The following is a 456339-nucleotide window of genomic DNA, read 5'->3' on the forward strand; positions in this document are numbered from 1 at the left end:
CATTCAGCCAATTATGTTCGTGGTGCTGTTCAGTTATGTGTTCGGCGGCTCCATGAACATCGGCGGTTCGACGGACCCCGTCGTCTACCGGAACTTCCTCATGGCCGGGATCTTCGCGCAGACCGTCACCTTCGCCACGGCCGGGGCGGGCGCCGGGATCGCCGACGACATGCACAAGGGCCTCGTCGACCGGTTCCGCTCGCTGCCCATGGCGCGCGGTGCGGTGCTCACCGGCCGCACCCTGGCCGACCTCGTCCAGACCATGTTCACCGTGCTGGTGCTCACGATCGTCGCCCTGCTCGTCGGCTGGCGCATCCACGAGGGCATCCTCAAGGCGCTGGGGGCGTTCGGGCTGCTCCTCCTGCTCGGATACGCCTTCTCCTGGATCGGCGCACTGATCGGCCTGTCCGTCCGCACGCCGGAGGCGGCGACCTCGGGCGGCCTGATCTGGCTGTTCCCGGTGACGTTCATCTCCAACGCCTTCGTGGACTCCAGTCAGATGGCGGGCTGGCTCCAGCCGATCGCCGACTGGAACCCGTTCAGCGCGACCGTCCAGGCGTGCCGCGTGCTCTTCGGGAACCCCGGTGTCTCGACGTCCGACGCCTGGCCGATGCAGCACCCCGTCTGGGCCTCGCTGATCTGGTCCGTACTGATCGTCGTGGTCTTCAGGACCCTGGCCGTACGCAAGTACCGCTCGGTCGCCGTCTGAGCACAGCACGAAGCCCCGGCCGCTGGAAATCCAGGATGCGGCCGGGGCTTCGCGCTGTATGCGTGAGGTGTGCGGATCAGCCGGAGTACGGCTTCGCCGACAGGATCTTCACCGTGGCGGTCTTGCCGTTCGGCAGCTCGTACTCCGCGCTCTCGCCCATCCTCTTGCCGTTCACGCCCACGCCGAGCGGGGACTGCGGGGAGTAGGTCTCGATGTCCGCGCTCGCATATTCACGGGAGGCCAGGAGGAAGGTCGTCGTGTCGTCGTCATCGCCGTCGAAGGCGATCGTCACGACCATGCCGGGCTCGACCACGCCGTCGTCGGCCGGCGCCTCGCCGACCTTCGCGTGCTCCAGGAGCTGGGTCAGCTGGCGCACCCGGAGCTCCATCTTGCCCTGCTCCTCCTTGGCCGCGTGGTACCCGCCGTTCTCGCGCAGGTCGCCCTCCTCACGGGCCGCCGCGATCTTGACGGCGATCTCCGTGCGCGCGGGACCAGACAGGTACTCCAGCTCGGCCTTGAGCTGGCTGTACGCCTCCGGCGTGAGCCAGGTGACGTTTTCGCTGGTCTGGGTCACAGGGTGCTCCTCGTCGGTACTGGGAATACAAAGCATCGCCCTACCCGAAGCATGCGCTTCCACGGGTGGGCGAAACCACGAGCCTAACAATTCGCCGGAGAAAGGGGGAGGAGGTAAACGGCTGAGAGTGTTGAACCGCAGGTCAGCGCCATCAGGAGTCGCTCAGGTCACCCGTGCGGCGGTCAACGCTACGCCCCGCCGTCGTCCGTGCACCCGAGCAGCTCGACGGCCGTCGCCCTGGACGTCGTACGCAGAGTGAGGACCTGGTCGATGCGGTCGGTGGCGCCGTCGAAGCGGAAGTCCCTGCGGGCCACCTCCGCACCTTCCTCGCTCAGCGAGCGGAGCGTGCAGTAGCCCTTGGCGTCCCGGTCCTTGCGGACCTCCAGGTGCACCTCGACGCGGTCGTCCGAGACGACCTTGAACTTGATCATCTCGGCGCTGAGACCCTGACCGCTCACATAGCCGTAACCGATCCAGCCGACCACGCCCAGCAGGGCGACGCCCATGACCGAGCCGATGATCTTGAGCTTGCGGTCCGCGCGCTGGTCCGCGGAGCGGCCGTAGCGGTTCTCGGGAGGCGTCTCGCGCACCGCCGTCATGATCGTTCCTCCCGTACCGGGGATCGAGGAATTTTCCACCCCCGTGTTCGGTCACTATAGAAGCCGCCCGCGCGCCACCCGACCGCCACCCCACACCGACGTCCCAGCGGGACGGCACCCTTGATGGCGACCAATCACTGAGGATCGAGTCTTGACTGAGCAGCTTCGACTGATGGCCGTACATGCCCACCCCGACGACGAGTCGAGCAAGGGCGCGGCCACCATGGCCAAGTATGTGTCCGAGGGGGTGGACGTGCTGGTCGTGACCTGCACGGGAGGCGAGCGTGGCTCCATCCTCAACCCGAAACTCCAGGGCGACGCGTACATCGAGGAGAACATCCACGAGGTGCGCAGGAAAGAGATGGACGAGGCCCGGGAGATCCTGGGCGTCAAGCAGGAGTGGCTCGGATTCGTCGACTCGGGCCTGCCCGAGGGCGACCCGCTGCCGCCCCTGCCCGAGGGCTGCTTCGCGCTGGAGGACGAGACCGTCGCGGCGGGGCGCCTCGTCGCGAAGATCCGTGCGTTCCGGCCGCAGGTCGTCACCACGTACGACGAGAACGGGGGCTACCCGCACCCCGACCACATCATGACCCACACCATCTCGATGATCGCCTTCGAGGGCGCGGCGGACACCGAGAAGTTCCCCGAGGCGGAGTTCGGTCCCGCCTGGACGCCGCAGAAGCTCTACTACAACCAGGGCTTCAACAAGCCGCGCACGGTCGCGCTGCACGAGGCGCTGCTGGCCCGCGGTCTGGAGTCGCCGTACGGGGACTGGCTGGAGCGCTGGAAGGAGTTCGAGCGCGCCGAGCGCACGCTGACCACGCACGTTCCGTGCGCGGACTTCTATGAGATCCGCGACAAGGCGCTGATCGCGCACGCGACGCAGATCGACCCCGACGGCGGCTGGTTCCGCGTTCCGATGGACATCCAGCGGGAGGTCTGGCCGACCGAGGAGTACGAGCTGGCGAAGTCGCTCGTCGATACCTCCCTCCCCGAGAGCGACCTCTTCGCGGGCATCCGCGACAATGCCTGATATGTACGCGACTCAGGCACTGACGCACCTCGTCCCGCTCGCCGAGGAACTGGACAAGAACAAGGTCACCCCCGGGGTCCTCGGCTTCATCGTCTTCGCCGCGCTCGCCGTGGGCGTGTGGCTGCTGATGAAGTCGATGAACCGGCACATGGGCAAGGTCGACTTCGAGGAAGCGCCGGACCCGGCTGCCGCCGCGGAAGGTGTGGCGGAGCCCGCGGGTTCCGCGAAGCGGAAGTAGGCGGGGGCGGGGCGGCACCGGACGACCGGTCCCCGCCCCGCCCGAGCCGGCCGGTACGGCGACGGGCACGCGGGTCGGACCGGCGTGAGCCCGCCGTCCGGCGCGCGCAGCGCCGCCGCTGCCGCCCGGCGCGAGCCGTCGTGCCGAGCCCGTCCTCGGGCCGGGCAACGGTCCGGGCAGCGCTGCGACGGCGTCGGCCCCTGCGGGCTCAGCGGACGTCGAGCATGGCGAAAGGTGCCCCGCCCGCCGGCAGCGCGCGCGGTTCGTCGACCTGGATCAGCGGCTCCGCCTCGGACATCTCGTCTCGCTCCTCCGGATCGGGTTCAGCGAGTACAACTCGGGGTCGCCGTCCCGCGTTCACGGCCTTCCCGGTCCCGGGACGGCGTTCACGGCCTTTCGGGGACCGGCACCCCCATGATCTCCCGGGCCTGGCGGGTCGGGGTCAGGCCCAGGCGCCAGGCCTGCCAGCCGTCCTCCAGGTCCACGCCCCGGTTCAGAACCACCCGGAACGCCGCCGCGCAGTCCTCCAGCTTCGCGTCCCGCGTCGGATGCCCGGCCGTGATCAGGTCGGCCAGCTCCTGCTGGGCCACCACCGTGCCCACCTCGATGCCGCCGGGCGAGGCGTACGGCAGCAGCGTACAGCGCAGGAAGCCGGCCCAGTCCGCGCCCCGCGCATCACCGTACGAGTCGAACAGCGCGGCCGCCTCGCCGCACAGCTCCAGGGCCTGCGGCGCGCGCTGGTTGCCCGCGTCGATCAGGGCCAGCTCCAGACACGTCCACGCCTCCCCGTGGGCGACCCCGATGCGCCGGAAGTCGGCCCGCGCGTCCACCAGCAGCTGACGGGCGAAACCGGAATTGCGCAGGTTGCCCGTCTGCGCGGCCCGCTGGTCGCGGGTGACCCGCCCCGAGTGGTGGCGGGCGCACGCCAGCCCGTACACGTCCCGCATCCGCGAGAACATCGTCCGGGCCCGCTCCAGCTGCCGTACCGCCTGATCGGTGTCGCCGGCCTCCTCCAGCGCCTGGCCCAGGTAGTAGAGCGTCCACGCCTCGCCCCGCGCGTCCTCGCTGTCGCGGTGGCGGGCCAGGGCGGCGTTCAGCTGCTCCACCGCCGGGGCCGGATCGCCGTCCATCAGCCGGGCCCGGGCCAGCTGGGTCAGTGCCCACGCCTCGCCCCGCTCGTCCCGCGTCCGCCCGTACAGATCCAGGGCCGTACGCAGCGCCGCCTCGGCCCGCTCCACATCGCCCATCCGCAGCCGCACCTGACCCAGCTGGAACTGGGTCCACGCCTCCCCGTGCAGCGACTCGCCCTCGCGGTGCAGAACCAGTGCCGTGTCCAGGAGCTCCATCGCCTCGGGCAGGTTGGCCCGGTCGCGCTCCACCGCGGCCAGCGCGTGCAGCGACCAGGCCCGGTCCTCCGCCTGCGCCGCGGAGGACTGCAGCTCGATAGCCTCGCGCAGCCGCGCCGCCGCCTCCGTCAGATTGCCCTGGTGGTGCAGGGTGATGCCGAGCGAGCACAGCGCCAGCGCCGTACCCGAGTCGTTCTGCGCCTCGCGGTACAGGCCGACGACGGACGACAGCGTCGTGCGGGCCTTGTCCAGCTCGCCGAGCTGACGGGCCGCGATACCGGTCCGCCACTGCACCGACCGCTCGAGCAGGCCCTGGTCGACCGCCTGCGTCAACTCGCTGATCTCGCCCAGCCGGTAGAGATCGCCGCGCAGCAGGCAGTAGTCGCACAGGGCCCCCAGCAGATCGAGCACCGCGCCCTGGTCGACACCCTCGCTGTGCCGCAGCGCGGACGTGATGAAGCTCGACTCGTCGTCCAGCCAGCGCAGCGCCGCGTCGAGGGAACCGAAGCCGTGCGGTCCGAACTGCCCGGCCCGGGTGGACATCTTGCCGTCCACCATCCGGATCACCGCGCCGGCCAGCTCCGCGTAGTTCACGATCAGCCGCTCCTGCGCGGCCGTGCGGTCGGCCGGTTCCTCCTCGTCGAGCAGCCGGGCCAGGGCGAAGCCCCGGACGAGATCGTGCAGCCGGTACCGCGAGCCCCGCACATGGTCCAGCAGCCCGGCCCCGGACAGGGCCGCCAGCAGCCGTTCGGCCTCCTGTTCGTCGGACGAGAGCAGCGCGGCGGCGGCCGCGGCACCCAGACTGGCCCGCCCGGCCAGCGCGAGCCGGCGCAGCAGCCGCCGTGCCTGCTCGGACTGGTCGGTGTAGCGCAGCCACAGCGCCCGCTCGACCGGTGGCACCGGGCCGTAGGCGGAGAGATCGGCGGCCAGCGCGCTCGGAGTGCGCGCTCCGAGCGAGGAGCCCGCGATCCGCAACGCCAGCGGCAGTCCGCCGCACAGCTCGGCGATCGCCTCGCTCGACGGGTAGTCGTAGGGCCCCGGGTCCTCCTCCTGGGACGCCGCGCGCAGCAGCTCCTCCGCCCCCGCCGCATCCAGCGCCCCGACCTCCAGCTGATGCACCCACGCCGGGAGGGAATCCGGCAGATCGAGCGGCTCGCGGGCGGTGACCAGGACGAGGCTGTCGGAACGTTCCGGAATCAGCGTGCGGACCTGCTCCGCGTCACTGGCGTCGTCGAGGACGATCGTCACGGGGGTCCCGGTCAGATGCTGGTGGTACAGCTCGCTGAGCCGGCGCACCTGCTGCTCGGCGGAGGTGCCGGCCGGCCGGCCCGCGGAGCCCCCGTCCCGGAACAGCAGCTGTTCGCGGGGTGCGCCCAGGCGGTTCAGCAGGTGGAGCAGCGCGTCGCGGGTCGGCAGCGGCGGTTCGCCGTCCGCGCCACCGCGCAGGTCCACCACGCACGCGCCCCGGAACTGGTCCTTCAGATCGTGCGCCGCCCGCACGGCGAGCGCGGTGCGCCCGGCGCCCGGAGGGCCGTGCAGCACGACCACGGTCGGCTTCGTCTCCGTCGACGCACGGGCCGCGTGCACCCATTGCCCGATCCGGGTCAGCTCGGCCCGGCGCCCCGCGAACCCGGCCTCATGAGCGGGGAGATGGCTGAACGACTGCTCGAGGAGCGCGCGCATCCGCGCCGCCGCGCTGCGGTCGCCGCCGCGCAGGGACGGGGCGGTCCGGGGCTGGGCGCCGGCGGCCTTCTTCGCCGGGGTGCGGGTCGAGGCGGTCAGCATCCGCTGCTGGTCGATGAAAGGGCGGATGCCCCGTACCTCCAGCGCTGTCAGCCACTGGAGCCTCAACTGCTCGGTACCGCCCGGCTGTCCGAGGGCTCCTGCCCGGCGGGAGGCGGCCGGCCAGTGCGATGCGGTGACCTTGGCGACGGTGGCGGTGGCGCCCGCGACCGCGACGATGGCCCCGGCGCCGAGCGCCAGGCCGGAGGCGGTGCCGAGCGCCAGGTCCGCGCCGAAGGCGGCTGCCGCCGCAACTCCGGTGACCACCATCGGCGTTCCCAGTGTCCTTCGGTTGAGCCGGTGCGCCAGCGGTGTCTGCCCGGCCGCCTCGGCATCCAGCGCCTGGACGTACGCGGCGTACTCCTCGGCCGCCCCCGCCGCCATGGTGTCCAGGCCGCCCCGCGCACGCGTCATCAGCACGCCGGGGTCCGTCCGCCCGCCGGAACGCCGGGCCTCTTCCTCCACGGCCCGCACCAACAGCCTCTCGGCGTCCGCCCGGTGGCTGTCCCGCATCCGCATGTGTCCCCCTCGGTTCGCGCCCGGCGCCCGGCAGCATGAAGTACCAGTCTCCTGCCTGGGGCCGGTGCGCGACAGGGAGTCTGCGAGACTGCGCCGACAGTCGTACGGAGGAGGCGGAGCGCAGGACCGTGACCGACCGCGGCAGCGGTGAGGCGGCCGACGGGCTCTCGTCGCGGACAAACGGGGAGCTGTCCCGTCCTTCGCCGGTGACGGTCAGGCCGGTCCGGCGGGGTCGTGGGTGATCAGGTCTCCCGGCTGGCACCGGAGGACCTCGCAGATCTTCGACAGGGTCGAGAAGCGCACGGCCTTGGCCCGCCCGTTCTTGAGTACGGACAGGTTGACGACGGTGATGCCCACCTGTGAGGACAGTTCGGTGAGTGTCATGCCGCGCTCGGCGAGGAGCCTGTCGAGGTGGATCCGGATCCCGTGGGGTTCGTCCTCGGGCATCAGATGGTCGCTTCGATGTCCTCGCGCATGCGCACGCCCTCGCGCATGACCTTCCCCATGATCACTGCGGCCAGGCCGACGAGGACGAGCTCCATCGTGCCGGAGAGTTCCGGCCCGGAGCCCACCATCGGCGCCATGCTCCCGACGAGCCAGGACTGCGACCAGCCGACAGCGAGGCCGGCCAGCGGCGTGCCCACGGTGACGAACCAGCCGAGAGCCGAGAGCCTTCGTGCCACCGTGTCCGTGAACGGGCCCTGCTGCAGGACTCCTGTCAGCAGCCGGGAGAAGAGCAGGAGGGCGAGGGTGCCGAACAGGAGCCAGGGCAGTTCGCCCCCGAGGTCGGCGGCCCGCTGTCCCACGGAGGGGCTGTCCTGGCAGAGGCGTGCGGTGCTGCTGGACGCCTCCACGCCCTTGCCGACGGGCAGGCCGTCGGGCCCGAACGAGGCGTTGGCCCAGAATCCCGTCTTCACACAGACCGCGCCGTCGTCGAGCATGTGCGAGGCCGCCGTGCCCAGGAAGGCGAGCCCGCAGAGTACCGCCAGGCCGAAGGTGACCGAGGCCAGAGTCCTCGTGAGTCGCGTGTTCACCGCAGCCCTCCATATCGTTGGTCGATATGGAGGAGGCTAGTGGAGCATATCGATATTCGACAAGTCGACGGATCCGGTGCGGCCTGATGGGGCGGGGCGGGCTCGCGCCCGCCCCGCCCCATCGGACGTCGTTACCGCTGTCGGGCGGCGCGACGGCGTGCCACCAGGACTCCGCCCGCACCGAGGAGCACGGCACCAGCAGCCGCGGCCGCGAGGGGCAGGGTGGAACCGGAGCCGGTGTCCGCCAGGTCACCGCCCGTGGAGGACGAGCCCGAGGAGCCCGAGGTGGAGCTGCCGCCCGTGGCGGAGGTCCCGGAGCCGGACGTCGAACCGGAACCGCCTGAGCCGGAGCCGCCGGATGCGGCCGTCCCGGAACCGCCGGAGCCGGACGTCGAGCCGGAACCGCCGGAGCCGGCCGTCCCCGAACCGCCGGAGCCTGACGTGGAGCCGCTGCCGCCCGTGGAGCCGGCGCCCTCGACGTCGAGCAGGATGTCCGCCGAGTCGTTCGACTTGACCGGGTCGAAGGGGCGGGGCTTCTTTTCGAGCGCCACTGAGCCCTTGGCCCCGGGTACGGCCTTGTTGATCTTCAGCTTGAATGTGTAGGTGTTCTCGCTGTTCGCGTTGATAAACGAGCTGCTGGTACCGCAGACGTACGTCCCCTGCCCCTGGCTCTGGCAGGGGTGGGTCCCGGTGACCGTCGTGCCGGCAGGCATCTTGATGTGGACGTTGGTCACGGATTCGTAGGGCTCCCCTGCCACCCAGCCGGGTCCGGCGTTGGTGAACTTCACCGTCAGCGGGACCGTGTCTCCGACCTTGCCCTTCAGGTGGGCGCCCGTCACCTGGAAGTCGGCCGTGCTTTTGGCGGTCACGTTCGTCTTGGCCCAGGCGGGCCCGGTGGAGCCCGGGGCGGCCGGGGTCTCGTCGGGTCGTTCCACCAGCTTCACCGCGGGCCCGGTGCCTTGAGTCGGCCAGCCCTCTTCGCTCTGGATGCGGCTCCTGCTGACTCTCACGGACAGTTCGTCGTTCAGGGCGCTGTCCTCGACCTTCAGCTTCAGGCCCTCGGGCGCGTAGACGACCCCGGGGCTCACCGCCTGGTCGAACTCGCAGACCAGGAGGTAGGACTGAGGCGCCTCGTCGGCGCCACCGAGGTTCTCGGTCGAGCAGTTGGAGGGCGTCGGGAAGGAATAGCTGAGGCCGGTGGTCACGGACCAAGCCATCCAGACCTTGTCGAGCGCTGCGGTGCCCGCGTTGGTGAAGGAGCCCGGCAGGTTGAGCTCGCTGCCCGGCTTCACCCCGTCGATCGGGCTGATCTTGCCCAGCACGAGGCCGGTGTCCGGGTCTGCGGCGCCCGCGGGTGCGGCACCCAGCACCATCAGGGCTACGGCACCGACGGCGCCGGCGGTCTGGCGGAGGGCGCGGCGGCGGGGAGAAGCATGGGCCATGGAAACCTCTGTATGAAGTGGCGTGGCTGATACGGGCATCGGAACAACGCAAGAACGTTTGTTCGTCCAGGAGACCTCTGACGCCGCCGGAGGGTTGCACGGAGCGACGAACGCATTTCGGGATCGCATCCCTGGAAACGGGCATGGGCCAGGTCTCCGTCGATCCACTGGAATCGCGGATCCAGTGCCATCGGTGCCCGCCCGTGGCGCCTAGGTGGCACGCACGGGCGTGCGCAAGGATGGAGGCATGTCCAACCGACTCGCGCACGCCACATCCCCGTACCTCCTTCAGCACGCGGACAACCCGGTCGACTGGTGGGCGTGGGAGCCCGCGGCCTTCGAGGAGGCCCGGCGGCGCAACGTGCCCGTCCTGCTGAGCGTGGGCTACAGCGCGTGCCACTGGTGTCATGTCATGGCGCACGAATCGTTCGAGGACGAAGCCACCGCCGCGTACATGAACGAGCACTTCGTGAACGTCAAGGTCGACCGCGAGGAGCGCCCCGACGTCGACGCCGTCTACATGGAGGCGGTCCAGGCCGCGACCGGCCAGGGCGGGTGGCCGATGACCGTCTTCCTCACCGCGGACGCGGAGCCCTTCTACTTCGGTACGTACTTCCCGCCCGAGTCCCGGCAGGGCCTCCCGTCCTTCCGGCAGGTGCTCGAAGGTGTGGCGGCAGCCTGGACCGACCGTCGTGACGAGGTCGGCGAGGTCGCCTCGCGCATCGTCCACGACCTCTCCGAGCGCACCCTCGCCCACGGCGGCGAGGGCCTGCCCGGCGAGTCGGAGCTCGCCCAGGCGCTCCTCGGGCTGACCCGCGAGTACGACGAGAAGCGCGGCGGCTTCGGCGGCGCGCCCAAGTTCCCGCCGTCGATGACGATCGAGTTCCTGCTGCGCCACCATGCCCGCACCGGGGCCGACGGTGCACTCCAGATGGCGGCCGACACCTGCGAGGCGATGGCCAGGGGCGGGATCTACGACCAGCTCGGCGGCGGCTTCGCCCGCTACGCGGTTGACCGCGAGTGGGTCGTCCCGCACTTCGAGAAGATGCTCTACGACAACGCGCTGCTCTGCCGCGTCTACGCCCACCTGTGGCGCTCCACCGGCTCCGAGCTCGCCCGCCGGGTGGCCCTGGAGACCGCCGACTTCATGGTCCGCGAACTGCGCACGGCCGAGGGCGGCTTCGCCTCCGCGCTGGACGCCGACAGCGAGGACGCGAACGGGAAGCACGTCGAGGGCGCGTACTACGTCTGGACCCCCGCGCAGCTGCGCGAGGTGCTCGGCGAGGAGGACGCCGTGTTCGCCGCGGAGCTCTTCGCGGTGACCGACGAGGGCACCTTCGAGGAGGGCTCCTCGGTGCTCCAGCTTCCCTCGGCCGACACCACGGACGAGGCCCGCGCCGCCGATGTGCGGGCCCGGCTGCTCGCCGCCCGTGAGCTGCGCGCGCGGCCGGGGCGCGACGACAAGGTGGTCGCGGCGTGGAACGGGCTGGCCATTGCCGCGCTCGCCGAGACGGGGGCCTACTTCGACCGGCCCGACCTGATCGAGCGCGCCACCGAGGCCGCGGACCTGCTGGTGCGGCTCCACATGGGCCCCGTCGCCCGGCTGGTCCGTACGTCGAAGGACGGCCGCGCCGGTGTGCACGCCGGGGTACTGGAGGACTACGGCGATGTCGCGGAGGGCTTCCTGGCCGTGGCCGCAGTCACCGGCGAGGGGGCCTGGCTGGAGTTCGCGGGCTTCCTGACGGACATCGTGCTCCAGCACTTCACCGGCGAGGGCGGGCAGTTGTACGACACGGCGGACGACGCCGAGCAGCTGATCCGTCGGCCGCAGGACCCCACCGACAGCGCCACCCCGGCGGGCTGGACCGCGGCGGCCGGTGCGCTGCTCTCGTACGCCGCGTACACCGGATCGGAGCCCCACCGCACGGCTGCGGAGGGGGCGTTGGGCGTGGTGAAGGCGCTGGGGCCGCGGGCGCCGCGGTTCACCGGCTGGGGGCTCGCGGTGGCCGAGGCGCTGCTCGACGGGCCGCGCGAGGTGGCGGTCGCCGGGCCGGTCGGCGGTGTACTGCACCGTACGGCCCTGCTGGGGCGGGCACCCGGCGCGGTGGTCGCGGCGGGCGAGACGGCCGGCACGGAGTTCCCGCTGCTGGCGGACCGTCCGATGGTGGACGGCGCGCCGACGGCCTACGTGTGCAGGCACTTCGTGTGCGACGCACCGACCACGGACCCGGAGGTGCTGGCGCGCGCACTCAGGGGTGGCGGCTCCTGAGACGCGTCACAGCCGGGGGCCGCTTGAGGCGCGTCACAGCCTCAGTCCGTTCCCCAGCGTGTCGAGCGCCTCGTCGATCATCGCCACGAGGTCGCCCTTCTGGCCGTGCTCGCCCCAGTACAGCGTGACCTCGCGCAGTGCACCGAGCACCGCCGCGATGAAGACCCGGATCTGCAGGTCGTCCGGGCTGCGGCCGGTGCGGTCGGCGAGCACCTGGGTGAGCACCTTCGCCGTGTCCGACATGGTCTCCGTCATCCGGGCCCGGATGGCGGGGACCTCGACCATCAGCCGGGTGCGCTGGCGCAGTTCCTCGTCCTCCGCGGTGACGAAGGAGGTCAGCGCCTCGTGCATCATCAACCGCAGGGACTCCAGCGGAGGTTCGTCCGCCGGACGGCTCCGGAGCAGGGCCTCCATGATCGGGTCGTACTCGTCGGTGAGGACGATGTCCTCCTTGGTCGCGAAGTACCGGAACACCGTGCTCGGCGACACCTCGGCCGCCTCCGCGATCTGCTCGATGGTCGTCGCGTCGTAGCCCTGCTCCTGGATGAGGCGGTACGTCGCCTGCCGGATCGCGACCCGCGTCTTGAGCTTCTTGCGCTCGCGCAGCCCCATCGGGGGCTGCGCCTCGGGTGCGGTGAAGGAGGGGGTACGGGGGGTGGCGGCCATGGTCGCCATTGTCACGCATCGACGGGGGAGGCGGCCACGTCCGCGGGCTCCGCCGGCCGCCGGTCCGGCGCGGTCAGGAAGGCCCCGACCAGCAGGGCGCTGACCAGTGCCGTCGCACCGATGACGAGCAGGACCAGGCTCATCCCGTGCACGTACGCCGCGTCGGCGGAGTCCGCGAGCCGCTGCGCCCCGAGCCGTGCGGCGACGGCGTGGGCGGCGACGACGGAGTCCCCGGCCGTGTCCGCGGCGGCCGCCGATACGCCCGTGGTGTCGAGCCGTCCGCTGTAGGCGCCGGCGAGCAGGCTGCCCAGCAGAGCGATCCCGAGGGCGCTGCCCGTCTGCCGCACGGTCATCAGCAGCCCCGATCCGCTGCCCGCCCGGTCCGCGGGCAGGGCGCCGAGGGCCGCGTCCATGGCGGGGACGACGGCGAAGCCGAAGCCGACCCCGGCGACGGAGAGCCAGAGCGCGGTGAAGCCGTAGCCGCTGTCGATCGTCGTACGGCTGCCGAGCAGCGCCGCGAAGGCGAGTACGACGAGTCCGGCCGACATCGTGGCGCGGGCCCCGAACCGTGCGGTGACCGGGCCGCCGGCCTTCGCGGCGACGATCAGCCCGCCCATCATGGGCAGCATCCGCAGCCCCGTACCGAAGGCGTCGTGGCCCAGGACGGCCTGGAGGTATCCGGGCAGGATGAACATCAGCCCCGCCATCACGAACATCACGAGCGTGGCGGCGAGGGCGCTGAGCAGGAACGGCCGCTGGCGCAGCAGGGACATGTCGAGCATCGGGCGGACGGCCTTGCGTTCCCGTACGACGAGCGAGGCGATCAGCGCCGCACCGGCGGCCAGTACGGCAAGGACCAGCGGGTCGCCCCAGCCGCGGCCCGGCGCCTCGATGATCGCGTAGATCAGGGCGCCGAGGCCGGTCGCGGTCAGTGCGGTGGAGACGATGTCGACCTCGGGCGACGAGGGGTCCCGGGTCTCGGGGAGCAGGAACACGCAGGCGGTGATGCCGATGCCGACCATGGGGACGTTGACCAGGAAGATCGATCCCCACCAGAAGTGGTCGAGGAGCCAGCCGCCGAGGATCGGGCCGAGCGGCATGCCGAGCGCGGAGGCGGCCGAGACGATGCCGATGGCCTTGATCCGGTCCTTCGGCTCGCCGAAGAGCGAGGGCAGGACGGCGAGGGCGAGCGGCATGACGAGCGCGCCGCCGACGCCCATGACGCAGCGGGCTGTCACGACGGCCGGCACGCCGTCGGCGAGTGTTCCGGCGATCGAGCCGACGAGGAAGATGCCGAGGCCGGTGATGAGCATCCGGCGTCGGCCGAACCGGTCGCCGAGCAGGCCCGCCGGAAGCATCAGGGCGGCGAACACGACGACGTAGGCGTCGGCCATCCACTGCTGTTCACCGGTGGTGGCGCCGAGATCTCCCGCCATGGTCGGCAGCGCCACATTGAGGATCGTCATGTCGAAGCCGAGGACGAGCATGCTCGCCACCAGCGCGCCCAGGGCCCACCAGCGTCGGTTCATGGCCTACTCCTTTGAGAGTTGCAGTCAAGTGACAGTAACTCTCAAAAGATGGTTAGTGTCAATCTGTCGGGTGTGCCGTCTGTGTCCGGGCATGAAGAAGGGCCGCGGCTCGGAAGCCGCGGCCCTGATCGAGGAGAAGGGGGGTGAGGTGCTCAGCCGTGGTTGTAGGCCACCAGCGAGATGCCGACGTAGTGGACGATGAAGGCCGCCAGGGTCAGCGAGTGGAAGACCTCGTGGAAGCCGAAGAAGCGCGGCGAGGGGTTCGGCCGCTTGATGCCGTAGATGACGCCGCCGGCGCTGTAGAGCAGCCCGCCGACGACGACGAGCACCAGTACGGCGACCCCGCCGGTCCGCATGAAGTCCGGCAGGAAGAAGACAGCCGCCCAGCCCATCGCGATGTAGCAGGGGGTGTAGAGCCAGCGCGGGGCGCCGACCCAGAAGACCCGGAAGGCGATGCCCGCGACCGCCGCCGCCCAGACCGCCCACAGGAGCGGGGTACCGGTGGACTCGGGCAGCAGGAGCAGGGTCAGCGGCGTGTAGGTGCCCGCGATGATCAGGAAGATGTTCGCGTGGTCGAGCCGGCGCAGTACGGCCTCGCCGCGTGGCCCCCACGTGCCGCGGTGGTAGACCGCGCTCACGCCGAACAGCAGGCACGCCGTCAGGATGTAGATCCCGCAGGCGATCCGGCCGCGACCGCTGTCCGTGAGAGCGATGAGCACGATGCCTGCGATCAGGACGGCCGGGAACATCCCGGCGTGCAGCCAGCCGCGCATGCGTGGCTTCAGCTCGGCATCGACGGTCCCGGCTGGTTCCAGCCCGGCGGGTTCGGGCGCGGCGGCGGCAGCAGTCATTCCCGCATCGTACCTACGCCACCGTAGGTAACTAATACGAGTGGCGATGCTCACGTGGGCGGCCCCCTGGACATATGGGCGGATCGGTCGGATGATCAAATGAGTGCGGTCGGCACCGGATGAGCGCCAGGGGAATTCGAAGGGGTAGAAGCATCCGGGTCGCAGCCCCCACGGGGCACCTACCAGACAGACACCCTCATCAAGGAGCGATCGTGGCGCGCGACATCGCGGCTCCCCTCACTGTTCCCACCAACCACCAGGAGCTCGTCTCCTGGGTCGACGAGATCGCAGCCCTCACCGAACCGGATCGAGTGGTCTGGTGCGACGGCTCCGAGGCCGAGTACGAGCGCCTGTGCGGGGAGCTCGTCGCCAAGGGCACGTTCACGAAACTCGACGAGATCAAGCGCCCGAACTCGTACTACGCCGCTTCCGACCCGAGCGATGTCGCACGCGTCGAGACCCGGACGTTCATCTGCTCCGCGAAGGAGGAGGACGCCGGTCCGACGAACCACTGGAAGGACCCCGCCGAGATGCGGGAGATCTTCGTGGGGGAGAAGGGCGTCTTCCGCGGCTCCATGCGCGGCCGCACCATGTACGTCGTGCCCTTCTGCATGGGCCCCGTCGGCTCGCCGCTCTCCGCGATCGGCGTCGAGATCACCGACTCCGCGTACGTCGCCGTCTCGATGCGCACCATGACGCGCATGGGACAGGCCGTCCTCGAGGAGCTCGGCACCGACGGCTTCTTCGTCAAGGCGGTCCACACCCTGGGTGCCCCCCTCGCCGAGGGTGAGGCCGACGTCCCGTGGCCCTGCAACTCCACCAAGTACATCTCGCACTTCCCCGAGGACCGCGAGATCTGGTCCTACGGCTCCGGCTACGGCGGCAACGCCCTGCTCGGCAAGAAGTGCTACGCGCTTCGCATCGCCTCCGTCATGGCACGCGACGAGGGCTGGCTCGCCGAGCACATGCTGATCCTGAAGCTCACCCCGCCGCGCGGTGAGTCCAAGTACGTCGCCGCCGCGTTCCCGAGCGCCTGCGGCAAGACCAACCTCGCCATGCTGGAGCCCACGATCTCCGGCTGGACCGTCGAGACCATCGGCGACGACATCGCCTGGATGCGGTTCGGCGAGGACGGCCGCCTCTACGCGATCAACCCCGAGGCCGGATTCTTCGGCGTGGCGCCCGGCACCGGTGAGCACACCAACGCCAACGCCATGAAGACCATGTGGGGCAACTCCGTCTTCACCAACGTCGCGCTCACCGACGACGGCGACGTCTGGTGGGAGGGCATGACCGAGGAGCTCCCGAAGCACCTCACGGACTGGAAGGGCAACGACTGGACCCCCGAGTCCGGTACGCCCGCCGCCCACCCCAACGCCCGCTTCACCGTCCCGGCCGGCCAGTGCCCGATCATCGCCCCCGAGTGGGAGGACCCGAAGGGTGTGCCGATCTCGGCCATCCTCTTCGGCGGCCGCCGCGCCTCGGCCGTTCCGCTGGTCACCGAGTCCTTCAACTGGCAGCACGGCGTCTTCCTCGGGGCCAACGTGGCCTCCGAGAAGACCGCCGCCGCCGAGGGCAAGGTCGGTGAGCTGCGCCGCGACCCGTTCGCCATGCTGCCGTTCTGCGGCTACAACATGGGCGACTACATGAACCACTGGATCAAGGTCGGCGCGGACAAGCCGGACCAGTCGAAGCTCCCGAAGATCTACTACGTGAACTGGTTCCGCAAGAACGAGGCGGGCAAGTTCGTCTGGCCCGGCTTCGGCGAGAACAGCCGCGTCCTGAAGTGGATCGTCGAGCGCCTGGAGGGCAAGGCCGAGGGCGTCGAGACCCCGATCGGCATCCTGCCGGCCAAGGGCTCCATCGACACCGAGGGCCTGGACCTCTCCGAGTCCGACCTGGACTTCCTGCTCAAGGTCGACAAGGAGGTCTGGCGCGAGGAGGCGGCGCTGGTCCCCGAGCACCTCAACACCTTCGGCGACCACACGCCGAAGGAGCTGTGGGACGAGTACCGGGCCCTGGTCCAGCGCCTGGGCTGACCGCCCCCTGAATCTCCGCGGCCGGGCTCCCGACATCCGCCCTGACCTGTGGGGTCAACGGCCTGCCGCGGTAGGGGCGTGCACGAACACGCCCCTGGAGCAGCCCCCGGAACCTGATGCGTTCCGGGGGCCACTCCCGTTTCCGGGGGCGGCCCCGGCCCCGGACTGCAGTGTCCGTGCTCGGGTTGTGACCGGTCCGAGCTGTTGGAGGGGTGTGCCCCGGCTTACGTTTGACCGGGCCGTGCCGGGGGGTGCGGGGGTTGTGGGGGGCCATGACGTATTCCGGCATACCGCCGTATCCGGACCAGCACACCGGCATGCCGGACCGGCGCACCCGCATGCCGCCGCGCTGGGTGGTGATCCTGATCGCGGTGATGGCCGCGCTCCTGGTCCTGTCGCCGGTCGCCCTCGTGGCGAGCTTCTTCTACGTCTGGCAGGAGAACCACGAGGACCTGCGCTTCCCGTCCTGGGACGTGAGCGTCGCCTCCTGCCGGCGGGACGCGGTGACCGGCGGCCCCGTGGCCGAGGTGCGGGTGACGAGCCAGGCGAAGCAGCCCGGGAGCTACACCGTGCACCTCGCGTTCCGTGACCCGCGGGGCAAGGACGGGGGCGAGGGCAGGAGCTACCCGGCCGGCAGACGCACCGTGGTCTTCAAGGACCTCGCCGTGGGCGCCACCGAGACCAGGAAGATCGCGGGGCCGGTCCCGGTGCAGGGCAGGCCGCAGTGCGTGGTCGCCGACGCGACGTTCCTGTCGACCGCCCTGGCCGAGGCGTCGAGGCCGGCCACGCCATGAATGGGTGGCACCCGGTCCACGCGCCTCGACGGCCCGTGGACCGGGGCCGTCAGAGGGCGCCGACCAGCCGCGACGGGGCGGCGGGGGAGTCGGCGGCGGCAGCGGCCGGGACCGCTGCGGTGTGGGCGTCCATACGCTCGGCCGAGAGGATCGCGACCACGGTGTCGGCGCGGGACGCCGCCACCACCAGGGCCCGGCCCGCGAGGGCGTGGGCGCGGCGGTGGAGGGTGATCGCAGGCGCGTCACTCAGGCCGGCGTGCCGGGCGGGCGGTGCGCCGCGCAACCGGGCGACCTGCTCGGCGATGCGGTCGCCCGCCTCGCCGAGGCCCAGCTCGTCGGTGACCGCGAGCAGGGCGGCCAGGTGCCCGGCGAGCTGGATGTCCAGCTCCTCCTCGCGGGTGCGGTGCGGGAAGTCGTCGGCATGGTCGGCCGGTGTGTGGACCGATTTGGTGCGGATCGGTTCGTACATGGATGGCCTCCTGGTGGTGCTGTGGGAACCATCCTAGCTTGGATTCAGTCTAAAGTTGTCTGGCTTCGAGGCAGTGGGTGCGTGCGTTGCCCGCAACCGGGTCACACCTGCCCGTATCCGTCCAGGAAGCGGGCGATCCGGCCGATCGCGTCCGTCAGGTCCTCGGTCGAGGGCAGCGTCACGACCCGGAAGTGATCGGGCTCCGACCAGTTGAACCCCGTCCCGTGCACGACCATGATCTTCTCGGCCCGCAGCAGGTCGAGAACCATCTGCCGGTCGTCCTTGATCTTGTAGACCTTCGGGTCGAGCCGGGGGAAGAGATACAGCGCCCCTTTCGGCTTCACGCAGGTCACGCCCGGAATCTGCGTCAGCAGGTCGTACGCCACGTCCCGCTGCTCCAGGATCCGGCCGCCCGGCAGCACCAGGTCGTTGATCGACTGCCGCCCGCCGAGCGCGGTGGCCACGGCGTGCTGGGAGGGCATGTTGGCGCACAGCCGCATGTTGGCCAGGATCGTCAGCCCCTCGATGTACGAGGAGGCGTGCGCCTTCGGCCCGCAGACCGCCATCCAGCCCGAGCGGTACCCGGCCACCCGGTAGTTCTTCGACAGCCCGTTGAAGGTGAGCACCATCAGGTCGGGGGCGATGGCGGCGGTCGGGGTGTGGGTCGCCCCGTCGTACAGGATCCGGTCGTAGATCTCGTCGGAGCAGACCACCAGGTTGTGACGCCGGGCGATCTCCGTCAGCCCGCGCAGCATCTCGTCGTCGTACACCGCACCCGTCGGGTTGTTCGGGTTGATGATGACGAGGGCCTTGGTGCGGTCGGTGATCTTCCGCTCGATGTCGGCCAGGTCCGGCATCCAGTCCGACTGCTCGTCGCACCGGTAGTGCACGGCCGTCCCGCCGGCGAGTGAGACCGACGCCGTCCACAGCGGATAGTCCGGAGCCGGTACGAGAACCTCGTCGCCGTCGTCGAGCAGCGCCTGCATCGACATCTGGATCAGCTCGGAGACTCCGTTGCCCAGGTAGATGTCCTCGACGTCGAGGTCGATCCCCTTGGTCTGGTAGTGCTGCATCACCGCCCGCCGCGCGGACAGCAGCCCCTTCGCGTCGCCGTAACCGTGCGCCCCGGAGAGGTTGCGCAGGATGTCCTCGAGGATCTCGGGCGGGCACTCGAAACCGAACGCGGCAGGGTTGCCGGTGTTCAGCTTGAGGATGCGATGACCTGCTGCTTCCAGCCGCATCGCCTCTTCGAGCACGGGGCCCCGGATTTCGTAACAGACGTTGGCGAGCTTCGTGGACTGGATGACCTGCATGTCTGCGAGCTTACGACTGTGTTTCGCGGGGCGCCCGGCCTTTCCCCGGCCATTGACCCACCCGGGTTTGTCCGCCCGCCGCCCCGGCTTCCATCGCCATGTGCCCGTGCCCCCGAACCGTGGGAACCCGGGGCGCGGGCCGGGCCGGGGCTTGGAATGGGGTGGCACGGGGGCGTGACGGACCGGGGCGGGTGAGATGCGCCACGGCGTGGCGCGCCCGCCGGGGATTACGGGACAGCCCTCAGGGCAGCCGGGCACCCTCCGGCAACCGGATCGCGAAGGTGTCCGCGAGGACGCGCACCGTCTCCGCGGCGTCCGCCAGCTCCCGCTCCTCCCGCTCGCCGTCGTGGGCCGTCACCACGAGGGTGCGCCCGGCGAGCGACAGATGGGTGTCCGGGGTGGTGCGCTGCACGTACAGCAGATGCTCGAACGGCGAACGCGGGTTGGTCGCGATGTGCCAGTTGATGACCTCGAAGTCGGGCGCTTCGAACGGCTCCACCGTGAACGCGTACTGCCCGTGCCACGCCCCGTCGCCCGCCTGGGCCTGGAGCTCCCACAACTCCAGCGGCCCGTCGTGCGGCGTGTGGACGAGCCGGTGGTGGCGCGGAGTGTCGTACAGCTCGGCGCCCGCGACCAGCGGGATCGGCTCCAGCAGAGAGCCCGCGGCGCCGAAGCCGACGTCGGCGAGATACGGCGTCGGCTCGCCCGGCACCCCGACGCGCATCAGCATATGTGTCCGCGGCCGGACGTCCCCGGGGCCGGCACCCAGCACGACCCGGGCGCACAGCAGCGTGACCTCGAAGCCCAGCGCCCGCAGTGCGGCGGCCAGGAGCGTGTTGTGCTCGTAGCAGTAGCCGCCCCGCTCACTCCGTACGAGCTTCGCCTCCAGGTCGGCGAGGGCGAGCGAGGGCACGGTGCCGAGGACGGGGTCCAGGTTCTCGAACGGGATGCCCAGCGCATGCGCACGGTGCACGGAACGCAGCACGGCCACGGTGGGCCGGCGCTCCCCGCTCCAGCCGATGCGGGCGAGGTAGGCGTCGAGGTCGAGGGCGTGGTCGGAAGTCATGCACCGACGGTACGCAGCCGGGGCGGCCGGACGCCTCCTTCCGGAGCCGGGACGTCCTGGTCCTCAGGTCCTGGTCCCGGGTCCCGTTGCCGCGCCTACTTGTCCTTGTCCTCGGCGAGGGTGTGGGCGACCAGTGCGTTCGCGTGGCCGTGCCCCATCGCGTGCTCGGACTTGAGCCAGCCCACGATCTCCATGTGCTTCGTCAGGGGCGAGGCGCGGATGAGTTCCTTCCACTCCGCAACCTGACGGCCGTACTTCTGCTCGATCGCCGGGAAATAGCTTGCGGGGCCCTTCACTGCATCGCTCATGACGAAAGTCTGGCAGCCGGGTGTGACAACCGCCCCCGGTAACCCGTATGACGGGCCGGTTGGCCTCGTCGTAGGGTCCCCGCCATGGACTGGCAGGCATGGCACGACGCATACGATTCCCCCGATTCATGGCTGGCGCGGAGGCTGCGGGCTGTCCAGGACCGGGTCCAGGACGCCCTGGACGCCGCGCCGCCCGGTCCGCTGCGGGTGGTCAGCGTGTGCGCGGGCCAGGGCCGCGACCTCGTCGAGGTGCTGGCGGACCACCCCCGGCGCGACGACGTCCGGGCCCGACTGGTGGAGCTCGACCCCGGAAACACGGCATACGCGCGGGAATCGGCCCACCGGGCAGGTCTGCCGCAGGTGGGCGTGGTGACGGGCGACGCCGCGCTCACCGATCACTACCTCGATCTGGCGCCCGCCGATCTCGTGTTGGTCTGCGGTGTGTTCGGCAACATCGTCGACGCCGACATCGAGCGCACCATCGACACCTGCACCCGGCTGTGCCGCACGGGCGGAACCGTCGTCTGGACCCGCAACCGAGCCGCACCCGACCGGGTACCGCTGGTCTGCGAGTGGTTCGAGGAGCGCGGCTTCGAGCGCCTGTGGCTGTCCGAGCTGGATGCGGGCTTCGGTGTCGGAGCGCACCGCTTCACCGGCAGTCCCGGTGAACTCGACCCGGAGCAGCGGATGTTCGACTTCATCGGCTACGACGTGCTGAAGGCGGCACGGCTGGGAGGCCGGGCGGCCGGATGCTGACGCCGCCGCGGACCGGTCCCGCACCTTCTGCCCGTGACCGGGCCCTCCGCCATGTCGCCTCCCTGTCCTCGGGGAGACCGCTCGACACCTCGCTGCGGCTGACGCTGAACCTCCACCCCGACCGTGAGACGGCGGGCCGGCCGGTGCTCGACGCCCTGGCGCAGGACGGCGCCTACCACTCGCAGTTCGTGACGGGCACCAGCAACGGCGGCCTCACGGCGCATCCGGGCGGAGACCGGTGGCGCTGGGAGAGCCGGATCTTCGGCGGCGCCTACGACGATGCCTCGGCCGAACAGCGCCCGGTGTACGGGGCGTTGGACTTCCGGCACTCTGTCGTCGGGGCGGCCCCCAGGTTCGGATCGGCCCACTTCAGGCTCACCACCGAAGCTCTGCCGCGCGCCACCTTCTGCTACCCGGACAGCGCCGCCGAGCCCGACGACTTCGGTGTCGCGGCCGGGATGCACCTGATCGAGCTCGCCGAGGCCGACGACCGGGACGCGCTGGACGACTACATCGAGGCCCAGATCCACGGCCCGGTCCTGCTGGACCGGCACATCGAGGCCCTCGTCCTCGACCCGTGCTACCGCGGCACCCCGGTGGAGGCGTCGGCCCGCGCCCTGCCGTTCCGTACCGAGTGGCACGCCGGCTTCCGGCTGACCGTCGAGGAACTGCGCCTGCACGGCGACTACCGGGGCCAGGAGTTCGTCGCCCTGGGCGCCCGGGTCGCCGAGGGCGGGGTCCTCGACCCGCGGATCATCGGTGACGCCGCCCGCACGGGGCAACACGACCTCCAGTCACTGAAGAGGGTCTGGCACTGCCTGGCCCGCTTCGGCGCCCCGGCGGCGCCGCCCCGCTGACGCACCCGACCGGACCGGGCACGGGATGTCGGGTGGGGCAGGGTGGTTCCTTCCTAGCGTGGTGGACGAAAGGGAAGGAGGCCCGGGTGCTGGAGCGGCTGAACGAGGCCATGGACCACATCGAGCTCCGTCTCGACGACCGCATCGACGTCGCCGAGCTGGCCAGGATCGCGATGACCTCGGAGTACCACCTGCGGCGGATGTTCTCCGCACTCGCCGGGATCCCGCTGTCGGAGTACATCCGGCGCCGGCGGCTCACGGTCGCGGGCGCCGAGGTGCTGGCCGGTGAGCGGACGCTGCTGGATGTCGCGGTGCGGTACGGCTACGCCTCGGGCGAGGCGTTCGCCCGCGCGTTCCGTGCCATGCACGGCATCGGTCCGGGTGAGGCCAGACGCACGGGGGCCGCGTTGCGGTCCCAGCCCCGGATGTCCTTCCGCCTCGTCGTCGAAGGGACCAGCAGTATGCGATACCGGATCGTGGAGAAGGAGGAGTTCCGTGTGGTGGGCAGGAAGGCGCGCGTCCCGCTGGTGCACGAGGGGATGAACCCGGCCATCGCCGAGTTCATCCGGAGCATCGACAAGGAGACCGTCCAGCGCATCCACAGCCTGTCCGACCAGGAGCCGGAGGGGATCGTCCAGGTGAGTGACGACCTCGCCGACAGCCGGGCCGAGGGCACCGAACTGGACTACTACCACGGGGTGGTGAGCTCCGCGCCCGTTCCCGAGGACATGGACGCGCTCCCGGTGGCGGCGGGCACGTGGGCCGTCTTCGACAGCTCGGGCGCCTTCCCGCAGGCGCTCCAGTACCTGTGGCGTGACGTCTTCACGGAGTGGTTCCCCTCCAATCCTTACCGGAGCCGGCCGGGACCGGAGATCCTCAGGGTCCACGTCTCGCCCGACGGCGCGCAGGCGGACGCGCAGTTGTGGATTCCGGTGGAGCGAGGCACGGCGGCCTGAGGGTCCGGTGCCCGGCGCCCCGGCCGAACGGCCCGCGGCTCACGGCGCGTTGAACGCGTCCTCGGGTCGCGGGCTGTCCCCCGTGCGAGCTACAGGCAGGTGTCCACTGTGCGGTGACGACTCCTGCCCGCCGGATCCGTAGCGTCGAAGCGAAGCCGCGGCGCACCGTCCGCGGGTCTCGTTGAGGAGTTCTCATGAGAGTGGTCTGGCAACTTGCCGCCGTAGCCGCGGTCGCGATGATCGGCGGTCAGTGCGTTGCCGCGGTGGAGGGGAATCCGTGGCTCACACTGATTCTCGGCCTTCTGACGGCGGTGCTCGCCGTGCCGGTCTACCGGTGGGTGGTGGGGCGGACCGAACGCCGCCCGGTCACCGAACTGTCCCGGGACGGCGCGGGGTCGGGTATCGGCCGTGGGGTGCTGATCGGCGTCGCGCTGTTCGGGGCGGTCATCGCGAACATCGCCCTCCTCGGCCACTACGAGGTCGACGGACTGGGAACCGTCACGGGGGCGGTGGGGCTGACCGGCTTCATGGCCGCCGCCGCAGTGACGGAGGAACTGCTGTTCCGCGGCGTGCTGTTCCGGCTCGTCGAGGAGCGCGCAGGCACCTGGATCGCGTTGACGCTGACGGGCGCGCTGTTCGGTCTGGCGCACCTGTTCAACCCGGACGCCAACCTGTGGGGCGCCGTCGCCATCGCGATCGAGGCCGGCGGCATGCTCGCCGCCGCGTACGCGGCCACCCGCAAGCTGTGGCTGCCCATCGGCGTGCACTTCGGGTGGAACTACGCAGCGTCCGGCATCTTCAGCACGGAGGTCTCGGGCAACGACACCCAGCAGGGACTGCTGGACTCCGTGACCTCGGGCCCGCAGCTGATCACCGGCGGCGCCTTCGGCCCCGAAGGCAGCGTGTACTCGGTGGTGTTCGGCGTGGTGCTGACCGGCGTGTTCATGTGGCTGGCCCACCGGCGCGGCCATGTGGTCCCCCGTAGCCGACGGGCCGTCCGGAGCGTGGCCACGACTACAGTTTCCCGGTGACCAGTCTTCCGCGCCTTCCCGAGCAGTGGCGCCGGCTCGACATCGCCCTGCGCGATCTTCCGCTCGGGCTGCTCCTCCTCGCGGCGTCGCTCGTGCCGGTGCTCCACAGCCGGGGTACGCAGTTCGGCGGGATGCCCGCCCACTCCTTCGACGCACCGGCCGTCGTGGTCGTGGCCCTCGAATGCCTCCCGCTCGCCGCGCGCCGGCGGTGGCCGGTGGTCTGTGTCGCCCTGGTGTCACTCGGCTTCGCCGTGGACCAACTCCGCGGCTACCACCTGGTCGCGGGCGCCGCGCTGCCCATCGCCCTGCTGAGCGCGGGCTCCCATCTGGAACGGCACCGGCGGGCCGTGGTGCTTGTGCTCTCCGCGGCGTACGTGCCGCTGTCGCTCGTGCTCCTCAGGTTCGGGCCGGGTGAACCGCCCATCGAGTTCGTGACGTTCTACCTGATGCTGGCCTTCGCCTGGGGCGCCGGGGCCTGGCTGCGATCCACCCGGGCTGCGGAGGCCGAGCGCCGCAGCCGCGTCGCCGAGGACACGCGCACCGCGGAGCGCACCCGCATCGCCCGGGAGCTCCACGATGTCGTGACCCATCACGTCACGGCGATGGTCGTGCAGGCCGAGGCGGCACGCTATCTGACCGCAGCGCCCGAACGCCTCGACCAGACGCTGACCACCGTCACCGACACCGGCCGGCGGGCCATCACCGACCTGCGGCATCTGCTCGACCTCCTCAACCCCGATCACAGCGCCGGGGCCAGAGAGCCGACCGTAGGCAGGCTGCTCCCGCTGGTGGAGCAGACCCGCCGGGCCGGGCAGACCGTGGAGTTCACCGAGGAGGGCACTCCGGCGGAGTCGACCGGCAGCGCCGATCTCGTGGCCTACCGGGTGGTGCAGGAATCGCTGACGAACGCCCTCAAATACGCTCAGGGAAGCCGCACTTCGGTCCATGTGCGGCACAGCGAAAGGGAGATCTCCGTGGAGGTCAGCACCGACGGTTCGGGCTCGCGGGCCCGGGTGCCGGGCGGCAGCGGGCGGGGTCTCGCCGGTCTGCGCGAGCGGGTCGACGTCCTGGGCGGCGAGTTCAGCGCCGGCCCGCACACGGGCGGCGGCTTCGTCGTACGGGCCCGCATACCCGCGGGGAGCTCCGCATGAGCGCGCCGATCCGGGTCCTGGTCTGCGACGACCAGATTCTGGTCCGCACCGGGCTGGCCACGATCATCGACGCCCAGCCCGACCTCGAAGTGGCGGGCGAGTGCGGGGACGGGCGCACCGCCGTCGACATGGCCGGCCGACTGCATCCGGACGTCGTGGTGATGGACATCCGGATGCCGGTGCTCGACGGCATCGAGGCCACCCGCCTGCTGGCCGGCGCCGGAGTGGAGCACCCCGTCAAGGTGCTCGTGGTGACCACGTTCAACCTGGACGAGTACGTCTACGAGGCGCTGCGCGCCGGGGCGAGCGGGTTCCTGCTCAAGGACGCGCCTCCGTCCCAACTGCTGCACGGGATCAGGACAGTGAAGATGGGTCAGGCACTGCTGGACCCCGAGGTGACGCGCCGCCTGGTGGGCAGGTACGCCGCCCGGATCCGGCCCACCGGGGCCACCCCCGAGGACCTCCCGCTGACCCCCCGCGAACTGGAGGTCCTGCGCCTCATCGCGGACGGCTTCTCCAACAGCGAGATCGCCGTGACCCTCCTGATCAGCCAGGAGACGGTCAAGACCTTCGTGTCACGCATCCTCGCCAAACTCGGGCTCCGTGACCGCGTCCAGGTAGTCGTCTACGCCTACCGCCAGGGCCTGGTGACCTGAAATCGCCCCTTGTGGGGTTCCCCTCAGTGCGCCACCATGCGCATGTCAAACCGGAAGAACTTCGGTCGCAGAGGCTTCCCACGCTCTGCGCAGGTCACTTGAGGGGACCCCCACATGAAAAAGCCTCTCGTCGGTGCGCTCTTCGCGGTGCTGCTCCTCGGAGCCGGCACCGCGCCCGCGGCAGCGGCCACAAGCCACGACGCGACAGCGCCCGGCACGTTCAAGGCGGCATCAGCGGCCCGCGTTGCGGCCGACGCGGCGTCATCCGGCCACGCGGCCACCCAGACGAAGGTCAGGCCCAAGGCCATCGGCTTCGCCGGGACCGTGGCGCTCAGCAACTGTTCGGGCTCGGTCGTCCGCACGCCCGACTCCCAGCCGGGCGACCCCGCGCTCGTGCTCTCCAACGGGCACTGCATGGAGTCCGGATTCCCCGGCCCGGGCGAGGTCGTGTTCAACCAGCCGTCCACCCGCAGCTTCACCCTGCTGAACGCCGCAGGCAGCGGTGTCGGCACCGTCCGGGCGAGCAAGATTGCGTACGGGACGATGACGGACACCGATATATCGGTGTACCAGCTCACCTCCACGTACGCCCAGATCGAGAGCACCTACGGCATCAAGGCGCTGGAGCTCAACACCGCGCATCCGGTGCAGGGCACCGCGATCACCGTCGTGTCCGGGTACTGGAAGCGCACGTACAGCTGCAACGTCGACGGGTTCGTCTACCGCCTCAAGGAGGGGGAGTGGACCTGGAAGGACTCGGTCCGCTACACCTCCGCCTGCCAGACCATCGGCGGTACGTCCGGCTCGCCGGTGATCGACAACGCCACCGGCAAGGTCGTCGCCGTTAACAACACCGGTAACGAGGACGGACAGGAGTGCACGGACAACAACCCGTGCGAGGTCGACGAGAACGGGCAGGTGACGGTCCGCGAGGGCATCAACTACGCCCAGGAGACCTACGGCATCGTCCCGTGCATCGGAGCCGGCAACGTCTTCGACCTCGACCGTGAGGGCTGCGCACTGCCCAAGCCGTGACGGGCGGAGTGGGGCGGGACCACGCGTGCGTGGTCCCGCCCCACTCCCGGCCGGCGCCCCGGTCAGACGGTTGGCGCCCCGGTCAGATCCTGCGCCACCGGGCGTTCGCGAAGGAGAAGAGGCCGAAGGCCGCCAGTCCGACGGCGATCAGCGCCAGCAGCCAGGGACCGGCCGGCGTCGTGCTGAACGAGCGCAGGGTGTCGTCCATCCCCTTGGCCTCGCCCGAGCGGGCCTTCACCGCGGCGGCCACGGCGAATCCGCCCGCCACCGCGAAGACGATTCCGCGCGAGATGCCGCCGAAGACTCCCGTGACGTCCACCGTGCGTCGCACGGCGGGCGACATCTCGCCGAGGCGCAGATGCTTGTGGAACTTCCGCAGCGCGGCACGGCCCGCGATCCACAGGCCCGCGCCGGCGATGACCGCGCCGGCCGCCCCCACCAGCCAGCGCCCGCCCGGCATGCCGAGCGCCTGTGCCGTGACGTCCTTCGACTGTGTGTCGCCGGAACCGCTGCCGCTGCCCCGGTCGCCCGCCGCGAACATCAGGACCGAGTACGACACGAAGGCGTAGAAGACGGCTCGCCCCGCCGAAGCCAGGCGCTTGGTCGCCTTGCGCCCGTCAGGGCCCGCAGCCCCGAACGCCGCCTCGGACAGCCGCCACAGGGTCATGCCCACCAGGGCGACCCCCAGGACCCACAGCAGGACGGAACCGAAGGGTTTCTGCGCGATCTCCGCGAGCGCCCCACCCCGGTCCGCCTGCTTCTCGCTGCCCCCGCCCCCGCCGAACGCGATACGCAGCGCGAGGACGCCGACCAGGGCATAGATCACTCCGCGGGCCACGAGTCCCGCCCGGCCACCCGCCTCGACGGCTGAACTGTTACCCGCCCGTCTTGCCTTTCCGTGACTTCTTCGGGCTGTCGCAGAGATATTCATGTTCAGCCGGTTGCCCCGGCCGGGAGGCGGGAAACTATCGCGCCCCGGCGGCCGCCCCCGTGCCGGACCGCACCGACCGCCCTGCCAGCACCTGTGTCCGCCTGCCGTCCTCGATGACGAAACGGCCGTCGATCAGCACGTGCGGGATACCGACCGGCAGGGTGCGGGGCTCGGCGAACGTCGAGCCCGCCGCCACCGTCGACGGATCGAAGAGCACCAGGTCGGCGCGGTAGCCCTCGCGCACGTAACCGCGATCGGGCAGCCGCAGGCGGGCCGCCGGCCGGGAGGTGAGGTGGGCGACGCACTCCTCCAGGGAGAGGATGCCCAACTCCCTCGCGTACCGTCCGAGGTAGTGCGGGAACGTGCCGTACGCCCGGGGGTGCGGCTTGTCGCCCTGGAGGATCCCGTCGCTGCCGCCGGTGTGGACGCGGTGGCGCATGATCTGCCGGACGTTCTCCTCGTGACCCACGTGCTGGAGGATCGTCGTCCCGAGGCGGTCGTCCAGCAGCAGCTGCCGGGCGGTCACCCAGGGCTCCTCGCCGCGCAGGTGCGCCGACTCGGCGACCGTACGGCCGACGTACGCGGCGAGGTCCGGCACGCTGACGCCGGAGATCTCGATGGTGTCCCACTCGATCGGCACACCGTGGCAGCCGTCCGATCCGACGACCTCCAGATCGTGGCGGATCCTCGCCGCCGTCGCTTCGTCGGCCAGGCGCGTCAGGACCGACTCGGGGCCGCCCTCGCTCGCCCAGCTGGGCAGCATGGCGACCAGGGTGGTGCAGCCCGGGGTGTACGGGTAGGTGTCGAGGGAGATGTCGGCGCCCGCGTCGAGTGCGCGGTCCAGGAGGCCGAGCAGCTCCGGGGCGCGGCCCTCGTTCACGCCGAAGTTCATGGTGGCGTGGGCGAGATGGAGGGCGCAGCCGGCGGTGCGGGTGAGCCGCACCATCTCCTCGTACGCCTCCAGCGCACCGGCGCCGTAGGAGCGGTGGTGCGGGCAGTAGTAGCCGTCGTGCTCGGCCACCACCCGGCACAGGGCGGTGAGTTCGGCGTCGTCCGCGTACATGCCCGGGGTGTAGGTGAGTCCGGAGGACATGCCGACGGCACCCTCGGCCATGGACTGCGCGACGAGTTGCTTCATCCGGGTCAGTTCGGCGTCGGTGGCCGGCCGGTCGTCCCAGCCGACCGCGTACATACGGACGGTGCCCTGCGGGATCAGATAGGCGGCGTTCACCGCGATGCCCCGGCCGCCGAAGTTGCGGTCGAGCCGGTCGAGGTACTCGCCGACGGTGCGCCAGTCGAAGTCGATGTCGCTCCCGTCGCCGTTCCACCCGGTGATGGAGCGGCGGACCTCGGCGAGCGTGCGGTCGTCGACGGGGGCGTACGACAGGCCGTCCTGGCCCAGCACTTCGAGGGTGACGCCCTGCGCCGCCTTCGCGCTGTGGTCGGGATCGCGCAGCAGGGCGAGGTCGCTGTGGGCGTGCATGTCGACGAAGCCGGGGGAGAGGGCGAGGCCGTCGGCGTCCAGGGTCCGGGCGGCGGTGGGGCGGGGGCCGGGGGAGTCCTCGCGGTGGATCTCCGCGATGCGGCCGCCGGAGAGGGCCACGTCGGCGCGGTAGGAAGGGGTGGCGGTGCCGTCGATGACGCGGGCGTCGCGGATGACCAGGTCCATGGGGGGCCTTTCAGGGGCGGCCGGGGGCTCGGGCCCCGGCCCCGGCTCATCGGTCGGGTTCGGAAGGGCCGGGGGGATCAGGCCCCGGCCCCCGTCCCGTCTGCCGGGATCAGAAGAACGTGCGGATGTAGTCCGTGACGGTGCCGTCCGCCTCCACCAGCGGGATCAGCTGCCACTTGTCGAAGCTCGTGCAGGGGTGCGACAGGCCCATTCCCACCCAGTCCCCGACCTCCAGCTCGGCCCCGTCGGCCGTCCGCACCCACGCGTGCTGGTCCGACAGGCCGGTGATCTCGATCCCCGTCGCCGCCCGCACCGCACCGTCGCGACCGGACCGCACGACCTGCGCCTGAGGCAGGTCGAGGTCGTAGGCGGCGTCCCGCTTGCCCGCGTTCAGGAACGCCTGCTCGGCCGACGGGCGCGACACGACCTGCGCCCAGAGCCGGAAGGCGGGCTGCAGCGCACCCTCGTCCGGGACCCGGTTGAAGGGGGTGAGGTGGAGGTAGTGCCCGTCGTCGTGCGAGACGTACGCCCCCGAGCGGAGCAACTTGAGTACGGGCAAGGAGAGTTCGGGGATCTCCGCGAACACGTCCGCGACCGCGTCGAACCACGCGCTGCCGCCCGCACTGATCACGATCGGCTCACCGGCGGCCGACGCGGGGAACCGCCCGGCCGCGTCGAAGTCCGCGGCCAGTGCGACGAGCCGGCGCAGCCACTCCCGTACCCGCTCGCCCGTCGCGTCCGGCACCTCGCCCTCGTAACCGGCCACGCCCACCAGGCGCAGCGTCCCGGCGGCGGCCACCGCGTCGGCGACCGCGGCACAGTCGGCCTCGGTGCGGGCGCCCGTGCGAGCGCCCTCGCCCGCGCCGAGCTCCACGACGACATCCACCGGGCGGGAGGCGCCCGCCGCGCTCAGAGCCTCGTCCATCAGCTCGACGCCGCGCACCGAGTCGACGTAGCAGACGAAGCGGAAGTCCGGGTCGGCGTTCAGTTCGCCCGCGAGCCAGGTCAGCGCCACCGCATCGACGAGTTCGTTGGCGAGGAAGATCCGCTGGATCCCGAACGCCCGGTAGACCCGCGCCTGGTGGGGCACCGCCGCGGTGATGCCCCACGCGCCGTGCTCCAGCTGGCGGGCGAACAGCTGCGGGGACATCGAGGTCTTGCCGTGCGGTGCGAAGGCGAGGCCGTGGCGCTGTGCGTACGTCTCCAGCAGGGCGAGGTTGTGCTCGACGGACGCGGCCGACAGGGCGAGCACCGGGGTGGTGAACCCGCCGGTGAAGAGGTTGCGCCGCTCGGCGGCCAGGTCGCCGACGGTCAGGCCGGCCGCGTCGGGCGGGAGCGCCTTGAACCGGTGATCGACCCGCTCGTCGGCGAGTCCGGAGAGTCCGGAGAGCTCGGAGAGTCCGGCGAGTCCGGCAACGGGGGGTTCGGCGGCCATGCGGGGTGCCTCCTCGGTCGAAGTCATGCGAAGTCATTCGGTAGGTCTTCGGCAGGTCACTGCGTCGACGTTGCAACATATGCAACACCCATTGCGTATATCGCTCAGGGCTGTCTAACATCCGAGCCGACGCCCGGTCAATGGTGAGACCCGGTGCCGCCCGCCCGCCCGATCCCGAGGAGCCCGAGTGTCCGGAACCCCGGCCAGGACCGACGCCGACGCGACCGCCGATGTCGTGTGCCTGGGGGAGTCCATGGTGACGTTCCTGCCCTCGCAGCCGGGTCGCCTCGCCGACGTACCGTCCTTCGGCCGCGGCATCGGCGGCGCCGAGTCCAACGTGGCCTGCGCCCTCGCCGCGGCCGGGCACCGCGCGGCCTGGGTGAGCCGGGTCGGGGCGGACGGCTTCGGCGACCACCTCGTCGACGCGATCTCCGCGTACGGCGTCGACACCTCCGCCGTGCGGCGCGATCCCGCCAGGCCCACGGGCATCTACTTCCGTACGGCGACGGACCGCGGCACCGATGTCCACGAGGTCGCTTACTACCGGGCCGGGTCCGCGGCCTCCGCGATGTCACCCTCGAACGTTCCGTACGAGGCACTGTTCGCCGGCCGGGTCATGCATCTGTCCGGCATCACGGCGGCGCTCTCCGCCGACTGTCTGGCGCTGCTGCACGAGCTGACGGCCCCGCGCCCCGGCCGCCCGCTCGTCTCGTTCGACGTCAACCACCGCCCCGGGCTGTGGCGCGGCGCCGACGCGTCCCCCGGCGTCCTGCTGGACCTGGCCCGACGCGCCGACCTCGTCTTCGTCGGCGAGGACGAGGCGGAGGAGGCGTGGGGGGTGAAGGGCGCCGACGCGATCCGTGAGGCGCTCCCGGAACCGGCGGTGGTGGTCGTGAAGCGTGGCGCGGAGGGGGCGACCGTGTTCTCCGGAGGGCCGGACCTGACCGACACCGTCACCGACGTCCCCGCCCTCCGCGTCGACGTCGTCGCCCCGGTCGGCGCCGGCGACGCCTTCGCCGCCGGATTCCTCTCCGCCACCCTGCGCGGACTGCCCGTCCGCGACCGGGCCCGGCACGGGCACCTGATGGCCGCCGCCGTCCTCACCGTCCCCGGCGACCTCACCGACCCGCCCGCCCGCGACCGGGCCGACCTCCTCGTGGCCCTCGACGACGCCGCCTGGGGGAGACTGCGTCTCGGCCCCGGGTGGACGGGGGACGACACGGAGGTACGTACGACATGAGTCAGACCGTCGACCGGGCGCTGAGCATCCTGCCGCTGCTCGCACAGGGACCCGCCGACCTCGGACAGGTCGCCGAGCGGCTCGGCGTCCACAAGTCCACGGCCCTGCGCCTGCTCCGTACGCTCCACGAGCACGGGCTCGTCTACCGCCAGCAGGACCAGCGCTACCGCCTCGGCGCGCGGCTCTTCGCGCTGGCCCAGGAGGCCGTCGAGAACCTCGACGTACGGGAGATCGCCCACGCGCACCTCGTCGAGCTCAACGCGAACTGCGGCCACACCGTTCACCTCGCCGTGTACGAGGAGAACGAGGTCCTCTACATCGACAAGGTCGAGAGCCGCTACCCGGTCCGGATGTACTCCCGCATCGGCAAACCCGTCGCGATCACCGTCGCCGCCGTGGCCAAGCTGCTGCTCGCCGACCTCTCCGAAGCCGAGCGGCGCGCCATCGCGGAGAAGCTCGACTACCCCATGTACACGTCCCGTTCGACCCCCGGCCCCGGCGCCTTCCTCAAGGAACTCGCCACCGTGCGCGAACAGGGATGGGCCACCGACCTCGGCGGCCACGAGGAGTCCATCAACTGCGTCGGCGCCCCCATTCGCGGCGCCGACGGGCGCGTCGTCGCCGCGATGTCGGTCTCCGCACCGAACGTGGTCGTCACGGCCGAGGAACTCCTCACCCTGCTCCCCCTGGTCCGTCGCACCGCCGACACCATCAGCCGGGAGTACTCCGGCACCAACCGACCCAAGAAAGTCTGATCAGCGATGACCGACAAGACCGAGAAGACCGCCCTCACCCCGAGCACCCACACCGCCCCGCCCGCGAAGTTCTCGCACGGGGTGCGGAAGGGGAACATCCTCCAGGTCGCCGGTCAGGTCGGCTTCCTGCCCGCGGTGGAGGGCCAGGCCCCGACCCCGGCCGGTCCGACCCTGCGCGAGCAGACCCTCCAGACCTTCGCCAACGTCAAGGCGATCCTGGAGGAGGGCGGCGCGAGCTGGGACGACGTGATGATGATGCGCGTCTACCTCACGGACGTGGACCACTTCGCGGAGATGAACGAGATCTACAACACCTACTTCGGCGAGCAGAACCTCAAGGAGGCCCCCGCCGCCCGCACGACGGTCTACGTCGGCCTGCCCAAGGGCCTGCTCATCGAGATCGACGCCCTCGCGGTCCTCGGCTGAGCCTGATCCCCTTGCCGCACCCGCTCCACCGCACCACCACGCCGGTCACGGCGCCCCACCCCACCGGGGCGCCGTGCCGCGCTCCACCCTGCCCAAGAACCCACGGACGACAACGGAGTTACCCATGCTGCTCGCCGCCGGCCCCCCACCGGTCGAGACGCCACCCCACACCGGTGGACTCCTTCTCCTCATAGGCGGGACGGCCGGTCTGCTGACCGTCGCCGTCCTCGGCATCGCGCTCCTCCTCTTCCTGATCATCAAGGTCAGGCTGCAGCCGTTCGTCGCGCTGCTCGCCGTCTCCATAGCCGTCGGCCTGGGCGCGGGTCTCTCCGTCACCGAGCTCTTCGGTACGGTGCAGAAGTCCGCCGCCGTCTCCGTCATCGAATCCGGCATGGGCGGCATCCTCGGCCACGTCGCGATCATCATCGGCCTCGGTACGATGCTCGGCGCGATCCTCGAAGTCTCCGGCGGCGCCGAGGTGTTGAGCACCCGCCTGCTGAACCTCTTCGGTGAGAAGCGCGCCCCGCTCGCCATGGGCCTGACCGGTCTGATCTTCGGCATCCCGGTCTTCTTCGACGTCGGCATCTTCGTCCTCGCGCCGATCGTGTACGCGGCAGCCAAGCGCTCCGGCAAGTCGATCCTGCTCTACGCGATGCCGCTCCTCGCGGGCCTGTCCATGACGCACGCGTTCCTGCCGCCGCACCCCGGCCCGGTCGCCGCCGCGGGCCTCTTCCACGTCTCGCTCGGCTGGGTCATCCTGATGGGCGCCGTCGTCGGCATCCCGTCCGTCCTGGCCGCCTGGGGCTACGCCGCCTGGATCGGCAAGCGCATCTTCGTCGAGGTCCCGCAGGACATGGTCGAGGCCGCCGAGGAGGCCAAGGCCGCCGTCGTCGCCGAACAGCGGGCCGCCGGGGTCGCCCCGCACGAGGCCCCGGTCGCACTCTCCACCGTCCTCGCGATCATCGGCACGCCGCTGGTGCTGATCCTCGCCGCGACGTTCTCCTCCATCGCGCTCGACCCCTCGACGCTCCGCTCGGTCATCGAGTTCTTCGGCAACCCGTTCGTCGCCCTGACGATCGCGCTGCTGCTCGCCTACTACCTGCTCGGCATCCGTCGCGGCTGGTCCCGCAAGTCCCTCGAATCCGTGTCGACGTCGTCCCTCAAGCCGGTCGGCAACATCCTGCTCGTCGTCGGCGCGGGCGGCATCTTCGGCGCCGTCCTCAAGAGCAGCGGCATCGCGGACGCGCTCGCCGACACGTTCAACGACGTCGGTCTGCCCGTCATCCTGCTCGCCTGGCTCATCTCGGCGGTGCTGCGCATCGCCCAGGGCTCGGCGACGGTCGCCATCGTCACCACCGCCGGCATCGTGGTCCCGCTCGTCGAGGACCAGGACTTCTCGCAGCCGCACCTGGCGCTGATCATCATGGCGATCTCGGCCGGCTCGATCATCGCCTCACACGTCAACGACGGCGGCTTCTGGATGGTGTCGAAGTACTTCGGCATCTCCGAGCGGGACACCCTGAAGTCCTGGACGGTCCTGGAGACGGTCCTGTCGGTCGCGGGGTTCGCGGTGGCGGCGCTGCTCAGCCTGGCGATCAAGGGCTGATCTCCGGGCTCCCCGGAACCGAGCCGACGTCCACCGGTTGGACGCATGGCCAACCGGTGGACGGTGCTGTCGTGTTGACGGAACGCGCTGCGATCATGCCCGCATGAGTGAGCACGTGAGGAATGCGTACGCGCAAGCCGCTGAACAGGCGGTCCATCTGCTGGCCACGGACGAAGTGGCCCGACGCTGGGGAGACGAGTCCGTCCTCGCCGGGATGTCGGTGGGCGCTCTCGCCGGTCACCTCGCCCGCAGCGTCCTCCAGGTCGAATGGTTCCTCGACGGGCCGGTGGCCGAAGCCGAGCCGGTGTCGCCGGTGCGGTACTACGCACGGCTCGCCGGCACGACCGTCCACGACTCGGCCCTGAACACAGGGGTACGTGCCCGGAGCGAGGAGACAGCCGCTGCCGGCCCCGCGGCCGTGGCCGAGGAGACCAGGGCGGCCTGGGAGCGGCTGGCGAAGCGGCTCGAGAGCGAGCCCGCCGACCGCCGGGTGGCCGTCCTGCACCGGCCGGGCGAGGAGATGCTCCTCGACGGCTACCTGCAGACCCGCTGTGTCGAACTCACGGTGCACCTGGAAGACCTGGCCCTGAGCGTGGGCACCCCGCCCCCGGCATCCGGCGCCGCCCTGTCGATCGCGGTGGACGTGCTCGTCGCGGCCGCCCGTGACCGCCACGGCGACCAGGCCGTACTCCACGCGCTCGCCCGTCGCGAGCGGGACACGGAGCTGGCGCTTCACGTGCTGTGAAGATCTCTCCCACCGCACGGACGCGGCGCCAGGCCCGGGGCGCCGCGTCCGTGGCGGTTCAGGCCGCCGACGCGCAGATGATGCTCCGGCCCTGGTTCACCGGCCAGTACCAGAACCGTTCGCCGCGCCCGGACGGGCAGGTCCAGTTCTGGCCCGCCTTCGGAGCCCGGTAGAACCCGGTGATCCGCAGGATCGACTGACCGGCCTTGGGCACGGTCGACGCGTTGCAGCCCCAGATCACCGTCAGGTCAGCACTGGTGGCCCCGGTGACGTCCGCGGGGAAGCACTGGCCCACCTGGTACACCCGGTCGAGGCAGAGCGTCCTGTCGACCCCGTCGTCACCGGATTTGCTCCACCAGGTGAAGCCCGCCCCGGTATCGCAGGAACCGGAGCCGCCGGAAAGGGTACTGACGCGGTTGACGTGCATGTACGCGTTCGAAGCGCTGCAGCTCACCCGGATCGGGCGGTCGGCGCTCATGTCGTCGTGCCCGTCGTTGTACACGTTGAGGCAGTCACCGGCGCGCACCGCGGCGAACGCCCGGTCGGTGGCATCCGGTGTGGGTGTGGGTGTGGGTGTGGGTGTGGGTGTCGGCTCGTCCACGGACTCGCTTTCGGAGTCGTCGGTGCTGCTGCCGGTGCTGCTGTCGGTGTCCGTGCCGGAGTCATCCGTATGCGTGTCGAGGTCGCTGCCGGACGATACGGCGCCGGAACTGCTGCCGGCGGACGAACTGCTGCCACTGCTCCCCTCGTTACCCGTCGTCTCCCAGGGCTGCCAGACCAGCAGGGCGATGACGGCGGCCACGGCTATCAGCCAGCCCAGGCCCGAGGAGTTGCCCGAGGAACCGGTACGCGGGGGTGTCGGCCGCGTGGTGCCCGGGGCGGTCGGCGCGGCGCTGGGTGAGGACGTACGCGCCCGGGCAGCCCGACGGGCCGCCTCCCGCTCGTCCCGCCTCCTCGCCTCCCGCTCGGCCGCTTCCCTTGCCGTGCGCTCCTGCTCGGCGCGCTCCCTTGCCGCGCGCTCCCTTACGGCCCGCTCCTGCGCCGCCCGCTCCCGCTCGGCCCGCTCGTGTTCCTGCGCCGCGCGCTCCCGTTCGCGCCGGGCGCGCTCGGCCTCCGCACGCTGGGCGGCCAGTCGATCGGCCTCCCGGCGGGCGGCCTCGACGCGCTCCCGTTCGGCGCGTTCCTGCTCGGCCTGCTCCGCCCGCTGCCGCTCCGCGAGTTCCGCGAGTGCCGCCAGGTCCGGCCGCGCCCGGTCGCGGCGGGCACGGTCGCGGGCCGCGCGGGCCTGCCGCTCCGGCGGGTACACGAGTGTCGGGGGCGGCGGCGGTACCACGCGAGTGCGCTGGACGACGGTAGGGGCCACCGGGTTCGCCTCGTTCGACCGGTTCTGCTGCCGGCTCGTGCGGCGGTCGTTCGCGAGTTCCAGGCCCTGGGTCGCGTACGCGCCGATCAGCGCCGTCCACCGCGGCGGCAGCCACCGGGTGCCGCTGTGGGATGCCGGCAGGCCGGCCTGGGCCTCGCGGAAGCGGGCCAGCAGCTCCGCCGGTTCGGGGCGCTGGTCCGGGTCGACGGACAGACACGGCCGGATCGTCGCCACGAGCTCCTTCGGCAGCCCGCCGAGGTCGAGTTCACCGCGCTGGACGCGGGCCAGCAGCCGCAGGGTGTCGCCGTCCGCGCGGTAGGGCGGCCGTCCGGTGGCGAGCAGGAAGAGCGTCGCGCCCAGGGAGTAGACGTCGGACGCGGCGGTCGACTCCTCGCCGCGCGCCTGTTCGGGCGAGGTGAAGGCGATCGTGCCGAGCGTGAGCCCGGTGAGCGTGAGGTCACTGGCGTGCGAGATGCCGAAGTCGATGACCCGGGGGCCGTCCAGCGGCAGCAGCACGTTCTGCGGCTTCACGTCGCGGTGGACGATGCCCACCCCGTGCAGGGTGACCAGGGCCTCCGCGGTCCCGGCGGCGATCCACCGCACAGCGGACGCGGGTAGCACCCCGCAGTTGCGGACGAGTTCGGAGAGCGGAGGAGCGGCGATGTAGTCGATGGCCATCCACGGCCGCTCCGCGTCGGGGTCGGCGTCCCGGACACGCGCCGTGTACGCGCTGGCGACCCGCTGCGCGACCGACACCTCGCGCGCGAATCGCCGACGGTCGATGTCGCTGACGTCCCCCTCGGCCAGCAGCGTCTTCACGGCGACCAGAGCCCGCCCGCCGCGCTCGCCGCTGCGGGCCAGGTAGATCCGCCCCATGCCGCCGGACGCGAGCCGTCCGATCAGCCGGTACGGTCCGAGCGTCGCCGGATCGTCCCCACCCAGCGCCTGAACCCGCGCCCCGGCCATGTCACTCCCCCTGTCGCACCCTCCTGGCAACGGTGCCACGAGGCTCCCCGAACAGCCATGGAATGCGGCAACTCCCGGACACTCTGTTGCGGGTCCGATACAGGCCCGGGACGCCCGCCGCACCCCGCACATGCAGCAGCGCCACCGGGGGAGCGGCGGCGCTGCTGGTCAGTGTTGCCGACCGGGATCAACAGAACCCGGTCCAGCCGGTGTTACGGCAGGGCGTGGACGTGCGGCCCGACCGCGTTCGACCAGGCGTTGCCCGACTTGGCGTCCCAGTTGGTCGACCAGGTCATCGCGCCGCGCAGACCCGGGTAGGTCTTCGACGGCTTGAAGGTGCCGCAGCCGGTGCCCTTCGCGAGGCAGTCCAGGGCCGCGTTCACGACCGAGGGAGCGACGTATCCGCTGCCGGCGCCACTGGTGGAGGCGGGGACGCCGAGGCCGACCTGCGACGGGTCGAGGCCGCCCTCCAGCTGGATGCACGCCAGCGCGGTGAGGAAGTCAACCGAGCCCTGCGAGTAGACCTTGCCGTCGCAGCCGAGCATCGAACCGCTGTTGTAGTACTGCATGTTGACGACCGTCAGGATGTCCTTGATGCCGAGCGCCGTCTTGAAGTACTCACCCGAGGTGGACTGCATGTCGATGGTCTGCGGAGCCATCGTGATGACGAGGCCGGAACCCGCCTTCTGCGACAGCGAGCGCAGCGCCTTCGTCATGTACGTGGAGTTGAGGCCGTTCTCCAGGTCGATGTCGACGCCGTTGAAGCCGTACTCCTGGATGAGCGAGTAGAGCGAGTTGGCGAAGTTGGTGGCGGAGGCGTCGCTGTTGACCGAGACGGACCCCTTCTCACCGCCGACCGAGATGATGACGTTCTTGCCCGCGGCCTGCTTCGCCTTGATGTCGGCCTTGAACTGGTCGACGGTGTAGCCGTTCAGGCCCGCCGAGTCCAGGTTGAAGGTGACCGCGCCGGGCGTGGTCGTGGCGTCGGCGAAGGAGACCGCGATGATGTCGTAGTTCGCGGGCACGTCGCTGAGCTTCTGCACGGTCGCGCCGTTGTTGAAGTTCTGCCAGTAGCCGGTGACCGCGTGCTTGGGCACGGACGTGCCCGGGTTCGGGTTGCCGGTGCCGGACGTCGCCGTACGGCCGCTGACGGTGGCGGACTTGACCGACTCACCGGCCGCGTTGGTGGCGGTGACCGCGAACTGGTACGCCGTGTCGGCGGCCAGCCCCGTGATCGTCGCCGAGGTCCCGGTGGAGGTGGTGGCCTTCGCGCCGTCCTTGTAGACGGTGTAGCCGGTCGCGCCGGACACCGAGTTCCAGGACAGGGCGAGGGAGGAGGACGTGGCCGTGCCGACCGCGAGTCCGGCGGGGGCTGCGGGGATCGTCGGCGCGGGGTCGGTGCCACCGCCTCCGTCGGGACCGCTGACCGCGACGTCGTCGACGAGGTAGGCGGCCTGCCCGTACCAGCCGTGCGTGTACACGGTGACGGACGTGGTGCTGGGCCCGGTCGTGAAGCTCGTCGAGAGCTGGGTCCAGCTGCTGGAGCCGGGGGTCCAGGTTGACACGTCGGTGGTCCCGGTGCCGCTGGCGCCCAGGTAGGCGTAACCGCCCTGGACCCAGGAGCTGAGCGCGTACGTCGAGTTGGGCTTCACGGCCACGGTCTGGGTGCACTTGGCGTTGTCCTGGCCGGCCGGGGTGGCCTTGAGCGCCGAGGTCCCGCCGTGCACGGGGGAGGAGACGGTGGCGCCGCTGCCGCCGGAACAGGTCCAGTTGGCGAGGCCGGACTCGAATCCGGCGTTCTTGGCGACGTTGACGTCGGCGGCCTCGGCGCTGCTGACGAGACCGGTGAGGGTCAGCGCGCCCGCGGCGACGACGGCCATGGCGGAACCGAGGAGCGGGCGGTTGTGCCGTCGTCTGTGGCTGGTTGCGGGGGAACGTTCCACTTGCTGCCTCCGTGGGGGAGTCGGGGATGGCGGGGGAGCGGCACGGGGATGCCGGGGCCGGACACGGGGGTGCCGGGGTGTGGAATCGAGGAACGGTGGCCACCGCTGGGCGATAAAACTGGTCCAGACCAATCGAGTTGTCAAGACCTCTGGCAGCGACCCGTCGCAATGACCCGCGCGAAAGGGGCGGCGGGCGGGGTCGCGTGCTCCGGCTCGTTAGCTCCTGAGGGGGAGTTGAGGGGGAGTCGGGAACGCCCTCTCGGGGGGTGCGGATGACGGCGCCGCCGATCGGGCGGATCGTGCCGATCGCGTTGGGCCCGGGGGACCCAATCCGGGCCCAGAGTTCACATTGGGCCCACCGGGAACACCGGGGACTGCAGCGTGAATGCGCTCCCACGCCTCTGACGTGCATAAAGACTGACGAGGATCATGAATAACTGGGGCAGGGAATGGGTATTCGATTAAATGGTACGGACTTTAACAACTAGTCACTTGGGCTGATTTGTCACGCGAACGCCCTGCGGGGGCCCGTGGGCCCGTCCTCACTGGGTCCTGGAAGGTGTTCTCTACCTCGCATTACGTGGATAAAGTGCTGACGCAGGAGCGCCTGAGTGAGGGGCACCTGACGGGAGCGATTGCGGCCGGCGGTACGCGGCGGCCGGAGCCGAACGGGGAACAGCGTGCCCACAGCAATAGCAGTGACCAGCGCTGATCTGGTGCTGCCCCCGGCCGATCAGCAGACGCCCACGGCGGTGGTTCTGCAGGCACCCGAGGAGCAGTCGCTCGAACAGGCGGTGGGTGACATGCATGTGCTCCTGGAGCAGCACGGCTACGTCATCGCGGTCTATCCCGCCAGCATCAAGCCCACCCATGAGCGGCGGCTGCACGCGATTCGCGCGGTGATGGAAAGTGACCGTATTGCGCTGCTCAAGGTGGATCTGCCCCCCCTGGGAGTCGCCGTACTGGTACGCCAGTTGCGGCAGTTGTCCATCTGTGACTTCAGTGCCGGGGTCGTCGCTTCCGCGGCGCGGCTGCTCTCCCACTACATCCATGCCGGGGCGCTCCTGAACTCAGTCACCAAGCTCGACCGGGTGCCGGTCAGCCTGAAGACCCACGCGAAGTCCTGGGTCCCCGGGTCGCAGTTCGGCGTGCTGGCCAACCCGAACCCCCAGCTGGTCAAGATCGGCTCGGGGGACCTCGCCGGACCCGAATTCGCCACCCACCTGCTGGTCGCGAAGGGGCAGTTGCAATCCGATTGGGTGACGGCCACCATCGCTCCGGCCTGGCAGGTACAGGAGGTGCACGAAGCCGCGCTGCCCGCGGATTCGCCTTCCTGGTGGGGAACTTCGAAGATGATCGAATTCGCCGCCTTTCTGCCCGATATTTCACTGATCTATCAGCTGGTTTCCTCGGTTCGCAGGGAGGTCTGTACCTGGTGCGGAAATGAACTCATCGGCGACCGCTGTGGTCTGTGCTCGGCCCCACTGAAACCGCCGGAGAACCAAACGCGCGGTTCCGGTGTCCTGAGCCAAGGAACACCGATGCACCACGGGTCGTGAGCCACCGCGAAGGCGGTGCTCCCCTGCTGCACCCACAGCCCGGAGAACAGCGCACGGCGCCCTCCCGTCCACCACGGGCAACGCCACAGCGAGACCTGCGACGGCTCGACCCCGCTCCGCTCCCCAGTCCGCTCATCGGCCCACGTCTCCCAACGAGGTTGCTCCGCTCATGAACTCACGGCAACGCCGCGGCGTCATCCTTCTCCTCCTCTCGGTCCTCTGCGCCTTCGGTGCGTTCGCCGGTGTGCTCTCGGTGATCAGTGATGTGAACTCGAAGGTGGGTCCGGAGGTGACTGCCTACCAGGTGAAATCGGATATAGCCCCCTACCGTCCGCTGGATCCGGGGCAGTTCGAGAAGGTCTCGATGCCGAAGCGCTGGCTGTCGAAGAACGCGGTCACCGACCTCTCGGTGCTGAACGGCAAGATCGCCGTCACCAACCTCCGCAAGGGCTCGCTGCTCCAGGACGACATGCTCGTCAAGCGCCCCAAGCTGGAGAACGGTCAGCAGGAGATCGCCATCATGATCGACGCCGCGACCGGTGTCGCCGGAAAGATCCGGCCGGGCAACCTGGTCAACATCTACGCGACCTTCGCGGGCCAGACCGACAAGGACAAGCCCACCTCACGCGTGATCGTCCCCAACGCCAAGGTGATCGACGTCGGCCAGCTGACCTCGCTCGAGCCCAAGGGCGACGACCGCGGCGGCCCCACCGAGGCCGTGCCGATCACCTTCGCCCTGGACACCACCGACTCGCAGCGCGTCGCCTACGCAGAGTCCTTCGCGGAGCACGTACGGCTGGCCCTGCTCCCCGACGACAGCCCGACCACGCTCCGTCCCGGCGAGGGCAGCTACAACCTCGACGAAGACAAGAACAAGTGAGGACCGGATGAGCACACGAATCCTCCCGGCTGTCGGCGATGCCGACGCTGCCCGATCCATCACCACGCTGCTCAGCCAGCTCCCCGATGCGGAGCCGGCCGCACCGCTGGGTGACTCGACCTCCCTGCTCGACACACTCGCCCGGCTCGCCGCCGAGTCACTGGACGAGCTGCCCGAGGTCGTCCTGGTGCACGAGCGGATCGGTCCGGTTCCGGCACTTGAGCTGATCCGGGAGGTGGCCCTGCGCTTTCCGGCGGTCGGGGTCGTGCTCGTCACCGCCGACATGAGCCCCGGGCTCTACTCGGCAGCCATGGACTCCGGCGCCCGCGGCCTGGTGGGCCTGCCCCTCTCGTACGAGGAGCTGGCCCAGCGCGTCCAGGCCGCCGCCGGCTGGTCCGTCGGAGTCCGCCGCCACCTCGGGGCGGGCGCCGAGGTCTTCACCGGCCCCGGCGGCACGGTCGTCACCGTCAGCGGCGCGAAGGGCGGCGTCGGCGCGACGGTGGTAGCCGTACAACTGGCCCTCGCCGCGGCGGCGTCGGGCCACACGGTCGCCCTCGCCGACCTGGACCTCCAGTCCGGGGACGTGGCTTCCTACCTCGACGTGCAGTTCCGCCGGTCGATCGTCGACCTCTCCACCATCCAGGACATCTCGCCACGTGTCCTCCAGGACGCCCTGTACAGCCACGACAGCGGGCTGGCCCTGATGCTGGCACCGAGCGAGGGCGAGCGGGGCGAAGAGGTCAGCGACCGGGTCGTACGCCAGACAGTCAGCGCCCTGCGGAACCGCTTCGAGGTCGTCGTCATCGACTGCGGTACGCACATGAACTCGGCCAACGCCGCAGCCATCGAGATGGCGGACCGGACCCTGCTGGTCACCACCCCGGACGTGATCACCGTCCGCGCGGCCAAGCGCATGGTCCGGCTCTGGGACCGCCTCCAGGTCCGCAAGGCCGAGGAGACGATCACGGTCGTCAACCGCTACACGCGTAACACAGAGATCCAGCCGCCGCTGATCGAGAAGATCACGGCCACGAAGGTGGCGCGGGTCGTGGTCCCCGCGAACTTCAAGGAACTCCATGCGGTGATCGACGCCGGCCGCTTGCAGGACCTGGAGGCCAAATCCACTGTGAAGCAGGCGCTGTGGGGGCTTGCGGCAGATCTCGGGTTGGTGAAGAACGCCGAAGGCGGCGACAAGCAGGGCAAGTTCAAGGGCGACCGCGGTTCGTTGGGCGGCCGGCGGGGACGTACGAAGTGAGCGGCGACGGGGTGGTTCCGTCGGCCGGGTACATCGGTGAAGTGATCTGTGCAGCGAGCGATGAAGTGTTCAGCGAAGCGATTAATGAAGCGATGAGACCGAGGAGGACCGTTGAATCATGAATCTTCTACGAACGGGCCGGCCACCGGCGGGGCCAGGTAGCGCGAGGGCTGAGACATCCGGCTGCGGCTCCAGTGGACGGCGCCGGCGCATGCGTAGCGACCGGGGGCAGACGGCGATCGAGTTCGTCGGCACGCTGCCGTTGATCCTGGTGACGTTGGCGGTGATGTGGCAGGCCGGACTGGTCTGTTACACGTGGGTGCTCGCCGGCAACGCGGCGGACAAGGGCGTCAGGGCGGCCGCGGTCGCGGAGAGCAGCCCGGAACGCGCCTGCCGACAGGCCGTACGCGAGGACGTGCCCGACGCCTGGGACACCACCGTCCTGCGCTGCGGCGGCGGCATCGGTGACCTGGTCACCGCGAAGGTTCAGGTCAAGGTTCCCCTCATCTTCCCGGGGGTGTTCAACGTGCCTTGGCACGCGACGGGCGACGCCAAGGCCAAGAGGGAGAAGGGCGGGTGGGGTTGGTGAAGCGCACATGGGCGCGGCAGCCCGGCACCGGACGCACGACCGCATCCCGCTCGGACAGCCGGCGGGGCCAGGCCGCCGTCGAGTACGTGGGTGTGCTCACTCTCCTGCTCGTCATATCGCTGGCCGTGGTTCAGCTCGGCATCGCCATATACGCGGCCCAGCAGGCCGGCACAGCCGCCCGGGCGGGTGCGCGAGTGGGCTCGGACAAGTACCAGTTCGGGCGCGCAGGGTCGGTTGCGCGCGATTCCCTGAGCGACTGGCTGGCCGACGACGCCAGAGTCATCCCATCCGGTGGTGTGAACGATGTGACCGTGAGGGTGACGGTTCGCATCCCCTCTCTCCTGCCGATGTTCAAATTCGGATCCGTCACGAAGAAGGCCACCATGCCGCGCGACTGATCCAGCACTGCCGTACCACACCAGGGAGTTGAGGACATGAGCCTGCGGGCGCGCATTACCAGTCCCGAGCCGATGAACGGGCTGAGCGAAGAGAGTCGGCTGGTCCAGGTCTACCGCGCCAAGCTCCTGGAAGAGATCGACCTCGCCGAGATGTCCGCCCTGGCGGCGGCCGAGCGCCGGGCGCGGCTCGAACGCGTCCTGGGCCACATCATCAGCCGCGAGGGCCCCGTCCTCTCCTCCATGGAGCGCTCGCAGCTCATCCGCCGGGTCGTCGACGAGTCCCTCGGGCTCGGCATCCTGGAACCGCTGCTCGAAGACGCCTCCATCAGCGAGATCATGGTGAACGGACACGATCAGGTGTACGTGGAGCGGCGCGGGCGCCTGGAGCTGCTCCCGATGCGCTTCTCGTCCAACGAACAGCTGATGCAGACCATCGAACGCATCGTCTCCACGGTCAACCGCCGTGTTGACGAGGCGAATCCGATGGTCGACGCGCGTCTCCCCTCGGGTGAGCGTGTCAACGTGATCATCCCGCCGCTCTCCCTCAGGGGCCCGATCCTCACCATCCGGCGGTTCCCCAAGGCGTTCACGCTCCAGGAGATGATCGGGCTCGGCTCGCTCGACGAGCACATGCTGATGCTGCTCGCCGGACTGGTCCGCGCCAAGTTCAACGTGATCGTCTCCGGAGCCACCGGTACCGGCAAGACGACCCTGCTCAACGCGCTGTCCGGGCTGATCCCGAACGGCGAGCGCATCGTCACGATCGAGGACTCCGCCGAGCTCCAGCTCCAGCAGTCCCATGTGATCACGCTGGAGAGCCGTCCCTCCAACGTGGAGGGCAAGGGCCAGATCACCATTCGCGACCTGGTCCGCAACTCCCTGCGTATGCGACCCGACCGCATCATCGTCGGTGAGGTCCGTGGCGGCGAGACGCTCGACATGCTCCAGGCGATGTCAACCGGTCACGACGGTTCTCTCGCCACCGTCCACGCCAACAACGCCGAGGACGCACTGATGCGTCTGCAGACGCTGAGCTCCATGTCCGAGGTCGAGATCCCGTTCGTGGCGATCCACGACCAGATCAACAGCGCCGTCGACGTGATCGTTCAGCTGACCCGTCACGCGGACGGTTCCCGCCGGATCACCGAGATCGCGATCGTGGACTCGCACGGACGCGAGGACTACCGCATCGTCTCGGTCTGCCGCTTCAATGCCCAGCCGATGGCCGCGGACGGCCGCATCTACGGAAAGTTCGACTACTACCCGCTGCCCCGCCGGGTGGCCGAGCGCCTCTACATGTCGAGCGAGGCGGCCCCAGCGGCCTTCGGTGTCGCCGAGACGGAGGAACAGCTGATCATGCGTAAGTCGGCAGCCTGATTCCGCTCTCGTACCCCGCTACGTCCCCAGCCCGCCGCCCACCCAGAAGGCCTCGTCCGAAATGGATAATCTTCCGCTCCTGACGATCGGCGTGACACTCCTCGCCGGTCTGTTCGCCGTCATAGGCGTGCACATCTTCTCCTCGGGCAGAGCTCAGCAGCAGATTCTGGTCGACCGGATGTCCCAGACGGGCCAGCTCACGATCGGCGGCCGCAACCGTCGCTTCCGAGGCGTCGACCGGCGCCTGCGCAAGACGAACCTGGGCAAGCGGATCGAGCGGAAGATCGCGGCAACGGGCCTGGACCTCACGCCCGGCGAGTACTTCGTCTACGTCGTGGCAGCGCTGCTCGGCCTCTACTTCGTGGTCGGCTCGATCTTCGCGCCGTTCTTCGGACTCATCGCAGCGCTCATCGGCCTGTGGGGAGGGAACGCGTTCCTCAACTACCAGCGTGCCAAGCGCACCGAGGCGTTCATCAACCAGCTCCCCGAGCTGACCCGCGTCCTCGCCAACGCCACCCAGGCCGGCCTCGCACTCCGTACCGCCATCAGCATGGCGGTGGACGAACTCGACGAGCCGGCGCACGAGGAACTGCGCAGGGTGGCCGACCGACTGGCCGTGGGGCACTCGCTCGACGACGCGATGAACGAGCTCGTCGAGCGGCTGCCGTCGCGAGAACTGACCGTGCTGGTCTCCACCCTCATCCTCTCCAACCGGGCGGGCGGCACGATCGTCTCCTCGCTGCGCAACCTCACCGAGACGCTGGAGGAACGCAAGGAGACCCGGCGAGAAGTCACCACTCTCCTGTCCCAGGTGAAGGTGACCGCGGTCGCCGTCCCGATCCTGGGAATGGGCTTCCTGCTCATCATCAACAGCATGCGGGCGGGCGCGCTGGACGACATGACCGCCGCCACTCCCGGCCGGATAGCTGTCCTTGTTGCCGCAGGCCTCTACGCCCTCGGTTTCTTCCTCATCAGCCGACTCACTCGCGTCCGTATATGACGGCCGGAATCAACAAGGAGAGGACATCATGGATCTTCTGATCGCGGCCGTCTTCGGACTCGGCGTGTATGGAGCCTTCCACGGCATCCGCATGTATCGCGCGGAAGCCAAGCTGCCCGGTGACATGGAACTCGCGCTGGAGATCGGTGCAAGCCGCACTACGGCCGCAGGTGGCCTGGCGGACCGCATGGGCATGCGCTACGCACCCCGAGTTCTGTCGATGATGGGACCCAAGCGCGTCGACAAGGTCCGGCGCAAGCTGGACATGGCCGGTAACCCCGGGGGCATGACGATCGACCGCTATGCGGCTCGGCGCGCCTTCTACGGCGGCCTCGGGACGCTTGCGGCCCTGGCCATGCTCATGAACGGGCAACTCGTGCTGGCCATCCTCCTGTTTGTCTACGGTCTCTTCTGGACCGACGTGATCATCCGGTCCGCCATCGGACGCCGCAAGGACGACATCGACCGGACACTCCCGGACTTCCTCGACGTTCTCGCGGTCGTCGTCTCGGCCGGACTCGGGTTCCGCCAGGCGCTGGAACGGGTCGCGGAGAAGTACCAGGGTCCGTGGGCCGACGAACTCCGCATCACTCTGCGCCAGATGGACATGGGCGTCAGCCGCCGCGAGGCCTTCGACCAGCTCCGCAAGCGGAACGAGTCCGAGCAGGTGTCGATGTTCGTCTCGGCCCTCCAGCAGGGCGAGGAGCTCGGTGCTCCGATCGTGGACACCTTGATCCAGATCGCCAACGACATGCGGCGTACCGACTCCCAGAACGCGCGGCGCAAGGCGTCGAAGGCCGTCCCCAAGGCCACGCTGATCGTCACCAGCTTCATGCTGCCCGGGACGATGATTCTGATCGCCGTCGGCTTCTACTACGCGTCTGAAGTCCACATCGGGGACGTATTCGGCGGCTGACACGCCCCGGCGCGAGGAAGCGATCCGCACCGACGAGGAGGTGAGAGGACCAGATGGGCCCACGACCGACCGGTCCCGCCCTGACAGGCGGACCCGACGCGCAGGCGCCGGAAAGTACCGCTGGGCATGTTCCCTCCTTGCCCATCCAGCTGAACGCGCTGCAGGCCCTTTGTCGTCAACTGTTCGGATTTCGCCTTGCGATGACCTTGCTGGCGACGCCGTTCGCGCTGGACGGCGTGCACGAAGAGCTCGGCAGCTGGCTGGTGGGCGCGGCGGTACTGGTCACCGTCATGGTGTCCTACGTCCTGATGCGCGACTGGGAACGCTTCGGGCCGATTCTTCTCAGGCATCCCGCACTGCTTGCCGCGGACATGCTCTTCGGTGCACTGCTGCTGTTCGCGGCGAGTCCTGGCTCGACGCTCTCCTACGTGACGGTCTGTACCCCGCTCCTTGCCGGGCTGGTCTACAGCTGGCGGGGCGGGGCGATCTTCGCCGCTCTTCAGGCGCTGTTGCTCGCCGGAGCCTACGGAGTCAGCCAGGAGGCCGAGGCGGACGCCTCGGCGCTCCTCGTGGTGGGGCTCTGCATCATGGCAGGAGCAGTCGGCAGCACGCTGCGCAGCCTCCTCCTGGGGTTCGGCGCAGCCTCCCAGGCGTTGACGGAGACCCGCGCCCGCCTCGCGGTCAGCGGCGCCGTCGAGGAGGAGCGCGCACGCCTCGCCCGGGAGATGCACGACTCTGTGGCCAAGACCCTGCACGGCCTGGCCATGGCGGCCGACGGCCTGGCGAGCACCGCCGACCGGATGGACCCGCTGACCGTCAAGCACCAGGCGGAGCTCGTCGCACGCGCGGCCCGCCGGGCCGCCGCCGAGTCCCGGGAGCTCCTGTCGGACCTGCGCAGGGAGTCGGGCCTCGACGGCGGCGTGGACGTGGTGGACGAGCTGGCAGCGCGCACCGCGGACTTCGATCGCCGCCACAGCGTCAAGGCAGTCTTCCGCCGACTCGGCGAGAGCCCCGTCCCACTCATTCCGCACGCCGTGGCCCGCCAGGCCCTCACCATCGCGACCGAGGCCATGGAGAACGCCCAGCGCCATGCCCGTCCCAACTATGTGGAGGTCTCCGCCGGGTTGGTCCGCGACGTGGTGCGCATCAGCGTGTACGACGACGGTGAGGGCCTGCCCCGGGGTACTTCCCTGGCGGATCTGCGCAAGGCCGGGCATTTCGGCCTCGTAGGGATGGTCGAGCGCGCCGCCTCCATCGGCGCACGCATCCGGATCGGCAGGGGCCAAGCGGAACGGGGTACCGAGGTCCGTCTCGACCTGTCGCTCGCCGCGATGAACCTGGCGCCACCCGCGTCTCCCACCGCTTCCGGGTACCCACCGTTGCTCACGCAGGTGCCCGGCCAACCCGCCAGACCCCACAACTGAATCCGCATCACCGCTACTGAGTACCCCCACAGTCCCCCATCCTTGAGAGAGGAGGCCCGCACCATGTCGGACGAGATCTCCCGCAGCTCCGGAGAGCAGTGGACGCAGCAACCGCATGTCTCGCAGCACACGTCCTCGCATCCGAGCCCGCTCAGTTCGCCGCCTACAGGCGGTGTCCCCGCATCTGATTCTCCCGGTGGATTCCCGGCCTTCCCCAGCCCCGAAGCGATGCCCGCGGCACGGCCGCTCAGAGTGGTCGTCGCCGACGACAATCCGGTCGTACGGGCCGGTCTGACCGTTCTCCTGCACGGACGCGATGACATCGACGTGGTCGCCGAGGCGGGTGACGGCCGTCAGGCGTACGAGATGGCGGTGCAGCACCGCCCGGACGTCGTACTGCTGGACGTACGCATGCCCGGCGTCGACGGCATCTCGGCCCTGCCCCACCTGGTGCGGCTGTCCCCGGTGCTGATGATGACCTACAGCCGGGAGAGCGAGATCGTCCACGAGGCCCTGCGCCTGGGGGCCGGGGGCTATCTGGTGCACGGTGAGTTCACGGCGGACCAGCTGGTGGCTGCCGTCCGCGACACCAAGGAGGGCCGGGCCCACTTCACGTACTCGGCCAGCAGTGCGCTGCTGGAGTCGGTGCGAGGTGGCGGGGGCGGCCTGGGCGGGGACGGCCGGCCCCTGCCTGAGGGCCTGGGTACGGCCTTCACCGGACCTGGCTACCGACCCGTTGCCCCACCGGGGCAAGTGTCTGCACCCGCACACGACACGCGCGGGCAATGGGGGCCTGGCGGAGAGATGAATCGCCAGGCCGGGGGTGTGAGCCAGGAGTTGAGCGAGCACAGATTCTCGCAAAAGGCTTCGCTTCCGCAATCATCTGTGGGACATTCTTCCTCAGGGATGCCTGTTGCGGCACCCCAAGGAGTACGGGTTGAGCTGAGTGAACGGGAGGTGGAAGTGATGGATCTGATCGCGTCGGGCATGACCAATCAGCAGATCGCGGCCACCTGTTTCATCAGCCAGAAGACCGTCAAGAACCACATCAACCGCATCTTCGCGAAGTTGAATGCCGGCAGCCGGGGCGAGGCCATCGCCGTCTGGCACCGCATGTCGTCCGGGGGGTCGACGAGGCATGGCTGAGCACTCGATGAACCCGAAGGCCCAACTGGCGAAGTGGGCCCGGAGTTGGGCCCGCAGGCCCATGCGAGTGGGTGTTGTCCCGACGTACGTTTCTCATGTCGACAGCGAGACCGGCCGGGAGGAAGCCGGAAGCGCGAACGACACGAAGACTTACGTAGCAGTGTCGGCCGATTCCCGGTCGGCCGAACTCGGAGGGGAACACCATGTCGAACATCACCCTGAAGGCCGCCACCGCCACGCAGACCTACGTCAACGGCTGGAAGAACACCGCCGTGGACGCGATCAAGCGTCGCAGCGACAAGGGTCAGGGCGCGATCGAGTACGTCGGCATCACGATCCTCGTGGTGGCGATCGTCGTGGCGCTGCTGCAGACGAACCTCGGCTCGACCATCGGTGCGAAGTTCACCGAGAAGATCAACTCGGTTCTCAACGGGTGATCCGTCGAATGAAGTCCGAGGCAGGGCAGGCCGCGCCGCTGTACATCACAGCGGTGACCGGCCTGCTCTTCCTTGCGTTGGTCTTCTTTGCGTTCGGTGAAGCCGATGTCAAGCGCAACGGGGCACAGACTGCGGCCGATGCCACGGCTTTGGCCGCGGCCAAGGACTCCCGGCGCCTGCTCAAGTTCGACCTGATGGCCCACGTCATGGACAGGGGCTTCTACACCGAGGTGTTCAACACCCCCTACGTCGGGATGGACGGCTGTGTCATGGCGCGCGCGTTCGGCGCCAAGAACGATGCCACCGACGTCGGTTGCCAGCCTGTTAGCGGTATGCGCTGGGGCTACGAGGTCGAGCTGAAGTCGAGAAAGAAAATGACCGCGAACCTCGTTCCGGGTACTGAGGGGAAGCAGGCGGAGGCTGAGGCTGTCGCCGTCCTCGACAATCGGGGATGCACGTTCGTCCCGAACCCGATCCCTACGTCGCCGTCCATCGGCACAGTCGGCTGTGTCAGCGGGCTGGTGTGGGTGGTCAGCCCTCAGAGTCTGGCTGCCATGCCTGATATGACTCTGCTTTTCGACGTTCGCCTGGCCGAAGACTGACCTCGATCAAACGCAAAGGAACTGGACCGATGAGCTATCCGCACGTGAGGACCACGCGCCGTGCCGGGGGAGTTGCTGTGCTGGCAGCCGCCCTGGCGCTCTCGATGACCGCCTGCGGCAGTGACGACGGGAACAAGCCGAAGGACGCCGCGTCCCAGGCCTCTACCTCGCCGTCCACGTCCGACAAGGGCGACGGCGGCGGGGAAACCGTCCCGGACACGAGCACCGTTCTGGTGACATCCAAGAACGATGACGGCATCGAGATGGCCATCAACTCGGCCAAGCGTGACAGCGGTGGGTTCCTCACGGTCACCGGACAGCTCAAGAACAATTCGGGCAAGAGCTACACCATCCCGATCGGCTGGAACGGCAAGGAGGTAGCCGTTGCACTCAAGGACCGCTCCCTGGCGGACATGACCCTTGTCGACTCGGTGGGGAAGAAGCGCTACTACGTTCTGAGGGACACGGACAACCGTCCACTGACGACCACTGGCTTCAACGCGTTCCTCGACGCGGGGAAGACCATCACGTTCTTTGCGCAGTTCCCGTCCCCTCCGGACACCACCAGCAAGGTCAGCCTCCTGTTCCACGGGTTCGCCCCTGCGCCGATTGAGATCTCCTGATGAACGGCACCATCACCACCACCCGTCGGGTATCCGGTCAGATGGCGATCACGGTTCTCGTCGGTGTGCTCGCGTTCGGAGGCGTGGGCGTATCGCAGGCCTTCGCGGATGACAGCCCGTATCCCTCAGCGTCTGCGGAGCCGTCCGTCAAGATCGACGCGAACGATACGGATCTGAAGCTCCCGGACGGGGCCACTCTCGCTCCCGTCAAGATCCTCGACATCAAGTCGGTCATCGAGGACATGGGGGGCGAGGAGCGCCGCGAGGACACCAACTCGGACATCAAGTTCGCGCTCCAGGCCGAGGTTCTCTTCGGCAAGGACAGCGCGAAGTTGAGCTCTGCGGCCAACGGTCGTATCAACGCGATTGCCACGGAGATCAAGAAACAGGACGCCAAGAAGGTCCGGGTGTTCGGCTTCACCGACAACCTGGGCTCCTCCGCCCACGGCGACGTGCTCTCCAAGGAGCGTGCGGAGGCAGTGCACAACGTCCTGGACAAGGCCCTGGCCGGCACCGGTATCTCGTACGAGATCCGTGGCTACGGCGAGCAGTACCCGATCGCCGACAACTCAACGGAAGACGGCCGCAAGAAGAACCGCCGCGTGGAGGTCTCCTTCGCGCGTGCGGAGGGCTCACAGAGCTGACCAGCGCTTCTGCTTCGGGTCTTCACCTCGCGGCCGATGCCGTATGCACCTCGCATACGGCATCGGCCGCGAGGCTTTGCGGGGTGGGCGCAGGGCTCTGCCGGCGTCTCCCCGTAAGGCCGGATGCGGCATGGACAGCCGAGCGTCGAGCCACATGTGCTCCGCCTGGCAGTGGTGATCGTCATCATGGAGCCATGGCCGACTCGAACGTGAACACAGACGCTGTCTGGCGGCTCCACCACGGAGACCAGGAGATTGCCCGGCTGACCGTGACGGGTGCGGACATGCCCTGGACGCACGCCGACGTCGAGGCCCTTCCCGGCTTCGAAGAGTTCCGTCCGATCTTCAGCGAGCAGGAGCGAGCTGCCGACGAGGAGGACTGGGAACGCCTCGACGGCTGCTACGAGGAGATCCGCAGAGCGCTCACCATGACGTTTCCCGACGGCAGCCCGGTTGCCGAGTTCATGCTGCACATCCACGACGACGGCACCGCCGGCTGGCGCTGGCACGACGAACCGTTCGACGAGACGAACTGCTGACGCCGGTGAGCCACTCTTCAATCCTCCTCAGGCCGAGGTGCAGTACGCGGCTCACGGGTGTTGACCTTCCCCAGGGCCAGGAAGAGCGGCCTGCCGCCAGACCGGGCGGCAGGCCTCGCAAACGTCCAACCACAGGCCGACCACGCGCTGAGGTTCATGAACAGCTCATGCTCGGCAGTGACACCACGGGACCGTGGGACTCGACGGTCAGCGCATCTGTGCCGAATCGCATCCGGTGCCAGCCGCCCCGGTCCACGACGGGGGGCGGGGACGCATGGCCGTACAGGGCCAGCGTCTGGGCCACAAGCGCAGGGATGCGCCCCGGCAACGCGACCCGCTGCGGGGCGGGTCGCTGTTACAGCAGGTGGTCCGCCTTGCCGGCCTTGATGTCGCGGATCATCTGCTGGAGCGACTCACGGCTGTCGGTGAGGTAGTGGTCCTCCTCGCCCAGGACGGCTATGTAGCCGTTGCCCTCGGCGTCCGTACCCAGCCTGAAGCAATTGTTCCCCTCGCCGCAGTAAGCCTCTTCCCAGTTGATCTCTGACATCTCGAACGTCCTCACATTTGGCCTGAGATGGCGTGGACGAAGTCTCTCGATTCAGCGGGGTCGAGCGACGCGTTCTCCAACCAGTCCAGTTGAGCACGGTACTTGGTCAACTGTGCCTCAGCGTGCATGAATTCAGGCCCGTGAGCAGAGTCGAGCTGGGCGGTGTCCAGCTGGGGGACCACGCCGTGTGCGTACAGAAGGGCATGTCCCGCCCCCGGGAATGCGCCTCGGCTGACCGGGATGACGCGGATATCGATGTGCTCCCGCTCGGACATCGTGCAGAGGTGGCGCAGCTGCGCCTGGGTGACCTGCCGGCCTCCGAACTGCATGCGCAATGCTGCTTCGTGGACGTATCCCACGTAGGGGATGGGGTCTTCGCGGTCGAGCACCTGCTGCCTCTCCATCCGGTGGGCCACCCGCAACTCGACCTCCAGGCGGGACAGGGCGGGCAATACGGCACCGAAGACTGCGCGGGCGTATCCGTCCGTGTGCAGGAGGCCCGGCAGGTGCACGGTCTGGGCTGTGCGGAGGCGCGTGGCATGCCACTCCAGTTCGGCGATGTCCAGCAGGCCCGGAGGCAGCGTTCCCCGGTACTGCTCCCACCACCCCCGCTCGCGCTGTTCCGCCATCTTCACCAGCGCCTCGGTGTACTTGTCGTCGGCGCAGGCGTAGTTGCATGCGAGGGTGCGTACGCGATCCGGAGCGATAGGGCGGACCCCGACCTCCATGTTGGAGATCTTCGTTCGGTCCACGCCCAGCAGGCCTGCCGCGTATGCCGTGGTCGCTTCCGCGGCAACGCGCATCTTCCGTAGTTCGGTGCCTAGTCGCTTCTGGCGTTCTGTCGGAGTGGAACTGCTCGGCATGGGCCCTTCTTCCGCCGACGGTGGACACAGTCTGTCCCTGTGAGGGGGCTCAGTCCAGGTGAGTGCGAGGCAATTGCCTCGAATGCTGTGACATGAGTGCCACCATTAGGCTACATTCAGTAACGCACCGCTCACGCAAAGCCGAGCAAGAAGTGCATCGCACGGCCCTGCCCGCAAGCTCCTTCCCTGGGAGGGTCGGGTCCGTGTCAGGGAGACAGGCCACTGTTCGTCGTCCGAAACGCGAGAGCCATCCGTGCGCACCCACGAGGAAGAGAGACACCGCCAACTCGCCACCCGTAACGGGGAGTCAGCCATGCACTCATCTCCACTCGCCGCACTCTGCCCGGCCGTCACCGAGACGCGGATGCCGTTCCCGGATGCGTACGCGCACTCCACCCCGCCCCGCCCGCCGCAGCCCTGCCTCCGCCCGAAAGGCGGCTCCGGGCGCTCCGCCCCCGGGCTCGCCATGAGCTTCACCCTCCCCGGCGACATCCGCAGCGCCCGCATCGCCCGTACGGCGACCGCCGCCGCCCTGGAGGCGCACGGGCTCGCCCCGTACGTCTGGCCGGTGACGTACGCGGTCACCGAACTCGTCTCGGTCGCCGCACGGATGAGCCCCGGCCGGGAGCTCTACGTATCGCTGCGCCACCGCGACGACGCGGTCCGCCTGCTCGTCTGGGACCAGCACCCGCACCACTCCGAACCCGACCTGGCCGCCCTCTGCGAGGCGCGCCGCCGACGCGCGCTCTGGCTGCTCGCGGCGGTCGCGGACGACTGGGGCGGCGAGTGGGGCATGTGCGAGGCGCAGCAACCGCAGCGCGGCACGAAGTCCTGGGTGTTGCTGCCCCGTTGAGTCCGCGTGCGACCGTGCGGCGCTTCCCGTCCCACCGGGGCGGCGGGGCGTGCTCGACCGAAGGACCGGCCACCGAGACCCGCTGCGCCGCCCAGATGATCTGTCCAAGGGGTTCAGTGGTTCGTGCCTCGATACCGCTCGCCCAGGGTCAGACGTTGTCCGGTGCTGCGGATGCCAGTCGTGCCGCTGGTGGTAGTGGTGCGTGCTGAGGGCAGGCTTCGAACGCCTGGATCGCCAACCCTGCAAAGCGTCGGGAGGCCATGACCTGGGTGTCGGTCGATCTGGTGTGGATCCCCTTGTTGGCCATGAGGATGAGAATGAGGTCGTCCAGGACGAAGTCGGACCGCAGGTGCCCTGCGTCCTTGGCCCGCTGGGCAAGCCCGGCGACCGCTTTCACCGTGTACTCACGGCCCGCGACATCCGGCGCCCCTGGGAAGGCCGACATGAAGGCTTCGCTGAAACCCCGATCCCGCGCGTGCAACTCACAGATCTTCTCGATCACCAGGCAAAGGCCACGCCACGGATCGGGATCGGCGCACCCGTCGTCGACGATGGTGCGACATGCGCGCAACTGGTCCGCGAAGGCTTCGGTGGCCAGCGCCTGCTTGGTCGGGAAGTGACGGTACAAGGTGGCAGGTCCGACCCCTGCGCGCCGCGCGATCGCCCGCATCGGCACGTCCAGGCCTTCGGCGGAGAACAGTGCTCGGGCCGCGTCGAGGATGCGCTCGCGGTTGTCCAGCGCGTCGGAACGCAGGGTGTGAGGCAAACGGTCGATCACGCTCTCACTTTACCTAAACGGACGGGGGCGTCCGTTAGCGTTCAAGGCGTAGCAGCTCACCGGGATCATCGGGGCGCAGAGCACCGGGACCGAACCCCTGCCGCGCCGTGAACCCCCTCCCGTCGCCGGCGGCGATCGGCGGCAGGTACTGAGCACGACCGCACTTGATCGGTCCAAGAACATGGGAGACGACATTGAAGGCAATCGCGATCCAGACGTACGGAGGTCCTGAAGGTCTGGCTGTTGTCGACCTGCCGGCTCCCGCACCTGTTGCCGGACAGGTGGTGATCGCCACCGAGGCCGCGGGCGTCGGTGGGGTCGACACCGTAATCCGAAGCGGGGCCTTGGCCGCCTACGGCTTCAAGGAGGGCCACATCCCGGGCAGCGAGGTGGCGGGCACCGTGACCGCGGTCGGTGACGGCGTCGACGCCTCGTGGATCGGCAGGCGGGTGTGGGCCTTCACCGGCACCGGCGGAGGTTACGTCGAACAGGCCCTCGCGCCGGTCGAGGAGATCGTTCCCCTGCCCGTGGACCTGTCCGCAGTCGATGCGGTGACACTCGGCAGTTCCGGAGTGGTGGCCCACTTCGGGCTCCGCCACGCCCACTTCGCTCCCGGGGAGACGGTCCTGGTGCGTGGTGCGGCCGGCAGCATCGGGATCATGGCAGTGCAACTCGCCGCTCGCGGCCGCGCCGCCGCGGTGGCGGTCACCACCTCCTCGGCCGAGCGAGGCGAGCAGCTACGACGTCTCGGCGCGACCCACGTGCTGGACCGCTCCGGCGAAGGGGGGAAACAAACCCCCGCAGGCTATGACGTCATCATCGACGTGGTGGCCGGCAAGGACATGCCGTCGTTCTTCGACCGGCTCAACCCGAACGGCCGCATGGTGGCCGTGGGCGCTGTCGCAGGTCAGCCACCGGCGGACTTCGGCACGAAGATCATGGCGGCGTTCCAGAAGTCAATGTCCTTCGCCGCTTTCAGCGCAGCCACCGTCACCGGAGCCGACCGGCGTACCGTGCGGAGCGAGCAGTTCGCCGCAGCGAGCCGCGGCGAGATCGAAACAGTGGTGCACGAGGTACTGCCACTGGACGCAGCCGTGCTGGCGCACCAGAAGATGGACGCGGGCGAGGTCTTCGGCAGGATCGTGCTGACACCGTAGTCGAAGGTATCCACCCGGGATTGCCGCGATCCCCTGCGCGGTCGAGGCGAGGGAGTCCAATGTCGGTGTGTGAAGTCAGAGTTGGACGTCCCTCGCGACCGCGCTCTACGTGAAGCCCGATGATCTGCTGAAGCGTTCGCCGCAGTTCGGGCGATGGCGGCCGAGTGTGCGGAGGGCACCCCTCCAGGGGTGCGTGCCCCTACTCTGGCCGTATGACCACGGGGGACGAACTGCTCCTGATCGCCATGGTGACGATCCGGCGACGCGTTCGGATACGGGACGCGGACCGACTCCGATTCGCGCTGAGGGCTGCCGAGTTGGCTGACCTGGGCCGGGCGGGCCGGATCGCCGTCGGCCCCCGCCGGATCGAGGTGACCGACCCCCGGCCCGTCGAGGACCGCCGCCTGAACAACGTCCTGCGCGGTCTGGACGCGGCCGATCCCCCGCCCGGCCTCAAGGACTGGCTGCGCCGGACACCGCGCTCGCTCACCGTCGAGTACCTCTCCCGGCTGGAGGACCGCAAGGTGGTCCGGGTCCGCCGGTGGCGGGACGCCGGTGGGCGTACCCGCCATGACATCGTCTTCGTCGACCGGTCGCGCCGCCGGGAGCTGCTGGACCGCCTTGACGCCGTGGTGCGCCGCGGACCGGCCGGGTCTCCCGGCGAACGCGACCTGACCCTGGTCGCCCTCGTCCAGGCCGCGGGCCTCGCTCCTGCCGTTTACCCGGGCTTGCGGGGCATCGGCGGGCGCCGCCGCCTGTCCGTCCTCGCCGCGGCCGGGCACCTTGCCCCCACCACCGGCGGAGCCGGTCCGGCTGCCGACGAGGAGCTCGCGGACGCGCTGGTCGTCGGCAGCCACGGACTCACCGTGCAACTCCAGGGCGAACTCGGCAACCTCTACGCGGACTTCACCACCGGAGGTCACGGCCTCAGTCACTCCGCGGACCCGGGCAGCTGGTCGGACGGCGGCGCGGGCGGCACCGGCCACCACGGGGGCTGATGACCTGGCTCCGGGGCGCACGGCGAACCAGGCCTCTCGTGCGGATCGGGCCGGGATCGCGGGGTCCCGTCGTCATATGCGCCAGTCGGCGCAGTACTGGACGTGCAGGAGGGCCGGCACGTTGCGGCGCGTCCGCGTCCGCGTCTGCGACCACGGACCGGCTCTGAGCTCGGCGCAGCAGTGGCCGGCGTTCGGGCGGCGGTGCATGTGCGAAGGGGCCTCCTCGACGAGACCGCGCAGGGCCGTACCGTGCTCGCGGAACGCGGTGGAACTGCCCACGACGAAAAGGGTGCGCGCCGCGATGTCGAAGCGGAGGTGGTCCCGGTGCGCGGGGTAGAGCCGCCGCTGATGGTCGATGGCGCTCTCGTCGGGGAAGTCGTCGTCCGGAGTCTCCGCGACCTGTGGTGTGCCGGTGCCGAGCCGTGCCCGTATCTCCTTCCACGACCCCGTCGGGAACTGGAGACTGTGATGGAGCAGGACCAGGTCCAGCGGGGCCGGGGCGCTGTCGCTCGCGCCCCCGTCCGGGGCCGCGTTGGCCCGGATCGGCAGGTGAACCAGTGACCGGGCGGACCGGGCGGCCAGGGACCACAGGGCGACGAGTTGTTCGGAGCCCTTGCGGTCGGCGTGCATCGACAGCCAGTGGCCTTCGTCGCGCAGCGCCAGCCGGGCAGGGGGTGGGGCGGGCCGGATCACCCGGATCTCGTTGCTGCCCAGCCTCACCTTGTGTATGCGCACCCGCTGTTCCACACGTCCCCCGGACCCTTGCCTGCCGCCCTGTCCCAGTGCCGTCCCGCCCGGTCCGGGCCCCCATGCCCGGGCCGTCGCGTTGACAGCACCCGGCCAGGCGCGTGTCTGTGATGGACGCGGTACCACGTGACGCCGGCCAAAGAGTAGTGGGCCGCCCGGTAGCCGGGCGAGCACGTTTCGCTCAGGAGCCCGTCATGAGGTCATGTTCCGCCTCGCCTCTCCGCGTCCCGCTGGTCGTCGTGCCGGAGACCTCCGAGCCCGATGCGGAAGGGACTGCGACCATGGGCGCAGTGAGGCGGCGACGTCGGGCCGGGCACCGCTTCCGGTACTCGGTCCGGCGCCGGCCACTACCCGGAGCGCTGAGCGCCCGGGCGGCCACCGCTACCCGAACCGCTCCTCGGGCGTGCGCACGCCCGCCCGGAAGTCGGTCAGCGCGGCACTGATGTCGCGCGACGATCCGGAGAAGAGCACCGACCGGTCGGCCGCCACCAGGATGGTCCCGCCGCCCCGCACCTGGTGCACGACCGCCACCGCGTCGTCCTCGGGCAGCAGCACATGGCCGAGACCGGCGTCCGGGGTGATGCGGCGGTACAGTGCCTCGCCGAACTCGATGAGCCGTCGCTGCTCGGGTGTGGGCTGCACGGCGTCCGGAGCCGCCCCCGCGCCCGTGCTCGCGTCGCTCATCCCGCCGCCCCGTCCTCGCCGCCGGCCGCCGCGAGCTCCGCGATCAGGTCGGCGTCGCGCATCCCGGGCAGGGCGTACCCCTCGGCCTCGTCCCACGGGACGTCGAGATCGTCCATGTGCACGCGCCACTGCGCATCCGGCAGGGCCCGGCGCAACTCCGTCACGGAATCCAGCACATGAGCGATCACGGGCATCAGGCGACCGGGATCGAACGGCATCTTGGTGGACCCGGCGACGATCTCCGGCGGCTCGGAGGAAGCCCCGTCGTACACGTACAGGCTTTCCTCGTCGTCGTACGGGAACGAGGCCATGTGCGCGGCGACAACGCGGTCGACGGAGGCGGACTCGGCCTCGGTCAGCGGGGTCGCGCGGTGCGCGTTGTAGTAGAGGGAGACGCTCATGCCGCGAGCGTACGACGAGGGTGTGACAACGGCAGCCGCCGTGGACTACGCCGGAGGCGCGGAACGCCCGACACGCTCGACCACCCCGAGGCGGTGGCCGTCGACGGCGAACCGTTCGGTGAGCGAACGGGCGAGTCGGCGAAGGCGCGTCGCGCGGTCGGAAGCCATCGGGGCCAGTATCCGCCGGGACCGCCCTCGGAGCGGCCCTGAGGCCGGGTGCCTCGCCGGGGCGGCCCCTGACGTCGGCGACCTGGTCAGCTCGCGACGTCCGCGGCCTCGGTCAGCCGCCGGATGGTCATCGGTTCGGCGAGGACGAGGTCCAGGACCTGCCTCACATGGCCGAAGTGCGCGGTCGTGAAGTGCTCGGCCAGTGCCGCGGCATCCGTCCACTCCTCCACGATCACCATGCGGGCGGGACGGTTGGGATCGGCGTAGGGGAGGTACGCGAGACAGCCCGGCTCTTCCATGGACGGTTCGATCATGGCTTCCAGGGCGGTGCGCAGCCGGTCCTCCCGGCCGGGCGCCGCCAGGCATTCGGCGATGACGACGAGTGTCATGCTGACGGACTCCTCTGGAGACTGGGGGAATTCACGGACGGACCGGGCCCGAGCCCGCGCCCGATGCGGTGATGGCTGCGGTGATCTCGTCCAGGTCGGACGGGGTCAGCTCGACGGAACCCGCACCGGCCCAGCCGTCGACCTGGGCGGGCTTACGGGCGCCGACGATCGCGCCCGTGATGCCGGGCCAGGCGAGCGCCCAGGCGAGAGCGGTCTCCGCGACCGTGGCGCCGTGCCGGTCCGCGACGGGACGGAGGCCGTCGGCGAGCCGGAGGTTGGCCGGCAGGCCCGTCGTGAAGTCGTGGTGGGCGGCGCGCCAGTCGTCCGCGGGCAGGCCGGCCACGCGCTCTGCGGAGAAGGTGCCGGTCAGCAGACCGGACTGGAGCGGCGAGTAGACGATGACTCCGGTGCCGTGCGCCCGGGCCCAGGCGATCTCGGCGGCGGCCGAACGGTTGATCGCGGAGAACGGCGGCTGGATCACATCGACGTGCGCGATGCGCTCGGCGGCTTCGAGCTGCTCGGGGGAGTGGTTCGACAGCCCGATCGCGCGCACCTTCCCCGACGCCTTCAGGTCGGCCATGACCTGCCAGTACTCCTCCAGCGGTGTGGCATTGGGGGACACGGCGCCGGATCCGTCACCCGCGTACTCCAGGGATTCGCCCGTGTCGGGCCAGTGCACCTGGTACAGGTCGATGTGGTCGGTCCCGAGCCGCCGCAGGGAGTCCTCCACCTCGCGGCGCACACTCGCCGGCTTCATGATCCGGCGCGGGGCGGCCTGCGGATCGGCGGGGTCCCAGACCAGCCCGGTCTTGGTGAAGACGTAGGGGCGTTCAGCCTCCGGAATACCGGCCAGGGCCTTGCCGATCAGCTCCTCGGAGTGTCCGAGCCCGTACACGGCGGCGGTGTCGATCCAGTTGACGCCCGAGTCGACGGCATGGCGGATCGCCGCGACGGACTCGGCGTCGTCGGTGTCTCCCCAGCCGAAGAGCCAGCCGGATCCGGATACCGCCCAGGAGCCGAAGCCGAGACGGGAGATGTGCATGCCGGTGCTGCCGAGTGCGGCGCCGGGGAGGGACGTGGAGGTCATGACGGTTCGCTTTCCTCATGGTCGGACGAGGCCCATCGCCTCGCCGTGCTCCCACCCTGGGTGCCCCGGGCCGGGCCACCCAGGGCCCGCCCGTGCCTGGGCACGGAATGACCAGGCTGCGGGGACGAACTCCTGTGACCGGGCAGGAATACTGGACCCATGGCACTGGACCGACGCGCAGAGCTGGGCGAGTTCCTCAGGTCCCGCAGGGCCCGGCTGCACCCCGAGGAGCTGGGACTGCCGGACTACGGGGGCCGCAGACGGGTACCGGGACTGCGCAGGGAGGAGCTGGCCCGGCTGGCCGGCGTGAGCGTGGACCACTACGTCCGGCTGGAGCAGGGACGTACGCTCCACTTCTCCGAGGCGGTCCTGGACGCCGTCGCACGTGCGCTGCGGCTGGACACCGTGGAGCGCGACCACCTGCACCGGCTGGCCCGCCCCTGGCCGGGCCCCGGGCAGACCGCGCAGCCGCCCGGGCCGCAGCAGGTACGGCCCGGGCTGCGCCGGCTCCTGGAATCCGCCGGTGACGTGCCGGCGTACATCGTCGGCAGGAACACCGACGTGCTGGCCTGGAACGGTCTCGCCGCGGCCCTGATCACCGACTTCGGCGCGCTCCCGCCGCGGCAGCGGAACAAGGCCCGGCTGGTGTTCCAGGACGAGGGGATGCGCAGCCTTTACGCGGACTGGCGGGGCAAGGCGGCCGACGTCGTCGCGTATCTCCGCCTCGACGCGGCCCGCCACCCCGGCGACCCCGCCACGGCGGAGCTGATCGACGAACTCAGTACCAGCAGCCCGGAGTTCCGTGAGGTCTGGGCCGAACACCGGCTCAAGGACAAGACCCACGGGAGGTACGTGTACCTCCACCCCGTCGTGGGCCGGATCGATCTCGGATTCGAGACGTTGCGGCTGCCCGACGATCCGGACCAGGCACTGATCGCGTACACGGTGGAGGAGTGTTCCGCCTCCGAGACCGCTCTGCGGCTGCTGGCGGCCTGGGCGCGGGAGAGTCTGCCGGTGACGTGAGAATGAAGGGGCCGGTGACGTGAGAGGCGGCTGGTGACGTGAGAGGCGGCCGACCCGCCGTGCGCCCGCCACCCGCGCCCGCCATCCGGAGGAATCGGGTGTGCCGGGCGGGAACGGGAGCAGAAGAGGATGGGCAGTACACGGCGTCCCCAAGGCATTGCGCGCGAGGTACCCGACCGTGCCGAACCTCCTACGATCCCGGAGTCTCATCCCGTGTTCAGCAAGACCAGCGGTACCGCCGCCGGGGCGCCGCCCCGCACGGACGGCTGCCCCGAGACGAGCCGTCCGGAAACCGGGCACTCCCGGCCCGGCCGCCCCGGGACGCCGCGAAGCTGGCCCGTCGCGCTGCGGCGGACGCCCGTCTCCCTGTGGAACGACGACCTCTCGGACTGGGCGGCGGCCCTCACGTACTACGCCATCCTCGCGCTGCTCCCCGCACTCCTGGTGACGGTGTCCGTCATCGGCCTGGCCAACCCCCGTGCCACGCACGCGCTGATCGCCGACATCACCGCCTTCGCCCCGGCGGAGTCCGGCGCCGCACTGCGTCAGCCGCTGGAGGCCGCCACCCAGCAGCGCACCGCGGTCTGGCTGCTGGTCGCGACCGGGACCGTCAGCGCGGTCTGGTCCGCGTCCAGCTATCTGGCCGTGTTCCGGCGGGCGCTGCACGCGATGCACGGTGTGCCGGACACCCGGCCCGCCATGCGCAAGGCCCACATCATCGTCGCCTCCGCGATCGGGCTGCTGCTGCTCCTGATGACCAGCGCGTTCGCCCTCGTACTCTCCGGGCCGCTGGCCCGCTGGCTCGGGCACCGGATGGGGCTCGCGCATCTGGAGGACGCGGTGTGGGCGGTGCTGAAGTGGCCGGTGCTGCTCTGCCTGGTCGCCTGCCTGATCATGGTCCTCTTCCGGACCGGACCGGCATCCGCCCGCGGTATGCGGCAGGGGCTCCCGGGTGGGGTGCTGGCGGCTCTGCTGTGGCTGGTGGCCTCTGCGGGATTCGCCCTGTACGCGACGTACATCGGGTCCTACAGCAGGCTGTACGGGTCACTGGCGGGGCTGGTGGTGTTCCTGATCTGGGTGTGGTTCACCAATCTGGCGCTGCTGGCCGGCGCCCAGTTCAACGTCGAGCTGGACCGGGCGCGGCGCAGCGTTCCGTAGCGCTCAGTCGCCCGTGGTGCCGTCGACGATCTCCCGGATGATGTCGATGTGGCCGTTGTGCCGGGCGGTCTCCTCGATGAGGTGCAGCAGGACCCAGCGCAGATCGGGGCGCCGGCCGTCCCTGCGCGGCTGCTTGGCCGGGGTGTCCAGGTCATGGGCGGCGACGAGCTCGCGGTAACGGGCGCACTGCGCCTCGTACTCCGCCAGCACGTCGGCGAGTGGCATGTCGACGGCGATGCGCATCTCGCGGTCGGGATCCTCGTCCGTCCACGGGCCCTCGTCCTCCCCGCCGAGGAACGCGACCTCGAACCAGAAGTACTCGACCCAGCGGAGATGGTTGACGAGACCCGCGAGGGTCATCAGGGGAGAACCCGGGAGCGGGGCCTTGACCGCGTCCTCCTGGGAGAGGCCCTCGCACTTGGCCACGGCGGTGGCGCGGGCGTAGTCGAGGAAGGTGGTCAGCTGGGTGCGCTCGTCCCAGGCGGGAGGCGAATCGGTGCGTGTCATCGGCGTACACGATCGCCGGTCGGCCGTGACCCTGTCCATTGTTTAAAGGCGTGTCCGCAGCCGCCGCCGCAGTCACGGGTGAAGGGCCGGCCGGGGCCTCCTGTCATGGCGCCCCGCGGCCCATTGGGGTCCGCCGGTGGGTCCGTGGGCCCACGCACCGGACGGCGGTGCTCATTTACGCTCGTAGTGACCAACCGTGAGCCCCTCGCATCGCCGCCCGACCGGCGGCCGGACGGGTGCGCTCGCGTGCACAGGGTTCTTCACGCTCTACCTGACCAGCAGGGCGGCCACCTCTCATCCGGCGTGTGCCCGGGTGAATCGGGGTGCCCAGACTTTCTTCATGAGGTGACGTGTCGATGAGTGACGGATTCTTCTACTCGTACCACCTGGGCTGGAGCCGCCCCGACGCCGAGTCGCTGCTCGGCGACCTGGAGGCGGCGGGCGTGCGGCCCGATCATCCGGCCACCCGGCGCATCACGCTGATCGGGTCAGGGCCCCAGCAGGCCTGCACCCAGTCCTGGGTGACCAGGGACCAACTCGTGCTCTTGGCCGGCCTGCAACGGCTGGACCAGGTCGACTTCCTGCTCTGGCTGCGCAACGGCGCCGAGATCCCCGTCCGGGTCAGGCGGAGGGACGACAGCACGGTGGAGGTGCAGTTCGCGCTCGGCGGCCTGATGGGGGACGAGCGGGAGATGGTCGTCCGCGCGGTGCGGGAGGCCATCGGAAGAGCGTCTGTGCTCTGTGTCGGCTTCGTGGTCGATCGAGGCGGCGCGTCGGTCGCTACCGACTGGAGGGGGTTCATAGACAAGGGGACGGTGTACTTCGACCACTGGCCGGACACGCTTGCGGTGCGGCCGGAAGTGGCCGCAGCGCAACCGCAGTTGTCCGGGGTGAACTCGTTCGAGCAGTCGCCCTGGGTCGTGTACGGAAGTGATGTGCCCAACCGGTAGGGGCGGGGCCGGCGAGGCCGAACTCATCGTTCAGGAGTCCGCAGCCTGCCGTACGTGCTCGTTGACGCGCTTGCCGAGCAGTACGAACAGCAGGATGAGACCGACGGTCAGCAGGATGTGGCCGAGCCCGGCGGCCAGCGGGACCGCCTCGGGAATGTGGTCCTCGTCGCGGCCCAGCACGGTCAGGATTCCGTGAGCTCCCATCATCCCGGTCGAGAGGGCGATTCCGGCGTTGTAGAACCAGAAGAACGCGGTGAAGAGCCTTGCCCCCGAGAGTTGGAAGACCTTGTCGAGGACGAGGACGACAAGGAAGACAATCATGCCCAGGGCCAGCAAGTGGGTGTGCATGAGCGCAAGTTGGGTCTCGCCGTGGAAGTCCTTGATCTTCGTGAACTCGCGGTAGAAGAGCCCCGAGACGACTCCCGCGATCATGTAGACGTGTGCTGCGTAATACGATCTCCGCACCGTGCATCCCCCCGAGCCGAACCGCATGTGATCGCGTTCATTCAAGCGCTCCAGACGGGTCCGCAGGGTGGCTTCGCCGAAACAGTGTGGTGTCCCGGCTCGCCCCCACGGCGGTTCTGCATCGCTCTCCGCACGAGCGCCCCTGCCCGCGGAGAAGCGTGCCGGGGTACTCGGTCCGGCAGCGGCTCAGGCGTCGGGATTCTGACAAAGCCACGCACGTACCACTGCACTCACCGCAATCCCCCACGTGACTCGACTACTTGAAGCACAGTCAAACGCCCTTCGACGCCACCGCGCCACTACGCCGAATGCGCACCGCCCCCTCATGCGCCCGAAAGGGCCCTAACCGCCGACCCCGGTACCGGCCAGCGCCGCGACCATGCCGGTGGCCACGAGGATCCCCCCGACGTAGTCCGTGGCGGTGGCCCCGCCGTCCCGCCAGTAGTACGGGGAGCCCTGCGGGGACTCCGCATCGGTCTCCTCCATCAGCCGGTCCACGGACAGGCCCACCGCCGCACCGGTCGCCAGGATGACCACGGGCATCAGGACCCCCTCGATGTCGGAGACCTGCCACTGCGCCGCGTACCCGTAGCCGAGGGCGGCCAGCGGGGCGAACAGTGCGGCCGACAGATACAGGGGCCGGGACCCGCGCCGGTCCTCGGGGAGCGTGCGGGCGGCGGCCAGCACGGTCAGCACGGTGGTGAGGACGGCGGGCACGTGCTGCAGGCCCAGCCGCCAGGCGAAGACGTCCAGCCGTTCGTCGGTGGCCAGCAGGTCGACGAGCCCGCGGGAGATCACGTATCCGGAGACGACATGGACGACGGCACCGGCGGCCCAGCACCGGGCCAGTGCGAGCAGCACACCCCCGCCACCGCGTCCGCTTTCCGTCCGGCTTTCCGGCAGGCTTTCCGTCCGGCCCCGACCACGCTCCGGGGGGCGGCGCCCCCCGCTTCCGGTTCCCCGGCCGTTTCCACCGTTCACGGTCTTCTCCCTCTCCGACGCTCGTCCCGCTGTCTGTGCCCGCACTGCCGAATCCGGCTGTGGCGTGAGCGTACGGCCGGCGAAGGCGCCTGACGCGGGCCCGCAGCCCCAATGCCGGGCCCAGGCTGCCCGCCGGGGCCGTGCGCGAGCACAGACGGGCGGTATTTGGGCCCGCGGGCCCAAGACGCCTGGTAGGAGGGGTCGTTACGGTCGCCCTATGTCATCCATGGGGGATTTGCGCCGACGGTTTCGGGGGGTGCGGCGTGCCGTGCCGCGTACGGGTGTGCGGTTGCCGGGAGCCCGTGGGCGGCGTGACCGGGGGCAGGGCGCGCTGGAGTACGTGGGGCTGACCCTGGTGGTCGTGGCGATCGTCGGCGCCCTGGTCGCGACAGGGGTGGGGGCGGATCTCGCGCAGAAGATGGGCGTGGAGGTCTGCAAGGTCACCGGCGGCGGGAACTGCGGCGGTGACGGTGGCGGGGAGGCGCAGGACGGTGCGAACCGTCCGGGTGACGGGGACCCGGCATCGGACGAGAACTCCGACGGGTCGCCGAAGTCACCCGAGCAGTCCGCGTACGACCAGGCCCTGAAGGATCTCCAGGACGCGCAGAAGGACGAGAAGTCCAACAGCGACAAGGCGATCGAGGCCGCGAAGGAACTCGCGAAGATCCTCGCCGACGAGCTCGGCATCACCGACGCCCTGGACTGCATCACCAAGGGCGACATGGGTGCCTGCACCGAAACCCTCATCAACGTCCTCCTCAGCCTCGTCGGCGGCGCGGTCGGGAAACTCGCCGCGAAGTACGGGGCGCCCTGGAAGTGGAAGAAGGCCTACAAGCTCATCCAGGCCCTCAAGAAGCACGGCGGCGACCTCTACGACGGCCTCAAGGGGCTCATCAAGAGCCGAAAGAAGGTCAAGGACGCCGAGAAGGCCCTCGAGGACGCGGCAAAGAAGCTCGACGACACCAAAAAGCCCAAGAAGAACGACAAACCCGACGAGAAGAAGCCGACCACCTGCCCCGCGAAGCACAGCTTCCTGGCCGGCACTCCGGTGCTCCTCGCCGACGGCCGCACCCTGTCCATCGAGGCGGTCCGCCCCGGCGACCTGGTGACCGCCACCGATCCGTTGACCGGCAGGACCGGAGCCCGCCGGGTCGAGCGGACCATCACCACCTACGACGACAAGCACTTCACCCGGCTGACCGTCCGGACCGGCGGGGCACCGGGCCTGCTGACCGCCACCGACACCCACCCGTTCTGGGTGACCGGCGAACGGCGCTGGACGGAGGCGGGCGACATCGGCCGCGGCGACGCGCTGCGCACCGAGACCGGCGGCACGCTGACCGTCACCGGAGTCACGCGGTACACCCAGCGGCAGACGACGTACGACCTGACAGTCGAGGGCGTCCACACCTACTACGTCGGAATCGGCTCCGCGAACGCACTCGTCCACAACAACGACTGCGACATGGCGCCGGAAGAGGTCGACGCGGCGCGCAACCCCGGTGTGGGCGAAGGGGACCCCAAGAAGTTCAAGGACCACTTCCTGCGTCACAAGAAGGTGGTCGAGGACGCGCTGGGCACCAAGTACAAGAAGCTCAAGGAGGACGGTCCGCGGTTCCGGGAGGACATCGCGAAGGCCGTCAAGGACGGCACGTTCAAGCTGGTCGGCAAGGGCACGTTGAAGAAGGGCGAGCCCGAGGGGCTGATCTATCGTGGCAACGGCGTGACGATCGTCCTCAAGGAGAACGGCGACTTCTGGACCGCGCTCAAGAGCGGCGAGGGACTGGACACCGCCATCGAGATCACCAAGAAGGTGCCGGTGAAGTAGCCGGCACGGCAGGCACCCGGCCGGTGGCCGGGCGGGAGCGGGGAGCGGACATGAGTGGTTGGACGACGGCCGAGACGGCACTGCGCGACCACTCCGTCCGCGACGTCCTCGTCCCTGGACTGCTGGACCGGGACGGGGAGTTCCCCGAGTTCCGTCCGCAGCCCCTCGCCGTCTGGCTCCGGCTGGACGAAGGTCTGCTGAGGTTCGAGTCCGTCGGCCAGTACGACCGCTTGGACACCGCATCGGTGACCGGCATCGAGTGGGACGGCATCGAACTGCTCGCGGAGGCCGAGGACGAGGTGATCGTCGCCTCGTACGGTGAACAGCTCTTCGGCGACGGCCGCGACGCCCTGCGCTGCACACGCCTGCGCGTCTACCGCGCGGCTGGCGCCGACGACACCGCATGCACCTGCCTGGCCCTCGACTTCGAGGGCGGGCACACCCTGTTCCTCGACCCGACCTGGACCTTCGGCATCAGGATCGGCAACGCGTCGGACGAGCAACGGTGGCTGACGCTGTACGGCGCCGGGGGAACCGCGCTCGTCGCCGAGGTGGCCCTGCCCGAGAAGGCGTGAGAAGGCGGTTCCCCCGTACCCGTGGAGATCAGGGAAGCTTGGCGGCCTGTGCGGCGACGAGTTCGGCCGGGAGCTTCGGGGTCTTCGCCGTGAGGAAGTCGGCCACGTAGAACGTGACGACGGTCGACCCGGTCCGCACCAGCTGGAAGAGCAGCGGCACCTTGTCCCCCTCGATGCTCCCGGTCACCTGATAGGCGATGCTCTCCTGGCCCGCCGGGGGCAGCGGGAGCTGCCTGACCTCGGTGTACGTGGACGGGCCGTCCTCGCTCGACGTACGGAAACCGCCCGCGCAGGCCCGGACCGCGTCCCGGACACCGCGCATGAGCTGTTGCGCCGTGTCCTCGGGGTGCGAGGTGAGGATCTCGGTGACGACGGTCTGGTCGTCCTTGCCCTCCTCCGACTCGTCCATGACGGTACGGAAGACGGTGGCGGCCGGGGCGGGCTCCGGAGCGCCGTTGATCACGGCGACGAGGGGTTGGCAGTCCTTGCCCTCGGAGCGCTCCGTGCCGGTCTCCTCGCCGCCCTGCATGGGCGTGACCTCATAGCTCGCCACTTCGCCGGTGGTCAGTGCGATCCCGGCCAGCCCGTCCTTGTCGAGGACCTCGCCGGTGCTGGTGGGCGTCGACGTGGGGGACGGTGCGGCGGATTCGCCGGCGGCCGGGTCCGAGGCGGGTGTCCCACTCGGCTTCCCGCCCGGGCTCGCGGTCGTGCCTGCGGCCTTACCGCCGTCCTGCTCGGACGTCCTGCCGTCCGGCCCGCAGGCGACGGCCGCCAGGCAGAGCACTGCTGCGGTGGCCGCCATGGCTGCCGTACGTGCCTTCGTCACAGACCTGCTCCTGACCGGCGAACCGCTGCCGCCGACGCTGTTCCCGCACGGACTTGGCACGGTAACAACCGGAGTGTGCCGGACGCTTGGGCCCACGGGCCCAAGTCACGGCGGGCCGGAGCCGAGCAGCGTCCACGCCCCGTACGCCGCCGACGCCACGGCGAGCACCGCGAGGACCGCCGCCGTACGGGCCGTGGAGCGCAGCCGCAGCAGCGCGACGGCGGGCGGCAGCAGGAGCGGGAAGGCGGGCATCATCAGCCGGGGCCGGGAGCCGAAGTACCCGGAGCCGATCAGCGAGATGACGACGACGGCGATGCCGTAGACGAGTACGGGCAGCGGCTGACGCTGCCGCACGCACAACGACACCAGCCAGCCGAGTGCGGCCAGCGCCGCGCACAGCCCGAGCATGCCGGGCAGCGGAAGACCGAGGATGAAGGAGGCGAGGGCTGCGCCGCCGTCGATGCTGTTGCCCCACTGCGCCTGGATGTCGAAGTAGGCGAACGGCCTGCCCTCGCGCACCGCGACGAACACCACGTACGCGAGCCAGCCCAGTGGCGCGATGACCACCCCGAGCAGCATCCGGCCGTTACGGCGGACGATGCCGTCGGTGGCGCCGCTCCGGTACTCCCGTACGAGGGTGACGGCGGCAGTGACCGCGAGGGCGGCGATCAGCGCGGCGGCGGAGGGGCGGGTCAGCCCGGCGAGCACGCACAGACCACCGGCCACGATCCATCGCCGGGTCAGTACGGCGTACAGCGACCAGGCGGCGAGGGCCGTGAACAGGGTTTCGGTGTACGCCATCGACTGGACGAACGCCGTCGGGTACACCCCCCACAGCGCGGCCAGCAGCACCCCGGCCCGGCGCCCGTACAGCCGCGCCCCGACGGCGAAGATCCCCCAGGCGGCGAGCAGCCCGGCAGCCCAGGCGACCAGCAGCCCGGCGCCCGCGAGGCCGAGCGGGGTCACCTCCGCGATGCCGCGTTCCAGTGCGGGAAGCAGCGGGAAGAACGCCAGATCGGAGTGGACGCCCACGTCGGGGAGCGTGACCGTGTATCCGTAGCCGTTCTCGGCGACCCGCTGGTACCAGACGGAGTCCCAGCGCTCGGAGAGCAGATGCAGCGCGTCCTTCCCGCCCGCCGACGCGGCGGCCCAGAAGACGACGAGCCCGACGATCCGCACCGCGGCGTACGCGCCGAGCGCCGGTGCGGCCGCGGTGAGTGCGGCGGCGGCCCGTCCGCGGACCGGCCGACGCTGCGGGTGCGGCGGGGCGGTGACCTGGGGGGAAGGGGCGGGCGGCATACGGCCGATTATGTCTGCCGATCCGCACCGCGCCCGTGGGTGGGGCCCAGGTGTCCTTGTCCCGGTCCTTGGCGCGGGGTTCCGTCCTCAAGCTCCCCCATAGCCTCAAGGGCATGGGGGGACCCCTTCGACGGGCTTGTTTGTGCGGGTTGCCCGCGGGGCGGCGCGGTCCCTCGTGGGTGGGGGGTCCGGGGCCCCTCCGGGGCGTCTCCTCGGACGACGAACGTTCCGCGGGTACGCGGCGTGACCCGGGTGTCTGTTCGTCGTCCTGCGGGGACTCCCCTGCACGGCCCCGGACCCGGCCGCCTTGCGTCTGCGGCAGTCGTATCGCCGGTGTGCAGACGCGGGCGAGGCCGGGTGGGGCCGTGCAGGGGAGTCCCCGCAGGAAATGGCGTACGACCCGGGTCCCCCGCGTCACCGGGTGCACACGCCATTTCTGAGGAGACGCCCCGGAGGGGCCCCACCCCCACCCACCGGGCAGGCGCACCCCCGCGGGGCAAGCCGCACAAAATCAAGCCCGTCCGGCGGTTGAGGACGGAACCCCGCACCCCCGTACCCCCGCACCCCGGCGAACCCCGGCCGGAGGCTGGTTCAGCCGGTCTGCGCGATCCGTACCTGAGTACCGGGCCGCAGCCCCCATGCCGCCATCGCGCCGGCCTCCGACTCGATCACATGCCGGGCACGCAGCCGGGGCAGGCCCAGCCGCCCGGGCCTCATCGTGTGCACCGCCACGACGTTGAACTTCCGGTCCAGATAGGCCACATCGATCGTGAACCGCATCCGGAAGGAGTGCACGCTCCCGCAAGGCGTGATCATCAGCGCGCCGTCGACCCCGTCCTGGCCGAGCAGCCCACGGGCCCGGTGACGGTACGAGGCCGCGATCCGCAGCGGCACCACGGTCTCCCGTTCCCCGTCCCGGTCCGTGATCGTCAGCGTTCCTGTTCCATTGCGCCATCGAGCCATGGCCACGACCGTAGCGCCACGTGACGTGCCCTGGGTCCGGTTCGGTGTGGAGTGGGCCCCAGGGCCCATGGCCGGTGCCCGCGGGGCCGTCTAGGGTCTGAGTCGTGTACGCCATGCTGATAGGGGTCGCCGCCCTCTGGGGGGCCGCGACCGGACTGCTGGTACCGCGCGCCGCCTACCGGTTCTCCGTCGAACCGGACGTCGCGTGGCGGGACGCCTGCCCCGCCGGCCACGCCCTCACCGGGCCCGGCCGCGGCTGGCTCGGCTCCACGCGCTGCACGACCTGCGCCGAGGTGGGCGCGGCCACCGCCGTGCGCACGACAGCCGGGCCGGGGCACGCCGGGCCGGATCCGGTGGACGACGCCGGGCCGGACCCGGCCGGCGACACCGGCGACGGAACCGGTGAGGCCGACGGCACCGGCACCGGCACCGCACCTGTACCCGCCGCACCCGCCGCACCGCGCAGGAACGGCCCGCGCTACGCCCCGCACATCCTGGCCCCCGTCGTCACCGCCCTCGGCTGCGCCGCCCTCGCCGCGGCCACCGGGGTGCGCCCCGAGCTCGCCGTCTGGCTGCTGCTCACCCCCGTCGGCGTACTCCTCGCGACCATCGACCGCCGTGTCCACCGGCTGCCCGACCAACTGACCCTGCCGGCCGCGGCCGTGGCCGCCGTGCTCCTAGGCGTCGCCGCCCTGCTGCCGGAGCACGGTGGCGCCTGGGTGTCAGCCCTGCTCGGCGGAGCCACTCTCGGCGCCTTCTACTTCCTGCTCTTCCTCATCAACCCGAACGGGATGGGCTTCGGCGACGTCAAGCTCGCCCTCTCCCTGGGCGTGGCCCTCGGCTGGTACGGCTGGGCCGTCGTGTTCGCCGGAGGGTTCGCGGGGTTCCTGTTCGGCGCGGTGTACGGGCTCGTGCTGGTGGTCATGCGGCGTGCCGGGCGCAAGACGGGCATCCCGTTCGGCCCGTTCATGATCGCCGGCGCGCTGCTGGGGATCCTGTTCGGCGGACTGGCCGCCTGAGAGGTACCCGGACGGTCTCCGACCCCTCCGGCGCGCCGAAAAGCGGTCGCGGTCCGCGGCGCCCGGCTGCCACCATCCCCGTATGACCTCAACCCCCGATGACGCGCAAGCGGCAGAAGCAGCAGCAGCGGAGCGTGCCCGGTTCGAGGCCCTGGTCGCCGAGGCCGACGCCGTCTCCGTAGCCGGCTGGGACTTCTCCTGGCTCGACGGCCGGGCCACCGAGGAGCGCCCCTCCTGGGGGTACGCCCGCGCCATGGGGGAGCGCCTCGGCAGAGCGAGAGCCGCGCTCGACATCCAGACCGGCGGAGGCGAAGTGCTCGCCTCCGCGCCGAAGCTGCCGCCGCTGACCGTGGCCACCGAGGGCTGGCCGCCGAACATCGACCGCGCCACCGCCCTTCTGCATCCGCTGGGAGCCGTGGTGGTGGCGGACGAGGACAAGCCGCCGCTGCCGTTCGGCGACGCGGCTTTCGACCTGGTGGTCAGCCGCCATCCGGTGACCACGTGGTGGGAGGAGATCGCCCGGGTCCTGGCCCCCGGCGGCACGTACTTCTCGCAGCAGGTCGGCCCGGCCAGCGTCTTCGAGCTCGTCGAGTACTTCCTCGGCCCGCAGCCGCCGGAGGTACGCGGCGGCCGCGACCCGGAACAGGCGCGCTCGGCGGCCGAGGCGGCCGGTCTCGACGTCGTCGACCTGCGGATGGAGCGGCTGCGCACCGAGTTCCTCGACATCGGCGCCGTCGTCTACTTCCTGCGCAAGGTGATCTGGATGGTGCCCGGCTTCACCGTCGGCGCGTACCGGACCCAACTTGCCGCGCTGCACCACCGGATCGAGACCGAGGGCCCGTTCGTCGCCCACACCACCCGATTTCTGATCGAGGCCCGCAAACCCGGGTGAGGCCGAACACCCTTCCCGCGCCCGAAGGGTGGCACCCTGGGTGCTGAGCGCACGGGGAAGGAGCAGGCCATGAGGGTCGGCAACGACGAGGAAGCGGCGAGCAGCCCACGGCAGGGGAACGCCGAATGGCTCAGAGGCGCCCGGGTGGTCGGCGTCCTCGGCATCTTCTACCGGCCCGAAGGGCGCATGGGGGAGCCGGAAGCGGTCGCCTTCCTGCTGGACGACGGCCAGTCCGTGCTCCTGACCTGCGCGTCCGACGGCAGTCTGCACGTCGGCGCCGGTACCTGGCCGCACCTTCCCGACTGGTGCGTACCCGCCGCCCAGTGGGAGTTCGCCACGATGGCGCGGCTGCCGCAGCCGCCGGAAGGCGGCTGGACGGTGCTGCGCACCGAGGAGCGCAGGGACGAGCGGGGCGAGGTGGACGAGGCCGTCATCCGCTGCGAGGGCGGCCGTTTCGTGGTGACCGGCGGCGACACCGTGGGCATCCGCTTCACCAGGGGCCATCGGGGCGCGGCCGCCGCGACCTGACGGCGCGCGCCGCGGCCCGGGTGCGGCAGTACAACGCCGCACCTTACGCGTGCCCCCCGACCGTCACCTTCCCCACCGTCAGCTCCGGCTTGCCCTCCATCACCTCACCCACCCGCTCCACCTGCTGCTCCAGTTCCCGGAGCTGTCCGGCCGTCAGCGGGGACAGTGGCTCCACCGTCACCGCGATCCGCCGGCCCGAGCGGCGCTGGTGCCACACCCCCGCCACGGTGCCGTCGATCAGCAGCACCGGAAAGTTCCCCGCCTGGCCGCCCGCCAGCGCCCGGGTGCAGGCCGCGCCGGGGAAGAGCCTCTCGCGGGGCTGGGACGCGATGACGAACGCGTCGAAGTAGGGGAGCAGCCGCACCCCGCGCACCGGCTCCGAAGGGAAGGCGGTGTCGCCCGCCACCACCCAGGCCGGGCTGCCGTCCTCGTACACCACCTCCTCGATCTTCCCGTCGGCCGCCAGTCCCGCGAACAGATCGGCTGCCCAACGGGCGGGCACCGCCAGCCATTTGGCGAAGTTCTGCGGGGTTGCGGGGCCGTAGGCGTACAGGTAGCGGCCGACGAGTGCGGCGAGCGCCTGCGGTCCGTCGAGCGGGGTGACGTCCGGGCGGGTGTAAGTGACCTTGCGGCCGTGGTCCTGGCCGAAGCAGAGCAGTCCGCGGCGGGACGCCAGGTGCGTCACCTGCCGCCAGCGCGGCCACAGGGTCTGGAAGGCGGGCACCACCGGCTCGCCGGCCCAGGCCCCGGCGCGGGCGATGACCGCCTCCGTGAGTTCGTCGACGGTCAGCTCAACGCCGGTCAGTGCATCGGCGATCGCGGCGAGCACCTCCTCGGTCTGGTCCGGGTTCATCCGCACCCCTTCCGGGTGGGTGTTGCGGCCCACCGGAAGCGCGGACAACGCTCCGGTCCACAGCGGCAGTTCGGCTGCGGACACCAGATGGACCGTGCCGCGCGGCCCGAACGTCTTGATCAGGATCCGGTCCGACCACAGGGCCTTGCGCACATCGGCACGGGTCAGGTCCCGGCTCCGCAGCCCCACGGAGAGCTCGGCGGCGGACAGGACCTGCGCGTGCGCGGCCGGCATCGACTCGACCACTGCCGCCGGGGCGGCGGCGAGCGGGTCCGTCAGGCCCTGGCGCTCCATCCGGCGGGTGTTCGCTCCGGCCCAGGTCGCGGTTGCGCTTCGCGTCGTCATGGATCGAAAACTACCGGCCCATCAGGTCAGTTCCTGTCCTCATTCCCGGCCCTGCCGGTGACCTCTGCGCGAAGCCGGAGGGCCCCCGCCGAGGACCCCAGGCGCGCGGGGCGCGGCCACCCGCGACCGGAATGTGCACATCCTGTGCACGTCCTGAGGGCGCGTCCGGCGTCAAGGCGGCGCCGCCGGGCATCCGTGCAGCTCCAGGCCCTGTGGGGCACCGGATTCCGTGCCCGTGGCGGAGCCCCGCACATTCGGAGAGTAATTATTTCGTGGCGTGGCACGCAGCATCACTTACGAAGGGTTATGGTGGAAACCCCCCCTCGGGCCGGTCCGTAACCCCCCCCCCCACGGACCGGCCCGTTTTTTTGTGCCCCGGTACCGCCGGGTCCGAACCGCAGGCGCGGTCGTGAGCCCCGGCAGCCTCTCAGGCCCGTCCCGCCCAGATGTTGGTGCCCGCGGTGTCCACGGCGAAGGTGTCGATCTCCTTCAGTTCCTCGGCAGACAGCGCCGGTCCGGCCAGTGCCGCGACGTTCTCCTCCAGCTGACCCACACTCGACGCGCCGATCAGGGCCGACGTCATACGGCTGTCGCGCAGCACCCAGGCGATGGCCAGCTGGGCGAGCGACTGGCCGCGGCGGCGCGCGATGTCGTTCAGCCCGTTCAGCCGGCGGACCACCTCGTCCGAGAGCAGGTCCGGGTTGAGGGACTTGCCCTGCGTGGCACGCGATCCCTCCGGGATGCCCTTCAGGTACTTGCCGGTCAGCAGCCCCTGGGCGAGCGGCACGAAGGAGATGCAGCCCATACCGGCCGCCTCCAGGGTGTCCAGCAGCCCGTCGTCCTCGGTCCAGCGGTTGATCATCGAATAGGACGGCTGGTGGATCAGGGCCGGCACGCCCATCTCCTTCAGCAGCCGGGCCGCCTCGGCGGTCTGCGCGGAGTTGTACGAGGACACCCCCACGTACAGCGCCTTGCCCTGCCGCACGGCGGAGGCCAGCGCCCCCATCGTCTCCTCCAGCGGAGTGTCCGGGTCGAAGCGGTGCGAGTAGAAGATGTCGACGTAGTCGAGGCCCATCCGCTTCAGCGAGGCGTCGAGCGACGACAGCAGGTACTTGCGGGAGCCCCACTCGCCGTACGGGCCGGGGTGCATGTCGTACCCCGCCTTGGTGGAGATGACCAGCTCGTCGCGGTAGGGGATGAAGTCCTGCGCGAAGATCTTCCCGAAGTTGAGCTCGGCGGAGCCGGGCGGCGGGCCGTAGTTGTTGGCCAGGTCGAAATGGGTCACGCCGAGGTCGAAGGCGCGGCGCAGAATGGCGCGCTGCGAGTCGAGCGTGCGGTCGTCGCCGAAGTTGTGCCAGAGGCCGAGCGAGACGGCCGGGAGCTTGAGGCCGCTGCGGCCGGTGCGGCGGTACTCCATGGAGTCGTAGCGCGCGGCGGCGGCCCGGTAGGGGGAAGAGGAATCAGTCACGTTTCCCTCCTTATCACGGACTTGTGACAGGCCGGGTTGGGCCGGTGCGCCGCCTGCGCAGTAATGTGGCGGCTTCGGGACTGCACGGCACGGCGGGGCGATCGCCCCCTTCCGGTGCGGCGATCCCCAGGTGGACGACCCCGGACCCCGGGCAAAGGGGCGGGCGTGCCCGCACGGAACCGAGAGGTGGACTCAGTGAACTTGCGCGACCTGGTGTACGGGCTCTACGCACGCCGGGTGGAGGCCCGCCTCGATCACGCCCAGGTGCCCAAGCACATCGGCGTCATCCTCGACGGAAACCGGCGCTGGGCGAAGGCGTCCGGCGGCACCGCCGCGCAGGGGCACCAGGCCGGTGCGGACAAGATCAAGGAGCTCCTCGGCTGGTGCAGCGAGACGGACGTCGAGGTCGTCACGCTCTGGATGCTCTCCACGGACAACTTCGACCGGCCCGCGTCGGAGCTCACCCCGCTCCTCGGCATCATCGAGAACACCGTGCGTGACCTGGTGGCGGACGGGCGCTGGCGCGTCCACCACGTCGGCACGCTCGACCTGCTGCCCGCGCACACCCAGACGGTCCTCAAGGAGGCCGAACAGGCCACGGTCGGGGTCGACGGAATACTGGTCAACGTCGCCGTCGGCTACGGCGGGCGACAGGAGATCGCGGACGCGGTGCGCTCCCTGCTGCTCGACCACTCCGAGAAGGGCACCTCCTTCGAGGACCTGGCGGAGATCGTCTCCACCGACCTGATCTCCGAGCACCTCTACACCCGGGGACAGCCGGACCCCGACCTCGTGATCCGTACCAGTGGCGAGCAGCGGCTGTCGGGCTTCATGCTCTGGCAGAGCGCGCACTCCGAGTACTACTTCTGCGAGGTCTTCTGGCCGGCGTTCCGCCGCGTCGACTTCCTGCGGGCCCTGCGCGACTACGCGGCCCGCCACCGCCGCTACGGCGGCTGAGGACTCTCCCACGGAGGCTCCGGCCCGGATCAGGGCGGGAGGCCACCCGGCCTCGGCTGACGGCTTCGACCGGAACCGGCCAGGTCGGCATGGCTTGGCGTGTTCGAGGGCATACCCCTGACAGGTCGACGTCCGGTCACCAACCAGGCGGACGTCGTGTCCAAGTGAGCGGCATGGAGTCCGCTCGCCCGGGAGGCCCTTTGCACACGAAGGACCGTACATACAGTGCGGCCGACGCGGAGGGCCGGCGCTCGGCCCGCGCAAGGTGGCCGGAGCCCGGCCCGTCCTCTCCCATTGGGATGCTCCGCGACGCCGTCGCACCCCAACCTCGTCCGAGGGGGTACGTCCTTCCGTGGTGACCAGCACAAAGCGCCGCATGCCCGACAGGCGCACCTATGTTCTCGACACCAGCGTCCTGCTGGCCGATCCGAACGCCATGGCCCGCTTCGACGAGCACGAAGTCGTGCTCCCGATCGTCGTGGTCACGGAACTGGAGGCCAAACGGCACCACCCCGAGCTCGGGTACTTCGCCCGGCAGGCCCTGCGCCTGCTGGACGACTTCCGGGTCCGGTACGGCCGGCTGGATGCCCCGATCCCCCTCGGGGATCTGGGCGGGACGCTCCGCGTCGAACTCAACCACTCCGATCCCGGCGTCCTTCCCGCCGGCTACCGGTTGGGGGACAACGACTCACGGATTCTCGCGGTCGCACGCAATCTCCAGGCCGAGGGGTACGACGTCACGGTCGTCTCCAAGGACCTGCCGCTGCGCATCAAGGCATCATCGGTCGGCCTCCTCGCCGAGGAGTACCGGGCGGAACTCGCCATCACCGACTCCGGCTGGACCGGGATGTCCGAACTGTCCCTCTCCGCCGAACAGGTGGACCTGCTCTTCACCGAGGAGACGCTGTACGTCCCCGAGGCCGCCGAGCTGCCCGTGCACACCGGCCTGGTCCTCCAGTCCGAACGGGGCAAGGCGCTCGGCCGGGTGTCACCCGAGGGCAGTGTCCGGCTCGTCCGTGGCGAACGGGAGGCCTTCGGCATCCACGGGCGCAGCGCCGAGCAGCGCATCGCCCTGGACCTGCTCCTGGACCAGGACGTCGGCATCGTCTCGCTGGGTGGCCGGGCCGGCACCGGCAAGTCGGCGCTGGCGCTCTGCGCGGGTCTCGAAGCGGTGCTGGAGCGCGGGCAGCACAAGAAGGTGATGGTCTTCCGTCCGCTGTACGCGGTGGGCGGGCAGGAGCTCGGCTATCTCCCCGGCAGCGAGGCCGAGAAGATGAGCCCCTGGGCCCAGGCCGTCTTCGACACCCTCTCGGCGGTCTCCGGCCGCGAGGTGATCGAGGAGGTGCTGGGGCGCGGCATGCTGGAGATCCTGCCGCTCACCCACATCAGGGGCCGGTCCCTCCATGACGCCTTCGTGATCGTCGACGAGGCCCAGTCGCTCGAACGGAACGTCCTGCTGACCGTGTTGTCCCGGATCGGGGCCAATTCCCGGGTGGTGCTCACGCATGACGTGGCCCAGCGGGACAACCTCCGGGTCGGCCGGTACGACGGAGTGGTCGCCGTGGTCGAGAAGCTGAAGGGACATCCGCTCTTCGCGCACGTGACGCTCACGCGTTCGGAGCGTTCCCGTATCGCCGCACTGGTGACCGAAATGCTGGAGGAAGGCCAGATCTAATACGGATTGGGGCAGTTGATGCCGCCCGGCGAGCCAAGGAGCTTAGCCGGGCGGCATCGTGTTGCGGCGCTATTTCCGTCATTCATGTGCGCCAAACGAGGTGTGAGCTTTCACACGCAACAGAGAATTGCTTCCCGGCGTCCCGTTCCGGCAGAGTCTTGCTTCCGTCAGGCCCCGCATACGGCACACCGGCACCTCCAGAGGTGCCACGCACCACACAACTCAACAATCGCCGTCCGTATGCCGCCCGCGAGCACCACGCGGCACTCCCTCGGGAGTCGCCCACCGGGCCCGTGCCTCCCGTGACCCAAGCAGTAGGGAGGCCAGTGTCAGGGGCACGATTGCGCCCGCGAGGTCACCTAAGCGGGCGATGCTGGAAGGACACCGTGTGAGCCGGATCTCGGTCCGGGGGTTCGCCGTGGCATCTGCCACAGCGGTAACCACCGTTGGCGCCGTCGTAGGCGTTGCAGCAGGCAGCACTCCCGCTGCTGATGACAACAACTTCGAGGCGACCGCAGCCGACACCACGCTGCTCGCAGACATCCCCGCGGGCCAGCAGGCCCAGGTGCAGACCGTATCGCTGACGCAGCAGGCCGACGCCCAGGCGTCCGCGGCCGACGCGTCGGCGAAGAAGTCCGCCGAGGAATCAGCCCGTGTGCAGGCCGCCAAGGACGCCAAGTCCAAGAAGGCGGCGGCCGAGGACAGGCTGGAGAAGGAGCGTCAGGAGAAGAAGGACGCTGCCGAGCGTGCCAGCCGCTCCGAGGTCCGCAGCGCTTCCGCCTTCGCGGCGCAGAGCTCGTACAGCGTGGCCGAAGTCCAGGCGATCGCCCGTCAGATGGTGCCCGCCGACCAGTTCCAGTGCTTCAGCAACATTGTGAACGTCGAGTCGAGCTGGAACTACCGGGCGAGCAACCCGTCCTCCGGCGCGTACGGTCTCGTCCAGGCGCTCCCCGGCTCGAAGATGGCCTCGGCCGGAGCCGACTGGATGACCAACCCGGCCACGCAGATCAAGTGGGGCCTCAACTACATGAACAGCGGCCGCTACGGCAGCCCGTGCGCCGCCTGGTCCTTCTGGCAGGCCAACCACTGGTACTAGAACCTTCCGAGGTTCCGGTCTCAACCTCACGAAGCCCCTCGCCGTCCTACGGTGAGGGGCTTCGCGCGTGTACGGTCGGGCGGAGCCGTTCCCGGGGGGAGCGGTGGGGAGAGCGGACGGGGGTAGAGGAAGCGTTATGTCGAAACTGCCGGGGTGGCTCGGACAACTGGGTGCTGAACTGACCAGGCTCGGTGAGCGCCTGGACGAACGGCGGGCCGAAGCGGAGGCCGAGGACGACGACGTCGCGCGCGAGGGGGCGCCGGTGACGACGGCCGCCGGGCCCGCGCCGGAGGCCGGGACCGCCAGGAGCGCGGCCGCGGCCGACCATGTGCCGCCGCCGCCCGCATACGCCCCCGCCGTCTCCGCCCGCCCCGATCCGGTCGCGGCCATACCCTGGGGGATGCGGGTCGCGGCCGAGGCGGGCTGGCGGCTGCTGGTGCTCGCCGGCACCCTCTGGGTGCTCATGCGGGTCATCAGCGCGGTGCAGCTGGTGGTGCTGGCGTTCGTCGCCGCGCTGCTCGTCACCGCGATGCTCCAGCCGACCGTCGCACGGCTGAAGCGGTACGGGCTGCCGCGCGGACTGGCCACCGCGGTCACGGCGATCCTGGGCTTCATCATCATGGGCCTGGTCGGCTGGTTCGTGGTCTGGCAGGTCATGGACAACATCGACACCCTCTCCGACAAGGTGCGGACGGGAATCGACGACCTGAAGAACTGGCTGCTGGACAGCCCGTTCCATGTGACCGACAAGCAGATCAACGACATAGCGAAGAACCTCAGCGACACCGTCGGCACCAACACGGAGGCGATCACCTCCGCCGGACTGCAGGGCGTCACCGTGATGGTGGAGCTCCTCACCGGGATGCTGCTGGCGATGTTCTCCACGCTCTTCCTGCTGTACGACGGCAAGCGCATCTGGCACTGGGTGCTCAGGCTCGTGCCCGCCCAGGCCCGCCCGGGTGTCGCCGGCGCCGGCCCGCGCGCCTGGCGGACGCTGACCGCCTATGTGCGCGGCACGGTGATAGTCGCTCTGATCGACGCCATCTTCATCGGCCTCGGGATCTTCTTCCTCGATGTGCCGATGGCCGTGCCACTGGCCGTCTTCATCTTCCTGTTCGCGTTCATCCCGCTCGTCGGGGCGGTGGTGTCCGGGGCGCTGGCGGTAGTCGTCGCCCTGGTCACCCAAGGCGTGTTCACGGCACTGATGGTGCTGGCCGTGGTGCTCGCGGTGCAGCAGATCGAGGGCCACATCCTGCAGCCGTTCATCCTGGGCCGGGCGGTGCGCGTGCATCCGCTGGCCGTGGTGCTCTCGGTCGCCGCGGGCGGCATGATCGCCGGCATCGGGGGCGCCGTGGTCGCGGTGCCGCTGGTCGCGGTGACCAATACGGTGGTCGGCTATCTGCGGACGTACGGGCAGGAGGAGTCCCGCCGCCACTCGCCACCGCCGCACGGCTCGACCTCACTGGACGCGGCACCGAAGCCCGCACCCGGCTCGCCTCCGGAGGAGTTCGACGACGGCAGCGACGAGGAGTCGGCGGCGGACGCGCCGAAGGCGCTCTGAGCGGGACACGCGACAAGGGACCTCGTAGGTCCGGACCCTTGAGGAGGACCCTCGGAAGGGTCCGGACACAGAAGAAGGGCCCCGAGGACGGTCGGTCGTCCTCGGGGCCCTTCTCGTATCAGGGGTACTGCGGGTGCTACTCGGTGATGACGGCCTCGGCTTCGAGGGTCACACCGACCGCCTGGATCACCGAGGCGATCTTGACGGCTTCCTGAATGGTCTCACGGTCCACGCCGGCCTTGCGCAGCACCTGCTCGTGGGAGTCCAGGCACTGGCCGCAGCCGTTGATCGCGGAGACGGCGAGCGACCACAGCTCGAAGTCGACCTTCTCCACGCCCGGCTTGCCGATCACGTTCATCCGCAGGCCGGCCCGGAGGTTGCCGTACTCGGGGTCCGACAGCAGGTGCCGGGTCCGGTAGAACACGTTGTTCATCGCCATGATGGCGGCGGCCGACTTCGCGGCGGTGTACGCCTCCGCGGAGAGGTTGGCCTTCGCCTCCGGCTCCAGCTCGCGCAGCACCTTCGGCGAGCGCGAGGCGATCGCGCAGGCGAGGACGGTGCCCCAGAGCTGCTGCTGCGGGAGCTCGCTGTTGCCTATGACCGAACCGAGGTTCAGCTTCAGGTCCTTGGCGAAGTCCGGAACGGCGGCCTTCAGTTCGTCGAGTGCCATGTCGGTGTCAGCTCACTCGCCCGAGAGGAGCGCGACCGGGTCCAGGGTGTTCTCGCCCTTGGTCCAGTTGCAGGGGCACAGCTCGTCGGTCTGCAGGGCGTCGAGGACCCGCAGGACCTCCTTGGGGTTACGGCCCACGGAACCGGCGGTCACCATCGTGAACTGGATCTCGTTGTTCTGGTCGACGATGAAGACGGCGCGCTGAGCGAAGCCGTCCTCGCCCTCGATGCCGAGGTCACGCATGAGCTCGTGCTTCGAGTCGGCCAGCATCGGGAAGGGCAGGTCGGTCAGGTCCGGGTGGTCCTTGCGCCAGGCGTGGTGCACGAACTCGGAGTCACCGGAGAAGCCGAGGATCTGCGCGTCACGGTCGGCGAACTCGTCGTTCAGCTTGCCGAACGCGGCGATCTCGGTGGGGCACACGAAGGTGAAGTCCTTCGGCCACGCGAAGATCACTTTCCAACCGTCATACGTCTTGTGGGTGATGGTCTCGAACTCCTTGCCCTTCTCCAGGGAGACGCAAGCGGTCAGTTCGAACTGGGGAAACTGGTCACCGACAGTGAGCATGATTCGGGGCACTCCTGTGTTGCTTGGGGCTGGACCTGAGCACAGTCGCACATGTCCCATTGATCACGGAAATCGGCCGCGTCGAGGGGATTGATAGAAGAGGGTGATCAGTGGTAGGCGTGGGTCACTCGACCCGGCGGCCGCTCCGAGACTCCTCCTCAGGAGGAACGGAGGGGGCCGCATTCTGTCACCCGGACCTGTGGGCAGCACCACGACGTCGGAGGCGGTGATCTCCTGTTCCTGCCGATCGCACTGCTTGTCTTCGATCCAGACGACCTCGATCAGCGACGGGTCGAACCTCTTTCCCCGTCCTGCGGGGTGGACCATCACGGCTCGGATCGACTCACGGAGCAGGGTCTTCTTCTCGGGGATCGTGTAGCCCTTCCACTTCTCCGGGAGGGAGGGGGAGATGCTCTGCCTGCGGACCTTCGCGGCGGCCAGTTGGCGGCGCTGCCGGTTCAACTCATCGCGCTCGCCCTCAAGATCCTCGATCATGTCGAGCGCCGTTCCCATACTGATGCGCTTCGCCCTGCGGCGCTCATTGATCTCTTCGATCTCCTGGTGAATCTCGGCGAGCCGAATGTCGTGCTCGGTCTCGTCGATGTCCTCTTCCTTGGCAACCATGCCGAGGCTTCGGCGGACCTCCAGGAGGAAGGCTTCTTCGACCAGGTCTTCCATTGGGGGGCCGACTCGGGTTACACCACCGCACCCGCCGAGCGTGGTGAGGCAGGCGTACCGGTAGCCGTACCGCTCGTAGGAGGTGGTTCCCTGCGAGTACTGGTTGGACATCAGGGGGAAGCTGCACTTTCCGCACCGGGCAATCCCGGAAAGGAGGTACTTGACCGATGTGGTGTGCACTGACCGGCCTTCCTTCCTGGCCCTCTTTCGCTCCTCGATGGTGGTGACGCAGGCTTGCCACTCTTGCGGAGAGACGACCGCTTCCCAGTCCCCCATTACTGGCTTGCCGTCCTTGTGGACGACGAAGTCAGGCATCCATGGCCTTTTGCCGTCACGTCGCTCGGTCTGGGGCAGGTAGGTCTTGTAGCCGCAGACGCGGGGATTTACGAGGCGCGACTCAACAGCGCTGTGCTGGAGGCTCTGCGCGCCGCTGACCTTCTTGTTGCGAGTCGGTTCGTATCCGAGGGAAATCCACAGTTTGCGGACGCCGCCGACGGTGAGGCCGTCGGGGATCCCGAGGATGGCCTTCCGAAGGTCTTCGGCCTCGGTGTCATGGAGCGTCTGACGATCTTCGGCCCAGCCAAAGGGCCGAGGGGCCCCGTGCATATGCCCGCGCTCCGCCAAGCCCTTGTTCTTTCGGGCGACCCGGCGCTTGGTGTTGTAGACCTCCATGCCTCCCATGGTGGCCTGGATGGTGAGCATTGACCGGCCCTCCTGAGTGGACAGATCCGTGCCACCTGCAACGGCCCGACCCAGGTATCTGGGGTTGAGTTGGAAGAGTCGGTTTACTCGGGCCGCATCGTATTCCTGCCGGACCAATCGGTCTGCGTGGTAGAAGAGGATTCCCCGGATCGTGCCGTTCTCCAGGTCTGCCAGCATCTGCTCGAAGTCCTTGCGGACGATGTGAGGGTTGCTCGCCGGGGTGTTGTTGTCGTTGTAGCGGCGAGTGATGGTGACGTTCAGGTCGGCCGCCACCTGTTCCATGTCCTCGAACTGCTCGGCGACCTGCTCGCCGACCTGGCGCCAGTCGGCAGCGTTCGTCCTGAGCGCCTTGTCCTCGGACGCGCGCGCGTAGGCCCCCACCGGATGCATGTCAGACCCCTCCCCAGAAGTTGACTTGAAGGGGACGCTAATGCGCTGAGCAGTGCGAAAGGGGTAATAAATGATGAAATCACACGTACAGGTGTTATCTGATGAAGGCTGACCGCGAGACTCGTTGATCGAGTATGTGGCTACACTCGGTCGTGATGATCGGAGGTGCCTATCAGTGGTCCAGGGTAATCAGGGCATCCGGCCCAAACAGCCCAGCCTCTCGCAGCTGCGCGCCTTCGCCGCCGTGGCGGAGTATCTGCACTTCCGGGACGCCGCAGCCTCAATCGGGATGAGTCAGCCCGCGCTCTCCGGGGCTGTGTCCGCGCTGGAGGAGGCACTGGGTGTCCAGCTGATCGAGCGTACGACGCGCAAGGTGCTGCTCTCGCCCGCCGGGGAGCGGCTCGCGGTGCGGGCGCGGGCCGTCCTGCACGCCGTCGGTGAACTGATGGAGGAGGTCGAGGCGGTCCGGGCGCCGTTCACCGGAGTGCTGCGGCTCGGTGTGATCCCGACCGTCGCCCCGTATCTGCTGCCGACCGTGCTGCGGCTGGTCCATGAGCGCTACCCGGACCTCGATCTCCAGGTGCACGAGGAGCAGACCTCATCGCTGCTGGAGGGGCTGGCCGCGGGGCGGCTGGATCTGCTGCTGCTCGCGGTGCCGCTCGGGGTGCCGGGCGTGACCGAACTCCCGCTCTTCGACGAGGACTTCGTGCTGGTCATGGAGCGCGATCACTGGCTCGGCGGACGTCAGGACATTCCGCGCGAGGCGCTGCGGGAGCTGCCGTTGCTGTTGCTCGACGAGGGCCACTGCCTGCGCGACCAGGCGCTCGACATCTGCCGTGAGGCGGGGCGTACGGAGGGCGCGCCGGTCACCACGACCGCGGCCGGGCTCTCCACCCTGGTGCAGCTGGTGGCCGGAGGGCTCGGGGTGACACTGCTGCCGCGGACCGCGGTGACGGTCGAGACCGCCCGCAACGACGCGCTGACCACGGGGTACTTCGCGGACCCGGCCCCCGCGCGGCGGGTGGCGCTGGGGATGCGGACCGGGGCGGCCCGGCACGAGGAGTTCGAGGAGTTCGCGGCGGCGCTGCGCGGGACGATGGAGGCGCTGCCGGTACGCGTGGCGACGGCCGGCCGGACCTGAGCACAGGTCCGGCCGGCCGTCGGGTAGCGCTACTCGCTGCGCAGCCCGTCGGGGCGCATCATGCGCCACAGAGGCGGCAGGGAGAGCAGGGTGACCAGGAGGATGAGGGCCGCGCCCGCGCCCGCCATCGGCAGGAACAGCCACCAGCCGGACACCTCCTTGCCGACCATCCAGCACAGGGTGGCGCCGAGGGCGAGGCCACCGGCCACCGCCACCGCGAGCCCGATGGCCACCGGGACCGCGGTCTGCCACAGCACCGACCAGCCGAGGGTGACCCGGCGGGTGCCGAAGGCGACCAGGACCGACAGCAGCCGCTTGCGCTCACGCAGTTGCTCCAGCTGGGAGACCAGCATGGACGCGGCGATCAGCAGCAGCGTGGCGGTCGCGCCGACCTGGAGGCCGGTCTGGATGCTCGCGTACTGCCGGTCGCGTTCGACCGAGTTCATGGTGACCAGGCGCATGCCGGGGTCGAGCCGCGCTGCCGTGTTGCGTACGTACTCGGCGGCGTCCGGGACGTGTTCGTCGATGCGGATCTGCGAGACGGTCTCGGCTCCCGGCAGGGCGCCGGCGTCGATCGCTCCGGGCGTGACCATGATGCCCCAGCGTTCCTCGCCGAGCGGATCGGGCCGGGTCCCGACGGTCCGGGTGGCGGCCGGCAGGGTCCAGTGCAGCGGCTTGCCCCGGCCGTAGCTGTCGAACTCGAGCACCTTGCCCTTGCGGGCGGTCTCGTCGACCCAGTCGGCCTGTCCCTTGTCCTTGGGGTGGACGACGAAGGTGTCGCCTTCCCGGCAGGACGTGATCCGGGCGAGCTCGCGCAGGGTCGCACAGTCCCCGATGGTGAACGAGGTGGTGGGCTGGATCGCGTCGCCCTTGTACGTCCCCGGCTTGGTCGCGTACGCCTCGACCGTGCCGATGACCTGGGTGACGCCCTTGGTGGCGCGGAACTCCTTGATCGTGCGCAGGGCGGCGTCGCCTCTGACGATCTCGGAGTGGGAGTAGAACTGGGCGCGGGACGGGTCCTGGCCGGTGATCTTGTTGAAGTCGTCGTTCATCGCGGCGAACAGCATCTGCAGTGCCACCGCACCGGCCACGGCGACGGTGACGCCGCTGACCGCGCGGGAGGCCGCCCCGCTGTTCAGCTGGAGCCGGCGGATGGCCAGCTGCCAGGGCACCGGGCCGCCGCGCAGCCGGTTGACGCAGGCCTCGACCAGCCAGGGCAGGAGCAGGGCCAGCCCGACCAGGACCAGCACCGCGCCTCCGGCGACCGGGTACGGGTTGACGGGTCCGTACTCCTCGACCTTGCCGGTGAGTCCGAAGACCGCGAGACCGGCGACCGGCAGCAGCAGCCGCCACCAGAGGCGGCGCTTGCGGCTGCGGCTGTTGCGTACGACGCCGAGCGGCTCGATGACAACGGACCGCATGGCCGCCAGGGTGACGAGCACCGCGGTGAGTGGAACCGCGAGGGCGATCAGCACGCACAGCCGGGCGTCGGGGGCCAGGTCGGAGGGGAAGGCGCTGACGTCCCAGATCTCGACGTGGTCGATGAACTGGCGTCCCGTCAGGAAAACGGCCAGTCCGATGAGGAGGCCGAGCACCGAGCCGAAGAGTGCCTCACCGGCCGCGATCCGGCGGGTCATCCGGATGTCGGTGCCCACCAGGCGCAGTGCGGCGAGCCGGCGGTCGCGGCGGTCGCCGCCGAAGCGAACGGCGGTGGCGATGAAGATGGCCACCGGGGCCAGGAGCACCACGCAGACCATGATGATCAGCACGATGAGCATCGGTGACAGGGGATCGGCCGGTCCGGGGTCGCCGTATCCGGCGATCCGGTGGCCGCCCGCCGCGCTGGTCAGGGTGTCGCTGCCGGCGTAGAACCACAGCTCGCCGGGCGAGCGCAGGCCCGCGTCCGAGATCGTGCCGGTCACCTCGTACGGCAACCGCTCCTTGAGGAGCGCGTTCTCCGGGGAGTCGAGGAGTTTCCCGAGCGCGGGGGAGACCACCATCTCGCCGGGGGCGGGGAAGGCGGTGAGGCCCGGGGGGACGACCGGACGGCTGCCGTCGGCGCGCATCAGGAAGCCCGTGATGGAGCGGTCGTGGTACTCGGTGCTCGCCTCCATCCGCAGGACCGTGCTGTCCGACTTCTTCGCCGAGGCGTCGGGGGAGTCCGAGATCTTGGTCTCGGAGCGGGCCTGGTCCCGGGCGGACCGCTCGTCGAGCATGTGCGGCACGGAGGAGGCGGTGAGCAGCAGTGCCACCCCGAGTCCCACGCCGACGGCGGTGAGCAGGGTGCGGACCCAGCCCTCGCGGCCGCCGCCGGCGGCGAAGCGGATCCCGAGTGCGAGATCGCGCAGCCAGGGAGCGGTGCGGGAGGTGGCTTCGGGGGGTGGCACCGGGCCGGCCGGGGTGCTCTTCTCGTCGAGCAGCGTCATACGGCGTGCTCCAGATCGCGGGCCCGGCCGTCGCGGACGGTGATGTCGCGGTCGGAGTAGGCGGCGACGCGGGCCTCGTGGGTCACCAGCACCACGGCGACGTTGGAGGAACGGGCCGCATCGGTGAGCAGCTGCATGACCCGCTCGCCGTTGAGGGAGTCCAGGGCGCCGGTCGGCTCGTCCGCGAAGATCACCTTCGGTGACGCGGCCAGTGCGCGGGCCACGGCCACGCGCTGGCCCTGGCCGCCGGAGACCTCGCCGGGGCGCTTGGCGCCGATGTCGTCGACCTCCAGGCGCTCCATCCACTCCAGGGCGGTGCGCTCGGCGGTTTTGCGGCGGGTGCCGTTGAGCCGCAGCGGCAGAGCGACGTTCTCCACACAGGTCAGCTCCGGGACGAGCTGGCCGAACTGGAACACGAAGCCGAACTCGCTGCGGCGCAGGGCGCTGCGCTCGGCGTCGGACATGACGGACAGCTCGCGTCCGGCGTAGGTGATGGTGCCGGAGTCGGGGGTGATGATCCCGGCGAGGCAGTGCAGCAGGGTGGACTTGCCGGAGCCGGAGGGGCCCATCACGGCGACGACCTCGCCGGGGTGGACGGAGAACGAGGCGCCGTCGAGTGCGGGGGTCGACCCGTAGGTCTTGCGCAGATCGTGGGCGGCGAGCAGGGAGCCGGCGGGAATCACGGGGCCACCACCTTCGCGAGCTGGCCGAGTCGCGCGGCGGTGAGCTCCAGCCAGCGCAGATCGGCTTCGAGGTGGAACAGGGCGTGGTCGCAGATCAGCTGGTCGGCGAGGTCGCCCCGGCGCTTGCGGTCGGTGAGGATGCGCATCATGCGCAGGTGCTCGGAGCGCTGGGCGTCCAGCACGTCGGCGGCGCTGCGGCCGGTGAGCATGGCCAGGACGACCTTGGTGTACAGGGTCGACTGGAGGTACGGCTCCGGTTTCTCGGGCTGCGCGAGCCAGGTGGCGACATCGGTGATTCCGGCGTCGGTGATGGCGTAGCGCTTGCGCTCCGGGCCGCCGTCGGTCTCCACGCCGTCGACCTCGACGAGGCCGTTCTTGAGGAGCCGGGACATCGTCGAGTAGACCTGTCCGTAGTGCAGGGGGCGGTCGTGCCCGAACTTCTCGTCGAAGGTCCGCTTGAGGTCGTAGCCATGGCGGGGGCCGGACTCCAGGAGCCCGAGCAGGGTGTGGCCGATAGACATACCGAGGACTGTACATGGTGTGTATACCTGGTGTGTATACCGAGCCGCGAGGGCCGTCGCGTCGAGTGACCGGCGGACCGGACCGGGGCGGCGCCCCGGTGGGTCACTCCTGGTCCGGGGCCTTCGGCGGCCGCCCCCGGCGCGGGATCGGCGCCGCGCCGCCGGGCAGTCGTCCCGCCTCCGCGAGTGCCCTGCGCAGCAGGAACTCGATCTGCGCGTTCGCGCTGCGCAGCTCGTCCGAGGCCCAGCGCGCCAGCGCGTCGTGCACGGCGGGGTCCAGCCGCAGCAGCATCTGCTTGCGCTGCTGCGGCCCGGACTGCGGCGCGCGGCGCCGCGGGGTCTGATCCGTCACTGGTAGAGAGTGCCCGTGTTGAGGACCGGCTGCACCGCGCGGTCGCCGCACAGCACCACCATCAGATTGCTGACCATGGCAGCCTTCCGCTCGGGGTCGAGCTCGACGATGTCCTGCTCGGCGATCCGGGTCAGGGCCATCTCGACCATGCCGACCGCTCCCTCCACGATCAGCTGCCGGGCCGCGACCACCGCTCCCGCCTGCTGGCGCTGGAGCATCGCGGAGGCGATCTCGGGGGCGTACGCGAGATGACTGAAGCGGGACTCGATGATCCGTACGCCCGCTGCCTGCACCCGCGCCGTGAGCTCCACGGCCAGCTTCTCGGTGATCTCCTCGGCGTTGCCCCGCAGCGAGAGGCCGCCCTCGTCGTGGGCGTCGTACGGGTACTCGATCGCGATGTGCCGGACCGCCGCCTCGGTCTGGGTGGCGACGAACTCCAGGAAGTCGTCGACCTCGAAGAGGGCCTGGGCGGTGTCCTCGACCTTCCAGACGACGATCGCGGCGAGCTCGATCGGGTTGCCGTAGGCGTCGTTGACCTTGAGGACGGCGGTCTCGTGGTTGCGGACCCTGGTGGAGATCTTGCGGCTGGAGGTCAGCGGGTTGATCCAGCGCAGGCCGTCGGTGCGGATCGTGCCCACGTACCGGCCGAAGAGCTGGATCACCCTCGCCTCGCCCGGTGCGACCATCTTCACGCCGCCCATGCAGAAGAACGAGGCGATGACGAGCAGCACGCCCAGGATGCACAGCGGGATGCCGACGGCGTTGTTCCCGTTCGACCCGATGACGCCGCCGAGGATGGCGAGGCCGACGCCGGCGATCACCCCGATCACGGTCAGCAGGAGTCCGAGGCCGCCGGCGATGCTGTGCGCCGTCGTCTCGCGGACCTGCGGTTCCGGCATCTCGGGCGCGTCCGGCGTGAGGTCGGCCTGCGGTCCGGCAGGCGCGTGCGGGTTGAGCGGTTCGGTCATGGAATCCCCCGTTTTCACGTGGCTAGCTGTTCGCTAGCAATGTGATTACACATTAATGGTTTTCGCAACCCTGCGCACCTCTCGTGAGTCGGTTCCCTTGGGAACGGGTGCTGATTGTCACGTCCGGAAAATGCGGGATCGCTCGCTTTTTGTCCTTGCCAACGGTGTTAGCTGGCAGGTCCGAGCTGATCCGGTCGAGCAGAGAAACGGGAGCAACACAGCAATGGGTCGAGCGGATGCGCGACGAGCCCAGCGGCGCGGGTCGCGGCGGGCCGGGAAGAGCGGCGGCATACGCAGACTCTTCACCTGGCGGAAACTACTGGGCGCCACCTTCACCGTCTGCCTGCTGGGCATGGGTGCCTTCGCCGCCCTCTACATGCTCGTGGACGTGCCCGAGGGCAACGCCCAGGCCAAGCTGCAGAGCAACATCTACAAGTACTCCGACGGCACCCTGCTGGCCAGGACGGGCGAGGTCAACCGAGAGATCGTGGACCTCGCGCAGGTGCCCAAGGAGGTCCAGATGACCTTCGTCGCCGCTGAGAACAAGTCCTTCTACGACGACCAGGGTGTCGACTTCAAGGGCACGGCCCGCGGCCTGATCAACACCGTTTCCGGCAAGGGCAAGCAGGGTGGCTCGACCATCACCCAGCAGTACGTCAAGAACTACTACCTCGACCAGGACCAGACGGTCACCCGGAAGCTCAAAGAGCTGGTCATCTCGCTGAAGGTCGACCAGAAGCGGAGCAAGAAGGAGATCCTCGCCGGGTACATCAACACCAGCTTCTACGGCCGGCAGGCCTACGGCATCCAGGCCGCGGCACAGGCGTACTACGGCAAGGACGCCGAGGACCTGAACGTCGCCCAGGGCGCCTACCTCGCCGCCCTGCTCCAGGCACCCAGCCAGTACGACTGGGCCGTCGCCGGCCCGAAGGGGAAGGCGCTCGTCAAGGAGCGCTGGAACTACGTGCTGGACAACATGGTCGAAGAGAAGTGGCTGGACGCCGGCGAGCGCCAGGGCCTGGAGTTCCCGGTTCCGCAGGACCCCAAGCCGCTGAACGGGGTCGCGGGGCAGAAGGGGTACATCGTCGATGCGGCCCGCAAGGCGGTGCTGGAGGAGACGGGCCTCAGCAGCGAGCAGTTCGACCTCGGCGGCTGGACGATCACCGTCAACATCGACAAGAAGAAGCAGCAGCAGCTGGAGAAGTCGGTCGAGACGAAGCTGATCGACAACCTGGACACGAAGAAGCGCAAGCTCGACCAGGACATCCAGGCCGGTGCCGTCTCGGTGGATCCGAAGACCGGTGCGGTGCTCGCGCTGTACGGCGGGCGAGGCCAGAACGAACACTGGGCGTCGAACGCGGCCCGGACCGACTACCAGCCCGCCTCCACCTTCAAACCGGTCATTCTCGCGGCGGCCCTCGACCAGGAGTCGGTGACGCAGGAGGATCAGCCGATCACCGCCAACACCCGCTATGACGGCACCAGTGAGCGGCCGGTCGTGGGCAGTGACGTCGCCTTCGCCCCGGAGAACGAGGACGACCAGAACTACGGCTCGGTCACCGTCCAGACCGCGATGAACAAGTCCATCAACTCAGTCTTCGCACAGATGGGCGTGGACGTCGGCATGGACCGGGTGATGCAGACCGCCGGCAAGCTCGGCATGGACGTGAAGGGCCTGGATGCCGTGCCCGCGCAGACGCTCGGCTCCATGGGCGCGAGCCCGATGGAGATGGCCGGGATCTACGCCACGCTCGACAACCACGGCAAGAAGGTCACCCCGCAGATCGTGAAGTCGGCCGTGCACCAGGGCGACGACCCGGTGCCGATGCCCGACGCGATCGGCGACCAGGTGATCAGCCGCCAGGCCGCGGACTCCGTGACCTCCGTACTGACCGGGGTCGTCGACGACGGTACGGCCCACAGGGCGGTACGGAACGCCGAGGGACTCGCCGACCAGCAGATCGCGGGCAAGACCGGTACCTCGGACGACAACAAGTCCGCCTGGTTCACCGGTTACACCCCCGATCTCGTCACCTCGGTCGGCCTGTTCGGCGAAGCGGCCTTCGCCCGCACCGGCGACGACGGCAAGAAGATCCACAAGTACGACCAGGTGACCCTGAAGGGCGCAGGCGGCGGCGGTCGCGTCAACGGTGGCGGCTTCCCGGCCGAGATCTGGGCGGACTTCACCGCGAAGGCCATGGGCGAACCGGGCAAGTTCGTGCTCGACACCGACATGGGCGCCGCGGTCACCCCGCCGCCGGACACCAGCTCGCCGAGCGCGACCACGTCGCCCTCCGAAGAGACCACGCCGTCCGACGAGCCGACCACCGAGGAACCCACGACCGAGCCGCCCGCGGAGACCGAGTCGCCGGTGACCACGCCGCCCGCCACCCCCACGGGGGAGCCGACGACCGAGCCGCCCACCGGCCCGTCGACCGAACCGGGCTCGTCCGCCAGCCCCGAACTCCCGCTGGATCCCGGGGGCAACAACCGGCCGGAGAACGACAACCCCGTGACGCGTTGATCTGCTGAGCGACCGGTCGCCGGAACGGGCGGTGCGCGAGGACTCCTCCTCGCGCACCGCCCGTTTTCCGCGTTCCGGCCGACGGCCCGCAGCCGGGTGGCCCCCGCAAGGGCCCGGTCACTGCCCCCGGGTGGGCATCTCGAACCAGACCACCTTGCCGGTCGACAGACGAGTCGCGCCCCACCGCCGGGCCAGCCGGTTCACCAGGAACAGACCGCGGCCGCCCTCGTCCATGTCCCGCGCCCGGCGCTGCCGGGGCAGCTGCGGGGAGTCGTCGCCGACCTCGCAGCGCAGGATGTCGGTCCGCAGCAGCCGCAGGGTCACCGGCCGCTCCGCATACCGCACGGCGTTGGTCACCACCTCGCTGACCAGGAGCTCCACCGAGTCCGACAGGTCGTCGAGTCCCCACCGGCTGAGTGCCCGGCGGGCCAGCCTGCGGGCCCGGCCCGGGGCGGAGTCCTCCGGTTCCAGGAACCAGTACGCCACGTCGCTCGGCGCGATCCCGTCGAAGCGGGCGGCGAGCAGGGCGATGTCGTCGTCCCGGTCGCCGGGGCCGAGCATGTCCAGCACGTCGTCGCAGAGGGCCTCCAGCGGCGGCGAGTGGTCGGGGCCGGTCAGCCGGGCCGTGGCGGCGAGCCGTTCGCGCAGCTGCTCGATGCCCGTCCAGACGTCCCGCAGCCGCGACTCCACCAGACCGTCGGTGTAGAGGAGCAGGGTGGCACCCGCGGGCGCGTCCAGCTCGACGGCCTCGAAGTCCACTCCGCCGACGCCGATCGGTGCGCCCGGTGGCACCTTCAGCACCTCGGCGCGGCCGCCCAGGTGGAGCAGGACGGGCGGCGGGTGGCCGGCGTTGGCGATGGTGATGCGGTGCGCGACCGGGTCGTACACCGCGTACAGGCAGGTCGCCATGCGGTCGCTGCCGAGCCGCTGGGCCTGCTCGTCGAGGTGGTGCAGGACCTCCTGCGGCGGCAGGTCGAGCCCTGCCAGGGTCTGGGCGGTGGTGCGCAGCTGGCCCATGATCGCGGCGGAGGTCATGGAGTGGCCCATGACGTCGCCGACGACCAGGGCGACCCGGCTGCCGGGCAGCGGGATCGCGTCGTACCAGTCGCCGCCGACCCGGGCCGTCTCGGCGGCGGGGAGGTAGCGGGAGGCCAGCCGGACGCCGGTGGGCTGCGGGAGCGAGTCGGGCAGCATGGTGCGCTGGAGCTCGTCGGCGATGTACGCCTCGCGGCCGTACAGCACGGCCTTGTCGATGCCGAGGGCCGTGTGCGTCGCCAGCTGGGCCGCGACCAGCAGGTCGTTGGCCTCGAAGGGCGCGCGCTCGGTGCCGCGCAGGAAGACCGCGGCGCCGATCACCCGGCGCCGGCCACGCAGCGGGGCGAGGATCGCCCGGTGCCCGGACGGCACGACACGGTCCGCGCCGAGCAGCTCCGGCAGCGCGACCCGGGCCGCGGCGGAGTCGCCGAAGACCGGCCGCACCCCGCGCAGCACCTCGGCCAGCGCGCCACCGGCCAGCACCTCGCACAGTTCGGAGGCGGGTGTCAGATCGGCCTGCGGGTCGACGGCGGGCAGCCGCAGCCGCTCGGTCTCCGACAGGTTCTCGGTGTTCTCGTCGCTCAGGCGCAGCCGGTCGGAGCGGCGCAGCCGCAGCACGAACGGGTTGACGGGCCGCTCGTCGCCGACCGGCAGGGGGTCGCGGAGGTAGACGAGTATGGCGTCGGAGAACGTCGGCACACTGGCCCGGCACAGCCCCAGAACGATCTCGTCCAGGTCTATCCCGCGGGCGATCCGCCTGGTCGCGGCCCCCACGAAGCGCAGCCGGTCGCCCTCGCGACGGGCCGCGGCCTGCGGGTCGGGGCCGGCCGCGGGACCCGGGCCGGTCGGGGCCTGCCCGGGGCTCATGGCCGGAGCCGGGATCGCCGCGGTGGCAGGGGCCGCCGCCGACGCGGCGTCGCGCTGCCGCGGTCGGGTGCGTTCCTGCGGCCGGGCTGCGAGAGGCTGCCGGCCTTCGTGGGAGGTGGGGTGCTCCGTCACGCGTGGGGTTCCGTCCGTCCGGGCCGGTTGTATGAGGCAATCACCTCGTGGAGCGCTACTGTGCCCCGGCATGAGCGGCAATCACAACGGCTGACATCTCGTGCCCCGGGACACGGGGCCGAAACCGGATGTCCGCACAGGGTGTCGCTGACAACGTTTCCGGCGTCCGGGCGGCGGCCAACCGGCACGTCTCCACCCCCTCGTCGTGGCTCATGCGATTCAGGCAACTCGTGCGACTCGTACGACTGATGCGGTTCATGAAGCTTGCAACGTGTGCGGTGACTCATGGTCAGGTCGTGTGCCACGCCCGTCGGTTGGGGCGGAGCCGATCTTCTCGGGACGATCCTACGTTTGCCCCCCTCGGGTGCATCAAGGGTCTCACGACGGCATGGGGGAGGGGGTACGGTCCCAGTCATCCGGCAGCCGGTCCCAGTCGGCGGGCAGCACGGGCACCCGCCAGCGCGGATCGGGCCGCCAGTCCTCCCAGCCGTCCCGGAACGGCGCCCCCCAGTCGCGGATCACCCCGACCGCCGCCCGTCCCGCCGCACGCACCTGCCGGGCGGCGGCCGGGGTCATCAGGCCGACCTGCTGGGCCTGGGCGAATTCGTCCTCGTCGCGCCAGAGCCAGCTGTGGTCCGGGTAGACCGAGATGTCGAGGAAGTGGTCCTCGGAGTCGATGCCGCCGGCCCAGCGGGTCCGCGGTTCCTCCAGGTTCACGTACCAGCTGCGGAACTCCCAGCCCAGCTCCCAGAACAGCCAGACGGACCATGGTTCGCCGGGCCGGGCCAGCTTCAGCACCCCGTTGCCCAGCCAGGGCGAGCGGGCGGTGGTGCGCGGGGCCGTGTACCGGGTGGCGAGCGGCTCGGCGTGCACCTCGGTGCCGTCCGCCAGCACCGGCTTCACGCACTCGGTGCCGGGGGCGACCCAGACTGCGAGCAGCTCGTCGGTGTCCTGGACGACGGTGACGGGACGGCAGATGTGTACGGGGTTCGGGGTCCGGCCGGGCCCGGGGCCGTGCCGCAGCGGTCCGTTGCCGCGGTAGCGCCACAGGATCTGATCACCCGGCGCCCAGCGCTCGGTCTCTCCGGTACCTGTCATGGAGGGATCTTAGTGAGCGCGCCCCCCGGACGCAGCGATGCACGTCACGGACGAGTCATGCGCAACACGTCCAGCGCCTCGTCGAGCTGTTCCACGGTGAGGTCGCCGCGCTCGACATATCCCGAGGCCAGCACCACCTCGCGGATGGTCCGGCGCTCGGCCAGGGACTTCTTGGCGACCTTCGCGGCCTCCTCGTAGCCGATGTACTTGTTCAGCGGGGTGACGACGGACGGTGAGGACTCCGCGTACTCCCTGGCCCGCTCCACGTTCGCGGTGATGCCGTCGACGGTGCGGTCCGCGAGCAGCCGGGAGACGTTGGCGAGGAGCCGGACGGACTCCAGCAGGTTCTTCGCGATGACCGGGAGCATGACGTTCAGCTCGAAGTTGCCCGCGGCGCCCGCGACGGCCACCGTCGTGTCGTTGCCCGTCACCTGGGCGGCGACCATCAGCACGGCCTCGGGAATGACCGGATTCACCTTGCCCGGCATGATCGAGGACCCCGGCTGGAGGTCGGGGAGGCTGATCTCGGCCAGTCCGGTGCGCGGACCCGAGGCCATCCAGCGCAGATCGTTGGAGATCTTGGTGAGGGAGACCGCGATCGTGCGGAGCTGGCCGGAGGTCTCGACGAGGCCGTCCCGCGCGCCCTGCGCCTCGAAGTGGTCCCGGGCCTCGGTGAGCGGCAGCCCGGTGACGCGGGCGACCTCGGCGATGACGGCGGCGGAGAAGCCGGGCGGGGTGTTGATGCCGGTGCCGACGGCCGTGCCGCCCAGCGGCAGTTCGGCGAGGCGGGGGAGCGAGGCGCGCAGCCGCTCGATGCCGTAGCGGATCTGGGCGGCGTACCCACCGAACTCCTGGCCGAGGGTGACGGGGGTGGCGTCCATGAGGTGCGTACGCCCCGACTTCACCACGTCCGCGAACTCGGCGGACTTGCGCTCCAGCGCCGCCGCCAGATGGTCCAGGGCCGGGATCAGCTCACCCGTCACCGCGCCGGTCGCGGCGATGTGGATGGAGGAGGGGAAGACGTCGTTGGAGGACTGCGAGGCGTTCACGTGGTCGTTGGGGTGGACGTCGCGGCCGAGGCGCTCGGTGGCGAGTGTGGCCAGGACCTCGTTGGTGTTCATGTTCGACGAGGTGCCGGAACCTGTCTGGAAGACATCGATCGGGAAGTGCGCGTCCCAGCGCCCCTCGGCGACCTCCGCCGCGGCCTCCTGGATGGCCCCGGCGATCTCCGGGTCGAGCACCTTCAGCTCGGCGTTCACCTTGGCGGCGGCGGCCTTGACGCGGGCGAGGGCCTCGATGTGCGCCCGCTCCAGGCGCTGTCCGGAGATCGGGAAGTTCTCCACGGCCCGCTGGGTCTGGGCCCGCCACTTCGCGTCGGCGGGCACTCGCACCTCGCCCATCGAGTCGTGCTCGATGCGGTATCCCTCGCCTGTTTGCTCGGCCATCGTCGATCAACCTCCTGAAAAAGATGAGCACTTGTCTTGTTCTATGTATTCCCAAGTTGTCTACCGGCCAGTAAATACCGGGGGTAACAACAACCTCGGGAGGCGCAATGAGACGTACCGGACCCCGACTCCGATGTACGGTCGCGGCGGTCGCGGCCATGGCGGCGGCGTTGGGCGGCATGACCGCCGCGGCGGGACCGGCGGGCGCTGCCCAGCCCGGTACCACCAGTACCGCATCCACCGCCCTGTCGCCCGAACTGGAGGCCATCCGCGCCGCCGAGGCCACCCGGCTGTACGGCGACCCGGCCGAGCGCCCGCTCGCCGACCGCAAGACCGGACTCATCTCGCTCGGCGACAGCGAGATCTCGGGCGAGGGCGTCGGCACGTACGAGGCGGGCACCAACGGCCCCGACAACTGGTGCCACCGCTCGCCCGACTCCGCCATCCACCGCACCGGCATCCAGGCCGACGTCACGTACAACGTCTCCTGCTCCGGCGCGTACACCGGCAACATCGTCATCGGCGGCTCGAAGCAGTACGCCGACGAGCTCGTGCAGAGCGACAACCTCGCCATCAAGGCGCGCAACACCCGCATCAAGATGATCGTGCTGGTGGCGGGTGCCAACGACGACCTCCAGTTCGGCCCGGTCATGACGGACTGCGTCCAGCGCTGGGTCCTCCTCCAGGGGACCTGCCAGCCCAAGTACGAGGGCGGCTGGCAGGCCCGCGTCGACGGGCTCGTCCCCAAGGTCGAGAAGACGGTGCGCGACCTGAAGACGGTCATGAGCGGCGCCGGGTACACCGACGGCGACTACAAGCTCGTCGTCATGGGGTATCCGAGCCCCATCGGCCCGGACTTCTACGACAACCCGAACTTCCCCGGCAAGCTTCCCGGCGGCTGCGCCGGATACGACTCCGACGCCGCCTGGGGCCGCAACGCCGCCGTTCCCGCCTTCGAGCGGGGCATGCGCAAGGCGGCCGCCGACACCGGAGCCGTCTACCTGGACAACTCCCGGCTCTTCCACGGCCACGAGGTGTGCAGCGAGTCCACCTGGGCCCGCGGCCTGTTCATCGACCTCTCGCACTTCCCGCCGGACTCCAACTCCGTCCGGCAGTCCTTCCACCCGAACGCGGCCGGCCACGGCGCCTTCGCCTCCTGCCTGACCCAGATCTACAACTCGGGCCTGCGCGAGGCGAGCTGCGCCGACCCGGCGAGCACCGGAAAGCCCGTGTTGCAGGCCGCGGCCTGGGACGACCTCTTCAAGCCCCTGCGCGGCGAGGCCACGGGCAGCTGCCTGGACGTCCCCGCGTCTGTCACCCGCAACAACACCGGCATCACCGGCTGGGAGTGCCACGGCGGACGCAACCAGGGCTGGTGGTACGACTCCGCCACCAAGAACGTCCGTCCGCAGCTGAGCCACGACCGCTGCCTGGACGTACCGGGCGCGGACTACAAGGCGGGCGCCGCGCTCATCCTCTACAACTGCTCGGGAGCGGCCAACCAGCAGTTCGTCCGGCAGTCGGGCACCTTGCGCCCGGCCGCCTCGACCGGGCTGTGCGCGACCCTGGCGGGGGCCCATGACCCGCTGAGGCTCCAGCCCTGCGACGGAAGCGCGAGCCAGCGCTTCGCGTAGGTCCTCCGTCTCGGATCACGCGGTACGGGGAGGAGCCGCGACCGGCCCCTCCCCGTACCGCCGTGCCCGTGTCCGGGGTCAGCCCGCGGTCACGAACGCGCCCAGGATCGCCGCCAGGTGCCCCGGGTCGTCCGCCCCGCACATCTCGCGCGCCGAGTGCATCGACAGGCCCGGCACCCCCACGTCGACGGTCTGCACACCGAGCCGGGCCGCGGTGAGCGGACCGATCGACGTGCCGCACGGCATCGCGTTGTTGGAGACGAACGGCTGCCACGGCGCGCCCGCCCGCTCGCAGGCAGACGCGAACACCGCGATTCCGGTCGAGTCGGTGGCGTAACGCTGATTGACGTTGACCTTGACCGTGGGGCCACCGTTGGGCAGCGGGCGGTGGTCGGGGTCGTGGCGCTCCGCGTAGTTGGGGTGGACCGCGTGCGCCATGTCGGCCGAGACGCAGAAGGCGCCCGCCAGCGCCCGCGACCAGTCCTCGGAACTGCCGCCCCGGGCCGTCACGGAACGGCTGAGGACGTTCTCCAGCAGCGGACTCTGCGCACCCGTGTCGGAGCCGCTGCCGACCTCCTCGTGATCGAAGGCCGCCAGGACCGGGATGTACGCGGGCTCCTCGGCCGAGGCTGCCGCGGCGGCCAGTGCCGTGACACCCGCGTGCACCGACACCTGGTTGTCCAGCCGCGAGGACACCAGGAACTCCCGCTCCGCGCCCAGGTATCCGGGGGGCTGGATGTCGTGGAGCATCAGGTCCCAGCCGAGCACCTCGTCCGGCTCGGCCTTTGCCGCCGCAGCGACCCGGCGCAGCAGGGCCCCCTCCTCGGCGGCGCCGAGCGACCAGACCGGGGCGATGTGACGCTGCCGGTCCAGGGCGAGGCCGTCGTTGACGGAACGGTCCAGGTGGATCGCCAGCTGGGGCACGCGCAGGAGTGGTTCGTCGATCTGGACGAGCCGGGAGTCGGTCCGGCCGCCGGGACCGCGCAGGGCCAGCCGGCCGGAGATGCCCAGATCGCGGTCGAGCCAGGTGTTGAGCGGGACCCCGCCGTAGATCTCCACCGCGATCTGCCGCCAGCCGGCGGAGCTCGTGTCGGGGGTGGGCTTGATCCGCAGGTTCGGCGAGTCGGTGTGGGTGCCGATGATCCGGAAGGGTGTGTGGGCGGGCGTGCCCTCGGGGGCGTACCAGGCGATCAGGGCGCCGCCGCGGACGACGAAACTGCCGCCCGTGGTGCCCGTCCAGTCGTCGGTGCCGCGCAGCTCACGGAAGCCGGCCTTCTCCAGGCGCTGGGCGGCGCTCGCCACGGCGTGGTACGGGGAGGGGCTGGCCCTGATGAAGGAGAGCAGGTCGTCGTTGTGGCTGCGGTGAGGGACCGGCGTCATGCGGTGTCCGCCTTTTCGGAGTGGGACGGTGAGGGTGTGGCTCGGGCGTGAGGGGTTCGGATGACGGGGTGTCGGGGTCCCGGCGTCCGGGCTGGGAGGCGGAGCGTTCCGGGGTGCGGGGGTGGGGGCGCAGTTCGCCGGGGATTCCGGACAACTCACCGCATCGGCCCGGTGTCCCGCAAGCCGCGCTGACGTCCACCTGCGAGAAAGCGGCGGTGCGGCCGCCGCTCGGGCGGGCGGTGCGGAACCCTCCGGGGCGGCGATACGCGGTCCGGACCGCACGTCCGGGCGAGCGGCCTCGGGCGCGGGCCCTCGTCCGAGGCGTGATCCGGTGGCGAAGGCGGTGTGGGCGCCACCGGTCGGGGCTTTGCGAGATTGGCTGAATTTCGCCGTACGCGGGCCCGCCGTGCGGCCCGTCACGGTGCCGGCGGACTCGGTGCCGCCCTGCGCTGACCCGTCATCCGGACCAGGACACCGCCGCCGCCAGCGGAGCCACGCCGCGGGACCAGCCGACGACGCTCGGCGGACCGAAGCGGTCGAGTGCCCTTCGTCCGGGCCGTGCCGGCGCCGAAGCCGGGGCTCTCCACCCGCGCGGTGTGGACGCCCGAGCGGTACGACGAAACCCGCCGAGGCGAATCCGGCCACCACCACGAGCGAACGCCCGGTGATCGAGAGGGAGTTCGCTCGGCAGCATGACGCTCTTCGTGGCGGACCTGGCGGGCGGACCACCCGCGGCCGGTCGGGGTTGAGCGCCACCATGATCCCGTACCGCCCGAGGCGGCTTCGTACGCCAGGACGAACCGGCCCGGGCCTGCTGGACGGCCGAGGGGCGCCCCGGCCGCGGCCTGGACGCCCCTCGGGACCTGTCTGCCCGTCAGCCGAGGCCGGGGCCGCGCACCGGGATGCTGGTGAACGTCGGGGCGGGGGCCGGCTCGGTGAAGAAGTCGTTGCCCTTGTCGTCGACGACGACGAACGCCGGGAAGTCCTCGACCTCGATCTTCCAGACCGCCTCCATGCCGAGCTCCTCGTACTCGACGACCTCGACCTTCTTGATGCAGTCCTGCGCGAGGCGGGCCGCCGGGCCGCCGATGGACCCGAGGTAGAAGCCGCCGTGCGCGTCGCACGCGTCGGTGACCTGCTTGGACCGGTTGCCCTTCGCCAGCATCACCTTGGAGCCGCCCGCCGCCTGGAACTGGGCGACGTAGCTGTCCATCCGGCCGGCCGTCGTCGGACCGAAGGAACCGGAGGCGTAACCCTCGGGCGTCTTCGCCGGACCCGCGTAGTACACCGGGTGGTCCTTCAGGTACTGCGGCATCTCCTCGCCCGCGTCCAGCCGCTCCTTGATCTTGGCGTGCGCGATGTCGCGCGCCACGACCAGTGGGCCCGTCAGCGAGAGCCGGGTCTTGACCGGGTACTTGGTCAGCTCGGCGAGGATGTCGTCCATCGGCCGGTTGAGGTCGATCTTCACGACGTCACCCGCCTCGTCGAGGTGCTCGTCCGTCGTGTCGGGGAGGAAGCGCGCCGGGTCCTTCTCCAGCTGCTCCAGGAAGACGCCCTCGGCGGTGATCTTCGCGGTCGCCTGGCGGTCGGCCGAGCAGGACACGGCGATGGCGACGGGCAGCGAGGCACCGTGCCGGGGGAGACGGACCACGCGCACGTCGTGGCAGAAGTACTTGCCGCCGAACTGCGCCCCGATGCCGATCTTCTGCGTCAGCTCGAAGACCTTCTCCTCCAGCTCCTTGTCCCGGAAGCCGTGACCGGTGGGGGAGCCCTCGGTGGGCAGCTCGTCCAGGTAGTGCGCGGAGGCGTACTTCGCGGTCTTCAGCGCGAACTCGGCCGACGTACCGCCGACGACGATCGCCAGGTGGTACGGCGGGCAGGCCGCCGTACCCAGCGAACGGATCTTCTCCTCAAGGAACTTCATCATGGAGGCCTCGTTGAGGACCGCCTTGGTCTCCTGGAAGAGGAACGACTTGTTGGCCGAGCCGCCGCCCTTGGCCATGAAGAGGAACTTGTACGCGCCGCCGTCGGTCGCGTACAGCTCGATCTGCGCCGGGAGGTTCGAGCCGGTGTTCTTCTCGTCCCACATGTTCAGCGGGGCCATCTGCGAGTAGCGCAGGTTGAGCTTGGTGTACGCGTCGAAGATGCCGTGCGACAGGGCCTCCTCGTCACCGCCCGCCGTCAGCACGTTCTGTCCGCGCTTGCCCATGACGATCGCGGTGCCGGTGTCCTGGCACATCGGCAGCACGCCCGCGGCGGCGATGTTCGCGTTCTTCAGCAGGTCGAGCGCGACGAACTTGTCGTTGGACGACGCCTCGGGGTCGTCCACGATCCGCCGCAGCTGCGCCAGGTGTGCGGGCCGCAGATAGTGTGAGATGTCGTGCATGGCCTCGGCGGCCAGGGTGCGCAGCGCCTCCGGCTCGACCTTGAGGAACGTACGTCCGTCGGCCTCGAAGGTGGACACACCCTCGGCGGTGACCAGGCGGTACGGCGTGGTGTCCTCTCCCAGGGGGAGCAGATCGGAGTACGCAAACTCTGGCATTACGGCCATTCCTCACTCGACAGGCAGCGGCTGACCTCCCTTGGGCAGCGCACCCACCAGGGTAGGACCCCGCGGGGGCGGCGAGTCTGTGAGGTAGGGCTCACCGGATCCGGGCGCTCGCCGGGCGGGGCGGATCGCGATACACGTGCGCGCCGCGCCCGGCTGCCCCCTAGTCGCGATCTATCGCGTTTGGGTACGCTGGGCCGGTGGACCTCGAAAAGCACCCTCAGCAGCCCACCGCGCGGGCGGAATCCGACGTCATCCGTGCCTCCGACGCGGACCGCGACCGGATCGCGGACATCCTGCGTGAGGCGATGGCCGAGGGCCGGCTGACCGCCGACGAGCATGCCGAGCGGGTCGATTCCGTCTACCGCGCCAAGACGGTCGGGGAACTCGAACCGCTGGTACGGGACCTGCCGGCGCCGGGTGGTACCCCCAGGGCCGTCGGCGCCACGTACGACAGCCCCCCCGAGGCGCCGACGGGTCCCGTCGACAACCTGGTGGCGATCTTCAGCAGTGCCAGCCGCAAGGGGCGCTGGCGGGTCAGCGGGCGCATGAACGCGTTCTCGCTGTTCGGCAGTGTGGAAATCGATCTGACCGAGGCCCTGTTCGGCCAGCGGCTCACCGTGATCAATGCGACTTCCATCTTCGGAAGCGTGGAGATCCGGGTTCCCGAGAACATCTCGCTGCGCGGCAGCGGGTCGGGAGTCTTCGGCAATTTCGAAGTCGTCACGCTGGAATCGGCGGATCCGGAGGCCCCGGTGGTGGCCGTCAACGGCTATTCGGTGTTCGGCAGCGTCGAGGCGAAGCCCAAGCGCGGCAAGTTCATTGCGGATCTGCAGGACCGGCTGCGCAAACACCTCGGTCACTGAGGTCGGCGCGACGGTGCACGGCGGTGCGCGGGGCGCGGATTCGGACGGAAATATGCTCGACCGCAATTCCGTGGTCCGGAACTGAGTGCCACTCAGTGCATAGGCGCGCGCACAGCGGGTAGGGAGTGCTGCATCGTCTCTCGCTCGCGAAGCCGTCGTCAGGAGTGGACCGTGCTGCAACTGCCGCATCAGCCCCTGCAGGTCGCCGCCATCCCTCCCCAGCGGGTCCCCGCTCGGGAGGACCAGGCCGGCCCCTGGCACTCGGAGGCGGTGTGCCGCCGGGATGAAGCCGGGCTGTTCTTCGCCCCGTCGAAGGAGCCGACTGCTGCCCGACTGTCGCGCGAGGAGTCCGCGAAGCGGGTCTGCGCGCGCTGCCCCGTGATGATCGAATGCCGAGAACACGCCTTGGTGCAACCGGAGCCCTACGGGGTCTGGGGCGGCCTCACGGCTGCCGAACGCCGGGTGGCGCTCGCCCGCCGCAGGCGGCGCGAGGCCGAGCTCAAGGCAGCCGGCGCGACCGGCCGCATCGCCGCGGCCGGCTGACTGGCCCGGTCGGTCACTCGCCTTCCGCTCGTTCCCGTCGTCGTCCACCGGGCCGGACCCGCCTGCTCGAAGAGGCGCCCCCACCGCACATGGGGGGCGCCTCTTCGAGCGGACGGGCCGGGGCAGGCGCCGGGTGCGTGGCGCACCCGGGCCCTGGTCCGAGCGGCCCCGGAAGGGGTGCTACTTCGCGCGGTCGAAGTCGATCGCGCTGTAGGCGCGCAGCTTCGACAGCCGGTGGGTGGAGTCGATCTTGCGGATGGTGCCCGACTTGGAACGCATGACGATCGACTCGGTGGTCGCCGTCTCCGCGCGGTAGCGCACGCCACGCATGAGCTCGCCGTCCGTGATGCCGGTCGCCACGAAGAACACGTTGTCGCCGCTGACCAGGTCGTCCGTGGACAGCACCCGGTCCAGGTCGTGTCCGGCGTCCAGGGCGCGCTGCCGCTCGGCCTCGTCCTTCGGCCAGAGCTTGCCCTGGATGACACCGCCGAGGCACTTTATGGCGCAGGCCGAGATGATGCCTTCGGGCGTGCCGCCGATGCCCATGAGCAGGTCGACGCCGGTGCCCTCGCGGGCAGCCATGATCGAGCCCGCGACGTCGCCGTCGGAGATGAACTTGATCCGGGCGCCGGTCTCCCGGATCTCCTTGACGATGCCCTCGTGGCGGGGGCGGTCCAGGATGACGACGGTGACGTCCTCGGGCATGGAGTTCTTGGCCTTCGCGACCCGGCGGATGTTCACCGAGACGGGGGCGTTGATGTCGACGAAGTCGGCGGCCTCGGGGCCGGTGACCAGCTTGTCCATGTAGAAGACGGCGGACGGGTCGAACATCGCGCCCCGGTCGGCCGCGGCCAGCACGGCGATCGCGTTGGGCATGCCCTTGGCGTTCAGGGTGGTGCCGTCGATCGGGTCGACGGCGATGTCGACCTCGGGGCCGGTTCCGTCGCCGACGCGCTCGCCGTTGAACAGCATGGGGGCTTCGTCCTTCTCGCCCTCACCGATGACGACGATGCCGTTCATCGACACGGTGGAGACGAGGGTCCGCATGGCCTTCACGGCGGCGCCGTCGGCGCCGATCTTGTCCCCGCGGCCGACCCATCGCCCGGCGGCCATGGCGGCGGCCTCGGTGACCCGGACGAGCTCCAGGGCGAGGTTGCGGTCGGGGGCCTCCGGGGAGACCTCCAGCTGGGACGGCAGATGATGCTCGGACATCGGAGCGCACCTTTCTGTACGACGACGACCGGATGAGGGTGATGTGACTCTATCGTCAGGTCGATAAAATGAGCAGACCGGGTCACGAATGAGCGGCCACGCTCGATCCGGTCCCCGGCCAGGGTCCTCGTCCCGGTCCTCGTCCCGGTCCTCGATCCGGTCCCGCGATTCGGTCCCGCCGGGGCTGATGCGACGATGGACGCGTGGCAAGCAAGCGAGGCAAGCAGACAGTGCGGGACATGTTCCTGTCGTTGGCGGTGATCGCCGCCGTGGCGGGGGTCGTCTACATCTTCATTCCGCACGACGACGAGGCCGATCCGGTCAAGGCGGTCGACTACCGGGTCGAGCTCCTGACCGCGCGGCGCGCGGCCCCGTACCCGGTGGCCGCTCCGAGCGGTCTGGCGCAGGACTGGAAGCCCACCTCGGTCGGCTACGACCGTGCGGCGGGCGACAGCTGGCACCTGGGCTTCCTCGACCCGGACGGCAGGTACGTCGCGGTGGAGCAGTCCACGTCCCCGGCGAAGACGTACGTGGCCGAGGTCAGCCAGAAGGCGAAGGACACCGGCCGCACGCAGCAGGTGGCGGGGGAGACCTGGCAGCGCTGGGAAGGCCCGAAGTACGACGCCCTCGTGCGCCAGGACAAGGGCGCGACCACGGTCGTGACCGGGTCCGCCTCGACGGAGCGACTGGCGGAGATGGCGGCGTCGCTCAAGACGTCCTGACGGCCGCACCGCGGCGGGTAGAAGATGCGAGGAAGGCCCTGGAGCACCTGCTCCAGGGCCTTCCTCGTGTGCCGCGCGGGCCCCTGGGGGCAGCGGGGATCAGACGGTCTTGATGACCTCGTCGAACGCGAGACGCGGCGAGCGGGGGAACCAGGCGTCCTCGCCCGGCTTGCCGATGTTGACGACCATCAGCAGGCTGTGGTCGCCGTCGAGGAACTCCTTCTCGATGCCCGCGGCGTCGTAGCCGGTCATCGGGCCGGCGGCCAGGCCGGCGGCGCGGACGCCGATGATGAAGTAGGCGGCCTGCAGGGCGCCGTTCAGCGCGGCAGCCGACTCGCGGGCCGGGCGCTCGGAGAAGAACATGTCCTTGGCCTGCGGGAAGTGCGGCAGCAGGGCCGGGAGCTCCTCGTGGAACTCGTTGTCCGTGGCCAGGATCGCGACCAGCGGGGCGGTCGAGGTCTTGGGCTGGTTGCCCTCGGCCATGTGCGAGACGAGGCGCGCGCGGGCGTCGTCCGAACGGACCAGGACGACGCGCAGCGGCGACTGGTTGAACGCGGTCGGGCCGTACTTGACCAGGTCGTAGATCGCCTGGACCTGCTCATCGGTCACCGGCTCGTCGGTGAAAGTGTTGGCGGTGCGGGCCTCACGGAAGAGGAGGTCCTGGGCGGCGGGGTCAAGAACGAGGGACATCTGGCGTATTACCTTCCGGACGTACACGGGGGATCAAGCAACGTCGATCACGGTACGGGAGAGGTAGGTTAACTTTCAACTAAAACGAGGCGGGAGTGACTCACTCCACAGTGCAGACCTGTTGCGCAGGTTCACCCCGTCTGTACCGGCGGCCGAATGCCTCCTGGCCTGAGCCACCGGCCCCGCGCCTCCGGGGCCGTACCACTGGCTCCGCGCCTCCGGGGCCGGCCTCCCGGCGTACTCAGCCCGCGTCGTCCGCCGCGTCCCCGGTGTCTCCCGCAGGGTCGGCAGGTCCCGCCAGTGCCGCGTCGAGACGGGCGCGCGCACCCTCCAGCCAGCGACGGCACACCTTCGCCAGCTCCTCGCCGCGCTCCCACAGCGCCAGGGAGTCCTCCAGCGAGGTGCCGCCGGCCTCCAGCCGGCGCACCACCTCGATCAGCTCGTCGCGCGCCTGCTCGTAGCCGAGCGTGCCCGTGGCCGAAGCCGTCGTCGTCCCGTCGTCCGTCATGTGATCCACCTTATGCGTCGGCATGTCCGTCACTTCCGGCCCCGGCCGGCCTTCGGGGGCCCGTGCGCGCGCCCCGGAAGGTGTTGCTCATCCGTCGACCCGCACCACGAACTCGCCCCCCGACACCCGGGCACGCAGGGCGTCCCCGGCGGCGCCCGCGTCGGCCGGGTCCCGGACCACGTGCCCGTCCGCCCGCTGGAGCACCGCGTACCCGCGCTCCAGGGTCGCCGCGGGCGACAACGCGACCACCCGGGCGCGGGTGTGGGCGAGCTCCGAGTCCGCGCGGTCCAGTAGATGCCCCAGCACCCGCCGGCCGCGCCCGATCAGCGCGTCGACCTCCGACGCACGCTCGTCCACCATCCGCTGCGGGTGCTCCATGGAGGGCCGCCCCAGCGCGTGCGCCAGGCCCCGCTCCTCCCGGTCGAGCAGCCCCCGTACCGTCCGCAGAGCCCGGTCCCGCAGCTGCTGCACCCGGTCCAGCTCCTCGCCCACATCGGGCACGATCTTCTTCGCCGCGTCCGTGGGAGTGGAGGCCCGCACGTCGGCGACCAGGTCGAGCAGGGGGGAGTCCGGCTCGTGCCCGATCGCCGAGACGACCGGGGTGCGGCACGCGGCGACCGTACGGATCAGCTCCTCGTCCGAGAACGGCAGCAGGTCCTCCACGCTGCCCCCGCCGCGCGCCACGACGATCACGTCCACCTCGTCGACGGCGTCGAGCTCCTTGACCGCGCGGACCACCTGGTTCACCGCGTGCACGCCCTGCACCGCGGTGTTGCGCACCTCGAAGCGGACGGCGGGCCACCGGCGGCGCGCGTTCTCCAGCACATCGCGCTCGGCCGCCGACGCGCGTCCGCAGACGAGCCCGATCAGCTGGGGCAGGAAGGGCAGCGGCTTCTTGCGGTCGAGTGCGAAGAGACCCTCCGAGGCCAGGGACTTCTTGAGCTGCTCCAGCCGGACCAGCAGCTCGCCGATGCCGACCGGCCGGATCTCCGTGGCCCGCAGCGAGAGCTGGCCGCGGGGCGCGTACCACTCGGGCTTCGCGAGGACGACGACCCGCGCCCCCTCCGTCACCACGTCCGCGATCCGGTCGAAGGCCTGCCGGAAGCACGTCACGCTCACCGAGATGTCGTGCGACGGGTCGCGCAGTGTCAGGAACACCACCCCGGCACCCGGCCGCCGCGACAGCTGGGTGATCTGCCCCTCGACCCAGACCGCGCCGAGCCGGTCGATCCAGCCACCGATCAGCCGCGACACGTCACCGACGGGCAGCGGAGCTTCCGGGGAAGTTTGGAGAGCCATGCGAGCGAGCGTATCCGCCGGCACCGACAACAGGGCAGGTCCCCGCCGCCCTCACGCCACCACCCGGCGCCCCCGTTGCAGCGCCAGCACCACCAACCCCACCGCCAGCCAGCAAGCGCCCACCACCTGAGCGCTCGTCGTCGCCTCCACGATCACCGCGATCAGCACCCCGGCACCCACCACCGGGATCAGGACGTGCCGCCACCAGCTCGGCGGCCCCTCCATCCGCCGTACCGCGAACCAGCCGACCACCGACGCGTGGAGCAGTACGAACGCGGTCAGCGCCCCGACGTCCACCACCGACACCAGATGATCCAGACCGTCGTCCCGCCGGGCCGCCCACACCGCCGCGACCATCGTCACGACCGCCGCGATCAGGATCGCGATCCGCGGCACCCCCGAGCTCGGATCGACCTTGGACAGCAGCGCGGGCAGCCGGCGCTCCCGGGCCATGGCGAACAGCAGCCGCCCCGCGGCCGCCTGCCCCGCCAGCGCCGCGAAGGCCGCCCCGATCGCCTTGCTGACCGCCACCAGATCGTGCAGCCAGGTCCCGACCGCGGAGTCCACCGTGTCGTAGAACGCCGAGCCCTGCGCCACCGGATCGGCGGCCAGCTCCGCCGACGACATCGGCTCGAGGAGCGAGGCCAGATACGCCTGCGCCACGAACAGCACCCCCGCAAGCACCAGGCAGAACAGCACCGCCCGCGCCACCTTCGCCGAACCGCCCGTCACCTCCTCCGCGAACGAGGCGATGGCGTCGAAGCCCAGATACGAGAGCACCGCCACGGACACCGCACCCAGCACCGCCGTCGCGGAGAACCCGGAGTCCCCGGTGAGCGGCGTCAGCCAGCCGCGCTGCGCCCCGTCCTGTACGAGCACCACCACCGCCGACACCAGGAACACCAGCAGCACCACGATCTCCATGGCCAGCACCGCGAAGCCGACCCGGGCCGCCGCCCGTACGCCCCAGAGGTTGAGCAGCGTCGTGAGGACCACCGCCAGCGCGGTCCACACCCAGCGCGAGACCTCCGGCACCAGTGAGTTCATCGCGATCCCGGAGAAGAGATAGGCGACCGCGGGGATCAGCAGGTAGTCGAGCATCGCCATCCACCCGGCGATGAACCCCGGCCCCTCGCCGAGCCCCTTGCGTGCGTACGCGAAGACGGAACCCGCCAGTGGGGCGACCCGCACCATCTGGGCGTAACTGAAGGCGGTGAACGCCATGACGACGGTCGCGGCGATGTACACCAGCGCCACGGCGCCGTCGGACTTCGCGTCGAGGGTGCCGAAGACGCCGACGGGGGCCATCGGGGCGATGAACAGCAGCCCGTAGACCACCAGATCCCGGAAGCCGAGCGTCCGCCGCAGCCCCACCCGTTCCGTGGAGCCGCCGCCGCTGCCGGTCCCTGTGCTGGCTTCGCCGCCCTCGCTGCCTTCGCTGCCGGAATCCGTACCGCTGCCGGCCATGAGCCCTCCGTCGGTCGCGTCGTTGGTCGCGTGATGATCAGTTTCCCGACCCCGTCGTCCCCGCGCCTGTTCGGTACGGCCTTACGGCCTCCCCCGGGGCAGGGAAGGAGGCCGTTACGATGGGACGCATGACTGCTACGACACCCCGCCGCGTCCTGCTCGCCGCTCCCCGTGGCTACTGCGCGGGCGTGGACCGTGCCGTGATCGCCGTGGAGAAGGCCCTGGAGCAGTACGGCTCCCCGGTCTACGTACGCCACGAGATCGTCCACAACAAGTACGTCGTGCAGACCCTGGAGAAGAAGGGTGCGATCTTCGTCGAGGAGACGGCGGAGGTCCCCGAGGGCTCGATCGTCATGTTCTCCGCGCACGGCGTCGCGCCGACCGTGCACGAGGAGGCGGCCGAGCGGAAGCTCGCCACGATCGACGCGACCTGCCCCCTCGTCACCAAGGTCCACAAGGAGGCCGTCCGCTTCGCGCAGGACGACTTCGACATCCTCCTGATCGGCCACGAGGGGCACGAGGAGGTCATCGGCACCTCCGGCGAGGCCCCCGACCACATCACCCTGGTCGACGGCCCCGAGGACGTCGCGAACGTCGAGGTGCGCGACCCCTCCAGGGTCGTGTGGCTCTCCCAGACCACGCTCTCGGTCGACGAGACGATGGAGACCGTCGGCGCGCTCAAGGAGAAGTTCCCGCTCCTGATCTCGCCGCCCAGCGACGACATCTGCTACGCCACGCAGAACCGCCAGATCGCGGTGAAGCAGATGGGCGCGGACGCCGACCTGGTGATCGTCGTCGGCTCGAAGAACTCCTCGAACTCGGTCCGCCTGGTCGAGGTCGCCCTCGGCGCGGGTGCGGGCGACTCCCACCTGGTCGACTCCGCCGACGAGATCGACGAGGCCTGGCTGGAGGGCGTCTCCACGGTCGGGGTCACCTCCGGCGCGTCCGTTCCCGAGGTGCTGGTCGACGGCGTCCTGGCCTGGCTGTCCGAGCGGGGCTTCGAGGACGTGGAGATCGTGAAGGCGGCCGAGGAGTCCATCGTGTTCTCCCTGCCCAAGGAGCTCCGCCGCGACCTGCGCGCGGAGGCGGCGGCACTGTCCGCGGAATAGGGCCGGCGGAGCAGCACCTGTCGTCACCGGGTTTCCGTTCGGTTTTCCGTTCCAGGAAGTGAGCGGCGCCCGGTGCCCGTACCGTGGATCACATGGAGATCTTCGGCGTGGACATCGGCGGATCCGGGATCAAGGGTGCTCCCGTGGACCTGGACCGTGGAGACCTGGCGCAGGAGCGCCACAAGGTACTCACCCCGCACCCTGCCACTCCCGAGGACGTGGCAGGGAGCGTGGCCGAGGTGGTCGGCCACTTCGACTGGAAGGGCCCGGTGGGCATCACCTTCCCGGGTGTCGTCACCGACGGTCTGACCCGTACCGCGGCCAATGTCGACAAAGGCTGGGTGGACCTGGACGCCCGCACCCTGCTCGGCGACAAGCTCGGCCTCCCGGTCACCGTCCTGAACGACGCGGACGCGGCCGGTATCGCCGAGATGACCTTCGGCGCGGGCCGGGGCCGCAAGGGCACGGTCATCGTGCTGACGCTCGGTACGGGGATCGGCAGCGCGCTCTTCATCGACGGCCGACTGGTGCCCAACACCGAGCTCGGCCATCTGGAGCTGCACGGCCACGACGCGGAGAAGCACGCCTCCACCAAGGCCAAGGAGGACGAGGACCTGAGCTGGCACCACTGGGCGCACCGGGTGCAGAAGTACCTGGCCCATGTGGAGATGCTGTTCTCGCCCGAGCTGTTCATCATCGGCGGCGGAGTCAGCCGCAAGGCCGAGAAGTTCCTGCCGCTCATCGAGCACGTGCGGGCCGAGATGGTGCCCGCGGAGCTGCAGAACAACGCGGGCATCGTGGGCGCGGCGATGGCGGCCGCGGGCCACTGACAGCGGGAGACCGGGCTGTGTGCGGCGCTAGCGCCGGGACGGGCGTCGCGGCGTCCGTCCGGCGGGCCGCGGAGCCGGTGACGGCCGGCCGGCCGGACGCGCGGTCTGCGCGGCCAGCAGCATCCGCCGCTGGCGGGCCCGCATCAGACGGACCTTGCGTACGGTCGCGATCAGCCCGGCGACGAGCGTGCCGCCGTACAGCCAGCCGGCATGGACGGCGAGGGCCGTGACGACGGCCATGGTCTGCCCGCCGAAGCCGCCCGTGCCGCCGGAGATCGGGATGATGCCGACGGCGAACGCGATCGGCACGCTGATCGGCGCGGTCACCAGGTCGGCGGGCCGTACCCAGAGCGCGGTCAGGGCGCTGACCGGCAGGAACAGCACACCGAACACGGCGGACGAGGCGTCGAACAGCAGCCAGTCCGCACAGCCGATCACGAACATGACGGCGGCCGCGAAGAGCCCGGCACCGATACCGGTCAGCCGGGGATTGGGCAGCCGCCGCAAGGCGAGCACGGCAGGCGCCACCGGGCGGGCCCGGCCTGGCGGCGTGCTCACCACGCGATAGACGGTCGCGCCTTCTTCGACGGACCCCTCGGCTTCCTTGGTCCCGAGCGGGGACAGCGGGGCCGGCCGGGTCTGCCTGCGCTGCGGGGGACGTGTCCTGGGCTGCTCCACCGGGACAACGTAGGTCGCCGAGCGGGCGGAAACGGGTGCGGGACACGCGCTTTGGTCGACCTGGGCGATGAGTTCGATGCCACACGGCCCAACGGGAACCGGTTCCGCCCCGGTCCTCCCCCTGAATCGGCCCCCGGACGGGCGCCGGCTCCGTCCCCGCCCCGACCCGTGACCAGCCGCCCGCCCCCGCCCGTAAACTGGAGAATCGGCCCACCCGGGCCCGACGTCCATTCGAGCCCGTCCACCCCCTAGGGAAGTCGCCACCGTGTCGCTCACGATCGGAATCGTCGGTCTGCCGAATGTCGGCAAGTCGACCCTTTTCAACGCCCTGACCAAGAACGACGTGCTGGCGGCCAACTACCCGTTCGCCACGATCGAGCCGAACGTCGGCGTCGTCGGGGTTCCCGACCCGCGTCTGAACACGCTCGCGAAGATCTTCGGCTCCCAGAAGCTGCTCCCGGCGACGGTCGACTTCGTCGACATCGCGGGCATCGTGCGCGGCGCGAGCGAGGGTGAGGGCCTGGGCAACAAGTTCCTCGCGAACATCCGTGAGTCGGACGCGATCTGCCAGGTCATCCGCGCCTTCAAGGACGAGAACGTCGTCCACGTCGACGGCAAGGTCTCGCCCAAGGACGACATCGAGACGATCAACACCGAGCTGATCCTCGCCGACCTCCAGTCCGTCGAGAAGGCCGTCCCCCGCCTCACCAAGGAGGCCCGCCTCCAGAAGGAGAAGGTGGCGGTCCTGGCCGCGGTCGAGGAGGCCCAGAAGATCCTGGAAGCGGGCGACACCCTCTTCCACGCGGGCATCACGGCCGGCACAGAGAAGGGCCGCCTCCTCCACGAGCTGCACCTGCTCACCACCAAGCCCTTCCTCTACGTCTTCAACGTCGACGAGGACGAGCTGGTCGACGAGGACTTCAAGAACGAGCAGCGCGCGCTGGTGGCCCCCGCCGAGGCGATCTTCCTCAACGCCAAGATCGAGTCCGAGCTGATCGAGCTCGACGACGACGAGGCCCTGGAGCTTCTCCAGTCCATGGGCCAGGAAGAGCCCGGCCTCGCCACCCTCGGCCGCGTCGGCTTCGACACCCTGGGCCTGCAGACGTACCTCACGGCAGGCCCGAAGGAAACCCGCGCCTGGACGATCAAGAAGGGCGCCACGGCCCCCGAGGCGGCCGGTGTCATCCACACCGACTTCCAGAAGGGCTTCATCAAGGCGGAGATCATCTCCTTCGAGGACCTCGTCGAAACGGGCTCGGTCGCCGAGGCCCGCGCCAAGGGCAAGGCGCGCATGGAGGGCAAGGACTACGTCATGCAGGACGGCGACGTGGTGGAGTTCCGCTTCAACGTCTGATCGTGTGCCTAGAGGCGGCCTGACCTGCGGCGATGCAGGTCAGGCCGTTGCGCTGTCCGCAGCAGTCCGCAGAACTTCAGCCTCGTGAGTCGTTCTCAGGTACAGAGACCGGTGTCGGCGGCCAGGGTGGCGGAAGCGGCCAGTACTCGCGCAAAGCTGGCTACAGCCGCCTCGTCCAGGTGCTCAATCGCCCCACGGAGGTGCTCCTCCCAGTCGAGGTGGAACTCGTAAGCGAGTAGGTCCCTCTCGGTGGGTGGCCGGGCTGATGCCGAGCAGAGCGTTCAGATCGGGCGCCGGAAAGACTACGGGGGACCGGAAAATCTCGCGCTCCGCGGTGCCCGGGGCGAGCCGGCTTTGGCCGATCAGTCGGGCCGGGTCTACCAACCGCGCTGCTTCCTCGCACCAGACGGTTACGTGCCCCCGGACTTCCCCGTTCTGCGTGACCACGGGCGGAAGCTCCCAGTCCGGCAGGTCGACCGATCCGCCGTCGCTCCGGGTCACCCGCAACTTGGTAGGGATCAGTCGGCACTCCAGTCCAAGGGAGCGCAGGGCCGTGGTGAATGCCAGCACGAGGAAGGCGGGAGAGGGCGCCGTTTGCCCACCTAGATGATAAGAGGTGGCCCCAAGCAGGCTGTAAAGCGAGCGCGCATCGAGTGGAACGGCCCGGGCGAGAGCTACGGCGTTGTGCCAGGGGTAGGGGTATTCGGCTATCGGATACGTTCCACCGCCTCCCGACGGCGGCAGCGGATAGTGAGGAGGCCCCTCCAGGCTCACCGTTTCGGAAGGCTTGTCGTGGAGATCCGCTTCACGCAGCTCCAGGAACTGGCGGGCTGTGACCGCAAGCGGTACGTGACCCTGCCCCGCCGCCTCGAACATTTCGAGGCTCTCTCGCATCAGAGCGCGGCACAGCTCCAGGTCACCGTCTGGATGCCCCAGAAGGTGTCGGGTCCAGGCGAGCACAGCGCGTCGGTGCGGGACATGGGCCAGTACGTCCGGCCCGGCTTCGGTGTGTGCCACGAGCAGCGCCTCAGCCCGGTCGATCAACAACCCTGCGGCTTGCAGGATCCAGGCATCAGTGAGTTGTGTTCAACCTGAATATGCACGTCACGGGTCTGACGTGGGTGGGTGAGGCCGTGCTCGTGCTGGTCGTCGGGGCCTGTCTGCGGTGAAGATCGTCGGTCAGCGGGCGATTCCGTGCTGGTTGAGGACCATCAGCGCCCGTACCAGCCGGGTGGCCCACTTCACGTCGAGGCGGAGTCTGGTCAGCACGCGCCAGTTCTTCAGGTGCGCGAACGCGTGCTCGCATACCGCCCGTTCCGCCGCGATCAGCTGGTTGACCAGCTTCTTCGCGGGCGGGAGCGTTTTTCCCTTGGGCTTTTTTGTAGCCGGTGATGACCGCCGGGTCGCCCATGTCGTCGTCCAGGCCGACGAAGCTGAGGTCGGCGATCGCGGCGAGGCCGGCCGCGCGGAGCCGGCCGACCAGCACGGATTCAGGCTGCGCGGGTCTCACTCAGCGAGCGCAATCATCCAGTGCCTGCACGAGGTGTGGGAAGTCCTCCGACTCGGCCAGTTGCGCCCGCCACTGGCCGAGTGCGCGAGTGCGCCGACCAGCAGGTGGGCGTGTTCACCCCACCGTGGTGGGGTCGTGTGGTCAAGGTGTGGCCAGACAGCTGGACTAAAGCGCTAAAGTTGCTGGGCAACGACACTCTGGGCGCTCCGCCCGCTCGCAGGCCGGGGCTACGATGAGCGGCCCACGACATGATGGGGCTTCACATGGGAACCGATGCGCGCCGTCCCACCCTGCGCGACATCGCCGAACGGGTTGGCGTTTCCGAGGCTGCCGCCTCCTTCGCGCTCAATGGGAAGCCCGGCGTCTCCGAGGCCACCCGGCAGCGGGTGCTCCAAGCGGCCAAGGCGCTCAACTGGGCCCCGCACCACGCGGCGCGCGCGCTCACCGGTGCCGGCACCGCGACCGTGGGCCTGGTCATCGCGCGCAGTGCGCAGGACGTCGGTTCCGAGCTGTTCTTCCACCGGCTGATGACCGGCATGCAGGCGGTGCTGAGCCGTCGGCAGTACGCCCTGCTGCTGCAGGTCGTGGACTCCGTCGACGAGGAGATCGCGGTCTATCACACGTGGAAGCGGGAGAATCGAGTCGACGGTGTCGTGCTGGTGGACCTGCGGCGCAACGACCCGCGGCCCGAGGCCGTGGCGGAACTCGAACTGCCCGCGCTGATCGCGGGCGGGCCGGACCCGGCAGGCGTCGTCCCGTCCGTATCCATCGACGACGCGGCGGCGATGGCGTCCATCATGCGGCATCTCAAGGAGACCGGTCACGAGCGGGTCGCCTACTTGTCCGGCTCCATAACCCTGCTCCACGTCCACCGCCGTATCGAGTCCTTCTTGCGCGCGTCGGCCGATCTCGGCATTGCGGACTGCCGCAGCCACGCGACGGACTTCTCGGCCGGTGCCGGCGACAGCGCGACCGCGTCCGCGCTGCTCGGCAACCCCAGGCCGACCGCGCTGATCTACGACAACGAAGTGCTCGCCGTCGCCGGTGTCGGCGCCATCCGGCGGATGTCGCTGCGCATCCCGGAGGACGTCGCGGTGGTCGTCTGGGAAGACACCCCCGTGTGCACGGTGCTCCAGCCTGCCCTCACCGCGCTGCGGCGCGACGCGGCCGGCTTCGGGGCCGACGTGGCGGAACACCTGCTCAAGGTCCTGGCGGGAGAGCGGGTGGCCGACTTCGAGGAGCGGGTGCCCACTTTGGTGGCGCGGGCGAGCACCATCGGCGAGACACCCGCAGGCGCGAGCTGACGCGCGTCGGCCGCGGACGCTTGCGCGCCCGCCTGACACCGCTCGTCCGAAGAAATCTTACGTCCAGAGGGCGTTGACACCATCAACTTAAGCGCCTTAGTGTCCGGTCAGATCATTGATCATGACGATCCGGCCAGGGAAGCACACATGCACAACGCACCGCGTACGACGCTCGACCGGCTGGAACGCGCTGCGCGTCAGCGCCTGACACCCCGGGTCCACACCCGACTGTCCGCCGTGAACGTCTCCGCCTGGCCCGTCGACGGGGACGGCGAGCCCGTACCTGCCGCGCACGCGCTGGGCCTGGCGCCGCTGCCGGGCCGGTCCGCCCCTGTCTACGAGCCGTTCGCGGTCGGTGACCCCTGGGGCCCGGCCTGGGGCACCACTTGGCTCCGCGTGGACGGCACCGTACCCGAGGAGGCCCGCCGCGACCCTCAGCGGATCACCGAGCTCGTGCTCGAACTCGGCTGGGAGGACCACTCGGTGGGCGGCCAGGCCGAGGGCATGCTCTACCGACCGGACGGATCGGTCATCAAGGCGATCCACCCGCGCAGTGGCTGGCTGCGGCTGACCGGCCCGGGCGCCTCGCCCGAGGTGCTGCGCGCGGACGGGACCTTCACCGTCTACGTCGAGGCCGCCGCCAATCCGCTGGTGCTCGGCCTGCCCCCATTCGTCACCACGCCGCTCGGTGACAAGCACACGGCCGGGCCCGCGCCCCTGTACCGCCTCGCCCGCGCCGAGGTGTGCGACTTCGACGCCGGGCTGTGGGAGTTGCTGCGCGACCTGGAGGTCGCCGGCGGCCTCGCGGCCGAGGTGCCCGAGGACGAGCCCCGGCACTGGCGGCTGCTGCGCGCGGTCGACGCGGCGCTCGACGCCGCCGACGAGCAGGATCTCGCCGCCACCGTGCCGCGGGCGCGGGCGGCGCTCGCCTCCGAGCTGGCCAAGCCCGCCCACGCCAGCGCCCACCAGGTCACGGCTGTCGGTCACGCGCACATCGACGCCGCCTGGTTGTGGCCGCTGCGGGAGACCGTCAGGAAGGTCGCCAGGACCGCCTCCAACGTGCTGGCGTTGATGGACTCGGATCCGGACTTCGTTTACGCGATGTCGTCGGCGCAGCAGTTCGCCTGGCTGGAGGAGTACTACCCCGAGCTGTTCGAGCGGGTGCGCGCCCGGGTCGCCGAGGGCAGGTTCGTGCCCGTCGGCGGCATGTGGGTGGAATCCGACACGACGATGCCCGGCGGCGAGGCGATGGTCCGGCAGTTCACCTACGGCCGGCGGTACTTCGCCGAGCGGTTCGGCGTGGAGCCGGAGGAGGTCTGGCTGCCGGACAGCTTCGGCTACTCCGGCGCGCTGCCGCAGCTCGCCCGGCTGGCGGGCTTCCGCTGGTTCCTCACCCAGAAGATCTCGTGGAACGACACCAACACGTTCCCCCACCACACCTTCCAGTGGGAGGGCATCGACGGCAGCCGGGTCTTCACCCACTTCCCGCCCGTCGACACCTACGCGGCCGAGGTGACGGCCAAGGAGCTGCACCACGCCGTCGCCAACTTCCGCGACAAGGCCGCTTCCTCGCACTCCCTGGTGCCCTTCGGTTACGGCGACGGCGGCGGCGGCCCGACCCGCGAGATGCTGGCCCGCGCCGCCCGCTTCAGCGACCTGGAGGGCGCCTCCCGCGTCACCGTCCGGGGGCCCGCAGCGTTCTTCGCGGAGGCCGAGGAGGAGCTCGGCGACGCCGCGGCGGTGTGGGTCGGAGAGCTGTACCTGGAGCTGCACCGCGGCACGTTCACCTCCCAGCACGCCATGAAGGCCGGCAACCGCCGCTCTGAGGCCCTGCTGCGCACCGCCGAGTACCTGGCCGCCAGCGCCACGGTGCGCACCGGCGCCCCGTACCCGGCCGCCGAGTTGGACGAGATATGGCAGACGGTGCTGCTGCACCAGTTCCACGACATCCTGCCCGGCTCGTCCGTCTCCTGGGTGCACCGCGAGGCCCGCGCCACTTACGAGGACCTGACCGGGCGGCTCACCGACCTGATCGCCCGCTCCGGCAAGCAGCTGTCGGACGGCGCCGCCACGAACCACACCGCCGGCATCCTCTCCCCGCTGCCCTGGGCCGACCGCGGCGCCTGGGAGCCGGTGCCATCCGGCTCTGCCTCCGCCGCCACGGTGCGGCTGACCTCGCTGGACGGCGGCGGACACGAGCTCGACAACGGGCTGCTGCGGGCCGTCGTGGACGCCCGCGGCCACGTCGTCTCGCTGCGCGACGCGGCCACCGGCCGCGAGCTGGTGCCCGAGGGGCAGCCACTCGGCGTGCTGCAGCTGCACCGCGACGAGCCGGTCCGCTGGGACGCTTGGGACATCGACCGCGACGCGGCCCGCATGCGCACCGATCTGACCGAGCCCGCCTCCGTGACTGCCCGTATCCGTGAGGACGGCACGGCGGAGGTGACTGTGGAGCACACCGCCGGCCTGCCCGGCGGCTCCCACCTGACCCAGACCATCGGCTTGGCGCCGGGCGAGCGGCAGCTCGCCATGGAGCTGACCGCCGACTGGCGCGAGCGCGAGCGGCTGCTGAAGGTCGCGCTGCCGCTGGCCGTGCACACCACCACCGCCCGTTTCGAGACGCAGTTCGGCTTCGTCGAGCGGACCATCCACGCCAACACCAGCTGGGATGCCGCTCACTACGAGGACTGCGCCCACCGCTACGTGCACGTCGCCGAGCCCGGCTTCGGCATCGGCGTCGTCAACGACTCCATATACGGCTGCGACGTCACCCGCCTCGGCGGACCCGGCGGCGGTGCCGTCGTGCGGCTGTCGCTGCTGCGCGCGCCCACCTTCCCCGACCCCGAGACCGACCTCGGCGTCCACCGGATGCGCTGGGCCGTCGTCCCGGGCGAGGACCATGCCGGGACCGTGGCAGCCGCCCACGCCCTCAACTCCCCGATCGTCGAGGACCTGCCCGCCGTCGAGCCGCTGCTGCGGCTGGCGGAGGCCAGCGGCCTGCCGGTGCTGGACACCGTCAAGCTCGCCGACGACGGCAGCGGCGACCTCGTCGCCCGTGTCTACGAGGCCCAGGGTGGCCGGGCCACGGCCATCCTCCGGTGGGCGGACGTACTCGGGGCCGAAGCCGTCGTACGCGAGACCGACCTCCTCGAACGCGATCTCACCGCCGACAGCGGCATCCGGCGCGCGCTGCGCGACGGCAACCGACTCTCCCTCGAACCCTTCCAGGTCGTCACGCTCCGGCTGACGCCCTCTGCCTAGTGCATAGGAGCACTCGATGAGCAGCAGTAGCATCCGCCGCGCGTACGCCGGTCTCGCCGCCGGCGCGGCCCTGAGTCTCGCCCTGACCGGCTGCGGCGTGGGAGGTGGCGGGGACGCGGACTCCGGCGACGCCGACACCAGCGGCAAGATAGCCGGCAAGATCACGTTCCAGACGTGGAACCTCAAGGGCAGCTACAAGAAGTACTTCGAGGGCCTCGTCGACGCATTCGAGAAGAAGCACCCCGGCACCACGGTGAAGTGGGTGGACCAGCCGGCCGAGGGCTACCAGGAGAAGCTCTCCGCCGACGCCGCCGCCGGGAACCTCCCGGACGTCGTCGACATGGGTCCCGAGGCGGCCCGTACGCTTGCGCGCGCTGGCACGCTGCTGAACGTCGCCAAGGACGACCCGAAGGCGGAAAAGGCCTACCAGCCGGCCGCCTGGAAGGCCATGACGTTCGAGGACACCAAGGGCGGCACCTACGGCTACCCCTGGTACCTCAACACGGGCCCGTCGTTCTTCAACACCGCCCTGTTCGAGAAGTGCGGCCTCGACCCGAAGAAGCTCCCCAAGACCTACGACGAGCTCTTCGACCAGGCCGCCGTCATGTCCAAGAACTGCGGTGACAAGGGCATCTCGATGATCGGCCGGGTGCCCACCATCGAGACGTTCGGGATGTACGGCGCCCAGCTCATGAACGAGGACGGCACCAAATTCACGTTCAACGACGCCAAGGGTGTCGAGCTGGTCAAGCGCTACCAGAAGCTGTACGCCAAGGCCGGCCTCACCAAGGAGTCCCTCAACGCGCTGCAGACCGGTGAGGCCGGCTCGTTCAAGTCCGGCGAACTCGGCTGGCTCCCGGGCAGCTCCTACACCCTGAGCGACCTCAAGAAGAGCGCGCCGAAGGTCGCCAAGACGGTCGCGATGGGGCCGCTCATCGCCAACACCTCCCCCAACATGTACATCGAGTCCCTCGTGGTGAACTCCAAGTCGAAGAACACCGCGACCGCCAAGGCGTTCGCCAAGTTCGTCACCAACGAGAAGAACCAGCTGACCTTCGCGAAGGCGGCCAACGTCTTCCCGTCCACCGCGGGCACACTCGACCAGCCCTACTACACCAAGAACGACGGCACCGCCGAGGGCAAGCTCAGGACCGAGTCGGCGGCGCAGGTCGGCAAGTCCGTGGTGTGGTGGCCGCCGGCCTTCTCGGGCACCTCCGACGTCGAGAACCTGCGGGAGGAGATCGCCAAGGCACTGCTCGGCAAGGAGTCGGCCAAGCAGGCCCTCGACAACGCCGTGAAGTACTCCACCGATCGGCTCGCGAAGCAGTGACCAGCACGGTAACCGCCCCCGAGCGGGGCATGCGCGGGGCGGTGCGCACCCGCCCCGCCCGGCGCCGGCACTGGTCGCAGGGCCGCTGGTATGTGCCGTGGCTCTTCCTCGGCGGCGCGCTCCTCGTCGTATCGACGTTCGTCCTCTTCCCCTTCTTCAACACGCTGCTGCTCTCCTTCACCGACGCCACGCTGCTGCGCGGCGGCCGGTTCATCGGTACGGAGAACTTCCAGGAGATCCTGGGGGACTCGCGCTTTCGGACTGCGCTGCTCAACTCCACGCTCTACGTCATCTGCGTGGTGCCGGTCATGGTCGTCCTGCCGCTGGTCCTCGCGGCGCTGGCGGCCGGCAACGGCCGCCTCCTGGGATTCCTCCGGACCAGCTACTACCTGCCGGTGATCATGTCCCCGGTGATCGTGGGCCTGGTGTGGACGAACCTGCTGGACCGGCGGGGCATGGTCAACGCGGTGCTCGGGTGGGTCTCCGCCGTCGGCGAGCCCGTGCCGTTCCTCACCGACCGCTGGCTCCTGCTCTTCAGTGCCATGTTCGTCACGATCTGGATGGGCATGGGCTACTACATGGTCATCTATCTGGCGGCGCTGGCCAGTATCGATCCGGCGCTGTACGACTCCGCCGCCGTCGACGGAGCGGGCCCGGTGCGCAAGTTCCTGCATGTGACCATGCCCGGGGTCCGCAACACGATGGGCCTCATCGGGCTGTTCTCCTCGATCGCGGCCTTCCGTGTGTTCGGCGAGGTGTACGTGCTGACCGACGGCACCGGCGGAACCGGTGGCGGCGACCTCACGATGACGATGCTGATCCAGCGGGAGGGCACCGGCCTGCAGGCGCGGACGGGTTACGCCGGGGCCATCAGCCTCGTCATGTTCGCGATCATGGCCATTTTCCTCGTGCTTCAGCTCGTGGCACAGAACCGTCAGAGGAAGAACGGATGAGCCGGCAACGCAAGCGCATCGCCACGGGATCGGTCGCACGGTACGCGGTCCTCGTCCTCATGTTCGTCCTTCTCGCGGGACCGCTGCTGTGGCAGCTGTCGCTGTCGCTGAAGGGCCAGGGCGACGACCTCTACGCACAGCCACCGCAGCTGATTCCGGGCCATCCGACGCTCCACAACTTCACCGGGGTTCTCGACCGGGTGCCCGTGCTGCGGTTCGTGGGGAACTCCGCGGTGGTCGCCATGCTCGTGGTGGGCGGCAACGTCCTCTTCGCCACCGCCGCCGGCTTCGCGCTGGCCCGGCTGCGCTTCCGCTTCCGCGGGCTGGTCACGGCGCTCTTCGTGGCGGCGCTCCTGGTGCCGGTCGAGGCGGTCATCATCGCCCAGTTCCTGCTCGTGCGGTCCATGGGACTGACCAACAGCCTGCTCGGCGTGGCACTCCCGACGCTGGTGGCGCCGCTGAACGTACTGCTGATGCGGAACGCCTTCGCCGGCATCCCCGACGAGCTCGAAGAGGCCGCGGTCCTCGACGGCGCCGGCATTTGGCAGCGCTTCCTGCGGATCTGCGTACCGCAGGTCAAGGGCGTGATGGCGGTCGTCGCGATCTTCGCATTCGTCGGTTCGTGGAACGACTTCCTGTGGCCGCTCATCGTGCTCTCCGACGAGCAGAAATACACCCTCACCGTCGGGCTGAACATGCTCAAGGGCACGTTCTACGACGACCCGCGACTCATCGCGGCCGGCACGATCGTCGCGCTCGTGCCCATCATCGTGTTCTTCGCCGCCCTGCAGAGGTTCTTCATGCGCGGTCTCGAACAAGGAGGAATCAAGGGATGACCGCGCTGCGCTTCGGCGTGAACTACACCCCGCGCAAGGACTGGTTCTACTCCTGGCTGAAGCCGGACTGGGACGAGCTGCGCCGGGACCTGGACGACATCGCCGCGCTGGGCCTGGACCACATACGGATCTTCCCCTTCTGGCCGGTCCTCCAGCCCAACCGCACGCTGATCCGGCCGCGGGCGCTCGCGGACGTGCGCACCCTGGTCCGACTCGCCGGCGAGGCGGGTCTCGACGCCTCCGTCGACGTCATCCAGGGGCACATGTCGAGCTACGACTTCGTGCCCGCATGGCTGACCTCATGGCACACGACCAACATGTTCACCGACGCCGGCGCCCTGCAGGCGCAGGCCGACCTGGCCCGCGCGCTGCACGACGCCCTCGCCGACCTGCCGAACTACCTCGGCCTCACGCTGGGGAACGAGGTGAACCAGTTCTCCGGCGACCCGCACCCCGCCCCGATGCGCGCCACACCCCAGGACGCCGAGAACTGGATCCGGACGCTGCTGGACGCCGTGCCGGCCGACGGCAAAGCGCTGCGCCTGCACGCCGAGTACGATGCCGTCTGGTATCTCGACGACCACCCGTTCCTGCCCACGCACGCGGCCCGGCTCGGCGATCTCACCGCGATCCACTCGTGGATCTTCAACGGCACCGCGCAGCGCTACGGGGGCATGTCGCCGCAGAGTGTGCGGCACGGCGAGTACCTCGTCGAAGTCGCCCGCGCGTTCGCCACCGACGCCGACAGGCGGGTGTGGCTGCAGGAGATCGGTGCGCCGCTCAACTGCCTCGACGCGTTCGAAGCGCCGGCGTTCTGCGAGCAGGCTGTCCGGCACGCTGCGGACAGCCCGGCCCTGTGGGGCGTGACGTGGTGGTGCTCCCACGATGTCGACCGCAAGCTCGCGGACTTCCCCGAACTCGAGTACTCGCTCGGCCTGTTCGACACGGATGGCCAGGTCAAGCCCATCGGCCGGGCGTTCGCCGACGTAGCGCAGGAGCTGCGCGGCCGCGCAGCCGTGCCCGCCCCGCGGCGGGAAGCCGTCGTCGTCGAGGTCGACGACGCCGACGTCCCGGTCCGTCGCGCCGACCTCGCGCCGGGCGGCGCGGTCTTCACGGCCTGGACGGACCTGGCTCGCGAGGGCCGCCGCCCAAGTGTCGTCACCTCCAGGACCGCGGCCTCGGCCGCCGACCTGGCGGCCCGCGGGGTCACCGCCGTACACGTGCCTGAGGCCACCGGCTCCAGCGCCTACTCCGCGGTCAGCGACAGCTCCGCCCTCGCGACGGGCACGCTGTGACCGAACAAGCTGCGAGGGGGACGAGCACAGCGCGCGTCGAGGCCCTCCTGGCGACCATGACCATCGAGGAGAAGGCCGGCCAGGTCAACCAGCGCCTCTACGGCTGGCGGGCCGTCGAACGGGACTGGCGCGGCGGCTTCCGGCTGACCGACTACGCCCGCGAGGAGATCGACCGGTGGGGCGGGCTCGGCGCCCTGTACGGCCTCTTCCGGGCCGACGCCTGGTCCGGCAGGTCCTGGGCGAACGGCATCCGGCCCGAGGAGCGCGCCGAGGCCGCCGCGGTCGTACAGGAGGCCGTCGCCGCGGCCGGCCGGCACGGCATCGGGGCGCTGCTGGTCGAGGAGGCGCCGCACGGGCACCAGGCCCTCGGCGGTACCCTGCTGCCGGTCAACCTCGCCGTCGCCGCCACCTGGCGGCCCGAGTCCCTGGCCGACGCGGCCCGAGGTGTCGGCGCCGAACTTGCGGCGAGCGGCGTCCACATCGCCCTCGTCTCCGCCCTCGACGTCCTGCGCGACCCGAGGTGGGGACGGGGCGAGGAGTGCTACGGCGAGGATCCGTTGCTCGCCGCCGAGCTGACCCGCGCCGTCGTCGAGGGCATGCAGGGCCCGGCGCGCTCCCGCGTGGGCGACGGCGGCGTCGCCATCGTCCTCAAGCACCTTGCCGCCCAGGGCGAGGCCGTCGGCGGACGCAACGGCCAGTCCGCTCACCTCGGCCCGCACGACCTCGCCGAGCTGCACCTCCCGCCCGTCGAGGCCGGACTGCGCGCCGGGGCGCTCGGCTTCATGGCCGCCTACAACGACATCGACGGCGTCCCCTGCTGCGCCAACCACGACCTCCTCACCACCTACCTGCGCGGCCGCCACGGCTTCGACGGCATCGTCATGGCGGACGGGCTCGCCGTGGACCGGCTCGCCGGGATGACCGGGGACCTGCCGAGCGCCGCCCGGGCCGCCCTGCTGGCCGGCGTGGACATCTCTCTGTGGGACGAGTCGTTCGCCGGCCTCGCCACCCTGGCCGCCGCCGACGAGCAGGTTGCCACCGCCCTCGACACCGCGTGCCGCCGGGTGCTGACGCTGAAGGACCGGTTCGGGCTGCTGCTGGCAGAGCCCGGCCGTCCCGTACGCTCCGATCCCGCTCGGTCGATCGCCCGTCTCACCGCGGCCCAGGAGGCGACACGCGCCGCTTCACGGCGGCTCGCCGCCGAGTCGCTCGTCCTGCTGAAGAACGACAAGGATCGCGCCGACACCGCCACGCTGCCGTTCGACGCCGCCCGGCTGCGGCGCGTCGCCGTCGTCGGGCCGTACGCCGACGACGTCCCCGCGCTGCTCGGCGACTACGTCCCACCGCTGCCGGCCGGGTCGAGCCGCAGCGTCGCCGAGGCCCTGCGCGCCGCACTGCCCGGCACCGAGGTCACGGTCGGCGAGAGCGTCGATGACGTGGGGACCGTGGCCGGCGCCGACGCCGTCGTCGTGGTGGTCGGCGGCACCAGCCACCGCTCGTACGACGACGCGTTCGCGGACAACGGCGCGATCGCCGGACGGGCCGGCGAGGCCACCGGCGGGGAGGGCGTCGACCTCGCCGACGTCTCGCTGCCGACCGGACAGGACCATCTCGTACGAGCCGTCCGGGAAGCCACAACCGCGCCGGTGGCCGCCGTCGTCGTCTCCGGCCGGCCGCACGTCCTGACCGGCGTCTTCGAGCACTGCGAGGCGGTGCTGTGGGCCGGCTACCCCGGCCCGTACGGCGGCGAGGCGGTCGCCGACGCGCTGCTGGGCGCGGCAGCGCCCACCGGGCGGCTGCCGATGACGCTGCCGCGCTACCCCGCGGCCGTCCCCGTCCGCTACAACGACCGGCAGAGCGCCGCAGACTGCTACCGCGACGCCCCGGAGCCGGTCCTACTGCCGTTCGGATTCGGCCTGGGCTACCACGACGTGGCCGTCGTCGACCTGGACGCCACGGTCCGCCCGGGCGCCGTCGACCTGACCGTGACCGTTGCGAACCGGTCCCGGCAGCCGAGCAGTTCGGTGATCCCCGTCTTCGCCCACCGCACGGGCGGGACCCGCACGCCCCGGATCCGCGAGCTGCTCACCTTCGGGTGGCTCGACGTCGAACCCGGCGCGACGGCCGAGACCACCTGGACGATCCCGGCCGCCCGGGCCTTCGCCGACCCGGGCGCGCCGGCAGCCGTGACCGAGCTGGACGTCGGGGGTGTGACCCGCACGATCCGGCCGGCGCACGGCTGATTTTTGGGCAGGACAGCTACTCACAAGGGAGAGAAGCATGGTCAGAGCCGCACCAGGACGGCGGTCGGTGCTCGCCGCCGTCACCGTCACCGTCGCACTCATCGCGGCGCCCATGGCGTCCGCATCCGACACCCTCCCCTGGGAGGGGACGAGCGCCAAGGGCGCGAACCAGCCCTACCAGCACGGCTACTCGGCTGCCACCCTCCTCGACTGGGACCCGAGTACCGACACCGACGCGAGCAGGCTACGCGCACGGATACCCCTGCAGAAGCGCGCCGGCGCCGACCCGGCCACGCAGCGCAACCCCAATCTGCCGGCCGAGACCCAGATGCTCACCCTGGCCGGCGACTACGGCAACGCGTTCTTCGAGTCGCACCCGTACACCATGGAGTTCAGCCAGTATCTCTTCAACTATTGGCAGTACACCGACGCGTACGCCTCCTGGCACGGGATGCCCACCGAAGGCGTGCCCGAGAAGTACTACGACCCCACCGCCGAGTGGACCCAGAAGTGGTTCGAGTTCGGCGCGATGAACCTGCCCAACTCCGGCTACACCAACGCCGCCCACCGCAACGGCGTCCGGTCGCTGGGCACCGTCTTCTTCTCGGACAACGACCGCGGCGCGCAGTCCTACAGCGAGCTGCTCGTACGCGACAAGGACGGCGGCTTCCCCGCCGCGAGGAAGCTCGCCGAGGTCGCCCGCTACTACGGCTTCGACGGCTACTTCTTCAACCAGGAGCAGAGCCGGGTCGCCCCCGAGGACGTCGACGACTACATGGACTTCCTCGCCGCACTGCGCGCCGAGGGCCTGTACGTGCAGTGGTACGACTCGGTCGACGCCAAGACCGGCGACAGGCTGTACGAGAACGAGTTCACCCAGCGCAACGCCCCGTTCATCCAGAACGCCGACCGCGGCCCGCTGGCCGACTCGATCTTCCTCAACTACTGGTGGAACCACCAGAAGCTCACCGACTCCGCCGCCCACGCCAAGTCCCTCGGCGTGAACCCGCGCACGCAGGTCTTCGCCGGCGTCGAGGCCGGCCAGTACCAGTTCGACCAGCCGTACGACCTGCAGGACAACCTCGGCGCGGACGGCAAGCCGATGAACGCCGTCGCCACCCTCGGCGCCGACTTCGTCTCCTCGGACTACGCGGACAAGACCGACGACGACAAGCAGTCGACGGTCTTCGACCGCGAGCGGCGCTGGTGGACCGGCTCGTCGACCGGCTCCGGCACGGCACCCGACGGAAAGTGGCAGGGCATCTCCTCCCAGATCGCCGAGCGCACCGCCATCACCGGGTCCACCTTCGCCACCACCTTCAACACCGGCCACGGCCTCGGCTACTGGCGCGACGGCGCGCAGGCCAGTGCCGCGGAGTGGGGCAACATCGGCATCCAGGACACCCCGGTGACCTGGCAGTGGTGGCTCAAGGGGGACGGCGCGGACGGCCTCCAGGTGGACTACGACTACGGCCCGGACTACGTATCCGCGGACCGGTTCCACTACCAGCACCTCGGCGCCTACGAAGGCGGCTCCTCGCTGGCGGTGAGCGGCAAGCTGGCCGGCGACGCGGTGCTGCGCCTGTACAAGACGGACCTGAAGGTGAAGGACGGCTCCAAGGTCAAGCTCACCTACGCGGGCCCGAGCGCGGACAAGGCCGGGCTGAGCGTCGCGCTCGTACTCAAGTCGGACCCGGACAAGACCGTCCGGGTGCCGATCGAGGACTCCAAGGCCGCCGGCGGCGGCTGGCGCACCGCGACCGTCGACCTCTCCAAGTACGCCGGTGAGACGGTCTCCACGCTCGGACTCGGCCTGGCCTCCGGGGCGGAGCCGATCGACGACTTCCAGATCAACCTCGGCGCCCTCTCCGTCACCGACGGCGCCGACCACACCCCTGCCGCGCCCACCGGCTTCCACATCGACCAGGCTCTGACCTCCACAGACGAGCTGTTCCTGGGCTGGGACCTCGCCGACTACAAGGACGTCGTCCGCTACGACGTCTACGCCGACGGGAAGTACCTCGGCGGCGTCTACGACGACAACCTCTACGTCAAGAAGTTCACCGGCACCAAGGGAACGCTCCAACTGGTGGCCGTCGGGAAGGACGGCAGCAAGAGCGAGCCGGCGACCGTCAAGTACGACTTCACCCACGGCCCGGGCGACGTCACCGCGAAGGCGTCCGCGGACGGCACGGTGACCGTGTCGTGGGACCGGCCGATCGCAGCGGGCGCGGAGATCACGCTGGCCGCGGAGGACGAAGGCCCGGCCGCCTACCGCCGGCGCATCGTCCTCGCCCCGGGCCCCGGCGCGACCTCGGCCACCTTCCGCGATGCTCCGGTCGACGGCGGCGACTTCGTCGCCAAGGTGAGCCCCACCGGTACCGGCACCACCGTCGCGGCCACCGGGTCCTTCGCCGACACCGAGATCGAGCCGTACCCGAAGTCGGCCGTCGAACTCTCCGGCACCTCGCTCCGGCTCACCGAGCCCACTCTGGCGGACTGGCACACCCTCACGGTGTACGAGAACGGGAAGCCGATCCCGTTCGACACCACGTACAGCCAAGGCGAGCGCGACATGGTGATCCGCGGCCGCACCACCCTGGATGCACTGTCGGTCACCCTGTCCAACGCCGAGAGCGAGGTGACTGCCGTGATCGAGGACTACGCCGGGAACCAGGCCGAGACCGTTCTGCGGGAAGGCACCGGCTGACCGACAGGACCGCCGCAGGCGCATGAGCGAGACCGCGCGGTCGGCTCTTGGCGACGGGCAAACTCCTGGCAGGACACAGGACTCGCCCGTCGCCGGGAGTCGCGTGAACCGTCCTGGGTTCGTCGGCAGAGATCTCAGGTGGTGCGCCTTTGCGGGGCATCGCTGAGACGGACCGCGCTGCTGCTGACGACACGAGGTCGTCCGGACTAACAGCACACGTCGAACGACCGGAGGCGGTGAAGGCCCTATACGGGCATTGAGTGAAGGTGCCGTTGGGCAGCTTGTGCAGCCGGCCCCGATCAGCCAGCTTCGACAGCTTCCCGCGCAGCGGCTCCAGTCGCCCCGGCACCGCGACCTCGACTCCCAGCTCGGCGCCGACGTCCTTGACCATCACCGGCCCGCCCGCGACCTGCACGATCTTCAGCATCCGCTGGTAGTCGACGGGCAGCGCGGACGCATCCGCCACCTCGCCGCGATGCGGCACCTTCAACACCGACCGGCCCGCGACCTGCACCCGCTGCGGCGCCCCGGCCTCCTGCCCGGCGGTGGCCGCCTCGGCTTCCTGCTCGTACAGACGCCGCAAGACCCGTTCCGCGACCGCGAGTTCCTCCCGCTCGGCATCCACCTCGGCCAGCTGCTTGGCCAGCGCCTCCGCGAGCTCATCCAGCTCGGCCCGACGAACTGCGATCTTCTTCAGCGACGACACGCTTCCCCTCCCGAACGACCAGGCACCCCGCCCGCGATCGTAGAAACCCCGCTGCCCGCGGCGCGGCCAGGTGCTCCCAGGGCGCGGTCCAGTCGAGTTCCCGGGCCACGGGGCGCGGTCCTCGGCTGCCCAGTCCTCGAAGGAGTCGCGCGTCAGGTCGATGGGGCGCCAGGCGGGGTCGAGCGGCTCGTCCTCGGCCGGTGGACGGACGTACTTCCGGCCGTGCTGGTCGCAGGCGCCGAAGTCCTGGTAGTTCCGCTGGGCCTCCATCAGGGAGACCTTGTTCGCGCCGCCGGGCATAGTCGGCCAGCGGAACTGAACTCCGTCGCCTTCCCAGAAGCAGTACGGGGCAGATCTCGTACGAGCCGGGCATGTCGTCGAGCACACGGTGCCCGCAGCATGGGCAAGGGTAGGAGTCCGCTCACCTGCGCAGTCTCCTTGTGGGTCCTGCCGGTGTGCCATGGATTTCGCCGCCTCGGTACCCCCGGCCAGTCCGCAGCCAGTCCGCAGGACACCCGTAAACAGCCGTCGGGAGCCAACGCATGCCAACGAGGAAATGCCAGGTCAGAGCCCTGTGCGGGGCTCCGCCGCAGGTCAGGTTCAGCCCGCAGACGTTCCGCTTCGACGTGTAGCGGCTGACGTGTCACCACGTCGCTGATCTCGCAAACATGCAGGTCAGAGAAGGTCCGGCTCTTCGGGGTCGGGCCCTCTGCGTTTTCCCGTGCTGGGGTGGGACAAGTGCAGAGCCCAGGCGGCAGTACGGGCACGGGCGAACGACGCTCCCGACGGACGCCCTGCGGTACATATGAGAAGAGACCGTGACCAAGGGCCGACAAGCAGTGAACTAACCCACATGTTACTAACATTATTGTTAGTGTCACGCGTGGAGGTCGATAGACGTGGTGGACTTCGTAGGTCGTCGGCAGGAGCTGGCGATGCTGGAGCGAGAGCTGCAGAAGGTGGCGGCAGGGGTCGGCGGGGAGCGGCCCGGTCGGTGCGTGATGTTGCGTGGGCGCCGCCGGGTGGGCAAGTCGCGATTGGTCGAGCGGTTTGCGGAGCGCTCCGGAGCTCCGTTCTTGTTCTACGCGGCGACCGGTGCGTCCCCCAGGGATGATCTGGCACGGTTGGCCCGGGACGCCCAGGCATCGACGCTGCCGTTGGCGGGGCTGGTGGCCGCCGCACGGCCGGAGAGCTGGGACGCCGCGTTCGATGTGCTGGCTGCGGCGCTGCCCGCCGACCGGGCGAGTGTGCTGGTCATCGACGAGGCGCCGTACCTGATGGACGCCGATGGCGCCTTTGAGGGGATGCTCCAACGGGCCTGGGACCGGGTCCTGGAGACGAAGCCAGTGCTGCTGGTCCTCATCGGTTCCGATCTGTCGATGATGGAGGTTCTGAACAGCTATGGCCGCCCCTTCCATCAGCGCGGCCGGGAGATGGTGCTGGAACCGCTGAACCCCGCCGAGGTGGGGCGGATGCTCGGGCTGGATCCGGCGGAAGCCTTCGACGCCGCGCTTGTCACCGGCGGGCTGCCGCTGATCTGCGCGGAGTGGCCGCAGGGTGCCGGGCTGTGGGACTTCCTCGGTGAGGCGCTGAGTGACCCGGTCTCGGCCCTGCTGGTGTCGGCCGAACGTTCTCTGGCTGCCGAATTTCCCCCACAGGCTCAGGCGCGTACGGTGCTGGCGGCTATCGGCAGTGGTGAGCGGACCTTCACCAACATCGCTCGTGCAGCCGGCGGTATCGGGGCCACGCCGCTGCAACGAGCGCTGGAGCTGCTCACGGACAAGCGGATCGTCGCTGCGGAGCTGCCTGTATCACTGCGTCCGTCGAAGGACCGCCGCTACCGGGTGTCAGATCCCTACCTACGGTTTTGGCTGCACTTGCTCGGCCCGGCCATGGAGGAGATCGAGCGCGGTCGGGGCGATCTGACCTTGGCACGCATCCGGGAGAGCTGGACCAGCTGGCGCGGCCGGGCGGTTGAGCCACTCATCCGTGAGGCGCTCGCCCGGATACTGCCGGACGATCAGCTCCCCGCAGCCCCCGCAGTGGGCGGCTACTGGACCCGCACCAACGACGTCGAGATCGACATCATTGGTGCGGACCGCGCCCCCATTGCCAAGGAACTGCTCTTCCTCGGCTCCATCAAGTGGCTGGAACAGTCGCCCTTCGACCGGCACGACCTGGCAGCTCTCCAACGACACCGGGCCGCACTCACAGACGAACCCGTTCCAGTCGTGGCGGTCTCGCGCAGCGGCGTCGAATCGCCGGGCCTCGATGCAACCTACGGTCCCGGTGATTTGCTGAGCGCTTGGCAGCTGTGAGTGGCGGTTCGCAGGCGAGGTGCGGGAGTTCGTGAGCGCGACGGGCCGCAGATGTTGCGAGAAGCCCCCGGCTCTTGGCTCCGCTCAAGAACGACCGCAAGATGCTCCCTTGGATCAACGAGCTGATCGAGGAGATCGTGATTCTGGCCGCTCGCTACCACTGCTGAGTGCTGCACTGTCGCAAGCGCTACGCGGCATGGGGATCGACGCTGGTGAGGTCTCAAGGTATCGAGGCCGCCTCGCTGCCGGTGCCCGAGGGCGCTACGGACGGGTCCAGCCGGTCAGCTTCAACGTGTGAACTCCACCACGTTGTTGATGTGGTGGAGTTCACGCCCGAACGTGCGTAGTCCATCGCCGATCGTGGCCTGCGCTTGAGAGGGGTACGTCGCCCGTCGGGATGCCGTGTCAGGCATCGGCCGATGCCGTCCCCGGGGCCAGGGCAAGAGGCCCGCGACGTGCGTTTGAACTGGTACGACATGGCTTGCCGAAGGGCCCGAGGTCGCCCTCATCGGCGTCGACCGGGAGGCGGCGGACGGGCGGGCGCACTTCCTCGGCTCTGCCGAATACCGCCATGGGCGGCTCGCCCCCTGATGGACTTCATAGAGGGCACTGGATGAATACGCACTGCGAAGAGTATTCGCGTCGCTACGGTGCGAATACATGGACGGCCTCGTCCGGGCGGGGGTAACTGTTGTGCGCAGTAGAGTAATGGGGGTTTATCAGGGTTTATAGCCGCAACCAGGCCGTCTGCATCGCATCAGTTGGTCTTCTCTGCGGAGTCCGGCCCGTCGAGTGGCGAAGGGTGGCGGCGGCAGAGGCGAGAAGGCTGCGGGGAAGGCCAGGATGGGCGCGTTCGGCCGCGGTTGTGGGGCTGTGGCCGCCGTCTCGTTTTTGAGGTGGCGAGACTCGGTAAGCTATGCTCCGGCAACCGTCTCATCTGACGCCGGCAGGCTCCGTAGCCGTCGCGCATGCCTCCGTAGAAGGCACGACGGTTCACGAACGGAAGGACGATGATGGCGCGTTGCTCAATAGCGGCGATTTCCTGGGAGCGTGTGCACCTCACGCTCGATGTGACGGTCTCGGACTTCACTGGAGATCCTAGTGCTCTCCGGTTCCTGATTGTTGACAACGAGCGCGAATTCCCGGTGAACGCTCGGCAGATCGACGCCGAACAGCACCGCCTGGAGATCAACGTCACCAACTTCGAGAACCGACGCCAGGTGCCCAACGGCACGTGGCGGATCGTTCCGGTGATCGGTGATGAGCGACTGCCCGCCGCCGGCTTCGACCTCACGGCGACGGACGAGCTCGACGACTGTTCCCGCACCTTCCTCTACGACCGCAACCGCTCCGTCTACGTCATCGCGTTCGGGATATCGGATGACTTGGACAGCCCCGACTTCCTTATGCGGACGTACCAGTTGTTCCGTAGCGCGGGACCGGGAAAGAAGCCGGCGAAGAAGAAGCCGCTCGGCAAGCGAATAGGGCTGAAGATATTTCCGCGGGCCCGACGCCGCAAGATCGCTCAGCGCTTCTACTGGACCGCGCGCCGCCTGAACCCGCCGCGTGGCAACCGGATCCTGTTCGCCTCCGAAATGCGCACCGGCCTCGGCGGCAACCTGGCCCGCGTTCACGACCGGATGATCGAGCGGGGCCTCGACAAGAAGTACGAGTTCAGCCACTCGTTCCGAATACCGGCCACGGCGAACAAGTGGAGCACGCTCCGCCTCATCTACCGGCTGGCGACGTCGGACACCGTGCTGATGGACGACTACTTCGGTCTTCTCGGGAATCTGAGCATTTCGCCCGAGACCAAGATCATCCAGCTCTGGCACGCCGGAAGCGGTTTCAAGGCCGTCGGCTACAGCCGGTTCGGTAAGTACGGTTCGCCGAAGCTGTCCAACGCCCACCGCAAGTACACCTACGTCATCACCGGGTCCGAGCACCTGGTGCCGGTGTACGCCGAGGCGTTCGGCATCGAGGAGTCGGCGGTCGTGCCGACCGGACTGCCGCGCATCGACACGTTCCTCAACGAGGAGCACTCCCAGAAGGTCAAGGACGACTTCGCCGCCTCCTACCCGCAGCTCCGGGGCAAGAAGATCGTGCTGTTCGCGCCGACCTTCCGCGGGAAGAGCATCGGGGACGCGCACTACGACTACGACCGCATCGACTGGGAGAAGCTCTACGAGGTCTGCGGCGACAAGTACGTCGTGCTCTTCCGGATGCACCACTTCATCACGGAGGCCCCGCCGATCCCCGACGAGTACTCGGACCGGCTGGTGAACTTCGCGTCGTACCCCGACACCAACGACCTGCTGCACGTGACCGACGTGCTCGTCACGGACTACTCGTCGGTCATCTACGAGTACACGCTGCTCGACAAGCCGATCCTGTTCTTCGCGTACGACAAGGACACGTATTCGGTGATCCGCGGATTCCACCGGGACTACGACTCCGTCGCCCCCGGCACGATCTGCGTGACCTTCGACGACTTGCTCAAGGCCTTGCAGGACGAGGACTTCGACCTGTCGAAGGTCGAGGAGTTCCGGCGCGAGAACTTCGACTACGTCGACACCAACTCGGCGGACCGCGTGATCGACTGGCTGGTTGTCGGCGATCACGGTGGCAGGGATACGGGCGGCCAGCACCGCTGGCTCGACCCCGTACCGGACGACACGACGGTGGCTGACCAGCCGCTCAGCGACCAGTCGGAGGAATAGACACAATGAACGTTGCTTTGCTTTTTGCCGGCGGTATCGGTTCCAGGATGAACTCCCGCGCCCTCCCGAAGCAGTTTCTGGAGGTCAACGGCAAGCCGATCATCATCCACACCCTCGAGCACTTCGAGTCGCACCCCGAGATAGACAGCATCGCCATCGCGATACTCGCCGAGTACCGCGAGTACATGGAGAAGCTGCTGAAGCGGTACGAGATCCAGAAGGTCAAGTGGATCATCGATGGCGGCAAGACCGGTCAGGAGTCGCGGCACAAGGCCCTCTCGACGGTCGCCGCGGAGTGCCCCGACGACACCGTCGTGCTGATCCACGACGGCGTGCGGCCGCTGATCGACGCGAAGTTGATCAGCGCCAACATCGAGACGGTCCGGGAGCACGGCTCGGCCATCACCTGCACCAAGTTCAACGAGACCGTGGTGTCGAGTGAGCACGACCACATCGACGACGTGATCCCGCGTGACCACATCTACGCCGCGCAGGCCCCGCAGAGCTTCCGGCTCGGCGAGATCCTCTCGCTGTACGACCGGGCGGTCGCGGAGGACGAGCACGACACCATCGACTCGTGCTCCCTCATGCACAAGTACGGTCGCAAGATCTATCGCGTGGTCGGCCCCCGCTCGAACATCAAGATCACGACGGCCGAGGACTTCTACCTCTGCCGGACGTTCTTCGAGATCCTTGAGAACCAGCAGATCGTGGGTACGTGATTCCATTGACCACCGTCTCCAGCCCGGTCGTGGCGCACGACCTCGACGAGATCCTTGACCGCGACCTGCCGTGGAGTGAGCTTTCCGGCCGCACCGTGCTGGTCACCGGCGCGAGCGGCATGCTGCCGTCGTACGTCGTCTACACCCTTCTCGCACTGAACGACCGGCACGGCGCGGGCATCACCGTGCACGGCCTGGTGCGGAACGAGGAGAAGGCCAGGCGGCTGCTCGCGGACGTGCTCGACCGCCCGGACTTCAACCTCGTCGTCCAGGACGTGTCGGCTCCGCTGGAGCTGCCCGGTCCCGTCGACTACGTGATCCACGGGGCGAGCGCCGCGCGGCCCGCCCTGCACGGCAGCCAGCCGGTCATGACGATCAAGGCGAACCTGCTGGGCACGTTCAACCTGCTCGACCTCTGCGTGGAGAAGGCCAGCAGCGGATTCCTGCTGATGTCCTCGGCGGAGGTCTACGGTGCCCAGGCCCCGGAGACCGAGCTCATCGACGAGCAGAGCTACGGCGGCTTCGACATTCTCAACCCGCGGGCCTGCTACGCCGAGGGAAAGCGCGCGGCGGAGACGATCTGCGCGACCTACCAGGCGCAGTACGGCATCGACAGCCATGTCGTCAGGTTCGGTCACGTCTACGGGCCGGGAATGGCGCTCGACGACGGCCGGGTGCAGGCCGACTTCGCGGCGAACGTGGTGGCCGGCAAGGACATCGTGCTCAACAGCGACGGTTCCGGCGTGCGGACGTACACCTACGTGGCCGACGCCATCGCGGGGCTGTTCTACACGCTGCTCCGCGGTGACCAGGTGGCGTACAACGTCGCGGACCCGGCCGGCCTGGTGTCGATCCGGCGACTGGCGGAGCTCTTCACCGAGGTGCGCCCGGAGCGTGGGCAGCAGCTCCGCTTCACCAACGAGTCCGACGCGCGCTCCTACAGCCTGACCAAGAAGCAGGGCCTGGACAGCGCGCGGCTCGCGGCACTCGGCTGGAAGCCGGTGGTCGATCTGCCGACCGGGCTGAACCGCATGGTGACCCATCTGGAGTCGAGCGCCCCGGGCCTCTAGCGAATCCCCGCCGGCACACCACCGGCGCGGATCTGCGGAAAACGCCAGGACGCACAAATTGCCTCGGGCCCGGACGAAAGTCCGGGCCCGAGGCAATTTGGCACAATGTCACTGAACTGCCGAAAGAGGGCGCTTCAGGAAGATCGCATTTTCCTGGCCAGCCGTCGCACCGGAGCCGGAAGATAACGGGCCAGCCGCCGCTGCTTCGCCTTGGGCAGCGTCCGCACCACCATTTTCTCCGAAACGCTGTCGTCATCGGTGAGATTCCAGTACTGCGTGGACTTCTCACCCTTGCGCGGATACAGCTCGTTCGGGCGGCGGGGGACGACCTCGGGGCGCTCCCAGGCGATGTTCCGCCGCACTACTCGCGCCGGTGATCCCACGGCGGTGCAGTTGTTGGGAATGGACTTCGTGACGACGCTGCGGAAGCCGATCACCGAGCCGTTGCCGATGGTGACGCCGCCCATGACGACCGCGTGCTTCGCGATCCAGACGTGCTCGCCCACGACGATCGACTGCGACGGGTTCACGCGCTTCTCGGTACGCACGTCGAAGATCGGGTGGGTGTCGTCGCCGCGCACCTCGATGTTCTTGGCGAACATCACGTCGGCGCCGATGGTCACCGAGACACCTTCGACCGCGGAGATGAAGGTGCGGCCGGCGCAGCCCACGTTCTCGCCGATCCGGATCCGGGACTCGTGCCCACAGCGCAGTTCGAAGCGGAGGCCTGCGCGCTTCTTCGTGGTCTGCTCGATGTCTATCTGACCGTTGTCTCCCGAGAAGGTGACGAGTAGGTCCTGGATATCCGCTTTGGGGCTGATGACGAGTCTGTTGTTCGACCCCTTGAATCGGATATCGATCTTCTCTGCACGGATCTCTCCGTCGTAGACGATCTCGTTTCCCTGATCGTCCTTGTAACGCTCGAGTTTGCGCACTTGCAGCATTTTGATCTGAGGGATGCCCTCGACCGGTTCAGGGTCGGACCTGCCCCTCGTACCTCCATTCCGGCTCGGGATCTCGGGTCAAGTTATCAGATGACCCAGATACTTAATCTTGGCGTGACCGGACCAAACGTGGCCGCCACCTCGGTGGTGACAGCACCTGCCGGATCGCGAGCTGCCGTGCTGAGCGGTTCACATTCTGCGTACTTCGGGGCGTATCTAGCTAAATTGCTGTCGCCCGCGTGGGGGTACCTCTTCGAGGCCTGCGCCTTGGCCGTCGGTGTCGGGCTCGGCGGCCGGCGTTGACCGATCCGTGGGCGGCGGTGCCGTGCTGGGTGCCGAGCGAGGCGGCGAACAGGTCATGTCCACGCCCTCCTGGCGTTCGCGGCGGGTGTTCTGTATTGCAATCGGCTTTTCCTTTTCGGATACGGCACCGGTGTCGTATCCGGGGCGTTGTTGTACATCAAGAGCGATTTCGATCTCGGTCCCTTCGGGCAGGGCCTGCCGGTATCGTCGGCGCGCCGCTCATCGGCGCCTTGCCCGGAGCGGTGAGTGCCCGGCGGATGGCGGACCGGCCGGTCCGCAGGGAGACGCCGGCGGCCGAGGGGCGGGTATTCATCGGCGGACAGTGATTCCGGTGTTCGCCCCGGCTGTGATGTGCTCCTGGTCGGCCGCATCGTCAGCCGCCCTGCGGCGGCTCCACCCGCTCCAACCACGCTGTCAGCAGCGGCTCCAGGGCTGCCGCCTCGTCCCCGGTCAGGGTGTCGAGGAGGCGGCGCTCGTTGCGCATGTGCTCGGTGAAGGCCCGGTCGATCAGATCGAGGCCGGCGGGGGTGAGGGCGACCACGCGGGCGCGGCCGTCGCCTGCTGCCCGGCGGCGGGTGACCAGGCCGGAGCGTTCCAGGCGGTCGATGCGCTTCGTCATCGCGCCGGTGGTGACCATGGTGTGCGTGGCCAGTTCGCCGGGGGCCCGCTCGTGCGGCTCCCCGGCCCGGCGCAGCGCCGCCAGTACGTCGAACTCGCCCTCGCTCAGGCCGAATCGCCGGTACACCACGCAGAGCTCCTCCGTGAGCAGTCCGGCCAGCCGGTGCAGGCGGCCGATCACGCCCTGGGGGCGCACATCGAGATCCGGGCGCTCGCGGGCCCACTCGGCCTGGATGCGGGCCACGTGGTCCAAGGGCTGTGGGGCGGCGGAATCCGGCATGGCTTCATTCACCGCTTCATCATAGCTTCCCGGGAAGGTATATTAACTTCCATGGAAGCTACTTTGCGATGGGTACTGATCACGGCGATCGCCCCGGTGGCCTGGGGCACGAACTACTACGTCACCCACGCCTACCTGCCCGCCGAGACCCCCCTTTACGGCGCCGCCATCAGGGCCCTGCCCGCAGGGCTGCTCCTGCTGGCCGTCCGGCGCGAACTGCCCCGCGGCTCCTGGTGGTGGAAGGCTGTGATCCTCGGCGTCCTGAACATGGGCGGCTTCTTCGCCCTCGTGTACGTCGCCGCGCAACTGCTCCCGACCAGCACCGCCTCGACGATCATGGCCGCCTCGCCGGTGACCATGATGCTGATCGCCTGGGCGCTCGTCGCCGAGCGGCCGGGACTGCTGCCCCTGCTGGGCGCCGCGGCCGGTATCGGCGGGGTGTGCCTCATGCTGCTGACCGGGACCGTCACGGCCGACGTCCGAGGGGTGCTCGCCTCGGTCGCAGCCCTGCTGATGTCGTCCCTCGGCTACATCCTGACCAAGCGCTGGGGTCCCGGGACCGACGTCCTGGCCTCGACCTCCTGGCAGCTGATCGCCGGCGGCCTTCTGCTGCTGCCCCTCGCCGCAGCCGTGGAAGGGGCGCCGCCCGCACTCGACGGAGCGGCCGTCCTCGGTTTCGGATACGTCACCGTGGTGGCGACCGCCCTCGCCTTCGCCGCCTGGTTCGCGGGCCTGCGCCATCTGCCGGCCGCGACCGTCGGCCTGGTCGGGCTGCTCAACCCGGTGACCGGAGTACTCCTCGGCACCGTGGTCGCCGGGGAGTCGCTCACCCTCCGGCAGATCTGCGGGCTCGTCCTCGTGCTGGGCGGGATTCTGCTCGGCCGGCCGGTGGCGCGCCGGCGGCCGGCCGAGGTCCGCCGCACGCGTCCTAAGGCTGCGTGACCCTCAGCTCCCGTACGCCCGTGGGCTCGGCCGCATCCGCCGAAACGACCGACACCCGCACCTCGCGGGCCACCGCTCCCGCCCGGTAGGGCTGCCAGGTCCTGCCGTCGGCCGAGGTTTCCAGGCGGTGTGAGACGGGGGCCTCGTCCGTCCACTCGGGCGCGAATCCCGTCACCGGGGCCGCCCGCCCCAGGTCCACCGTCAGCGAGCCCGTCTCCCCGTCCGGGGACCAGGCGGTCGCCGTACTGCCGTCGACCGCCGCGGCCGCGTACAGGCCGGGGGTCTCGGACGTCGCCGTCGCCGGGCGGCAGCGGGCCGCGTCGGTGGTCGGCGTCAGGTCCGGGCGGCGGGTGGGGAGGGTGAGGGCCGTTGACAGGGAGCGGGGGCCGGACGGGGTGTGGAGCGTGAAGGGGGCGCCCGACGTCAGCCGGACCTCCGTGGTCCGGGGGCCGATCGCGATGTCGTACGTACGCCCCCGATAGCGCAGCCCCGTCAGCTTCACGCCGTCGCGCAGCTGCGGCGGCAGCATGGGATCCAGCCGCACTCCGTCCTCCCGCAGGCGCAGACCCGTCAGCCCGTGCGTGAATACCTGGAGGAAGCCGCCCTTGCCCGTGAGGAAGTCCTCGGCCGGGAAACCGGAGAGTGGGTCCTGTGCGCCGGCCTTCGCGCCGCGCGCCTCACTGAACAGGGCATACGGGCCGCGCATGAACGGCCGCACCGCGCGCTGGAGATACGTGTACGTGGCGCAGCCGGGCTCCCCGATCGCTGCCGCGTCGATCGCGTGGACCGAGTCCGTCATCGCCGGGCCGTCCGGATCGGTGTGCGCCGCGTAGTAGTCGAGCGTCGAGGCGGCCGCACCCGGCTCCATTGGCCACTCCAGGGGATAGATCAGCAGGACCGTGTCGGCCTGCTTGATCGTCGAGCCGTCGTATCCCGCGTACTGGAGGTAGAGCTTGCGGTCCGGGTCGTACGGGATGCGCAGACCGTCCGCGATCCCGGTCCACTCGGCGGGGGCCGGATGCCCGAGGAGCTGGGCCGCGCGCGTGGCGTTGCGCAGGGCGGTGGCCGCGACGGCGTTGGTGAACACCCCGTCCGTGACGCCGTTGCTGTACTCGTCCGGGCCCGCCACCTCCTTCACCGAGTAGCTGCCGTCGTCGTTCGCGGTGGCGCGCGAGGCCCAGAAGTCGGCGATGCCCTGGAGCATCTGCCAGCCGTGGCCGGCCAGCCAGTCGCGGTCGCCGGTGGCCAGGTAGTACTGCCAGACGGCCAGCGAGACATCGCCCTGGAGGTGGTTCTGGGTCACGCAGTGCGGCGGGTTCCAGCTCTGGCACTCGGACCAGAGGTTGCCCCTGCTCGCGCTCGTCCACGGGTAGAACAGCCCCTTGAAACCGAGCTTCTCGGCGTTGGTGCGCGCCTGGTCCCGGGTCCGGTAGCGGTACTCGACCACCGAACGGGCCAGTTCGGGCCGGGTGGCGAGCAGCCCCGGGTACATCCAGGTCTCCGCGTCCCAGAACACCATGCCGGCGTAGTTGTCGCTGGTCAGCCCGGCCGGGGCGATGCTGTCGCGGGAGCCGGTGCGAGTGGAGGCGAGGAGCCCGTACTGGGCGGAGCGCAGCCACTTCTGCAGATCGGGGCTGCCCGGCACGGACACGTCGGCGGACCAGTCGCGGCGCCAGACGGCGGCGTTCTCGGCAAGGACGGCGGACCAGCCGCGCCGTGCCGCGCCGCGGGACGCCTCGCGGGCGGTGGTGCGCGGGGCGCGCGAGGTGAGCGAGGTGTCCACACCGACGTACTTCTCGAATGTGTACGTGCGCCCGGCGCTCACCCGGGACGCGTGCCCGTTCGCGCCCGCCGGGCGCATGGTCTGGACGATCGCGCCCGCAGTCCCCGTGCCCCGGGTGCGGAACGTCCCGTCGTCCTCCAGCGCGATCCGGCGTGCGCCGCGCGGGTCGAGGCGGCCGGTCACCGTCGCGGTGCCGGTCCAGTGCGGGGTCATCCGCAGCCGCACGGCACCGGTGTGCACGTCGGACCGGTCGGCCAGCACCTCGTACGTCAGGTCGGTCGCGCGGCCGTCGGATGTGGTCCAGCGCAGCGACGTCACCACGAGTCCGCAGCGCAGGAACACCGTCTGGCGGTACCGGGAGATCCGGCCGGCCGGGGTGGCGGAGCCGTACGTCTCCTCGCCCACGCGCACATCGAGGTTCGTCCAGCTCGGCAGCGCGGCGGCCACCTCGCGGCCGGCCGCCAGGTCCTCCTCGCGGCCGTAGAGGCCGGAGACGAACGCCCCGTCGTAGCGCGGGGTGAACAGCGGCCAGCCCGTCTTCTCGTCGCGTTCGGCGTATCCGGCACCGGCCGCCGGCACGCGGTGCCCCAGGTAGCCGTTGCCGACGTAGGGGTCGTAGCCGGCGGCCTCGCCGAAGTTGGTGGACGTCGGGGCCCAGGCGGGATCCGTGTCCCGGCCGCAGGCCACGGCTGCCGGGGCGGAGGGCGACGGCGGGCCGGCGGCGGACGCGACGGGCGGCAGCGGTGCGATCAGGGCGCACGCGACGAGGGACGTGAGAAGAGAGGTACGCGAGAGGCTCACGGTACGAACGTAGGGAAGGGGGCGTGGTGCGGTGGTGCACGGCGCGCGGGGTGAACGGCTGACGCGGGGAGTGCGCGGGGCCGGCGCGCGGACGCTCAGGCGGCGAGCCCCGTCTTGAGGCCCGCGCCGCACAGCGGTACGACGACGCTGCGGTCCGTCCAGCCGCCGACCGCCGCCCAGCAGGCCACGCCCGTCGTCTCCACGTAGAAGCCGCGGGCGGCCAGATCCCGCTGCGCGGTGCGGATCTGATCCTCGGTCACCGTCAGGAAGGTGCCGCCCGACTCCCGCACCGCGGCCAGGATCGCCCGGGCGCGCGGTGGGCGCGGGATGGCGATGCCCTCGGCGAGGGTGGGGGAGGCGGTGGTGCCGGCCGGGGTGTCGAGGAGGTCGTCCGCCCCCGCGTGGAAGGCCGCGGCCAGCGGGGACACGGCCTCGGCCTGGACGGCGACCAGAGCGGGGCGGGTGTCGATCAGCCCCTGGGCGAGGAGCTCCGCTGAGGCCAGCGCCGCGCCGAGGAGCAGCGTGCCGTTGCCGACGGGTACGGCGATGGCGTCGGGGAGCCGGCCGCCGAGGTCCTCCCAGAGTTCGTACACGTACGTCTTCGTGCCGTGCAGGAAGTACGGGTTGAAGACGTGCGAGGCGTAGAAGGTGCCGGGTGTGTCGGCAGCGGTGCGGGCCGCCCGTGCGGTCGCCTCGCGGTCCCCGGGGACGATCTCCAGCCGGGCGCCGTGGGCCCGGATCTGCTCGGTCTTCTTCGCGGACGTGCCCTCGGGGACGTACACCGTGCAGGGCAGTGCGGCGCGGGCGCAGTACGCGGCGACGGCTGTACCCGCGTTGCCGCTGCTGTCCGCGACGACGCGCTCGGGGGCGAGGCGGCGGGCCAGTTCGGCGAGCATCACCGCGCCGCGGTCCTTGAAGGAGAGCGTCGGCATCAGGAAGTCGAGTTTGGCCGAGACGGTGCCGGTGAGCGGGACGAGCGGGGTGCGGCCCTCGCCGAGGGTGGTCACTGGGGAGGAGAGCGGCAGGACTTCCTCGTAACGCCACAGGGAGTTGACCCGGCCGGGCAGCTCGCCGGGACGCAAGGGGCCCGCGCTCTCGAAGTCGAGGTCCCATGGGCCGCGGCAGACCGGGCAGCACCAGGTGAGTGAGGTGACGTCGGCACGGGTGCCGTCCTGCGGGCAGCGGTAGGTGGTGGCCATGACGGCCAGCATGCCAGCCGCGGGGGCGGGGCGGAGTCCGGGGCGGCCGCGCTTTCGCAGCCGCCCCGGACAGGGAGTACCTAACGCCGGGAGAGTCCGCGGTCGACGGCGGTCATCAGCTCGCCGTCCTCCGTGTCCCCGTCCAGCGACCAGAACATCGCGCCGCCGAGCCGGTGGTCGCGGATGTACGCGGTCTTGGTGCGCAGCACCTGCGGGTCGTCGTACGTCCACAGCGTGGTGCCGTCGAACAGCCAGGCGCTGCCGTCACGGACGTTGCGGTGCACCTCGTACGTACCGGATTCGGCCAGCTTCTTCAGAGCCTTGTAGTCCTCGTAACCGGCCGCCCAGGTGGCGGGGGCGGGCGCGGCGGCAGGCCGGCCGAGGCCGTCGCCGCCTCCCGTCACACCGGTCCAGCCCTGACCGTAGAACGGCATGCCCATCACCAGCTTGCGGGCCGGTGCGCCGCGCTTCAGCCAGTCCCGCACGGTCTGGTCGACGCTGAAGTCGCCCTTCGCGTACAGCGCGGACTGCTGCGCGGTGGTCTTCTCGCCCGAGACGTGGAAGTCGTAGCCCTGGAGGTTGACGAAGTCGAAGTCCCGCATGATGCGCGGTACGTCGAAGCCGGCGTCGATCTTCTCGGGGGACGTGGGCACGAACGCCGAGAGGTCGTAGTGCTTGGGCTTCGACCCGTGGTCGCCGCCCTTGCGCGCCGCGGCGCTGCTCTTGGCGTACGCGTCGAGCTGGGTACGGAACTCGTGGACCAGCGCCGTGAAGTTCCGCTTGTCCTCGGGGCGGTACACCGTGTCGGAGTCACCGGCGGATCCCGGCCATTCCCAGTCGATGTCCACCCCGTCGAAGAGGCCGGCCGCCGCGCCCTCGCCGCCGCGCGTCCCGTCCACCGGCAGATTGCCCTTGATGTACAGGTCGATGCACGAGGAGACGAAGGCCTTGCGCGAGGCGGCGGTGCGGGCCGCGTCCGAGAAGTGGGTGGACCAGCTCCACCCGCCGAGCGAGATCATCACCTTGAGGCCGGGGTGCTTGGCCTTGAGCTCGCGCAGCTGGTTGAAGTTGCCCGCGAGGGCCTGGTCGTCGGTGTCGGCGACGCCGTCCACCGAGCCCGCGGCGTCCAGCGGGCGGACGTAGTCGGCCCAGGCGTCGGCCTCGCCGGGCACATTGCCGGTGAAGCACTTGCCGTCGGCGCCGACGTTGCCGAACGAGTAGTTGATGTGGGTGAGCTTGGCCGCCGTCCCGCTGGTCTCCAGGTCCTTGACCTGGAAGTCGCTTCCGTAGACGCCCCATTGGGTGAAGTAGCCGACGCGCTTGTAGGCGGGCGCGGAGCTGTGGTGGCCGCCCTTCCCGCGGTCCGCGCCGTGCTCCTCGCCGTGGCCCGCGGTGGCGTTGGCGGCGGGGGCGAGGGTGGCGGCCAGCGAGAGGGCGCAGGCGGCAATGGCCAGTCCGGACAGGGTTCTTCGACGCATGAGGCCCGTTCCTGTGCGTGTGCGGAGGCACGTACTGAGAGACAAGTGCTGAGAGATGCGTGACCGTGCCGTGTGGAGAGGAAGTTATTGGTCTGGACCAAATGAGGTCAAGAGGTGGGGAGCAGGAACGGCCGAAGATGCCGTGGCGGGCGGGAGTGGGATATGCGCGCGCCGGCCGCGAATCATCACTTCGAGTGAAACTCTGGCCTGTGCTTGCGGTGTGGAACCGACGGTTGCGACGCTGTTGCAGTCTGTCAACCTCTTGGGGAGTGGCCCGTGACTTTCGGTGAGCAGCCCGCCTATCTGCGCGTTGCGAGCGATCTGAGAGAGAAGATCGCCAATGGTTCGCTGCCGCCGCATACGCGCCTGCCGTCGCAGGCGCGTATCCGCGAGGAGTACGGAGTCTCGGACACCGTCGCGCTGGAGGCGCGCAAGGTGCTGATGGCCGAGGGGCTGGTCGAGGGACGCTCCGGCTCCGGCACCTATGTGCGCGAGCGCCCGGTGCCGCGCCGGATCGCCCGTTCCGGCTTCCGGTCGGAGACCGGGGCCAGTCCGTTCCGGCAGGAGCAGACGGCGGAGGGTGCGCGGGGGACCTGGGAGTCCCGGAGCGAACAGGAGGGGGCGAGCCCGGAGATCGCCGAGCGGCTCGGAATCGAGCCGGGCGACCGCGTGATGCGTACGCGTTACGTGTTCCGGGACGGCGGGGAGCCGATGATGCTCTCCACCTCATGGGAGACCCTCGCGGTCACGGGGCGCACGCCGGTGATGCTGCCGGAGGAGGGCCCGTTGGGCGGCTGCGGGGTGGTCGAGCGGATGGCCGCGATCGACGTCGTCGTGGACAACGTGGCCGAGCAGGTCGGCGCGCGCCCGGGGCTGGCGGAGGAGCTCCTGGCGCTCGGCGGGGTGCCGGGCCATGTGGTGATGGTGATCGAGCGGACGTACTACGCGTCGGGCCGCCCGGTCGAGACCGCCGACGTCGTGGTGCCGGCCGACCGCTACCGGGTCGCCTACCACCTGCCGGTCCGGTGACCGGGTTCGCCCGGACTCCGTAGCCGGGCGGCAGTTGCACATGATGACTTGTCATGTCCCGCCCCTCTCGGTCCCGTTCGGGCCCGGAGGGGTGCGAGGGGGCTGTGAGGCCGCGGGTTGGGGCGCATCCCATTGGATGCGCCCCCAGTGCGTTGGTCCACTCCTGGCCGGATCAGTATCTCTTTGTGCAATTACGCATGCGTTGAGTAAAGGTCAGGCGTAGGCTCGGGCATATGCGTACTGCGGTTTCCTGGGGATCCTTAGAGACGTGCACGCCGTTCAGGGGAGGGGCGCAATGCTCGGGAGGGATGCGATGAGCGACAGCGGTGCCGTGCTCCCCTGGCTGGTGATACGGCAGGACGACAACGGCAACCGCTACCGCGTGGGCAGGTATGCCACGCAGGATGAGGCGCAGCGGACGGCCGACAAGCTTCAGGACCGCGGCCACAAGCAGCTCTACTGGGTGGAGCGCATAGGGCAGACCGCTCGCCCGTAGTGGCCTGCCTCCGGTCGCGCGCCCGTAGTGCGCCGTACCGGTCCCCGGTGCGTCGCGCACGCCCGGCGGCACCGTCCGAGGTGGTCATGACGGGGCATTACGCTCCGCATCATGACTGATCGCGTGGTGGTGGCCGGAGCTGTCTACGACCGGGGGCGGCTACTGGCCGCGCGCCGCAGCGCCCCGCCGGAGCTGGCCGGGCGGTGGGAGTTGCCCGGCGGCAAGGTCGAGCCGGGGGAGAGTGGCGAGCAGGCGCTCGTCCGCGAGCTCCGGGAGGAGCTGGGCATCGAGACGGAGCCGCTGGAGCGCATCCCCGGTGAGTGGCCGCTCAAGCCCGGCTATGTGCTCCATGTGTGGACGGCCCGGCTGGTCTCCGGCGTGCCCGCACCGCTCCAGGACCACGACGAGCTGCGCTGGCTCGGACCGGGCGAGAGCGGGACGGTGGACTGGCTGGAACAGGACCTGCCCGCAGTGGCCGAAGCCGTACGCCGGCAGCCCGGCGGCGCACACCGCTGAGCGGCGCGCCCGGCCTCGGGTCTGCGCGCCCCCCCTCGCTACACGTACAGCCGTTCGTGTGCGCGCCCCTGCGCCCGTACGCCCCACGTGTCGACACCGGCGGTATTTCGTCCTGAATTTCGGGTATGTGGTGTTTAGTCCCCGTACACAAGGCATTCCCGTTGCTGGTCTTGGGAAGTGATCGGCGTGATCGATACCGAAGGCGACAGCGCCGAGTGGAGCTTTCCGGCTGTTCCCGGTGCCGTGCGCACGGCACGGCACGCCGTCCACGAGGCGCTGCGCTGCTGGGGGCTCGACGCGGCCGTCGGGGATGTGGCGGTTCTGCTGGTCAGCGAGCTGGTGACCAACTCGATGCAGTACACGGCAGGTCCCATCGGGGTGCGGCTGGTGCGCCCCCATCCCGATGGTGAAGGCCCGGCGGCACGCCCCGGCCTGCTCGTGGAAGTGTCCGATCCGCTTCCGGATCCGCCCACCGAACGTACGGCTGGACCCGACGACGAAGGCGGCAGAGGGCTGCAGCTCGTGGCCTGTTCGGCCCGCCGTTGGGGGACCCGGCGCGGAAAGAGCGGCAAGACGGTGTGGTTCGAGCTGGCCCTGCCTGGTTAGGAGTGAGGTGGGACGAACAGCGATCACGGAAGACCGGTCAGAATCTGGCCGAAACGGACTGAGACCGTGCTGTGATCGTGAACGCCGTGTCGGTCGGGGCCGTAGTGCTGAATACTGCGGGCAGGACCGGTCCGGTGTGTGAGCTGGAGGGGACGGTCGCGTGAGCGAAATACCTGGGACAGCGGGCGACGTCGTGTGGCAGAGCAGTCCGCCTGGCTCGATCTACGACTACATCAGGATCGCCTCCTTCTCGATCGGCCCCGATGGCCTGATCGAGCAGTGGAGCCGCCGGGCCGCCGGTCTCTTCGGCGTTGCCGCTCACGAGGCCATGGGCAAGGACCCGGTCGAGGCATTCATGCCCGCCGAGCTGCGCGGGGACGGCCACCGTCGGATCGGCGAGGTGCTCGACGGCAAGGAGTGGACGGGCCTCGTCCCCTTCCGGATGCCGGGCGAGGACGCCGTGCACGGGCTCGCCGAGATCTATGTGATGCCGAGCGAGACGGCGACCGGTGAACGGGCCGCGGTCTGCATCGTGGTGGACGTCCGCGCCCTGCGCCTCATCGAGACGGACCTCGCGGCCTCGCAGGCTATTTTCGGCCAATCCCCGTTCGGTTTCGTACTGTTCGGCACCGACCTCACCGTGGTGCGGGCCAACGAGCGGTTCGCCACGGTCTTCGGCGGACGGGCGGACGACCACCAGGGCCGCACGGTCGGCGACTACCTCACGGGCCTGGAGGCGGACCGGCTGACGACCACGCTCGAACACGTCCTGGCCACCGGTGACTCCGTCACCGACCTCCAGCTCGTCGGCACCGCTCCCGGCGACACCGAGCGCCGGCACTGGTCGATGAACCTCTACCGGGTGCACAGCGGCTCGGGCCGCCCCATCGGCATCGCCGGACTGGCCACCGATGTGACCCGGCGCCACATCGCAGCCAGGGAGGCCGCCAGCGCCCGGCGCAACCTCGCCCTGCTCAACGAGGCGAGCGCCCGCATCGGCAACTCCCTCGACCTGGAGACGACGGCCCGCGAACTCCTCGACGTCGCCGTACCCGGCTTCTGCGACCTCGCGTCCGTCGACCTCTACCAGGCCCTGCTCACCGGCGAGGAGACGCCGCCGGGCAGCGGGGGCTCCCTGCGCAGGGAAGCGGTCGGCGGCTCCGCCGAACTGCGCCGCGTCGCCTACGCCAGCGCCGTGTCCGACGCCCTGCCCGACACCGCCCCCGACACCGCCCCCGACGGCACCCCGCCCGACGCCGCCGATCCCCGGACGGTCACCGGTCCGCCCGCACTCGGTGCCGTGCACCACTACGCCTTCGGCTCGCCCTGCGCCATCGCCCTGCGCACCGGACATGTGGAGGACGTGCCCGGCGACGACCGCGGCTTCGTCCGGTCCACGCTCGCCGTGCCGATGGTCGCCCACGACACCGTGGTCGGCCTCGTGCAGTTCTCCCGCACGAAGGGCAGCGAGCCCTTCGGCGAGCGGGACCGCGCCCTGGCCACCGAACTCGCCGCACGCGCCGCCGTCTGCATCGACAACGCCCGCCTCTACCGCCGTGAGCACGAACGCGCGCTGATCCTCCAGCGCAGCCTCCTGCCTCCCGGCGACCCCGAGGCCGCGGGCCTCGACATCGCCTGCCGGTATCTGCCCGGCAACACGGCGACCGAGGTGGGCGGCGACTGGTTCGACGTGATCGAACTCCCCGGCCACCGCACCGCCCTCGTCGTCGGAGACGTGATGGGCCGCGGGCTGCGCGCCGCCGTGGCCATGGGCGAACTGCGCACCGCCGTGAGAACCCTGGCCCTCCTCGACCTGGAACCCGCCGAGGTGCTCTCCGCGCTCGACGAGGTCGCCCGGGGCCTCGGCACCCCCGGCGCCGGCACCTCGTCCGATGCGGGCGGCGGCGCCCAGTGGCCCTCGCGGGCCGCCCACAAGTCGCGCGAGGCGGACCTCTCCGAGGTCTATCTGGCAACCTGCGTCTACGCCGTCTACGACCCGGTCACCCGGCGCTGCACCTTCGCCAACGCCGGCCACCTGCCCCCCGTCGTCGTCGAGCCGGGCGAAGCGGCGCTGCTCCTCGACGTCCCGCCCGGCATGCCGCTCGGCGTCGGCGGCGAACCTTTCGAGGAGGTCGAGGTGGAACTCAAGGAGGGCGCCCTCCTCGCCCTCTACACCGACGGTCTCGTCGAGTCCCGCGACCACCCGCTGGACGAGGGGCTCGAGGCGCTGCGCGAAGCCCTCGTCGAACCCGCCCGGCCGCTCGAGGACGTCTGCGACCACGTACTCAGCTCGCTCGACACCCGGCACGGCGAGGACGACATCGCCCTGCTGATGGCCCGCATCCAGGGGCTGCCGGCCGACGCCGTCGGCGACTGGCGGCTGCCCCGCGAGCCGCGCTCGGTCGGCCGCGCCCGCGAACTGGCCCGCGGCCAGTTGCTCGCCTGGAACCTCGACGACCTGGTGGACACCACCGAACTGCTGGTCAGCGAACTCGTCACCAACGCCCTGCGGTACGGCGAGGGCGAGATCCGGCTCAGACTGCTGCGCGACCGCACGCTCGTGTGCGAGGTGTGGGACGCCGGCCTCGTCCAGCCGCGGCGCCGGCGCGCACGCGACACGGACGAGGGCGGCCGCGGACTCCAGCTGGTCGGCCTGCTGAGCGCGGCCTGGGGATCACGGCGGACACCGCGCGGCAAGACCGTCTGGTTCGAACTCCCGCTGCCCGCCGGCGGACCGGTCGTCGAGCGCACGGTGGAGGAACTGCTCAGCATGTACTGAGACCGGCCTCCGGCACACTCACGAGGCGGTCTTCAGCGCAGCGAGGCGGGCCTCCACCTCGGCGCTGTCGCCCAGCGTGTCCAGCTGCTCGAACTGGGCGTCCAGCGACGACGCGGCGAGCTCCTGCTTGCCGAGCGCCTTCGCCTCCTCGCGCCGCACCTTGTCCTCGAACCGGCTGAGCTCGCTGGTCGGGTCGAGGACGTTGATGTTCTTGACGGAGTCCATCATCTGGTTCTGCGCCTGGGCGGACTTGGCGCGGGCGACCAGCTCGTCACGCTTGGCCTTCAGCTCCGTCAGCTTCGTCTTCATCTGGTCCAGGCCGGACTTCAGCTTGTCCACCACCTCGGACTGCGCGGCGATGGTGGGCTCCGCGGTCCTCGCCTCCTTCTCCGACTGGAGCTGGCGGCCGAGCGCGACCTTGGCCAGGTTGTCGAACTTGTCGGCGTCGGGGCCCGATCCGCCCGCCCGCAGCTCGTCGGCCTTGCGGCTGGCGGCGAGCGCCTTCTCGCCCCATTCCCTGGCCGCCGCGACGTCCTCGCGGTGGTCCTGCTCCATCAGGCGCAGATTGCCGATGGTGGCGGCCACGGCCTGTTCGGCCTCCGAGATGTTGGACGTGTAGTCGCGGATCAGCTGGTCCAGCATCTTCTGCGGGTCCTCGGCCTGGTCGAGCAGGGCGTTGATGTTGGCCTTCGCCAGCTGGGTGACGCGGCCGAGAACGGTCTGCTTGGTCATGGCACCTCTCCAGTGTGTCCGGTCCTGCTGTGCAACGTGACGTGTACGTCTACGGCTGTGGGCCTCGTTCAGAAGCGGCCGCCGCCGCCCCGCCGGCCGCGGGTGCCCCCGCCGCCGAAGCTGCCCGGCCCGCCGCCCCCGCCGAAACCCCCGCCGAAACCGCCGCCCCCGAACCCGCCTCCCCGGCCGCCTCCGCCACCCAGGAGTCCGCCGAGGATGATCCCGCCGAGGACCGCGCCGCCCATGCCCCCACCGCCTCCCGGTATCCCGCCCCCCGGGCCGCCCCGGCCCCCGTACGCGCGCACGTCCTGCTCCGCGAGGCTCCGCGCCTCCCCGGCCAGCGCGTCCGCCCGCTGTGCCTCGGCCAGCGCGGCCTGCGGATCGTCCGTCCCGGCCAGCTCGCGGGCCCGCTCCAGCCGCCGCTGGGCCTCCGCCAGCCGGGTCCGGGCCTCGCTGCCGACCGCGCCCCGGTTGGTGGTGACGTAGTCGGCGGCGGCGCCGATCGCCGACCGTGCGGTGAGCATCGTCTGGTCGAGCAGGGCTCGGGCCCGCTGGTTGCCCTGCTCCTGCTCACGCGCACCGGCCAGCGCCTCGTCCAGTGCCGTGTCCGCCTCCTCCACCCGGCGCAGGGCGTCGATCGGGTCGTACGGACCGGCACCCATCTCCTCCCGCACATCGCGGGCCACGGACTGCGCGCGGGCGATCCGGCCGCGGAGGTCCGCGGTGGACACCCCCTCGGACGTGCCCTCCAGCAGCCCTCCCGCGTCCGCCAGGTCCGTCTCCGTCTCCGTGAGCGCGGCCGGCAGTCCGGCCGCCGCCTCGTCCAGTTCCCGCGCGCGCCGGTCGACGGCGTCGACGAGCGTGGCCGCCTGGCCGACCGCACCCTCCGTGGCCCGTACGTACACCGCCGCCGCTGAGTGGTCGCTGCCGTCCGCCGCCTGCCGGGCCCGGTTGAGCGACGACGTCGCGAAGACGAGCCGGTCCTTGGCCTGCTCGATGCCGGCCACGACGGGGGCCGACGCCGACTCCGCGTAACGGTCGCGCAGCGTGGCGAGCGTGGCCTCCGCGGCGGAGACCCGGCCGGCGAGCGCACGGAACGCGGTCTCGGCCGCCGCCAGCGCCTGCGGGGCGTTGCGTTCCAGTTCCCGCAGCCGGTCGAAGTCCTCGGAGACCGCGTCCAGCCGCGCGTTGGCCTCCGCGCAGCGGCTGATGATCTCGTCCAGCATCCGGCGGCGGGTGGCGTCGTCCTCGGGGAAGGCGTCGTCGAGCTGCTGACGCAGCCGGAAGGCCGCCGTCAGCTCGCCCTTGGCATAGGTGACCGCCTCGGTGAACGGCGCGGCCGCCTCCTCGCCGAACTGGGCGGTGGCGAATCCGAGTTCCTCGTCGCTCGTGCGGACCGCGTCGTCCGTGTCGACGAGCGTCTCCTTGGCCTGCGCGTCGAGCTCGGGGAGGGCGGTGGGCGGCTGCTCCGGTTCGCCCCGCCCGGCTCCGGCCGGACCCCAGCCCGTCGCGCCGGGTGTCGTACGGGTGGTGGCGCGCCGCTTACGCCGGGTGAAGGCGTACGCGGCGACCGCCCCGACACCGCCGACGAGGACGATCGGCAGCACCAGGTCCCCGGCACTCGTCCCGCCGGAGCTTCCCGTGCCGGGGTCGTCGGCGCCCGGGGTGATGGTCGGGGTGGGGACGGGCGAACCGGCCAGGACTGCGGAGTACCCGTTGGCGGCCCCGATCGCGGCGCCCGCCCAGTCGTTCTCCTTGAGCGCCGGCTCGATGGCGGTGCTCGCCACGTCCTGGAGCTGTGCGTCGGTAAGGCGGGAGTCCTGGTCGACGGAGTAGGCGTACTGCCGGTCGTGGGTGGCGACGGCCAGCAGCACGTCGTCGCGGCCGAGCCCGTTGCGGTCGGCCGTCTCGTCGGCCCAGTCCTGCGCCGAGCGCCCGGAGAAGTCACGGACGTAGGCCACGAAGAGCTGGATGCGGCGCTGGTCGTAGAGCTGGTCGAGCGCGGTGGTCACCTGGGCCTTGCGGTCCCCGAGCGCGCCCACCCTGTCGGTGATCTGTCCGTCGCGGGACAGTGTGATCGGTCCGTCGGCGCGCGCGGTCGGCGCGGGGGCGAGGGCCAGCCAGCACACCGTCAACAGCACGGCGAGCAGGGCCCGGCCCGGTATGAGGATCCGGGTTCGGCTCACAGGCGGCATCACGTTTGTGAGGCTATGTCCGCCCCTGGTGCCCCGCGACCCGGCAGACGCCCCGGGCGGCCCGCCCGGGAACGGTCCCCGGACCAGGTGCGTCCTGCTGTTCGTACGGGCGCGCCACACCGAGGGAAACGGGCCGCTGTTCGTACAGCCGGGGTACATGGAGCCATCGAGACTTGCAGGGGGCGCGCACGTGCGTGGGCGAATGGGGCGGGCGTACGCCGCGGTACGGAGCCGGGCGGCCCGGTTCCGCTGGACCTGGCCGCGGCGGATCGCGCTGGGGCTGGTCCTGGTGATCGTGGTGCCGGTCCTCACCGCGGGCGTCGCGCTGCGGCTCAACTTCACCGGCGATCCCGGGGACGGGACCCGGACCCGGGGCCGCGACGCCATCTGGCTGGGGCACGCCTGGGTCGACGGCCGGAAGAAGGACGCCGACCTCGCCGCGTTCGCGGCCCGGATCAAGGGCACGGGCATCAAGGACCTGTACGTCCACGCCGGGCCGCTGGAGCACGACGGCACTCTCCCCGCCTCCCGCTACCCGCGGGCCCACTGGCTGATCGACGCCGTGCACCGCACCATGCCCGGTATCCGCGTCCAGGCCTGGCTCGGGGACAGGCTGGCGAGCGAGGGGCCCGACGGGCTGCGTCTGGAGCGTGCCGCGTCCCGCGACGCGGTCGTGGGCTCCGCGCGGCAGATCCTGGACGGCGGGTTCGACGGGGTGCACTTCGACCTGGAACCGCTGCACTCCGGCGACGCGCACTACCTCTCGCTCCTGGACGACCTGCGCGCGCTCACCCGGGCGCGCGGGGTGCCGCTCTCCGTGGCGGCCCACCAGATCGACCCGCTGCCCGCCGCGCAGACCGTCCTCGGGGCGGTCACCGGCCGGGGCAAGTGGTGGTCGCAGAAGTACTTCGGGCAGGTGGCCCGCAGGGTGGACCAGATCGCCGTGATGTCGTACGACACCTGGATGCCGCTGGAAGGGCTGTACGGCGGATATGTCGCCGAACAGACGTCGCTGGCGCTCGAAGTGACGCCCCGCGACACCGATCTGCTGATGGGGCTGCCGTTCTTCCACGAGAACGACCTGGGCCACCACGCGTCGGCTGAGACGGTCGCGGCCGCGGTCCGCGGCACCAGGCTGGGGCTGGGGCGCACGGACCGCGGCCGGGAACGGTTCGGGGTGGCGCTCTACGTCGACTTCGCCGCGCGGGACGGCGACTGGGCCGCGTACCGGGAGGGCTGGCACTGACCCGACAGCCGGTGGCCGGCCGCGCGGCTCAGATGCTGAGGCGCTCCGGAGAGCCGGGGCGCCGGTGAAGCCCCACCCTTCAGGGGGAAGGTCCAGCTCCCGGTGGGCGGCGGCGACGCGCCTCCGGTGCCGTTCTCGGGTACGGCTGCCGGCACGGCCCGGGCTGTGGGGCCCGGACCGCGCCGGTGCGGTGGTGCTTTCCTGCGGTACTGCGGTACGGGAACCGGCGGATGTCAGGTTCCGCCGGCTCCCGTACGAGCGGGAGCCGTCAGGAGCTCCCGGTCATGGGGCCGGGGTCGGAGGCTCAGCCGGCGTTGCGCGGCAGCGCGCGGGTGCGGCCCATCTCGCCCAGCCAGACGGCGGACGGCTTCGGCAGCCGCTCGAACGTCTCCGGGTTCCAGCCGATGAGGCCGAAGGTGGGCTTGTAGGAGCCCCACTCGTAGTTGTCGAGCGCGCTCCAGGCCAGGTAGCCCTGGATGTTGAGGCCGTCCTCCAGCGCGGAGGCGACCTCGTTCAGCGCGCCGGTGTAGTAGTCGATGCGGCGGCTGTCCACGTCGGTGGCGATGCCGTTCTCGGTGACGATCAGCGGCACGTCGTGGCCAACGATGTCGGCGGTGTGGCGCAGGGCGTAGCCGACGGCGGAGGGGTAGTACTCCCACTGCGTGAGGGTGCGCTCGACGTCGTCCGAGGTGGGGATCGGGCCGTCGGTGCCGATCTTCGTCCGGGTGTAGGACTGCACCCCGATCCAGTCGTCGCCGCGGGCGGCCTCGATGAAGACGTCCTCGCGGGGGTGGCGGTAGGCCGCGGTGATCTCCTCGGCGCCGGGGAGGGCCTGGTAGACCTGGTTGGCGATGGTCCAGCCGACCTGGATGTCGGCGTTGATCGCCTTGACCTCCTTGACGGCCGCGTGGTGGGCGGCGATCACGGCCACGGTGGTCTCGTCGTCCGGGGTCGGCAGACCGGCGGGCGGGAAGCCGATGTCGCCGCGCTTGGCCTGGCCCGCCATGACGGCGATCATGTTCGGCTCGTTGATGGTGCACACGTGGCTGACGCCTTCGCGGATGACCGGTGCACAGGCCGCGACGTAACGGGCGAAGAGCTCGGTCGCGCCCTCGGCGGTGAAGCCGCCGCGGGCCTCGAACCACTGGGGGACGGTGAAGTGGTGCAGGGTGACCATGGGGCGCAGTCCGCGCTCGATGGCGCCCTCGACCATCCGGCGGTAGTGGGCGAGCTCGGCCCGGGAGAACTGCCCCTCGGCGGGCTCGATGCGGGCCCACTCGATGGAGAACCGGTAGTCGGTGAAGCCCAGTCCGGCCAGCACGTCCATGTCCTCGTGCCAGCGGTGGTAGCTGTCGCAGGCGTCCAGGCTGGGCTCCTGGATGTGGGTGCCCGCGGTGTGTTCCTTGACCCACCAGTCGCTGTTGGTGTTGTTGCCCTCGATCTGGTGGGCGGCCGTGGAGGCGCCCCACAGGAAACCTTCGGGGAACGGGACCTGGGTGTGAGTCATCGCAAACTGTCTTTCTGGTGCGTGAAGGGGGCGGCCGGCTGGGGGAGGTGGGGTGCGCGGCCTCGTACGTATGGGTGGGGCGGGCGGGCTACTTCATGCCCGCCGTGGCGATGCCCTGGGTGAAGTGCCGCTGGAGCGCGATGAACACGACCAGGACCGGCAGCACGATCAGGAAGGACCCGGCCATCAGCATGCCGTTGGAGCCGCCCGCCTTGTTCGGGTCGGTGGCGAACGTCGCCAGGGCGACCGGCAGGGTGTACTTGTCCGGGTCGTTGGTCGCGATGAGCGGCCAGACGAAGTTGTTCCAGGACCCCAGGAACGTGAAGATCGACAGCGTCGCCAGGGCGGGCTTCACCAGCGGCATCACGATCCGCCAGAAGATGTACCACTCTCCGGCGCCGTCCATCCGGGCCGCTTCCAGCAGCTCGTCCGGGATCGACTGCATGAACTGGCGCATCAGGAAGACACCGAAGGCTCCCGCCGCGAACGGCAGCACCAGACCGGCGTACGAGTCGATCAGGCCCATCTTGCTCATCAGCACGAACAGCGGCAGGAGCATGAGGTTGCCGGGCACCATGAGGGCGCCGAGCACCAGACCGAAGATCTTGTCGCGGCCGGCGAACTTCAGCTTGGCCAGGGCGTACCCGAGCATCGAGCAGAACACCAGGTTCGAGACGGTGACCAGCACCGCGACGATCACCGAGTTCATGAAGTACAGCGGCAGGTCCAGCTTGTCGAGCAGGTCCCGGAAGTTGTCCAGGGTCCACTCGGTCGGGATCCAGACCGGCGGGCTCGCGGTCAGCTCGCTCGTCGTCTTGAACGCGGACAGCGCCATCCACAGGAACGGCGCCGACATGATCAGCAGACCGAGCGAGAGCAGGACGTAGACGAGGACCCGCTTCAGCGAACGCGGCCGCTTGGCGCGGCCCGGCCGCCCGTCGTCCCCGGGCTTCTTCGACGGCGCCGTCGAGACGGCGCCCGGTGCACTGGTGGCGCTCATTTCGTGTTGTCCTTCAGCAGTCGGAGCTGCAGCACCGTGATGCCCATGATCACTACGAAGAGGACATACGCCATGGCGCTCGCATAGCCCATGTGGAAGAAGTTGAAGCCCTCGCGGTACATGTTCAGCGAGACGGTGAGCGTCGAGTCCGAGGGGCCGCCCTGCGTCATCACGAAGGGCTCCTCGAACACGTTGAGGTAGCCGATGGTGGTGATCACCGTGGCGTAGAGCAGCGTGGGCCGCAGCAGCGGGACGGTGATGCCCTTGAACTCCTGCCAGACGTTCGCACCGTCCAGCCGCGCCGCCTCCCGCACCTCGGTGGGGATGGCCTGCAGACCGGCGATGAAGAGCACCATGACCGTGCCGAGGTTGCGCCAGACCGCCATCGCGATCATCGAAGGCATGGCGAGCTTCTCGGATCCGAGGAAGTCCGGCGCCGTGAGGCCCACTTCGGAGAAGAGGCCCGCGACGAGACCGTCGCTCGGATCGAGTACGAAGCGCCAGACGACGGCGACCGCGACGATGGTGGTGACGACCGGGGCGTAGAAACCGACGCGGAAGAAGGTCCTCGCCCGGTCGATGCCGTTGTTCAGCAGTACGGCGACGACCAGCCCGAGGAGGATCGTCAGCGGGACGCCGACGACCACGAAGTACGCCGTGTTGAACAGTGACTTGAGGAACTTCTCGTCGCTGAACAGCTTGGTGTAGTTCTCGAAGCCGATGAAGTTCGCGTCCAGCGGGTGCGTCACGTTGCGCAGCCCGAAGTCCGTGAAGCTCATCACCAGCGTGGCGATGATCGGGACGGCCATGAAGACGAGGAAGAGCACGAGGAAGGGGGTGGAGAACAGCCAGCCGGCCATGTTCTGCACGCCCATCGAGGGCTTCCTGCGGCTTCGCGAACCCTTCGGCCCGGCGGCCGGGGACGTGGTCCCCGGCCCGGCCTGCACCTTGGCCGGCTGCGCGGCCTTTCCGGTCGTGGTGCTCATGGCTCCTACTTCACGAGGCCTTCGATCTCGGACTGCGCGGTCTTCAGCGCGTCCTCGGCGGACGCCTTGCCCTGGGTCACCTTCGCTATGGCCTGGTCGACCTTGTCGGTGATCTCGCTCAGGTTGGGCAGCGACGGGGAGGACTTGGCGGTGTCCATCTGCTTCTTGAAGATCTGCAGATCGGCGTCGGCGGCGAGGTCACCCGAGGTCCAGGCGGCGGTGTTCGCCGGCAGGTCCTTGGTGCGCTTGTACCAGTCGGCCTGGCCCTTGGTGTCCGTCAGGTACTTGATGAACTCGGTGGCCGCGGCCTTGTGCTCGCTGTCCTTGGAGATCACCAGGGAGGAGCCGCCGGCCATCGAGGTGGAGGACTTGTCGGCGGGGACGGCGGCCACCGCCCACTTGCCCTTGAGCTGCGGCTGGCCCTCGTTCAGCAGGGTGACGTGCCAGGGGCCGCCGAAGAACATCGGGACGCGGCCGTTGCCGAAGTCCTTCACGACGTCGTAGCCGGGCTGCACGGACTTGTTGGAGAGCCCCTTGTCGAAGTACGAGCCGTACTCCTTGAGCGCCTTGACGGCCTCGGGGCTGTCGATGACGGCCTCGCCCTTGTCATTGACGATCTCGCCGCCGGCCGAGTACAGGAAGGAGTAGAAGTTCTGCACCGTGTCCAGGCCGCTGGGCTGGATGGACAGGCCCCACTTGGTCCCGGCCTTCTTCTGGTACGCGGTGGCGAGGTCCTGCATCTCCTTCCAGTTGGTCGGAGCCTTGGTGATGCCGGCCTTCTCGGCCAGGTCGGTGCGGTAGTAGAGGACGCGGGTGTCGACGTACCACGGCACGCCGTACGCCTGGCCGTCCACCTCGCCCTGCTGCCAGCCGGCCGGGAAGAAGTCCTTCTCCTGGAAGGTCTTGGTGTCGACCGGCTCCAGCACACCGAGCTCGGAGAACTCGCCCATGTAGCTCCCGCCCATCTGCGCCACGTCCGGCATGGTGCCGGCGGCGGCCGCGGAGACGAGCTTCTGGTGGGCGACGTCCCAGCCGACCGGGGTCACCTTGACGGTGATGTTCGGGTTGGCCTTCTCGTACACCTTGGCCACATCCGCGAGCTTCTCGCCCTCGGCCCCCATGGCCCAGACGGTGAGCGTCTGCTTCTTGTCCGCGGCGACGTCCTCGCCACCGGAGCTGCCGCAGGCGGTGAGGCCGAGGGCGAGCACGACTGCGATTCCGATGCCGGTGGAGGCGTTTCTGGCGGTGCGGGACATGGAGGGCTCCTCCTTGAGCAATCCGGATGTATGCGCTGCCTGTAAGCGCATACATCACTCTGCGGCAGAGATTCGGGAATCCGCAAGAGGGTGCTAGGTCACACTCGTGCAACGTGCCGGACATCTGAATGTTCAACTTGGAACGGTAAGCGTGGCGTTTGCGGAAAAGGTGGGGGTGTGACCGATTCCGCATGATTGATTCCAAGGCGGAACAGGGGCTGTGTCGTGCGCGGGGGCGGGGATACTGTCGTGATCATGACTTCGTTCACCCATGACTTCCCTTTTGATCCGGCCTACGGGCGCACCCTCGACGAGCTGATGGCCGTGCCGGCGCCGCCCGTGCCGGACGGCTTCGCCGACTTCTGGCGGGCCCGGTACGTAGAGGCCCGTGAGGTCGTCACGGACCCGGAGCTCGGGCCGCTGGAGGACGAGCGCGACGGCGTGCGGATCCACGGTGTGACGTACACCTCGGTGGGCGGAGTGCGCCTCGGCGGCTGGCTGGCGCTGCCGGTGGAGGGTCCGGCGGCGGAGCCGGTGCGCCACGGGTTCGTCATCGGGCACGGGTACGGAGGGCGTCAGGATCCCGGGACCGATGTGCCGCTGCCCCTGCCGTCGTCGGCCGCGATCCTGCCGTGCGTACGCGGGACGGGGGCGCGCGGTCTCGTGGCGGGCATCCCCGAGGTCTCGGCGGAGCACGTGCTGCACGGCATCGAGTCGCGCGACACCTACGTCATCGGCGACTGCGTGGCGGACCTGTGGTGCGCGGCGTCCGCGCTCGGGGAACTGGTGCCGGGACTCGCGGGGACGGGCCGGCTGGGCTACCTCGGGGAGAGCTTCGGCGGAGGGCTCGGAGCGCTGGCCCTGCCGTGGGACGACCGGTTCGCGGCGGCGCAGCTGACCGTGCCGACGTTCGGGAACCACCCCCTGCGGCTCACGCTGCCCTGCGCGGGGAGCGGGGAGTCGGTGCGCGGGTATCACCTCAGGCATCCCGGGGTCGTGGACGTGCTGCGGTACTTCGACGCCGCCACGGCCGCGGAGTTCGTGGGGCAGCCGACGCTCGTGGCCGCGGCGCTGTTCGACCCGTCCGTGCCACCGCCGGGCCAGTTCGCCGTGTACAACGCGCTGGCGGGGGAGCGGGAGCTGCTGGTGCTGCCGGCGGGGCACTTCGAGTACGAGGGGCTGGCGCGGGACGAGGCCGGGCTGGTGGAGGCGCGGCGGGGGTTCTTCGGGAAGTGGCTGGCGTAGCGGGCGCGGGCAGTCGCGAAGGGGTGGGTAACTTTGGTTGTCGAATCGCCATCCGGTAACTAAAGTTGTCGACATGACGCTGCCTGAGATCACCCCTGAGGAACAGATCGCGCTCGACAAGGCCCTCTATGAGGCCCTCGAACCGCTTGCCGCAGCCGTGCGCGCCCGCGAGACCGGGCTCCCCGAAGGGCAGATGTGGGACGCCGACCCCGTCCAGGTGACCCTGTCGGTCCTCGCCACCTGGAAGGCGGTCGACGCGGAGGTCAAGCGGCTGACGGCGATCGCGGCGAGGACCGCCGGCTCCTACGGGGCGAACTATGAGCAGCTGGGCGCCGCCTGGGGGATCACCCGGCAGGGCGCCCGCAAGAAGTGGCCCGAGGCCGTCGACAGGCCTGCCCCTGCGGAAACGGGGCGCGGAGGCGACGGCCGGGCGTGAGGGCGGGCCGCTGGGTTCCGTGCCGCACCCCCGGCCGCAGCTCCTGCCGGCGGGGGTGCGCCGTGACTGACGGGTGTGCGCGCCCGTCAGCCGCAGCCGCAGCTGGTCCGGCGGATCACGGAGACCGGGAGGGTGAGCGACACCGGTTCCCGGCCGCTGTTGTTCAGCCGCTCGACCAGCAGCTCGACCGCCTGCTCGCCCAGCCGGCGGATCGGCTGGCGCACCGTTGTCAGCGCCGGCTGGACGATCCGGCCGAGCGGGATCCCGTCGAAGCCGGTCACCGCCATGTCCTGGGGGACCCGCACACCGCGTCGGGCCAGAGCGCGCAGGGCGCCCACCGCCATCTGGTCGTTGGCGAAGAGCATCGCCTCGGGTCGCTCCCCGCCCCGGTCCAGCAGGGTCTCGGCCGCCTGCGCGCCCTCGGCCTGCTTCATCATCGTCGTCCGGAGGGCCGGCTCGTCCGGTACCGGCAGGCCGGCGTCCCGGCACGCCTCCTGGAAGCCGCGGAACCTCGCCTCCGCGTCCGGTGAATCGGTGTCGCCCCCGACGAAGGCGAGCCGGTGCAGGCCGTGGTCCTCGATCAGGTGGCGGGTCAGCTCGCGTTCGCCGTCGGCGTTGGCGACGACGATGTGGTCGAGGTGGTCGATCTCGCGCGGACCGGCGAGCATCACCACCGGCAGCCGGCGCGATATCACCTCGAGGTCCTCGGTCGGCACGGTCTGCGCCAGGACGGCGAAACCGTCGACCCGCCCCGCGACCTTCGCGACCAGGCTCTCCGGGCCGCCCTCCAGGGACGCCGCGATCAGCAGCGCGTACCCGTGCCGCCGGGCCGCGCGCTCCATGCCGCGGATGATCTGGTCGGAGTAGAGCATTACCGCGTCGTCGGCGTCGCTGTCCGCCTCGGCGTCGGCCTCGGCGTCCGGGTCCGCGTAGTCCGGGAAACACAGGCCGAGCACTCCGGTGGTGCGGCTCGCCAGCCCTCGCGCGCTGCCGCTCGGTACGTAACCGAGCTCGCGGGCCGCGTCGAGGACCCGCTCACGGGTCTGGGCGCGCACTGATTCCGGGGTGCGGTAGACCCGCGAAACCGTGGCGATGGAGACGCCCGACCGCTCCGCGACGTCGTAGACCGTTGGGGCGCTCACTCGACCGACCGTCCGCTTCTTCTTCCGTACCGACGCGTATCGGTACAACCATCGACCTACACGTTATGAAAGCGCATTCACCCTAGATCGCGGGCCGTGCGCGGGCAAGGCTGACCCGCGAATCAACAGGCAACCTTGCAAGATGGCCTGTACATCTTTTACGGTGAAGGCATGACGCAAGCGCCCGGAACCGTGCCCGCCGACCCGACCGCGGAGGAGGTGGCGAACCAGCTCGCCTCCGTGGTCGGCAGGCTGCTGCGGCGGCTGCGCTCCTCGTCGTCGGAGAGTCTGCTGACCCCGACCCAGCGCTCGGTGCTGGCCCGGCTGGAAGACGGAGGTCCCGCCACCACGGCCGACCTGGCCCGCTCCGAGTTCGTGCGCCCCCAGTCCATGCGGCTGACCCTGGGTGCCCTGGAGGAGCAGGGGCTCGTCGAGCGGGCGCCCGATCCGGTCGACGGCCGCAAGTCGGTCATGTCGGTCACGGACGCGGGACGCACCACTCTCGCCGAGGTCCGGGCCGCCAAGCGCAACTGGCTCGCGGAGGCGGTCGCCGCCGAGCTGGACGGGACGGAGCGGCGCACCGTCGCCGAGGCCGCCGCCCTCATCGAGCGCCTGGTCGGTTCATGACCGGGCGCGACGCGCTGCCTGTGGCGCCGGCCCTGGGGACCGGCCCGCAGGAGACGGTCCCCGCCCCCGGGTTCAGCGCCCGGCTCACCGCCCCGCTGCTGCTCGGCTCGCTGCTCAACCCGCTCAACACCACCATGATCTCCACCGCCCTCGTGGCGATCGGGCACCACTTCGGCATCGGCGCCGCCGACACCGCCTGGCTGATCTCGGTCCTCTACCTGGCGAGCGCCGTCGCCCAGCCCGTCCTGGGGAAACTCGCCGACGTCCTCGGCCCCCGCCGGGTCTTCCTCGCCGGACTGGTCGTCGTCATCGCCTCCGGTCTTGTCGGCACGCTCGCGCAGAGCTTCGGCGAGCTGATCGTGTCCCGGCTGCTGCTCGGCATCGGTACGTCGGCCGCCTACCCGGCCGCCATGGCGGTGCTGCGCGACGAGTCGGCCCGGATCGGGCGGGTCACCCCGCGGCCCGTGCTGGCCCGGCTCTCCTTCGCCGCGCTCGGCAGCGCGGCCGTCGGTCCCACGCTCGGCGGGCTGCTGGTCATGGTGGTCGGCTGGCGCGGCATCTTCGCCGTCAACGTGCCGGTCGCCCTGGTGGCGTTCGGGGCCGCCCTGCTCTGGATCCCCGCCGACCCGCCGCGCGGGCGGGCCGCCGACGGCAGCACGCCCCGGCTCGGCCTGGACCCGCTCGGCATCGGCCTCTTCGCCACCGCGCTGACCGTGCTGGTCTTCTTCCTGCTCGACCTGGCCCACCCGATGTGGTGGCTGCTCGCGCCGTTCGCCGTGCTGACCGCCGTGCTGGTGCGGTGGCAGCTGCACTGCCCCGAGCCCTTCATCGACCTGCGGACGCTGGTGTCGAACGCCGCGCTCTCGCGGACGTACCTCCGGCACGGGATCAGCTACCTGCTGATCTACGTCGTGATGTACGGGTACACCCAGTGGCTGGAGGAGGCCCGCGGCTACTCGTCCGGGCACACCGGTCTGCTGATGCTGCCGATGTCCGTCGCCGCGCTGGTCTGTTCACTGCTCGGCGCCCGTACGAAGGGCATCCGCGGGCCGCTCACCCTGGCCTGTGTGCTGCTCACCGCCGGCTCGGGACTGCTGTTCCTCCTCACGGGCGACACCCCGGTCGCCGTCCTCCTGCTGGCCGGGGCCTGCTTCGGCGTCCCGCAGGGGCTGATCGGCACGAGCAACCAGGCGGCCGTCCAGGCCTACGCCCCGCCCGAGTCCATCGGCTCCGCCGCGGGCCTCCAGCGCACCGCCCAGTACATAGGGGCCATCACCGCCTCCAGCCTCATCGCGCTCGCGTACGGGCAGTCGGCCGGTGACCACGGCCTGCACCTGATGGCCGGCGTGGCCGCCGTACTGGGCGTGCTGCTCATCGTCCTCACCGTCACCGACCGCGCCCTGCGCGGCCGTACCTGATCCCCGCAAGCCCCCCGAGCACCAACCGGCAAGGAGCCCCACCATGAGCGCCACCACCCTCGACCCGAAGAGCGCCCTGATCGTCGTCGACCTCCAGAAGGGCATCGTCGGTCTGCCGACCGCCCACCCCGCCGACGAGGTCGTCGCCCGCGCCGCGACCCTCGCCGACGCCTTCCGGGCCAAGGGCCTGCCGGTCGTCCTGGTCCGCGTCACCGGCGGCGCCCCCGGCCGCACGGACGGCCCCGCCCGGTCCGGGCAGCCTGCTGCCGACTGGGCCGAGATCGTCCCCGAGCTCGGCCCGCAGGAGAGCGACATCGTCGTCACCAAGCAGCAGTGGGGCGCCTTCTACGGCACCGACCTCGACCTCCAGCTGCGCCGCCGCGGCGTCACGCAGGTCGTGGTGGCCGGGATCGCCACCAGCATCGGCGTCGAGTCCACCGCCCGCTCGGCGCACGAGCACGGCTACCACGTCACGGTCGCCACGGACGCGGTGACCGACATGAGCGCCGAGGCCCACGACAACAGCGTCGAGCGGATCTTCCCGCGTCTCGGTGAGACGGACAGCACGGACGCGATCGTCAAGCTGCTCGGCTGACCGTCTGTCCGCCTGCTCTACGTCGCTTCCCGCCGCCGGATCTTGTTCCCCAGCCACACCAGCGGGTCGTACTTGCGGTCCACCGCCCGTTCCTTCAACGGGATCAGCGCGTTGTCGGTGATCTTGATGTGCTCGGGGCAGACCTCCGTACAGCACTTCGTGATGTTGCAGAGGCCGAGCCCGTGCTCCTCCTGGGCCGTCGCCTTCCGGTCGAGACCGGCCTCGGCGGCGGCGTCCAGGGGGTGCATGTCCAGCTCGGCGACGCGCATCAGGAAGCGCGGACCGGCGAAGGCCGCCTTGTTCTCCTCGTGGTCGCGCACCACATGGCAGGTGTCCTGGCACAGGAAGCACTCGATGCACTTGCGGAACTCCTGCGAGCGGTCCACATCGACCTGCTGCATCCGGTACTCGCCCGCCTTCACCCCCTCCGGGGGGACGAAGGCGGGGATCTCGCGTGCCTTGGTGTAGTTGAAGGACACGTCCGTCACCAGGTCGCGCACCACGGGGAAGGCCCGCAGCGGGGTGACCGTGATCGTCTCCTCAGGGCCGAAGACCGACATCCGCGTCATGCACAGCAGCCGCGGCCGTCCGTTGATCTCCGCGCTGCACGAACCGCACTTGCCCGCCTTGCAGTTCCACCGCACCGCCAGATCGCCCGCCTGGGTGGCCTGGATGCGGTGGATGATGTCGAGCACGACCTCGCCGTCGTTGACCTCGACCTCGAAGTCCTCCAGACCGCCGCCGTCGGTGTCCCCGCGCCACACCCTGAACCGTGCGTCGTAGCTGCTCACTTGTAGAGCTCCTCATCGGCGAGGTACTTGACCAGCTCCTCCTTCTCGAAGAGGGAGAGCAGATCCGGACGGATGGGGTCGGTCACCTTGCGTACGAGGTCGATCCGGCCCTCCAGCGGTGTGGCGGAGTCGTCGGCCGGCCGGCACAGCAGATTGACCGGGCGCCAGGAGCGCTCCATCCCCGGGCAGTCCTCACGGGTGTGGCCGCCGCGGCTCTCGGTGCGCTCCAGGGCCGCCCGCGCGATGCACTCGCTGACCAGCAGCATGTTCCGCAGGTCCAGGGAGAGGTGCCAGCCGGGGTTGAACTGCCGGTGCCCCTCGACCCCGGCGCGCCGGGCCCGCTCGCGCAGTCCGGCCAGCTTCTCCAGGGCCTGTTCCATCTCGGGGGCCCGCCGGATGATGCCGACCAGATCGTTCATCGTCTGCTGGAGTTCCTGGTGCAGGGTGTACGGATTCTCCGCCGGCACACCCTCGGCGAGGTCCTCCGCGCTGAACGGACGCAGCGCCTCCGCGGCCGCGGCGTCGATCTGGGCCTCGTCCACGACGGGCAGGGCGTCGACGGAGCCGGCGTACCCGGCGGCGTGCAGCCCGGCTCGCCGGCCGAAGACCAGCAGGTCGGAGAGGGAGTTCCCGCCGAGCCGGTTGGAGCCGTGCATGCCGCCCGCCACCTCGCCCGCCGCGAACAGGCCGGGTACGTCCAGGGCCGCCGCGGTGTCGGAGTCGACGGCTATGCCGCCCATCACGTAGTGGCAGGTCGGGCCCACCTCCATGGCCTCGGCGGTGATGTCGACGTCCGCCAGCTCCTTGAACTGGTGGTACATCGACGGCAGCCGGCGCCGGATCCGCTCCGCGGACATCCGGGTCGACACATCCAGGAACACCCCGCCGTGCGGGGACCCACGGCCCGCCTTCACCTCGGAGTTGATGGCCCGGGCGACCTCGTCGCGCGGCAGCAGCTCGGGCGGGCGGCGGTTGTGGTCCGGGTCCTCGTACCAGCGGTCGCCCTCCTCCTCCGACTGCGCGTACTTCTCCTTGAACACGTCGGGGACGTAGTCGAACATGAACCGCTTGCCCTCGGAGTTGCGCAGCACCCCGCCGTCACCGCGTACCGACTCGGTGACGAGGATGCCCTTGACCGAGGGCGGCCAGACCATGCCGGTCGGGTGGAACTGCACGAACTCCATGTTCAGCAGGGGTGCGCCCGCGAGCAGGGCCAGCGCGTGGCCGTCGCCGGTGTACTCCCAGGAGTTCGACGTCACCTTGAAGGACTTGCCGATGCCGCCGGTGGCGAGGACGACCGCGGGCGCCTCCAGCACGAAGAAGCGGCCGGTCTCGCGCTCGTAGCAGAAGGTCCCGGAGACCCGGTCCCCGTCCTTCAGGACGCGGGTCACGGTGCACTCCTGGAAGACCTTCAACCGCGCCTCGTGGTCACCGAATTCGCGTTCGTCCTCCTGCTGGAGCGAGACGATCTTCTGCTGGAGGGTGCGGATCAGTTCGAGGCCGGTACGGTCCCCGACGTGCGCCAGGCGCGGGTACTCGTGGCCGCCGAAGTTGCGCTGGGAGATCTTTCCCTCGGGGGTGCGGTCGAAGAGCGCGCCCCAGGTCTCCAGCTCCCAGACCCGGTCGGGCGCCTCCTTGGCGTGCAGTTCCGCCATCCGCCACTGGTTGAGGAACTTGCCACCGCGCATGGTGTCGCGGAAGTGCACCTGCCAGTTGTCCCCGGAGTTCACATTGCCCATGGAGGCGGCGATCCCGCCCTCCGCCATGACCGTGTGCGCCTTGCCGAAGAGCGATTTGCAGATGACGGCGGTACGGGCCCCGCGCTCCCGGGCCTCGATCGCGGCGCGCAGCCCGGCACCTCCGGCACCGACCACGACGACGTCCCACTGCTGTCGTTCGAGCTCAGTCATTCAGAAAAACCTCGGATCGTCGAAGGCGCCGGAGGCGACCAGGTACACATAGAAGTCGCACGCCGCCACGCTGATCAGCGAGGCCCAGGCGAGCAGCATGTGACGGGCGTTGAGCCGTCCCACCCATCCCCACAGCCGGTAGCGCACGGGGTGCTTGGAGAAGTGCCGCAGCCGGCCGCCGATGATGTGCCGGCAGGAGTGGCAGGACAGGGTGTACGCCCAGATCAGGGTGATGTTGACCAGGAAGATCAGCGAGCCGAGACCCATGTGGCCCCACGCGTAGTGCTCGTCGCGGAAGGAGAGCACGGTGTCGTACGTGAGGATCCCGGCGACCGGCACCGCGGCGTAGAAGAAGTACCGGTGGATGTTCTGCATGATCAGCGGGAAGCGGGTCTCGCCGCTGTACGCCTGGTGCGGTTCGGCGACCGCGCAGGCCGGGGGCGAGGCCCAGAAGCCCCGGTAGTAGGCCTTGCGGTAGTAGTAGCAGGTCAGCCGGAAGCCGAGCGGGAAGATCAGGATCAGCAGGGCGGGGGACAGACCCCACCAGCTGCCGAAGAGGTCCCAGTTCGGGCCGTGCCGCATGGGGGCGCAGTTGTCCGCCAGACAGGGCGAGTAGAACGGCGAGACGTAGGGCGCGGCGTAGTAGTCCGCGTTCGAGAACGCCCGCCAGGTCGAGTAGACGATGAAGGCGAGCAGCCCGCCCGCCGTGACGGCGGGCGCCAGCCACCAGCGGTCGGTCCGCAGATGGCGTGCGGTGATGGCGGCCCGCGTGGGGTGGTGCACGCCCGCCGCCCGGGTCGTCGCCCGGCCCGGCGGTGGTGGCTTCGCACCCGGAGCCGTGCCTGGATCATTGCCTGAATCCGTGCCTGTTTCCGTACCGGTGGCCAAGGAACTCTCCTAGGGGGCGTGCCTGCCGCGGACGCCCAGACCCTCGTCGTCCGAGTCCGTCCACAGGGTGGCGTCGTACGGCGCCTCGGTGATCGTGATGACGCCGTCGACGGGTGCGGTGTGGCCGGCCGGGCCGAGCAGGTCCGGAGCGGTGTCCGCCTCGCGCAGCTGGGCAAGGCTCCGCTCCAGCCGTCCGACGATGCGGACCAGATCGTCGAGACAGTGCTGAACTGCCGTCAATTCGTCTTGCAGTGACATGACTTGATCTCACTTCCGCAGTCGCGGGTGGCCATGCGCATGCGCCTGCGAGTGTCGCGCGTCACATCCCCGTTGGGAAGAGAGCGGACCGTCCCGTCTTGCCGGCTTCGGGGACGCGGCCCCTCGGGGCGTCGCATTCCGGCCGGTCCGGGCACTCCGCCGCACGGGTGAGGTTCGGGGTCGCCGCGCCGTGTCTGCGCGGTCTCCCGCGCGTGGGCGCTTTCAGTGGACGGGCGGAACCAGTGTGATCAACTGCAAATGCCACCAAATACGCAGAATCCGGCCCATTCGGGTAAGGGTGGGCCGGGCCGTCCCCGGAGGTATCAGTCATGTCCCACGTCGGCGTCCCGCGCGGGACACCCCGAAAGCGCCGCTCGCTCGCACTTCTCACCACGGGGGTGCTCACCCTCCCCGTACTGGCCGGCTGCAGCTCGGGCAACGACGAGGCCCCCACCGCCGCCGTCGCCCCGCAGGACGTCGCGCCGGCGGCCCGAGCCCAGGTGGCGGAGGGCGGCACGGTCAACTGGGCGATCGACGCGATGCCCGCGACCCTCAACGCCTTCCAGGCCGACGCCGACAGCGCCACCACCCGGATCACCGGCGCCCTGCTGCCGACCCTCTTCCCGCTGGACGCCAAGGGCCGACCGCAGCTGAACCCGGACTACCTGGAATCCGCGAAGGTGGTCGACACCGAGCCCAAGCAGGTGGTGCTCTACCGGCTGAACCAGCAGGCGGTCTGGAGCGACGGCCGGGAGATCGGGGCACCCGACTTCGTCGCCCAGTGGCGCGCACTGAGCGGCAAGGACTCCGCCTTCTGGACCGCTCGCAACGCCGGGTACGAACGCATCGAGAAGATCGAGCGCGGCGCCGACGACCTGGAGGTCAAGGTCACCTTCGCCAAGCCGTACGCGGACTGGCGCTCCCTCTTCTCCCCGCTGTACCCGAAGCAGGTGACGGGCTCCCCGGACGCCTTCAACGACGGTGCGCGGTCCACGCTCAAGGCGACCGCGGGACCGTTCCGGCTGCGCGAGGTGGACAAGGAGTCGGGATCCGTCACGCTGGCCCGCAACCCGCGCTGGTGGGGGAGCCCCGCCAAGCTCGACTCACTGGTCTTCAAGGCCGTCAAGCCGCAGGACCGCACCGAGGCGCTGACCGAGGGGAAGATCGACGTCGCCGACATCGACGCGGCGTCCGCCCACCGCATCGTCCAGGCCGCCCGGGACACCGGCGGCAACGGTGCACCGCCCGCCCACGGCCCCGGCTCCGACCTCACCCCGGCCGCGGCCCTGCGGTCCTGGGCGCTGGCGCACGGCTCCGACGAGGAGGTGGCCGAGGAGGCGCGGGAGGCCCGGGACGAGAAGGCCAGTGCCGCGAAGGCGTACGCCGCCGAGCAGAGCGACCTGCGCGCATACGTGGTCCGCAAGTCCCTGGAGCCCGCCTACACCCAGCTCGCGCTGAACGGCGAGACCGGGCCGCTCGCCGACGACCGGGTGCGCCGGGCCGTGGCCCGCGCCCTGGACCGCCAGGAACTCGTCGACGCCGTGCTCAAGCCGCTCGGCCTGCCCGCCGAGCCGCTCGGCAGCCACCTGGCCCTCGCCGGGCAGCCCGCGTACAAGGACGGCAGCGAGGCGCTCGGCAGCCAGGACACCAAGGAGGCCCAGGCGCTGCTGGCCGACGCGGGCTGGACGCGCGAGGGCGCCACGAAGAAGACGGACGGGACCAAGGCCGGCAGCGAGGGCGAGAAGCAGAAGGACGCAGGTAAGGCGGAGGAGAAGGCCGCACAGAAGAAGGAAGCCGCGGACCAGGAGAAGGAGAAGGAGGCCGAGGAGAAGGAGGCCGAGGAGGAGAAGGCCGAGGAGGAGAAGGCCGAGGAGGAGAAGGCCGACAGCGCGCAGGACGACGCCAAGACCAACGACGCCGCCCGGCGCGAGCCCTCCAACGACGACGGCCTCTACATCGTCGGCGACGACGACAAGCCCGGAGAGGCCGAGGGCGCGGCCACCCACGTCATCGCGCCCGCCCCGGCTGCCGCCGTACAGAGCGCCGCTCTGCTGCGCCAGGCGGGACGCCTGGGCGAGACGGGCACGTCCGAGGACGTTCCCGTCCGGATCGCCGCCCAGGACCGGCAGCCCGGCGGCGCGGCAGGCGCCTATGCCCCGGCCGGTACCGCGGCCCCCGCCCAGGCCCCCGACTCCGCCCGCGGCCCCCTGGGCAAGGACGGCAAACCGCTGACGCTGCGGTTCGTCCTGCCGTCCGGTCCGGGCTCCGAGTCCCTGCGCAGCGTCGGCGACAAGATCGCGGCGATGCTGGACACGATCGGGATCCGTACCGAGATCACCAAGGTCTCCGACGACAGCTACTTCCGGGACCACGTCGCGTCCGGCGACTACGACCTGGCGCTGTACTCCTGGCCCGCCACCGCCTACCCGGCCACGGACGACCGCCCGATCTTCGCCAAGCCGGTGCCCGCCACCGACGGCTCGCTGCTCGTCGAGCAGAACTACACGCGCGTCGGTACGGACCACATCGACCAGCTCTTCGACGAGGCGGTCTCGGAGCTCGACGAGGGGGCGGCCAGGGACCTGATGAAGCAGGCGGACGCCCGCATCTGGGCCGCCGCAGGATCGATTCCCCTCTACCAGCGCCCGGAGCTGGTCGCGACGGACAAGAAGCTCGTGAACGTCGGCGCCTTCGGCTTCGGGGCGCCGCACTACCAGGACATCGGTTTCAAGAAGCCGCAGTCCGCAGGGGCCCCGGCCAACAAGAAGAAGTAGCAGGTCAGCGTCGGGCCCGAAAGCTCAGAACTGGCTCAATTCCCTTGCCCGCCGGACTGCCGGCGGGCAAGGCTGTGCCCACCTGTTGACCCGGGTATCTGCTCCACCACCCGATCTCCGGGGCCCCAACCCCGAAGATCCCGCCGCGCAGGCTCCGCTCCGCCCCCACTCGGAGCCGCAGCTTCGGAGCCCCACCTCCGAGGCCGCACAGCCTCGCGTCCGTGTCGTCCGCCCCGGGGGCGTGCTCACGGCCACCGGTGAATTCCTCCGGAAGAAGTGATCACGGGGGCGGAGACACGAAGCGGACGGGTGATCGGCGGTCCGCCGGGACGAGCCGAGGTCCGCACACTGTTTCGAACAGGTGCCGGCGCTCCGTATCAGGGGATTCCCACAGCCGGCGGACCGGCCACGAGGCCCGTCCCGTGACCGGTAAGACTTGCCCGGGAAGCCGGAGGCGCGCCCGCCCCGTACCATGGGACTAGCCGTGGCGCGTCCGCCCGGCGGGCGTACGAGGACTCAAGACCGACTAAGACGCCTGAATCCCGACCCGAGAGAAGCGCTAGCCACCCATGCCCACGCGCCACGACATCCGTAACGTAGCCATCGTCGCCCACGTCGACCACGGCAAGACCACGCTGGTCGACGCCATGCTCAAGCAGGCCGGCGCGTTCGCCGCGCACGCCGCCGAGCACCTCGACGATCGCATGATGGACTCGAACGACCTGGAGCGTGAGAAGGGCATCACGATCCTGGCCAAGAACACGGCCGTGAAGTACCACCCCAAGGATGGCGGCGACGTCATCACGATCAACATCATCGACACCCCCGGCCACGCCGACTTCGGCGGTGAGGTCGAGCGAGGCCTGTCGATGGTGGACGCGGTCGTGCTGCTGGTCGACGCCTCCGAGGGCCCGCTGCCGCAGACCCGCTTCGTCCTCCGCAAGGCGCTGACGGCCAAGCTGCCCGTCATCCTCTGCATCAACAAGACGGACCGGCCGGACTCCCGGATCGCCGAGGTCATCGACGAGACGTACGACCTCTTCCTGGACCTGGACGCCGACGAGGACCAGATCGAGTTCCCGATCGTCTACGCCTGCGCGCGTGACGGCGTCGCTTCGCTGACCAAGCCGGAGGACGGCACCGTCCCGGCGGACAGCACCAGCCTGGAGCCGTTCTTCAGCACGATCCTCTCCGCGGTCCCGGCCCCGGAGTACGACGAGGACGCCCCGCTCCAGGCGCACGTCACCAACCTGGACGCCGACAACTTCCTCGGCCGTATCGCGCTCTGCCGTGTCGAGCAGGGCGAGCTGCGCAAGGGCCAGACGGTCACCTGGATCAAGCGTGACGGCACGCAGTCCAACGTCCGCATCACCGAGCTCCTGATGACCGAGGCGCTCACCCGTAAGCCCGCCGAGAAGGCCGGTCCGGGCGACATCTGCGCGATCGCCGGTATCCCGGACATCATGATCGGCGAGACCCTGGCCGACACCGAGAACCCGATCGCGCTGCCGCTGATCACGGTCGACGAGCCGGCCATCTCGATGACCATCGGTGCGAACACCTCGCCGCTCGTCGGCAAGGGCGGCAAGGGCCACAAGGTCACCGCCCGCCAGATCAAGGACCGTCTGGACCGCGAGCTCGTCGGTAACGTCTCGCTCCGCGTCCTGGACACCGAGCGCCCCGACGCCTGGGAGGTCCAGGGCCGTGGTGAGCTCGCCCTGGCGATCCTCATCGAGACCATGCGCCGGGAGGGCTTCGAGCTCACCGTCGGCAAGCCGCAGGTGGTCACCAAGCAGGTCGACGGCAAGACCCACGAGCCGATCGAGCGCATGACGATCGACTCGCCGGAGGAGCACCTCGGCGCCATCACGCAGCTCATGGCGACCCGCAAGGGCCGCATGGAGACCATGACGAACCACGGTTCGGGCTGGGTCCGCATGGAGTGGATCGTCCCGTCCCGCGGCCTCATCGGCTTCCGTACGGAGTTCCTGACCCAGACCCGCGGCACGGGCATCGCGCACTCCCTGTTCGAGGGCCACGAGCCGTGGTTCGGCGAGCTGCGCACCCGTCACAACGGCTCGCTGGTGGCGGACCGCGCGGGCGTCGTGACGCCGTTCGCGATGGTCAACCTCCAGGAGCGGGGTGTCATCTTCACGGAGGCCACCACCGAGGTCTACGAGGGCATGATCATCGGCGAGAACTCGCGCGCCGACGACATGGACGTGAACATCACCAAGGAGAAGAAGCTCACCAACATGCGTGCGGCTTCCGCGGACACCACGGAGAACGTGGTGCCTGCCCGCAAGCTGTCGCTGGAGCAGTCGCTGGAGTTCTGCCGCGACGACGAGTGCATCGAGGTGACCCCGGAGACCGTGCGTATCCGCAAGGTCGTCCTGGACCAGAAGGAGCGCGGCCGCTCCGCGTCGCGCGCCAAGCGCTGATCCTCCGTCCGTCCGGCACAGGGCCCGGCACCGCACACCGTGCGGCGTCGGGCCCTGTGCCGTTTCGCCACTCCATGAATATGCAAATGGGAACATCTGATTCCGCGTGATCTCCTGGGGGCGGCCCGTCAATCTTGCCCAGTCATCGCACTGCCCACCCTCAAATGCCTTGAAGTACCCGGCGTTTGCATGCGAAGATCCTCACCACCGCACGGGAGTGTGTGGACGGGGTTGCGATGCGTCTCATTCGTGATTCGCAGAAGCAAGCAGAATGGGGAATCTGTGATGGGGAGAAAGTTCGTGGCCGCGATGGCGGCCTCGGGGCTGGCCGCGTCGGTGCTGGTGGGTGTGGGAGCGTCGTCCGCGAGTGCTCAGCCGCTCGTCTGCGAGCCGGGCTACAAGCACGGTGCGTGGACCACGGTGAAGCGTGCCTGGACGGTCACTCACGCCAGGCCGTACGTGGTGCCGAAGGGCACCACGCTCTCCCAGACGGTCTCGGTGACCCGGCAGCATGTGGAGACGTCCAGCCGTGAGATCACGGCGGGAGCCGGCTACTCGGCGTCCTGGGTCGTCTCCAGCCTCGACGTGAACGTCAGTGGCACTCTGGCCAAGGCGGGCGAGAAGACCAGGGAGAAGAGCGAGAGCGTCACCCTGAACCTCAACAAGCCGGGCGAGTACGTGGCCTTCCATGCCGTGTACAAGGCGAGCGGCTACTACAAGGCCAAGACCTGCAACACCCGGGGCACGGGATGGGGCAAGGTGGGCTACGGCAAGGCGCGCAGCTGGAGCAAGACGGCGGAGGGTGCCATCAATTGCGCCACGAAGACGAAGGCCGGCACGGTGCAGCGCGCCGTGAAGGGCTGGTGCCCGTAGCGGCTCAGAGGTAGGCAGTGCTTGGTCGGCGGCCCGGCATCCACTCCCGAACAGGGGTGGGTCCGGGCCTTCGTCGCGTCTGCCCGGCTGGAGTCGTCGGTGGGGCCCTTGCGCGCCGCGACGAGGCTACGCGACGAGTGTCCGTGCGCAACTCATTATTTTGAGACCACTGTCCAGTTACCGGACGCCACTCTCCGAAACCTGCGTTAACAGTCCGTTTCGAGCCTGTCTGTCTAGGATCGCTTTGTCCATATTTCGGGTCTACGCGCCGATTGATGTTGTCAAACCGAGACCCTTTAAGTGTGGTTTACAGCCCGGACGTGCTCAATAGTTGGCTCAGTTGAGCTCGGGTCAATGAGGCGCGCACTGGCAGGGTGCCGACTCACGAGCGCGCTGGGTGTACCGATCGGGCAGATCAGGAATGACTGCGATGTCGGTGCCTCTCTTGCGGTGAACAATGTGGACTCTTGAGGAGGAACCCATGCGTGGTGTCATAAGCACCAACTGGGTCGTGTGCGCGACGTTGATCCCTACGGGGGTCGGCCGACCGTGACAAGTCCTGTGCAGATCGACGACGTTGAGGCGTCAGCCCTCCCGGCGTCCGGGAGCGAGTCGGACTCCGGTGAGCCGGAGGTCAAGAAGGCGGCAGGTCTTTCTCCCGGGCAGCTGATGTGGCGTCGCTTCAAGCGGGACCGCACCGGGGTCATATCCGCGTGCATCGTCCTGTTCTTCTTCGCGGTGGCGGTACTCGCCCCCGTGATCTCGATGCTCTACGGCAAGGACGCCTACACCCTTTACGGGCAGGACAACCTCGACCTCCTCGACGAGTTCAACATGCCGACGGGTGGGGCGGGTGGCATCTCCGCCGACCACTGGTTCGGCATCGAACCCAACCTGGGCCGCGACGTGTTCATGCAGCTGGTCTACGGCATGCGCACCTCGATCTACACCGCCCTCGCCGCGACCGTCCTGATGGTGGCGATCGGCGTGTTCATGGGGCTGGTGGGCGGTTACTTCGGCGGCAAGATCGACTACTGGGTCGGCCGGCTGACGGACTTTCTGCTCGGCTTCCCCAGCCAGCTGTTCTTCATCGCCTCCATGCCGGTGGTCGTCGCGGCGTTCGTCCGCCCCGACGAGGAGACCCCCACGGCTCTGCGAGCCGTGGCGATCATCATCGTGCTGTCGTTCCTGGGCTGGATGGGCCTCTCCCGTCTGATCCGTGCGGAAACTCTGACCCTGCGCGAGCGGGAGTTCATCGAGGCCGCGAGGATCTCGGGCGCCTCGCCCTCGCGGATCATCCGCAAGGAACTGATGCCCAACATCATCACGCCGGTTCTGGTGCAGGCCACGCTGATGCTGCCCTCCACGATTCTCTCCGTGGCGTTCCTCTCCTACGTGGGCGTCGGCTTCGTCGAACCCACCCCGGACTGGGGCCGGATGTTCGCCATCGGCGCGGACATCTACGAGCAGGACCCGGTCTACATGCTGTTCCCGGGTATCGCCATGGTCGTCTTCGTGGTGGCGTTCAACCTTCTCGGCGACTCGGTCCGAGACGCGTTCGACCCCAAGTCCGGACGCTAGAACTTCCGTCCCCCCCGCGGATGGGGTAGCTGTCACCCGGACGCCGGCCAGGGCCGGACGCGCCAGGCAGCCCAGTTGGATCACTACTGACAGATAGGTACTCATCGTCATGAGCATCTTTGGTACGCGCCAGATGCGCGCCGCGGTCATCGCGGTGGCAGCCGGTTCGCTGGTCCTGACCGCATGCGGCGGCAGCGACAACGGCGGCAAGACCCAGAACAAGTCGAAGACCCAGGAAGACGCCGCCAAGCAGTCGTCGGCCGTCGTCATGGGTGACGCGAAGGCGTCCACCGGTCCTGCGGCCGAGGTGCCGGGCGCCAAGCCCGGCGGCACCATGACGGTCTATCAGGAGGCGGACTTCTCGCACCTGGACCCGGGTCAGAGCTACGTCAGCGACGCCAAGCAGCTGGACCGGCTGCTCCAGCGTGGCCTGACGCAGTACCAGGAGGACGACAAGGGCCAGCTCACCGTTGTCGGTGACCTCGCCACCGACTCCGGCAAGGTGACCGACGGCGGTAAGACCTGGACTTACACGCTCAAGGACAACCTCAAGGACGAGAACGGCAATGTGATCGACTCGTCCGACATCCGTCACACGATCGAGCGCCTGTACGCCTCGTACATCACTGACGGCCCGATCTACATCCAGAACTGGCTGTCCGGCGAGGGCACCACGTACCGCAAGGCGCTGCCGGACGGTCCGTACAAGGGCAAGCACCTGCCGGACTCGGTCCTGGCGACCCCGGACGCGAAGACCGTGGTCTTCAAGTTCAAGGAGGCGCGGCCCGACCTCGCCCAGGCGCTGGCGATGCCCGGCTACTCCGTGGTGCCGAAGGAGACGGACACCAAGGAGAAGTACGACACGGACCCGGTCGCGACCGGCCCGTACAAGATCGCCGAGTTCAAGCCCGGCAAGTCGATGAAGCTCGTCAAGAACACGAACTGGGACGCGTCGACCGACTCCGTCCGCCACCAGTACGTCGACGGCTTCAACATCGAGTACAACCACGACGACGACGACCAGACCAAGACCCTCCTGGCCGACCGTGGCGATGCCAAGAACGCCGTGATGTTCACGGGTCAGGTCGCCACCAACCAGGTGAGCAAGGTCGTCGGCGACTCGGCCGCGATGAAGCGCACCATCCAGGGCTACGCGCCGTACGTGTGGCAGCTCAACTTCAACCTGGACCGCATGACGGACAAGAAGCTCCGTGACGCGATCACCTACGCGATGCCGAACGCCCAGCTCTACAAGCTCGACGGTGGCGCGTACGGCGGCGAGACCGCGACCGGTCTGATGGCCCCGACCGTTCCCGGTTACGAGAAGGGCTACGACCCGTTCGGCAAGCTGAAGAAGCCGAACGGTGACGTCGAGAAGGCCAAGCAGCTGATCAAGGAAGCCGGCGCCGAGGGCAAGAAGGTCATCTACGCCTACGGCAACACCCCGGTCCGCCAGCAGCAGGCCGTCCTGATCTCCAAGCGCCTCGAGGAGATCGGTCTCAAGGTCGTGAAGAAGGAGATCGACTCCGCCACCTGGTACGAGCAGGTCGGCAAGGTCAAGAACGGTCTCGACCTGTACATGACCGGTTGGGGCCAGGACTGGCCGGCAGCCTCCACGGTCATCCCGCCGTCGTACGACGGCCGGCAGCTGCAGGACGGTTCCTCCGTCTACTCGCACATCAACGACCCCAAGGTCAACGCCGAGATCGCTCGCATCATGAAGATCACGGACCCGGCCGAGGCGCAGAAGGCCTGGACCGCGCTGCACCACGACATCGTGGAGCGCATCAACCCGGCTGCCCCGATCTACTTCACCAAGGTGTTCCAGATCTTCGGCTCCAACGTCGGTGGTCTCCGGTACTCCAGTGACGCCAGCTACGTCGACGTCACGCGTCTGTACCTGAAGAAGTAGCAACCCGCACAGGCCGGTCCCGGGGGTGCGCACACGGCGGAGCGCGCACCCCCGGGCCTCCGGCCCTCTCCTGATGTCCCCCTCATAGCCGCCGTCCTGAGAGCAGCGACCAGCCATGCTTCGATTCCTCACTCGCCGGACGCTCGGCGCAGTCCTGACACTTTTCCTGATCAGTGCCGTTACGTACTTCATGTTCTTCGCCATCCCGCAGGACCCGGCACTGCTCGCATGTGGAAAGAACTGCACCCCGGACGCGCTGGAGGTCATCCATAAGAACCTCGGCCTGGACCAGCCGGTGGTCGTCCAGTTCTGGCACTACATGGTCGGCATCTTCGCCGGTCGCGAACTCCCCATGGGGGACTGCGCGGCTCCTTGCTTCGGTGTCTCCTTCGACAGCGGCCAGCCGGTGTGGGACACCATCGTCGACCGTTTCCCGCTGACGCTCTCCCTCTCCGCCGGCGGACTCCTGGTCTTCCTCGTGGTGGGTCTGGGTCTGGGCATGCTCGCCGCGTGGAAGAAGGGCACGACCGTCGACAAGTCGGTCAGCTCCGCTTCGCTGGTGCTGAGCTCCCTGCAGATCTACTTCCTCGGCCCGGTGGTTCTCGGCATCTTCGTCTACAGCACCGGATGGCTGGACAAGCCCAAGTACGTGCCGCTGACGGAGAGCTTCACCGGCTGGTTCATGGGTCTGCTGATCCCCTGGCTCGTCATGTCGGTCATCTTCACGGCCCAGTACACTCGTATGTCGCGCTCGTCGATGATCGAGCAGCTGCAGGAAGAGCACGTCAAGGCCGCCCGTGCGAAGGGCATGACGAGCCGTTTCGTCTTCTTCCGCTACGCCTGGCGCGGTTCGCTCATCCCGATCGTCACCATCATCGGTATGGACATGGGTGCGCTCTTCGGTGGCGCCATGGTCACCGAACTCACCTTCGGTCTGGCCGGAGTCGGCCGCCTCGCCCGCGACTCCGTCGTCCTCAAGGACCTCCCGCTGACCATGGGCGTGATGATCATCAGCGCCGCCTTCATCCTGTTGTTCAACGTCATCGTGGACGCCGCGTACGCGTTCATCGACCCGCGCGTGCGTCTGTCCTAGGAGTACGACCGTGACCACACTCACCAAGACCGAGGACGCGCCCGCACCGGCTTCTTCCGGCCCCTTCCTCTCGGTGCGGGACCTGCGGGTCCAGTTCTCCACCGAAGACGGCATCGTCAAAGCCGTGGACGGGCTCTCGTTCGACCTGGAGCGCGGCCAGACGCTCGGTATCGTCGGCGAGTCGGGTTCCGGCAAGTCGGTGACCAACCTGAGCATCCTGGGGCTGCACAACCGGCGCAGCACCGAGGTCTCGGGCGAGATCGTGCTGGACGGCCACGAGATCACCGGCGCCTCGGACAAGGAGCTCCAGACGCTCCGCGGCAACAAGATGGCGATGATCTTCCAGGACGCGCTGACCGCCCTCTCGCCGTACTACACGGTGGGCCGGCAGATCGCCGAGCCGTTCATCAAGCACACGGGTGCCTCCAAGAAGGAGGCGCGTGCGCGGGCGATCGAGATGCTCGGCAAGGTCGGCATCCCCGACCCGAAGAACCGGGTCGACGACTTTCCGCACCAGTTCTCCGGCGGTATGCGCCAGCGCGCGATGATCGCCATGTCGCTGGTCTGCAACCCCGAACTGCTGATCGCCGACGAGCCGACCACGGCCCTGGACGTCACCGTCCAGGCGCAGATCCTTGATCTGCTCAAGGACCTCCAGCAGGAGTTCGGTTCGGCGATCATCCTGATCACCCACGACCTCGGCGTCGTCGCGAACACCGTCGACGACCTGCTGGTGATGTACGCGGGGCGAGCCGTCGAGCGCGGCACGGTGCGTGAGGTGCTCAAGAGCCCGCAGCACCCGTACACCTGGGGCCTGCTCGGTTCGATGCCGCGGCTCTCCTCGGACGTGGGCTCGGAACTGACGCCGATCCCGGGGGCGCCGCCCAGCCTGCTGAACCCGCCGTCGGGCTGCGCGTTCAATCCGAGGTGCTCGTTCGTCGACATCGTCGACGGGAGCGGCCGCTGCGTGAACGAGCGACCCCTGCTTCCGGAAGGGCGTGGCTCTGCCTGTCACCTCACCGGAGAGCAGAAGCAGCAGGTTTTCATCGAGACGATTCAGCCCCGGCTGGGCTGATGTACCGGCAACTGGGGCTATGACCATGAGCGAGAACAAGAGCAACACCGCCGGTCCGGACACGGCTCAGGCGCAGCGGGAACCGGATGTCTCGGAACCGCTGCTGAGCGTGGAGGGCCTGACCAAGCACTTCCCGATCTACGGCGGATTTCCCTTCAAGCGGCAGGTCGGTGCGGTCCAGGCCGTCGACGGCGTGACGCTGGACGTGTACCCGGGCGAGTCCCTCGGTCTGGTGGGTGAATCGGGCTGTGGCAAGTCGACCACGGGCCGGCTGCTGACCCGGCTGATGGAGCCGACCAGCGGCACGATCACCTACAACGGCCAGGACATCTCCCACGCCAACCGCAGGAAGCTGGCGCCGATCCGGTCCGAGATCCAGATGATCTTCCAGGACCCGTACGCGTCGCTGAACCCGCGGCAGACGGTCGGCACGATCATCTCGGGGCCGATGGAGGTCAACGGCATCAACCCGCCCGGAGGCCGTGAGGCGCGGGTGCGGGAGCTGCTGGAGACGGTCGGGCTCAACCCGGAGCACTACAACCGCTTCCCGCACGAGTTCTCCGGCGGTCAGCGCCAGCGCATCGGGGTGGCTCGCGCTCTCGCGCTCAACCCCAAGATCATCATCGCGGACGAGCCGGTCTCCGCGCTCGACGTGTCCATCCAGGCGCAGGTCATCAACCTGCTCCAGGAGCTTCAGCGAGAGCTGAACATCGCGTTCGTCTTCATCGCGCACGACCTCGCGATCGTCCGGCACTTCTCGCAGCGCATCGCGGTGATGTACCTCGGCAAGGTGGTGGAGGTCGCCGACCGCGACTCGCTGTACAACGCCCCGCGCCACCCGTACACGCACGCCCTGCTGTCTGCGGTGCCCAACGCGGACCTGGATGCCGACAAGACGGAGCGGATCCGGCTCTTCGGTGACGTACCGTCGCCGATCATGCCGCCGTCCGGCTGCCGCTTCCGGACCCGCTGCTGGAAGGCGCAGGACAAGTGCGCGACGGAGGAGCCTCCGCTGGTGCAGCTCTCGGGTGCCCGTGAGGGCCACCTGACGGCGTGCCACTTCCCGGAGGAGCCGACCACTCTGAAGACCGGCCCGGACGTCGTTCTCGACCCCGCGCTGATCGCCCTGGAGAAGAAGGCCGACACGAAGTAGCAGGACGCTCCGGCGAAGCCGGGAGTTCGGGTGCCGGGACGCGGAAGCGTCCCGGCACCCGTTTCGTGTTTCCGGCGCCTCGCGGGGGACACCGCACGCCTCAGCAAGCGGCCTGGCCGGAGGCTGCCGCCGCGTCGGTGACTTCGGGTGCGGTCGGCTTCGCGGAGGCGGACGGCGTGCGGTAGGCGCGAAGGGGGCCGTTGGTCGCGGCCACGGCGGCGATCGCCAGAGCGGCGGAGAGGCCTCCGAAGACCAGGGCGAAGGGGGCGGAGGTGGCCGACGCCAGCAGGCCACCACGGAAGTTGCCGAGTTCGGGGCCCGCGACACCGATGACGTGTTCCACCGAGGAGACCCGCCCCCGGTACGCGTCCGGGGTCTCCAACTGGACCAGGGCACTGCGGGTGACGACTGACACGGTGTCGGCCGCGCCCGCCACGGCCAGGCAGAGGAGCGCCGGCCACAACGGCCCCGCCAGACCGAAACAGGCAAGCGCAAGGCCCCAGACGACGGCTGCGGACAGCTGCACCAGGCCGGCACGGCGCCAGCGCGTCACCGTGCCGGAGAGCAGACCGGCCGTGATCCCCCCGACCGCGACGGCCGAGAGGAACAGGCCGAGGGTCTGCGGGTCTCCCTCGAAGCGGATCTCGTTGACCAGCGGGAAGAGCGCGACGGGCATGGCGAGCAGCGTGGCGCACAGGTCGGTGGCCAGCGAGCCCCGCAGCGTCGGGCGGCGCAGGACGATCCGCCAGCCCCCTCGCTCCGGCCGGCGCCTGGCACCTGCCACGTCGGCGCCTTCGGGCCGCATGGCGGGCAGGCGGATCACCGCGAGCATCGAGACCGCCATGGCCACGGCCTGGGTTGCGTATGCGGCGGGGAAGTCCCAGCGCGCGATGATCAGGCCGGCCATCGCGGGACCGGCGAGCATCGCTGCCTGGAAGGAGACATTGGTCAGGGCGAGACCGGCCGCGACCTGGTCGCCCGGCAGCAGCCGGACCGGGAAGGTGCGCCGGGCAGGAGCTCCCAGAGCGCTGCAGCTCGTCCCCATGGCTACCAGGGCGAGCAGCAGCAGCACGTTCCGATTGTCCGCCAGGGCCTGGGCACACAGCCCTGCGGCCGCCAGCAGTTGGCCCGCGGTGGTGGCCCGCACCACCGCACGGCGGTCAACGGTGTCGGCCAGCGTGCCGCCGAGCAGCCCGAACAGCACGATGGGCAGGCCGGTGGCGAGCCCGATGGCGCCGGTGCCCACGGGGCTGCCGGTCAGGTCCCAGACCTGGGCCAGCACCGCCACGTTGGCTATCTGGCTGCCGAGTTGAGAGATCGACGTGCCGATCCACAGGTCGCGGAACGACCGACTGCTGCGCAGCGGGCGGGTGTCGAGGAACCGGACACGCAAGCGCCCCTTCATCGTGGTGGCTCGACAAGGTGGTGGAGGATCCGCTGCCGCATCGACCGGCGTTCCAGCGCCCGCCGTACCTCCGCGACAACGGCGGTCATCGCGTTCGGGATCTCGCTGTCGAGTTCGGCGACCGTCGCGTGGGTGGCGCGCCACTCCGCCTCCAGGAACGGCACCAGCGACCGCCCGCGCTCGGACAGGTCGATGCGCCGGGTGCGGGCGTCGGGACCCGGCTCGGAGGTGACCAGATCCTCTTTGAGCATGGCGTTGATGGTCTGGCTGATCGCGGAGTGCGAGCGGTCCAGGGACTTCGCGAGCTCGTGAATGGTCAGGGGTCCGGTGTGGGCGAGCCGGATCAGCGGATAGGCGAACCGAGGCCGCACGCCCTCGATGTCGCGCTCGGCGTAGACCTGCTCGATCTCGGCGTCCATGGCTGCCAGCAGCTCGTGCAGGGAGTGCCAGGGGTCGGGTAGCGCTGTGGGATCCGAATTTGTCACAGCACTAATATAACAGCGCTGTGATAGGTGGCGTCGGCGATCGGGCCACGGGCCGCTTGTGCCAGTGAGGCCCTGGGACCTGTCGTTGCGAGGCTCTAGGATCCGGACGGTGGACACAGCGCACCGGCCCGCCGCCCGGGTCATCTGCCTTGACGCCGCCGACCGCCTGCTTCTTCTGCGCTGGCGGGATCCGTTCGACGGGGCAATGGTCTGGGAGCCGCCCGGTGGCGGCATCGAGCCCGGCGAGACGCCACTGGAGGCGGCACGACGTGAACTGGTCGAGGAAACCGGGCTCGACGCGGCTGCCGTCCTCGACCGGTCGGTGCTCGTCGACCGTGATGTGCAGTGGAACGGCCATCGGTACATCGGGACGGAGCACTTCTTCGTCGCTCGGTTCGCCGACGAGCAGCCATCCCTGGTGCGGACCGGATTGCTCCCAGACGAGCAGGCCGCCCTGGACGCGCATGCCTGGATGGGATGGTCGGATCTGGGCTCCCTGCCGGACCCGATCGAGCCGCCGCAGATACTGACCGTGCTCGGCGCCCTGGTGCCGGACGGCCCGTGGTGTGATCGGGATCGTGCATGAGGTGCGGTCGCGACGATCGACATCTTGTGGGGACCGGGCTCCCTCACGGCGGAAACCCGGATGCGGGTGTCGCACGGTCACCCCTAGGCTGCGCCCACGGGTGGGCGAGGCGCCTACGGGCCGTCAGCGAACTGGAGATGTACGGGGCATGACCAGCCAACTGTTTGCGATCTGCTTCAACGCGACTCGGCCGTCGGGCCTGGCCCGGTTCTGGTCCGGAGTCCTGGGCTGGGAACTGGCCGACGGTCCGGACGGCGACGTCGCGATCCTGCCCCCTGACAGCGCCGGGTTCCGCATCCGCTTCGTGCCCGGCCATGAGCCGAAGACCGGCCAGAACCGGGCGCACTTCGACCTGACCAGCACGTCCCCGGAGGATCAGCAGAGGACGGTGTCCAGGGCGCTGGAACTGGGCGGGAAACACATCGACGTGGGCCAGCTTCCGGAAGACGGGCATGTGGTGCTCGCCGATCCGGACGGCAACGAGTTCTGCGTCATCGAGGCGGGCAACAAGTTCCTTGCCGACACCGGCTTCATCGGAGCACTGGCCTGCGACGGTACGCAGGAGGTCGGCTACTTCTGGAGCGAGGCGCTGCGATGGCCGCTGGTCTGGGACCAGGACCAGGAGACCGCGATCCAGTCGCCTAACGGCGGTACGAAGATCACGTGGGGTGGTCCTCCGGTGGCACCGAAGACGGGCACGAACAGGCTGTTCTTCGAGCTGGTGCTGCCCGCCGACGCCGACTGGGAGGCGGAGTCCGACCGCCTGATCTCGCTCGGCGCGAAGCGCTCCGACACCGGCGAGGGCGACGGTGTCCGCGTGCTGATGCTCGACCCCGACGGCAACGAGTTCTCGCTGCAGCGGTCCCGGTAACGGGGCTTTGCCACGGGCTCGGCGAAGCCTGCCGGGAAGGGCACTCAGGCGAGAGCAGGGCCGTGACCGGTGCCCTCGGCCTGCTCAAGAATGCGGAGGGCGTCGGCGGCTGCCGGCGACAATACGGCGTCGTCCTGCAAGTCGGCGAAGGAGATCCACGCCACCGCGTCGGTGGAGCCGTCGGTCTCGGTCACTTCCGGTGCCTCGCCCTTCAGGGCGACGACGTAGAACAACGCCGTGAGGCTCCAGCTCACTCCGTTCCGCCGGACCGCGTAGGTCCGCGCGTCGGCCAGCCGGGCATCAGTGAGTTCAAGCCCCGTCTCCTCCCGAAGTTCACGGGCCAGGGCCTCGACGGGCTGTTCGCCCGGGTCGATTCCGCCGCCCGGCAGGTGCCACAGCCCCGGCATGAAAACTGGGGAAGTGTCCGACAGCCGGGCCAGCAGGAGCCGTTCGTCATCCACTGCGATTGCGTATGCCGAAACACGGGTCTGTACGTGAGTGCCCACGGTTACCGCCCCTCCCTGTACGAAAGCCGACAGGTGGGAACCCTAACGCCGTCAGGATCGACCTTCGCCACAGGCCCCGGCGCCAACGGCTGTGCGGCTGGTCCTGCCGACGCGTGCCGATCGGGACCCTCAGCCGGCTTGTGGTGCGCCGCTGGAGAACCTGTACCCGGCGAAGTCGGCGACATGGACGTACCCGATGCGCTGGTAGAGGGCGTTGCTGGTGCGGTTGTCCGGATCCGTGAACAGGACGACGTCCGTCGCGCCTGCCGTCAGCGCGGCCCGGCTCGCCTCGACCGTCACGGCGCCCGCGTACCCCCGGCCGCGGAGACGGGCCGGGGTGTAGACGGGGTCCACCCTCACCATGCCGCCGACGACCGAGGTCGCGGCCGCCATCGATACGGGGGTGCCGTCGGGGGTCTCCCAGAACGTGAAGTGCCTGTCGCCGAAACGCGAGTCGTCCCAGGAGCCGGCGTCGATCAAGTCGATGGAGGACTGTTCCCCGACGTCGGCACAGAACTCACGGCACCAGCGCACCACTCGCTCACGGTCCTCACCGCCCGCGATGCGCCCCTGGCCCTCCGGGGGCGGCTGCGGTGGGGTGAGCGTGCCGAGACGGTAGAGATGCGTCCGCCAGAAGAGTGCCGAAGCTGCGCCCGCGTGCCGCTGCCACGACTCGGCGAAGGCGCGGGCGGTGTCCTGGTCGGCGATGACGTGGGAGGGCGCGTGGCCGAGGCCGGCCAGGTGAGCGGCCAGGGTGCCGGCCTGCTCGGCGGACAGGGGCGTGAGTCCCAGGCGTCCCCGCGGAGTGAGATAGAGGATCGCGCGGAGCTCGCCTCCTGACTCCAGCCGGCCGAGGACAGCGGCGTCGCGCCCGGCCGCCCTGTGTGTCCGCAGTCCCTCGATGTCCGTCAGTGGCGTGTTGTGCAGGGCGGGGCGCGAGCGCAGGAAGTCGCCGGCCCGGGCGAGGAAGTCGTCGATGTCCTGGGTGAGGTGCCAGCCGTCCGGAAGCATGCTTCATGATCCCGGATGTCGACGGGAACCCGGGTTCCGCATCCGTCTCGCGCCGGATTGCCCGCGCGGTGATCGGGGAGCCCGGGGCTCCAGGACTGAAGCCGCCGAGTGCGTCCGAATGCTCTTGTTGTGCCCGGATGGCGGGAGTAAATGTGCGAAACGTCATCTATGAGGTGATATTTGACCTCACGTACGACGGAGCACTACGAGGAGGCACTCCATGCGCGGAGCCACACAGGTCAAGTGGGCCGCATGTGCGGTGGCCGTCGCCCTGGCGGCGACGGCCTGCGGCGGAGGGGACAGCGGCGGTGGTGGCGGTGGCGCCGATGGGATCGTGAGCTCTTCCTGGGGTGACCCGCAGAACCCGCTGGAGCCCGCCAACACCAACGAGGTGCAGGGCGGCAAGGTCCTCGACATGATCTTCCGGGGGCTCAAGAAGTACGACCCGAAGACCGGCGAGGCGACGAACATGCTCGCCGAGAAGATCGAGTCCACGGACAACCAGAACTTCACCATCACGGTGAAGGACGGCTGGACCTTCAGCAACGGCGAGAAGATCACCGCCAAGTCGTTCGTGGACGCCTGGAACTACGGCGCCCTGTTGAAGAACAACCAGAAGAACGCCTACTTCTTCGGATACATCGACGGATACGACAAGGTCCACCCCGAGTCCGGATCGGCGAGCGCCAACACGCTCTCCGGCCTCAAGCTGGTGAACGACAAGACCTTCACGGTCAAGCTGACGCAGAAGTTCTCGCTGTGGCCCGACACCCTCGGCTACCCCGCCTTCGCGCCGCTTCCCAAGGCCTTCTTCACCGACCACGCCGCCTGGGTGTCCAAGCCGATCGGCAACGGCCCGTACACGATCGACAAGTACACCAAGGGCTCGTCGATGGACCTGCGCAAGTGGGACGACTACCCCGGTGACGACAAGGCGCAGAACGGCGGGATCGACCTCAAGGTCTACACCGACAACAACACCGCCTACACCGACCTGACGGCCGGCAACCTCGACCTCGTCGACGACGTGCCCGCCTCGCAGCTCAAGAACGTCAAGGCGGACCTCGGCGACCGTTACATCAACACCCCGGCCGGCATCATCCAGACCCTCGCGTTCCCCTTCTACGACGAGCAGTGGAACACCCCCGACGCGATCAAGGTCCGGCAGGGCCTGTCCATGGCGATCAACCGCGAGCAGATCACCAACCAGATCTTCCAGAAGACCCGCACCCCGGCCTCCGACTGGACCTCCCCGGTCCTCGGCGCCGACGGCGGCTTCAAGGAAGGGCTCTGCGGCAAGGAGTGCACGTACAACGCGGCCGACGCCAAGAAGATGATCGAGGACGGCGGCGGCATCCCCAACGGTCAGCTCAAGATCTCGTACAACGCGGACACCGGCTCCCACAAGGAGTGGGTCGACGCCGTCTGCAACAGCATCAACAAGGTCATGGGCAACAACGAGGCGTGCGTGGGCGCCCCGGTCGGCACCTTCGCCGACTTCCGCAGCCAGGTCTCCCAGCAGAAGCTGCACGGCGCCTGGCGCGCGGGCTGGCAGATGGACTACCCGCTGATCCAGAACTTCCTGCAGCCCGTCTACTACACCAACGCCTCGTCCAACGACGGCAAGTGGAGCAGCGAGCAGTTCGACGACCTCGTCAACAAGGCGAACGCCGAGTCGGACAAGGCCAAGGCCGTCTCCACCTTCCAGGACGCCGAGAAGGTCATGGTCCAGCAGATGCCCGTCATCCCGCTCTGGTACCAGAACGGCAGCGCCGGCTACTCGGAGAACGTCACCAACGTCTCGCTGAACCAGTTCAGCGTCCCGGTGTACGAGCAGATCAAGGTCAAGTAGCGGCTGAGGCCGGGTGACCGGTGCGCTCCCCGCACCGGTCACCCGGCTTCCCCGTCCCCGGCCCCCACGACTCCTCAGCCCAGAGCCTCTGACCCCGCGACCCCCGGAGCCCTTCATGGGACGATATGTGATCCGGCGGCTGCTGCAGATGATCCCGGTCTTCTTCGGCACCACGCTGTTGATCTTCCTCATGGTGAACGTGATGGGTGACCCCATCGCGGGTCTCTGCGGCGACCGCCAGTGCGACCCGGCGACTGCCGCCCAACTCCGTTCGGAATTCGGCCTCGACAAGCCGGTCTGGCAGCAATACCTCACCTACATGGGCAACGTCTTCACCGGCGACTTCGGCACCGCGTTCAACGGGCAGAAGGTCACCGAGCTGATGGCCACGGCCTTCCCCATCACCATCCGCCTCACCCTCGTGGCGATCTTCTTCGAGATCGTCATCGGCATCAGCCTCGGTGTCGTCACGGGTCTGCGCCGCGGCCGCCCCATCGACACGACCGTGCTGATCCTGACCCTGGTCGTCATCTCCATCCCGACCTTCGTCACCGGTCTGTTGCTCCAGCTCCTGCTCGGCGTGGAATGGGGCGTGATCAAACCGTCCGTCTCCAGCGAGGCCCCGCTCAACGAACTGATCATCCCCGGGCTCGTGGTCGCCTCCGTCTCCCTGGCCTACGTCACCCGGCTCACCCGGACCTCGATCGCCGAGAACGCCCGCGCCGACTACGTCCGCACCGCGACCGCCAAGGGCCTCCCCAGGCGCCGCGTGGTCGTCCGGCACCTGCTGCGCAACTCGCTGATCCCCGTCGTCACCTTCATCGGTACGGACGTGGGCGCCCTGATGGGCGGAGCGATCGTCACGGAGCGGATCTTCAACATCCATGGCGTCGGCTACCAGCTCTACCAGGGCATCCTCCGCCAGAACTCGCAGACGGTCGTCGGCTTCGTCACCGTTCTGGTCCTCGTCTTCCTGGCGGCGAACCTGATCGTCGACCTGCTCTACGCCGTACTCGACCCGAGGATCCGCTATGCCTGAGCAGACACCGGACGAGGCGATCTCGTCGGCCGGAGCCGGCGGAACGATGGACCTCGCATTCGACGAGGGCGACAGCCTCGAAAAGACGCCCGGCGGTCCCGAGGGAACGGGACCCGGCACCAAGCCGCAGAGTCTGTGGTCCGACGCCTGGCGCGACCTTCGCCGCAACCCCGTCTTCATCATCTCCGCACTGATCATCCTGTTCCTGGTGATCATCTCGATCTGGCCGCAGCTCATCGCCTCCGGCGACCCGCTCGACTGCGACCTCGACAAGGCCCAGGAGGGTTCGCAGCCCGGCCACCCCTTCGGATACGACGGCCAGGGCTGCGACGTTTACACTCGTGTCGTGTACGGCGCCCGGAACTCCGTGACCGTCGGTATCTGCTCCACCATCGGCGTCTCACTGATCGGCAGCATTTTCGGCGGCCTGGCAGGCTTCTTCGGTGGCTGGTGGGACTCGATCCTCTCCCGGCTCACCGACGTGTTCTTCGGCATCCCGGTCGTCCTCGGCGGCCTGGTCTTCCTCTCCGTGGTGCCCAGTTCCACCGTCTGGCCCGTGATCGGCTTCATCGTGCTCCTGGGCTGGCCGCAGATCGCCCGCATCGCCCGCGGCTCCGTCATCACCGCCAAGCACAACGACTACGTCCAGGCGGCCCGGGCGCTCGGCGCCTCCAACGGGCGGATGATGCTGCGCCACATCGCTCCCAACGCCGTCGCCCCGGTGATCGTCGTCGCGACCATCGCGCTGGGTACGTACATCTCCCTGGAGGCGACCCTGTCGTTCCTCGGCGTCGGCCTGAAGCCACCGGCCGTCTCGTGGGGCATCGACATCTCCGCCGCGTCCCAGTACATCCGCAACGCCCCGCACATGCTCCTCTGGCCCGCCGGTGCGCTGGCGGTCACCGTGCTCGCGTTCATCATGCTCGGCGACGCGGTGCGCGACGCCCTCGACCCCAAGCTGCGCTGAGGAGTCCGCTGCCATGTTGCTCGAAGTGCGCGATCTGCACGTGGAGTTCCACACCCGGGACGGGGTAGCCAAGGCCGTCAACGGGGTCAACTACTCGGTGGCCGAGGGCGAGACGCTCGCCGTGCTCGGCGAGTCCGGCTCCGGCAAGTCGGTCACCGCACAGGCGATCATGGGCATCCTCGACATGCCGCCCGGCAAGATCAGCGGCGGCGAGATCCTCTTCAAGGACCGCGACCTGCTGAAGCTCAAGAAGGAGGAGCGCCGGAAGATCCGCGGCCAGGAGATGGCCATGATCTTCCAGGACGCCCTCTCCTCCCTCAACCCCGTGCTCACCGTGGGGGAGCAGCTCGGCGAGATGTTCGTCGTGCACCGCGGACTGTCCCGCAAGGACGCGAAGGCCAAGGCCGTCGAACTGATGGACCGGGTGCGCATCCCGGCCGCGAAGGAGCGGGTCGGCAACTACCCGCACCAGTTCTCCGGCGGGATGCGCCAGCGCATCATGATCGCGATGGCGCTGGCCCTGGAGCCCTCGCTGATCATCGCGGACGAACCCACCACCGCCCTCGACGTCACCGTCCAGGCCCAGGTGATGGACCTGCTCGCCGAGCTCCAGCGCGAGCTGAACATGGGTCTGATCCTCATCACCCACGACCTGGGCGTGGTCGCCGACGTCGCCGACAAGATCGCCGTGATGTACGCGGGCCGCATCGTGGAGACCTCACCGGTCCACGACATCTACAAGGCGCCCGCGCACCCGTACACCAAGGGACTGCTCCGCTCGATCCCGCGCCTGGACCAGAAGGGCCAGGAGCTGTACGCGATCAAGGGCCTGCCGCCCAACCTGCTGCACATCCCGCCCGGCTGCGCCTTCAACCCGCGCTGCCCGATGGCCCAGGACGTCTGCCGCAAGGACGTGCCGCCGCTGTTCGACGTGGCCGAGCACCGTCAGAGCGCCTGCTACTTCTGGAAGGAGACGCTCGATGCACACTGACCACTCGGGGCGCAAGGGAGCGCGCGAAGAGGGCGAGGTGGCACGCGGCCTCCTGGCCAAGTCGCGGGAGGGCAGCAGGTATGCGGGCGGCGAGCCGATCCTGGAGGTACGCGACCTCGTCAAGCACTACCCGCTGACCCAGGGCATCCTGATCAAGAAGCAGATCGGTGCCGTCAAAGCGGTCGACGGGGTCTCCTTCGACCTGGCGGCCGGCGAGACCCTCGGCATCGTGGGGGAGTCCGGCTGCGGGAAGTCGACCGTCGCCCGGATGCTGGTGCACCTGGAACGGCCGACGTCCGGTGCGATCCGGTACAAGGGCGAGGACGTCACCAAGCTGTCGGGACGCGCCCTGAAGGCCGTGCGCCGCAACATCCAGATGGTGTTCCAGGACCCGTACACCTCCCTCAACCCCCGGATGACGGTCGGCGACATCATCGGGGAGCCGTACCAGATCCACCCCGAGGCGGCCCCGAAGGGTGACCGGCGGCGCAAGGTCCAGGACCTGCTGGACGTCGTCGGCCTCAACCCGGAGTACATCAACCGCTATCCGCACCAGTTCTCCGGCGGCCAGCGCCAGCGCATCGGTATCGCCCGCGGCCTCGCGCTCAACCCCGAGATCATCGTCGCCGACGAACCCGTCTCGGCCCTCGACGTCTCCGTCCAGGCCCAGGTCGTCAACCTGCTGGACCGGCTCCAGTCGGAGTTCGGGCTGAGCTACGTGTTCATCGCGCACGACCTCTCCATCGTCCGGCACATCTCCGACCGGGTCGGCGTGATGTATCTCGGCCGGTTCGCCGAGATCGGCACGGACGAGGAGATCTACGACCACCCCACGCACCCGTACACCCAGGCGCTGCTGTCCGCCGTGCCGGTGCCGGACCCGATGGCGCGCGAGTACCGCGAGCGGATCATCCTGCACGGCGACGTGCCCTCGCCCGCCAACCCGCCCTCCGGCTGCCGCTTCCGCACCCGGTGCTGGAAGGCGCAGGAGCGGTGCGAGCTGGAGGTGCCGCTGCTGGCGGTCCCGGCGGCCTTCCGGCTCACCGAGACCTCGGCCAGGCATGATTCGGCCTGTCACTTCGCCGAGGAGAAGCGGGTGGTGCCCCCGGAGGGGACGCTGGAGCAGGTGGGCGAGGGCGCCACGGGAGCGGGCCCCGATGTGGAGAAGGTGGACCGGGAGGCCCGGAAGCCGCCGCAGGCGCCGCCGCCTTCGGAGACAGTGGGCAAGGACGAGGAGCCGCCTCCGCCGCCTTCGGAGAGCGTGGGCAGGGACGAGGAGCCGCCTCCGCCGCCTTCGGAGACCGTGGGCAGGGACGAGGAGCCGCCTCCGTCGCCTTCGGAGAGCGTGGGCAGGGACGAGGAGCCGCCTCCGCCGCCCTCCGGCAGCAGCCGGGTCAGCTGACCGCAGCTCCGTTAACGCGCGGGCAACTCGGGCGTCTCACGTCCGATATACGGACCCGTCAGCATGGCTGGCGTACGGCCGTGCGGGTGCCGTGGACCGGCCGGAAGGATTCACGTCCCTCCGGCCGGTCGCCCGACGGGACCGCGCCGACGGCCCTCTTGTCGGGAGCCCGGGCGCGGGGGAGTATCGCTGGGGTGATACTCACCCGTGGAGCAAGAGTGACCGGCGCCGCTCTCTGCGCGGTGCTCGCCCTGATCGTCGCGAGCTGGCTCGTACGGGACATCAGGGCCGTGGACGCCGAGCAGTTGTGGCGCTACTGGGCCGGCTTCCAGGACGCGCGCCCGCGGGGGATGCCCGCCACCTCGCCCCTGGATGTCACCCTCCTCGTGGTGTACGCCGTCGCCGCCGTAGCCGCGCTGCGCTCCTCGGTCGCCGCCACCGTGCTCGTCGCCACCGGAGTGATCACCCTCGCCGTGCGGCTGCCGGGGGTCTGGGGCATCGGGAACCGCCGGATGGAGACGGTGTTCTCCGACGACCTGCGCTCACGGGCGCTGATCTGTGCGTTCGTCGCCCTCGCCGCGGGAATCGCGCTGCTCATCACCGCCGGGGCCGGCCGCCGTCCGCCGGCCGACTCCTACGAGCAGTTGCCCTCCCGGCCCGGGCCCGGCGTCTCCGTCACCGCGTTCCTGATGCTGGGCGCGGCCGGAGCGGTGCTGATCGCCTGGGAGATCCGCCAGATGGTGAGGTACCCCGAGATCTATCCCGAGTGGTACGTGGGCGGCGACCGGGTCCCGCACGGCGTGATCGACCCGCCGCCTGGCTGGGGCACCGCGGCACTGGCGCTGCTCTGTCTGGTCGCGGCGGCGAGCGCCCTCTTCCGTGCCGTGCACGCGCGGCCGTTCGGCCTGGTGGCTGCCGCGCTGCTGCTGCCCGGCGGGGTACTGGGCGTGGTCCGGGTCGTCCACTACGACCTGCTCGACGACTTCGGTTCGCTGCCGACGGAGACCCAGCTGATGCTCCTGAGCTGGATCTTCGAGGTCATCGCCGCGCTGGTGGTGCTGCTTGCGCTGGCGCCCAGGGGCTTCGCCGACGTCCCCGGCCCTTACGGACCGGGGCAGGGCTCCGGCTACGGCCCCCCGGAGTTCGGTCCCCCCGGCTACGCCCCCACCCCGTACCCGGGGCAGCAGCAGCCGCCCGCCCCGGGTTACGGCTACCCGCAGGGCGGAGGCTTCGGGCCGCCTCCGCCGCCCTCGCAGCCGCCGCCGGGCTGGTAGCTCTAGATTCCGAGTGACCGCTTCAGGAAGTCCACCTGGAGCAGCAGCAGATTCTCCGCCACCTTCTCCTGCGGGGTCATGTGGGTCACCCCGCTCAACGGCAGCACCTCATGCGGACGCCCCGCCGCGAGCAGTGCCGAGGACAGCCGCAGGGTGTGCGCGACCACCACGTTGTCGTCCGCCAGGCCATGGATGATCATCATCGGCCGTACCTGGTCGGCGGCGTGCGAGAGCCCCTCGTCGGTGAGCAGCGAGTTGTACGCGTACACCTCCGGCTGGGTCGCCGGATCGCCGAGGTAGCGCTCCGTGTAGTGGGTGTCGTACAGCCGCTGGTCGGTGACCGGGGCGCCCACGACCGCCGCGTGGAAGACGTCGGGCCGCCTCAGTACCGCCATGCCGGCCAGGAAACCGCCGTACGACCAGCCCCTGATGCCCACCCGGCCCAGGTCCAGGGGGAACCGCTCCGCGAGCGCGTGCAGCGCCTCGACCTGGTCGTCGAGGGTGAGGGCGAGGTTGTGCTTGACGGCCTTCTCCCAGCCGGGCGAGCGGCCGGGTGTGCCACGGCCGTCCGCGACGATCACGGCGAAGCCCTGGTCCGCGAACCACTGCGAGGTGAGATGCGGATTGTGGGCGGCGAGGACCCGGCGGCCGTGCGGCCCGCCGTACGGATCCATCAGGACCGGAAGCGGACCGTCCGATTCCTTGTAGCCGGTGGGGAGCATCACGGCGCACGGAATCCGCCGTGCGCCCCCTTCGGTGAGCTGCGGCCGGGCGGACAGCACCGGCTGCTCCGCGTGGTTCGCGACGGTGGCGATCTGCTTGCCGTCCCGGAACACCCGTGCCGTCGATCCGGGCGCGTCCAGAGCCGTGGAGACCAGGACGGTCACCCCGCCGGACCGGACCGCCGCATGCACGCCCGCGCCCTCCGAGACGCGCTCGACGCCCAGGTCGTTGACCCGGTACACATGGCTCTCGCCGATCTCCGCCTCGGCCGCCCGCTCACCCGCCGACGCGGTGACGAGGATGTCGGACTCCGCGATGTCGAGCACCGTCTGGATCTGCAACTGGGCCCCGGTCAGCGGCCGGTCGCCCACCGCGAGGACCCGCGCCCCGCCCTCGTCCGCGATCCGCACCAGCCGTCCGTCCGGTGCCCACGCGGGCACACCGGGGAACAGTTCCAGCCACACCGGGTCCTCGTCCGCGTGCACCGTCCGGGTCGCCCCGGTCTCCGGGTCCACCGCCAGGTAGAGCTGACTCTGCTGGTCACGGGCCTGCACCAGCAGCAGCGGCGCCCCGTCAGACGACCAGTGCACCCGCGCCAGATACGGGAACCGGCCCCGGTTCCAGACCACTTCGGTACGCTCCCCGGCCAGCCCCACCACGAAGAGCCGCACCTCGGCGTTGGGCGTACCGGCCGCCGGGTACGCGATCTCGGCGGGCTTGCGGTCCGGGTGCGCGGGATCGGCGATCCACCACCGCCGCACCGGGCTGTCGTCGACCCGGGCCACCAGCAGCCGGTCCGAGTCGGGCGACCACCAGAAGCCGCGCGAGCGTGCCATCTCCTCGGCCGCGATGAACTCCGCGAGGCCGTAGGAGACCTGCGCCTCCTCCGGTTCCGCCAGCGCCCTGTCCTCTTCGCCGCCGGCGGCCACGACGCGCAGCGCACCCTTGGACACATATGCGATGTGTCGTCCGTCGGGGGAGGGACGAGGGTCGATCACCGGGCCCGGCACGGGCAGCGCACGCGCCGTTCCGGCCCGCAGTTCGGCGACGTACACCTTCCCCGAGAGCGCGAACGCCGCCAACTCGGCCGCCGCGTCGACCGCGTAGCCGACGATCCCCGACGATCCCTCGCGGCTCCGCTCACGCCGGGCCCGCTCCTGGACCGAGAGCCGCTCCGCCGAACCGCCCAGCAGCACCGCCGGATCGGCCACGACCCGCTCCCGCGGGGCCTTGCCGTCGCTGAGGTCCAGCACCCAGAGCTGCCCCGAGCGGTCTGTGCCCGCCCCCGAGCGGAGGAAGACCACCCGTTCACCGTCGGGTGAAACCGTGAACGCGCGCGGTGCACCGAGGGTGAAACGCATGGTCCGGGCCAACTGCAGCGGGAAGGTGATCTCTGGCGAAGTCATGTGCCGAACCTATCGGCCTGTCCCACCGTCCGTGCGCCCCTCGTGCTGCCGTGCCCCGATCAATGCCATGCGACGGATAGTTATGATCCGTAGCGCTCGGTGGGTATGAACCTGCTGGCTCCATGCGTGCTGCCTGTCCCGACCGTACAGATGGAGGTGAACCGCTGTGGTGCTCTCGATTTCGGCGGTGGTGCTGCTGGCGATCGTCGTCTTCCTGCTGATCCGGAAATCCGGACTGAAGGGCGGACACGCGGTCGTCTGCATGCTGCTCGGCTTCTACCTCGCCAGCTCGTCCGTCGCACCCACCATCTCCGAGCTGACCACGAACGTGGCCGGCATGATCGGGGGCATGAAGTTCTGACCCCGGCAGCCGCCGGTGGCCCTGCGGCGTCCGGAGAGTGGCCGCAGTCGGCCCTGGGGGCCGTCGGCTCGTAGGGTGGCCCCCATGACGGATCTTCCCGCCCGGCGTCTGCTCCTGGTGCACGCGCACCCCGACGACGAGTCGATCAACAATGGGGCCACCATGGCCAGGTACGCCGCCGACGGCGCCCTGGTCACGCTGGTGACCTGCACGCTCGGCGAGGAGGGCGAGGTCATCCCGCCCGAGCTCGCGCATCTCGCCGCGGACCGGGACGACTCCCTGGGCCCCTACCGCCGGGGCGAACTCGCGGCGGCGATGAAGGAACTGGGGGTCACCGACCACCGCCTCCTCGGGGGCGCGGGCCGGTACCGCGACTCCGGGATGATGGGCACCGAGCAGAACCGGCGCCCCGGCGCCTTCTGGTCCGCGGACCTCGACGAGGCCGCCGGGTACCTCGTGGAGGTGATCCGCGAGGTGCGCCCCCAGGTCCTGGTGACGTACGACCCCGACGGGGGCTACGGGCACCCCGACCACATCCAGGCGCACCGGGTCGCGACGCGCGCCGCCGAGCTGGCCGCCGACCCCGCGTACCGCCCCGGCTCCGGCCCTGCGCACACCATCGCGAAGACCTACTGGAACCGGGTGCCGCGCTCGGTCGCCGAGGACGGCTTCGCCCGGCTGCGGGCCACCGCCCCGGACGCGTTCCCGGGTGTCGCCGCGATCGACGACGTACCGGGTGTGGTGGACGACGCCCTGGTCACCACCGAGATCGACGGCACCGGACACGGCGAGGCGAAAGTCGCGGCGATGCGGGCGCACGCCACCCAGATCGCGCTCGACGGCCCCTTCTTCGCCCTTTCGAACGACCTGGGCCAGCCCGTCCTCACCACTGAGTACTACGAGTTGGTGAAGGGCGCCCCGGGCAGTGCCGGGGGCACCCGGGAACGCGACCTCTTCGCGGGCGTGCCGGAGGCGGGCCAGTGAGCAGCAGCAGTTCGCGGGCCGCACGGACCAACGCACCTTCCCGGGACATTCCGGCCACCGGCCTTGCTGCGCCCCTCAACCCCCGGCGGATCGCCGCCCTGCTGGGCCTGGCGGTACTCGGCGCGCTCGTCGGCATCGCGGGAACCCTGGTCCAATCCGCCTGGTTCCCCGGCGGATTGCTGCTGGCCCTGCTCGCGTCCGCAGGTCTCTTCTACGGCGGCCGTTGCCTCATGGGCACGCAGCCGGGGGCCCTGGCGCCCGCCGCGGGATGGCTGATTTCGGTCATTGTTCTGCTGGGTGGAAGACCGGAAGGGGACTACGTCTTCGGAGACGAACTCGGCCTCGCCCTCTTCATGCTGGGTGGCATGGCCATCGCTGTGATCTGCGCCACCATGTCGCGGTCGCCCCAACTGGGCGCCGACAGCGGCCGACCTGGCAAGTAATGTGCCACCTCCGATCCCGTAATGCCCCCTGTCCGCCCGGGGGGTGCGCAGTCGTTTCCCCCGGTCGCGGGGTGTCTGTCGGCCGCGGCCAGTATGGTGGTTCGCGCGCCTAGTCGGGTGCTGAAGATCTTGACCGGGCTCGCGAGGCCTGGCACGCATATCTGCGGCGTTACCCAACGCCCACATAGCTTCGCCACGAGGACGCTCCGGCTTCTCGTGGCTGCACGCACCAGGCGCCGCTCCCTGATCCGGCCAAGATCTTCAGCACCCTCCTAGTCGTCCCCCGGCCTGCGGGACGGGGGAAGTACGGGCGGCGGAGCCAATCGGGAGAACCTGCTTTGAGTCGTGAAACTGACAGTTCGTCCTCCGGGCCCCAGGGGCGCGGGGGAGCCGCGTACCCCTCGGGTACGCCGCCGTACGGATCCCGCCAGTATCCGTCGCTGCACCCTTCGCAGGACGCCCCGGAGGAGTCCCCGGAAGCCGCGGATCCGCCTCAGCCCGACGAGCCGAGGACCGAGACGACGCTGACGACGCGTATCCGGATCAACATTCCGGGCTCGCGCCCCATCCCTCCGGTCGTCATGCGCACGCCCATGAGCGACGTCGACGGCGCCGGTGGCGAGCGCACCGGCTCCACGCCGCGCCCGGGCGCCTCCGCGTCCAACGGCGGGCAGGCGGCTCCGGCCGCGCCGGGGCCCGAGCCCAGGGAGCCCGCGGTCGCGGCGGAGCCCGCTGCCGAGAAGCCGGCCAGGGAAAAGAGCGGCAGCGACTGGTTCGCGCCGCGCAAGGCCCCGGCGGGCGCGAGCGCCTCGTCCGGCAACCCGGCGGGCGACGGCACGGACGGAGCCGGCTTCCCGGCCGGCGGTCCCGGCGGTCCTGGCGGGCCCGGTTTCGCGGCCGGCGGCCCCGGCGGCCGTCCGGACGGTCCGGGTTCCGGCCCGGCCACCCCGCCCGCAGGCAGCCCCCGCGCCGAGCTGCCCTACTTCTCCGACGGACCGCAGCGCGCCGGTGACCCGGGTCCGACCGGTCCCGACGGCTTCGGTCCGGACGGCTTCGGCGGCGACGGATCCGGCGGGCCCCGCCCCACGCCGAACCTCGGTATCCGTACGCCGGGACCGTCCGGCCCCACCACCGGACCGGCCACCGGTACCTCGGCTCTCACCCCGGACCTCGACGGCCGGATGCCCTTCGGCCCGGGTCCGGCGGGTCCGGGCGGACCGGCGGGCCCCGGCGGCGCGCAGGGTCCCGGCACCCCCGGCGGCGTACCGCCGCGGATGTCGGACGACACCGCCGTGCTCACCCCGCAGTTCGGACCGGGCCCCTCCGGCCCCGGGGGCAACGTCTCGGGGGACACGCTGAACAGCGGCATCCCCGTCGTGCCCTCGGACCACCGCGCGTCAGGGGCCCCGTCCCCGTTCCCGGGCCCCGATTCCACTCCGCGGGCGCAGGCCGGCCCGATGGGCACCGGACCGGCCGGACCGGCCGGCTTCGCCGACGGCGAGGCCGAGCCCGCCGCCCGTACCGCTCCCGCTCCCGCAGCCGCGGCGCCGAGCGCCCCTGCGAAGAAGGGCCGCTCCAAGCTGGCCATGCTCTGTGTGGCCGCCGTCTGCCTGCTCGGGGTCGCCTACGGCGCCGGGCTGCTGATGAACCACTCCGACGTGCCCAAGGGCACCACCGTCCTCGGCGTCGACATCGGCGGCGGGACCAGGGACGACGCCGTCGAGAAGCTGGACGCCGTGCTCGGCAAGCGGTCCAAGGCCCCGCTCCAGCTGACCGTGGACGGCAAGAAGACGCAGCTCTCCCCCGACAAGGCCGGACTCGCCCTGGACAGCCAGGAGACCGTGCGTGCCGCGGCGGGCAGTGACTACAACCCCGTCTCCGTCATCGGCTCCCTCTTCGGCCGGGAGCGCGACGTCGACCCGGTGATCCCGGTTGACCAGGAGAAGCTCGGCGTCGCGCTGAAGGACCTGGCCGGCGCCTCGGGTTCGGCCAGCGACGGCACGATCAAGTTCGTGCCGGGCAAGGCCATCGCCGTGCCGGGCAAGGCAGGCAAGGCGCTCGACGTCAACCAGTCGATGGTGTCGGTACGCGATGCCTACCGCGCCCAGGTCGAGACGGGCAGGGCGAACACCGTCCCGCTGCCCGTCACCACCAGCGAACCCACCATCAGCCAGGCGGAACTGGACCGGGCGATGAAGGAGTTCGCCGAGCCGGCGATGTCCGGCCTGATCTTGATCAAGGCAGGCTCGAAGGAGATCCCGTTCGGCCCGGCCAAGTCCCTGCCGAAGATCCTTTCGATGGTCCCGATCGACGGCAAGCTCGTCGACCACTACGACAAGAAGGCCATCGAAGAGCTCTGCGGAGGCGTCTTCGACGGGATCATGGTCACCAAGGGCGACGGGACGAAGCACCAGGTCGGCCCGGACGACGTGGCCTTCGCCATGAAGGGCGCGCTGCTCGGCAAGACCGAGGCCGAGCGGACCGTCACGATCGACCTCGGCGGCAACGGCTGACGCCGTCACCCGCCGCATCCCACCGCCCCCGACCGGACCTCCGGCCGGGGGCGGTGCGGTATCCGCCCGCCGCCGTCACCCGTACGGCATGACATCTGTCATCCCGGATCCACGACCCGTGACCCTGCCGGGCGCACCCCCTGCTGAGCCAGGCTGGACGCATGACAACGACAGCCCCCGAAGCCACCGCGGCGAAGACCGCCGTGGTCAGCTTCGACCAGGTCAGCAAGGCCTTCGGAGACGTACGCGCCGTCGACGGGCTCACCCTCGACCTGCACCCCGGTGAGACCGTGGCCCTCCTCGGCCCCAACGGCGCCGGCAAGTCCTCCACTCTCGACCTCCTCCTCGGCCTGCGCACCGCCGACTCCGGGACGGTCCGCCTCTTCGGTACGACCCCTCAGGCGGCCATCGCCGCAGGACGCGTCGGCGCCATGCTGCAGTCCGGCGGCCTGATGGAGGACGTCACCGTCGGCGAACTGGTCGGGCTCGTCTGCGATCTGCACCCCCGGCCCTACCCGGTCGACGAGGTGCTGGGCCGGGCCGGCATCGCACCGATCGCCGGCCGCATGGTCAACAAGCTCTCCGGCGGCCAGGAACAGCGCGTACGGTTCGCGCTCGCCACCGCCGGGGCCAACGACCTCATCGTGCTCGACGAGCCGACCACCGGGATGGACGTCACCGCCCGCCAGGCCTTCTGGGCCACGATGCGTGAGCAGGCCGACCAGGGCCGCACCGTCCTGTTCGCCACCCACTACCTCGAAGAGGCCGACGCGATCGCCGACCGCGTCCTGGTCCTGCACAAGGGCCGGATCCTCGCCGACGGCACCGCCGCCGAGATCAAGGCGAAGGCCGGGGCCCGCCGGATCTCCTTCGAGCTGGAGGGCGCGATCGACGAAGAGGCCCTGCGCGCCCTGCCGTTCCTCTCCACGCTCGACATCACCGGTCACCGCGTCCGGATCCAGTCGCACAACGCCGACGCGACCGTGCACGCCGTCTACGGCCTGGGCCTCTACCCGCGCGAGCTCGAAGTCGCGGGACTCGGTCTGGAGCAGGCCTTCGTCGCCATCACCGAGGCCGAGGAGGCCAGGACCGCATGAACACTCTGATCAGGCTCGAAGTGACCCGCACCCTGCGGAACAAGAAGTTCATGTTCTTCTCGGTCATCTACCCGTCGGTGATCTACCTGCTGATCTCCGGCACCCAGAACACCACCGACAAGGTGCCGCACACCGATCTGACCCTGCAGTCCTTCTTCATGGTCTCCATGGCCTCGTTCGGCGCGCTCACCGCCGTCCTCATGGGCAACAGCGAACGCATCGCCAAGGAACGCGAGAAGGGCTGGGTCCGCCAGCTGAGGCTGACCGCGCTGCCGAGCCGCGGCTACGTCCTGGCGAAGATCGCCAGCGCGGCCATGGTCACGCTGCCCTGCATCGTGGTGGTCTTCCTGGTCGCGGCCTCCGCCAAGCACGTACGGTTCGACCTCTGGCAGTGGTTCGCCCTCACCGGCGTCATCTGGGCCGGCTCGCTGGTCTTCGCCGCGCTCGGGGTCGCCATCGGCTACCTCGCCAGCGGAGACGCTGTCCGTCCGATCACCATGATCATCTACTTCGTCCTCTCGATCCTCGGCGGCCTGTGGATGCCGAGCGCGACCTTCCCGCAGTGGATCCAGAACATCTCCGAGTGGCTGCCCACGCACGCGTACGCTGCACTCGGCCAGGCCGTCGAGTTGGGCGGCGCGCCGCACGCCAAGGACGTCGCCATCCTCTTCGCCTACTTCCTGCTCTTCGCGGGCGGCGCCGCCTGGCTCTACCGGAAGGACACCCTGAAGGCGTGAACGAGGACGAGATGCACGTGGGCATCGGGCGCCCGCCCACGAGCGCGAAACAGGCCGGGACCAAGCTCCTGTGGATCGGCATCTGGCTCGCCTTCATGAGCGCGCCGGTCAAGGACCTCGCGGACGGCAACCACACCCCGTGGGCGACCGCCCTCGGCGCCCTCGGGCTGCTGGTCTTCGTCGGCAGCTATCTCGTCCTGGTCTTCCGCCACACCTCGAAGGCGCTGGATCCCTTCCGGGTCCGTGCCGCCCTCGCCTTCCTCGGGGCGCTCGCCGTCCTGCTCTCCCTGACGTTCGGGACACCCTGGCTCGTCCTTTTCGTCTACGTGTCCGTCTCCGTGGGCGCCACGCTGCCGATGCGGACCGCCCGTTGGCTGATTCCCGTCGTCACCGCCGTACTGGTGGCCATCGGCCTGACCGGCGACCACCCCCGCGAGATCATCACGGCCCTGGTCTTCCCCGCACTGCTCGGCGGCTTCGCGATGTCCGGCATCCGGCAGATGATCCGCACCACGATCCAGCTCCGGGAGGCCCGCGCCACCGTCGCCCAGCTCGCCGCCAACGAGGAACGGCTGCGCCTCGCCCGCGATCTGCACGATCTGCTCGGCCACTCCCTCTCCCTGATCACCCTCAAGAGCGAGCTGGCCGGGCGGATGCTCCCCGGCAACCCGGAACAGGCGGCCGCGCAGGTCGCCGACATCGAACAGGTCAGCCGCCAGGCCCTCGTGGACGTACGCAGCGCCGTCACGGGCTACCGCAGGCCGACCCTCCCCGGCGAACTGGCCGGGGCCAGGACCGCCCTCGCCGCCGCCGGAATCACCGCCGAGATACCGGCCGAGGCTCCCGAGGACCTCCCTGAGGACCTCTCCGAGAAGGCGGAGGAGGTGCTCGCCTGGGCGCTGCGGGAAGCCGTCACCAACGTCGTACGCCACAGCGGCGCGGGCCGCTGCACGGTCACCCTCGCCCCGCGCCAGACCCTCGACGGGCGCGTCCTCGAACTCACCGTCGCCGACGACGGCCGCGGCGCCGCCGGCACGAAGCGGGGCAACGGCCTCACCGGCATGGCCGAGCGGCTCGCCTCGGTCGACGGGACACTCGTCACGCGGGCCACCAACTCCCGCTCGGGCAAAGGCTTCACCACGGTCCTCAGCGTTCCGCTCGAATCCGGCCTAGGATCCCGGGAATGAGCATGATCAGACTCCTCCTCGCCGAGGACCAGTCCATGGTGCGCGAGGCCCTTGCGGCGCTCCTCGGCCTGGAACCCGACATCGAGGTGGTCGCCCAGGTCGCCCGCGGTGACGAGGTGCTGGCGGCGGCCAGGGAACACGGCATCGACGTGGCCCTCCTCGACATCGAGATGCCCGGTATGACGGGCATCGAAGCGACGGCGGAGCTGCGCCGTGCCCTCCCGGACGTCAAGGTCGTCGTCGTCACCACCTTCGGCCGCCCCGGATACCTGCGCCGCGCGATGGAGTCGGGCGCGGACGCCTTCCTGGTGAAGGACGCACCGGCGTCCCAACTCGCCGAAGCCGTACGCAAGGTGCTTGCCGGGGAACGCGTCATCGACCCCACCCTCGCGGCGGCCGCCCTCGCCGACGGCGCCAGTCCGCTGACCGAGCGCGAACGGGATGTGCTGCGCGCGGCCGCGGACGGCTCGACCAATGCGGAGATCGCTGCGGCGCTGCACCTGTCCCAGGGCACGGTGCGCAACTACCTCTCCATGGCGATCCAGAAGATGGCGGCGCGAAACCGGGCGGAGGCGGTCCGGATGGCACGGGAGAAGGGCTGGTTGTAGGGCCTGCCCGCCGGCGGCCTCCTCACCGCCCCGCAGGCCCCGTACCGCGTCACCGGGTGGCCGACACCAGCCCCGCCTCGTACGCGATGATGACGAGCTGCACCCGGTCCCTGGCGTCGAGCTTGGCGAGCAGCCGGGTCAGATACGTCTTGGCCGTGGCCACGCTGATGAAGAGCTGCTCGGCGATCTCCGCGTTGGACAGCCCGCTGCCGACCAGTACCAGCACCTCGCGCTCCCGGTCGGTGATCGCGGTGAGCGGCCGGGGCGCCGGGGCGGCGGCGGGGCGGCCCGCGAAGTCCTTGATCAGCCGCCGGGTGACGCTCGGCGCGATCAGGGCGTCCCCGGCCGCCACCACCCGTACCGCAGCCAGGATGTCGTCCAGCGCCATGTCCTTGACCAGGAATCCGGCCGCACCGGCGCGCAGGGCGCCGTACACGTAGTCGTCGTCGTCGAACGTGGTCAGGACCACCACATGGGCGTCGCCGCCCCCCGCGGCGATCCGTTCGGTCGCCTCGATGCCGTTCAGCCCCGGCATCCGGATGTCCATCACGACTACATCGGGGGCCAGTTGCTCGGTCAGTCGGACCGCCTCGTCGCCCGTCCCGGCCTCGCCGACGACGTCGATGTCGGGGAGGTCGGCGATGACCATGCGCAGCGCGGTACGCACCAGCGGCTGGTCGTCGGCGAGCACGACGCGGATCGGCTGTGCGGCCCCGGGGGTCTCGTCGCTCATGCCGCTTCTCCCAGGGACGCCGCAGCGGGCACCGGCAGCCGGGCCGTCACCCGGAAGCCGCCGTCCGGGTGCGGAGCGGCGGTGAACTCGCCGTGCAGCAGGGCGACCCGCTCCCGCATCCCGACCAGGCCGAACCCGGCGGACGTGCTCCGACCGGCCCCCCGGCCGCGGTCCGCGACCTCGATGGTGAGTTCCTCGGCTCCGTACTCGACCGACACCCGGCAGGCATCGGTGGCGGCATGGCGGACCACGTTGGTCACCGACTCCTGGATGATACGGAACGCCGACAGATCGATGTCCGGCGGCAGCGGCCGCCGCTCGCCCCGCCAGCGCACATCGACCCGGACACCGGCGGCTGTCGTGGCCCCCGCCAGCCGGTCGAGATCGGCGAGGCCCTCCGCCGGGCGCAGCGGCGCCGCCTCCCGCTCCGCCCCCTCGTGCCCGGGCTCGGTCTCCCGCAGCGCGCCGAGCATCCGGCGCAGCCCCGAGAGCGTCTCGCGGCCCGCGATCTCCACCGCGCTCATGGCCTCGCGCGCGGCGTCCGGCTGGGTGTGCACGACGCGGGCCGCGGCACCCGCCTGGAGGGCGATGATGCCGACGCTGTGCGCGACCATGTCGTGCATCTCGCGGGCGATACGCAGCCGCTCCGCGATCACTGCCTGCGCAGCTGCCTGCGCGGTCATGCCCTCGTCGTGCTTGCGCGACTCGTGCACCGAGTGTCCGATCAGCCAGGAGACCACCGCGGTCAGCGCGACGACCACCTCCGCCGAGGTGCCGACGTTCCAGCGGGCCAGCAGCCGCACTCCCAGAAAGGCGGGCAGCACGCCGATCGTCATGGACAGGGCGATGACACCCGTCCGGGGCGGCCGGGTGGCGGCGATGAAGTACAGCGCGACATCGGCGGCCAGGAACTGGGCGAGCGGAATCTCGCCCACACTCAGCGAGGTGGTGGACAGTGCGGCGGCGCCGAGCACCATGGCCAGCGACTTGAGCGGGCGCCGTTCCAGCAGCACACAGCCGCCCGCCAGCAGAGCCGCGGACAGCAGCTGGGTCAGCAGACCGTCCCACCGGTAGAGGACGACCCCGGGCACAACGGAGGGCTCCTGCTCCCCGGGCAGCCGGACGCGTACCAGAAAGGTGAAGAACACCCCCGCGCACCAGGCCGCCGCCACCCACACACCCGGCGGCACACGTTTGAGCAGGGGCATGGAGGGAGTTGCGGACATGTGCCGATCGTAACCACCGGCCCCGGGCCCGGCATCGGACCACGGTTGTACACCCGTGGTCGACACCCGGCCCCGGCAGATGTCAGCGAGGGTCCGACGACGAACAGGGGTGGCGGACGGCACCGTTGGCACCATGATCGAAGTCAACGGACTGACCAAGCGATACGGCGCCGCCACCGCCGTGAAGGACCTCACCTTCACCGTACGGCCGGGCGAGGTCACCGGCTTCCTCGGACCCAACGGGGCGGGCAAGACCACCACCCTGCGCATGCTGCTGGGCCTGGTCGAGCCGACCGCCGGAACGGCCACCCTCCAGGGCCGGCCGTTCCGTGACCACCCGCGCGGACTGCGGCACGTCGGCGCCCTCCTGGACGCGGGCGACGTCCACGGCGGCCGCACCGCCCGCGCTCACCTCGCGATGCTGGCCCGCAGCAACAGCATCCCGCGCGCCCGCGTCGACGAGCTCCTCCAGGAAGTGGGCCTCGCCGGGGCGGCCCGCCGCCGCATCGGGGGCTTCTCGCTCGGGATGCGGCAGCGCCTGGGCATCGCCACGGCGCTGCTCGGGGACCCGCCCGTCCTGCTCTTCGACGAGCCGCTCAACGGGCTCGACCCGGAAGGTGTGCTCTGGGTGCGCGGGCTGTTCCGGCGCCTCGCCGCCGAGGGGCGCACGGTGTTCGTCTCCAGCCACCTGATGACGGAGATGGAGAACACCGCCGACCAGCTCGTCGTCATCGGCCGGGGCGAACTCATAGCCGCGGAGAGCCTGACGGCGTTCGCCGCCCGCGGCACCCGGACCGGCGTGACCGTACGTACCCCCGACACCGCCGCCCTCACCCCGCACCTCATCGCCGAGGGCGCCTCGGTGGCCCCGGACGGCGACCGGCTCACGGTGACCGGCCTGCCCGCCGCCCGGATCGGCGAACTCGCCTTCCACCACCGGGTGCTGCTCCACGAACTCACCACATCCAGCTCCTCGCTGGAGGAAGCCTTCATGGAACTCACCGCAGACAGCGTCGAATACCTCGCAGGAGACCCTCGATGACCGCCATGGCGACGACCGCGCCCACCGGACGCGTGACACACGACGAACCCCGAGCCCGCTTCGGCGACCTGCTGGCCGCCGAGTGGCTCAAGATGTGGTCGCTGCGCTCGACCCCCTGGCTGTACGCCATCTCCGCGCTGGCCGTCATCGCGTTCAACGCCGGCACGGCGTACGACCATTACAAGTACTGGTACCAGTACGACGAGCAGGGTCGCGAGTCCTTCGTCGCCAACGGCTCTCCGCTCATGGACGCCTTCACCGCGAACTCCGCCATGGTGCTGGTGCTGGCCGTCGCCGCGATCGGTGCCGTATCGATCACGGGTGAGTACGGCTCGGGCTTGATCCGCACCACGTTCACCGCCGTCCCGGCCCGCCGCCGGCTGATGGCGGCCAAGGTGCTCGTACTCGCAGCCGTCGCCACCGTCTTCGGCGCACTCGTCGCCCTGGCCTCGTTCGCCTCGACCCAGGCGATCCTGTCCGGCCGGGACGCCTCTGTCTCCCTCGGACATCCGGGCGCGCTGCGCCTCGTCGTGGCCTCCGCGCTGCTCGCCCCCGTGGCAGCGCTCGCCGGCCTGGCGATCGGGACGGTCATCCGCCACACCGGGGGCTCCGTCGTCGGATGCGTGGTGGTGCTGCTCCTGCTCCCGATGGTCCTCAGCGACCGCCGCCATCTGACGGCGGTGCTCCAGCACATGCTGCCCTTCAGCGCGTGGGAGCGCCTGTCGGTCTCGGATCTCCATGTGTCGGACCTCTACCCGTGGACGGTGTCCGGGGCCTGGACGGTCTACGCTCTCTGGGCATCGCTGGCGTGCGTGGTGACGGTGTTCGCGGCGGACCGCCGGGACCAGTGACATGGGTCGCCGCACGGACCGACCCACTCCACCCGGGTCACCAACCCGCCTTCCCTGCAAATCATTTCAGAAACATGCTGGAAATTCTTGCGACACCTCTTGACGTGTTCACCGCCGTGACGGCAGGCTCCGAACTCCCCCCACGGTGGCCAGGCGCGTGGCTGCCCACGCCGGACACGGACCCCATATCCGTGCCCGCGAACGAAGGAGCCGCAATTGAGTTCCCGCGCCGCTCGCGCGACACTGGCCGGCCTGCTCGCAGCCGCCGGTGTCACCGCCCTCGCCCCCTGGTCCTCCCAGGCGACCCCGCCGGGCGACAAGACCGTCACCGCGACCCTGTTCGAGTGGAAGTACGACGCGGTGGCCCAGGCCTGTACGGACTCGCTGGGTCCGGCCGGCTACGGCTACGTCGAGGTCTCGCCCGCCTCCGAACATATTCAGGGCGACCAGTGGTGGACCTCCTACCAGCCGGTCAGCTACAAGATCGCCGGACGCCTCGGTGACCGCGATGCGTTCAAGTCCATGGTGGAGAGCTGCCATTCGGCCGGGGTGAAGGTCGTCGCCGACGCGGTCATCAACCACATGTCGTCCGGCTCCGGTACGGGAACCGGCGGCACGGCGTACACGAAGTACGACTACCCCGGGTACTTCCAGGACCAGGACTTCCACTCCTGCCGCAAGGACATCAGCAACTACGGTGACCGCAACGACGTCCAGACCTGTGAACTGGTCGGCCTGGCCGACCTCGACACCGGTAGCGAGGCCGTCCGTACGACGATCGCCGCGTACCTCTCCGACCTGCGCACGCTGGGCGTGGACGGCTTCCGTATCGACGCCGCCAAGCACATGGCCGCCGACGACATCGCCGCGATCAAGGGCAAGATGTCCGACCCGGGCTTCTGGGTCACCGAGGTCATCTACGGCGGTGGCGAGGCGGTGCAGCCCGACGAGTACACCGGCGTGGGCGACGTCGACGAGTTCCGTTACGGCGGGCACCTCAAGAGCGCCTTCCAGGGCGGCGGCATCACCGGCCTGAAGAGCATCGCCGACGGCAAACTGGCGAGCGCGAGCGCCCGTACGTTCGTCGACAACTGGGACACCGAGCGCAACGGCTCGACGCTGACGTACAAGGACGGTGCGGCCTACACCCTGGCCAACGTCTTCATGCTCGCCTCGCCCTACGGCTCCCCGAACGTCTTCTCCGGCTACGAGTGGTCGGACAAGGACGCCGGTCCGCCGAACGGTGGTGCGGCTGCGTGCGGCGGCGACGGCTGGACCTGCACACACGCGCAGACGGCGATCGCCGGCATGGTCGGCTTCCACAACGCCACGGCGGGCGCGGAGTTGAGCGACTGGTGGGACAACGGCTCGTCGGCGATCGCCTTCGGCCGTGGCGACAAGGGTTTCGTGGTCATCAACAACGGCGACGGCGAGCTCCAGCAGACGTTCCGCACGTCGCTTCCGGCAGGCACGTACTGCAACGTGGCGCAGGCCTCCCCGGACGCCTGCGACGGCAGCACGGTGCAGGTCGGCGACGACGGCACGGTGACGGCGACCGTACCGGCGAAGGGTGCGCTGGCGCTGCACGGTTGATCTCGCAGCCCGGGAAGCGCCTCCGGCTCCGGCGGGCGCATGGATCTTCGGGATCCATGCGCCCGCCGGCGCAAGAGCGCTTCCCGCTGAGCTCACGCCGTCATGCGGACGGGGAGTCGAAGTAGTGCCCCTTGTCGAGGTCGTCGATCAGCCCCGGGTGGGTCGGCTGCCACCCGTACGACTCGCGGGTCAGGGCGCTGGAGGACGGCCCGTCCACGCCCACGAGGCCACCCAGCCAGCCGAAGTGCGCGTCCGCGTCCTGCGGGGAGACGGAGGCGACGGGGAGGCCGAGCCGGCGGCCGATGGTGTCGGCGACCTCGCGGATCGCAACGCCCTCCTCACCGACCGCGTGCAACGTCGATCCTGCGGGTGCGGCCTCCAGTGCCAGGCGGACGAGGTGCGCGGCGTCGGCGCGGTGCACGGCCGGCCAGCGGTTGGCGCCGTCGCCGATGTAGCCGGAGACGCCCTTGTCGCGGGCGATGCCGACCAGGGCCGCCACGAAACCGCGATCCCCTTCGCCGTGCACCGTCGGCGGGAAGCGCACGACGGACGAGCGGACGTTGCGCGAGGCGAGGCCGACGGTCAGCAGAGCAGTGGCAAGCCGGGCCCGCGCAGCCTCGAACGGCACCGGCCAGTCGGGACTCAGGCCGTCCCGCTCGGTGGCGACACGCCCCGGTGCGAGCCCGAGCGTCCCGGAAGCGATGACGAACGGCTTGCCGGAACCCGCGAGCGCCTCGCCGAAGGTCTCGACGGCGCGGCGGTCGGCACCGGCCGCGCCCTGGAAGCCCCCTGAGAAGGCGATGTCGTGCTTGAACGCGAGGTGGATCACGCCGTCCGCTGCGGCAGCCGCGTCGCGCAGGGTGCCGAGGTCGTCCAGGTCCCCGCGCCGGACCTCGGCCCCCGCGGCGGTGAGCGCCTCGGCCGAGGCATCCGAGCGGGCGAGTCCGACGACCTGGTGGCCCGCGTCGATGAGCTCGGGCACGACGGCGGAGCCGATCCAGCCGGACGCGCCGGTCATGAATACACGCATGGGATTCCCCTCGGGTAGGTCGGCCGTCCGGGCCGTGGCCCTCGGGAGGCCGCGACAGGACAGTCGATGTCAGCGACTGTCATCACAGTACTACTGATGTCAGTACCTGTCATCGCTTAGAATCGGCGGTATGAGTCGATGGGAGCCGAACGCGCGCGGCAGGTTGGAGCAGGCCGCAATGGAGCTCTACGGCGAGCGCGGCTACGAGAAGACGACCGTGACCGAGATCGCCGGACGGGCGGGGCTCACGGAGCGCACGTTCTTCCGGCACTACGCCGACAAGCGCGAGGTCCTGTTCGGGGGTTCCGTCCTGCTCCAGGAACTCCTCGTGACCAACCTGGCCGGTGCGCCGGGGTCCGCGTCGCCGATCGACGCGGTGGCCGGAGCGCTCCGGGCGGCCGCGCCCGTGTTCGACGAGCGGCGCGAGCAGTCCCGGCGGCGCCAGGAGATCATTTCGGCCAACGTGGAGCTCCAGGAGCGGGAGCTGGTCAAGCTCGACTCGCTCGCCGCGGCCCTTGCCGAGGCGCTGCGGGAGCGCGGCGTCCCGGAACCGGCCGCGAGCCTGGCGGGTGAGGCGGGAGTCGCCGTCTTCAAGGTCGCGTTCGGACGCTGGATCGGCGGCAGTGGCGAGCTGGGCATGGGCGCGTTCATCCAGGAGGCGCTCGACGGGCTCAAGGCCGTGACGGCCGGCGGCCAGGCCTGACAGCAGTGCGCCCCGTCATGTGTATGACGGGGCGCACCGAACTGCCGGGACGGGTCCGGGACGCTCAGTGGCAAGCCGGACTCGGCACCTCTCACATCCCTACGGGAACGAAACCACCTGCGACGGGACGGTGGTGGTCCCCGACGTGGGCGAACCCGTGTCGTTGATGACGTGTTCGTACTGGCCCTGGCCGCCGAGGGAGACGACGAGCAGGTCGTGGAACTTCACGCCCGGCTTCACCGGTGCTTCGAAGCCGTGGTCCTGGCGGATGGTCGGGTCGACGTTGAAGTAGCAGTAGCTGCCCAGTCCCCAGCCCTCGTGGGTGGTGACGGAGTCGTCGACCTTGTAGGCCGCGAACCCCTTGGTGTCACCGTTCTGGACGGCGGCCTGGTTGGGGGCGTCGTACGCCTTCTCGTTCTGGAAGAAGATCGTCTTGCCCCTCTCGCCGGACCAGCGGACGTCGTACTTGTTGAAGTGTTCGACGAACAGGCCGGTCGCCAGCACGTCGTCACCATTGACCTGGAGACCGTAGTCGGACCGGTTGGTCTCCCAGCCCACACCCTCGCCGTGGTCGGCGCGCCACAGCCAGGTGTGGTCGATGATCGTGTCGTTGCTGTTGATCACCATGGCGGTGGTGGCCTTGCCGGCCCCTGCGCCGCCGACGCGGGCGAACACGTCCTGGAGCGACGTCGGGTTGTCCGCATGGCTCGCGGTCGAACCCTCCGTGCCGACCTCGATCAGCGACTCGGAGTTGGTGGTACCGGCGTCGACGAGCAGACCGGCGAGCTTCACGCCGTCCACGTCACCGACCTTGATGGCCGTGACCCCGTTGTCCGGGACGATCGTCGCGAGACCGAGACCCAGCACGACCGTGTCGGCGCGGTCGATGTTGATCGTCCGGTCGACGTGGTAGACGCCGGGCGTGAACAGCAGGTGCAGGCCCTGCTGCACCGCCGCGTTGATGGTCTCCGCGGTCGCGCCGGGCTTCACCACGTAGAACTGGTCGAGCGGGATCGACTCACCCTTCGGCGTGCCGTTGGCCCATGAGACGCCGCGCGCGTTGGTGCGCTTCTCGGGCACGAACACCTTGTAGTCGGCGCCGTCCAGGTAGAGGAAGGGCTTCTCGCGGGAGACCGGGGTGTTCTCCAGCGTGGTGTACGGCGGCTCGGGGAAGCTCTGGGCGGGTGCGCCCTCGACGCCGGAGAACGTCATGTTCCAGACGCCGTTGCCCCAGCTGCCGATGGAGCTGTCCCGGGTGTACCACTGCTGCTGCGAGTACGGCCCGACCTGGCCGTCGATCTTGCTGTCGGCGATGTACCCGCCACTCGCCCAGCCATAGCCGTCGGGGGCCAGGTTCAGCCCGCCCTTGACGTGCATCCGGCGGAAGGGCGCGGCCTGCGAGACCGCCCAACGGTCCGTGCCGTTCACCGGGTTGAGCGCGAGGTTCTCGGCCGAACGCCAGAAGTTCTGCGTGGCGTTGCCGTTGAACCAACCCGCGTCGACGGTCACATCGCCGTTGAACGTGGTGTCGTCCGGGTTCAGTCCGAGCCCGGCGATCGAGGTGTAGAACCCGATCTGCGCGTTGAGATTGTTGTACGTGCCCGGCTTGAACATCAGCGCGTAGCGGCCGGTGCCGAACTGGGCCGACTCCTGCTGCTTGAAGACCTCGTCGACCTTGGCCTGGATGTCAGGCATCGACGGATCGAAGACCATGACGTTGGGTCCGAGATCGCCGCCACCCTCGATGGCCTGCGCGTCCTCGCCGAATGCGGTCTGCGCCGTGGGGGCGGCCATGAGCAGTGAAACGGCGAACGCGGCGAACCCGAACGAGCGGGTCCGGCGCCTGCGCCGGGGTGCGACGGGGGTTCCGGTGGGGGGAGCTGTGGGGGTTTCCGTGGGGGGAACATGCATGGGTGTGCGTCTCCTGAGTCGTGGTACGGGTGACACGACGAGCTCTTCGGAAAGCCTCTGAGAGCGCTCTCTGACGGGTGTTGATGGTTCCGCTGCCACCCGTGAAACGTCAAGAGGTGTGCACCAGGAGCCTCAACCGATCCGTCTGAGCGCAACAATTAACGCGAGCGGAACGGCAATTGACCCGCTTCGCGCTCAGTTCGGGGGGCGGTTGAGTTCAGGAGATGATGTTGCCGAATCCGGCGTACGGTCCAGGGAAGCGTGTCCTGGTACGTGAGCGCGGAGCCGGCCGGGCCGGTCACCACGACGATGCCGGTGGAGCAACGCTGCTCGGCCAACTCGTAGGCGGGAGTGGGTGCGTCGTACGAGCCGGGCCGGGAGCCCGCCGGAGGCGGGACCGGCGGGCCGCAGCCGTCAGCGCTCTCCGCGCGGCTTCCGCCAGATCCTGATCTCGGTCGCAGGCGGCCGTTCCGCGAAGCGGAGACCGGGCGAGGCTTCACGCAGCACGGCGCGTACCTCCTGCTCGAAGTCCGCCAGCTCCGCGCCGAACAGGTGAGGGGCCGAGTCGGAGCGGGAGAGGACCCACGCCACGAGGTCGTCGGCACCGCGCACGACGACGTCCCCGGCGGGCACGACATGCCGTTCGCAGCTCCCGAACCCGGCCTGCTCCAGCACCCGTTCCTCCCGGTTCGGTGTGCCGTGGACCAGGCTCCCCCTCCCCGCCCTGCGGACCGGACCCAGGCGCCGGCGCACCACGTCCCCGATGCGCGCGTACGGCGGAGGGGGCAGGGGAAGGGGCCCCGGATCGGGCGGCGGATCCTTGAGTTCGTTCAGGTGGACGAACGCGCCGCCCGGCGCCAGCATCCCGCGCACGGTGGCCGCGACCCGCTCCCGCTCCGTCCAGTGGAACGACTGGGCGAAGACCACGACATGGAACGTGCCGAGACCGGCCGGCAGGTCCTCGGCCCTGGCGTGGACCCAGCGCACGTTGTGCACCCCGCGCGGACGGGCCCGCCGGTCCGCCTCGGCCAGCATGTCCTGGTCCGGGTCGAGGCCGACCGCCTCGGTGACGTACCGCGCCATGTCGAGCGTCACGGTGCCCGGCCCGCAGCCGACGTCGAGGAGCCGGCCGTCACCGGTCAGGCCGAGCGCGCCGGCGAGTGTGTCCGCATAGCCCGGTGCGTACGGCAGCCGTCCGCGTGTGTAGTGGGCCGCACTGCCCCGGAAGAGGGTGCTGTCCCACTGCCATTCCTCGGGCATGTCCACTCCGTTCCGTCCGTCGCGTGGGCAAGCGAATCACAGGAGTGACCTGGCCGGCACCTTGGTCAGGTGGGGTGCCGGCCAGGAGTCTCGGGGCGGGCGTCAGGAACGCGCGCCGTGCGCCTGGGTGATGCGGGCGATCGCCTCGACGGTCAGGGCCCGGTCGTGGGGCTCGGTCTCCAGGGCGCGGTGGATGGACAGTCCCTCGATCAGCGCGTCGAGCTGGCGGGCCGTCGCCGGGTCGAAGTGCCACTCCAGGGCGACGCGGCTGCGGCGCATCCACTCCCGGGTCAGCTCGCGGTAGGCGGGCTTGCGGGCCGCGAGGGTGTACAGCTCGTGGGTGAGGACGAGCTCGCGCTGGTTGCCGCCCGACAGGTGGTGGACCAGACCGGCGACCGCCTCCCGGGCCTCGTCGGGAGTGGAGGCGGCGCCGAGACGCTCCTCGAACACGGCGACGATGCCGCTGGAGAAGCGGATGAACGCCTCCCGCAGCAGCTCGTCCATGCCGCCGAAGTGGTACGTCATCGAGCCGAGCGGCACACCGGCACGGGCGGCGACCTTGCGGTGCGAGGTCCCGGCGACCCCCTCCTCGGCGATCAGGTCGAGCGCGGCGGTGATGATGCGCTCCCGCCGCTCGGGGTCGTTCTGTCCGGTCGCCACGGTGCTTCTTTCTGCAGAGGTGCTAGATCGAGCGGATCACCCGGGCCGGGTTTCCGACCGCGACCACGTTGGCGGGGACGTCCTTGGTGACGACGGCGCCCGCGCCGATGACGCTGTTGTCCCCGATGGTCACCCCGGCCAGCACGATCGCGCCGCCGCCCAGCCAGACATTGTCGCCGATCGTGATCGGCCTGGCCGCCTCCAGCTTGTCCCGGCGCGGCTCAGGCTCCACCGGGTGGGTGGGGGTGAGCAGCTGGACGTTCGGCCCGATCTGGCAGTCGCGGCCGATCGTGATCGGGGCCACGTCCAGGGCGGTGAGGTTGTAGTTGATGAACGTGTCGTCGCCGACCGTGATGTACGAGCCGTAGTCCACGTACAGCGGCGGCCGGATGTGCGCACCGGCGCCGACACCGCCCAGGAGCTCGGCGACGACGGGCTGCGCGGCGTCGGGGTCCTCCGTGTAGGCCGCCAGATACCGGGCGGCGAGGCGCACGGCGCGCCGCTGGGCCTCCACGATGTCGGGGTCGTCGGCGATGTAGAGGTCCCCGGCGAGCATCCGTTCATGGTTCGTACGCGGGTCTCCCGCGAAGTGGTCCGTCATGAGTACGATCGTACACTCCAGGCGTACGATCGTACGCTCCTGTTGCTCTCCCTTCTCCGATCCGTCTGTCGAGGCCCCGCTGCCATGGATGCCGCTACGCGCCGCTGGCGTGCCGCCCTGTTTCTCTTCATGCTCGCCGCCGGTACGGGCATGGCCTCGTGGGTGGCCCGCACCCCGGCCGTCAGGGACGGCCTCGACGTGTCCACCGGCTCCATGGGGCTGGTGCTGTTCGGTCTCTCGACCGGTTCGATGGCCGGGGTCAGCACCTCCGGCCCGCTCGTGCGCCGCTACGGGGGACGGGTGGCGATCAGCGCCGGTGCGTCGCTGATCGTCGCCGGGATGCTGGTCGTGGCCGCCGGCACCAGCCTGTCCCTGGCGGGCGGGGTCTTCTGCGGACTGGCCCTGTTCGGCGGCGGGATGGGGCTGGCCGAGGTGGCCTTCAACATCGAGGGCGCGGCCGTCGAGAGCGTCATCGGCCGGCCCGTCCTGCCGGTGCTGCACGGCTGCTTCAGCCTGGGCACGGTGATCGGGGCGCTGCTGGGCATGGCGCTGACCGCCGCCGCGTTCCCCGTCGGATGGCATCTGACGGCCGTCGCGGCTCTCGTCGCCGCCGCCGGGGTGCGGGCGGTCCTGTCCCTCCCGCACGGCACGGGGAAGGAGGCCGCCCCCGGCGTCTCCTCCCGGCGGGAAGGCCGGCAAGGACACCTGCACGTGTGGCGGGACCGGCGGCTCGTCCTCATCTGCGTGATCGTGCTGGCCATGGCCTTCGCGGAGGGGGCCGCCAACGACTGGCTGCCGCTGCTCATGGTGGACGGCTACCACGTCGGCGCCACGGCGGGATCGCTCACCTTCCTGGTCTTCGCGTCCTCGATGACCCTCGGCCGGTTCGCCGGCGGCCCCCTCCTGGAACGCTTCGGCCGTGTCCTGGTCGTGCGGATCAGCGCCGTGACCGCTGCCCTGGGGCTGCTGGTGGTGATCGTCTCGCCCAGCCCTCTGATGGCGGGCGCCGCCACGGTCCTGTGGGGGCTGGGCGCCTCACTCGGTTTCCCCGTCGCCGTGTCCGCGGCGGGCGACCATCCGCAGGACGCGGCGGCACGGGTCGGCGCCGTCTCCACCGCGGGCTACTTCGCCTTCCTCGTCGGCCCGCCCGCGCTCGGCTTCCTCGCCGACCACGTCGGACTCCGGCTCACGATGACCGTCGTCCTGGCCCTGCTGGTGATCGCGTCCACGCTGACCGGAGCGCTGGAACCGGCCCGGCGAACCACGGCCGGGGACGCCGCCGACGAGACGGCTCAGGCCGGATCCCGGGCCGGCTGAACCGCCTCGTCCCACAGCTCGGTGCGGTGGGCCGCGACCAGCGCGCCGATCCGGTCCAGCATCTGCTCTGCCGGCAACGGGTCGAGACGGCGGCCGTCCCGCAGACGCAGCGCCACCCGGTCGTCCGCGGCCTCCGCGGCTCCGACGACCGCCTGGTACGGCACCAGGCGGGCCTCCCGGACCCTGGCCCCCAGGCTGCCGCGCTCCCGGCCGCTGACCTCCGCGCGCAGCCCGAGGGCGGCACAACGCCGCGCGAGCGCCACGGCGTTCGGCAGTTCGGCGTCCGAGACGGGCAGGATGGCCAGCTGGACCGGGGAGAGCCAGGCGGGGAACGCGCCCCCGTGCTGCTCGATGAGGTGGGCGACGGCCCGCTCCACGCTGCCGATGATGCTGCGGTGCACCATGACCGGCCGGTGTTTCGCCCCGTCCGCGCCGATGTAGTGCAGGTCGAACTGCTCGGGCTGGTGGAAGTCGACCTGGACGGTCGACAGGGTCGACTCCCGGCCCGCCGCGTCGGCGACCTGCACGTCGATCTTCGGCCCGTAGAACGCGGCCTCGCCCTCGACCGCCTCGTACGGCAGCCCGGACGCGTCGAGGACCTCGGTCAGCAGGGCGGTGGAGCGCTGCCACATCTCGTCCGCGGCGACGTACTTCCCGCCCGGCCCCGGCAACGAGAGCCGGAAGCGGGCAGGGCGGATGCCGAGTGCCCCGTACGCCCGGCGGATCATGTCCAGCGCGGCCCGCGCCTCCCCGGCGACCTGGTCCGGGGTGCAGAAGATGTGGGCGTCGTTCAGCTGGATGGCCCGCACCCGGGTCAGCCCGCCGAGCACCCCGGAGAGCTCGGAGCGGTACATGCCGCCCAGCTCGGCCATCCGCAGCGGAAGCTCGCGGTAACTGTGCGAACGGGAGCGGTAGATGACTGCGTGGTGCGGGCACAGGCTCGGCCGCAGTACGACCTGTTCGCCGCCCAGGTCCATCGGCGGGAACATGTCGTCGCTGTAGTGCGACCAGTGCCCCGAGATCTCGTACAGCTCCCGCTTGCCGAGCACCGGCGAGTACACGTGGCGGTAGCCCGCCAGCCGTTCCTCGCCGCGGATGTACTCCTCCAGGGTGTGCCGCAGCGCGGCCCCGTCCGGCAGCCAGTACGGAAGTCCCGCGCCGATCAGCGGGTCGGTGTCGAACAGCTCCAGCTCGCGGCCGAGTCTGCGGTGGTCGTGCATGGCGGTCTCCTCGCGTACGAAGGGCGAGTGACCGCAAGCAGAAGCCCCGGGGCACTCGCCCCGGGGCTTCGGACTGGTCAGCAGTCAGCGCGCCGGGACACTCTCCGGCGTCGTCGTCATCGCAGCGCGCTTCATGCAGGGGACGCTAGCAGCGCTCCACGGCCCGTCGCACGGGGTTTTCCGCCGGGGGAGCACGACGGCTCATCCCTTCCTGGCCGAGTCGAGGTGCGCGAACACGACCACGTTGTCCTCGTAGTCCTTGGCCTTCTTGTCGTAGGTGCCGCCACAGGTGATCACCCGCAACTGGGCGTCAGGGGTGTCGGCGTAGACCCGCTTGTCGGGGAACTTCGCCTTGCTGAACGTCTCGACGGTGTCCACCTTGAACGTGGCCACCGTGCCGTCCGCGCGCGTGATGTCGACCGTCGATCCGGGCCGCAGGAAACGCAGTTGGAGGAAGACCGCCGGGCCGGTCATCGTGTCGACGTGGCCCGCCACGATCGACGCCCCCCGCTCGCCGGGCGTCACTCCGCCCTTGAACCAGCCGACCAGGTTCCTGTCGTTCGGGGGAGGGGCGTCCAGACGGCCGGAGGCCCCGATCGACAGCGGGGTGAAGGGTGCGTCCACCGCGATGGCCGGGATCTTGAGCCGGGTCGGTACGGAACGGGACAGGGCCGGTGCGGTGGTGGGGTGGGGGGCGGGGTGGGGGAGGCCTGCCGGGGGACGGCGGCGGCCGGTGAGGAGGCTCCGGCCGGGGCAGGAGCCTCAGGGGCCGCGGGGGCCGCGGGGGCCGGGGCGGCGGGCGCCGCGGCGACGAACGGGGCGGGTGGTTTGTCGTCGGCCGATGGGCCGATGGAGTTGTAGATGAGGAGCATGCCGAGCCCGGCCACTGCGGCGGGCCAGAGCAGGGCGCGGCCGAGGGAGACGGTGTCGGAGGCAGTCCGGGAGGAGGGGGAACCGGGCGACTGCGGGGCGGCCATGGGAATGTGCCTTTCGTCCGTGCGGGGCGGTGCGGTGGTGGCGTGGGGCCGGGGCCCTCCCGTCCGGGTCGGGCCGTGCGACCCGGGCCTGATCCGGGCGGGAGTCCCCGGGAAAACGAAGGCGCCGCGGCCGCCGTCCGGAGGGACGGCGGCCGCGACAGCGAAGCGACCGGCTCGCGATGCGGCCGGGTCAGGCCATCGCGCCACCCGTCGCCTGACGGCGGCGCACCTTGTACGCGCCGACGCCGACACCGCCGAGGAGCAGCAGCGAACCGGCCGCCAGACCGCCGCCGGTCATGGCCATCGCGCCACCACCGGTGTGCACGCCGCCGCTGGGCTTGTCCTTCTTCCAGCCCTCGTCGCTCTTCTCGCTCTTCGCGGCCTTATCTGCCTTATCTGCCTTATCTGCCTTGTCGGCCTTCTCGGGCTTCTCTGCCTTCTCGGTCTTGCCGGCCTCGTCGCTGCCCGGCTGCCACTCCTTGGCGACCGTCATCGACATGGCGCCGCCACCGGCGTGCATGCCGCCGTTGGGCTTGTCCTTCTTCCAGTCGGACGAGCCGCTCTCTTCCTCGTCGTTGCCGGGCTGCCACTCCTTGGCGACCGTCATCGACAGCGCGCCGCCGCCGGTGTGGACGCCGCCGTTGGGCTTGTCCTTCTTCCAGTCGGACGAGCCGCTCTCTTCCTCGTCGTTGCCGGGCTGCCACTCCTTGGCGACCGTCATCGACAGCGCGCCGCCGCCGGTGTGGACACCGCCGTTGGGCTTGTCCTTCTTCCAGTCGGACGAGCCGCTCTCTTCCTCGTCGTTGCCGGGCTGCCACTCCTTGGCGACCGTCATCGACAGCGCGCCGCCGCCGGTGTGGACACCGCCGCTGGGCTTGTCCTTCTTCCAGCCCTCGTCGTCCGACTTGCCGTGCTCGTCGCCGGTGACCGTCTTGGCCAGGGCGCCGCCGCCGGTGTGGACGCCGCCGTTGGGCTTGTCCTTCTTCCAGCCGCCGTCCTCGCTGCTGGAGGACGAACCGCTGTCCTCCCAGTCGCCGGAGGCCAGGGCGTAGGCGGAGGGAGCGGTGATCGTGAGGACCGCCGTGACGGCGGCCGTAGCGAACAGTGTGCGGGCAGAGCGCATCTGAACACGTTTCCTTTCGTCGCGACTGCGAAGAGTGACGGGGTGTCGACTCAAGGTGGCGCAGTGGCTACGTGATCCACCGTCAGCCCGGAGTCCGGAGCGCGCCATCGGAGAGCACCGCATTCGAGCTACGGCATGGGCTCATCGAGTGGCGCACAGCGGATAATCACCCGTTGGACGGCACGCCGCGCCGGGGCGAGGTTTGGCCTCAGCCTGATCCCCCGTTCGCTGACGGCGCCTCACCGTGCGGCGGCGCTCGCGGTTCCGGTAATCGGGTTGCGCCGCCGGTCGGCCCGCTGTTGTACTCGCCGCATCAGCCGACAGGACCAGGAGATATCGATGCGCCGATCTCACATGTTCGTCTCCACGGGAATTCACACCACCGCTGAGAACATGGAGTTCTGTGCACACGCTCAATCTTGGAATTCTGGCGCATGTCGACGCCGGTAAGACGAGCCTGACCGAGCGGCTGCTCCACACCGCCGGAGTCATCGACGAGATCGGCCGCGTCGACGACGGGAACACACAGACCGATTCCCTCGCCCTCGAACGGCAGCGCGGTATCACGATCAAGTCCGCGGTCGTCTCGTTCGCCCTCGACGACGTCACCGTCAACCTGATCGACACGCCCGGCCACCCGGACTTCATCGCCGAGGTGGAACGGGTGCTGAGCGTGCTCGACGGTGCGGTGCTGGTCATCTCCGCCGTGGAGGGCGTGCAGGCCCAGACCCGCGTGCTGATGCGGACGCTCCGGCGCCTGTGCATCCCCACGCTCGTCTTCGTGAACAAGACCGACCGGGCCGGAGCCCGGTACGCGCAGGTGCTGCGCGACATCGCGGAGAAGCTCACGCCGCACGCGGTCGCGATGGGACCGGCCGTCACCGGCCTCGGCACCCGCGACGCGCGCAGCGTGCCGTACGCCGACGGCGACCCCCGGCTCACAGGCCGGCTCACCGACCTGCTCACCGAGCACGACGACGCCCTGCTGGCCGCGTACGTCGAGAACGGCGAGGAACTCGCGCCCGCCCGGCTCCGAGCGGAACTGGCGGCGCAGACCAGGCGGGCACTCGTCCACCCCGTGTACTTCGGCTCGGCCGTCACGGGCGCCGGTATCGCCGCCCTGACCGGCGGCATCAAGGAGTTGCTGCCCGCGGCCGGGGGTGAAGCGGACGGACCGGTCTCCGGCACCGTCTTCAAGGTCGAACGCGGCCGGGCCGGCGAGAAGCTCGCCTGGGTCCGGATGTTCTCGGGGACCGTACGCACCCGCGACCGGCTGGCGTTCGGGCAGGGCCCCGACGCCGCGTCCGAGGGCAAGGTGACCGGTATCCGTGTCTTCGCCGACGGCACGGACATCGACGCCGCGTCGGCAGGACCGGGGCGGATCGCGAAGCTCCGCGGACTCGGCGACATCCGGATCGGCGACGCGGTCGGCGACACCTGTGCGGCGAGCGGCGCGCACCACTTCGCCCCACCGACGCTGGAATCCGTGGTGGTGCCCGCCCCGCCCGCCTCCCGGGGAGAACTGCATTTCGCGCTCGCACAGCTCGCCGAGCAGGATCCGCTGATCAATCTGCGTCAGGACGACGTCCGCAAGGAGGTCTCCGTATCGCTCTACGGCGAAGTGCAGAAGGAAGTCATCCAGGCGACGCTCGCGGACGAATTCGGAATCGATGCCGCTTTCCGCGGAACCACGACGATCTGCCTGGAGAAGCCGTCCGGCACCGGTGCCGCTTGCGAGATCATCGACAAGGACGACAACCCATTTCTCGCGACGGTCGGACTGCGCGTCGACCCGGCCCCGCCCGGCAGCGGTGTGGCCTACCGGCTGGAGGTGGAGCTCGGCTCGATGCCGTACTCCCTGATGAGAGCCGTCGAGGAGACCGTCGTCGAAACGCTGGGACAGGGCCTGTACGGCTGGCGCGTCACCGACTGCACGGTCACGATGACGCACTCCGGCTACTGGCCCCGTCAGAGCCACTCGCACGCAGTGTTCGACAAGTCCATGTCGAGCACGGCAGGGGACTTCCGCAATCTCACCCCGCTGGTGCTGATGGACGCGCTCCGAGAGGCCGGCACCACGGTGTACGAGCCGATGCACCGCTTCCGGCTGGAGCTTCCCGCGGACACGCTCGGACCGCTCCTGCCGGTCCTGGCCCACCTGCGGGCCGCTCCCGGCGCCCCGTCCGTGCAGGGAGCTCTCTGTGTCCTGGAGGGCGGGATCCCGGCGGCCAGTGTGCATGAACTGCAGCAGGAGCTCCCGGCGCTGACCCGGGGTGAGGGGGTGCTTGAGTACGCGTTCGACTCTCACCGGCCGGTGGTCGGCGGTGTTCCGGAGCGGTCGCGCACCGACCGCAACCCGCTCAATCGCAAGGAGTATCTCCTGCACGCGGTGCGGCGGGTGGGGGCGCAGGGGGACTGACTCCGGCCGGTGAACGGCGCCCGGCCATCGGCCGGACGCATCACCGGGGACCGACCGATGGCGTGACGGCGCGGCACATGCCACCAACACGTGCTCGCGCCTACTGGCTTTAATTTCATCTTATGTTCCTATAAATGGCGCACCAGGTAAACGGTATGTGCTCATACAGCACCGTTCGTGCTCCGGCGTATCTTTTGCGGTCTCCCGCTCCAGCGGACTCGGTGGATCAGGCCCTTCTCCATGCCCTGACCGCACCGGCTACGGGTCGGCAGCCGCATCTCCCTCATGGAACAGAAAGGCCAACCCATGGCTGTGGCTGCCCCGCCCTCCGCCCCCCGCGCCCTCGGCCGAACCCCGGTCCGCCGCAGACGAATCTGGCTCCGCGCCACGTTTGCCGTCCTGTCGGGGGTGACGATGCTGAGCACCAGCACGCTGTTCATCCCTGCCGCGTACGCGGCCGAAGCTCCGGTGGGGCTGGGGACGGACGCCAGCTACGCGGTGCTCGGCGGCGAGAGGGTCACCAACACTGGCCCCTCGGTCATCAACGGCGACCTCGGAGTCAGTCCGGGGTCCGCGGTCACCGGCTTCCCGCCCGGCATCGTCAACGGAGTCATGAACCAGGCGAACGCTGAAGCACTCCAGGCACAGGCCGACCTGGTGATCGCGTACGACGACGCGGCCGGCCGGGCGCCCACCGCCAGCGTGGCGGGCGACCTTGTCGGATCAACGCTGACCCCGGGTGTCTACAAGTCGACCGGGCCGCTGGGTCTCACCGGAACAGTCACGCTCGATGCGGAGGGGGACCCCAACGCCGTCTTCATCTTCCAGATCGCCTCGACCCTGATCACCGGCTCGGGGAGCAACGTCAGCCTCATCAACGGTGCGCAGGCGTGCAATGTGTTCTGGCAGGTGGGCAGTTCCGCCACCATCGGGACCTACTCGTTCTTCAAGGGCAACATCCTGGCCCTGACGTCCATCGCGGCGCAGACGGGCACGGCGATCGAGGGCCGGGCCCTGGCGCGCAACGGCGAGGTCACGCTGGACACCAACACCATCACCAGGGCCGCCTGCACGGTCGGCCCGCCCGGACCCACGGGCCCGACCGGCCCGACGGGTGGCACGGGTCCGGACGGTCCGACGGGTGACACGGGTCCGGATGGTTCGACGGGTCCGACGGGTGGCACGGGTCCGACCGGCGCCACAGGTCCGGACGGCTCGACGGGTCCGACGGGTGGCACAGGTCCTGACGGCGCCACGGGCGCGACCGGCCCCGACGGTGCAACAGGCCCCGATGGTGCAACAGGCTCCACCGGGCCGGCAGGCCCCGCAGGCCCCGCAGGACCGGCTGGACCGGCAGGACCCGCAGGACCCGCAGGACCGGAAGGACCGGCAGGACCGGGTGGTGGCGAGCACGGTGGTGGTGGCGGCCACGGTGGTGGCGACCAGGGTGGTGGCGGCCACGGTGGTGGCGACCAGGGTGGTGGCGGCCAGGGTGGTGGCGAGCACGGTGGTGGCGGCCAGGGTGGTGGCGAGCACGGTGGTGGCGGCCAGGGTGGTGGCGAGCACGGTGGTGGCGGCCAGGGTGGTGGCGAGCACGGTGGTGGCGACCAGGGTGGTGGCGACCAGGGTGGTGGCGAGCACGGTGGTGGCGACCAGGGTGGTGGCGGCGGTGGCGGCGCCGTCGAGCACGGCGGTGGCGGCGGTGACCAGGGCGGCGCCGATCAAGGCGGCAAGGGCCGTGACCAACTGGCCGACACGGGGACGAAGGAGGAACTCGCTGTCGTGGCCGGCTCGGCGCTTCTGCTCACTCTGGGTGGCTCCGCCCTGATGGTCATGAAGCGGCGGCGTTACCGCTCCGCCCTCTAGGCAGACGGATCACACCTGCGCAAACCGATACGGCCGGCGGCTGCCCCTGGGAGCGGCCGGCCGTTCCGGGCGCTCCCGGTTCAGCATCGCCCGGGCCGCACGCGAACCGTCAGTTCAGCATCGCCCGAGCCGCCCGCGCGCTCCGGCGCACCGCCTCAGCGGAGGCCGGGTCGACGTCCGCGACCACCTGTGCGTACTCGTCCATCTCCGCCGCCCCGCGCAGGAACTCCCCGCTCCGTACCAGCAGCTGGGCCCGCTCGTAGCGCAGCCTGGCCGGGTGCGAGGGCAGGAGCAGGGACAGCTCCACCGCCCACAGCGCCACGTCGTTGCGTTCAGGGCGGGCCGCCGCCCACGCCCGGATGTTGTTCAGGATCCGCAGCACGATCTCCAGTGGTTGCGCCGGCACCAGCATCGACGCCTCCAGCGGCTCCCCGGTCGCGCCCGCCACCAGCAGTTCCGCGTCCTGGTCCGTCAGCGGCCGCCCACCGGCGAACGGATCCGCCAGTACCCGCTCCGCCGGGTCCCCGAAACCGACCACGAAATGGCCGGGCAGCGCCACCCCGTACACCGGGGCGCCCGCCCGCCGCGCCACCTCGATCCACACCACCGACAGCAGGATCGGCAGGCCCCGGCGCCGCCGCAGCACCTGGTGCAGCAGCGAGGACTCCAGCCGCTGGTAGTCCGCCGACGCACCCTGGAACCCGTACCGCTCACCGAGCAGTTCGGCCAGCGCCGACGCCCAGGCGTGCCCGCCGCGCAGACCGTACGGCAGCAGGCCCGCGAGCCGGTCCAGTTCGATCTGCGCCGCGTCCGTCCCGTTCGCGTCCAGCGCGGGATCGGCCTCCGCACCCAGCAGCAGGCAGAGCAGCGCCAGATCCGGCCGTTCCGCCCGCGCCTCCTCGGCGAAGCGGCGGCGCAGCTCGTCCTTGTCGTGCCTCTCGGGAGCCATCGCCCTACGCCGCCCGGAAGTGGTGGTACAGGTGGTGCGTCGCGAAGCCCATCCCGTCGTACAGCCCACGGGCGCCGTCGTTGTCCGCCTCCACCTGCAGCCACGCGGCCGACGCGCCCTCGTCCATCGCCTGCCGGGCCAGCGCGGTCATGACGGTGGTGGCGAGCCCCTTCCTGCGGTGCTCGGGAGCCACCTCGACGGCCATGAAGCCGGCCCACCGTCCGTCCACCACACACCGCCCGATCGCGGCGGGCGCTTCGTCCCCGGCCTCGCCCGGAACGGCCGCGAACCACACCGAGGGGCCACTGCCCAGCACCGCCGCCACCTCCGGTCCCGGCGTCCCGACGCGCTGGTAGCGGGCGAACCACGCGTCGTCCACCGTGCGGCTCAGCCGCACCCGAGACACCTCGGCCGCCAGATCGCCGATCGGGGCCAGCGCCGCGATCCGCACCTCCGCGGTCACCTCGCGCCGCCATCCGAGACCCTCCAGCGCCGCGCACAACTCCTCCTGCGTGCCCTCGGCGCCGGTCGCGGTCTGGATGTACGCGGGCAGCTCCCGGTCCGCGTACCACTGCCTGACCCGCCCGAGCGCCACGTCGAGCGGCACGCCCGGATCGCCGACCGGCAGCGCGGAGTTGGCGCGCCGGGTGAAACCACCGGCGGCGCGCAGCAGCCAGTCGCCCAGCGGCTCGCTCTCCACGGGCTGCCAGGCGCGCGCGTACACGGGGGCGAGTTCGGCGAAGGAGGCCGCGGGACCACGCCGGCGGGCCGGGGCGGCCGGCACGACCTTGCCCGCGACCAGGGCCGATTCGGGGATCTGAACGGACTCACCGCTCTTGGGTGTGACTGACAGCACACCCGTGTTCCAGGATGTGAGAACACCGACCGTGTCGGTGAATTTCGGACCCTGGGGGCCGTCCTCGGTCAGGCGCCGGACTGATACCCGTTTGCCCACGTCAGCCGGTGCAATTCGGACTTCCAGTCGTCCGCCCATGGTGAATTCCACAGCTCTGTCCGCCCCTCCTGTTCGGATCGTGCCCGGGAACGGAGATACTAGGTGCGGGCATCGACGACGCCGCGCTCCCGCGCGAGAGCCAACGCCCTACCGAGGAGGAACGACAGCGTGACCTACGTCATCGCGCAGCCTTGTGTCGACGTAAAGGACAAGGCCTGCATCGAAGAGTGCCCCGTCGACTGTATCTATGAGGGCCAGCGGTCCTTGTACATCCACCCGGACGAGTGCGTCGACTGTGGAGCCTGCGAGCCGGTCTGTCCGGTCGAAGCGATCTTCTACGAGGACGACACCCCGGAGGAGTGGAAGGACTACTACAAGGCGAACGTCGAGTTCTTCGACGACCTCGGGTCGCCGGGTGGTGCCTCCAAGCTGGGTCTGATCGAGCGCGACCACGCGTTCATCGCCGCGCTGCCGCCGCAGAACCAGTAGCAGCGTCCCGGCACGTGCGTCGCCCCGGTCCCGTACGGCTCGTCACCGTGCGGGACCGAGGTGTTTTCCCGGCCGCCCATGCCGTGCCGCCCGCGTGAACCCCGTACGAGAAAGCAGAGATCCGTGTCCGCAGTCTCCTCCCGCCTCCCGGTCTTTCCCTGGGACAGGCTCGTGCCCTACAAGTCGACGGCCGAGAGCCACCCGGACGGCATCGTGGACCTGTCCGTCGGCACGCCCGTCGACCCGGTGCCCGAGCTGATCCAGCAGGCGCTCGTCGCCGCAGCGGACAGCCCCGGCTATCCGACGGTGTGGGGGACGGCCGCACTGCGTGACGCCCTCACCGGCTGGGTGGAGCGCCGCCTGGGCGCGGTCTCGGTGACGCACGAGAACGTGCTGCCGGTCGTCGGCTCCAAGGAGCTGGTGGCGTGGCTGCCGACGCAGCTCGGCCTCGGCGCCGGCGACAAGGTCGCCTACCCGCGGCTCGCCTACCCGACGTACGAGGTCGGCGCCCGGCTCTGCGGAGCCGAGCCCGTCGCCTACGACGACCCGACCGACCTCGACCCGGCCGGACTGAAGCTGCTCTGGCTCAACTCGCCGTCCAACCCGACCGGCCGGGTCCTGGCCAAGGACGAGCTGACCCGGATCGTCGCCTGGGCGCGCGAGCACGACGTGCTGGTCTTCAGCGACGAGTGCTACCTGGAGCTGGGCTGGGAGGCCGAACCGGTCTCCGTGCTCCACCCGGACGTCTGCGGCGGTACGTACGAGGGCATCGTCGCCGTCCACTCGCTCTCCAAGCGCTCCAACCTCGCCGGCTACCGCGCCGCCTTCATCGCGGGCGACGCGGCCGTGCTGAGCGAGCTGCTGCTGATCCGCAAGCACGGCGGCATGATGACGCCCGCCCCCGTCCAGGCGGCGACCGTCGCGGCGCTCGGCGACGACCGCCACGTGGCCGAGCAGCGCACGCGGTACGCGGACAGGCGCGCGGCCCTGCGTACGGCCCTGGAGGCCCACGGCTTCCGGATCGAGCACAGCGAGGCGAGCCTCTACCTGTGGGCGACCCGCGACGAGCCCTGCTGGGACACCGTGGCGTACCTGGCGGAGCTGGGCATCCTGGTGGCGCCCGGGGACTTCTACGGGCCGGCGGGCGACCACTTCGTGCGCGTGGCGTTCACGGCCACCGACGAACGCGTGGCGGCCGCGGTCAAGCGACTGGGCTGAGTCCCTGCACACGTAGACGCGAGGGCCTCGGGAGTGCGCACTCCCGAGGCCCTCGCGTCTACGCATGTACGGGCGGGGTGCGGATCAGCCGAGCGGCAGGCCCTGGGTGGGCAGGCCCTGCGTCGGCAGGCCGCCCTTGGTGACGGCGCCGGTCGCGTCGCCGAGGGTGTCGCTCGCGCCGCCCTCGGCCGCCTTGCCGACGCTCTTGGCTGCGGGCGCGGCCTTGGCGCCCGTCTCGCCGAGGGTCTTGCTCGCCACCGGCAGGGTGGTCCCGACGACCTTGGCGCCGGCCTTGCCCGCGCTGTCGGTGGCCGGCTGGGCCGCGCCTTCGACCGCCTTGCCGAGCCCGGCACCTTCGACGGTGGTGAGACCGCCGAGCTCCGGGGCCTGCGGGAGCTCCGCGGCACCTGCGGCACCGGCCGCACCGACCACGGGGGCCGCACCCGCCGCGATCAGCAGCGCGGTGCGGGCGATCCGACGGGTCAGGGGGAGGGACATGATGCTCCTTCGACGGGGTGGGAAAACCTGGTGTCCGTGGGTCGGACGCCATGACAACCGTCGTGGGGGAGGGAGAGGTTGCGGTGGGCCGAGGTAAAGATCGGGTAATGCGTCACATAATCCGCAACGGAGGAACCCGGGCAAACAATGCATTCCGCAGTCACCCGCCGAACCGTCACTTCCCTTTGGCCGCAAGGGGATGCGTGTGTACGGGAGGGGGTGCAGGGGAGGCTGTGCGGAGCCCGCCCGGGGAGGGCGTGGACCCCCTGCGCGGGTGACGGGTCGTACTACTGCACGAGGCGTATGCGGACCGCGGCGGTGCCCGATTCCTTCTGCTCCGTCCGCCAGCCCGCCTCGGATTTCCACTGCTTGCCCGCGTACGCGACCTCGTCGATGCCGAGCGCCTCGGACTGGGCGACCGCCCAGTGCGCGAGCTCCCAGCCGCGCTGCGGAGCGCCACCCTTGCCGGACCTGAGGTCCGTATCCACCGGCACCGAGAGGGCGCCCGCGGTCGCACCCGCGGCCGGGGTCTCTGTGCCCGCCGCGTCCTCCGCGTTCCCGGAAGGCAGCACGTCCTTGCCGAAGGAGCGCGCCAGCGCGGCCCGGACCTTCGTCATCCCGCCCGTCCCGGCCGTGCTCCGCGGCGGCTCGCAGTTCAGGGCCGCCGGCGTCCGGCCGGTCAGTGCGGCGGCCAGCAGCGCGGCGTCCGGCTCGTGCTTCGCGTAGGCCTGCGGGAAGCCGCTGCGCTGGACGCGCTGCGCGGCCACGGTGAGCGGCAGCCGCGAGTAGCCGGGCACCTCGGCCAGGTGCTCGTAGAACTTCCCGGCCGAGTAGACCGGGTCCAGGATCTGCTTCTCGGTGCCCCAGCCCTGCGAGGGGCGCTGCTGGAACAGGCCCAGCGAGTCCCGGTCGCCGTGCTCGATGTTGCGCAGCCCGGACTCCTGCAGCGCCGTCGCCAGCGCGATCGTCACCGCGCGCTCCGGCATGCCGCGGGTGGTGCCGACCGCGGAGATCGTCGCGGCGTTCGACGCCTGCTCCGAGCTCAGCCGGTAGGTGCGCCCCTCGCCCGCCGAACCGTCGGCCGACCGCACGGTGCACTGATCGGAACCCTTGCTGCCCGTCACGTACTGCACGGTCAGATACCCGGCCACCGCCACGAGCACGGCAAAGGCCGCCACGATGCGCAGACGGCGGCTGCGGGCGGTGTGTCGGCGGGCGGGGGCAACGGTCCGGGGCACGGGGCCACCGTACGCGAGGGACTAGGGTCGTAGCCATGGCCGAAAGCACGCTTGACCTCACATCGGACGGGCCCGCCCTCACCGCGTGGCTCGTCGACTTCCCCTCGGTCAGCGGGGAGGAGAAGGACCTCGCCGATGCCATCGAGTCGGCGCTGCGGACCCTTCCGCACCTGACCGTCGACCGGCACGGCAACAACGTCGTTGCCAGGACGAACCTGGGCCGCGGCGAACGCGTCGTACTGGCCGGTCACATCGACACCGTGCCGATCGCCGACAACGTGCCCTCCAGGCTCGACGAGGACGGTCTGCTGTGGGGCTGCGGGAGCTCCGACATGAAGTCGGGCGTCGCCGTCCAGCTGAGGATCGCCGCGACGGTGCCCGAGCCCAACCGCGACCTCACCTTCGTCTTCTACGACAACGAAGAGGTGGCCGCCGACCTCAACGGCCTGGGGCACATCGCCGCCGCCCACCCCGACTGGCTGACGGCCGACTTCGCCGTCCTCCTGGAGGGCTCCAACGGCGAGGTGGAGGGCGGCTGCCAGGGCACGTTGCGGGTCTTCCTCCGTACGGAGGGCGAGCGGGCCCACTCCGCGCGCAGCTGGATGGGGTCCAACGCCATCCACGGCGCCGCCCCCATCCTGGCCAGGCTCGCCGCGTACGAGCCGCGCAAGCCGGTGATCGACGGGCTGGAGTACCACGAGGGTCTCAACGCCGTACGGATCGAGGGTGGCGTCGCCAACAACGTCATCCCCGACGCCTGCACGGTCGTCGTCAACTACCGCTACGCCCCGGACCTGGGCCCCGAGGAGGCCCTGGCCCACGTCCGTGAGGTCTTCGCCGACTGCGGCGTCGCCGAATTCATCGTCGACGACCACTCGGGCGCTGCCATGCCCGGGCTCTCCCACCCGGCGGCCAAGGCCTTCATGGACGCCGTCGGAGGCACGGCCCGGCCCAAGTTCGGCTGGACGGACGTGGCGCGCTTCGGCTCGCTCGGCGTCCCCGCGGTGAACTACGGCCCCGGCGACCCGATCCTCGCGCACAAGCGCAACGAGCACGTGCGGACCGACCGGATCACCCACTGCGAGGACCGGCTCCGCTCCTGGCTCACGACCTGACCTCGGGCGTTCCCCTGTCCGTAACCTCCGGGGATCTACGCTGGCCTGAGACAGAGCGCCGCAGGGCGGCTCTGACGTCGGCGTAGGGAGCAGGTCATGGGCAACCCGGAGGACGCAAGGATCCCTGAGGGCGCAGAGGTACCCGAGGGAGCGGTCAGGCCCGAGGAACAGCGGCTCGGCCCGGTGCTGCGCCGCAGGGACCAGGTACAGCCCGGCACGACCGATCAGCGGTTGCTGGACTCCGAGGGCGACTCCGAGTGGGTGCACACCGACCCGTGGCGGGTCATGCGCATCCAGTCGGAGTTCGTCGAGGGCTTCGGTGCACTCGCCGAACTGCCGAGCGCCATCAGCGTCTTCGGCTCCGCCCGCACACCGGCGGGCACACCGGAGTACGAGGCGGGTGTACGGATCGGCCGGGCGCTCGTCGAGGCGGGCTTCGCGGTGATCACCGGGGGCGGTCCCGGAGCGATGGAGGCGGCGAACAAGGGGGCGCGGGAGGCGAAGGGGGTCTCGGTCGGCCTCGGCATCGAGCTTCCCTTCGAGTCCGGCCTCAACCCGCACGTCGACATCGGCGTCAATTTCCGCTACTTCTTTGTGCGGAAAACGATGTTTGTGAAGTATGCGCAAGGCTTCGTCGTCCTGCCCGGCGGCCTCGGCACCCTGGACGAGCTCTTCGAGGCCCTCACCCTCGTCCAGACGGGCAAGGTCACCCGCTTCCCGATCGTGCTGTTCGGTACGGCGTACTGGGGCGGCCTGGTCGACTGGCTGCGTGACACGGTGGTGGCCCAGGGCAAGGCCTCCGCGAAGGACCTCCTGCTGTTCCACGTCACGGACGACGTGGACGAAGCGGTGAACCTGGTGACCAAGGAGGTCGGGCGGTAAATATCAGCCCCGCCGGCGTTCGAGGAGCGGGGTCCGGGGCGGAGCCCCGGTTACGGGAAGGGGCGGGCAGAGGACAAGGCCCGCCGCAGGCGCGACCCGCCCGCCCCGGCCCACCCCCGCCCCCGGCTACGCCAACCCGCGCCGCGCGACCGCCGGCGCCCGGCGCCCCGCGATGGACGCCACCATGTCCAGGACGTCCCGCGTCTCCGCCACCTCGTGGACCCGGTACACCCGCGCCCCCAGCCACGCGGACACCGCGGTCGTCGCCAGCGTGCCGAGCAGCCGCTCCTTCACCGGCCGGTCGAGCGTCTCGCCGACGAAGTCCTTGTTGGAGAGCGAGACCAGCACCGGCCACCCCGTCTCCGCCATCTCGCCGAGCCGGCGCGTCGCCTCCAGCGAGTGCCGGGTGTTCTTCCCGAAGTCGTGACCGGGGTCGATCATGATCCCGTCCGGCCGGACGCCCAGTTCCACGGCCCGCTCCGCCAGCCCCTCGGTCACCCGCAGGATGTCGGCCATCACGTCCTCGTACCCGGCCCGGTGCGGCCGGGTGCGCGGCTCGGCGCCGCCCGCGTGGGTGCAGACGAGACCCGCCCCGTACCGCGCGGCGACCTCCGCCAGCTTCGGGTCGACCCCGCCCCACGCGTCGTTCAGCAGGTCCGCGCCGGCCTCGCAGACGGCCTCGCCGACGTCGTGGCGCCAGGTGTCGACGCTGATCACCACGTCCGGGTGGCGGCGGCGGACCTCGGCGACGAAACCGACGGTGCGACGGGCCTCCTCCTCGGCGGTGACCTCCTCGCCGGGGCCCGCTTTCACCCCGCCGATGTCGATGATCGCGGCACCGTCGGCCACGGCCTGCTCGACCCGGGAGAGCGCGGGCTCGTCGCGGAAGGTGGCGCCCTGGTCGTAGAAGGAGTCCGGGGTGCGGTTCACGATCGCCATGATCACCGGCTCGTGCGCACCGAACTCGCGCCGACCCAGCCTGAGCGCACCGCTTCGCATCCCGTGTCTCTCCTTTGAATTTGCCCAGTAGATCTCGACCGGAGCCGACTGCGACCCTAACTGTCAGCACCTCATGGCACGATCGGACCCGGACGAATTCCGCTCCCGGGGAGATACGCGTGTTCTGGTTCTTGCTGCTCGCGATGGTGGTGGTGGTTGCCGCGGTCACCCTCGCGGTGGTCGGTGGAGGGAAGACTGCCGTCCTGCAGGACGTGGCGCCCGAGCAGCTGACGGATCCGCTGCCCGCGACGCGCCCGGTCGGCCGGGCGGATGTCGAGGCGCTCCGGCTGCCCGTCGCAGCCCGCGGCTATCGGATGGCCGATGTGGACGACGCGCTGGGCCGTCTCGGTGCCGAGCTCGCCGAGCGGGACGCGCGAATCGCGGAGCTGGAGTCTGCGCTCGCCGGCGCCCAGGCCACGAGAGCCGGCCGTCCCGATCTTCTGAAGCAGCCCGAGGACCGCCCACAGGCGCCCTGGGAGGCGCCGGAGCCGTCCCCGCAGTCCCCGTCCCCGCAGTCCCCGTCCCCGGCGGACGAGGACCCGCGCGCCCCGCGCCCCGACGAGGAGACCGGCCGATGAGCGGCGCCGAAGCGGCGGCGGACGGCGGACTGCGCTGCCCGTGGGGTCTGGCCACCGAGGACTACCTCGTCTACCACGACACCGAGTGGGGCCGCCCGGTCCACGGTGACGACGCCCTCTTCGAACGGCTGTGCCTGGAGGCGTTCCAGTCCGGGCTGTCCTGGCTGACGATCCTGCGCCGCCGGGAAGGCTTCCGCAGCGCGTTCGACGGGTTCAGCATCCCGAAGGTGGCGGCGTTCACCGACGCGGACCGGGAGCGGCTCCTCGCCGACGCGGGCATCATCCGCAACCGGGCGAAGATCGATGCCACTCTCGCCAACGCCCGGACGCTGTCCGGCTGGCGGGACGGCGAGCTGGACGAGCTGATCTGGTCGCACGCCCCCGATCCGGCGAGCCGCCCCGCCCCACGCGTCCTCGGGGACGTAGCGGCCGTCACCGCGGAGTCCACGGCACTGTCGAAGGACCTCAAGAAGCGCGGGCTGCGGTTCATCGGTCCGACCACGGCCTACGCCCTGATGCAGGCGTGCGGCCTGGTCGACGACCATCTCGCCGACTGCGTGGCCCGCGGCGGCGGCGCCGTGGCGTAAGGGCTACTGGCCGAGGTACTTCGGCTTCTCCTTGTCGAGGAACGCCTGCACAGCGATCGCGTGGTCCTGCGACGCGCCCGCCCTCGTCTGGAGTTCGTCCTCCTTCTCCAGCGCCTCGCCCAGGGTGTGACCGGCGCCGTAGGCGAGGGACTCCTTGAGCGCTGCGTACGCCACCGTCGGGCCGTCCGCCAGGGCGCGGGCGACCGCGGCGGCCTCGGCGACGAGATCGGCGGCGGGCACCAGCCTGTTCACGATGCCCAGGTCGTGCGCGTCCTTGGCGGAGATGGAGCGCGGGAAGAGCAGCAGATCGGCGGCGCGGCTGTGGCCGATCAGCCGGGGCAGCGTCCAGGAGACGCCCGAGTCCGCCGTGAGAGCGACCCCGGCGAACGAGGTGTTGAACGAGGCGGTGTCGGCGGCGACCCGGTAGTCGCAGGCGAGTGCGAAACCGAAGCCCGCACCGGCCGCGGCGCCGTTGACACCGGCGACGACCGGCTTCGGCATTTCGGTGATCGCCCGCACGATCGGGTTGTAGTGCTCCTGCACCGTGCTGAGTGCGTTGCCGCCGCCCGACGCGCGGACCTCGGACAGCTTGGAGAGGTGTTCCCTGAGGTCCTGGCCGACACAGAAGGCGCGCCCGCCGGACGCGGTGAGAAGAACCGCCCGCACAGCGGTGTCGGCGCCGGCCGCCTGCAGGGCGTCGCGCAGGGCCACCTTGGCTGCGGTGTTCATGGCGTTCATCGCGTCGGGACGGTTGATCGTGATCGTCGCGAGTCCGTCGTTCACTGCGTAGAGCACGGAATCGTCGTGATCAGCCATGTGGGGTCCCCTTTACGCCTCGTTCAAAATGCCTGTCGAGGCAAGCATGGCCGACTTCGGTGGAGGCGAACATGTGACCTGCGTCTAACAATTCCGCTCCGATGAGGGGCGGAAGGGGACGGAGTATCGCAGTCGGATCGCCGAATTGGGTGGTTTTGAGTGAGCGCGTTGCGCAAGCGATGCAGAGCGATGTTGGTCATCGGGGTCTGTGATGCGGGATAATGGCCTGGAAGCAATGTGTTCGATGCCGGTGAGGCAGCGCCTGTCATGGGGCCGCCGGTTGCGATGAGCTGGTTTCAGGAAGGGGAACGAGCATGGCGGCCATGAAGCCGCGGACGGGCGACGGCCCGCTCGAGGTGACAAAGGAGGGGCGGGGCATCGTCATGCGCGTTCCGCTCGAAGGCGGCGGTCGGCTTGTCGTGGAGCTGACTCCGGACGAGGCCGATGCACTCGGCGATGCCCTCAAGAAGGTCGTCGGCTAGCAGAGGCGCCCACACTTCACCACTGCCCCGGCACGGTCTCCGTGCCGGGGCAGTGGTGTATCCGTGGACATGACGCGCTCTGCCGGGCATGGCGCCCGCCCGCCGGGTCAGCCGCGTCGTACCGCGCAGAGCAGGCCGTCGCCCACCGGCAGCAGCGTCGCCATCAGCTCCTGGCTCTCGCGGACCGCGCGCAGCAGCTCGCGCAGGCGCAGCACCTCCGCGGGCTGGGCGGCGGAGTCGACCGTACGGCCGTCCGCGAAGACGCCCTCGAAGCAGACCAGACCGCCAGGTCGCAGCAGGCGCAACGATTCAGCGAGGCAGTCCAGGCTCTCCATCCGGTCGCCGTCGCAGAACACGAGGTCGTATCCGCCGTCCGCCAGCCGGGGGAGTACGTCGAGGGCGCGGCCGGGGATGAAGCGGGCCCGGTTGGCGGCGAAACCCGCCGCGCGGAACGCCTCACGGGCGAACTGCTGGCGCTCGGGTTCCGGGTCGACCGTGGTCAGCACCCCGTCCGGCCGCATGCCGTGCAGCAGATAGAGGCCGGACACGCCCGTCCCGGTGCCGATCTCGGCCACCGCCTTGGCGTCCGTCGTGGCAGCAAGCAGGCGCAGCGCGGAGCCGGTGCCTGGCGACACCGAGCGCAGCCCCGCGTCCCGTGCCCGGTCCCGGGCCCAGCGCAGTGCTTCGTCCTCGGCGACAAAGGCGTCGGCGAACGCCCAGCTCGTCTGCCGGTTGGCGGTGATGACCCTCTCCTGTCCCCGTAGTTGGCGCAACGGTGACTGTATCCGCTGCACCCGGGAACCCGCAGATGGGACCGGGCGTTAGACAAGGACAGGGGAAAGCACCTGGACCGGGCCCGCAGATCGGGCGCCGGACCGGCGGGCAGGCGGTTCCCGGGGGAGACCCCGGCCCCAGCAGGAAAAAGGCTTATCCGGAGCTAACGGGCGAGGTGGCTATGGTAGGGGCTCTACTGGACACCACCAGAGCCGACAGGGGAGGTGCGGCTGCGCCTGTGGATCGGGGAGGAGTGCTGTGGCGCTTTCTCAGGTCGGCGGGTGAGCCGAAATCCGTGACCAACATTGCTGACCGTTCTTCCAACGACTCCGCACCGACCGCGACCTTCGCCTCAGATGCGGACTCCCAGGCGTGGACGCCGCCCTCATGGGAAGAGATCGTCAGCACGCACAGCGGTCGTGTCTACCGCCTTGCCTACCGACTGACGGGTAACCAGCACGACGCCGAGGATCTCACTCAGGAGGTCTTCGTCCGGGTGTTCCGTTCGCTGTCGACGTACACGCCCGGCACCTTCGAGGGCTGGCTGCACCGCATCACGACCAACCTGTTCCTGGACATGGTCCGCCGCAAGCAGCGCATCCGTTTCGACTCCCTCGGGGACGACGCCGCCGAGCGCCTGCCGAGCCGTGAGCCGTCGCCGCAGCAGGTCTTCAACGACACCCACTTCGACGCGGACGTCCAGCAGGCCCTGGACACCCTTGCGCCCGAATTCCGGGCCGCGGTCGTGCTCTGCGACATCGAGGGACTTTCTTACGAGGAGATCGCCGCGACACTCGGCGTGAAGCTCGGCACCGTGCGCAGCCGTATCCACCGCGGGCGCTCGCACCTGCGCAAGGCGCTGCAGCACCGCTCACCCGAGGCCCGTGCCGAGCAGCGTTCGCTGGCGGGAGCACTTGTGTCGGGGGAGGGCGGAACGGCGTGAGCGGCACAGGTCCGACCTCCGCGGAACAGCATTTGGGAGACCGTCTCGCCGCGCTTGTCGACGGCGAGCTGAAGCACGACGCCCGCGACCGGGTGCTCGCTCACCTCGCGACCTGCGCCAAGTGCAAGGCCGAGGCTGCCGCCCAGCGGCGCCTGAAGAGTGTCTTCGCGCAGTCGGCCCCGCCCTCGCCCTCGGAGGGGTTCCTTGCCCGGCTCCAGGGCCTTCCCGGCGGCCCCGGTGGTGACGGCGACAGCCGGGGAAGACCGTTGGGAGACTCAGGCCGCTTCGGTGACGGGGTCTTCCCGGTGATGCAGCCCTCGGGCAGCCGAGCCCAGACATCCTCGGACGGCTCCCTGCCGCCCGCCTTCGGCTACCTCCCGACTCTGCACGGCTCGACCGCGGTGCTGCCGGCCGGACCGGCCGGTTCCGCCTTCCGGATCCACGAGGTCGGCCGCGAGGGCGATCGCTCACCGTGGCGGGGACGCCGGTTCGCCTTCGCGGCAGCCAGTGCCGTTTCGCTGGCCGCCATCGCACTCGGCGGCGCCCTGCCGACGGACGCCGGCACCGAGACTCCCACGCGGGCCGAGGGCCCGGGCAACACCGTGGCCCCGCTCGACGCCGACGCCCGGGCCGGGAGCGGCACAGTCAGCCGTCGCGGAGGCGGCAGCCACGGCACACTCGCCGCGGCAGGCACCGACCGCCCGTTCTCGCTCGCGGTGAATGCCGCACCGCTGGCGTTCACCGCGGCACCCTCCCTGCTCGGCGCCGGCAGTCTCAACGGGAACCCGTTCGCCCTTCCCGTCCAGTCCACCGTGTCCGCGCCCTCGCTGATACGTCCCGACGCGAGCAACCCGCTCTTCGCGCGTGCCCTCGGCAGCGGACTCGGCCCGGCCGAATCCGCTGCGCCCTCTGCGGAGCCGTCGCGGACCCCCACGTCGGCCGCCGGAGCACCGGCCCCCGCCGAGCACGGCCTGTCGCTTTCGCCCCGCCGCCGATGAAGGTCTGCGTACGGGGCTGCGCAGGGCATCCGTAAACCTGGTTGAATTCCGGCAGGATTTCCGGAGGGACGCCCCTGCCGGGGTGTGCAGAGGCCGGTTACGGCAGTTGCGGGGAGAGCATGGACGACGGGAAGACCACCGAGCCGAAGGCGAAGTGGTGGAGCCGGCCCGCGCCGGGACGCAGCACGCCCACAGCGCCTCAGGAGCCGTCGCCCGTCGAGGACGCGATGCCCCCGGGGCCCCCGGCAGATGCTCCGGCGGTGAGCGAGGCACCCCAGGCCGTGCCGCACGATGCCGCGGGACCTGAGACCGTGACAGCCGGGACGGCGACAACCGACACCGCGACAGCCGAGACCGCGGCACCCGCGCCGCAGGCCGCGCAGCCGCTCCACGAGCCCGACCAGTACAGCACCCCGCCCTACGGTGGCCCCGGCCCCTGGGCGCCCGCACCGCCCGTGCAGCGGCCGACCCCGGCGCACGGCACCCCCGTACCCCCGGCCTACGCGGGAACGAACGGCTCCGGCATGACGGCCCCGCCCACCCCTGCGCCCGCCTTCCAGGCCCCGCCCCCGCTGCCGCCGCACCCCCAGGGCCCGGGGCGGGGCGCCCACCTCCAGGCCGCCCACCCCCACCCCCAGTCGCAGCCGCACCCCCAGCCCCCGTCGCCACAGTGGCTCCAGTACGACCCCTGGGGCGCTCCCCGGCAGCCGCTCATCACCCAGCCCGGGCCGCCGCTCGGCCCCGACGGCCGCCGGAAGAACCGGCGTGGACCGGTCCTCATCGGTGCACTGCTCCTCGCCCTGGTGGCGGGCGGCATCGGTGGCGGCATCGGCGCCTACATAGAGCGCAACGGCGGCCTCACCGCGGTCGAACTGCCCCAGGACGAGCGGAACGGCGGCGGACGCGCCCCCGACAGCGTCGCGGGCATAGCGGCGAGCGCCCTGCCCAGCGTGGTCACCCTGCACGTCAGCGGCAGCACCGAATCCGGCACCGGCACCGGCTTCGTCCTCGACGACCAGGGCCACATCCTGACCAACAACCACGTGGTCGCCCCGGCCGGTTCCTCCGGCGAGATCACCGTGACGTTCAGCGGCGGCGAGACGGCGAGCGCCGAGATCATCGGCAAGGACAGCGGCTACGACCTGGCCGTGGTCAAGGTCAGCGGCGTCTCGGGGCTGAAGCCCCTGCCCTTGGGCAACTCCGACAACGTGCAGGTCGGGGACCCGGTGGTGGCGATCGGCGCACCCTTCGACCTGTCCAACACCGTCACCTCCGGCATCATCAGCGCCAAGGACCGGCCGATCACCGCCGGCGGTGAGAAGGGCGACGGCAGCGACATCAGCTACGTCGACGCGCTCCAGACCGACGCCCCGATCAACCCGGGCAACTCCGGCGGCCCGCTGGTGGACACCGACGCGCACGTCATCGGGATCAACAGCGCCATCCGCGCCGCGGACAGCGGCTCGACCACGGAGGGCGGGCAGGCCGGCTCCATCGGCCTCGGCTTCGCCATCCCGATCAACCAGGGCAAGCGCGTCGCCGAGGAGCTCATCAACACCGGGAAGGCCACCCACCCGGTGATCGGTGTGAGCCTCGACATGAAGTACACGGGGGACGGCGCCAAGGTCGGGCCCAAGGGCGCCGACGGCAAGTCCTCCGTGACCGAGGGCGGTCCCGGTGCCAAGGCGGGCATTCAGCCCGGTGACGTCATCACCGAAGTGGACGGCAGGCGGGTGCACAGCGGCGAGGAACTGATAGTGAAGATCCGCTCGCACCGCCCAGGTGACCGGCTGAAGCTGACGCTGACCCGCGGTGGTAAAGACCTGTCCATGACTTTGACGCTCGGTTCGGCAACGGGCACGTGACGGCCATGAGGAGCTACCGCCCGGACAGTTCCGCCGGGTACCGTGGGCCGAGTCCGGACCTCATCCGACCTGGTCGCGGAGAACACGAGGAGCCGCAAGGTGTTCAATGACATAGGCCCACTCGAGCTGGTGGCGCTCGCAATCATCGGCGTGCTCGTCTTCGGCCCGGACAAGCTCCCCAAGGTCATCCAGGACGCCTCGCGCTTCATCCGCAAGATCCGGGAGTTCTCGGAGAGCGCCAAGGAAGACATCCGTACGGAGCTCGGCCCGGAGTTCAAGGACTTCGAGTTCGAGGACCTCAACCCCAAGACGTTCGTCCGCAAGCAGCTCATGGACGGCAACGACGATCTGGGGCTGAAGGAGATCCGGGAGAGCTTCGACCTGCGCAAGGAGGTCGCCGAGGTCACCGACGCGGTGAACGGGCGCGAGACCCCTGCCGTCGAGGCGAAGAGCGGCGTGTCGAGTGCTTCCGCGGTCACCGCCGCGAACGGCTCGGCGGGCGCTCCCGACCTGCTCAAGAAGCGTGAGCAGCCCACGAAGGCCGACCACCCGCCGTTCGACGCAGACGCCACCTGACACCGGTCAATCCCGACTCGTCCGGACGGTATGGCTATTCTCCATCTGTCCGGTTGTGAGTACGCCCGCGGGGGGCGGGCCGTTCCGGACCTTGACGATCGAGGAGGCGGCCGGGCAGATGGAGACAACGAGTCGGGTGGGCGCGGATGGTGCGCCGGACACAGCCACGGCGGAGGGGGTGCCGGCGGCCCGGCTCACGGTCGACGGCTATCTGCAGGCGCCGTTCCCCTGGTACGGACTGGACGAGGCCTTCACCGGGCCCCGCTGGCTGATGCAGGTGGGCACCGCGGCGGACGGCACGGTGCAGCACGGCTCCACCGGTCACGGTGACGAACCTTCGGTGCGGGGCGGCGACTCCGGTGCGGACAAGCAGCGGTTCGCCGTCGTCGTGACCGTGGCCAGCAGCCCGGTGCGGCGCAGCGGCGACGGCACGGGCGTCCTGGACGCGACGACCGTCTCCTCCGCCGCCTGGCTGGCCGGCTCCGGCCTGCTGGCCTACACCTGGCCTCCGCAGATGGACCACACCCTGCGCGACGACTGGCTGGACCAGCAGACGGAGACGGCGTTCGAGCTCGCCGACGACCTGGAGGGCCCCGCCTGGTCGGCGCTGTCCCTGCCGGTCGACGGTGTGCCGGTGCCCTTCCACTACCGCGAGTCCGAATTCGGCTGGGTGCTGGCGGGATCGGCGCAGGGCGTCCACATCGGGGCGTACGGGCGGGGGATGAGCGCGTACGGGCTGGGTTTCTCGGTCGTCGGGGACATCGCGTCGTACGCGTAGCAGCCGGGCGGTTCACGAACGACGCACAGGGTGCCGGGACCGAAGGGTCCCGGCACCCTGCGTTGTGCCCGCGGTCAGAACTTGTTGCGCGGGGTGATGCCCAGGGACATGCCGGACAGGCCGCGCTGACGGCCGCCCAGCTTGTCCGCGATGGAGCGCAGGGCCTTGCCCGCCGGGGAGTCGGGGTCGGACAGGACGACGGGCTTGCCCTCGTCGCCGCCCTCGCGCAGCCGTACGTCGATCGGGATGGAGCCGAGCACCGGCACCTCCGCGCCGACCGTCTTCGTCAGGCCCTCGGCCACCCGCGCGCCACCGCCCGAGCCGAACACGTCGACCATCTCGTCGCAGTGCGGGCACGGCATGCCCGACATGTTCTCGACGACACCGACGATCTTCTGGTGGGTCTGCACGGCGATCGAACCGGCCCGCTCGGCCACCTCGGCCGCGGCCTGCTGCGGGGTCGTGACGACCAGGATCTCCGCGTTGGGCACCAGCTGGGCCACGGAGATCGCGATGTCACCGGTGCCCGGCGGCAGGTCGAGCAGGAGGACGTCCAGGTCGCCCCAGTACACATCGGCGAGGAACTGCTGCAGCGCGCGGTGCAGCATCGGGCCGCGCCACACCACCGGGGCGTTGCCCGGGGTGAACATGCCGATGGAGATGACCTTCACGCCGTGCGCGGACGGCGGCATGATCATGTTCTCGACCTGGGTCGGCTTGCCGTCCGCACCGAGCATCCGCGGCACGCTGTGCCCGTAGATGTCCGCGTCCACGACACCGACCTTGAGGCCGTCGGCCGCCATCGCCGCCGCGAGGTTCACCGTCACCGAGGACTTGCCGACGCCGCCCTTGCCGGAGGCAACCGCGTACACCCGGGTCAGCGAGCCGGGCTTGGCGAACGGCACCTCGCGCTCCGCCGTGCCGCCGCGCAGCGAGGTCGCGAGCTCCTTGCGCTGCTCGTCGCTCATCACGTCGAGCGTGACCTCGACCCGGGACACCCCCTCGACGAGGGCCACCGCGTCGGTCACGTTCTTGGTGATCGTCTCGCGCATCGGGCAGCCGGAGACGGTGAGATACACCGTGACAGCGACCACACCGTCAGGATCGATCTCGACCGATTTCACCATGCCGAGTTCGGTGATCGGGCGGTGGATCTCCGGGTCGTTCACTGTCGCCAGTGCCTCAAGCACCGCGTCTTCCGTAGCCATACCTCGATAGTACGGGTGCGCGCAGCGCTCCTTGGAAGGGTGGTGGCGGGCGACGGGTGGGAGGTACGGCGCCTTTCGCTACGCGCGGGTAGCCCCGTCAGCGGTCTTCGTCACTCTCGGCGGGCTGCAGCGCCCGCCGGTCGTCCAGGTCCTTCACCAGGTCCTCCAGTTCGGACCGGATCCAGTCGCGTGTGGCGACCTCCCCGAGGCCCATCCGCAGCGCGGCGATCTCCCTGGTCAGGTACTCGGTGTCGGCGATGGAGCGCTCGTTCTGCTTGCGGTCCTGTTCGTGGGTGACCCGGTCGCGGTCGTCCTGCCGGTTCTGTGCGAGGAGGATCAGCGGGGCCGCGTACGAGGCCTGGAGCGAGAGCATCAGGGTCAGGAAGATGAACGGGTACTCGTCGAACCGCAGGTTCCCGGGCGCGAAGATGTTCCAGACCACCCACAGGATGATGATCAGAGTCATCCAGACGATGAACCGTCCGGTGCCCAGGAAGCGCGCGATCCGCTCCGAGAACCGGCCGAACGCCTCGGGGTCGTACTCCGGCAGCAGCCGCCGGCGCGGGGCCTTGGGCTGGTCCAGCCGGGCCCTGGGGGTGCGGGTCAGCGCCGTCGAGCCGTTCGACGCCCTGGAGCGGTCCTCACCGGCCACGGAGCACCCCCTCACGGCCGTGGAAGTCGGTCTCCCGCCAGTCGTCGGGCAGCAGGTGGTCCAGGACGTCGTCGACCGTCACCGCGCCGAGCAGCGAGCCGCTCTCGTCCACCACGGGCACCGAGACCATGTTGTACGCCGCCAGGTAGCTCGTCACCACCGACAACGGGGTGTCCGGGGGCAGCGCCACCAGATCGCTGTCGACGAGCGAGCTGACCAGGGTGAACGGCGGGTCCCGCAGCAGCCGCTGGAAGTGCACCGTGCCCAGGTACTTGCCCGTCGGCGTCTCGTCCGGCGACCGGCACACGTACACTTGCGCGGCGAGCGCCGGGGACAGGTCCGACTGGCGGACCCGGGCGAGCGCGTCGGCGACCGTCGCGTCCGGCCGCAGGATGATCGGCTCGGTGGTCATCAGACCGCCCGCGGTCCGCTCCTCGTACGACATGAGGCGCCGCACGTCGGCCGCGTCGTCCGGGCGCATCAGCGTCAGCAGCCGCTCCTTGTCCTCCTCGGGGAGCTCGGAGAGCAGGTCGGCCGCGTCGTCGGGGTCCATGGCCTCCAGGACGTCCGCGGCGCGCTCCTCCTTGAGCTTGCCGATGATCTCCACCTGGTCGTCCTCGGGGAGCTCCTCCAGGACGTCGGCGAGCCGGTCGTCGTCCAGGGCGGCGGCGACCTCCGCCCGGCGCTTCGGCGAGAGGTGGTGCAGGGCGTTGGCCACATCGGTGGGACGCAGCTTCTCGAACGTGGCGACCAGCGACTCCGCGCCCTGCCCGTCCTCCTCCAGCGAAAAGCCGCTGACGGCCGACCACTCGACGGTCAGGGTCTCGCCCTTGCGGCGCAGCGCCCCGCCCCGGCCCTTGCGGACGAAGTACTTGTCGATCTCCCAGTCGCGGCGGGCAGGCAGCTGCTGGATGGCCACGTCCAGGACGGTGACCTCCTCGCCGGTCTCCACCAGGCTGACCCGCCGGTCGAGGAACTCGCCGAGCACCAGACGTTCGGTGGGCCGCTGTTCGAAGCGCCGCATGTTCACCACGCCGGTGGTGATGACCTGTCCCGACTCGATGCCCGTCACCCGGGTCATCGGGAGGAAGATCCGGCGCCGGCTCACCACCTCGACCACGATGCCGAGCAGCCGGGGCGGCCGGCCGCCGACCCGGAGCATCGCGACCAGGTCGCGGAGGCGTCCCACCTGGTCGCCGTTGGGGTCGAAGACCGGTACGCCGGACAGGTGCGAGACGAAGACGCGGGGGGTGCCTGGTGCCATGCCTGCGCCTCCTCGTTCTCCGCGGCTTCGGAGCGTCCGGCTGTCGGGGGGCGGCGTCCCCGATCGCCGGAGGCTCTTACGCATCCGGTCTGTTCAGACAGTTATTGCACCCTTATGACGTGATCAGGCTAGCCCGTACCGCTCCGTGGTGCCCTGGCGAACCGTCCGTACGGCTCTCTGCAGGAAGACGTAGGCCGCACGGGTACGCTGCCGTCTGCCACCCCCGCCATGCAGATGAGAGGCAGTGCGCCTGTGACCTCTGTCGTTCCGCCCGTCCGGGCCCGCCGCCGGACCGCCACCCTCGCCCTCGTGCTCTGTGCCGGGCTGACCGCGGCCCTGACCGCGTGCGCGGGTGAGGATCCGGACAAGGGGACCAACGGCATCGGCAAACTGACCGGGCCGGAGATCGAGAAGAAGGCGCAGACGGCGGCGGACTCCGCCGACGCGGTCCGGCTGGCCGGCACGCTGGTGAGCAAGGGCGGCACGTACAAGATCGACATGCAGCTCAAGGACAAGGGCGGTGCGGGCTCCGTCACCTCGAAGAACAGCACCTTCGAACTGCTGCGGATCGGTGACGAGCTCTACCTCAAGGCCGGCGCGGGCTTCTGGAACCACGACGACGAGAAGAAGACGGACGCCGGGAAGACGAGTGACGCGGGTGGCGCCGCAGCCGACAAGCTGGACGACAAGTACGTGAAGGTCCCCGAGGACGACCCCACGTACAAGCAGCTGCGCGGCTTCACGGACAAGAAGGTGCTGCTCGACGGGCTGCTCACGCTGCACGGCGAAGTCGGCAAGGGCGACCGCGACAAGGTCGGCGGGGTGCGCACCATCCGGATCCTGGGCGGCAAGGGGGAAGGCGGCGCCCTGGACGTGTCCCTGGAGGGCACCCCGTACCCGCTGAGCTTCGCCCGCGGCGGCGGCGGGGGCGTCATCACGCTCGCCGACTGGGGCAAGGACTTTGCGCTGGCGGCCCCGGCCGAGGACGAGACGGTCGACTACGGGCAGCAGCTGCCGAAGTCGTCCTCCTCGTAGCTACGACCTGCGCAGGGACTTCTTCAGCAGCCGCGGCAGCCCGGCGGGCACCGGCAGCCGCGTGGTCGCGGTGGTGGGCAGGGGGGCCGCCGCCCCCGAGGTGTCGGGCAGTTCCGTACGGGAGTCGAGCGGCGTCAGCGTGACGATCCGGCACTCGCGTGCCCACCGCTCGGGCATCTGCTCGGCGTCCGGGGCATTGAGCCGCTTGCCCTTGAGCTCGGCGACCGCGGCCTCCCACTCGTCACTGTGCGGTGCGAGCTGCGCCACCGAGGCCGACCAGGCGATGAGACGGCCGCCCTTGTCCTTGCTGCGGACGGTCACCTCCGCGGTGGCACCGTCGGTGAGTCCGGCCGGGAGCGGCTGCTCACCGGGGCCGTCCCCGACGAGATGCGCCGCACCCTCGTGCCACACGTGCCACAGCGCCCGCGCGGGGCCGGTGCCGCGTACCCAGATGAGGCCGGACTTCTTGGTGGCCTCCTCGACGAGGGCGGGCCCGAGCAGCGTGTCAGCGGCAGTCATGGGCAGAGCTTAGACCGCCCGGCACAGGGGGGTGGGTCTCGGACCGACCCCCTGCCCCCGCGGCCTCAGAGCCAGCCGTTGCGCTTGAGCATGCGGTGGATGGAGAAACAGACCACGCCGATGAAACCCATCACCATCGGGTAGCCGTACGTCCAGCGCAGCTCCGGCATGTGCTTGAAGTTCATGCCGTAGACGCCGCAGATCATCGTCGGTACGGCGACGATGGCCGCCCAGGACGTGATCTTGCGCATGTCCTCGTTCTGCGCGACGGTCGCCTGCGCCAGGTTGGCCTGGAGGATCGAGTTCAGCAGTTCGTCGAAGCCGATGACCTCCTCCTGCACCCGGACCAGGTGGTCGGCGACGTCCCGGAAGTACTTCTGGATGTCCGGGTCGATCAGCCGCATCGGTCGCTCGCTGAGCAGCTGCATCGGGCGCAGCAGCGGCGAGACGGCCCGCTTGAACTCCAGCACCTCGCGCTTGAGCTGGTAGATCCGGCCCGCGTCCGAACCGCGCGGGCTTCCCTTGTCCGGCGTGGAGAAGACCTCGATCTCCACCTCGTCGATGTCGTCCTGCACCGCGCCCGCCACCGCGATGTACCCGTCGACGACATGGTCGGCGATGGAGTGCAGGACCGCGGACGGGCCCTTGGCGAGCAGCTCGGGGTCGTCCTGCAGCCGGTGGCGCAGCGCACGCAGCGAGCCGTGGCCGCCGTGCCGCACGGTGATGACGAAGTCCCGGCCGGTGAAGCACATCACCTCGCCGGTCTCGACGACCTCGCTGGTCGCGGTCAGCTCGGCGTGCTCGACGTAGTGGATCGTCTTGAAGACGGTGAACAGCGTGTCGTCGTACCGCTCCAGCTTCGGCCGCTGGTGGGCGTGGACGGCGTCCTCCACGGCGAGCGGGTGCAGTCCGAACTCCCGGGCGATGCCCGCGAACTCCTCCTCGGTCGGCTCATGGAGGCCGATCCAGGCGAAGCCGCCGTTCTCCCGTACGCGGAGCATCGCCTCGTGCGGCGTACGGCAGGTGCCCTCCACCTCGGCGATACGGCGGCCGTCGCGGTAGACCGCGCAGTCGACGACCGCGCTGGAGGCGGACGGGTCGCGCGTGGCGTCGTAACCGTTGTGCAGGGTGTTGGTCTTGCGCAGGGACGGGCGCACCACGGCGCGCAGGTCACGGATCATCGACATGGCTGGCTCCTTCACGGAGGGCCGCCGGCGCAGGCGTGGAACAGCCCGGAATGGGGACGTGGGCTCACGTCCGCAAAGCGGGCGGCACCGCGGAGGCACGACGACGGCGTTCGCTACAGACAGGCAAAAAGGGAGTGCTCTTCCGTCGTGCGAAATGCCGGGGGCCTTGACCGAGAAGGCGTCAGATCACAGAAGAAAGGTGTCGAGCGGAAGAGCGGTTGGTACTGCACGGTCGACTTGGATCCACCGCAGCCCCACCTCCTCCGGTCGGTCCCCCGTGGGGGATGACGTTTCGTCGGGACTTGAGAGCGACGCTTCTGCGTGCTGTCCCGACCGGCACCCCAGGCTAGCAGCCGGTACAGGGTCAATCCCTTACTTTGCCCGTTCCATACGCGTCCTATGCTCACGGCATGGCAGAAATTCTTGCGCTGGTCGAGGCGCGTCTGCGGACGGCCTTGGGTGAACCGGACGCACGCGCAGCAGTGACGTTTCTCGGGACGGACCGGATCGAGGTACTCCGATTCATCGACGGCGATGTGGTGAGGTACGCCACCCTCGGCATGTCCGCCCAGCCGATGGCCGATCCGACGGCCACGCTCGCCGACCCGGTCAAGGGCCCGCGCGCCGAACTGGTCCTCTCGGTACGGGTCGGCCTGGCCGACACCGACCAGGTGCTGCGCAAGCTCGCCGTGCTGGCGGCCTCGCCTCAGGTGGAGGGTGTGATCGTGGCCCCCGGCGCCTCCCTGGACGTGGGTGAACCGCTGTGGCCCGGGGCGCCGTTCGGCTCCGTGCTGGTCGCCGAGTCGGGAGGACTGGTCGAGGATCTGGAACTGGACGAGCCGATGGAGCCGGTGCGCTTCCTGCCGTTGCTGCCGATGACGCACAACGAGGCGGCCTGGAAGCGGGTCAGGGGCGCGCAGGAACTCCAGGAGCGGTGGCTGTCGCAGGGGACGGATCTGCGCGATCCGCTGCGGGCCTCGGTCGCCCTGGACTGACGCCGCCGAGACGCGGCACACAGGAGAGCCCCGCCGCGCGGCCAGGAGGGGGAGCCGTGGGCGGGGCGGTACGGGGGCGTAGGCCGGTCAGTTGGCGAAGACCGTGACACCGTCCTCGGAGGCGTGCTTCGGCTCCAGCTCCTCCGCTTCGTGCGACAGCGCCGAGCGCCGGACCCAGATGACGACCGCGCCGACGACCGCGGCGACGGCGGCGACCACGAACGGGATGTGGATGTTGCTCCACTCCTCGATCTTCGGGGCCAGGTAGGGGGCGGCGGCGGCCGCGAACCAGCGGACGAAGTTGTAGCCGGCGCTGGCCACCGGGCGCGGAGCGTCCGAGACCCCGAGCGCCAGTTCCGTGTAGACGGTGTTGTTCATGCCGATGAAGGCGCCGGAGAGGATGGTGCAGACGATCGCCGTCGTGTGGTTGCCGTAACCGAGGATCACCAGGTCCGCTGCGAGCAGCACCAGCGAGGCGCCGACCACCTTGAGCGAGCCGAAGCGCTTCTGCAGCCGCGGCGCGACGAGCACCGAGAAGACCGCGAGCAGCAGACCCCAGGCGAAGAAGACGGCGCCGGACTTGTACGGGGTCATGTTCAGCACGAACGGTGTGAACGCCAGGATCGTGAAGAAGGCGTAGTTGTAGAAGAACGCCGAGGTCGCGACGGAGGCGAGACCGCCGTGGCCGAGTGCCTTGAGCGGGTCGAGCAGGGACGTCCTGCGCGCCGGCCGGGGCTGTTCCCTGAGGAACGCCGTGATGCAGACGAAGCCGATCGCCATCAGCGCGGCCGTGCCGAAGAACGGGTAGCGCCAGCTGGCGTCACCGAGCAGCGCCCCGAGCAGCGGCCCGCAGGCCATGCCGAGGCCGAGCGCCGATTCGTACAGCAGGATCGCCGCCGAGCTGCCGCCCGCCGCGGCACCCACGATCACCGCGAGTGCCGTCGATACGAAGAGTGCGTTGCCCAGACCCCAGCCGGCCCGGAAGCCGACGAGCTCCGCGACGGAGGAGGACGTGCCGGAGAGCGCGGCGAAGACCACGACGAGCGCGAGGCCGGCCAGCAGTGTCTTGCGTCCCCCGATGCGGCTGGAGACGAACCCGGTGACGAGCATCGCGACGGCCGTGATCAGGAAGTACGAGGTGAACAGCAGGGACACCTGGCTCGGCGTCGCCTCCAGCCCCTTCGCGATGGACGGGAGGATCGGGTCCACCAGGCCGATTCCCATGAACGCGACCACAGATGCGCCTGCTGTGGCCCAGACGGCCTTCGGCTGGCGCAGGATGCTCGCCGTTCCCTGTTCGAACGGATCCTCTCCCTGCATGGGACTTCTCGCTCTCCACTAGATCGGTGTGTTGTACACAGAATAAGTTAGGGCGTCTAATGAATGCAAGTTACATCTAAATCTGCTGGTCGGAGCCACGCTGCGGAAGGGTGATCGTCCTTGACGCGGCGACGACCGGGGAGGACCGTTGGGCGCTATGAGGGGCGAACCCAGTTGCCCGAAGTGTGGAGGCCGGGTCAAGGCGCCCGGTTTCTTTGACGACACCTGGCAGTGCGACGTGCACGGCAGCGTGCACCCGATGCAGCCGGTCATCCCGCCCAGCGTCGAAGGACTCGGGGTGGTGGTGCACCGCGCCCAGGTGCCCGTGTGGATGCCCTGGCCGCTGCCGGTCGGCTGGCTGTTCACCGGTGTCGCGGCCGCGGGGGACGACCGCAGCGGCGGCCGGGCCACCGCCGTCGCCTGTTCCGGGCCGGGTCCGCTCGGCGGAATCGGTGAACTGCTGCTCATCGCCGAGGAGCTCGGCGTCGGGCTGGGCGCGCGGTACGCCGGGATCGACGGCCCGGACCCGGGCCCGCTGCTGCGGGTCGACGGGCCGCCGGACGTCAAGGTGCTCGCCGCCGGCCGTCCGACCCCGCTCTGGCACGTCAAGGACGCCCCTGCCGACCGGGCGGTCTTCGCCGGTGAGGCGTGCGGGCTCTGGCTGTGGGCGATCGTCTGGCCCGAGCAGTCGGGCCTGCTGATGTACGACGAGCTGGTGCTGACCGATCTGCGCGACGCCGGGGGAGAGGTCGACCTGGTGCCCTGCGGCGCCCTCACGCCCCGGCTGCTGACGGCACCCTGAGCGGGCCGGGGAGGGCTCGCGCGCCGGTTATCCTTGAGCGTCCCCCACCCGGCTGCGAGCACTGGAGTACGTGTCGTGCGCATCGACCTGCACACCCACTCCACCGCGTCGGACGGTACGGACACCCCCGCCGAGCTGGTGCGCAACGCAGCCGCCGCGGGGCTCGATGTCGTCGCCCTCACCGACCACGACACCGTCCGTGGTCATGCGGCGGCGAAGGCCGCGCTCCCCGAAGGCCTCACCCTGGTCACCGGCGCGGAGCTCTCGTGCCGTATCGACGGCGTGGGGCTGCACATGCTGGCGTACCTCTTCGACCCGGACGAGCCCGAACTGGCGCGCGAGCGCGAGCTGGTGCGTGACGACCGGGTGCCGCGCGCGCAGACCATGGTGCGCAAGCTCCGGGAGCTGGGTGTCCCGGTCGAGTGGGAGCAGGTCGCACGGATCGCGGGGGACGGCTCGGTCGGGCGGCCGCACATCGCCACCGCGCTGGTCGAGCTCGGCGTCGTCGAGACCGTCTCCGACGCCTTCACGCCCGAGTGGCTCGCCGACGGCGGGCGCGCGTACGCCGAGAAGCACGAACTCGACCCCTTCGACGCGATCCGGCTGGTCAAGGCCGCCGGCGGCGTCACCGTCTTCGCTCATCCGGCCGCCGTCAAACGCGGCGAGGTGGTCCCCGAGTCGTCGATGGCGTCGCTTGCCGCGGCGGGACTCGACGGCATCGAGGTCGACCACATGGATCACGACGGGCCGACCCGGGCCCGGCTGCGCGGACTGGCCCGCGAGCTCGGGCTGTTGACCACCGGGTCCAGCGACTACCACGGCAGCCGCAAGACCGTGGCGCTCGGCGAGTACATGACCGACCCGGAGATCTACGGCGAGATCACCCGGCGCGCCACGGGAGCCTTCCCGGTGCCGGGGGCCGGCGGACCCGTCGTCTCGTAACGGCCCACGCGCCACCCCTTCACGCCTCCGCCCGCTCCGCCGCGCGACCGCGTGACGCCATTCGTCCCCACCTCGCGCACCGGCCCGCCGCCGCTGCTGTCGCACCGTGCGACGGCCGCCGGTCCGCGGTGCGCTCCTCCCCGCCGCAATTCCGCTCTCTCCTCGCAAGGCTCACTGTGTTCGACGTCGCTGTCTTCGGATCCCTTTTTCTCACCCTTTTTGTGATTATGGATCCGCCCGGGATCACCCCGATCTTCCTCGCCCTCACCGCGGGCCGTCCCGCCAGGATGCAGCGCAGGATGGCACTGCAGGCGGTCGCCGTCGCCTTCGGTGTGATCGCCGTCTTCGGGCTGCTCGGCCAGCAGATCCTGGACTACCTGCATGTCTCCGTCCCCGCGCTGATGATCGCGGGCGGACTGCTCCTGCTGCTGATCGCGCTCGATCTGCTGACCGGCAAGACCGACGAGCCGACGCAGACCAAGGACGTCAACGTGGCGCTCGTCCCCCTCGGCATGCCGCTGCTCGCCGGCCCAGGAGCGATCGTCTCGGTGATCCTGGCGGTGCAGCACGCCGACACCGTCGGCAGTCAGATCTCGGTCTGGACGGCGATCATCGCCATGCACGTCGTTCTCTGGCTGACCATGCGCTACTCGCTGCTGATCATCCGGGTCATCAAGGACGGCGGCGTCGTACTGGTCACCAGGCTCGCCGGCATGATGCTCTCCGCCATCGCCGTCCAGCAGATCATCAACGGCGTCACCCAGGTCATCCAGAACGCCTGACCAGGCCCCGGACACCACAGCGCCCCCGTACGGATCTTCCGTACGGGGGCGCTTCGCGTCTTTATACGTCGGCGTCTTTTTTACGTCGGCAATGCGTTACGAAGCCGAGCTTTCGGCCGGGCGGATATAGATGCGCTGGCCGATTGCTGCGGCCTGCTGCACGATCCGGTTGACGGAGGCGGCGTCCACGACGGTGCTGTCCACGGCGGTACCGTCGACATCGTCGAGTCGCATGATCTCGAAGCGCATATGGCTTCCCTTCGTCTGATCCTCCTGCTGGAGAACTACTGGGAGGACGGGTGGCCCGTCCGCAAGGATGTGGAGCGCACAGGCATCTCTGTCCCGCGCCCCACGGTGTGTACAACGGCTTGCCTCCTGCAATCATTCCCTACGCTAAGGAAATTTTTTGGATGTCTAAGTACCAGCAGGTAACCGAGCATGCGCGGACGATGTTCTCCGCGACGAGGCCCGCATGAACGAGGCAGAGATCGGCGATCGTCTGGACCGCACCAACGAACTGCTCCAGCGTGTGCTCGCCGAGGTGTCGAAGACCCCGTCGACCCACGCGATCTTCGTGGACGCGGGATATGTGTACGCCGCCGCCGGGCTGCTCGTCACCGGCACCGAGGACCGGCGCTCCTTCGACCTCGACTCCGAAGGACTGATCGAGGCCTTCATCGACAAGGCCCGCACCATCTTCGCGGACAGCAGACTGCTGCGCGTGTACTGGTACGACGGGGCCAGGCGCCGGATCCACACCGTCGAGCAGCAGTCCATCGCCGAACTCCCTGACGTCAAGGTCAGGCTGGGCAACCTCAACGCCAACAACCAGCAGAAGGGCGTCGACTCGCTCATCCGCACCGACCTCGAATCCCTCGCCCGCCACCGCGCCATCAGCGACGCGGCGCTGGTCGGCGGCGACGAGGACCTGGTGTCGGCCGTCGAGGCCGCGCAGGGGTACGGGGCCCGGGTCCACCTGTGGGGCATCGAAGCCGCTGAAGGGCGCAACCAGGCCGAACCGCTGCTCTGGGAGGTCGACAGCCAGCGCACCTTCGACCTCGACTTCTGCCGTCCGTACGTGACCAGACGCCCCGTCACCACCTATGAGGAGGACGCCCCCGCGCCCTCGCGCGAGGACGTCCGTTTCGTCGGGGCGCAGATCGCCGCCACCTGGCTCTCCGCCCGCGGCCGCGAGTCCCTGGCCGATCTGCTGCCCGGGCATCCGTATCTGCCGGGCTCCGTCGACCAGGACCTGCTGGTCGAGGCCGAGCGGCTGCTCCAGCACTCGCTGCGCGGCCACGCGCATCTGCGCCGGGCACTGCGTGACGGCTTCTGGCAGCACCTCCAGGCGCAGTACTGACGCCTGGTGCCCCTACGGTGCCGCCCGCGCTCCCGGAGCCGCCTGAAGGCTGTCCCAGAAGGCGGCGAGCGCGGCCGCCGTCGGCGCCGGCCGGTCCGTGTTGGGGGAGTGCTCGGCGCCCTCGATCCGGGTCCGGCGTGCGCCCAGGCGCACCGCCATCTCGTCGATCAGCGGCACCGGCCAGACGTCGTCGCGCTCGCCGGAGATCACATGGACCGGCAGCTCGATGGCGGCGAGCTCGGCGACGCGGTCCGGTTCGGTGGCCAGTTGGCGGCCGGTGGCGATCAGCTGCGCGGGGCGGTGGCGCAGCCAGCGCCGCCGCATGTCCTCGCCGTCCGTCTCCGCCTCGGCCGGCGGGTCGAAGGCGCGCATGGCGTCCCAGACGTCGTCCATGCTCATCGTGGCGAGCGCGTCACCGAGGATCTTCAGCTTGACCTGCTGGGCCTCGACGACCTCCGCCGGTCCGGAGGACATCAGGGTGAGCGAACGGAACGGTGCGGGGTCCAGGAGCACGGCGGCGCGCGCGATCTGCCCGCCGAGTGAGTGGCCGAGCAGGTCGACCCCTCCCTCCCCGAGACCGAGCGCCGCTGTCTGCGCAAGCACGTCACGTGCCAACTCGCCCTGGCTGTAAGCCTCCTGACGGTCCGTCCCGTCAGTCTCGTACTGCCCGCGCCCGTCGACCGTGACGGCGCGGTAGCCGGCGTCGGCGAGCGGTTGCAGCAGCGCGATGAAGTCCTCCTTGCTGCCGGTGTACCCGGGCAGGAGGAGGACGGTGCCCCGTGATCGCGTACGCGGCACCGCGTCCAGCACGGCGAAGTCCCCGCGCTCGGTGTGCAGTGCGCGGGGACGGGCGCAGGGGGGCGGGGTGAAGGTGGGTGGCCTGCTCATGGCACGAGGTTACGACCGCGGGTGAGGTCCGTCATGCCGTGGAACGCCGGACGGGCCCGAGTCGATCCCTCGGGCCCGTCCGGCGATCCTTGGCGCGTGGTGCGTGCTCAGCCCTCGGACTTGGCGGCAGCCGTCCGCGGGGCACGGCGCCGGCGCGGCTTGGCCTCGCCCTCGGCGGCCGGCGTCTGGGCCACGGCCTCCGTCTTCGGCTTCGCTGCCGCACGGGGGCGGCGGCGCGGCCTGGAGTCCGACTCGGGCTCGGCGATCGGCGCGATCTGGAAGTCGACCTCGTCCTCGGCGGGCTTGATCACCCGGGCGCGGCGGCGCGGCTTGGTCACCGTCGCGGCGGCGGGCGCGGGCTCGGCCACGGGAGCGGTCTGGAAGTCGACCTCCTCCGTCACCGGCTTCACGACCCGGGCGCGGCGGCGGCGCGGCTTCGCCTCGGCCGCCGTCTCCGTCGCGATCTCGGTCTCGGTGTCGACCACGACCTCGGCCTTGGCCGCCCTGGTCCTGGTCCGCTTCTTCGGCTCGGCGGCCTCGGGCGCGGGCTCGGTGTCGATGACCACGGCCGGAGCCTCCGCCACGGCCACCGCGGCCTCGGCTGCGATGTCCGCGGCACCGACGCGGCTGCGCCGGCGGCGGCGCGGGGTGCGCGGCTCGGACGGGCCGTCAACGGCCTCGGGAGCCTCGACGGCCTCCGTGGCCGGCGCGGGCACCGTCACGGTCACGGCGCCCTCCTCCGCATTCGAACCGCCCCGGGTGCGACGGCGCTGACGCGGCGTACGCGGAGCACGCTCCTCGCGGACCGCGGGGGCCGACGCGGCGGCGGACTTGCGGCCACGGCCGCCCGTCTCGCCGAGGTCCTCGACCTCTTCGGCCCGCAGACCCGCACGGGTCCGCTCGGTACGCGGCAGGACACCCTTGGTGCCGGCCGGGATGTCGAGCTCCTCGTACAGGTGCGGCGACGTGGAGTACGTCTCGGGCGGGTCCGGGAACTTCAGGTCCAGGGCCTTGTTGATCAGCTGCCAGCGCGGGATGTCGTCCCAGTCGACCAGCGTGATCGCGATGCCCTTGGCGCCCGCACGGCCGGTCCGGCCGATCCGGTGCAGATAGGTCTTCTCGTCCTCGGGGGACTGGTAGTTGATGACGTGGGTGACACCCTCGACATCGATACCCCGGGCCGCGACATCGGTGCAGACGAGCACGTCGACCTTGCCGTTGCGGAAGGCGCGCAGCGCCTGCTCGCGGGCGCCCTGGCCGAGGTCTCCGTGGACCGCGCCGGAGGCGAAACCACGCTTCTCCAGCTGCTCGGCGATGTCGGCCGCGGTGCGCTTGGTGCGGCAGAAGATCATCGCGAGCCCGCGGCCGTTGGCCTGGAGGATGCGCGAGACCATCTCGGGCTTGTCCATGTTGTGCGCGCGGTAGACGTACTGCGCGGTGTTCTTGACGGTCGTGCCCTCGTCGTCGGGCGACGTGGCGTTGATGTGCGTCGGCTGCGACATGTAGCGCCGCGCGAGGCTGATGACCGCGCCCGGCATGGTCGCCGAGAACAGCATCGTCTGGCGCTTGGCCGGCAGCATCGTGATGATGCGCTCGACGTCGGGCAGGAAGCCCAGGTCGAGCATCTCGTCGGCCTCGTCGAGGACGAGGGCGCGGACCTGCGACAGGTCGAGCTTGCGCTGGCCGGCCAGGTCGAGCAGACGGCCCGGGGTGCCGACGATCACGTCGACGCCCTTCTTGAGGGCCTCGACCTGCGGCTCGTAGGCCCGGCCGCCGTAGATGGCGAGAACGCGGACGTTACGCACCTTGCCGGCGGTCAGCAGGTCGTTGGTGACCTGCTGGCAGAGCTCGCGGGTCGGGACGACGATCAGCGCCTGCGGGGCGTCGGTCAGCTTCTCGGGCTGGGCCCGGCCCGCCTCGACGTCCGCGAGGACGGTGACGCGCTCCAGCAGCGGCAGGCCGAAACCGAGCGTCTTGCCGGTGCCGGTCTTGGCCTGTCCGATGACATCGGAGCCGGAGAGCGCTACGGGGAGCGTCATCTCCTGGATGGGGAAGGGGGACGTGATGCCGACAGCCTCAAGGGCTTCGGCCGTCTCGGAAAGGATCCCGAGGTCTCGGAACGTAGTCAGGGTGCTGCCTCTTCTGTGAAACGCGGTCCGAGGCGAACGAAGGGGGTCGTACCGTGCCGGGGTTGGTCATCCGGCCGTGGATGGGCCGGGTGGCGCGGGACCACTGCCGTCGCTCGAGCGCTCGTGCCGCTGAGGGGGCCCCTCATCTGCGGTCGTACGTGTCGTACGCACCGCGTGGAGGGCTGTCGGGTCGGAGCCGATCGGGCCACCGACCGGGCATCCTCATTCAATTTCGCGCAACGAGCAGTTGCAAAATGCTCAGTAAGCGCAATACCACTGTACCCCGGATTCGCGCATCTGTGTTGGGCGAATTCATCGGAACGGTGTGACGTCAGTCGGTGGCCGGGCCCCTCCACCCCTCGGCGGGCGGGCTATTCTGCGCTCCATGGAGACGCCTGACAACGCCACGGAAACCCCCGCATCCACCAAAATCGCCGACCAGGACTGGGCCACCGCGTCCGCGGAGCCGCAGTACCGGGCCGCCGTCGTCGACCTTCTGGGAGCACTCGCCTACGGGGAACTGGCGGCCTTCGAGCGACTCGCCGAGGACGCGAAACTCGCGCCGACCCTGGCCGACAAGGCGGAGCTGGCGAAGATGGCCTCCGCGGAATTCCATCACTTCGAGCGGTTGACGGACCGGCTGACCGCGATCGAGGTGGAGCCGACCGGCGCCATGGAACCGTTCGCCAAGGCCCTCGACGACTTCCACCGCATGACCGCGCCTTCGGACTGGCTGGAGGGCCTGGTGAAGGCCTACGTCGGCGACTCGATCGCCAGTGACTTCTACCGCGAGGTCGCGGCCAGGCTCGACTCGGACACCCGCTCCCTGGTCCTCGCGGTGCTCGACGACACGGGTCACGGGAACTTCGCCGTCGAGAAGGTGCGCGCCGCGATCGAGGCGGACCCGAGGCTCGGGGGCCGGCTCGCGCTGTGGGCGCGCCGGCTGATGGGCGAGGCGCTCTCGCAGGCGCAGCGGGTCGTGGCCGACCGTGACGCGCTGTCGACCATGCTGGTGGGCGGGGTGGCCGACGGATTCGACCTGGCCGAGGTCGGCCGGATGTTCTCCCGGATCACCGAGGCGCACACCAAGCGGATGGCCGCCCTGGGGCTGGCGGCGTAGGGCTCTGCCGGACCGCGGCGGCGTCAGGCCGCCGCTGACCGGCCGAGCCGGCGGCTGCGCGGCCTCAGCAACAGGGACAGCGTCACCGCGGAGATCAGCACCGAGCCCACCAGTGTGGCCGCCGCATGGCCCGACCCCAGCACCGAGTGCGTGAGCCAGGCGCCGAACAGGGCTCCCAGCGTGCCGGTGCCGAGCACGGCGCGACGGGAAGGGAGACGGGGCGACAGGGTGCGCAGGGCCGCCCAGGAGAGGGCGAGTCCGAGCACGACGGAACCCAGGGTTTCCAAGATCACAGACGATCACCTCGCAGGTGCGGGGGCGGGCAAATCGGTCGTAGGCGGTACTACCCCCGGGCGGCGGAGGACAACCCTCCCGTGGGCAGGCTTCGCTCAGCCGTCGCACAGGAACGGCCCGCCCGGCGAAGCGAGCCGCCCCCTACCTGCGGCACAACGGAAAGCGGCCCGGCGGGGAAATCCCCGCCGGGCCGCTTCCACGGTCTCTGCGTCCGGGCGTGCCGGGAGAGCCTGTCCTGCGGACAGGTTCTACAGCGCGCCGAACCCCACCCGTCGCGTGCTGGGCTCGCCGATCTCCACGTAGGCGATCCGGTCGGCCGGCACCAGGACCTTGCGGCCCTTCTCGTCCGTGAGGCTGAGCAGCTGCGCCTTGCCGGCGAGAGCCTCGGAAACCGCGCTCTCGACCTCTTCGGCGGAAAGCCCGCTCTCCAGAACGATCTCCCGGGGCGTGTGCTGCACCCCGATCTTGACCTCCACGGCTATGTCCCTCCGACGGTCAGTCCCTGCGCGGTGAACCGCGCCGTACGCAGGACACATTAGCCCGCTGAGGGGACCGGACAGGGCTCCGCGGGCAACGCCCGCAGCGAACACCGGCGCCGGCCGCCCCGCTCAGTGCTGATCGATGCCGTGCAGCGGGAAGCCCGCGATGCCGCGCCAGGCCAGCGAGGTGAGGAGCTGCACCGCCGTGTCGCGCGGGATGGCGGACCGGCTGGAGAGCCAGTAGCGGGCGACCACCTGGGACACCCCGCCCAGCCCGACCGCGAGCAGCATGGATTCGTCCTTGGACAGGCCCGTGTCACCCGCGATCACGTCGGAGATCGCCTCGGCGCACTGGAGCGAGACCCGGTCGACCCGCTCGCGCACGGCGGGCTCGTTGGTCAGGTCCGACTCGAAGACCAGCCGGAAGGCGCCGCCCTCGTCCTCGACGTACGCGAAGTAGGCGTCCATCGTCGCGGCCACACGCAGCTTGTTGTCGGTGGTCGACGCCAGCGCCGTGCGCACCGCGAGGAGCAGCGACTCGCAGTGCTGGTCGAGCAGGGCCAGATAGAGCTCCAGCTTGCCCGGGAAGTGCTGGTAGAGCACCGGCTTGCTGACCCCGGCCCGCTCCGCGATGTCGTCCATCGCCGCGGAGTGGTACCCCTGTGCGACGAAGACCTCCTGTGCGGCCCCCAGGAGCTGATTGCGTCGGGCGCGGCGGGGCAAACGAGTGCCCCGCGGGCGCGCCGCCTCGGTCTGCTCGATGGCTGTCACGCCGCCTCCCAAAATCGTGATCCGACCCAGCCGTTCCGTGCACGCTGCGCCATACCGACATCGTACTTTTGGGTAACCCTCGTATGCGCGGCGCGGACGCAGAATTTCACGGACCGGACGACTGCGGTAGCCACAGTTTCCGTACCCCCTGCCGCATAGCGGGGCGTATCAGCGGTAATCGTCCTCATCCTGTGGGACAACGCGGGCCTGCTCCGCCGCATCCGCCTCGTTCGCACGGTCCCGGTCGACGTCCGCCAGCGGTTCGTCGCCCTGCGGACGCAGATCCGTCCGCTGCTCGGCGGCGTCCGCGTCGGGTGCCTCCTGGTCGGGATCGTCCGGCTGGACGCCCTCGAAGGTCTCCGGGTCATTGGGGTCGACCGTCATGGTGACTCCCTTCCTTGCTCCGAGCCTAGGAGCTACCCCCGGAAGCCGCCATGCGATCTGTGATGGCGAACACATGAACCACGGTGTGATCGTCTCGTAACATTGCCGCATGTCTTCGACCGAGCTGCCGGGAGTCCGCGCCGCCGCCGCAGCGGTGGCCCCCACGGTGAGCGCCGTCAGAGTCGCGGAGGGGGAGAGGCTTCGCTCCGTCACGCTGCCCGGGCTGACGCTGACCGTCCGTTCGCGGCCGCCGGAGCGGACCGGACTGCCGCCCGCGCTCTTCGTGCACGGGCTCGGCGGCTCCTCGCAGAACTGGACCGCGCTGATGCCGCTGCTCCAGGACGTACTGGACAGCGAGGCGCTCGACCTGCCCGGTTTCGGGGACTCCCCGCCGCCGGACGACGGCAACTACTCGGTCACCGGCCACGCCCGCGCGGTGATCCGCTTCCTCGACGCGGGCGAGCGCGGCCCCGTCCACCTGTTCGGCAACTCCCTGGGCGGGGCGGTGGCGACGCGGGTCGCCGCGGTCCGTCCCGACCTGGTGCGCACCCTCACCCTGATCTCGCCCGCGCTCCCCGAGATCCGGGTGCAGTGGTCGGCCGCGCCGACCGCACTGCTCGCCGTCCCGGGAATCGTGTCCCTGTTCGCCCGGATGACCCGGGACTGGAGCGCGGAGGAACGCACCCGCGGAGTCATGGCACTCTGTTACGGCGATCCGGCACGTGTCTCCGCCGACGGCTTCCACAACGCGGTGGCCGAAATGGAGCGGCGGCTGGCGCTGCCGTACTTCTGGGACGCGATGGCGCGCTCGGCACGTGGCATCGTCGACGCGTACACGCTGGGCGGTCAGCACGGGCTGTGGCGCCAGGCCGAGCGGGTGCTCGCACCGACCCAGCTCGTGTACGGCGGACGGGACCGGCTCGTCTCGCACCGGATGGCACGCAGGGCGTCCGCGGCCTTCCGCGATGCGCGACTGCTGACACTGCCCGACGCCGGGCACGTGGCGATGATGGAGTACCCGGAAGCGGTCGCCCAGGCGTTCCGGGAACTGCTCGACGAATGCGGCGGGAGCTGATCCGGGGCGTGGGACGACACAGCCGAAAGGGCCCTGCCCCCAGGGCGCCCGAGACCGGGCCGGACGGGGCGAACGGGGAAGCGGGGCGCGAGGGCGCCCGGCCCGTTGCCGGCAGCGGCCGGCGGAGACGGCCGGGCGACGCGGCTCCCGGCCCCGACGGCCACACCCCGTTCCAGGGCACGCCCCAGGTGCGCGGCGGCCATCCCGAACAGCGTGAACCGGGCGGCGGTTGGGGGACCGGGCCCGTCGGACGGTACGGCGAACGGCCGGCCCCGCCGTACGGCGCGGGACCGGGCGGCGGCCGCATCGGCAACCAGGCCCAGCCCCAGGCGCCGGGGCGGCCGCAGAATTCCCAGGCGCCGCGGAATGCGCAGGGGACCGCCACCAGGCCGCTCATACCGGGTCCGCGGCGTGAGTTCGTCGATGCCTTCGACAGCCCGCCCGCCCCGCCCGCGCCCCGTGGGCCGGGCGCGGCTCCTTCCGGACCGGCGGATCCGTACCGCTCCGTCACCGAGTGGGACGAGCGGCCGCCGGGTGCGGACGAGGCCGCGGAGGCTCCTGACAAGGACACCAAGGACACCAAGGGCGGCAGGGGCCGCACCTTCACCGGCATCGCCGCGGCCGCGGTGACGACCGTGCTCGCGGTGGTCGTGGCCGGCCAGGTCGCCCACGACAGCGGCAGCCGGACCGGAGCCGCGCAGGCCGCGGGCGTGGACCGGGGCGGCGACGGTGATGCCTCCCGCTCCGACGACCGGACGACGCCCGCCCCGAAGGTGGCGGTGGCCAAGCCCCTTTCGTACGAGCAGAAAATGGCCAGGGCCTATCCGCTGGCGCCGAAGCTGACCGCTTCCGGGAAATTCGAGGCGGTCGCCGGCACGGCGAAGGCTCCGGGCAAGGGGCATAGGTACCGCTACCGGATCGACGTCGAGAAGGGGCTCGGGCTCGACTCCGCGCTCTTTGCCGAGGCGGTGCAGAAAACCCTCAATGATGACCGGAGTTGGGCGCACGACGGCGACATGACCTTCGAACGGATTTCCACCGGGAAGCCGGATTTCGTCATCACGCTGGCCAGTCCGGGGACCACGGGTGAGTGGTGCGAGAAGTCGGGTCTGGACACGATGGAGGACAACGTGTCCTGCGACTCCGCGGCCACCGAGCGCGTAATGATCAACGCCTACCGCTGGGCCCAGGGCTCTTCCACCTTCGGACCGGACAAGCTCTTCGCCTATCGCCAGATGCTGATCAATCACGAGGTCGGCCACCGGCTGGGTCACAACCATGTGAGCTGCGGCACGAAGGGGGCCCTCGCCCCGGTGATGCAGCAGCAGACCAAGTCGCTCGACATCGACGGCATCAAGTGCCGCCCCAACCCCTGGGTGTATCCCAAGGGTTGAGCCGGGGCGGGGCTCGCCGGGGCGGTTGCCCGGCTGCCCCGGCGAGACTCCGTGAGGGCGGCCCGCACGGAGCCCGCTCCGGGCGGCCGTCCGCATGATGAGATGACCGTCTCATATCGCGTTGACATCGGTCGGGCCGTCACCGATATTTCTCGGCATGTCACGCAGCTTCGTCACCTCCGATCACGCCGCCATTGAGCTGGCGCTCATCGGCGTGACCGGGCACAGCGTCGCCGACATCGACTGTTGCTGACGCCTGCCCGCGTGCGCGTCGGCCCCCGTCCGAGCCCTGATGGCCCGGACCGCCCTTCCCCGACAGCCGCGCCCGGGCGTACTCCGTCCGCAGGCGCGGCAGTTCCAGTGTTCCGGTCACCTTCACCCGTTCCGACCGGTTGTGTGCACATGTCTCTCGTCGCCGCCTGCACGGAATCACTTTCTGTTTCCTTCATTCAGGCAGTACTCCGAGAGGTCATCTTCCGATGCGTCATCCGTCCGTCATATCGCGCCGCGTAGCAGCGGCCGCCGCAGTACTCGCCGTGGCCGCGGGAGCCGCGGCCTGCGGCCCCGAGGGCAGCAGCAAGGGCAGCGACGGCACCTCCGGCGCGGCGGGCGCGCCCAAGAAGGGCGGCACGCTGACCGTCCTCAACGCCAGCCCGCAGGAGGACTTCGACCCCGCGCGGCTCTACACCTCCGGCGGCGGCAACGTCCCCTCCCTCGTCTTCCGCACGCTCACCACCCGCAACCGCGAGGACGGCGCCGCGGGCTCGAAGGTCGTCCCCGACCTGGCGACCGACCTGGGCACGCCCAGCAAGAACGCCACCGTCTGGACGTACACCCTCAAGGACGGCATCAAGTACGAGGACGGCACCGCGATCACGAGCGCCGACATCAAGTACGGCATCGAGCGCTCCTTCGCGGCCGAGCTCTCCGGCGGCGCGCCCTACCTGCGCGACTGGCTCATCGGCGGGGCCGACTACCAGGGCCCGTACAAGGACAAGAAGGGCCTCGCTTCGATCGAGACGCCCGACGCGAAGACCATCGTCTTCCACCTCAACAAGCCCGAGGGCGAGTTCCCCTTCCTGGCCACGCAGACGCAGACCACCCCGGTGCCGAAGGCCAAGGACACCGGCACGAAGTACGAGGAGCACCCGGTCTCCTCGGGTCCGTACAAGGTCGTCAGGAACGAGGGCGACGGCGAGCGCCTCATCCTGGAGCGCAACACCCACTGGTCGGCCGCCACCGACGAGGAGCGCAAGGCCTACCCCGACCGGATCGACGTCCGTTCCGGGCTCGACTCCGCCGTCATCAACCAGCGGCTGGCCGCCTCGCAGGGTGCCGACGCCGCGGCCGTCACCACCGACACCAACCTCGGCCCGGCCGAGCTCGCCAAGGTCAGCGGCGACAAGAAGCTCGCCGCCCGCGTCGGCACCGGCCACTTCGGATACACCAACTACATCGCCTTCAACCCGAAGGTGAAGCCGTTCGACAACCCGAAGGTGCGCCAGGCGATCTCGTACGCCGTCGACCGCACCTCCGTCGTCAACGCCGCCGGCGGCTCCGCGCTCGCCGAGCCCGCCACCACCTTCCTGCCCGACCAGGCCTCCTTCGGCTACACGCCGTACGACGCCTTCCCGGCAGGCAGGAACGGCAACGCGGCCAAGGCGAAGGAACTGCTGAAGGAGGCGGGTTATCCCAAGGGGCTGACCGTCACCCTCACGCACAACAACGACAAGAACTTCGAGACCAGCCCGGAGATCGCCACCGCGCTCCAGGAGGCGCTGAAGAAGGCCGGCATCACCGTCAGGCTCCAGGGCCTGGAGGACAACGCCTACTCGGACACCGTCTACAACGTGAAGACCGAGCCCGGCTTCTTCCTCGGCGGCTGGGGTGCCGACTGGCCCTCGGGCGGTCCGTTCTTCGCCCCGATCTTCGACGGACGCCAGATCGTCAAGGCCGGGTACAACTTCAACTCCGCCCAGCTGAACGACCCCGCGGTCAACAAGGAGATCGACGAGATCAACAAGCTGACCGACCTGAGCGCCGCCGCCAAGCGCTGGGGCGCGCTCGACAAGAAGGTCGGTGAGCAGGCACTGACCGTGCCGCTGTTCCACCCCGTCTACAAGCGTCTGTACGGCGGGTCCGTCAAGAACGTCGTGATCAGCGACTGGACCGGCCTGCTCGACATCTCGCAGGTCGCGGTCAAGTAACCATGGCCGAAGCACTGCTGGTCAAGGAGGCGGGGGCCGTCGCGGCCCCCGCCTCCGGGGCCCATCCGTTCTGGCGGCGGCTGCGCGCCCGCCGCGCCGCCCTCGTGGCGGCGGCCGTCGTCGCCCTGCTGGTCCTCCTCGCGCTCGCCGCGCCGCTGCTCACGGGCATCGAGGGCCAGAACCCCACCGCGTACCACCCCGACCTCGTCGACTCCGCCACCGGCGGGGTCCCGCTCGGCTCCTTCGGCGGGATCAGCGCCGAGCACTGGCTCGGCGTCGAACCGCTCACCGGACGCGACCTGTTCGCCCGCGTCGCGTACGGCGCCCGCGTCTCGCTCGGCGTCGCACTCGGGGCGACCCTGCTCCAGGTGGCCATCGGTGTCGTCATCGGCCTCTCGGCCGGTCTCGGCAAGCGCTTCGTCGACCAGGCGCTGAGCCGGGTCACCGACGTCGTGGTCGCCCTGCCGGTCATGGTGACCGCGCTCGGCGCGCTCGCCGTCGTCCCGGCGGGCTTCCCCCGCCCGGTGCTGATCTCCGTGATCGTCGGCCTGGTCGGCTGGTCGGGGATCTCGAAGATCGTGCGCGCCCAGACGCTGTCCCTCAAGTCGCGCGACCACGTCGCGGCCGCCCGGCTCAGTGGCTGGGGCTCCTGGCAGATCGCCAGGCGCGAGCTGCTGCCCGCGCTGGCCGCACCCGTCATCACGTACGCCGTCCTGCTCTTCCCCGCCAACATCGTCGTCGAGGCGGCCCTGTCCTTCCTCGGCGTCGGCATCAAACCGCCCACGCCGTCCTGGGGACAGATGCTCAGCGACGCCGACACCTGGTACCAGGCGGCGCCCACCTATCTGCTCATCCCGGCCCTGCTGCTCTTCGTCACCGTGCTGGCGCTCACCGTCCTCGGTGAGGGCGTGCGCACCGCGCTCGACCCGCGCGCCGCCTCCCGGCTGCGGATCGGCACCGGGCGCAAGAAGGAGGCAGGAGCATGAGCGGATTCCTGCTGCGACGCCTCGGCGGGGCGCTGTTCGTCCTCCTCGCCCTGAGCGTCGTCGTCTACGCCGCCTTCTATGTCGCCCCGGGCGACGTCGCGCAGATCGCCTGCGGACCGCGCTGCTCGCCCGCGCAGGTCGCCCAGGTCAGCGAGCAACTGCGCCTCGGCGATCCGGTGTACGTGCAGTACGCGCACTTCCTCCAGAGCCTGGTCGCGGGCCGTGACTACTCCACCGGAACCGGTGTGGTGCACTGCCAGGCCCCGTGCCTGGGACTCTCCTACCAGAGCGGTCAGCAGGTCACCCAGCTGATCCTCGCCAAGCTGCCCGCCACCGCCTCGCTCGCCGTCGGGGCCTTCGTGCTGTGGATGCTGCTCGGGGTCGGCACCGGACTGCTCTCGGTGTGGCGGCGCGGCCGCCTCACCGAGCGCATCCTCACCGGGATCACCCTGGCCGGCATGGCCACGCCCGTCTTCGTGATCGGCCTGCTGCTGATCATCATCTGCGTCACGGCGCTCCAGATCCTGCCCTTCCCCGACTACGTCCCGTTCACCGAGGACCCGGAGCAGTGGGCCTGGAACCTGCTGCTGCCCTGGATCTCGCTCGCGCTCATCTCCGCCGCCCCGTACGCCCGGATGACCCGGGCCTCGATGCTGGAGACGCTGGCCGAGGACCATGTGCGCACCTTCAGGGCGTACGGGGTCAGCGAGCGGACGATCGTCGGACGGCACGCGCTGCGCGGCGCCCTGGCCCCGGTGATCGCACTCGGCGCACTCGACGTCGGCTCGATGTTCGGCGGCGCCGTGCTCACCGAGTCGCTCTTCGGGATCCCGGGCGTCGGGCGTGAACTCGTCGAGGCCGTCAAGCAGGTGGACCTCCCGGTCGTCGTCGGTCTGGTGCTCGTCACCGGATTCTTCGTCGTCCTTGCCAATGCCGTCGCGGACATCCTCCAGGCGATGGCCGACCGACGGGTGGTGCTGTCATGAGTCTCGTCGAGGTCACCGATCTCTCGATCTCGTTCGGCGACGTGCACGCGGTGCGCGGACTGTCGTTCTCGCTGGAGGCGGGCGGCGCGCTCGGCGTCGTCGGCGAGTCCGGCTCCGGAAAGAGCGCCTCGGCGTACGCGCTGCTCGGCCTGCACCGGGGGACCGGTGCGAAGGTCGGCGGCTCGGTCCGGGTCGCGGGAGTGGACGTCCAGGCCGCGGGCGACGCGGAACTGCGGGGGCTGCGCGGGGCGAAGGCCGCGATGGTCTTCCAGGACCCGCTCTCCTCGCTGGACCCGTACTACGCGGTCGGCGACCAGATCGCCCAGGTGTACCGCGTGCACCACCGCGTCACCCGGCGGGCGGCGCGCGCCCGGGCCGTGGAGGTGCTGGACCGGGTCGGGATCCCCGACGCGGTGCGCCGCTCCCGGTCCCGGCCGCACGAGTTCTCCGGCGGCATGCGCCAGCGGGCGCTGATCGCGATGGCGCTGGCGTGCGAACCCCAGCTGCTGATCGCCGACGAGCCGACGACCGCGCTCGACGTCACCGTCCAGGCCCAGATCCTCGACCTGCTGCACGATCTGCGCCGCGAGACGGGCATGGGACTGCTGCTGGTCACCCATGACGTGGGCGTGGCGGCCGAGTCGGTGGACGAGGTGCTCGTCATGCGGTCGGGGATAGCCGTGGAACGCGGGCCGGTGGCCGAGGTGCTCGGCGCGCCCCGCGAGCCGTACACGAAGGCGCTGCTGTCAGCCGTGCCGCGCATCGACCCCGGGCCCGGCGGCTCTGCCGCCGCGACCGCGGGAGCGGCGCACGCCGGGGCCGAGGTGCTGGTCGAGGCCGAGGACGTGCGGCAGGTGTTCGGCCGGGGGAAGTCCGCCCTGGCCGCCGTCGACGGGGTCTCCCTCACCGTCCGGCGCGGCGAGACGCTCGGCATCGTCGGCGAGAGCGGCAGCGGCAAGACCACCCTGGGGCGGATGCTCGTCGGTCTGCTGGAACCCACGTCCGGCCGGCTCGGCCGGGCGGCCCGGGTGCAGATGGTCTTCCAGGACCCGGTCTCCTCGCTCAACCCGCGCCGCTCCGTCGGCGAGTCGGTCGCCGACCCGCTGCGGGCGCGCGGGGAGCGCGACGAGGAGGCGATCAGGGCGCGCGTGAGGGACCTGCTGGAGCGTGTCGGACTCGACCCGGAGCAGTACGACCGCTATCCGCACGAGTTCAGCGGCGGCCAGCGCCAACGCGTCGGCATCGCGCGGGCCCTGGCCGCCGAGCCCGAACTCATCGTCTGCGACGAGGCGGTCTCCGCGCTCGACGTGACGACCCAGGCCCAGGTGACCGCCCTGCTGGCGGAACTCCAGCAGGAGCTGGGGCTCGCCCTGGTCTTCATCGCCCACGACCTCGCTGTCGTACGGCAGGTGAGCGACCGGGTCGCCGTCATGCGACGGGGCCGGATCGTCGAGGAGGGCCCGGTGGAGCAGGTGTACGCGGACCCCCGCGACCCGTACACCCGGCAGTTGCTGGCCGCCGTGCCCGCCCTCGATCCGGCCCTCGCGGCGGTACGCCGCGCGGCCCGCAAGGAGCTGGCCGCAGCCTGACGGCAGGTGACCCACCGCTTCCATAGCGCGACAGAACGCTACCGGGGTGGGAAAGTTACGCCGGTTCACCCCTTTCGGTGGTGCGACGGACAACCGTCCGTCGCACCACGGGCCTATCCGCTTACGGTCGTCCCGCTGCGAGTCGCCGATCCAACGGCGGCCGCTCACAAGGGAGATCGGGGGTGTGCTCGTGCGGATCGGATTGCTCACAGACGGTGGTTATCCGTATGCGTCCGGTGAGTCCAGACTCTGGTGCGACCGTCTGGTGCGCGGGCTCGCGCAGCACGAGTTCGATCTCTTCGCGCTCAGCCGCAGCGCCGAACAGGAGGCGCAGGGCTGGGTCCAGCTCCCGGTCCAGGTCAGCCGGGTGCGGACGGCGCCCCTGTGGACCGCCGACGAGGACACCCTCGGCCTCCACGCCCCCAGAGGCCTGCTCCCGCGGCTGCTGACCGGCGGGGGCGCGCGAACGTACGGGCGGCGCGAACGGCGGCGCTTCATCACCCACTTCACGGCCCTCGCGGCCTCGGTGTGCGTGGCGGGTGCGACGGGCGGCGAGCGGAGCGACGGGGGCGAGGGCGCAGGTCGCGGCGGGTCGCCGGATGCCGCGGGCGGCGACGGCCGTGGCGGGGTGGCCGACGGCGCCGCGGACTCCGGCCGTGACGGGTCGGCCGGCGCGGAGAGCGGTGCGTCGCCCGGTTCGGTGGCGGGCGGCCCGGACGCGCGGGCGGCGGACGGCCAGTTCACGGAAGGCCTTTACGGGCTCGCCGAACTGGCTTGCGAGCACGGTGGGCTTCCGGCCGCCCTCCGCTCCGAGACCGCGGTGCGGATCCTTGAGACCGCCTGCCGCGCCCACGGCACCGGACGCACCGTCCAGTCCGCCACCGTCCCCGATCTCCTCGCCTTCGCCCGGGAGCTCGACCGGGTGCTGCGCCCACTCTCGCTCGACTGGTACGACGAGGAGAGCCTCGGCGCCGTCGACCTCTGCCATGCCGCGTCCGGCGGGGCCGCCGCGCTGCCGGGACTGCTGGCCAAGCGCTTCTTCGGGGTGCCGCTGCTCGTCACCGAGCACGCCGTGCAGCTGCGCGCGCACTACCTCTCGGACACCGGTGCGCCGGTGAGTGCGCCGGTACGCGCACTGCTCGCCAACTTCCACGGGCGGCTCGCCGCCGAGGTGTACCGGCAGGCCGCGCTCATCACCCCCGGCAACACCCACGCCCGCCGCTGGCAGGAGCGTTGCGGCGCCGAACCCGCCAAGGTGCGCACGGTCTATCCCGGCATGGAGTCGGGCCGCTTCGCGGCGCTCGGCGAGAGCGAGGACGAGGGCGGCCCGGACACGCTGGTCTGGGTGGGCCGGATCGAGCCGGCCAAGGACCTGATCGCCCTGTTGCACGCCTTCGCCGAGGTGCGCAGGGCCGAGCCCGACGCCCGGTTGCGCATCATCGGTGCGGCGGCCCAGGGGCCGGAGGGCGCCGCCTATCTCGCGCACTGCCGGTCGCTCGCAGCCCAGTTGTTCCCCGACGAGGCCGTGGACGCGCACGCCGTCGGCGACAGCCCGGTCTCCTTCGAGGACATCGGTGGGGCCGAGGTCCCCGATCTCGTCCAGGCGTACGCGGCGGGCGGGGTCGTGGTGCTCTCCAGCGTGGTCGAGGGTTTCCCGATCAGTCTGGTCGAGGCGATGTTCTGCGGCCGGGCGACGGTGTCCACGGATGTCGGCGCGGTCGTCGAGGTCATCGGCGGTACGGGACTCGTGGTGCCGCCGCGCAATCCACGGGCCCTCGCGGACGCCTGCCTGGCTCTGCTGCGCGACCCGGAGCGCCGTGCGCGCCTGGGAGCGGCGGCGCGTGCCCGCGCACTCGAACTCTTCACCGTCGAACAGAACCTCGCGGCATTTCGCGGCATTTACCTGGAGGTGATCTCGCAGGCGCCGGTGCGCAGGGGGCCGGTGCTGGACGCCGGTGGCGTACCGCGCCCCTTCGCCACGCCGCCGGAGGCCCATGTACTCGGTCTGTGGGCGGAGCCTGGGGACGGCCCCGGCCCGGGGGCGGCCGGGCGGACGCCCAGCTGGGCCGTGCAGGGAGTCGGCGCGGGAGCGCACGGCGTGGGGGACGGCGATGTGTGACCAGGAAGCGGCCGCCCCGGGCCGCCCGAACCGACCGGGTCCGACCGGTGCGCCCGGGGCAGTCGCTGCGCTGGGTGACGAGCACGGAGGAACGACGATGGGCCGCCCGACCGAAGTGCCCGAGGCGCTCGGCACGCCGATGACCAGCAGCAACGGGGACCATCGCTCATGGGTGGCGGCCTCCGGGACCCTGCTCACGGACGTCTCGGAGCCGGCGTGGGGGCTGTCCGCCGCACCACCGGACGGGGCAGCGGGTGCCCCGGTGGACGGTGCCGGGAGCGCGCGCCCGGCGCGGGACGACGCCTCCGGGAGCGCGCCGCACCCCGAGCCCGACACTGCGCCCGCGCACGCCTCCGGGCCGACTGCGCCCGAGCCGACCGCGCCCGGGCTGACTGCGCCCGAGCCGACCGCGCCCGGGCTGACTGCGCCCGAGCCGACCTCCACCCCAGCGCCCCTTGCCCCCGTACCCCCCGAAGCCGTTGTCGACGCGTCCCCCGCCCCTGAGGATCCGTCGCCGCGGTCGACGCCCCCCGAGGACCTGACGCCCCCCGACGACCCCGCGCAGCACCCGACCCCCCGGGCTCCCGAGGTCGCCCACACCGCTCCGGCGCGCAAACTCGCCACCGGGCGGCGCGGGCCCGCCGATCCTGTGAAATCCCTGATGCACCGGCACCGCGAGCTCTGTGAGCGGGCCGTCGACCCCCTGGAGATCGCCGCCGGACTGGAGGCCCACGGAGTCACCGACCGCACCGCCGCCCGCTACCGGCACCGCGATGTGTTCTCGCTCGCCGAGGAGCTGTTCGCGCGGGTTCCGGCTGTTGCGGGGGAGCCCGTGGGCGCGTCCTTCGCCCCGGCGCGCGACATCGACACGCGCGCCGCATGGTCGCTCCGGGCCTTGCTGCCCGGCGCCGCCTGCCTCGCGACCTTCGTCGCGCTGCGGCTCACCGAGGGCCTGCTCGACGGCGGGGCGCGGCTCGCCATCGGCATCGGCGGCGGTCTCCTCGCCTTCGTCGGGCTCGCGCTCGCCCTGCGTACCGGCCCCCTCTGCGCCGACGGCCGCTCGTCGGGCGCCGCGGGCCTGTTCGGCTGCTGGCTGCTCGGCTACGTCCTGTACGGCGACGCGCTGCTCCACCAGGTCCTCAGCGGCGGCCCCGAGGGTCCCTGGGACATCACCCCGGCGCCACTGCTCGGCCTCGCCGTGGCGGTCGCTCCCGCAGCCTGGTGCGCCCACCTCTTCTCCGTACACGCGCACCGCAAACTCAACGGCAGCCGCGCGCTGGAGGAGTTCGCCGCGGGTGTGCGCCCCCTGCTGTTCGCCGCTGTCGCGTTCTTCCTCTGCGTCCTCGGCGGGCTGTTGTACCTGGCCCGGCTCGGGATCGGTACGGGCGGCGCCCCGGTCGGGGCAGCGGCACTGGGCGTGCTGCTTCTGCTGGCCCGCCTCCTCACCGTCCACGGCTTCCCCGAACCGGCCGCCACCGGCCTCGCCGCCGCCTGTGCCGTCGAGGCCGCCGCCCCCGCCCTCGTCCTGGCCGGCCGGCTGCCCGGCCTCGATGCCCTCGCCCGCCCCGTGGACGCGCTCGTCGAGGCGGCGGGCACCGGGGCCGTACCAGCCGTCGCCTGCGGCGCGGCCGCGCTCGGCCTGCTGACCACCGCCACCGTCGCACTCTCCCGGGCGTCCGCCCACACCGCCGCCTGACCCCCGCACACCAGAACACCCCCGCACACCAGAACACCCGCGGAGCCGACGCCGCGGGCCTCTTCCCGAACCGCACACAACTGCTCAAGGAGACACCGGACATGACCCCCCAATACCTCGCACCGGCAGCCCGCCGTCGGCACCGAGGGGGCGCGCGATGAGGGTGCTGCTGCTCGGAGCCAACGGATTCCTCGGCCGGTTCGTGGCCGACCGGCTGCTCGCCGACCCCGCCGTCCACCTCACGGCGCTCGGCCGCGGCGACGACGCCGACGTACGGTTCGACCTCGCCGGCGGCAGCCCGGGAGCGCTCACTCGCTTCCTGGACGCCGTCCACCCCGGAGTCGTCGTCAACTGCGCCGGCGCCACCCGGGGCGGGGCCCGCGACCTGACCCGTCACAACACCGTCGCCGTCGCCACGGTCTGCGAGGCGATGCGGCGCAGCGGCTGCACCGCCCGGCTGGTCCAGGTCGGCTGCTCCTCGGAGTACGGACCCTCGCAGCCCGGTTCGTCCACGGCCGAGGACGCCATTCCCCGTCCCGGCGGCCCGTACGGCGTCAGCAAGCTCGCCGCCACCGAACTCGTCCTCGGCTCCGGCCTCGACGCGGTCGTGCTGAGGGTCTTCTCGCCGGTCGGCCCCGGCACCCCGGCCGGCTCCCCGCTCGGCCGGCTCGCCGAGGCGATGCGCCGCGCCATGCAGTCGGGCGACGGCGAGCTGAAGCTCAGCGGCCTCGGCGTACAGCGCGACTTCGTCGACGTCCGGGACGTCGCACGCGCCGTGCACGCGGCCTCGCTCTCCGCTGCGCAGGGCGTCGTCAACATCGGCACCGGGCGGGCCGTGCGCCTGCGCGACGCCGCGGCCGTCCTCGCCAAGGTCGCCGGATACGCGGGCGCACTCCACGAGCTGGACACGCCCCCCGCCCGCCTGCCCATCGGTGCCCCGCGGACCTCCGCCGAATCGGTCATGGAGCACCTCGCGGTCACCCCGTCCCCCTACCCGGACGGCTGCGGTGCCTGGCAGCAGGCTGACGTGCGCACCGCCAGGGACCGGCTCGGCTGGCGCCCCCGGATCAATCTGGAGGAGTCCCTCGCCGACATCTGGATGGAGGCGGCGTGCCGTATCTGACCAGTACCGGCACCGCACGCCGCACCAGCGGCGCCGAACAGCTCGGCTTCGGCGTCCCGGGGTACGCCCACCCGCTGCTCGCACCGGTCGAATGGGCTGAACTCGCCCGCCCCGGAACCCCGTTGCACTGGGCCGTCCTCGACATCGACAACGGCCCCGGTGCCCGCCCCGACCCGCACTGCCTGGAAGCCGCGGGCCGGCTCCGCAACGCCCGCGAACGGGCCGTGCACGGCGAGGAACCGCTCGACGCCGTGCGGGCCTCGGCCGGACGGCTGCTCGGCCGGCTCGACCTGGTCCAGGGCAACCGGCCCTTCGGCGAGCTGGTCGCCGACGCGCGGTCCTACCTGGACTGGTACCGCGTCGACGGCTTCTACCTGGACCGCTGCCCGGCCGAGCGCCAGGACCTCCCGGCCGTCCGCCGTCTCACCAGCACCCTCTCCGCCCTCCTGGCGGACAGCGACAGCGCGCAGCATGGCGCGCAGCACGGCGGGCATCTGGTGCTCGGGCACGACACCCATCCGTATCCGGGCTACGCGGAGGCCGCCGACCAGCTCGTCACCTTCCGCGGCGCGTGGACCGACTACCGCTGGTCGCAGGTGGCGGAGTGGACCGCCGCCTACCCGCCCGGCCGATTCGCCCACTTCGTCCACGGCGTCCCGCGCACCCATCTGGACGAGGCGGTGCGCATCGCCCGCTGGCAGGGTGCCGGGACGATCTTCTTCACGGACCGCACCGGAGAGGCGGATCCGGGAAAGGGACGCGGACAAAGTGATCCATTCGCGACTCTGCCCAGGTACTGGGACGAAATTGTCTCGCGGATCGGACCTGGTATCTCGGAATGAGAGGGGGCGTGGCAGTGTTACGGCAAGAACAACCGTACGTAGCCGAAGTACGTAGAAACCGACCACCTGCATTGTTGAGGTTCCTGTGTCGCTGCCACCCCTGGTCGAGCCAGCTGCTGAGCTCACCGTCGACGAGGTCCGCAGGTACTCCCGCCACCTGATCATCCCGGATGTCGGGATGGACGGGCAGAAGCGGCTGAAGAACGCGAAGGTGCTCTGTGTGGGCGCCGGCGGTCTCGGCTCCCCGGCTCTGATGTACCTGGCCGCCGCCGGTGTCGGAACGCTCGGCATCGTGGAGTTCGACGAGGTCGACGAGTCGAACCTGCAGCGCCAGATCATCCACAGCCAGGCCGACATCGGCCGGTCCAAGGCCCAGTCCGCCAAGGACTCGGTGCTGGGCATCAACCCGCTGGTGAACGTGATCCTTCACGAGGAACGGCTCGAAGCCGAGAACGTGATGGAGATCTTCGCCCAGTACGACCTGATCGTGGACGGCACGGACAACTTCGCCACCCGCTATCTCGTCAACGACGCCGCGGTGCTCCTGAACAAGCCGTACGTCTGGGGTTCGATCTACCGTTTCGACGGCCAGGCGTCCGTCTTCTGGTCCGAGCACGGTCCCTGCTACCGCTGCCTCTACCCGGAGCCGCCGCCCCCCGGCATGGTTCCGTCCTGCGCCGAGGGCGGTGTCCTGGGCGTGCTCTGCGCGTCCATCGGCTCCATCCAGGTCAACGAGGCCATCAAGCTGCTCGCCGGCATCGGTGACCCGCTCGTCGGCCGGCTGATGATCTACGACGCGCTGGAGATGCAGTACCGCCAGGTCAAGGTCCGCAAGGACCCCGACTGCGCGGTCTGCGGCGAGAACCCGACCGTCACCGAACTCATCGACTACGAGGCCTTCTGCGGCGTCGTGTCCGAGGAGGCCCAGGAGGCGGCGCTCGGCTCCACGATCACTCCCAAGCAGCTCAAGGAGTGGATCGACGCGGACGAGAAGATCGAGATCATCGACGTCCGTGAGCCGAACGAGTACGAGATCGTCTCGATCCCCGGCGCGAAGCTGATCCCGAAGAACGAGTTCCTGATGGGCAACGCCCTCCAGGACCTTCCGCAGGACAAGCGCATCGTGCTGCACTGCAAGACCGGTGTCCGCAGCGCCGAGGTCCTCGCGGTCCTCAAGTCGGCGGGCTTCGCCGACGCGGTGCACGTCGGCGGCGGCGTGATCGGCTGGGTCAACACGATCGAGCCCGAGAAGCCGGTGTACTAGGGTCTTCCGTTTGGATCAGGCCGGAGCCCGCGAGCCCGGCACGATCCACACGAGAGGCCTTAGAGGCTGAATGCTTCGAAGGGGCCGGTCCGCATCATGCGGGCCGGCCCCTTCGGCGTGCACACGGTTGCGCTACGAACAGGTCTTGCCGTCCGTGGGTACCTTCCCGTCCAGGAAGTACGTGTCCACCGTCGACGTCACACAGGTGTTGCCGCCGTAGGCGCCGTGCCCCTCACCCTTGTTGGTGAGCAGGATGCCGACGCCCTTGCCCAGCTCGTCCGCCATCTTCCGCGCACCCTCGTACGGGGTCGCCGGGTCGCCCGTCGTGCCCACGACCAGGATCGGACCGGCGCCCGGAGCGCTCGCCTCCGGGGTGTCGTGCTCGCCCGCCACCGGCCAGTCGGAGCACCAGCCCGCCGTGTCCCAGGCCAGGAACGGGCCGAAGACCGGGGACAGCTTCTTGAACTCGGGCAGCAACGCCTTCGCCTCGGCCGCCGTCGGCCGGGCCTTGGAGTCCGCGCAGGAGATGGCGCGCTGCGAGTGGTTCTGGGTGTCGTAATGGCCCTTCTCGTCGCGGCCGTTGTACGAGTCGGCGAGCTGCAGCAGCATGGAGCCGGTGCCGCCTTCCGCCTCGTCCAGGGCCTGCGTGAGCGTCGGCCAGCTGTCCTTGGAGTAGAGCGGCAGCACGATGCCGGTGATCGCCAGCGACTCGTTGAGCTCGCGGCCCGTACCGGTCGGCAGCGGCTTCGCGTCGATCCGCTTCAGCAGTGCGGCGATGCGCTGTGTCCCCTTCTCGGGGTCCTGGCCGCGGTCCTTGAGGTAGTTGTCCAGTGCCCGCTGGAAGCCGGTGGTCTGGTTGCGGGCGTGACCGGTGCTGTCCGCGGTCGGGTCGACGACGGCGTCGAAGACGGTGCGGCCCACGTTCTCGGGGAAGAGATGTGCGTAGGTGCCGCCCAGTTCGGTGCCGTACGACATACCGAAGTACGTCAGCTTCTTGTCACCGAGGACCTCGCGGATCAGGTCCATGTCCCGGGCGGCGTTCGTCGTGCCGACGAACGGCAGGACCTTGCCCGAGCGGCTCTCGCATCCCGCGCCGAAGCCGGCGCCGTCCTTCATGAACGCCGCCTCCTCCGCCGCCGTGTCCGGCGTCATGTCGACGTTCCGGTTGGCGCTGTCCTGCTCCCGGTCCGTGCGGCACCGCACCCCGGCGCTCTGTGACACCCCGCGCGGATCGAAACCCACCAGGTCGTAGCGGGTGTTGAGCGTTCCGTACGAACCGGCGGCGCGCGGCAGGATGGAGACGCCCGAGCCGCCCGGTCCGCCGAAGTTGAACAGCATCGAGCCGAGTCGCCGGCCCTTGTTCCGGGCCTCCTTGCGGATCAGCGCGATCCCGATCGTGTCTCCGTCCGGCTTCGCGTAGTCCAGCGGGACCTTGACCATCGTGCAGCGCCAGGCCGAGCCCGGGGCGCTGCCGCCCTCGGAGGCCTCGCAGCGGTTCCAGTCCAGGCGCTGCGAGGTGAGGGAGGCGGGCAGGGGCTTGTCGCTCGCCTCGGCCGACGGGGCGGCGGACGGTGAGCCGGCCGAAGCCGTGGTGCCGTCCGCCTGCTTGCCCGGCTTGTCGTCCGTGCCGTCCTCGCAGCCCGCGAGCACTCCCGTCAGCAGCAGTGCGGTGGCGGCCAGCGCCCCCGCCCGTACGTATGCGACCACGTGTACGTCCCTCCCCGTCGTGCCTGCCCGTCCGGCAGTTCGCGCCCATGGTAGGCGCGCGGACCGGCACGCCTATCGGCAGACCGTCCCGTCGGCCGGCACCTTTCCGTCCAGGAGGTAGCCGCCCACCGCCTTCTGCACACAGGAGCTGCCGCTGTTGTACGCGCCGTGGCCCTCGCCCCTGTACGTCATCTCCACGCCGACGCCCTCGCCCAGCTCCTCGGCCATCGCCTTCGCGCCCGCGTACGGAGTCGCCGGGTCGCCGGTGTTGCCGATGACCAGGACCGGGGCCGCGCCCTCGGCGCTGACGTCCGGGGTGTCCCAGGCGCCCGCCACCGGCCAGCCGGTGCACGCCATCAGACCCCAGCCGAGGTAGTCGCCGAAGACCGGTGAGGCGTCGTGGAACGCGGGAAGCTTCTCCTTGGTCTGGTCGAGGGTGAACCGCTGCTTGGAGTCGGCGCAGTTGATGGCGGTGTTGGCCGCGGCGGAGTTGTCGTAGTGGCCGTCCTCGGAGCGCCCGTTGAGGGAGTCAGCGAGGGCGAGGAGCAGTGCGCCGTCGCCGCCGTCGGCCTCGTCCACGCCCTGCTCCAGCAGGGGCCAGGTCTCCTTGGAGTAGAGCGCCGCCGCGATGCCGGTGGTGGCCTGCGTCTGCGTCAGCTTCCGGGAACCGATGCCCGGTACGGGCTCCTTCTCCAGCCGGTCGAGGAGGCCGGACACCCCCTGTTCGACCTCCTCGGCGGTGGCACCGGGCAGCTTGCAGGCGTCGCCCCGGTCCACACAGTCCTCGGCGAAGTTGTCCAGGGCGAGCTGGAAGCCCTTGGCCTGGCCGAGTGAGGACTGTTCGGCGTCCTCGGTCGGGTCGACCACCGCGTCCAGGACCGATCTGCCGACGTGTCCGGGGAACAAGTGCGCGTAGACGCCGCCCAGTTCGGTTCCGTACGAGATGCCGAAGTAGTAGAGCCTGTCGTCGCCGAGGACCTGGCGCATCAGGTCCATGTCGCGGGCCGCGTTCGTCGTCCCCACGAAGGGGAGCTCCTTGCCCGAGTTCTTCTCGCAGGCGTTCACGTACGTCTTCGTGGACTCGGTGAACTCCTTCTCCTCCGCCGCGTCGTCCGGCGTGCCGTCGCCCTCGTACCGCGCGTCCAGTTGCGCGTCGTCCTCGCACTCCACGCCCGCGCTGCGGCCGACTCCGCGCGGGTCGAAGCTCACCAGGTCGTACCGCGTGCGGAGCTTGTCGTACTCCGTGCCGAAGGCGGGCAGGGTGGCGACACCCGAAGCGCCGGGGCCGCCGAAGTTGAAGATGAGCGAGCCGATCCGCTTCTTCGCGTCCATCGCCTTCGCGCGGACCAGCGCCAGCTCGACGGTGTCGCCGTCCGGCTCCGCGTAGTCGAGCGGGACATTCATGAACGAGCACTCCCAGACGGCCCCGCCGGGCAGTGGGGAGGGCGAGGCTCCGCCGCCCTGTGCCTGGGAGGGGGCGGGGCACGGCGTCCACTTCAACTGCTGGGATGCGAGGCCGGCGGGGGTGGTGGTCGCGGCGGCCTCGGCGGGGCGGGGCGGGCTCTCCTTGCCGCCCCCGTCCGAACAGCCGGCGAGGGGGAGCAGCACGGTCACGGTGGCGGCGAGGGCCGCGGCGCGCAGGGCATGGGAGGTCCTCATCGCTCCATCGTGCGGCGGCGCCCCGGGGGGTGCACGGGGCGCCGGTCCAAACGAGAGGTCTCAGGCCGTGTCGGCGGACTGCCTAAAGCTCGCCCTTGCGCGTCAGATGGTTGAAGCAGAGCCAGCCGGGGAGCACCGGCAGCCACAGCGTCATCAGCCGGAACAGCAGTACCGCAGGCGCCGCGACTTCCTTCGGCAGGCCGACCGCGATCAGACCGAGGGTCAGCGCACCCTCGACCGCGCCCATGCCGCCCGGGGTCGGCGCGGCCGACCCCAGGGCGTTGCCGGCGAGGAAGACCACCGCGATGCTCGCGTAACTGAGGTGCGGCGTGTCCGGACCGCTGAACGCCCGGACGGACGCGTCCAGACACATCACGAACAGGCCGGTCAGCAGCAGCATCCCGCCGATGCCGGTGAGCAGCTTCTGCGGCCGCTGCACGACATCGAGCATGCGCGGTACGACTCCGGCGAACAGCGACCGCACCCGGGTCACCACGAACTTCCGCAGGAACGGGATCGCCGTCACCACCAGTACCAGCACGGCGACCGTCAGCAGCCCCGCGATCACGGTCCTGGACGGAGTGAGCGAGGACGGCGTCTTCTCCGTACCGGTCAGGTACCCGAACGCGGCGAGCAGCAGGATGTGGCACCCGAGACCGAACAGCTGTGAGGCGCCGACACTCGCGACCGCGAGCCCCGGACGCACGCCGGAACGCTGGAGGAACCGGGTGTTCAGTGCGACCCCGCCCACCGCGGCCGGGGCCACGATCTTCACGAACGAGCCGGCGACCTGAGCCAGCACCGTCTTGCTGAACGGCACCCGTTCGGGCACGAAGCCCAGCAGACTCATCGCGGCCGCGATGTAGCTGAGCGCCGAGAAGCCGAGCGCGGCCGCCACCCAGCCCCACTCCGCCTGCTCGACGACCGCGCCGAAGTCGGCCTCGGTGACCTGCGAGATCAGGAAGTACGCGGCGATGGCACCGGCGATGAAGCTGAACAGGGTGCGCGGCTTGATGCGCTCCAGACGGACCGGCTCGACCGGGGCCTGCGGCCGGATCAGCAGCACCTCCTGGCGGATCTGGGAGAGCAAATCCTCCTCGCGGGCCCCGTCCAGCGCGTCGTCCATGGCGCGCTTCTCGGCCTGCTTCTCGGTGCGCTGCGACTTGCGGGCGGACTTGCGGCCGGCGTCGTCGGGACGCTCCGCGTCCTGCGACCGGGCCCGCTTCGCCGCGTCCGACGCGTCCAGTACGGCCTCGCGCTCGCGCTGCGACCGTTCCCGGGCGAGCCTGCGCAGGTGGGCGCGGGTGGAGCGGCTGAGGGCGATCGGCTGGAGCAGCGGAAGACAGTCCGCGACGGCGTCCGGGCCGAGCACCGCCAGTGCGGACGCCACCGCCCGCTCGGCGCCCACCCGCAGACCCGTGGTGGTGAGCAGCTGGGCGATGTCCATCCGCAGGACCAGGTCACCGGCCGCGATCTCGCCACCGCGCAGATCCGTGACGAACACCTTGCCGGAACGATCCACCAGGATGGCGTCACCGGTGAGCCTGCGGTGCGCGATCCGACGCGACTGGAGCGCCTTCACCTGACGCCAGGCACCGCGCACCAGGTCGTCGGTGATCTCGGAGTCCTCCAGCGCGTCCAGCGAGCGCCCGCCGATGTGCTCGTACACCAGCATCACGGCGTCCGGACCGAGCTCGGAGGTGGCGATCAGCTTGGGGGCGTTGGCGCCGGCGGCGATCGCCGCGTACGCGAGCAGTGCCTCCTGCTCCAGTGCCTGGCGCAGCGACTGGATGGAACGCCGCTGGGTGATGCCGCGCAGGGTGAGCCTGCGCCACACACGGTAGAAGAAGCCCTGCGCCTGTTGTTCGCGGTCCACGACCGTCACGTCGAGTGGTGGGCCGTCCTCCAGGGAGACCACGTAGCGGCGCCCGCGGTCGCTCTGGTCACCCGAGTCGGGCGCGTCCTCGGCCCGCATCGCGGTGACCGGCCGGAAGCCGACGTGGCGCAGACCGGCCATCAGGTGCTGGCCTGTCGGCCGGACGTTCGGCGAGCCGACCGCGTACAGCGTGCCGTACGCGACCGTCCAGCCGATGAGCACCGTGAGGATGATCGAGAACGGGGTCGTGTAGCCGCCCACCAGCATCGCGAAGGCGTCCAGCAGCAGCACCACCCACAGTACGACCCGCCACCGCGGCCGTCTCGCCATGCCGACGGCCGTCATATAGGCGATCACGGGGGCGAGATAGCCGTGTACGGGATCGGTGAGCGCGTCACCGGGCTGCGGCTGGGTCAGTGCGTCCTGAACGGTGCCGGACGCGGAATTGGCGACCCAGAGGTCCGTGGCGAGCGTCACCCCGTGCGCGAGCACGGCGGCCAGGACGCCGTCCGCGATCCGCAGCCCGTCGCGTTTGATCAGCCGCTCGATGGCGAAAGCCACCGGGACGAGCAGCACGGCGATGCTGGAGACGAGACCGGCGATCTTGATGAGCAGATCGGGCGCCTGTCCGGTGCCCTTGTTGATGTCCTGTTCGAGGCCGGTCGTCGTGCCGTGGGCGAATGCGGCGACGGCGAACAGCACGACGATCGCAAGGACCCCGATGAGGAGCCGCAGCAGATCGGAGGGGCGGTGCACCCGCGCGGGGAGCAGGGGTTCGTCCCCCGAGACACGGTCGGACAGCGCCGCATCGGAGGTCGAGAGCGTCGAGCCCTCCAGATGATCCGAGGGGGGCTGCGGGCCGGCGCCGGGCTCCTGCCCGCCCTCCTCGGGGTGCGGCTCGGCATCAGAGGCGTCGGCCGCCTTCGGTGGCTGCACGCCCTGCTCCTTCGTCGCCTCTGATTGGTCTTCGTGTTCTCGTATCACCGGTCACCGCCCGCATGATGGTGGCACGGCCGGCGGGCGGAGGGGGGCATCAGGGTGCGATGCGGGGGCGCGCGATGCGCAAGATACGCTCCATTCCGCGCCCGCGCACACTCCGTGTCCGGCCGGACACGGAACAGGCCGGACTGTCGGTGGCGTACGGCAGGATGGGCCGGATGAGCGAACAACCGACGGGCGACGCGTTGCCGGAGTACGCGGAGCGCGTGCTCGACGTCGCCGAGCTGATCCCGCCCGGCCGCGTCATGACGTACGGCGACATCGCGGAGTGGCTGGGGGACGGCGGCCCGCGCCAGGTCGGCCGGGTCATGGCGCTGTACGGGGGAGCGGTGCCGTGGTGGCGCGTGGTGCGCGCCGACGGTGCGCTGCTGCCCGGCCACGAGCTGCGGGCGCTGGATCACTACCGCGAGGAGAACACCCCGCTGCGCGAGGCCTCGCACTCCGCGGACGGCCACCTTCCGCGTCTCGACATGCGGAGCGCACGGTGGGACGGCGCACCGGGCGGACCGGGCACGGCGGAGGACGGCGGCGGGGGATCTCACACCTGACAGCTTCCGCCATCCGGCGGCACATCGGGCGGAGCCGGGCCCGTACGACGTACAGGAAGCGCGAAGCCGGAGCGGCTCGGGGCTTTCCTCACCGGTGGGTCCGTCCGGTCCGTCCGGTCCGGTGGGTCCGGCGGGACTCCTCCGGCCGTCGGAGCCTTCCCTCCCGGCCGGACCCGCCGGCTGCGCCGAGCTCCTCGCCCGCGCAGCACCGCCCGCCCCGGCGGAACGTGACGATCCACGCATCCGTCCCGCCCCAATCGGCGGCCTCGCCGGAGTAGCGTCGTCAGTTCGCGGTACGCGCCGCGCCCTCACCCCCAGCACCCCCAGCACACCCACCAGGACCGGCGATCCCAACGTGAGCTCCTCCTCCACCACCCGGAACAGTCCGCACCGTCAGGCACGGCGTCGGACCACGGGCGCGTACAGGCTGGTGCGCACCCTGCCGGGCTCCGTGGATCCCCCTCTCCTGGACGCGGCGCAACGGGCGGTGGTTGACCACCCAGGCGGCCCGCTGCTGGTCCTCGCGGGGCCCGGCACCGGCAAGACCACCACGCTCGTCGAGGCGGTCGCCGCCCGCGTCGCCAGGGGCGCCGACCCGGCCCGCATGCTGATCCTCACCTTCAGCCGCAAGGCCGCCGTCGAACTCCGCGACCGGATGGCCGCCCGGCTCGGCGCCGTCCGCGGCCCGCAGGCCACCACGTTCCACTCCTACTGTTACGCCCTGGTCCGCGCCCATCAGGACGCCGATCTCTTCGCCGACCCGCTGCGGCTGCTCTCCGGACCGGAGCAGGACGTCACCGTCCGCGATCTGCTGGCCGGCCAGCTCGACCTGGAGAAACAGGGGCACGCCCACATCCGCTGGCCCGACGAACTGCGCGCCTGCCTGACCACGCGCGGCTTCGCCGACGAGGTGCGCGCGGTGCTCGCCCGCAGCCGTGAGCTGGGCCTGGGCCCGGACGCCCTCGCCGACTTCGCCCGGCGTACCGGCCGCCCCGACTGGAGCGCCGCCGCCGCGTTCCTCGCCGAGTACCTCGACGTGCTGGACGCCCAGGGGGTGCTGGACTACGCGGAGCTGGTCCACCGGGCGGTGCTGCTCGCGGAGCGCCCCGAGGTGTCGGCGCTGCTGGCGGGGAGTTACGACACGGTGTTCGTCGACGAGTACCAGGACACCGACCCGGCGCAGGTGCGGCTGCTGCACGCGCTGGCCGGGAACCGGGGGAACGCCCCCGGCGGCGGCGGTGGCCGGAACCTGATCGCGTTCGGCGACCCCGACCAGTCGATCTACGCCTTCCGCGGCGCCGATGTGAACGGCATCCTCGACTTCCCGGACGTGTTCCGGCGCGCGGACGGCGCCCCGGCCCCGGTCGGCGTCCTCACCACCTCGCGCCGTTCCGGCGAACGGCTGCTTGCCGCGACCCGGCTGCTGACCAGGCGGATGCCGCTCACCCGGCTGCCGTCGGCGAAGGTCCGCGCCCACCGGGAGCTCGGCGCCGTCCGCGAGGGCGGCAGTGTCGAGACGTACACCTACCCGACCGCGTCCACGGAGCTCGAGAACATCGCCGACCTGCTGCGCCGGGCGCATCTGGAGGACGGGGTGCCGTGGCACGAGATGGCGGTCCTGGTCAGGGCGGGCGGCCGCACCATCCCCGCGGTGCGCCGGGCCCTGACCTCGGCGGGCGTGCCGCTGGAGGTCGACGGCGACGACCTGCCCCTGCGCCACGAACCGGCGGTGGCCCCACTGCTGACGGCCCTGCGCTCCGTGGCCGAGGCGGCTCTGCGCCGGGGCGCGGATGTGGAAGCGGATCCGGCGGTGGAGTCCGGGGCCGAGGCCGACGCCCCGGCCCCCTGGCTCGACACCGAGACGGCGCTCACCCTCCTCGCCTCGCCCCTGGGGTCCATGGACGCCGCCGACCTGCGCCGGCTCGGCCGGGCCCTGCGCGACGACGAGCGCGCCGCCGGCAACCGGGTGCCCGCGCCCTCCGGCGAACTGCTCGCCCGTGCGCTCGCCGAACCGGAGCGGCTCGTGGCGCACGATCCGGCGTACGCCCGCGGCGCCCAGCGCCTCGGTGCACTGCTGCGCACGGCGCGCGAGCTCCTCGAAGGCGGCGGCACCGCCGAGGAGGCACTGTGGGCACTGTGGTCCGGCACCCCATGGCCGGCCAGGCTGGAGCGCGCCGCGCTGCGCGGAGGCGCGGGCGGCCGCAACGCCGACCGCGACCTCGACGCCGTGTGCGCCCTCTTCGACACCGCGGCCCGGGCGGAGGAGCGCACCGGCGGCCGTGGCGCGCTCAACTTCCTGGAGGAGGTCGACGCCCAGGACATCGCCGCCGACACCCTCTCCCGGCGTTCCGTGCGGCCGGACGCCGTAAGGCTGATGACCGCGCACCGCTCCAAGGGCCTGGAGTGGCGCATGGTCGTCGTCGCCGGAGTGCAGGAGGGCCTCTGGCCCGACCTGCGCCGCCGTGGCTCGCTGCTCGAAGCGGACCGGATCGGCCGCGACGGTCTCGCAGAACCCCTCACCCCCGGCGCACTCCTCGCCGAGGAGCGCCGCCTCTTCTACGTGGCGGCGACCCGCGCCCGTGAACGCCTCGTCGTCACGGCGGTCAAGGCCCCCGCCGACGACGGCGACCAGCCGTCCCGCTTCCTCACCGAGCTCGGCGTCGAACCCCGCGACGTCACCGGCCGCCCGCGCCGCCCCCTCGCCGTGGCCGCCCTCGTCGCCGAGCTGCGTGCCACCACCGTCGACCCCGAAGCCTCCGACGCGCTGCGCGAGGAGGCTGCCCACCGCCTCGCCCGCCTCGCGGCACTCAGTGACGACGAGGGACAGCCGCTCGTACCGTCGGCCCATCCCTACCGGTGGTGGGGCCTGTACGAACCGACCCGCTCGGCCGTCCCGCTGCGCGACCGGGACCAGCCCGTCGCCCTCTCCGGCAGCGCGCTCGACCAGCTCGCCAACACCTGCGCGCTCCAGTGGTTCCTCGGGCGCGAGGTGAAGGCCGACGCCCCGGCGACCGCCGCCCAGGGCTTCGGCAACGTCGTCCACGTACTGGCCGACGAGGTGGCGTCCGGCCGGACGCCCGCCGATCTGGCCGTCCTCATGGAGCGGCTCGACTCGGTCTGGGACGGGCTGGTCTTCGACGCGCCGTGGAAGTCGCAGCAGGAGAAGCAGCAGGCCCGCATCGCCCTCGAACGCTTCCTGCGCTGGCACGTTATGGACCGCACGGGCCGCACCCCGGCCGCAAGCGAGCACGATTTCGACGTGACGCTGGAGGCGGGGGAGTACGAGGTGCGCATTCGCGGCTCCATGGACCGCGTGGAACGCGACGCCGACGGCCGCGCCTACGTCGTCGACTTCAAGACCGGCAAACAGTCCCCGACGAAGGACGAGGTCGCCCGTCACCCCCAGCTCGCCGTGTACCAGCTGGCGGTCCGGGAAGGTGCGGTCGACGAGGTCTTCGACGGCACGCGCCCCGAATCCGGGGGCGCCGAACTCGTACAGCTGCGCCAGCCCGCCCCCAAGAAGGAGGGCGGCGACGCCGTCCCCAAGGTGCAGGCCCAGCAGCCGCCCGACACCGAGTGGGTCTCCGATCTGCTGGCGACCGCCGCCGGCCGGGTCCTGGACGAGCGGTTCACCCCCTCGACCGGCCAGCACTGCACCCACTGCACCTTCAGAGCCTCGTGCAGCGCGCAGCCGGAGGGGCGGCATGTTCTGGAGTGAACCGCTCCCCGGGGGCTGTCAGGGCTTGCGGGCCATCACCCCGTACACACTGACGTCCGCGTCGGTGACGTCATTGATCCCCTGGTAGCGCGTCCGGTCCAGGTCGTCCAGCCCCGCGACGAACTCCGGATCCGGGTCGGCGGACTCGGGCAGATCGACGACCTGCTCGGGACGCCAGCGGTGCACCGGGACGACGCCGGGGTCGAGCATCTCCAGACCGTTGTCCGTCACAAAGCGCTCCACCTGCGCGTGCGAGCGGCGGACCATGGCGAAACCGCGCTCCTTGAACGCCTTCGTCACCTGGCCGACCTGCTCGGGGTTGAGGTCCGAGCTGACATTGCTCAGTACGAGGAAACTGCCGGGCGCCAGGGCGTCGAGGAGCTGCTCGACGATCGGGTAGGCCTCGTCGTCCTCGATGAAGTGGAGGACGGCGGCGAGGACGAGAGCGACCGGCCGGTCGAGGTCGAGGGTGCGGCGGGCGGCTTCGAGGATCTTGGCGGGGTCGCGCAGGTCCGCCTCGATGTAGTCGGTGCGGCCCTCGGGCCCGCTGGTGAGCAGGGCCTGCGCATGCACGAGGACGACCGGGTCGTTGTCGACGTACACCACACGTGAGCCGGGGGCGATCGCCTGGGCGATCTGGTGCACGTTCTGCTGGGTCGGCAGCCCGGTCCCGACATCCAGGAACTGCCGGATGCCGTCCTTCGCGGCGAGCGTGACCGCACGCCGCATGAAGTCCCGGTTGTGCCGCACGGTGAGGTACCCGCGCGGATTGGCGGCCAGAGCCATGGCCGCGGCCTCCCGGTCGGCCGGGTAGTTGTCCTTGCCGCCGAGGAAGACGTCGTAGACGCGTGCCGGGTGCGCCTTCGTGGTGTCGATGCGCTTCCTGAGCTCTGCGGCGTCAGGGGCGGGTGCGTCGGCGCTCATATGACCGTCCTCGTAAGGCTGTTGATGCGACAAGCAGCCAATTTAGACCTTCTCCCACGGCTTGCGCGTCACCAGGACGTGGATATTGATGTCCTCGTCGCAGTAGTGGGGGAGGCGCTTCCGGACTCCTCGGGGTGCGCTGAGCCGGGGCGCCGCGCCGCCACGTCCCGGACGATCACCCGGCGCGGGGCGCCGGGGGACGGGTCCCTCCTCACGGCTTCGTGGGTTGTCGGTCCCTCCGGTTAGCCTCTGTGGAGTGTCCTCACGTATCACCGATCCCGAGCAGCTCAAGGAGCTTCTCGGGATTCCCTTCACCCCGGAGCAGACGGCGTGCATCATCGCGCCGCCCGCTCCGCAGGTGATCGTCGCCGGAGCCGGGTCGGGGAAGACCACGGTGATGGCGGCCCGTGTCGTGTGGCTGGTCGGGACCGGTCAGGTCGCCCCCGAGCAGGTCCTCGGGCTCACCTTCACCAACAAGGCGGCAGGCGAGCTCGCCGAGCGCGTCCGCAAGGCCCTGATCGCCGCCGGGGTCACCGACCCGGACGTCATCGACCCGGACAACCCGCCAGGCGAACCCGGCATCTCGACGTACCACGCCTTCGCCGGCCGGCTTCTCACCGAGCACGGGCTGCGGATAGGGCTCGAACCCACCACCCGCCTCCTCGCCGACGCCACCCGCTACCAGCTCGCCGCCCGCGTGCTGCGCGAGGCGCCCGGCCCCTACCCGGCCCTGACCAGGTCGTTCCCCACCCTGGTCAGTGATCTGCTCGCCCTCGATGCCGAGCTCGCCGAACACCTCGTACGTCCCGAACAGCTCACGGAGTACGACACCGAGCTGCTCCGCACCCTGGAGACCGCCAAGCTCAGCAACGCGGAACTGCGCAAGATCCCCGAGACCGCCGAAGCCCGCCGCGAGCTGCTCTCGCTGACCCGGCGCTACCGGGAGGCGAAGCGCAGCCGCGACCTCCTCGACTTCGGTGACCAGATCGCCCTCTCCGCCCAGCTCGCCCTCACCCGTCCCGAGGTCGGAGCGATCCTGCGCGAGGAGTACCGGGTCGTCCTGCTCGACGAGTACCAGGACACCTCCGTCGCCCAGCGCCTCCTGCTCTCCGCCCTCTTCGGCAGCGGCCCCGACGGCGTCGCGTCCGGACACGCCGTCACCGCGGTCGGCGACCCCTGCCAGGCCATCTACGGCTGGCGTGGCGCCTCCGTCGCCAACCTCGACGACTTCCCGAGCCACTTCCCGCACGCCGACGGCACCCCGGCCGCCCGCTACTCCCTCAGCGAGAACCGCCGCAGCGGCGGCCGCCTCCTCCACCTCGCCAACGGACTCGCCGCCCCCCTGCGCGCCATGCACGAGGGCGTCGAGGCCCTGCGCCCCGCACCGGGCGCCGAGCGCGACGGCCTCGTCCGCTGCGCCCTGCTGCGCACCCACGCCGAGGAGATCGGCTGGCTCGCCGACTCGATCGCCCACCTCGTGCGCACCGGCAAGTCCCCCGGCGAGATCGCCGTCCTGTGCCGCACCGCGGGCGACTTCCCCGAGATCCAGGCCGCGCTCGTCGCCCGGGACATCCCGGTCGAGGTCGTCGGCCTCTCCGGGCTGCTCCACCTCCCCGAGGTCGCCGACCTCGTGGCCGTCTGCGAGGTCCTCCAGGACCCGGGGGCCAACGCCTCCCTGGTCCGGCTGCTCACCGGCCCCCGCTGGCGGATCGGCCCGCGCGACCTGGCACTGCTCGGCCGCCGCGCCCGCCTCCTCGTCCATCGCGCCTCCCACGGCGACGACGAGGACTTCGACCCCGACCGCCGGCTCGCCGAGGCCGTGGAGGGCGTCGACCCGGCCGAGGTGACCTCCCTGGCCGACGCCCTGGACACCTTCCTCGACTCCGGCGGCGAGCAGGACGACCGCCTGCCGTTCTCCGTCGAGGCCAGGATCCGCTTCGCCCGCCTGGCCACCGAGCTGCGTGACCTGCGCCGCTCGCTCGCCGATCCGCTGATGGACGTACTGCACCGGGTCCTCGCCACCACCGGCCTGGAGGTCGAACTCTCCGCCTCGCCGCAGGCCCTGGCCGCCCGCCGCCGCGAGACCCTCGCCAACTTCCTCGACGTCGCCGCCCGGTTCGCCGCAGTCGACGGGGAGGCCACGCTCCTCGCCTTCCTCGGTTTCCTGCGCACCGCCGCGCAGTACGAGAAGGGCCTGGACAACGCACTGCCCGGCGGCGAGAACACCGTCAAGGTCCTCACCGCCCACAAGTCCAAGGGCCTCGAATGGGACGTCGTCGCCGTGCCCGGCCTGGTCACCGGCCAGTTCCCCAGCGGCCAGTCCCGTGACGCCTGGACCTCCCAGTCCCAGGTCCTCCCGCACGCCCTGCGCGGCGACACGGCCACGCTGCCCGTCCTCCACTCCTTCGACGCCAAGGGGCTCAAGGGCTTCAAGGAGGAGATGAAGGAGCACCAGCACACCGAGGAGCTCCGCCTCGGCTACGTCACCTTCACCCGGCCCCGCACCCTGCTGCTCGGCTCCGGCCACTGGTGGGGCCCGAGCCAGAAGAAGCCGCGCGGGCCGTCCGCCTTCCTGGACGCGTTGTACGAGCACTGCGCGGCCGGGCACGGCGAGATCGAGGCCTGGGCGGACGAGCCGGCCGAGGACGAGGAGAACCCGGCCCTGGGGGAGGCCACGGCCGACCACGCCTGGCCGCTGCCGCTCGACGACACCGCGCTGGCCCGCCGCCGGGCCGCCGCGGACACGGTGATGGCCCACCTGGAGGCGCTGGCCACTGCGGGCCCGGTGCCCGATGTGTATGCGGAGGCGGAGCGCCCGCCCCCGTCGGACGAGCCCCCCTTCGACGAGGTCTTCCCGGACGGCGAACCGTTCCCGGACGAGGAGCCGTTCCCGGACGAGGAGCTGTTTCCCGGGGACGACCCCTTCCTGGGCGATGCCCCTTTGCCCGACGACGCCTCGCCTGCCACCTCCTCTGCCTCCCCCGCCCCGCACGTCCCGGCCGCCCGCGCACCCGAGCGGGTCCCCTCGCGCCTCACCCCCGAGGAGTCCCGCACCCTCGCGTCCTGGGACCGCGACCTCGACGCCCTGGCCGGGGAGCTGCGCCGTGCCCGCGCCACCGTGCGTGACGTCCTCGTGCCCGCCTCGCTCTCCGCCACCCAGTTGCTGCGCCTGGCCGACGACCCCGACGGCTTCGCCCAGGAACTGGCCCGCCCCATGCCCCGACCCCCGCAGCCCGCAGCCCGCCGCGGCACCCGCTTCCACGCCTGGGTCGAGTCCCGGTTCGAGGAGCTGCCGCTGCCCATGCTCGGCCCCGACGAGCTGCCCGGCGGCGACGAGAGCGACGCCGACATCGCCGACGAGCGCGATCTCGCCGAGCTCAAGGAGGCCTTCGAGCGCACCCCGTACGCCCGCCGGACCCCGTACCGCGTCGAGACGCCCTTCCAGATCACCCTGGCCGGCCGGGTGATCCGCGGCCGCATCGACGCGGTGTACCGCACGGGGGACACGTACGAGATCGTCGACTGGAAGACCAGCCGCACCAACACCGCAGACCCCCTCCAGCTCGCCGTCTACCGGCTGGCCTGGGCCGAACTGCACGGGCTGCCGCTCACCGACGTCACGGCCACCTTCCTCTTCGTACGCAGCGGAGAGAGCGTCCGCCCCGCCAGCCTCCCGGGCCGCCCGGAGCTGGAGCGCATCCTCCTGGACGAGCCACCTCCCGCGGGCGGATAAGCTGAAGGTCATGAGCGACACCCCGGACAGCGCCGTCCGTACGTACACCGAGCAGCACCGCGAAGCCTTCCTCGACGACCTCGCGGAGTGGCTGCGCATCCCGTCCGTATCCGCGCAGCCGGAGCACGACGGGGACGTACGGCGCAGCGCCGCATGGCTGTCCGCCAAGCTGAAGGAGACCGGCTTCCCGGTCACCGAGATCTGGGAGACGGACGGCGCGCCCGCCGTCTTCGCCGAGTGGCCCTCAGACGATCCGGACGCCCCCACGGTCCTCGTGTACGGGCACCACGACGTGCAGCCCGCCGCCCGCGAGGACGGCTGGGACACCGACCCGTTCGAACCGGTGATCCGCGACGGCCGGATGTACGGGCGCGGCGCGGCCGACGACAAGGGGCAGGTGTTCTTCCACACCCTCGGCGTCAGGGCCCACCTCGCCACCACCGGTCGCACCAGTCCCGCCGTCCACCTCAAGCTCCTGGTCGAGGGCGAGGAGGAGTCCGGCTCGCCGCACTTCCGCGCCCTGGTGGAGCAGCGGGCCGACCGCCTCACCAGCGATGCCGTGATCGTCTCCGACACCGGCATGTGGGACGAGACGACCCCGACCGTCTGCACCGGCATGCGCGGGCTCGCCGAGTGCGAGATCGAGCTGCACGGGCCGGAGCAGGACATCCACTCGGGATCGTTCGGCGGCGCAGTCCCCAACCCCGCGACGGAGATCGCCCGCCTCGTCGCGGCGCTCCACGACTCCGACGGCCGGGTCGCCGTCCCCGGCTTCTACGACGGCGTGGCCGAGCTCACGGACACCGAACGCGCTCTCTTCGCCGAGCTGCCGTTCGACGAGGCCACCTGGCTGCGTACCGCCAGGTCAGGGGCCGCATCCGGCGAGGCGGGCTACTCCACGCTGGAGCGGATCTGGGCCCGGCCCACCGCCGAGGTCAACGGCATCGGCGGCGGCTACCAGGGCGCCGGCAGCAAGACGATCATCCCGTCCTCCGCCCAGGTCAAGATCAGCTTCCGTCTGGTCGCGGGCCAGGACCCGGACCACGTCCAAGAGGCCGTCCAGGCATGGGCCGAGGCCCGCATCCCGGCCGGCATCCGCCACCGGATCACCTTCCTCCCGGCCACCCGCCCCTGTCTGACACCCCTGGACCACCCCGCGCTGCAGGCCGTGGCCCGCGCGATGGGACGGGCGTTCGGCCAGAAGATCCTCTTCACCCGCGAAGGAGGCTCGGGACCCGCCGCCGACCTGCAGGACGTGCTCGGCGCCCCCGTCCTCTTCCTGGGCATCTCCGTACCGTCCGACGGCTGGCACGCCCCCAACGAGAAGGTCGAACTCGACCTGCTGCTCAAGGGCGTGGAGACCACCGCCCACCTCTGGGGCGAACTGGCAGCCGCACTCCGCTGAATTCTCTGAACACCCGATCCATCCCGGGGGAGTAGGAAGCACCTGTGAGCACCTTCGACAACGCCACCACGGACCGTCCCATCGGTCTGACCGCGCCGAGCGGTATCGACCGCGCGGCACACCATCGCCTCGACGAGGCATGGCTGTCCGCCGCGTGGAGCCACCCGACGACCCGGGTCTTCGTCGTCTCCGGCGGCCAGGTGCTGATCGACGACACCGCCGACGGCACCGAACTCGTGATGACTCCCGCCTTCGAGGCCCCGGTCACCGAGACCCACCGCTACTTCCTCGGTACCGATGACGACGGCGTCAGCTACTTCGCCCTCCAGAAGGACTCGCTGCCGGGCCGCATGGACCAGTCGGCGCGCCCGGCGGGCCTGCGCGAGGCGGGCCTGCTCCTCGGCGCCCGCGACGCCGGTCTGATGGTGCACGCGGTGGCGCTGGAGAACTGGCAGCGGCTGCACCGCTTCTGCTCGCGCTGTGGCGAACGCACGGTGATCGCCGCGGCCGGTCACATCCGTCGCTGCCAGGCCTGCGGCGCCGAGCACTACCCGCGCACCGACCCGGCTGTCATCATGCTCGTCACCGACGACCAGGACCGCGCGCTGCTGGGCCGGCAGGTGCACTGGCCCGAGGGCCGGTTCTCCACGCTGGCCGGTTTCGTCGAGCCGGGCGAGTCGATCGAGCAGTCCGTGGCCCGCGAGGTCTTCGAGGAAGCGGGCATCACGGTCGGCGAGGTCGAGTACATCGCCAGTCAGCCGTGGCCGTTCCCCTCCAGCCTGATGCTCGGCTTCATGGCACGGGCCACGACATTCGAGATCAACGTCGACGGCGAGGAGATCGAGGAGGCCCGCTGGTTCTCCCGCGAGGAGCTGACGGCCGCCTTCGAATCGGGCGAGATCCTGCCCCCGTTCGGCATCTCGATCGCCGCCCGACTGATCGAGATCTGGTACGGGAAGCCGCTCCCGAAGCCGGTCCGCGCGAGCTGACCCGGAGCGGGCCGGCGGAGGCCTGCCCTTGCCGGACCTGCCGGCTGCGGCGCCTGCCCGGGCCTGACGGGGTGGAACACGAAACCGCCCGCTTCTTCCCGTCGGTATGCACGGGAAGAAACGGGCGGTGGCAGCCAGCGGGCGGCAGCGGTCAGACGCCGACCTTCTGCTTCACCTGGGCCAGCGAAGGGTTCGTCAGGGTCGAGCCGTCCGCGAAGAGAACGGTCGGGACCGTCTGGTTCCCGCCATTCGCCTTCTCGACGAAGGCCGCCGAATCCGGGTCCTGCTCGATGTTGATCTCCGTGTACGCGATGCCCTCGCGGTCCATCTGGCCCTTGAGCCGACGGCAGTAGCCGCACCACGTGGTGCTGTACATCGTCACAGTGCCCGGCATGTCTTCGCGCTCCTCTGTCTCATCGGTCCCGGCAATCCCGCCACGTCCCGTTCTGCGTCTCGTCCGTCACACGGCGAGGCGGGGACATGCGTTGCCGCACGGATGGACAACGCACGTGACCTGGCCACCATTCCCGGAACCGCCCCTGATTAGTACGACGGACGGGGCGGCCCTGTGGACAACTTCCCCTTCCGCCCCTTCCGACCTGGCAGCATGGCGGGGTGACATCAGCAACGCATTCCAGCCTCTTCCCCCAGGTCCCCGACTCCGCCGACGCCGTCCTCGACGGGCTCGACCCCGAGCAGCGCGAGGTCGCCGTGGCCCTGCAGGGCCCGGTCTGCGTGCTGGCCGGAGCCGGTACGGGAAAGACGCGGGCCATCACGCACCGCATCGCCTACGGGGTGCGCGCGGGGATACTCCAGCCGTCGAGTGTGCTTGCCGTCACGTTCACCAACCGTGCCGCCGGCGAGATGCGCGGGCGCCTGCGCCAGCTCGGCGCGGGCGGGGTGCAGGCGCGGACCTTTCACTCCGCGGCGTTGCGTCAGCTCCAGTACTTCTGGCCGAAAGCAGTCGGTGGCGACCTGCCCCGACTGGTGGAGCGCAAGGTCCAGCTGGTCGCCGAGGCGGCGGCCCGCTGCCGTATCCGGCTCGACCGCAACGAGCTGCGCGATGTCACGAGCGAGATCGAGTGGGCCAAGGTCACCCAGACCGTGCCCGCCGACTATCCGGCCGTGGTCGCCAAGTCCCAGCGGGACGCCCCGCGCGATCCCGCCGAGATCTCGCAGGTCTACGCGATGTACGAGCAGCTGAAGCGCGACCGCACGGTGATCGATTTCGAGGACGTGCTGCTCCTCACCGTCGGCATCCTGCAAGACCGTCACGACATCGCCGACCACGTCCGCCGTCAGTACCAGCACTTCGTCGTCGACGAGTACCAGGACGTCAGCCCGCTCCAGCAGCGGTTGCTCGACCTCTGGCTGGGCGACCGGGACAACCTCTGTGTCGTCGGCGACGCCAGCCAGACGATCTACTCCTTCACCGGAGCCACCCCCGACCATCTGCTCAACTTCCGCACCCGCCACCCCGGGGCCACCGTGGTCAAACTCGTCAGGGACTACCGCTCCACGCCCCAGGTCGTCCATCTGGCCAACGGACTGCTCTCCCAGGCCCGCGGCCGGGCAGCCGAGCACCGGCTCGAACTGGTCTCGCAGCGCGAGTCCGGCCCCGAACCCGCCTACCTGGAGTACGCGGACGAGCCCGCCGAGGCCGAGGGCACCGCCCGTCGCATCCGGGATCTGATCGCCGCCGGTGTCCCGGCCGGTGAGATCGCAGTGCTCTACCGCGTCAACTCCCAGTCCGAGGTCTACGAGCAGGCCCTCGCGGACGCGGGTGTGCCGTACCAGCTCAGGGGCGCTGAGCGGTTCTTCGAGCGTGCGGAGGTACGGGAAGCGGGCGTCGCCCTGCGCGGCGCGGCCAGGGCGGGGGGCAACGACTCCCTGCTGGACGATGCGGAGGGGCTGCCCTCCGAGGTGCGGGCGGTGCTCTCCACCAAGGGCTGGACCAGCGAGCCGCCCGCCGGATCAGGAGTGGTGCGCGACCGCTGGGAGTCCCTCGCGGCCCTTGTCAGGCTGGCCGAGGACTTCGAACAGGCCAGGCCGGGCGCGACCCTCTCCGACCTGGTTGCCGAGCTGGACGAGCGGGCAGCTGCCCAGCACGCCCCCACGGTCCAGGGAGTCACGCTGGCCTCGCTGCACTCGGCGAAGGGCCTGGAGTGGGACGCCGTGTTCCTGGTCGGGCTGACCGAGGGCATGATGCCGATCACCTACGCCAAGACGGACGAGCAGATCGAGGAGGAGCGCCGGCTGCTCTACGTCGGTGTCACCCGGGCCCGCTTCCATCTGTCCCTGTCGTGGTCGCTCGCGCGCTCACCCGGTGGCCGGGCGGGCCGCAGGCCGAGCCGGTTCCTGAACGGGCTGCGCCCAGGCTCGGCGGCGCTCGGCGGCCGGGCGACGGCAGGCGGCAGCGGCGGGATCGAGCGCCCGGCCGCGGCCCGGCGCAAGCGGCGCGGGCCCGCACTGTGCCGGGTCTGCGGCAAGACCCTGACGGACGCCGGCGAGATGAAGCTGATGCGCTGTGACGACTGCCCGTCCGACATGGACGAGGCACTGTACGAGCGCCTGCGCGACTGGCGCGCGGCACGGGCGCAGGAGATCGGCCAGCCCGCCTACTGCGTGTTCACCGACAAGACGCTGATGGCCATCGCGGAGGCGGTGCCCGGCAGCGAGGGTGAACTGGCCGGGATCTCCGGGGTCGGCGCGCGGAAGCTGGGCCGGTTCGGCGCCGCCGTGCTGGACATCTGCGCAGGTGGGGACGGGGTCGAGGGGCCTGAGTCGGCCGACGAGGAGATGTGAGAAAAACTCGTCGAAAAAATAGTTTGCGCCCGCCCCAGTCATCACCATAGGTTCTTAACCACGGGAACAGCGACTTCTCTGAAGCCCTGACCCTGTGCTGTACTTATTCCGAATACGCAGGACCGGCCCGGCCGGTCCCCCGAGACGCCGAGAGGAGGCGATTGAAGTGATCAGCATCATCGAGACCAACAAAATGACCGATCTCTCGGTCGTCTCCGCCTGCTCGCTCGGCCTTGCCTGCTCTTCGGCTTCCTCGCTGCGTGGCACCGGTATGTCCGGCATTTCAGCCGTCAGCCCGCTGTCCCTGGCAAGCCTTCCCGTGCGGGAGCGCAATGAGCGACCGACCCAGGCACCGGCAGCAGCAGTAGCGAAGGGACAGGCCCAGGCCTATGCCTTTGCGGCCGTCGGTGCGGGAGCGGAAGCCGGAGCCAAGAAGCAGACGACGCACCACCACACGATGTGGGCCTTCCGTGGGCCTGAACCCTGGAGTGATCCAGCCTGATCGACGATCAGGCCGGCGCCTTCAGGGCCGCGGAACCCCACTCGGGATCCGCGGCCCTTTTGTTTTGTCCGAACGGACGAGACAGCGAGAAGGAGCCTCGGGACAAGCAAGACCTGGTACCAGCCGCCCCCCGGCCAACAGGCCGGAAACGACCAGACGAGGACACCACCACCGTGCAACTCGAAGCGCACGCCCCGTCCGTACCGCCTTCCGAAACGATCTCCCCGCCCGGCCTCACGGAGGACTCCACCTTGATCCCCCTCACTGCGCTCACCGCGCTCGACGACGCCATCGAGAACCTCGGCGTACCCGTCCCCTGCCGTTCCTTCGACCCCGAGGTCTTCTTCGCCGAGTCGCCGGCCGACGTCGAGTACGCCAAGTCCCTCTGCCGCACCTGTCCGCTCGTCGAGGCCTGCCTGGCCGGTGCCAAAGAGCGCCGCGAGCCGTGGGGTGTCTGGGGTGGCGAGCTCTTCATCCAGGGCGTCGTCGTTGCTCGCAAGCGGCCCCGTGGCCGTCCGCGCAAGAACCCGGTCGCGGCGTGATCGCCGACCTGGGGGTCACGGCCCCCAAGCCCATGAAACGCATCGGAACCATCGACCGTCCCCTGACCCACGATCCCCGAAACCAGGCACCAATGACCATCCCCACGAGGGAGCCCGTCGGCTCCGCGACACCGGACGTCACCATCATCGGCGCGAACGACTCGCGTCAGAACAGGACCCGTGAGATGCAACTCATCCCAGAAGCCCTGGCTCGTGCGCATATGCACGACCGCCTGCGGGAATCCGCCGCGGAACGTCAGGCCGTGCGCCTGATCACCGCGCGGCGGATGCAGCGCCGGGCCGAGCGCGCCTCGATGCGTGCCCGCCGTGCGCTGGCCATGGCGGTCATGCACTGAACCGAGCAGTGCCGCACGCCGGCACTGTCCGCCGAGGGGCAGCCGCTCTCTGCTCCCCGGCAAGCAGTGCCCACACCAGCAGTACCCCTACCGCGGGGCCGGTCCACTCGGACCGGCCCCGCGGTCGTGTCTGCGGTCGTGTCCGCGGCCCGTCACACGGTCGTGTCTGCGGTCGTGTCCCCGGCCCGTCACACGGTCGTGCGGCGAACACGACCGTGTGACGGGCCGGTGTCGCGGTGCCGTGCCGCGCCGGAAGGCGGCGGCGGAGTTATCGTCACGAGGTGGACGAGCAGACTCATGGCCCCGGAGCGGGTGACACCGAGGACGTCGTGTGCGCCCTGTGCGGCACCCGCGCCGGGAGCGAGAACGCGCCGCCGACCTGGCTCTGCTCCGTGGAGAACGGCAGTCGCCGCTACTACTGCGACGACTGCGCGCGCACCCACATCAGGGCCATCGAGGGCCGCCTCGACTCCGCATGGTGGTGACCGCCTGGTGGCGACAATCTGGCGACGACCATCAGGCGGCGACAGGCCGGGCCGCCCACTGTCGTACCCGGCCGGGGAGCCGCTACTTGACCTCCGCGCCGGCTGCGGCCCCCGCCGTGGGTTCCTCGGCCGCCTCGAAATCGTTCGGATTCTCCTCGGCCCAGTCTTCCTCGGCCCGCCCCTCCTCGTCCTGAGGCAGGAACCCTGGGAGCCAGGACTCCAGTTCCTCGCGCAGCCGGACCGTGGCGCCGAGCTGGCACAGCACCCCGATCGTGCTCAGCGTCACCCGGTGTATCAACAGGTAGGCGGGCGGCAGATTCAGCTGCTTGCCCAGCTGATGAGCGGGAGAACGCGGGTCCGCTATGCGGGCGGCCTGATTGCGCATCCAGGTCCGGCTGAAGGTGAACTCGTCCACCTCGGCCGGTTCGATGATCGGGAGGAGGTAGCCGAGGACCGCGTCCGGTTCGAGGTTGATCGAGTCCTTGACGAATCCCTCCTCACGCAGCAGCTCGTACACGGAGTCCGCGTCTCCCTGGAGCGTCAGCCGCAAGGAGTCCCCGATGGTCCGGGGCAGCCCGCCAGGCAGCCGGTCCACCGTGCCGAAGTCCATTACCCCCAGGCGCCACTGAGCTGCCCCGTCATCCCCGGCGTCGTCCTGATCGTCCTCGCCGTCCTTCGCGAAGGACGGGGCCGCGGGCAGCAGCCGGAAATTGCCCGGGTGCGGGTCCGCGTGCAGCAGCCCGGTGCGCGCGGGGCCGGAGAACAGGAATCTGGCCAGCAGCTGCCCGGCTCTGTCCCGCTGCTCGGCGGTCCCGTCGGCGATCACATCGGCCAGCGGCACACCGTCGATCCACTCGGTGACCAGCACCTGATCGGACTGGTGGACCACCCCGGGGACCACGACATCGGGATCGTCCGCGAACTCCTCGGCGTGCTCCCGCTGCGACTGCGCTTCCTGTTCGTAGTCCAGTTCCTCCGATACCCGGTCGCGCAGCTCCGTGATGAGGGGCTTGATGTCCATGCCGGGAATCAGTGGGCCGAGCAGCCGCGCGAACCGGCTGAGCTGTGTGAGGTCAGAGAGCAGTGCCTCACCCGCTCCCGGGTACTGCACCTTCACGGCGACGACCCGGCCGTCGTGCCACACGGCCCGGTGCACCTGCCCGATCGAGGCGGCAGCCGACGGCTTGTCCTCGAATTCCAGGAACAGCTCCCGCCAGTCCTCGCCGAGCCGTTCCGCCAGCACCGCGTGGACCGTGGCACTCGGCAGGGGAGGGGCTGCTTCCTGAAGTTTCGTCAGGGCCGCGCGGTAAGGGCCCGCGACCTCCTCCGGCAGGGCGGACTCGAAGACCGACAGGGCCTGTCCCAGCTTCATGGCCCCGCCCTTCAGCTCGCCCAGCACCTTGAAGAGCTGATCGGCGGTGCGCTGCTGGACTTCGCGGGCGACCAGTTCCGCGGACTTCCCGCCGATGCGCTTTCCCAGGCCCCACGTGGCACGGCCGGCGAACCCCAAAGGCAGCGCGGCCAGCTTGGCGGTTCGGGTGACCGCCTTCCGGGGAAGATCAGACATATGCCCCTCCAAATCCCAGACTGCCGCGCTGCGTGCGGCGGTTACCCGGCCATTGTGTCGTGCGCCGCGCCGGCCCCGGAGGTGCGCACCCTCTCAGTCTGCCCACCCGCTCCACAGGAACAGTCGATGTGCGCCCCGATCTGCTCGGACCGCCAGTCCAACAGCGGCAGTGCGGCCTCCCAGCGGGCGCCCGTGCTGGCCGGCAGCTCGCCGTCGAGAAAGGCCAGCGCATGGGACGCCGCGAGCCCTGCCACCGCTGTCGCGAGTCCCAGGTCACACGCCTGCACGGCGGTGCGCCGCCCCGACTGCCACTGAGCCAGCATCCGCGGCCACTGCGGGTCCCGGTCACGCCGGTGCAGATCGAGGCAGCCCGCACAGGCCGTGCCTCCCGGCAGCACCAGCGGTCCGACGAGCCCGGTTGCCTCGATGACCCCGGCATAGAGATGGGGTGTGCCCGACGCGATCCACGGCTCGGCTGTGTGCGCGTCGGGAACGTAGACGGACAGGCCGTCGCGAGGGGCGACGACGATCAGGGACAGGCCGGGCTCACCGCTCGCACACCCGGCCGCCGACTGCACGGCCCGAGGCGCAGGACCGGGGGAGGAACGGCGGACGAGCTGCCGAGCCGCCGAGTCCCGGCGCTCGCCGACCGCCGAGGCCGGCAGGCCCCCGGGCGATACGTCGCACGGTTCGGCGCAGCCGCCGTCCAGGACCTCGACCCGGCCCACCCCGGCGCCGGAGAGCACCGCCGCGATCGCCGCGCCGACCCGGCCCGCTCCCCGCACCTGGACACGCATGGAGCGGCGGGCTGCCAGCCGGCGCATTCCCCCTCCCGGTTCGGAATGCACGACGGAGAGTGACGCCAGATCGGGCCGGTGGCGCTCCAGCACGTCCGCCCGGTTCCTCAGCGCATCGGCTTCCGGACCGCCCGCACGCACGTCGTCGAGGAGTCCCGCATCCATCAACCGCACCACGAGAGTGTCCACTTGATGATCATTAAGGTCCAGGGCCCTGGCTTCTTCGCGCAGCAGGGACATCCCGCGCGTTCCGTCGAGGAGTTCCAGGAAACAGCCCGTTGCGATATCCATCGGGCCGACCTTGACGGCATGCGCGGGTGTCACGCCGAATTGCACGGTGCCGCTGCCGCGCCATGCTCGGCGCAGTGCGGGCTTCAGCATCGGATGCACGGCTTCCCCCGGTCTGTGTGGCTGTGTGAGATCCATTGCCAGAATGGGGCGAGACGCGGAACCGTGCGAAAAGTTATCCACAGGCGCGGGGTATTAGTCGTTCAAATGGTGCAAGCCATGGGGTGGATCATGTGTGAACCGTCCCGGAGGCGGGACTTCCCCCACTGACAGCGGGTAACGTCGTGGCGTGCCCGCCGACTCGTCACCCGGCTTCGCCGGGGAGACTTCCGCGCGCGGCGCCGGAACCCGCCGGCGCAGTGCGGCTGATCATCCGACCCGCGCCTCGGCGACGAGTGCGGTCGAGGTCCGCAGGAGCGCCCGCCGCAGCAGAACGGTCTCCGCGTACCGCGAGGGCGACCGCACGATCGTGCTGATTCCCGCCCGGATGTCCGAGGCCGAGGAGCAGCGCTGGGTGAGCGTGATGCTCGACAAGCTCGCCGCTCAGGAGAACAAGCGGATCCTCGGCGACAGCGAGCTCGCCGAGCGGGCGGAGCGTCTGGCGGCCCAGTATTTCGAGGGCAGGGCCCGGCCCGTCTCGGTGCGGTGGGTGACCAATCAGAACACCCGTTGGGGGTCGTGTACCCCGGCCGAGGGCAGCATCCGGCTCTCGCACCGGCTGCAGGGCATGCCGGAGTACGTCGTCGACTATGTGCTCGTCCACGAGCTGGCCCACCTCCTGGTGCCCGGTCACGGACCGCGGTTCTGGCGGCTCCTCGATGCCTACCCCCGTACGGAGCGGGCCCGCGGCTATCTCGAAGGGGTGGTGGCGGCCGACCGGCTGCCCCACCTGCCCGCCGCGCGCGGCGAGTGACGTTCGCGATTTTGTACCGGGTCTGTACCGGCTTGGCCCAATGCCGGAGTTTGCGGTTAGCCTGACGCGACGCATTCACCTTCCGGATGGGGGACGGTCGTTACGCATGGCCAGGGAATTCCAACGCGGCCACAAGGCCAAGATCAGTGATCTCACGCCGGGGACGGACCTGTACGTAGGTGTGCAGATCGCCGGCCCGGGGCTGACCTTTGACATCAGCTGCTTCGGCCTCGATGTCAATGAGCAGCTCTCCGACGACCGTTATTTCATCTTCTTCAATCAGCCGAAATCGCCCGAGGAGTCCATTCAGCTCCTCGGTACGCAGGCAGGTGACACGGAGTCGTTCCGTGTCACTCTGGACCGCATTCCGGCGAACATCCACAAGCTGTCCTTCACTGCGACGCTGGATGGCGCCGGACAGATGTCGCAGGTCGGTCCCGGGTACATCCGGATCGTCGCGGGCGGCGAAGAAGTCGTCAGGTACGCCTTCACGGGCTCGGAGTTCACCACCGAGCGCGCGGTGATGCTGGGCGACTTCTACCGCAAGGACGTCTGGCGGTTCGCCGCCGTCGGCCAGGGCTTCGACGGTGGGCTCGACGCGCTGCTGAAGAACTTCGGCGGCGAGGTTGCCGAGGAGGCCCCGGCCGCACCGCAGCCGCAGTCCGCGGCCCCGTCGTTCGCACCGCCCGCGCAGGCCTCGGCGCCGCCCTCGTTCGGAGCGCCGGCCGCCCCGCAGGCCCCGCAGCCCGCCCCGTCCTTCGGCGCACCGGCCGCGCAGGCCCCGGCGCCCACGCCGCAGCAGCAGATGCACGCCGCGCCGACGATAGCGGCGCCGCTGGCCCCGCAGGGCGGCAGTGTGCCGCCGCCCGCGCCCGCGCCCGCTCCGTACGGGCAGCCGGGGCAGCCGCAGTTCGGACAGGTCCCGCCCCAGGCGCCCCCCTTCGGGCAGCAGGCCCCCGCGCCGTACGGGCAGCAGGCCCCGGTTCCGTTCGGGCAGCAGCCGCCCGGCATGCCTCAGGGCGTGCCGCAGGGTGTGCCGCAGGCCGGGGCCGGCCTGGTGGCCGCGCTCCAGCCGTACAAGGAGACGGCCACCGGACAGCGCTGGACCCCGCAGAACCAGCAGCTCATGCGCGTCGACCTCACCATGGGCGGGGCGGGCGTGCTGGCCCGTCAGGGCAGCATGGTGATGTACCAGGGCAAGGTCGACTTCAGCTACAAGGGCGCGGGTTTCGCTGGGCGGATGGTCGGCAACGCCACCGGTCAGGAAATGCAGCTGATGCGCTGTACCGGCCGGGGGCAGGTCTTCCTCGCCGAGGACGGCTCCCATCTGCACGCCATCGAGCTCCAGGGCGACGGCATCTGCGTCTCGGCGGAGAGCGTCCTCGCCTTCGACGAGTCGCTGCAGTACGAGGTGCGCAGGATCGAGGGCCACGGCATCCCCGGCGGCGCCCTGTTCACCATGCAGTTCCAGGGCACCGGCACCATCGTCGTCAAGACCCATGGTGTCCCCGTCGTCCTGCCGGTCACCCCGACCACCTTCGCCGACTGCAACGCCGTCGTGGCGTGGTCGGCCGCGTCACAGGTGATCATCTCCAGCCAGGTCCGGCTGCGCCGCAACGCCTACCCCGGACACAGCGGAGAGACCGTGAACCTCCAGTTCCGGGGCGCCCCCGGCAACTTCATCGTCGTCCAGCCCTACGAGGTCTGAGGGAGCCCGTCATGAATCAGCAACTCGCGGGCTACGCCCCGACCCCCGTCACGGCCCGGATGGAGAACCACGGCCATTCGATGCTGAAGGTCGCCATGGCGACCGGTCAGGACCTGTACGCGCGCACCGGCTCGATGGTGGCGTACGAGGGCTTCATCCAGTACGAGCCCAACCCGCCGGCCGTCCGCCAGATCGCCTCGCAGTGGATCACCGGCGAGGGCGCGCCCCTGATGAAGTGTGCCGGCGACGGGCTGCTCTACCTCGCCGACTACGGCGCCGATGTGGTCGTCATCAATCTCAACAACGACTCCCTCTCGGTCAACGGCACCAACGTCCTCGCCTTCGACGGCCACCTCACCTGGGGCGTCGAAAGGGTCAAGGGGCTGGCCAAGTTCGCCGGCCAGGGCCTGTGGAACGTCTGCATCTCCGGCACCGGCTGGGTCGCGATCACCTCGCGCGGCACGCCGATCGTCGTCGACTGCGGACGCGGCGAGGACGAGACGTACGTCGACCCGGACGCCCTCGTGGCGTGGTCCCCGAACCTCAAGGTGAAGGGCAAGCGCAGCTTCAAGGCCTCCTCGCTCATCGGGCGGGGCAGCGGCGAGGCGTTCCAGATGGCCTTCTCCGGCCAGGGGATCGTCGTCGTCCAGCCGAGCGAGGACAGTACCGACCGCCTGCGCGTCCGGAACTGACGGGGAGGGAGAACACACCATGCAGAGTCCGCTTTTCAGCTACACGGAACAGCAGTCCCAGGAGCGCTACACGGTGCAGAACCCGCAGCTCCTGCGGGTCTCGCTGACCGGCCACGACGACGTCCTCGCCCGCAAGGGGGCCATGGTCGCGTACCAGGGACTGATGGAGTTCGACGGCGAGTACCAGTCGCACGGACAGCGCCGCGCCCGCGCCACCACCGGTGAGGGCCTCGATCTGATGCGCTGCTCCGGGCAGGGCACGGTCTACCTCGCCAACCTCGCGCAGTACGTCCACGTGGTGGACGTCGACCGCGACGGTCTGACGGTGGACAGCGCCTATGTCCTGGCGCTCGACTCGTCCCTCCACACCGAGGTCATCGCGGTGGACAGCCAGTACGGCATCTCGGGCACCGGCAAGTACCAGCTCAACATCTCCGGCACCGGCAAGGTCGCGCTGATGACCTCCGGCCAGCCGCTGATGATGCAGGTCACACCCGACAAGTACGTCAATGCCGACGCCGACGCGATCGTCGCCTGGTCCAGCTCCCTGCGGGTGCAGATGCAGGCCCAGACGCACTCCTCAGGCGTTTTCCGGCGGCGTGGCAACACGGGTGAGGGATGGGAGCTCAGCTTCCTCGGCCAGGGCTTCGCCCTCGTTCAGCCGAGCGAGGTGCTTCCCCCGCAGAGTGCCCAGATCGGCCAGGGCATGCGTGCCCAGTACGGCATGGGGCAGCAGGGAGCCCACGCCCAGAACCAGAACAACGCCTGGAACTGAGCACCGCGCCCCCTCACTCCTGTGTACGAGGGTGAGGGGGCGCGGTGAAGTGGACGGTAAGGGGCGGCCTCCCAGGAGGCCGCCCCTTACCCGTGCCGTCGTGCTTCCTACCGCCGGTCGCCGTCCAGGGCCGCGCGCGTACGTTCCAGCAGACGGACCACCGAGGAGTCGGCGACCCCGGCGACCTCGTCGTAGGCGAACCAGCGCAGATCGAGCGACTCCTCGCTGATCCGCTCCGCCGAGCCCGACGGCGCCAGCGCCGCGTACTGGACATCCAGGTGCCAGTGGCACGGTGCGGGGATCGGATGGCGGTCCAGGACCACCGGGCCGCCCGGCAGCAGGGTCAGGCCGGCGATGCCGGACTCCTCCGTCGCCTCACGCAGCGCGGCGGCGGCCAGGGTGGTGTCCCCGGGCTCGCAGTGGCCTCCCATCTGCAACCACATCCGCAGCTTCCGGTGCAGCGTGAGCAGCACCCTTTCGCGCTCCGGGTCGATGACCAGGGCGCTGGCCGTCAGATGCCCGGCCCCACAGGCCTTCCACATGCCGTCGGGATGCAGCTCCAGATGGTCCAGATAGGCGCTGCGCAGCTCCTCCTGGGCGTCGTCCGGCCGGGCGTGGTCGGGTCGGGCCGGGCCGTCCGGCCCGTTCCGGTAGCTCTTCAGTACGAGAACGGCGTCTTCGCGCAGGCTCACTTGTCGGTGTCGTCCTTGCCGTCGCCGCCCTCGGTCCCGTCGTCCGTGGTCCCGTCGGTGCCGCCTGTGCCGGGGGCGGGCTTCTGCGGCCCGTTCGCTGCCTCGCCGAGCATCTTGTCCAGCTCGGAGAAGTCCAGCTGCTCGTGGTGGACGAAACCGTCCGGATCGTCCAGATCATGGGCGGTGGGCAGCATGTCGGGGTGCTCCCACAGCGCGTCGCGCCCGTCGAGACCCCGCGCGTCCGTGAGCGAGGCCCACAGCCGCGAGGCGTCACGCAGCCGCCGCGGACGCAGCTGGAGTCCGATGAGCGTGGCGAACGTCTGCTCGGCGGGACCACCGGAGGCACGGCGCCTGCGCATCGTCTCGCGCAGCGCGTCGGCTGAGGTCAGCCGGGACTTCGCGGCCTCGTGGACCACGGCGTCCACCCAGCCCTCGACCAGCGCGAGCGCAGTCTCCAGGCGGGCCAGGGCGGCCTTCTGCTCCGGGGTGTCCTCCGGCTGGAACATGCCCTGCTGAAGGGCGTCCTGCAGCTGCTCCGGCTGTGACGGGTCGAACTGGCCGACCACGTCCTCCAGCTTGCTGGTGTCGACCTTGATACCGCGCGCATAGCCCTCGACCGCACCGAAGAGATGCGAGCGCAGCCACGGCACATGGGCGAAGAGCCGCTGGTGAGCGGACTCGCGCAGGGCCAGGTACAGCCGCACCTCGTCCTGCGGCACGCTCAGGTCCTTGCCGAACCGCTCGACGTTCAGCGGAAGCAGCGCGGCCTTGCCGGCCGGCCCGAGCGGCAGCCCGATGTCGGTCGAACCGACCACCTCACCGGCGAGCACGCCGACGGCCTGGCCGATCTGCTGGCCGAACATCGCACCGCCCATCGACCGCATCATGCCGATCAGCGGGCCCGCCATCGCCTGCATCTCCTCGGGCAGCACATCACCCATGGCGAGGCCGACACGCTCGGCCACCGGATCGACCAGCTTCTGCCAGGCGGGGAGGGACGCCTCGACCCACTCGGCACGGCTCCACGCCACGGTCGAGACGGAACCGGACGGCAGCGAGGTCACGCCGTCCAGCCAGAGGTCCGCCAGGCGCAGCGCCTCGTCGACCGCGGCGCGCTCGGACGGGCCGACGCTCGCGTCCTTGGTGCCGTCCGGGGTGCCCTGCGAGACCGTCTGGCGGGCGATCTGCTTGGCCATGTCCCAGTTCACGGGACCGCCCTCGTAGCTCAGCATCTGGCCGAGCTGCTGGAAGGCGGCGCCCAGGTCGTTCGGGTTCATGGAGCCGAACATGGCGGCGAAGGGGTTGTCACCGCCCGCGCCGGGGCCGAAGCCGAACGGGTTCGCCGGACCGCCCGAACCCTGCCCACCTCCGGTGGGGTCGTTCTTCTTGCCCTTGTCGCCGTCGTCCGGCTCCTCCGGCGGAAGGCCGAATCCGAATGGGGTGTCACTCACGGGTTTCCTCGGCTCGTAGGGCCGCCGGCTCGAACCGACGGCGACTGCCCGACATCACCATCCAGCGTAGACACCAAGTCCGCTCGGGGCCTCAGTGCTCCGCCTGCTCCCGGCCTGCGGCAGGATGGACGCCACCTGGTACGTACGCGTCATTCGGGTACGTACTGAAGACAACCGCTGGAGACGCCCGGTGAGTTCCCCAGATCCTCAGGTTCGCGCAGCGCGAAACCTGGCCGACCCTTCGCCCGAGAACGAGCCCGAGCCTTCGCCCGAGAACAAGCCCGAGAACAAGTCCGTCCGCAGCCGCCCCAGAAGCCGCGGCCCTGTCGTGGCCGTCACCGGAGCCGCGACGGGAGTCGGTGAGCTGCTTACCGCACGCCTGGCGGCGTCCGAGGAGATCAAGCAGGTCATCGCCATCGACGAGCGCCGCGGAGAGGTCTCCGAGGCGACGTGGCACATCCTCGACGTGCGCGACCCCGCCATCGCGGAGAAGCTGCGCGGCGCCGACGTGGTGGTGCACCTGGCGCTCGATCTCGACCTGGAGACCGATCCCGCCGCCCGCACCGCCTACAACGTGCGCGGCACCCAGACCGTGCTGACCGCGGCCGCGGCCGTCGGCGTCCACCGCGTCGTGCTGTGCACCTCGGCGATGGTCTACGGCGCGCTGCCCGACAACGACGTCCCGCTCGCCGAGGACGCCGAGCTGCGCGCCACGGCCGAGGCCACCGGCGTCGGCGACCTGCTGGAGATCGAACGGCTCGGCCGCCGCGCACCCCGCGCCCACCCCGGACTCCATGTCACCGTGGTCCGCCCCACCGTGCTCGTCGGCGGTACGGACACTGCGCTGACCCGCTACTTCGAGTCGCCCCGCCTCCTGGTTGTCGCCGGGTCGCGTCCCACCTGGCAGTTCTGCCACGTAGAAGACCTGGTCACGGCGCTGGAGTACGCCGCGCTGGAGAAGATCGACGGGGAGTTCGCGGTCGGCTGCGACGGCTGGCTCGAACAGGCGGAGGTCGAGGAGCTCAGCGGCGTCCGCCGGATGGAGCTGCCCTCGGCCGTCGCACTCGGCGCAGCGGCCCGGCTGCACCGGATCGGCCTGACCCCGTCGCCGGCGGGCGACCTGGCGTACACGATGCATCCCTGGGTGGTGAGCGTGAGCCGGCTGCACGATGTGGGGTGGCGCCCGAGCTGGACCAACGAGGAGGTGCTCGCGGCGCTCCTCGAAGAGGTCGAGGGGCGCCACACCGTCGCCGGCCGCCGGCTCGGCCGCAAGGACGCGACCGCGGCCGGGGCCGCAGGTGCCACCGTGGCCCTCCTCGGTACCGCGGCCCTGGTACGCCGTGCACGCAAGGCCCGCCGCCGCTTCTAGGGCCGGACCGGCCCGGAGCCCGTCGGGTGGGGCACCCGCCACGCGGGCGGCTCCGGGGCCGTCGGCTGTAGGAGGCTCCAAGGCGCCCGGCGGCCCGCCGGGTGAAAGCCGTATTCCACGATGCCTGAGCTGTACGGCACGATGGTCGCCATGGCACCCACGTATGACCACCCCGGCGAGCACGCGGCACAGGACCCCATCCGGCTGCTGGAGATCCGCGACACACCGCTGTCCGTGGACGAGGTCTTCCGCGCAGTCGGCGACGAAGCGGCGGGCGGCACCGCGCTCTTCGTCGGTACCGTGCGCAACCACGACAGCGGGCAGGACGTCGGGGCGCTGGGCTATTCGTGCCACCCCTCGGCTCAGGACGAGATGCGCCGGGTGGCGGAGAAGGTGGTCGCCGGGTTCCCGGTCCGGGCACTGGCCGCTATCCACCGGGTGGGTGAACTGGAGGTGGGTGATCTCGCAGTGGTGGTGGCGGTCTCCTGCCCGCACCGTGCAGAGGCCTTCGAGGCCTGCCGCAAGCTCATTGACGACCTCAAGCACGAGGTTCCGATCTGGAAGCACCAGCGCTTCTCCGACGGCACGGAGGAGTGGGTCGGCGCCTGCTGAGCGCAAACCGTACTGGCGGATATCCACCCCGATTTGCGTAACCACACCCCTGCCATGAGCGTTGGTTCTGCGGATGGTTAATCTGCTGATCATTCGGTTGCGGACGCTCATGGGCAGGGAGGTCGTCATGGCAGCACTCGCCTGGTTGTTGATTCCGCTTTTCGCTGCGCTCGGTGCCTCTATATGGGGGCGCTGGGCTGCCCGTAATCGCACGACCGGCGACGTCACCGAGCTCGCCGGCTACGCCCGGTTCCGTGAAGCGATGGAGCGTTCGCACTCCGTTTCCGAACCGGCCGAGCAGATATCGAACGTCTGACGCCACACCGGCCGTACGCAGTCGCCAATCCGCAGTCCGTGACCTTCGCCGATGCCGCCCGGCGCCCTCTCCGCGCCCGGCCACGGCCCACGTACGGACCGGCCCCGGCGGTGCACTGACAGGCCCTTCCCGTACTGTCGTTCCATGCCACGCCGCACCGCGACGATGCTCGCCTCCACCCTGATCCTGATCGCGCTGCTCTGCGCAGGCGTGCTGATCAAAGTGCCGTACTCGGAGATGTCCCCCGGGCCGACCGTGAACACACTCGGCGAGGTCGACGGCGCGCCCGTCCTGCAGATCACCGGGCACAAGACGTACGAGACCTCCGGCAATCTCAACATGACGACGGTCAGGGTCACCGGCGCCGACTATCACATGAACCTCGTCGAGGCCGTCTACGGATGGCTGGGCCACGACAGTGTGGTCGTGCCGCACGACACCCTGTACCCGGACGGCAAGACCGAGGAACAGTCGACGCAGGAGAACGCCGAGGAGTTCAGCCAGTCCCAGGAGAGCGCCAAGGTCGCGGCCCTCACCGAGCTGGGGATCCCGGTGTCGTCGCGGGTCGTGGTCTCCACGGTCCTCAAGGACAGTCCCTCACAGGGCAAGCTGCACGCGGGCGACGTGATCAAGGCCGTCGACGGCACAGCGGTCAAGCAGCCCGAGGACGTGGCGAAGCTCGTCACCCGGCACAAGCCCGGCCAGGACGTCACCTTCACGATCATCCCGGCCAAGACCGCAGCAGCGGCCGAGAAGGCCGGCAGGGAGCCCGAGGGCACCGAGAAGATCACCATCACCACCGAGAAGGCCCCCAAGGAGAACCGGGCGATCGTCGGCATCCAGGCGGGGACGGACCACACCTTCCCGTTCGAGATCGACATCAAGCTCGCCGACGTGGGCGGGCCCAGCGCCGGTCTGATGTTCTCCCTCGGCATCGTCGACAAGCTGACCCCGGGGCAGCTGACGGGCGGCAAGTTCATCGCCGGCACCGGGACCATCGACGACAAGGGCAAGGTCGGCCCGATCGGCGGGATCAACATGAAGCTGGTCGGCGCGCGCAACGCCGGCGCACGCTACTTCCTGACCCCCGACGAGAACTGCAAGGCGGCCGCCTCCGACACCCCGGACGGACTCACGCTGGTGAAGGTCGGCACCATCGACGACGCCAAGAAGTCGCTGGAGAAGATCCGCACCGGGGACGCGGCCGCGCTGCCGAGCTGCTCGGCAGGCTGACCGCGTCCCCGCCGGTGCGGGAGGGCGGGGTCAGGACTCGAAGGTCGCGGCCAGCGCCTCGGCCAGCCCCGGCACCAGGCCGGCGCCGGTCAGCACGTCGTTCGGCGAGTCCTTCTCCCGCAGGCGTACGGCCGACTCGCGGGCGCCGTCCCGCAGGACCGCCACGGTCATCCGCACCTCCTGCCGGTCGGGGTGCTTGGCCACCCACTTGGTCAGCTGGGCGTCGTTGAGACCTTCCGGCACGGAGGCCTCGGCGGACGGCGGCAGCATCAGCCGCTCGACCGTCATCGCGCACCCGACGACGGCGTCGGGCCAGGCGATCGTGGCGAGGAACTCGTCCAGTGCGGTACCTGCGGGAAGCTCCTCCTGCTCGATAGGGGTGAGTGCGGCGGTCTTCGAGCCGTCGTCGTCGAGGCCGAGCTGAGCGGCGAGTCCGGGCTCCTGGACCCGCAGTCGTGCGGTGTCGACAAGGGCGAAGAGCCGGGCGGGCTGGTCCCAGCCGAGGCCGGAGATGTACTCGTCGATTTCGAGCACGGCGACGGTGAGCGGGCTCGCGGCCATCGGAGGGCCTGAGGGGGAAACGTTGGGCATGGACAACATCCTGCCTCCTTCCGCCCCGGGAACGGGAACTAGGTAAAGCCTCAGTAAGTTGCATAGGTGGGCTCTACGATCGCTGGGCCCGCTCCACACGACCGCGAACTTCGAGGTGCGCACGTTGGCTTTCCAGATGCCGGACCGCGGCGGAGGCCCGACCGGGCCACGGATCAGAGTCGGCCGCCCGTCCCGGCGCGCCCGAACCCTGCTCATGACACTGGGCGTCCTGGCGATCCTCGCCATGGCGTTCGTCATGTTCTCCGGGTTCTGGACGGACTGGCTCTGGTACAGGTCGGTCGGGTTCTCATCCGTCTTCACCACCACTCTGTGGACCAAGATCGGGCTGTTCCTCGTCTTCGGACTGCTGATGGCCATCGCCATCGGTGTGAACATCTGGCTCGCGCACCGGCTCCGGCCGCCGCTGAGCGCGATGTCGCTGGAACAGCAGAGCCTGGACCGCTACCGGATGAGTCTCGCCCCGTACAAGAAGTGGGTGCTGCTCGCGATCACCGCGCTCGTCGGTCTGATCGCCGGAGCGTCCGCCTCCGGCCAGTGGCGTACCTGGCTGATGTACGTGAACGGGGTGTCGTTCGGCCAGAAGGACCCCCAGTTCCACCTGGACGTGTCCTTCTACGCCTTCGACCTGCCGTGGTACCGCTTCCTGCTGGGCTTCGGCTTCGCGGCGACGGTGCTCTCGCTGATCGCCGCCGCGCTGACCCACTACCTGTACGGCGGGCTGCGCATCACCAGCCCCGGCGCGCGGGCGACGGGGGCGGCCACCGGCCATCTCTCGGTGCTGCTCGGCATCTTCGTCGCGCTGAAGGCCGTGGCGTACTGGCTCGACCGCTACGGTCTGGCCGTGAAGTCGAGCGACTTCAAGGCCACGGACAACTGGACGGGCCTGCGGTACGTGGACGCCAACGCCTATCTGCCGGCGAAGACCATCCTGTTCTGCATCGCCGCGATCTGCGCCGTGCTGTTCTTCGCGACGCTCTGGCGCCGCACCTGGCAGCTTCCGGTGATCGGTTTCGGGCTGATGGTCCTCTCCGCGATCCTGATCGGCGGGCTCTACCCGGCGATCGTGCAGAAGTTCCAGGTCCAGCCGAACGAGCAGGCCAAGGAAGCCCCGTTCATCCAGAAGAACATCAAGGCCACGCGGGACGCCTACGCCATCGATGACGCGAAGGTCACCGACTACGCGGGCAAGGCCACCACGGACGACGACACGAAGCTCCGTGCGAGCGCGGACGCGGCGGCCAGTTACCGGGTGATGGACCCCAACGTCGTCTCCCCGGCCTTCCAGCAGCTCCAGCAGAAGAGGAACTACTACCAGTTCCCCAAGACGCTGGACGTCGACCGCTACAAGGACGAGGCCGGCAAGGAGCAGGACACGGTCATCGGTCTGCGCGAGCTCAACCTCCAGGGCATCCCCAAGCGCAACTGGATCAACGACCACTTCACCTACACCCACGGCTACGGCGCGATCGCCGCCCGGGGCACCACCACCGGTACCAACCCGAAGGGGTCTCCCGACTTCACCGAGTCCGGTCTGCCGACCACCGGAGAGCTGGGCAAGTACCAGCAGGAGATCTACTACGGCGAGAAGACCGAGCAGTACTCCATCGTCGGCGGGCCCCAGAAGGAGCTCGACTACGAGGAGGACGGCGAGAAGACCACCAGCTACAAGGGCAAGAGCGGGGTCAGTCTCTCCAGCGCGTTCAACCGCGCCGCCTACGCGGTGGCGTTCAGCGAACCGCAGATCCTGTACTCGGGAGCCATCGGCGACGGTTCGCGGATTCTCTACAACCGCACGCCCAAGGAGCGCGTAGAGGCGGTCGCCCCGTGGCTGACCATCGACGGCGACGCCTACCCGGCCGTGGTCGGCGGAAAGATCCAGTGGGTCGTCGACGCGTACACCACGACCAACGGCTACCCGTACGCCTCGCGCACGACGCTCGGTGACACCACGGCCGACTCGCTGACCACCAACCAGCGCGCGGTCGTCGCCCAGCAGAACCAGGTCAACTACATCCGCAACTCGGTGAAGGCCACCGTCGACGCGTACGACGGCAAGGTCACGCTGTACGAGTGGGACACCGAGGACCCGGTCCTCAAGACCTGGCGCAAGGCGTTCCCGGGGACCGTGGAACCCAAGGCGGACATTCCGCAGGACCTCATGGACCACCTGCGCTACCCGCAGGACCTGTTCAAGGTGCAGCGCGAACTGCTCACCCGCTACCACGTCACGAGCCCCGCGCAGTTCTACAGCGGCAGTGACGCGTGGCAGGTCCCGGACGATCCGACCAACAAGGAGTCCGGTGCCGTTCCGCCGTACTACCTGAGCATAAAGATGCCGGATCAGGCGGCTCAGAAGTTCTCGCTGACGACGACGTTCACCCCCAAGGGGCGACCCGACCTCGGGGCGTTCATGGCGGTCGACGCCGATGCGGCCAGCAAGGACTACGGCACGATAAGGCTGCTGAGAGTCACCACTACGGTGAAGGGCCCGGGCCAGGTACAGAGTGAGCTCAACGGCAACGACGACGTCGCCGAGTTCGTGAGGAACCTCAAGGGAACCGACTCCGACATCGAGTACGGCAACCTGCTCACGGTGCCGCTCGAAGGAGGGTTCCTCTACATCGAGCCGGTGTACACCCGGGGTGGCACACAGAACTATCCGCTGCTGCGCAAGGTCGCTGCCTCGTACGGATCGAAGATCGTCTTTGAGAACAGCCTCGGGGAGGCGCTCAACGCGGTCTTCGGGGTGGACGGTTCCGATACGACCGAGCCACCGGCCGATACGACACAGCCACCGGGCGACACCACGGAGCCGCCGGCCACCGGCGACGCCGCGCTGAAGAAGGCGATCGCCGATGCGCAGAAGGCCTACACGGCAGGTGAGACGGCCCTGAAGGAACAGGACTGGAGCGCCTACGGCAAGGCCCAGGACGACCTGCAGGACGCGCTGGAGCGGGCAGCCGCCGCCCAGCCCAAGTCCGGCAGTCCGAGCACGGCGGACGAGTCGAAGAAGCCGGCGGCCTCGGCCAGTGCCGACAGCGGCGACTGAGTAACTCGGTAAAGCTTCACCTCCGCGTCGTGGTACGGTTTGAACACAACGACGCGGGGTGGAGCAGCTCGGTAGCTCGCTGGGCTCATAACCCAGAGGTCGCAGGTTCAAATCCTGTCCCCGCTACTGAAACACGAAGGCCCGGATCCTCCAGGGGATCCGGGCCTTCGTCATGTCGTGGTGGCTTTTTTTGTGCAGTCTGCGTGAAGTGCGGTTCATCGAGCGCAAGTTGGGCACGAGCGTGTTTGACTTGTCTCTCTGTGGGCATGTCGACAAAACGCTGAAGTGACCTTACTGGTTCGCGATATACCAGGTGTACGCGGGTTGCGGGTGGTGCGACGATGGTATTTATGGGGGACAGGGCAACTCTGTTGGAGACAGGGCGGTTTGTGCAGCAACGCGTCCATCCGGCGGAAAAATTGGCGGATGTGGCATTTGCTGCTGCCGCCGCGCAGTACAACGACCACATCGAGACCGCCGAGACTGCGGAGTGTGCCGCGACCGTCGAGAGTGCAGAGACCGCAGAGACCGCCGACGGCGTGGAGAACGCCGAGAGTGCGGAGACCGCCGCGAGCGCGGACAACGCCGAGAGCGAGGCGCGCCACCGCCGTGCAGCCGACGCCGGGGACACCGAGTCGATGAGCGTTCTCGGTGCGCTGCTGCTGCGCCGGGGCGATCTGAGCGGCGCCGAGTCCTATCTGCGCGCGGCCACCGCCGACGGTGACCGCGCCGCGGCCAACAACCTCGGCGTCCTCCTGCATCAGCGCGGCTACGCGGACGAGGCGGCCGGCTGGTGGCGGATCGCCGCCGTCGCCGGTTCCGCCGCGGCCGCGCACGCCCTCGGGCGCCACTACCGCGAGCGCGGTGACGAGCCCGGAGCCGAGTACTGGCTGCGCCAGTCCGCCGAGCAGGGCCACGCCCTGGGGGCGTACGCCCTGGCCGACCTGCTCGAGCACCGCAGCGACGTGGGCGCCGAGCGCTGGCTGCGCGCCGCGGCCGAGCAGGGCCACCGCGAGGCGGCGTACCGGCTGGCGCGCATGCTGGAGCGCAACGCGACGGGCGACGTGCACGACGCGTTCGGCCGCCCCGGACTGGGTCCCCGTACCGGACCCGAGTCCGAGGCGGGGGCCGGGACGCGCGGGGTTGCCGCGCGCAAGGACGACAGCCCGGTCGCGGGCCCCGACGCGGGACGCATGGGCGAGGCCGAGCAGTGGTACCGGCAGTCCGCCGCCCGCGGACACCGGCGTGCCGCTCTGCACCTCGGCGCCATCCTCGAACAGCGCGGCGAGCTCAAGGAGGCCGGCCGCTGGTACCTCATCTCCGCCAAGGCCGGTGAGGCGCGGGCCGCCTGTGCGCTGGGCTTCCTGCTGCGCGACGCGGGCGATCAGGAGAGCGCCGCCGTGTGGTGGCTGCGCGCCGCCCAGGACGGCGACGGCAACGCCGCCAACGCACTCGGCGCGCTGCACGCGGCCCGGGGCGAGCAGCAGACCGCCGAGCGCTGGTACCGCGCGGCGATGGACGCGGGCGACGTCAACGGCGCGTACAACCTCGGGCTGCTCTGTGCGGCCCAGGACCGTACGCCGCAGGCCGAGCAGTGGTACCGGCGCGCCGCCTACGCGGGCCACCGCGAGGCGGCCAACGCGCTGGCCGTGCTCCTGCTCCAGGCGGGCGACGCGACCGGCGCGGAGCCCTGGTTCTCCAAGGCGGCCGAGGCCGGCAGCGTCGACGCCGCCTTCAACCTCGGCATCCTCCACGCAGGGCGGGACGAGGACCGTACGGCCCTGCTCTGGTACGAGCGTGCCGCGGCGGCCGGCCACACCGAGGCGGCGCTCCAGGTCGGTATGGCGCTGCTGCACCACGGCCAGGAGCGCGAGGCCGAGCGTCATCTGCGCTGCGCGGCGGGCGGCGGCAGCCCGGAGGCCGCCTTCCGGCTGGCCGGGCTGCTGGACGCGCGCCAGCCGCCGCCCGGCCCGCCCGCGCTCGGCGAGCCCATGCCGGACAAGACCGAGTGCGAGGAGTGGTACGAGCGCGCCGCCGAGCAGGGACACCGCCGCGCCCAGGTGCGCGTCGGTATGCTCGCCGCCGCCCGGGGAGACGTGGAGAGCGCCGCCCGCTGGTACCGGGCGGCTGCCGAGGCGGGCAGCCGCAACGGGGCCTTCAACCTCGGACTGTTGCTCGCCCGCGAGGGCAGCGAGCGCGAGGCCGCACTCTGGTGGAGCCGAGCCGCCGAGGACGGGCACGGGCGGGCCGCCCTGCGCCTGGCCCTGCTGGCCGCGCGCCGCGGTGAACTCACCGAGGGGCAGCGGTGGTGTGCCCGGGCTGTCGAGCTGGGGCCCGCGGAGGTCTCGGAGCGGGCCGCGCGGCTGCGCGAAGCGCTGCACCAGGAGCTGACCGCGTAGCGGGCGCGGCGCGCGGGATGCGGGGCATCCTGGCGCGTCGCGCCCGGTGCCGGCTGGGCCCGGGAAAGGGATTTGCGCTGGTCCAGGGCGTGACGTACTGTGGGGATCACAACGACGCGGGGTGGAGCAGCTCGGTAGCTCGCTGGGCTCATAACCCAGAGGTCGCAGGTTCAAATCCTGTCCCCGCTACTCAAGACAGAGGGCCGGATCCTTTCGAGGATCCGGCCCTCTGTGCATGCCGCACGCGGATGCCGGCGGCTCAGGGCTTGTGGCCCACCGCCTCCCCGTACATCGCCCGGTCCACGGCCTTGTCCTCCGGCACCGGAGTGCCATCCGAGACACCCGAGTCGGCGTACGCCTTCTGCAACCGGTCCGTCGTGCCCTTCCGGATCTCCCAGTCCATCCGCATCGACGGTGTCGACCGCAGGGTGGCCTCGTCGGTCTTCATCAGTCCGGCCAGTTCGGCGACGAAGGCGGGATCGGACTTGTAGTCGTCGGTGAAGTAGGTGTTCACCGTGCGGATGTAGGCCCGGAGGAAGGCGACGCCCGCGTCCGGGTCCTTGTTCAGCAGCGTCGGGCCGAACAGGAGCCCGCCGAGCGGCTCGCCGACCGGCTGGCCTCCCAGGAAGGCGTACTTCTCGTCCCCGTCCACCTTCCGCCAGATCGGGTCGAGCAGCCAGGCGGAGTCCACGCCGCCGTTCTGCAGGGCGGTGAGCACGTCCGCGGAGCCGAGCTGCTGGAAACTGATCTTGTCGAGCCCGCCGCCGTGCTTCTTCAGCGAGGTGTCCATCGGATACGCGATCACCGAGCCCTTGCCGATCATCGTGCCGAGCTTCCGCCCCGCCATGTCCACGTGATCGGCGCTCTCACCCTCCTTGAGGCGCACCCAGAGACCGCTCTTCGAGGTCGGGTCGGGGGAGAAGTTGCCGGCGACCCACTTGATGGCGAAGCCGCCGTTGATGCCGTTCATCACGGCGGCCTCGGGCGCAGCCCACTGCGCGTCGACGTCCCCCTTGGCGAGCAGGGGCAGGGCGTCCGGGGTCGGGAGCACCTTCAGGGAGACGTCGAGACCCTCCTTCTCGAACTCGCCCTTGGCGACCGCGACCTGAAGCGGAGCGACGTACTCCGCACTCAGGGTGCCGGTGGCGACGGTGATCTTCCGCTTCTTCGCGAGCGGCTGGGCGGCCGGAGCCCCCTTGTCGCAGCGGGCGGGCTTGCGGTCGGGTGCGAGGTCCGAGGGGTCGGTCCAGCTGCCGGCGCCGCAGCCGGCGACGGGCTTGACGGTGCGCGGTGCGGCGTCCGCGGCGTCGGCGCCGTCCGACGAGTCGTTCCCGGCGCAGCCTGCCGCGCCGAGCAGGGACGCCGCCACGAGCACAACAGTGCAGGTGAAGGGGGTACGTGTACGCACAGTGCCTCCGTAAGGGGAGCGGGTGGAGCCGTTCACGACTGACTGCGGCCGCGGTCGCGCGGGGCCCACGGGGTGAGCAGCCGGCCCGCGATCCGCACCACTTCGGAGAAGACGACGCCGAGCACCGCCACACAGACGATGCCGACGAACATCACGTCGTTCTGGAACAGGGCGCGGGAGTCGAAGATCAGGTGGCCCAGCCCGTCGGCCGCCGCGATCTGCTCCGAGGCGACGATGACGAGCACCGCCACTCCTGCCGCGATCCGCGCACCGACGAGGACCGCGGGGAGCGAGGCGGGCAGCAGGATGTGCCGGAACATCTGCCAGGGCGAGGCGCCGAACACCTGCCCCGCATCCCGGTGACCGGCCGGAACGGCGAGCACGGCCGCCATCGTCGAGATCCAGACGAAGAAGAAGACGGTGGTGGCGACCAACGCGATCTGCGGCCCTTCGCCGAGGCCGAACATGTTGAGGAAGACCGGGAGTAGCGCCAGTTTCGGTACGACGTAGAGGGCGTCGAGCAGCGGTTCCAGCGCGGCCCGGACGAGCGCGAGCGAACCCATCAGCAGGCCGAGGGCGTAGCCCGCGACCGTGCCGATCGCGTAGCCGCCGAGGACCCGCTTGAGCGTGGCCCACACATCAGGCCACAGATCGCCGTCGGCCGCGCGGTCCCAGCCGTCCGCGAGGATGGTGGAGGGCGCGGGGTAGACGCGGTCGTCGATCCAGGACCTGGCCGCGGCCAGCTGCCAGAGCAGCACCAGGAGCAGCGGTACGGCCACGGCGAGCGCGATCTCCAGGGTGCGGCGCCTGCGGTGGGTGCGTACGGGATGGAGTTCCTGCGGCCCCGGCCTGCGGACCAGGACCTGCTCGTCGACGGTCGTGGACTTCAGGGCCGTACTCATACCGGTGCCGCCTCTCCACTGACCTCGCCGCGCAGCAGTTCCCACAACTCGCTCTTCAGCGCCGTGAACTCGGGTGTCGAGCGGATGTCGCCGGTGCGCGGCCGGGCGAACGGCGGACGGTGTTCGGCGATGATCCGGCCCGGTCTGGCGGACATCACGAGGACCCGGTCCCCGAGCACGATCGCCTCCTCCAGGCTGTGGGTGATGAACAGGGTGGTGGTGCGGGTGGTCTGGGTGAGGTCGAGCAGTTCGTCCTGAAGGATCGTGCGCAGCTGTGCGTCGAGCGCTGCGAACGGCTCGTCCATCAGCAGGATCTCGGGCTCGACGGCGAGTGCGCGAGCGATGGCCACCCGCTGGCGCATGCCGCCGGAGAGCTCGGCGGGATAGGCGCCCGCGAAGTCGGCGAGTCCCAGTCGGGCCAGCCAGTCGCGTGCCCTGGCATCGGCCGCCCGGCGGGGCATGTGCTGGATGTCGAGGCCGAAGCGGACGTTGGCGAGGACGGTCTTCCAGTCGTGGATCCCGTAGTCCTGGAAGATCATCGCGGCCGGGCGGGGCGACGTCGTACGGATGGACAGCTCACCGGCGCTGGGGCGCAGGAGCCCGGCCGCGATCCTCAGCAGGGTGGACTTGCCGCAGCCGGACGGTCCGACGATGCAGGTGAACTCGCCCGGCGGGATGTCGAGATCGACGGGGCCGAGGGCGGCCAGGGCCCGGGTTCCGCGCCCGAAGGAGCGGGACAGGGCGCGGGCGCGGAGTTTGGGGGTGGTGATCGGTGGCGCGGTTGCCTGGGGTGGGTTCGGGTGCGGGTCTCCCACGGGTCTCTCCTCGTGCACATCGAGGTGCACAGCCGTCGCGGGGGCGGCTGTGATCGCCGATGACGATATGACGACCCGTCAGATTGGGGAAGGGGGTGTGCGGGGAACGCGCGGGCGATGGTCTGTCCCAGGGGTGCCCGGCCCACACGAAACGCCCCCACCGGGACGTCCGGTGAGGGCGGGGGGCTGGGGTCAGGCGACCGTGGCGCAGTTCGGGCAGATGCCGCGGTACGTCATCTCGACGCCGGAGATCATGAAGCCGAAACGCTCGCCCGCCGGCAGGTCCGCGAGCGGGTCGCCCGCCGGGTGCACGTCGCGGATGGCGCCGCACTTCGCGCAGACCAGGTGGTGGTGGGGGCGGTGTGCGTTCGGGTCGTAGCGCTTGGCCCGGCGGTCGGTGGAGACCTCGATGACCTCGCCGAGGGTCACCATCTCACCCAGGGTGTTGTAGACGGTGGCGCGGGAGATCTCGGGCAGTTTGGCGACGGCCCGCGCATGGACCTCGTCGGCCGTCAGGTGCACGTGATCCCCGTCGAGGACCTCGGCCACGACGCGCCGCTGCGCAGTCATGCGCCAGCCGCGTCCGCGAAGTCGTTCCAGGAGGTCACTCATGGGGGCAAGCCTAACAGTGGGCGGGAGTCAGGTTCTGAACGGGTGTGGCTTTAGAGCCTGCCTTGACTTGGACTTAGTCCATTGTAGGATCGGATACGACATTGGCCGGGGGCAGGCTGAGCTCGCCATGACGGCACGACGGCATGACGAATGAGCAGGAACGACGCAGGAGGCGCACGTGACACAGGGACCGCTCACGACGGAGGCCGGCGCACCGGTCGCCGACAACCAGAACAGCCAGACCGCGGGCGTCGGCGGTCCGGTTCTGGTGCAGGACCAGTCGCTGCTGGAGAAGCTTGCGCACTTCAACCGTGAGCGCATACCGGAGCGCATCGTGCACGCACGGGGCGCCGGCGCGTACGGCACGTTCACGCTGACCCGTGACGTCTCGCAGTGGACGCGTGCCAGGTTCCTCTCCGAGGTCGGCAAGCAGACCGAGACCTTCCTGCGCTTCTCCACGGTCGCGGGCAACCTCGGCTCGGCCGACGCGGTGCGCGACCCGCGCGGTTTCGCGCTGAAGTTCTACACCGAGGACGGCAACTACGACCTCGTCGGCAACAACACCCCGGTGTTCTTCATCAAGGACGCCATCAAGTTCCCCGACTTCATCCACACCCAGAAGCGCGACCCGTACACCGGCTCGCAGGAGGCGGACAACGTCTGGGACTTCTGGGGGCTGTCGCCCGAGTCCACTCACCAGGTGACCTGGCTCTTCGGTGATCGGGGAATCCCGGCCACGCTCCGGCACATGAACGGCTACGGCTCCCACACCTACCAGTGGAGCAACGAGGCCGGCGAGGTCTTCTGGGTCAAGTACCACTTCAAGACCGACCAGGGCATCAAGAACCTCACCCAGGACGAGGCCAACAGGCTCGCCGGCGAGGACCCGGACAGCCACCAGCGTGATCTGCGTGAGTCCATCGAGCGGGGCGAGTTCCCGTCCTGGACCGTGCAGGTCCAGATCATGCCTGCGGCCGAGGCGGCGACGTACCGCTTCAACCCGTTCGACCTCACCAAGGTGTGGCCGCACGAGGACTACCCGCCGATCGAGATCGGCAAGCTGGAGCTCAACCGGAACCCGGAGAACATCTTCGCCGAGACCGAGCAGTCGATCTTCAGCCCCGCACACTTCGTGCCCGGCATCGGTCCGTCCCCGGACAAGATGCTCCAGGGCCGTCTCTTCGCGTACGGCGACGCGCACCGCTACCGCGTCGGCATCAACGCCGACCACCTGCCGGTCAACCGCCCGCACGCCACCGAGGCGCGGACCAACAGCCGTGACGGGTACCTGTACGACGGCCGCCACAAGGGCGCGAAGAACTACGAGCCGAACAGCTTCGGCGGGCCTGTCCAGACGGACCGCCCCCTGTGGGAGGCCACCCACGTCACGGGCGGCACGGGTACCCACGAGGCGCCGAGCCACGCCGAGGACAACGACTTCGTGCAGGCCGGGAACCTCTACCGGCTCTACTCCGAGGACGAGAAGAGCCGGCTGATCGACAACCTCGCCGGGTTCATCGCGAAGGTCTCGCGCGACGACATCGCCGAGCGCGCCATCAACAACTTCCGCCAGGCCGACGGCGACTTCGGCAAGCGGCTGGACGCAGCGGTCCAGGCCCTGCGCAGCTGAAGCATGTAGCGGAAGGGGGCGGGGTGGGACAGCGCATTCGCTGCCCCACCCCGCCCCCTTCCGCGCGCTCACCCAGGCGCGAGCGGCCGGTTCCCGTGCTCGGGACCGGTCGTCCGTCCGCGCGGCCCCTCAGCCGACCAGCTCCACCGGATGACGCCTGGCCGGTGCCCAGCAGCGGATGATGTCGCGCACCGAGACGATGCCGACCGGCCCGTCGTCGTCCAGCACGATCAGATGCCGGAAGCCGCCGTGTGTCATGGCCTCGGCGGCCTCCTCCAGGGTCCAGGTGGGTGCGGCGAAGACCACATCGGTCGTCGTGTGGGTGGAAGCGGTCTCGGAGTCGGGGTCCTGCCCCGATCCGACCGCGTTGAGGATGTCGCGCTCGGTGATGATTCCGAGCCCGCAGGTGTCCGGGTCGTGGACGACGGCTGCTCCGATCCGGCGTGCCGACATCAGCCGGGCGGCCTGGCGGAGGGTATGGGTCGGGCCGATGGTGAGGACCATCGTGCTCATGGCGTCTCGGACGAGCATGAAGGGAGCCACCTCCTCCGTGAAGCGACTCTGTGAGTCGATTCACAAGTTCACAAGTGGGGGGACTCTCAGAGTTGCACCGATGAGGGACGGCAACAAGGGGGAGCGGAGATCGTTCGAGGGGCGTGCGGTGGTGAGGCACGCCCCTCGTCGGTCCCGTATGCCTGGTCAGGCCCGGACGGTCCGTTGCGGCACGGTCAGTAGCGCTGGTTCAGGTAGCCGAGCAGTTCGTGGTGGAGTGTTCCGTTCGAGGCCGCGGCATTTCCGCCGCCCGGACCGCTGACACCGTCCAGGCTGGTGAACCGGCCACCCGCCTCCTGGACGATGATCGCGTTCGCCGCCATGTCCCAGAGCGAGAGCTCCGGCTCGGCGCAGATGTCGACCGAACCCTCGGCGACCATCATGTACGGCCAGAAGTCCCCGTACCCGCGGGTGCGCCAGCAGGCCCGGGTCAGGTCCATGAAGCCGTCGAGCCGGCCCTGCTCCTCCCAGCCGGTCAGCGAGGAGTACGCGAACGAGGCGTCCGCGATGCGCTCCACCTTCGAGACGTGCAGCCGGCTCGCGGAGGTCAGGCTGCGGCCGGTGAACGCACCCGCTCCCTTCGCCGCCCACCAGCGCCGCTGCAGCGCGGGCGCGGACACCACGCCGACCACCGGCTGGAACCCGTCCTCGCCGGCCTCCATCAGTGAGATCAGCGTCGCCCAGACCGGTACGCCGCGTACGTAGTTCTTGGTGCCGTCGATCGGGTCGATCACCCAGCGGCGCGGACCCGTCCCCTCGATCCCGTACTCCTCGCCCAGGATCGCATCGCGCGGCCGTGCCCGATGGAGGTGGCCGCGGATCAGCTCCTCGGCGGCCTTGTCGGCCTCGCTCACCGGCGTCATGTCCGGTTTGGTCTCGACCTTGAGGTCCAGAGCCTTGAACCGGTCCATCGTCGTCGCGTCGGCGGCGTCCGCCAGCACGTGGGCGAGGCGCAGATCATCGTGGTAATCGGGCATGCCGTCACAGTATCCACCGCCGGTGAACGCAGCCACAGGGCCCCGGAGGCTGCCCGGACCCTTGACAGTGCGGGGGAGCGCCTCAACTCTGAAACGCAGAGCCCTCGGTGGGGGAGGCGACGATGCCGACAGCGCGGGACGTACTGCTGGACGCAGCTCACGCGGCGCTGGCCGCCCGGCCCTGGCCCGCAGTGCGGATGGTCGACGTGGCCGCGGCCGCCGGGGTGTCCCGGCAGACGCTCTACAACGAGTTCGGAAGCAAGGACGGACTGGCCCGGGCCCTGGTCCGGCGCGCCGCCGACAGCTATCTGGCCGGTGTCGAACGGGCGCTGGGATCCGCCGGCGGTACGGGCGACAGGCTGGCCGCCACCGCCGCCTGGACGGTGCGTGCCACGCGGGCGAACGCCCTGGTCAGGGGGTTGCTCACGGGTTGCTGGGACGAGCGGTTACCCCACCCCGTCGCCTCGCTGCGGCGCTCCGGGGCCGCCGTACCGGCCCAGCGCCGGGCCGATGCCGGACTGCCGACCCCCGCCGAACTCCTGGGCCAGGTCAGGGACCGTGCGGTGGCCGCACTGGACGAGGGGCGCCCGCCTCACGACCCGGCTGCCCTGGCCACGGTGTGCGAGCTCGCTCTGCGGCTCGCCCTGTCCTATGCGCTGGTGCCACCGCCCGCGGGCATGGCGGGGGACGGGGTGCCGCTGGTGCGGGACGTCGTGGACCGGCTGCCGGACGTGGCCGCCTGAGCGCGGTGGGGGAGACGCCGGAGGGGCGGGCCCGTCAGTGGGACGAGCCGGAGAGCTGGAGCCCGATCACACCGAGGATCACCAGCGAGATCGAGACCAGCTTGAGCGTGGAGACCACGTCGTCCAGGAAGACCATGCCGTAGATCGCGGTGCCCGCCGCGCCGATGCCGGTCCACACCGCATAGGCGGGCCCGACGTCGAGCTTCTTCAGCGACAGGGTCAGCAGGCCGAAGCTGCCCAGGGCGAAGATGCAGAAGGCGATGGTCGGCCAGAGCCGGGTGAAGCCGTGTGAGAGCTTGAGGCAGACCGCGAAGCCGGTCTCCAGGAAGTCCCGCGACCACGACCAGCAGCCACGCCATCGTCAGTGCCCCTCCCGCGTAGGTGACCGCCTTGTACCGCTGGGTGTGATTATGCACTTACCAGCGACGGGTGATCGCAAACGCGGCGGGACCGGTCGCCTTCGCGTCGTTCCCTGCGAACACAGGGGTCCCCGGCGCCGGGGACCCCTGGACACCGAGGTCAGTCGCCCTCGCGTCGCTCCCGTGTGGACAGCAGCCGCCGCAGCGAATCCAGCCGTGCCGGATCGGCGTGCCCCGCCTCCACCCAGGCGTCCAGCGCGCATTCCGGTTGCTGGCTGTCGTGGGTGCAGCCGCGCGGGCACTCCTCGGTGCCGGGCTGCAGATCGGGGAAGGCGTTGATGACCCGGGACGGGTCGATGTGGTGCAGGCCGAAGGAGCGGACACCGGGGGTGTCGATCACCCAGCCCCGGTAGTCCGGCAGCGGGAGCGCCAGCGCCGACGTGGTGGTGTGGCGGCCTCGCCCGGTGACCGCGTTGACGATCCCGGTCGTACGCCGTCTGTCCTTCGGTACCAGCGCGTTGACCAGCGTGGTCTTTCCGACACCTGAGTGCCCGACGAAGGCGGTCACCCGGTCGTGCAGCTGTTCGCGGACCCGCTCCGCCGCGTCGCCGTTCTCCAGCTCCTCGCGGTTGGTGACGATGAACGGCACGCCCAGCGGGGTGTACGCCTCCAGGAGCTTGTCCGGGGAGGCCAGATCGGACTTGGTCAGCACCAGGAGGGGGGAGAGCCCGCCGTCGTACGCGGCGACCAGACAGCGGTCGATCATCCGCGGACGCGGTTCCGGATCGGCCAGTGCCGTGACGATCGCCAACTGGTCGGCGTTGGCGACCACCACCCGCTCGAACGGGTCGTCGTCGTCCGCCGTCCGGCGCAGCACCGAGCGGCGCTCACCGATCCGGACGATCCGGGCGAGGGTGTCCTTCTCGCCGGACAGATCGCCGACGATGGAGACGGTGTCGCCCACCACCGCGGCCTTGCGGCCCAGCTCACGGGCCTTCATCGCGATGACGGTGCGGCCCTCGACGAGACAGGTGAGGCGGCCGCGGTCCACGGTGAGGACCATGCCCTCCTCGGCGTCCTCGTGCTTGGGACGGATATGCGTACGAGGCCGGTTGCCCTTGCGGTTGGGGCGGACCCGGATGTCGTCCTCGTCGGGGTTCTTGCCGTAGCGGCGCATGTCTCAGGCCCCGAGCATTCCGGTCCACATCTGCGGGAAGTCGGGCAGGGTCTTGGCGGTTGTCGCCACGTTCTCGATCTCCACTCCGGGGACGGCAAGGCCGATGATCGACCCCGCGGTGGCCATCCGGTGGTCGTCATACGTATGGAAGGTACCGCCGTGCAGCGGTCGCGGCCGGATGTGGAGTCCGTCCGCGGTCTCGGTGACGTCGCCGCCCAGCTCGTTGATCTCCTTGGTGAGCGCGGCCAGCCGGTCCGTCTCGTGCAGCCGCAGATGGGCGACACCGCTCAGCGTGGAGGGGGAGTCGGCCAGGGCCGCGACGGCCGCGATGCCCGGGGTCAGCTCGCCGACCTCGCCGAGGTCGACGTCGATGCCGTGGATCCGGCCCGAGCCGGTGAAGGTGAGCCCGTGCTCGGTCAGCTCGCAGCTGCCGCCCATCGCGGTGAAGATCTCGCGCAGCGCGTCACCGGGCTGCGTGGTGCGCAGCGGCCAGTCCGGAATCGTGACCCGGCCACCGGTGACCAGCGCCGCGGCCAGGAACGGCTGGGCGTTGGAGAGGTCGGGCTCCACGGTCAGGTCGCGGCCGAGCAGGGCCGAGGGGGAGACCCGCCAGACGTTCGGCTCGCCGCCCGTCTCCGGCTCGTCCACCTGGGCGCCGACGGCACGCAGCATGTCGACGGTCATCCGGATGTGCGGCATCGAGGGGAGCCGGGCGCCGGTGTGACGTACCTCCACGCCCTGGTTGAAGCGCGGCGCCGACAGCAGCAGCGCCGAGACGAACTGGGAGGACGAGGAGGCGTCGATCGCCACCGGTCCGCCGTCCAGTGCGCCGCCGCCGTGCACGGTCATCGGCAGCGAGCCGCGGCCGTCGTCGTCGATCCGGGCGCCGAGCACGCGCAGGGCGTCGATCACCCCGGTCAGCGGGCGCTCGTAGGAACGGGGGTCGCCGTCGAAACGGACCGGCCCGTTGGCCAGGGTCGCCACGGGGGGCAGGAAGCGCATGACCGTACCGGCGTTGCCCACGTCGACGGTCACCGGGCCGTGCAGGCCAGCCGGGATCACCCGCCAGGCCTCGCCCGAACCGTCCGGGCCGCCGGCGACGGACGAGCTGGAGGACACCGTCTCCTCGATGCCGACGCCCATCGCGCGCAGCGCCTCGGCCATCAGCAGGGTGTCACGGGAGCGAAGCGGGCGGCGCAGCCAGCCGGGCTCCGACGAGAGCGCGGCGAGCACCAGCGCACGGTTGGTGACCGACTTCGATCCGGGCACGGTGACGGTCGCGTCGACGGCTCCGCTCGCGTGAGGGGCGGGCCAGAGGGCGGGGTGCACGGAACTTTCGGTCATGGAGCTCACTTTAGTGGCTCACCGCAAACCAGGATTTTGACCAAAAGCAACGAAATCAGTGCGTAATGCAGGAGTGGTAAGGGATGAGGCTCACAGACCCAGCAGCCAGCGGCCGCCGCCGATGAGTGAGCAGAGCGACACCGCGTGGAACAGGAACAGCCACAGCGCGGCCGGCACGTCCGTCAGCCGGGCCAGCTGGTCCGCGTCCGAGTCCGGTGCTCCGCCGTGCCTCCGCTTGGACTGCAGCTCGAACGCCGGACGCACGCCGCCCAGCAGCAGGAACCAGACCGCGCTGTAGGCGAACAGCGACTGCCAGGCGGGCGAGGCCAGCCACGACATCAGCAGGAAGAGCGAACCGGTGAGGATCACCGTCAGCGCCCCGTACACGTTGCGGATCATCACCAGCATCACAGCGAGCAGCGCCGTGGCCACCCACAGCAGCAGGGTGATCCGGCCGTTCACCAGGAGCCATGCACCGCCCAGTCCCAGCAGTGAGGGCGCGGTGTAGCCCGCCGCCGCGGTCAGGACCATGCCGATCCCGGTCGGCTTGCCGCGGCTCACCGTCAGTCCGCTGGTGTCGGAGTGCAGCCGGATGCCCGAGAGCTGCCGTCCGGTGAGCAGGGCGACCAGCCCGTGGCCGCCCTCGTGGGCGATGGTGATCGCGTTGCGCGACAGCCTCCATATGAAGTTCGGTACGACTGCGATGAGTGCCGCCGTGGCGGTCACCACGACCAGCCACTGCTCCGGGGCGGGCTGGGTGCCGAAGATGCGGTCCCACAGATTGCCGAGATCGGTGCTGTCCATGGCGTGGGCGGCTCCTTGCGGTATTGGCATCCGGTCGGGATGACGATCGTGGCAGTCTGGCACCTATGTGCGGACGGTATGCAGCGAGTCGGCGGCCCGAGGATCTGACCGGACTCTTCCAGGTGGAGAAGTGGGAACCGGCCGAGACGCTGGAACCCGACTACAACGTGGCGCCGACCAAAGAGGTCTACGCCGTACTGGAACGTCCTGTGAAGGACGCCGACGACCAGCGTCCGGTTCGCCAGCTGCGCGCCCTGAAGTGGGGGCTCGTCCCCTCCTGGGCCAAATCCCCGGAGGGCGGCGCCCGGATGATCAACGCCCGTGCCGAGACGGTCCACGAGAAGCCGTCCTTCCGCCGCCCCTTCGTCTCCCGTCGCTGCATCCTGCCGGCCGACGGCTATTTCGAGTGGGTGACCGGCACCGAGGAGCGGCAGCTGGAGGAGAAGGGCCGCAAGAAGCGCCCACGCAAGCAGCCGTACTTCGTGACCCCCGCCGACGGATCGGTCTTCGCCATGGCCGGTCTGTACGAGTTCTGGCGCGACCGGACCCTGCCGGACGACCACCCCCAGGCCTGGTGGGTCACCTGCTCGGTGATCACGACCGAGGCGGAGACGAGCCCGCTCGCCGTCGCGCCCGCGGAGGGGCCGGCCGCGCTCGCCGACATCCACCCCCGGATGCCGCTGATGCTGACCCCGGACCGCTGGGACGACTGGCTGGATCCCTCCCGCACCGACATCGAGGAGCTGCGCGGGCTGCTCGCGCCGCCGCCCGGAGGGCTGATGCGGGCCTATCCGGTGGCGACCGCCGTCAGTAACGTCCGCAACAACGGTCCCGAGCTGCTGGACGAGCTGGCGGCGCCCGAGGTGAGCACCCTCTTCTGAGGGATGCGCCGGACCCGGACCTGCCGGACCCCGGAAGGCCGGCCGCGGCTTGGTTGGATGGGGGCGTGAAAGCCACCGGCACAGCACCGCACACCGAGACGGTCGACACCGACACCGGCACCGCCCGGATCACCTGGGCCCCCGCACGCAACCCGCGCCTCCTGCTCGCGCTGGGGCACGGCGCCGGCGGCGGCATCGAGGCCCGCGACCTGCATGCCCTGGCCACCGCGCTGCCCGCGCACGGGGTGAGCGTCGCCCTGGTGGAGCAGCCCTGGCGGGTCGCCGGGAAGAAGCTCGCGCCCGCCCCGAAGACCCTGGACACCGGCTGGCGCGGCCTGTGGCCGGCGCTGGCCGCTCCCGGGCTCCCGGTCGTCGCCGGCGGACGCAGCGCCGGCGCCAGGGTGGCCTGCCGCACCGCGGCCGGGCTGGGCGCCCGCGCGGTCCTCGCGCTCAGCTTCCCGCTGCACCCCCCGGGCCGCCCGGAGAAGTCCCGCGCGGACGAACTCCTGGCCTCCGGCCTGCCCACGCTCGTCGTCCAGGGCGGCAACGACCCGTTCGGCAAGCCCGCCGAATTCCCGCCGGGGGAGTACCGGATGGCCGAGGTGCCGCACGGGGACCACGGCTTCGCCGTCCCCAAACGGTCCGGACTGACCGAGGCTCAGGCGATGGAGATCCTCACCGCGGCCGTCACCGGATGGCTGGCCGACGTCGGGTGACACACGGCCGGGAATCCGGCCCGGGTCCCGTGACGTACGACCCGGGAATGTTGGACGGGGGACCACTGTTGTTCGGGACGTCGGTACACCAACGTCGTATGTGGAGAGGAAGTCCGTCGCATGGGTTCGACCATCTGCCCGCGTCGCTCGAACGCCGCTGACCTGGAGTGGACGGTGCTGCATGCGGCCAAGACCACTCCCGAGCGGGCACTGAACGGATCGGATCGACAGCCCGCGCCGGACCAAGGTCGACTATTCTCCGATTCGAGCGGGTCCGGTTTCGGCTCCGCCACAGCGTTGGAGGAGGTGGGTCCGGTCACTGGGACCGACACAGGGACCGACGACGGCCGCCCGCAGGAGACGACCGCCGAGCGCAACGCGCGCTTCGAGCGGGACGCCCTCGGTTTCCTGGACCAGATGTACTCGGCCGCGCTGCGCATGACGCGCAACCCCGCGGACGCCGAGGACCTGGTCCAGGAGACGTATGCCAAGGCGTACGGCTCCTTCCACCAGTTCCGTGAGGGCACCAACCTCAAGGCGTGGATGTACCGCATCCTCACGAACACCTTCATCAACTCGTACCGCAAGAAGCAGCGCGAACCCCAGCGCAGTGCCGCCGAGGAGATCGAGGACTGGCAGCTGGCCCGTGCCGAGTCGCACATGTCGACCGGTCTGCGCTCCGCCGAGTCCCAGGCCCTCGACCATCTGCCCGACTCCGATGTGAAGTCTGCGCTGCAGGCGATCCCCGAAGAGTTCCGCATCGCGGTCTATCTCGCCGATGTAGAGGGCTTTGCCTACAAGGAGATCGCGGACATCATGGGGACTCCCATCGGTACGGTGATGTCCCGACTGCACCGGGGCCGCCGTCAACTGCGCGGCATGCTGGAGGACTACGCCCGTGACCGCGGGCTCGTCCCGGCGGGCGCCGGTGAGTCGGACGATCGGAAAGGCTCGGGCTCATGAGCTGCGGAGAGCCGCACGAGACGGAGTGCGCTGAGGTCCTCGACCACCTCTACGAGTTCCTCGACCGGGAGATGCCCGACAGCGACTGCACCAAGTTCGAGGTGCACTTCGGCGAGTGCTCCCCCTGCCTGGAGAAGTACGGCCTGGAGCAGGCAGTGAAGAAGCTGGTCAAGCGCTGCTGCGGTCAGGACGACGTGCCGTCCGACCTGCGCTCGAAGGTGATGGGCCGGATCGACCTGATCCGGTCCGGGCAGGCGGTGCCGGAACAGGACGTCACGGTCTCCGACACCGAGCTGCCGGCCGCCGCCAAGGAATGACGCATCACCCGAACGTGCTAATCGACGTCGTCGGCACTCAGCCGGGACACCCAACTCGCTAGCCTGACGCCTCCATTGGCGATGCTGGGGGGCGGGCGGAACGGGTGAGAGCCACACGTGGCGCGGCGCGGGCGTACATCCTGGCCGTCGCGCTCGGCGCCGCCCTGTGTGTCCTGCCCGCGCTGCGACCCGGCGCGGGCACCCCGTGGACCACCCTCGGACTGCTCGCCGGGCTCTATCTCGTCTGCGAACTGCCCGGCCGCTGCCCCTTCTTCGGCAGCTCCGTGCCGATCAGTGCCGGATCGTTCTTTCCCCTGCTGCTCGTCGCGGCCTTCCTGCTGCCGCCCCCGGCCGCCGCGCTGGTGGCGATCCCGGGTTCGCTCGCCGGCCGGGTGGAGAAGCCGCCCGCCACCGCGCGCCGGATCTGGCGGGCCGGACAGCTGCCCGTCACCGTCTGGGCGGCCTCGTCCGTGCACTCCCTGCTCGGCGGTCCCGCCGCGCTCGGCGGCCCCGGACCCGGCCGGCTGCCCGATCTCCCGTACGCCCTGCTGCCCGCCTGCGCCGCCGCGCTGACCTTCAGCCTCGTACTGACCCTCCTGGACGGGTCCATCCTCGCCGCGGCCGAACAGCTGCCCCTGCGGCGCGCCTGGAGCGGGCTGCTGCCGCGCTCGCTGGGGCCGCACCTGGTGCACGGCCTCGCCGGGCTGATGATGGCGATCCTGTGGAACAGCTCGTACGGGCCGCTGGCCGCGCTCTTCGTCCTGCTGCCGATGTACATCTCCTGCTGGGTCTTCGCCCAGTACCACCGCGAACACGCCGCACACCGCGCCACGATCAGGGCCCTGGTGCAGGCCGTCGACATCAAGGACACGTACACCAGGGGGCACAGCGAGCGGGTGGGACACGCGTCCGTGCTCATCGCCCAGGAGCTGGGCATGGCGCAGGAGCGGATCGAGGTGCTCCGGTTCGCCGGGATCCTGCACGACGTCGGAAAGCTCGGTGTGCCGACGCGGGTGCTGCGCAAGGACGGGCCGCTGACGCCGGAGGAACGCCGGGTGATCGAGCTGCACCCGGAGTACGGGCACGAGATCGTCCGTGGCATCGGCTTCCTCGGTGAGGCCCGGGCCGCGATCCTGCACCACCACGAACGGCTCGACGGCAGCGGGTACCCGTACGGGCTGACCGGCCGCCGGATCCCCGAGTTCGCCCGGGTCGTCGCCGTCGCCGACGCGTTCGACGCGATGACCTCGACCCGCTCCTACCGGCCTGGACGCCCGGTGCCGGTCGCCCTGGAGGAGCTCAAGCGGTGTGCCGGAACCCAGTTCGATCCGCAGATGGTACGGGCGCTGGTGCGCGGTCTGGAACGGCACGGGTGGTCGGGGGCGGCGACGGCCGTGACGGCGGACGAGGCGCGGGTGCGGCTGCCGTTGCCGCGGGGCGGGGACGGGGCCCGGGGTGCGGGCGCCGGGTCCGTCCGGGGGCCGGTTCGTCCTCAATCGCCGGACCGGCCCCGGTGAGCCCGCAGTGGGTACGGCTGCCGCCCGTCGTCCTGGCGGTGCGTGGCGCCGCCCTCGCGCTCGCCGCCGCCGGGCTCGGGCACACCCTCTGGCACGGCGTCCGCGAACCCGGTCACGCCCTCGCCTTCGGGGTGCTCATCACCATCGGTGAGCTGGCCCGCTGGGGCGCCCAGCCTGGGGAGCGGGAGCCCGCGCCGCTAGGTGCCGCCGGGGCACTCGCGTACGCCCTGCTCGGGAGCAGCGGCGGGGAGCCCACCAGCCATGGGGTGCTCCAGGTGATCGCCGTGCTCGTCGCGGCGCAGCTCGTCGCCTGTGTGCCCCATGTCGCGCGCGGCAGCGGGCCCGGCCCCGACCAGGTGGCCCGCCGGATCCTGACCGTGGTCTTCGCGGCGGTCTGCTTCCAGCCGCTGTACAACTCCGGCCGGTCCGAGAGCTGGTTCGGCGACGGCCCGTACTACGCGGCCTTCCTGCTCGTGCTGCTCGGCCTCACCGCCCTGTGCGACGCCGTGCTGGGCGCCTTGCTGCTGCAGGCCCGCACGCTGCCGCGCAGCCTCCGTGCGGTGGTGGGCGCCACCCCCGTCCCGTACGGGCCACTGCTCCGCGACGAGCTGAGGGCGCTGAGAGGCATCGGATCGGCGGTCTGCGCGACCGGCGCGGTGATGGCGCTCGGGGTCGCCGTTGCCGGTCTGTGGGCGCTGCCCGTCCTGTGCGTACCGCTGCTGCTCACCCAGGTGTCCTTCCGCCGGTTCGCCGCGGTGCGCACCACGTACCGGCAGACCATCGCCTCGCTCGCCCGGTCCACCGAGATCGCCGGTTACACCCCGCACGGCCATGCCCGCAGGGTGGCGGCGCTCTGCACGGCCGTCGGGCGCGAGATGGGCCTCTCCGGACCCGAGCTCACCGTCCTGGAGTACGCGGCGCTCATGCACGACATCGGCCAGCTCTCGCTCGTCGATCCCGTGCCCGCCGGGGCGACCGCCACCCTGCCGGCCGCCGAGCAGCGCCGGATCGCCCTGCTGGGCGGTGCGGTGGTCCGGCAGACCGGGGTGGACACCGAGATCGCCGTGGTCGTGGAACAGCAGGCGGACCCCTACCGCGAGCAGCCGCTGGCCGCCAGGATCGTCCGGGCGGTCAACGCATACGACGACCTGTGCGGGGAAGGTCTCAGCGGGCCGCTCGGCGCACTGGAACAGCTCAGGCTCGGGACCGGCCGCGATTACCAGCCCCAGGTCGTGGAGTCGCTCTCCAGGGTTCTGGCCAGGGGCGGTCTGACCCCCGTCCCACCTGGGTAACCCATGGGTAATGAGCGGGCGTCCGGCCGGGCATGGTTGGATGCGAAGAGAGTGGAAAACGAGGGTGTCCAGTCGGGACAGGCGGGAATCGTGAGGATCTTCGGGAAGGTACGGCATCGGCCCTCCGCCTCTTGGCGGCAGGCCACGGACCGCGCGTTCACGCTGATCGGCGACGGCCGGTACGAGGACGCGGGCGCACTGCTGACGCGCGCGGCGGATTTGGAGCCCTGGCTCTCCGAGTCGTGGTTCAACCTGGCGCTGCTGCACAAGTTCCGGCACGACTGGGAACAGGCGAGGGCCGCGGGCCTGCGGGCTGTCGCGCTGCTCGACAAGCAGTCCGGCGCCCCCGACTGGTGGAACGTCGGGATCGCCGCCACCGCGCTCCAGGACTGGCCGCTGGCCCGCCGGGCCTGGCAGGCGTACGGGCTGAAGGTGCCCGGCGGCGGGCAGCAGACACCTGCGGCGGGCAGCGAGCCCGTCGGCATGGAGCTGGGCAGCGCGGCCGTGCGGCTGTCGCCCGAGGGCGAGGCCGAGGTCGTCTGGGGCCGCAGGCTGGATCCGGCACGGATCGAAGTGCTGTCGATCCCACTGCCGTCGTCCGGGCGGCGCTGGGGCGAGGTCGTGCTGCACGACGGGGTCCCGCACGGCGAGCGGATCACCGCGGCCGGGCCCTCCTACCCCGTGTTCGACGAGATAGAGCTGTGGGCCCCGTCTCCCGTCCCCACCTGGGTGGTGCTCCTCGAAGCGGCAACCGAGGCGGACCGGGACGCACTGGAGCAGCTGGCGTCCGACGCCGGCTTCGCCGCCGAGGACTGGTCGTCGTCCGTCCGGCTGCTGTGCCGGGCCTGTTCGGAGAGCCGGATGGAGAGCGACGAGGGCGACGGCGAGCACCTCGACCCGCACGACCACAGCGAGCCGGGCCATCCCGGTCCGCTGGGCCACCGCACCGCAGGCGAGCTGTGGGTGCCGGAGCGTGAGTGCGGTCTCGCGGCCCCCGCGGGGCTGGTGCGCGGGCTGCTCGACGGCTGGGTGGCGGACAGCCCGGACAGCCGTGAGTGGCGGGATCTCGAAGAAGTCTGCTGACCGGTGCCCGTAGGCTGTACGGGCACCGATTCCGGTGCTCGGGTGCCCGGGTTCTCGCGAGCCGCGGATCCCGGGTTTCAGGTTGTGAGGAAGGCGTACGGCGGACATGGCGCAGCAGGAGACGGACGAGCAGATCAGCGTCGACGAGGAAGGTTTCCTCATCGACACCGAGGACTGTGAGGCGCGTGAGGCGGCACACCGCGAGCGCGGCACCTCCCGCCCGATCACGGTCGTGGGCAACCCGGTCCTGCACAAGGAGTGCAAGGACGTCACCGCGTTCGACGACGAGCTGGCCCAGCTGATCGACGACATGTTCGCCAGCCAGCGGACGGCCGAGGGTGTGGGCCTGGCCGCCAACCAGATCGGGGTCGACCTCAAGGTCTTCGTCTACGACTGCCCGGACGACGACGGGGTCCGGCACACCGGCGCCATCTGCAACCCGGTGCTCGACGAGCTGCCGCCCGAGGAGCGCGTCCTGGACGACTCCAACGAGGGCTGCCTCTCCGTCCCGACGGCGTACGCCTCGCTGGCCCGCCCGGACTACGCGGTGGTGCGCGGCCAGGACGCCAAGGGCAACCCGGTCAAGGTGCGGGGCGACGGCTACTTCGCCCGCTGCCTCCAGCACGAGACGGACCACCTGTACGGCTACCTGTACATCGACCGGCTCTCCAAGCGCGACCGCAAGGACGCGCTGCGCCAGATGGCGGAGAACACCCCGCGCTACGAGGTCGTCCCGAACGACTGATCCCACCGAACGCGCATGCCGCGAGGGGCCCTGTTCCGGTACGCCGGGGCGGGGCCCCTGCCGCGTTCCCCGTCCGTCAACTTGCTTTCTCCTGCCCATAGTTGACGCGCGTCGACTCGTCCGACAGGCTGTCGCTCCACACCTTCACCGTGTAGGGAGCCCCCATGCTCAGACGTTCCGCACGACTGCTGCTCGGCCTTGTCATGACCATGGCGTTTGCCTTGGGCGGGGCAGTGGTGACCGCAGGCACCGCACAGGCCGACGACTGTTACACCTGGACCCGCACCCTCTCCTCGGGCGCCACCGGCAACGATGTCGTCCAGCTCCAGATCCGGGTGGCCGGATACCCCGGATACAACTCCGTACTCGCCATCGACGGCTCCTACGGGCCCGCCACCACCGCCGCCGTCAAGCGCTTCCAGGCCGCCTACGGCCTGGCCGCCGACGGTATCGCCGGCCCGGCCACCCAGTCCCAGCTCTACGCGCTCCAGGACGGCGACTGCACGCCCGCCCACTTCACGTACGCCGAGCTCAACCACTGCAACAGCACCTGGGAGGGTGGTGCCGTAGCGGCGGGCACCGCCAAGGCCAACGCCCTGAGCACCATGTGGAAGCTGGAGGCGCTGCGCCACGCGCTCGGAGACCGGCCCATCACCGTCAACAGCGGCTTCCGCTCCTACTCCTGCAACAGCGCCGCCGGCGGGGCGTCGAACAGCCGCCATCTGTACGGTGACGCGGCCGACCTGGGCGGGATCGCGTTCTGCACCCTGGCCCAGCAGGCCCGTAACCACGGGTTCAACGGGATCCTCGGCCCGGGTTACCCGGACCACAACGACCACGTCCACGTGAACCAGGGCCCGAGCCACTACTGGTCGGCGCCGAACTGCGGCATCTGACACGCGTGTGGGGCCCGCCGGCATCCGGCGGGCCCCACACGGGCGATCAGGCGGACTTCGCTGTCAGGCGCGTCCCGCCCGTCGTCTGCACTGCGGCGCCGTCCGCGGTCCGCTCCGTCAGCCGGAGCTGCGAGACGGCGTTGCGCAGGATCAGCGCACCGGCTCCGGCGTCCAGCTGCCAGCGCTGCGTGCGCGCGCCCGCCGCGCAGGTCCCGAGCGACAGCTCGGCCCCCACCTCCAGCGGAGCGCCCAGGTACTTCTTCCCGCGCACCGCGTCCAGACACAGGCCGCTCCCGGCCGACTTCACCGTGTAGTACCCGTCCGAGGTCGCCGTCAGCGTCCAGGCCGCTTCCGGGTCCCGGGCCAGCGACACCCCGGCGTCAGCGCCGGGCGCCAGCGCCTTCGCGCCCGCCGTCAGCCGGTACGTACCGTCGGCCAGGGGGGTGCGGTCGGTGTTCTCCCAGCCGGGGGCGTGCCCGATCCGCCGGGCCAGCGCCTCGAAACCGGCGTACGTCTCACTCGGCTTCGGACCGCCCCAGGTGGCCTGCGCGATGAAGCGCAGCGGCATGAAGACCTTCGCCTCGACCTCGTTCTCGGTCTCGGCCGCCGCACTGTCCGGCCACAGGCTGATCTTCGCGCCGGTCAGGTTCGCCGCTGTGGCCGGCAGCGTCTGCCCCTCGAAGCGCAGGGGCGTCCAGTCGCTCTCGTACAGCTTCTGGGTCTGCATCGTGTACCCGCCGCGCACCAGGTAGAGCGCGTACGCCGAGTTCATCACCGGCCGGCCCTCGGCCAGCAGTGCGGACGGCTGCTGGATGGCGCCGCCGCCCAGCCAGTGCTCGACGGTGATGTCACGATCGAGCGGGACGACGCTGTTGCGGCCGACGAGCCCGTCGTTCCAGATCCGCAGCGACCGGCCGTCGGCCTTCACATGGGCGTTGACCTGGTTGATGAAGTCGGCGAAGAGGTCGTCGGGGGTGGCCGAGGCGCCGAGCTTCGCGGTCGCGGCCGTCTGCAGCTGCGGATAGTTCGGGTACGAGGAGCCGATCATGTACTCGTCGGCGCCCATGTGCCAGGTGCGGGTGTCCCACACCTCCAGGGCCTCGTCCACCATCGAGGTGTAGTACGCCAGTGCCTCGGGCCGCGAGATGTCCAGCCGGGGCGGCGAGGCGACGCCGTCCTTGTCCTTGAGCTGGAGCTCCGGATGGTTCTCCAGGTACGTGTCCATGTGGCCGGGGGAGTTGATCTCCGGCACCAGGTCGATGTGGTATTTCTTCGCCATCGCGACCAGGGCGCGGACCTGCGGCTTCGTGTAGTAGCCCCAGAACGCCGACTCCGGGTCGGTGTCGCTCCTGACCTTCGCCTCGATCCAGAGCTGGTTGAGCTTCTGGGAGGCCATGTCCTTCATCAGCCGCTCGAACCAGGGGAGCGAGACATTGATGTAGCAGGCGCAGACCCCGACCCCGCGCTCACGGTAGGCAGGCACATCGGTCGCCGAACCGTGCGCCGCCCGGCCGTCGTCGTTCAGCAGCTGGAGCACCGTGCGCGAACCGTAGAACACACCGGTGGACGTCGCGGCGGTGACCGTGACCCGGTCGCCGACGTCCAGGCGGTAGCCCTCCGCGCCCAACGTGCCCTTCAGGGAAGGGTCCTGGCGCAGCACGATGTCGCCGGAACGGGCCAGGCCCCGGGACACCGGGGCCTTCCCGGCCAGCTCGCCCGCGAACCGCGCCGCGTCCGCCGCCGTGCGCTGCTCCCGCACCCCGTCCAGCACGATCCTGGCCCGGTCGGTGAGGGTGAACTCCCCCTCGCCGGACTGCCACTGGCGCAGCGAGGGCAGCACCTCGGGCGGCGCGGCCGTGGCCGGTGCGTCCTGCGCAGAGGCGCTCTGCAGGGGCAGCAGAGTGGCGGCGAGCGCGGCCACCACGGCGCCGATCGTCCTTCGTCTTGCCATCCGGATGTCCATGTGCCCGACCATGGACCGCCGACCGGGGTCGGGTCCATGGACAGGTGAGGGAATCAGTTGGACGAATGATCCGACGTAAGCTCCGTAAACGATCAGGCCGCTTCGGTCAATCCGGTCGGGCCGCGGAACGTCCGACGGTACGCGTTCGGCGTGGTGCCCAGGGAACGTACGAACTGGTGGCGGAGCGCTGCGGCGTTCCCGAAGCCGGTCTGTCCGGCGATCGTGTCCATCGTTTCATCGGATGTCTCCAGGAGGTGCTGCGCCAGCAGCACCCGCTGGCGCAGCAGCCAGCGGTACGGCGTGGTGCCCGTCTCCTGCTGGAAGCGGCGGGCGAAGGTGCGCGGTGACATGTGTGTCTGGGCGGCCAGCTGCTCGACGGTCATCTCCTGGGCGAGATGGCGCTCCATCCAGGCCAGGGTGTCGCCGACGGTGTCGCAGCGGGTGCGGGGCAGCGGGCGCTTGATGTACTGCGCCTGCCCGCCGTCGCGGTGCGGCGGCACCACCATGCGCCGGGCGATGGTGTTGGCGGCGGCGGGCCCGTAGGCCTGGCGGACCAGGTGCAGACAGGCATCGATCCCCGCGGCCGTGCCCGCCGAGGTGATGACGGGCCCCTCGTCCACGTACAGCACGTCCGGCTCGACGATCGCCCGCGGGAAGCGGCGGGCCAGCTCGGCGGCGTGCCGCCAGTGGGTGGTGCAGCGCCGGCCGTCCAGCAGACCGGCCGCGCCGAGCATGTAGGCCCCCGAACAGACGCTCAGCACCCTGGCCCCGCGGTCCACGGCCCGGCGCAGCGCTTCCAGGGCCGCCTCGGGGAACTCCCGGTCGGTGAAGCGGCTGCCGGCCGGGACCGCGATGAGGTCGGCCTCCTCCAGGCGGTCGAGGCCGTGGGAAGTGGTGAGGGTGAACCCGGCGTGAGTCCGGAGCACCGGACCTTCGGCGGAGACCACGGCGAAATCGTGCACCGGCAGACCCTCGTCGCTGCGGTCGAGTCCGAACACCTCGCACAGGACGCCGAGTTCGAAAGGGTTGACCTCGTCGAGCAGCAGGGCGGCGACATTGTTCAGCATGACCCCAGTGTGGCAGTAATTCGATGCTCCATGACAGTCCTGCCACTGCCGGATTCTGCTCGCACGGACGACAGTAGAGGCATGAACACATTCCTGAACTACCTGGGCATAACCGTTGTTTTCGCACTCTTCCTGCTGCCGGCTATGGCCGGCATCGCCCGCGAACGCCGCATCGACCGCCAGCTGAGGGAGGCGGAACGGGCCCGGAGCGCCGAACCCCCGCAAACGGCGGACGCCGCGCGGCCGGTGCGGGCCGCACGGCGTCCGTACGTCAGGAGCTGGGCAAGGATCTGAGCCTCGCGACTAGAAGTCGTCGTCGAAGCCGACCGTGCCCTCGACCGCCACCTGGTAGGCGGACGGGCGGCGCTCGAAGAAGTTCGTCAGCTCCTGGACGCCCTGGAGCTCCATGAACGAGAACGGGTTCTCCGATCCGTACACCGCGGGGAAGCCCAGCCGGGTGAGCCGCTGGTCGGCGACGCACTCCAGGTACTGGCGCATCGACTCGGTGTTCATGCCGGGCAGCCCGTCGCCGCACAGGTCGCGGCCGAACTGCAGCTCCGCCTCGACGGCCTCCTTCAGCATGTCGGTGACCTGCTGCTGGAGCGCGTCGTCGAAGAGGTCGGGCTCCTCCTTGCGGACGGTGTCCACGACCTCGAACGCGAAGTTCATGTGCATCGTCTCGTCACGGAACACCCAGTTGGTGCCCGTGGCGAGGCCGTGCAGCAGTCCGCGCGAGCGGAACCAGTACACGTACGCGAAGGCGCCGTAGAAGAACAGCCCCTCGATGCACGCCGCGAAGCAGATCAGGTTCAGCAGGAAACGGCGGCGGTCGGCCTTCGTCTCCAGCCGGTCGATCTTCTCGACCGAGTCCATCCACCGGAAGCAGAACTGCGCCTTCTCACGGATCGACGGGATCTCCTCGACCGCGTCGAAGGCGGCCGCCCGGTCGTCCGGATCGGGCAGATACGTGTCGAGCAGCGTCAGATAGAACTGGACGTGCACGGCCTCCTCGAAGAGCTGCCGCGACAGGTACAGCCGCGCCTCGGGGGAGTTGATGTGCTTGTACAGGGTCAGCACGAGGTTGTTGGAGACGATCGAGTCACCGGTCGCGAAGAACGCCACCAGCCGCCCGATCAGATGCTGCTCGGCGGGCGACATCTTGGCGAGGTCCGCCACGTCGGAGTGGAGGTCGACCTCCTCCACGTGCCAGGTGTTCTTGATCGCGTCCCGGTAGCGCTCGTAGAAGTCCGGGTAGCGCATCGGCCGCAGGGTCAGTTCGAAGCCCGGGTCCAGCAGGTTCTTGTGGTCGTTGGAGCTCATTACTGGCAGGCCTCGCAGGACTCGGGGTTTTCCAGGGAGCAGGCGATCGCGTCCGCGTCGGGCGCGGGTGCCTGCTCGGGGACCGGGGCGGCGGACGCCGCACGGGCGATCCGGGTCGCCGGGCGGGAGCGCAGGTAGTACGTCGTCTTCAGCCCCTGCTTCCAGGCGTACGCGTACATCGAGGAGAGCTTGCCGATCGTCGGCGTCTCCAGGAACAGGTTCAGCGACTGGCTCTGGTCGAGGAACGGCGTGCGGGCCGCCGCCATGTCGATCAGGCCGCGCTGCGGGATCTCCCACGCCGTGCGGTACAGCGCCCGCACCTCCTCGGGGATCCAGGCGAAGCCCTGCACCGAGCCGCTCGCCTCGCGCAGCGCCTCACGGGTCCGCGCGTCCCACACGCCGAGCTTCTTCAGCTCGTCCACCAGATACGCGTTGACCTGGAGGAACTCGCCGCTGAGCGTCTCGCGCTTGAAGAGGTTGGAGACCTGCGGCTCGATGCACTCGTACACGCCCGCGATCGAGGCGATCGTCGCCGTCGGCGCGATGGCCAGGAGCAGGGAGTTGCGCATGCCGGTCTTCGCGACCCGGGCGCGCAGGGCGTCCCAGCGCTCCGGCCAGTTCAGCTCGGTGTCGTAGTGGTCGGGGTGCAGCACACCGCGGGCGGCGCGCGTCTCGGACCATGCGGGCAGCGGGCCCGAGCGCTCCGCGAGGTCGCAGGACGCCTCGTAGGCCGCGAGCATGATGCGCTCGGAGATCCTCGTCGACAGGGCGCGGGCCTCGGCGGAGTCGAACGGCAGCCGCAGCTGGAAGAAGACGTCCTGGAGACCCATCGCGCCCAGACCCACCGGCCGCCAGCGGGCGTTGGACCGGCCGGCCTGCTCGGTCGGGTAGAAGTTGATGTCGACGACCCGGTCGAGGAACGTCACGGCGGTACGGACGGTGGCGTCGAGCCGCTCCCAGTCGATGCCGCCGTCGGCGACGAACGCGCCGAGGTTGACCGAACCCAGGTTGCAGACGGCCGTCTCGCCGTCGTCCGTGACTTCGAGGATCTCGGTGCACAGGTTCGAGGAGTGCACGACGCGGCCGGGCTCGGCGGCCTGGTTCGCGGTCCGGTTGGAGGCGTCCTTGAACGTCATCCAGCCCTGACCGGTCTGGGCGAGGGTCCGCATCATGCGGCCGTAGAGCTCACGGGCCGGCATGGTCTTGCGGGCCAGGCCCCTGGCCTCGGCCGCGCGGTAGGCGGCGTCGAACTCGTCGCCCCACAGGTCGACCAGCTCGGGCACGTCGGCCGGGGAGAACAGCGACCAGGCGCTGTCCGCGTCCACCCGGCGCATGAACTCGTCGGGGATCCAGTGCGCCAGGTTGAGGTTGTGCGTACGCCGCTGGTCCTCGCCCGTGTTGTCGCGCAGCTCCAGGAACTCCTCGATGTCCGCGTGCCACGTCTCCAGATAGACGGCGGCGGCGCCCTTGCGCCGGCCGCCCTGGTTGACCGCGGCGACGGAGGCGTCGAGCGTCTTCAGGAACGGGACGATGCCGTTGGAGTGCCCGTTGGTGCCGCGGATCAGTGAACCGCGGGCGCGGATGCGGGAGTACGAGAGGCCGATGCCGCCCGCGTGCTTGGAGAGGCGCGCCACCTGGTGGTAGCGGTCGTAGATCGAGTCCAGCTCGTCCAGCGGCGAGTCCAGCAGGTAGCAGGAGGACATCTGCGGGTGGCGGGTGCCGGAGTTGAAGAGCGTGGGGGAGGAGGGCAGGTAGTCCAGCCGGCTCATCAGCCCGTACAGCGCGGCGACCTCGTCCAGGGCGCGCTCGGAGGTGTCCTCGGCGAGCCCGGAGGCGACGCGCAGCATGAAGTGCTGCGGCGTCTCGATGACCTGACGGCTGAGCGGGTGGCGCAGCAGGTAGCGGCTGTGCAGGGTGCGCAGGCCGAAGTAGCCGAAACGGTCGTCGGCGCCGTCGGCGAGCGACTGCCCGACCAGCGCGTCCAGGGCGGCCGCGTGGAGCGTCACGAACTCGGCGGTGCGGTCGGCGATCAGGCCCTCGCGGTGCCCGACGGCGACCGAGGCGGAGAATGACGTCGCGCCCTGCCCGGCCGCCTCGTCCGCGATGGTGCGGGTGAGGAGACGGGCGGCGAGCCGGGAGTAGGCGGGGTCCTCGGAGATCAGGCCCGCGGCGGCCTCGGTGGCCAGCGAGCGCAGCTCGGCCTCGTCCGACCGGGCGTTACGGCCGCGCAGCGCGGCGGCGGCGACGCGTCCGGGGTCGGTGTCGGGCAGATCGGCGGTGAGGTCGGTCAGGGTCCGCAGCAGTGCGGTCCCCGGTCTGTCCTTCGCGGGTCCGCCGGACCGGACCGTCTCGGCCTCGGCTGCTTCGGACTCGGCCGCTGAAACCGGATCGGCTGGCGCGATGGTCACGCGGTGCTCTCCCTCGCTCGGCTCCGGGCCTTCGGGGAGCGGGGGCAGCCGGGCGGAGCGGGACCCGGCAGGGCAGCGCTCCGTGCGGCGTCCACCGGCCCATCCACGAGGCCCGGACGTCTGGGCATCCGGATCGGTCGAGCCGGATGCGCTGTCGGCAGGACCTCGGACTCGGGAGTGCACAAAAGCACACCGAACACACCGTTGCGGGACAGTTCCGGATTCACACCGGATTTCCCTGCGGCGACAGCGAGCACGAGCATACATGTGGGGGCTGCCGGATGCGGCAGCCCCCACATGTTGTGTCGTGCGAGATCTCGGACCCTCCAAGTGCGCCCTTACGGCAGGGGCCCGAGCTCCAGACGGTACGTCAGCAGCTTGAGCTCGGCGATGGGGCTCCAGTCCCTCTCGGGGGTCCGTACGAAGCCGAGGCGCCCGTAGATCCTATGGGCGCCGTGCATGGCCGGCTGCGTCGACAGGACGAGCCCCGTGACCCCCGTGGTGCCCCGTGCGCGGTCGATACAGGCCCGTACGAGCGCCTCGCCCGCCCCGGCGCCGCGGGCCTCGCGGGAGACCGCCAGCATCCGGAACTCGGCCTCGTCGGCCGTCGCGATGTCGGCCCACGGGTTGCCCGGCGGGGCGTAGGTGACCCCGCCCAGGACGCGGCCCCGCGCGTCGGCGGCCACCAGTACCTCGGCCTCGGCGGCCCGGCGGGGTACGTCGCGCAGCTGCACCAGGTACGGATCGTCGGCGCCGAAGTCCAGGAGCCCGTCGCCGAGATAGGCCTCGGCGGTGATCTCGCCGAGGAGCGCGTGCTCGGCGGGCTCGACCGGCCGGATCGCTATGTCCATGGGCGGAAGTCTGCCGTACCCACGGGCCGTGGCCGCAAAGGGTTTTCCGCAGGACGCGCGAACGGGCCGCCGCACCCCTCCCCGGAGGCGCACGGCGGCCCGTTCACGCAGGTGGCGGTCAGTGGCCGCCCGGCGCACCGGCGGTGGCCGGCGGGAGCTCCGTCTTCACGCCCGGGTCGCCCGCGTCCGCGGTGTAGTCGCCCGGAGAGGTCTCGTCGACCCCGGCCGGCGCCTTCACCGCGTTCAGGACGAAGGTGAGGACGACGACCACCACGACGTTCAGCACGAAGGCCGTCAGACCGATGTAGCCGATCTCGCCGAGGCCCGGGATCTCCTTGGACGACCCGCCGAAGTGCTTCTGGGTCGGGCTGGCGACGCCGTACGCGGCGAGCGTTCCGTACGCCATGCCGACCGCCCAGCCCGCGAGCAGCGCCCAGCGGTGGAACCACCGGGTGAACAGCCCGCCGACCAGGGCCGGCATCGTCTGGAGGATCCAGATACCGCCGAGCAGCTGGAAGTTGATCGCGACCGTCTTGTCCATGGTGAGGACGAAGGCGAGCGCACCGACCTTCACCAGCAGCGAGACCAGCTTGGAGACCTTGGTCTCCTGCGCGGGTGTCGCGTCGGGCTTCAGGAAGTCCTTGTAGATGTTGCGGGTGAACAGGTTGGCCGCGGCGATCGACATGATCGCGGCGGGCACCAGGGCGCCGATACCGATGGCGGCGAACGCGACCCCCGCGAACCAGTCGGGGAACATGTTCTCGAACAGCTGCGGGATCGCCAGCTGGCCGTTGTCCACCTTGACGCCGGCGGCGATCGCCATGAAGCCGAGCAGCGCGAGCAGGCCCAGCATCAGCGAGTACAGCGGCAGGATCGTCGTGTTGCGGCGGATCACCTCACGGCTGCGGCTGGAGAGCGTGGCCGTGATCGAGTGCGGGTACATGAAGAGCGCCAGCGCCGAACCCAGGGCCAGGGTGGCGTACCCCCACTGGCCCGCCTCACCGGGTGCGAGCCCGGCCACCGGTTTGCCGGCCGCCTCGTTCTTCGCCGAGAAGGCCTCGCCCGCCTTGGCGAAGATGTCGTCGAAGCCGCCGAGCTTGATCGGGATGTAGATGATCGCCACGGCGATGACCAGGTAGATCAGGCCGTCCTTGACGAACGCGATCAGCGCCGGGGCACGCAGGCCGGAGGAGTAGGTGTACGCGGCGAGTACCGCGAACGCGATCAGCAGCGGCAGGTCCTTGATGAACCAGTGGGTGTTCTCGCCGCCGCCGACGCCCATCACGTCCAGCACTGCCTGGATGCCGACGAGTTGGAGCGCGATGTACGGCATCGTGGCGAGGATGCCGGTGACGGCGACCGCCAGCGAGAGCCCCTTGGAGCCGAAGCGTCCGCGGACGAAGTCCGAGGTGGTGACGTAGCCGTGCTTGTGCGACACCGACCACAGACGCGGCAGGAAGGTGAAGATCAGCGGATACACCAGGATGGTGTAGGGCACCGCGAAGAAGCCGGCCGCGCCCGCCGCGTAGATCGCCGCGGGAACGGCGACGAAGGTGTACGCGGTGTAGAGGTCGCCGCCGAGCAGGAACCAGGTGACCCAGGTGCCGAACGACCGTCCGCCCAGCCCCCATTCGTCGAGGCTGGCCTCGTTCTCGGCCTTGCGCCACCGGGCGGCCATGAAGCCGACGACCGTGACGGCCAGGAAGAAGAAGATGAAGACGCCGAGCGCGACGCCGTTCACGCCGTCCTTCATGCTGACGCACCCCCCTTGCGGGCGCGCTGGTCACGCTGCCACAGCTTGTACGCGATCATCGTCAGCGCCGTGGAGATCAGCACCCAGAGCATCTGGTACCAGTAGAAGAACGGGATCCCGATGAAGGCCGGGTCGACCTTGGCGTACGAATTCACCCAGAGCATCGCCACGAACGGCGCGATGAGACAGAGGGCGATGACCACCCGCATGGGTGTGACGGTGGGTGGTTTTCCTTCTGGTTCTTCCGGCATGGCGGCGACTCCGTCCCCTCGCTGATCACCTGGTGTAATGCGCAGGAAATCTAGGCGAGGGTTCCGCCCACCGTCACCCCCTGTCCGCATTGCGGTCCGGCAACGGTCCTTCGGTATCGGACAGTTGGTCGAAATGACCTCAAACGTCGGGGTGTTGGTCCAGGCCAATTGGGGGGTGGGGTCCCAGGGCGGCGAACAGCCCCCGTGGGAACGGTTCCACGGGGGCTGTGCGGGTGAACGGTGACGCGGACGGATCAGTCCAGCGGCCGCTTCAGGCGGGCCACGAACTTGTAGCGGTCGCCCCGGTAGACCGAGCGCACCCATTCGACCGGCTCGCCCCGGCCGTCCAGTGAGTGCCGGGACAGCATGAGCATCGGCAGGCCCACGTCCGTGCCGAGCAGGCCGGCCTCGCGCGGGGTGGCGAGGGAGGTCTCGATGGTCTCCTCCGCCTCGGCCAGCCGTACGTCGTACACCTCGGCCAGGGCCGTGTAGAGCGACGTGTACTTCACCAGCGAACGCCGCAGCGCGGGAAAGCGTTTGGCCGAGAGGTGGGTGGTCTCGATCGCCATGGGCTCACCGCTCGCCAGACGCAGCCGTTCGATCCGCAGTACGCGTCCGCCCGTGCTGATGTCGAGGAGTCCGGCGAGCATGTCGTCGGCCGTGACATAGCCGATGTCCAGTAGCTGGGACGTCGGCTCCAGTCCCTGGGCGCGCATGTCCTCGGTGTACGAGGTCAGCTGCAGGGCCTGCGAGACCTTCGGCTTGGCGACGAAGGTGCCCTTCCCCTGGATGCGCTCCAGCCGGCCCTCGACGACCAGTTCCTGGAGGGCCTGGCGCACGGTGGTGCGCGAGGTGTCGAATTCGGCGGCGAGGGTCCGCTCCGGGGGCACAGGGGTGCCCGGCGGCATCGTGTCCGTCATGTCGAGGAGGTGCCGCTTCAGCCGGTAGTACTTCGGGACGCGCGCGGTGCGCGTGCCCGTGCCCGTCTCGTTCTCCGTACTGCCCCCGTCGGCACCCATGGCCCGCCTTCCCGACTGCTGCGTTGCTGCCGTCACCGGCTCCTCCGTCTGTCGCGGCTCACATGGTGGCACGGTCCGGTCACGGCTCGTCGCCCTCCCTCAGGTGTCGGTCCTGTAACGGACGCGAGTGCACTTCTTATACACCCTTGACACCCCTAAAGGTCTAGGCCAAGCTCCCGGTACTGGTCTAAACCATTAAAGACCAGGTCCCAGCCCCACGGGCAGTACCCGTCGCATGTAATTGTGCGACGGACGGCGTTCTCGGGTGGTGGGGGGAATTCTCTTGCATCCCTGAGGAGGGTGTCGTGAAGCGCGGACTCATCGCGGCTATTGGCGTCGTGGCTCTGTTGGCCGGTGCCACTGCCTGTGGCTCGGACGACAAGGCTGACAGCGGCAAGAAGACCGGCCCCGACAGCTACAAGGGCCAGACGCTGACCGTCTGGGCCATGGACGGCTCGACGCCTCCCGGCTGGACCAAGGACCTGACCGCCGCCTTCAAGAAGAAGACCGGCGCGACCTTGAAGTTCCAGACCCAGAAGTGGGACGGCATTCAGCAGAAGATCACGACGGCTCTCTCCGAGTCGACCCCGCCGGACGTCATCGAGGTCGGCAACACCCAGACCCCGGCATACGCGGCCACCGGTGGCCTCTCCGACCTGAGTGACCTCAAGGCGGAGATCGGCGGCGACTGGGTCGAGGCACTCAACGAGTCCTCGGTCTTCGACGGCAAGCAGTACGCCGCCCCGTGGTACTTCGCCAACCGCGTCGTCATCTACAACAAGAAGGTCTGGGCCGACGCCGGCATCACGGACACCCCGAAGACACGGGACGAGTTCTTCAAGGACCTGGACGCCATCAAGAAGAAGGGCAAGGCCGAGCCGATCTACCTGCCCGGCCAGAACTGGTACTTCTTCGACGGTCTGACCATCGGCCAGGGCGCGGACCTCGTGAAGAAGGAAGGGGACAAGTACGTCTCCAACCTCTCCGACCCCAAGGTCACCGCGGCCATGGAGCTCTACAAGAAGTACCAGGCCTACTCCAAGGCTCCCAAGGACAAGGACGAGGCCACCCCGCAGCAGGCCGAGGTCTTCGCCAAGGGCAACGTCGGTGCCTTCATCGGCATGGGCTGGGAAGCCGGCACGGCCATCGCCGCCAACAAGAAGATCGAGAGTGACATCGGCTACTTCACCATCCCGGGTGAGACCGCCGACAAGCCCGAGGGCGTCTTCCTCGGTGGCTCGAACTTCGCGGTTGCCGCGGGCAGCAAGAAGCAGGACCTCGCCAAGGAGTTCCTGAAGCTCTCCCTGTCCGACCAGTTCGAGGGCCAGCTGGCCAAGGAGAACGGCGTCATCCCGAACAAGGAGTCGCTCAACTCCAACCTGACCGGAAACGGCGCCGCCGAGGCCGCCGCCCCGGCCGCCGCCGTCGGCGGCACCACCCCGCTCATCCCCGAGTGGGCCGCTGTCGAGAACGCGCCGAACCCGATCAAGAGCTACATGACCGCGGTTCTGAACGGCAAGTCCCCGGCCGACGCCGCCAAGGCGGTCGAGGCGGAGATCAACAAGCGTCTCTCGCAGAAGAGCTGATCGCACGCGCCGGGGGGCGGGCAACGCCCCCCGGCGCACCCGCGTGACTCGACCGTACGGCCCAAGACAGAGATGGCGAGCATGTCAGTGCAGACCGAAAGAGTGGACTCGGTCCCGGCAGTCGGCGTCCGCAAGGACGACGCGCCTTCCGGCGGCCCCGCCGCATCGAGCAAGGAGCGGGCCGGTGGCTTCGCCCCGTACCTCCTCCTCCTGCCCGCACTGCTCGTCACAGCGGTGCTCCTGGGCTACCCACTGGTCAAGAACGGCATGCTGTCGTTCCAGAACCTCAACCCGCGCCAGCTGATCCTCCACCTGACCGAGTGGAACGGCGTCGACAACTACAAGGAAGTCCTCGGCAGCTCGGACTTCTGGAGGGTTGTCGAGCGGTCGGTCCTCTTCACCGCCGCCAACGTCGTCCTGATCATGGTGTTCGGGATGCTCGTCGGCCTCCTGCTCGCGCGGCTGGGCAAGAGAATGCGACTGGTGCTCATGCTGGGCCTGGTGCTCGCCTGGGCCATGCCGATGATCGCGGCGACCACGGTCTACCAGTGGCTGTTCGCCCAGCGGTTCGGAGTCGTCAACTACGTCCTCGACAGCCTCGGCTGGCACTCGATGGCCGACTTCAACTGGACGAGCAGTCAGCTGTCCACGTTCTCGCTGGTCACCCTGGTGATCGTCTGGCAGTCCATCCCGTTCGTGGCGATCAACCTGTACGCCGCGTCGACGACGATCCCCAAGGAGCTGTACGAGGCCGCCTCGCTCGACGGCGCCAACTCCTGGAAGAGCTTCACCTTGGTGACGCTCCCGTTCCTCAAGCCGTTCCTGCTGGCCACGACGTTCCTCGAAGTCATCTGGGTCTTCAAGTCCTTCGCCCAGCTCTTCGCGATCAACGGCGGCGGCCCGGACCGGCTCACCGAGACCCTGCCCGTCTACGCGTTCGTCGAAGGCGTCGGCAACCAGCACTTCGGCATGGGTGCGGCCATCTCGTTCCTGACCATCATCGTCCTGCTGGCGATGACCGGTTACTACCTGCGCACCGTACTCAAGCAAGAGGAGGACGAGCTGTGAAGCGCTCACTGTTCGGCCGGATCTGGCCCAACCTGACGGCTGTCGTCCTCTTCATAGGCTTCGCCTTCCCCGTCTACTGGATGTTCAGCACGGCCTTCAAGCCGACCGGCGACATCATCACCGACACCCCGGTGTGGTTCCCCACCGACATCACCTTCGGGCACTTCAAGAAGGCCATGGCGGCCGACCACTTCTGGACTCTGGTCGGCAACTCGTTCACGGTGACGATCCTCTCCGTGGTCGCCTCGCTGGTGATCGCGCTGCTGGCGTCCTTCGCGATGTCGCGCATGCGCTTCAAGGGCCGCCGCGGCATTCTGCTGACGTTCATGATCGCGCAGATGGCGCCCTGGGAAGTCATGGTCATCGCCATCTACATGCTGGTCCGCGATGCCGACATGCTGAACAGCCTGGTCCCGCTGACGTTCTTCTACATGATGATGGTCCTGCCCTTCACCATTCTGACGCTGCGTGGCTACGTCGCCGCGGTGCCCAAGGAGCTGGAGGAGTCCGCCATGGTCGACGGCTGCACCCGCCCGCAGGCGTTCAGGAAGGTGATCCTGCCGCTGCTCGGTCCCGGCCTGATGGCAACTTCGCTCTTCGGGTTCATCACCGCCTGGAACGAGTTCCCGCTCGTTCTCATCCTCAACAAGGACATCGAGTCCCAGACCCTGCCGCTCTGGCTCTCGCAGTTCCAGACCGCGTTCGGTGACGACTGGGGGGCGACCATGGCTGCCTCCTCACTCTTCGCGATCCCGATCCTGATCCTCTTCATCTACTTGCAGCGCAAGGCCGTCAGCGGTCTTACCGACGGCGCCGTGAAGGGATAACGCCGCGTCATGACCACCCTCATTTCCACCACGGACACCGTCACCCGTGACGCCCTCGCCGTCCTGCAGCCGGGCTTCACCGGCACCACCGCGCCCGACTGGCTGCTGCGCAGGGTCGGCGAAGGGCTCTCCTCCGTCGGTCTGTTCGGCCGGAACATCGAGACGCCCGAGCAGCTCGCCGCGCTCACCGCGCAGCTCCGCGCCGAGCGCGACGACGTGCTCGTCGCCATCGACGAGGAGGGCGGCGACGTCACCCGGCTGGAGGTGCGTCATGGCTCTTCCTTCCCCGGCAACCTGGCGCTCGGCTCCGTCGACGACGTCGCACTGACCCGCGCCGTCGCCCAGGAGCTGGGCCGCCGGCTCGCCGACTGCGGCGTCAACCTCAACTGGGCGCCCTCCGCGGACGTCAACTCCAACCCCGGCAACCCGGTGATCGGGGTGCGCTCCTTCGGCGCCGACCCCCACCTGGTCGCCCGGCACACCGCCGCGTATGTCGAGGGCCTCCAGGCCGCCGGCGTCGCCGCCTGCACCAAGCACTTCCCGGGGCACGGCGACACCGCGGTCGACTCGCACCACGCGCTGCCCCGCATCGACGTGGACCTGGAGACCCTGCACGCCCGTGAGCTGGTGCCCTTCCGGGCGGCCATCGCAGCGGGTTCCAAGTCGGTGATGAGCGCGCACATCCTGCTCCCCGCGCTCGACCCGCACCGCCCGGCGACCCTGAGCCCGCAGATCCTGACCGGCCTGCTGCGCGAGGAGCTGGGTTACGACGGCCTGATCGTCACCGACGCCGTGGAGATGCAGGCCATCGCCTCGACGTACGGGATCGAGCGCGGCTCGGTCCTCGCGATCGCGGCGGGTGCCGACGCGCTCTGCGTCGGTGGCGGTCTCGACGACGACAGCACGGTCCTGCGGCTGCGTGACGCGCTGGTCGCGGCGGTCCGTGCCGGTGAACTGCCCGAGGCGCGGCTGGCGGACGCAGCTGCCCGGGTACGGGCACTCGCGTCCTGGACGCAGCGGGCCAGGGGGGCTGTCTCGGAGCCGGGCGCGGCAGTGCAGGAGGGGACCGCGTCCGGCACCGGAAACAGCACGGGCATCAGCTCGGACGTCGGTCTGACCGCCGCCCGCCGCGCGGTCAAGGTGACCGGCTCGGGCGAGCCGCTCACCGGACCGGCGTACGTCGCCGCGTTCACCCCGGTCGCGAACATCGCGGTCGGGGACGAGACCCCGTGGGGCGTCGCGGCCGAACTGGCCCGGCTGGTGCCGGGCACCGGGACCGACACGTACAGCAGCGAGACCGAGGCAACCGCGGCCGGTGTGCTGCGGGCCGCGGGTGACCGGCGCATCGTCGCGGTCGTCCGCGACGCGCACCGCCACCCGTGGATGACCGAGGCCCTCGACGCGGTGCTCGCGGCGCGTCCGGACACGATCGTGGTCGAGATGGGCGTCCCCCAGGCGGAGCCCAGGGGCGCCCTGCACATCGCCACCCACGGCGCGGCCAGGGTCTGCGGCCTGGCGGCGGCGGAGGTCATCACTGCGGGCTGACCCGCATCCGGCCCGCCCGGGCAGATCAAGCCCGTCCGGCGATTGCCGACGGAGGCGTCCAGCGGGACGCCCGGTACGTGAGAGGGCCGGGACACCACACGGTGTCCCGGCCCTCTCACGTACCGCAGGAACTAAATGCCCTGCCACAGCGGCTTCGCCGCATACGTGGCGCGGAAGTAGTCCGCCAGCTTCAGCTTGGACGCCGCCGCCTCGTCGACCACGACCGTCGCGTGCGGGTGCAGCTGGAGTGCCGAGGCGGGCACGATCGAGGCGACGGGTCCCTCGACCGTCTGCGCCACGGCGTCGGCCTTGCCCTCGCCCGTCGCGAGCAGGATCGGGTGGCGTGACTCCAGGATCGTGCCGATGCCCTGGGTGATGACGTGGTGCGGCACCTGCGCGATGTCGTTGTCGAAGAAGCGCGCGTTGTCGACCCGGGTCTGCTCGGTCAGCGTCTTGATCCGGGTACGGGAGGCGAGCGAGGAGCACGGCTCGTTGAAGCCGATGTGTCCGTCGGTGCCGATGCCGAGCAGCTGGAGGTCCACGCCGCCGGCCTCGGCGAGCGCCTTGTCGTACGCCTCGCAGGCGGCCTGGACGTCCTCGGCGGAGCCGTCGGGGCCCATGAACGAAGCCTCGGAGAGCCCGAGCGGTTCGACGACCTCGCGCAGCACCACGGAGCGGTACGACTCCGGGTGGCCCGCCGGCAGCCCCACGTACTCGTCGAGCTGGCAGATGCGGGCGCGCGACGCGTCCACCGCGCCGGCGCGGACCTTCTCGGCAAGCGCCTGGTAGATGGGCAGCGGGGTAGATCCGGTGGCAACGCCGAGAAGGGCGTCGGGCTTGCGGCTCAGCAGGGCGCCGATGGCCCCCGCGATCAGTTCGCCGCCTGCCTTGGCGTCCGGGACGATGACAACTTCCACGCGGGGCCTGCCGATCTAGAGTGAAGACATGTGGTATAGACCAATCTAAGGACAATCTAGCAGACCTCGCGCCCCTGGACACGGCCCCGGGCGCCCGTCGGGGAGACCTTTCGGGATGCCCGGGCACGGCCGCGCAGGGAGGCTGTCCGCTGGCGGCCCCGCGGTGCCCCGTGTTCGACTTGACCGACGCATCGTGACACCCCCGGGAGGCACCAGACATGTCCGCCACGTACCCGGCCGGCGAGGGCGAGCAGCCCGGCAGGATCATGTCCGGCGAGATGGCCGAGCAGCCCGAGATGCTGCGGCGCATCCTCGACCGGGGGGCGCCCGCGATCCGGGCGGTGGCCGCCGAGATCGCGGCCAGGAAGCCACGCTTCGTCCTGCTCACCGCCCGCGGCACGTCGGACAACGCCGCGCTCTACGCGAAGTACCTGCTGGAGATCACGCTCGGCCTGCCCTGCGGCCTGGCCTCGATGTCCACGACCACCGCGTACGGCGCGAAGCCCGATCTGAAGGACGTCCTGGTCATCACCGTGAGCCAGTCCGGTGGCTCGCCCGACCTGGTGGCTTCGACGAAGGCGGCCCGGGAGGCCGGTGCGGTCACGCTGGCGGTGACCAACAGCCCTGACTCACCGCTCGCCGCGGTCTCCGAGTACCACATCGACATCCTGGCGGGGCCGGAGAAGGCCCTGCCGGCCACCAAGACGTACACCGCCTCGCTGCTGTCCCTGTACCTCTTCGTGGAGGGCCTGCGCGGCGGCGACGGAGCGGCGGCCGCGATCCTTCCGGAGCTCGCCGAGGCGACCCTGGCCCGCAAGGACGAGGTCAAGGCCCTGGCGTCCCGCTACCGCTTCGCCGAGCGCATGGTCATCACCTCGCGCGGCTACGGCTATCCGACCGCCAAGGAAGCCGCCCTGAAGCTGATGGAGACGAGCTACATCCCCGCCCTGTCCTACTCCGGCGCCGACCTGCTGCACGGCCCGCTCGCCATGGTCGACAACATCTCTCCGGTGATCGCCGTGGTCACCGACGGCCGGGGCGGCGATGCCCTCCAGCCCGTCCTCGACCGGCTGCGCGGCCGCGGCGCGGACCTCTTCGTGGTCGGCCCGAAGGCCCAGGTGGAAGCGGCCTCCGCGGGCTTCGTGCTGCCGACGGCCGGCGTCGCGGAGGAGGTCCAGCCGATCCTGGAGATCCTGCCGCTGCAGATGCTGGCCTACGAGGTGACGATCGCCCGCGGTCAGGACCCGGACGCGCCGCGCGCGCTCGCGAAGGTCACCGAGACCCGCTGAGGGGCGCGTGATCCGCCCCGGGAAACACCCGCGGGCCGCGGCGCCGGGCCGGGACCCTCAGCCCGACCAGCACCGCAGCCCGGAGCAGGACCGCCCGTGACGGGCGATCGGTTCGGCCGGCGGTGTGCGGTGCCCCCGGCCGGGGGGAGATACCGGCGCAGTCAGGGCAGAGAGCGCAGGTACCTCGGTCCGCTCCCCTGTGCGGGGAGAGCGGAGGCTCTGTCTTGAGCATTGTGGACTAGACCATTCGTCGTGTCCATCCGTGGTGCGCGATGATTTCGGCCCTTCCTCCTGCACGTACGGGCGGGCCGTCCGGTTCGGAAGCTGTGCACATCCACAGGTACGCTCGCACACGTGCCCTCCATGAACGACCTCGTCCGCCAGCACACAGCCCTGAGTGACACCGACCTCGAGTGGCTCCATCTGCTGGTCTCGGAGTGGCAACTGCTCTCCGACCTGTCCTTCGCCGACCTCGTTCTCTGGGTCCCCACCCGTGACGGTACCCGCTATGTGTCCGTAGCCCAGATGCGTCCCAACACCGGCCCCACCTCGTACCAGGACGACATGGTCGGCCATCTGGTCCCGCGCGGCCGCCGTCCGCTGCTGGACGCGGCGCTGGACGAGGGCCGGATCGTGCGCGAGGGCGACCCCGAGTGGCGCGAGGAGGTCCCCGTACGGGTCGAGTCGATCCCCGTACGCCGGGAGGGCCGGGTCCTGGGCGTCATCGCGCGCAACACCAACCTGCTCACGGTCCGCACGCCGTCCCGGCTGGAGCTCACCTACCTCCAGTCGGCCTCCGACCTGGCCCAGATGATCGCGGCCGGGTCCTTCCCGTTCCCCGGCCAGCAGGTCGACATGGACGCCTCGCCGCGGGTCGGCGACGGTCTGGTCCGCCTCGACGCCGACGGCGTCGTCCAGTACGCCAGCCCCAACGGCCTCTCCGCCTACCACCGCCTCGGCCTCGCCTCCGACCTGGTCGGACAGCACCTCGGCGGGATCACCGCCGAACTCGCGCCCTCCCGGGGCCCGGTGGACGAGGCGCTCGTCAAACTCGCCAGCGGTTACGCGCCCCGCGAGTTCGAGGTCGAGTGCGCGGGCGGTGTGATCCAGCTCCGGGCGATCCCGCTCAAGCCCAAGGGGGTCCGCATCGGCTCCCTGGTCCTGCTGCGTGACGTCACCGAACTTCGCCGCCGTGAGCGCGAGTTGATCACCAAGGACGCCACGATCCGGGAGATCCATCACCGGGTCAAGAACAACCTCCAGACGGTTGCCGCCCTGTTGCGCCTGCAGGCCCGCCGGATGGACTCCCCGCAGGGCCGCGAGGCGCTCAACGAGGCAGTGCGGCGCGTCGGTTCGATCGCCATCGTTCATGAGACGCTGTCCCAGAATCTGGACGAGCGGGTGGAGTTCGACGAGATCGCCGACCGGGTCATCGCCATGGTCGCCGAGATCTCGCCGGGCAAGGTCACCTGCCGTCGCACGGGACGCTTCGGCATCCTCGACGCGGAAGTGGCCACGCCGCTTGCGATGGTCCTCACCGAGGTGTTGCAGAACGCTCTGGAGCACGCGTTCGGCGTGGCCGAGTCCGGCACGGTCGAGGTGTCCGCGGTGCGCGGTGGTTCGCCCACCGAGGGGCGGCTGCTGATCACCGTTCAGGACGACGGCTGCGGCCTGCCCGAAGGGTTCGACCCGCAGCGTGCCGGAAATCTGGGACTCCAGATCGTGCGGACGCTGGTGGTGGGTGAGCTGGGAGGGTCGTTCGGTATGGTGCCGGCACCCGAGCGGGGCACCCAGGTCGTCCTCGACATCCCGGTCCGCGCCGACAAGTAGTTCTCACGTACGCACAGCAGAGAGCCCGGACCGTTGGTGAACGGTCCGGGCTCTCTGGTCAAGCGTGCGCTTCGGGGGTACTGCGCGCTGCGACTCGGGGGGCGGGGTGATGCGTACACTCCGTACGCGCCGCCTGGCTGAGGTTCGTAGCGGTGGCGTCGGTCAGGCGCTTGCGTTGCGCGCCCGGTTGCGAGCGGCGCGGCGCTTCATTGCGCGGCGCTCGTCCTCGCTGAGGCCACCCCAGACGCCGGAGTCCTGGCCGGACTCGAGCGCCCACTGCAGGCACTGCTCCATGACGGGGCAGCGACGGCAGACGGCCTTGGCTTCCTCGATCTGCAGCAGCGCAGGACCGGTGTTGCCGATGGGGAAGAACAGCTCCGGGTCTTCCTCACGACAAACGGCGTTGTGACGCCAGTCCATGGCTGCTACCTCTCCTTGGTATACGTACTGTGGCTTGTGAATGTGAACGCTTTCACGAATCCCCCCGCAAGTGTCGGGCCGACGCCCAGATGAACTGGTTGTGGTCCTGTGCAGTGAGGAGGGGTTCTGGCTCTCAGTGGAGGCCGTTGTTGCGGGCCGTCCCGATCGCCATGTAGAGATTCGCAAACCTCGGCGACGGATACAACCCCTTCTGGAAAGTTTTTTTTGATTCCTCGGTGTCGGCTAGGTCACAGCCGTACTTCTAGAGGGTGGAAGCCAGTCCAAACGTTCGAGTTAAAGGACTTTGGTCCCTTCCGCTCACACAATCACACGCAGTGCACGGCGTACGCCTGTGAACGTCACACTCGTACGGAGCCCCAGGTGGTCACCGTCCATCTGGAAGGGCAGTGGGGCCTTTGAATGCAAGGTGAAGTCCGTGAGGTCATGCAGTGAAACCGCGTGCTTGCCGCGCGGGCCCTTCTCGGGACTCGAAGTGAGCAGTTGGGTGGCGTAGCGGGTGACCGCCGCGGTGGACAGACGCTGCAGGCCCAGGACGTCGAGGGCGGTGTCGAACGATGCCTTCGGGGAGGCGTACATCGGCCGGTTCCCCAGGTAGGTCCAGGGGGCCGTGTTGCAGATTATGGAGAGCGCGAGGTCGGTGACCGGGTCCTGGCCGGGCACCTCGAGCGTGATCGTCCCCTGTCGCCGATGCGGCTCCTCCAGGAACTGGCGCATCACCTGGCGCACATACAGAGCATGGGTCGAACGCTTACCGCGTTCGCGCTGCTGTTCGACGCGACCGATCACTCCGGCATCGAATCCGAGACCGGCGCAGAAGGTGAACCAGCGCTCCGGGACCGATTCGTCCTCCGTGCCGGGGGTGCCGGCCGCCAGGCCCAGGCCCACGGTGCGCTCTGTGCGGTTGGCCAGTGCGTCCAGGATGGCGCCGGTCGCCTCCACCGCGTCGTTCGGGAGGCCGAGGGCGCGCGCGAAGACATTGGTGGAGCCGCCGGGGACCACGGCGAGTTTCGGCAGGTTGTCGATGTCGGGGCCGTTGTGGAGCAGGCCGTTCACGACCTCGTTGACCGTACCGTCACCACCGAGCGCGACCACGAGATCGATGTCGTCGCTGTCGGCGGCCCGTCGTCCCAGGTCACGGGCGTGCCCGCGGTACTCCGTGGACACGGCCTCCAGCTTCATCTCGCTGGCCAGTGCATGGATCAGCACGTCACGGGTCCGCGCACTGGTGGTGGTGGCAGCTGGGTTGACCACAAGAAGTGCGCGCATGACTGCCAGACTACCTACCGCGAGGTATCGGCCTGAAGTCCTGCCCGGCCGCCTTCACGTTGAGTGACGACCCGGGCGCGGTGCGACGGGCCGCGCGAACCGTCCGGGGGTGGTCCGGTGGTGTTCCGACCCCGGCTTCCCTTTCGTGTGCCGGAGATGCCAACCTGCAAGGGTGAGTACTCAGCAGAACGCGCCCTCGTCGATGCCCTTGGCCGAACCGCCGAAGCCGGCCAGGATCACGCTCGTGGCCGGACTCAACGCCCTCGAAGGTGCGGCCCTCGTCATCGGCGGTGTCTACATGCTGGTCATGGGGCTGCTCGGCCGCCCCGACAGCCCGCAGCAGGCCGAAATGGGGGGTCTGACGGTGATCGCGCTGGGGCTGATCCCGCTCTTCGCCGCCCGCGGACTGCTCCAGCGGCGCAGCTGGAGCCGTGGACCCGCGCTCATCACGCAGATCATCGCGCTCCCGGTGGCCTGGACGCTGCTGCGGTCCCACGGGGTGCTGATCCCGGCCGGGATCGTGCTCGCCGCAGCGTCGCTGACCGCGCTCTTCCAGCTGGCGCGGCCGGCGACCATCGAGGCGCTCGGCATCCGTCGACCGGGCGCGACGCCCGACGCGGACCGCGCCGACGCCTGAGGCGCTGTCGGGCGGCCTGCCCCTGCCCGCCCGGCGGGCCGGGCCGACAGGGGTGAATGCTGTCCGGACGCCCCGGCCCGCCTACTCCTCGACGAGCAGCCGCTCGCGCAACTGCGCGAGCGTGCGGGCCAGCAGCCTCGACACGTGCATCTGCGAGATGCCGACCTCCTGCGCGATCTGCGACTGGGTCATGTTGCCGAAGAAGCGGAGCAGCAGGATCCGCTTCTCCCGTGGTGGCAGGTCCTCCAGCAGCGGCTTGAGTGACTCCCGGTACTCGACACCCTCCAGCGCCTCGTCCTCGGAACCGAGCGTGTCCGCGACCGCGGGGGACTCGTCGTCCGTGTCCGGCACATCCAGCGAGAGCGTGCTGTACGCATTGGCCGATTCCAGGCCCTCCAGGACCTCTTCCTCGGAGATGCCGAGCCGCTCGGCCAGCTCGTGCACCGTGGGTGAGCGGCCGTGCTGCTGGGAGAGCTCCGCGGTCGCCGTGGTCAGCGAGAGCCGCAGCTCCTGGAGCCGGCGCGGCACCCGCACCGCCCAGCCCTTGTCACGGAAGTGCCGCTTGATCTCGCCGACGACCGTGGGAGTCGCGTACGTCGAGAACTCGACGCCGCGATCCGGGTCGAAGCGGTCCACCGACTTGATCAGACCGATGGTGGCGACCTGGGTCAGATCGTCCAGGGGCTCGCCGCGGTTGCGGAAGCGCCGGGCCAGATGCTCCACGAGCGGCAGGTGCATCCGCACCAGCCGGTTGCGCAGCTCGGCCTTCTCCGGCGACCCGTCCGGGAGCTTGCCCAGCTCGATGAACAGCGCCCGCGCTCCGCTGCGGTCGCGTGGATCGTGGTGCCCGTGCTCGCTCATCTGGCCTGCCCGCTCCGCATGCGACTGCTCCACCGCGACCGTAATACCGGCGGGCCCGTCCGCCCCGTCCACCGCACGGGGCAGGTCCGCCTCGTCCACCGGATGAGGCAGGGCCTGCTGTTCCGGGATGCCTGCTGCGCGCACCACCCCTGGTCGGATCGTCTCGTCCCGCACAGGACCGTCCCCGTTCCCGTTGCTCACGCCGGCCCGGGTCCCGCGCCGCGCTGTTTGTACAGGCTGATGCTGACCGTACGGTCATCGGCGACCGAGGAGTCGACCTTTCCGGCCAGTGCGGAGAGCACCGTCCAGGCGAACGTGTCGCGCTCCGGGGCCCGGCCGTCCGTCGTCGGGGCCGAAACCGTCACCTCGAGAGAGTCGTCGACGAGCCGGAACACGCAGCTGAGGACGGAACCGGGCACGGCCTGCTGAAGCAGGATCGCGCAGGCCTCGTCGACCGCGATGCGAAGATCCTCGATCTCGTCGAGAGTGAAGTCCAAACGCGCTGCGAGGCCGGCCGTGGCCGTACGCAGCACCGACAGGTAGGCACCCGCAGCGGGCAGCCGGACCTCTACGAAGTCCTGATTCCCGGGCTCGCCTGCGATCTGGGACACCCTCACCTCCAAGGTGGCACAAACTCTTCGAGGATCCGGGAAGGGTCGCCCGGAGCCATGCGGTACGTCTTCGGTTCTTGGTCCGGCGACGCTATCGCGATCCATGATGCCGTGTCGCCGAGACCCCATCCCATGAGTGTCACTCATGGTAAGCCCACGAGTACACACAGTGGCTAGAGGTCTGCGGCGGTCAATTACGAACAACAGGCGCCGGTTTGACGTACCCAGACGTCAGACGATCGAACCGTCCTCGAAGCACCAGCGCCAGCTCTCGCCGGCCTCGAAGCTCCGCATCACCGGATGGCCGGTCTCCTTGAAGTGCCCCGTGGCGTGCTGCATGGGCGACGAATCGCAGCAGCCGACATGGCCGCAGATCAGGCAGAGTCGCAGTTGCACGGGGTGGGTACCCGCCGCCCGGCATTCGAGACAGGTCCCCGAGAGGGGTCCGGGCTCGGGGCGCGGCAGGTCAGGTACGTGCGGGCACTCACTCATGATGGCCAGGTTACGACGGATGCGAGGACCGTGAGATGGACGCATTGCCACTGGTGGCACTGGTCGCGGCCAGTGCGGCGACGGCCGGTCTGGCCCGCCGGACGCCGGTGCCGGCCCCCCTGCTGCTGGTGGCTCTCGGGCTGATCGGCTCGTATCTGCCGGGGGTGCCGACGTACACGCTGGACGCGCACATCGTGCTGCCGCTCCTGCTGCCGCCGCTGCTCTACACGGCGGCCGTGGACAGTTCGTACCTGGACCTGCGGGCCAACATCCGTCCCGTCGCCCTGCTCTCCGTCGGTTACGTACTGTTCGCCACCGTCGCGGTGGGCTGGCTGGCGTACCGGCTGGTGCCCGACCTGCCCCTCACCGCGGCGCTGGTGCTGGGCGCCGTGATCGCCCCGCCGGACGCCGTCACCGCCGCGGCCATCGCCCGCCGCGTCGGCCTGCCCTCCCGGGTCACGACGATCCTTCAGGGTGAATCGCTGGTGAACGACGCCACCGCGATCACCGCCTACAAGGTGGCACTCGCCGCAGCCGTGGGCGAGGGCATGAGCTGGGGCGCCGGGATCGGGGAGTTCCTGCTGGCCTCGGTCGGCGGTGTCGGGGTCGGGCTGGTGCTCATGGTCCCGCTGCACTGGCTCCGTACGCACCTCAAGGAGCCCCTGCTCCAGAACACCCTGTCGCTCCTGATCCCGTTCGTGGCCTACGCCGCCGCCGAGCGCGTGCACGCCTCCGGAGTGCTCGCCGTGGTCGTCGTCGCGCTGTATCTGGGCCACCGCTCCTGGCAGGTCGACTTCGCCACCAGGCTCCAGGAGGCCGCCGTCTGGAAGATGGTCGCGTTCATCCTGGAGTCCGCAGTCTTCGCCCTGATCGGCCTCCAGCTGCCCTTCGTACTGAAGGGGCTCGGTACGTACGCCGTGGCCGAGGCACTCTGGTACGCGGTGGCGGTGTTCCTGGCGGTCGTCGTGGTCCGGTTCATCTGGGTCTATCCGGCGACCTACGTGCCACGCCTGCTGTCGAAACGGATCCGCGAACGGGAACCCGAGACCAACTGGACCTCGCCGCTGATCGTCGGCTGGGCCGGGATGCGCGGGGTCGTCTCGCTCGCCATCGCCTTCTCCATCCCGCTGGTCATGAGCGACGGCGAGGCGTTCCCGGCGCGCAACCTGGTGCTGTTCCTGACGTTCACCACGGTCATCGGCACCCTGGTCGTCCAGGGGCTCACCCTGCCGGTCATGGTGAAGGTCCTGAAGCTTCCGGGCCGCGACCGGCAGGCCGAGACGCTCGCCGAGGCACAGGCCCAGAGCACGGCGTCCACGGCCGCCGAGGCGCGCCTGGAGGAACTGCTCACCGATCAGCGCAACTGCCTGCCCCAGCCGCTCACCGACCGGCTGCGCACCGTGCTGGAGCGCCGCCGCAACGCCGTCTGGGAACGGCTCGGTGCGGCCAATCCGGTGACGGGGGAGTCGGCGGACGACACCTACCGGCGTCTGGCCGGCGAGATGATCGAGGCCGAGCGCGAGGTCTTCGTACGGCTGCGGGACGAGCGCAGCATCGACGACGAGATGATGCGGACCCTGCTCAGGCGTCTCGACCTGGAGGAGGCCGCGGCCTACCGGGAGGAGTCGGACGGCTGATCGCCCCGGGGAGTGTCCGGGCGCCCCGTGACGACGGCCGCGACGGCGGTTCCGGCGGGGAACGCCCCCTCCCCGGCCAGCGTGGTGAGCGCGTACAGGAGTTTGGCCACATAGAGCCGCTCGACCGGCAGCCCGTGGCGGTCCTCGAAGTCGTCGGCGAAGGCATGCAGTCCGGGGGTGGTGCGGGCGTACCCGCCGAAGTGGAAACGGTCGTCCAGGGACCACGCGCCGGCGGGTCCGCCGAACGCCTCCTCCTGGAGGTCCCGTACCGCGTCCCCCAGGAAGCCGCCGCGCAGGACCGGGATGCCGAGGGCGCGCTGTCCCGGTGCCAGCCCTGCCGCGAGTCCGGCGAGGGTTCCTCCGGTGCCGCAGGCCACCGCCGCCACGTCGACGGCTCCGCGCAGCTCGCGGCCGAGCTCTGTGCAGCCCTGTGCGGCCAGGGCGTTGCTGCCACCCTCCGGGATGACCTCGCACTCCCCGTGGGCGCTCAGCAGGCCCGCCAGGACCTGTGGATCGGCCTTGTCGCGGTACGTCTGCCGGTCCACGAAGTGCAGTCGCATGCCGTCGGCCGCGCAGCGGGCGAGCGAGGGGTTGAGCGGGCGGTGGGCGAGTTCGTCGCCCCGGACGACGCCGACGGTGCGGAAACCCAGCAGCCTGCCTGCGGCGGCCGTGGCCCGCAGGTGGTTGGAGTACGCGCCGCCGAAGGTCAGCACGGGACGGCCGGCGGCGGCGCGGAGGTTCGGGGCGAGCTTGCGCCATTTGTTGCCCGGCAGGTCCGGATGGATCAGGTCGTCGCGCTTGAGGAGCAGCGTCACGCCGTGACGGGCGAAGCGCTCGTCCTCGGCCGGCTGCAGGGGCGAGGGGAGCGCCGGCTGCAGACGGGAGAGGCCGAGCGCGTCGGGGGGCGTGGAGGGCATGCCTCCATTGTGGCCGCGCCCGGGCCGGAGCGGGGCCCGGCTACTTCAGGCGGTCGTGGATCCGGGCCCGCATGGCGGTCATCGAGAAGCCGCGCGGGTCGACCTTGCCGGGCTGCCACTCCCGGTGGCCGATGACGGACCGGGAGGTCCAGTGATGGTGGCGGCAGACAGCGGCCGCGGCCTTCTCGATGGCTTCGAGCTGGACGGCGGGCCAGGGATCCTTGCCGTCGCCGAGGTTCTCGCACTCGAACCCGTAGAAGTGCCGGTTCCCGTCGGTGTTGGTCTCGTTGTCCGACGGCAGGCCCTTCTCGGCGATGACGGCGCGCAGCACGTCGTCGTCGCCGAGCCCGGCGTGGTTGGTCCGTCCGTAGCCGACCAGGTGGACCCGGCCGTCCTTGGCGATGACGCCGTGGCACAGCGGCCCCGGCAGTGCGGCGTATCCGTCGCGGCAGATCCGGACGGTCGCGGCGGTGCCGCTGGTGACGGTGTGATGGATCATCACGCCGTTGACGGGCCCCCAGGGGCCCTTGTGGTTGCGGTTGTGGGTGCGCCAGTCGCCGACCTGGACGACGGTGAGCCCTTCGTCCTTGAGGGCGTCGAGAAAGGTGCTCGCGGACATGGGTGAGGACATGGCCGACTCCTTCGTGCGTGGGGGAGTGTGTCCGTACAGCGCTTGTACCCGACGGACAGGGCCCCGGACCAGTTGCGGGGGGATTCCGGGGCTTTGTTCGGGCGCTGTGCGAGCCGATCCGGTCAATCCCGCGAGAGCCGCCCGGTCTCAGCCCACCCGACGGCGGCCGCTCAGCCCTGGGCGAGCCACAGGTCGGGGCCGAACACCTCGTAGTGGATGTCGGCCGCCGGGACGCCCTTGGCGAGCAGCTGGGTGCGCACGGCCCGCATGAAGGGCAGTGGGCCGCAGAGGTAGGCGTGGGTGCCGGACGGGATCACCACGCCGGTCAGGTCCACCAGGCCGGTGCGGTCCGCCGGGTGGCCCGGCTCGGGGTCCTCGTACCAGAAGTGCGCCGCGGCATCGGGCAGTTTGGCGGTGAACAGGGCGTGGTCGGCGCGCAGTGCGTGGTCGGCGGGGGAACGGTCGCCGTGCACCACGGTCACCGGTGCGCGGTGGCCGGAGTCCGCGAGGTGCTCCAGCATCGACAGCATCGGGGTGCAGCCGATGCCCGCGGAGGCGAGCAGGAGCGGGGCGTCGGTGGACTTCAGTACGAGGTCGCCGTACGGGGCCGAGACCCGGAGCCGGTCGCCGGCCCCGACCTGCGCGTGCAGGTGCCGCGAGACCTCGCCGTCGGGGGCGCCGCCGCCGTGCACCCGCTTGACGGTGAACGAGCGAACTGCCGAACCGGGGGCTGAGGAGAGGCTGTACTGGCGTATCTGGCGTGCGCCGTCCGGGAGTTCGACCTGCACGGACACATACTGACCGGGGTGGAAGGCAGGGGCGGGAGCGCCGTCGGCCGGGCGGAGCCGGAACGTGGCGACGTCCGCGGTCTCCTCGGTGCGGGAGATCACCTCCCAGTCGCGCCAGACGTCGCCGGCGACGACGCCCTGCTGTGCGTACAGCCGCTCCTCGACGGCGATCAGGGCGTTGGCCATCAGCCAGTAGACCTCGTCCCAGGCGGCTGCGACCTCGGGGGTCACCGCGTCGCCGAGCACCTCCGCGATGGCCGCGAACAGGTGTGTGTGCACGACGTCGTACTGGGCCGCCGTGACGCCGAGCGAGGCGTGCTTGTGCGCGATGCGGTCGAGCATCACGTCGGGACGGGTGCCGGGGTGCTCGACCAGCTGGGTCGCGAACGCGGCGATGGAGCCCGCGAGCGCCTGGCGCTGGGCGCCGGAGGCCTGGTTTCCGCGGTTGAACAGGTCGCGCAGCAGCTCGGGATGAGCGTCGAACAGCTTGCGGTAGAAGAGATCGGCGATGTCCCCGATGGCCGCGCCGACGGCGGGAAGGGTGGCGCGGACGGTGGCGGTCGACGGCTCGGAGAGCATCGTTAACTCCTCGGATCAGAATTGGCATCTGAGATGCGCATTTAAGAGCAGTGTAGGAACCGGGCCGTCGGCCCGGTGCGGTGGGGGTGGTTCAGTCCACCGGCGGTCTGCTGCTGATGCCGATCAGCAGGGGGCCGGTCGGGGAGGAGACCAGTTCGGCGACGGTCAGCGGGTCCAGTGAGGCGTAGAAGGCCTCCGAGGCCGCACGCAGGGCGTTGCGCAGCCGGCAGGCCGACCGCAGTGGGCACGGGGTGGCGCCCTCGCACTCGACGACGTCGCCCGGGCCCTCCAGTTCGCGGACGAGCCCGCCGATGGAGGCGGAGCGGCCGGCCGCGGTGAGGGTGAGTCCGCCGCCGCGGCCCCGCCGCGCCTCGACCAGGCCGAGGTGCTGGAGGCGGGCCACGACCTTCGCGGCATGGGAGTACGGCACCTGCATGGTCGCCGCCACCTCCCGGGTGGTCGGCGGATCCTGGCTCTCCACGACGGCGAGACGCATCAGTACGCGCAGCGCCACGTCGGTGAATCTCGTCAGCCGCATGGCGGTCACGGTAAGTGAATTTGCATTCCGTATGCAAATTAATCGGCTCGGCAGGTATCGCGCAGCGTGGTGCCCAACCCATAGCCCGATTAGTCACACTCTTTTGTGTAATGGCGTATGGAGTCAGCATGCTGAAAGGTTCTTCTCGCAGGTCAGCCGATGAATCGAGAGGACGACAGATGTCCGTTGGTGAAGAGGTTCAGAACGCGCAGGTGCCGCCGCAGCAGAGTCTTGGCACGGCAGCCGCGCGGAACCTCGCGACGACCACCAAGTCCGCTCCGCAGATGCAGGAGATCACCTCACGGTGGCTGTTGAAGATGCTGCCGTGGGTCCAGGTGCAGGGCGGCACCTACCGGGTCAACCGCCGGCTGAGCTATTCGGTCGGGGACGGCCGGGTGACGTTCGTACAGACCGGCGACCGGGTCTCGGTCATCCCCGCCGAGCTCGGTGAACTGCCGGCCCTGAGGGACTTCGGGGACGAGGAAGTGCTCGCCGAACTGGCCAGGCGGTGCGAGCAGCGCGACATTCCCGCCGGACAGCTCCTGGCCACGGCGGGCGAGGCGGCGGACCGGGTCTTCCTCCTGGCGCACGGAAAGGTCGAGAAGGTCGGCACCGGGCCCTACGGGGACGAGACGGTGCTCGGGGTCCATGCCGACGGGTCCTACTTCGGCGACCACTCCCTGATCGAGGGCGACGCCCTCTGGGAGTACACGGCCCGCGCCGTCACGGCGTGCACGGTTCTGACACTGAGGCGGGCCGATGTGCTCAACCTCGCCGAGCGGGCCGACTCGCTGCGCACCCATCTGGCCGGGCTGCTCACCATCCCGCAGCAGCGAACCAACAAGTACGGCGAAGCGGAGATCGACCTGTCCGCGGGCCATGTCGGTGAGGCCGTCGTCCCGCACACGTACGTGGACTACGAGTCCGCGCCCCGCGAGTACGAACTGAGCGTCGCCCAGACCGTGCTGAAGGTCCACAGCAGGGTCGCCGACCTCTACAACCAGCCGATGAACCAGACCGAGCAGCAGCTGCGGCTCACGGTCGAGGCGCTGCGCGAGCGCCAGGAACACGAGCTCATCAACAACCGGGAGTTCGGCCTGCTCAACAACTGCGACTACGGTCAGCGGCTTCAGCCGCACGACGGGGCGCCCACCCCGGACGACATGGACGAACTGCTGTCGCGACGGCGCGGATCGAAGCTCTTCCTCGCCCACCCGAGGGCCATCGCCGCCTTCGGCCGCGAGTGCAACAAGCGCGGTCTGGTGCCGGAGAGCGTGGACATCGGCGGACACCACGTGCCGGCCTGGCGCGGGGTCCCGATCTTCCCGTCCAACAAGATCCCGGTCACGGACGCCCGCACCACGTCGATCATCTGCATGAGGACGGGCGAGGCCGAACAGGGCGTCATCGGCCTCCAGCAGACGGGCATCCCGGACGAGATCGAGCCCAGTCTCTCGGTCCGTTTCATGGGGATCGACGAGCAGGCGATCATCTCCTACCTCGTGACGGCCTACTACTCGGCGGCCGTACTGGTCCCCGACGCCCTCGGTGTCCTGGAGAACGTCGAGGTCAGCCGCTGGCGGTGAGTCCGCGGGGTCCCTGGCCCACCGGGTCCGGGACCCCGCCGGCCGCAGCCGGCACACCCACATCAACCACCCACGTCCCCGGCCCCCGGGGCGACAGTCATCGGGGGCCGGGGACGGCAACGACCGGGGTGACCGATTGACCATGACCCGTACCGACGCCGCCGCCACCGAGGGCAATGAGGCCGCGGCGCTCCTGGAGTACACCCGGACCCTCGTCGATCCGCATCTGCGGGCCGCGGTCGCCTCACTGCCGGGGTCGATCCGGCGCGTCGCGATGTACCACTTCGGCTGGGAGCACGCCGATGGCAGCCCCGCCGCGGGCGGCGCAGGAAAGGCGATCAGACCCGCGCTCGTCCTCGCCGCCACCAGGGCCCTCGGAGGTGATCCGAGGGAGGCCGTGCGGGCGGCCGTCGCCGTGGAACTGGCCCACAACTTCACCCTGCTGCACGACGACGTCATCGACGAGGACCGCACCCGCCGCCACCGGGCCACGGCCTGGACGGTCTTCGGCATCCCGGACGCGGTCATCGCGGGCGACGCCATGCTCGCCCTGGCCCAGCGGCTTCTGGCCGAGGACGCCCGCGCGATGTCGGCCCGCGCCTCGGCCAGGCTCTCCACCTGCGTCATCGAGCTGTGCGCGGGCCAGCAGGCGGACTGCGCCTTCGAGGAACGCGGGCCGGACGAGGTCTCGTTGGACGAGTGCCTCACCATGGCGACGGCGAAGACGGGCGCGCTGCTCGGCTGTGCCTGTGCGCTGGGTGCGCTCTATGCGGGCGCGGACGAGCGCGCCGTCGGCGCGCTGGACGGCTTCGGCCGGGAGGCCGGACTCGCCTTCCAGCTCATCGACGACCTGATCGGCATCTGGGGCGACCCCGCCCGGACCGGGAAGCCGGTCGGCGCCGATCTCTCCGCCCACAAGAAGTCGCTGCCCGTGGTCGCCGCGCTGACCTCGGGGACCCCTGCGTCGGCGGAGCTCGCCGCGCTCTACCGGGGTCCCCTGAACACGTCCGGTGAGGTGAGGCGCGCGTCCGACGCCGTGGACCGGGCGGGCGGCCGTGACTGGGCGCAGGCCTGCGCCGCGGACCGGATGGCACGCGCGGTGCACCACCTGTCCCGGGCCGTGCCCGACCTGTCGGCGGCGGGCGATCTCCTGGCGCTGGCGGAGTTCGTCACCCGCCGGACCCACTGAACGGGGGCGACGGAGCGCAGGCGACGCGGCGCAGGTGACGGAGGCGGCGCGGCGCGGGCGGCGGAGGCATCACACCACCAGGAATGATCCGGTTCGAGGCGGGCGGGGAGAGGCAGGGACGGATCGGGGATCGGTCGAGGTCACAGGGGCCGGGCGATGAAGTGGAGGGCGGCACGGGGAGTGTCCGAGCCACGGGCTACAGTCCCTGCCCATGACAGATGAGTCGTGGGCAGGGTGGTACCGGGACCGACAGGGCTCCGATGCCGTCATCCTCACCACCGACGGACAGCAACTCCGCCTTCGTATCAGGGGCGTCGATTTCGAGGGCGAGAGCTTCGACGCCCTGTGCCCGGTGGCGGGCATGCCGCCGGAGAGCGGGATGTTCGCCCTCGCGGACGGGGTGCTCAACGACTGCGTCCTCGAATGGGACCTGCCGTTCCCCGTCACCGCGGACGGCGCCGTCCAGCAGGCCACGCTGAGCTGCCTGTTGTCGCTGCGCAGGCCCGACCCCTATCTCTACCTGGAGCTGCGGTACGGCGGTGCCGCCTTCCGGTCCCACCGTGCGGAGAGTGACTTCGGGGCCGCGCTCGCCACCGTCCAGCGGTCCCTCCCGCCCGGGATCCGGCTTCAGACGTGCATCGCGTGCGCCTTCTCGGACTACTTCCCGGCACCCGGCCGCGGGCTCTCCGGCGGTCTCGCCTGCTTCCGGGGGGCCAAGGAGGCCTACCGCGGAGCGGCCGGCGAGGACGACGTCCTCGACCTGTGGGACCGGCGCAGCGGATTCGTCCAGGAGGTATGGAGCTGCCCCGAGTTCGAGCCGCGCCCGGACGCGGGCGCGGGAACCGGCCACCGCGGCGCGTTCCCCCTCGAGACGGCCTGACGGCACACCGACGAGACGCGAGCCCCGGCGCTCGCTGCTCTCACCAATCGGCCCACCCGATACCCCCGAACCGGCCTGACGGCGCGACACCGTCGGGCCGGTTCCTCGCTGTCACCGCGGCATCGCGTTGCCCCACCTCCATTGTTCTACTAGCATGCGAACAATGGAGGTTTTGATGAACCGGAAGAACGCCGGCCGCGCGGCTCTCGCCGCTCTGCCGTTCCTGCTTGCCCTCGCCGTCGACCTGATCCTTTTCGCTACGCGCCGTGACCGTCTGCCCGCACAGCTGGCCAGCCACTTCGTGGGCAACGGCCAGGTGGACGACCATGCGAGCCGGACCTCGTACGTCGTCGTCACCACGGTGCTGCTCGTCGGCATCGGCGCGCTGTGGACCCTGATGACCGCCAAGGGAGGTTTCCACGGTCCGGCGCTCAGCAGGGCGGTCGCCAGTGGATATGCCGTCGCCGGGTTCTTGGGCTACCTGATGGCGGTGGTCCTGCTCGTCAACGTGGACGCCGCCCAGGACGCGCAGGGCCGCGCCCAGGACGTCTCGTTCCCGATGTGGCACCTGGCCGCTGCACTGGGGGTTGCCGCACTCGCATGCGGTCTGGGGCTGCTGCTCGCCGCGCTCCTTCCCGCACCGGTGCGGCCGTCGGCGGACGGTACGGGCGCGGACGGGGAACGGATCGCGCTGGCCGCCGGGGAGGTCGCGGGGTGGGCGCGCAGCGCCGGGAACCGATGGCTGCTGCCGTTGGCGGTCCTGGCCTGCGGGGGAGCGGTCGCCCTGCTGTTCACCACGGGCTGGATCGTCGCGGTTCCGGCCCTTCTGGTCGGGCTGCTCCTCGTGAGCTTCGCCCGTCCGTACGTGACCGTGGACCGGCGCGGGATCACCGTCTCCGGGATGCTGCCGTGGCCGCGCGTCCACGTTCCGCTCGACCGGATCGAGGCGGCGGTCAGCCGGGACATCAGACCGCTCGCCGAGTACGGGGGCTGGGGATACCGGATCCGTCCGGGACGCACCGGCGTCATGATCCGTTCCGGTGAGGGGATCGTGGCGCGGTTGGCCGACGGCCGCGACTTCGCGGTGACGGTCGATGACTCGAAGACCGCTGCCGCGCTCCTCAACACCCTGATCGACCAGCGCCGAACGGGGCGCTGATCATGCTCTTCCGGGTCGACCCCACCTCCACCGTGCCACTCGGGGACCAGATCGCGGCCTGTGTGCGCCGCGCCGTCGCCGACGGCGCGGTGGCCCCCGGTGAACGGCTGCCCGCCGCCCGGGTCCTCGCCGAATCGCTCGGCGTGAATGTGCACACGGCACTGCGCGGCTACCAGCGGCTGCGCGAGGAAGGGCTGATCGAGCTGCGCCGCGGCCGCGGCGCGGTCGTCGCCGACGGCGCCTCCCCGCACCGCGCCAGGCTGCTGGAGCGGGTGCGCGAGATGGTCGGCGAGGCGCGTGAGCTCGGGATGACGGAGGACGAACTGCTGGCCCTGGTCCGAAGTGAGCTCGCCGCCGGATGACGGGTGCGCCGCCCCCCCCGTGCCCGCGAAGGGCCACCCCGTCCTGCGAGGTGGCCCTTCGCGGCGCGGTCGGGAACCGCTGCGGGTGAGCGCGGTCGGGAACCGCTGCGGGTGAGCGCGGTCGGGAACCGCTACGGGTGAGCGCGGTCAGGAACCGCTACGGGCCAGCGCGGCCGCGAAGCCGTTCTGCCAGAGGTAGTTCACCTCGCTGCGCTCATTGGAGTCCGGATACGGATTGGTGCACGAGGGGCCGGGGCCCCCGCCCGACATCAGCTCGCTGCACGGGCCCGAGTAGTGGTCCGGCAGGCCGAGGACGTGCCCGGTCTCGTGGGTCGTGACGCGGGTGGAGTCGTACTGCTGGTTCTGCGCGTAGTCGAGGAAGATGTAGCCGTTGCCGTGCCCGTCGGTGCTCGCGTACGAGCCACTCGGGTCGTTGCCCTCGTAGTACGAGAAGTCGGCGTTGGAGCCCTCCTGCAGCCGGACGTTGGAGACCGAGCCGTTCCAGATCTGCGCGCTGTTGGCTATCTCCGAGCGGAAACTCGGCGCATTGGCGGCGCTGTAGACGATGGTGACGGCCTGAACGCCCGGGTGGGCGGCCCGCTTCTCGGCCACCGACTTCGCCACCGCCTCGAAGAACGCCTTGTTGGCGGCGGCGCTTTCGTGCGATCCGGCGTGCGAGGCGTATGCGGAGTGGACGGTGGAGGCGGATGTGGGGGGAGCGGCCGGCGCCGGGACGGCGGAGGCGATCGCGGGTGCGGTGCCCAGTGCGGCGGCGAGGCCGAAGCCGAGGCCGATCACGGCCGACATGACGGTCCTGGGGTGTCTCATGGGGGGTCTCCTGCCGATTACCTGCCAGGGGGGACCCGTCCGGTCAGCGGACGCGGACGGGGGCGGTACGCAGCGAGTGTCGGGGAACGTGGCTCCGTGCGGATGATGCCAACTGGCGATAGCCCCGCGTTATCGCCCGCCCGGACCCCACGAGCGCACAGGAGATGCACGCCGCCCCAACACCGGCTGAATTGGCGTCATTTGATGGGGTTCTGGCGTCTGGTGCGGCAGGACTCCGCAGCCCTACTCTCGGCAGTATGGAGCTTGAGGTGAGGCACCTCAGGGCGCTGTGCGCCATCGCCGACACCGGCAGCCTGCGCCGGGCGGCCCGCAGGCTGGGCGTCAGCCAGCCCTCGCTCACCACCCAGCTGCGCCGGATCGAGAACGCGCTGGGCGCCGAACTGTTCAGCCGTGAACGCACCGGCTGCCGCCCCACCCTGCTGGGCAGCGCCGTCCTCAGCAGGGCCCGCCCTCTCGTCGACGGCATGAGTGCGCTGGTCACCGACGCGAAGGCGGAGGCGGAAGCCGCCCGGGCCGACGGGCCGCAACTCCGGATCGGCTGTACCGCCAGCCGGGTCATCGGTGGCTGGCTGCGCAGACTGCGGCTCCAGCTGCCCGGTACGGACATCTCGCTACGGGTCCGACGTGTCGGCCCGCGCACTGTTGCGCTCGGTCGGGGCGGACCGGCTCGACGTCGCCTTCGTGCACGAGGTGGAGGGCTGCCCGCTGTCCGTTCCGGACGGCCTGGAGCAGCGCGTTCTGCTGGACCGTGAACCGCAGTTCATCTCCATGGCCCGTGATCATCCGGCGGCCGCGCTGCCCGTCGTCGACCTGGCCGACCTGGCCGCCGACCGGTGGATGGTCGACCCCTCGGTGGACGGCGAATGGGACGGTCTGCGCCGGGTGTTCGGCGCCGCCGGCGTCGCGCCGACCGTGCTGCACGGTGACTACCTCACCGCTGCCTCACTCGTCGTCCTCGGTGAGGCGGTGGCACCCTGCCAGCCCACCTCGGGCCCGCGCGAGGACATGGCGATCCGCCCGCTGCGCGACGACCCGCTCGCCGTCCGGCTGCTCCTGGTCTCCCGGCCGGGCGCCGACATGACGGTGGTGTACGGCGAACTGGAGGCCGCCTACCGGGAGGCGGCCCAGCGGGCGTCCGGCTACCACCAGTGGCTGCTGCGCCACCGCAGCCCGCTCGCCCGGTCCTGAGCGCGGAGCCGCCCCGAGCGCGGAGCCGCCCCGGGTGCTGAGGGGCTCACTCCGGTACGCCGCGCCGCCGCGGAGCGATTCAGCCGAGAGCGAGGACCGTTCCGGGCCGGGCTGCGAGCGGGCAGAGTCGGGGCATGAGGCTTCTGATATTGGGTGGTACGGAATTTGTCGGCAGGGCCGTCACCGAGGCCGCGCTGGCACGCGGCTGGGAGGTCACGGTGTTCCACCGTGGCCGTCACGCACCACCGCCCGGAGTGGCCGAACTGCTCGGCGACCGCACTGCGGAGGGCGGCCTCGCCGCGCTGGCCGGGGTCGCGGAACCGAACGACGGAAGCTGCACCTGGGACCTGGTGGTCGACACCTGGAGCGGCGCGCCCTCGGCCGTACGGGACGCGGTCCGGCTGCTGTCCGGCCGGGCTGCGCGCTACACGTACGTCTCCAGTCGGTCGGTGTACGACTACCCGGCACCGGCGGGCCTGTCCGAGGACGGTCCGCTGGTGGAGGGCGCCTCGCCGGACGCCGGTGGCGACGTCTCGTACGCCCTGGCCAAGCGCGGCGGTGAACTGGCCGCGCTGGACGCCTTCGGGGACCGGGCGCTCCTCGCCCGCGCCGGGTTGATCATCGGTCCCTGGGAGAACGTCGGCCGGCTGCCGTGGTGGCTGACGCGGATCGCCCGCGGTGGTCCCGTGCTCGCACCCGGCACGCCGGACCTGGACCTGCAGTACATCGACGTCCGCGACCTCGCCGAATGGCTGCTGGATGCCTCCGCGAAGGGGCTGCACGGCCCGTACAACCTGGTCAGCCGTCCCGGGCACACCACGATGGGCGGGCTGCTGAACGCCTGCGTGCGCGCCACCGGTTCCGATGCCGAGCTGCGCTGGACCGACGCCGACCGGATCCTCGCGGCGGGCGTCGAGCCCTGGACGGACCTGCCGGTCTGGCTGCCGCCGGGGGAGCTGTACGACACCCTCCACCAGGGCGATGTCGGCCGGGCGTACGGAGCGGGGCTGCGCTGCCGGCCGGTCGAGGAGACCGTCGCCGACACCTGGGCCTGGCTGTGCGACATCGGCGGTACGGCGCCGCAGCGCACCGACCGGCCGCTCAAGGGCGTCGACCCGGTGACCGAGGCGAAGCTGCTGGCGGGCTGACGGCGGCTGCGCCGGAAGGGCGGCATCCGGCCGACGGCAGTCGGCGGATGCGCACCGACCGACCGGCGTGGCATGACCAATGAATAACCAATAAAGCTGCATATTGCGCTATATGGGAACAAGAGAGCGCAGAATCGGCAAAAAGCACCGCGTGGCGGTGACAGCGGCGACGGCGGCAGCCATGGTGGGGGCCTTCGCCCCCACCGCGGCCGCCGACCCGCTGCCCGGCGGTCTCGGTCCGTGCCTCGGGAACAACTGTCCTCCCACCTGGCCGGATTCGAACAGCGGTCCCGTCACCTACCACGACAGCAACATCAATATCTTCGTCGGTGGCGACTACCTGGTCAGGGAGGCCGCCGCGGAGGCCGAGGGCAAGATCGCCACCCTCGGGCGGTTCGACATGACGAAGCGGGACGGCGCCTCCGAGATCTACAACGTCGGTGTCGCCGGCGTGGGATCACGGGTGCCGCCACCCAACGGTTCCGACTACCTGACGGTGGGCGGTGACCTGACCGTCCAGAGCGGGAAGCGACTCCTCGCCGAGGAGGGGGACAACCACGGGGTGGTGCGCTACGCCCAGGGTCTCACCGGCACGGTGATCCCCGCCCCGGTCCACGACGCGGACGCCACCGATCCGTACACCGCGCTGCGCGACCAGCTGACGGCGGCCAGCCACTGCTACGCGTACGACGACAACGAGGACCACCGGCGGCCGACGACCGGGACGACGCGGAACAGCGGCTCCGAGACCGTCTTCACCGGCGACGGAACCTCGGCCCTCCAGGTCTTCGCGGTGGACGCCGATATGGCCACGGCCGCCGGTGGTCAGCAGGGCATCGTCTTCAACGGTGTTCCGGACGGTGCGACCGTGCTGGTCAACGTCTACGGCAGTACGCGCAACATCAGTACGTACATGGGCTCGCTGCCCCAGTCGGGACTCCGCGAGCACCTGATGTGGAACTTCCCGGACGCGACCGCGATCGGGCTGAAGGGCACCGGACAGTTCCAGGGCAGCGTGCTGATCGGGCAGCAGTCCAGCATGGCGACTCTCGCGATGAGCGGCACCAACGGGCGCTTCTACAGCGCCGGTTCACTGACCCACACCTCGGAGGGGGAGTCGGGCGGCCAGGAGCTGCACGCCTATCCGTTCGACGGTGATCTGCCGGACTGCGGCGAGGAGCCGTCCCCGTCGCCGTCGCCGACGGACGAGTCCCCCACCCCGACCCCTTCCCCGACGGACGAGTCGCCGTCCCCCTCCCCGACGGGCGAGTCCCCGTCGCCGACCCCCTCGCCGAGCGACGAGTCCCCGGCCCCTTCCCCGTCCCCCTCGGTATCGACACCGGCCCCGCACCCCACGCCGACGCACAGCTGGCCGCCCGGCCCGCCCCACCCCGGCGGACAGCTCCCGGACACGGGTTCGCGCGGCGGTGAATGGGTGATCGGCGGGATCGCGGCCGCCCTGCTGGTCGCTGGATCGGCGGCCACGCTGATGGCCCGGAGAGCGCGCCGGCGCGGCTAGTTTTGGCCCATGGCCGAACTGCTGCACCTGACCGAACGTCCGTTGTGGGAGGCGGCCCGCGGGATCGGGACGTACGAGATGTCCACCCGCGGCCGCACCCTGCACGAAGAAGGTTTCATCCACTGCTCGCTGCCGCACCAGCTCGCCGGCGTGGCCGAGCTGCTGTACGGCGCCGGGAGCCGGGCCGGGGCCGGTGACCAGGACCTGGTGGTGCTCGTCATCGACACCGATCGGCTCCCCGCGCCCGTGCGGTACGAGTCGCTCCCGCCCGGCGGCGAGGAGTTCCCGCACATCTACGGACCGGTTCCGGTCGAGGCGGTCGTGGAGGTGCGCCCCTGGCCGCACAAGGAAGGCAACCCCTCATGAACCCCACAGACCGCACGCAGGATCCCGAAGCCGTCACGAACGGCCCGCTCACCGCCGTCACCGGTGCGAGCGGCGCGCTCGGCGGCCGCGTCGCGAAGCGGCTGACCCGGGCGGGCGTCCCCGTACGGCTCCTCGGCCGCGACCCCTCCCGGCTGCCCGAACTCCCCGGCGCCGACACCGCACCGGCAGCCCCCTACGGCGACGGGGAGGCCATGCGCCGTGCCCTGGCCGGGGCGCACACCCTCTTCCTCGTCTCGGCACACGAGAGCCCGGACCGGGTGCACGAGCACACGACGGCCGTGGACGCGGCGGTCGCGGCAGGCGTCGAACGGATCGTGTACGTCTCCTTCCTCGGCGCCGCACCCGACGCGACGTTCACCTTCGCCCGCGACCACTGGGACACCGAGGCCCACATCCGGGTCTCCGGCGTCCGGCACACCTTCCTGCGTGACAGCTGGTACCTGGCAGGCCTCCCGGCGATGACCGGCACCGACGGCGTGCTGCGCGGACCGGCCGGCGAGGGCAGGGTCGCGGCGGTGGCCCACGAGGACATCGCAGACGCGGCGACCGCGGTCCTGCTGGCCGGCGCCGACCCCACCGGCCCGACGCACGACGGGCAGACGTACGACCTGACCGGGCCCGAGGCGTTCACCCTCGCCGAGGCCGCCGAGGAGCTGAGCCGGGTCACCGGACGGACCGTCACCTACGTGCCGGAGACCCGGGAGGAGGCCTACGCCTCACGGTCCGGTTACGGCGCACCGGACTGGGAGGTGGCCGGCTGGGTGACGTCGTACGAGGCCATCGCGGCGGGGGAGATGGCGACGGTCTCGGACGCCGTGCCGAGGCTCACCGGCAGGCCGGCCATGAACCTGGCCACGTACCTCCGCGAGCATCCGAACAGCTACCGCCACCTCCTCACCCCGGGCTGACGGCCGATGCGCACGGAAACCCCCTGGGGCCCCTGGGACCCGATGTCCCTCGCCGATGCCGTGCGCCTGCTCTCCCCGCTGCGTACGCCGTGGTGGATCGCGGGCGGGTACGCGGTCGAGCTGGCCGTGGGCCGCGCCTACCGGGACCACGGCGACATCGACGTACTCCTGTTGCGCCATGACCAGCTCGCCGTCCAGCGGGTCCTGCCGGACGGGCAGTGGTGGGCCGCCGATCCGCCCGGCACCCTGCGGCCCTGGCTCCCCGGCGAGATCCTGCCGTCGCAGGTCCACGACATCTGGTGCCGGCCGGGCGCGGGCGAACCGTGGCGCGTGCAGTTCATGCTCGACGACTCGGAGGACGGCGACTGGGTGTTCCGCCGTGACCCGAGGATCCGCCTCCCGCTGGACCGGCTCGGCAGGATTTCCGGGGACGGCGTTCCCTACCTCGCTCCCGAGGTTCAGCTCCTCTACAAGTCCAGGTCCCGCCGGCCCAAGGACGAGCAGGACTTCGAGGCCGCGCTGCCCGTACTCGGCGACGACCAGCGCGCCTGGCTGACCGAGACGATCACCCTGGCCGAGGGCGCCGGCCACCCCTGGGCGGCCCGGCTGCGGGCGGGCTGACGGACAACCCCCGCGGGTGAGGCGGCCGGCTCGGATCACGTACGTACCGGCCTTCGCAGCCGCGACCGCGGCTTCGGCGGCGCGGTCGGCGGCCGCCTCGTCGAGCGCGTCGCCGCCGGCCAGCGCCGCAGCCCATCGCTCGCCGTCTTCCAGGCGACGGCGATCGTGCCCCTCCTGGGGCATGCCCTGCTCGCCGTCACCGCCCTGGTCCACCTGGGCCAGGGCCTCTCGGGAGGCGAAACCCGCCGATGACATGATCAAGGCATGATCGGCGAACCCGCGCGGCCCGAAGCCAAGAAGCACGTCCTGTTCGATGTCGACGGCACGCTGATCGACGCCCTGGACAACCAGCGCATGGTGTGGCGGGCGTGGGCGGAGCGGCACGCGCTGGACCCCGACGAGGTCCATCGGGTGGCGCTGCGGACGCGGCCGATGGAGACGTTCGCCCGCGTCGCTCCGGACCGCGACCCGCGGGAGTGCCTGGCCGCACTGCATGCCCTCGAGGACGAGGACGTGCGCTCCGGCGTATATGCGGCGTACGACGGTGCGTCCGGGCTGCTGCACGCCCTGCCCCCCGGACGGTGGGCGCTGGTGACGTCGAACTACGAGCACCGGGTACGCGGACGCTTCGCCCGGACGGGCCTGCCGGTCCCGGAGGTCATCGTGGATGCCGCCTCCGTCGACGAGGGCAAGCCCTCGCCCGTTCCGTATCTGCTGGCTGCCGAGCGGCTCGGTGCGAAGCCGCAGGACTGTCTGGTCATCGAGGACGCACCGTCCGGGGTGCAGTCGGGACTGCGAGCCGGCATGACGGTGTGGGGGGTCAACACCCCGTCCGCGGTGGAGGGCGTGCACCGTCACTTCGCGAGCCTCGGCGAAGCGGCCGACGGCATCCTCGCCTTCGCGTCCGGGACCCGGCCGCCCGCGTGATCCCGGTGACGGGTCCGGGCCCGCCCTGTCGGGGGCGTCGGCCGTCTGTCGGCGCGATGTCGGACGGTACGTACACGCTTGGCCCATGACCGAACTTCGCGCAGTGTCCGATGACTTCTGAACCGTCACCGCGCTCGACGAGGGATCCGGGCCGGCCCTGCTCGTGGTGCATCCGGGCGGCAGCGACGCGGCAACCTGGGACGGCGTCACGCGCCGTCTGACCGACGACTTCCGCGTCGTCAGGATCCACCGGCGGATCTACGCCCCCGGTGCGGACATCGTCCTGCCTCACTCGATGGCCACCGAGGCCGCCGACATCGTCGCCGTGGCAGAACTTCTCGGCTCCCCGGTTCTGCTCGTGGGGCATTCCTCGGGTGCCGTCGCCGCGCTGGAGGCCGCGCTGCTCGACCCGACGGCGTTCGCCGGACTGTTCCTCTACGAACCTCCGATGCCCACGCGGGAACTGCTCGCAGGGCCGGCCGGAGTACGGGCCCGCTCTGCGCTCGACGCGGGCGATCCCGTCGAGGCGATGCGCATCCACATGCGTGACATCGTCCGCATGCCTGCGAACACGGTCGACGAGATGTTCGCCGACGCGCGTGTACGAGCGGCCTTCGCCGCCTGCGCGCCGGCGCAGATCGCGGACGACGAGGCGCTCGACGCCCTCGGCGTCGGCATCGACCGCTTCGCGACCCTCGAAACGCCGACGACCTTGCTCGAGGGCGGCCTCAGCCCCGCCCACCTGCGCGAGCGCCTGGCCGACCTGGCGGCAACCTGCCGGACGCGCGCATCGTCACGCTCCCGGGCGAGGGGCACATCGCGCACCTCACCGCTCCCGACACCCTGGCCGGCATCGTCCGGGAGGTGGCGGAGCGCGTTCTCCATGCGTGAAGCGGGCCAGGAAAAAACCGCACCCGGCCCAACGGGGCGCCGTCATCGGCGCCCCGCGGACCGGGTGCGGTCAAGTAGGCGACGCGACCTGCGATATCGCCTTCATGCGGCCCAACCGGAGATCAAGCCTTCTTGGTCTCCCAGAAGATCTTGTCGATCTCGGCGATCAGGTCGAGCGCCTTCTGGCCCGTGGCCGGGTCCGTGGAGGCCTTCGCGGCCGACAGCGCCTTGAGGGCGTCGTTGACCAGCTGGTGCAGCTCCGGGTACTTCTCGAAGTGCGGGGGCTTGAAGTAGTCGCTCCACAGCACCGAGACGTGGTGCTTGGCGAGCTCGGCGCGCTGCTCCTTGATGACCACCGCGCGGGCCCGGAAGTGCGGGTCCTCGTTGGCCTGGTACTTCTCCTGGACGGCCTTGACGGACTCCGCCTCGATGCGGGCCTGGGCCGGGTCGTACACGCCGCAGGGGAGGTCGCAGTGGGCGCTGACCTTCACCTTGGGGGCAAACAGGCGGGAAAGCATGGGGCTGTCCTTCCTCGTGATCGTCTTCTCAGGTGGGACATTACTCCGTGAGAAGCCTGATTTAGCGGGTGCCCCCATGGGCTTAGGCCAAAAGTCCAGGGTGAGGATGGGACCAGTGGCCGAATGTACGGAACCCTGTGGGGGACGGTGTACTGGACGGACCGGGGAGGTGCCGGAGAGATGCGGGAGGTGCCGGAGGTGCCGGAGCTGACCGATGAGCAGCCCGGACGGGGGCTGGCGGCGCGAGTGCCGTTCCAGGTGGTGGAGGTGACGGGCCCTTCGATGGTGCCCACGCTCCACCACGGGGACTGGCTGCTCGTGCAGTACGGGGCGCCGGTGCGCCCCGGTGACGTGGTGATTCTGCGGCATCCGTTCCAGCAGGATCTGCTGGTGGTCAAGCGGGCCGTGGAGCGGCGGTCCGGTGGCTGGTGGGTGCTGGCCGACAACAGCTTCGCGGGCGGGGACAGCACGGACTACGGGACCGTGCCCGAGGAGCTCGTGCTGGCCAGGGTCCGGGCCAGGTACCGGCCGCTGACGAAGGATCAGCGCTCGGTGCGCGGCGTGCTGGGCTGGGCCGTCTCGGCGCTGCGGCCGGTCTCGGCGGCCCGTTCCGTCTCCAGGCGCTTGCGGGCCCGGTAGGCGGCCACGTTGGCGCGGGTCGCGCAGCGGTCCGAGCAGTAGCGGCGGGAGCGGTTGGTCGAGGTGTCGAGGTAGGCGTTGCGGCATGGTGCCGCCTCGCACAGGCCCAGCCGGTCCACGCCGTACGAGGTCAGGTGGAAGGCGAGGCCCATCGCGGCGATCGCGGTGTAGCCCGCCGTGGCGTTGGACGGGTGGTCGGCGAGATGCATGTGCCAGTCCGGCTTGCCGTCCGCGTCCCGGAAGTCATGGCCGGAGATCTGCGGGCTGACCGGGAACTCCAGCAGCAGTGAGTTGAGCAGATCGACCGCGAGCGTCTCGTCGCCGCCGTCGGCCGCCTCGAAGACCGCGCGCAGCCGGGCCCGTACGGACCGGAAGCGGGTCACGTCCGCGTCGGTCGCCCGCCGAGCCGCCTGTCCGTTGGCGCCGAAGAGCTCGCGCACCGCGTCGACCGAGGTGAGGGCGTCCTTGTTGCGGGCCGGCTCCTCGGTGTTGACCAGGCGCACGGCGTAGTCCGAGTAATAGGCCAGTTCCACTTGTAGTCCTTACGGCGTCGGTCTAAAGTCGATGCGCGATGAAGTAATGGGCTTTGTTGGGTACAGGGTATTACATGGAGGGTTTCGGGTGACGGAGACTGCACGGGGTACCGATTGGAACGCCTGGCAAGCGAGCTGGGACCGGCAGCAGGAGTGGTACATGCCGGACCGCGAGGAACGCTTCCGGGTGATGCTCGACATGGTCGAGGCCTTCACCGGCCCCGAACCGCGGGTGCTCGACCTCGCGTGCGGTACGGGAAGTATTACGGACAGGCTGCTGCGACGGTTCCCGAAGGCCACCAGCACCGGCGTCGACCTCGACCCCGCGCTGCTGGCCATCGCCCGCGGCTCCTTCGCCGGCGACGAGCGTGTCACCTTCGTGACCGCCGACCTCAAGGACCCGCGGTGGACGGAACGGCTGCCCCACGGCTCGTACGACGCCGTACTCACCGCCACCGCGCTGCACTGGCTGCACAGCGAGCCGCTCACCACCCTCTACGGGCAGATCGGCGGCCTCGTACGGGACGGCGGCGTGTTCATGAACGCCGACCGCATGATCGAGACGGGGACTCCCCGGATCAACGCCGCCGAACGCGCCCACCGGCACGCCGGCATGGACCGGGCGAAGGCCGCCGGTGTCCTGGACTGGGCGCAGTGGTGGGCACTGGCCGCCGAGGATCCGGTACTCGCCGGGCCGACCGCCGAAAGGTTCGCGATCTACGGCGAGCACGCGGACGGCGACATGCCGTCCGCGGCATGGCATGCGGACACCCTGCGCGCCGCGGGGTTCGCCGAGGCGCGGCCCGTCTGGTCCTCGCCGTCGGACAGTCTGGTGCTCGCGGTGAAGTAGCGGCACCATGCGGGGCGGGGCGGTACGGGCGACGGTCCGTGCCGCCCCGCCAACTTTTCCGGCCGACTCCTGCAACCCGCCCTGCGCCCCACCGCACTGGAAGGGTGAGACGGTCCGCGCCTGCGGACCGGGGGGAGGGACGCTGACGATGCGGAGCGATGACGACGCCGCGCTGCACGCCTTCGTCGAGAGCAGACGCACCGCACTGTTCCGCAGCGCGTATCTGCTCTGCGGCGACCGGCACGAGGCCGAGGACCTGGTCCAGGCGACGCTGGTCAAGGTGGTGCTCGGCGGACGGCGGCACGGGCGGCTCGACAACATCGAGGCGTACGCGCGCAAGACCCTGGTCAACACCTTCATCGCGGCTCGCCGCCGGTTCTGGCGGCGTGAGCAGTCGTACGGCGAACTGCCCGAACGGGCGGTCCATGCGCCCGATCCGGACACCGGCCTTGCGGTACGGGCGGCACTCGCCCGGCTCACGCCCAGGCAGCGGGCCGTACTGGTGCTGCGCTACTGGGAGGACCTGAGCGTCGAGGCCACGGCCGAACTGCTCGGGATGCGGGAGAACACGGTCAAGAGCCACGCGGCTCGGGGGTTGGCGGCGCTGCGCGCCGAGATGGTGGAGGAACTGGTATGAACGACGTGCGTGAGCTGCTGGGGCGGGCCGCCGAGGACGCGGGGCAGCCGGTCATCAGCACCGAGGTGGTCTACGCGAGGGCGGCCCGGGTGCGCAGGCGCCGGGTGGCCGCGGTGTCGGCCGCGGCGGTGTGTGCGGTCGCGGCGGGCGCGTTCGTGGTACCCGGAATCGCCGCGGAGCGGACCCCGCAGACCTCGTCGGTGGCGGCCCCGGCCAAGCCCGTCGGCAACAGCGCGCGGGCCGGGAAGCTGATCAAGCTGCTGCCCGCCGGTGTCGGCTCGGTCGAGCAGGTCTCGCTGGCCGTCATCATCAAGCAGGCGACGCCGGAGCAGGCCAAGGAGCATCTGTACGGGCCGCTGGACGGCCAGTACTCGGTCCGCAGGGACGGCGGGGTCGGCTACCTCGTCATCGGGCTCATGGACGCGAAGACGCTGGAGAAGAAGCTCGGGGGCGGCCCCCGGGACACCGACCTGTGCAAGACCCGTACCGGGGAGCCGCACCGTACGGACTGTGTCAGCGAGAAGCTCCCGGACGGCAGCGAACTGACGATCTGGAGCGACTCGATGAACTACGGGGACGGCGGCACACCCCAGTGGGGGCCGGAGCTCGTGGCCCGGCTCTCGCTCAAGGACGGCGGCCAACTGGTCATGCGGGACAGCACCGGCTTCGAAGCCGGCACCGCACAGGGGCCTCTGCTCAGGACCCCGCCGCTCACCCGTGCGCAGCTGCGCACGCTGATGCTCCGCCCGGAGCTGCTGGTGCGGAAGTAGCGGATACGCGCGCGAGGGCGGTACGGACCGACAGGGTCCGTACCGCCCTCGCGTGTGTCAGCCGCTGTGGCCCTACAGGACCTTGGACAGGAACGACTTCGTCCGGTCGTGCTGCGGGTTGGTCAGGACGTCGCGCGGGTGGCCCGACTCGACCACCACGCCGTCATCCATGAAGACCAGCGCGTCGCCGACCTCGCGGGCGAAGCCCATCTCATGGGTGACGACGATCATCGTCATGCCGTCCTCGGCGAGACCGCGCATGACGTCGAGCACGTCGCCCACCAGCTCGGGGTCGAGCGCCGATGTGGGCTCGTCGAAGAGCATCAGCTTCGGTTCCATGGCCAGCGCGCGGGCGATGGCCACCCGCTGCTGCTGTCCACCGGAGAGCTGCGAGGGGTAGTTCTTCGCCTTGTCGGACAGGCCGACCCGGTCCAGGAGCCGTTCCGCGCGGGCCCGGGCGACCGCCCTGGACTCGCCCTTGACCTGGACGGGGGCCTCCATGACGTTCTCGATCGCCGTCATGTGGGGGAACAGGTTGAAGCGCTGGAAGACCATGCCGATGTCCCGGCGCTTCAGGGCCACCTCGCTGTCCTTGAGCTCGTAGAGCTTGTCGCCCTTCTGGCGGTAGCCCACCAGCTCGCCGTCGACGGACAGCCGGCCGGCGCTGATCTGCTCCAGGTGGTTGATGCACCGCAGGAAGGTCGACTTGCCGGAACCGGACGGGCCGATCAGACAGAAGACCTCGCGCGGGGCGACCTCCAGGTCGATGCCCTTGAGGATGTGCGCGGCGCCGAAGGACTTGTGGACGCCCTCGGCCTTCACCATGGCGGTCATGCCATGCCTCCCTTCGGGCGGCCCAGCGACAGCAGACTGGCCCGGACCTTCTGCATAGGTGTGGGCGGCAGACTGCGGCTGGAGCCACGGGCGTAGTACCGCTCGAGGTAGTACTGCCCGACGCTCAGTACCGAGGTCATGATCAGATACCAGGCCGCGGCGAGGAAGTACATCTCCACCGGGGATCCGGAGGACTGTCCGATGTCCTGGGCGTTCTTGAAGAGCTCGTAGAACTGCACGGCCGCCACCAGCGACGTGGTCTTCAGCATGTTGATGACCTCGTTGCCGGTCGGCGGCACGATCACCCGCATGGCCTGCGGGATCACGATGCGCCGCAGCGTCTTGCCGTGGCTCATGCCCAGCGCGTGGGACGCCTCCGTCTGGCCCTCGTCGACCGAGAGCAGACCGGCCCGGCAGATCTCCGCCATGTACGCGGCCTCGTTGAGCCCCAGCCCGAGCAGCGCCGTCAGCAGCGGCGTCATGAAGCTCGACCAGTAGTCCTTGTAGATCGGCCCGAGGTTGATGTACTCGAAGACCAGACCCAGGTTGAACCAGACGAAGAGCTGGACCAGGACCGGTGTACCGCGGAAGAACCAGATGTAGAACCACGCGATCGACGACGTCACCGGGTTCTTCGACAGGCGCATGACGGACAGCAGGATGCCGCCGACCACGCCGATCACCATCGACAGGGACGTCAGCAGCAGGGTCTGACCGACCCCGTCGATGATGCGGTCGTCGAAGAAGTACTCCGGGACCGCACCCCAGTTGATCTTGCCCTGGCTGAAGGCGTAGATGATCGCGACGAGCGCGGCGATGGCGACCACGGCCGCGACGTACCGGCCGTAGTGCCGGACCGGGATGGCCTTGATCGCCACCGGCCCCGCCGCCGGTGCGGTGGATGCGGGTGGCAGGTCGTCCGGGTCCGACTTTTCGATGTCAATCACGGCTGATGCCCTTCAGTGCCGGGTCGGGTCACGATCCGCTGTTCAGCTTGGCCTCGGTGACCGCGCCGGCCTCCACGCCCCACTTGGCGATGATCTTCTCGTACTCGCCGGACTTGATGATCGCGTCCATGGCCGCCTTGACGGCCGCGGTGAGCTCGTCGTTGCCCTTGGCGACGGCGATGCCGTACGGGGCCGCCTCGACCTGGTCGCCGACGATCTGGAAGTCCTTGCCGCCGCCCGAGGTCTTCACCGCGTACGCCGCCACCGGGAAGTCGGACGACCCTGCGTCGGCACCGCCGGAGCGCAGCCGGGTCTGGGCCTCGAGGTCGTTGTCGAACGCCTCGATGGCGATCTTCTTGCCGCCGGTGCACTTCTTGGACTCGGCCTTGGCCAGGTCGTTCGAGACGGTGTTGCGCTGGACCGCGATCTTCTTGCCGCAGAGGTCGGCCCAGGTCTTGATCCCCTGGTCGTCGCCCTTCTTGGTGTAGATCGAGACACCGGCGGTGAAGTAGTCGATGAAGTCGACGCCCTCGCCGACCTTCTTGCCGGTCTCCGGGTCGATGCCCTCCTGGCGCTCCTTGGAGTCGGTCATCGCCGACATCACGAGGTTGTAGCGCTTGGCGCGCAGACCGGTGACCAGGGTGTCGAAGGTGCCGTTCTCGAACTGGAACTCCACGCCCAGTTCCTTGCCCAGCGCGGCCGCGAGGTCGGGGTCGATGCCGACGACCTTGCCGGAGTCGTCCTTGAACTCGACCGGCGGGTACGCGATGTCCGAACCGACCTTGATGACGCCCTTGGCCTTGATGTCGGCGGGGAGGAGATCGGCGGGGGAGGCGGCCGCGGACGCGCCGTCGCTGGTCTTCGCCGAGGCCGAGTCGTCGGCGTTGTTCTTGGTCTGGTCGCCACAGGCGGTCAGCAGCATGGTGCCGGCGACCGCGATGGCGCCGACCGCGGCAATCCGGGACTTCGCGGTCGTACGACGGATGGTGCGTGCGGTCATGATCGGGGTTCCTCCGGCAGGTGAGGGTGGAATTGCCAGGCGGTAATGGCACACGGCGTCGGATGTCGCCGTCTTGTGTGATTACGGCATCTTGCCATTCGGATTAGCCCAATCAGGGTGCACCGCATGTCAAAATCGGGTAACGGGACACCCCCGAACCCAGCGGGCCGGCACATCAAGGCCGGACCTTTCCCTGGAATCGCTTCTTCCTGCCGGAAGATCCCCCGCCTTGGCCCTGCTCTGGGTGGGTTTCGTGTCGGCTGGCCGACTTGTCTGTATGCCCCACTATGAGTCACGTCACCGTGGGCATACCGACTCGTCTGCGGTGACGCCTGTCCGGTAAGAAGGACGTTTACACCCCTCATCCGGGGCTCAGGGCGCGTGTGCGGCGCGCCCGCGCGTATGCACCTCCCCCTGCCGGGGCGGACCAATCGCCCAGCGCAGGGAACGTACGCGGTGCCCACCCACCCCTCCTCAACCAGGAGTGGCCACCCTCAAACGATGAAGACTTAAGGGGTCAACACCATGGCAGCGGAGATCGTCAATCCTCGCAGCGACAGCAATACAGACAGCGCCACCGACGAGCCGTTCGATCCGGCCTTCGCGCTCCACCGCGGCGGGAAGATGGCCGTGCAGGCCACCGTCCCGATCCGGGACAAGGACGACCTGTCCCTCGCGTACACGCCCGGCGTGGCGAAGGTGTGCAGCGCGATCGCCGAGAACCCCGAGCTCGTCCACGACTACACCTGGAAGTCCCAGGTCGTTGCCGTCGTGACGGACGGCACCGCGGTGCTCGGTCTCGGCGACATCGGCCCCGAGGCCTCCCTCCCCGTGATGGAGGGCAAGGCGATCCTGTTCAAGCAGTTCGGCGGAGTGGACGCGGTGCCGATCGCGCTCTCGACCACCGACGCGGACGAGATCGTGGAGACCGTCGTCCGGCTCGCCCCGTCCTTCGGCGGCGTGAACCTGGAGGACATCTCGGCGCCGCGCTGCTTCGAGATCGAGCGCAAGCTCCAGGAGCGGCTCGACATCCCCGTCTTCCACGACGACCAGCACGGCACGGCCGTGGTCACCCTCGCCGCCCTGCGCAACGCCGCGAAGCTGTCCGGGCGCAGCCTGGGCGAGCTGCGCGGTGTCATCTCGGGCGCGGGTGCGGCCGGGGTCGCCATCGCGAAGTTCCTGCTGGAGGCGGGTCTGGGCGATGTCGCCGTCGCCGACCGCAAGGGCATCGTCAGCCGGGACCGCGAGGACCTGACCGACGTCAAGCGGGAGCTGGCCGAGCTCACCAACAAGGCGGGGATCTCGGGGTCCCTGGCGGACGCGCTCGCCGGTGCGGACATCTTCATCGGCGTCTCCGGCGGTACGGTCCCGGAGCCGGCCGTCGCCTCGATGGCGCCCGGCGCCTTCGTCTTCGCCATGGCGAACCCGAACCCCGAGGTGCACCCCGACGTCGCCCACAAGTACGCGGCAGTCGTGGCGACGGGGCGTTCGGACTACCCGAACCAGATCAACAACGTGCTGGCGTTCCCCGGCATCTTCGCGGGCGCGCTCCAGGTTCGGGCGTCGCGGATCACCGAGGGCATGAAGATCGCCGCGGCGAACGCGCTGGCCGACGTGGTGGGCGACGAGCTGGCCGCCGACTACGTGATCCCCTCGCCGTTCGACGAGCGGGTGGCCCCGGCCGTGACGGCCGCGGTGGCCGCGGCGGCCCGTGCGGAGGGTGTCGCTCGGCGTTGACGTTCTGAGGCGGGGGTTCGGGCGCGGCGCCTTTTCGGGGGCGCCGCCCCGGACCCCCGCTCCGCAAGCTCCCCCAGACTTCGTCCGGGGGACCCCCAGGGGCCGGCTTCCCGCCCGAGGGGCCTGAACACGCGCGGTGCGTGTCACACCCGCAGCCGGTTACGCCCGGCCACGGCCCCGCCTATCGTCGGGCCCATGTTCGCCGCCTACGCATCCCGCCTCGACCGCGACCACCCCCTCAACGGCCTTGAGCTGGGCGAACGCCCGGCTCCCGAGGCGCGTCCAGGGTGGACCACCGTCAACGTCCGGGCCGCCTCCCTCAACCACCACGACCTCTGGTCCCTGCGCGGCGTCGGCCTCGCCGAGGACAAGCTGCCGATGATCCTCGGCTGCGACGCCGCGGGCATCGACCAGGACGGCAACGAGGTCGTCCTGCACTCCGTCATCGGCCAGACCGGGCACGGTGTCGGCCCGGACGAGCCCCGCTCCATCCTCACCGAGCGCTACCAGGGCACCTTCGCCGAGCAGGTCACCGTCCCCAGCTGGAACGTGCTGCCCAAGCCGAAGGAGCTCACCTTCGAGCAGGCCGCCTGTCTGCCCACCGCCTGGCTGACCGCGTACCGCATGCTCTTCACCAACGCCGGGGTGCGGCCCGGTGACTCCGTCCTGGTGCAGGGCGCCGGCGGCGGTGTCGCGACCGCCGCGATCGTCCTCGGCCGGGCCGCCGGGCTGCGCATCTACGCCACCAGCCGAGACGAGGCCAAGCGCAAGCGGGCCGTCGAACTCGGCGCGATCGAGGCGTACGAACCGGGCGCGCGGCTGCCAAACCGGGTCGACGCGGTCATCGAGACCGTCGGGGCCGCCACCTGGTCGCACTCCGTCAAGTCCCTGCGCCCCGGCGGCACGCTGGTCATCTCCGGTGCCACCAGCGGCGACCGCCCCTCGCACGCCGAGCTGACCCGGATCTTCTTCCTGGAACTGAAGGTCGTCGGCTCGACCATGGGATCCAAGGACGAGCTGGAGGACCTGCTGGCGTTCTGCGCGACCACGGGGGTGCGCCCCGTCATCGACGAGGTGCTGCCGCTGGACCGCGCCCGCGAGGGGTTCGAGCGGCTCGAGTCGGGTGACCAGTTCGGGAAGATCGTGCTGACCGTCAACTAGGGTTGACACGCGTCATGGTGTCAACGTAAGTTGACACCATGACCGAAGCAACGGATCTCGCCGAGCGTGCCGGCGACCGCGACCCCCGGGTGGGGCTGCGGTCGGTCGCCGCGCTGCGGCGGCTGCTGGAGCAGCTCGAAGCCGTACAAGTCAGAAGCGCCCGTCTCCAGGGCTGGTCGTGGCAGGAGATCGCGGCCGAACTGGGCGTCAGCCGGCAGGCCGTGCACAAGAAGTACGGGAGGCATTGATGTTCGAGCGATTCACCAAGGGCGCCCGCGCCACTGTGACCGGCGCCGTGACGCATGCCGAACGGGCCGGCGCCGGTTCGATCACCGAGGAGCATCTGCTGCTCTCCCTGCTGGACCAGGAGGGCAGCAGGGCCTCGTTCGCCGTCGCCGCGCTGGGCCTCACGGACCGCAGGTCGTCGGTGGAGGCGGCGCTGTTCGAGGCGCGCAGGCGCGGCGGCATGACCAGGGCCGATGCCGACGCCCTCGCGGACATCGGCATCGATCTCACCGCGATCGTCTCGCACGTCGAGGAGGTGCACGGCGAGGGGGCTCTGTGGGGTGACCGCAAGGGCCGGCGCCGCTGGTCGGGCAGTCCCGGGTTCACCCGGGAGGCCAAGAGGATCCTGGAGAAGTCACTGCGGATCGCGCTGGGCCGCGGCGACCGTTTCATCGGTGAGGAGCACCTCCTGCTGGCCCTCGCCGCGTCCCCCGGAGTCGTCGCCGACGTGCTCGCCGAGCACGGCGCGACGTACGGGACGGTCAGCCGTGCGCTGTACGGGGACGGCGACGCGGGTCAGGAGCGCAGGGCGGGCTGAACACCGGGCGGCCCGGGGAGTGTTCCCCGGGCCGTTCCTCTGTCGTCTGCTCCTACTTCGCGTTGCCGTCGGTGTCCCTCCGCAGCAGTGCCCCGATGTGGGCGGCCGCCGTCGACAGGTGGCGGCGGGCCTCCGCGAGCTGGTCCTCCGTCACCCCCCGGTCCCTGGCCGCATCGCGGATGTCGTCGCGGAACCGGTCGAGCAGGCGGTCCAGGTCGCGGGCCGGGTCGCCGGTGCCGCCCGCGTCCTTGCCCCAGTCGGGGTCGGTGTCGGCTGCATCCGGCTTCACGTACGGCGGCCAGTTGCCGGTACGGGCGAAGCCGCCCAGCTGGCCGGTGATCTCGGCCAGTCCCTCCCGTACGCCCGCGGGCCAGTCGCCCCGGGCGAAGTGGTCCTGGACCTGCCGGGCGGCGTTCTGCATCTGCTCGCGCGCCCTGTCCTGGGCCTCCTTGGCCTGACGGCGGGCCTGCTGGGCCTCCTCGCGGGCACGGCGGGACTCGTCCTTCGCCCGGCGGGCCTGCTCCTTCCATTCCTGCTTCGCCTTGCGCAGCTCTTCCTTGGCGGTGCGCCAGGCCTCCTTGTCACCGAAGTCGCCGAAGTCACCGAAGTCGCCGAGGCCGCCGAAGGGGGACGCCTTGCCCGCCTTGGAGCCCGGCCGGGAAGAGCCCGTGTGCCGTGACTCGTCGGCCGCGGCGCGCATGTCGCTGCGCAGCTTGCCCGCAGCGCCCCGGACGTCGTCGCGCATCTCGGCGGCCAGCTCGGAGACCGACTCCCTGATCTCCAGCTCCAGATCGGCGAGTTCGCCGGTGCGGCCCGCCAGTTCGGCGCGGCCGGCGTCGGTGATCGAGTAGACCTTGCGGCCGCCCTCGGTGGCATGCGTGACCAGGCCCTCGGCCTCCAGCTTGGCCAGGCGCGGATAGACGGTGCCCGCGGACGGGGCGTACAGACCTTGGAAGCGTTCCTCGAGAAGTCTGATCACTTCGTAGCCGTGGCGGGGGGCCTCGTCGAGCAGCTTCAGCAGGTAGAGGCGCAGGCGGCCGTGGGCGAAAACGGGGGGCATGTCAGAGCACCTTTCCGGTCGGCTCGGCGTCGTGCGGATCGTCCTCGGCGGGTGGGCGGCGCAGCAGGGCGATCGATCCCGAGACCGTCGTCGCCCTCAGTGTCCCGGCTCCGGAGCCCAGTGTGCCGGTGATCTTCTTCGCGCCCCACTGGCCGCTGACCCGTAGATCCTCGAAGCCGTTGGAGACGGATCCGCTCGCGGTGTTCGCCTCGACCCTCGCGTCGGTCGGGTGCGGCAGGCGGATGGCGAGCTCGCCGGAGACCGTGGCCAGCCGGACGTCGGTGGGCTTCCCGGTCGGATCCAGGTCGAGCACCATGTTTCCGCTGACCGACTCGGCCTTCACGGACGCCCCGGCACCCTCGATGACCGTCAGGTCGCCGGAGACCGAGTGGAAGCGCAGGTCGCCGGTGACGGCCTGGGCCTCCACGTTGCCGGAGACGGTCTCCGCGCCGACCGGGCCGGCGAGCCCGACGAGCGTGGTGTCACCCGTGACGCCGCGTACGTCCGTACGGCCGCGCACCCCGGAGACGAAGGCGCCGGCGCCGACCACGCCGATCTCCACCGTCGAGCCGGCCGGGACCGCGAGGGAGACGACCGCGCGGCGGTGCCAGCCCTTGCGGTCGAACCACTTGAGCATGTTCTGCCAGGCGAGGTCCTCGTACGAGACGGTCAGGACGCCGTCCTGCTGCGTGACGATCAGTGGCGGCCCCTCGATGTCGGAGACCTCCAGCCTGGCGGTCGGCTCGTCGGTGCCGACGACGTTGACCGTTCCGTTGACGATGCGCACGCTGAGCGCGGTCACGGGTTCGTCGAAGGTGAGCTTGCGAGGCTCGGCGATGGCCCACGTCGACACAGGCATGGATCTGACCTCCTGGGGAGCGCGGATGACGCAACATATCGCGTCTCTTGTAGAACACGATATATCGCGGATGGCGGAAGTCAAGGCTGTCGCGACGGTCCGCCGGGGGAGGAGGTGCAGTGGCTGTCGGGGCGAAACGCGTCAAAATTGGGCAATCTGTCCTACGGTGTGGGGCATGGACGCGACATCACCCGTGGGAGCACTGCTGCTGTGCCGGGCCGAACCGGACACGGTGCGGCCGGTCGCTCAACTGCTTCGTGAGCGGATGCTGCTCACACCCGCCGGCGAGGGCTGGAGCGTCCTCGTACCGGAGGGAACGCCCTGGCACGGCGGGCAGCCGGAACCTGGGGAGGCCGCCGAGCCCGTCGACCGGGTGGTCGGCGGCTGGGCCACCGCGCTGGCGGTCGGCTCCAGCTGGCCGGTCCTGGCGCTGTGGTGGGACGGCGACCGGGCCGGGTACACGCTCGCGGCGGGATTCCGCCGCCCCGTGGGCTACGTCTGGCTCGCCGACGGGACCCCGGCCGGTGAGGACGAGGCGATGCGTACGTTCGCCGAGCGGCTCGGCCTCGATCCCGTGCTGGACGTCCAGGCCCTCGAAGCCCTGACCCGTCCCGATCCGGAGACGGACGCCCGGGCCCGGCTCCGCGGACTGCTCGCCGTGCTCACCCGCATCGGGCTGGAGCTCCCGCCGGTCCTGGATCCCGGTGAGCCCTCCGGCCGGCTGGCCGCGGGGGCCGACACGTGGCCGGGGGCCGAGCGGATCGCCTGGACCGGCTGGCGCGACGCGGTGAAGGTCGAACTCGAAGCGGTCGAGAACAGTCGCCTGGGCCCCTGGATGCGCGGGCCCAGAGCTCGCGCCCTGGCGGGCGCCCAGCTGGCGGCGGGGCTCCCGATCGCCCTCTGGGGGGCGGGCCGGCGCAGCGGCGGGTGGGTCTTCGCCGGGGCGCTGCTGATGGTGCACGGCGCGCTCGGGCTCGCGTACGACCGGATCAGGGACGACGAGCCGGGCTGAGGGCGGTCCCGCCAGGAAATGCGGGACGGCCCCGAGGGGGCCGGTCAGGCCCTGAGCGCCCTGCGGCGGTCAGTCCACGTCCCGGTGATCAGTCCTCTTCGTCCTCGTCGTCCAGCCGGGCCAGCCAGGTGGCGAGGCGCTCGACCGGCACCTCGAAGTCGGGGTTCAGGTCGACGAAGGTGCGCAGCTGCTCGGCGAGCCACTCGAACGTGACCTCTTCCTCGCCTCGCCGCTTCTCCAGCTCCTCGATACCGCGGTCGGTGAAGTACATGCCGCAAGTTTAACGAGCCGATCCGCTCGCTCTCGCGCGCCCGGTCGTAAGCCCTGGTGGCAGCCCTGGCGACGCCGGGAGCGGGTCCGGCGGCGGCCCTGCGGCCCGGTCGAGAACCGCGCCGACCCCCCTCTGCGTCATGGTCCATGCACCTCGCATCGGCCGCCTGCGGCCGTTAACCTGCGGGTAGTTGGGGAACGGGGGGTTTCATGGACGACAGTGGCGCCCGTATTACGCGCATCGAGATGCCGGACGGCACACCGGTCTGGGCGAGGATCTCCGGAGCCGAGGAGCTGGACTGTCCGGAGCCCGGTGGTCTGACGTTCACGGACACCGGTTTCGGGAACCTCACCGACCAGGTGCAGGCACGGGTCGAGAGCCTGCACTCCGTGGTGACCAGCGTCGCGCGCTCGCTCGCGGTGCCGCTGCGGGCGGTGCGGCCGGACGAGGTCAGCGTCGAGTTCGGGATCGAGCTCACCGCCAAGTCGGGCAAGGTCGTCGGACTGCTCGCGGACGGCGAGGCCAAGGGGGCGATCAAGGTCACGCTCACGTGGAACGGCGGCGGACCACCGGTCGATCCGCCGCCACCGCTTCCCACGCCCGTGCCGGCCCAGGCGCCCGCACCTGCCGGCCGTCCCGCGCCCGTGCCGCCGGTTCCGTTCGCGCCGCCGGCCGCACCGGCACCCGCGCCCCCGGCAACGCCCGCCGGGGCATCCCCCGGCGCCCCGGCGCACCCCGACGGAGCGGACGACACCGACGGCGGCGGAGCGTGACCTCGGAGGGCGGCGGGGGCGCAGAAGGGGGTCTGGGCGGACCGCAGGCTGCACTCATGGACCTCGTGCGTGACGCCACTGTGCGCATCCATCGCCCGGGGCCCGGGTATGTCCCTGACGGGCCGGGCGGGGAGTTCCTGGGAAGCGGCTTCTTCATCGCCCCCAACTGGATCCTCACGTGTGCGCACGTGGCAATGCGGGGGGAGGGGGGCATGGTGAACGTGTGGTTCAAGGGGGACCGCTACAGCACTGATCTGAGCGAAGTGCCGGGCAAGGTCGTCGCTGCGATGCCCGGGGCGCGACCGCCCGGGGCCGCCGGCTGGCCGGCCCCCGACCTTGCGCTCATCAAGCTCCAGCGCCCCGTCGAGCACACCTGTGTGTACGTCACCGAGCGCTCGGAGGCCATGCTGCGCAGCCGTGAGATCCACTGCGTGGGCTGGGTGCCCTCGCAGGGCGGGGGGCTGCTGAAGCGCAGCGGCGTCTGTGTGGTGAAGGGCGCCTATGGCGCGTCGGACGATGCCGAACAGGTCGTGCGGCTCGACGGGGACTGGCTGGAGCCGGGCATGTCCGGTGGACCCGTGGTGGATCTCGTCCGCGGGGAGGTGGTCGGGGTGATCAAGTCGCGGCTCGACAACCACCAGGGCGGAACGGCCGTGGGGACCGAGCGGCTGCGCACCCTGAAGGTGCCGTCCGGGACGGTCGAGACCGAAGCCGACGACACCTACCAGTCCGTCTTCCACGCCCACGACCGCTACCACGCGGACCGGCACAACAGCTCGGCCGGCACCGAGCGGACCTGGGCGGATGTGCAGAGCGAGCTGCCCATGCCGCCCGGTGGGATCCTCGGTCCCAAGCAGCGGGTGGACCTGCTGGGGCGGCTCGCCGAGCTGCCGCCCCCGGCCAGTACCCGCAGTCTGCTCGTCCTCCTCGACACCCTGCCGGGCGTGCACTCCCGCGAGCACCGCCCGGCACCGCGCGGCTGGCGCGACGGGCTGGCGGCGCTGTACGACACCCGCGCCCGCGAGCGGGTGGCCCAGTTCGAGCTGGTCCTGCGCTACTGCATGGGTGTCCTCACGGCCGACCGGCCCAGCGGCGTGCTGTCCGCCGCGAACGCCGAGGCCCTGTGGGACTGGGTGCAGCGGGTGGCGACGGCCGAACTGCCCCGGGACCTCCGCCGGCAGTTCGACAGGGAGTGGGCCAATGTCCACCTGCACCTGGAGCAGAGCCGTCGGCAGGCCCGTCCACCGCTGAGCGAGCCCGTCGTCTCCGTGGAACGCGACAGTGTCGTACTGGAGGTGGAACGCCAGGGCTGGACCCCCGGCCAGTACGACTGGCGGGTCGCCGTCGCCCGCCACGACGGACAGATGTCGCGCATCAGGGACGGTCAGGGGGGTCCGCTCGGATCCGTGCCCGACCAGCTCGCCGCCGCGCTGACCGAGGCCTTCCGGGAGTGCGACGAGCCGGACAGTCCCGCCGTGCTCCAGGTCGTGGTCGCCCCCGCACTGTTCGGTCTGGAGGTCGACCGCTGGGAGCTCCCCTCCGACGGCCGTCCGCTCGGCGTCGTACGCCCCGTGGTCCTGCGCAGTTCGGAGCACGGCCCCACCGGCGAGCGGCTGAGGCGCTGGGATGCGGCCCCGAACGCCGGGACGCAGGCCGAAGTCATCGACTGCGAGAACGAGTTACGGGTACAGGTGCCGCAGAGCGCCCAGCTGGGCGGCCTCGCCCTCGAAACGGTTCCGGTTCTCTGCCGCTACGGCAACCGGCCGGACCCCGGGATCACCACCGGGGTGGGGCGGGTGCTCGACGCGGGCTTCGGGGTGGCGCTGCTCCAGCGACGGCCGGCGGAGGGCGAAACGGTCTGCAAGGAGTTCCACCGGCGCGTGGCCGAGGGCGTCTCGGAACTCGGGGCCCGTGACCGGCTGCCGCGTTGGGTCCATGAGCTGAGACATGGGGTGCATACGGCTCACACCGAGACGTTCTGGTCCGACGGAGTGGCGCTCTACTACGACAATCCGCACCAGCCCCTGCCCCGTCCCGACTTTCTGGAAGCACCGTGACGAGGGGCGTCGGTCATGACCCGAAGGGCCGTGCGGGCCCGCCCCTTTCGGGGGGTGCGCCGGATCGATACGGTGAGGCACGTTCGACGGCTGCTCCCTGGCGAATGAATGACAACGAGGAACGCTATGAGTGAACCCAGCGAGTGGCTCATCTACCGAGGAATCGGCGAACCGCACGACGGCGTACCGCAGTTGCCGCCCCCTCCGCCCTGGCGGGACTTCGCCGGAGGCCGCTCAGCCCCGGAGGGCGGGGGTGATTCGGCCGACCGCCGGCTCGGCATCCCCGGACGCATCGCCGAGGAGCACCGGCCGGGCGCCGAGGAGCTTGAAATGATCAACGCCGCGCTGTATCTGCGGCGTCCGCTGCTGGTCACCGGGGATCCGGGCGCGGGAAAGAGCACCCTGGCCCACTCCGTCGCCCGCGAGCTGGAGTTCGGCAAGGTCCTGCGCTGGCCCATCGTCAGCCGCTCCACCCTGCTGGACGGGCTCTACCACTACGACGCGATCGCCCGGCTGCAGGATGTGCAGATCGCCTCGCACGCCTCCGCGGAGGCGGGTGCGGGCTCCGACTCGGCGCAGAATGTGGGGAGTTATATCCGGCTCGGCCCGCTGGGCACCGCACTGCTCCCCTCGGACCGGCCGCGGGTGCTGCTCATCGACGAGCTCGACAAGAGCGACATCGACCTGCCGAACGATCTCCTCAACGTGCTGGAGGAGGGCGAGTTCGCCATTCCCGAGCTGGAGCGGATCGTCGACCGGCTGCCCGACGGTGAGGCGGACGTGCTGGACCACGACGGCAACAAGGTGCGGATCAGGGGCGGCCGGGTGCAGTGCCGGGCGTTCCCGTTCGTGGTGCTCACCAGCAACGGCGAGCGAGACTTTCCGGCCCCCCTGATGCGCCGCTGCATTCATCTGGAACTCGACCGCCCCGACCACAAGCGCCTGGCCGCGTTCGTGAAGGCGCATCTGGGCGAGGAGGCCGCACGCTCCAGCGAGGACCTCATCGCCCATTTCCTGGAGCGCTCCCGCAGCGAACTCCTTGCCACGGACCAGCTGTTGAATGCCATCTACCTCACCCATGCCGCAGCCCCGGCCGGCCGGGACCGGCTGGCCGACCTGCTCATCCAGCGACTCGACCGGCCGAGGTGAAGGCCTGATGCCGGGGGTGGACGGGACACCGGGTGCGCACGGAGCGGGCGGGCCGCCCGAAGAGCCGGCGGTGACCGGACCCCGTGATGTACCGGTGGTGTCCGACGTCCCGGTGGCGTCCGACGTCCCGGAGGCGTACGAGGGCGGGTTACTGCCGACACTGATAGCCAGGCTGCGCGAGGCCGGGATCGATCCCGACGTCGAGCAGCTCTGCGACGCGCTCTGGCTGGCGGGGTGGACCCGCACCGCCGAGGCACCCGAGGGGGAGGACCGGGGCGAGGCCGGGCCGGTGTCCGCGCCGACCTCGGTCCCCGACGAGGCCTCCGCCCCCGGCACCGCGGGGGCGACAGCGGCGCGGGACGAACGCCCTCCGGAGGCCGGCGGGCGCGCCGGGACGTCCGAGGCGGGCGAGCCGGGACGTGACCGGCAGATCTCCCTGTACCCCGTCCCTCGCCCCGCGCGGGGCGGCGGCGGGCGGGGCGAGGGCGAGGCCGGGACTCCGGCCGGACGGCGATCCGGTGGGGACTCCCGTGCGATCGCGTTCGCTCTCGGGGTGCCGGCCGCCCCCGTTCTCCCGGCCCCGCTCGAACTAGCCCGCGCACTGCGCCCGTTACAGCGCTACCACCCGGCCACCGCCCCGCTGCGCCGGGCCCTGGACGAGACGGCGACCGCGGAACGCAGCGCCCGCGCCGGCGGCATGATCATGCCGGTCTTCCGCGGGGTCCGGCGGGCCGACGCCATCCTGCAGTGCGTCATGGACGCCTCCTCCTCGATGCTGGTGTGGGACCGGATGTTCGGCGAGCTCCAGCAGATCTTCGGCCAGTTGGGGGCCTTCAGGGACGTCCAGGTGCGCTATCTGCACCAGGGCCCGGACGGTGGCTGCACGGTCAGCCGCAGCTCCGATCCGGCCGCGGCCCCGCTGCACTCCGCGGACCGGCTCAGCGACCCGACCGGACGCCGGGTCACCGTGATGATCAGCGACTGCGCCGGGCCGCTCTGGCACAGCGGGCGAGCCCACCGGCTGCTGCACCAGCTGGCCCGGCAGGCACCGGTCGCCGTGCTGCAGCCGCTTCCGCAGCGCATGTGGAACCGCACCCGGCTGCCCGTCACCTTCGGTTCGCTGTCACGCGGTGACGGCCTCGCCGGAGCCACCCTGCTGAAGGTCACCGAGGAGGGCGGAACGGGCCCCGCGGTGCACCCCGGGGCGCTGGCGGTCCCGGTGCTCCCGCCGCTGCCGGACGCACTCGCGGCCTGGGCCAGACTGCTCTCGGGCACCGGTTCGGCGCAGATCCCCGGAGCGGTCGGCTGGGTGCGCGGCGACCAGGCCGCGGCTGCCGCCCAGCGCTCCGGCAGCACGCTCTCCTCGCTCCAACTGGTCAGCCGCTTCCGCTCGATGGCCTCCCCGGCCGCCGGGCAGCTGGCCGTCTACCTCGCGGCGGCCCCCCTCTACCTGCCGGTGATGCAGCTCGTGCAGCGCACGATGCTGCCGCACTCGGGTCCGTCCGAACTCGCCGAGGTACTGCTGAGCGGACTGCTCTCACGCGCCGACGGCGGCGGAGGCCGCGGACAGTGGTACGCGTTCGAGCCCGGCGTCCAGGAGGCGCTGCTCGGCCCCCTGAGCCGGGACGAGGCCCTGCTCGTACTCAAACACTGTTCGCAGTACATAGAGCAGCGGTTCGGCAAGGGCGGGCCCAACTTCCCGGCCCTCGCCTTCGCCCAGCTCGGCGACGGCGCGTCGCACGGATCCTCGTACCCGGCCGGCTACAGCACGGCGCATTCCGATCCCGGGAGCGAGGCCGCCGAGGACGGCGAGGACGGCGAGGAGAACGGAGGAAGCGCGAGGCGCGCACCCCACGCCTTTGCCGAGGTCGCGGCCCGCGTACTGGAGCGATTCATGCCTTTGCCCCCCGTGTCCGAAGAGGCACCCGCCGGACCCTCGGCATCCGACACCCGCCCGACGGTGGAGCGGGCCCGCGCGCTCGTGCGGGACTTCGAGGCGGACAGGATGGTGCAACGCCTGATCGATGCCGTCCAGTTGCTGCGGGGAGCCGCTGCGAACAGCCCGTATCCGGCTGCCGACCCCGAACTCTGGGCGCAGTACGCGCGCTGCGTCCTGCGGCTGTGGGAGGTGCAGGGCGGCGCCGAACTGCTCGGCGAGGCCGAGCGCGCCGCCGAACAGGCCTCCGCGCATCCCGGCGGGGTGCGCGAACAGGCCGTACTGGCCAAAGTGCTGCACGCGGCCGCCGACGACCGCCGACGGCACGGCGACCGGCGTGGCGCCCTGGAACTGCTGCGACGTGCCGACCGTGAGTACACCGCGGCCTGCGCGGCTCCGGGCCTGGAGCCCGCCGAGGCACTGCAGCTCACCCTGGAGCGGGTGCGGGCGCTGGAGGCGCAGTGGCGGCTCGACGGCGACAGCGCCCTGCTGCAGAGTGCGTGCGGGATGCTGGAGGCCTTCGCGGACGCCTGGCCGGACCAGGAGAACCGGCCGGCCACCCTGCCGCTCCAGCACGGCCGGACCCTGCTGAAGCTGGCCGGCGCCACCGAGGACGACGAACAGTCCAGGGCGTACGCGGCGCAGGCGGCGCGCTCGCTGCGCGCGGCCTTCGTCCAGGGCGGCATGAACACCCTGGGCACCGAGGTCCGCATCGTGCTGGACCTGGTGGACGCACTGCTCGCCTCCGGCGCGGAACCGGACGAGGCCGCGGCCCTGACCGGCCAGGCCCTGGAAACCGTACGGGAGCAGCGGCAGCGCGCCCAGCTGCAGATCCGGGCCGGGCGGGTCCGGGTGGCCCGCTACGAGCACACCGGCGACCCGGACGAACTCGTCGCCGCAGGCGAGTGGTTCGCCCGGGCGGCCCGGGGCATTCCCCGTGACTCCCGGGCCCACACCGATGTGCTCGCCGAATGGGGTTCCACGCTGCTGCGCCGCGCCGAACTGCCCGACGGCGGCGCGCACATCGGTGCGGCGGTACGGGTGCTGCGGGACTGCCGGACCGAGACGCCGGAGGCGGGCGGGCACCAGTCCGAGCGGCTGCTGATGCTCGGCAGGGCCCTGATGCTCCGGCACCGCGCCACCGCCGACCGGGTCGACCTGCGGGAGGCGGAGTACCTCTTCGGGCTGGCCGCGCAGGAGGCGGCGGACCCGCTGACCGCTGCGCGCTGCTGGCTGGAGCTGGGCAGGGCGCACCTGGAGGCTGCCGAGGTCCTGGACAGACCGGCCCGGCGCGACGAGGCCGCGGAGGACTTCCGTTCGGCCGCCGAGAGGGCCGGAGAGGCAGAAGCGGAGCTGGATACTCCACAACAACTCGAGTCCGCAGTGGAGTTGGGTGCTACAGCCAACCACTGGCGGGGTATGACGTATGAGAAGGCGGGGCGTCCCCGGGCCGCGCGCGTGGCGTACCGGGCCGCTCTCCAGGAGTGGCGCAAGCTGCCGGACGGCGGCGGCGCGGCGGGTGAGTCGACCGCCGCGCGGCTGGCGGAGCTGGAGCGCTGAGTGCTCGACCAGGAGCATGCGGCGCCCCGGGCGGGACGGTGAGCCGGACCGCAGACGGGCGAGGCTCTCCGGCCGAGGGCGCCGGGCAGCGGGACGAGGCAGGTCAGGGACGTGGGACCGCGGTGTGCGCTCAAGGGCGAGCGAGGCACGGCGGTCCCGGTGCTGCAGTACGGGGAGGCGTGATGAGCGGGACGACACAGAACGACGGGACGGGTGTGCCCGGTGGTGCGGGCGCGCTGCCGGATCTGCTGGGGCTCGATCTGGAGGCGCTGCGGACCCTGGACCACCCGGTGCTGGCCGAGGTGGTCGCGGATCTGCGGGGCCGGGCCGAACAGCCGCGGGAGATGCTCTGGGGATTCCAGAGCGCCTTCTGAAGCAGTGCCCCGCACCGCCGCGGCCGGACCCGGCACCGCGCGGTTGCGGTCAGGGGCGCCATCGACCGGGACACCATCGACCGGGACGGACCCTTCCCTGCCGTGCGCCGGGGGCACTCGCCCCTGGCCGGTACCGCGGGCCGTCCCGGCAGACGTACAGCACGGGGGTGCCGGAGTGTCTCGTCGGACGACGCCGCGAGGGGGGCAGCACACGCAGGGGGCGCCACGACCGGGACCGCGCCGGGCCGCGGCCCAGGGCCCCACGCCGTCACCCGTGCCGTTCGGGCAGTTCATCGTCAAGGTGCACGGCCGCTGCAATCTGGCCTGCCGCTACTGCTACCTCTACGAGGGCCCCGACCGGACCTGGCGGAGCAGGCCCGCCGCCGCCGCGCCCGCCGTGCTGAACCGCACCGCGGACCGGATCGCCGAACACGCGGCCACCCACCGGCTCCGGCACGTCGCTCTCGTACTCCACGGCGGCGAACCCCTGCTCGCGGGTCCCGACCGGCTGGGCGCCCTCGCCGACCGGGTCCGGCACAAGGTCCCCGACGGCTGCACCGTCCACACCACCGTGCAGACCAACGCCACGCTGCTCACCGATGCGGGCGTCACCACCCTCGCCCGGCACGGCATACGCATCGGCATCAGCCTGGACGGCGGCCGCGCCGCCCACAACACCCTGCGCGTCGACCACGCGGGCCGCCCCTCCTGGCCCGCCGCCTCGCGCGGGGCCCGGCTCCTCGCCGACCACCACCCCGGCGCGTACGCGGGCATCCTCACCGTCGTGGACCCGCGCACCGACCCCCTGGAGATGTACGAGTCGCTGCTCGCCCTGCGCCCGCCGGCCCTGGACCTGCTGCTGCCCCACGGCAACTGGTCCAGCCCGCCGCCGGGTCTGCCCGATCTGACGGGCATTCCCCTGGGACCGGGTTCGGGCCGTCCCACGCCGTACGGCGACTGGCTCTGCACCGTCTTCGACCGGTGGTGGCCGGCCGCCGGGCGGGAGACCCGGATCCGGCTCTTCGAGGAGTGCATCGCCCTGCTCCTCGGCCTGCCCGCCGCCACCGAGTCCCTCGGCCTCGACCCCCTCAACGCGGTCGTGGTCGAGACCGACGGATCGATCGAACAGGTCGACTCCCTGAAGTCCGCCTACGACACCGCGGCCGCCACCGGACTCGACATCTTCCGTCACACCTTCGACGACGCCCTGCGTCACCCCGGGGTCGTCGCCCGCCAGTCGGGAGCCGGTGCCCTCGCCGCCGCCTGCCGTGGCTGCCCGCTGCTGAACGTCTGCGGAGGCGGCCACTACGCCCACCGCTACCGCGCAGAGAACGGCTACATCAACCCCTCCGTCTACTGCGCCGACCTCGAACGGCTGGTCCGCCACGTGGCGGACCGGCTCGCCGAAGCAACCGCTGGAGACCCCCCATGAGCCCCCCCATCCCCGACCGCGCGCTGCGCGAACTCGGCCGCACCGAGGGCGACGCCGACTCGCTCGGCCTGCTCGTACGCGATCAGGACACCCGCCGCCTCGTCCTCCTCAGGGCCGTGCTCGACGCGGCGGCGGCCGCCCCCACGACCGTCTGCCCACCCCATCTGCTCGACCGGCTGCGCGAGGACTGGGCGCTGCTGGAAGCGGCCGAACGCGCCGACCGGGCCGCCGTACGCACCGTGCTGTTCCACCCCATGGCGGGCCCCTGGGCGCAGCGGCTGCTGAGCGGCCTCACCGCGGCGACCGTCACGGGCCCGGACCTTCCCGCCGGCCTGGCCCACCTGACCGCGCTCGCCGTGGCGGCCGCGATCCGGGCAGGGGTGCGCTGCACCGCCCTGCTGGCCCCCCGCGCCGGACTCGTCTCCCTGCCCACGCTGGGGGCGGTGCGGACGGACTCCGGGCCGGTCGAACTCGCCCACAGCGCAGGCGAGATGCTGATCCGTCCCGCGAACGGCCCGCCCCTGGTGGCCCGGACCCAGCCCGACGGCACCATGACCTCGGCCGACCCCCGCTGGCTGCCCGTGCTCGCCCTCCCAGCCCTGCTGCCCGGCAGCGGCCCCGTACCGCTGGACGACGTCGACCCCTACGGCACCGAGGGAGGCGGACTTCCGCGCCACGGGCTGAGCATGGCCGTCCGCATGGACGACCACGAACGCAAGGCCTGGGCCGCGTGCTGGTCCGGGGTGGAACCGCTGCTCCGCACCGGCGGTGAGCACCGCCTCACCGAAGTGGCCGTGCTGCTGCGCTGCGTGGTGCCGCTCGGCCGCCCGCCCGGCTCGGGGGCCGACGCGGGTGGCGTGGCGCACTGCAGCGGAACGAGGCGAGAGGCGTTCGGCGCGGTCCTCAGCAGCAGGCCGGCCACCTCCGTCTACTTCGCCTCGACCCTCGTCCACGAACTCCAGCACACCAAACTGGCCGCGCTCGGCGCCCTCGTACGGCTGCACCACGAGGACGCGACGCCACGGCACTTCGCCCCCTGGCGCTCGGACCCCCGGCCCTTCGACGGGCTCCTTCAGGGCGCCTACTCGCACCTCGCGCTGGCCGACTACTGGCAGCGGTCCGCGCTCGGCGCGCGGCGCGTCACCTCCCGTGACCTGGCCTGGGCCGAGCACGCCCGCTGCCGGGAACAGGTCGGGGCCGTGCTGCCCGTACTGGCCGGATCGGCGGGGCTGACCCGCGAAGGCAGGGTCCTGGTCAACGAGATGATCACGCTCTACCACCGTATGGACGATAGTCCGCCTCCCCCGGGTCATCTCGCGCGCGCGAAGGCGTATGTGAGCACCGTGAAGGTGATATGGCAGCAGAGGAACGGCTCGAGAAGGCAGTGAGCGTCCACCGAGAAATCCGGCCGGAGCGACCATGCACCGGTGTATGTTGACAATGCTGGTATCGAGGCAGGGAGACGGTTGAATGCCCGGAACGGCCAGGCAAGTTGGAGCAACCGGGGCGAGAACCGTCACCATCAGTTTCGCCGGTTACAACCGCGCCTGGGCGGCGTGGATCACGGACCGTCTGGAGCGCCGCGGCGTGACGGTCTACCAGCAGCGGTGGGATCCGCCGGTGGAGATTCCGCTGGAGGAGTCCCTGCGGGACCTGACGCTCTCACACGGCCTCGTCCTGGTGATCCTCAGCGACTGGTACTTCCAGCTCGGCCCCCGCAGCCATGACGAATGGAACAGGGCGCTGCGCGCGGAGGTGGCCCCGGACCCCGAGCGGTTCGCCGCGGTCTGTGTCACCACGTCCGCGTTGCCCGGTGCCACGTCGGTGTTCGGCGCGGCGGACCTGACCAACGTCGGTGCCGACGAGGCGGAGCGGAGGCTCCTCGCGAGGCTGGGGCTGCCCTCGGACCCGCTGCCCGAGGCGGCCGAGGTCCGGCCCGGCCCGCGCTATCCGGCCGACACTCCGCAGGTATGGGGAGGGGTGCCGCGGCGCAACATCCGGTTCACCGGGCGTGAGGAGCTGCTCAGCCAGGCTTACAGCGCCCTCCAGGAGTCCGGCCGGGGCGCCGGGGTCGTGACGTTGCACGGCATGTCCGGCGTCGGCAAGACCCAGCTGGCCGCCGAATACGTCTACCGCTTCGGTTCCGAGTACGACGTGGTCTGGTGGGTGCCCGCCGACCGTCGTGCGCTCTACCGTCAGAAGCTCGCCGAACTCGCCCCGGAACTGGGCCTGTCCACCGGCGCCGAGTACGGCGAACGGCTGCGTGCGGTACGCGACTCGCTGCGCCGGGGCGACCCGCACGCCCATTGGCTGCTGATTCTGGACGGGGCGGACGAGCCGGACCAGATCTGGGACCTGGTGCCGACCGGCCCCGGACATGTCCTCATCACCTCCCGCAACCCGGAGTGGAGCGAGCACAACAGCCATCTCGTCGAGGTGCCCGTCTACACCCGTGAGGAGTCGGTGGCCTTCATCCGCCGCCGTGCCGCCCGTCTGACCCTTGCCGAGGCCGACCAGCTGGCCGACGCACTCGAGGACCTTCCGCTGCTTCTGGACCAGACCGCCGGCTGGCTGAACGACTCCGACATGTCGGTCGAGGAGTACATCGAGCTCCTGGAAGGCGGGATCGACCAGGACGTCGTCAAGGTCTCCGCGGACTTCCCGCTCGCCTTTCAGACGGCCTGGTCGATACTGCTCAACAAGCTCAAGGACACGGTCCCGGAGTCCGTCGACCTGCTGCGGCTGTGCAGCTTCTTCGCACCCGGATCCATCCCCGTAAGGCTGTTGAAGGACATGCCCTCCGGAGAGTTGCCGGAGCAGGTGTCCGGGCTGATGAACGATCCGCTGCTCTGGAACAAGGCGATCAGCCAGCTCCGCCAGTACTCCGTCGTCCGGCTGGAGTCCCATGAGTCGGCCGACGACGTGGCGTCGTCCGGCGAATCGCTCTACATGCACCGCATGGTCCACCAGATCGTCGGCCATGACATGACGGAACGGGACCGTCAGGAGTTCATCGGCGTCGTCCGCCGGGCGCTCGCGGCCGCGGACCCGGGCCGCCCCACCGAACCCAGTCAATGGCCCACGTACGCCGAGCTCACCCCGCACCTGAAGTGGGCGGACGTGCTCAGGAGCACCGACCCGACGGTGCAGAACCTGGTGCTCAACTGCCTGCGCTACATGTACGTGTCCGGGGAGTACCGGGCCGGCATCAAACTGGGCGAACGCGCCATGAAGGCCTGGCAGGAACTCCTCGGTGAGAACCACCCCAGGATCTGGGACGTCAGCTACCACTACGGCAATCTGCTGAGGGCCGTCGGTGACTACGCCGGTACGGAGGCCATCGAGCGCGCAGCCGTGGACCATCTGCGCACCGAGCGCGGAGTCCAGGACCTGGAGCACCTGCGCGCCGCCGCCGGTCTCGCCGCCGACCTGCGGGGCCTCGGCCGCTACGACGAGGCATGGGAGATGTCCGGCAGGGTGCTCTCCGGCTACCGCGAGCTGCTGGGAGACCAGGACTCGCGCACCCTCGCCGCGCAGAACAACCTGGCCGTCACCTGGCGGCTGCTGGGCCGGTACCCGGAGGCCCTGGACCTCGACGGGCATACGCTGGAGTCCCGGCGGACGCTCCTGCCAGTGAACCACTCCTGGAGGTTGGACTCCGAGATCCACTACTCCACCGACTTGCGGTTGCTCGGCCGCTACGACGAGGCGATGTCGCTCCAGAGGCAGAGCGTCACGGTGCATCGGAAGGTCATGGGGCGGGACCACCCGCAGACCCTGCGGGCCGAGTTCAACCTCGCTCTGTGCCACTACCGTTCGGGGGAGCGGACCCAGGCCGCCACTCTGTTCACCCGGGTCCTGGAACGATCCGAACGGGTCCTCGGCGAGGGCGCCCCGTTCACCATGATGTTCGCGGCCGGCCAGAGCTGCTTCGCCCGGGAGCACGCCAGCATCGACCAGGCCAGGGCCATAAGCGAGAAGGCCGTCGCCGCCTACGTCGACATGCTCGGCGAGGAGCACCCCTTCGCGGCGGGGACCCGGGGCAACCACGCCCTGATCCTGCGCAACGTGGGGGAGCGGGAGCACGCCCACGCGCTCGTGGAGGAGTCACTGGCCGCCATGACACGGGCCGTGGGCGAGAACCATCCTTGGACCCTGGGCTGCGCGATCAACGCTTCGGCGCTGCGCAACCTGGTGGGGGACACGGAGTCCGCCGCCGCTCTGACGGACTCGGTCGTCACCCGGGCCATCGAGATCCTCGGCCGCACTCATCCGCTGACGCTCTCCGCCCGGATCGCCCACGCTGCCGACCTGCGCGGCCTGCGGGAACGGCAGAAGGCCGAGAAGACCGAGGGCGAGGCACTCGAGGACCTGGTCTCGACGCTTGGCGCCCAGCACGTCCACACGGTCTCGGCCCGTTCCCGCAACCGTCCGTACTGGGACTTCGAGCCACTGGTCATCTGAGAGACAGCCCAGGCACACCACGCCGAAACCGAAGGGGCCCCGCCCGCGAGCGAATCGCGGACCGGGCCCCTTCCGTACGTACGACGAGCGGTCAGGCCTCGAAGACCTCGGCGACCAGCTGTGCCTGCTCGGCCTGGTGGCGCTTGGCCGAGCCGACCGCCGGGGACGAGCCGTGCGCCCGCGAGATGCGGCGCAGGCGCTCACCGTGCGGGACGTCGGCGCCGACGGCCAGGTCCAGGTGGTCGATCAGGTTCAGGGCGATGAACGGCCAGGCACCCTGGTTGGCCGGCTCCTCCTGGGCCCACAGGTACTTCGCCGCGTTCGGGTACTTGGCGATCTCGGCCTGGATCTCCGCACCCGGCAGCGGGTACAGGCGCTCCAGACGGATGATCGCGGTCTCCGTGTCGCCACGCTTCTGACGCTCGGCGTCCAGGTCGTAGTAGACCTTGCCGGTGCAGAAGACGACCTTGCGGACCGCACTCGGGTCGACCGAGTCGTCGCCGATCACCGGGCGGAAGCCGCCGGTGGTGAACTCCTCCGCCTTCGACGCCGCCGCCTTGAGGCGGAGCATCGACTTCGGGGTGAAGACGATCAGCGGCTTGTGGTGCGGGTTGTGCACCTGCCACCGCAGAAGGTGGAAGTAGTTCGACGGCAGGGTCGGCATCGCGACCGTCATGTTGTCCTGCGCGCACATCTGGAGGAAGCGCTCCGGGCGGGCGGACGAGTGGTCCGGGCCCTGGCCCTCGTAGCCGTGCGGCAGCAGCAGTGTGACGCCGGAGGTCTGGCCCCACTTCTGCTCGGCCGAGGAGATGAACTCGTCGACGACGGTCTGTGCGCCGTTGACGAAGTCACCGAACTGGGCCTCCCAGATGACCAGCGACTCCGGGCGGGCCAGCGAGTAGCCGTACTCGAAGCCCATCGCCGCGTACTCGCTGAGCAGCGAGTCGTAGACGTTGTAACGGGCCTGCTCGTCGGTGAGGTAGAGCAGCGGGGTGTAGTCCTCGCCGGTCACCTGGTCGACCAGCACCGCGTGGCGCTGGCCGAACGTGCCGCGGCGGGTGTCCTGGCCGGCGAGCCGGACCGGGGTGCCCTCCATCAGCAGCGAACCGATGGCCAGGGTCTCGCCCATGCCCCAGTCGATCGTGCCGTCCTCCACGGAGGCCGCACGACGCTGCATCTGCGGCATCAGGCGCGGGTGGACGGTGATGTGGTCGGGGATGTTGACCTGCGACTCGGCGATCCGCTTCACGACCTCCTGGGAGACCGCGGTGGTCACGGCCACCGGGAACTCGGCCTGGGGTTCGGACACATGCGGCTGAGCCGGGTGCGAGGTGGCCTCGCGGACCTCCGCGAACACCTTCTCCAGCTGGCCCTGGAAGTCCTGGAGCGCCTGCTCCGCCTCTTCCAGCGTGATGTCGCCGCGACCGATGAGGGACTCGGTGTACAGCTTGCGCACCGAGCGCTTCTTGTCGATCAGGGTGTACATCTGCGGGTTGGTGAACTGCGGGTTGTCGCCCTCGTTGTGACCGCGGCGGCGGTAGCAGATGAGGTCGATCACGACGTCCTTGTTGAACGCCTGACGGAACTCGAAGGCGAGCCGTGCGACACGGACGACCGCCTCGGGGTCGTCACCGTTGACGTGGATGATCGGTGCCTCGATCATGCGCGCCACGTCGGTGGCGTACATCGAGGAGCGCGAGGACTCCGGGGCGGCGGTGAAGCCGACCTGGTTGTTGATCACCACGTGCACGGTGCCGCCGGTGCGGTAGCCGCGCAGCTGCGACATGTTCAGCGTCTCGGCGACGACGCCCTGGCCCGCGAAGGCCGCGTCGCCGTGGAGTGCGACGGGCAGGACGGTGAAGTCCGTGCCGCCCTTGTTGATGATGTCCTGCTTGGCGCGGGCGATGCCCTCCAGGACCGGGTCGACCGCCTCCAGGTGCGAGGGGTTGGCCGCGAGCGAGACCTTGATCTGCTCGCCGTCCAGACCGGTGAAGGTGCCCTCGGCGCCCAGGTGGTACTTGACGTCGCCGGAGCCGTGCATCGACTTCGGGTCGAGGTTGCCCTCGAACTCCCGGAAGATCTGCGCGTACGACTTGCCGACGATGTTCGCCAGCACGTTCAGCCGGCCGCGGTGGGCCATGCCGATGACGACCTCGTCGAGGCGGGCCTCGGCGGCGGAGTCGATGACCGCGTCGAGCAGCGGGATGACGGACTCGCCGCCCTCCAGCGAGAACCGCTTCTGGCCGACGTACTTCGTCTGCAGGAAGGTCTCGAACGCCTCCGCGGCGTTCAGCCGGCGCAGGATGCGCAGCTGCTCCTCGCGCTCGGGCTTGGGGCGCGGACGCTCCACCCGGTCCTGGAGCCACTTGCGCTGCTTCGGGTCCTGGATGTGCATGAACTCGATGCCGGTGGTGCGGCAGTACGACTCACGCAGCACACCGAGGATGTCGCGGAGCTTCATCATCGTCTTGCCGGCGAAACCGCCGACCGCGAAGTCCCGCTCCAGGTCCCACAGGGTGAGGCCGTGCTCGGTGATGTCCAGGTCGGGGTGCTTGCGCTGGTGGTACTCCAGCGGGTCGGTGTCGGCCATGACGTGGCCGCGGACCCGGTAGGAGTGGATCAGCTCGAAGACCCGCGCGGCCTTGGTGACGTCGTCGTCGTGCGAGGCGTCGATGTCCTTGAGCCAGCGGACCGGCTCGTAGGGGATGCGCAGCGCCTTGAAGATCTCGTCGTAGAACTCGTTCTCGCCGAGCAGCAGCTGGGAGAGGATCCGCAGGAACTCGCCGGAGGCGGCGCCCTGGATGACCCGGTGGTCGTACGTCGAGGTCAGCGTCATGACCTTGGAGATGCCCAGCTTGTTCAGGGTGTCCTGCGACGTGCCCTGGAACTCCGCCGGGTAGTCCATCGCGCCGACGCCCATGATGAGGCCCTGTCCGGGCATCAGGCGGGGCACCGAGTGAACGGTGCCGATACCGCCGGGGTTGGTCAGCGAGGCGGTGACCCCGGTGAAGTCGTCCATGCCGAGCTTGCCGTTGCGGGCCCGGCGGACGATGTCCTCGTAGGCCTGCCAGAACTCGAAGAAGTTGAGCGTCTCGGCCTTCTTGATGGCCGCGACGACCAGCTGGCGGTCGCCGTTCGGCTTCACCAGGTCGATGGCGAGGCCGAGGTTGACGTGCTCCGGCTTGACCAGGGTCGGCTTGCCGTCCTTCTGCGCGAAGGAGTAGTTCATCGCCGGCATGGCCTTGAGGGCCTGCACCATCGCGTACCCGATGAGGTGCGTGAAGGAGATCTTCCCGCCGCGGGCGCGCTTGAGGTGGTTGTTGATGACGATGCGGTTGTCGAAGAGCAGCTTCACCGGAACGGCGCGGACGGACGTGGCCGTCGGCAGCTCCAGCGAGGCGTTCATGTTCTTCGCGACAGCGGCGGACGGGCCGCGCAGCGTCACGTACTCCGGACCGGCCGGGGCCTCGGTTGCCGGGGTGGCGGCAGCCTTCGCGGCCGGAGCCGGTGCCGCCTTCGCCGGGGCGGCCTTCACCGGAGCCGCTGGGGCGGCAGGTGCGGACGCGACAGGTGCGGGCGCCGGGGCAGCGGGTGCGGCCGGGGCCTGAGCCGCGGGCTGCGCAGGTGCGGCAGGCGCGGTGGTGGGGGCCGGTGCGGCGGCGGCCGGAGCCGCAGGCACCGCAGCCCCCGCGGCTGCGGCGCCGGGAACGGGCTTGTCCGCCGTGCCGGACGTACCCGGCTTGTAGTCGGCGAAGAAGTCCCACCAGGCGCGATCGACCGAATTGGGATCCTGGAGGTACTGCTGGTAGATCTCGTCGACGAGCCACTCATTGGGGCCAAAAGCAGCAGCCGGGTTCGTACCCGGGCTGGCTTGGTCGGTCGAGATGCTCGAGTTACTGGGGGACTGAGACGACACGGCGGCAACCGCCCTCTTCCGCTTCACAAGGTGATGGACAGCGGAAATCAAGGCTACGCCTCCCCGGCCGTTCCATGCAGGCCGGGCCGGTCTTCGTCGTGCAAGTCACATCGAAAGTCGGGTTTCGGGGCAGGAAATGGCGGGAAACAAGCTTGGTTCCGCTTCGCTCCGGGTACGCGAGACCGCAGTTACGGCCCCTTGGACCGTACCCCTTGAACAGAACACGTAGAACGCGCCCTTCCGGTTCGAACCCTATGTCAACCTCGCGGTTGATGGGTCCCCGGAAGAGTGACGCGGATGCGGCAGCCGCGAGCGGATTCGGCCACACCGATCCGGCCGCCGTGCAGATCCACCGCCCAGCGGGCGATCGCCAGCCCCAGTCCAGTACCGCCGTCGCTGCCCGGACCGTGCGGGGACGCCACCTCGCCGCGGTTGAAACGCTCGAAGACCCGGTGCCGCTCGGACTCAGGGATGCCGGGCCCCTCGTCCACGACCTCCAGGTGCAGTGACTCGGGCTGCCCGCCGCGCCGGGCGCGCACGGTGACCCGGCCGTGCGGTGGGCTGTGCTTCACCGCGTTGTCGATCAGGTTGGCCACCACCTGGTGCAGCCGCTCGGCGTCCGCGTGCGCGGTCAGCTCCGGCGGCGACACGTCCAGGTGCAGATGGACGTCCTTGCGGGAGTGGTTGCCGGAGCCCGAGGACAGCCGGCGGTGTGCGGCGGCGAGGTTCGCCTCCTTGAGGATCCCCGACAGGTAGGGCCACACCTCGAAGCGGCCGGCCTTCAGCGTGACCACGCCGTTGTCCAGCCGGGACAGGTCCAGCAGCGTCTCCACCAGCCTGCCGAGCCGTTCCGTCTGTTTCAGGGCCGTGCGCATCGTCTCCGGATCGGCCGAGGACACCCCGTCCACGACGTTCTCCAGCACGGCTCTCAGCGCCGCGATGGGCGTGCGCAGCTCATGTGAGACGTTTGCCACCAGCTCCTTGCGGTGCCGGTCGACGGCCGCCAGATCGTCCGCCATCAGGTTGATCGTCTGCGCCAGGTCGCCGAGCTCGTCGCGCCGGTCGGCGCCGCTCACCCGCCGGGTGTAGTCGCCGTGCGAGATCGACCGGGCCACCGCTCTCATCTCGTCCAGCGGCGCGGTCAGACCGTGCGCCACGAACTGGGTGATCAGCAGGGTCGCGATCACCGAGAACACCGTGATGAACCGGAGCTCGGTGCGTGTGCGCAGGGCCACCATGAGCAGCCCGGTCGTGATGAACACCGAGACCACGACGAGCGTGCCCAGCTTGGCCTTGATGGAGAACGGCCGCAGCCCCTGTCCGGGCCCGGTCATGGCGCGGGGGTCTCCAACGCGTAGCCGACGCCGTGCACGGTACGGATCCGCTCGGCGCCGATCTTGCGGCGCAGCGCCTTGATGTGGCTGTCGACGGTACGGGTGCCCGAGGCGTCCGCCCAGTCCCAGACCTCCGCCAGCAGCTGCTCACGGGAGAGCACCGCGCGCGGGGTGTTGGCCAGGCAGACCAGCAGATCGAACTCGGTCGGCGTGAGATGGACATCGTCCGCACGCACCCGCACCCGGCGCTGCGCGTGGTCGATCTCCAGCTCGCCGAGGCGGAGTATTCCGCTGCGGGGCGTCACGGCGGCCAGTGCGGCCCGCTCCACCCGGCGCAGCAGCACGTGGACCCGGGCCGCCAGCTCACGCATGGAGAACGGCTTGGTCATGTAGTCGTCGGCGCCGACGCCGAGACCGACGAGCATGTCGGTCTCGTCGTCCCGGGCGGTCAGCATCAGTACCGGCACCGGGCGCTGGGCCTGCACGCGGCGGCAGACCTCCAGGCCGTCGAAGCCGGGAAGCATGATGTCGAGCACCATCAGATCCGGCTGCCAGGCCTCGGCCGCGTCCACGGCCGCAGGGCCGTCGAGCGCGGTCTGCACCAGGAAGCCCTCGGCCCGCAGCCGGGCGGAAATGGCATCGACGATCGTGGCGTCGTCCTCGACCACCAGCACGCGGCGCTGTGCGCCCGGGGTGGCCGCGACACCTGTGTGGGTGGTGTGTGTCTGTTCCATCGCCCCGCCCCTGCCCGTTTTCACGGGGGCCATTCCCCCGGACGTACGGTCTTCGCTCGTGAATTTCTTGGGTGATCCCGCTATCGGTCAGCAGCGTAAAGGCAGCGGAGGGCTCCCGGCTACGCAGGGTGCAAGGCCGCGGCGGCGGTCCGGGGGGAACAGAGGAGGCGGAGTGTCGCGCTTGTGGCGCTTGGACCCCGGGCGTCCCGGGTCCCGCATACCCGGTGGGGGGATCTCAGCCTGCTCGAATTGCGAGATGGACCACGTCGGGCACACCTCGGGCAACGCCTACTTCTTCCGTCCCAACCCCACGGAATCCGGCATTCCGCAAGGCCTGTTCGAACGCCGCGGACGGCTGTGCGGACCACACCGCGAGCACGCCGCCCGGCGTGAGCCGCGCGTGGCAGTCGGCGAGTCCGGCGGGGGAGTACAGATTCCCGTTGTCCTCGGTGACGGTCCAGTCCGGCCCGTTGTCGATGTCCAGACACAGGGCGTCGTAACGGTCCGTAGTCGTACGGAGGTAAGCGACGAGGTCCGTCGTCAGGACCACGGTCCGTGGATCGGCGAGCGCGGCCCCCGAGATGCCGGCCAGCGGCCCGTCCAGGTGCCAGTCGACGATGGCCTGCTCCCGCTCGGCGACCGCGATCCGCCCCCATCGCGGCCCGGCGGCGGCCCGGGCGAGCGAGAACCCGACACCGAGCCCGCCGATGAGCACCGCCGGAGCGGGCCGGTCTGCGGGCAGTGCGTCGAGCGCGGCGTCGATCAGCAGCCGCTCCGAGCGCCCGTCGGAGGTGTCCATCAGGAAGCACCCGTTGGCGATGATCTCGAAGTCTTCGCCCCGCCTGCGCAGGACGACCTCTCCGTACGGTCCCTCGCGGCGGTCCAGGGTGACGGGGGCGAGGGCGTCGGGGCCGAGGGCGAGGGGCATGGCGCTGATCTCCGGTGGATGGCGGTCGGTGTCCCCGCCATCCTGGCCCGCCCGGAGGCGGCCGGGCCAGCGGTTTGCCCGAACACGGGCCGATCGGGGAGTGGTCAGCCGCGTTCGGGGCGGGCCCCGCGTACCGCGAACAGTGCGGTCCCCGCCCCGTACGCCAGCAGCGCCACCACCCACGCCCCGGCCTGCGGCCCCGGCTGCATCGGCCAGGCCCACAGGGATGCCGCACCTCCCGGGGTGCGCGGGGCCGCCAGGTACACCGCGCTGCTGTAGACCGTCATCGGCAGCCAGCTCAGCCGGGCACCGATGAGGGCGGCTGAGGCGGCCGCCACCCCGGTGGCGCCGAGCACGTTACGGATCATGCCGGGTGCGCCGAACGTCTCGGGATGCCCGGGGACGGCCAGCGCGAGAGCCGCCGCGGCCGGGACGGTGAGCGCGAGCAGATGCAGCAGCCGCCGCGGCCACCAGCGGTGCACGGCGGTCCGGTCGAGCTCGTCGGCGGCGGCGTACAGGCTGGTGCCGATGGCCGCGGACACCAGCAGCGGCGCCAGCACGAGGACCGGGACGCGGGCGCTCGGGTCGAAGCGGTCCTCCAGCCGGTCGGCGGACCAGGCGGCGAGGAGAACGATGCAGGCCAGCGCGGCGGCGGTCCGGGGCAGACCGCGGGAGCGGACATAGAGGACGGGGAGGAGTGCCGAACGTTTCGCGGGGGTTCCGGCGGCCGTGTTCACAGGACGGGCACCTCGGTCGGGGAGCAGCTCGTGCGCGTGGCCAGGAAGCGGCCGAGCCAGCCCCGGCGCTCGGGAGCCGGCATGGCTTCGAGCCGGCGGAGCTGTGGGGTCTTCTCCGCGTCGGGGGTCTGCGACGCGTCGGCCAGCCAGTACCTGACGGCTTCGTCGGTCGCCATCACCCGATGGCCGCCGGCGGAGCGGTCGGTGTAGAGGGAATCCGGGCACTCCCGGTTCACCACGCTGGAGGCCACCTGCCGGACGAAGTCCTCCGAGTGGTGCAGTCGCCCTCGCAGGAGGTACCAGCCGAGGTTCGGCGCCGGTACCCAGGCTTCGTCGGAGCCGTGCAGGGGGTCCTGGTTCACGTAGCGGGCCGGTGCCCCCGGCACTCCGTCCAGCCGCCCGAACAGTCCGGACAGCGCCTGGGAGACCTGCGGCAGCAGCGATGCGTCGTACTCGGTCAGGCAGAGCTGCGGGGTGCCGTCCGCGCAGACGATGCGGCCCGCGGCCGGGTCCTCCCGCAGCAGACCGGGGCCGGTGTGCACGATCAGCGGGGCGACGGCCGCCGCCACGGCCAGCGGTACGACGGCGAGGAACCGGCGCCTGGCCGCGTGGACGATCACTGCGGCCAGGGCGAGACCGCAGGTCCACGCCACCATTGCGGGGGCGAACCACCACACGGGCAGCGACCCGTCGAGCGCGTACTGCACGGCAGGGTCGAGGAACTGGGCCGAGGAGTCGGCGTAGCTCGGAACGCCCAGCACGAGGTACAGCAGCACGGCGAGAACGGGCGCGGCCAGCCGCCACCGGCACCGCTGCCCGACGACGAATCCCACCAGGCCGACAGCGCCCAGGAAGGCGCTGTCGGCGACGGCGAAGGACGGGAACGGGCTGCCGCCCCCGGCGTACGGCCAGGTGGCCAGCAGCGAGGCGGTCAGTGCGACGAGATACCCGGCGACCGCCCAGAGGGCGAGCGGCAGCGCGGCCACCACGGCCCGCGTGGACCTGGCACGCGGGGTGGAGAGCCAGAGCTCGGTGGTCGAACGCCGGTGGTCGCGGGCACCCTGCCAGCAGGAAGCGGCTGCCACCAGCGGACCGACGAGCAAGGTGGCCCCGGAATGCAGCAGTCCCTGGGTTTCGCCCCAGTTCCCCTGCCAGGTGTCGGCCTTGGCCGCCATGGTGACGGCGAGCGTGACCGCAGTACCGACACCGGTCCACGGCGCGATACCGCGGCGCAGCTCGGTCCGCAGTACGAGGAGCGTCGGACGGTACGCGGCGGGCGAGCGGGGCGAACGGGAGCGGGGCCCGGGGGACTCCTGCTGTTCGGTGGTGAGGGTTCCGGTCGTCGTCATCGGGCGGCCGCCGTCGCACGGTGGGTGTGCAGAGCGGCGGTGTAGCCGCGCTCGATGGGGCTGCCGTCGAGCCGGTCCCCCTCGCCGTCCTCGCTGCCGAGGGCCGACAGCTCGGCCGTCGTCCCCCGGTAGGCGATCCGGCCCGCCTCGACCAGCGTCACATTGGAACAGGCCGTGGCCACGTCCTCGACGAGGTGCGTGGAGAGGATGACCGTGGCCCGTTCGCCGAGCTCCCGCATCAGCGTGCGGAACTCCACCCGCTGCTCCGGGTCCAGACCGGCGGTCGGCTCGTCGAGCAGCAGCAACTCCGGTTCGTTGACGATCGCCTGCGCGATGCCCACGCGCCGCACCATGCCGCCCGACAGGGTCTTCATCCGGGCGTCGATCCGGTCCGTCAGGCCCACCCGGTCCACCGCACGCTCCACGGCGCTCGCGATCAGGGCGCCGTCCATCTCCTTGAGCCACGCCACATAGGCGACGAACTCGCGGACAGTGAAGCCCGGGTAGTAGCCGAACTCCTGCGGCAGATAGCCCAGCCTGCGCCGGACCGCCGCGCGGCTGCGGTGGTCAGCGGCCGCCCCCACCTCGCTGCCCAGCAGCTCGACCCGGCCGGCGGTCGGAGCGGCGGCCGTGGACACCACTCTGATCAGCGACGTCTTGCCGGCGCCGTTCGGTCCGAGAAGTCCGTGCACCCCGGGTGCGAAGTCGAGATCGATGCCTTCCAGGGCGGTCGTACGGCGATGCCGGACCGTCAGCCCCGAAACTCTGACGGTGCTGCTCATGCGATCACGCTCATGACTTCTCCAGGTGGTCGAAGGATCTGCGGCGCAGGGTCAGCAGCCCGGCGCAGAGCACGGCCGCGGCCGCCCAGCCGCCCTGTGCGGCCGGCCCCGCGAAGTAGCGGACTGCTGCCGCGAGCGGCTCGTCGAGCCCCGACGGCGGTGTTCCGACGGTCGGTACGGCGACGGCGGCGGCCCAGCACGCGGCGACGGACGAGGCGCCGGTGCGGCAGCCGACGTAACTGCTCAGCGCCAGCGCCGCCAGCGTCATGGCCAGTCCCGGCAGCAGCCACGCCACGGCCCCCGGACCGCCGGCCGATGCGGGCAGCACCGCCCAGGCGAGCGCGAGCACCGGGACGGTGACGGCGAGCACGATGGCGGTCCTGACCAGCAGCAGCCGCAGCCCGCCGCCCGGAGTCGTGGCCGTGAGTTCATGCATCGGGTCGGCGGGGCGCCCGTACGAGAGGCCGACCCCGGCGAGCGGCAGCACCGGCGCGACGACGAGGAGCAGGGGCCGCGCCGTGCCGCCGAGCCCGCCCCCGTACGCCAGGGCGACGGCCCCGAGCGCCACCAGTACCAGCGCCGCCGCCCACGACCCCCGCAGGGCGGGCCCGGCGGCCCACAGCACCCGCCCGATCCGGGTGGCGGGCCCCGGTGCCGGCAACCGCGGACGCCCCCGCGTCCGCAGCGTCCCCCGCACCCGCCGCCACGAGCGCCCCCGCACCGGCTCGGCAGCCGCGGCTGCCAGCACCGCCGCGCGCACCCCCTCCAGCAGCGGTGCCGCGTCCCCCCGGTCGCGTACCGAAGCCGAGACCCGGGCCGCGCAGGGTGCGCACGACTCGACGTGCTTCTCCAGCGACCAGGCGTCCGTCTCGGCCGCCGTGCCCGCGGCGTACCTCCGGGCCAGTCCGTCGCCCACGTGCCAGACCGTCATGCGGTTCCTCCCAAGGGGCCGTTCTCCACAACCAGCCGGTCCAGTGCCGTCCGCAGCTCGCGGCGGGCCCGCAGCGCCCGGGTCTTGACCGTCCCCTCCGGTATGCCGAGCAGCCGGGCGGCTTCCCGGGTCGTGAGCCCGTCGATGACCGTCGCCCGCAGGACCTCCCGGAGTTCGGGCGAGATCCGGTCGAGCGCGGCACCCACGTCGCCGTATTCGAGACCGGCCAGGACCCGTTCCTCGGCGGACGGCACGGCGGCCGCCCACTGCCCGCTCCCGGCGTGCTCGGCCTGTGCCACGCGCTCCGTCCTGGCATGGGTCCGCTGCGCGTCGACCAGCCGGCGGGCGGCGATCACCCAGAGCCAGCCGCCCGCCTCGGCGCCCCGGTGCGAACCGGCGGAGCGCCAGGCCGTGACGAAGGTGTCCTGCAGCACCTCCCGTACGGTCTCGGGGTCCGCGCACCGCCGCTTCAGCCGGGCCAGCAGCCAGCCGGCATGGCGGTCGTAGAGCGCGGACAGGGCCGTCGGGTCCCCCTGCGCGACGGCGCGCAGCAGCGCCTCGTCGTTCCGGTCGTCCCCCGAGGGGCCCAAGTGGCTCACACCCCCTCTATCGCAGCCCGGACCCTGATCGGTTCACGTGCGGCGCCCGAAGATGCCGTCAGGGGCGCGGTGCCTTCTCGCCGTGCACCGCGATGTGTTCGGCCGCCAGCCACGGAGCCAGGTCGTCGACGAGCATCGACAGGACGGCCGGGTCGGCGGTCGGGGTGCGGCCCGTGCGGGCGGCCAGCCGCATCTGCCGGGCTCGCCCGGGACGGTGCCGGTAGTAGCGGGCGAAGAGCTCGGCGGACTCGGCCAGGTCACTGGTCCAGCCGCCCCACTGCGGCATGACCAGGGTGAAGCCCGTACGGACGATCCGGCGGGCGGCGCGGCGGCTCAGGGCGCGGCGTTCCGCGTCCGTGGTGGCCTCGGCGGCCTGCTTGTGCCAGCGCGGGAGCAACAGGCACAGATCGCCGTTGGTCTCGCGGGCGAGCAGCGAGGTCGGCCGGTAGCGCGGCAGCCGGGCGGCGAGGTCGTCGCCGAGCAGCGGGGTGCACAGGCAGGCGAGGAAGAAGCCCCCGTCGTGGCGTTCGAGTGCGCTGAGCAGCGTGTCCGCGCCGCTCAGCAGGATGCCCACCCCGTCGATCTCGTCGAAGGCCGCGTCCAGTTGGGCCTCGACGGTGTCGGCGTCGGCGCGGTCCGGCCCGGTGGGCTCGCCGCGCAGCACGAGCTGGAGGTCCAGGTCGGAGACCCCGGGTGTGGCCGTGCCACGCGGAATGCTGCCGTAGACGTAGGCGCTGTCCAGCCGGTCGGGACCGAAGACCTCGGTGATCCGGGAACGGGCCGCCGCGACGACAGGCGCGAACTTCTCCTGCACCCGGCTCAGTGAGCCCTCCCGCGCGATGGTGCCGTCCCGCTTCAGCCCTCGGTTGTCGTCCATGGGGGCACTTTGCCCGTCCAGCTCCCCTCTGACCAGCCCATCCGCGTGGCTACGGCTACGCCCGCGGCGGCGCCCCGAACCTCACGTCCGCGGCCGGCACGGTGACCTCCGCATCCCCGCTGATCGCCCACGCGGCCACCCGGGACACCACGGCGGCCGGGACCGCCTCGCTGATGCCGGGAGCTGCCGGGATGTCCTGCGTCGCATGCGCGTCGTGAGGGAGGACGACCCGGTAGCCCAGGGCCAGGGCGGTGCGCGCCGTCGCCTGGACGCACATCTCCGACATCACGCCGCACACGGCGACCGCCTCGACGCCCGCCCCGCTCAGCAAGGAGCCCAGGGGCGTGCCGGCGAAGCCGTCGTCCCTGGTCTTGCGGATCACGAACTCCGTGGGGCCCGCCTCGACCGGCAGGTGGAGCGCCCAGCCCGGTGTGTGCGGCTCGTCGCCCGCGCCGGGTGCACCGTCGTTCTGAAGGTGCACGACCAGCGCACCGCTCCTGCGCGCACGGGCGATCAGGTCCGTCGTCCGTCCCAGCAGTCCGGCCGCGCCGGGCACGGCCCGGTCGCCGGTCACACCCGCCTTCTGGACGTCCACGACCAGCAGGGCCTGTGAGGGAAGCGCTGAACTGTTCATGGGGCCATCCTGTCCGGCGGCGCAGCGGGCCTCCACGGGATTTCGTACGGGGCAGGGACCGGGACTACGGAGGCCCCCTGCGGCGTTGGAAACGGGGCACGCAGAGGCAGCCACACCGTGATCGCTCACAGCGAACGCACCCCCGGGAACATTGAGCGGCTCAGGAGCATTGAGTCTGCATAGCTCAACTTGACTGCCGAAGGGGAGATCATGGCTACTGAGTCCAATGCGGTCACACCGCTCACCCTGCCTGTGCTGCCGCTCGACGACGAGGTCGTGCTGCCCGGGATGGTGGTGCCTCTGGACCTGTCCGACAGCGATGTACGTGCCGCGGTGGAGGCCGCACAGGCCGCAGCCCGAGAAGGCGGCGGCAAGCCCGAGGTGCTGCTCGTTCCGCGCATCGACGGGACCTACACCGGGATCGGTGTCATCGGGACCGTCGAGCAGGTCGGACGGCTCTCGGACGGCGACCCGGGCGCGCTCATCCGCGGCCGGGGACGCGTGCGGATCGGGGCCGGGACCAGCGGTCCCGGTGCCGCGCTCTGGGTGGAAGGGACCCGGGTCGACGTCTCCGTCCCCGAGCCCCTCCCCGGATCCGCCGCCGAGCTGGTCAAGGAGTACAAGGCGCTCGCCACCAGCTGGCTGAAGAAGCGTGGCGCCTGGCAGGTCGTGGACCGGGTCCAGCAGATCGAGGGCGTCTCCGCGCTCGCCGACAACTCCGGATACTCCCCCTTCCTCACCACCGCCCAGAAGGTGCAGCTGCTGGAGACCGCCGACCCGGTGGCCCGGCTGAAGCTCGCCATCCAGTGGCTCGGTGAGCACCTCGCCGAACAGGACGTCGCCGAGTCGATCGCCAAGGACGTCCAGGAGGGCGTCGACAAGCAGCAGCGCGAGTTCCTGCTGCGGCGCCAGCTCGACGCCGTACGCAAGGAACTCTCCGAGCTCAACGGTGACCCGGAGGACGAGTCCGACGACTACCGGGCACGCGTCGAGGCCGCCGACCTTCCCGGGCACGTCCGCGAGGCCGCGCTCAAGGAGGTCGACAAGCTGGAGCGCTCCTCCGACCAGAGCCCCGAGGGTTCCTGGATCAGGACCTGGCTCGACACCGTCCTCGAACTGCCGTGGACCGAGCGGACCGAGGACGCGTACGACATCAAGGGCGCCCGGGAGATCCTCGACGCCGAGCACGCGGGCCTGCAGGACGTGAAGGAGCGCATCACCGAGTACCTCGCGGTGCGCAAGAGGCGCGCCGACCGCGGGCTGGGTGTGGTCGGAGGCCGGCGCGGCGGTGCGGTGCTGGCCCTGGTCGGGCCGCCCGGTGTCGGAAAGACCTCGCTCGGCGAGTCCGTAGCGCACGCCATGGGCCGTGAGTTCGTCCGTGTCGCGCTCGGCGGTGTCCGGGACGAGGCGGAGATCCGAGGCCACCGGCGTACGTACGTCGGCGCACTCCCGGGCCGCATCGTGCGCGCCATCAAGGAGGCCGGTTCCATGAACCCGGTCGTCCTGCTCGACGAGATCGACAAGGTCGGCTCCGACTTCCGGGGCGACCCTGCCGCAGCCCTGCTCGAAGTGCTCGACCCGGCGCAGAACCACACCTTCCGCGACCACTACCTGGAGGTCGAACTCGACCTCAGCGACGTCGTCTTCCTGGCCACCGCCAACGTCCTGGAAGCCATCCCGGAGGCGCTGCTCGACCGGATGGAGCTGGTCAGGCTCGACGGCTACACCGAGGACGAGAAGGTCGTCATCGCCCGCGACCACCTGCTCCCGCGCCAGCTGGAGCGGGCCGGTCTGGAGAAGGCCGAGGTCACCCTCGACGAGTCGGCGCTGCGCAAGCTGGCCGGCGAGTACACGAGGGAGGCCGGGGTCCGGAACCTGGAGCGGGCCGTCGCCCGGCTGCTCCGCAAGGTCGCGGCCCAGCACGAACTGGGTGACCGCGAACTGCCGTTCACGGTGACCGAGGACGACCTGCGCGGTCTCATCGGCCGGCCGCACCACGTCCCGGAATCCGCCCAGGACCCGGCCGGGCGCCGCACCGCGGTGCCGGGTGTGGCCACCGGACTCGCCGTGACCGGGGCGGGCGGTGACGTCCTCTTCGTGGAGGCGTCGCTCGCCGACCCGGAGACCGGGGCGTCCGGACTGACCCTCACCGGTCAGCTCGGCGACGTCATGAAGGAGTCCGCGCAGATCGCGCTGAGCTTCCTGCGGTCGCACGGCGCGGAGCTGGAGCTGCCGGTCGCGGACCTGAAGGACCGGGGCGTGCACATCCACTTCCCGGCGGGCGCGGTCCCCAAGGACGGCCCGAGCGCGGGCATCACCCTGACGACCGCGCTGGCCTCGCTGCTCTCCGGGCGGCTGGTCCGTACGGATGTGGCGATGACCGGTGAGGTGTCGCTGACCGGACGGGTCCTGCCGATCGGCGGCCTGAAGCAGAAGCTGCTGGCCGCCCACCGCGCGGGCATCACCACCGTGGTGATCCCGCAGCGCAACGAGGCCGATCTGGACGACGTCCCCGCCGAGGTGCTGGACACCCTGGAGGTCCACCCGGTCACCGACGTCCGCCAGGTGCTGGAGATCGCCCTGGCCCCGGCCTCGGCCCCGGCGGAGCGGAGGATCCCGGCCGCGGCGTAGGTGCCACGGCGTGACGGGCGTGGTACCACGGACACGGCCGGTACGGGCGGCCCGTCACCCCTCGCGGGGAGGCGGGCCGTTCCGCGTGAGCGGCGGCACCCGGATCAGGGGCGGTAGATGGTGCCCGGCACCGGCTCGGCGGGCGCCATCAGCTGGGGCACCGTCACGAAGGTGTAGCCCTGCTTCTTCAGCGCGTCGATGATGCCCGGCACCGCGGGCACCGTGCCCTTGTAGATGTCGTGCAGCAGGATGATGCCGTCCTTGGTCGCCTGGTCGAGTATCCGCTTCTTGATCAGCGCCGAGTCGGTCGTCGAATAGTCCTTGGCCGTGGCGTTCCACAGGATCTGGGACAGCCCCAGGTCCTTGCTGATCCCGGAGACCGTGTCGTCGGTGCGGCCCTGCGGCGGGCGCATCAGCCGCGGCTTCTTGCCGGTGATCGCCTCGATCGCGTCCTGCGTCTTCTCCAGCTCGGCGCGTATCTCCGTGGGCTTCTTGTCCGTCAGGATCTCGTGCGACCAGGTGTGGTTGGCCACCTCGTGCCCCTCCGCCGCGATGCGGCGGACGGTGTCGGGGTGCTTCTTCACATGGTTCTTGCCCAGCAGGAAGAAGGTCGCGTGGACCTTCTCCTTCTTGAGGATGTCCAGCAGATGAGGGGTGTCCTCGGCCGGGCCCGCGTCGAAGGTGAGGGCGATGCACTTGGCCTCGCGGCAGTCCACCGGGCCGAACGAGCCCTTGGCATCCGATCCGGCGTCGCCGCGGGCGGATCCGGGGGCCGTGGTCTCCATCGAGCAGCCGCTCAGCGTCAGCGTGAGCGCCGTCACAAGAGCGACGGCCAACCCCGTACCGATCGACTTCGTCCTATTGGGCAAGGCGGGTCACTCCCTCGTTGCTTACGTCGCACTTATGTGCGGACTGCAAGGACTATACACATCACGTATACACGGCATGTATAGGGGGAGGGTGTGGGTGCCGGAAAGGCATCGTGCCTGGTCGGAGCGGTGGACAGGACAGAGCCCGGTGACGGGTGCGTCACCGGGCTCTGCGGGGCCGGGCGGCTGCCGGCGGGGAGTGGCTGGGTTCTTTCGTTTGGATCGGGCCGGATCAGGGAGCGGGCTCCGGCGCCGTGCACCGCAAGGCGGAGGAGGGGGGCATGGCGGAGCCGTGCCGACTGACGACAACGCCGCGAGGTGCGGCGCCGGAGCCCGCGAGCCCGGCATGATCCAAACGAGAGGCCCTAGCCGTTGGCCAGCGCCTGTACGCGGTCGAGGGCGCCGTTGAAGTGGTTGTGGTCGCCCACCGTCGGGCCGGACGAGGTGTACTGCCAGATCGTGTAGTAGCCCCAGCCGGCCGGGAGCTCGCCGACCGTGGTGTTGTAGCGGGCCACCCAGAGCGGGTTCGTCGTGGCGAAGCCGGCGTTGTTGCCGGTGCAGGCCTGCCACCAGCTGGTCGCGGTGTAGATGACCGCGTCGCGTCCGGTGCGCGCCTTGTAGGTGTTCACGAAGTCACGGATCCAGGCGACCATCCCGGCCGCGGTCTTGCCGTAGCACTGCGCGCCGTACGGATTCCACTCGATGTCGAGCACGCCCGGCAGCGTCTTGCCGTCCTTGGACCAGCCGCCCCCGTGGTCCACGAAGTAGTTGGCCTGGACGGCGCCGCTCGTCGTGTCCGGGGTGGCGAAGTGGTACGAGCCGCGGATCATCCCGATGTTGTACGAGCCGTTGTACTGCTGGGCGAAGTCCTCGTTCGTGTAGTACGTGCCCTCCGAGGCCTTGACGTAGGCCCACTTGACTCCGCTGTTCCACAGCGTCGACCAGGCCACGGCGTTCTGGTGGCCGCTCACGTCCACGCCTTCGGTCTGGACCGCGCGGGTGGTCGGCAGTCCGCCCTGGCCGTCGTGCGCGACGACGCCCATGCCCATCGTGGCCGTGCCCCGGGCGGGCTTCGTGGGGTCTCCGGTGGTGGGGGCCGCGCCGGCGGCGCCGGGCAGGGCGACGAGGAGGGAGAGAGCTGCGAGCAGGGTTCCCGCTGCTGCGAAGCGCGAGCGACGGACTGTCTTGGAGCCGGATCTGTGCACGGGCATTGCGTGCCTCCGAGGCCTCGGTGGGGGGGATCTGCTGACCCGGGGCGCGCGGACGCACCCCTGGCGGCATGCCATGGTGTGAACATGCCATGCATGACGCTACGCACGTAGACCCGGGTGGCGGAAGAGGGCCTGGGCGGTGCCGTTGGTCTACTCCTGCGAAATACTGGTGGAGCTGCGGCGATGACCGGCGGCGAAAGAAACTTTCAGTGGCGGGAAAGCTCATGAGGGGTGTTGACGTGCACGGGAGCGAAAGCGGGAGTGAACCCGGCGCAACCGGGGGAATTGGTGTGGACCACGAGTTCCTCGCCCTGGAGCTGGAGTTGGCGGTGTTCCTGCGCCGCGCCCGGGCCAACTCCGGTGAGATGGCACGCGAGGTGCACCCCGAACTGGAGGCGGCGGCCTACGGACTCTTCGTGCGCCTGGAATCGGCCGGCCGTCAGCGGGCCACCGACCTCGCCTCGTACTTCGGCGTCGGCAAGGCCACCATGAGCCGTCAACTGCGCGCCCTGGAAGTCCTCGGACTGGTGGCGCGCGAGCCCGACCCGGCGGACGGGCGGGCCTTCCTCGTCCACCTCACGGACGAGGGCCTCGACCGCTTCCGCAGCGTCAGGGACGCGCGCCGCGACCGCTATGTGCGCAAGCTCGCCGACTGGGACCGTGCCGAGGTGGCGGAGCTGGCCCGGCTGCTGCACCAGCTGAACGCCCGCGCCGAGGGCTGAGAGGCTGCCGGGAGGCCGTGGATCGGACAGCGGACGCGGCCAGGCAGCCTCCGAGGCGGGCCGGTAGCCGCGCGCCGGGCGTGCACCGGCGGTTCACAGCTGTGCGTAGACCGCCGTCGCGTCGTCGTGCAGCTTGCTCCGGCGCAGGTGCGTACGGTCCGTGTCCGCGTCCTCCAGGGCCCGGACCCGGTCGATCAGCCCCTGGGGACCCTCTTTGTGAAGCACCCCGAGGCAGGCCGCCCAGTCGCCCTCGCCGAACATCTCCGTCCAGCGGCTCGCCCCGTCCGTCATCGCGGCGACCGCACGCACCTCGGCGCGCGGCGTCCGCCCGGTGACCGCGCGGTCGGCCACGGCCGGGTCGGCGGCGGCGGTGAAGAAGCCGCCCTCCTTGTTCCGTACCTGCGCGTCGGCGATCGCCTCGGAGGCGAGGGAGCCCGGCGGCAGCCGGTCGAGGCGGTCGTCCAGCAGGGCGCGGACCGTGCCGCCGGGCGACTCGAACAGCAGCACCGAGTCGGACAGCACCAGGTGCTCGATCTCCGCCTCGTCCCAACGCGCCACGACGACAGTCGCCTGTGGCGTACGCACGTGAGAAAGGTCACACCGGAAACGGTGCGCCTCGGCGGTGCGCCGGATGGACTCCGCGAGGATCTCCCGCAGGGTCAGATCCCGCCGCGAAACGGACAGTTCGACCAGGGCGCCGCCCAGTCGCGCGGTGAACCAGGGGACCGAGTGCGCACAACCGGTGCCACCCGGCGGCGGAGTCACCCCGTCGAGCAGCACGAGCCCCCCACCCTGGCCGGAGGCGGGGAGGGCGGTGGCTGCCCAGTCCTCGTTCGGACGTCCGGCGAGGCCGGCGGCGGTGGCGAGTTCGATGCGCATTCAGCCAGTCTGCACGATGCCTTCACGGAGCCTGCACGGACCGGGGATTGGCCCGTACCAGCAGGTCAGGCAGGCAAGTGGAGCGGAAGGAACCGCTCCGGGCGGTGTGCGGGCGGGCATCCTGCCAAAGCCTGCCCCGAAGATCCAGCCGGACGCCCATGTGTGCCGTCGGGGGCCCGAGGGGAGACTTGTTCGCCAACTCCGGAGTGATGTTCACTCGTTCGAGTGGCGGAGCGGTTGATGCGCGCCCCCTTCCCAAATGCACTGGAATGGTCAGAAGCCGTACCAGGGGTCGGGGCGCTCGTTCACGTGACCGAGCGTCACCTCTGCTTCAAGGGCGGACGAGTCGAGATTGCGAGCACCGGTGCAGAAGAAGCGGCCTCGGAGCAAGGGCAGCAAGCACAGCAGTTCCGAGGTGGCGTCTTCGGCGCCGGCTGAGAGCGGGCGCACCGTGCGCGTCCGCAGCCGGCTCGTCGCAGGCGTCGCGGTCGTCGGGATCACTGTCATAGCCGCGGGAGCACCGGCAGCCCTGAGTGCTTCCTCCGACCTGACCGAGTCGCAGCGGCTGGTCACCCTCGCGGAGCTGAACCAGCAGGCCATCGCGCTCGCGCACTCCCTCGCCGACGAGCGCGACGAGGTCACCGCCTTCATCGCGGGCGGCCGGGAGGGCAAGCTGGGCTCGACGAGCGGCGCCGCGGGAAGCCGCAGCGCCCGCGTCGACCAGCAGGTGGACGAGATCCGGGACGCGGCCTCCGCCGTTCTGCGCCGAGACCTCTCCACCATTCCCTCCCTGCGTCGCGACGCCATCGGCGGCAAGGGCACCGCGCTGGAGGCCCACCAGGCGTACACCGAGGTCATCTCCAAGCTCCACGACCTCTCCGACGAGCTCGCGGACAGGACCCCGCCGCGCGCCGCCGAGGCGGTCCGCGCCCCGCTCGCGCTCGGCCGGGCCACCGAACAGGCCTCCGCCACCCGCGGGCTGCTGCTCGCCGCGCTGGCCGTCCCCCGCAAGGAACCGGCCACCCCGCAGATCGACCCGTTGACCGGCCTGCCCGTCCAGACCCAGGACGAGGGCGAGACCAAGGAGGACCGCACCCGCGACGAGCTGAGCGGCGCCGCCCAGCAGTACCGGGTCGGCGAACTCTCCGCCCTCGCCGACTTCGACCAGGCCGCCGGTGCCACCGCCCGCGACAAGCTGGCCACCACCGTCACCGGCCCCGAGGTCAACAGCGCGGAGAAGTACCTCGCCGGACTCACCGACCGCCCCGAGCTCTCCGAGGCCGACCAGAAGGTCAGCAGCAAGAAGCTCCAGGCGGCGCTCTCCGCCCGGATCGACCGGATGCGGGGCGTCGAGTCCGCCCTCGGCACCGCCCAGGTGCAGCGGCTGGGCCAGCTGCGCGACGACGACGTCACCGCGCTCGAACTGCGGATCGCGCTGCTCGGTGGCTGTCTGCTCATCGCCGTCGGCGTCTCCACCGCCGTGGCCCGCACCCTCACCCAGCCGCTCGCCGTCCTGCGGATCGGCGCCGGCCGCCTCGCCTCGGAACCCGAGACGGCCGAACCGGTCCGCTACACCGGCCGCAACGACGAGTTCGCGCAGGTCGTCCGGTCCATCAACGCCCTGCACGGCCGGCTGCACGGACTGCTCCACGAGTTCAACGGACGGTTCGAGAAGCTGGAGAGCGAGCGCGGCGAACTGATCGCCGGCCGCGAGGCCCTCACCCTCCAGCGCGCCGAACTCCAGGTCCACACGGCCGACCTGACGGCACAGCTGGAAAAGCTGAAGAACACCGTCCACCACACCTTCGTCAACCTGTCGCTGCGCACCCTCGGTCTCGTCGAACGCCAGCTCGGCGTCATCGAGTCCCTGGAGGAGCGCGAGCAGGACCCGGAGCGGCTCGGCACGCTGTTCAAGCTCGACCACATGGCCACCGTCATGCGCCGCCACAGCGAGAACATGCTGGTGCTCGCGGGCGCCGATCACGGGCACGGGCACCCGGGGCCGATCCCGCTGGTCGACGTGATGCGCGCCGCGGTCAGCGAGATCGAGCGGTACGAGCGGGTCACCATCCAGTCCCTGCCGCCGCACGCCCAGATCGCCGGGTTCGCCGCCGACGACCTCAGCCACCTCGTCGCCGAACTCCTGGAGAACGCCACCTCGTTCTCCCCGCCGGACTCCCACGTCCAGCTCTCCGGCTGGCTGCTGGAGACCGGTGAGGTGATGCTCTCCGTGCAGGACGAGGGCATCGGCATGTCGTCCGTGCGGATGGGCGAGCTCAACACCCGCCTCGGTGACCCCTCGCTCTTCGAGGCGGGGGAGCAGAGTGCGGACGGGGCCGGCCTCGGTCTCCAGGTGACCTCGCTGCTGGCCGCGCGCCACGGCGTACGGGTCCAGCTGCGGGAGCAGAAGGGCAGCGGGGTGACCGCGGTCGTCGTGCTGCCCCAGGCGCTGCTCCCGAAGGCGCCACCGGCCGCGACCCCGCCGCCGGTCACGGCCCTCGGTGACGCGCCCACGCTGAACCTCCCCGGATCGGTCGCCGAGGCCAACTCCAACGCCCTGCCGCGCCGCACCCTCGCGCTGCCCGGCGACCCGCTGATCGCGGCCGCCGAGCAGACGATCGCCCAGACCGGCACGACGGCCGTTCCCGCGTCCGGCCCGGGGGCCGGGGCCCTCGCAAGGGATCACACCCCGGCCGTCCCCGTCCCCGACCACGAGCCTCCGGTCGCCCCCGAGCCCGAGACCGCGCAGGCGGCGCAGCCCGCACCGGACCCCGAGCCGTTCCTGCCCGCGGAGTCCGAGGCAGAGACCACGATGCAGGTCCGACTCCCGCGGGTGCCCGAATTCGACGACGTACCCGAGTTCACGCACGCCCCCGCCTTCGGGGACGGCCCGGAGCCCACGTCCGCCGCCGGCCCGTACGCCATCGGCCCCGACCGTCACGAGCGCACCGCCGACGAGGGCCGGCAGCCGCAGCCCGCCCCGGCCCCGGCACCGGCACCGGCCGCGCCCACCCCCGCGCCCGCCCCCGCCCCCGTCTCGACCTCCGTGGCCGACGCGCTGCCGGGACCGCGCCACGCCGAGCCCGGGCGGATCACCGACAAGGGGCTGCCCAAGCGCACCCCCAAGGTCGTCAAGCCCGCAGGGGCCCCCGCACCCGAGCGCACGGGCACCGTGGACAAGGAGGCCCTGCGCCGCCGGCTCGGCGGCTTCCACCAGGGCGCGAAGAACGGCCGCCGGGACGTCGAGGCGGAGATCGCCGAGGCCACGGCCCCGGCCGGAGGCACCACACGTACCGAGCACACTGAGCCGGCAGGCCGTACCGATGGCCGGACCGGGGAGACGGGGGACACAGTCGAGGAGGCACGCAGTTGACTGCGCCCAGCACATTCGGGCTGAGTACCGAGGCCCGGAACCTTCACTGGTTGCTGAGCAATCTGGTGGAGGAGGTGCCAGGGGTCCACTCGGTCACCGTCGTTTCGTCCGACGGACTCATGCTGCTCTCCTCCGACCCCGGCCACCAGGTCGCCCAGGTGGCCGGCCGGCAGGACGGCCCCCGGGGCTCCAGTGCCGATCTGGCGACCATCGTCTCCGGCATCGGCAGCCTCACCATCGGTGCCGCGAAGCTGATGGACGGCGGCGGCGTCAAGCAGACCATGGTCGCCATGGACGAGGGCAGCGTCTTCGTCATGTCGATCAGCGACGGCTCGCTGCTCGGGGTGCACGCCACTCCCGACTGCGACATGAGCGTCATCGCCTACCACATGGCGCTCTTCGTCGGCCGTGCCGGACACGTACTCACCCCCGAACTCCGCAGTGAGCTGCGCAAATCGATGGAGAGCGCCCAGTGACCCCCGCTGTTGAACCCGCCCGCAGGCTCCCCGTGCGCGGGGCCGACAAACGGCCCGCGCGGGTGCGCCCGTACTCGCTCACCGGCGGCCGTACCCGCTTCGGCCACGTGCTGCTCGTCGAGACCTTCGTCGCCGCGCTCGAAGCCCCCGACGAGCGCCGCGAACTGACTAACGGCAACCTGGCCTCGCGCGTCATGCCGGAGCTCCAGGCCATCGTCGAGATCTGCCGGCGGATGCGTACCGTCGCGGAGATCTCGGCCCTGCTGAAGATGCCGCTCGGCGTGGTCAGAGTGCTGCTCAGCGACTTGGCCGACCAGGGAAAGATCCGCGTGTACGGAACCGGTCACGGCGCCGGCCAGCCCGACCGCGCACTGCTCGAAAGGGTGCTCAATGGACTCCGTCGTCTCTGAGTCGCCGCTGTTCGCCCCGCGCCAGCCGGGGCCGAGGGACCAGGCCGAGGAATCGCTGCAGGCCTGGCAGCTCGATCACACCAGGGCACCGATCGCCACGAAGATAGTGGTCGCGGGCGGCTTCGGCGTGGGCAAGACCACCTTCGTGGGCTCGGTCTCCGAGATCACCCCACTGAAGACCGAAGCGATGATGACCCAGGCCAGCGAGGAGACCGACGACCTCAGCGCGACGCCCGACAAGGTCACCACGACCGTCGCCATGGACTTCGGCCGCCTCACGCTCGACGACGACCTGGTGCTGTACGTCTTCGGCACACCGGGACAGCAGCGCTTCTGGTTCATGTGGGACGACCTGGTGCGCGGCGCGATCGGCGCGGTCGTGATGGCCGACACCCGCCGGCTCGCCGACTGCTTCCCCGCCCTCGACTACTTCGAGAGCTGCGGGCTGCCGTACATCGTGGCCGTCAACCACTTCGAGGGAACGCCCGGGTTCGAGGCGGAGGATGTCCGGGAGGCCCTGACTGTCCCCCCGCACGTGCCTGTTGTGATCATGGACGCGCGTAACAGGATCACCGTCGTCGAGTCGCTGCTGGCCCTGGTGGGCCACGCTCTCGACGCCACCCCGGCATAGATACACACAACGGAGAACCGCGATGCGGAAGATACTCATAGTCGGAGCCGGCCAGTCCGGGCTCCAGCTCGCCCTCGGACTGCAGTCCAGGGGCTACGAAGTCACCCTCATGTCCAACCGCACGGCCGACGAGATCCGCTCCGGCCGGGTCATGTCGACGCAGTGCATGTTCCACACGGCGCTCCAGCACGAGCGGGACTACCAGCTCAACTTCTGGGAGTCCCAGGCCCCGCGGATCGAGGGCCTCGGCGTCTCGGTCGCCGCGCCCGACTCCTCGCGCGCCGTCGACTGGGTCGGCAAGCTGGACGGCTTCGCCCAGTCCGTGGACCAGCGCGTGAAGATGGCCGGCTGGATGGAGACCTTCGCCCAGCGCGGCGGACAGCTCGTCATCCACGGTGCGGCCGTCTCGGACCTGGACTACTTCTCCCGCACCTACGACCTGGTGATGGTCTCGGCCGGCAAGGGCGAGCTGGTCTCCATGTTCGGCCGGGACGCGTCCCGTTCGCCGTTCGACGCCCCGCAGCGCGCCCTGGCCGTCGCGTACGTCCACGGCATGGGCCCGCGCCCGGAGCACCCCGACTTCGACGCGGTCCGCTGCAACCTGGTCCCGGGCGTCGGCGAGCTCTTCGTGATGCCGACACTGACCACGTCGGGCCGCGCCGACATCCTGTTCTGGGAGGGCATCCCGGGCGGACCGCTCGACGCCTTCCAGGGCATCAAGGACCCCTCGGAGCACCTCGCCAAGACGCTGGAGCTCATGGAGCGGTTCACCCCGTGGGAGTACGCACGCGCCACCAAGGTCGAACTGACCGACGCCAACGGCACCCTGGCGGGCCGTTACGCCCCGACCGTCCGCAAGCCGATCGGCCGGCTCCCCGGCGGCGGTCTGGTGCTCGGTGTGGCGGACGTGGTCGTCGCCAACGACCCGATCACCGGGCAGGGCTCCAACTCGGCCTCCAAGTGTGCGAACGCCTACCTGGACTCGATCATCGAGCACGGCGACCGCGAGTTCGACGCGGAGTGGATGCAGTCCACGTTCGACCGCTACTGGGACACCGCCCAGCACGTCACGAAGTGGACGAACGCGATGCTCGGCGTCCCGCCGGAGCACGTGCTGAACCTGATCGGCGCCGCCGGCCAGCTCCAGCCCGTCGCCGACCGCTTCGCCAACGGCTTCAACAACCCGGCGGACTTCGACAACTTCTTCTTCGAGCCGGAGAAGACGAACGCGTACCTCGCCTCGGTCGCGGGTCCGGCCGCATAAGCGCCCCGTACCCCCTGATCGCACCGGCCGGGCCGGGCGTCGCCGGAGCTCCCGGCGAGCCCCGGCCCGGCCGACGTGTTCGGGGCGAGCGCTACTCGCCGGGCGACGAGGAGTCGCCGTACCCCTCGTCGGAGCCGTCGGCGGCCCCCTCGGGAAGCTCCGGCGGCTTGTAGGTGGTCAGCGGTGTGCTCTCCGGATCGGGCCGGACAGCGCCCAGCAGTGGATTCGACGCCACCGGGGAGACCTTGACCTGGGAGCCGGGCCGCGGCGCCTGGACCACCAGACCGTTGCCGATGTACAGCGCCACGTGCGTCGCCTTCGGGAAGTAGATGACCAGATCGCCGGGGCGCAGGGCGTTCAGCGGCACCTTCCGCAGCTGCCGCCACTGCTCCTGCGAGGTCCGGGGAATGGTGCGTCCGGCGCTTGCCCAGGCCTGTGAGGTGAGCCCGGAGCAGTCGAACGAGCCCGGTCCCTCCGCACCCCACACGTACGGCTTGCCGATCTGCTCGATCGCGTACCGGACGGCCTCTCCCCCCTCCGCGGTCGCCGGCCGGAAGGAGGGCAGGGCGCCGGAGGCGACCAGTGCGTCCTGGGCCTTGTCCGTGCCCTTCTGTTCGAGGCGGGAGACTTCGGCGAGCTGTTTCTCGGAGAGGGTGGCGAGCAGACCCTCGACCTGTTTCAGCCGCGAACGGACCGTGTCGCGCTGCTTCTTCTGCTTTGCCGCCAGGACTTGTTGTCTGTCCAGCACCTTCCGGGACTGCTTCGCCAGCTCGGCCGCACGCTTCTCGGCGCCGCCGAGCCGGTGCATGGTCGCCACCCGCCCGGCGGCCAGCCGCTGCACGACCTGGCCCTGGTCCAGGGCGTACTCGGGATCGCGCATCAGCAGCAGCCGCAGGTACGCGGAGAGGTCGGAACGGCCCTGGTACTGCTCACGGGCCAGCCGCCCGGCGGCGTCGCGGCTGCGGGACAGCGAGAGCCGGGCGGTGACGAGCTCGGAGTCCAGGTTCTTCGCCTCCGCGGTCCGCTTCTTCAGCTCGGCCGCCGTCCCGTTGTAGGTCTCGGTGGCCTCCTCGGTCTGCTGGTACAGCCGCTGAAGTTCGTTCAGCAGCCCGGCGACGCCGCCCGGTGCCGTTTGTCCGGGTCCGGCGGCCGGGGCGGCGGGGTCCTCGGGGCCCGGCGAAGGGGCCGCGACGGCCGCGGCCGGCGAGGTCATGACGACGGCGGCGAGCGCCGCCGTGCCGAGGGAGCGCAGGAGTTTGCCCGACACGACACCACCTCCGGAAGCGGGGTGAATCGTGCGACTACCCCATGAGTGAGCGCAATTCCTCCATACGTTCACTCGCCGTCAGGTGATGCAAGAACCTCCGGGCGTGGCGGCGGGCCCGTTCCCCCGGAAGGCGGCAGGGCGGCCCTGGGGGACGGTCCCGGCCCGGTCAGTCGACCGGGAACGCGTAGACCATGCGGTCGCGCCGGACGACAGCGGTCTTCCCGGAGGCCAGAACCTGGTAGGAAGCGGTGACCTTCGCCCCCTTCGGGTCCTGGGCCCCGATGTCCTGGAACTTCCAGAGCCGCCGCCCGTCGGCCGCCGCGAACGCGGTGACCTGCCCGGGGCCCGCCGCGAGCAGCGTGCCGCCCGAGCCGCTGAGCGTGACCGCGGGAGCCGATCCGTCGGCCACCGCCTCCGTCGACCGCCGCCAGCGCAGCTTCCCGGTCTCCCGGTCGACCACACCCACTTCCTGGTTGTGGTTGGTGGTGTGCAGCAGTGCGCCGGCCTCGGCCGAGGTCCCGAAGACGGAACCCGGCGTGCCGTTCAGCGTCCACTTCGGCTTGCCGCCGGGCGTCTCGAAGGCCCGCAGGTCGTCCCCGACCGCCGCGAACAGCACCCCGTCCGTGTCGCCCATGGCCGCCGCGTCGGGGGTGACCGTGCCGAAGGCCTTGGTCCACTGAAGCTTTCCGGTCGTCCGGTCGAAGCTGCGGAAGTGGGCCTTGCCCTTGGCGGCCTTCACCTCGGCGGGGGTGAGCGTCAGCCGGTCCTGTCGCACGACGACGGCGTCGGGCCGGATCGCGATCAGGCGGTACTCGGGCGCGATCGGGCCGCGGCCGGTGGGTACGGGCGTGCGCCACAGTTCCTTGCGCTGCTCGATGTCGTACCCGAACAGATACGACTTGACGACCTGCTTGTCCTTGCCGCGCTTCTTGCCCTTCTTGGGCTTGGGGGCCTTCACCGTGACCTCGTGCGAGCCGGTGAACCAGAGGTTCGGGCCGGACGATCCGACGAGCGTGCGCACCGACAGATGCGGAGCTTCCTCGAACCCGTCTGCGTACGCCACCCGGTGGGCCACCCGGCCGTCCTTCGCGGACAGCCACAGGAACTCGGACGGTCCGGCGACGAAGCAGAGCTCCTTGCCGGCCGGCAGGGCGGCCTGGCCCTTGGCGGCGTCGGGGCTCTCCCAGACCCGTCGCCCGGTGTTCAGGTCGACGGCGGACGCGTGGGTCTCGTCCGTCAGGACCAGCAGCCGTTCGTTCCAGAGGGCGGCGGTGAGGGGGGCCGGTTCGGCCGCCGGATGGGTGTAGATCCAGCGCGGCTGCGGAGGCAGCCCGGCGACGACCGGCCGGCCGGGGCCCGGTGCGGGCTTGGCGTCGACCTTGGGCTCGGCGTCGTCACCGGACCCGAGCGCGAGCACCGCGCCGGCCCCGGCGAGGAGCCCGGCGGCTCCGGCGGCGGCCCCGATCAGCAGGGTCCGGCGGTCGACGGCAGCGGGCTTCGCGGCGGCCGGGGGAGTGGCGGAGGGGAAGGGCGCCGCGGGGCCGGGGGCGGGCAGTGCGTGCGGGGTCATGGGGGCGGCGGCGGGGATGACCGCCGGCTGCCCGGGCAGTTCGTGCGGCAGGGAGAGCTGGGTGGTCACCCGGTCGGGCCGCGGGGCCATGTGATCGATGACCCCGAGCTGCGCGGTCCGGGTGTCGCGGCCGGGCGGGAGCGGGGTGGGCGGGGAGCGGTGCGGGCGGGGGCGTGCTCCGCGCGGAGTCCTCGGCGGTGACGGGGACGGCGTCCTGCACGACCGCCGCGTCCTGCACCGTCTCCGGGGCGGTGGGCGGCGCGGCTTCCAGGTTCCGTACCCGGTCGCCCTGTTCGGCCACGGCAGCCGTCAGCCGTGCGGGCAGCCAGCCGCCCTTGGCCAGTCCGGCCGCGCCCTCCAGCGCCAGCTCCGCCGCCACCGCGCCCGCGGTCGGACGGTCGGCCGGGTCCTTCGCCAGGCAGCGTGCGACCAGGTCCCGCAACTCGTCCGGCACGGCGTCCAGCCGGGGGTCGGTGTGCGCGATCCGGTCGGCGGCCTCGGCGGCCGGGCCGTCCGCCAGCGGGGTGCTTCCCGTCGCCGCGTACGCCAGCAGCAGGCCCAGCACGAAGAGATCGGAGGCCGGTCCGGCCTCCTGACCCGCGACCTGCTCCGGGGTCAGATAGCCGAGCCGTACGGAGAGCTGGCCACCCGGCCGCGCCTCTGCGTCGGCCGCCGCGCCCAGCGGCCCGAAAGCGGTGAGCCGCGGCCCGTCCTCGGCCAGCAGCACGGTCCTGGGGGCGAGCCCCTGCAGCACGGCCCCCGTCGCGTGGACCCGGGAGAGCGTCTCGGCGATGCCCGCGCCCAGTATCCGGACGGCACGCTCGGGAAGCGGTCCGGCGATGTCGACCGCCTCGGCGAGGGTCAGCGCCGGAACGTACGCCGAGGCCGTCCACAGCCGGCCGTCGTCCTCGGGCCCGTCGTCGGGGGCGTCGAGCCGCGCCTCCACCCAGCCGCCGGACAGCCGGTCCGCGGTACGTGATTCCGCCTGGAAACGCCGCCGGAACGCGGGCAACGCGGCCAGTTCCGGCCGGGCCGCGGTGATCACGACGAGGTCCTCCGGAGCCGAGCCGTGCGCGAGGTACTGCACCGCGGCGGCCGTCTCACGGAACCGCCCCAGCACGGTGTACGGGCCGAAGCGGCGTGGATCGTCCTGACGCAGCGCCTCCATGGCGCACCCCCTTGTGACCGTCCTTCGGACCAGACCGTCGATCTTAGAGGGTCCGGCAGTCGCGGCCCCATTGCGCCCCAAATGTGTCACCCCGGCTTCGACCAGGGCCACTTGGGGCTGTGGCGTTCACGGCCGTCGGGGGCGTACTCGTACACCCAGCCCCGCTGGATCCCGAGCCGCTTGGTGTGTCCTGCCGCAACCCGCCGGTACGCGTACACGGTGGCCGGTCCGCCGTCGGCGTCCGGGACCGGGACCTCGTACCACTTGGGCGGGTGGCCGGTCGCGCCGACGAGGACGGGCAGGACGCGTCCGTCCAGCGGTCCGCCGGTGAAGGGCGTGTTCTCGCTTCTCACCGCACCAGTCTGACCGATCAGCCGGGCGGCAGCAGATGCGCCGCCTCGCCGACCACCGGGATCAGCCGGTCCGCCAGCCGGCCTGCCGGGCCCGCCGAGGTCTCCAGCGGCAGCAGTTCGGCCACCGCGGCCGCGGTTCCGGGGTCCGTGGCGGCCGTGACGGCGAGGAGCCCGATGAACTGGTCGACGAGCCAGTCGCGCAGCTCGGACGCGGCCGGCTGCTTCCCCTCGTCCAGCCAGATCAACGAGGCCGCCTCGACGGCCGCGATCCAGGTGCGCACCATCATCCGCAGCCGCGGTCCGGGTTCGCTGCCCGCGCCCCGGCCCAGGTGCAGGAGTATCTGGTCGGCCGCCGCCCTCCGCACCTCGTCGACGATCGTGCTCGTACGGGACGTCTCGGCGACGCTGCCGCCGCGCAGCAGTGCGCTGAAGCCGGCGTCGTGCTCGTCGACGAAGGCGAGATAGCGGTCGAGGACCCGCGTCACCCGCTCCGTGGGCGGGCCCACGGCCGGTTCGGCGAAGCACAGGATCAGTTCCTCCGCGGCGGACCTGAGCGCCGCCTCGTACAACTGCTGCCGCCCGCCCGGGAAGTAGCGGTAGACCAGCGGGCGCGACACCCCGGCCACCGTCGCGACCTCGTCGAGCGAGACCTCGTCGGGGGCCCGGTGCGCGAACAGGGTGAGCGCCGCACCGAGGAGCTGGGTGCGGCGTTCCTCGACGCTGAGCCTTCGGTACGCACGGGTCGGCGGCGCGGCTGCGGCAGGGGTCATACCAGGCAGCCTAAGGCCTGCCCTTCCCGGCGGCCCGGGGTCGGGCAGCCGGATCAGGCCAGCAGGCCCGAGCTCTTCCACAGCCTGCGTCCCACTCCGTTGAGGACCCCGATGTCGTCGAAGAAGTCCGTCAGCCGCTTGGCGCCGGACTGCATGACCTCCGCCCGGTGGCCGCTGGCCTTCACCTGGGCCACGGCCTCCTGGCGGTCCAGGCCGACGTTCTCGTACACCTGCGGGTTGACGAAGCAGACGGAGAAGACGCGGGCCGCCTCCCCGCAGCTCACCCGGGTGAGCTCGCGCTCCCAGCGCGGGGCCGTCACCATCTGGCGGCGCAGTTCCTCGCGGGCGTACCGGACGTGCCGTGCCTCCTCGACCACATGGATGCGGGTCACCCCGCGCACCAGGGTCTGGACGCGCTCGTCGGGGAAGGTCAGCCGCTGCATCCAGTCGAGGATCTCCTCGCCGAGCAGCGTCGCCGCGAACGAACCGGGCGTCGTGGAGACGGTCTTCAGTACCCGGGCGAGGTTGTGGTACCGGCGCGGAACCGGGTAGCAGGGCGCCCCGCCCCAGGTGATCATCCGGCCGAACATCATCGAGTGCCGGCACTCGTCGGCTATCTCGGTGAGTGCGTAGCGGACGTGGTTGCTGACCACCGGCTTGTCGTAGATGTGGCGGACCAGCAGCTGCATGAGGATGATCTCGAACCAGATGCCGAGCGAGGCGAGCGAGGCGGCCTCGTGCCGGGCCAGTTCCTGCCGCTGCTCCTGCGACATCTTCTTCCACATCGGGGTGTCGTAGAGGGAGATCAGCTCGGGCGGCCAGAACCACTTGCCGTCCTCGACCGCCGCGTCCCAGTCGAGCTCCTTGTCCGGGTCGAAGGAGTGCTTGGCGGAGGCCTCCAGGAGCCGTTCGGCGATCTGCTCGCGGTCGCGGAGCGGGCCGAGTGCGTCGCGGAGCAACTGCACATCGCGTTCGGTCACGGTCGTCATGGCTGGACGCACCTCTCCCATGGGTTACCGACGGTCACCCATTATGAGACTACTTGTCAGCAAGGCCGTCAATCCCTTGCGCGCGACTTGTTGACCCGGCGTCTACCAACGTGTGAACCTGCCAACTGAGCCAGGGTTCAGGTGACTTACCGGAGCATTGCGAGGCGAAGGAGCCGTCCGTGTCGACACACGACCTCTACACCACCGCCCCCGAGGAACTGCTGTGGACGGTGCCCGCCTCGGGTGCCGCCCGGTTCAGCTGGGACTACGACGACGGCCGTGAGCGTCTTCTCGCCCTGTACCAGAAGGGCAAGGACAAGCAGTGGGACGGCAACAAGCGCATCGACTGGAGCATCGAGGTCGACCCCGCCGATCCGCTCGGCACCCCCGACGAGGCCCTCACCCTGTACGGCACCCCGCACTGGGCGAAGATGACCGAGAAGGACCGGGGCGAGCTGCGCAAGCACTACACCTCCTGGCAGTTCAGCCAGTTCCTCCACGGTGAGCAGGGCGCGATGGTCTGCGCGGCCCGGATCGTGGAGTCCGTCCCCGACCTGGACGCCAAGTTCTACTCCGCGACCCAGACCATGGACGAGGCCCGGCACGCGGAGATCTACGGCCGGTTCCTGCACGAGAAGGTCGGGATGCTGTACCCGATCAACGACAACCTCCAGGGGCTGCTGGGCGACACCCTGCGTGACTCGCGCTGGGACATGCCTTACCTCGGCATGCAGGTCCTCATCGAGGGCCTGGCCCTGGCCGCGTTCGGCATGATCCGCGACACCACGACGCAGCCGCTGCCCAAGCAGATACTCGCGTACGTCATGCAGGACGAGGCCCGCCATGTCGCCTTCGGCCGGATGGCGCTGCGCGACTACTACAAGCAGCTGAGCGATGCCGAACTCCGCGAGCGCGAGGACTTCGTCATCGAGGGCTGCTACCTGATGCGCGACCGGCTCAGCGGGGTCGAGGTGCTGGAGAACTTCGGCATCGCCAAGCAGGAGGCGAAGGACCTCTCCGAGCACTCGGAGTTCCTCCAGCTCTTCCGCAAGCTGCTGTTCAGCCGCATCGTCCCGTGCGTGAAGGACATCGGTCTGTGGGGCGAGCGCCTCCAGAAGGCGTACGTCGACATGGGCGTCTTCGAGCTCGGCGACTCGAACCTGGACCTGCTGATGGCCCAGGACGAGGAGATCGCCGAGCAGCTGGACCGGGAGCGCTTCGAGGCGGAGGAGCAGGCCCGGGTGGCGGAGGTCGCCGAGGCGATAGCGGAGGGCGGAGCGGACCGTTAGACCCCGCCGGGCCCTGCACGTCCTAGGTCAGGACCAGCCACCGCCGGCCGTCGAGGAGTTCGCGTGCCGCGTCGAGATGACCGGCGTGGCACGCGGTCTCGGTGATGACGTGCAGCAGGACGTCCCGCAGGGTGTGCAGGTGCGGTTCGCCGAACTGCGCGTGGGGCCACCAGGCCAGGGGGGCGTCGGCCACGGCCGCGGTGATGACGGCGTCAGCGAGGCCCGTCTCCGCACGGTACCGGTCGAGCACCTCTGCGCCGGTCGTGCCGGGGGCGACCTGCCAGGCGTCGTCGATCTCGTCCAGGGCCGCGATCACGGCCGCGTCACCCGTGAACACGGCACGGAACCAGAATCGTTCGACATCGAGAGCCAGATGCTGGACGAGGCCCAGACACGTCCACCCCGACGGGAGCACGGGCCGCCGCAACGCCTCGGCGTCAAGCCCTTCGAGGATGCCGAGGACATGGCGGCGCTGCCCCTCCAGGGACGACAGCAGGGCGCGGATCTCGGCGCCGGGAGCCATGGTCCCGGTCTCCTGCCCGGCTTCGGCCGTGGTCATCGTGCGATCTCCCAGATGTGGCCGCCGGGGTCGCGGAAGCTGGCGGTCCGGATGCCCCAGGGCCGGTCCATCGGCCCGTTGAGCAGCGTCACACCGCGGTCGGCCAGCACCTTGCACATGGCATCCACGTCGTCCACGGGGAGCGTGAGCTGCATCCGGGCACCGGTGTCCTGACCGGCGACGCCCGCCGGTGCGATCAGCCCGTGCGCGGCGGTGGTCCGCAGCAGATTGATGAGGGTGTTGCCGAAGGTGAAGACCGCCGAGTCGCCGTCCTCGTACGTCACCGGCAGTCCGAAGACCTCCCGGTAGAACCGCTTGGTCTCCGCCAGGTCCTCGGTGAACAGGGTGAGCGCGCTGATGCTGCCGGGCCAGTAGGTCGTGCCGGTCGTCTCTGTCACGGCAGCCACGATCTACGAACTTCCCTGGCCTGTACAGGGGGTTGCGGGGTCGTCCACCGCCCGCTCCATGCAGACCAGTTCCGCGCGTTCGTCCCACGACGGCGTGACGGCGAAGCCGAACCGTTCGTAGAGCGAGACGGCTCCGGTGCGCCACTGCCACACCGACAGCCGTACGGTGTGGGCCCCGCTGCGCGCGGCGTGGGCGAGCGCGGCGTCGAGCAGGGCGGAGGCGACGCCCCGGCCACGGGAACCGGGATCCGTCCAGAGGCGCTTGATCTCCAGCCGGCCGTCCACAGGGGCGGTCACCACGAGGCAGCCGACGGCGGTTCCCCCGTCCAGCGCCACGAGCACGACGGCGTCGGCGAACGCGCGGTCCGGATCCTCGGCCTCCACCCGGTACCGGTCGGGCAGCCCGGCCGCGTCCGCGACGGGCCGGCCCTTCTCCGCCTCCGTCTGCAGGTGGTAGTCGATGAGCAGCGCGGTCAGTCCGTCCACGGTGGAGAGCGTGTGCGCAGGAGGCTGTACGACGGAAAGGCCGCGTCGATCGTTCATGGCGCAAGGATCACATGCGGCCGCAACGGGCTTCGGCGAGGCCGAATTCCGGTGTACGGTCCCGGCCCCGCGGCGGGAGGATGGGGCCATGTCCTCAACCACCGTTGCCCCGGACCTCGCCGCCGCCCGCCGCAGCCTCGAAGGCCTCGCGCTCGGGGACGCTTTCGGCGAGCGGTGGTTCCCCCTCTTCCGGGAGCCCCGGCAGGCGTACAACGAGATCAGGGCGCGCCGCACCCCGCACGAACCCGTCTGGCACTGGACCGACGACACCGCCCTGGCGCGTGCTCTGCAGAGGGTGCTCGACGACCACGGGCACGTCGAGCAGGACCGGCTCGCGCTGTACTTCGCGCTCGCCTTCGAGGCCGATCCGGCACGCGGGTACGGCCACGGCATGCACATCCTGCTGCCCGAACTGCTGACGTCCCCGGCCGACTGGCGGACGCTGGCCCCCGATCTGTTCGAGGGCGGAAGCCTCGGCAACGGCGCCGCGATGCGGGTCGCCCCGCTCGGGGCGCGATTCCACCGGGACGTCGGCCACGCGGCCGAACAGGCCGCGCGGCAGGCGGAGGTCACCCACGCCCACCCGGAAGGGATCGCGGGCGCGGTAGCGGTCGCGGTGGCGGCGGCGCTGGCGGTTCGTGGTGAGTTCACGCTGGCCCGGGTCGCCGGGCGGACCCCCGCGGGGGCGGTGCGGGAGGGCCTGCTGCGGGCCGTGGACGTACCGTTCGAAACGGAGCCGTGGAAGGCCGCTGACCTGCTCGGCAACGGGCAGCGCATCCGCTCCGACGACACCGTGCCGTTCGCCCTGTGGACCGCGGCCCGTCACCCCGACGACCTGGAGGCGGCGCTCTGGGCCACCGCCGAGGGGCTCGGGGACGTCGACACCACGTGTGCCATCACCGGCGGGGTCGTCGGCGCGGTCACCGGGGTCGAGGGGGCGCCGGCCGAGTGGCTGCGACGCCGGGAGCCCCTGAACTGACGAGCCGGCTGACCGGGCTCCGCCGCCGGGGCGCTGCCCGTCATGGCCGCACGGGGCCCAGTGCGTCCTCCACGGCACAGGCCATGGCGAGCAGTGAGACGTCCGCGCCGCGCCGCGCCACCAGTTGGAGCCCGACCGGGCAGCCGTCCGCGGTGAATCCGGCGGGCACACTCGCCGCCGGATGCCCGCTCAGGTTGAACGCCCAGGTCAGCGCGGTGGAGAAGAGTTCGCCCGGTCCGTCGTGGCCGTGTGGGCGGTTGGGGGTGACGGGCGTGAGGAGCAGCGGCGTGCCTGCGAAGAAGGCGTCCAGTCTGCGGTCGTTCTCGCGCCGGAGCTCCCCGAGGTGCGGCGGCACCTCCCGGCTCCGCACGGCCTGCCAGGCCGCCGCCGGGTCCAGCAGCTCGCAGCCGCGGTCCGCGAGCCGCACCACGCCCGCCGTGACCAGCCGCCCGACCGCTCCCCGCACCACCGCCGCCACCTCCGGGTCGACGTCCGCGAATCCCAGGTCGGGGCTGTAGGCGGCGGACAGGGGCAGTTCGGCCGTGGCCGGCCCGTAGTCGTCCAGGACGCAGCGCAGATAGGCCTGCGCCCGCGCGGCAGTCCGGGTCAGGACCCCGGCGGAGGCGAGGCCGGACCGGTCGGGGGAGGGCAGCAGCCCGTTGGTCGTCTTCAGCCCGAACACCCCGCACCAGGCGGCCGGGATGCGCACCGACCCCGCCCCGTCGCTGCCGGTCGCCAGCTCCACGAGATCCGCCGCGACCGCCACCGCCGAACCCGCCGACGAACCGCCCGGCGTCCGGTCCGGCCGCCAGGGGTTGACGGTACGGCCGTTGGCGCCCAGGCCCCAGGTCTTCCAGTACGTGCCGGGGCCGGGCAGGGACGTCGAGCCGACCGGGACGCCACCGGCCGCGATCAGCCGCCGGGCGGCGTACGAACGGATCCCGGTGGGACCCTTCACCGCGAACGGCAGCCCGGCCAGGGGGAGCCGCGCCGCCCCAGGCAGCCGGGCGAGCGCCTCCTCGTGCCACACGTCGACGAACGCGCAGAGCCGCGGGTCCTCCCGCTCGATCGCGGCCAGCGCCTCGGCGGCCCTCCTGAACTCCGTCACTGCCTCAGAGACCCCGCTCCCTCACCCGCCCCGGATTGCCGGACGCTCTCAGTCTTCCAGGGCCGCCTCCATCACGGAACGGGCGATCGGGGCGGCGCTGCCGCCGCCGCTGATGTCGGCCCGGTCGGCTGCGGCGTCCTCGACCACCACGGCGACGGCGACGGCCGGCCTCGCTGAGCCCTCCGCCTGCGCCCAGGAGATGAACCAGGCGTACGGCAGACCGGAGTTGTCGATGCCGTGCTGGGCCGTGCCGGTCTTGCCGCCGACCGTCGCCCCGTCGATGGCCGCGTTGGTGCCGGTGCCGTCCTGCACCACGTCGATCATCATCTGCCGCAACCGCATCGCCGTCATCGGATTCATCGCCCGGTGGTACGAACGCGATCCGGTGGTGTGGACGGTCGAGCCGCTGTGCGTGGTCGTACGGTCCACCAGGTGCGGGTGCATGAGCTCGCCGCCGTTGGCCACGGCCGAGGCCACCATCGCCATCTGGAGCGGGGTCGCCGTCGTGTCGAACTGGCCGATCGAGGACAGGGCCAGCTGGTCGTCGCTCATCTCCGTGTCGAAGTTGCTCTTCGCCACCCCGGACGGGATCGTGAGCCCCGTGTCGTTGAAGCCGAACTTCCCGACCGCCTCCACCATGCCGTCCAGCCCGACCTCCACCCCGAGGTGCGCCATCACCGTGTTGCAGGAGACCCTGATCGCCTCGGCCAGCGACGCCTGCTCGCAGCCGCGGGCCTCGTTGGGCAGCGTGGTCGAGGTGCCCGGCAGGACGTAGGGGGAGGGAGTGTCGGTCTCGGCGTCCGGATCGGTGACGACCTCGGCGTCCAGGGCCGCCGCAGCGGTCACGATCTTGAACGTGGAGCCGGGCGGATACGTCTGCCGGATCGCCCGGTTGAGCATCGGCTGGCTCCGGGACGCATTGAGCTCGCGCCAGGCGTCGGTGACGGACGAGCCCGTGCCGGAGAGCCGCCCGGGGTCGTACGAGGGGGTCGAGACCAGGGCCAGGATCTTGCCGGTCGTCGGCTCGACGGCCGCCACCGCGCCCCGGCGCCCGCCGAGCCCCTCGTAGGCGGCGCGCTGCATGGAGTCCTTGATCGTGGTGACGACGTCGCCGCCCGGCTGCCGGCCGCGGGTGATCTCGTTCCAGAAGGGGAGCGGGGCGAGCATGGGGTCGGTGCCGGAGAGGATCCCGTCCTCGGCGTGCTCGATCAGGGTGGTGCCGTACGTCTGCGAGGCGTACCCCGTCACCGGCGCGTACAGCGGGCCGTTGCGGTAGGTGCGCTCGTACGCGAGCTGCTCGCCGGTGTCCTTCGAGCCGGTGACGGATCTGCCGCCGACCAGGATGTTGCCGCGCGGCTGGTCGTAACGGTCGATCGTGGTGCGGCGGTTGGCGGCGTTGTCGTCGAGCTCGTCGGCCTCGAAGACCTGGATGCGGGCGGCGTTCACCAGGAGGGCCACGAGCAGCAGCAGACAGAACGCGGCGGCGCGGCGGATGTAGCGGATCATGTCCTGGCCCCCGGGGCGGTCGACGGGTACGGCATCACAGCTCGTCCTCCAGGGCCGTTGCGACGACGCCGGTCTCCACCTCGTCGGGGTGAGGTCTGCGGGCCACGTCGCTGACCCGGATCAGCAGCGCCACGATGATCCAGTTGGTGACCACCGACGAACCGCCCTGCGCGAGGAACGGCATCGCCATGCCCGTCAGCGGGATCAGCCCCATGACTCCACCCGCGATCACGAACACCTGGAGTGCCAGGATCGAGGCGAGACCGATCGCGAGCAGCCGCCCGAACGCGTCGCGCAGGGCGAGCCCGGCCCGGTAGCCCCGCGCCACCAGCAGGGCGTACAGCATGAACACCGCGGTCAGCCCGGTCAGGCCGAGCTCCTCGCCGGCCGTCGCCAGGATGAAGTCGGACTTGGCGGCGAAGCCGATGAGGATGGAGTGGCCGAGCCCCAGCCCGGTGCCGAGCATCCCGCCCGCGGCGAAGGCGAACAGCGACTGGGCGAGCTGCCCGGGGCCCCGGCCGGCGTCGATGGAGGCGAACGGGTCGAGCCAGTCCTGCACCCTGCTGTGCACATGCGGTTCGAAGGAGCCGACGACGAACGCGCCGACGGCGGCCAGCAGCAGCCCGACGGCGATCCAGCCGGTCCGGCCGGTCGCCACGTACAGCAGGATCACGAACAGGCCGAAGAACAGCAGCGAGGTGCCCAGATCGCGCTCCAGGACCAGGACGCCGACACTGATCAGCCAGATCGCCACGATCGGGCCGAGCACCCGGCCGGTGGGGAGCTGGAGCTTCCAGATCCTGCGGCCGGTGTACGCGAGGGCGTTGTGGTTCGCCGCGAGGTAGGCGGCGAAGAACACGGCGAGCAGGATCTTGGCGAACTCGCCGGGCTGGAAGGAGAATCCACCGACCCTGATCCAGATCCTGGCGCCGTTCACCGCGGGGAAGAAGATCGGCACGATCATCAGGACGAGGGCGGCGGCGACGGAGAGGTACGCGTAGCGCTGGAGGACCCGGTGGTCGCGCAGGAACACCACCACCGCGATGAAGAACGCGACACCGAGCGTGGACCAGATCAGCTGGGTGGGCGCCGCCTGGTCCTTCGGTGTCTCCAGGTCGAGCCGGTAGATCAGCACCAGGCCCAGGCCGTTGAGCAGGACGGCGATGGGCAGCAGCAGCGGATCGGCGTACGGGGCGCGGAAGCGGACGGCGAGATGGGCGAGGAGGGCGAGCAGCCCGAGTCCGCCGCCGTATCCGGCGACGTCGGGCGGGACCATGTCGTCGTGGGCCAGACCGACGGCGGCGTAGCCGTAGACGGAGATGAGGACGGCCCCGATGAGGAGCGAGAGTTCTACGCCGCGCCGCTTGGGCAGGCGCAGCTCGGGCGGGGGTGCGTCCGCCGTCGTTGCGGTCATGCCACGCAACGTAGCAAGAGGTGGGTGCTATTTCCCTTATGTCATGATGTGGGAGTTCGTGGGGCCGGGTGTCGTCCGGCCGTCAGCCGTCGGCGGTGGAGTCCGACGGCTCCTCGTCGTCGTCCAGGCGTACGTACTCCGGCAGCGTCAGCCGGGCCACCGCCCCGCCGTCCGGGGCGTTCTCGAAGGCCAGTCCGGCGCCCATCACCTCCGCCTGCCCGACGGCGATGGTCAGCCCGAGGCCGTGCCCCTTGGCGCCGCCCTCCGTCCGGAAGCGTTGCGGGCCGCCCGCGATCAGATAGTCGGGGAAGCCATCGCCGTGGTCGCGAACGGTGACCACCGGCCCGTCGACCGTCAGCACCACCGGCGGGCGGCCGTGCCGGTGTGCGTTGCCGATCAGATTGCCGAGCACCCGTTCCAGCCGCCGCTTGTCCGTCTCCACCCGTACCGGCGGTCCGTCCGGGGCGACCCTGACCTCGGTGCCGGGACCCGAGGCGCGCGCCACCCGTTCGACGAGCGGCGCCAGTTCGTGCACATCGAGGTCGACCTGTTCGGTACGGGCGTCGAGCCGGGAGATCTCCAGCAGGTCCTCCGTCAGCGCACGCATCGCCCGGACCCGGTCCTGCACCAGCTCCGACGGGCGGCCCGGCGGCAGCAGTTCGGCGGCGGCCGACAGGCCGGTCAGCGGGGTGCGCAGCTCGTGTGCCACATCGGCGGTGAAGCGCTGTTCGGCGACGAGCTTGCGCTGGAGCGCCGAGGCCATGGTGTCCAGCGCCCCGGCGACGATCGCGACCTCGTCCTGCCGTCGTGAGGGGTCGGCCGTGCGGGGGTCGTTGACGCGGGCGTCCAGATCGCCCGCGCCGATCCGGCGGGCCACCCGTGCGGTCTGGTGCAGCCGACGGGTGACCCGGGTGACGGAGAACGCGCCGACGAGCAGGGTGGCGCCGATCGCCAGCAGTGCGGAGCCGACGATCGCCCCGTCCAGGCCGTTGATGGTGCGGGCGTTCTGGCTGTAGTCGATCCGCGTCGCCAGGGCGTGCCCGTCGGCCGGGGCGGCGGCCCACATCGTGGGGCGGCCGCCGTGGTCGGCGACCATGGTGCCCCGCTCACCGCCCACCGCCAGGGCGCGCAGCGAGGCGGGCAGCCCCGGCGGGTCGATCCCGGAACGCGGCGGCAGGGCCCCGCCCGCCTCGTAGGCGGCGGTGACGTCCTCCAGCCGGGCCAGCGCCTTCTCCCGGGCGTGGCCGACCGTCTGCCGGGTGACCGCGGTGTGCACCAGTACGCCCAGCAGGGCGGCGAGCACGCAGCACATCACGGTGATGAAGACCGCGGACTTCCAGGTGAGCGTCGCGGTCCAGGCGGGCAGGCGCAGCCTCCGCCGGGGGCGGCGGGTCCGGGTCGCGCCGGTCCGCCGGCCTCTCACCGGCGCTCCGCGGTGACGGCCGCCGAGGGGGCCGCGGTGGGCTGTGCGGTGGGCGCTGCGGTGCGGGGCGGGGTCGCCCCGGTGGTCGGCCGCGCGGAGGGCCGGGCGCTCGCGGTGTGCCGTCGGCCCGGGTCGGCCCGCGGGGTCATCCGCAGGATCTCGTCCTGCGTGGGCAGCATGGCGCGCTGCTGGTCGTCCCAGGACCAGGCCGTGCGGTACTCGTACCCCGTGATGGCGGAGGGCGCCCGCATGATCAGGTCCCGGCCCGCCAGTTCCACGCTGATCACGGCATCGGACGTCGACATGATCCGGGTGAGTCCGCCGGGCTCGGGCATGTAGACGCGTACGGAGAGCTGACGGTTCGCCAGCTGGATGCCGAGGACCATCTCGTCCCGGCCGTCGCCCGTCAGATCGCGGAAGTACGGCTTCAGTACCGGGCAGGTCGCGGGCGCGGTCCGGCAGGCGTTGATCCGGCGTACGGTCTCGGCGGGGAGCGCGGCCGTGCCGCTGGACCGGTCCGGACGGGCGCTCAGCCCCGCCTGCACCACCGCCACCGGATCCAGCCGGTGCACATCGCCGCCCGGGACGGTGATCCCGGGGATGTGGGCGGTCTCGCCCTCGCCGTAGTCGTACGGGGCGGCGGAGGCGGGCGGCAGCTCCGGCCAGAGGTGGGCGGGACCGATGGCCGCCGTGGCCTGTCCGGCGCTCCTCAGCTCGCCGCCGGTGCCGCAGCCGGCCAGCAGCGCGGCGCCGGTGAGAGTGGCGACGGCGGCAGCCGCGCGGCGCCCCGTCCGGTGCTGCGGACGCATGTCTTCCTCCCGTTCCGACGGCCGGCCGGACCGCACGTGTGTGCGCACGGCCCCGGCTCCGTAGACCTTATTCGGAAGGAAGTCTCTTATGCGTATTTACTGCTGATACGGGTTCTGGCCCTGCCCCTGGCCCTGCGTGCCCGGAGCGTATCCCGGCTGCTGCTGGGACTGGCCGAAGGGGTTCCCGTCCTGCGAGGCCACGTGCTGGGCCAGCAGCTGATCGGCCTGCTCCTTGGGGATCTTCTGCTCGCCGCCGCAGAAGGTGCACTGGGTGGCGTACTTCGTCGAGAAGGGGAACAGGGGTACGAAGAACAGCGTGAACTTCGTCACCCGCTTGCGCAGGGTGTGCGCGGCCGGATTCCCGCACCAGCCGCAGACCAGCGTCAGGACCGCCAGTTGGTAGAGATAGCCTCGCGTACCGAAAATGATCATGTTGTGGGTCCCTTCCCCGTATTCCCCAGGAGCGCCCGGCGGCAGAGCGCCAGCAGCTTTTCGTCCTCGTATGTGTCGTGGCTGCCGCATCCGCCGTCCATCGCGTTGTGACGGCGTACGGAGGCGAGCTCGGCGTGCAGCACGAGTGCCGCGTCCGACCCTGCACCAGCAGCCCCCGTCCGCGCCAGGCATTCGGCCACCCGAACCCTGACATGACGGTTCTTCTCCCAGGCCGCGAGGAGTACCGGAACGGACTCCTCGGCCCGTCCGGAAACCTCCCACAGAGCGATCGCCGCGTCCACCCGCAGCCACAGCTCCTCGTGCCCCAGCAGCGCCCGCAGCCGCGGCGCGGTAACCGCCGCCTGCGCGCCGAGCCGGCCCAGCGCGCTCGCCGCCGCCCGCCGCTCGCGCGCGTGCTCCGCCTGGAGCCCCTCGATCAGGACCGGCAGCACCGCCCCGGCATCCCCGTCGACGGCCCAGAGCGTCTCGGCGGCCTCCGTGGCCCCCGCCGTCCCGGGGCGGCGCATCAGCGCCCGCAGCTCCGGGACCGCGCAGTGTGCCGCGGGCCCGAACGAGCCGAGCGCCCGCAGCGCCGCCGTGCGCAGCCACTCGCCCCGGTACTCCGGCGCCCCGCGCAGGATCCGCAGCACCTCGGGCGCAGCCTCGCCCGCCCGGAGGGCGGTCAGCCCGGCGAGCAGCGGACTCGCCCGGTCGTACGCCTCCTCGTCCAGCCCGACCTCGCTCAGCCGGCGGCGCAGCACGCCGGCCAACGGTGCGGCGGCAGGCCCCAGATACCCGATGGTGAACCCCACGTCGTGCGGCACCTCGGCCCGCTCCAGCGCCGCCGCGAGCGCGGGGAGGGCGCGGGCGTCGCCCAGCCTGGCCAGGGCCTTCACCGCGCTGCCCAGCCCCGGCGGCCCGCTCGCCCACTCCTTCACCCAGGCACCCGGATCCGCCGCGACCCGGGCCGCCAGCGCGTCCGCCGCAGGTACGGCCAGGCCGAAGAGCTCCTCCAGGACGTGCGAGGCGGCCTCGGCCAGCTTCGGCTCGTCCGAGGTGAGCTGCTCGCCCACGAGCCGGACGAGCTCCCCGTAGGAACCGCGCCAGGCCCGGATGAGACCGCCGCTCATCCGGACGGCATCGATGCGCTGACCCGGGTCGGGGCTGCACAGCTGATCCGTCAGCAGCGCCGTCCGGTCGGCGACCCGGTCGTCGAGGCCGACATGCAGGGTGCGCAGCAAATCGGCCGTCCAGGGCGCCGTACGCCCGGTCCTCTCCTCGGCCGACAGCGCCCGCAGCTGTCCCACCAGGGTCACCGGTGCGGCCTCGGCGGCGGGATCAAGATCGCCGTGCGCCCCCGCCGCGAGCGTCCGGGACCCGGGCTCGGGGGCCTCCGGCTCCCGCGGGCCCTCCCGGTACTCCGGGCCCGAGCGCAGCTGCCGCAGCAGACCCGCCACCACCCTCACCACGTCGCCGGGCAGTGCCTCGGGCGCGCACCGCGCCAGCTGGGCAAGGGCCGCCAGCCGCAGCCCCGGCGGATTCGCCTCGGCCGCCAGCCGGCTCAACCAGTCGGCGATCCGCCCGGTCAGCGGGCCGTGGCGCAGCGCCACCCGCCCCGCGGCCTCGACCAGGGCGAGCCGCACCTCGTCGTCCGGTTCGACCGTCAGCCGCTCGCGCAGCAGGGTCAGGACGCGGGCCGGACTGCCGTGCAGGGTGGCCAGCGCCAGCGGGGCGGAGACCCGTACCCCCGGGTCCTCGTCGGCCATCAGCGCGAAGAAGACCTCGGCGCCCGCGCTGACGGCCGCCGCCGCCATCGCGTAGTTCGCCTCGGCCTCGTCCTCGGCCCCGCAGATGTCCTCCTCGTCGATGTCGATGCCGCCGATGCTGGTCAGCAGCTCGACGATGCCGCCGCGGTCCGGGACCGCCGGATCGACGACCAGCTCGAAGAGGAAGGGGATGCAGGCGAGCGTGCAGGCGTAGACGTCACCCTGGTGGTGGACGGCCCCGTACATGCCGTCCAGCGCGGCCTCGCGCTCCGCCGGATCGGCGGAAGCCAGGCCCTGAAGCAGCCCCGGCACATCATCGGCAGGCCCGTAGGCATGCTCCATCGAGGCCCAGTCGACCTCGTCGATCCCCGCGAACACGCCATCGCCTCCCCACGGTTTCCCACGAAGCAGTGTCTGCGCAGAGTGTGCACCACCGCTCGGACAATCCACCCGCCCCATCCCGCCTTTTGCCCTTGGACATGACAACACCTGCGGCGATGCGGTATGTCCCGGCCACGGGAGCCCTACGGAGTGTCCGGAATCGGCCGTCCCCGGTCCGGCTCGGTGAGCGGTGCGAGCAGATCGCCGTACCGCTCCAGCCGCTCCGCCATGGCACCGGCCAGGAAGACCAGTTCCCCGGGCCTGCTGCACTCCTCGATCTCCGCCCAGGTGACGGGCGCGGAGACGGCCGGTTCGGCCCGGGCGCGCAGTGTGTAGGGGGTGGCGGTCGTCTTCGCCGCCGCGTTCTGGCTGAAGTCGACGAACACCTTGCCCGGCCGCAGCGCCCGCCTCATCCGGTGCACCACCAGTTCCGGAAGCTCCTGCTCGGCCTGGACGGCGAGCGCCTTCGCGTACGCCGACACCCGCTCGGACGCGGTGGGCTCCAGCGGTACGAGCAGATGCAGCCCCTTGGACCCCGACGTCTTCCCGTACGCCTCCAGTCCGTCCGCGGCCAGCCGCTCCCGCAGCCAGAGCGCGACCGCGCAGCACTCCACGACCGTGGCGGGCGCCCCCGGGTCCAGGTCGAACACCATCCGGTCGGCCAGACCCGGTGTATCGGCCCGCCACTGAGGGGTGTGGAACTCCACCACCAGATTGGCCGCCCACATCAGCGAGGCGAGATCCTGGACGACGACCTGCCGGGCCTGCTCCTTCTCGTGGTGCGGCACCGGGGCGGTGTGTACCCAGGACGGCGTACCGGGCGGCGGATTCTTGGTGAAGAACAGCTGCCCCTCCGGCCCGTCCGGATAGCGCAGGAATGACAGGGGCCGGTCCCGCAGATGCGCCAGCAGCGCCCCGGCCGCCGTGGCCGCGTAGTAGTGCAGCACCTCGCCCTTGGTGGTGCCGGTGGCCGGATACAGCACCTTGTCCAGGTTGCTGAGCGACAGCCGCCGCCCCTCCACCACTGTGATCGGCGTCATACGATAAGAATCACACGAAATAAGGATCAATACGGGTGCACGGCACGTAAGGGGTGAACGGTGAGGTCCATCTGGAACGGCGCCATCTCGTTCGGGCTGGTGAGCATCCCGATCAAGCTGGTCAACGCCACCGAGAACCACTCGATCTCCTTCCGCCAGGTCCACGTCACCGACGGCGGCCGGATCCGCTACCGCAAGGTGTGCGAACTGGACGGCGAGGAGCTGACCGCCGCCGACATCGGCAAGGCGTACGAGGAAGCGGACGGCTCGCTCGTCCCGATCACCGACGAGGACCTCGGCTCGCTGCCGCTGCCCACCGCCAAGACGATCGAGATCGTCGCCTTCGTGCCCGCCGACTCCATCGACCCACTCCAGATGGACGCGGCGTACTACCTCTCCGCCAACGGTGTGCCGGCCGCCAAGCCGTACACGCTGCTGCGTGAGGCCCTGAAGCGGAGCCAGAAGGTCGCCCTCGCCAAGTACGCGCTCCGCGGCAGGGAGCGCCTGGGGATGCTGCGTGTGGTCGACGACGTGATCGCGATGCACGGCCTGCTCTGGCCGGACGAGATCCGGGCTCCCGAGGGGGTGGCCCCGGAGAGCGACGTGTCGGTCCGGGATGCCGAACTCGACCTCGCGGACGCCCTGATGGACACGCTCGGCGAGGTCGACATGGACTCGCTGCACGACGACTACCGCGAGGCGGTCGAGGAGCTCATCGCGGCCAAGGCCTCCGGGGAGGTACTGGAGCCGGCCGCGTCCGGTGAATCCGGCGGCAAGGTCATCGACCTCCTCGCGGCCCTGGAGAGCAGCGTCCGGGCGGCGAAGGAGGCCCGCGGCGAGGAGGAGGGCGGGGCGGACGAGGAGGAAGCGCCGCCTGCGAAGGTCACCTCGATCGCGGACCGCAAGGCATCGGGCTCCACCACCCGCAAGACCCCCACGGGCAAGTCGGTGTCGCGCGCCGGGTCCGGCGGGGCCCGGACAGCTTCCTCCTCGCCCAAGTCCTCGGGGGCGAAGAAGTCCACGGCGGGTTCGAGCAAACCGGCGGCGAAGAAGAGCGCGTCCAGCAGCCGGTCCGGCGCGAAGAAGACCGCGTCGAAGGCCGGCGCGTCCAAGAGTGCCGCGGCCAAGAAGACGACGGCGGCCAAGAAGCAGAGCGGGACCAAGGCCGCCTCGCGCAAAAAGGCCTCCGCGTGACCGAGTCGTTCCGGCCACGGAGACAGCGGCCGGAGCACCTCGCCACCCGCGTACCGAAGACGGCCCGAGCGGCCGCCACGGGGCCTCGGCCCCGCGACGGCCGCTCGGCCGCCCCCGTCCCGCGCCCGGACTCAGCGCCTGCGGTACGAGCTCACATAGCCGGAGGCCGGCGTGCCGACACCCGTCACGTCGTCGTATCCCCGCACCGCCGACAGCGACGCGTCCTTGCCCAGGCTCCGCACCGAGGTCCGCAGCCCGTCCACCGCGTCGTACCCGTTGACGAAGTCCACTCGGGCGACCGCGAGATCACGTCCGGCACCCAGCGGGTGGTCCGTCACGTCGTGGTACGCCTTGGTGTGGTAGCGGGCGTAGATCGCCGGGTTGGCGAAACCGATCGGACGCCCGCGCTGCGCCTGCTGGGCCAGGGCCTGGACACCGGCGATGACCGGCGCCGCCAGCGACGTACCACCGATGCGGTACTCGTCGTAGCCCAGCGATCCGTCCGGCAGCGTCTGGGTCTGGCCCACCAGGAAGCCGGTGTTCGGGTCGGCGACGGCCGCGATGTCCGGGGCCGTGCGCATCCGGGTCTTCCCGTTCGCCTTCGCCAGCGAGTCCGGCACGGTGCCGCGCTGGTAGAACGGCTGCTTCACGGTGGAGCTGGTGCCGCCGCCCGCGCCCGAGGTGTAGGCGCCGGGGAAGCCGGTCCAGCTCTTGCCGTCCGCCGCCAGGAGCGCGTTCTTCGTTCCCCAGCCGGTCTCCCACTGGTACGTGTCGTTCTTGCCGACGGCCAGTGACGTGCCGCCGACCGAGGTCACCCAGGCGGAGTTGGAGGGGACGTCGATCTGCTTGGTGCCGGTGGACGCGACGTTGTCCCCGTCGTCGCCGGAGGAGAAGTAGAAGCCGATGCCCTCGACCGCGCCCATCTTGAACACCTGGTCGTAGGCGAGCGCCAGGTCAGGGGTCTGGTTGGCCTCGATGTCGCCCCAGGAGTTGGAGACGATGTCCGCGAGCCGGGAGTCGACGACCTTGTTCAGCGAGTCCAGCAGGTCGTTGTCGTAGCAGGACGCGCCGCCCACGTAGACGATGCCGGCGTCCGGGGCGACCGCGTGCACGGCCTCGACGTCGAGGGTCTCCTCGCCGTACCAGCCGGAGGCCCCGCACTCCTCGGTCTTCGTGTAGTCGTCCGGCAGCACCTGGCTGAGCTGCCCGGGCCGGTAGGGCGCGTCGCCGTTGCGCTTCGCGTACTCGGCGGCGTCCTCCGCGATGGTGGGGGAGGCGTACGCGTCGGTGATCGCGACGGTCACCCCCTTGCCGGTGAAGCTGCCGGCCCCGTACGCGGCGCGCAGCTGCTTGCCGGTGTACCCCTTGACCGCGTACGGCACCTTGGCCCCGTAGGCGCTCGGCAGGGTGGAGGCGGTCTTCGACCCGAAGTACGAGGAGAACGGCCCCGAGTTGCGGAACACCGCGTCCGGCGGCGGCAGCACCTCGTCGTGACTCGACTTGTGCGGTGCGTTGTCGAGGCCGGAGACGGCGAGCACGGCGTCGCTCAGCGCGGCCGGCACGGAGGCGGTGGAGCCCGGAGCGCGGTAGGTACGGCTGCCCTTGCGGTAGTTGCGCAGCTGGGTACTGAACGCCTTCTCCGCCTGGCCCGCTTCACCGGTGGCCGAGACGTAGTGCCGGCTGGCGCCGGTGACGGTCAGCCCGCTGGACTCCAGCCACTGGCTGACCCGGTCGATCTGGTCCTGAGTGGCCCCGAACCGCGCCTGTGCCTGCGTGGCGCTCAGGTACTTCCCGTACGACGGCGACTGCGGGTCGGAGACGGCGGCCGCGTAGGCGGCCAGCCCCTTCGCGTCCCGTCCTGCGAGATGAACCCGGACAGCGACCTTCGCGCTGTCGGCCGTGGCCCCCTGGTCGGCCGTGGCGGTGGCCCAGGCCGGCTTGGTGCCCTGCAGCGCGTCCCGTCCGCTCGGCGCGGAGTCCGCGCTGGCGTTGGGTATCCCGAGGGCGAGCGCACCGGCGAGCAGCGGCAGTGTCGCTGCCATGCTCAGCCCGGCGCGTCGTCGGGCGCGGCTGATTCTCAAAGTAACCCCCTGCGATGTGGGTCGCGCGTGTGGCGCATGCGCCGAATGATGTGCACATGTAATGCGCCACTCTGGCGAGGAACGCCTCATGCAGGGGGCATGTATTTGCCAAGAATCGACCAAGGTGCTTGTCGGCGAGGAGAGTTCACGCCGAATGGCCGAAGATCGGGCGTTGTCGCCGGGTGGCTCCCGATAGATCCGGATGGCCCGGAGCGCCGACTGTCGCAGCCGCCCTCCCCGGCAGGCCGGAATTCCGGGCTTCC

409 protein-coding genes, 2 tRNA genes, 2 pseudogenes and 1 riboswitch (1 of these 414 running past the window's edge) are annotated in these 456339 nt (G+C 70.7%); of the genes and pseudogenes, 226 read left to right on the forward strand and 187 right to left on the reverse strand.

Annotated elements, in window-relative coordinates:
- Window positions 1-709 carry the 3' portion of an ABC transporter permease gene (locus tag SH922_RS25275; protein WP_393060127.1) on the forward strand. The gene continues 143 nt to the left of window position 1, outside the view, so 709 of the gene's 852 nt are visible here — the last part of the coding sequence; the start codon falls outside the window, past its left edge; its stop codon occupies window positions 707-709.
- 76 nt (window positions 710-785) lie between these two features.
- Here SH922_RS25275 and greA read toward each other — a convergent pair whose 3' ends face one another.
- Together greA and SH922_RS25285 are read right to left on the reverse strand one after the other, a co-directional pair.
- On the reverse strand, window positions 786-1283 hold the full coding sequence (gene greA, locus SH922_RS25280; RefSeq protein ID WP_393060128.1) for a transcription elongation factor GreA: 498 nt from the start codon (window positions 1281-1283) through the stop codon (window positions 786-788).
- A 188-nt stretch (window positions 1284-1471) separates the two neighbouring features.
- Window positions 1472-1882 carry a DUF4307 domain-containing protein gene (locus SH922_RS25285; protein ID WP_393060129.1) on the reverse strand — a complete coding sequence of 137 codons (411 nt, stop codon included), beginning with the start codon at window positions 1880-1882 and terminating at the stop codon, window positions 1472-1474.
- 151 nt (window positions 1883-2033) lie between these two features.
- Between SH922_RS25285 and mca the strand changes: the two genes are divergently transcribed.
- The gene (gene mca, locus SH922_RS25290; RefSeq protein ID WP_393060130.1) at window positions 2034-2915 is read left to right on the forward strand and encodes a mycothiol conjugate amidase Mca; all 882 of its coding nucleotides are present in this window, start codon (window positions 2034-2036) and stop codon (window positions 2913-2915) included.
- Window position 2916: 1 nt separating this feature from the next.
- A complete protein-coding gene (locus SH922_RS25295) occupies window positions 2917-3153 on the forward strand; it encodes a hypothetical protein (RefSeq protein ID WP_393060131.1) in 237 nt (78 codons plus the stop codon).
- Between the two features lie 386 nt (window positions 3154-3539).
- On the opposite strand, the gene SH922_RS25300 is transcribed toward SH922_RS25295, so the two are convergent.
- From SH922_RS25300 to SH922_RS25315, 4 genes are all read right to left on the reverse strand, one after another.
- Window positions 3540-6794 (reverse strand): tetratricopeptide repeat protein, encoded by a 3255-nt coding sequence (locus tag SH922_RS25300; RefSeq protein ID WP_393063688.1) that lies wholly within the window; start codon window positions 6792-6794, stop codon window positions 3540-3542.
- A gap of 219 nt (window positions 6795-7013) precedes the next feature.
- Entirely contained in the window at window positions 7014-7247 is a 234-nt protein-coding gene (locus tag SH922_RS25305) for a helix-turn-helix domain-containing protein (protein ID WP_393060132.1), read from the reverse strand.
- The gene (locus SH922_RS25310) at window positions 7247-7834 is read right to left on the reverse strand and encodes a DUF2975 domain-containing protein (RefSeq protein ID WP_393060133.1); all 588 of its coding nucleotides are present in this window, start codon (window positions 7832-7834) and stop codon (window positions 7247-7249) included. The genes SH922_RS25305 and SH922_RS25310 overlap by 1 nt, the downstream gene beginning before the upstream one ends.
- A 131-nt stretch (window positions 7835-7965) precedes the next feature.
- Window positions 7966-9276 carry a hypothetical protein gene (locus tag SH922_RS25315; protein WP_393060134.1) on the reverse strand — a complete coding sequence of 437 codons (1311 nt, stop codon included), beginning with the start codon at window positions 9274-9276 and terminating at the stop codon, window positions 7966-7968.
- A 247-nt stretch (window positions 9277-9523) separates the two neighbouring features.
- Between SH922_RS25315 and SH922_RS25320 the strand changes: the two genes are divergently transcribed.
- Window positions 9524-11545: a thioredoxin domain-containing protein gene (locus SH922_RS25320; protein ID WP_393060135.1), complete on the forward strand. Its 2022-nt coding sequence runs from the start codon at window positions 9524-9526 to the stop codon at window positions 11543-11545.
- Window positions 11546-11578: 33 nt separating this feature from the next.
- Here the strand turns inward: SH922_RS25320 and SH922_RS25325 are convergent, their stop codons facing one another.
- From SH922_RS25325 to SH922_RS25335, 3 genes are all read right to left on the reverse strand, one after another.
- Entirely contained in the window at window positions 11579-12211 is a 633-nt protein-coding gene (locus tag SH922_RS25325) for a TetR/AcrR family transcriptional regulator (protein WP_393060136.1), read from the reverse strand.
- A gap of 11 nt (window positions 12212-12222) precedes the next feature.
- On the reverse strand, window positions 12223-13740 hold the full coding sequence (locus SH922_RS25330; protein ID WP_393060137.1) for an MFS transporter: 1518 nt from the start codon (window positions 13738-13740) through the stop codon (window positions 12223-12225).
- Window positions 13741-13892: 152 nt separating this feature from the next.
- On the reverse strand, window positions 13893-14591 hold the full coding sequence (locus SH922_RS25335) for a hemolysin III family protein (protein ID WP_393060138.1): 699 nt from the start codon (window positions 14589-14591) through the stop codon (window positions 13893-13895).
- 212 nt (window positions 14592-14803) lie between these two features.
- On the opposite strand from SH922_RS25335, the gene SH922_RS25340 reads away from it, so the two are divergent.
- Both SH922_RS25340 and SH922_RS25345 read left to right on the forward strand, forming a co-directional pair.
- The gene (locus SH922_RS25340; RefSeq protein WP_393060139.1) at window positions 14804-16630 is read left to right on the forward strand and encodes a phosphoenolpyruvate carboxykinase (GTP); all 1827 of its coding nucleotides are present in this window, start codon (window positions 14804-14806) and stop codon (window positions 16628-16630) included.
- Between the two features lie 272 nt (window positions 16631-16902).
- The gene (locus SH922_RS25345; protein WP_393060140.1) at window positions 16903-17424 is read left to right on the forward strand and encodes a hypothetical protein; all 522 of its coding nucleotides are present in this window, start codon (window positions 16903-16905) and stop codon (window positions 17422-17424) included.
- Between the two features lie 49 nt (window positions 17425-17473).
- Here SH922_RS25345 and SH922_RS25350 read toward each other — a convergent pair whose 3' ends face one another.
- The 4 genes from SH922_RS25350 to SH922_RS25365 all read right to left on the reverse strand — a co-directional run bounded on the left by SH922_RS25350 (window position 17474) and on the right by SH922_RS25365 (window position 20580).
- On the reverse strand, window positions 17474-17893 hold the full coding sequence (locus SH922_RS25350) for a hypothetical protein (RefSeq protein WP_393060141.1): 420 nt from the start codon (window positions 17891-17893) through the stop codon (window positions 17474-17476).
- Window positions 17894-17994: 101 nt separating this feature from the next.
- Window positions 17995-19206 (reverse strand): pyridoxal phosphate-dependent aminotransferase, encoded by a 1212-nt coding sequence (locus SH922_RS25355; protein WP_393060142.1) that lies wholly within the window; start codon window positions 19204-19206, stop codon window positions 17995-17997.
- 241 nt (window positions 19207-19447) lie between these two features.
- Window positions 19448-20272 carry an arylamine N-acetyltransferase gene (locus SH922_RS25360; protein WP_393060143.1) on the reverse strand — a complete coding sequence of 275 codons (825 nt, stop codon included), beginning with the start codon at window positions 20270-20272 and terminating at the stop codon, window positions 19448-19450.
- 95 nt (window positions 20273-20367) lie between these two features.
- The gene (locus tag SH922_RS25365; protein ID WP_393060144.1) at window positions 20368-20580 is read right to left on the reverse strand and encodes a DUF4287 domain-containing protein; all 213 of its coding nucleotides are present in this window, start codon (window positions 20578-20580) and stop codon (window positions 20368-20370) included.
- A gap of 84 nt (window positions 20581-20664) precedes the next feature.
- Here SH922_RS25365 and SH922_RS25370 point away from each other — a divergent pair, with 84 nt between their 5' ends.
- From SH922_RS25370 to SH922_RS25400, 7 genes are all read left to right on the forward strand, one after another.
- Window positions 20665-21336, forward strand: coding sequence for a methyltransferase domain-containing protein (locus tag SH922_RS25370; protein WP_393060145.1), 672 nt, complete (start codon window positions 20665-20667; stop codon window positions 21334-21336).
- Window positions 21330-22193 carry a DUF3626 domain-containing protein gene (locus SH922_RS25375; protein WP_393060146.1) on the forward strand — a complete coding sequence of 288 codons (864 nt, stop codon included), beginning with the start codon at window positions 21330-21332 and terminating at the stop codon, window positions 22191-22193. The genes SH922_RS25370 and SH922_RS25375 overlap by 7 nt, the downstream gene beginning before the upstream one ends.
- Window positions 22194-22279: 86 nt before the next feature.
- Window positions 22280-23149, forward strand: coding sequence for a GyrI-like domain-containing protein (locus tag SH922_RS25380; RefSeq protein WP_393060147.1), 870 nt, complete (start codon window positions 22280-22282; stop codon window positions 23147-23149).
- Between the two features lie 194 nt (window positions 23150-23343).
- Window positions 23344-24180: a CPBP family intramembrane glutamic endopeptidase gene (locus tag SH922_RS25385; RefSeq protein ID WP_393060148.1), complete on the forward strand. Its 837-nt coding sequence runs from the start codon at window positions 23344-23346 to the stop codon at window positions 24178-24180.
- Window positions 24177-25331 (forward strand): sensor histidine kinase, encoded by a 1155-nt coding sequence (locus SH922_RS25390; protein WP_393060149.1) that lies wholly within the window; start codon window positions 24177-24179, stop codon window positions 25329-25331. Before SH922_RS25385 ends, SH922_RS25390 begins: the two co-directional genes overlap by 4 nt.
- The gene (locus SH922_RS25395; protein ID WP_393060150.1) at window positions 25328-25987 is read left to right on the forward strand and encodes a response regulator; all 660 of its coding nucleotides are present in this window, start codon (window positions 25328-25330) and stop codon (window positions 25985-25987) included. The genes SH922_RS25390 and SH922_RS25395 overlap by 4 nt, the downstream gene beginning before the upstream one ends.
- A gap of 114 nt (window positions 25988-26101) precedes the next feature.
- The gene (locus SH922_RS25400) at window positions 26102-27022 is read left to right on the forward strand and encodes a serine protease (RefSeq protein WP_393060151.1); all 921 of its coding nucleotides are present in this window, start codon (window positions 26102-26104) and stop codon (window positions 27020-27022) included.
- Window positions 27023-27104: 82 nt separating this feature from the next.
- On the opposite strand, the gene SH922_RS25405 is transcribed toward SH922_RS25400, so the two are convergent.
- From SH922_RS25405 to SH922_RS25415, 3 genes are all read right to left on the reverse strand, one after another.
- The gene (locus SH922_RS25405; RefSeq protein ID WP_393060152.1) at window positions 27105-27953 is read right to left on the reverse strand and encodes a DUF1206 domain-containing protein; all 849 of its coding nucleotides are present in this window, start codon (window positions 27951-27953) and stop codon (window positions 27105-27107) included.
- 34 nt (window positions 27954-27987) lie between these two features.
- On the reverse strand, window positions 27988-29622 hold the full coding sequence (locus SH922_RS25410) for an amidohydrolase family protein (RefSeq protein WP_393060153.1): 1635 nt from the start codon (window positions 29620-29622) through the stop codon (window positions 27988-27990).
- Between the two features lie 109 nt (window positions 29623-29731).
- On the reverse strand, window positions 29732-31057 hold the full coding sequence (locus tag SH922_RS25415; protein ID WP_393060154.1) for an alanine racemase: 1326 nt from the start codon (window positions 31055-31057) through the stop codon (window positions 29732-29734).
- Window positions 31058-31244: 187 nt separating this feature from the next.
- Between SH922_RS25415 and SH922_RS25420 the strand changes: the two genes are divergently transcribed.
- The 5 genes from SH922_RS25420 to SH922_RS25440 all read left to right on the forward strand — a co-directional run bounded on the left by SH922_RS25420 (window position 31245) and on the right by SH922_RS25440 (window position 35829).
- Window positions 31245-32297 carry a sugar kinase gene (locus tag SH922_RS25420; RefSeq protein ID WP_393060155.1) on the forward strand — a complete coding sequence of 351 codons (1053 nt, stop codon included), beginning with the start codon at window positions 31245-31247 and terminating at the stop codon, window positions 32295-32297.
- Entirely contained in the window at window positions 32294-33052 is a 759-nt protein-coding gene (locus SH922_RS25425; protein WP_393060156.1) for an IclR family transcriptional regulator, read from the forward strand. The genes SH922_RS25420 and SH922_RS25425 overlap by 4 nt, the downstream gene beginning before the upstream one ends.
- Before the next feature lie 6 nt (window positions 33053-33058).
- Window positions 33059-33478 carry a RidA family protein gene (locus tag SH922_RS25430; RefSeq protein WP_393060157.1) on the forward strand — a complete coding sequence of 140 codons (420 nt, stop codon included), beginning with the start codon at window positions 33059-33061 and terminating at the stop codon, window positions 33476-33478.
- A gap of 124 nt (window positions 33479-33602) precedes the next feature.
- On the forward strand, window positions 33603-35084 hold the full coding sequence (locus SH922_RS25435) for a GntP family permease (protein WP_393060158.1): 1482 nt from the start codon (window positions 33603-33605) through the stop codon (window positions 35082-35084).
- A 103-nt stretch (window positions 35085-35187) separates the two neighbouring features.
- Entirely contained in the window at window positions 35188-35829 is a 642-nt protein-coding gene (locus tag SH922_RS25440) for a maleylpyruvate isomerase N-terminal domain-containing protein (protein ID WP_393060159.1), read from the forward strand.
- A 58-nt stretch (window positions 35830-35887) separates the two neighbouring features.
- Here the strand turns inward: SH922_RS25440 and SH922_RS25445 are convergent, their stop codons facing one another.
- Both SH922_RS25445 and SH922_RS25450 read right to left on the reverse strand, forming a co-directional pair.
- Window positions 35888-38158 carry a protein kinase gene (locus SH922_RS25445; protein WP_393060160.1) on the reverse strand — a complete coding sequence of 757 codons (2271 nt, stop codon included), beginning with the start codon at window positions 38156-38158 and terminating at the stop codon, window positions 35888-35890.
- Window positions 38159-38370: 212 nt separating this feature from the next.
- Complete coding sequence (locus SH922_RS25450) at window positions 38371-40038, reverse strand: chitinase (RefSeq protein WP_393063689.1); 1668 nt, start codon at window positions 40036-40038, stop codon at window positions 38371-38373.
- 761 nt (window positions 40039-40799) lie between these two features.
- Here SH922_RS25450 and SH922_RS25455 point away from each other — a divergent pair.
- The 15 genes from SH922_RS25455 to SH922_RS25525 all read left to right on the forward strand — a co-directional run bounded on the left by SH922_RS25455 (window position 40800) and on the right by SH922_RS25525 (window position 53490).
- Window positions 40800-41660: a hypothetical protein gene (locus SH922_RS25455; protein ID WP_393060161.1), complete on the forward strand. Its 861-nt coding sequence runs from the start codon at window positions 40800-40802 to the stop codon at window positions 41658-41660.
- A 169-nt stretch (window positions 41661-41829) separates the two neighbouring features.
- A complete protein-coding gene (gene cpaB / locus SH922_RS25460; RefSeq protein ID WP_393060162.1) occupies window positions 41830-42540 on the forward strand; it encodes a Flp pilus assembly protein CpaB in 711 nt (236 codons plus the stop codon).
- 7 nt (window positions 42541-42547) lie between these two features.
- Complete coding sequence (locus SH922_RS25465) at window positions 42548-43795, forward strand: CpaE family protein (RefSeq protein WP_393060163.1); 1248 nt, start codon at window positions 42548-42550, stop codon at window positions 43793-43795.
- Between the two features lie 211 nt (window positions 43796-44006).
- Entirely contained in the window at window positions 44007-44384 is a 378-nt protein-coding gene (locus SH922_RS25470; RefSeq protein ID WP_362556839.1) for a TadE family protein, read from the forward strand.
- Window positions 44381-44782, forward strand: coding sequence for a TadE family protein (locus SH922_RS25475; protein WP_393060164.1), 402 nt, complete (start codon window positions 44381-44383; stop codon window positions 44780-44782). Before SH922_RS25470 ends, SH922_RS25475 begins: the two co-directional genes overlap by 4 nt.
- A gap of 36 nt (window positions 44783-44818) precedes the next feature.
- A complete protein-coding gene (locus SH922_RS25480; protein WP_393060165.1) occupies window positions 44819-46159 on the forward strand; it encodes a CpaF family protein in 1341 nt (446 codons plus the stop codon).
- 61 nt (window positions 46160-46220) lie between these two features.
- A complete protein-coding gene (locus tag SH922_RS25485) occupies window positions 46221-47159 on the forward strand; it encodes a type II secretion system F family protein (RefSeq protein WP_393060166.1) in 939 nt (312 codons plus the stop codon).
- Between the two features lie 28 nt (window positions 47160-47187).
- Window positions 47188-48075, forward strand: a complete 888-nt coding sequence (locus tag SH922_RS25490; protein WP_393060167.1) for a DUF5936 domain-containing protein — start codon at window positions 47188-47190, stop codon at window positions 48073-48075.
- A gap of 53 nt (window positions 48076-48128) precedes the next feature.
- Window positions 48129-49499 (forward strand): sensor histidine kinase, encoded by a 1371-nt coding sequence (locus SH922_RS25495; RefSeq protein ID WP_393060168.1) that lies wholly within the window; start codon window positions 48129-48131, stop codon window positions 49497-49499.
- Between the two features lie 63 nt (window positions 49500-49562).
- Window positions 49563-50645: a response regulator gene (locus SH922_RS25500; protein WP_393060169.1), complete on the forward strand. Its 1083-nt coding sequence runs from the start codon at window positions 49563-49565 to the stop codon at window positions 50643-50645.
- A 203-nt stretch (window positions 50646-50848) separates the two neighbouring features.
- Entirely contained in the window at window positions 50849-51082 is a 234-nt protein-coding gene (locus SH922_RS25505) for a hypothetical protein (RefSeq protein ID WP_393060170.1), read from the forward strand.
- Window positions 51083-51090: 8 nt separating this feature from the next.
- The gene (locus SH922_RS25510; RefSeq protein WP_393060171.1) at window positions 51091-51684 is read left to right on the forward strand and encodes a pilus assembly protein TadG-related protein; all 594 of its coding nucleotides are present in this window, start codon (window positions 51091-51093) and stop codon (window positions 51682-51684) included.
- A gap of 29 nt (window positions 51685-51713) precedes the next feature.
- Window positions 51714-52307: a hypothetical protein gene (locus SH922_RS25515; RefSeq protein WP_393060172.1), complete on the forward strand. Its 594-nt coding sequence runs from the start codon at window positions 51714-51716 to the stop codon at window positions 52305-52307.
- Entirely contained in the window at window positions 52307-52951 is a 645-nt protein-coding gene (locus SH922_RS25520) for an OmpA family protein (RefSeq protein ID WP_393060173.1), read from the forward strand. Before SH922_RS25515 ends, SH922_RS25520 begins: the two co-directional genes overlap by 1 nt.
- Before the next feature lie 194 nt (window positions 52952-53145).
- A complete protein-coding gene (locus SH922_RS25525; RefSeq protein ID WP_393060174.1) occupies window positions 53146-53490 on the forward strand; it encodes a hypothetical protein in 345 nt (114 codons plus the stop codon).
- A 355-nt stretch (window positions 53491-53845) separates the two neighbouring features.
- Here the strand turns inward: SH922_RS25525 and SH922_RS25530 are convergent, their stop codons facing one another.
- Window positions 53846-54037 carry a hypothetical protein gene (locus SH922_RS25530; RefSeq protein WP_362556861.1) on the reverse strand — a complete coding sequence of 64 codons (192 nt, stop codon included), beginning with the start codon at window positions 54035-54037 and terminating at the stop codon, window positions 53846-53848.
- Window positions 54038-54048: 11 nt separating this feature from the next.
- The gene (locus SH922_RS25535; protein ID WP_393060175.1) at window positions 54049-54900 is read right to left on the reverse strand and encodes a DUF5753 domain-containing protein; all 852 of its coding nucleotides are present in this window, start codon (window positions 54898-54900) and stop codon (window positions 54049-54051) included.
- Window positions 54901-55213: 313 nt separating this feature from the next.
- Here SH922_RS25535 and SH922_RS25540 point away from each other — a divergent pair, with 313 nt between their 5' ends.
- On the forward strand, window positions 55214-55753 hold the full coding sequence (locus tag SH922_RS25540) for an ATP-binding protein (RefSeq protein ID WP_393060176.1): 540 nt from the start codon (window positions 55214-55216) through the stop codon (window positions 55751-55753).
- 148 nt (window positions 55754-55901) lie between these two features.
- Here SH922_RS25540 and SH922_RS25545 read toward each other — a convergent pair whose 3' ends face one another.
- Window positions 55902-56531 carry a TetR/AcrR family transcriptional regulator gene (locus SH922_RS25545; RefSeq protein ID WP_393060177.1) on the reverse strand — a complete coding sequence of 210 codons (630 nt, stop codon included), beginning with the start codon at window positions 56529-56531 and terminating at the stop codon, window positions 55902-55904.
- 194 nt (window positions 56532-56725) lie between these two features.
- Here SH922_RS25545 and SH922_RS25550 point away from each other — a divergent pair, with 194 nt between their 5' ends.
- Both SH922_RS25550 and SH922_RS25555 read left to right on the forward strand, forming a co-directional pair.
- The gene (locus tag SH922_RS25550; protein ID WP_393060178.1) at window positions 56726-57688 is read left to right on the forward strand and encodes a zinc-binding dehydrogenase; all 963 of its coding nucleotides are present in this window, start codon (window positions 56726-56728) and stop codon (window positions 57686-57688) included.
- 212 nt (window positions 57689-57900) lie between these two features.
- Window positions 57901-58686, forward strand: a complete 786-nt coding sequence (locus SH922_RS25555) for a GPP34 family phosphoprotein (RefSeq protein ID WP_393060179.1) — start codon at window positions 57901-57903, stop codon at window positions 58684-58686.
- A 72-nt stretch (window positions 58687-58758) separates the two neighbouring features.
- Here SH922_RS25555 and SH922_RS25560 read toward each other — a convergent pair whose 3' ends face one another.
- From SH922_RS25560 to SH922_RS25585, 6 genes are all read right to left on the reverse strand, one after another.
- Complete coding sequence (locus SH922_RS25560) at window positions 58759-59421, reverse strand: hypothetical protein (protein ID WP_393060180.1); 663 nt, start codon at window positions 59419-59421, stop codon at window positions 58759-58761.
- A 393-nt stretch (window positions 59422-59814) separates the two neighbouring features.
- Window positions 59815-60117 (reverse strand): hypothetical protein, encoded by a 303-nt coding sequence (locus SH922_RS25565; RefSeq protein WP_393060181.1) that lies wholly within the window; start codon window positions 60115-60117, stop codon window positions 59815-59817.
- Window positions 60114-60518, reverse strand: coding sequence for a hypothetical protein (locus tag SH922_RS25570; RefSeq protein ID WP_393060182.1), 405 nt, complete (start codon window positions 60516-60518; stop codon window positions 60114-60116). Before SH922_RS25570 ends, SH922_RS25565 begins: the two co-directional genes overlap by 4 nt.
- Before the next feature lie 45 nt (window positions 60519-60563).
- Window positions 60564-60686: a hypothetical protein gene (locus SH922_RS25575; RefSeq protein WP_393060183.1), complete on the reverse strand. Its 123-nt coding sequence runs from the start codon at window positions 60684-60686 to the stop codon at window positions 60564-60566.
- Window positions 60687-60772: 86 nt separating this feature from the next.
- The gene (locus SH922_RS25580; RefSeq protein ID WP_393060184.1) at window positions 60773-61075 is read right to left on the reverse strand and encodes a putative quinol monooxygenase; all 303 of its coding nucleotides are present in this window, start codon (window positions 61073-61075) and stop codon (window positions 60773-60775) included.
- A 31-nt stretch (window positions 61076-61106) separates the two neighbouring features.
- Window positions 61107-62162 carry an aldo/keto reductase gene (locus SH922_RS25585; protein WP_393060185.1) on the reverse strand — a complete coding sequence of 352 codons (1056 nt, stop codon included), beginning with the start codon at window positions 62160-62162 and terminating at the stop codon, window positions 61107-61109.
- Window positions 62163-62321: 159 nt separating this feature from the next.
- On the opposite strand from SH922_RS25585, the gene SH922_RS25590 reads away from it, so the two are divergent.
- Window positions 62322-63185: a helix-turn-helix transcriptional regulator gene (locus SH922_RS25590; RefSeq protein WP_393060186.1), complete on the forward strand. Its 864-nt coding sequence runs from the start codon at window positions 62322-62324 to the stop codon at window positions 63183-63185.
- 213 nt (window positions 63186-63398) lie between these two features.
- Entirely contained in the window at window positions 63399-64343 is a 945-nt protein-coding gene (locus tag SH922_RS25595; RefSeq protein WP_393060187.1) for a YihY/virulence factor BrkB family protein, read from the forward strand.
- Window positions 64344-64346: 3 nt separating this feature from the next.
- On the opposite strand, the gene SH922_RS25600 is transcribed toward SH922_RS25595, so the two are convergent.
- Window positions 64347-64850, reverse strand: a complete 504-nt coding sequence (locus SH922_RS25600) for a DinB family protein (RefSeq protein WP_393060188.1) — start codon at window positions 64848-64850, stop codon at window positions 64347-64349.
- Window positions 64851-65206: 356 nt separating this feature from the next.
- Here SH922_RS25600 and SH922_RS25605 point away from each other — a divergent pair, with 356 nt between their 5' ends.
- Window positions 65207-65800: a hypothetical protein gene (locus tag SH922_RS25605; RefSeq protein WP_393060189.1), complete on the forward strand. Its 594-nt coding sequence runs from the start codon at window positions 65207-65209 to the stop codon at window positions 65798-65800.
- Window positions 65801-65830: 30 nt separating this feature from the next.
- On the opposite strand, the gene SH922_RS25610 is transcribed toward SH922_RS25605, so the two are convergent.
- Both SH922_RS25610 and SH922_RS25615 read right to left on the reverse strand, forming a co-directional pair.
- Window positions 65831-66265, reverse strand: a complete 435-nt coding sequence (locus SH922_RS25610; RefSeq protein WP_393060190.1) for a DUF2871 domain-containing protein — start codon at window positions 66263-66265, stop codon at window positions 65831-65833.
- A 342-nt stretch (window positions 66266-66607) separates the two neighbouring features.
- Entirely contained in the window at window positions 66608-67126 is a 519-nt protein-coding gene (locus SH922_RS25615; protein ID WP_393060191.1) for a hypothetical protein, read from the reverse strand.
- 388 nt (window positions 67127-67514) lie between these two features.
- On the opposite strand from SH922_RS25615, the gene SH922_RS25620 reads away from it, so the two are divergent.
- Both SH922_RS25620 and SH922_RS25625 read left to right on the forward strand, forming a co-directional pair.
- Window positions 67515-69074 carry a polymorphic toxin-type HINT domain-containing protein gene (locus tag SH922_RS25620; protein WP_393060192.1) on the forward strand — a complete coding sequence of 520 codons (1560 nt, stop codon included), beginning with the start codon at window positions 67515-67517 and terminating at the stop codon, window positions 69072-69074.
- A 50-nt stretch (window positions 69075-69124) separates the two neighbouring features.
- A complete protein-coding gene (locus tag SH922_RS25625) occupies window positions 69125-69649 on the forward strand; it encodes a hypothetical protein (RefSeq protein WP_393060193.1) in 525 nt (174 codons plus the stop codon).
- A 28-nt stretch (window positions 69650-69677) separates the two neighbouring features.
- Here SH922_RS25625 and SH922_RS25630 read toward each other — a convergent pair whose 3' ends face one another.
- From SH922_RS25630 to SH922_RS25640, 3 genes are all read right to left on the reverse strand, one after another.
- On the reverse strand, window positions 69678-70475 hold the full coding sequence (locus tag SH922_RS25630) for a hypothetical protein (RefSeq protein ID WP_393060194.1): 798 nt from the start codon (window positions 70473-70475) through the stop codon (window positions 69678-69680).
- Between the two features lie 105 nt (window positions 70476-70580).
- Window positions 70581-71774 (reverse strand): hypothetical protein, encoded by a 1194-nt coding sequence (locus SH922_RS25635; protein ID WP_393060195.1) that lies wholly within the window; start codon window positions 71772-71774, stop codon window positions 70581-70583.
- 591 nt (window positions 71775-72365) lie between these two features.
- On the reverse strand, window positions 72366-72737 hold the full coding sequence (locus SH922_RS25640; RefSeq protein WP_393060196.1) for a DUF192 domain-containing protein: 372 nt from the start codon (window positions 72735-72737) through the stop codon (window positions 72366-72368).
- A gap of 104 nt (window positions 72738-72841) precedes the next feature.
- Here SH922_RS25640 and SH922_RS25645 point away from each other — a divergent pair, with 104 nt between their 5' ends.
- The 3 genes from SH922_RS25645 to SH922_RS25655 all read left to right on the forward strand — a co-directional run bounded on the left by SH922_RS25645 (window position 72842) and on the right by SH922_RS25655 (window position 75176).
- Window positions 72842-73756: a prepilin peptidase gene (locus SH922_RS25645; protein ID WP_393060197.1), complete on the forward strand. Its 915-nt coding sequence runs from the start codon at window positions 72842-72844 to the stop codon at window positions 73754-73756.
- An 82-nt stretch (window positions 73757-73838) separates the two neighbouring features.
- The gene (locus SH922_RS25650) at window positions 73839-74648 is read left to right on the forward strand and encodes a class I SAM-dependent methyltransferase (protein ID WP_393060198.1); all 810 of its coding nucleotides are present in this window, start codon (window positions 73839-73841) and stop codon (window positions 74646-74648) included.
- A 69-nt stretch (window positions 74649-74717) separates the two neighbouring features.
- Window positions 74718-75176: a hypothetical protein gene (locus SH922_RS25655; RefSeq protein WP_393060199.1), complete on the forward strand. Its 459-nt coding sequence runs from the start codon at window positions 74718-74720 to the stop codon at window positions 75174-75176.
- A gap of 43 nt (window positions 75177-75219) precedes the next feature.
- Here the strand turns inward: SH922_RS25655 and SH922_RS25660 are convergent, their stop codons facing one another.
- Window positions 75220-76374, reverse strand: a complete 1155-nt coding sequence (locus SH922_RS25660; RefSeq protein ID WP_393060200.1) for a winged helix DNA-binding domain-containing protein — start codon at window positions 76372-76374, stop codon at window positions 75220-75222.
- 427 nt (window positions 76375-76801) lie between these two features.
- A complete protein-coding gene (gene mgrA, locus SH922_RS25665; protein WP_393060201.1) occupies window positions 76802-77842 on the reverse strand; it encodes an L-glyceraldehyde 3-phosphate reductase in 1041 nt (346 codons plus the stop codon).
- A gap of 195 nt (window positions 77843-78037) precedes the next feature.
- Here mgrA and SH922_RS25670 point away from each other — a divergent pair, with 195 nt between their 5' ends.
- The 4 genes from SH922_RS25670 (at window position 78038) to SH922_RS25685 (ending at window position 83131) form a co-directional block, all read left to right on the forward strand.
- Window positions 78038-78799, forward strand: coding sequence for an isoprenyl transferase (locus SH922_RS25670; protein WP_393060202.1), 762 nt, complete (start codon window positions 78038-78040; stop codon window positions 78797-78799).
- A gap of 352 nt (window positions 78800-79151) precedes the next feature.
- Window positions 79152-80474: a PhoH family protein gene (locus SH922_RS25675; protein ID WP_393060203.1), complete on the forward strand. Its 1323-nt coding sequence runs from the start codon at window positions 79152-79154 to the stop codon at window positions 80472-80474.
- Window positions 80475-80862: 388 nt separating this feature from the next.
- Window positions 80863-81570 carry a transglycosylase SLT domain-containing protein gene (locus SH922_RS25680; protein WP_393060204.1) on the forward strand — a complete coding sequence of 236 codons (708 nt, stop codon included), beginning with the start codon at window positions 80863-80865 and terminating at the stop codon, window positions 81568-81570.
- Window positions 81571-81706: 136 nt separating this feature from the next.
- Window positions 81707-83131 carry an AI-2E family transporter gene (locus SH922_RS25685; protein WP_393060205.1) on the forward strand — a complete coding sequence of 475 codons (1425 nt, stop codon included), beginning with the start codon at window positions 81707-81709 and terminating at the stop codon, window positions 83129-83131.
- A 136-nt stretch (window positions 83132-83267) separates the two neighbouring features.
- On the opposite strand, the gene SH922_RS25690 is transcribed toward SH922_RS25685, so the two are convergent.
- The 3 genes from SH922_RS25690 to SH922_RS25700 all read right to left on the reverse strand — a co-directional run bounded on the left by SH922_RS25690 (window position 83268) and on the right by SH922_RS25700 (window position 86135).
- Entirely contained in the window at window positions 83268-83801 is a 534-nt protein-coding gene (locus SH922_RS25690; protein WP_393060206.1) for an alkyl hydroperoxide reductase, read from the reverse strand.
- Between the two features lie 12 nt (window positions 83802-83813).
- On the reverse strand, window positions 83814-84365 hold the full coding sequence (locus tag SH922_RS25695) for a peroxiredoxin (protein ID WP_393060207.1): 552 nt from the start codon (window positions 84363-84365) through the stop codon (window positions 83814-83816).
- Between the two features lie 63 nt (window positions 84366-84428).
- Window positions 84429-86135, reverse strand: a complete 1707-nt coding sequence (locus SH922_RS25700) for a recombinase family protein (RefSeq protein WP_393060208.1) — start codon at window positions 86133-86135, stop codon at window positions 84429-84431.
- A 175-nt stretch (window positions 86136-86310) separates the two neighbouring features.
- Between SH922_RS25700 and SH922_RS25705 the strand changes: the two genes are divergently transcribed.
- Window positions 86311-87276 (forward strand): hydrogen peroxide-inducible genes activator, encoded by a 966-nt coding sequence (locus tag SH922_RS25705; protein WP_393060209.1) that lies wholly within the window; start codon window positions 86311-86313, stop codon window positions 87274-87276.
- A gap of 29 nt (window positions 87277-87305) precedes the next feature.
- Here SH922_RS25705 and SH922_RS25710 read toward each other — a convergent pair whose 3' ends face one another.
- From SH922_RS25710 to SH922_RS25730, 5 genes are all read right to left on the reverse strand, one after another.
- Window positions 87306-89702: an ABC transporter permease gene (locus tag SH922_RS25710; RefSeq protein WP_393060210.1), complete on the reverse strand. Its 2397-nt coding sequence runs from the start codon at window positions 89700-89702 to the stop codon at window positions 87306-87308.
- Window positions 89699-90385: an ABC transporter ATP-binding protein gene (locus SH922_RS25715; RefSeq protein WP_393060211.1), complete on the reverse strand. Its 687-nt coding sequence runs from the start codon at window positions 90383-90385 to the stop codon at window positions 89699-89701. The genes SH922_RS25710 and SH922_RS25715 overlap by 4 nt, the downstream gene beginning before the upstream one ends.
- The gene (locus SH922_RS25720; protein ID WP_148020476.1) at window positions 90382-90906 is read right to left on the reverse strand and encodes a PadR family transcriptional regulator; all 525 of its coding nucleotides are present in this window, start codon (window positions 90904-90906) and stop codon (window positions 90382-90384) included. The genes SH922_RS25715 and SH922_RS25720 overlap by 4 nt, the downstream gene beginning before the upstream one ends.
- 103 nt (window positions 90907-91009) lie before the next feature.
- Window positions 91010-91198 carry a hypothetical protein gene (locus tag SH922_RS25725; protein ID WP_393063690.1) on the reverse strand — a complete coding sequence of 63 codons (189 nt, stop codon included), beginning with the start codon at window positions 91196-91198 and terminating at the stop codon, window positions 91010-91012.
- A gap of 56 nt (window positions 91199-91254) precedes the next feature.
- Window positions 91255-92226 (reverse strand): SPFH domain-containing protein, encoded by a 972-nt coding sequence (locus SH922_RS25730; RefSeq protein ID WP_393060212.1) that lies wholly within the window; start codon window positions 92224-92226, stop codon window positions 91255-91257.
- 223 nt (window positions 92227-92449) lie between these two features.
- On the opposite strand from SH922_RS25730, the gene SH922_RS25735 reads away from it, so the two are divergent.
- Complete coding sequence (locus tag SH922_RS25735; RefSeq protein ID WP_393060213.1) at window positions 92450-94750, forward strand: transglycosylase domain-containing protein; 2301 nt, start codon at window positions 92450-92452, stop codon at window positions 94748-94750.
- 117 nt (window positions 94751-94867) lie between these two features.
- Here the strand turns inward: SH922_RS25735 and SH922_RS25740 are convergent, their stop codons facing one another.
- From SH922_RS25740 to SH922_RS25750, 3 genes are all read right to left on the reverse strand, one after another.
- Window positions 94868-96784 carry a SpoIIE family protein phosphatase gene (locus SH922_RS25740; RefSeq protein ID WP_393060214.1) on the reverse strand — a complete coding sequence of 639 codons (1917 nt, stop codon included), beginning with the start codon at window positions 96782-96784 and terminating at the stop codon, window positions 94868-94870.
- Between the two features lie 378 nt (window positions 96785-97162).
- The gene (locus tag SH922_RS25745) at window positions 97163-97882 is read right to left on the reverse strand and encodes a DUF402 domain-containing protein (RefSeq protein WP_393060215.1); all 720 of its coding nucleotides are present in this window, start codon (window positions 97880-97882) and stop codon (window positions 97163-97165) included.
- A gap of 44 nt (window positions 97883-97926) precedes the next feature.
- On the reverse strand, window positions 97927-99327 hold the full coding sequence (locus SH922_RS25750) for a class II fumarate hydratase (protein WP_393060216.1): 1401 nt from the start codon (window positions 99325-99327) through the stop codon (window positions 97927-97929).
- A 107-nt stretch (window positions 99328-99434) separates the two neighbouring features.
- Between SH922_RS25750 and SH922_RS25755 the strand changes: the two genes are divergently transcribed.
- Window positions 99435-100961 carry a ricin-type beta-trefoil lectin domain protein gene (locus SH922_RS25755; RefSeq protein ID WP_393060217.1) on the forward strand — a complete coding sequence of 509 codons (1527 nt, stop codon included), beginning with the start codon at window positions 99435-99437 and terminating at the stop codon, window positions 100959-100961.
- A gap of 78 nt (window positions 100962-101039) precedes the next feature.
- On the opposite strand, the gene SH922_RS25760 is transcribed toward SH922_RS25755, so the two are convergent.
- Both SH922_RS25760 and SH922_RS25765 read right to left on the reverse strand, forming a co-directional pair.
- Window positions 101040-102341 (reverse strand): M18 family aminopeptidase, encoded by a 1302-nt coding sequence (locus tag SH922_RS25760; protein WP_393060218.1) that lies wholly within the window; start codon window positions 102339-102341, stop codon window positions 101040-101042.
- Between the two features lie 874 nt (window positions 102342-103215).
- Window positions 103216-104892 (reverse strand): fumarate hydratase, encoded by a 1677-nt coding sequence (locus SH922_RS25765; protein WP_393060219.1) that lies wholly within the window; start codon window positions 104890-104892, stop codon window positions 103216-103218.
- Between the two features lie 197 nt (window positions 104893-105089).
- Between SH922_RS25765 and SH922_RS25770 the strand changes: the two genes are divergently transcribed.
- Both SH922_RS25770 and SH922_RS25775 read left to right on the forward strand, forming a co-directional pair.
- Window positions 105090-105755 carry a DUF1707 domain-containing protein gene (locus SH922_RS25770; RefSeq protein WP_393060220.1) on the forward strand — a complete coding sequence of 222 codons (666 nt, stop codon included), beginning with the start codon at window positions 105090-105092 and terminating at the stop codon, window positions 105753-105755.
- 171 nt (window positions 105756-105926) lie between these two features.
- Window positions 105927-106298 carry a WhiB family transcriptional regulator gene (locus SH922_RS25775; protein ID WP_393060221.1) on the forward strand — a complete coding sequence of 124 codons (372 nt, stop codon included), beginning with the start codon at window positions 105927-105929 and terminating at the stop codon, window positions 106296-106298.
- 180 nt (window positions 106299-106478) lie between these two features.
- On the opposite strand, the gene glpX is transcribed toward SH922_RS25775, so the two are convergent.
- Window positions 106479-107510 (reverse strand): class II fructose-bisphosphatase, encoded by a 1032-nt coding sequence (gene glpX / locus SH922_RS25780; RefSeq protein ID WP_219571594.1) that lies wholly within the window; start codon window positions 107508-107510, stop codon window positions 106479-106481.
- A gap of 203 nt (window positions 107511-107713) precedes the next feature.
- Between glpX and SH922_RS25785 the strand changes: the two genes are divergently transcribed.
- Complete coding sequence (locus SH922_RS25785) at window positions 107714-108232, forward strand: DUF4245 domain-containing protein (protein WP_393060222.1); 519 nt, start codon at window positions 107714-107716, stop codon at window positions 108230-108232.
- Between the two features lie 99 nt (window positions 108233-108331).
- Here SH922_RS25785 and SH922_RS25790 read toward each other — a convergent pair whose 3' ends face one another.
- From SH922_RS25790 to SH922_RS25805, 4 genes are all read right to left on the reverse strand, one after another.
- On the reverse strand, window positions 108332-108922 hold the full coding sequence (locus tag SH922_RS25790) for a malonic semialdehyde reductase (RefSeq protein ID WP_393060223.1): 591 nt from the start codon (window positions 108920-108922) through the stop codon (window positions 108332-108334).
- A 241-nt stretch (window positions 108923-109163) separates the two neighbouring features.
- Window positions 109164-109430, reverse strand: a complete 267-nt coding sequence (locus tag SH922_RS25795; RefSeq protein WP_393060224.1) for an exodeoxyribonuclease VII small subunit — start codon at window positions 109428-109430, stop codon at window positions 109164-109166.
- An 87-nt stretch (window positions 109431-109517) separates the two neighbouring features.
- On the reverse strand, window positions 109518-110729 hold the full coding sequence (gene xseA, locus SH922_RS25800) for an exodeoxyribonuclease VII large subunit (protein ID WP_393060225.1): 1212 nt from the start codon (window positions 110727-110729) through the stop codon (window positions 109518-109520).
- 51 nt (window positions 110730-110780) lie between these two features.
- Window positions 110781-112196 carry an APC family permease gene (locus tag SH922_RS25805; protein WP_393060226.1) on the reverse strand — a complete coding sequence of 472 codons (1416 nt, stop codon included), beginning with the start codon at window positions 112194-112196 and terminating at the stop codon, window positions 110781-110783.
- A 119-nt stretch (window positions 112197-112315) separates the two neighbouring features.
- Between SH922_RS25805 and SH922_RS25810 the strand changes: the two genes are divergently transcribed.
- Window positions 112316-113305: a 4-hydroxy-3-methylbut-2-enyl diphosphate reductase gene (locus SH922_RS25810; RefSeq protein WP_350989094.1), complete on the forward strand. Its 990-nt coding sequence runs from the start codon at window positions 112316-112318 to the stop codon at window positions 113303-113305.
- Window positions 113306-113397: 92 nt separating this feature from the next.
- The gene (ppgK, locus tag SH922_RS25815) at window positions 113398-114135 is read left to right on the forward strand and encodes a polyphosphate--glucose phosphotransferase (RefSeq protein ID WP_393060227.1); all 738 of its coding nucleotides are present in this window, start codon (window positions 113398-113400) and stop codon (window positions 114133-114135) included.
- A 27-nt stretch (window positions 114136-114162) separates the two neighbouring features.
- Here ppgK and SH922_RS25820 read toward each other — a convergent pair whose 3' ends face one another.
- Window positions 114163-114693, reverse strand: a complete 531-nt coding sequence (locus SH922_RS25820; protein ID WP_393063691.1) for a DUF6542 domain-containing protein — start codon at window positions 114691-114693, stop codon at window positions 114163-114165.
- Between the two features lie 385 nt (window positions 114694-115078).
- Between SH922_RS25820 and ychF the strand changes: the two genes are divergently transcribed.
- Together ychF and SH922_RS25830 are read left to right on the forward strand one after the other, a co-directional pair.
- Complete coding sequence (gene ychF / locus SH922_RS25825; RefSeq protein WP_393060228.1) at window positions 115079-116167, forward strand: redox-regulated ATPase YchF; 1089 nt, start codon at window positions 115079-115081, stop codon at window positions 116165-116167.
- 792 nt (window positions 116168-116959) lie between these two features.
- Window positions 116960-117262: a hypothetical protein gene (locus SH922_RS25830; RefSeq protein ID WP_393060229.1), complete on the forward strand. Its 303-nt coding sequence runs from the start codon at window positions 116960-116962 to the stop codon at window positions 117260-117262.
- An 84-nt stretch (window positions 117263-117346) separates the two neighbouring features.
- Here the strand turns inward: SH922_RS25830 and SH922_RS25835 are convergent, their stop codons facing one another.
- Entirely contained in the window at window positions 117347-117661 is a 315-nt protein-coding gene (locus SH922_RS25835) for a transposase family protein (RefSeq protein ID WP_393063692.1), read from the reverse strand.
- 279 nt (window positions 117662-117940) lie between these two features.
- Between SH922_RS25835 and SH922_RS25840 the strand changes: the two genes are divergently transcribed.
- The 8 genes from SH922_RS25840 (at window position 117941) to SH922_RS25875 (ending at window position 131609) form a co-directional block, all read left to right on the forward strand.
- A complete protein-coding gene (locus SH922_RS25840; protein ID WP_393060230.1) occupies window positions 117941-118981 on the forward strand; it encodes a LacI family DNA-binding transcriptional regulator in 1041 nt (346 codons plus the stop codon).
- A gap of 147 nt (window positions 118982-119128) precedes the next feature.
- Complete coding sequence (locus SH922_RS25845; RefSeq protein ID WP_393060231.1) at window positions 119129-122242, forward strand: alpha-mannosidase; 3114 nt, start codon at window positions 119129-119131, stop codon at window positions 122240-122242.
- A gap of 16 nt (window positions 122243-122258) precedes the next feature.
- Complete coding sequence (locus tag SH922_RS25850; RefSeq protein WP_393060232.1) at window positions 122259-123572, forward strand: ABC transporter substrate-binding protein; 1314 nt, start codon at window positions 122259-122261, stop codon at window positions 123570-123572.
- On the forward strand, window positions 123569-124525 hold the full coding sequence (locus SH922_RS25855) for a carbohydrate ABC transporter permease (protein ID WP_393060233.1): 957 nt from the start codon (window positions 123569-123571) through the stop codon (window positions 124523-124525). The genes SH922_RS25850 and SH922_RS25855 overlap by 4 nt, the downstream gene beginning before the upstream one ends.
- Window positions 124522-125361, forward strand: a complete 840-nt coding sequence (locus tag SH922_RS25860) for a carbohydrate ABC transporter permease (RefSeq protein ID WP_392672337.1) — start codon at window positions 124522-124524, stop codon at window positions 125359-125361. The genes SH922_RS25855 and SH922_RS25860 overlap by 4 nt, the downstream gene beginning before the upstream one ends.
- On the forward strand, window positions 125358-126656 hold the full coding sequence (locus SH922_RS25865; protein ID WP_393060234.1) for a glycosyl hydrolase: 1299 nt from the start codon (window positions 125358-125360) through the stop codon (window positions 126654-126656). The genes SH922_RS25860 and SH922_RS25865 overlap by 4 nt, the downstream gene beginning before the upstream one ends.
- Window positions 126657-126712: 56 nt before the next feature.
- A complete protein-coding gene (locus SH922_RS25870) occupies window positions 126713-128899 on the forward strand; it encodes a glycoside hydrolase family 3 protein (RefSeq protein ID WP_393060235.1) in 2187 nt (728 codons plus the stop codon).
- 37 nt (window positions 128900-128936) lie between these two features.
- Window positions 128937-131609: an endo-beta-N-acetylglucosaminidase gene (locus SH922_RS25875; protein WP_393060236.1), complete on the forward strand. Its 2673-nt coding sequence runs from the start codon at window positions 128937-128939 to the stop codon at window positions 131607-131609.
- On the opposite strand, the gene SH922_RS25880 is transcribed toward SH922_RS25875, so the two are convergent.
- Entirely contained in the window at window positions 131515-132615 is a 1101-nt protein-coding gene (locus tag SH922_RS25880) for a CPCC family cysteine-rich protein (protein WP_393060237.1), read from the reverse strand. The two genes, SH922_RS25875 and SH922_RS25880, sit on opposite strands and share 95 nt — an antisense overlap.
- 599 nt (window positions 132616-133214) lie before the next feature.
- Here SH922_RS25880 and SH922_RS25885 point away from each other — a divergent pair.
- From SH922_RS25885 to SH922_RS25900, 4 genes are all read left to right on the forward strand, one after another.
- Window positions 133215-134633, forward strand: coding sequence for an ATP-binding protein (locus tag SH922_RS25885; protein WP_393060238.1), 1419 nt, complete (start codon window positions 133215-133217; stop codon window positions 134631-134633).
- A 1145-nt stretch (window positions 134634-135778) separates the two neighbouring features.
- Window positions 135779-137353 (forward strand): CDP-glycerol glycerophosphotransferase family protein, encoded by a 1575-nt coding sequence (locus SH922_RS25890; protein WP_393060239.1) that lies wholly within the window; start codon window positions 135779-135781, stop codon window positions 137351-137353.
- Between the two features lie 5 nt (window positions 137354-137358).
- Complete coding sequence (locus SH922_RS25895; RefSeq protein WP_393060240.1) at window positions 137359-138075, forward strand: 2-C-methyl-D-erythritol 4-phosphate cytidylyltransferase; 717 nt, start codon at window positions 137359-137361, stop codon at window positions 138073-138075.
- Complete coding sequence (locus SH922_RS25900; protein WP_393060241.1) at window positions 138072-139145, forward strand: NAD-dependent epimerase/dehydratase family protein; 1074 nt, start codon at window positions 138072-138074, stop codon at window positions 139143-139145. Before SH922_RS25895 ends, SH922_RS25900 begins: the two co-directional genes overlap by 4 nt.
- Window positions 139146-139279: 134 nt before the next feature.
- Here SH922_RS25900 and SH922_RS25905 read toward each other — a convergent pair whose 3' ends face one another.
- Together SH922_RS25905 and SH922_RS25910 are read right to left on the reverse strand one after the other, a co-directional pair.
- Window positions 139280-140089 carry an acyltransferase gene (locus SH922_RS25905; protein ID WP_393060242.1) on the reverse strand — a complete coding sequence of 270 codons (810 nt, stop codon included), beginning with the start codon at window positions 140087-140089 and terminating at the stop codon, window positions 139280-139282.
- A 676-nt stretch (window positions 140090-140765) separates the two neighbouring features.
- Entirely contained in the window at window positions 140766-141290 is a 525-nt protein-coding gene (locus SH922_RS25910; protein ID WP_393063693.1) for a MarR family winged helix-turn-helix transcriptional regulator, read from the reverse strand.
- Window positions 141291-141341: 51 nt separating this feature from the next.
- Between SH922_RS25910 and SH922_RS25915 the strand changes: the two genes are divergently transcribed.
- A complete protein-coding gene (locus tag SH922_RS25915; RefSeq protein ID WP_393060243.1) occupies window positions 141342-142232 on the forward strand; it encodes a DMT family transporter in 891 nt (296 codons plus the stop codon).
- On the opposite strand, the gene SH922_RS25920 is transcribed toward SH922_RS25915, so the two are convergent.
- The 3 genes from SH922_RS25920 to SH922_RS25930 form a co-directional block, all read right to left on the reverse strand.
- Window positions 142219-144816: a discoidin domain-containing protein gene (locus tag SH922_RS25920; RefSeq protein WP_393060244.1), complete on the reverse strand. Its 2598-nt coding sequence runs from the start codon at window positions 144814-144816 to the stop codon at window positions 142219-142221. The genes SH922_RS25915 and SH922_RS25920 overlap by 14 nt on opposite strands.
- A gap of 95 nt (window positions 144817-144911) precedes the next feature.
- Window positions 144912-146015 carry a pyridoxal-phosphate dependent enzyme gene (locus SH922_RS25925; RefSeq protein ID WP_393060245.1) on the reverse strand — a complete coding sequence of 368 codons (1104 nt, stop codon included), beginning with the start codon at window positions 146013-146015 and terminating at the stop codon, window positions 144912-144914.
- 80 nt (window positions 146016-146095) lie between these two features.
- Window positions 146096-147493: a glycoside hydrolase family 18 protein gene (locus SH922_RS25930; protein ID WP_393060246.1), complete on the reverse strand. Its 1398-nt coding sequence runs from the start codon at window positions 147491-147493 to the stop codon at window positions 146096-146098.
- Between the two features lie 276 nt (window positions 147494-147769).
- Between SH922_RS25930 and SH922_RS25935 the strand changes: the two genes are divergently transcribed.
- From SH922_RS25935 to SH922_RS25955, 5 genes are all read left to right on the forward strand, one after another.
- Entirely contained in the window at window positions 147770-148522 is a 753-nt protein-coding gene (locus tag SH922_RS25935; protein WP_350989064.1) for a GntR family transcriptional regulator, read from the forward strand.
- Between the two features lie 313 nt (window positions 148523-148835).
- The gene (locus tag SH922_RS25940) at window positions 148836-149018 is read left to right on the forward strand and encodes an SPOR domain-containing protein (protein WP_393060247.1); all 183 of its coding nucleotides are present in this window, start codon (window positions 148836-148838) and stop codon (window positions 149016-149018) included.
- Between the two features lie 111 nt (window positions 149019-149129).
- The gene (locus SH922_RS25945; protein ID WP_362551141.1) at window positions 149130-149534 is read left to right on the forward strand and encodes a (deoxy)nucleoside triphosphate pyrophosphohydrolase; all 405 of its coding nucleotides are present in this window, start codon (window positions 149130-149132) and stop codon (window positions 149532-149534) included.
- Between the two features lie 177 nt (window positions 149535-149711).
- Window positions 149712-150140 (forward strand): ATP-binding protein, encoded by a 429-nt coding sequence (locus SH922_RS25950; RefSeq protein WP_393060248.1) that lies wholly within the window; start codon window positions 149712-149714, stop codon window positions 150138-150140.
- Window positions 150141-150333: 193 nt separating this feature from the next.
- A complete protein-coding gene (locus SH922_RS25955; protein WP_393063694.1) occupies window positions 150334-152919 on the forward strand; it encodes a SpoIIE family protein phosphatase in 2586 nt (861 codons plus the stop codon).
- A gap of 18 nt (window positions 152920-152937) precedes the next feature.
- On the opposite strand, the gene SH922_RS25960 is transcribed toward SH922_RS25955, so the two are convergent.
- The gene (locus SH922_RS25960) at window positions 152938-153651 is read right to left on the reverse strand and encodes a PspA/IM30 family protein (RefSeq protein WP_393060249.1); all 714 of its coding nucleotides are present in this window, start codon (window positions 153649-153651) and stop codon (window positions 152938-152940) included.
- 68 nt (window positions 153652-153719) lie between these two features.
- Window positions 153720-155837, reverse strand: coding sequence for a TPM domain-containing protein (locus SH922_RS25965; protein WP_393060250.1), 2118 nt, complete (start codon window positions 155835-155837; stop codon window positions 153720-153722).
- 166 nt (window positions 155838-156003) lie between these two features.
- On the opposite strand from SH922_RS25965, the gene SH922_RS25970 reads away from it, so the two are divergent.
- Complete coding sequence (locus SH922_RS25970; RefSeq protein ID WP_393060251.1) at window positions 156004-157092, forward strand: hypothetical protein; 1089 nt, start codon at window positions 156004-156006, stop codon at window positions 157090-157092.
- 304 nt (window positions 157093-157396) lie between these two features.
- On the opposite strand, the gene SH922_RS25975 is transcribed toward SH922_RS25970, so the two are convergent.
- From SH922_RS25975 to SH922_RS25990, 4 genes are all read right to left on the reverse strand, one after another.
- Window positions 157397-158599: a glycoside hydrolase family 1 protein gene (locus tag SH922_RS25975; protein ID WP_393060252.1), complete on the reverse strand. Its 1203-nt coding sequence runs from the start codon at window positions 158597-158599 to the stop codon at window positions 157397-157399.
- Between the two features lie 88 nt (window positions 158600-158687).
- Window positions 158688-159599 carry a carbohydrate ABC transporter permease gene (locus SH922_RS25980; RefSeq protein WP_393060253.1) on the reverse strand — a complete coding sequence of 304 codons (912 nt, stop codon included), beginning with the start codon at window positions 159597-159599 and terminating at the stop codon, window positions 158688-158690.
- On the reverse strand, window positions 159596-160585 hold the full coding sequence (locus SH922_RS25985) for a carbohydrate ABC transporter permease (RefSeq protein ID WP_393060254.1): 990 nt from the start codon (window positions 160583-160585) through the stop codon (window positions 159596-159598). The genes SH922_RS25980 and SH922_RS25985 overlap by 4 nt, the downstream gene beginning before the upstream one ends.
- A gap of 5 nt (window positions 160586-160590) precedes the next feature.
- Entirely contained in the window at window positions 160591-161841 is a 1251-nt protein-coding gene (locus tag SH922_RS25990; protein WP_393060255.1) for a sugar ABC transporter substrate-binding protein, read from the reverse strand.
- Window positions 161842-162096: 255 nt separating this feature from the next.
- Between SH922_RS25990 and SH922_RS25995 the strand changes: the two genes are divergently transcribed.
- Together SH922_RS25995 and SH922_RS26000 are read left to right on the forward strand one after the other, a co-directional pair.
- Window positions 162097-163086: an acetylxylan esterase gene (locus tag SH922_RS25995; protein ID WP_393060256.1), complete on the forward strand. Its 990-nt coding sequence runs from the start codon at window positions 162097-162099 to the stop codon at window positions 163084-163086.
- Window positions 163087-163159: 73 nt separating this feature from the next.
- The gene (locus SH922_RS26000; RefSeq protein WP_393060257.1) at window positions 163160-163522 is read left to right on the forward strand and encodes a hypothetical protein; all 363 of its coding nucleotides are present in this window, start codon (window positions 163160-163162) and stop codon (window positions 163520-163522) included.
- 86 nt (window positions 163523-163608) lie between these two features.
- Here the strand turns inward: SH922_RS26000 and SH922_RS26005 are convergent, their stop codons facing one another.
- Window positions 163609-164664: a LacI family DNA-binding transcriptional regulator gene (locus SH922_RS26005; RefSeq protein WP_393060258.1), complete on the reverse strand. Its 1056-nt coding sequence runs from the start codon at window positions 164662-164664 to the stop codon at window positions 163609-163611.
- Between the two features lie 171 nt (window positions 164665-164835).
- Between SH922_RS26005 and SH922_RS26010 the strand changes: the two genes are divergently transcribed.
- The 3 genes from SH922_RS26010 to SH922_RS26020 are packed head-to-tail and all read left to right on the forward strand — an operon-like array spanning window position 164836 to window position 167304.
- The gene (locus SH922_RS26010; protein WP_393060259.1) at window positions 164836-165291 is read left to right on the forward strand and encodes a MarR family winged helix-turn-helix transcriptional regulator; all 456 of its coding nucleotides are present in this window, start codon (window positions 164836-164838) and stop codon (window positions 165289-165291) included.
- Entirely contained in the window at window positions 165288-166709 is a 1422-nt protein-coding gene (locus SH922_RS26015; protein ID WP_393060260.1) for an MFS transporter, read from the forward strand. Before SH922_RS26010 ends, SH922_RS26015 begins: the two co-directional genes overlap by 4 nt.
- Before the next feature lie 43 nt (window positions 166710-166752).
- Complete coding sequence (locus SH922_RS26020; protein WP_393060261.1) at window positions 166753-167304, forward strand: isochorismatase family protein; 552 nt, start codon at window positions 166753-166755, stop codon at window positions 167302-167304.
- A gap of 17 nt (window positions 167305-167321) precedes the next feature.
- Here the strand turns inward: SH922_RS26020 and SH922_RS26025 are convergent, their stop codons facing one another.
- The 4 genes from SH922_RS26025 to SH922_RS26040 are packed head-to-tail and all read right to left on the reverse strand — an operon-like array spanning window position 167322 to window position 171151.
- On the reverse strand, window positions 167322-168095 hold the full coding sequence (locus SH922_RS26025; protein ID WP_393060262.1) for a succinate dehydrogenase/fumarate reductase iron-sulfur subunit: 774 nt from the start codon (window positions 168093-168095) through the stop codon (window positions 167322-167324).
- Entirely contained in the window at window positions 168092-170005 is a 1914-nt protein-coding gene (locus tag SH922_RS26030; protein WP_393060263.1) for a fumarate reductase/succinate dehydrogenase flavoprotein subunit, read from the reverse strand. The genes SH922_RS26025 and SH922_RS26030 overlap by 4 nt, the downstream gene beginning before the upstream one ends.
- Window positions 170006-170893, reverse strand: coding sequence for a hypothetical protein (locus SH922_RS26035; protein WP_393060264.1), 888 nt, complete (start codon window positions 170891-170893; stop codon window positions 170006-170008). It abuts the gene before it with no gap.
- A gap of 9 nt (window positions 170894-170902) precedes the next feature.
- Window positions 170903-171151, reverse strand: coding sequence for a hypothetical protein (locus SH922_RS26040; RefSeq protein ID WP_393060265.1), 249 nt, complete (start codon window positions 171149-171151; stop codon window positions 170903-170905).
- 329 nt (window positions 171152-171480) lie between these two features.
- Here SH922_RS26040 and SH922_RS26045 point away from each other — a divergent pair, with 329 nt between their 5' ends.
- From SH922_RS26045 to SH922_RS26080, 8 genes are all read left to right on the forward strand, one after another.
- Window positions 171481-173925 (forward strand): ABC transporter family substrate-binding protein, encoded by a 2445-nt coding sequence (locus SH922_RS26045; protein WP_393060266.1) that lies wholly within the window; start codon window positions 171481-171483, stop codon window positions 173923-173925.
- 569 nt (window positions 173926-174494) lie between these two features.
- The gene (gene typA / locus SH922_RS26050) at window positions 174495-176366 is read left to right on the forward strand and encodes a translational GTPase TypA (protein ID WP_393060267.1); all 1872 of its coding nucleotides are present in this window, start codon (window positions 174495-174497) and stop codon (window positions 176364-176366) included.
- 285 nt (window positions 176367-176651) lie between these two features.
- Window positions 176652-177239, forward strand: coding sequence for a hypothetical protein (locus tag SH922_RS26055; protein ID WP_393060268.1), 588 nt, complete (start codon window positions 176652-176654; stop codon window positions 177237-177239).
- Window positions 177240-177788: 549 nt separating this feature from the next.
- The gene (locus SH922_RS26060) at window positions 177789-178820 is read left to right on the forward strand and encodes an ABC transporter permease (protein WP_393060269.1); all 1032 of its coding nucleotides are present in this window, start codon (window positions 177789-177791) and stop codon (window positions 178818-178820) included.
- A 109-nt stretch (window positions 178821-178929) separates the two neighbouring features.
- A complete protein-coding gene (locus tag SH922_RS26065; protein WP_393060270.1) occupies window positions 178930-180732 on the forward strand; it encodes an ABC transporter substrate-binding protein in 1803 nt (600 codons plus the stop codon).
- 115 nt (window positions 180733-180847) lie between these two features.
- Window positions 180848-181825: an ABC transporter permease gene (locus SH922_RS26070; RefSeq protein WP_393060271.1), complete on the forward strand. Its 978-nt coding sequence runs from the start codon at window positions 180848-180850 to the stop codon at window positions 181823-181825.
- Window positions 181826-181835: 10 nt separating this feature from the next.
- Window positions 181836-182900: an ABC transporter ATP-binding protein gene (locus SH922_RS26075; RefSeq protein WP_393060272.1), complete on the forward strand. Its 1065-nt coding sequence runs from the start codon at window positions 181836-181838 to the stop codon at window positions 182898-182900.
- A gap of 25 nt (window positions 182901-182925) precedes the next feature.
- On the forward strand, window positions 182926-184053 hold the full coding sequence (locus SH922_RS26080; RefSeq protein ID WP_393060273.1) for an ABC transporter ATP-binding protein: 1128 nt from the start codon (window positions 182926-182928) through the stop codon (window positions 184051-184053).
- A 100-nt stretch (window positions 184054-184153) separates the two neighbouring features.
- On the opposite strand, the gene SH922_RS26085 is transcribed toward SH922_RS26080, so the two are convergent.
- Together SH922_RS26085 and SH922_RS26090 are read right to left on the reverse strand one after the other, a co-directional pair.
- On the reverse strand, window positions 184154-185458 hold the full coding sequence (locus tag SH922_RS26085; RefSeq protein ID WP_393060274.1) for an MFS transporter: 1305 nt from the start codon (window positions 185456-185458) through the stop codon (window positions 184154-184156).
- A complete protein-coding gene (locus SH922_RS26090) occupies window positions 185455-185943 on the reverse strand; it encodes a MarR family winged helix-turn-helix transcriptional regulator (RefSeq protein ID WP_393060275.1) in 489 nt (162 codons plus the stop codon). Before SH922_RS26090 ends, SH922_RS26085 begins: the two co-directional genes overlap by 4 nt.
- Window positions 185944-186052: 109 nt before the next feature.
- On the opposite strand from SH922_RS26090, the gene SH922_RS26095 reads away from it, so the two are divergent.
- A complete protein-coding gene (locus tag SH922_RS26095) occupies window positions 186053-186529 on the forward strand; it encodes an NUDIX domain-containing protein (RefSeq protein WP_393060276.1) in 477 nt (158 codons plus the stop codon).
- Window positions 186530-186677: 148 nt separating this feature from the next.
- Window positions 186678-187400: a VOC family protein gene (locus tag SH922_RS26100; protein WP_393060277.1), complete on the forward strand. Its 723-nt coding sequence runs from the start codon at window positions 186678-186680 to the stop codon at window positions 187398-187400.
- A gap of 44 nt (window positions 187401-187444) precedes the next feature.
- Here the strand turns inward: SH922_RS26100 and SH922_RS26105 are convergent, their stop codons facing one another.
- Complete coding sequence (locus SH922_RS26105) at window positions 187445-187906, reverse strand: NUDIX hydrolase (protein ID WP_393060278.1); 462 nt, start codon at window positions 187904-187906, stop codon at window positions 187445-187447.
- A gap of 129 nt (window positions 187907-188035) precedes the next feature.
- On the reverse strand, window positions 188036-188917 hold the full coding sequence (locus SH922_RS26110) for a GNAT family N-acetyltransferase (RefSeq protein ID WP_393060279.1): 882 nt from the start codon (window positions 188915-188917) through the stop codon (window positions 188036-188038).
- A 220-nt stretch (window positions 188918-189137) separates the two neighbouring features.
- Here SH922_RS26110 and SH922_RS26115 point away from each other — a divergent pair, with 220 nt between their 5' ends.
- From SH922_RS26115 to SH922_RS26140, 6 genes are all read left to right on the forward strand, one after another.
- Complete coding sequence (locus SH922_RS26115; RefSeq protein WP_393060280.1) at window positions 189138-190769, forward strand: ABC transporter substrate-binding protein; 1632 nt, start codon at window positions 189138-189140, stop codon at window positions 190767-190769.
- Window positions 190770-190884: 115 nt separating this feature from the next.
- Window positions 190885-191808 carry an ABC transporter permease gene (locus SH922_RS26120; protein WP_219570770.1) on the forward strand — a complete coding sequence of 308 codons (924 nt, stop codon included), beginning with the start codon at window positions 190885-190887 and terminating at the stop codon, window positions 191806-191808.
- Window positions 191801-192775, forward strand: a complete 975-nt coding sequence (locus SH922_RS26125) for an ABC transporter permease (protein WP_393060281.1) — start codon at window positions 191801-191803, stop codon at window positions 192773-192775. The genes SH922_RS26120 and SH922_RS26125 overlap by 8 nt, the downstream gene beginning before the upstream one ends.
- A 13-nt stretch (window positions 192776-192788) precedes the next feature.
- Window positions 192789-193766, forward strand: a complete 978-nt coding sequence (locus tag SH922_RS26130; RefSeq protein ID WP_393060282.1) for an ABC transporter ATP-binding protein — start codon at window positions 192789-192791, stop codon at window positions 193764-193766.
- Window positions 193756-195168: an ABC transporter ATP-binding protein gene (locus tag SH922_RS26135; RefSeq protein WP_393060283.1), complete on the forward strand. Its 1413-nt coding sequence runs from the start codon at window positions 193756-193758 to the stop codon at window positions 195166-195168. The genes SH922_RS26130 and SH922_RS26135 overlap by 11 nt, the downstream gene beginning before the upstream one ends.
- Window positions 195169-195386: 218 nt before the next feature.
- Window positions 195387-196442, forward strand: coding sequence for a hypothetical protein (locus SH922_RS26140; protein WP_393060284.1), 1056 nt, complete (start codon window positions 195387-195389; stop codon window positions 196440-196442).
- 2 nt (window positions 196443-196444) lie between these two features.
- Here SH922_RS26140 and SH922_RS26145 read toward each other — a convergent pair whose 3' ends face one another.
- Window positions 196445-198526, reverse strand: a complete 2082-nt coding sequence (locus SH922_RS26145) for a prolyl oligopeptidase family serine peptidase (RefSeq protein WP_393063695.1) — start codon at window positions 198524-198526, stop codon at window positions 196445-196447.
- A gap of 211 nt (window positions 198527-198737) precedes the next feature.
- Here SH922_RS26145 and SH922_RS26150 point away from each other — a divergent pair, with 211 nt between their 5' ends.
- The 8 genes from SH922_RS26150 to SH922_RS26185 all read left to right on the forward strand — a co-directional run bounded on the left by SH922_RS26150 (window position 198738) and on the right by SH922_RS26185 (window position 206501).
- Complete coding sequence (locus tag SH922_RS26150; RefSeq protein ID WP_326738529.1) at window positions 198738-198932, forward strand: hypothetical protein; 195 nt, start codon at window positions 198738-198740, stop codon at window positions 198930-198932.
- A gap of 84 nt (window positions 198933-199016) precedes the next feature.
- Window positions 199017-199916 (forward strand): N-acetyl-1-D-myo-inositol-2-amino-2-deoxy-alpha-D-glucopyranoside deacetylase, encoded by a 900-nt coding sequence (gene mshB, locus SH922_RS26155; protein ID WP_393060285.1) that lies wholly within the window; start codon window positions 199017-199019, stop codon window positions 199914-199916.
- The gene (locus SH922_RS26160) at window positions 199913-200359 is read left to right on the forward strand and encodes a DUF6113 family protein (RefSeq protein ID WP_393060286.1); all 447 of its coding nucleotides are present in this window, start codon (window positions 199913-199915) and stop codon (window positions 200357-200359) included. The genes mshB and SH922_RS26160 overlap by 4 nt, the downstream gene beginning before the upstream one ends.
- Window positions 200360-200697: 338 nt before the next feature.
- Window positions 200698-202872: a hypothetical protein gene (locus SH922_RS26165; protein ID WP_393060287.1), complete on the forward strand. Its 2175-nt coding sequence runs from the start codon at window positions 200698-200700 to the stop codon at window positions 202870-202872.
- Window positions 202873-203033: 161 nt separating this feature from the next.
- Window positions 203034-203969, forward strand: coding sequence for an ABC transporter ATP-binding protein (locus SH922_RS26170; protein WP_393060288.1), 936 nt, complete (start codon window positions 203034-203036; stop codon window positions 203967-203969).
- Window positions 203966-204706, forward strand: a complete 741-nt coding sequence (locus SH922_RS26175; protein WP_393060289.1) for an ABC transporter permease — start codon at window positions 203966-203968, stop codon at window positions 204704-204706. The genes SH922_RS26170 and SH922_RS26175 overlap by 4 nt, the downstream gene beginning before the upstream one ends.
- Entirely contained in the window at window positions 204703-205893 is a 1191-nt protein-coding gene (locus tag SH922_RS26180; RefSeq protein ID WP_393060290.1) for a sensor histidine kinase, read from the forward strand. Before SH922_RS26175 ends, SH922_RS26180 begins: the two co-directional genes overlap by 4 nt.
- Window positions 205890-206501: a response regulator gene (locus tag SH922_RS26185; protein WP_393060291.1), complete on the forward strand. Its 612-nt coding sequence runs from the start codon at window positions 205890-205892 to the stop codon at window positions 206499-206501. The genes SH922_RS26180 and SH922_RS26185 overlap by 4 nt, the downstream gene beginning before the upstream one ends.
- Before the next feature lie 49 nt (window positions 206502-206550).
- On the opposite strand, the gene SH922_RS26190 is transcribed toward SH922_RS26185, so the two are convergent.
- Window positions 206551-207234: a response regulator gene (locus SH922_RS26190; protein WP_393060292.1), complete on the reverse strand. Its 684-nt coding sequence runs from the start codon at window positions 207232-207234 to the stop codon at window positions 206551-206553.
- Window positions 207231-208460, reverse strand: a complete 1230-nt coding sequence (locus SH922_RS26195) for a sensor histidine kinase (RefSeq protein ID WP_393060293.1) — start codon at window positions 208458-208460, stop codon at window positions 207231-207233. Before SH922_RS26195 ends, SH922_RS26190 begins: the two co-directional genes overlap by 4 nt.
- 133 nt (window positions 208461-208593) lie before the next feature.
- Between SH922_RS26195 and SH922_RS26200 the strand changes: the two genes are divergently transcribed.
- The 3 genes from SH922_RS26200 to SH922_RS26210 all read left to right on the forward strand — a co-directional run bounded on the left by SH922_RS26200 (window position 208594) and on the right by SH922_RS26210 (window position 211946).
- Complete coding sequence (locus SH922_RS26200) at window positions 208594-209502, forward strand: ABC transporter ATP-binding protein (protein ID WP_393060294.1); 909 nt, start codon at window positions 208594-208596, stop codon at window positions 209500-209502.
- The gene (locus SH922_RS26205; protein WP_393060295.1) at window positions 209499-210353 is read left to right on the forward strand and encodes an ABC transporter permease; all 855 of its coding nucleotides are present in this window, start codon (window positions 209499-209501) and stop codon (window positions 210351-210353) included. The genes SH922_RS26200 and SH922_RS26205 overlap by 4 nt, the downstream gene beginning before the upstream one ends.
- A 216-nt stretch (window positions 210354-210569) precedes the next feature.
- On the forward strand, window positions 210570-211946 hold the full coding sequence (locus tag SH922_RS26210) for an alpha-amylase family protein (RefSeq protein ID WP_393060296.1): 1377 nt from the start codon (window positions 210570-210572) through the stop codon (window positions 211944-211946).
- 100 nt (window positions 211947-212046) lie between these two features.
- Here the strand turns inward: SH922_RS26210 and SH922_RS26215 are convergent, their stop codons facing one another.
- Window positions 212047-212976 (reverse strand): SDR family oxidoreductase, encoded by a 930-nt coding sequence (locus tag SH922_RS26215; protein WP_393060297.1) that lies wholly within the window; start codon window positions 212974-212976, stop codon window positions 212047-212049.
- Window positions 212977-213106: 130 nt separating this feature from the next.
- Here SH922_RS26215 and SH922_RS26220 point away from each other — a divergent pair, with 130 nt between their 5' ends.
- The gene (locus SH922_RS26220; protein WP_393060298.1) at window positions 213107-213679 is read left to right on the forward strand and encodes a TetR/AcrR family transcriptional regulator; all 573 of its coding nucleotides are present in this window, start codon (window positions 213107-213109) and stop codon (window positions 213677-213679) included.
- 99 nt (window positions 213680-213778) lie between these two features.
- Here SH922_RS26220 and SH922_RS26225 read toward each other — a convergent pair whose 3' ends face one another.
- The 4 genes from SH922_RS26225 to SH922_RS26240 form a co-directional block, all read right to left on the reverse strand.
- Complete coding sequence (locus tag SH922_RS26225; RefSeq protein ID WP_393060299.1) at window positions 213779-215590, reverse strand: coagulation factor 5/8 type domain-containing protein; 1812 nt, start codon at window positions 215588-215590, stop codon at window positions 213779-213781.
- A 414-nt stretch (window positions 215591-216004) separates the two neighbouring features.
- Complete coding sequence (locus SH922_RS26230; protein WP_393060300.1) at window positions 216005-216850, reverse strand: class I SAM-dependent methyltransferase; 846 nt, start codon at window positions 216848-216850, stop codon at window positions 216005-216007.
- A gap of 102 nt (window positions 216851-216952) precedes the next feature.
- On the reverse strand, window positions 216953-217510 hold the full coding sequence (locus tag SH922_RS26235; protein ID WP_393060301.1) for a TetR/AcrR family transcriptional regulator: 558 nt from the start codon (window positions 217508-217510) through the stop codon (window positions 216953-216955).
- A 22-nt stretch (window positions 217511-217532) separates the two neighbouring features.
- Window positions 217533-218111: a sugar O-acetyltransferase gene (locus SH922_RS26240; protein ID WP_393060302.1), complete on the reverse strand. Its 579-nt coding sequence runs from the start codon at window positions 218109-218111 to the stop codon at window positions 217533-217535.
- An 84-nt stretch (window positions 218112-218195) separates the two neighbouring features.
- On the opposite strand from SH922_RS26240, the gene SH922_RS26245 reads away from it, so the two are divergent.
- A complete protein-coding gene (locus tag SH922_RS26245; RefSeq protein WP_393060303.1) occupies window positions 218196-219428 on the forward strand; it encodes an MFS transporter in 1233 nt (410 codons plus the stop codon).
- Here the strand turns inward: SH922_RS26245 and thrS are convergent.
- The 3 genes from thrS to SH922_RS26260 form a co-directional block, all read right to left on the reverse strand.
- Complete coding sequence (gene thrS / locus SH922_RS26250; protein ID WP_393063696.1) at window positions 219404-220732, reverse strand: threonine--tRNA ligase; 1329 nt, start codon at window positions 220730-220732, stop codon at window positions 219404-219406. The genes SH922_RS26245 and thrS overlap by 25 nt on opposite strands.
- Before the next feature lie 117 nt (window positions 220733-220849).
- Window positions 220850-221272 (reverse strand): class F sortase, encoded by a 423-nt coding sequence (locus SH922_RS26255; RefSeq protein ID WP_393060304.1) that lies wholly within the window; start codon window positions 221270-221272, stop codon window positions 220850-220852.
- Between the two features lie 543 nt (window positions 221273-221815).
- Complete coding sequence (locus SH922_RS26260) at window positions 221816-222748, reverse strand: hypothetical protein (RefSeq protein WP_393060305.1); 933 nt, start codon at window positions 222746-222748, stop codon at window positions 221816-221818.
- 403 nt (window positions 222749-223151) lie between these two features.
- On the opposite strand from SH922_RS26260, the gene SH922_RS26265 reads away from it, so the two are divergent.
- Both SH922_RS26265 and SH922_RS26270 read left to right on the forward strand, forming a co-directional pair.
- Window positions 223152-225167: a GTP-binding protein gene (locus SH922_RS26265; protein ID WP_393060306.1), complete on the forward strand. Its 2016-nt coding sequence runs from the start codon at window positions 223152-223154 to the stop codon at window positions 225165-225167.
- A 306-nt stretch (window positions 225168-225473) separates the two neighbouring features.
- Complete coding sequence (locus SH922_RS26270; RefSeq protein WP_393060307.1) at window positions 225474-227033, forward strand: ice-binding family protein; 1560 nt, start codon at window positions 225474-225476, stop codon at window positions 227031-227033.
- A 109-nt stretch (window positions 227034-227142) separates the two neighbouring features.
- On the opposite strand, the gene SH922_RS26275 is transcribed toward SH922_RS26270, so the two are convergent.
- Together SH922_RS26275 and SH922_RS26280 are read right to left on the reverse strand one after the other, a co-directional pair.
- Window positions 227143-227982: a transglutaminase-like domain-containing protein gene (locus tag SH922_RS26275; RefSeq protein ID WP_393060308.1), complete on the reverse strand. Its 840-nt coding sequence runs from the start codon at window positions 227980-227982 to the stop codon at window positions 227143-227145.
- Window positions 227983-227986: 4 nt separating this feature from the next.
- Window positions 227987-228988: a GNAT family N-acetyltransferase gene (locus SH922_RS26280; RefSeq protein ID WP_393060309.1), complete on the reverse strand. Its 1002-nt coding sequence runs from the start codon at window positions 228986-228988 to the stop codon at window positions 227987-227989.
- Window positions 228989-229105: 117 nt separating this feature from the next.
- Between SH922_RS26280 and fdxA the strand changes: the two genes are divergently transcribed.
- The gene (gene fdxA, locus SH922_RS26285; protein WP_018956287.1) at window positions 229106-229426 is read left to right on the forward strand and encodes a ferredoxin; all 321 of its coding nucleotides are present in this window, start codon (window positions 229106-229108) and stop codon (window positions 229424-229426) included.
- Between the two features lie 123 nt (window positions 229427-229549).
- Complete coding sequence (dapC, locus tag SH922_RS26290; protein ID WP_393060310.1) at window positions 229550-230644, forward strand: succinyldiaminopimelate transaminase; 1095 nt, start codon at window positions 229550-229552, stop codon at window positions 230642-230644.
- 84 nt (window positions 230645-230728) lie between these two features.
- Here the strand turns inward: dapC and SH922_RS26295 are convergent, their stop codons facing one another.
- Together SH922_RS26295 and SH922_RS26300 are read right to left on the reverse strand one after the other, a co-directional pair.
- Window positions 230729-231142, reverse strand: coding sequence for an ATP-binding protein (locus SH922_RS26295; RefSeq protein ID WP_393060311.1), 414 nt, complete (start codon window positions 231140-231142; stop codon window positions 230729-230731).
- Window positions 231143-231429: 287 nt separating this feature from the next.
- A complete protein-coding gene (locus tag SH922_RS26300; RefSeq protein WP_393060312.1) occupies window positions 231430-232380 on the reverse strand; it encodes a hypothetical protein in 951 nt (316 codons plus the stop codon).
- A gap of 35 nt (window positions 232381-232415) precedes the next feature.
- Between SH922_RS26300 and dapE the strand changes: the two genes are divergently transcribed.
- Together dapE and SH922_RS26310 are read left to right on the forward strand one after the other, a co-directional pair.
- Window positions 232416-233495: a succinyl-diaminopimelate desuccinylase gene (dapE, locus tag SH922_RS26305; RefSeq protein WP_393060313.1), complete on the forward strand. Its 1080-nt coding sequence runs from the start codon at window positions 232416-232418 to the stop codon at window positions 233493-233495.
- A gap of 96 nt (window positions 233496-233591) precedes the next feature.
- The gene (locus SH922_RS26310; RefSeq protein WP_393060314.1) at window positions 233592-234377 is read left to right on the forward strand and encodes a TIGR00730 family Rossman fold protein; all 786 of its coding nucleotides are present in this window, start codon (window positions 233592-233594) and stop codon (window positions 234375-234377) included.
- 126 nt (window positions 234378-234503) lie between these two features.
- Here SH922_RS26310 and folP read toward each other — a convergent pair whose 3' ends face one another.
- Window positions 234504-235376 carry a dihydropteroate synthase gene (gene folP / locus SH922_RS26315; protein WP_393060315.1) on the reverse strand — a complete coding sequence of 291 codons (873 nt, stop codon included), beginning with the start codon at window positions 235374-235376 and terminating at the stop codon, window positions 234504-234506.
- 119 nt (window positions 235377-235495) lie between these two features.
- Between folP and SH922_RS26320 the strand changes: the two genes are divergently transcribed.
- The gene (locus SH922_RS26320) at window positions 235496-235954 is read left to right on the forward strand and encodes a hypothetical protein (RefSeq protein ID WP_393060316.1); all 459 of its coding nucleotides are present in this window, start codon (window positions 235496-235498) and stop codon (window positions 235952-235954) included.
- Window positions 235951-236541: a DNA-3-methyladenine glycosylase I gene (locus tag SH922_RS26325; protein ID WP_393060317.1), complete on the forward strand. Its 591-nt coding sequence runs from the start codon at window positions 235951-235953 to the stop codon at window positions 236539-236541. Before SH922_RS26320 ends, SH922_RS26325 begins: the two co-directional genes overlap by 4 nt.
- A gap of 3 nt (window positions 236542-236544) precedes the next feature.
- Here the strand turns inward: SH922_RS26325 and SH922_RS26330 are convergent, their stop codons facing one another.
- Window positions 236545-237357: an enoyl-CoA hydratase/isomerase family protein gene (locus tag SH922_RS26330; RefSeq protein WP_393060318.1), complete on the reverse strand. Its 813-nt coding sequence runs from the start codon at window positions 237355-237357 to the stop codon at window positions 236545-236547.
- A 314-nt stretch (window positions 237358-237671) separates the two neighbouring features.
- On the opposite strand from SH922_RS26330, the gene SH922_RS26335 reads away from it, so the two are divergent.
- Window positions 237672-237839, forward strand: coding sequence for a DUF3117 domain-containing protein (locus SH922_RS26335; RefSeq protein WP_003966491.1), 168 nt, complete (start codon window positions 237672-237674; stop codon window positions 237837-237839).
- 107 nt (window positions 237840-237946) lie between these two features.
- Here SH922_RS26335 and SH922_RS26340 read toward each other — a convergent pair whose 3' ends face one another.
- A complete protein-coding gene (locus SH922_RS26340) occupies window positions 237947-238612 on the reverse strand; it encodes an O-methyltransferase (protein ID WP_393060319.1) in 666 nt (221 codons plus the stop codon).
- Window positions 238613-238794: 182 nt separating this feature from the next.
- On the opposite strand from SH922_RS26340, the gene sigE reads away from it, so the two are divergent.
- From sigE to SH922_RS26365, 5 genes are all read left to right on the forward strand, one after another.
- Window positions 238795-239556 (forward strand): RNA polymerase sigma factor SigE, encoded by a 762-nt coding sequence (sigE, locus tag SH922_RS26345; protein WP_393060320.1) that lies wholly within the window; start codon window positions 238795-238797, stop codon window positions 239554-239556.
- Window positions 239553-240554, forward strand: a complete 1002-nt coding sequence (locus SH922_RS26350; protein ID WP_393060321.1) for a zf-HC2 domain-containing protein — start codon at window positions 239553-239555, stop codon at window positions 240552-240554. Before sigE ends, SH922_RS26350 begins: the two co-directional genes overlap by 4 nt.
- Before the next feature lie 119 nt (window positions 240555-240673).
- The gene (locus tag SH922_RS26355; protein WP_393060322.1) at window positions 240674-242419 is read left to right on the forward strand and encodes a S1C family serine protease; all 1746 of its coding nucleotides are present in this window, start codon (window positions 240674-240676) and stop codon (window positions 242417-242419) included.
- 99 nt (window positions 242420-242518) lie between these two features.
- Window positions 242519-242995: a sec-independent translocase gene (locus SH922_RS26360; protein ID WP_393060323.1), complete on the forward strand. Its 477-nt coding sequence runs from the start codon at window positions 242519-242521 to the stop codon at window positions 242993-242995.
- Window positions 242996-243113: 118 nt separating this feature from the next.
- Entirely contained in the window at window positions 243114-243773 is a 660-nt protein-coding gene (locus SH922_RS26365; RefSeq protein WP_393060324.1) for a hypothetical protein, read from the forward strand.
- A 74-nt stretch (window positions 243774-243847) separates the two neighbouring features.
- On the opposite strand, the gene SH922_RS26370 is transcribed toward SH922_RS26365, so the two are convergent.
- The 3 genes from SH922_RS26370 to SH922_RS26380 form a co-directional block, all read right to left on the reverse strand.
- Window positions 243848-244981 (reverse strand): Mrp/NBP35 family ATP-binding protein, encoded by a 1134-nt coding sequence (locus SH922_RS26370; RefSeq protein WP_359076833.1) that lies wholly within the window; start codon window positions 244979-244981, stop codon window positions 243848-243850.
- A 97-nt stretch (window positions 244982-245078) separates the two neighbouring features.
- Entirely contained in the window at window positions 245079-245633 is a 555-nt protein-coding gene (locus SH922_RS26375; RefSeq protein ID WP_393060325.1) for a DUF1003 domain-containing protein, read from the reverse strand.
- Entirely contained in the window at window positions 245623-246897 is a 1275-nt protein-coding gene (locus SH922_RS26380; RefSeq protein WP_393060326.1) for a magnesium transporter MgtE N-terminal domain-containing protein, read from the reverse strand. The genes SH922_RS26375 and SH922_RS26380 overlap by 11 nt, the downstream gene beginning before the upstream one ends.
- Before the next feature lie 252 nt (window positions 246898-247149).
- On the opposite strand from SH922_RS26380, the gene SH922_RS26385 reads away from it, so the two are divergent.
- Window positions 247150-247932, forward strand: coding sequence for a hypothetical protein (locus SH922_RS26385; RefSeq protein WP_393060327.1), 783 nt, complete (start codon window positions 247150-247152; stop codon window positions 247930-247932).
- On the opposite strand, the gene SH922_RS26390 is transcribed toward SH922_RS26385, so the two are convergent.
- Window positions 247933-248451, reverse strand: a complete 519-nt coding sequence (locus SH922_RS26390; RefSeq protein ID WP_393060328.1) for a hypothetical protein — start codon at window positions 248449-248451, stop codon at window positions 247933-247935.
- Window positions 248452-248516: 65 nt separating this feature from the next.
- A complete protein-coding gene (locus SH922_RS26395) occupies window positions 248517-249638 on the reverse strand; it encodes a magnesium and cobalt transport protein CorA (RefSeq protein WP_393060329.1) in 1122 nt (373 codons plus the stop codon).
- Window positions 249639-250048: 410 nt separating this feature from the next.
- On the opposite strand from SH922_RS26395, the gene SH922_RS26400 reads away from it, so the two are divergent.
- Window positions 250049-250633, forward strand: coding sequence for a suppressor of fused domain protein (locus SH922_RS26400; RefSeq protein ID WP_351002309.1), 585 nt, complete (start codon window positions 250049-250051; stop codon window positions 250631-250633).
- Window positions 250634-250720: 87 nt separating this feature from the next.
- Here SH922_RS26400 and SH922_RS26405 read toward each other — a convergent pair whose 3' ends face one another.
- Entirely contained in the window at window positions 250721-251953 is a 1233-nt protein-coding gene (locus tag SH922_RS26405) for an MFS transporter (RefSeq protein WP_393060330.1), read from the reverse strand.
- A gap of 157 nt (window positions 251954-252110) precedes the next feature.
- Between SH922_RS26405 and SH922_RS26410 the strand changes: the two genes are divergently transcribed.
- From SH922_RS26410 to SH922_RS26420, 3 genes are all read left to right on the forward strand, one after another.
- The gene (locus tag SH922_RS26410; RefSeq protein WP_393060331.1) at window positions 252111-252755 is read left to right on the forward strand and encodes a DUF6758 family protein; all 645 of its coding nucleotides are present in this window, start codon (window positions 252111-252113) and stop codon (window positions 252753-252755) included.
- 75 nt (window positions 252756-252830) lie between these two features.
- Window positions 252831-253697, forward strand: coding sequence for a PHP domain-containing protein (locus tag SH922_RS26415; protein ID WP_393060332.1), 867 nt, complete (start codon window positions 252831-252833; stop codon window positions 253695-253697).
- Between the two features lie 176 nt (window positions 253698-253873).
- Complete coding sequence (locus SH922_RS26420; RefSeq protein WP_351002313.1) at window positions 253874-254479, forward strand: MarC family protein; 606 nt, start codon at window positions 253874-253876, stop codon at window positions 254477-254479.
- 96 nt (window positions 254480-254575) lie between these two features.
- Here the strand turns inward: SH922_RS26420 and SH922_RS26425 are convergent, their stop codons facing one another.
- Window positions 254576-254728 (reverse strand): hypothetical protein, encoded by a 153-nt coding sequence (locus SH922_RS26425; RefSeq protein WP_198676864.1) that lies wholly within the window; start codon window positions 254726-254728, stop codon window positions 254576-254578.
- Between the two features lie 223 nt (window positions 254729-254951).
- On the opposite strand from SH922_RS26425, the gene SH922_RS26430 reads away from it, so the two are divergent.
- Window positions 254952-255839, forward strand: a complete 888-nt coding sequence (locus tag SH922_RS26430) for an NYN domain-containing protein (protein ID WP_393060333.1) — start codon at window positions 254952-254954, stop codon at window positions 255837-255839.
- Between the two features lie 12 nt (window positions 255840-255851).
- Here SH922_RS26430 and SH922_RS26435 read toward each other — a convergent pair whose 3' ends face one another.
- Together SH922_RS26435 and SH922_RS26440 are read right to left on the reverse strand one after the other, a co-directional pair.
- A complete protein-coding gene (locus SH922_RS26435) occupies window positions 255852-256727 on the reverse strand; it encodes an alpha/beta fold hydrolase (protein ID WP_393060334.1) in 876 nt (291 codons plus the stop codon).
- 107 nt (window positions 256728-256834) lie between these two features.
- A complete protein-coding gene (locus tag SH922_RS26440) occupies window positions 256835-258766 on the reverse strand; it encodes a DEAD/DEAH box helicase (protein WP_393060335.1) in 1932 nt (643 codons plus the stop codon).
- Between the two features lie 475 nt (window positions 258767-259241).
- Between SH922_RS26440 and SH922_RS26445 the strand changes: the two genes are divergently transcribed.
- On the forward strand, window positions 259242-259976 hold the full coding sequence (locus SH922_RS26445; RefSeq protein WP_326738584.1) for a ferritin-like fold-containing protein: 735 nt from the start codon (window positions 259242-259244) through the stop codon (window positions 259974-259976).
- Window positions 259977-259999: 23 nt separating this feature from the next.
- Here SH922_RS26445 and SH922_RS26450 read toward each other — a convergent pair whose 3' ends face one another.
- From SH922_RS26450 to SH922_RS26465, 4 genes are all read right to left on the reverse strand, one after another.
- Window positions 260000-260269: a hypothetical protein gene (locus tag SH922_RS26450; RefSeq protein WP_393060336.1), complete on the reverse strand. Its 270-nt coding sequence runs from the start codon at window positions 260267-260269 to the stop codon at window positions 260000-260002.
- Between the two features lie 249 nt (window positions 260270-260518).
- Window positions 260519-260746, reverse strand: coding sequence for a DUF3107 domain-containing protein (locus SH922_RS26455; protein ID WP_024490505.1), 228 nt, complete (start codon window positions 260744-260746; stop codon window positions 260519-260521).
- 132 nt (window positions 260747-260878) lie between these two features.
- Window positions 260879-261520 carry a TetR/AcrR family transcriptional regulator gene (locus SH922_RS26460; protein ID WP_393060337.1) on the reverse strand — a complete coding sequence of 214 codons (642 nt, stop codon included), beginning with the start codon at window positions 261518-261520 and terminating at the stop codon, window positions 260879-260881.
- Between the two features lie 168 nt (window positions 261521-261688).
- The gene (locus tag SH922_RS26465) at window positions 261689-261904 is read right to left on the reverse strand and encodes a hypothetical protein (RefSeq protein ID WP_393060338.1); all 216 of its coding nucleotides are present in this window, start codon (window positions 261902-261904) and stop codon (window positions 261689-261691) included.
- Window positions 261905-262013: 109 nt separating this feature from the next.
- On the opposite strand from SH922_RS26465, the gene SH922_RS26470 reads away from it, so the two are divergent.
- The 12 genes from SH922_RS26470 (at window position 262014) to moeZ (ending at window position 277185) form a co-directional block, all read left to right on the forward strand.
- Window positions 262014-262979 carry an alpha/beta fold hydrolase gene (locus SH922_RS26470; RefSeq protein WP_393060339.1) on the forward strand — a complete coding sequence of 322 codons (966 nt, stop codon included), beginning with the start codon at window positions 262014-262016 and terminating at the stop codon, window positions 262977-262979.
- On the forward strand, window positions 262964-264373 hold the full coding sequence (locus SH922_RS26475; RefSeq protein ID WP_393060340.1) for a DUF3152 domain-containing protein: 1410 nt from the start codon (window positions 262964-262966) through the stop codon (window positions 264371-264373). Before SH922_RS26470 ends, SH922_RS26475 begins: the two co-directional genes overlap by 16 nt.
- A gap of 157 nt (window positions 264374-264530) precedes the next feature.
- Window positions 264531-264626: an Ms4533A family Cys-rich leader peptide gene (locus SH922_RS26480; RefSeq protein ID WP_393060341.1), complete on the forward strand. Its 96-nt coding sequence runs from the start codon at window positions 264531-264533 to the stop codon at window positions 264624-264626.
- Window positions 264627-264852: 226 nt separating this feature from the next.
- The gene (locus SH922_RS26485) at window positions 264853-266580 is read left to right on the forward strand and encodes an ABC transporter substrate-binding protein (protein WP_393060342.1); all 1728 of its coding nucleotides are present in this window, start codon (window positions 264853-264855) and stop codon (window positions 266578-266580) included.
- A gap of 2 nt (window positions 266581-266582) precedes the next feature.
- Window positions 266583-267566, forward strand: a complete 984-nt coding sequence (locus SH922_RS26490) for an ABC transporter permease (RefSeq protein ID WP_393060343.1) — start codon at window positions 266583-266585, stop codon at window positions 267564-267566.
- Window positions 267563-268552 carry an ABC transporter permease gene (locus tag SH922_RS26495; RefSeq protein ID WP_393060344.1) on the forward strand — a complete coding sequence of 330 codons (990 nt, stop codon included), beginning with the start codon at window positions 267563-267565 and terminating at the stop codon, window positions 268550-268552. Before SH922_RS26490 ends, SH922_RS26495 begins: the two co-directional genes overlap by 4 nt.
- Window positions 268549-270141: a dipeptide ABC transporter ATP-binding protein gene (locus tag SH922_RS26500; protein ID WP_393060345.1), complete on the forward strand. Its 1593-nt coding sequence runs from the start codon at window positions 268549-268551 to the stop codon at window positions 270139-270141. Before SH922_RS26495 ends, SH922_RS26500 begins: the two co-directional genes overlap by 4 nt.
- 190 nt (window positions 270142-270331) lie before the next feature.
- Window positions 270332-272260 (forward strand): DUF3492 domain-containing protein, encoded by a 1929-nt coding sequence (locus SH922_RS26505; RefSeq protein ID WP_393060346.1) that lies wholly within the window; start codon window positions 270332-270334, stop codon window positions 272258-272260.
- Window positions 272261-272798: 538 nt separating this feature from the next.
- Window positions 272799-273956: a hypothetical protein gene (locus tag SH922_RS26510; RefSeq protein WP_393063697.1), complete on the forward strand. Its 1158-nt coding sequence runs from the start codon at window positions 272799-272801 to the stop codon at window positions 273954-273956.
- Between the two features lie 157 nt (window positions 273957-274113).
- Window positions 274114-275079: an NAD-dependent epimerase/dehydratase family protein gene (locus tag SH922_RS26515; protein ID WP_351002632.1), complete on the forward strand. Its 966-nt coding sequence runs from the start codon at window positions 274114-274116 to the stop codon at window positions 275077-275079.
- Window positions 275067-275921 carry a spherulation-specific family 4 protein gene (locus tag SH922_RS26520; RefSeq protein WP_393060347.1) on the forward strand — a complete coding sequence of 285 codons (855 nt, stop codon included), beginning with the start codon at window positions 275067-275069 and terminating at the stop codon, window positions 275919-275921. Before SH922_RS26515 ends, SH922_RS26520 begins: the two co-directional genes overlap by 13 nt.
- Window positions 275922-276006: 85 nt before the next feature.
- Window positions 276007-277185, forward strand: a complete 1179-nt coding sequence (moeZ, locus tag SH922_RS26525) for an adenylyltransferase/sulfurtransferase MoeZ (protein ID WP_136329481.1) — start codon at window positions 276007-276009, stop codon at window positions 277183-277185.
- Between the two features lie 132 nt (window positions 277186-277317).
- Here the strand turns inward: moeZ and SH922_RS26530 are convergent, their stop codons facing one another.
- From SH922_RS26530 to SH922_RS26540, 3 genes are all read right to left on the reverse strand, one after another.
- Window positions 277318-278892, reverse strand: a complete 1575-nt coding sequence (locus tag SH922_RS26530; RefSeq protein WP_393060348.1) for an alpha/beta hydrolase — start codon at window positions 278890-278892, stop codon at window positions 277318-277320.
- 72 nt (window positions 278893-278964) lie between these two features.
- Window positions 278965-280551, reverse strand: coding sequence for an alpha/beta hydrolase (locus SH922_RS26535; protein ID WP_393060349.1), 1587 nt, complete (start codon window positions 280549-280551; stop codon window positions 278965-278967).
- A gap of 82 nt (window positions 280552-280633) precedes the next feature.
- Window positions 280634-283363 (reverse strand): lysylphosphatidylglycerol synthase domain-containing protein, encoded by a 2730-nt coding sequence (locus SH922_RS26540; RefSeq protein ID WP_393060350.1) that lies wholly within the window; start codon window positions 283361-283363, stop codon window positions 280634-280636.
- A 221-nt stretch (window positions 283364-283584) separates the two neighbouring features.
- Here SH922_RS26540 and SH922_RS26545 point away from each other — a divergent pair, with 221 nt between their 5' ends.
- Together SH922_RS26545 and SH922_RS26550 are read left to right on the forward strand one after the other, a co-directional pair.
- Window positions 283585-283974 carry an MGMT family protein gene (locus SH922_RS26545; protein ID WP_393060351.1) on the forward strand — a complete coding sequence of 130 codons (390 nt, stop codon included), beginning with the start codon at window positions 283585-283587 and terminating at the stop codon, window positions 283972-283974.
- A 355-nt stretch (window positions 283975-284329) separates the two neighbouring features.
- Window positions 284330-287692, forward strand: coding sequence for an ATP-dependent helicase (locus SH922_RS26550; RefSeq protein ID WP_393060352.1), 3363 nt, complete (start codon window positions 284330-284332; stop codon window positions 287690-287692).
- Window positions 287693-287710: 18 nt separating this feature from the next.
- Here the strand turns inward: SH922_RS26550 and SH922_RS26555 are convergent, their stop codons facing one another.
- Window positions 287711-288616, reverse strand: coding sequence for an SAM-dependent methyltransferase (locus tag SH922_RS26555; protein WP_393060353.1), 906 nt, complete (start codon window positions 288614-288616; stop codon window positions 287711-287713).
- A gap of 256 nt (window positions 288617-288872) precedes the next feature.
- Between SH922_RS26555 and SH922_RS26560 the strand changes: the two genes are divergently transcribed.
- Genes SH922_RS26560 through nudC form a run of 3 tightly spaced genes read left to right on the forward strand, consistent with a single transcriptional unit; the run spans window position 288873 to window position 294743 of the window.
- The gene (locus SH922_RS26560) at window positions 288873-292349 is read left to right on the forward strand and encodes a UvrD-helicase domain-containing protein (RefSeq protein WP_393060354.1); all 3477 of its coding nucleotides are present in this window, start codon (window positions 288873-288875) and stop codon (window positions 292347-292349) included.
- A gap of 10 nt (window positions 292350-292359) precedes the next feature.
- Complete coding sequence (locus tag SH922_RS26565) at window positions 292360-293754, forward strand: dipeptidase (protein ID WP_393060355.1); 1395 nt, start codon at window positions 292360-292362, stop codon at window positions 293752-293754.
- A 44-nt stretch (window positions 293755-293798) separates the two neighbouring features.
- Window positions 293799-294743 carry an NAD(+) diphosphatase gene (gene nudC / locus SH922_RS26570; protein ID WP_393060356.1) on the forward strand — a complete coding sequence of 315 codons (945 nt, stop codon included), beginning with the start codon at window positions 293799-293801 and terminating at the stop codon, window positions 294741-294743.
- 151 nt (window positions 294744-294894) lie between these two features.
- Here the strand turns inward: nudC and SH922_RS26575 are convergent, their stop codons facing one another.
- On the reverse strand, window positions 294895-295137 hold the full coding sequence (locus SH922_RS26575) for a mycoredoxin (protein ID WP_351002644.1): 243 nt from the start codon (window positions 295135-295137) through the stop codon (window positions 294895-294897).
- A gap of 221 nt (window positions 295138-295358) precedes the next feature.
- Here SH922_RS26575 and SH922_RS26580 point away from each other — a divergent pair, with 221 nt between their 5' ends.
- The 5 genes from SH922_RS26580 to SH922_RS26600 all read left to right on the forward strand — a co-directional run bounded on the left by SH922_RS26580 (window position 295359) and on the right by SH922_RS26600 (window position 299433).
- Window positions 295359-297548, forward strand: a complete 2190-nt coding sequence (locus SH922_RS26580; protein ID WP_393060357.1) for an ATP-dependent DNA helicase UvrD2 — start codon at window positions 295359-295361, stop codon at window positions 297546-297548.
- A 166-nt stretch (window positions 297549-297714) separates the two neighbouring features.
- Window positions 297715-298050 (forward strand): hypothetical protein, encoded by a 336-nt coding sequence (locus SH922_RS26585; protein WP_393060358.1) that lies wholly within the window; start codon window positions 297715-297717, stop codon window positions 298048-298050.
- A 173-nt stretch (window positions 298051-298223) separates the two neighbouring features.
- A complete protein-coding gene (locus SH922_RS26590; protein ID WP_393060359.1) occupies window positions 298224-298592 on the forward strand; it encodes a WhiB family transcriptional regulator in 369 nt (122 codons plus the stop codon).
- A 32-nt stretch (window positions 298593-298624) separates the two neighbouring features.
- Entirely contained in the window at window positions 298625-298948 is a 324-nt protein-coding gene (locus SH922_RS26595) for a hypothetical protein (RefSeq protein ID WP_148022160.1), read from the forward strand.
- A 281-nt stretch (window positions 298949-299229) separates the two neighbouring features.
- A complete protein-coding gene (locus SH922_RS26600; protein ID WP_393060360.1) occupies window positions 299230-299433 on the forward strand; it encodes a hypothetical protein in 204 nt (67 codons plus the stop codon).
- Between the two features lie 82 nt (window positions 299434-299515).
- Here SH922_RS26600 and SH922_RS26605 read toward each other — a convergent pair whose 3' ends face one another.
- Both SH922_RS26605 and SH922_RS26610 read right to left on the reverse strand, forming a co-directional pair.
- Window positions 299516-301000 carry an ABC1 kinase family protein gene (locus tag SH922_RS26605; protein ID WP_393060361.1) on the reverse strand — a complete coding sequence of 495 codons (1485 nt, stop codon included), beginning with the start codon at window positions 300998-301000 and terminating at the stop codon, window positions 299516-299518.
- 41 nt (window positions 301001-301041) lie between these two features.
- Complete coding sequence (locus SH922_RS26610) at window positions 301042-302187, reverse strand: ThiF family adenylyltransferase (protein WP_393060362.1); 1146 nt, start codon at window positions 302185-302187, stop codon at window positions 301042-301044.
- 187 nt (window positions 302188-302374) lie between these two features.
- Between SH922_RS26610 and SH922_RS26615 the strand changes: the two genes are divergently transcribed.
- The 4 genes from SH922_RS26615 (at window position 302375) to SH922_RS26630 (ending at window position 306173) form a co-directional block, all read left to right on the forward strand.
- The gene (locus SH922_RS26615; RefSeq protein ID WP_393060363.1) at window positions 302375-302998 is read left to right on the forward strand and encodes a M48 family metallopeptidase; all 624 of its coding nucleotides are present in this window, start codon (window positions 302375-302377) and stop codon (window positions 302996-302998) included.
- A 106-nt stretch (window positions 302999-303104) separates the two neighbouring features.
- Window positions 303105-304706 (forward strand): TerD family protein, encoded by a 1602-nt coding sequence (locus tag SH922_RS26620; protein WP_393060364.1) that lies wholly within the window; start codon window positions 303105-303107, stop codon window positions 304704-304706.
- 11 nt (window positions 304707-304717) lie between these two features.
- Window positions 304718-305398 (forward strand): AIM24 family protein, encoded by a 681-nt coding sequence (locus SH922_RS26625; protein ID WP_148020615.1) that lies wholly within the window; start codon window positions 304718-304720, stop codon window positions 305396-305398.
- A gap of 19 nt (window positions 305399-305417) precedes the next feature.
- Window positions 305418-306173, forward strand: a complete 756-nt coding sequence (locus tag SH922_RS26630) for an AIM24 family protein (protein ID WP_393060365.1) — start codon at window positions 305418-305420, stop codon at window positions 306171-306173.
- Window positions 306174-306280: 107 nt separating this feature from the next.
- Here the strand turns inward: SH922_RS26630 and SH922_RS26635 are convergent, their stop codons facing one another.
- Window positions 306281-306865, reverse strand: coding sequence for an NUDIX hydrolase (locus SH922_RS26635; protein WP_393060366.1), 585 nt, complete (start codon window positions 306863-306865; stop codon window positions 306281-306283).
- Window positions 306862-308316: a zinc-dependent metalloprotease gene (locus tag SH922_RS26640; protein ID WP_393060367.1), complete on the reverse strand. Its 1455-nt coding sequence runs from the start codon at window positions 308314-308316 to the stop codon at window positions 306862-306864. The genes SH922_RS26635 and SH922_RS26640 overlap by 4 nt, the downstream gene beginning before the upstream one ends.
- Window positions 308317-308506: 190 nt before the next feature.
- Between SH922_RS26640 and SH922_RS26645 the strand changes: the two genes are divergently transcribed.
- The 4 genes from SH922_RS26645 to SH922_RS26660 all read left to right on the forward strand — a co-directional run bounded on the left by SH922_RS26645 (window position 308507) and on the right by SH922_RS26660 (window position 311846).
- Window positions 308507-309685 (forward strand): SDR family oxidoreductase, encoded by a 1179-nt coding sequence (locus SH922_RS26645; RefSeq protein ID WP_393060368.1) that lies wholly within the window; start codon window positions 308507-308509, stop codon window positions 309683-309685.
- Window positions 309686-309835: 150 nt separating this feature from the next.
- Window positions 309836-310297, forward strand: a complete 462-nt coding sequence (locus SH922_RS26650) for a molybdenum cofactor biosynthesis protein MoaE (protein ID WP_393060369.1) — start codon at window positions 309836-309838, stop codon at window positions 310295-310297.
- 127 nt (window positions 310298-310424) lie between these two features.
- Complete coding sequence (locus SH922_RS26655; protein WP_393060370.1) at window positions 310425-310613, forward strand: hypothetical protein; 189 nt, start codon at window positions 310425-310427, stop codon at window positions 310611-310613.
- 144 nt (window positions 310614-310757) lie between these two features.
- Window positions 310758-311846 (forward strand): PDZ domain-containing protein, encoded by a 1089-nt coding sequence (locus SH922_RS26660; protein WP_393060371.1) that lies wholly within the window; start codon window positions 310758-310760, stop codon window positions 311844-311846.
- Between the two features lie 30 nt (window positions 311847-311876).
- Here the strand turns inward: SH922_RS26660 and SH922_RS26665 are convergent, their stop codons facing one another.
- The gene (locus SH922_RS26665) at window positions 311877-312446 is read right to left on the reverse strand and encodes a PPA1309 family protein (protein ID WP_326738626.1); all 570 of its coding nucleotides are present in this window, start codon (window positions 312444-312446) and stop codon (window positions 311877-311879) included.
- Between the two features lie 127 nt (window positions 312447-312573).
- Here SH922_RS26665 and SH922_RS26670 point away from each other — a divergent pair, with 127 nt between their 5' ends.
- From SH922_RS26670 to SH922_RS26685, 4 genes are all read left to right on the forward strand, one after another.
- Window positions 312574-315507 carry a UPF0182 family protein gene (locus SH922_RS26670; RefSeq protein ID WP_393063698.1) on the forward strand — a complete coding sequence of 978 codons (2934 nt, stop codon included), beginning with the start codon at window positions 312574-312576 and terminating at the stop codon, window positions 315505-315507.
- A gap of 52 nt (window positions 315508-315559) precedes the next feature.
- A tRNA-Met gene (locus SH922_RS26675) sits at window positions 315560-315633 on the forward strand.
- 215 nt (window positions 315634-315848) lie between these two features.
- Window positions 315849-317906: a tetratricopeptide repeat protein gene (locus SH922_RS26680; RefSeq protein ID WP_393060372.1), complete on the forward strand. Its 2058-nt coding sequence runs from the start codon at window positions 315849-315851 to the stop codon at window positions 317904-317906.
- Between the two features lie 115 nt (window positions 317907-318021).
- Window positions 318022-318095, forward strand: a tRNA-Met gene (locus SH922_RS26685).
- Window positions 318096-318165: 70 nt separating this feature from the next.
- Here SH922_RS26685 and SH922_RS26690 read toward each other — a convergent pair.
- The 4 genes from SH922_RS26690 to SH922_RS26705 all read right to left on the reverse strand — a co-directional run bounded on the left by SH922_RS26690 (window position 318166) and on the right by SH922_RS26705 (window position 321643).
- Complete coding sequence (locus SH922_RS26690) at window positions 318166-319314, reverse strand: ABC transporter substrate-binding protein (protein ID WP_393060373.1); 1149 nt, start codon at window positions 319312-319314, stop codon at window positions 318166-318168.
- Between the two features lie 32 nt (window positions 319315-319346).
- The gene (locus SH922_RS26695) at window positions 319347-320216 is read right to left on the reverse strand and encodes an ABC transporter permease (protein WP_393060374.1); all 870 of its coding nucleotides are present in this window, start codon (window positions 320214-320216) and stop codon (window positions 319347-319349) included.
- Window positions 320213-321031 carry an ABC transporter ATP-binding protein gene (locus tag SH922_RS26700; protein WP_393060375.1) on the reverse strand — a complete coding sequence of 273 codons (819 nt, stop codon included), beginning with the start codon at window positions 321029-321031 and terminating at the stop codon, window positions 320213-320215. Before SH922_RS26700 ends, SH922_RS26695 begins: the two co-directional genes overlap by 4 nt.
- Window positions 321032-321223: 192 nt before the next feature.
- The gene (locus SH922_RS26705; RefSeq protein WP_393060376.1) at window positions 321224-321643 is read right to left on the reverse strand and encodes a Fur family transcriptional regulator; all 420 of its coding nucleotides are present in this window, start codon (window positions 321641-321643) and stop codon (window positions 321224-321226) included.
- A gap of 178 nt (window positions 321644-321821) precedes the next feature.
- On the opposite strand from SH922_RS26705, the gene SH922_RS26710 reads away from it, so the two are divergent.
- Window positions 321822-323273, forward strand: coding sequence for a catalase (locus tag SH922_RS26710; protein ID WP_393060377.1), 1452 nt, complete (start codon window positions 321822-321824; stop codon window positions 323271-323273).
- Window positions 323274-323402: 129 nt separating this feature from the next.
- Here the strand turns inward: SH922_RS26710 and SH922_RS26715 are convergent, their stop codons facing one another.
- On the reverse strand, window positions 323403-323804 hold the full coding sequence (locus SH922_RS26715; RefSeq protein ID WP_393060378.1) for a cyclic nucleotide-binding/CBS domain-containing protein: 402 nt from the start codon (window positions 323802-323804) through the stop codon (window positions 323403-323405).
- Window positions 323805-324001: 197 nt separating this feature from the next.
- A complete protein-coding gene (gene hisN, locus SH922_RS26720) occupies window positions 324002-324802 on the reverse strand; it encodes a histidinol-phosphatase (RefSeq protein ID WP_393060379.1) in 801 nt (266 codons plus the stop codon).
- A 122-nt stretch (window positions 324803-324924) separates the two neighbouring features.
- Here hisN and SH922_RS26725 point away from each other — a divergent pair, with 122 nt between their 5' ends.
- Window positions 324925-325545, forward strand: a complete 621-nt coding sequence (locus SH922_RS26725; RefSeq protein ID WP_393060380.1) for a TetR/AcrR family transcriptional regulator — start codon at window positions 324925-324927, stop codon at window positions 325543-325545.
- Window positions 325546-325579: 34 nt separating this feature from the next.
- On the opposite strand, the pseudogene SH922_RS26730 reads toward SH922_RS26725, so the two are convergent.
- From SH922_RS26730 to SH922_RS26745, 4 genes and pseudogenes are all read right to left on the reverse strand, one after another.
- A pseudogene (locus SH922_RS26730) lies at window positions 325580-325904 on the reverse strand (DMT family transporter).
- Between the two features lie 160 nt (window positions 325905-326064).
- Window positions 326065-327081, reverse strand: coding sequence for a ribosome small subunit-dependent GTPase A (gene rsgA, locus SH922_RS26735; RefSeq protein WP_393060381.1), 1017 nt, complete (start codon window positions 327079-327081; stop codon window positions 326065-326067).
- A gap of 3 nt (window positions 327082-327084) precedes the next feature.
- The gene (gene aroA, locus SH922_RS26740) at window positions 327085-328425 is read right to left on the reverse strand and encodes a 3-phosphoshikimate 1-carboxyvinyltransferase (protein WP_350999819.1); all 1341 of its coding nucleotides are present in this window, start codon (window positions 328423-328425) and stop codon (window positions 327085-327087) included.
- A gap of 90 nt (window positions 328426-328515) precedes the next feature.
- Entirely contained in the window at window positions 328516-329229 is a 714-nt protein-coding gene (locus SH922_RS26745) for a M50 family metallopeptidase (protein WP_393060382.1), read from the reverse strand.
- Between the two features lie 65 nt (window positions 329230-329294).
- On the opposite strand from SH922_RS26745, the gene SH922_RS26750 reads away from it, so the two are divergent.
- From SH922_RS26750 to SH922_RS26790, 9 genes are all read left to right on the forward strand, one after another.
- Entirely contained in the window at window positions 329295-330110 is an 816-nt protein-coding gene (locus SH922_RS26750) for an SOS response-associated peptidase (protein WP_393060383.1), read from the forward strand.
- A gap of 65 nt (window positions 330111-330175) precedes the next feature.
- Window positions 330176-330826: an alpha/beta family hydrolase gene (locus SH922_RS26755; protein WP_393060384.1), complete on the forward strand. Its 651-nt coding sequence runs from the start codon at window positions 330176-330178 to the stop codon at window positions 330824-330826.
- 306 nt (window positions 330827-331132) lie between these two features.
- Complete coding sequence (locus SH922_RS26760) at window positions 331133-331789, forward strand: sigma-70 family RNA polymerase sigma factor (protein ID WP_018105559.1); 657 nt, start codon at window positions 331133-331135, stop codon at window positions 331787-331789.
- On the forward strand, window positions 331786-332106 hold the full coding sequence (gene rsrA, locus SH922_RS26765; RefSeq protein ID WP_350999809.1) for a mycothiol system anti-sigma-R factor: 321 nt from the start codon (window positions 331786-331788) through the stop codon (window positions 332104-332106). Before SH922_RS26760 ends, rsrA begins: the two co-directional genes overlap by 4 nt.
- A gap of 104 nt (window positions 332107-332210) precedes the next feature.
- Window positions 332211-333623 (forward strand): HD-GYP domain-containing protein, encoded by a 1413-nt coding sequence (locus SH922_RS26770; protein ID WP_393060385.1) that lies wholly within the window; start codon window positions 332211-332213, stop codon window positions 333621-333623.
- A complete protein-coding gene (locus tag SH922_RS26775) occupies window positions 333620-334915 on the forward strand; it encodes an HD-GYP domain-containing protein (RefSeq protein WP_393060386.1) in 1296 nt (431 codons plus the stop codon). Before SH922_RS26770 ends, SH922_RS26775 begins: the two co-directional genes overlap by 4 nt.
- A 90-nt stretch (window positions 334916-335005) precedes the next feature.
- Window positions 335006-335998 carry a tetratricopeptide repeat protein gene (locus SH922_RS26780; protein WP_393060387.1) on the forward strand — a complete coding sequence of 331 codons (993 nt, stop codon included), beginning with the start codon at window positions 335006-335008 and terminating at the stop codon, window positions 335996-335998.
- Between the two features lie 106 nt (window positions 335999-336104).
- Entirely contained in the window at window positions 336105-336743 is a 639-nt protein-coding gene (gene def / locus SH922_RS26785) for a peptide deformylase (RefSeq protein WP_393060388.1), read from the forward strand.
- Window positions 336744-336907: 164 nt separating this feature from the next.
- The gene (locus tag SH922_RS26790) at window positions 336908-337639 is read left to right on the forward strand and encodes a D-Ala-D-Ala carboxypeptidase family metallohydrolase (RefSeq protein WP_393060389.1); all 732 of its coding nucleotides are present in this window, start codon (window positions 336908-336910) and stop codon (window positions 337637-337639) included.
- Window positions 337640-337685: 46 nt separating this feature from the next.
- Here SH922_RS26790 and SH922_RS26795 read toward each other — a convergent pair whose 3' ends face one another.
- Together SH922_RS26795 and SH922_RS26800 are read right to left on the reverse strand one after the other, a co-directional pair.
- A complete protein-coding gene (locus tag SH922_RS26795; RefSeq protein ID WP_393060390.1) occupies window positions 337686-339590 on the reverse strand; it encodes a family 20 glycosylhydrolase in 1905 nt (634 codons plus the stop codon).
- 104 nt (window positions 339591-339694) lie between these two features.
- Window positions 339695-340669, reverse strand: coding sequence for a helix-turn-helix domain-containing protein (locus tag SH922_RS26800; RefSeq protein ID WP_393060391.1), 975 nt, complete (start codon window positions 340667-340669; stop codon window positions 339695-339697).
- Between the two features lie 81 nt (window positions 340670-340750).
- On the opposite strand from SH922_RS26800, the gene SH922_RS26805 reads away from it, so the two are divergent.
- Entirely contained in the window at window positions 340751-340963 is a 213-nt protein-coding gene (locus SH922_RS26805) for a hypothetical protein (protein ID WP_393060392.1), read from the forward strand.
- A gap of 9 nt (window positions 340964-340972) precedes the next feature.
- Here the strand turns inward: SH922_RS26805 and SH922_RS26810 are convergent, their stop codons facing one another.
- The 6 genes from SH922_RS26810 to SH922_RS26835 all read right to left on the reverse strand — a co-directional run bounded on the left by SH922_RS26810 (window position 340973) and on the right by SH922_RS26835 (window position 348271).
- Window positions 340973-341989 carry a ribonucleotide-diphosphate reductase subunit beta gene (locus SH922_RS26810; RefSeq protein WP_393060393.1) on the reverse strand — a complete coding sequence of 339 codons (1017 nt, stop codon included), beginning with the start codon at window positions 341987-341989 and terminating at the stop codon, window positions 340973-340975.
- Window positions 341989-344397, reverse strand: a complete 2409-nt coding sequence (locus SH922_RS26815; RefSeq protein ID WP_393060394.1) for a ribonucleoside-diphosphate reductase subunit alpha — start codon at window positions 344395-344397, stop codon at window positions 341989-341991. Before SH922_RS26815 ends, SH922_RS26810 begins: the two co-directional genes overlap by 1 nt.
- Window positions 344398-344535: 138 nt before the next feature.
- Window positions 344536-344673, reverse strand: a riboswitch (cobalamin riboswitch).
- A 62-nt stretch (window positions 344674-344735) separates the two neighbouring features.
- Complete coding sequence (locus SH922_RS26820) at window positions 344736-345248, reverse strand: GNAT family N-acetyltransferase (RefSeq protein WP_393060395.1); 513 nt, start codon at window positions 345246-345248, stop codon at window positions 344736-344738.
- A 118-nt stretch (window positions 345249-345366) separates the two neighbouring features.
- Complete coding sequence (gene mctP / locus SH922_RS26825) at window positions 345367-347001, reverse strand: monocarboxylate uptake permease MctP (protein ID WP_393060396.1); 1635 nt, start codon at window positions 346999-347001, stop codon at window positions 345367-345369.
- Entirely contained in the window at window positions 346998-347252 is a 255-nt protein-coding gene (locus SH922_RS26830; RefSeq protein WP_393060397.1) for a DUF3311 domain-containing protein, read from the reverse strand. The genes mctP and SH922_RS26830 overlap by 4 nt, the downstream gene beginning before the upstream one ends.
- 254 nt (window positions 347253-347506) lie before the next feature.
- A complete protein-coding gene (locus SH922_RS26835; RefSeq protein WP_393063699.1) occupies window positions 347507-348271 on the reverse strand; it encodes a GntR family transcriptional regulator in 765 nt (254 codons plus the stop codon).
- 305 nt (window positions 348272-348576) lie between these two features.
- Here SH922_RS26835 and SH922_RS26840 point away from each other — a divergent pair, with 305 nt between their 5' ends.
- The 4 genes from SH922_RS26840 (at window position 348577) to SH922_RS26855 (ending at window position 353297) form a co-directional block, all read left to right on the forward strand.
- On the forward strand, window positions 348577-349857 hold the full coding sequence (locus tag SH922_RS26840) for an extracellular solute-binding protein (RefSeq protein WP_393060398.1): 1281 nt from the start codon (window positions 348577-348579) through the stop codon (window positions 349855-349857).
- Between the two features lie 81 nt (window positions 349858-349938).
- Entirely contained in the window at window positions 349939-350925 is a 987-nt protein-coding gene (locus tag SH922_RS26845; protein ID WP_393060399.1) for a carbohydrate ABC transporter permease, read from the forward strand.
- A complete protein-coding gene (locus SH922_RS26850) occupies window positions 350922-351752 on the forward strand; it encodes a carbohydrate ABC transporter permease (RefSeq protein ID WP_393060400.1) in 831 nt (276 codons plus the stop codon). Before SH922_RS26845 ends, SH922_RS26850 begins: the two co-directional genes overlap by 4 nt.
- Before the next feature lie 9 nt (window positions 351753-351761).
- Window positions 351762-353297, forward strand: coding sequence for a glycoside hydrolase family 3 protein (locus tag SH922_RS26855; RefSeq protein WP_393060401.1), 1536 nt, complete (start codon window positions 351762-351764; stop codon window positions 353295-353297).
- A gap of 131 nt (window positions 353298-353428) precedes the next feature.
- Here SH922_RS26855 and nagB read toward each other — a convergent pair whose 3' ends face one another.
- On the reverse strand, window positions 353429-354214 hold the full coding sequence (gene nagB, locus SH922_RS26860) for a glucosamine-6-phosphate deaminase (RefSeq protein WP_393060402.1): 786 nt from the start codon (window positions 354212-354214) through the stop codon (window positions 353429-353431).
- A gap of 218 nt (window positions 354215-354432) precedes the next feature.
- On the opposite strand from nagB, the gene SH922_RS26865 reads away from it, so the two are divergent.
- Window positions 354433-355503: an SIS domain-containing protein gene (locus tag SH922_RS26865; protein WP_393060403.1), complete on the forward strand. Its 1071-nt coding sequence runs from the start codon at window positions 354433-354435 to the stop codon at window positions 355501-355503.
- Between the two features lie 363 nt (window positions 355504-355866).
- Window positions 355867-357333 (forward strand): histidine kinase N-terminal domain-containing protein, encoded by a 1467-nt coding sequence (locus SH922_RS26870; RefSeq protein ID WP_362545479.1) that lies wholly within the window; start codon window positions 355867-355869, stop codon window positions 357331-357333.
- A 162-nt stretch (window positions 357334-357495) separates the two neighbouring features.
- Here SH922_RS26870 and SH922_RS26875 read toward each other — a convergent pair whose 3' ends face one another.
- Together SH922_RS26875 and SH922_RS26880 are read right to left on the reverse strand one after the other, a co-directional pair.
- Entirely contained in the window at window positions 357496-357753 is a 258-nt protein-coding gene (locus tag SH922_RS26875) for a WhiB family transcriptional regulator (RefSeq protein WP_003953983.1), read from the reverse strand.
- A gap of 318 nt (window positions 357754-358071) precedes the next feature.
- Window positions 358072-359040, reverse strand: coding sequence for a diacylglycerol kinase family protein (locus SH922_RS26880; protein ID WP_351002760.1), 969 nt, complete (start codon window positions 359038-359040; stop codon window positions 358072-358074).
- A gap of 244 nt (window positions 359041-359284) precedes the next feature.
- Here SH922_RS26880 and SH922_RS26885 point away from each other — a divergent pair, with 244 nt between their 5' ends.
- Window positions 359285-359677 (forward strand): hypothetical protein, encoded by a 393-nt coding sequence (locus SH922_RS26885; protein ID WP_393063700.1) that lies wholly within the window; start codon window positions 359285-359287, stop codon window positions 359675-359677.
- Window positions 359678-359758: 81 nt separating this feature from the next.
- Here the strand turns inward: SH922_RS26885 and SH922_RS26890 are convergent, their stop codons facing one another.
- From SH922_RS26890 to SH922_RS26900, 3 genes are all read right to left on the reverse strand, one after another.
- Window positions 359759-360739, reverse strand: coding sequence for an RNA polymerase sigma factor SigF (locus tag SH922_RS26890; protein WP_393060404.1), 981 nt, complete (start codon window positions 360737-360739; stop codon window positions 359759-359761).
- The gene (locus tag SH922_RS26895; RefSeq protein WP_067163834.1) at window positions 360736-361149 is read right to left on the reverse strand and encodes an anti-sigma regulatory factor; all 414 of its coding nucleotides are present in this window, start codon (window positions 361147-361149) and stop codon (window positions 360736-360738) included. The genes SH922_RS26890 and SH922_RS26895 overlap by 4 nt, the downstream gene beginning before the upstream one ends.
- A 231-nt stretch (window positions 361150-361380) precedes the next feature.
- The gene (locus SH922_RS26900) at window positions 361381-361641 is read right to left on the reverse strand and encodes a UBP-type zinc finger domain-containing protein (RefSeq protein WP_393060405.1); all 261 of its coding nucleotides are present in this window, start codon (window positions 361639-361641) and stop codon (window positions 361381-361383) included.
- A gap of 35 nt (window positions 361642-361676) precedes the next feature.
- Between SH922_RS26900 and SH922_RS26905 the strand changes: the two genes are divergently transcribed.
- Entirely contained in the window at window positions 361677-363278 is a 1602-nt protein-coding gene (locus SH922_RS26905) for a Na+/H+ antiporter (RefSeq protein WP_393060406.1), read from the forward strand.
- Here SH922_RS26905 and SH922_RS26910 read toward each other — a convergent pair.
- From SH922_RS26910 to SH922_RS26925, 4 genes are all read right to left on the reverse strand, one after another.
- On the reverse strand, window positions 363254-364195 hold the full coding sequence (locus SH922_RS26910; protein ID WP_393060407.1) for a 1-aminocyclopropane-1-carboxylate deaminase/D-cysteine desulfhydrase: 942 nt from the start codon (window positions 364193-364195) through the stop codon (window positions 363254-363256). The genes SH922_RS26905 and SH922_RS26910 overlap by 25 nt on opposite strands.
- Window positions 364196-364235: 40 nt before the next feature.
- Window positions 364236-364826 carry an N-acetylmuramoyl-L-alanine amidase gene (locus SH922_RS26915; protein ID WP_393060408.1) on the reverse strand — a complete coding sequence of 197 codons (591 nt, stop codon included), beginning with the start codon at window positions 364824-364826 and terminating at the stop codon, window positions 364236-364238.
- 170 nt (window positions 364827-364996) lie between these two features.
- Entirely contained in the window at window positions 364997-366193 is a 1197-nt protein-coding gene (locus SH922_RS26920; RefSeq protein WP_393060409.1) for a globin domain-containing protein, read from the reverse strand.
- 91 nt (window positions 366194-366284) lie between these two features.
- Entirely contained in the window at window positions 366285-366731 is a 447-nt protein-coding gene (locus tag SH922_RS26925) for an RrF2 family transcriptional regulator (RefSeq protein ID WP_393060410.1), read from the reverse strand.
- Between the two features lie 179 nt (window positions 366732-366910).
- On the opposite strand from SH922_RS26925, the gene SH922_RS26930 reads away from it, so the two are divergent.
- The 5 genes from SH922_RS26930 to SH922_RS26950 all read left to right on the forward strand — a co-directional run bounded on the left by SH922_RS26930 (window position 366911) and on the right by SH922_RS26950 (window position 371907).
- Window positions 366911-368317: a family 2B encapsulin nanocompartment shell protein gene (locus SH922_RS26930; RefSeq protein WP_393060411.1), complete on the forward strand. Its 1407-nt coding sequence runs from the start codon at window positions 366911-366913 to the stop codon at window positions 368315-368317.
- 142 nt (window positions 368318-368459) lie between these two features.
- Entirely contained in the window at window positions 368460-369506 is a 1047-nt protein-coding gene (locus SH922_RS26935; RefSeq protein WP_393060412.1) for a family 2 encapsulin nanocompartment cargo protein polyprenyl transferase, read from the forward strand.
- A 211-nt stretch (window positions 369507-369717) separates the two neighbouring features.
- Complete coding sequence (locus tag SH922_RS26940; RefSeq protein ID WP_393060413.1) at window positions 369718-370386, forward strand: DUF6304 family protein; 669 nt, start codon at window positions 369718-369720, stop codon at window positions 370384-370386.
- Window positions 370387-370561: 175 nt separating this feature from the next.
- Window positions 370562-371545, forward strand: a complete 984-nt coding sequence (locus SH922_RS26945) for a DUF1648 domain-containing protein (RefSeq protein WP_393060414.1) — start codon at window positions 370562-370564, stop codon at window positions 371543-371545.
- A gap of 2 nt (window positions 371546-371547) precedes the next feature.
- Window positions 371548-371907, forward strand: coding sequence for a GntR family transcriptional regulator (locus tag SH922_RS26950; RefSeq protein ID WP_393060415.1), 360 nt, complete (start codon window positions 371548-371550; stop codon window positions 371905-371907).
- Between the two features lie 147 nt (window positions 371908-372054).
- Here the strand turns inward: SH922_RS26950 and snpA are convergent, their stop codons facing one another.
- Window positions 372055-372735, reverse strand: coding sequence for a snapalysin (snpA, locus tag SH922_RS26955; protein WP_393060416.1), 681 nt, complete (start codon window positions 372733-372735; stop codon window positions 372055-372057).
- Window positions 372736-372992: 257 nt separating this feature from the next.
- On the opposite strand from snpA, the pseudogene SH922_RS26960 reads away from it, so the two are divergent.
- The 8 genes and pseudogenes from SH922_RS26960 (at window position 372993) to SH922_RS26995 (ending at window position 380577) form a co-directional block, all read left to right on the forward strand.
- A pseudogene (locus SH922_RS26960) lies at window positions 372993-373944 on the forward strand (LysR family transcriptional regulator).
- 134 nt (window positions 373945-374078) lie between these two features.
- Window positions 374079-375092, forward strand: coding sequence for an NAD-dependent epimerase/dehydratase family protein (locus tag SH922_RS26965; RefSeq protein WP_393060417.1), 1014 nt, complete (start codon window positions 374079-374081; stop codon window positions 375090-375092).
- Between the two features lie 112 nt (window positions 375093-375204).
- Window positions 375205-376611, forward strand: a complete 1407-nt coding sequence (locus tag SH922_RS26970) for a choice-of-anchor A family protein (protein ID WP_393060418.1) — start codon at window positions 375205-375207, stop codon at window positions 376609-376611.
- Between the two features lie 9 nt (window positions 376612-376620).
- Entirely contained in the window at window positions 376621-376977 is a 357-nt protein-coding gene (locus SH922_RS26975; protein ID WP_330829433.1) for a DUF952 domain-containing protein, read from the forward strand.
- Window positions 376974-377906: an SDR family oxidoreductase gene (locus tag SH922_RS26980; RefSeq protein ID WP_393060419.1), complete on the forward strand. Its 933-nt coding sequence runs from the start codon at window positions 376974-376976 to the stop codon at window positions 377904-377906. Before SH922_RS26975 ends, SH922_RS26980 begins: the two co-directional genes overlap by 4 nt.
- A gap of 6 nt (window positions 377907-377912) precedes the next feature.
- Complete coding sequence (locus SH922_RS26985; RefSeq protein WP_393060420.1) at window positions 377913-378527, forward strand: nucleotidyltransferase domain-containing protein; 615 nt, start codon at window positions 377913-377915, stop codon at window positions 378525-378527.
- A 264-nt stretch (window positions 378528-378791) separates the two neighbouring features.
- The gene (locus tag SH922_RS26990; RefSeq protein WP_393060421.1) at window positions 378792-379454 is read left to right on the forward strand and encodes an HAD-IA family hydrolase; all 663 of its coding nucleotides are present in this window, start codon (window positions 378792-378794) and stop codon (window positions 379452-379454) included.
- Window positions 379455-379617: 163 nt separating this feature from the next.
- Entirely contained in the window at window positions 379618-380577 is a 960-nt protein-coding gene (locus SH922_RS26995) for an alpha/beta fold hydrolase (RefSeq protein ID WP_393060422.1), read from the forward strand.
- Here the strand turns inward: SH922_RS26995 and sodN are convergent.
- Complete coding sequence (gene sodN / locus SH922_RS27000; RefSeq protein ID WP_145765547.1) at window positions 380468-380863, reverse strand: superoxide dismutase, Ni; 396 nt, start codon at window positions 380861-380863, stop codon at window positions 380468-380470. The genes SH922_RS26995 and sodN overlap by 110 nt on opposite strands.
- A 180-nt stretch (window positions 380864-381043) precedes the next feature.
- Here sodN and sodX point away from each other — a divergent pair, with 180 nt between their 5' ends.
- Entirely contained in the window at window positions 381044-381502 is a 459-nt protein-coding gene (gene sodX, locus SH922_RS27005; protein WP_393063701.1) for a nickel-type superoxide dismutase maturation protease, read from the forward strand.
- On the opposite strand, the gene SH922_RS27010 is transcribed toward sodX, so the two are convergent.
- Entirely contained in the window at window positions 381406-382035 is a 630-nt protein-coding gene (locus tag SH922_RS27010; RefSeq protein ID WP_393060423.1) for a CGNR zinc finger domain-containing protein, read from the reverse strand. The genes sodX and SH922_RS27010 overlap by 97 nt on opposite strands.
- Window positions 382036-382081: 46 nt before the next feature.
- On the opposite strand from SH922_RS27010, the gene SH922_RS27015 reads away from it, so the two are divergent.
- The 3 genes from SH922_RS27015 to SH922_RS27025 all read left to right on the forward strand — a co-directional run bounded on the left by SH922_RS27015 (window position 382082) and on the right by SH922_RS27025 (window position 384292).
- Entirely contained in the window at window positions 382082-382885 is an 804-nt protein-coding gene (locus SH922_RS27015) for a class I SAM-dependent methyltransferase (RefSeq protein ID WP_393063702.1), read from the forward strand.
- Window positions 382886-383033: 148 nt separating this feature from the next.
- Window positions 383034-383522, forward strand: coding sequence for a SigE family RNA polymerase sigma factor (locus tag SH922_RS27020; RefSeq protein ID WP_385276275.1), 489 nt, complete (start codon window positions 383034-383036; stop codon window positions 383520-383522).
- The gene (locus SH922_RS27025; protein ID WP_393060424.1) at window positions 383519-384292 is read left to right on the forward strand and encodes a hypothetical protein; all 774 of its coding nucleotides are present in this window, start codon (window positions 383519-383521) and stop codon (window positions 384290-384292) included. The genes SH922_RS27020 and SH922_RS27025 overlap by 4 nt, the downstream gene beginning before the upstream one ends.
- A 72-nt stretch (window positions 384293-384364) precedes the next feature.
- Here the strand turns inward: SH922_RS27025 and SH922_RS27030 are convergent, their stop codons facing one another.
- From SH922_RS27030 to SH922_RS27040, 3 genes are read right to left on the reverse strand one after another with little or no spacing between them, the layout of a single operon-like run.
- Entirely contained in the window at window positions 384365-385126 is a 762-nt protein-coding gene (locus SH922_RS27030; protein ID WP_306071637.1) for an amino acid ABC transporter ATP-binding protein, read from the reverse strand.
- On the reverse strand, window positions 385123-386073 hold the full coding sequence (locus SH922_RS27035) for an amino acid ABC transporter permease (RefSeq protein WP_393060425.1): 951 nt from the start codon (window positions 386071-386073) through the stop codon (window positions 385123-385125). The genes SH922_RS27030 and SH922_RS27035 overlap by 4 nt, the downstream gene beginning before the upstream one ends.
- A 28-nt stretch (window positions 386074-386101) precedes the next feature.
- Complete coding sequence (locus SH922_RS27040; RefSeq protein WP_393060426.1) at window positions 386102-387073, reverse strand: ABC transporter substrate-binding protein; 972 nt, start codon at window positions 387071-387073, stop codon at window positions 386102-386104.
- 525 nt (window positions 387074-387598) lie between these two features.
- Here SH922_RS27040 and SH922_RS27045 point away from each other — a divergent pair.
- The 4 genes from SH922_RS27045 to SH922_RS27060 all read left to right on the forward strand — a co-directional run bounded on the left by SH922_RS27045 (window position 387599) and on the right by SH922_RS27060 (window position 390794).
- Complete coding sequence (locus SH922_RS27045; RefSeq protein WP_393060427.1) at window positions 387599-388810, forward strand: NADP-dependent malic enzyme; 1212 nt, start codon at window positions 387599-387601, stop codon at window positions 388808-388810.
- 195 nt (window positions 388811-389005) lie between these two features.
- Window positions 389006-389971: a zinc-binding dehydrogenase gene (locus SH922_RS27050; RefSeq protein ID WP_393060428.1), complete on the forward strand. Its 966-nt coding sequence runs from the start codon at window positions 389006-389008 to the stop codon at window positions 389969-389971.
- A 38-nt stretch (window positions 389972-390009) separates the two neighbouring features.
- Window positions 390010-390219, forward strand: coding sequence for a sigma factor-like helix-turn-helix DNA-binding protein (locus tag SH922_RS27055; protein ID WP_393060429.1), 210 nt, complete (start codon window positions 390010-390012; stop codon window positions 390217-390219).
- On the forward strand, window positions 390219-390794 hold the full coding sequence (locus SH922_RS27060) for a Clp protease N-terminal domain-containing protein (protein ID WP_393060430.1): 576 nt from the start codon (window positions 390219-390221) through the stop codon (window positions 390792-390794). The genes SH922_RS27055 and SH922_RS27060 overlap by 1 nt, the downstream gene beginning before the upstream one ends.
- 52 nt (window positions 390795-390846) lie before the next feature.
- Here the strand turns inward: SH922_RS27060 and SH922_RS27065 are convergent, their stop codons facing one another.
- Both SH922_RS27065 and SH922_RS27070 read right to left on the reverse strand, forming a co-directional pair.
- Window positions 390847-391854 (reverse strand): helix-turn-helix transcriptional regulator, encoded by a 1008-nt coding sequence (locus tag SH922_RS27065; RefSeq protein ID WP_393060431.1) that lies wholly within the window; start codon window positions 391852-391854, stop codon window positions 390847-390849.
- Between the two features lies 1 nt (window position 391855).
- Complete coding sequence (locus SH922_RS27070; protein WP_393060432.1) at window positions 391856-392713, reverse strand: DUF4097 domain-containing protein; 858 nt, start codon at window positions 392711-392713, stop codon at window positions 391856-391858.
- 175 nt (window positions 392714-392888) lie between these two features.
- Between SH922_RS27070 and SH922_RS27075 the strand changes: the two genes are divergently transcribed.
- Window positions 392889-393725: a hypothetical protein gene (locus SH922_RS27075; RefSeq protein WP_393060433.1), complete on the forward strand. Its 837-nt coding sequence runs from the start codon at window positions 392889-392891 to the stop codon at window positions 393723-393725.
- 88 nt (window positions 393726-393813) lie between these two features.
- On the opposite strand, the gene SH922_RS27080 is transcribed toward SH922_RS27075, so the two are convergent.
- Window positions 393814-393996, reverse strand: a complete 183-nt coding sequence (locus SH922_RS27080) for a DUF6104 family protein (RefSeq protein ID WP_150207449.1) — start codon at window positions 393994-393996, stop codon at window positions 393814-393816.
- A gap of 209 nt (window positions 393997-394205) precedes the next feature.
- On the opposite strand from SH922_RS27080, the gene SH922_RS27085 reads away from it, so the two are divergent.
- The 8 genes from SH922_RS27085 (at window position 394206) to fxsT (ending at window position 407741) form a co-directional block, all read left to right on the forward strand.
- Window positions 394206-394769 (forward strand): CU044_2847 family protein, encoded by a 564-nt coding sequence (locus tag SH922_RS27085; RefSeq protein ID WP_393060434.1) that lies wholly within the window; start codon window positions 394206-394208, stop codon window positions 394767-394769.
- A 56-nt stretch (window positions 394770-394825) separates the two neighbouring features.
- The gene (locus SH922_RS27090; protein ID WP_393060435.1) at window positions 394826-396826 is read left to right on the forward strand and encodes a trypsin-like peptidase domain-containing protein; all 2001 of its coding nucleotides are present in this window, start codon (window positions 394826-394828) and stop codon (window positions 396824-396826) included.
- Between the two features lie 126 nt (window positions 396827-396952).
- Complete coding sequence (locus SH922_RS27095) at window positions 396953-397975, forward strand: AAA family ATPase (protein WP_393060436.1); 1023 nt, start codon at window positions 396953-396955, stop codon at window positions 397973-397975.
- Between the two features lie 7 nt (window positions 397976-397982).
- A complete protein-coding gene (locus SH922_RS27100; protein ID WP_393060437.1) occupies window positions 397983-401471 on the forward strand; it encodes an SAV_2336 N-terminal domain-related protein in 3489 nt (1162 codons plus the stop codon).
- A 182-nt stretch (window positions 401472-401653) separates the two neighbouring features.
- The gene (fxsA, locus tag SH922_RS27105) at window positions 401654-401845 is read left to right on the forward strand and encodes an FxSxx-COOH cyclophane-containing RiPP peptide (RefSeq protein WP_393060438.1); all 192 of its coding nucleotides are present in this window, start codon (window positions 401654-401656) and stop codon (window positions 401843-401845) included.
- A gap of 274 nt (window positions 401846-402119) precedes the next feature.
- A complete protein-coding gene (locus SH922_RS27110; protein WP_393060439.1) occupies window positions 402120-403277 on the forward strand; it encodes an FxsB family cyclophane-forming radical SAM/SPASM peptide maturase in 1158 nt (385 codons plus the stop codon).
- Window positions 403274-404665, forward strand: coding sequence for an aKG-HExxH-type peptide beta-hydroxylase (locus SH922_RS27115; RefSeq protein WP_393060440.1), 1392 nt, complete (start codon window positions 403274-403276; stop codon window positions 404663-404665). Before SH922_RS27110 ends, SH922_RS27115 begins: the two co-directional genes overlap by 4 nt.
- A gap of 82 nt (window positions 404666-404747) precedes the next feature.
- Entirely contained in the window at window positions 404748-407741 is a 2994-nt protein-coding gene (gene fxsT, locus SH922_RS27120) for an FxSxx-COOH system tetratricopeptide repeat protein (protein ID WP_393060441.1), read from the forward strand.
- Window positions 407742-407832: 91 nt separating this feature from the next.
- On the opposite strand, the gene SH922_RS27125 is transcribed toward fxsT, so the two are convergent.
- The 11 genes from SH922_RS27125 to SH922_RS27175 all read right to left on the reverse strand — a co-directional run bounded on the left by SH922_RS27125 (window position 407833) and on the right by SH922_RS27175 (window position 420562).
- Window positions 407833-411657 carry a multifunctional oxoglutarate decarboxylase/oxoglutarate dehydrogenase thiamine pyrophosphate-binding subunit/dihydrolipoyllysine-residue succinyltransferase subunit gene (locus SH922_RS27125; RefSeq protein ID WP_393060442.1) on the reverse strand — a complete coding sequence of 1275 codons (3825 nt, stop codon included), beginning with the start codon at window positions 411655-411657 and terminating at the stop codon, window positions 407833-407835.
- A gap of 257 nt (window positions 411658-411914) precedes the next feature.
- Window positions 411915-412991 (reverse strand): ATP-binding protein, encoded by a 1077-nt coding sequence (locus tag SH922_RS27130; protein WP_393060443.1) that lies wholly within the window; start codon window positions 412989-412991, stop codon window positions 411915-411917.
- Window positions 412988-413725 carry a response regulator transcription factor gene (locus tag SH922_RS27135; RefSeq protein WP_024491908.1) on the reverse strand — a complete coding sequence of 246 codons (738 nt, stop codon included), beginning with the start codon at window positions 413723-413725 and terminating at the stop codon, window positions 412988-412990. Before SH922_RS27135 ends, SH922_RS27130 begins: the two co-directional genes overlap by 4 nt.
- 235 nt (window positions 413726-413960) lie before the next feature.
- The gene (locus SH922_RS27140; protein WP_393060444.1) at window positions 413961-414653 is read right to left on the reverse strand and encodes a spermidine synthase; all 693 of its coding nucleotides are present in this window, start codon (window positions 414651-414653) and stop codon (window positions 413961-413963) included.
- Between the two features lie 104 nt (window positions 414654-414757).
- The gene (locus SH922_RS27145; protein WP_393060445.1) at window positions 414758-415390 is read right to left on the reverse strand and encodes a hypothetical protein; all 633 of its coding nucleotides are present in this window, start codon (window positions 415388-415390) and stop codon (window positions 414758-414760) included.
- Window positions 415387-416739 (reverse strand): hypothetical protein, encoded by a 1353-nt coding sequence (locus SH922_RS27150; protein ID WP_393060446.1) that lies wholly within the window; start codon window positions 416737-416739, stop codon window positions 415387-415389. Before SH922_RS27150 ends, SH922_RS27145 begins: the two co-directional genes overlap by 4 nt.
- Window positions 416736-417521 carry an ABC transporter ATP-binding protein gene (locus SH922_RS27155; RefSeq protein WP_393060447.1) on the reverse strand — a complete coding sequence of 262 codons (786 nt, stop codon included), beginning with the start codon at window positions 417519-417521 and terminating at the stop codon, window positions 416736-416738. The genes SH922_RS27150 and SH922_RS27155 overlap by 4 nt, the downstream gene beginning before the upstream one ends.
- A gap of 10 nt (window positions 417522-417531) precedes the next feature.
- Window positions 417532-418452 carry a hypothetical protein gene (locus tag SH922_RS27160; protein WP_393060448.1) on the reverse strand — a complete coding sequence of 307 codons (921 nt, stop codon included), beginning with the start codon at window positions 418450-418452 and terminating at the stop codon, window positions 417532-417534.
- Window positions 418449-419051: an RNA polymerase sigma factor gene (locus SH922_RS27165; protein ID WP_393060449.1), complete on the reverse strand. Its 603-nt coding sequence runs from the start codon at window positions 419049-419051 to the stop codon at window positions 418449-418451. The genes SH922_RS27160 and SH922_RS27165 overlap by 4 nt, the downstream gene beginning before the upstream one ends.
- A 58-nt stretch (window positions 419052-419109) precedes the next feature.
- Entirely contained in the window at window positions 419110-419928 is an 819-nt protein-coding gene (locus tag SH922_RS27170) for a nucleotidyltransferase domain-containing protein (RefSeq protein ID WP_393060450.1), read from the reverse strand.
- Window positions 419929-419983: 55 nt separating this feature from the next.
- Window positions 419984-420562 (reverse strand): isochorismatase family protein, encoded by a 579-nt coding sequence (locus SH922_RS27175; RefSeq protein WP_393060451.1) that lies wholly within the window; start codon window positions 420560-420562, stop codon window positions 419984-419986.
- 210 nt (window positions 420563-420772) lie between these two features.
- Here SH922_RS27175 and lon point away from each other — a divergent pair, with 210 nt between their 5' ends.
- Window positions 420773-423193, forward strand: a complete 2421-nt coding sequence (gene lon / locus SH922_RS27180; protein ID WP_393060452.1) for an endopeptidase La — start codon at window positions 420773-420775, stop codon at window positions 423191-423193.
- A gap of 104 nt (window positions 423194-423297) precedes the next feature.
- On the opposite strand, the gene SH922_RS27185 is transcribed toward lon, so the two are convergent.
- Both SH922_RS27185 and SH922_RS27190 read right to left on the reverse strand, forming a co-directional pair.
- Window positions 423298-423978 (reverse strand): polysaccharide deacetylase family protein, encoded by a 681-nt coding sequence (locus SH922_RS27185; RefSeq protein WP_393063703.1) that lies wholly within the window; start codon window positions 423976-423978, stop codon window positions 423298-423300.
- Between the two features lie 449 nt (window positions 423979-424427).
- Window positions 424428-425273, reverse strand: a complete 846-nt coding sequence (locus SH922_RS27190) for a lysozyme (RefSeq protein WP_393060453.1) — start codon at window positions 425271-425273, stop codon at window positions 424428-424430.
- Window positions 425274-425497: 224 nt separating this feature from the next.
- On the opposite strand from SH922_RS27190, the gene SH922_RS27195 reads away from it, so the two are divergent.
- The gene (locus SH922_RS27195; RefSeq protein ID WP_393060454.1) at window positions 425498-425995 is read left to right on the forward strand and encodes a MarR family winged helix-turn-helix transcriptional regulator; all 498 of its coding nucleotides are present in this window, start codon (window positions 425498-425500) and stop codon (window positions 425993-425995) included.
- Window positions 425996-426088: 93 nt separating this feature from the next.
- On the opposite strand, the gene SH922_RS27200 is transcribed toward SH922_RS27195, so the two are convergent.
- On the reverse strand, window positions 426089-426874 hold the full coding sequence (locus tag SH922_RS27200; protein ID WP_393060455.1) for a protein phosphatase 2C domain-containing protein: 786 nt from the start codon (window positions 426872-426874) through the stop codon (window positions 426089-426091).
- A gap of 273 nt (window positions 426875-427147) precedes the next feature.
- Window positions 427148-427324 (reverse strand): hypothetical protein, encoded by a 177-nt coding sequence (locus tag SH922_RS27205; protein ID WP_393063839.1) that lies wholly within the window; start codon window positions 427322-427324, stop codon window positions 427148-427150.
- On the opposite strand from SH922_RS27205, the gene SH922_RS27210 reads away from it, so the two are divergent.
- From SH922_RS27210 to SH922_RS27230, 5 genes are read left to right on the forward strand one after another with little or no spacing between them, the layout of a single operon-like run.
- Entirely contained in the window at window positions 427239-430247 is a 3009-nt protein-coding gene (locus tag SH922_RS27210) for a nitrate- and nitrite sensing domain-containing protein (RefSeq protein ID WP_393060456.1), read from the forward strand. The genes SH922_RS27205 and SH922_RS27210 overlap by 86 nt on opposite strands.
- Window positions 430244-430723, forward strand: coding sequence for a roadblock/LC7 domain-containing protein (locus SH922_RS27215; RefSeq protein ID WP_219574267.1), 480 nt, complete (start codon window positions 430244-430246; stop codon window positions 430721-430723). Before SH922_RS27210 ends, SH922_RS27215 begins: the two co-directional genes overlap by 4 nt.
- A complete protein-coding gene (locus tag SH922_RS27220; protein ID WP_393060457.1) occupies window positions 430720-431133 on the forward strand; it encodes a DUF742 domain-containing protein in 414 nt (137 codons plus the stop codon). The genes SH922_RS27215 and SH922_RS27220 overlap by 4 nt, the downstream gene beginning before the upstream one ends.
- Window positions 431114-431764: an ATP/GTP-binding protein gene (locus SH922_RS27225; RefSeq protein WP_393060458.1), complete on the forward strand. Its 651-nt coding sequence runs from the start codon at window positions 431114-431116 to the stop codon at window positions 431762-431764. The genes SH922_RS27220 and SH922_RS27225 overlap by 20 nt, the downstream gene beginning before the upstream one ends.
- Window positions 431765-431786: 22 nt before the next feature.
- The gene (locus SH922_RS27230; protein ID WP_393060459.1) at window positions 431787-433028 is read left to right on the forward strand and encodes a styrene monooxygenase/indole monooxygenase family protein; all 1242 of its coding nucleotides are present in this window, start codon (window positions 431787-431789) and stop codon (window positions 433026-433028) included.
- 91 nt (window positions 433029-433119) lie between these two features.
- On the opposite strand, the gene SH922_RS27235 is transcribed toward SH922_RS27230, so the two are convergent.
- The 6 genes from SH922_RS27235 to SH922_RS27260 form a co-directional block, all read right to left on the reverse strand.
- On the reverse strand, window positions 433120-434295 hold the full coding sequence (locus tag SH922_RS27235; protein ID WP_393060460.1) for an NlpC/P60 family protein: 1176 nt from the start codon (window positions 434293-434295) through the stop codon (window positions 433120-433122).
- Between the two features lie 166 nt (window positions 434296-434461).
- Window positions 434462-435712, reverse strand: a complete 1251-nt coding sequence (locus SH922_RS27240; protein ID WP_393063704.1) for a PQQ-binding-like beta-propeller repeat protein — start codon at window positions 435710-435712, stop codon at window positions 434462-434464.
- Window positions 435690-437033, reverse strand: coding sequence for a protein kinase (locus tag SH922_RS27245; protein WP_393060461.1), 1344 nt, complete (start codon window positions 437031-437033; stop codon window positions 435690-435692). Before SH922_RS27245 ends, SH922_RS27240 begins: the two co-directional genes overlap by 23 nt.
- 86 nt (window positions 437034-437119) lie before the next feature.
- Entirely contained in the window at window positions 437120-437386 is a 267-nt protein-coding gene (locus SH922_RS27250) for a hypothetical protein (protein WP_393060462.1), read from the reverse strand.
- Between the two features lie 17 nt (window positions 437387-437403).
- Window positions 437404-438156 (reverse strand): TetR/AcrR family transcriptional regulator, encoded by a 753-nt coding sequence (locus tag SH922_RS27255; protein WP_393060463.1) that lies wholly within the window; start codon window positions 438154-438156, stop codon window positions 437404-437406.
- Window positions 438157-438209: 53 nt separating this feature from the next.
- Window positions 438210-439145 (reverse strand): diiron oxygenase, encoded by a 936-nt coding sequence (locus tag SH922_RS27260; RefSeq protein WP_393060464.1) that lies wholly within the window; start codon window positions 439143-439145, stop codon window positions 438210-438212.
- Between the two features lie 179 nt (window positions 439146-439324).
- Here SH922_RS27260 and SH922_RS27265 point away from each other — a divergent pair, with 179 nt between their 5' ends.
- Window positions 439325-440434 carry a ferritin-like domain-containing protein gene (locus SH922_RS27265; protein WP_393060465.1) on the forward strand — a complete coding sequence of 370 codons (1110 nt, stop codon included), beginning with the start codon at window positions 439325-439327 and terminating at the stop codon, window positions 440432-440434.
- A 22-nt stretch (window positions 440435-440456) separates the two neighbouring features.
- On the opposite strand, the gene SH922_RS27270 is transcribed toward SH922_RS27265, so the two are convergent.
- Genes SH922_RS27270 through SH922_RS27280 form a run of 3 tightly spaced genes read right to left on the reverse strand, consistent with a single transcriptional unit; the run spans window position 440457 to window position 441943 of the window.
- On the reverse strand, window positions 440457-440957 hold the full coding sequence (locus SH922_RS27270) for a DinB family protein (RefSeq protein ID WP_393063705.1): 501 nt from the start codon (window positions 440955-440957) through the stop codon (window positions 440457-440459).
- Between the two features lie 32 nt (window positions 440958-440989).
- A complete protein-coding gene (locus SH922_RS27275; protein ID WP_393060466.1) occupies window positions 440990-441391 on the reverse strand; it encodes a VOC family protein in 402 nt (133 codons plus the stop codon).
- A gap of 12 nt (window positions 441392-441403) precedes the next feature.
- Window positions 441404-441943, reverse strand: coding sequence for a GNAT family N-acetyltransferase (locus tag SH922_RS27280; RefSeq protein ID WP_393060467.1), 540 nt, complete (start codon window positions 441941-441943; stop codon window positions 441404-441406).
- 88 nt (window positions 441944-442031) lie between these two features.
- Between SH922_RS27280 and SH922_RS27285 the strand changes: the two genes are divergently transcribed.
- The gene (locus tag SH922_RS27285; RefSeq protein WP_393060468.1) at window positions 442032-442922 is read left to right on the forward strand and encodes an ADP-ribosylglycohydrolase family protein; all 891 of its coding nucleotides are present in this window, start codon (window positions 442032-442034) and stop codon (window positions 442920-442922) included.
- Window positions 442923-442962: 40 nt separating this feature from the next.
- Here SH922_RS27285 and SH922_RS27290 read toward each other — a convergent pair whose 3' ends face one another.
- From SH922_RS27290 to ligD, 8 genes are all read right to left on the reverse strand, one after another.
- Window positions 442963-444030 (reverse strand): amidase family protein, encoded by a 1068-nt coding sequence (locus SH922_RS27290; RefSeq protein ID WP_393060469.1) that lies wholly within the window; start codon window positions 444028-444030, stop codon window positions 442963-442965.
- A gap of 48 nt (window positions 444031-444078) precedes the next feature.
- Window positions 444079-445536, reverse strand: a complete 1458-nt coding sequence (locus SH922_RS27295; RefSeq protein ID WP_393060470.1) for a peptidoglycan D,D-transpeptidase FtsI family protein — start codon at window positions 445534-445536, stop codon at window positions 444079-444081.
- Between the two features lie 34 nt (window positions 445537-445570).
- Window positions 445571-446950: an FtsW/RodA/SpoVE family cell cycle protein gene (locus SH922_RS27300; protein ID WP_393060471.1), complete on the reverse strand. Its 1380-nt coding sequence runs from the start codon at window positions 446948-446950 to the stop codon at window positions 445571-445573.
- Window positions 446951-447032: 82 nt separating this feature from the next.
- Window positions 447033-448373 carry an ATP-binding protein gene (locus SH922_RS27305; protein ID WP_393060472.1) on the reverse strand — a complete coding sequence of 447 codons (1341 nt, stop codon included), beginning with the start codon at window positions 448371-448373 and terminating at the stop codon, window positions 447033-447035.
- A complete protein-coding gene (locus SH922_RS27310; RefSeq protein ID WP_393060473.1) occupies window positions 448370-449182 on the reverse strand; it encodes a hypothetical protein in 813 nt (270 codons plus the stop codon). The genes SH922_RS27305 and SH922_RS27310 overlap by 4 nt, the downstream gene beginning before the upstream one ends.
- A 96-nt stretch (window positions 449183-449278) precedes the next feature.
- Window positions 449279-449614: a zinc-ribbon domain-containing protein gene (locus SH922_RS27315; protein WP_393060474.1), complete on the reverse strand. Its 336-nt coding sequence runs from the start codon at window positions 449612-449614 to the stop codon at window positions 449279-449281.
- Window positions 449611-451758 carry a HEAT repeat domain-containing protein gene (locus SH922_RS27320; protein ID WP_393060475.1) on the reverse strand — a complete coding sequence of 716 codons (2148 nt, stop codon included), beginning with the start codon at window positions 451756-451758 and terminating at the stop codon, window positions 449611-449613. Before SH922_RS27320 ends, SH922_RS27315 begins: the two co-directional genes overlap by 4 nt.
- Window positions 451759-451904: 146 nt before the next feature.
- On the reverse strand, window positions 451905-452801 hold the full coding sequence (gene ligD / locus SH922_RS27325; protein WP_393060476.1) for a non-homologous end-joining DNA ligase: 897 nt from the start codon (window positions 452799-452801) through the stop codon (window positions 451905-451907).
- 60 nt (window positions 452802-452861) lie between these two features.
- On the opposite strand from ligD, the gene SH922_RS27330 reads away from it, so the two are divergent.
- Window positions 452862-453995: a Ku protein gene (locus SH922_RS27330; protein ID WP_393060477.1), complete on the forward strand. Its 1134-nt coding sequence runs from the start codon at window positions 452862-452864 to the stop codon at window positions 453993-453995.
- 131 nt (window positions 453996-454126) lie between these two features.
- On the opposite strand, the gene SH922_RS27335 is transcribed toward SH922_RS27330, so the two are convergent.
- A complete protein-coding gene (locus tag SH922_RS27335; RefSeq protein WP_393060478.1) occupies window positions 454127-456037 on the reverse strand; it encodes a protease pro-enzyme activation domain-containing protein in 1911 nt (636 codons plus the stop codon).
- Window positions 456038-456339 lie beyond the last annotated feature (302 nt).

The sequence above is a fragment of the Streptomyces sp. LN549 genome (assembly GCF_043203805.1).
Classification (GTDB): domain Bacteria; phylum Actinomycetota; class Actinomycetes; order Streptomycetales; family Streptomycetaceae; genus Streptomyces.

Excerpts from the sequence above, each read along its gene's own strand:
- SH922_RS26500 (WP_393060345.1), top strand. The coding sequence starts at position 268,549 with ATGAGTCTCGTCGAGGTCACCGATCTCTCGATCTCGTTCGGCGACGTG.
- aroA (WP_350999819.1), bottom strand. The coding sequence starts at position 328,425 with ATGACCGAAAGTTCCGTGCACCCCGCCCTCTGGCCCGCCCCTCACGCG.
- SH922_RS26330 (WP_393060318.1), bottom strand. The coding sequence starts at position 237,357 with ATGGCTGATCACGACGATTCCGTGCTCTACGCAGTGAACGACGGACTC.
- fxsT (WP_393060441.1), top strand. The coding sequence starts at position 404,748 with ATGCCCGGAACGGCCAGGCAAGTTGGAGCAACCGGGGCGAGAACCGTC.
- SH922_RS26135 (WP_393060283.1), top strand. The coding sequence starts at position 193,756 with ATGCACACTGACCACTCGGGGCGCAAGGGAGCGCGCGAAGAGGGCGAG.
- SH922_RS27020 (WP_385276275.1), top strand. The coding sequence starts at position 383,034 with ATGCGGAGCGATGACGACGCCGCGCTGCACGCCTTCGTCGAGAGCAGA.
- SH922_RS27280 (WP_393060467.1), bottom strand. The coding sequence starts at position 441,943 with ATGAACGATCGACGCGGCCTTTCCGTCGTACAGCCTCCTGCGCACACG.
- SH922_RS25585 (WP_393060185.1), bottom strand. The coding sequence starts at position 62,162 with ATGACCTCCACGTCCCTCCCCGGCGCCGCACTCGGCAGCACCGGCATG.
- SH922_RS25490 (WP_393060167.1), top strand. The coding sequence starts at position 47,188 with ATGGATCTTCTGATCGCGGCCGTCTTCGGACTCGGCGTGTATGGAGCC.
- SH922_RS26100 (WP_393060277.1), top strand. The coding sequence starts at position 186,678 with ATGACCAGCCAACTGTTTGCGATCTGCTTCAACGCGACTCGGCCGTCG.
- SH922_RS25845 (WP_393060231.1), top strand. The coding sequence starts at position 119,129 with ATGCACAACGCACCGCGTACGACGCTCGACCGGCTGGAACGCGCTGCG.
- SH922_RS26715 (WP_393060378.1), bottom strand. The coding sequence starts at position 323,804 with ATGCTCGTCCGAGACGCCATGAGCACGATGGTCCTCACCATCGGCCCG.
- SH922_RS25995 (WP_393060256.1), top strand. The coding sequence starts at position 162,097 with ATGACTTCGTTCACCCATGACTTCCCTTTTGATCCGGCCTACGGGCGC.
- SH922_RS26870 (WP_362545479.1), top strand. The coding sequence starts at position 355,867 with ATGAACGACCTCGTCCGCCAGCACACAGCCCTGAGTGACACCGACCTC.
- SH922_RS25725 (WP_393063690.1), bottom strand. The coding sequence starts at position 91,198 with ATGCTGCTGCGGCTGGACCCCGCCGTGCACGACGCGCTGGCGCGCTGG.
- SH922_RS27085 (WP_393060434.1), top strand. The coding sequence starts at position 394,206 with ATGGACGACAGTGGCGCCCGTATTACGCGCATCGAGATGCCGGACGGC.
- SH922_RS26000 (WP_393060257.1), top strand. The coding sequence starts at position 163,160 with ATGACGCTGCCTGAGATCACCCCTGAGGAACAGATCGCGCTCGACAAG.
- SH922_RS25400 (WP_393060151.1), top strand. The coding sequence starts at position 26,102 with ATGAAAAAGCCTCTCGTCGGTGCGCTCTTCGCGGTGCTGCTCCTCGGA.
- SH922_RS25580 (WP_393060184.1), bottom strand. The coding sequence starts at position 61,075 with ATGACACTCGTCGTCATCGCCGAATGCCTGGCGGCGCCCGGCCGGGAG.
- SH922_RS25840 (WP_393060230.1), top strand. The coding sequence starts at position 117,941 with ATGGGAACCGATGCGCGCCGTCCCACCCTGCGCGACATCGCCGAACGG.
- SH922_RS26595 (WP_148022160.1), top strand. The coding sequence starts at position 298,625 with ATGAAACGCATCGGAACCATCGACCGTCCCCTGACCCACGATCCCCGA.
- folP (WP_393060315.1), bottom strand. The coding sequence starts at position 235,376 with ATGCGAAGCGGTGCGCTCAGGCTGGGTCGGCGCGAGTTCGGTGCGCAC.
- SH922_RS25530 (WP_362556861.1), bottom strand. The coding sequence starts at position 54,037 with ATGTCAGAGATCAACTGGGAAGAGGCTTACTGCGGCGAGGGGAACAAT.
- SH922_RS25360 (WP_393060143.1), bottom strand. The coding sequence starts at position 20,272 with ATGACTTCCGACCACGCCCTCGACCTCGACGCCTACCTCGCCCGCATC.
- SH922_RS26935 (WP_393060412.1), top strand. The coding sequence starts at position 368,460 with ATGACCCGTACCGACGCCGCCGCCACCGAGGGCAATGAGGCCGCGGCG.
- SH922_RS26435 (WP_393060334.1), bottom strand. The coding sequence starts at position 256,727 with ATGAGCAGGCCACCCACCTTCACCCCGCCCCCCTGCGCCCGTCCCCGC.
- SH922_RS25940 (WP_393060247.1), top strand. The coding sequence starts at position 148,836 with ATGAGCGACAGCGGTGCCGTGCTCCCCTGGCTGGTGATACGGCAGGAC.
- SH922_RS25640 (WP_393060196.1), bottom strand. The coding sequence starts at position 72,737 with ATGGCTCGATGGCGCAATGGAACAGGAACGCTGACGATCACGGACCGG.
- SH922_RS26620 (WP_393060364.1), top strand. The coding sequence starts at position 303,105 with ATGGCCAGGGAATTCCAACGCGGCCACAAGGCCAAGATCAGTGATCTC.
- SH922_RS26920 (WP_393060409.1), bottom strand. The coding sequence starts at position 366,193 with ATGCTCTCCGAGCCGTCGACCGCCACCGTCCGCGCCACCCTTCCCGCC.
- SH922_RS26980 (WP_393060419.1), top strand. The coding sequence starts at position 376,974 with ATGAACCCCACAGACCGCACGCAGGATCCCGAAGCCGTCACGAACGGC.
- SH922_RS25745 (WP_393060215.1), bottom strand. The coding sequence starts at position 97,882 with ATGACAGGTACCGGAGAGACCGAGCGCTGGGCGCCGGGTGATCAGATC.
- SH922_RS25870 (WP_393060235.1), top strand. The coding sequence starts at position 126,713 with ATGACCATCGAGGAGAAGGCCGGCCAGGTCAACCAGCGCCTCTACGGC.
- SH922_RS26355 (WP_393060322.1), top strand. The coding sequence starts at position 240,674 with ATGGACGACGGGAAGACCACCGAGCCGAAGGCGAAGTGGTGGAGCCGG.
- SH922_RS26655 (WP_393060370.1), top strand. The coding sequence starts at position 310,425 with ATGGCAGCACTCGCCTGGTTGTTGATTCCGCTTTTCGCTGCGCTCGGT.
- SH922_RS26915 (WP_393060408.1), bottom strand. The coding sequence starts at position 364,826 with ATGTCCTCACCCATGTCCGCGAGCACCTTTCTCGACGCCCTCAAGGAC.
- SH922_RS26430 (WP_393060333.1), top strand. The coding sequence starts at position 254,952 with ATGAACGAGGCAGAGATCGGCGATCGTCTGGACCGCACCAACGAACTG.
- rsgA (WP_393060381.1), bottom strand. The coding sequence starts at position 327,081 with ATGCGCCGCTACGGCAAGAACCCCGACGAGGACGACATCCGGGTCCGC.
- rsrA (WP_350999809.1), top strand. The coding sequence starts at position 331,786 with ATGAGCTGCGGAGAGCCGCACGAGACGGAGTGCGCTGAGGTCCTCGAC.
- SH922_RS25875 (WP_393060236.1), top strand. The coding sequence starts at position 128,937 with ATGGTCAGAGCCGCACCAGGACGGCGGTCGGTGCTCGCCGCCGTCACC.
- SH922_RS26845 (WP_393060399.1), top strand. The coding sequence starts at position 349,939 with ATGTCAGTGCAGACCGAAAGAGTGGACTCGGTCCCGGCAGTCGGCGTC.
- SH922_RS26030 (WP_393060263.1), bottom strand. The coding sequence starts at position 170,005 with ATGACTGAGCTCGAACGACAGCAGTGGGACGTCGTCGTGGTCGGTGCC.
- SH922_RS27070 (WP_393060432.1), bottom strand. The coding sequence starts at position 392,713 with ATGCCTGTGTCGACGTGGGCCATCGCCGAGCCTCGCAAGCTCACCTTC.
- xseA (WP_393060225.1), bottom strand. The coding sequence starts at position 110,729 with ATGGCTCTCCAAACTTCCCCGGAAGCTCCGCTGCCCGTCGGTGACGTG.
- SH922_RS25850 (WP_393060232.1), top strand. The coding sequence starts at position 122,259 with ATGAGCAGCAGTAGCATCCGCCGCGCGTACGCCGGTCTCGCCGCCGGC.
- SH922_RS25295 (WP_393060131.1), top strand. The coding sequence starts at position 2,917 with ATGTACGCGACTCAGGCACTGACGCACCTCGTCCCGCTCGCCGAGGAA.
- SH922_RS26965 (WP_393060417.1), top strand. The coding sequence starts at position 374,079 with ATGAGGCTTCTGATATTGGGTGGTACGGAATTTGTCGGCAGGGCCGTC.
- SH922_RS26950 (WP_393060415.1), top strand. The coding sequence starts at position 371,548 with ATGCTCTTCCGGGTCGACCCCACCTCCACCGTGCCACTCGGGGACCAG.
- SH922_RS26970 (WP_393060418.1), top strand. The coding sequence starts at position 375,205 with ATGGGAACAAGAGAGCGCAGAATCGGCAAAAAGCACCGCGTGGCGGTG.
- sodX (WP_393063701.1), top strand. The coding sequence starts at position 381,044 with ATGCGGGAGGTGCCGGAGGTGCCGGAGCTGACCGATGAGCAGCCCGGA.
- SH922_RS27160 (WP_393060448.1), bottom strand. The coding sequence starts at position 418,452 with ATGACGGTCTGGCACGTGGGCGACGGACTGGCCCGGAGGTACGCCGCG.
- SH922_RS25690 (WP_393060206.1), bottom strand. The coding sequence starts at position 83,801 with ATGGCACTCGACGAACTGAAGGCCGCCGTTCCGGACTTCGCCAAGGAC.
- SH922_RS26475 (WP_393060340.1), top strand. The coding sequence starts at position 262,964 with ATGCGGCGGGAGCTGATCCGGGGCGTGGGACGACACAGCCGAAAGGGC.
- SH922_RS26650 (WP_393060369.1), top strand. The coding sequence starts at position 309,836 with ATGGCACCCACGTATGACCACCCCGGCGAGCACGCGGCACAGGACCCC.
- SH922_RS27135 (WP_024491908.1), bottom strand. The coding sequence starts at position 413,725 with ATGGAACAGACACACACCACCCACACAGGTGTCGCGGCCACCCCGGGC.
- SH922_RS26070 (WP_393060271.1), top strand. The coding sequence starts at position 180,848 with ATGCTTCGATTCCTCACTCGCCGGACGCTCGGCGCAGTCCTGACACTT.
- SH922_RS25980 (WP_393060253.1), bottom strand. The coding sequence starts at position 159,599 with ATGAGCGCCACCAGTGCACCGGGCGCCGTCTCGACGGCGCCGTCGAAG.
- SH922_RS26605 (WP_393060361.1), bottom strand. The coding sequence starts at position 301,000 with ATGTCTGATCTTCCCCGGAAGGCGGTCACCCGAACCGCCAAGCTGGCC.
- SH922_RS25695 (WP_393060207.1), bottom strand. The coding sequence starts at position 84,365 with ATGCTCACTGTCGGTGACCAGTTTCCCCAGTTCGAACTGACCGCTTGC.
- SH922_RS25510 (WP_393060171.1), top strand. The coding sequence starts at position 51,091 with ATGAAGTCCGAGGCAGGGCAGGCCGCGCCGCTGTACATCACAGCGGTG.
- SH922_RS26245 (WP_393060303.1), top strand. The coding sequence starts at position 218,196 with ATGGATGCCGCTACGCGCCGCTGGCGTGCCGCCCTGTTTCTCTTCATG.
- SH922_RS26625 (WP_148020615.1), top strand. The coding sequence starts at position 304,718 with ATGAATCAGCAACTCGCGGGCTACGCCCCGACCCCCGTCACGGCCCGG.
- SH922_RS26175 (WP_393060289.1), top strand. The coding sequence starts at position 203,966 with ATGAACACTCTGATCAGGCTCGAAGTGACCCGCACCCTGCGGAACAAG.
- SH922_RS25395 (WP_393060150.1), top strand. The coding sequence starts at position 25,328 with ATGAGCGCGCCGATCCGGGTCCTGGTCTGCGACGACCAGATTCTGGTC.
- SH922_RS25960 (WP_393060249.1), bottom strand. The coding sequence starts at position 153,651 with ATGACCAAGCAGACCGTTCTCGGCCGCGTCACCCAGCTGGCGAAGGCC.
- SH922_RS25465 (WP_393060163.1), top strand. The coding sequence starts at position 42,548 with ATGAGCACACGAATCCTCCCGGCTGTCGGCGATGCCGACGCTGCCCGA.
- SH922_RS26370 (WP_359076833.1), bottom strand. The coding sequence starts at position 244,981 with ATGGCTACGGAAGACGCGGTGCTTGAGGCACTGGCGACAGTGAACGAC.
- SH922_RS25485 (WP_393060166.1), top strand. The coding sequence starts at position 46,221 with ATGGATAATCTTCCGCTCCTGACGATCGGCGTGACACTCCTCGCCGGT.
- SH922_RS25500 (WP_393060169.1), top strand. The coding sequence starts at position 49,563 with ATGTCGGACGAGATCTCCCGCAGCTCCGGAGAGCAGTGGACGCAGCAA.
- SH922_RS26480 (WP_393060341.1), top strand. The coding sequence starts at position 264,531 with ATGTCACGCAGCTTCGTCACCTCCGATCACGCCGCCATTGAGCTGGCG.
- SH922_RS27155 (WP_393060447.1), bottom strand. The coding sequence starts at position 417,521 with ATGAGCAGCACCGTCAGAGTTTCGGGGCTGACGGTCCGGCATCGCCGT.
- SH922_RS27040 (WP_393060426.1), bottom strand. The coding sequence starts at position 387,073 with ATGACCGCACGCACCATCCGTCGTACGACCGCGAAGTCCCGGATTGCC.
- SH922_RS26725 (WP_393060380.1), top strand. The coding sequence starts at position 324,925 with ATGCCGACAGCGCGGGACGTACTGCTGGACGCAGCTCACGCGGCGCTG.
- SH922_RS26045 (WP_393060266.1), top strand. The coding sequence starts at position 171,481 with ATGTCCCACGTCGGCGTCCCGCGCGGGACACCCCGAAAGCGCCGCTCG.
- SH922_RS27015 (WP_393063702.1), top strand. The coding sequence starts at position 382,082 with ATGGGCTTTGTTGGGTACAGGGTATTACATGGAGGGTTTCGGGTGACG.
- SH922_RS27130 (WP_393060443.1), bottom strand. The coding sequence starts at position 412,991 with ATGACCGGGCCCGGACAGGGGCTGCGGCCGTTCTCCATCAAGGCCAAG.
- SH922_RS26220 (WP_393060298.1), top strand. The coding sequence starts at position 213,107 with ATGAGTCGATGGGAGCCGAACGCGCGCGGCAGGTTGGAGCAGGCCGCA.
- SH922_RS25910 (WP_393063693.1), bottom strand. The coding sequence starts at position 141,290 with ATGCCGGATTCCGCCGCCCCACAGCCCTTGGACCACGTGGCCCGCATC.
- SH922_RS27335 (WP_393060478.1), bottom strand. The coding sequence starts at position 456,037 with ATGGCAGCGACACTGCCGCTGCTCGCCGGTGCGCTCGCCCTCGGGATA.
- SH922_RS26310 (WP_393060314.1), top strand. The coding sequence starts at position 233,592 with ATGGGCAACCCGGAGGACGCAAGGATCCCTGAGGGCGCAGAGGTACCC.
- SH922_RS25880 (WP_393060237.1), bottom strand. The coding sequence starts at position 132,615 with ATGCCCGGCGGCGCGAACAAGGTCTCCCTGATGGAGGCCCAGCGGAAC.
- SH922_RS25795 (WP_393060224.1), bottom strand. The coding sequence starts at position 109,430 with ATGACGGACGACGGGACGACGACGGCTTCGGCCACGGGCACGCTCGGC.
- SH922_RS26495 (WP_393060344.1), top strand. The coding sequence starts at position 267,563 with ATGAGCGGATTCCTGCTGCGACGCCTCGGCGGGGCGCTGTTCGTCCTC.
- SH922_RS26925 (WP_393060410.1), bottom strand. The coding sequence starts at position 366,731 with ATGCGGCTGACGAGATTCACCGACGTGGCGCTGCGCGTACTGATGCGT.
- SH922_RS27270 (WP_393063705.1), bottom strand. The coding sequence starts at position 440,957 with ATGGCTCCCGGCGCCGAGATCCGCGCCCTGCTGTCGTCCCTGGAGGGG.
- SH922_RS26395 (WP_393060329.1), bottom strand. The coding sequence starts at position 249,638 with ATGTCGATGATCCGTGACCTGCGCGCCGTGGTGCGCCCGTCCCTGCGC.
- SH922_RS25320 (WP_393060135.1), top strand. The coding sequence starts at position 9,524 with ATGTCCAACCGACTCGCGCACGCCACATCCCCGTACCTCCTTCAGCAC.
- SH922_RS25410 (WP_393060153.1), bottom strand. The coding sequence starts at position 29,622 with ATGGACCTGGTCATCCGCGACGCCCGCGTCATCGACGGCACCGCCACC.
- SH922_RS27170 (WP_393060450.1), bottom strand. The coding sequence starts at position 419,928 with ATGGACGACAACCGAGGGCTGAAGCGGGACGGCACCATCGCGCGGGAG.
- SH922_RS25730 (WP_393060212.1), bottom strand. The coding sequence starts at position 92,226 with ATGACCGAACCGCTCAACCCGCACGCGCCTGCCGGACCGCAGGCCGAC.
- SH922_RS25930 (WP_393060246.1), bottom strand. The coding sequence starts at position 147,493 with ATGCGTCGAAGAACCCTGTCCGGACTGGCCATTGCCGCCTGCGCCCTC.
- SH922_RS25915 (WP_393060243.1), top strand. The coding sequence starts at position 141,342 with ATGGAAGCTACTTTGCGATGGGTACTGATCACGGCGATCGCCCCGGTG.
- SH922_RS25735 (WP_393060213.1), top strand. The coding sequence starts at position 92,450 with ATGGGTCGAGCGGATGCGCGACGAGCCCAGCGGCGCGGGTCGCGGCGG.
- SH922_RS25520 (WP_393060173.1), top strand. The coding sequence starts at position 52,307 with ATGAACGGCACCATCACCACCACCCGTCGGGTATCCGGTCAGATGGCG.
- SH922_RS26190 (WP_393060292.1), bottom strand. The coding sequence starts at position 207,234 with ATGAGCGACGAGACCCCCGGGGCCGCACAGCCGATCCGCGTCGTGCTC.
- mshB (WP_393060285.1), top strand. The coding sequence starts at position 199,017 with ATGACGGATCTTCCCGCCCGGCGTCTGCTCCTGGTGCACGCGCACCCC.
- SH922_RS26945 (WP_393060414.1), top strand. The coding sequence starts at position 370,562 with ATGAACCGGAAGAACGCCGGCCGCGCGGCTCTCGCCGCTCTGCCGTTC.
- SH922_RS26905 (WP_393060406.1), top strand. The coding sequence starts at position 361,677 with ATGGACGCATTGCCACTGGTGGCACTGGTCGCGGCCAGTGCGGCGACG.
- SH922_RS27045 (WP_393060427.1), top strand. The coding sequence starts at position 387,599 with ATGGCAGCGGAGATCGTCAATCCTCGCAGCGACAGCAATACAGACAGC.
- SH922_RS26425 (WP_198676864.1), bottom strand. The coding sequence starts at position 254,728 with ATGCGCTTCGAGATCATGCGACTCGACGATGTCGACGGTACCGCCGTG.
- SH922_RS26750 (WP_393060383.1), top strand. The coding sequence starts at position 329,295 with ATGTGCGGACGGTATGCAGCGAGTCGGCGGCCCGAGGATCTGACCGGA.
- SH922_RS25540 (WP_393060176.1), top strand. The coding sequence starts at position 55,214 with ATGCACTCATCTCCACTCGCCGCACTCTGCCCGGCCGTCACCGAGACG.
- SH922_RS26745 (WP_393060382.1), bottom strand. The coding sequence starts at position 329,229 with ATGGACAGCACCGATCTCGGCAATCTGTGGGACCGCATCTTCGGCACC.
- SH922_RS26195 (WP_393060293.1), bottom strand. The coding sequence starts at position 208,460 with ATGTCCGCAACTCCCTCCATGCCCCTGCTCAAACGTGTGCCGCCGGGT.
- SH922_RS26695 (WP_393060374.1), bottom strand. The coding sequence starts at position 320,216 with ATGAGTACGGCCCTGAAGTCCACGACCGTCGACGAGCAGGTCCTGGTC.
- ligD (WP_393060476.1), bottom strand. The coding sequence starts at position 452,801 with ATGACGCCGATCACAGTGGTGGAGGGGCGGCGGCTGTCGCTCAGCAAC.
- SH922_RS27065 (WP_393060431.1), bottom strand. The coding sequence starts at position 391,854 with ATGCCCCCCGTTTTCGCCCACGGCCGCCTGCGCCTCTACCTGCTGAAG.
- SH922_RS26130 (WP_393060282.1), top strand. The coding sequence starts at position 192,789 with ATGTTGCTCGAAGTGCGCGATCTGCACGTGGAGTTCCACACCCGGGAC.
- typA (WP_393060267.1), top strand. The coding sequence starts at position 174,495 with ATGCCCACGCGCCACGACATCCGTAACGTAGCCATCGTCGCCCACGTC.
- SH922_RS25710 (WP_393060210.1), bottom strand. The coding sequence starts at position 89,702 with ATGACGCTGCTCGACGAGAAGAGCACCCCGGCCGGCCCGGTGCCACCC.
- SH922_RS27295 (WP_393060470.1), bottom strand. The coding sequence starts at position 445,536 with ATGATCCGCTACATCCGCCGCGCCGCCGCGTTCTGTCTGCTGCTGCTC.
- SH922_RS26875 (WP_003953983.1), bottom strand. The coding sequence starts at position 357,753 with ATGGACTGGCGTCACAACGCCGTTTGTCGTGAGGAAGACCCGGAGCTG.
- SH922_RS25810 (WP_350989094.1), top strand. The coding sequence starts at position 112,316 with ATGGGACGCATGACTGCTACGACACCCCGCCGCGTCCTGCTCGCCGCT.
- SH922_RS26490 (WP_393060343.1), top strand. The coding sequence starts at position 266,583 with ATGGCCGAAGCACTGCTGGTCAAGGAGGCGGGGGCCGTCGCGGCCCCC.
- SH922_RS26230 (WP_393060300.1), bottom strand. The coding sequence starts at position 216,850 with ATGCCCGAGGAATGGCAGTGGGACAGCACCCTCTTCCGGGGCAGTGCG.
- SH922_RS27285 (WP_393060468.1), top strand. The coding sequence starts at position 442,032 with ATGTCCTCAACCACCGTTGCCCCGGACCTCGCCGCCGCCCGCCGCAGC.
- SH922_RS27080 (WP_150207449.1), bottom strand. The coding sequence starts at position 393,996 with ATGTACTTCACCGACCGCGGTATCGAGGAGCTGGAGAAGCGGCGAGGC.
- SH922_RS25375 (WP_393060146.1), top strand. The coding sequence starts at position 21,330 with ATGCTGACGCCGCCGCGGACCGGTCCCGCACCTTCTGCCCGTGACCGG.
- sigE (WP_393060320.1), top strand. The coding sequence starts at position 238,795 with ATGGTAGGGGCTCTACTGGACACCACCAGAGCCGACAGGGGAGGTGCG.
- SH922_RS27260 (WP_393060464.1), bottom strand. The coding sequence starts at position 439,145 with ATGACGACCGTGACCGAACGCGATGTGCAGTTGCTCCGCGACGCACTC.
- SH922_RS26080 (WP_393060273.1), top strand. The coding sequence starts at position 182,926 with ATGAGCGAGAACAAGAGCAACACCGCCGGTCCGGACACGGCTCAGGCG.
- SH922_RS25435 (WP_393060158.1), top strand. The coding sequence starts at position 33,603 with ATGCTGCTCGCCGCCGGCCCCCCACCGGTCGAGACGCCACCCCACACC.
- SH922_RS26115 (WP_393060280.1), top strand. The coding sequence starts at position 189,138 with ATGCGCGGAGCCACACAGGTCAAGTGGGCCGCATGTGCGGTGGCCGTC.
- SH922_RS25330 (WP_393060137.1), bottom strand. The coding sequence starts at position 13,740 with ATGAACCGACGCTGGTGGGCCCTGGGCGCGCTGGTGGCGAGCATGCTC.
- SH922_RS25990 (WP_393060255.1), bottom strand. The coding sequence starts at position 161,841 with ATGTCCCGCACCGCCAGAAACGCCTCCACCGGCATCGGAATCGCAGTC.
- SH922_RS26880 (WP_351002760.1), bottom strand. The coding sequence starts at position 359,040 with ATGCGCGCACTTCTTGTGGTCAACCCAGCTGCCACCACCACCAGTGCG.
- SH922_RS25660 (WP_393060200.1), bottom strand. The coding sequence starts at position 76,374 with ATGACGACGCGAAGCGCAACCGCGACCTGGGCCGGAGCGAACACCCGC.
- SH922_RS26170 (WP_393060288.1), top strand. The coding sequence starts at position 203,034 with ATGACAACGACAGCCCCCGAAGCCACCGCGGCGAAGACCGCCGTGGTC.
- SH922_RS27245 (WP_393060461.1), bottom strand. The coding sequence starts at position 437,033 with ATGGAGGCGCTGCGTCAGGACGATCCACGCCGCTTCGGCCCGTACACC.
- SH922_RS27230 (WP_393060459.1), top strand. The coding sequence starts at position 431,787 with ATGCGGAAGATACTCATAGTCGGAGCCGGCCAGTCCGGGCTCCAGCTC.
- SH922_RS27255 (WP_393060463.1), bottom strand. The coding sequence starts at position 438,156 with ATGACCCCTGCCGCAGCCGCGCCGCCGACCCGTGCGTACCGAAGGCTC.
- SH922_RS25860 (WP_392672337.1), top strand. The coding sequence starts at position 124,522 with ATGAGCCGGCAACGCAAGCGCATCGCCACGGGATCGGTCGCACGGTAC.
- SH922_RS25325 (WP_393060136.1), bottom strand. The coding sequence starts at position 12,211 with ATGGCCGCCACCCCCCGTACCCCCTCCTTCACCGCACCCGAGGCGCAG.
- SH922_RS25635 (WP_393060195.1), bottom strand. The coding sequence starts at position 71,774 with ATGCCGCCCGCCCCTTCCCCCCAGGTCACCGCCCCGCCGCACCCGCAG.
- SH922_RS26405 (WP_393060330.1), bottom strand. The coding sequence starts at position 251,953 with ATGCAGGGAGAGGATCCGTTCGAACAGGGAACGGCGAGCATCCTGCGC.
- SH922_RS27095 (WP_393060436.1), top strand. The coding sequence starts at position 396,953 with ATGAGTGAACCCAGCGAGTGGCTCATCTACCGAGGAATCGGCGAACCG.
- SH922_RS25425 (WP_393060156.1), top strand. The coding sequence starts at position 32,294 with ATGAGTCAGACCGTCGACCGGGCGCTGAGCATCCTGCCGCTGCTCGCA.
- SH922_RS26390 (WP_393060328.1), bottom strand. The coding sequence starts at position 248,451 with ATGACTGCCGCTGACACGCTGCTCGGGCCCGCCCTCGTCGAGGAGGCC.
- glpX (WP_219571594.1), bottom strand. The coding sequence starts at position 107,510 with ATGTCCGAGCATCATCTGCCGTCCCAGCTGGAGGTCTCCCCGGAGGCC.
- SH922_RS26085 (WP_393060274.1), bottom strand. The coding sequence starts at position 185,458 with ATGAAGGGGCGCTTGCGTGTCCGGTTCCTCGACACCCGCCCGCTGCGC.
- lon (WP_393060452.1), top strand. The coding sequence starts at position 420,773 with ATGGCTACTGAGTCCAATGCGGTCACACCGCTCACCCTGCCTGTGCTG.
- SH922_RS26545 (WP_393060351.1), top strand. The coding sequence starts at position 283,585 with ATGAGCGAACAACCGACGGGCGACGCGTTGCCGGAGTACGCGGAGCGC.
- SH922_RS26055 (WP_393060268.1), top strand. The coding sequence starts at position 176,652 with ATGGGGAGAAAGTTCGTGGCCGCGATGGCGGCCTCGGGGCTGGCCGCG.
- SH922_RS25350 (WP_393060141.1), bottom strand. The coding sequence starts at position 17,893 with ATGTACGAACCGATCCGCACCAAATCGGTCCACACACCGGCCGACCAT.
- SH922_RS26565 (WP_393060355.1), top strand. The coding sequence starts at position 292,360 with ATGAGCGACACCCCGGACAGCGCCGTCCGTACGTACACCGAGCAGCAC.
- SH922_RS26465 (WP_393060338.1), bottom strand. The coding sequence starts at position 261,904 with ATGACGGTCGACCCCAATGACCCGGAGACCTTCGAGGGCGTCCAGCCG.
- SH922_RS26630 (WP_393060365.1), top strand. The coding sequence starts at position 305,418 with ATGCAGAGTCCGCTTTTCAGCTACACGGAACAGCAGTCCCAGGAGCGC.
- SH922_RS25365 (WP_393060144.1), bottom strand. The coding sequence starts at position 20,580 with ATGAGCGATGCAGTGAAGGGCCCCGCAAGCTATTTCCCGGCGATCGAG.
- SH922_RS25480 (WP_393060165.1), top strand. The coding sequence starts at position 44,819 with ATGAGCCTGCGGGCGCGCATTACCAGTCCCGAGCCGATGAACGGGCTG.
- SH922_RS26020 (WP_393060261.1), top strand. The coding sequence starts at position 166,753 with ATGAGCGCCACCACCCTCGACCCGAAGAGCGCCCTGATCGTCGTCGAC.
- SH922_RS25760 (WP_393060218.1), bottom strand. The coding sequence starts at position 102,341 with ATGACGCCGGTCCCTCACCGCAGCCACAACGACGACCTGCTCTCCTTC.
- SH922_RS27310 (WP_393060473.1), bottom strand. The coding sequence starts at position 449,182 with ATGCGTCCGCAGCACCGGACGGGGCGCCGCGCGGCTGCCGCCGTCGCC.
- SH922_RS27025 (WP_393060424.1), top strand. The coding sequence starts at position 383,519 with ATGAACGACGTGCGTGAGCTGCTGGGGCGGGCCGCCGAGGACGCGGGG.
- SH922_RS26535 (WP_393060349.1), bottom strand. The coding sequence starts at position 280,551 with ATGAGGACCTCCCATGCCCTGCGCGCCGCGGCCCTCGCCGCCACCGTG.
- def (WP_393060388.1), top strand. The coding sequence starts at position 336,105 with ATGGCGCAGCAGGAGACGGACGAGCAGATCAGCGTCGACGAGGAAGGT.
- SH922_RS26800 (WP_393060391.1), bottom strand. The coding sequence starts at position 340,669 with ATGCTGAACAATGTCGCCGCCCTGCTGCTCGACGAGGTCAACCCTTTC.
- SH922_RS26670 (WP_393063698.1), top strand. The coding sequence starts at position 312,574 with ATGCCGGACCGCGGCGGAGGCCCGACCGGGCCACGGATCAGAGTCGGC.
- SH922_RS25535 (WP_393060175.1), bottom strand. The coding sequence starts at position 54,900 with ATGCCGAGCAGTTCCACTCCGACAGAACGCCAGAAGCGACTAGGCACC.
- SH922_RS26940 (WP_393060413.1), top strand. The coding sequence starts at position 369,718 with ATGACAGATGAGTCGTGGGCAGGGTGGTACCGGGACCGACAGGGCTCC.
- SH922_RS25305 (WP_393060132.1), bottom strand. The coding sequence starts at position 7,247 with ATGCCCGAGGACGAACCCCACGGGATCCGGATCCACCTCGACAGGCTC.
- SH922_RS26680 (WP_393060372.1), top strand. The coding sequence starts at position 315,849 with ATGGTATTTATGGGGGACAGGGCAACTCTGTTGGAGACAGGGCGGTTT.
- SH922_RS27200 (WP_393060455.1), bottom strand. The coding sequence starts at position 426,874 with ATGCGCATCGAACTCGCCACCGCCGCCGGCCTCGCCGGACGTCCGAAC.
- SH922_RS25345 (WP_393060140.1), top strand. The coding sequence starts at position 16,903 with ATGACGTATTCCGGCATACCGCCGTATCCGGACCAGCACACCGGCATG.
- SH922_RS26240 (WP_393060302.1), bottom strand. The coding sequence starts at position 218,111 with ATGACGGACCACTTCGCGGGAGACCCGCGTACGAACCATGAACGGATG.
- SH922_RS26855 (WP_393060401.1), top strand. The coding sequence starts at position 351,762 with ATGACCACCCTCATTTCCACCACGGACACCGTCACCCGTGACGCCCTC.
- SH922_RS26145 (WP_393063695.1), bottom strand. The coding sequence starts at position 198,526 with ATGCGTTTCACCCTCGGTGCACCGCGCGCGTTCACGGTTTCACCCGAC.
- hisN (WP_393060379.1), bottom strand. The coding sequence starts at position 324,802 with ATGCCCGATTACCACGATGATCTGCGCCTCGCCCACGTGCTGGCGGAC.
- SH922_RS25590 (WP_393060186.1), top strand. The coding sequence starts at position 62,322 with ATGGCACTGGACCGACGCGCAGAGCTGGGCGAGTTCCTCAGGTCCCGC.
- SH922_RS26515 (WP_351002632.1), top strand. The coding sequence starts at position 274,114 with ATGAGGGTGCTGCTGCTCGGAGCCAACGGATTCCTCGGCCGGTTCGTG.
- SH922_RS25430 (WP_393060157.1), top strand. The coding sequence starts at position 33,059 with ATGACCGACAAGACCGAGAAGACCGCCCTCACCCCGAGCACCCACACC.
- SH922_RS25625 (WP_393060193.1), top strand. The coding sequence starts at position 69,125 with ATGAGTGGTTGGACGACGGCCGAGACGGCACTGCGCGACCACTCCGTC.
- SH922_RS26380 (WP_393060326.1), bottom strand. The coding sequence starts at position 246,897 with ATGGCACCAGGCACCCCCCGCGTCTTCGTCTCGCACCTGTCCGGCGTA.
- SH922_RS25570 (WP_393060182.1), bottom strand. The coding sequence starts at position 60,518 with ATGAGCGTCTCCCTCTACTACAACGCGCACCGCGCGACCCCGCTGACC.
- SH922_RS26295 (WP_393060311.1), bottom strand. The coding sequence starts at position 231,142 with ATGTCCCTCCCCCTGACCCGTCGGATCGCCCGCACCGCGCTGCTGATC.
- SH922_RS26930 (WP_393060411.1), top strand. The coding sequence starts at position 366,911 with ATGTCCGTTGGTGAAGAGGTTCAGAACGCGCAGGTGCCGCCGCAGCAG.
- SH922_RS26820 (WP_393060395.1), bottom strand. The coding sequence starts at position 345,248 with ATGGACATAGCGATCCGGCCGGTCGAGCCCGCCGAGCACGCGCTCCTC.
- SH922_RS25970 (WP_393060251.1), top strand. The coding sequence starts at position 156,004 with ATGGAGCCATCGAGACTTGCAGGGGGCGCGCACGTGCGTGGGCGAATG.
- SH922_RS26555 (WP_393060353.1), bottom strand. The coding sequence starts at position 288,616 with ATGAGCGCCGACGCACCCGCCCCTGACGCCGCAGAGCTCAGGAAGCGC.
- SH922_RS27175 (WP_393060451.1), bottom strand. The coding sequence starts at position 420,562 with ATGAACAGTTCAGCGCTTCCCTCACAGGCCCTGCTGGTCGTGGACGTC.
- SH922_RS25685 (WP_393060205.1), top strand. The coding sequence starts at position 81,707 with ATGTCGAAACTGCCGGGGTGGCTCGGACAACTGGGTGCTGAACTGACC.
- SH922_RS27150 (WP_393060446.1), bottom strand. The coding sequence starts at position 416,739 with ATGACGACGACCGGAACCCTCACCACCGAACAGCAGGAGTCCCCCGGG.
- SH922_RS26835 (WP_393063699.1), bottom strand. The coding sequence starts at position 348,271 with ATGGGTGCCGACGGGGGCAGTACGGAGAACGAGACGGGCACGGGCACG.
- SH922_RS26205 (WP_393060295.1), top strand. The coding sequence starts at position 209,499 with ATGACCGCCATGGCGACGACCGCGCCCACCGGACGCGTGACACACGAC.
- SH922_RS27190 (WP_393060453.1), bottom strand. The coding sequence starts at position 425,273 with ATGCCCGTGCACAGATCCGGCTCCAAGACAGTCCGTCGCTCGCGCTTC.
- SH922_RS26470 (WP_393060339.1), top strand. The coding sequence starts at position 262,014 with ATGTCTTCGACCGAGCTGCCGGGAGTCCGCGCCGCCGCCGCAGCGGTG.
- SH922_RS25905 (WP_393060242.1), bottom strand. The coding sequence starts at position 140,089 with ATGCTGCAAGTGCGCAAACTCGAGCGTTACAAGGACGATCAGGGAAAC.
- SH922_RS26125 (WP_393060281.1), top strand. The coding sequence starts at position 191,801 with ATGCCTGAGCAGACACCGGACGAGGCGATCTCGTCGGCCGGAGCCGGC.
- SH922_RS25440 (WP_393060159.1), top strand. The coding sequence starts at position 35,188 with ATGAGTGAGCACGTGAGGAATGCGTACGCGCAAGCCGCTGAACAGGCG.
- SH922_RS26830 (WP_393060397.1), bottom strand. The coding sequence starts at position 347,252 with ATGCCGGAAGAACCAGAAGGAAAACCACCCACCGTCACACCCATGCGG.
- SH922_RS26275 (WP_393060308.1), bottom strand. The coding sequence starts at position 227,982 with ATGGCTCCCGAGAGGCACGACAAGGACGAGCTGCGCCGCCGCTTCGCC.
- SH922_RS25805 (WP_393060226.1), bottom strand. The coding sequence starts at position 112,196 with ATGGCCGGCAGCGGTACGGATTCCGGCAGCGAAGGCAGCGAGGGCGGC.
- SH922_RS26865 (WP_393060403.1), top strand. The coding sequence starts at position 354,433 with ATGTCCGCCACGTACCCGGCCGGCGAGGGCGAGCAGCCCGGCAGGATC.
- SH922_RS25605 (WP_393060189.1), top strand. The coding sequence starts at position 65,207 with ATGAGTGACGGATTCTTCTACTCGTACCACCTGGGCTGGAGCCGCCCC.
- snpA (WP_393060416.1), bottom strand. The coding sequence starts at position 372,735 with ATGAGACACCCCAGGACCGTCATGTCGGCCGTGATCGGCCTCGGCTTC.
- SH922_RS26910 (WP_393060407.1), bottom strand. The coding sequence starts at position 364,195 with ATGCCCTCCACGCCCCCCGACGCGCTCGGCCTCTCCCGTCTGCAGCCG.
- SH922_RS27115 (WP_393060440.1), top strand. The coding sequence starts at position 403,274 with ATGAGCCCCCCCATCCCCGACCGCGCGCTGCGCGAACTCGGCCGCACC.
- SH922_RS26660 (WP_393060371.1), top strand. The coding sequence starts at position 310,758 with ATGCCACGCCGCACCGCGACGATGCTCGCCTCCACCCTGATCCTGATC.
- SH922_RS25300 (WP_393063688.1), bottom strand. The coding sequence starts at position 6,794 with ATGCGGGACAGCCACCGGGCGGACGCCGAGAGGCTGTTGGTGCGGGCC.
- mctP (WP_393060396.1), bottom strand. The coding sequence starts at position 347,001 with ATGAAGGACGGCGTGAACGGCGTCGCGCTCGGCGTCTTCATCTTCTTC.
- SH922_RS26985 (WP_393060420.1), top strand. The coding sequence starts at position 377,913 with ATGCGCACGGAAACCCCCTGGGGCCCCTGGGACCCGATGTCCCTCGCC.
- SH922_RS26010 (WP_393060259.1), top strand. The coding sequence starts at position 164,836 with ATGACGCAAGCGCCCGGAACCGTGCCCGCCGACCCGACCGCGGAGGAG.
- SH922_RS25285 (WP_393060129.1), bottom strand. The coding sequence starts at position 1,882 with ATGACGGCGGTGCGCGAGACGCCTCCCGAGAACCGCTACGGCCGCTCC.
- SH922_RS25315 (WP_393060134.1), bottom strand. The coding sequence starts at position 9,276 with ATGGCCCATGCTTCTCCCCGCCGCCGCGCCCTCCGCCAGACCGCCGGC.
- SH922_RS26365 (WP_393060324.1), top strand. The coding sequence starts at position 243,114 with ATGGAGACAACGAGTCGGGTGGGCGCGGATGGTGCGCCGGACACAGCC.
- SH922_RS25700 (WP_393060208.1), bottom strand. The coding sequence starts at position 86,135 with ATGCATCCGGTGGGGGCCTACGCGCGCGCGTCCGAGGACAAGGCGCTC.
- SH922_RS25385 (WP_393060148.1), top strand. The coding sequence starts at position 23,344 with ATGAGAGTGGTCTGGCAACTTGCCGCCGTAGCCGCGGTCGCGATGATC.
- cpaB (WP_393060162.1), top strand. The coding sequence starts at position 41,830 with ATGAACTCACGGCAACGCCGCGGCGTCATCCTTCTCCTCCTCTCGGTC.
- SH922_RS25975 (WP_393060252.1), bottom strand. The coding sequence starts at position 158,599 with ATGACTCACACCCAGGTCCCGTTCCCCGAAGGTTTCCTGTGGGGCGCC.
- SH922_RS26575 (WP_351002644.1), bottom strand. The coding sequence starts at position 295,137 with ATGCCGGGCACTGTGACGATGTACAGCACCACGTGGTGCGGCTACTGC.
- SH922_RS26225 (WP_393060299.1), bottom strand. The coding sequence starts at position 215,590 with ATGCATGTTCCCCCCACGGAAACCCCCACAGCTCCCCCCACCGGAACC.
- fxsA (WP_393060438.1), top strand. The coding sequence starts at position 401,654 with ATGAGCGGGACGACACAGAACGACGGGACGGGTGTGCCCGGTGGTGCG.
- SH922_RS25575 (WP_393060183.1), bottom strand. The coding sequence starts at position 60,686 with ATGGCTTCCGACCGCGCGACGCGCCTTCGCCGACTCGCCCGTTCGCTC.
- SH922_RS25895 (WP_393060240.1), top strand. The coding sequence starts at position 137,359 with ATGAACGTTGCTTTGCTTTTTGCCGGCGGTATCGGTTCCAGGATGAAC.
- SH922_RS26065 (WP_393060270.1), top strand. The coding sequence starts at position 178,930 with ATGAGCATCTTTGGTACGCGCCAGATGCGCGCCGCGGTCATCGCGGTG.
- SH922_RS25750 (WP_393060216.1), bottom strand. The coding sequence starts at position 99,327 with ATGGCCGAGCAAACAGGCGAGGGATACCGCATCGAGCACGACTCGATG.
- SH922_RS25925 (WP_393060245.1), bottom strand. The coding sequence starts at position 146,015 with ATGGCCACCACCTACCGCTGCCCGCAGGACGGCACCCGTGCCGACGTC.
- SH922_RS26335 (WP_003966491.1), top strand. The coding sequence starts at position 237,672 with ATGGCGGCCATGAAGCCGCGGACGGGCGACGGCCCGCTCGAGGTGACA.
- SH922_RS27090 (WP_393060435.1), top strand. The coding sequence starts at position 394,826 with ATGGACCTCGTGCGTGACGCCACTGTGCGCATCCATCGCCCGGGGCCC.
- SH922_RS25985 (WP_393060254.1), bottom strand. The coding sequence starts at position 160,585 with ATGAGCACCACGACCGGAAAGGCCGCGCAGCCGGCCAAGGTGCAGGCC.
- SH922_RS25600 (WP_393060188.1), bottom strand. The coding sequence starts at position 64,850 with ATGACACGCACCGATTCGCCTCCCGCCTGGGACGAGCGCACCCAGCTG.
- SH922_RS26445 (WP_326738584.1), top strand. The coding sequence starts at position 259,242 with ATGGAGACGCCTGACAACGCCACGGAAACCCCCGCATCCACCAAAATC.
- SH922_RS25765 (WP_393060219.1), bottom strand. The coding sequence starts at position 104,892 with ATGGCCGTAATGCCAGAGTTTGCGTACTCCGATCTGCTCCCCCTGGGA.
- dapE (WP_393060313.1), top strand. The coding sequence starts at position 232,416 with ATGGCCGAAAGCACGCTTGACCTCACATCGGACGGGCCCGCCCTCACC.
- SH922_RS25505 (WP_393060170.1), top strand. The coding sequence starts at position 50,849 with ATGTCGAACATCACCCTGAAGGCCGCCACCGCCACGCAGACCTACGTC.
- SH922_RS26260 (WP_393060305.1), bottom strand. The coding sequence starts at position 222,748 with ATGCGCTCTGCCCGCACACTGTTCGCTACGGCCGCCGTCACGGCGGTC.
- SH922_RS26805 (WP_393060392.1), top strand. The coding sequence starts at position 340,751 with ATGAACACATTCCTGAACTACCTGGGCATAACCGTTGTTTTCGCACTC.
- SH922_RS25790 (WP_393060223.1), bottom strand. The coding sequence starts at position 108,922 with ATGTCCCTCGTTCTTGACCCCGCCGCCCAGGACCTCCTCTTCCGTGAG.
- SH922_RS25655 (WP_393060199.1), top strand. The coding sequence starts at position 74,718 with ATGAGGGTCGGCAACGACGAGGAAGCGGCGAGCAGCCCACGGCAGGGG.
- SH922_RS27140 (WP_393060444.1), bottom strand. The coding sequence starts at position 414,653 with ATGCCCCTCGCCCTCGGCCCCGACGCCCTCGCCCCCGTCACCCTGGAC.
- SH922_RS26120 (WP_219570770.1), top strand. The coding sequence starts at position 190,885 with ATGGGACGATATGTGATCCGGCGGCTGCTGCAGATGATCCCGGTCTTC.
- SH922_RS27315 (WP_393060474.1), bottom strand. The coding sequence starts at position 449,614 with ATGATCATTTTCGGTACGCGAGGCTATCTCTACCAACTGGCGGTCCTG.
- SH922_RS27050 (WP_393060428.1), top strand. The coding sequence starts at position 389,006 with ATGTTCGCCGCCTACGCATCCCGCCTCGACCGCGACCACCCCCTCAAC.
- SH922_RS27030 (WP_306071637.1), bottom strand. The coding sequence starts at position 385,126 with ATGACCGCCATGGTGAAGGCCGAGGGCGTCCACAAGTCCTTCGGCGCC.
- SH922_RS26110 (WP_393060279.1), bottom strand. The coding sequence starts at position 188,917 with ATGCTTCCGGACGGCTGGCACCTCACCCAGGACATCGACGACTTCCTC.
- SH922_RS25945 (WP_362551141.1), top strand. The coding sequence starts at position 149,130 with ATGACTGATCGCGTGGTGGTGGCCGGAGCTGTCTACGACCGGGGGCGG.
- SH922_RS25445 (WP_393060160.1), bottom strand. The coding sequence starts at position 38,158 with ATGGCCGGGGCGCGGGTTCAGGCGCTGGGTGGGGACGATCCGGCGACG.
- SH922_RS26270 (WP_393060307.1), top strand. The coding sequence starts at position 225,474 with ATGGCTGTGGCTGCCCCGCCCTCCGCCCCCCGCGCCCTCGGCCGAACC.
- SH922_RS27225 (WP_393060458.1), top strand. The coding sequence starts at position 431,114 with ATGGACTCCGTCGTCTCTGAGTCGCCGCTGTTCGCCCCGCGCCAGCCG.
- SH922_RS26215 (WP_393060297.1), bottom strand. The coding sequence starts at position 212,976 with ATGCGTGTATTCATGACCGGCGCGTCCGGCTGGATCGGCTCCGCCGTC.
- SH922_RS27100 (WP_393060437.1), top strand. The coding sequence starts at position 397,983 with ATGCCGGGGGTGGACGGGACACCGGGTGCGCACGGAGCGGGCGGGCCG.
- SH922_RS26040 (WP_393060265.1), bottom strand. The coding sequence starts at position 171,151 with ATGTCACTGCAAGACGAATTGACGGCAGTTCAGCACTGTCTCGACGAT.
- SH922_RS26705 (WP_393060376.1), bottom strand. The coding sequence starts at position 321,643 with ATGAGTGACCTCCTGGAACGACTTCGCGGACGCGGCTGGCGCATGACT.
- SH922_RS25650 (WP_393060198.1), top strand. The coding sequence starts at position 73,839 with ATGACCTCAACCCCCGATGACGCGCAAGCGGCAGAAGCAGCAGCAGCG.
- SH922_RS25565 (WP_393060181.1), bottom strand. The coding sequence starts at position 60,117 with ATGAGCGACGCGAGCACGGGCGCGGGGGCGGCTCCGGACGCCGTGCAG.
- SH922_RS26200 (WP_393060294.1), top strand. The coding sequence starts at position 208,594 with ATGATCGAAGTCAACGGACTGACCAAGCGATACGGCGCCGCCACCGCC.
- SH922_RS26485 (WP_393060342.1), top strand. The coding sequence starts at position 264,853 with ATGCGTCATCCGTCCGTCATATCGCGCCGCGTAGCAGCGGCCGCCGCA.
- SH922_RS27060 (WP_393060430.1), top strand. The coding sequence starts at position 390,219 with ATGTTCGAGCGATTCACCAAGGGCGCCCGCGCCACTGTGACCGGCGCC.
- SH922_RS25495 (WP_393060168.1), top strand. The coding sequence starts at position 48,129 with ATGGGCCCACGACCGACCGGTCCCGCCCTGACAGGCGGACCCGACGCG.
- SH922_RS26410 (WP_393060331.1), top strand. The coding sequence starts at position 252,111 with ATGAGGGGCGAACCCAGTTGCCCGAAGTGTGGAGGCCGGGTCAAGGCG.
- SH922_RS25525 (WP_393060174.1), top strand. The coding sequence starts at position 53,146 with ATGGCCGACTCGAACGTGAACACAGACGCTGTCTGGCGGCTCCACCAC.
- SH922_RS25355 (WP_393060142.1), bottom strand. The coding sequence starts at position 19,206 with ATGCAGGTCATCCAGTCCACGAAGCTCGCCAACGTCTGTTACGAAATC.
- SH922_RS25335 (WP_393060138.1), bottom strand. The coding sequence starts at position 14,591 with ATGACTGCTGCCGCCGCCGCGCCCGAACCCGCCGGGCTGGAACCAGCC.
- SH922_RS26795 (WP_393060390.1), bottom strand. The coding sequence starts at position 339,590 with ATGGCAAGACGAAGGACGATCGGCGCCGTGGTGGCCGCGCTCGCCGCC.
- SH922_RS26400 (WP_351002309.1), top strand. The coding sequence starts at position 250,049 with ATGGCAGAAATTCTTGCGCTGGTCGAGGCGCGTCTGCGGACGGCCTTG.
- SH922_RS26975 (WP_330829433.1), top strand. The coding sequence starts at position 376,621 with ATGGCCGAACTGCTGCACCTGACCGAACGTCCGTTGTGGGAGGCGGCC.
- SH922_RS26325 (WP_393060317.1), top strand. The coding sequence starts at position 235,951 with ATGAGCGGCGCCGAAGCGGCGGCGGACGGCGGACTGCGCTGCCCGTGG.
- sodN (WP_145765547.1), bottom strand. The coding sequence starts at position 380,863 with ATGCTTTCCCGCCTGTTTGCCCCCAAGGTGAAGGTCAGCGCCCACTGC.
- SH922_RS25865 (WP_393060234.1), top strand. The coding sequence starts at position 125,358 with ATGACCGCGCTGCGCTTCGGCGTGAACTACACCCCGCGCAAGGACTGG.
- SH922_RS26440 (WP_393060335.1), bottom strand. The coding sequence starts at position 258,766 with ATGACGCTCCCCGTAGCGCTCTCCGGCTCCGATGTCATCGGACAGGCC.
- SH922_RS26900 (WP_393060405.1), bottom strand. The coding sequence starts at position 361,641 with ATGAGTGAGTGCCCGCACGTACCTGACCTGCCGCGCCCCGAGCCCGGA.
- SH922_RS27055 (WP_393060429.1), top strand. The coding sequence starts at position 390,010 with ATGACCGAAGCAACGGATCTCGCCGAGCGTGCCGGCGACCGCGACCCC.
- SH922_RS27185 (WP_393063703.1), bottom strand. The coding sequence starts at position 423,978 with ATGGAGACCACGGCCCCCGGATCCGCCCGCGGCGACGCCGGATCGGAT.
- SH922_RS26185 (WP_393060291.1), top strand. The coding sequence starts at position 205,890 with ATGAGCATGATCAGACTCCTCCTCGCCGAGGACCAGTCCATGGTGCGC.
- SH922_RS26790 (WP_393060389.1), top strand. The coding sequence starts at position 336,908 with ATGCTCAGACGTTCCGCACGACTGCTGCTCGGCCTTGTCATGACCATG.
- SH922_RS25405 (WP_393060152.1), bottom strand. The coding sequence starts at position 27,953 with ATGAATATCTCTGCGACAGCCCGAAGAAGTCACGGAAAGGCAAGACGG.
- ppgK (WP_393060227.1), top strand. The coding sequence starts at position 113,398 with ATGGAGATCTTCGGCGTGGACATCGGCGGATCCGGGATCAAGGGTGCT.
- SH922_RS25470 (WP_362556839.1), top strand. The coding sequence starts at position 44,007 with ATGCGTAGCGACCGGGGGCAGACGGCGATCGAGTTCGTCGGCACGCTG.
- SH922_RS25720 (WP_148020476.1), bottom strand. The coding sequence starts at position 90,906 with ATGTCTATCGGCCACACCCTGCTCGGGCTCCTGGAGTCCGGCCCCCGC.
- SH922_RS27300 (WP_393060471.1), bottom strand. The coding sequence starts at position 446,950 with ATGACCGCAACGACGGCGGACGCACCCCCGCCCGAGCTGCGCCTGCCC.
- SH922_RS25450 (WP_393063689.1), bottom strand. The coding sequence starts at position 40,038 with ATGGCCGTCGTCGCCGCGGGCGCGCTGACCCTCACCGGTCTCGTCAGC.
- SH922_RS26665 (WP_326738626.1), bottom strand. The coding sequence starts at position 312,446 with ATGTTGTCCATGCCCAACGTTTCCCCCTCAGGCCCTCCGATGGCCGCG.
- SH922_RS27075 (WP_393060433.1), top strand. The coding sequence starts at position 392,889 with ATGGACGCGACATCACCCGTGGGAGCACTGCTGCTGTGCCGGGCCGAA.
- SH922_RS25755 (WP_393060217.1), top strand. The coding sequence starts at position 99,435 with ATGAGACGTACCGGACCCCGACTCCGATGTACGGTCGCGGCGGTCGCG.
- SH922_RS26015 (WP_393060260.1), top strand. The coding sequence starts at position 165,288 with ATGACCGGGCGCGACGCGCTGCCTGTGGCGCCGGCCCTGGGGACCGGC.
- SH922_RS27195 (WP_393060454.1), top strand. The coding sequence starts at position 425,498 with ATGAGGGGTGTTGACGTGCACGGGAGCGAAAGCGGGAGTGAACCCGGC.
- SH922_RS25515 (WP_393060172.1), top strand. The coding sequence starts at position 51,714 with ATGAGCTATCCGCACGTGAGGACCACGCGCCGTGCCGGGGGAGTTGCT.
- SH922_RS26990 (WP_393060421.1), top strand. The coding sequence starts at position 378,792 with ATGATCGGCGAACCCGCGCGGCCCGAAGCCAAGAAGCACGTCCTGTTC.
- SH922_RS26810 (WP_393060393.1), bottom strand. The coding sequence starts at position 341,989 with ATGAGCTCCAACGACCACAAGAACCTGCTGGACCCGGGCTTCGAACTG.
- SH922_RS25415 (WP_393060154.1), bottom strand. The coding sequence starts at position 31,057 with ATGGCCGCCGAACCCCCCGTTGCCGGACTCGCCGGACTCTCCGAGCTC.
- SH922_RS25555 (WP_393060179.1), top strand. The coding sequence starts at position 57,901 with ATGACCACGGGGGACGAACTGCTCCTGATCGCCATGGTGACGATCCGG.
- SH922_RS25370 (WP_393060145.1), top strand. The coding sequence starts at position 20,665 with ATGGACTGGCAGGCATGGCACGACGCATACGATTCCCCCGATTCATGG.